This window comes from Novosphingobium terrae (assembly GCF_017163935.1).
Classification (GTDB): domain Bacteria; phylum Pseudomonadota; class Alphaproteobacteria; order Sphingomonadales; family Sphingomonadaceae; genus Novosphingobium; species Novosphingobium terrae.
The window spans coordinates 2,075,556-2,536,928 of record NZ_JABVZR010000002.1; the positions used below are offsets into that span (position 1 = coordinate 2,075,556).

Here is a 461,373-nt window from a genome sequence, read left to right on the forward strand (position 1 = left end):
TGCCTTCACCGGCCAGCCGATCGACTTTTCCGGCAAGCCGCTGGATCTGGCGCCCGGCGTGGTGATCACCGCCGCGCTGGTCCATGCCTTCGATCTGCCCAATGAGGCGAAGCTGCGTCTGCGCCTCGCCAGCAAATATTCGGGCGCCTATTACCTTTCCGACTATGCCGATGGCGTGCGCTATCGCCAGAGCGGCTACACCCGCAGCGATCTGAGCATGACCTATGAGCCACGCGGCGCGGCATGGTCGGTGCAGGGCTTTGTCGAGAATCTGGAGAACAAGGTCCAGCGCACCAGCATGCTGGGCTATGCCAACAGCGGCGCGGCCTATGGCGGCACCAACACGATGATCCCGGCCAACATGCCTGCCAACAATCTGGCCTTCTACACCACCACGCCGCGTTTCTACGGCGTGCGGCTGAATGTGAAGTTCTGACAGCGTTTAGCGGGCCCGGCGCTTGAGGGCGCGGGGCCCGCTCATCAAACAGGGTAAAAGTCTGACCATGATGCAGCAATTGCGCTGGATTCACCGGATGGTGACCGTGCCGATCGTGCTTTTCACCCTGTTTCTGGCGGTGACGGGGATCATCATTCAGGTGATCGATCTGGATGTGATCCTCACCCATGCTCCGGCGGACAATGTGAATGTCCGCTCAATGCGCGAGGCGTTTGACGGGCCGGGGGCCTATCAGGTCCGCCATACGCAGGATTATCTGGCGCCCGCGCTGCCATCAGGCTTCGCTTATAGTGATGCGCTGGCGCGCAACCTGCCGGTGTTGCGCAAGGCAGCGGCGGGGGCTCCCTTCAGCTTCCTTGAATTTCGCATGGCCGACGGCCACCCCGTTGCCGTCGCCGGTGTGGGGGAAGGGCATATCGCCGTCGATGCCGCCAGCGCGACGGTGACGGCGCAGACCGGCAAGGATGAGGTGGAATCGCAATCGCCCGACTCCCAGCGCAACGACTGGAAACACCTCCACCGCATGACCAGCTTCGGCGATGGGGCACTGATCATCAATGTGCTGGTTTCGGCAGGGTTGCTGACGCTGATCGTCACCGGCCTGTGGATCTATGTGACGCTTGCCAAGCAGCGCCGGAAGATCAAAAAGCCGATCCTCTACTGGAGCGCGGGCGGCACATGGCGCGCGCTGCATCGCACGGTCTCGCTCTTTGCCGCCGTATGGCTGGTGGTGGTGACGCTGAGCGGCGCCTGGTTGGCGGTGGAGAGCCTTGGGCTGGCCATCAACATGCATAGGCATCCGCCGGGGCCGCGCAAAGCGCCTCCGCCGCCCACGCCGCTCACCGATGCCGAATTTCCTGCCATGCTGAAAGCCACGCTGGCCGCCGCCAACCGCGATGCCCCCGGCGAGGCGGTGAAGGTGCTGCGTCTGCGCCATTACGGCCCCTATGCGCAGGGCGTGGTGGTGACGGCGGGAGAGGAAAACTCGCGTCAGCTGGTCTACAACACGGCCAATGGCGAAGGGCTGAGCGAGAGCGAGCCCGGCTATCCCCCCGTGCCCTTTCCCTTCGGCTGGCAGGCGCATCAGACCGCCAAGAGCATCCATCGCGGCGACTGGTTCGGCATGACCGGTCGCTGGGCCGATCTGCTGGCGGGTCTGGCCATGGCCTATCTCTCGCTCTCGGGCATCGTGATGTATGTCACCATGTGGCGCAAGCGGGCCGATGGCGGGCGCAAGGCCCTGTTCTGGAAATGATTGTCAGGAGTTTACCGATGCGTAGCCTGTTTCTGCCGCTGGCCTTGCTGGCCGCCCCCGCCATGGCCCAGACGCCCGCCGAGCAGGCGCTGCTCAAGGCCGAGGATGCCCGCTTTCATGCCGAACTGACGCATGATGCCGCCACGCTGGACGCCATGACCGCGTCCGAGGTGACCTATGCCCATTTCAACGGCGCGCTGGAGGATAAGGCGGGGGTGATGAAGGACTTCACCCATATCCCCTTCACCGCCATCGAACCCGCCAACCGCCATGCCCGGCTGCTGGGCGAGACCGGCGTGGTGCGCGGCGAGGTGACGCGCCATCTGCCCGACCGCACGCTGCATGATGCCTATCTGGCCGTCTATGTGCACCGGGCGGGGCGGTGGCAGCTGATCGATTGGGTGTCCTATGCGCCGCAACCGGCGCAAGGCGATGGCGCCAAGGTGCCCTGACCCGCACCATCGCCTTGCGAGGGGTGGCGGTTAATCCTTGCCCTTGCGTGCCATGATCAGCACCGTGTCGAGCCGGCGCCAGACCACGCGCGGATCGGTGAAACCAGCCTCGCGATAAGAGGCCAGATGCTCTTCCAGCGAGGGCACGGTCCAGCCGGGGTGATGGACGGGCGGGCCTTCGGTATGGGCGGCCAGCCCATCGGCAACGGCGGCATCGCGCGCGCCGTGGAGCCGTTTTTCCCATGCATCGCCATCCGAACCGACATGGTCGATGGTGGCCATCCAGCCGCCTTCGGGCAGCATGGCGAAGGCACGCTTGTAGAAGGCCTTGATCCCGGCGCGGTCCTGATGGATCGAGAGCCAGCTGGTCAGCATCACATCCACATCGGCGGGAACGCAGCCCTGGCTGATATCGCGCGAGGGGCAGCCGATGACATAGGACACGCGCTGGCCGTAACGGTCCAGCCGGTTGTGGGCATTGTTGAGATTGCCGTCCACCGGTTCGGTCCACTGGCCCTTGGCCTGCGGGAAATGCGCCATGAAGCCTTCGAGGAACTCGCCGGTGAAGGACCCCACATCGACAATGAAATGCGGCTGCGGCTTGTCTTGCGCAACGATATCGGCGGCCAGACGGCGCGGTTCGGCAAGGCGATCCCCGGCAGGCTCATTGGGGTTGAGGGCCAGAAAGGGCGTGTAAGGCACCAGCCTGGCGGGGGTGACATGGGTCGGGCCATGGGCTGTCTCGGGCTGACGCTGGTCGCTTTGGGCATGGTCTTGCGCTGTTGCCGGGGTGGAGAGGCTGGCACTGCAGAGGGCGGCCAGAAGGATTGCCGAACATTTGCGTCCGGCACGCGGCATGATCATGTAACTCTCCCCAAGTCTGTTTGTTGTGAAGTTGTTCTTTCGCAATATTTGCCGATCATGATGATACGGAGCGAAAGAATGCAGAATTATCCCGCTGCATCTCTAGCACGGAAAGCCAAACGGAAGCTGAATGTGATGAAAAAACATTCAGTCTTGCGAATATTTCGTGGAATTGACGGTTTGCGGAGGGGTTTCTAGAATCGCCGGGTCAAGAGTTTCTTGGCCATGATAAAAATCCATAAGGGAAAGAATAAGACGAAGCCGGGGGGCTTCGCCCCGATTGGGTGTTTGGGAGGATTATGATGAACATGTCGATGCAGCGCATCCCCGCGCTCAAGGCATCCGCGGCTCTGACTTCGATCAGCCTCGCCATCGCGGGTTTCGCGACATTGGCCCAGGCGCAGGCCGCCCCGGCCAAAGACAATGTCGACAATCACGAAATCATCGTGACGGCAACGAAAACCAGCCAGGCCGCCTCCAAAGTGCCTCAGGCGCTGACGGTTCTTTCGGGCGAGACGCTCAAGGAAAAGGGCATCGTCAATGTCACCAATCTGTCGAGCGTGTCGCCGGGGCTGGAAATCGGTTCGGCCTCGCATGGCGTGTCGATTTCGGTGCGCGGCGTGACCACTACCGATGTCACCTCGAAGGGCGAGCAGGATGTCGTCTTCTCGGTGGACGGCATTCCCATCGGTCGCCCGCAGCTCATGGGGCTGGCCTTCTTCGATCTGGAGCGTGTGGAGGTGCTGCGCGGCCCGCAGGGCACGCTCTATGGCAAAAGCGCGACCGGCGGTGCGATCAATGTGATCACCGCCAAGCCCAAACATGATCTGGAAGGATCGGTCTCGGCGGAGCTGGGCAATTACAACACCCGCCGCTTCGAGGGCATGATCAACCTGCCGCTGACCGACGATCTGGCGGTGAGGGCCGCTTTCGCCTCGAACAGCCGCGAGGGCTTTATCAAGCCTGTGCTTGGCAATTACACCGGCGCCAGCACCCAGAACAATCTGGGCGCCGAACAGAACTGGACCGCACGCCTTTCAGGTAAATATGATTTCGCGGGCAATGGCTCTCTGGTTCTGACCGGTACGTTCGGCCATGTCGGCGGGGCGGATGGCAGCAATGATGTGATCTACAGCCGCGTCACCCAGTTGAAGGGCGATAATCGCTTTCAGGTCTATTACAATCCCTTCGCCAATGGCGGCAACAATGACAATTACGCCAACGTCAATGCCGAGCTGAACTTCGATCTCGGCCCGGTCCATGTCGCTTATGACGGCGCCCATCTCTGGTGGCATGGCGAGGACAATATGGACCCCAGCGTCAATGGCGCGCAAGATTCGGGGGCCTACAACTGGTCGCAATACTCGTCGCACATGACCACCGACACGCATGAGGTGCGCCTGTCCAACGCCAACCCCGCCGCGCGTCTGGAATGGCTGCTGGGCGCCAATTACTACCATGAATACAATGATGAATCGGATCTCAACTGGCAGACTCTGGCCGGCACGCCCAAGGATGCCAATGGCAATCCCACCGGCAGCACGGTGTCCTGCCTTGCCGCGCCGACGCAGGCGGGCTGCAACAGCCCCAATCCGCATATTGTCGGCCCCACGGTCCATACGGCCAAGGGCGTGTTCGGGCAGGTCAATTTCCACGCCACGAGCAAGCTGAAGCTGACGGCGGGCCTGCGCTATTCCAGCGATCAAATGGCGCGCTATGCCCTGCTCTCCGCCGGTTCGCCCAACAATGGCGCCGCCTATTGGACCAGCACCAGCGGCGGGGTCTGCGCGCCGCCCTATGCCTGCGTCAGCGCGGCGGAATCCAATCCCGATACCGGGCAGAACACCACGAGCGGCGTAACGTGGCGCGTGGGGGCCGATTACCAGATCACGCCGCGCGCGATGGTCTATGCCTCGGTGGCCACCGGCTACAAGGGCGGCGGCTTCAATGACATCGACCCCGCCGCCAGCACCAAGAAGACGGGCACTTACGGCGCCGAGCATGTCACCGCCTATGAGATCGGCTTCAAGGGGCGGATCACCAGCACGATCAGCTACAACACCAGCGCCTATTACTATGATTACTCCAAATATCAGCTGACCGGCGCGACTTTCCTGGCGCTGCAAAGCATCGGCACGACCGGTGTGGTGATCTACACCTCGCTGGCGCCGGCCACCATGTATGGCTGGGAAAACGAGCTGACATGGCGCCCTTCGAAGAATGACACGTTCGGTGCCTCGCTCTCGCTGGAACGCGCCTTCTTCAACAATGGGCCGAATGCGGCGCGTGTCGGCTTTCTCTATTCCAATCTGCAATATTGGGGCGGCAAGTCGCTGGACCGCGTTCCCGGTATTTCCGGCACGCTGAGCTGGGATCACCGCTGGGAGATGAAGAATGGCGGTCTGGTCAAGCTGGGCGTGAACAGCAAGATTTCGGGCGGCTATTGGCTCAGCGATCTGGCGGGCACGGGCAATCCCTTCAGCGGGGTCTATGCCGATGGTTCCTATCCCAAACAATATCGTCAGGGTGCCTATACCCGCAGCGATGTGACGCTGGGCTACACCATGCCCAACGGCAAGGTGACGCTTGAGGGCTATGTCCGCAATCTGGAAAACACCGTGCAGATGCAGAACGCGCCCAGCACGGCGCAGCCCGGCTGGGGGCCCGACGGCCAATGGGTGCGTGTCAACCTGCCGCGCACCTTCGGAGCCCGTCTGACGGTCAAATATTGATGGATCTGGCCGGACGGACCCGGTCATGATGTCGGCCTCGTTTTCTCCCGGCGCCGACCGAACCTGCGGGGTGGCGCATCTTGCGCCGCCCCGCTTTTGCTGCCTATTTCCCTCGGCATCGCCCCCGCAAGGCGGGCGATCCTTTGCTAGAGAGCTTTAACCGTGCTCAGAACCTATCACCGCATTCTTGCCCTGCTCAGCGTGCTGCTGATGCTTTATCTGGGCGTCACCGGCACGGGCATGCAACTGCTCGATCTCTATGCCATCGCCCGCCACGCGCCGATCACCGATCCGACGATCGTCTCGATCAATGAGGGGCGCTATGGCAATGGCGATATTCAGGTGATGAGCGATGCCGATCTGACCGGCCATGATCTGCCCGCCGGCCTCGATTACGACAAGGCCGTCGGCGTGGTGCTGGCCGCGATGCATCGCGATGTGCCCGATGCGCAGCCGCGCTTTGTCGAACTGCGACTGGTGGACGGCAGGGTGGTGGGGCAGGCGCGCCTTGGCCCCACGCCGATGGGCAGGCCGGGCTCGCCCGAAGCGCAGGATCATCTGCGCGCCTGGGATGCGATCACCGGAGAACCCGCCCGGATCACCCCCGTGCCGCCGCTGGGCCTGCCGGACTCGCTGCGGCAGGATCTCAAGGAGCTTCACCGCTTCTGGGGGCGCCGGGATGTGCCGGGCGTCTATGCGGAGTTTGCCTCGGGTCTGATCCTCTGGGTGTTTATCGTGACGGGGCTGATCCTCTACTGGCGGCTCTACAAGGCACGGGTGCGGATCAAGCGGCCGCAACTGTTCTGGTCGGCGGGGGGCATGTGGCGCACATGGCATCGCGCCATTTCGCTGGTCAGCGCGCTGTTTATCATTCTGGTGGCGGCAACGGGCACCTGGCTGGGTTTTGAGAGCAGCTATCACGTCTTCGCCATGCATCATGGCCCGCAGCCCGACACCGCCAGCCCGCTGAGCGACACCCAGATCCGCAGCATGACCAGCGCCACGCTGACCGCCTTCCGCGAGAAGGAGCCCGAAACGCCGATCCGCGTGCTGCGCGTGCGGCTCTATGCCACCATGCCTCAGGGCGGGGTGGTTGCGGGCAGCGGCCCGGCCTTCGATGGTGAGCCGCATGCGGTGCTGTTCAACACGCGGACGGGGAAAGTCGCCACGTTGGGCGAGCCGGAATATCCGGTCAGCGGCTTTCCGCTGGGCACGCAGGTGCATGAGGACATCAAGCATCTCCATTCGGGCATGCTGCTGGGCCTGAGCGGCAGGGCGATGAATCTGCTGGCGGGGCTGGCGCTGATCTGGCTCAGCGTGTCGGGTATGGTGATGTATTGGCAGATGTACGCCAAGCGGCGGCAGAGCGGGCGCAACGCGCTGTTCTGGAAATAGGGCGCGGTTTCCCGGCGGACCATGGAAGGGTGGGGAGCAATCTCCGCCCTTTTCGCTGCGCTGATAAGTTTCACCCACGCATAAAAAGGCCCGCGCGGGATATGTCCGCGCGGGCCAGTCTTTCTTCCGGGCGGAGGAAGATCAGTTGCCGGTCAGAAAGCGCCCCGGCTGCGAGACCCACTTGTCGATGTAATCATAGGTGGTCTTCATGGTGTCGCCGAACTGGCCGGGCGTCTTTTCGCAGGCCGTGCAGGGGGTGTAGACATGGGTTGCGCCCTCGATAAAGGCGATCGACTTGTCCTTGCTGGCGGCGTGATTGTAGATCGTCTCGGCGGCAAGGCCTTCCCAATTGCCGGTCATGCCCAGGGTCAGCAAAGGCTTGCTGAAGACCTCGACATTGCCCGGAGGCGCCGCATAGGTCGAATGCCAGTCCACGCCGCGGATGGTGCTGTCCTCGCCATAACCGAAATCGGGCGTGGTGCGGATGGCAAAGCTGCCCAGATAGTTCTTCACCGTGGTCTTGAGCGAGGCACGGTAGCTGTCCGAGGTCATCGGCCCCATTGGCCCGGCAGAGGCCAGCCGCACCGAATGGATGATCTGCGTCGTCACCGAGCCGTCCTTATGCACCAGCGGCCAGGGCTTCACCGAATGGTTGAGCAGGCGCGGATCGGTGGAGAACAGCTTGTTGGCGGCCACGAAAGCGCCGGGGATCTGCAGCAGCTCATCGCCGGTGTAATCGCCCTTGCCCGCCTCGATCAGCGCCAGCCTTTCCTGCGCATGGGCCAGCAGCCGGGCGTTGCGCGCCGCCACACCGGCCTGAAAACGCTTGATGAAATCGGCGCTGTAGGTGGCCGCGCCATCCTTGAAGCCATTGGCCGGATTGTAGCTGTCAAGCGAGGGGTCCAGATGGCGGCCCGAGCTTTCGTCGGTCACCGCCGGATCGATGCTCAGCAGCACCATTGCGGCCTGCCCCCAATTGCTGTCGGCCAGCACCACGCCATCGGCGGGCTTGTAACCGGCCATGCTGTCCGGGCATCTGTGGATCAGCTCGGCGCGCTGGCACCAGGCCACCCCGCCCTCGGCGATGGCCTGATAGCCGGTGATGATCGTCGCCCCGCCCGAATGGCCGAACAGCAGCACTTTGGACACGCCCTGCAGATGCTGCAGATAGCTGACGCCCTTGGCCGCCTGGCTGATCGCATCGTCAAGCACGCCATCGTCGAAGGCGCCGGATTTGCTGGTCGTGTTGTTGGCGCAAAGCACGCGATAGCCGCGCTTCGACAGTTCATAACAGGCCGAGAAGGTCAGATAATCGCCGCTGGCATGCATCAGATAGAAGGCGATCTGCGCCTTGGGCCCCGGTTGGGTGGGCTCATAGAGCACGCCGGGCGCACCATTGGCCAGCGGCACATAGCTGCGCGTCACCCCGGCGGGCAGGGGCGGCGGTGCCCGGTCCGGCCCCTGCGCCTGAGCGGGGGCTGACAGCACCGAGGCCAGCAGCGGCGCGAGCGAGAGTGCGGCCAGTCTGGCCGCGAGTTTGGCATGCATCGAAAGGTCCACTTCTGTGTGAAAGTCGCGCATCTGGCGCGGGGATTGGCATTTGTGCGGATCACGGATGGGCGCCGGCCAGCGCGGTGGCGGCGCAGGCGTCATCCTCCTCCGCCGTGGCGCCGCTGAGCGCGAGAGCGCCGATGATGACCCCGCCGCGCAGGATGGGTACGCCGCCGGGAAAGACGGCCATATTGGGCGTGACCCTGGCGCGCAGCGCGGCATCGTCGCGCAGCCGTTGCCGGGCAAGGCGCGTGGGCATACCCAGCCGCAGTGCGCCCAGCGCTTTCTGGGTGGCGGTAAAGGCCCGCCCCGGGCCCGATCCCGGCATGGTGAGCGCGACGCGAATGTTGCCCGCACTGTCGATCACCGAGGCACCCATGCGATAGCCCTTGGTCGCGCAGATCTGCATCGCGGCGCGGGCGAGCGACAGGCTCTCCTCCAGCGATGGCCCCGGCACATCGGGCCCGACAGGCGGCGGCCCGCCGGGTGCCATCGGCTGGAGCATCACGGAAAGCGGGGGTGGCGGATGATCGCCCGGCAGGCGCGTGGGATCGTGCTGCTGTGCCCCGACAGGAGCCGCCAGCAGCGCGACACCGGCAATCCACCCGGCGCGGGCCATGCTATCGGCCCCCATCCAGCTTGCGGAAGTCCTCGACCAGAGCCGGCGCCGCGCAACCTTGCTTCAGCGGTGAACCGAACACCCCATGGCCCGGCCTGGCATAGGCGGAATCGGGCAGGATATAGCCCACCGCCCCGGCGATCTGGCTGACAACCATCACCTGCCGCTTCGCCAGCCCGGCGCGGATGTCGCCGCCGATGGCGGTGCCCACATCACCGCCCACGCCCGCCAGCACCACATCGTTGATCCGCACATAGGCGGTGGGAATGGTCACATCGGGCATGGGTGTGGTGGTGATCTGGCCGCTGGCCTGATCCAGCCGCATGCGCTGCCCGGGGCAGGAGATGCTGCCCTGCGCCACCGCGATGCTGGCCTGCGGGCTGGTCTGGATCGGCGCTGCGGCGGCCGAAACCGAAAAGGCCAGCCGCCGCGCCAGCAGATCGAGCAAGGCCCAGCCGCCCGCGCCTTCATCCGTGGCAGGCAGCGGTCCCATCGCCGGTTGCAGCGATTTGAACAGCGGCACCTGATCGGCCTCTGCCGCCGCCGACCACAGCACGATGGGCGCCACGCCGCTGTTTTCCAGCAGGCTGGCGGTGGCGCCGGGCAGGTCGCCGGTCACCTCATAACCGCCATCCTTGGTGACCGAGCGGAACATCACCTCACCATGGCTGGGGTAGTTCACCATCATGGCGAGGGGCTTGCCGGAGGCGCTGTCGATGCGCAGCACGCTCAGCACCTTGTCATTGGGGCCTTCGGGATCGAACCAGATATGGTTGCCCGCATATTCGCCATTGTTGATGTTGGCGTAGCCCTTGCCTTGCCCGAAGCCCAGCTTTGCCGGTTGCAGCGCGGCCAATGCGGCCCGGGCTGCGGCGATGGCGCCTTCACGCGTTCTGGCGATGGCGCGGGCATGGGCGGGTATCGGCGGATCGCTGTGATAGAAAACCAGCGGATTGCTGTGCGTATGGGTGGAGAAAATCAGCACATCGCTTTCGGGCAGGTTCAGGGCCTGTGCCACGGCCTTGGTGAAGGCCTGACCGCCGGGCACGGTCGTCACCTCAAGGCTGATCAGCACGATCTTGCGCGCGCCATCGTCCAGCGCCAGCGCCCGGGCCGAGAGCCGGTCATGCACGCCGACAAAATCCTTTTCGCGGTCCACCTTGATGGGGAAGTCCGCGGCGTCATTGGTGATGTCGGCCTTGCCCGCCCCGGCGCGCAGCGCGCCCGCCGATGCGGGGAGCGCGGCCAGACACAGGCCGAGCCCCAACAGCAGCGTCACCGGCTTGATCCCGCGACGGCCCGTCCGCCTTGCCCATGTGACCATTCTCACTCTCCCGCCCTTGTTGCTTTTCTCTTGGCCGATCGGTCCTAGACCGTTGAGCCAAACTCAATCTGAACCCCGCGCCAGACCTTTATGGCGTGCATTGTTTTTCGCACCCGTATGATCTGGGGCAGGAAGCATGACGTCTTTCTTCGTCATGGCGCGATTATAGGGGCAAAGGAATAGGTGCGGATAAGGTGGAAACACGCCTTCCGTCATAAGTTTCGCGCACGGATACAAGATATGCATGTCGGACAGCGATCGCGACATGCCAAAAGATGCTTGCTTTAAGGCATCACGGCCATGCCAGCATTGATGGCTGGCGAAAGATCACGGATTTCACTCTTCCTGATGCTCGGCGCGATCTTGTTCAGATTGAGTTTGGCTGGCTGGGGTAGCATCTCGTCAGGGGAGATGTCAGGCCTTGCCTCAAGGGACGGATTGGATGGTCCGGCGGGCGATCCTGTGCGATAAAAGATCATCGGCCTGGCCGGCGACACAAGGGGTAAGAGAGTCGATGCGGGTCTTGCTGGTGGAGGATGATGTGGCGCTGGCGCATGAGCTGGCCGCCTTGTTGCGCTCGGAAAATTTCGCCGTCGACATTGCCGACAATGGCGAGGATGGGCTGCATCTGGGCGATACCGAAAATTATGATGCGGCGGTGCTCGATCTGGGCCTGCCGCTGATCGACGGCATCTCCGTGCTCAATGGCTGGCGCGCGGCGCATCGCGACTTTCCCGTGCTGATCCTGACCGCGCGTGACACATGGTCGGACAAGGTCGCGGGTTTCAAGGCCGGGGCCGACGACTACCTCGCCAAGCCCTTTATGCCGCCCGAGGTGGTGATGCGCCTGCGCGCTCTGGTGCGCCGTTCCAGCGGCTTTGCCACCAACCGCATCACCTGCGGCCCCCTGGGTCATGACACGCAGACCGGCGCTTTCGACCTCAATGGCGAGCCGCTGCGCCTCACCGCGTTCGAATGGCGCATCCTCTCCGCGCTGATCCTGCGCAAGGAGGTGACGGTGGATCGCGGCGCGCTGATCGAGCATGTCTATGAACACAATGCCGACACCGATTCCAATTCGATCGAGGTGATCGTGGGCCGCCTGCGCCGCAAGATCGGGGCCGAGATGATCGTCACCGTGCGCGGCCATGGCTATCGTCTGACGGCAGGTGGGCGTTGAGCCGCATGCGCCCGGCCTTGCTGTCGCTGCATGCGCGGGTGGCGATGGCGGCGGTGCTGTCAGGCGTGGTGGTGCTGGTGGCGGCGGTCTGGGTGTTCCAGTTCTGGCTGTCGCATGTGGTGAGCGAAAATCTCAACGCGCGGATGGACACGCAGGTCGCCCTGCTGCGCCATGCCATTGCGGCGGACGGGCAGCTGGATGTGGTGCGCGTCACGCATATTCTGGCCGATCTGGAGGAGCAGGATCGCCATTGGGGGTGGCAGGTCACCACGCCTGCGGGCACATGGCGCGGTGGGCAGGCCTTCGACCGGCTGGTGATGTTTCCCGGCCTCAACCAGTTCAAGCGGGGAATTTACAGCGCCCATGCTTTTGCGCCCGACGGCGCGCCTCAGCATGTGCGGCTGTGGCGGGCGGGGCGGGGGGAGGTGCTGGTCTCGGCCCCCGATACCGAGCTGAGCGGGCCGGAAACCGCTGCCGTGCATATGATCGTCGGCTCGCTGGCGGGGCTGTGCCTGCTGATGGCGCTGGTGGCGATCTGGCAGCTGCATTTCGGCCTGCGCCCGGTGCGCCAGATCAGCCGCGCCATCGCCGAGGTCCGTGCCGGGCGGGCAGCAACGCTGCCTCTGGCTCTCCCGCGCGAGCTGACCCCGCTGGCCGAGGAGATCAACTCGCTGGTCGAGCAGAACCGCAAGGGCCTGCTTCAGGCGCGCCATCATGTCGCCAATCTGGCCCATGGGCTCAAGACGCCGCTGGCCACGCTGGCGCTGCGGCTGGAGCGGGAGAAGGCCAGCGAAGGGGCGCGCCAGCTGGTGGCGCAGATCGACCGGCGGATCGTCCATCACCTGCGCCGGGCGCGCAGCGCGGCGATTGCCACGGGTGGCCGGGCCAGCGCCGATCTGGCGGAAAGTGCGCAGGATCTGGTGTTTGCCATGCGCCATCTCAACAGCGCCCGCCGGTTGGAGATCGGCTGCAGCGTTCCCGAAGGATCGATGCTGGCGATGGACCGCGAGGATCTGGACGAAATTCTCGGCAATCTGCTCGACAATGCCTGCCGCCATGCGCGGGGCCGGGTGATGCTGGCGGCGCAACCGGAAGGGCAGCAGGTGATCGTCACCGTGGAGGATGACGGGCCGGGCATCGCGCAGGATCAGGTGCCGCTGGCGCTGAGCGCGGGCAGGCGGCTGGATGAAAGCGGCGAAGGCTATGGCTTTGGGCTCGCCATCGTGCAGGAGCTGGTCGGGCTGTATGGCGGCACGCTGGCGCTGGGGCGGGCGACCGTGCTGGGCGGGCTGAGGGTGGAGATGAGCCTGCCCGGCGTGGCGCCGGAGGTCTAGTCCTTCAGCGCCGTGTTTTGCCAGACCGCCAGCCGCCAATGGCCGCTTTCGCGACGCCAGATGGCGGTGTAGCGGGCGGCGCGGGGTTCGCCCATGTCGTAGATCACCACGCCATGGGTGTAGGCGATGCCGCCTGCCGCATGCACCACGCGCTGGCGGAAGGTGATGCCCTTGATGCCGCCGGGTGTCAGCGCTCCGGCGAGATAGGCGGCTCTGTCCTGTTCCTGACCCGAGGCATGGGCATAGGCCAGATCGCGCGCCAGCAGGGGTTCCAGCGCGGCGCGATCATGCGCGACAACGGCCTTTGCATAGGCATCCTCTGCGTGGCGGACGGCCTGGATGGGGTTCGGTTTGGCCAGTGCTGGCGTGGCGATCAGTGCCAGCACGGAGACGATGCAGCGCAGGGCGGTGTTGGCCATGGGTGCTCTCCGCAATGCGCGATCAGCGGTCATGGATTTGTGCCAGCCCGGCCAGCAGGCAGGCTTCATCCTGCTGCGCGGTGGCGCCGCTCGCGGCGACGGCGCCCACGATGCGGCCATCGCGCTGCCATGGGATGCCGCCGGGATAGACGGCCATATCGGGCGTCAGTCTGGCGCGCAGGGCGGGATCGGCGCGCAATTGCTCCTGAACGCGGGTGGTGGGTTCGCCAAAGGCCAAAGCCGCATGGGCCTTCTGCACCGCGACATAGGCCACGCCGGGCTTGGCATCGGGATCGACCAGCGCGGCGATCAGGCTGCCCTCGCTGTTCAGCACGGCCACGCCGATATGCAGATGCTGCGCAGCACAGGCCTGCAGCGCGGCCTGCGCCACCGCTTGGGCAGCCGATAGGGCGGGGGCGGCGGGGCCGCTGTAGGGTGCCTCGACCGCCGCCGGGCCGGAGCGGGGCGGGCGCAGCATGGCGTCGAGCGGTGGCGGATTTTTCTGCCCCGGCAGCGCGGCGACCGGATCGGAAGATTGTGCCATGGCTGCAGGGCTCAAGGCGCAGAAACCCAGCAAAAGAGCGCTTGTCCGGCGCATGAACCTCTCCCCCATCGTTGATCTGTGCCCAGCCTTGCCAGCGCGGCCCCAACCGAAACTGAATGGCAGGGCCCTCAGTTCGCCCCGCTCTCGCAGCGATAGCTGGAGGCTGCTGCCGGATCGCCTGCGCCCTTGTAACGCGTCAGCGCGGGCCATGCGCAGACCGGGCGCTGGCGCACCACCTGGCCTTGCTGCACCTTGCTGGTGAGGACCATCGAGGGGGCCTTGCCGCTGGTGGACCAGGCGTCGATCACGTCGATCTTGCTGAAGGTGTCGCAACCTTCGCCGCCCGCGCAATGGTTCATGCCGGGGACGGTGAAGAGGCGCAGACGGTCGGTACGGGCACCGGCCTGAGCCTGCAGTTTGCGATAGAAACCGGCCAGTTCGGCGGGATTGTGAAAGTCGTTCCAGCCGACATAGAGCATCAGCCGCCCGCCACGCGCGAAGAAGGGTTTGAGGTCTGCGGGGCGGACCTCGAAACGGTCACCCAAGGCCTTGCGTGCCCGAGCGGGATCGCGAGCCCAATCGATGGTGTCGGGGTTCCAGCCTTCTTGCTGGAAGGCGGCGATGCCCCACAGATCAGCGGCATTGCGAAAGGGCTGGCCCGAGACAAAGGGTGCCAATTCGGTTTCCGAACCATAGGCCGGACCGGGGAAGATGACCTTGCCGGTGTTCGGGTCTTTCGGGCCTTCATAGATCTTGCGCAGCAGCGCGATCTGGCCTTTGGTCAGGCAATCGGGGCCTTCCGCGCCCGCGCAGGTGATGGGCGCGGGATCGAAGCGGCAGCTTTCCGGCGCATCGACAAAGCCCTGTGCCTTGCCGACCGGCGTGGCGCATTGTGCGATCACCGCTTTGGTGATCAGGCTCAGCTTGGTGCGCGGGATGGCGCTTTGCGGCTCATGAGCGGTCAGCCAGCCCGGCCACATCTGGGCGCCGTTGAAGTCGATCAGCGGATTGGGCGGGGCCCCGGCGACGATGCCATCATAGTCCGCGGCAAAGCGCTTCGCCTCGATCAGCGCCTGCAGGCCTCCCAGTGAGCAGCCGATAAAATAGGCGTGAGCGGCGCCGCGCCCATAGAAGCGCGTTATCAGTGTCTTGGCGCGCAATGTCATCAGATGGTTGGCACGCCAGGCGTAATCCTCCAGCTTCTGGGGATGCCCCAGCAGGAACTGCCCGCCGTCACCCTGATGGCCGGTGTCATTGCCCGCCACCGCATAGCCTTTGGTCAGGCCGGAAACCATATTGGCAAAAGGCAGATCGCCACCCCAGCCGAAATTGCCCACGCCGATAAACTTGCCGTTCCAGCCCTTCAGCGGCAGCCAGACCTCGGTACGGATCGCGGATTCGGGTGAGGGCTGCAGCGTGAACGCCACGCGGCAGAAGGCCGGATTGGACGGCAGGGCGGCCTGTCCGCCGATGTTCATGCCAGTGGGCTGCGCGCGGCCGGGCGGCGTAAAGGCCCCCGCGGCCACCGCGCTGACATGGATATCCCCCGCCTGAGGCAGCATCAGCCGTGCTCTGGCGGCCAGCGCATCGCAATCGGCGGTGGCGGCATGCGCCGTGCCGCCAAGGCTGAGCGCGCCCAGCAGCGCGGCGGCAGCAAGCAGCCGCGTGGTATGGCGGCGCGGCGGGCGTTGGATGGTCATCGGCACAGGCTCCCGGATCACGATGTTGTATCAGGCGGCGAAGGCGCCGATACCGCAACGGTAATCGAGGGCGGCGGAGCGAAACATTCGAAAGCTTTGCGCCGTGATCACTATCACTGATGGCCGTTTAACTTCGGTTCAACCGGGGAAGCTCTCTGCGTTCAGGCCGGTGCCAGTTTCAGATCGGCGAAATTGCCATAGATGCCTTCTGCCGTGTCGGGCAGGGGGCTCAGGCGGGTGCGGGTCAGGACCGGTGTGGAATAGCTGATCAGGGGGATGCGTGGCAGATCGGTCTGCACCAGCCTTTGGAAATCGGCGTAAAGCGCGCGGCGTTTGGCCTGATCTGGCTCGGACTGGGCCGCTTCGAGAAGGCGGTCCGCCTCGGGGCTGGCGTAATGCGAGGCGTTGGAGAAGGCCACGCCCTTCTTGAAGCTCTTCGACCAATAGAAGCGCTGCATGCCGATGGCCGGATCGGGGCCCATCTGTCCGCCGACCAGCAGCACCTCGAAATCGCGATCCGTATAGGCACGCTTCACAAAGGCCGCGAAATCCTGTGAACGCAACTGCACCCTGATACCAATCGGCTCCAGCGCGGCGCGCATATATTGTGCCATTTTGGTTGGCAGGTCGGTGGTGGGCAGCGGATCGAGGATGAAGGACAGCCTTGTGCCATCGGGCCCGCGATGCAGCCCGGCTTCATCCAGCAGGGCCTCGGCCTTGTGGCGGTCGAAAGGATAGAGGGGCACATCCTTGCTGTAGAACTGCGTGATGTTCGAAGGGATCGGCCCGGTGGCAATCTCGCCGCGCCCGAAGAGGATGTTGCGTTTGACGAAATCATTGTCGATGGCGTGAGCAATGGCCTGACGCAGCCGCACATCGCGCAATTTGGGCAGGTCGAGGTTGAATTCCAGCCCAAGGCTGGAGGTTTGCAACGCATGGTCGAGTTTGTCCTGCGCCACGCCGGGGAATGTGCTGACCCGCGTGACATCGCCCCAGGCCACGCCGGTGCACAGCTGCACCTCGCCGGTTTCCAGCGCCGGGGGCTGCGAGGAGGCATCGGTGATCAGCCGGAACACCAGAGCGTCAAGATGCGGCTTGCCCGCGTCCCAATAGTCGGGATTGCGCGCCAGCGTGACGGCCTGCCCGCGATCCCATGAGACGAATTTGAACGGCCCGGTGCCCACCGGCGCATTGTTTGCCGGATTGGTGAGCACATCCTTGCCCTCATAGAGATGGCGCGGCACCACTTGGGATTCATTGGAGGCCAGCGCATGCAGGATCGCGGGTGAGGGCCGCGACAGGCGCAGCACCGCCGTCTGCGGATCGGGCGTATCGACGTTCACCACATTGGCGAAGGTGGCGCGGCCCCGGCTGTGGTACTTTTTCCAGACCTCCAGCAGGGAATAGGCGACATCCGCCGAAGTGAAGGGCTGTCCGTCATGCCATTTTACCCCCTGCCGCAGATGCAGCGTGATGCTCAGATGATCTGCTGCCGTCTCCCACGCGGTGGCCAGACGCGGGATGGGGCTGAGATCATGGGCATAGCCCAGCAGCCCGTCGAAGATCTTGGAAGACACAAACTGCACCGCCCCTGCCGAGGTGATCGCCGTGGTCAGCGATGTCGGTTCGGTTTCCAGCCCGATGATCAGCGTGTTCGCGGCAACCTTGTTACCGCCGCAGCCTTCCAGCAATGAGAGCAGGCCCAGGCCGGCGGCACCCACCAGCACGCCGCGACGGTTCAGGATGACGTGGGGCGTGGAAATCGGGTCAGCAGGCACAGCCATATCCTTTTCACGGTTCGGCGGGGCGTGTCAGGATCGGCCCCGTCGACTGTGGCTTCTGCGTAGACCATAAAACTCTACAGGTGAAATAGAGAATAAGTTGGGCATGGCCTATCGGGGCTTTCCGGCAAGGCCGCCTGTGCTCCATGTGGATTGCGCAAGAACTGCCGAGCGCCCAGAGTGCCGATCCCTCACTGTGGCCGGGCCACCAGCAAGGACCCTTTCGATGCCCGCCCCGCTTGAGCCCAAGGCCCGATACCACCAGCGCATGCAGCGCGTGCTGGATCATATCGACCGCCATCTCGACGGCGATCTCGGGCTGGAGGCGCTGAGCCGGGTCGCCGCCTTTTCGCCGCATCATTTCCACCGGCAGTTCAGCGCTATCTTCGACATGCCGCTGTATCGCTATGTGCAGATGATGCGGATGAAGCGGGCCTCATGGCAATTGGCCTATCGCCCGGAGACGGTCACGCAGGTCGCCTTCGATGCAGGTTACGAGGCGCCCGACAGTTTCGCGCGGGCCTTTCGCCAGCGCATCGGGCAGGCGCCCTCGGCGTTTCGCGAGGGTCCCGACTGGGCGGCATGGGCCGAGGCACTCGCGCCTCTGGCCCAAGCAAGGAGCAAAGTGATGACCCCCAGCTTTTCAACGCAAGACGTAACCCTGCGCGATACGCCCGATGTGCCTGTCGCCATCATGAGCCATCGCGGCGATCCCGCGCGACTGGGCGAGACGATCCGCCGCTTTATCGCCTGGCGCAAGGCCAGCGGTTTGCGCCCGGCCAACCATGCCACTTACACCATCTTCCACACCGATCCGGAGGTCAGCGGGCCGGAGGATTACCATCTCGATCTGGCCACCGAAATCCGTCGCCCCCTCACCGCGCAGGATGAGGGGGTGACCTTGGGGGCGATCCCGGGCGGGCGCTGTGCCGTGCTGCGCGTGGTGGGCAACAGCGACGATCTGCGCCCGGCGGCGGAATTTCTCTATGGCAGCTGGCTGCCCGCAAGCGGCGAGGAGTTGCGCGATTGCCCGCTCTATGCGCAGCGCCTGTGTTTCTTCCCCGATGTTCCCGAGCATGAGGCCATCACCGATCTCTTTCTGCCCCTGAAGTAAGGTTTTGCGGGTGGCCCGCGATCAGCGGGTCACCACCGCCAGCTCATTGCCGCGGCCTTCGTCCAGCGCCACGGCCTGCGACAGATAGCCGTTGGCGGGGTTGCGGATATGGGCGAGATAGCCCGGTTCGAAGGCATTTTCGGCCAGCACGAAGGCGCCGCTGCGCAGATGGGGCTCCACCAGCTTGAGCACATCGAGATAGAGCGAAAAGGCGCCATCGAGCAGCAGCAGATCGACCGTACCGCCCACATCGCGCAGCGTTTCCAGCGCGTCGCCCTGACGGATCTCGACCAGATCGGCGAGACCGGCGGCCTCCAGATTGGCGCGGGCGCGCGCCACCTTGCTCGCTTCCAGATCGCTGCCGATCAGCGTGCCGCCGCCATTGTCGCGCAGACCGGCGGCCAGATAGATGGTGGAGAGGCCCATGGAGGTGCCGAACTCCACGATCCGCCGCGCGCCAGAGGCCCGCACACACATATAGAGAAAGCGCCCATAGGCGGGGGAGACCGCCAGAAAATGCTCGGCATGGGTGCGATAGGTGCCGTGATAATCGGCGCGTTCCTCGGCCAGATGGGTGGCGACGACATCCTCCAGCGATGAGCCGGGGGCGCCGATTTCGGCCATGATCTTGTCCATATAGGGCTGATCGGCCTGATCCGCCTCGCGGTGGAGGCGTTCGAGCGTTTCGGCAATGCGCCCTGAGGTCAGCGAGTCCATGCGTCTTTCCTTTCGGCAGGCCGGGTCATCCGGCGTCTGATCCCGAGATTAGGAAGCGGCGGACTTGACGTCATTCCCAAGCATGGACAGTTTGTTATCCAATCCAGCCAAAGTGGCGCCCGGATCGTGAAAGCGCAAAACCCATGCCCATCCTGACCGGCACGGCCCCGCATGAGGCCTTTATCGACCCTGATGAGGTGGACCGCCCTATCGTGGCCTATGGCGCGATCATGCCCGAGATCGGCGCGGTGGAGCTGGAGGCGCATAGCCATCGCAAGGGGCAGTTCATTCTGGTGCAGCGCGGGGCCCTGACCTGCGAGGTGGATGGCGGGCTCTGGATGGTGCCGCCGCGCAGCGCCTTGTGGATTCCGGGCGGGGCGGTGCATGCCATCAAGGGTTCGGGGATCGAGGGCTATGCGGCCTTTATCGCCTCTGACCGGGCGGGGCATTTGCCACGGAGCTGTTGTGCACTATCGGCCACGCCCCTGATGCGCGAATTGCTCAGCCGGGCCTGCGATTTTCCCTTGTACTATGATGAGGACGGGCCGGAGGCGCGGATCGTGGCGGTGCTGCTCGATGAGGTGGCGGGGGCTCAGGTGGAAAATCTGCATCTGCCGATGCCCGGTGATGGGCGTCTGCGCGGTCTGATCGAGCAGATGATCGCCGCGCCTGCGCAGCGGGCCACGATGGAGGTCTGGGCCCGCAAGGGGGGTTTGAGTGAAAGAACTCTGGCCCGGCTGATCTTGCGGGAAACGGGCATGAGTTTCGGTCGCTGGCGCCAGCAATTGAGCGTGATGCTGGCGATCAAGGCGATGGCCGATGGCGCCACCATCCAGCAGGTGGCCGCCGATCTGGGGTATGAGAGCATGCCCAGCTTCGTCACCATGTTCAGGAAGGTGCTGGGCTCGCCCCCGGGGCGCTATATGGCGGAGCGCTATGCTGCGGGTTCGCCGGGCCTTTAAGGATCAGCCCGTGGCCTCCATCGCTCAAACCATGCGTTTTCCTTGAGCAATCTCGCCATAGACATAGGCGCTTGGCTTGGGCTTGCGCTCGAAGGTCTCGCGGTCGACAGCGGTCAGCCCGTAGCGGGGTTCAAAGCCGAACAGCCACTCGAAATTGTCCATCAGTGACCAATGGATATAGCCCATGACCGGCACACCGCTGGCGATCGCGCGACGGACACCGGCAATCGCTTGCGGGATATAGGCGGCGCGGCGGCTGTCATCGGTGGTGGCGATGCCGTTCTCGGAAATCAGCACTGGCTTGCCGGTCGCCGCATGGGCATAGCGGACGGCCCCTTCCAGTGAGGCGGGATAGAATTCCTCGCCCATTTGCGTCAGTTCCGCACCGGCCGGAGGCTTGATCGGGCCATGGTCATCAAAGAGATAGCGCCCGTAATTCTGGACGCCGATAAAATCCCCGACCTCGGCGATCAGACGCATCCAGGGGCCGTACACCGCCTCACGCTTCCTGTCGCGCGCGGTGGTTGAGCCGGCCGCCTGATCATCCCCGACCGTCAGCGAGACGCCGACCTGCAACGAGGGATTGGCCGCCTTGATGGCCTGATAGCCGGCCCGGTGCCCCGCCAGCAGATTGCCGCGCATCGCATCGATGTTCCCGGCATTCGAGGACGAGAACAGCGCAGTGCCGCACGATCTGGCCGCATTCGCCAGCATGGAGGCCTGCACCTGCTTCATTTCCGGCGGAAATGGCAGGGGCAGCCAGTTGAGGGCATCGAGAATATTGGGCTCGTTCAAGGTGGTGGCCAGACCGATCTCTGCCGAGAGATGGCGCGCGGCCTTGTCGCAATAGCGGGCGAAATGATCGACCGAGCCTGCGGATTCCCAACCTCCGGCCGCTGCGAACCAGATGGGGACGCTGTAGTGGTTGAAGGTCACGACAGGGGTGATGCCACGATCGCGGCACCCTGTGATCATCCGCTTGTAATGGTCAAGCATCACCGCCGAAAACTCGCCTTGCGCCGGTTCGATACGCGACCATTCCAGCGAGAAGCGATAGGTGTTCAGGCCAAGATGGCGAACAAGGTCCAGATCCTGAGGCCAGCGGTTGAAACTGTCGCAGGCATCGCCTGAGGATTCCTTGTAGATCGATGGTTTGGTGTGTTCGAGGAGCCAGATGTCGGAATTGGTGTTCTGCCCCTCGACCTGATGGCCGGCGGTGGCGGCACCCCAGAGAAATCCCGCCGGAAAATGCGGATTGGTGGCGCGGGGGGCCTTGGATGCGCCGGGCGTTGCCGCTTGTGCAGGCGCCGTCAGGGCAGAGCCGCACAGGGCTGCCGTCAGGGCCGAGCCGATGGCGTTGCGCCGCGTGATATGGGTCATCCGGTTTCTCTCCCAACGCACCATCTGGCCGTTTGCAGTTTGCATAAGTCCGACATGATCAGCGCGCCAATCGATAGGGCGGTTGGGTTGAAATCCATGGCATGGATGCCTTCCGATATTGTGATTTGCGTGAGGGTCGCAGGGCATTCCCAGAAGAAGGGCCGGGAATATGTTGGACAAGAAGCGTCCGTCCTCCACGCCCGGATCGGGGGAAGGGGCTCTTTCAAAGGCCAACCGCTCATGCCCTCGCTGATGGCAGATGAGCATGCAACCTTTTGCCCATGATCCGATTTCTTCGATGTGAGGCGGAATGGCTGTCTCACCGTGGCGAATTGAACGGGGGAGCAGCCGATCCCATGCCCAGAGGGATTTGTGGTGGCAATCTATGGCCATAACCCCGCCCGCTTTCAGCCAGCATGATCTGCTCCTTCACATGCCGGGCGGGATGACCGGCGCGCAGCTCCTCTCCTTTGCCCTGATCGGCGGCGCGGTGGCGGTCTTTGCGTGGGGGCGCTTCCGTTATGATGTGGTGGCGCTGGTGGCGCTGGTCATCGGTCTGGCCACGGGCGATGTATCGATAAAACAGGCTTTTACCGGCTTTACCAGCGATGTGGTGGTGATCATCGCCTGCGCGCTGGTGGTCAGCGCGGCCATTGCGCGTTCCGGTGTGATCGAATGGGCGGTCGGCGGCTCGATGGCCCGGTTGCGCGGCGCGGCGGTGCAGGTGCCGGTGCTGGCGGGCACGACGGCGCTGCTCTCGATGCTGACCAAGAATGTCGGCGCTCTGGCGATCATGATGCCGATTGCGCTGCGCATCGGGCGCAATGAGGGGTCTTCGGTCTCCTCGCTGCTGATGCCCATGTCCTTCATGTCGCTGCTGGGCGGGCTGGTGACGCTGGTGGGCACCTCCACCAACATCATCGTCAGCCAGATCCGCGAGGAGACGCTGGGCCACCCCTATCAGATGTTCGATTTCGCCCCTGTCGGGCTGATCCTCACGGCGCTGGGGTTTCTGTTTGTCAGCCTCGGCTGGCGCCTGTTGCCGCGCGACCGGCAGGCACGGGCGGGGTTGGATGAGGCTGCCGCTGAGGCGCCCTATGTCACCGAAGCCCGCGTGCCCGAGACGCTGCCGGATGACATCGCCACCATCGCCGATCTCAAGCTGGGCGAGGCGGGCGTGTCCTTGCGCGCCATTGTCGAGGCGGATGGCAAGTCGCGGACGCCGCTGCCCGATGCCTCATTGCGCCCCGGCGCCAGCCTGGTGCTGGAGGGCAGCGACAAGGCGCTCGATCGCCTTTTTGCCCGCACGCCGCTGGAGCAGACGCGCGATGCCCGCGAGCTGGAAAAGGACGAGGCCAGGGAGGAATTGCGCACCATCGAGGCGGTGATCCAGCCCGGCTCGCTGTTGATCGGGCGCAGTGCCGAGCGCACGCGGCTGCAGGACATGCATGGCGTGCAGCTGATGGGCATCGGCCGCAGCGATGAGCGGATCACGCAACGCCTGCGCGATGTGCGGCTGCGTGCCGGCGATGTGCTGGTGCTGCGCGCGGGCGAGAAAACCCTGCCCGAGGCTTTGGGCGATCTGGGCCTGCTGCCGCTGGTCGAGCGTATGGTGAAGCTGGGCGACCGCCGCCGCATGTTTCTGCCCATCGCCATTCTGGCCGTGGCCATGGTGCTGGTGGCGCTGAAGCTGGTGCCGATTGCCGGGGCCTTTTTCGGCGCGGCGGTGCTGATGGTGGTGGTGGGCGGCCTCTCCATGCGCGAGGCCTATGGCGCGCTGGAGCCCGAGGTGCTGGTGCTGATCGGTGCGCTCACCCCGCTGAGCGAGGCGGTGCAGCACAGCGGCGGCAGCGCGCTGATCGCCGATATGCTGGCCGGATGGCTGCAAGGCGTGGCGCCTCTGCTGGCGCTGGGTGCGATCATGCTGGCGGCGATGGCCTGCTCGCCCTTTTTGCACAATGCGCCCACGGTGCTGGTGCTGGCCCCCATCGCGGTGGGCGTGGCGCGGGCGCTGCATCTCCATCCCGACCCTTTCCTGATGGCGGTGGCGACAGGCGCGGGCTGCGATTTCCTCACACCCATCGGCCATCAGTGCAACACGCTGGTGATGGGGCCGGGCGGCTATCGTTTCGGCGATTACTGGCGGCTGGGGCTGCCGCTGTCCCTGCTGGTCATTCTGATCGGATCGCTGGCGATCAGCCTGATCTGGCCTCTGGCGTGACGGCGTGTCACCACATTGGAAGGATGCGGCGCTGTTCACATCGCTTGAACCCTTATGCTGCGGCCAGGAGAGACAGAGGCACAGGGGCCGCGTGCGCTCTGGTATACTGGTATTGTTGACCAGCAGATCGGCGGTATGGCCGAGATCACCATCTATCCCCTTGATCGCAGAGAGTTGGCGCAATCGCGAAGCGCAGGAAATGATCGGCATAGATTGCCCATCTGGAAAGCGGGCTGGCGATCGATAGAAAGGGCTCGCAAGCCCCGTCACACCTTGGTTACCTCAGCGCCTGATGCTCAAAGCGCGATCCGCAGCAGCAGTTCGATCATAGCGACCTGCCCTGTCGTGCCAGTCTTCTCATACAGGCGGCGCATATGGGTTCGTGCTGTCGGCATGGCGATCGCCAGCGTCGAGGCCGCGGATTCGACAGAATGCCCCTTCAGCAGCAGCGTTGCCAATTCGGCTTCACGCTCCGTCAGGGCAAAGGCCTGACGGAGCAAGGCGCTGTGTGGCGACCGTGCCGCGCCGGGATCGATCACGGTGATCAGCCCCGCCGCCTCGGCGGGCGCCAGCATGCGGCTGCTGCGCGGCAAAGGATAGGCGATCAGCACCAGAGGCCGCCGCCCCGAAGGCCGCGTCAGCCGCATCGCGCCCGATTGCGGCGCCTCCCGCGTGACGGCGGTGGCGATGATCCGGTCCAGTTCGGCCTGCTCGCCATGGTGGGCCGCATGCAGGCGATGCCGCCGGATGCTCAGCCCATCGATCATGCCCTCGGCTTCGTGAGTCAGGCGAATGACGCGCGCGCGGTCGTCAATCAGGAAGGCGATCTGTCCTTCGCGCCCGGTGATCAGCCCATCCCAGAAAGCGGCCTGCAGCAGGTCGCCTTGCGTGAAACCCAGCGACATGGCGCGTTTCAGCTCCGGCCAGATGGTCTGCATGGCCTGATGATCGGCCTGCTCCACCGGGCCCAGCCCGCCATGGCGATGGATCGAGATGCCGGCCTGCAGGCATCCATTGTCCAGCTTGGTCACCGCCGTCTGGTGGTGGACATTGCGCACCACCGTCCGCTGCCATTGCAGATAATCCCGGACAGGTTTCGGTTCAACATCGACCCCGGGCAGGCCCACGAAGACCTGCGTGCCGGGCAGCGAGGCGGCAAGTCTGAGTTGCGGGTCATGGCGATATTGTTCCTCCATATAGTCTTCGAAGCCGCGCGCGGGCCCCCAGCCGGAAATCGCGCGCTCGACCCGATGCTCCTCATTGTTCACAAGCCAGAAGACGCCGCCGGAGCCGCCCAGCGCCTTCATCAGATCAAGCGACCACGGTTCCCATAAGTGATCCTGAAGAGCCGCCTCATAGGCTCCCTGGATCAGTCGGGTGAGGTCCGGCCTGCTCATGCTCGCGGCGAGGCAGGCCAGCCATCGCGGCAACAGCAGAGACGGAATGCCGTTTGCTGGATCATGAAAATCCCTACCCCCTGTATCTCCTTGTGAAGAAAGATGGGCGGCAAATGCACAAGGTCAATGTTGTAAGCAATGTTAAATCGATGATCTGATCACGATAATTTGATTATTGAAAATCAATTAATGAATAAAATCTGCGACCTTGATTGCATCGATGCTGACATTCTTGTCAGTTATTGTGATTATGATTCGTTCTTTGTGATATGAATAATGCGGTCATATGACGGCATCAATTCAAACCTGCTGATTTCCGAAAATCCTGAAATATAATTCCAGGATTAGGCATTATAAATGCGAATTCGCATTTTTGTAATAAAGTTTTCCATATCTAGGGCCTAAAAATTCTTTAACTATGATCAATATTGATGATTATTGCTGCATACGAATGTCTCTAGAGAGCCCGCCCATAACCGGGTGGGAGGGACAAACCGTCCTGCACCTGCTGCGCGTTTCATCAGGAGTGCAGTCATGAACGGAACTTTTGGCTTTATCGCCCGGGCATCGATCCTCGCGCTGGCGCTGAGCGCCGCCCCTTCCGCCTTTGCGGCTGAGGTAGACTCCAGCGATCAGGCACCGCGGATGGAAATCAATCTGGCGGGGATCGATCTGACCACCAATGACGGCCTGACTGTGGCCCGCAAGCGTGTGAGCATGGCTGCGCGCTCGGTCTGCACGGGTGTGGTGGATGTCGATGGCGTGCCGATCCAGCATGGCGCCTGCGTCTATAAGGCGCGTGCGCAAGGCGTTCAGCAGCTGGAAGCCTTTCACCAGCAGGCTCTGGCGGCGGCGAAGAGCCGGGCGCAATATGCCTATAATGCGCCGGTGGCGTCGGGCATGAAGCCGAACTGAAGCCTTTCAGGCCGCCAGCTTCGGGTCGGCGGCCCGTCAAGGAGTGCCCTGTTCTCGCTGCACGGATGGACCCGGCCAGAACAGGGACAAGAACAGACAGGCGAAGATTGCGCCGCCGATTGCCCCCGGTGGTTTTCGTCTGCATACAACGGCGCCCGACACCTCCGGGCGCCGTTGTTCCCTTTCCGGTAACGGGATAGGTTTTGCCGTAGCAAGGTCTCAGCGCGTCATGGCTGCTTTCACCGCCTGGCCGATCACCGCGCGATCGACTGTCTCGGCGGGCAGATCGGATGGCTCATAGGGCTTGAGCATCAGCTTGGTGCGCAGCATCGCATAGCCATAGACCGTGGACCAGAACGCCATCACCCGCACCGACAGCTCCACCGGGGGCAGGGCAGGGCAGGCTTGTTCCATCACCGTGAGCAAGGCGCGATAGCCGCGACTTTGTTGCACCAGCAGCGCCGGATCGATCTCCGGCGTGGTCAGCTCGCTTTCATACATCAGTTCGAGCAGGCGCGGCTGGGTGGCGGCGAAGGTCAGGAACGCCTCGCCCAGCGCCAGCATCCTGTCGGCGGCGGGCAACGGCTCTTCGGCAATGCCCAGAGCAGAGCCATTGAGTTGGGCAAAGCCTTCTTCCGCCACGGCCAGCAACAGCGCGCGGCGGTCAGCGAAGTGGTAATAGGGCGCCGCCGTGCTGACCCCCACCTGCTGCGCCAGAGACCGCAGCGACAGCGACAGATGGCCCTGCGCCGCCACATGCGCGCGGGCGGCGGCCAGCAGATCGCGGCGCAGATCTTCCTTGTGATAGGTCGGGGCCTTGGCCATCGGCGACAGGTTCCTTTCTTGCCGAAGTCCTAGCAGCACAATGGGGCCAGACAAGGGGGCGGGCGCGTCTCTTGTCAAAAATCTTAGCGGTGCTAAAAATCAATCTAAGCACTGCTCGAATCGGTGCGGATGGGAGAAGGATCATGAGCGACAGCAAAGGGCGCATCGCCATCATCGGCGCCGGGCCGGGGGGCATGGCCGCCGCACTGGCCGCGCTGCGGTTGGGCTTCGACGTAGCGCTGTTCGAACGTGCGAAGGAGATCCGCGCTGCCGGAAACATCCTCAATCTGTGGCCGCCGCCGCAGAAGGTGCTCAGGCTGATCGGTGTCGATACCGATGATCTGGGCGCGCCCTGCCACACCTATTTCGAAAATGCGGAAGGCCGCCGTCGCGCCGATGTGCAACTGCCGCCCGAGGTCGAGGCCGAATATGGCGGCGGCTTTATCGGCCTGCTGCGCTGGGGCCTGTATCGGCGGATGCTCGATGCCATTCCGCCCGGCGTGCTGCATCTGGGCCGCGAGCTGACCGGCATCGAAGATCAGGGCAGCGGCGTCAGCCTGAGCTTTGCCGATGGCACCACGCACCGGGCCGATGTGGTGGTTGGCGCTGATGGCATCAACTCCTTCGTGCGCAGGCATCTGTGGGGTGACAGGCCGATCCGCCATCAGAAGCTGCATCTGGTGGGCGGTTATCTGTTCCTCAGCGAGGAGCCCAAAGGCCTTGGCATCATCGCCCATAACCGCACCACGCAGGTCAGCTACACGCCGATCCGGCATGAGGGGAAATGGGGCTATGAATGGTGGGTGCTGGAGGCCTGCGATCCTGCTGCCCCCGCGCCGGAAGATCTGATCGGCTTCTGCAAGGCGCGGGTGAAGGGCTTCTCCCGCAAGGTCCGCGAGCTGATCGAGGCCACGCCGGTCGAGCATATGCAGCGCTGGGAAATCCGCGATCGCCCGCCGCTCCGGCAATGGTCGAAGGGGCGGATCACGCTGGTGGGCGATGCCGCGCATCCCACCTCGCCCTATGCCGCTTACGGCGCGGGCATGTCGATCGAGGATGGCTATTTTCTGGCACGCGAGCTGGCGGCGGTTGAGATGGCCGATACGGCCGCCGTGCGCGGCGCGCTGCTGCGCTTCGAGCAGCGCCGCATCCCCCATACGGTGCAGGTGACGCAAGGGGCCTATGTCACGGGCAAGATCTTCCACCATTGCCCGGCGCCCTTGCGGCCGCTGCGCGACTGGATCTTCGACCACACGCGCTTCCTGCAAAAGATGGTGGGCGATGACATGCCCAAGCACATCCTCTCGCAATTGGCCGAGATCGAGGAGGGCGAACCCTACATCCCCACCCACAAGCGGGAGGCAGCGCAATGAGCAGCTTCAAATATGGCGTCTCGCTCTACAGCTACACCGATGACATCGGCACGGTGATGGATCTGGACGAGGCGCTGGAACACGTCGCCGATACCGGCGCCACCGGCATCGAGATCCTGAGCGAAAGCCACATCCCGGCCTATCCCATGCCGTCCACCGCATGGATTGACCGCTGGTTCGCCCGTATCGAGACGCTCAGGCTGGTCCCCACCAACATGGCGACATGGGTGGACACGCGCCTGACCTTGACGCGCGACATGAGCGAGCAGGAGGGCGCGGCGCAACTGGCGCAGGACCTCAAGCTGGCGCATCGTCTGGGCTTCCGCTTCATCCGGCCCAAATTCGGCGTGGTGGATGGGGAGCTGACCCCGCATCCCATCTGGCGCGGCGCGGTCGAGCGGGTGCTGGATCTGGCGCATGATCTCAACCTGATCATCATGCCCGAAATCCATGCGCCCACGCCCATCCGCCATCCGGTGACCGAGGCCTATGTCGATTTCATCCAGAAGACCGGCACGCGCAATTTCGGCCTGCTGATCGACACCGGCATCTTTCAGGACCGCCCCTTGCCATATTGGCCGGGTGAAACGCCCGAGATCCGCAAGGCCGCGCTCAGCTTCCTCGACGGTATCGCCGTGCCGGTCGAGCATCTCGCCGAGGTGATCGATTACGTGCCCTTCATTCAGGCCAAGTTCCACCACATCGACGAGCATCTGCATGATCATCACATCCCCTGGGAGCGCATTGTCCCCATGCTGAAACGGCTGAACTACACCGGCTATCTCTCCAGCGAATATGAGGGCGCGCGCGATCCATGGGTGGCCATCGAGCAGGTGCGGCGCCAGCATTGCCTGCTGCGCCGGCTGGAAAGCGCTTATGATGCGGCGCAGGAGCCCCTCCATGCCTGAGCGCAGCATCATCCAGAGCAGCGGCTTTGCCAACATCGGGCCGGTTGCGGCACGCAGCGGATTTGCAGTCCGTTTACGCCAGCCCAATTACCGGGCCTTGCGCCTTTCGCTGATCGAGGGGATCGATATCACCGTCGATGGCGAGCATTTCGCGGCGGAGGCCAGCACCATCCTGCTGAATGGCCGCGATTACACCCATGCCCAGATGGCCGAGACCACCGCCATCCGCTGGGCTGTGGGCGAATGCCTGAGCGTGATCGTGCCCCGCAGCGGCGGCCTCAAGCCGGGCGTGCATGAGGTGGGCTGCGTGCTGCGCCTGCGCCACCCCTATTTCCCGCCGCAGTTCCAGCCCGCTTTTGTGCGCGAAAGCCGCCACATCACGATCATCCGCTGAGGCCGCCAGTGAGGCCGCCACCGGGGCGGTCTCCAACCGACATCACTTTTCCGGAATGCTCTTCAGCTGCTGATCGACGGTGGGCATGTTGACGAAGGGCTTGCCCGCCTGATGCGCGGCCTGCTTGGCCAGGCTGTCGGGCAGGATATCGTCGATGCGGTCCACGCGGTTGGGCTCCACCAGCCATTCGGCGGGGAAGGGCGCCGCGCCGGTGCCGGTCTTGCTGCGCCGCACCGCGCCGATCGCCTGACGCTCGGTGAAGGGGATGGCGTGCTTGCCCTCGCGGTTGGCGAGTTGGGTGTAGAGCGCCTTGCGCAGCGCGATCTTGTCGGCCAGATGCGCGGGGTCCTCGGCCAGATTATGCATCTCGGTGGGATCGGCGGCGAGGTCATAGAGTTCGTCGCGATCGTAGATGCCGTGGTACTGGATGTATTTCATCGTGCCGCGCGTGATGGCGAAAGTCGTCGGCGTTTCGGGGAAGCTCCATTCCCAGTAATATTCATAGACGAAATCGCTGGGCTTCCAGTCAGCGGGCTTGATGCTGCCGTTGATCAGTCCCCAGGCGTCCTGCCCTTCGAACTGTTTGGGCACCTCTTTCACGCCCGCGATGTCGAGGAAGGTCGGCGCGAAATCCAGACCGCGCACGCGGCCCGTGTTGACCACACCGGCAGGCACGGTGCCCGGCTCCCACATCACCAGCGGCACCCGCTGCGAGGCTTCATAGGCGGCGCGCTTGTCGATCAACCCATGGTCGCCGATCATGAAACCATTGTCGCTGGTGAAGACGACCAGCGTGTCCTTCTCCAGATGATTGGCCTTCAGATAGGCCATGATGCGTCCCAGACTGTCATCCACGCCGGAGAGCGTGCCGTAATAATACTTCAGATATTCCGTCATCTTCATGTCGGAATTGTAGAAGAAGTCGATGCCGTGCCAGCTGTTGCGCTGATCATAGACCCAGCGCGGCTTGCCCGCATAGTTCTCGGGCGTATTGGCCCAGCTGGCGGGCAGGGTGAATTGCGTCTTGTCATACTGATGAACGTAACGCACCGGCGGCAGCGGATCGGAATGCACCGCCTTGTGGCTGAGATAGAGGAAGAAGGGTTTCTTGGGATCGCGCTCTTTGGTCAGCCAGTTCATGGCATAATCGGTCAGCTCGTCGGTGATATAGCCTTTCTGCGCGACCTCCTTGCCGTCCACATTGAGCATGTTGACCTTGCCCGCAGCGATGGCGGCGGGGGGCAGATCGGTGGTGGGATAGTAATGGCCCTGACCCTTGAAGCTGACCCATTTGTCGAAGCCAGGGCGCGGGGCATCGGTGTCATTGCCCATATGCCACTTGCCGAAGAAACCGGTCTGATAGCCCACCTGTTGCAGATAGGCGGGGAAGAAGGTCAGCCCGGCTTCGGAAGAATTGTTGTTGTCCACCACGCCATGGTTGCGCGCGGTCATGCCGGTCAGAATGCTGGCGCGCGCCGGGCTGCACAGCGAGGATGTGGTGACGCCATTGGGGAAATAGGTGCCCTGCGCGGCCATGGCATCGATGTTGGGGGTGTGGACCAGCCCCTTGGGTTGCAGAAAGCCCATGGCGTCAAAGCGCAGATCATCCACCAGCACGAAGATGATGTTGCGCGGATGCTGCGCAACAGGAGCGGTGGTTGGCGCCGCCGTTTGGGCCGGAGCGGTGGAGGGGATCAGCGCCATGGCGGCGAAGGTGGCAGCAGCGGTGCTCAGGGTCTTGCGCAGAAGCGACATGGGCGGGTCCGTTCGATGGTTTGCGCCGCGCGCAGGCGTGATGGCGGCGTTCAGAATCCTCTGACCATCAAAAATACCATCGTTGGTATTTTGTCAAATACTATCGCTGGAACTCAGGCGATGCCCTCGGTCGATTCTCGCAGGATGATGCGCGGACCGATGGCGTCACCCGGCGTGTCCTCGCGGTCGATGGCCATCAGCACGGCGGCGCGGGCGATCTGTTCGAAAGGCTGCTCCACCGTGGTGAGCGGCGGCAGCGAGCAGCGGCTTTCGTTCGAATTGTCGAAACCGGTGACGGCCAGATCCTGAGGCACGCGAAGGCCTTGGCGCAGCGCGGCGGTCATGGCGCCCAGCGCCGTGGCATCATTGACGGCCACAATGGCGGTGGGGCGCTGGGGCAGTGTGATCAGCTGCGCAAAGGCATCCTGCCCGCTTTCGAAGGTCATGGTGCTGCGGATCAGATAGTGCGCGGGTGCCTCCAGCCCCGCTGCCGCCATGGCGTCGCGATAGCCCAGATGGCGCTGCTCGGAAGCGAAATGGGGCGAGGGCGGGGCGATCATCGCGATCCGCTCATGCCCCTGCGCGATCAGATGCGTGACCAGCTGCGCCGAAACCGCCCGGTCATGCACATCCAACACCATGCCATAGCCCTGCGCCTGCGCGGCAACCCGCACCGCAGGCAGACCCAGCCTCTCCAGCGAGCGCAGCATTTGGGGATGGTCCGACCATGGTGGCAGCACGATCACCGCATCGGCGTTGCAGGACAGGGTGATCGCCCAATCCTCATCCCCTTCAAGCGCTTGCCGGTCGAAGACCTCCACCACCAGATGCCAGCCCACCGCGCGGCAGGCCTGCGCCATGGCCAGCAGCATGCGCGAATAATACCAGGCCGCCACATCGGGCACCAGAATGACGAGGATATAGGTCTTGCCGCTCACCAGTTGCCGTGCGGCCAGCGCCGGGCGGTAGTTGAGGTCGCGGATTGCGGCTTCCACCTTGGCGCGCACATTCGGGCGCACCGTTTCCACGCCGTTGAGCACGCGCGAGACGGTCTTGATCGAAATGCCCGACTTTTCGGCGACATCCTTGATGGTGGCCATGACCGGGCAACCCTAACCGCGCACCACGCAGCGAAAGCCGATATGGCTGGTGGAGCTGTCCACGCTTTGCGGGTGGCGCGCGGCGGGGCGATAGCGCTGGCAATAGCTGGGCGCGCAAAGATGCGATCCGCCCTTCAGCACCTTGCGCGGAATCTTGACCTGAGGGCTGGCCGGGTCGAAGCTTTTGGCGCGAAAGCCGCCGCGCGGATTGCTGACGGCGCAGCAGGCGGATTTGGCTTTCTTTTGGGCGGTTTCGGGCAGGCTCCACCAATCCTCGCACCATTCCCAGACATTGCCGATCATGTCGAAAACGCCATAGCCATTCGCCGGAAAGGCTCTCACCGGGCTGGTGCGGACCCAGCCATCCTCAGCCAGATTGGCAAAGGGAAACAGCCCCTGCCAGGTGTTGGCCTGATGCACGCCGCCCGGCGTCAGCTCATCGCCCCAGGCAAATTCCTTGTCGACCAGACCACCGCGCGCGGCAAACTCGAACTCGGCCTCGGTGGGCAGCGCCTTGCCCGCCCAGGCGGCATAGGCGGCGGCATCCTGATGCACCACGTGCACGACCGGATGGTCCATCAGATCCTCGATGCCGCTGTCAGGCCCGGTGGGGTGGCGCCAGTCCGCACCGGGCATCCAGCGCCACCATTGCGACGGATCGGAGGTGTCCACCGGCCTGTCCGTCATCATGAACACCGCCGAGCCCGGCACTGCCAGAGCCGGGTCCATGCCGGGGTATTGCGCGGGATCGGGCGCGATCTCGGCGAAGGTCTGGTAGCCGGTTGCCGCCACAAAACGGGCGAAGTCGGCGTTGGTCACGGGCACTTTATCGATCCAGAAGGGATCGACCTTCACCCGGCGCAGCGGCGCTTCCTCGGGATAGAAGGCGGTCGATCCCATGGTGAAGGTGCCACCGGGAATCGCCACCATGCCTTCGGGAATGGGGCGGGATGCTGCGCTGAGTTCCATGACCATCGTTAACCTCTAGGCGAGATGGCGGGGGGCGACAACCATCCCCCGCACCATCATGGACGCGCGCTCAGCACGATCCCGACACCACGCAGGTAGAGCGGTTCAGCGCCGCCATGGAGGAGGGCAGTTCGAAGGGCAGATGCCCGCGCGCCACCGCCTTGCCGGCCACCACATCGAGCAGCGCCGCATCGCTGGCGCCGAAGACGGCCAAGCAGGGCGTCTGCGCGGTCCTTCACATTGGTGAGGATCGCAGGCCGGTCATAGCCCTCGGTCGAGGCGCCGATGCCCGAGTCCGGCGCGGGCAGTGAGCCATGCAGCAGCGTGCCGACCTTTCTCTTCAAGCGTTATGCGCGCCAGCCGGGCGCATCCTTCGCGCCGCACAGGGCAAGCGAAACCAGAGGCAGCAGAAGCGCGGTGGCAAGCGGGCGAGCATCAGGTGCAGGCTCCCGAAGAAGACATGGGCAGCGCACAAGAGTTTGCACGCCGTCCCGGAGTGTTAGCGGAAGTGGTAGGAAATCGTGCCGCCAAAGTAGCGCGAGGCATCCTTTTTGTAGGTGCCCACCATGTCATAGGGCGTCGCCGTCGTAAAAGGATGGGCCGTCTTTTCGTCATGCCGGGCGGCGGTATCCCAGTGATCGGGGTTCTCGAACCCTCGTATGGCTATGTTTCGTGAAAAATGTAACATGATAAGTGTCGTGATTCATCGCACTTGCCAATCCGGGCCGCGATGTACAAGAGGTTCGCGTGCGCAATGACAGCCGCCTTTCCCGCATGCTCCATGTGCTGCTCCATATGGCGCGGCATGATGGCCCGCTGACCTCCGAGGCGATCGCGCGGATGCTGGGCACCAATGCCGTTGTGGTCCGCCGCACCATGGCGGGGCTCCGCGAGGAAGGCTATGTTCGGTCCGAAAAGGGACATGGCGGCGGCTGGGTGATCTGCGCGGATCTGGAAAGGGTCACGCTGCTCGACATTCACCGCGCTGTCGGCGGGCCGCGCATTTTCGCCATCGGCAATGAGCATGCCAATCCGGCCTGCGCGGTGGAGAAGGTCGTCAATGCCGCAGTGGAGGATGCCCTGCGCGATGCGGAGGCCTTGCTGATCGCGCGGTTTGGTGCGGTGACGCTTGCCCGGTTGGCGCAACAGTTCGATGCGCTTTGCATCGCGCCGCCGCACGGCGATATGTCGGGGATCGCTTCTTAACAGCAGGGGCGCCAGCATCGACGGGCGTTTCACGGCCCCATGCAGCAGCCCTGATCACCGGCCCGCGCGGGCTTATCCTCCGCGCTGAAGTCGTTCTGTGATGATGCGATATTTGTCCGGTGTCGTATCGCTCATCGCGGCTTCGCGGGAGGGGGGGGTGTCGTCAAAGGGGATGGGTTCGGCAAATTGGCTGACCGTCAAATCCCACCGTGTGCCGTCGATAAGATTGTAGAAATGTGTGCCGCCCACCGTCCTGGTCGAGAGGATGTCGCCACCGAAATGGTCCTGAACGATCAGGGCGGTGACGCTGCAATGGTTCTTCGCGGGATTGTCGGCGGACCAGCTTGCCGGAGGGCTCGCCGTTTCAGCCGACCATGCGCTGCGGAGCGCGCGGTATAACGCGATGGGGTGGTTGAAAGGCTTTTCCGATATCGCGGTCATAGGGCATCCGACATTGAGGGGCCGCCGGTGACTATCATGCGCTGCCGGCGGAAGACAGGCGTTCTCTGCGTGCCATGACAAGATCGAGACGGTGTTCGATGGGGCCTGTCTACGGCCCGAGGATCAGGCGGAGATCCGGCAGGATATTGATGGGGCCATCGGCAAAAAAGCGCCCGCCAACGCAACATCCTCTTCGGCGGGCCGATGGTTTGTTTGCCCCGATCATCGGGCAGGGCGAGGGGCTCTGGCCGTTCTGAGGCAATCCGCGCTTGCCGGGCAAGAAGAATATTTACATTACCTATCTGCAAACTAGGATATATAGGTCGATGCGTTGCCAAGGAGGGTCGCATGCTGCCTGTTTCCGTCTCACTTTCTCTGCGCTCGCGGCCCCTGCGGTAAGGCTGAAAGATGGCGCAAACACAATCGACCTCCCGGCTGATCGGCATGGCGGCGTTGCTGCTTGCTCTGCTCGGCGGATGCAAGGATCATGGCAAGGCCTCGGGCGATCCCAATGATCTTTCCGATGTGACGATCATCGTCGGCACACCCAACAAGACCGGCCTGCGCCGCCAGCTGACGGCTGCTGGCGAGACCACAAACCTGCCCTACAAGATCGAATGGGCGGTCTTCGATTCCACCCCGCCGCTGACCGAGGCGCTGAAGGCGGGCAAGGTCGATATCGGCGGAGGCGGGGAGACCGGTGTGCTCTTCGCCATTGCCAATGGCGCGAAAATTGCGGTGCTGGCGGGTACGGAGATGCGCGATCCGGACAAGGCCGTGGAAGTGCTGGTGCCGGCCGACAGCCCGGCGCATTCCCTGGCCGATCTGCGCGGGCGCAAGATCGCGCTGCCCTATTACACCGCGCAGCATTATGAGCTGGCGCGCGCGCTGGACAAGGCAGGCCTGCCCTGGGATCGCAAGCTGATCCTCAATCTGAACACGGTCGACGGGCTTTCGGCGCTGGTCAACCGGCAGGTCGATGCACTGATCGTGTGGGACCCCAATGCCGCGGTGGCCCAGACCCGGTTCCATGCGCGCGGCATCGGCTCACTGCGGGCCATCGTGCCGACGGCGGGAATGCTTTATGCGGCGCAAGCCTCGGTGGAGGACCCGCGCAAGAAGAAGGCGCTGCAGGATCTGACGCGGCGGATCATCCGCGCCCAGGCCTGGGTCAATGACCATCCCGAGCAATGGGCGCAAGAGATGGCGACACAGGCGCAAATCCCGCTGCCTGCCGCCCGGCTGACGGTCTCGCGCAACAATGCCGATTACCTCCCGGCGGGCGACAAGGATGTGGTGGATCGCTGGCAGAAGGAGGTGGATTACTTCCACCAGCAGGGCCAGTTCCAAACGGCGTTCAACATCCGCGACCATCTGGCGCCGGGCTTCGATGCCATTGTGGCCGATGAAAACGCCAAGCTGCCTCACAAGGCCGGAGCCGCCCAATGACGGCCAGCATCACCGCGCTGGAAACGGCCTCGACGCTGGAGCGGCTCCCGTCGCTGGCAGGGCGGCAGAAGCAGCTGCGTGTACCGCGCTCGCTGCGGCGGTTGAGCGGTGTCGTGCTGCTGCTGGCGGGATGGGCCTTGTCCAGCTGGTTCAACTGGCTGCCCACCGATATCCTGCCTTCGCCGCGCAGCGTGGTGCTGGCGATGGGCGAATTGCTGTCTGACGGGCAGTTGGTCGAGGCGCTGGGTGCTTCGCTCACGCGGGTGGTGATCGGCTGCTCGATCGGCATTGCGGCAGGGGTGGTGGCCGGGCTGTTCTCCGGCCTGCTGCATCTGGGCGAGGATCTGATCGACGCCCCGGTGCAGATGATGCGCACCCTGCCATGGGCCGGGCTGATCCCGCTGCTGATCATCTGGCTGGGCATCAATGAGGCCTCGAAGATCGCGCTGGTGGCGCTGGCCTCCTTTTTCCCGATCTATCTCAATCTCTTCGCCGGCATCCGCAACATCGACCAGAACCTGATCGAGGCATCCCATACGCTGGGGTTGGGGCAGGGGGAGATCGTGCGCCATGTCGTGCTGCCCGGCGCTTTGCCCAATGCGCTGATCGGGCTGCGTTTCGCGCTGGGCCATGCGTGGCTGGCGCTGGTGCTGGCCGAAACGGTCAACAGCCAGACCGGCATCGGTTCGCTCACCACCTATGCGCGGGAGACCTATCGCACCGATATCGTGCTGGTCTGCCTGCTGATTTACGCCCTGCTCGGTCTTTCGACCGACCTCATCGTCCGCTTTCTGGAAGGAAGGTTCCTGTCATGGCGACCGAGCTTCAAAGCCGCCTGAGCCCCTCGCCCATCGAGGCCCCGCATCGCCCGCGCGGCGCGGCGGTGCGGGCGCGGGGCGTCACCCGGCGCTTCGGTGATCGCACCGTGATCGACGATCTCGATCTGGATATCCATCCCGGTGAATTCGTCGCGCTGCTTGGTGCCAGCGGTTGCGGCAAGAGCACCCTGCTGCGCATTCTGGCCGGACTGGATCAGGAGATGAGCGGCGATGTGCTGGTCTCCGCCCGGCGCGGCGTGGGTTTTCAGGCGCCGCGCCTGCTGCCGTGGAAGCGCGTCGCCGAGAATGTGGGGCTGGGCTATAAGGGTGCTGATGGGCTCAGTCGCATCGCCGCCACGCTGGCCGAGGTGGGACTGTCTCACCGCGCCCGGGCCTGGCCCAAGGAGCTTTCGGGCGGTGAGGCACAGCGGGCATCCTTGGCGCGCGCCCTGATGCGCGATCCCGATCTGCTGCTGCTCGATGAACCCTTCAGCGCGCTGGATGCGCTGACGCGGATGAAGGCGCAGGCTCTGGTGGGCCAGCTGTGGTCGGCGCGGGGCTGCGCTGTGCTGCTCGTCACCCATGATGTGGAGGAGGCGATGCTGCTGGCCGACCGCATTCTGGTGATGCGCGAGGGGCGGATCGAGGAGGAAGTCTCCCTGCCATCGCCGCGCCCGCGCAGTCTGGATGATGGCGGCTTCGTGCAAAACCGCGCCGAAATTCTGGGCATGCTGGGCCTCTGAACCGCCCTTTTGCAGATTGGAACAACCATGAGCCAAACCACCACAGTCCCCGGCAAGGCCTCTGCCGACCTTCGCCCCGATCAGGCCGCATCGCAGATTGCGCAGGGCTGGGGTGCCGGCCCCAGCGCGCGCTATGAGCAACTGGCCGCCCCCTTTCGTCCGGTGTTCCAGCGCATCCGCGAAGATGCCGCAATCCGCGACACCCGGCGCCGCCTGCCCTTCGATGAGCTGGAGTGGCTGAAACAGGCCCGCTTCACCACCCTGCGCGTGCCCGAAAGCCATGGCGGGCAGGGGGTGACCTTGCCCGAATTGATCAATCTGCTGATCGAACTCTCCGAGGCTGATCCCAACATCACCAACATCCTGCGCCCGCATATCGGCTTTACCGAGGATCTGCTCAACAGCAGCCACGAAGCGTTCCGCAACCGGTGGCTGGAACGCATCGTAGCAGGCGATACTTTCGGCAACGGCTTTTCCGAAACCGGCGGCAATGTCGGCGCGGTGACCACCAGCCTGGTGCGCGATGGCGAGGATTACCGGCTCGACGGGAAGAAATATTACACCACCGGCACACTCTTCGCGGACTGGACCAATATGGGCGCGGTGGATGAAAACGGCGATCCCACCGGCGCCGTGATCCCCACAAGCGCGCAAGGCGTGCAGATCATCGACGACTGGAACGGCTTCGGCCAGATGCTGACCGGCAGCGGCACCACGGTGTTCGATCAGGTTCGGGTGCCGCCCGAGCTGGTGAATCCGGAAAAGGGGCGCGCCCGCTATGTCGGGGCGTTTTTCCAGCTGGTGCATCTGGCCACGCTGGCGGGCATCGGGCGGGCGGCGGCCAATGATGTGGCGCGGCTGATCCAGGAACGCTCGCGTGCCTATGGCCATGGCAATGCGGCGGCGGCGCGGGACGATCCGCAGATCCTCGCGGTGGTGGGCAAGGTGCGCGGCGCGGCCTATGCGGCAGGCGCCATCACGCTGAAAGTGGCCGAGGCCTTGCAGCGCGTCTATGATTACAACCAGTCGCGCGAGGTCGAGGCGGAGGAATGGGCAGGCGCCATCGCCGATGTCGAGATCAATGAGGCGGTGACGGTGGTCAGCCAATTGGTGCTGGGTGCGGCGACGGATCTCTTTGACGGGCTGGGCGCCTCGGGCACCAGCCGCGATCATGCGCTGGACCGCCATTGGCGCAATGCCCGCACCATCACCTCGCACAATCCGCGCATCTATCGCGATCGCATCGTGGGCGCTTTTGCCGTCAATGGCACACTGCCGGTGCAGCCGCTGCGCAATGCGAAGGACAAACCAGGCAAGGTGGACCGCAACGCGGCCTCTCCGCCGATCCTGTGAGGGCTTAAAGCGTGGCGGGCAGGCGCAGCATCTCCAGCACGTTGCTGAGGTGGCCGCGCCCCACGCTGGCCCGGTCCTTGGAGGACAGGTCGATCCCGGCGCGCTGCATGCCCGAAAGCAGATCCGAAAACAGCGCGGCGTCAAGATAGGAGATCGCGATGTCGGGCCCGGCGATCATCCGCAGCACCTTCCCGCTGGTATGGCCGCGCAGATAGCGAATGCGTGGCGCGAAAGGCTGCAAGGCTTCGTCGCGCGCCACGGCCAGCATCAGCTCCTCGATGGCGAGCCGGTTGGACAGATGCATGGTTTCGCCGGTGAGATCGGGCAGCTTGCCCTTGATCCCGCTGTCGGCCTCGGCCTCGGCGGGCGTTTCATGGACCGGAGCGGCAAGGCGCTGATAGATCACATCAAAAGCGGTGCGCACCAGATCGACGCTGGTGCGAAACCGGTTCGACACCATACCCAGCGACACACCGGCCTCTGCCGCGACCGCGCGGTGAGTCAGCCTGGCCATGCCCTGACGTTCGACGACATTGGCAGCGGCGGCGGCGATGTGCTGGGTCGTCTCATCCTGAATCGGCAGATCGGGCAGCGAGGCCAGCGCCTGATGCCGCGCGGCAAGGCGCCATGGGCCATCCGCCACCAGCCCGCCCGTCAGCCACGCGGCCCAGCCCTGGCATAATTCCTCAAGGCAGGCGCGATCGAGCACGCGGCGCCAGGACAGCATATGCAACGCTGCCTCGGCCTCGAAGACAAAGCTCGTCCATTCGCCGTGCTGCCCGGCGCCGCACAGGTCGCAGACCGTCTTCCAGAAATCCGCCCAGACCTCGCGCCATCCCTGACCGAGCAGGCTGTAATGCGGATCGCGGCGGGCCAGCAAGAATCCCTCGCGCCAGGCGAAGGCGAGGCGCCTTTGGCTCTGGGTCCATTCATCGATCAGCGCGGCCAGAATCGTGCCCAATCCGCTGGCCGGGGCGGGGGCGGTCACGGCTTCAGACAAGTGTTCCAATTGCGCGGCGCACCATTGCCTTGTCTCGATCAGGGCCTCTTCCTGAGCCTTGAGAAACACCTGTTCCATCGAAGGGAAGTGATTGTAAAGCGTGGAGAGCGGAACGCCCGCATGTCTGGCCAGCGCACGAGCGGAAATGGCGCCATGGCCGATCGTCTCCCACAGCTGCCACACTGACTCCACCAGACGGCGCTCCAGTGGCACAGAACTGCGGAAATAAAGAGAATTTTCCGGGCTGTTCATCGTCGTTCCGCAGGCTTTCCCATGCTCATGCTGGCAGCGGCCGGGTGGCCGCCCTTGTCCTTGAGCCTGCCTTCATAGCCTTTTGCCGTGCGAGATACAAATGTTCGCCAAGGCGGGGTGACCGTCACAAGGTTGAAATACATTCGTTCCATTTGGAGGGGCGAATCGACGGGAAGAGGCCTTCCTGAAACCGATCGTCATGAGGATACATATGCTCGTCCATCGCCACGCCAACCGCCTGTTGCGGACCTCCACCGCGCTTTGTCTCGCGCTTTGTGCCATGCCTGCCGTCGCGCATGCCGCAGCGCCTGCCGCGGCTCCGGCTCCCGCCGCCGATGCTGATGCCGATCAGGGGCTGACCGATATCGTCGTCACGGCCGAAAAGCGCCCGGAGAGCCTGCAAAAGACGCCGATCTCGATCTCGGTGCTGAAGTCTGACGATCTGGCCAACCGCCATGTCACCTCGCTGCTCGATCTGGGCGACGGCGCGATCCCCTCGCTGCGCGTGGCGCCCTTCTTTGCGCGCCCCTCGGCGCTGATCCTCAACATTCGCGGCATCGGCGTGCTGGCGGACAGCAACCAGCCCGCCCGCGATCAGGGCGTGGGCATCTACATCGACGGCGTCTATATGGGTCGCGCGCAAGGGCTTGGCACTGCCATGTTCGATGTGGACAGCATCGAGGTGCTCAAGGGGCCGCAGGGCACGCTGTTCGGTCGCAACACCGAAGGCGGCGCGGTGAGCATCACCACCAAGAAGCCCAGCGGCAAATTCGCCATGAGCACCACCGTGGGCGCGGGCAATTACGGCAGCTACAAGGCCGAAACCCATCTCGACCTGCCCGAATTCCACAACATCAGCGTGAAGGTCGACGGTGTGATCGCCCATCGTGACGGGCTGGTGAAGAACCCGCTGGCCGGTGCCTCGGACTTTGGCGCCTATGACAAGCGCGGTCTGCATGCCGAAGCGCTGTGGAAGCCGGCGCCCAATTTCAGCGCCGATTATTCCTACGATACCTCTCGCGACTCCTCCACCTCGGCCTATGTGCAGGCGATCTCGGCAGGCTCGCTGGCCCGCGCGCCCGATCAGCCGCTGCAGCCTCAGCGCGCCTCGGTGGCGACGGTGGGCGTGCCCGAACTGCCCAGCGTGGGCAAGACCAACGGCCACCGCCTGACGCTGGACTGGGAGGTGCAGCCGCATCTGACGCTGAAGTCGATCAGCGCCTATCGCGAGCTGACCCAGTCGCAGTATGACAATGGCTCGGCCAATCTCTCGGTCTACAGCCCCAGCGGCACCTTCAGCCGCGCCAGCCTCGCCCAGTTCCGTCAGAACCAGCTGAGCCAGGAACTGCAGGTGATCGGCGAGACCCCGCGCCTGAAATTCGCCGCCGGCGCGCTGTTCTATGAGGAGCGCGTGCAGGACAATGCGCAGGCGCCCAACACCATGCAGTGGAATGCCACCGGCACCTCGGCCACTGTGCTGTCGATCGACTACAACGCCGTCACCATCGACCGCGCCAGCCATGTGAAGACCGACAGCTATGGCGCCTATGCCCAGGCGACCTACACGCCTGCCGTGGCGGGTGACATTCTGCATGTCACCGGCGGTCTGCGTTACAGCAATGACAAGAAGGTCGGCCAGCTTTTCACCATCAATGGCGCCACGCCGGTCAGCGTCACGGGTGTGGTGGCACCGCTCAATCTGAATGCCTCATGGTCGCGCGTTGATCCGATGATCAATCTGGCGGTCGATGCCACGCGGGACATCCATCTCTATGGCAAGTGGAGCACGGGCTACAAGTCCGGCGGCGCCAATTCGCGCTCGCTGACCTATGCGCCCTTCAATCCCGAAACCGTCTCCATGTTCGAGATCGGCGCCAAGACCGAGTTCTGGAACCACCGCGCGCGCTTCAATCTGGCGGGCTATGTCGGCACCTACAAGAATGTGCAGGTCGATTTCTCGGCCAGCTATCTGCAATATGTGAATGGCGTGCTGCAGAACAGCAACCGCACCACGCTGGAAACCACCAATGCGCCCGGCACCGGCCATCTGAGCGGTGTGGAAGCGGAATTCACGCTGAACCCGCTGCCGGGCCTGACGCTGAACGCCAGCTATGCCTACAACCATGTCACCATTCCTGACACGGCGAACCCCTATCCGGTGGTCTCGGGCGGTGTTTCGGTGATCAGCACCACGCCGGTGAAGATCTATCCGGTCTATACGCCCACCCAGTCGGCCAGCGGCTCGCTGGATTACGAGATGCCGCTGAAGGGTGCGAAGCTGCGCCTGCATCTCGACGCCAATTACGACAATGGCTTCTACGTCAGCGCCAATGATCCGGCGCCCGCGATCCAGCCCAAGGGCGACCCCAGCTTCATCATGAACGGTCGTCTGGCTTTGGCCGACATCGCCATGGCGGGCAGCGGCGCAAGGCTGGCGATCTCGGCATGGGCGCGCAACCTGCTGAATGAGCAGCATATCTTCTACAAGGCCTACAGCCAGTATCTGGGCACCTACGGGATGTTCAATGAGGCGCGCACCTATGGCCTTGAAGCCAACGTCAAGTTCTGAAAGCTTTTTTCCGGAGATCATCCATGACCACTCGTAATGTTCTGAAGCTGCTGGGCGCGCTGGCTCTTGTTGCTTCGCCCGTGCTGGCTTCCCCGGCGCTGGCCCAGCCTGCTGCCAAGGCCCAGAGCGCCGCGCATGAGCGCTTGCTGCCGCTGCAGGGCGGGCGCAATTTCCGCGATCTGGGCGGCTATCGCACGCAGGACGGGCGCACCGTCAAATGGGGCGTGCTGTTCCGCTCGGGCGCGATGAGCGGTCTGACCCCTGCCGACTACACCGCTCTGGAAAAGCGCGGCATTCGCGTGGTCTGCGATTTCCGCGACACGGGTGAGCGCGCTTCCGAGCCGGTGAACTGGCCCGCCGCCCACGCTCCCAAGGTGCTGAGTGACGACTATCACCTCGACATGGCGCAGAGCCTGCCCAAGGGCGATATGGCGCATTGGACGGCGGAGCAGGCCCGTGCCGCCATGGCCACCAGCTATCCTTTGATGCTGACCCAGTTCAACGGCCAGTTCCGCCGCATGTTCGGCGAGCTGCTGGCACATCGCGTGCCGCTGGCCTTCAACTGCACGGCGGGCAAGGATCGCACCGGCATTGCGGCGGCTCTGGTGCTGACGGCGCTGGGCGTGCCGCGTGAGACGGTGATCGAGGACTATCTGCTCACCAACCGCTATCTGGATGGCAGCAAGATCATGCATGCGAGCAGCAGCAACCCCGGCATGGCCGCCATGGCGAAAATGCCGCCCGAGGTGCTGCGCGCCATGATGGCCGCCGACCGCAGCTACATTGAATCCGCGCTGCATGTGCTGGACCAGCACCCCGGCGGCGCGGAAGGCTATCTGCATGACGAGATGGGCCTGTCCAAAGCCGATCTGACGCGCCTGCGCAGCATGTACACGCAGTAAGGATCAGGCGGCGGCAGACGGGTTCTGCCGCCGCCCTCTTTTATGCGTGGGCTGGAGTGACTTCGGCCCCGAACAGCTCGCGATCCAGATTGTGCAGATCGCCCTGCTGGAAATATTTGTGCATCCACAGGTCGGTGGTGCCCAGATACCAGTGAACCGCTTGCGCCGCCGCTGCCTTGGCCGCCCCGGCAGGCGCATCCGTGCCCGAAGCCTTGGCATTCTTCGAATAGGCATCGAGAAAGTCGAAATGGTCGACCAGCGCCAGCGCCTCGATGGCGAAGGCGGTGGCGATGTCGGTGTCGCTGATGGCGATGAGGTTGTCGCCATTTTCATGCTCGCCGCCCTCCGCCAGATTGGAGGAGCCGCAATAGACCACCGCATCGGGCCGGTTGAAGCCGCAGACCACGAATTTGTGATGGACCTGATGCTCGCGGATCGGCGGCACCTGATCGAAGGGGGCGGGCAGATCGGTGGTGCCCGGTTTGCCGGTGACCAGCACGCCATGATCCTGCCCCAGCGGATAGAGCGTTACGCCCTCTGGCGCGTCGGAAATGCCGTAGCTGAAGATGCCCGGCACGGCATGCAGGGCGTTGAGGCATTGATAGACCACATCCTTGGCCTCATTCAGCGCCATCACCGCGAACAGCACCGAGGCTTGCCCCGCCGGGGCGTTTTTCTCCGCATTCACCCGCGTGACCAGATCGTCCAAAATCGCCTGCGCCGTATCCTGCGTATGCGGCGAGAAATGGATCACGCTTTTGGGCGTCTCCGCTGCTGAACTGGTGAAGGTGCCCGTCGACCAGTCCGAGGCGATAAAGGCAGCGGCCTTCACATCCTGATCCCAGCTGGTGTCGAACACACCCTTGTACCAGCCCGCCACCTCGCGGTCGTCATAGACCAGCACATGGTTGGAATTGACGTAAAGCCCGTTCACCGAAAAATTGGTCGAGCCCGTCAGCACTTTCAGCGGACCGCTGGCATCGCTGACCACCAGCACCTTGTCATGGGCATAGCGGGCGAAATGGCCGCGCTTGATCACCTGCGCATCGCCCGAAGCCTTGGCGATCAGTGCTTCGGCCTGATCCTCGGGCTTGCTGCCGTCTGCCGCATGGTGAAGCGTGGCATCGTCCAGAATGACCCGCAGCTTGCCCGGCTTGGCAGCCATGCGGACCAGAGCATTGATGAAATCCGGCTCGGTCAGATCATAGGCGAAGACATCCAGCGTCAGATCATCCGCTGCCTCCACCGTCTGCATCAGGTCAAAGACCAGATCGCGTGCGGTAAAGCCCAGCCACTCGTAAGCCTGAGCAAAGCTGTAAGGCTGGCCATCCAGAGGCCCCGTGCCCGCCTGCGCGGAGGTATCGAAGATCAGCTCATGCCCGGCGGGGCGCAGCAGCGCATCCTTGCCGAAGCGATGCACAAAGGCCTCCGACTGCACAAAGCCGCGCGTAAAGCCCAGCGCCAGATTGCCCTTGCGAAACGGCCCGACCTGCACATCCACCCGCGCCGTGCGCGCATGATCGAGCGGCAGCATCTTCTGCTGCGCATCGAAAAAGCGCGGCGTCACCTCATAGAGGTAATTGCCCGCCATGGGCGTATCGCCCTGATGGATCACGCCGGGCACATGCACCCAGCGGAATTTGTGAATGGGGGCATTGACCGTCGATTGCGGCGGCTCGCTGGCCAGCTGAGCGTGGTCTTCGGGATGCTCATAGACCAGACTGTTCCAGAGATAATGGCTCTGCCCGTCCGGCGTCGAATAGCGAATGGTAAAACCGGCCAGCCCTTGCGCAGCCTGCTGCGAGGTGAAGTTGAAGGCCAGCAGGGTCTTGAAATCGCCCTCATAGGCCTTCAGGCTGAAATCACCGACATGGGTTTCGATGACATGGGTTTCGATTTTGGCCATCGCCTGTCTCCACGCTTTTCGGGCGGCAGCATCCCCTTGTTATGTGTCGCGATCAAGACAGGCCGGTTTGCGGCGCGCCTCATTGGCTCAAAGCCGCGCTTGCCTATTGTGCTGATCTCCTGCCCAATACAGTTCGTCCCGATCCTGCGGGATCGTCTCTATCCCCGCCGATCCGGCTGTGAAACGAGGGGGCTTACTTCGGAAGGAAAGCCATGCTCACGCCCGCCATTTTCGTCGCCCCGGCCCGCCCCTCGCGGGAGATCTATCTGGCCAATGCGTCGCATGGCCTGCCCAGTGCCCCCGTGCTTCAGGCCTTGCAGGATTATCTGGTCGAGGAAGCCGAATGGGGCGGCGCCTGCGCGTTCCAGCGCCATGAAGCGCAACTGGCCGAGGGCTATGCCGCCGCTGCCAGATTGATCGGCGCCGAAACGGATGAGGTTGCTTTCCTCGAAAGCGGCAATCGCGCGCTGCAGGCACTGATCCTCTCGATGCGGCTGCAGCCGGGCGACCATGTGCTGGTCGATCGCAGCTGCTGGGGCGGCACGCTGACCATGCTGGCCGATCTGCCCGGCGTGGTGGTGGATGTGATGCCCGCCGATGCACATGGCCGTGTCGATGTCGCCGCCGCGGAGGGCATGGTCCATCCTGCCACGCGCTGCATCCTGCTCACCTGGTGCCCGGCGACCAGCGGGATCGTCAATCCGGCGCAGGAGATCGGCGTTCTGGCCCGCAAGATCGGCGTGCCTTACCTGATCGACGCCTGCCAGATGCTGGGTCAGCGCCCGGTGGATGTGAAGGCTCTGGGCTGCCACGGGCTGGCGGCCAGCGGGCGCAAATGGCTGCGCGGACCGCGCGGCACGGCGCTGCTCTATGTCGAGCGCGGTTTTCTGGCGGCGCATCCCGCCTGTATGGCGGATCAGCTTGGCCGCCCGCGCACGGATGCGCGCATGCATGAGCCGGGCGAGGCCAGCTATGCCGGCCGTGTGGCGCTGGGGGTGGCGATCCAGGCCGCGCTGGCGATTGGGCCGGAGGCCATTGCCGAACGTCTTGCCAGCCTCTCCACTTATCTGCGCGCCAGGCTGAGCGCTCTGCCCGGCGTGGCGGTGGTGGAAAGCGGAGATGATCTGTCGGCCATCGTCACCTTCCGCATCGCGGGCGTTCCCGAGGATCAGGCCATGGCCGATCTGGCAGGGCAGGGCATCCGCATCGGCACGCTGAGCAAGACCTATGCCCCCTTCGATATGGCGGCCCGTGGGCTGCAGACGGTGCTGCGCGCGGCGCCTCAGCTCTACACCACCGAGCAGGATATCGATGCGCTGGTGCAGGCCGTCGCTGCGCTGGCGGTCATGGCGTAGGACCGACCTCCCCCGCTGCGGAGCAGCCTTCAAAAAGGGCTCCGCAGCGGTCTTCGAGGCAGACAAAAGGGGGATGCTGGCCTTTGCCCGCCGGAGGCACAGGTCTTCTACCCCGCACAAAGCCGCGCCAGCGTAGCATCGATGCGCGGATCATCCATCATCGCCACATTGAAACGCATATAGCCCGAGGCGGTCTGCGCGCTGCTGAAGACATTGCCCGGCGCCAGCACGATATCCTCTTCCAGCGCCCGCCGGGCCAGGCTGGTGGCCTCCACCCCGTCAGGCAGGCGGCACCACAGGAACAGACCCGCTGCCGGCTCGATCCACGGCGTCAGGTCAAGGGCGGTCAGGCGGCGGATCGCCTTGCCCCGCGCATCGGCCAGACGGGCGCGGATCTGCTCCATATGGCGGCGATAGCTGCCGTCGGTCAGGATCTGGTGGACCAGCTCAGCGCCCATGGTGTTGCCCGGCATGCCGGTGGCCATGCGCAGATCGGCCAGCCCCGCGATCCAGTCGGGCCGGGCTGCAATATGGCCGACGCGCAAGCTGCCCGAAAGCGATTTGGAAAAGCTGCCGACGCGGATCACCCGCTCCAGCCCGTCGAAACCGGCGTAGCGCGGGGCTTGTGCCGTTTCGAAATCGGCGAAAATATCGTCTTCCACGATCACCATGCCGTTCGCCTCGGCCAGTTTCAGCACGCGCCGCGCCACCTGTGCCGAAAGCGTGGCCCCGGTGGGATTGTGGATCGCCGAATTGGTGATGTAGAGGCGCGGGGCATGGGTGGCGACGGCTTGCGCAAAGGCCTCCACATCGGGGCCCTGCGGGGTGAAGGGCACGCCGATCACCCTGGCGCGATGGGCGCGCAGCAGGGCGTGGAAGTTGAAATAGGTGGGATCGTCCACCAGCACCACATCGCCCGGCGCGATCAGATAGCGGCAGACCAGATCGATCGCCTGCGTGCCCGAGGCTGTGAGCAGGATCTGATCGGGCGAGGCTTCGATCGTCTGTTCCAGCAGGCGCCGCGCGATCAACTGGCGCAGCGACGCCAGCCCCAGCGGCGAGCCATGGCCCATCAGCGTTTCGCCATCGCCATGCCGGGCCAGATGCCTCAGCCCCTTGCGCAGCAGATCATGCGGCAGCCAGCTTTCCGGCAGCCATCCACCGCCGGGCTTGAGCGCCTCGGGTCGCCCGCTGAGGGACAGGCGCAGGGCCCAGATCGGATCGACCTCCCTTTCGCGCTCGGGCTCGGCATCGGCGATGGTGAAAGGGGCCAGCACCGGCGCCACATAGAAGCCGGAGCCGGGGCGCGCATGGATCGTGCCCTGCGCGGCAAGGCGGTCATAGGCCTCCACCACCGTTGATTTGGAGAAGCCGGAACTGTCCGCCATGGCGCGCACCGAAGGCAGGCGTGCACCCGTAGCCAGCGCGCGGCGCTCGATGCGGCTCTGGATCAGGGCCATCACCTGTTCCACCTTGGTGGCGCTCAGCACGGGCTGCGGTTGCAAGTGTACTCTCCATCATATCAGTACGGTTCATTGCTATCGTACTGCATTGTCCATGGCGAGGCCAGCGCTTTGCGCGCAGAGACAGGCTCCTTCTTGCCAAGGAGTTGAGATGATGTTGCCGCAGTTCACCTTCCGTTTCCGCCAACGGCTTGCCGTTCTTTTGCTCACCACGCTGGTGATGCTGAGCGGCTGGGCCGGTTTGGTGGGCGCCCGTACCGATCCCTTTGGCGAGCGTGTGGAGGTGAAGATTCCCCGCCCTGCCGACCCAGCGCGCACCGAGACCGCGGCCCGCCGCAGCATCGCCCGCTTCGACAAGGCCGCCCTGTTGGCCTGCGGCGCATCTGACCAGAGTTTTGCGCAGATGCAGGCGGCGGTGAGGCAGTCGACCTGCTGGCATCAGGCCATGGACGGCGCGGTGCAGCAAATGGATGATGCTCGGCTCAGCGCCTGGTGGGCGGCGCATCGCAGCTGAGCGGAAGGGGCGCGGGACGGCGCCCCTTCAGTCCGCGAAAGAGGGCTCGCTTCGGGACGGGCGCGGCTGCCTGTTTTGCAAACCATCAGTCAACAGCGTGGCAAGCTGCCTGACCGGTTTTGCGGCTTGCTCTTGCGGCATCAGCAGGCTGATGCCGAAATCCGGCAGCCCGGGCAGCGCCGGGTCCGCCACCACGCTCAGGCCCGCCGGGACCATGGAGGCCATTGCCACCGTGATCGCCAGATCGGCCCGCACGGCGGTGATCATCGCCTCGAAACCTTCATTGTCGCAGGTTGCGCGCCAGTCTCGCTTCACACTGTCCAGCGCGGCGACAATCGGCGCGCGAAACCGGCAGGATGGATGCGAGATCGAGACCGGCAGCGGCTCCTGACGCCATGCCACCCCTTCGGTCGCCCCCACCCAGACGAGCGGCTCCTGCAGCAGCGGTGTTTCGGTGCCGACCCCGACCTGCTGCTGAACCAGCGCCAGATCGACCATCCCATCCGCCATGGCCTTCCCGAGCAGCGCCGATGGCGCCGAGATCAGCGAAACCTCCGTCTCCGGCGACTCGATTGCGAAAGCACGCAGCAGGGGCGGCAGGATCTCGATGATCACATCGGGCGGAGCGCCAAGCCTGACCCGGTTGCGCACGCCGCCCAGATCGCGCCACATCCGGTCATTCAGCGCGATCATCTCGCGCGCCGTGGCGAGCAGGCTCTCTCCTTTGGGGGCGAGGCGGGCGCCGCGATGGTCACGCCAGAGCAGGCGCTGATCGAACAGCGCCTCAAGCCGCGCCAGTTGCTGGCTGACGGCGCCCTGAGTCAGATGCAGCGCGCGGGCCGCCGCGCTGAGGCTGCCTTCATCCACAATGGCCACAAAGGCGCGCAGCAGGGCGATGTCGATGTTGCGAATCATCGGGCCATCATGACTGCTAATGGCCTGACCCACAAATTCTGGTTGGCGGGCCGGCGCGAAACTTGCGACCTGTTTCGGCGCGCTGCGATCAGGCAGCTGTTTGCAAAGGCTTTCTACCATGACTGACACGCCGGATGGCATTGCCCTGGCTCGCGCCTTTTTTGCCCGGGTCTGGGCGGCCCCGCATGATCTCGATGCCATCGATGAGCTGATGACGCCCGATTACCGCCTGCACAATGCCGGGACGACCATCACCGGTCGCGATCGCTTCAAGGCCTGGGCCGCCGAGATGCAGAGCCAGATCGGGGAGCCCACCAATGAGCATCTCGATCTCTTTCTGGATGCAACCGGCGAAAAGGTCGTCTCGCGCTGGGTCACCCGCGCGGTCAACAAGGGCCTGTTCGGCACGGCGGCGGACGGGCGCGCCATCGAGTACACCGGCATCAGCATCTGGCTGGTGCGCGATGGCCGCCTTGCCGAATGCTGGGTGGAGCGCAGCGCGCTGGAGCTGCGCAGCCGGTTGATCGCGGACTAGAGGGTTGCGGCGATGGTTGCGCGCCATCGCCGCGTCATGCCTCAATCGCGCTGGATAAGCGCGGCAAAGCAGCCCGGCCCGGCATAATGGGCATGCAGATAGGCGATGTCGGGCCGGGCGAGATAATCGAGGATCAGCCGCTCCAGATCCTGCCCGGGGACCACCTCCGCTGTGACCAGAAGATCTTGCCCGTCAAAGGCGCGCAGGGAGATCAGCCGCTTGGCCAGCACATCGGGGATAGCGTCGATGATGCTGGCGGGGGTTTCAGCGCCTTCGCGGATAAAGATCGCATGGCAGGCGTGATAGGGATTGCGCGCGGGCTGATGCGTGTAATTCACCAGCAGCACATGCGTGCCCACCGGGGCGTCGCGCAATTCCACGCGTTCGGGGATGGTGTCACCCTCACGGATCAGGCGGCGGACGGCGCCCCGCTCGGCCAGCGCCTGATCATCGAGGCCAAACAGCGGTGTGAAGGGGGCGGGATCGATGCCCGAGATGCGATAGGCCATGTCAGTTCTCCGATGACAGGATGGGTATGGCTATCTGGGCTCTTGCGGCGGTGCCTGTCGTTCCGTTTCCTGCGTTTGAATCGCACGGGGAATTTGAAAGCAGGAAGCGGAGTTCGCCGGTGCGTCGCATCGGGCATTGGCGCGTTACCGTAACATCCGAGCAAGAGACCGACCATGAGCATTGCCCTGAAACCCGAGACCATCCGCCTGATCGATTGGGCCGCGATCACGGAAGATCTCGACCGTCAGGGCTGGAGCGTGCTGCCCCGCCTGATCAGCGAGGCCGATTGCGATGCCGCTGCCGCCCTCTATGACCGCGAAGAGGGTTTCCGCAGCCGGGTCATCATGGCGCGCCATGGTTTCGGGCGCGGGGAATATCGCTATTTCGCCTACCCTTTGCCCCCGCTGATCCAGCATTTGCGCAGCAGCCTTTACCCGCATCTCGCCCCCATCGCCAACCGCTGGCATGAGCGCATGGGGATCGACACGCGCTTTCCCGAGACGCATCAGGCTTTCCTCGATCGCTGCCATGCTGCCGGCCAGACCCGCCCAACGCCTCTGCTGCTGCGCTATGGCCCGCAGGACTACAATTGCCTGCATCAGGACCTCTATGGCGAGCATGTCTTCCCGCTGCAGCTGGCGGTGCTGCTTTCGACGCCGGGGCGGGATTTCTCAGGCGGCGAATTTGTGCTGACCGAACAGCGCCCACGCATGCAGACCCGCGCCGCCGTGGTGCCGCTGGAGAAGGGCGATGCCGTGCTGTTCGCCGTCAACCACCGGCCTATGCGCGGCACACGCGGCGATTACCGTGTGGCGCTGCGCCATGGTGTCAGCCAGATCCGTGAGGGGCAGCGCCATACGCTCGGCATCATTTTCCACGATGCGGCCTAGGCGTATTGAGGCAGGCGCTCTATCGCAAATCCGTGTTCGGGCTTGTGTTTTGCAATTGAATCGCCTGATCCCCCGGATGGGCTCCCTGGCCTGAGACGTGGTCGATTGTCAGGCCTTGAATATGTTCGGCGTGCAAGGCTGCGCCAAATGAAGCAGGAATGGTGCCGTCCCAATGCACGGCGACATCGCGGAAGGTCAGATCGGACACATCTTGCGCAAAAATCGCGGCGGTTTTGCTTTTGTACAGGCCGTCGACAAGCTCGGTCGGGCGAATGTCATAGGAGTCGGCGGGATAGTCGGTGGTTTTTTCGATGGTCAGATCGATGCCTGTAAAGCTGATGTCGCTTGTCTGACTGCCGGGCCAGCCGCGCACGAACAACCCGCCTTCACCGCGACAGACCAGATTTTGCACCCGAATGCCTTTGAGCGTGCCGGGAGCCATGGAGGCCCGGCGCGGCAGGTTGGAGATATGGACGGCTTCGGCCGCGCCCCACCACATGGCATGGCGACGCCGTGTGGTGATCGCCAGATTGGCAAACAGCAGGTCTTCAATCGTTGCGCCATCGCGCTGAAGGACGGCAATCCCGCGATTGCTGCGGCTGATCGTGCAGCCTGTGACCACAATATTGCGGATTGTGCCTTTGCCTTCCGGCTCGATCTTGATGCCTGCTGAACTCGATTCGAAGGTGCAATTGGTGATGGTCACATCCTCGCAATCGCTGAACATCGAAAAGTTGCGTGAGGTCTTGATGGCTATGCAGTCATCGCCGGCCCTGATCGCACAATTCGCGACACGGACACTCCGGCAGCGATCGATATCGATGCCATCGCAATTGGGCAGGAGCAGATTGTTCTCGATGGTGATGCCGTCGATCAGCAGATTTTCGCAGGCGATGGGATGGATGGTCCATGTGGGCGAATCATGGATTCGAAAATCAGCCAGACGGACGCGCTGGCAGGCAACAAGAACGATCATGCGCGGGCGGCCGTTTTCAGCATAAGTGCCGGGAAATGTTTCGAGCGGGTTCCAATATCCCAGAAACGGTGAGGGCACGGCGTAAGCGCCTTCCACCAGCGTCGGGAACCATGGGGCGCCAGATCCGCGTCCTTCAATCGTGCCGCGACCGGTGATGGCAATGTCCTTGGCATGCTCGGCAAACAGCAGGCATCCCTTGTCGCGATAGGATTGCCGGTCGGTGCTGGCGAGGAGCGTTGCCCCCTCTGCGATGTCGAAGGTGACGCTGTCTTTCAGCACCAGCGTGCTGCTGAGATAACGTCCGCCGGGGGAGAGTTGAACGATGCCTCCGCCGGCACGGGTACAGGCGTCGATCGCCTTCTGGATCGCCAGCGTGTCGTTGGTGCTGCCGTCACCGCGGGCGCCAAAGCGCTCCACGGGGAATGTATGGCCGAGCGTGCTGCCAAAAGCCCTGCATGAAAAAAGAAGGCTTCCCGGGAGGGAGGAAAGCAATGATCTTCGAGCAATTTTTGTCATTTCAAGCATCGCTCCCCGTTGATGTTATGGTCTATGTCGCGTCATGTGATTTTTTCTGGCCCCATCGCTTGCTGGAGCAAGGCCGGTCGCATGTCTATGAGATCTCTCCCGCCCTTTTGATGGCCTGATCTTCTGGCCGCAGGGTCTGCATGCCGCAAAATAGGCAGAGCGAATTAATAAATCAAATAGAAATATCTTGACGAGGGTCTGAAATCCCGTAGACAGAGCAGGCCCGAGACGGCGCGCTCCGTTCAGGCGGCAAGAGCCGCAGCGCCCCGTCCGGTCAAAGACGAAGCTCGCTTGAAAGCGAGATCATAGGGGTGAGGCTGCATGAAAATCGAAAGTCGCGCACATCGCGCAATGCTGATGGCTGCAACGTCCGGACTGTGCATGATGATGGCCAGTGCCGCTTTCGCGCAAAGCGCTGAGGCACCGGCTGAATCGGCTGCTCCTCAGGCTACCGCCGCGGGTGATGATCAGGCCAATGCCATCGTCGTTCTGGGTGTGCGTGGTGCGCAGAAAGTTGCCGTCGATTTCAAGCGCCGCGCACCGCAAATCGTCGATTCCATCGTTGCTGAAGACATTGGCAAGCTGCCGGACGTGACCATCGCGGATTCTCTCCAGCGCGTGCCCGGTATTCAGATCGACCGCAGCGCGGGTGAAGGATCGGGGATCAATATTCGCGGTTTGCAGCAGGTCTTGGTGACGATCAACGGCGAAGAGTTCCTCGGTGGATCGAACATCGATGGCGCCCAGCCCAACTTCTCCGACATTCCGCCGACGCTGTTCTCGGGCGTGGATGTCTACAAATCGACCACCGCCAAGCAGGTCGAGGGCGGCGTCAGCGGCATTGTCGATCTCAAGACGCGCCATCCCTTCGATCTGAAGAAGAATCTGACCCTGTCTGCCGAAGCGCAGGGCGATTATGGTTCGCATGTTCAGCATCTGAATGAAGAGTTTTCCGGGCTGGTCGGCTGGCATAATGACAGTGTCGGCATTCTAGTTGCGGGCTCCTACTCCAATGCCCGTCTGGCCAATGACACGATCGACACGGGGAACAGCTGGCTGGCCTCTGCCGATTCGCGCCCCAAGCAGGGTTTCTATTATCAGCCTGCAGTTGTGACCGTCAGCAATAAGGAAACCCAGCGCAAGCGCTATGGTCTTGATGGCTCGCTGCAGATCAAGGCCAGCGATTCCATCACGCTGACCGGTGACATCTTCTACACCAGACTCGACAATCGCGACCGCGATGTCGGTCTTGAGTTCAACAGCAGCTATGGTCCCTTGCCGCTTCAGGCGGGATCGCAGGTGGATCAGAACGGCGTGGTCTCGGTGGGGCAGTTCCAATTGCCCAATTTCACTGTCGACAGCGCCAGCGTGGGCAGCCGCTCGCAGGCGATGAACACCAATCTTCAGCTTGATTTCAACAATGGCGGCCGCTTCAAGGGCTCGCTGCGCTGGGTCTATGGCCATGCCGTGCGCACCAGCGAATCCTCCTATGTCGATGCCAAGCCGGTGACCGGATCGACCGTGGAGCGTGGCGACACCGCAGCCTGCCGCGACAATCCCACCAGCTGCACCCAGGCCGCCAACCCCAACGGCCTGCCTTATGTCAACGCCGGGATCAACTACGCCAACCCCGGCGTTCCCAGCCTGAACTTCGGCACCGATGTGACGAACCCGGCCAATTACAACATCATGTCCACCTGGGCCTTCGGCGATCGCCGTGTGGGCACGAACAATGCTTTCCGTGCCGATGGCAGCTATGATCTGGGCGGCTTCTTCAAGTCGATCGATTTTGGCGCGCGTTACGACAAGCGCAGTGTCGATGTGGAGAATTATCGTTATCTCTCGCCGGTCACGGTGCCGGGGCTTGGCCTGTTGAACCAGCCGGGCGACCTGTATTACTTCAAGGACCCGGAAATCTCGCACACCGGGCGCCCGGCCATCAACGGCCTGTCGGTGCTGCCGCTCTATCCTTTCTCGGCGGTGCCCAACATCACGCGTAATTTCAGCAATTTCATCGCTTCGGGCATTCCGGCTGGTGGTATTCCTGCCGTCGATCCGGCGGCAATGGACAATGCGCTGGCGTTCCAGAACAGCCTGTTCCCCGGCAACCAGCGCTATGTCGATCCCACGACCAGCTTCCGGGTGCGCGAGCGTTCGATCGCCGGCTATGTGCAGGCCAATTTCGAGGGCGATCTGCTCCTGCCGATCTCGGGCAATGCCGGTCTGCGCGTCGTGCAGACCAGCCGCTCGGTCTATTCCAGCGTGACCGATCCCAACAATTTCATCGGCACCGGCGGCAGCTACAATGGTGTGGCGATTTCGCTTGGCACCACCAAGACCACCAAAGACTACACCCGCGTCCTGCCCAACTTCAACCTGACCGCCAACCTCAGCACCAATCAGAAGCTGCGCTTCGCCTTTGCCAAGGTGGTTGGTGTGCTTGATCTTTATGATCTGGGTGCGGGCCGCGTGCTGTATTACGGCGCCAACAATGGCCGCTATCCCAATCTTCCGTCGAACCTTCAGGTGTTTCTGCAAGGCTCTTCGGGCAATCCCAACCTTGAGCCTTATCAGTCGACCAACTATAACCTCTCTTATGAGCGTTATTTCGGTCATGGCGGTCTGTTCAGCGTTGCGGCCTTCCTGTTCGATGTGAAGTCCTTCCCGCAAACCGTCAACCAGATCCAGCCCGTGGCCGATCAGGATGGCGTGGTGCGCGATGGCGGCGTGGTGACGACCTATGGCAATGGCAATGGCGGCAAGATCAAGGGCGTCGAGATCGGCTATCAGCAGCAGTTTGACTTCCTGCCCGGCCTGCTGAGCGGTCTGGGCATGCAGGCCAATTACACATTTTCCGACAGCGACAGCTCGAACACGGATTTGTTCGGCAAGTCGCTGCCGGTGCCTGACAATTCCAAGCATCAGTTCAACGTCGTCGGCCTGTATCAGAAGGGGCCGATGCAGGCCCGTGTCGCCTACAACTGGCGCAGCGATCGCTATGTCGGGCTCCAGCCTGTCAATGGCACGCAGGCCTTCACCGGCAATTCTGTCGCGCAGAATCTGGCGATCTTCTCCGAACCTGTCGGTTATATGGATGCATCGGCCAGCTATGACATCACGAAGAATGTCACAGTCTTCGTTCAGGGCACCAATCTGACCAATGCCCATGACCGCGAATATGCGCAGTTCAAGAACCAGTTCTACAGTGAATCGGTCTATGAACGGCGCTTTACCTTCGGCATCCGCATCCGCAACTGACGTTCCCCCCGGCCCCGCCTCCATCCCTCCCGGGCGGGGCCACCCAACAGAACAGACGCCAGCGCAAAGCATGGCGCGAACCGGGATTGAGAGATGAACCATCGCATGCCAGCCTGTTCGCGCCGGGCGGTGCTGTCGTCGGGCTTGTTCGGAGCTTCCGCAGGGGTGCTGCCCGCCGCCGCACTGGCCGCTGCCCCCTCCGGCCCCCCGACCATCGCGCCGACAGCTCAGGGTGATCTCCATATCCATCTCGGTGGCCAGCGCATCCTTCTGCGGATCTCCGCCCAGGGTGTGGCCAGCGTGGTCAAAAGCCCTGCCAGCCGGGCCACCGACGATCCCGGCTTTTTCCTCGACCGCCCCGCGCTGAAGACCCGCATCGAAGACACAGGCACCGCGATCCGCCTGATCGGCCCGGGCATCATCGCTCAGGTGGACAAGGCCAGCGGGTTCATCGCCTTCCTCGATCCGGCAGGCCACACGCGCATCGCCGAGGCATCCGCCCCCGCGCCACTGGCGAACACGCCGATCACCATGGTGCAGGCCTTCGCCGTGACACCGGGTGAGAGCCTGCACGGTCTGGGGCAATTCCGCGATCCCGATCTCGACTATCAGGGGCGTCAGATCTTCCTTCAGCATGCCAATATGGATGCGGTGAACCCGTTTCTGGTCTCCACCGGGGGCTGGGGCCTGCTGTGGGATACGGGCACCGGTTCCTATCTGCGCGCGCAAGGCAGTTCGCTGGTGTTCGATGGCATCGCGGGCGATGTCATGCGCTATCACGTCATGGTGGGCGATGGGATGGACGCGCTGATCGGAGGCTATCGGCGGCTGACAGGTCAGGCGCAGCTGCTGGGCAAATGGGCCTATGGCTATTGGCAGAGCAAGGAACGTTACCAGAGCCGCGCCGAGGTGGAGCAGGTCGTCGATAGCTATCGTGCGCAGGATCTGCCGCTCGACAACATCGTGCTCGACTGGCGCTATTGGGGCGAGAACGACCAGTTCAGCGGTATGCGTTTCGACCCTGAACATTTCCCCGATCCCAAGGCGATGATCGATCACATTCACGGGCAGGGTGCCCATATCATCGCCTCGATCTGGCCCGCCTTTGGCACGGGCACGCAGATCTACCGCGATATGGACACCGCAGGCCATCTGCTGCCTGACTCGCATTGGAGCGGGGGCAAGGTGTTCGATGTCACCGCGCCCGATGCGCGCGCCATCTACTGGCGCCATATCGACAAGGGGCTGATGTCCATCGGCATGGACGGATTGTGGACCGATGGCTGCGAGCCGGAGTTCATGTCGACCGGCAACCGCTATGTCACCGCTCGCTCCTTCGCCTCGAATGGCGATGAGGCGGCGGGGCCGATCGTCCGCAACCTGCTGACCTATTCCTATTACCAGTCACGCGGGCTCAGCGAGGCGATGCGCCGCGACTACCCCGAAAGGCGCCCCTTCATCCTCACGCGCTCGGTCTATCCGGGGCAGCAGGCTTTTGGTGCGGTCACCTGGTCGGGCGATATCTTTGCCAGCTGGCAGACCTTGCGCAATCAGGTGGTGGCGGCGCTCAACATGGCGCTGTCGGGCCATCCGCACTGGACCTGCGACATTGGCGGCTTCCTCGTCTTCCATCGCTATCCCGATGGGCTGGCCGATCCGGCCTATAAGGAGCTGTATGTCCGCTGGTTCCAGTGGGGCGCTTTCCTGCCGGTGTTCCGCGCCCATGGCACCGATGTCCCGCGCGAACTCTGGCAGTTCGGCAAGCCCGGCGAGCCGGTGTTCGATGCCTTGGCAGCGGCGCTGAGGCAGCGCTATGCCCTGATGCCCTATATCTATTCGCTGGCTGCTGCGGCGGCGCGGCATGACGATACGATGATGCGCGCACTGGTGATGGACTATCCCCACGACGGGCAGGCGCGGGCGCAGACCGCGCAATACAGCTTTGGTCGCGATCTGATGGTCCGGGTTGTCGACCGCCCCCTCTATCACGCCAGCCGCAACGCGCAGGAGTTCATCCCCAATGAATGCATCCGGGGCATGGACAGCCCCGCTGCCGACGTTGCCTTCTATGCCGGCGACCACTTCGACACGCTGGTAACGCGTGACCGCACCGACGATCTGAAGATGAGCTGGTTTGGCGACCTGCCACGGGCCTTGCGCGGCAAACCCTATTCCATCCGCTGGACCGGGCGCATCCGCGCTCAGGAAACCGGACAGCATGAATTTGTGGTGACCGCGCAAGGGGCGGTGCGTCTGGTGCTGGCAGGCGCGGTGCGGGTGGATGCCACGGGCGCTCCGGTGGCCAGGGCCAATGATGTCGATGGCGGGGTCTCGGCGCGGGTTAGCGCCAGCGATCGGCAATACCGCTTCACCATGGATCTGGAGGCGGGCAGGGACTATGATTTCGTGCTGGAACAGCGGCAGGCCACGCCCGATGCGGTGAGCCTGTGGGTCGAGTGGATCACGCCGACCCAGCGTGCTCTGGGCACGATCCCGGCGGCGAAGACGGTGCCGGCCTATCTGCCGCAGGGGCATGACTGGTATGATCTGGCCAGCCTGCAGCGCCATCGCGGCGGTCAGACGGTGGATGTCGATGCGCCGCTGGCCCATATGCCGCTCTTCGCGCGCAGCGGGGCGATCATCCCCAGGACACCCGGCATCACCCGCGCCATGCAGGCGGTACAGACCATGGAGATCCATGTCTTTGCCGGTCAGGACGGGCATTTCGAGTTGTATGACGACGCCGGGGATGGCGATGGCTATCGCCATGGGGCCTGTGCGATTGTCCCGCTCACATGGGATGACCGGGCCCGTAGCTTGCGGATTGGCGAGCGGGCAGGGCATTTCCCCGGCATGGCCGAGGACATGAGCTTCACGGTCCTGCTGCATGAGGGCCATGGCGCGCCGCTGTCACAGGTGGTTCCCTATAGCGGATCGCCCCGGCATGTCCGGTTCGGGCCTTGATCGCTGTGCCGGGCTCTATGCTTGATCGCGCGGAGCTTGTACCATGACAGGCTCCCCATCATGAGGGGCAAACAGGAGCTTGGGTTGCAAAGCTTACGACATGCATCCGGTGGATCGGGCGAAGCGCGGGGCGCCCGGCTTTCCGTCTCGCTTTCGGGCACCAATCTGGTCCGCGCTGCCGATTATAACCAGCGCACCGTGCTTCAGGCCATCCGCCTGAGCGGTGAGACGACAAGGCTGGAGCTGGCCCGCCAGACCGGCCTGACCGCGGCGACCATCGCCAACATCACCGGCCGCCTGATCGAACTGGGGCTGGTCAGTCTGGCCGGGCGGTATCAGGGCGCGCGGGGGCAGCCGGCGCTGCGGCTGACCATCGATCCGGACGGGGCTTTCGCCATCGGTCTCAACATCGATCGTGATCATGTCACCATGGTCACGCTGGATCTGGCGGGGGAGGTGCGCAGCCGCGTCTCCTGCGAGATGGCCTTTGCCTTGCCCGAAGATGTGCTGGCCTATGTCCGCGACCAGCTGGATGGCCTGATCGAAGCGGGCGGCATCCAGCGTGAGCGGGTGCTGGGCGTGGGCGTGGCGCTCCCCGATGAATTGGGGGCCATCGCGCTGCCGCATCGCCCGGACCGCTATGATGAGTGGAGCCAGTTGAACGTGGCGCAGCTGCTGGGCGATGTGCTGCCATGGCCGGTGCTGGTGGACAATGATGCCGCCGCCGCCGCTTTGGGCGAGGCGCAATGCACGGGTTTTGAAAACGCCAGCTTCTTTTACCTGCTGATCAGTGCCGGTCTCGGCGGCGGCCCGGTGATCGATGGCAGCTATTATCGCGGCGCCACCGCGCGCAGCGGCGAAATCGGCCTGATGCCGGACCCGACCGCCCAGACCCAGGGGGCGCTGGTGCAGGATACGGTGTCCCTGTCAGCCCTGACCGCGCGGCTGGAGGCGGCAGGCCAGCCCTTTGCCGAGCTGGAGGATCTGATCTCCACCGATCCCGCGACGCTCGCGGTTGTCGATCTGTGGCTTGGTGATGCCACGCGCACGCTGATCGCGCCGCTGGTGGCGGTTAATTGCCTGATCAACCCCGGGGCGGTGCTGATCGGCGGACGCTTGCCCTTGCCGTTGATCGAGCGGCTCTCGGTCAGTCTGAACACAGCGCTGGGGCAGCTTATGCTGCCATCGCTGGCGCAGGTGGCACCTGCGACCATGGCGGGGGATGCCCCTGCAATCGGGGCGGCGGTTCTGCCTTTCCTCGATCAGCTGCTGCCCTCGGACGCCATCCTCATTCAGGCCGGGCGTGGATAAAATACGCGATCGAATATTATATAAAGATATTTTCTTTAATAACTCTGCGGCTCTGCTATGCAGGATATGGCTTGTGAAAAAGCCGTGTCAGGCGAGGATGCAGATGAAAGAGCGAGACGGTTTTCGGCCCATGGCCCCGTCAACATCATGCGGTGTGGCAGCAGCCCGGATGGCTGGCGCATGACGCTGCGGATCGGCATCGACTTTGGCGGCACCAAGATCGAGGCAGCGGCGCTCGATGAGGCGGGGGCTTGCCTCTGCAAGGTCCGCGTGCCCAACCCCGGCAGCTATGAGGCGGCCATTGCCGCGCTGGTCGATCTCATCGCGCGGGTGGAGGCGGAGGCTGGCCGCCAGGGGACGGTCGGCATCGGCGCTCCGGGTTCGCGTTCGCCCCGCAGCGGGTTGATCCGCAATTCCAATTCGCTCTACCTCAATGGGCGCGCCTTTCTGGAGGATGTGCAGAGCGCGCTGGGCCGCGAGATCCGGCTGGCCAATGACGCCAATTGCTTTGCCCTGTCCGAAGCCGTGGATGGTGCGGCGGCGGGATGCCGCAGCGTGTTCGGCCTGATCATCGGCACCGGCTGCGGCGGCGGTCTGGTGATCGACGGGCAGGTGGTGGAGGGCGGCCATGGCATCGCGGGGGAAATCGGCCATATGCCTTTGCCCTGGCCTCGCGCGGATGAACTGCCGGCGCCGGACTGCTGGTGCGGTCTGCAGGGCTGCTTCGAGCAATGGGTGTCCGGAACGGGGTTCAGCCGTTCCTTCGCCGCGGATGGGCGGGCGCCGATGAGCGCCCCTGCCATCGTGGCCGCCGCCAGAGCCGGGGATGAACATGCGGCGGCGGCTCTGCGTGACTATACCGACCGCCTTGGCCGGGGCCTTGCCGTGGTGGCCAATCTGATCGATCCCGATGCCATCGTGATCGGCGGGGGCATGTCCAATGTCGCGGAGATCTATGAGGGTCTGCGCGATGTGGTGCAGCGCCATTCCTTTTCCGGCCAATGGGATGGCAAGATCGTTCAGGCCCGCTGGGGGGATTCGTCAGGCGTGCGCGGGGCGGCCTTGCTCTGGGCAGACTGAGGGGGAGGGGGCGATAACACCGCCCCCATTCCGTGATCAGCCGACCGGCACGTTCGCCGCTGCAACGTTGAAACCGCGCAGCCGCACCACGGGTGCGGCGCCCGCTTTTTCCCTGGGCGCATGGATGGTGACGCTGCGGCTCTCTCCGGGCAGCAGCGAGACATAATTATCGCTGAAATAGGCGGGCAACACCTGCTGGCCCTGCGCATCGAACAGGGTCAGCTTGGTTTCGATGGCCGCAGCCTTGTCAGGATTGGTGATCTCCACCGTCACGACGCTCTCCTCGCCATCGGCTGCCATCCGCGCTCTGGCGGAGAGCGACACTGGCGGCAGGGCGCTCAGCGCGCGATAGGCGCTGTCGTCCCTGGCTTGCCAGTAGAAATTGTCGGAGAGTTGCTGGCCCCTGGCCATGGCCTCAAGGCGTACCAGCACCGGCCCTTCCTGCATCAGCGGGCCAAGATCGAGCGTAAAGGCATCGGCTATCTGACCCGCCGCAGCAGCCACCGCCACGCTGCGACTGGCCAGCACCCGGCCATCGAACGCGACGACCTTGGCGCAGACCGTAACCCCGGACAGCGCGGTGCGGGTGTTGTTGACCAGAATGACCTTGTGATCGGGCAGGTTCATCTGGACATGGACCGGCTCCGACGCCTTCTTCACGCCATAAAAGGCTCCATGCGTGTCATAGTCGGAGGAGAACATCTGCCACGCCGAAGAAGGCCATGCGGGTTGGGTCATCCACAGCATGCGGCCGCTGTTGCGCGTCCACAGGCCCGCATTCATGCCCTCGAAGATCGCGCGATAGCTTTCATACTCCAGCATCTGAGCCTTGCGTTCGAAATCGGGCAGGCTTGTGGCCGGGCCGAACTCGCGCGCCATGGCATCGGTGAAGCTGCTGATACCGCCATTTCCCAGCTGGTGCCAGTCATGATAGGCCCAACTGTCGCTGATGGGCCAGCGCTCGCTGGCGGGAATGGCGCGCTCCCAGGCTTCCAGCGTCGGGAAGGAGGGGGTGCCGACCTCGACCGCGAAGCCGTTCGAATAATCGGTGAAATATTTTGCCGGGTCCTGCCAGTTGTAGGGTCCGCTGTCATGCAGGCTGATGCGGTTGGACGACCCCATATAGAGCCGGGTGCCGTCCTCCTTGCGTATCACCGCGTCCAGCCCCTCATTCAGGATGGGCTGGGGAACGCCCTCATTGCGCCCGAACCACACCACGATGGAGGGATGGTTGCGGAAGCGTTTGACCACATCATCGGCGTTTTTCAGGAACAGAGGCACATCCTGCGCTTCAATGTTGTAGTCCTGCGTCGATTCCCAGAAATCGTTCAGCACCATCATACCATATTCATCGGCCAGATCGAAAAAGTTCTCCTCGGTGTTCTGGCCGATCCAGTTGCGCACAATGTTGACGTGAGCATCGCGATGCAGGCGGAAATAGGGCTCCAGCCTTGCGCGATCGACCCGCTTCATGAAATCATCCATGCCGATGTTGCCGCCGCGTGCCGCGATCTTCACGCCATTGACGCGGATCACCAGAAAGGGCGAAAGCCCCGCGTCACCCTTGATCGGCGTAACGGCGGGCGATGTTTCGCCGCTGTCCGAAAGCGAATAGGCCCAACCGCCCGGCACCTGACGTATGGCCTGATGGCGCACATCGACGATGGGCTTGGCGCTGCCTTGCGCTCTGGCCAGATTGAGGCCGACCCGGCGCAGGGCGCCCTTGCTGTCGATCAGCGAGATCTCATAACTGACCTCGCGCATCCCGAAACGGACCTCCTTCGCATCGGAGGCCGCGCCATCGACAGAGGCCGTCAGCTGCAGCTGATGCAGCGCCGGATCGCCATAGCCGTTCGGCCACCACAGCTTCGGATTGTGGACCGCCAGCGCCGCATCGCTTGCGGGTGAAAACCGGACCTCCTGCCGCTCGCCCGGCGCAAGCTGGATGGTGCGGCTGACCGCGATCGCGTCGAAAGCGGCCCGCACCACCGTGCTGACCGGGTGGTCGGACAGATTGTGGACCGGCACGGTGATGGCGATGTCGGCCACGCTGTTGTCGGGCCTGGGCAGGGTGGTGACGACCTGTGCGTCGCCGATCCGCACATCGCCGGAGGCCACCAGATCGACGCCCTGCCACAGGCCGGTGTTGCGGTCACGGATGGAGGGAATCCAGTCCCATCCCTCGGTGGCGCCAAAGGTCGGGCCATCTAGCATCATCACGCCGCCATTGTCGCCATTGCCGGCGGTCAGCGATTCTTCCTGCGCCAGCCCGGGGTGAGGCGGCGGGGAGACCTTGATCGCGATGGCGTTGCGCCCGGCATGCAGCAGCTTGTCGATCTCGAAGCGGCCCCGGATAAAGGCGCCGGTCATGGTGCCGACCTGCGTGCCGTTCACCCAGACGGTGACGGCATAATTGGCGCCATTCAGCACCAGTTGCAGTCGGCGTCCAAGGGCGGCGGGGGGCAGGTCGAATTCGCTGCGATACCAATAGTCCTGCCGGGCAAGGCTCTCCGGGATCGCCATATTGTTGAGGCCGTGAGCCGGATCGGGATAGACGCCGCGGTCGACCAGCGTGGTCAGCACCGTGCCGGGGACAGTGGCGGCGTACCATCCCTGTGTGTCGGCGCCGGGGCGGGAGAGGGCCTCGCCCTGCGCCTTGACGGTCGGCGCGGCGGCAAGCTGCCAGCCGTTGATCGCCCAGCGCCCGGATGCGAGAGCCTCGATGGCGGGTTTGGCCGTGAGCGGCGCGGCGCGCGGTGCATCGGGGGCGGCGGCGCTTTTGGGCAGGGTCCAGGCGTCCTGCGGTTGCACCTGCCCCGCCATCTGCCTGACCTGCACCGGCCAATGCGGGCTGGCGTCCTCGAACTGGATCAGGGCGGCATCGGGGGCTTTGGCCGCCGCTGCCCTGATCGTCTCGGGGCTCAAGGCTGTCGGTTCGGCCCATAGGTCGGCGATGCGGCCCGAGAAGCCGGGAAGCCCCGCATCGCGCGGGCCGATCTGCATCAGCTTTGCCTCGCCTGCGGGAGGGGCGATGCGGGCATGTGCTGTTTCCACGCCATCCACGAAGAGGCGCGCCACGCCCTCATTCAGGCTGGCGGCGATGAAATGCCAATGGCCGGGCATGATCCTTGTTATGCCGCTGATGGTGCTGTTGCCGAGGATCAGCACGGGCGTACCGTCTCGCAGAGCCACGACGCCATGCTGCCCTGCCTCGCCCAGGCTGGCGAGGCGCACGGTGCCAGCCTGGACCGCATCGGCCTGCACCCACAGGTGCAGGGTGAATGTGCTGCCGACCGGCGCTTCAAGCATCTTGGACAGACCGGTGCCCCCCGCGATCAGCGCCGTGTTATAGGGGCCGCCGTGGGCGATCTGGGCGGAGGCCGAAGCTGTGGTCAACAATCCGATGAGGAGGCCCAGCCCCAAGCGCCCGATCATACATTCTCTCCTTGCTGACCGTCACGGCGGCCTATGGGGAGGACAACAGCATGGTTTATTTAAAAAGACAATTATTTTATTTAATGTATCCATTTCACAGAGATGGAGGACGGGATCATTGCTGCACCTCCATCAGGGGTTTCCCTTCAGGTGGTGGTGATCGAAGCCTGTCGCCACCGGGATGATTGACAGGATGTTTCTTCCGCAAGAATGTGCGGTGATCAGTGGCACAAGATGATGGCCGTTTCCGCAAGAACAATGAACCGCTCTATTGGGCGAATAACGGCCCATCATCATGCTTTCATACCGTTGCGGCCATAACCTTGTTCTCAAGCGTCCCGATCTTTTCAACTTCACAGCGGATAATATCTCCGGCTTGCAAGAAGACCGGCGGTTTCATCGCCACGCCGACGCCCTCCGGTGTGCCGGTGGCGATCAGATCGCCCGGCTCCAGCGTGAAAGCGGTCGAAAGATAGGAAATCTGCTGCCAGATGTTGAAGATCAACTGGCTGGTATCACTGTCCTGCCGCAACTCGCCATTGACCCAGCAGCGCAGGCGCAGGCCGTGCGGGTCGCCGATTTCGTCAGCGGTCACGATCCATGGGCCGATGGGGCCATGCGTATCGAATGACTTGCCGATCGTGAAGGTGGGCGAATGAAATTGCCAATCGCGTGCCGAAACATCATTGGCCACCGTATAGCCAAAGACATGAGCGGACGCCTCGTCTTGCGAAACGCCTTTTGCCGCCGTGCCGATGATCGCCGCCAGCTCGACTTCGTAATCCAGCTTTTCGCTGACGCCGGGATCGATCACACTGTCGGGGCCGGTGATGCAGCTGGTCTGCTTGTTGAACCAGAACTGCTGCTTGGGCTTTTCGACGCCCAAAGCCGAAGCTTCCTCGGCATGCTTCTGAAAATTCATGCCGATGGCCATATATTTGCCTGGCCTTTCCATCGGCGCCAGAAGTTTTGTGCCGGACAAAGGCAGCACATTTTCCGCCGCCTGCAAAACCGATCGCACCGCCTCCAGCGCTTCAGCCCCGCCCGCGATGATCGAGAGCATCGTGGGATAACGCTCTGTCAGCGGATCGATCGGCACGATGTTCTCACCGGACAGGACGCCCAGCCGCGGCGTGCCGCGATCGTCAAACCTCAATAATTTCATGAAAAATTCCTCTTGGCAGGCCCTGGACGCGATGCCCTGTTACGCCCGATGATCCAGCCACGCCTGCTCCGCCGCACGCATCGCGGCCACCACCTCGGGCTGGTCCACGCCGGGCAGATCCATGCGCGGCGTGCGGCCCGTCGCGGCCAGCGCATAGCTAAGATGGCGGTAGGACGGGCGATATTGCGCCAGCTTCTTCACATCGATGACCGGCACTTGCGCCGGATTGCAGGCCTCCAGCGTGTCGCGGATGTAGATGCCGCGCAGGCCCGCCAGCCGCCATTCGCCTTTTTCGCGCCGTGCCCGCCACAGCAGGCGGGTGTAGCCGGTCATGCTGGCTTCCACCCCGTCGAGCAGGATGAAGGAATGCACCGCGCAGGAACTGTCAGCGATGGCGCGGTCGCCCTTCACCCAGACGACAGGCGGGCTCATCGAGTCGAAGGAGACCGTCCCGTTGGCCTTGGCGGCGGCTGCGCCCTGAGCACCAATCGCGACAAAATCGCTGGCCTTGCCTTTGAACCATGACACTTCGACTTCGGCATCGGGCCAGAAACAGGCAGCTTCGGCCTCGCCATCGCGGGTTTCGCGTGCATAGCGTTCACGCAGCAGAAGCTGAGTCACCGCATAGCTGTCGAGCAGGTCGGCAGGGGGCATGGTCTCACCTTTCGCCGATGGGGCATCGCTCTGTGCTGCCGCCGCGCCAGGCGCCAGGGCCAGGGCGGCGCCCAGCACGCCGGTTTGCAGAATGCCACGGCGCGCAGCCGTGCCTTGCAGGATCGTGGTCATCGCTCTCTCTCGCATCATGCCCTCTTGCTGAGGGTCGTTGATCAATATTGTCCTTTGGGTTCCAGCCCCAGCGCATGCTGCCCATACATGGTGGAAACCGCATCCCAATTGGTGCTGATATGCACCCCGCCCGCATGGGTATCGCGCCAGAAGCGCTGAAGCGGGCGAGCCAGATCGAGAGCGGTGCCACCCGAGCCGTAGAACAGCGCATCCACCGCCTCGACCAGCAATTTGACCGTAAAGGCATGGCTGCGCCGGTTGCGCAGGCGCATGTCCAGGCCGATCGGCTGCCCGGCCTCGGCGGTCTGGCGGGTTTCGGCAATATCGCGCATCAGCACGGTGCGCGCCGCATCGATCCGCGCCGAAGCATCGGCCACGCGCATCTGCACCGTGGCGAATTCGGCCATGCGGTTGTTGCCGCCTGCCACCGCGCCGCGCGTGTTACGGCCAAGCGTGGTGTCGAGATACAGCTCCAGCGCGCCCTCGGCCATGCCCAGCACCGGGGCGACCAGACAGGTCGGCACACAGGCCATAAAGGGAATGCGATAGAGCGGACTGGTGTTGAGCTGCGCACCCGGCGCCTGCCCCGATGTGCCCGCAGCAAAGCTGAGCACGCGATGCTCCGGCACGAAGACGGAGTCGAGATGGACCGTGCGGCTGCCGGTGCCGGCCAGACCTGCCACGCGCCAACTGTCTGGATCGATGCGGTAATCCTTGGCTGGCACCAGGAAGAAGCCGGGGAAGGGAGCTGCGTCCTCGCTGGGCTGGAAGATCGAACCGAGCAGCAGCCAGTCCGAGGTGTCGCAGCCCGAGGCAAAGCTCCAGGCGCCGGTCATGCGATAGCCGCCGTCGACCTTCTGCGCGCGGCCCACCGGCGCATAGGAGCCGGCGGCGAAGGCGTCGCGCTTGCTGCCCCAGACATCGTCCTGAGCTTCAGGCGGGAACAGGCCGATCAGCCATTGATGCACGGCGCAGACGCTGAACACCCATCCGGTCGAGCCATCGCCGCGCGCCAGATGCGCCACGATCTGGGCAAAGGCATCGAAGCCAGCCTCATAGCCTCCAAAAGCGGCGGGTTGCAGCACGCGGTAGAGCCCGGCGTCGCGGAATTGCTCGATCAACTCTTGCGGCACGCGGCGGTCCGCTTCGGTGCGGTCGGCATGCTCGCGGGCCAGCGCGCTCAGGTCGGCGGCGGCGGTCAGCAGGGCGGATAGCGGGTCGCCCGGGGCGATCCTCACGGCGGTGGTCATGCTGGCGCTTTCCTCTCCATCTTGATGGGAGGTTTATCTATTGCATATGCAAATGAGTCAAGCGTGAATTCGCAGCCTTCCCGCGCCGCCGCTGATCATTCCTGCTTGGCGGCGCTGGGCAATTGCACCTGATCGAAGTTGGCCAGATTGGAATAGACCTTGTTCAGCAAAAGCTTGAGGCGGCGAATGTCCGCCGGATTGACGCCATCGAGCGCCACCTGCTCATGCCGCGCGACGGCGGGCAGCAGCTCCTCGACAAGGGCGCGGCCCTCCGGCGTCAGGCTGATGTTGACCGAGCGCCAGTGCAGCCCGGATTGCTGGCGATTGACCAGCTTTTTGTCCACCAGCGTGCCAACCTGCCGCGACAGAGTGGAAATTTCCACGCTGGTGACTTCGGCCAAGCCGCTCAGTGTTTGCTCGCCTGTGCCCAGCAGGGCGGCCAGCACGCGCCACATCGGCAAGGTTAGCCCGCAGTCCTTCAGTTCAAGGGTGAAAGCGGTGGCCACGGCGGCGCCGGCACGGTTGAGAAGAAAGGCCAGCGATTCGTTCAAGGCATACATAGGGCGGCTCTCATGGCGAGGTGGCGTCGAAAAGACAGGATGGCCGGATGGGGCGTTCCCAACTTGCCTTTGCAACTCATCCATACCAGCAATTGGCCGAGGCTCAAGCCGAGCCTATACGGATTTGCTTTCGACCACGCAGGATGGTTGACATGTTTGCGTTTGCAAATAACATGCCCGCAGCAGAGGGCAGGCGGCTCCGGATATTGCGCCGCCACGATAGTGCCCTGCAACAAACGGGAGAGATTGGGCATGAACGACACAACGCCTGTCGGCCACTGGATCGGTGGCGAATGGCTGCATGCTGGCCCCCTGCGTGACAGCATCGACCCGGCCACCGGCGCGGTGATCGGCCAGTACCACGACGCCTCGGTGGAGGTGGCGCAGCAAGCCATTGCCACCGCGCGCGCTGCTTTCGAAACCAGCGTCTGGCGTGATGACGCCTTCCTGCGCGCCACCGCTTTGTCGCATCTGGCCGATGCCTATGAGGCGCATCTGGGCGAGGTGGTCGATACGCTGGCACAGGAAAACGGCAAGATGCGCTATGAAGCTGGCTTTGAAGCGCATTTCATCCCCCGTGCGCTGCGCTTTGCCGCCGGTCTGGCGATGCATAATTTCGGCCGGGTCACCCAGTCCAAGCCCGGCCAGCAGTCGATCTCGATCCGCGAGGCGGTGGGTGTTGCAGGGTTGATCATCCCATGGAACTCGCCTGCCTATCTGTGCATCCGCGCGCTGGCTCCGGCGCTGGCGGCGGGCTGCACGGCGGTGATCAAGATGCCGCATCAGGCCGCGCGTACCGCTGCTCTGGCTGCGCGGATCATCGGTTCGGTGGCGGAGATCCCCAAGGGTGTGGTCAACATCTTCACCGAATCCGGGGCCGATGGCGCGCGTTTGCTGGTGGATTCCCCCGATGTTCCGGCGATCAGTTTCACGGGCAGCACCGCCACAGGCCGCGCTATCGCGCAGGCCGCCGCCGGGAAGCTGAAGCGCGTGGGGTTGGAACTGGGTGGCAAGACGCCGCATCTGATCTTCGAGGATGCCGATCTGGCCGCCGTGCTGCCCGTGCTGGAAAAGTCGAGCACCGTGTTTGCCGGGCAGTTCTGCATGACGGGCAGCCGCATCTACGTCCACCGCTCGCTGGCCGATCAGGTCAAGACCGGGCTGGCGCAGCGTCTGGCGGTGGTGAAGGCAGGCCCGGCCAGCGATCCGGCCAGCCAGATGGGGCCGATGATCGACAAGGCGGCGGTGGCGCGCGTCGATGCGCTGGTCGAGGCGGCGATTGCGGGCGGCGCGGTGCCGATCCTGCGCGGCGGCCCGGCCAGGGACCCGGCGCTGGCCGGCGGGGCCTTTTATCTGCCCACCTTGCTGGAGGTGACAGGCACCGATCTGCCCATCGTGCGCGAGGAAACCTTCGGCCCGGTCCAGACCCTGCAGGTCTTCGACACCGAGGAGGAGGCGATCGCTCTGGCCAATGACAGTGACTATGGCCTCTCCGCCTGCGTGTGGAGCCGCGATGCCGACCGCCCGATTCGTGTGGCGCGGCGGCTGCATGCCGGACTGATCTCGATCAACAGCTGGGCCAATCTGGCGGTGGAAAGCGAGGAGGGCGGCTTCAAATCCAGCGGCGCGGGCCGTCTGGGGGGCCTCGCCTCGATCGAGGATTTTGTCGAATACAAGCAGATCACGCAGGATTTCATTCCCCATGCCCACTGAAACGCCCACTGAAACGCCCATGGGCCAGACCCGGACCACCGGCGCTGTCGTGGCGCAGGCCGGGGCGCCCTTTGCGCTGCAGGACCTCACGCTTGCCCCACCTCGTCCCGACGAGGTGATGGTCGCGCTGGAGGCTTGCGGCATGTGCCATGCCGATTTGTCGGCGCAGGGTGGATCGATCCCTTTCCCCTTGCCCGGCGTGCTGGGGCATGAGGGCGTGGGCCATGTCGTCGCCATTGGCGCGGATGTCAAAGATGTGGCGGTGGGGCAGCGGGTGGTGATGTCTTTCACCTCCTGCGGCGTCTGTCCGGCCTGTGCTGAGGGGCGTCCGGGCTATTGCGTGGCATGGCCGGTGCTAAATCTGGTGGGCGGGGGCCGTGCTGACGGATCGAGCAGCCTGTCCTGCGCGGGGCATGGGGTTCACAGCCATTTCTTCGGCCAAAGCTCCTTTGCGCGCCACGCGGTGACCGCAGCCCGCGCCGTCGTCCCTGTGCCCGAGGATCTGCCCGCCACCGTGCTGGCGCCGATGGGTTGCGGGGTGCAGACGGGCGTCTGCGCTGCTACCGACGTGCTGGCCCCCAAGGCCGGCGACCGTGTGGCCATATTCGGTGCTGGCGCGGTGGGGCTGGCGGCGCTGATGGGCTTGGGCCTCACGCAGGCGGCACAGATCATCGCGGTGGATATTCACCAGGGGCGGCTCGATCTGGCGCGCGAGCTGGGCGCCACCCACACCATCGATGCTTCCACGCAGGATGTTGCGGCTGAAATCGCCCGCATCACCGATGGCGCGGGGCTGGATGGCGTGATCGAGACCAGCGGCAATCTGCGCGTGCTGGAAGGCGCCATTGCGGCGCTGGCAGCGGGCGGAACCTGCGTGGTGATCGGCGTACCCGGCCATGGCGAGCGTGCCAGTTTCGATGTCATCGATCTGGTGGCACGGGGCCTGCGCATCGTGGGCACCAATCAGGGCGACGCCAATCCGCGCGTGGCCATTCCCCGGCTGGTCGAACTCTATCGGCAGGGAGTTTTGCCGATCGAGAAGCTGGTGACGGTCTTTCCCTTCGACCAGATCAACGAGGCGCGTGCCGCTTCTCTGGACGGGCGCGCGATCAAGCCTGTGATGACGATGTGAGGGAGCCGATCGCCATGCCTGTGCCTGTGACCATGACGCTCGATTTCATCTGCCCGTGGTGCCACATCGGCCATGCCAATCTGCTGACGGCGCTGCGCCGCTTGCCTGACGGTGCAGCGCAGGTGGCCTATCGCCCCTTTGAACTGAACCCCGGCGCGCCGCCCGAGGGGATGGACCGCACCGCCTATCGCTCGGCCAAATTCGGTGCGGAGCGGGCGCGGATGATGGATGCGCACGTCACGGCGGCGGGCGCTGCGGTGGGGGTGCCTTTCAACCTTGGCGCGATCACCCGAACCCCGGCCACACGCCGCGCGCATCTGCTGGTGCAGGCGGTGGGCGCTCATGGTCCGGCGGTGGTGGAGCGCATTCTCACGGCCTATTTCGTCGAGGCGCGCGATATCTCCGATCCCGCCATCTTGCGCGATCTGGCTTATGCGGCGGGCATGGAGGCTGAGGCTGTCGAGGCCGTTTTGAGTGCTGCGGATGCGCCTTTGCCGCCCTCGCCGGTGCAGGGCGTGCCGCTGTTCGAGATCGGCACTCTGGTGCTGGAAGGCGCGCAGAGTCCGGAGGCTCTGGAAAGCGCCCTGTGTCGGGCATAAAGTCTCGGGCATAGAAAGGCCCGGCCTGAGCAGCCGGGCCTTCATCATCAATCCAGCCGGAACAGGCGGCGCGCATTGCCGCTGCCGATTTTTGCGCGGTCTTCTTCGGAAATTCCGGCTTCATCAAACCATTGGGCGGCGTGGTCGACATTCTCGAACGGCCAGTCGGTGGAGAACAGCACGCGGTCCGCACCCATCTCGGCGATGGCATCGACCAGCGTGGCGGTGTTGAAATTGCCCGATGTGGTCAGGTGGAAATTGGCGCGGATATAGTCCGCAATAGGGCGCCTGGCGGGATAGGTGGGGGGCAGATCCATCCATGCATTGCGGTGGTCGATGCGCCACAGGCTGAAGGGCAGGCCCTCGCCCATATGGCCCAGGATCATCTGCAGGCCGGGGCAATCGTCGAACAGGCCAGAGCCGATCAGCCGCAGCGCATGCACCGCCGTTTCCTGCCCGAAAGCCCAGGTGGGGCCCAGCAGCCATTCATGCCCCTGGAAGATTTTCGCGTGAGACAACAGCGGGTTGCGGGGGTGCAGATAGAAGGGCACCTCCAGTGCCTCGGCTGCGCGCCAGAAGGGGCGGAAGGCCGGTTCGTCGTAATAGGTCAGCGTCTCGGCATCGCCCACCTGGCTGAAGCCGTTGACCAGCGCGCCCTTGAACCCCAGATCGCGCACGCAGCGGGTGAGTTCCTGCGTCGCCAGCTCAGGGTCCTGCATGGGCAGGGCGGCGAAGGCCTGAAAACGGTCCGGGCGCTGGGCGACCTGCTCGGCCAGATAGTCATTGGCGCGGCGGGCCAGATCATGAGCGGCCTGCTTGTCTGGCACGGCCTGCACGGCGGGGGCGTTGAGTGATAGGATCATCATCTCGATCCCATGCGTGTCCATCTCGCGCAGGCGCCGGTCCTGAATGTCGAGCAGGCGCGCGCGCAATTCGCTCCACACCGTGTCGGGGAAAAAACCCTGCGAATCGGCCAGTGTTTCGGGGATGGCGAAGTGTTCTTCGAGCGCGATCTTGCCTTGCATTCTCAAGTCTCCAGATAAAGGATCACGGTTGCCTGCTGGCTTACTCTTGTGCCCACGGCGTGCTGCCCGGTGGCGATCTGCACGGCCGGAGGGCCTGAGAGACGGTTCGCCGGGGCTTCCTCTGCTTGCGCTGTTTCCGCGCTTGCCATTGTTTCGTTTGCAACAGCAAATTAGTCAAGTGTGTTTGCAAGCGGAAGGGGGCATCATGCACTCCACGGCGAGATTTTCACCCGCAAACAAGGCTGAAATCAGCCGTCAATCCGCCTTCGGCAAGGCATGAGGCAAATAGGAATTGACAATATTTGCAAATGCAAGTTAAAGGAGGCTCAGAGGAGCTTGAAAAAGGGCACAGACCATGGGCGACCAACAGGCCGACTTCAAAAACGCGATGCGCCGTCTGGCGGCCACGGTGGGCATCATCTCCGCAGGCGGCCCTGATACCCAAGCTGAGCGGCACGGCATCACCGCCACGGCGATCACCTCGCTGTCGATGGACCCGCCCGCTCTGCTGGTGTGTATCAACCGCTCGGGCTCGTTTCATCCGCTGATGCTGCGCAACGGGCATTTCTGCGTCAATTTGCTGCGCAGCGCTCAGGCGGGCGTGTCCAATGCCTTTGCCGGAAAGCTGGCGCCGGCGGACCGTTTTCTGCATGGCGAATGGGATGAGGATGAGCTGGGCGTGCCCTTTTTGCGCGATGCCCAGGCCAATATTTTCTGCACCCGGCAGGAGACGGTCGAATATGGCTCGCATTCCATTTTCATCGGCGCCGTGCGCCATGTCGCGCTGGCCGATGAGATCAATCCGCTGCTGTTCGTGAACGGTGCCTATGGCCAATATGCGCCGCTGGCTCTCGACTGAATCAGACTGGGGTATCACCCATATTTGCGTTTGCAAATGTATGTGATTTCTGAAACAGTCACCACCTGAAAACAAGGCGCCCGACAGCGGCGTATGGGATGAGTGAGGCGACAGGCGATCCGGCATACCGGAGGGCAGCTGACGCCATCTTTCGCCAGAGAGGACCGGCTATGGATTTCCTTTTCAACAGTTGGCAGCTTGCAGGCTGGGCCAGCGAACTGCCAGAACATGGCGTGCTGGCGCGGCGCTTGCTGGATGTTCCGGTGGCGCTGTTCCGCGATGCCAAAGGCATGCTGCATGCCATCCATGACCGCTGCCCGCATCGTTTCGCGCCGCTCAGCATGGGGCGGCTGGAGGAGGGACGGCTGATCTGCGGCTATCACGGCCTGGCCTTCGATGGCACCGGCACGTGTGTGGACAATCCGCATGGGCCTATCGTTTCGGCGCTCTGCGTTACCTCATATCCGGTGCGTGAGGGCTATAAGGGCCTGTGGGTCTGGCTGGGCGATCCGGCGCTGGCGCAGGATGCGGCGCTGCCTGATTTTTCCTTCGTCGATGCCACGCCCGACACGGCCTTCAGCGCGGGCTACATTCATGGCGAGGGCAATTATCAGCTCTATGTCGATAATCTGCTCGATCTGACGCATGTCGATTACATGCATCCCACCTCGCTGGGCGGGGGCAGCATCACGCGCACCAAGCCCATTGTCGAGCAGGATGGGGACCGTATTGCCATCAAGTGGCACCCCCGCAATGAGGTGCCATCGCCGATCCAGCGCGGGCTGCTGGGGCTGACCGATCCCGATGCCAGGGTGGATTCCCGCACCGAGGTCTATTGGAGCCCGCCCTCGGCCATTGCGCTGATCACGGCGGTGGCTCCGGCCGGTGCCCCTCGGCCTGATGATGGCGCGCGCGCGATCCATATTCTCACGCCCGAAACGGCTAACACCACCCATTATTTCTTCGCCACCACGCGCGGCTTCGACGTGGAGAATCTGGAGGTGACCCGCCAGATCGCTACTGCCCGCATGGAGGTGTTCAACACCGAAGACCGCCCGATGATCGTGGCCCAGTCGCGGCTGATGGCGGGGCAGGATTTCTGGGCGATGAAGCCGGTGCTGCTGCCCATCGACAATGGTGCGGTGCGGGTGCGGCGCAAGCTGGAGCAACTGATCGCGCAGGAACGCAAGGCGCCTGACGCCAGCCTGCCCGCCGCACCCGAGGTCGAGGCCACAGCAGAGGCCTGATCGCGCCATCAGGTCGCGCCATCGCGTCGACCGGGCAAACCGGCGGCCAACAAGGAGAGGACAGCATGCGCGACAGCGCTATCGAGCATCAGCCGCACTGGGTCGACAGGGATTGGCTGGCCGTGGTCGCCGCGATCTGCGGGCAGATCCTGTCGGTGGGCACGCTGACGGTCTATATTTTCGGCGTCTTCATTCCACCGCTTCAGGCCGAGTTTGGCTGGACGCGCACGCAGCTGGTCGTGGCGGTGTCCATCACGCAATACACGCTGGGGGTGATCACGCCCTTGTGGGGCTTCCTGAGCGACCGGCTGGGCCCCCGCGTGTTGCAGGTGCCGATGACGGTGGTGCTGGCCGCGCTGGTGGCGGGCTTGTCGCTGATGACGGCGAACCTCTGGCATTTCTACCTGATGTTTCTGCTGATCTCGCTGTTTGCGCCCTCGCCGGTGCTCTATTCGATGGTGCTGGTGCGGCTGTTTCGCAAGCGACTTGGGATGGCGCTGGGCCTGATGATGGTGGGCGTGGGGCTGGGGTCGACGGTGCTGCCCATGGTGTCGCAGGCGCTGATCGCCAGCTTTGGCTGGCGGGTGGCCTATATCGTGCTGGGCGTTGCCACAGTATGCATTGGCATACCCGCGGCGCTGGTGGCCACGCGCCATGTGCGCTCGGCCCTGCCGCGCCCGCCCGGCGCCGCTGTGGGCTCGGTGTGGCCGGCGGTGCGCACGCCGCTGTTCCTGCGCATCGCCCTGGTCTTCGTGCTTCTGGGTTTTGTCACCACCGGCACCGTGCCGCATCTGGCGCCGATGATGATGGACCGCCATTTCTCGGCGGCAGAGGCGGCGCGCGTGGCCAGCCTGACCGGGCTGACCGCCCTGATCGCGCGCGGTGGCGTGGGTTGGGTGCTGGATCGCGTGCCCGCCCCCCGTGTGCTGGGCTGCGTTGCCCTGCTGGGCACGGCGGCGCTGCTGCTGCTGGCGTGGCAGCCCTTTGTCTTTGCCAATTATCTGGCTGCGCTGATGCTGGGGCTGGTGGTGGGGGCCGAGGTCGATTTCGTGGCCTTTCTGGCGCGCAGCTATTTCGCGCCGGGCATCTTCGGGCGTTTGTTCGGCCTGTTGTTCCTCGCCTTTACGGTGGGAGGCGGCACGGGGCCGATCGTCATGGGGATGAGCTTCGATCGGCTGGGCAGCTACACGCCGGGGCTTGTCTTGCTGGCCTGCCTTGCGGCGGTGGCGGGCGGCATCGCTTTTTCCATTCAGGGCAAGCGCGGGCCGCAGGCCGCCGCAGAGTCCGACAATGTCTCGCAGATGGCGGTCGCCGCCGCCGAATAGACCCGTTTCCTTTGTGAAAGATCATGTGATGAGCGCACCTGCACAGAGCCAGCCCAGTTCCCCCCTCAAGATCACCGAGACGATCCTCAAGACCGGTCGGCTCGATGCGATGAAGCCGTGGTACACCACGGTGCTGGGGGTGGAGCCCTTTTTCGAACATGCCCCGCCTCAGGGCGCAAAGCCGGGCGATTTTGGCGGGCAGACGCGCGCCTCCGATTTGCGCATGTGCTTTTTCCGCCTCTCGCTGGACTATCCCTATGTCCAGAGCATCGGCCTGTTCGAGGAGCCGGGCACGGCGGCGGAACCGGCCAAGGGCATGCCGGGCCTGCATCACATGCAGTTGATGACCGGCAGCATCGATGAATTATGCGACAAGTATGAGGCCCTGCGCGCCCATGGCATGCACCCCCATCGCAGCGCCGATCACGGGGTGATGACCAGCTTCTATTACCGCGACCCTGACGGCAACAATGTCGAGATCACGGCGCAGAACCACCCCAGTCTGGAGGCGATGGTCGCCTTCATGGCCTCGGCAGAGTTCAAGGCCAACCCTTCGGGGCATGAGCTTGATCCGGAAGCCTATGTGGCAGCCCATCGCGCCCGCGCGGGCGCTCCAGCCTGAAAGGATCGACGGCGATGACGGTTCTGGGCGCGCTGGCGGTGGCGCTGGACATACCGGATCTGGCGCAGGGCATTCGGTTCTACACCGATGCCGGGCTGGAACTGGTGGAGAGCGACGGGCAGATGGCCAGCCTGCGCTGTCCGGGGCGACAGGCGGCGGCAGTGCTGCTGCGCGGCGGGGCCGCAGCCAAGCGGCTGCACCATATCTCCCTGCGCACCGATGGGCTGGAGGCGATCGCCCGGCTGGTGCCGCAGCATGGCGGGCAGATCGTGCCGCAGCCCGAGGGTTGGGGAGCCCTGTTCGCGGAGGGCCTGTGGTTGCGCGATCCGCATGGCATGCTGATCCATCTGGTCGATGCGCCTGCCGAAGCGCCGCTGGAACCGGGCGAGCCCTTCGCCGTCAATGCGCCGGGGCGTGTGGTGCGCAACCGCCGCTCGGCCATGTTGGCGGGGCGGCTCTATCCGCCGGTCAGGCCGTTGCGGTTGGGGCATGTGCTGGTGTTCTCGCCCGATGTGCTTGCCAGCGTGGATTTTATGACTCAGGCGCTGGGCATGGGGCTGGCGGATCGCGCGCAGGATGTGATCGCCTTTTGCTGCGCCCGCAAGGACAGCGACCATCACGTGGTGGCCTTTGCCAAGGCTGGGGCCATCGGCTTTCACCACGCCAGCTTTCAGGTGAGCGATCCCGATGAGGTGGGGCGCGGCGGACGTGCCTTGCTGGCCCGGGCGGGGAAGGGCGATTGGGGTTTCGGGCGGCACACGATCGGCTCGAATGTCTTCCATTATATTCAGGACCCCTGGGGGTCGTGGTTCGAATATTACGCCGACATGGATTACATCGACGATTACGCCCTGTGGTCCCCCACCAATTACGCGCTGGAAGACAGTCTGGCCAATTGGGGGCCGCCTGTGCCGCATGATTTTGTCCATAATTACGAAGCGGATGCTCTCCTTCTCTGAAGGGCGTGGAGCCGCGTTCCGGTCTCGCACAACTTATTTATTGCATTTGCAAATGAAGATGGCTTAGACTGCTTTCAAGCGTTGCCGCACGGATGATTCGCACAAAGCGCCCGCCGGCATCGCATCAAGACACAGATGGAGAGAGAGATGACCGTGATCAACGCATCGGTGGAATCGGTAAAGGAGCGCCCCGCAGTGCAGCCCGGCGATGAAGCCATCGCCGCCCGCATCCTTGCCGACGTGCGGGCCTATGTGCCCACGCTGCGCGCCCGCGCGGTGGAAACCGAGCAGCTGCGCCGCGTGCCCGATGCCACCATCGCGGATCTGGATGCGATGGGCGTCTTCAAGATGTGTATCCCGGTGGAACGCGGCGGCTATGCCTCCACGCCGATGCAGCAGTTCGATGTGGTGGCCGAAGTGGCGCGCGGCTGCAGCGGCACAGCCTGGGTGGTGTGGGTCACGCTGACCGCCACGCAATGGGTTGGCCTTTATGACATGCGCTTTCAGGATGAGGTCTACAACACGCCATGGGTCGGCCCGCTGACCTGCGGTGCGGGCAACCCCTGCCCGGCGCGGCGCGTGCCCGGCGGCTATATGCTCAAAGGGCGCTGGCCTTTCTGCAGCGGCTCGCAGCACACCGCCTTCCACCATGTCGGCGTGATCGTGCCCGAGGATGAGAACCCCCAGCCGCTGCTGGCACAGATCCCGCGCGCCGATCTCAAGATCCTTGATGATTGGCATGTGATGGGCATGAAGGGCAGCTCCAGCAACACGGTCGTGATCGAGGAAGAAGTCTTCGTTCCCGAATATCGCGTGCGCCCGGTGGAAGAACTCTTCGCGAACAAGACCATCGAGACGCCGCCCGAAGGCCTGCTCTTCAAGCTGGACATTGTCAGCCTGACGGCTGCGGTGAAGGCGGGGATTTCGGTGGGCATTGCCCGCGCTGCGGTGGAGCTGTTCAAGGAAAAGAGCTTTACCCGCAAGATCACCCATCTGCCCTATGCGACCCAGGCCGAAGCGCCGGTGACTCACCTGCAACTGGGCGAATTCCACTGCAAGCTGCAGGCCGCCGAGCTGATCGCCCGCAACAATGTCGCCCGCGCCGAGCAGATGGCCGCCGAAGGGCGCCAGGCCACCGAGCTGGATTTCAAGCGCACCCAGCTCGACACCGGCTATGTGATGCAGCTGGCCAGCGAGATCACCCGCACCGCCCTGCGCTCCAGCGGTGCTTCGCAGATCCATGAGAACAGCCCGTTCCAGCGCCTGTTCCGCGATGCGCAGGTGGCCACCATGCATGCGCACACCATGATCGAAACCTGCATGGAGGAGTTCGGCAAGGCTTCGGTCGGCATCGAGACGCAGACCACCTTCAACCTCAACACGCTGCAGAAGATCGACCGGGCCAAGATCTGAGCCCGACAACAGGCGAGGGGGCCGCACGCCCCCTCGCGGATGCGGAGAGATTATGAACAAGCGGCAATTGGGGGCCAGCGGCCCCCGTGTTTCGGCCATCGGCCTTGGCTGTATGGCGATGTCGGGCACCTATGGCCCGGCGGATCGCGCCGAGGGCATCGCCACCATCCACGCCGCCTTCGACGCCGGGGTGACGCTGATCGATACCGGTGACCATTACGGCATGGGCCACAATGAACTGCTGATCGGCGAGGCCATCAAGGGCCGCCCGCGCGACAGTTTCGAGCTGAGCGTGAAATTCGGCAGCATCCGCAATGTGTGGAGCCGCGCCGTGGGTGTGGATGCCAGCCCGCGTGCGGTGAAGAATTTCGTGGCCTATTCACTGACCCGGCTTGGCGTCGATTACATCGACATCTATCGCCCCGCCCGGCTGGACCCTGATGTGCCGGTGGAGGACACCATCGGCGCCATCGCCGAACTGGTGAAGGAAGGCTATGTTCGCCATATCGGCCTCTCCGAAGTGGGGGCCGAGACGGTGGAGCGTGCCGCCGCCGTCCACCCCATTGCCGATTTGCAGATTGAATATTCGCTGATCAACCGGCGCCTTGAGGGCGATATTCTGGAGGCCTGCCGCCGCCATGGTGTGGGCATCACGGCCTTTGGCGTGCTGGCGCGCGGGCTGATCAGCGGCCACTGGCAAAAGGATGGCGAGCGGCAGGCGGGCGACGCGCGCTGGGAAGACCCGCGCTTTCTGGGCGAAAACGGCGAGCGCAATCTGGCGCTGGTCGAAGCACTGCGCCAGTTGGGCGAGGCCCATGGAGCCAGCGTGGCGCAGATGGCCATCGCCTGGGTGATGGCGCAGGGCGAGGAATTCGTGCCGGTGGTGGGCGCCCGGCGCGTCAACCGCCTGAGCGAGGCAGTCGCCGCCGCCAGCATCGCGCTGAGCCCGCAGGATCTGGCGCGCATCGATGCCGCCGTGGGTGCGGGCCGCAATCAGAGCAGTCTGGTCCCCGGTTCGGAAGCGCCGCGCACCGCCGACAAGCCCCGTTGAAGGAAAGAGCATGACCATTCCCACAATTCTCGGCCTGTCGGGCAGCCTGCGCGCGGCCTCGGGCAGCACGGCCACCTTGCACACGCTGGCCGATCTGGCCAAGGGGCGCGCCGATCTGGTGGCCCATCCGCTGCATGATATACCGCTCTACAATGCCGATCATGATGGCGAAAACGCCCCTGAAAGCGTGCGCGCCCTGAAGGCCGCGATTGCTGCTGCCGATGGCATCGTGATGGTGACGCCCGAATACAATTACGGCATGTCGGGCGTGCTGAAAAACGCCATCGATTGGGCCTCGCGCCCGGCCTATGCCTCCGGCTTGAAGGACAAGCCAGTGCTGATCGTCACCGTTTCGGCGGGGCTGACTGGCGGCCTGCGCGCGCAGGGGCAGTTGCGTTACACGCTGGCGGCCACGCTGGCGCGGGTGGTGACGCGGCCCGAAGTGGCCATCCCCGGCATCAACGCCAAGGTCGAGAATGGCGCGCTGGTGGATGAGGCGGCGATCGGTTTCGTCGCGGCGGCGCTCGATGATCTGTTGCGCGATGTTGCGCGGGCGGCTGTCGAGCTGGTCTGACAGTCTTTGGGGGAGGATCTTGCATGAAAATCGTGAAAATCGCCCGCGCGGGGCAAAGCGCCGAGGGTTTTCTGGAAGGCGAGCGCGTGCATCTGGTGGGGGGCTGGCATGACGCCGCGCCCGAGGATGCGCCCTTTACCCTGACGCGTCATGCCGAAGCCGCATGGCCGGCGCTGCGTCAGGCCTCCACCCAGAGCGTGGCGCTGGACGAGGTGAGCCTGGCGGTGCCGCTTGATCCGGGCGCCAGACTGCTGTGCGTGGGCATGAATTACCGTGACCATCTCGGCGAGATCAAGCGTGATGAGGCTGAAAATCCGGTCATTTTCACGCGCTTTGCCGAAACGCTTTCCGCGCATGGCGAACCGATCCAGCGCCCGCGCGCCTCGCAGCATTTCGATTTCGAGGGTGAGATCGCGGTGGTCATCGGCAAGGGCGGGCGCCATATTCCGCTTGAGACGGCGCTGGATCATGTCAGCGGCTACACCTGCTTTATGGACGGCAGCCTGCGCGACTATCAGCGCCATTCGCTGACGGCGGGGAAGAATTTCCATCGCTCGGGCGCGATGGGGCCGTGGATCGTGGCGGCCAGCGCGATGGGGCAGGGCGATATTACGCTGCGGACAAGGCTGAACGATGCGCAGGTGCAATCCTCGCATTCCGGGCTGATGATCTTCGGCATTGCGGAATCGATCGCCTATATCTCGCGCTGGATCGCTCTGCGCCCCGGCGATGTGATCGCCACCGGCACGCCGGGCGGGGTGGGATCGCGCCGCGAACCGCCGCTGTGGATGAAGCCGGGTGACCGGATCGAGGTCGAGGTCGGCGGCGTTGGCGTGCTGGCCAACCCCGTGGTCGACGAAGCATAGGGAGGGCGCCATGACCATCGTGTTCTGCTTCCCCGGCGCATGTTCGCGGGTGACGATGACGGCGCTGGAGGAAATCGGCGCGCCCTATGAGGATCGCGTCGTCAACATTCGCGAAAGCGCGCAAAAATCGGCGGATTATCTGCGAGTCAATCCCAAGGGCAAGGTGCCCGCGCTGGAGATTGACGGCAAGGTGATGACCGAAAATGCCGCGATCCTGCATTTTCTCCACCGGCGGAATCCTGCGGCAAAGCTGTTGCCGCATGACGCTGACCCGGTGCTGGACAATCAGGGGCTGATCGATCTGGTGTGGTGCTCGGGCACGATCCATCCCATCGTCCGCCAGATCCGCATGCCGGTGAAATGGACCAGCGGCGATCCGGCGGGCGTGCGCGCCGATGGGCTGGAGAAATTCGCCAGGGAATGCGCGGCGATCGCCGGGCGCATCGGTGAGGCATGGTGGTATGGCGACCAGTGGTCGATCATCGATACCTATCTGTACTGGGCTTACAGCACCGCCCGACGCGGCGGTTTTGCGCTGGAGGACTATCCGGCTTTGCTCGATCACGCGGAAAGGGTGAGGGCGCGCCCTGCGTTTCAGCGTGTGTTGGCCCGGGAAACCGCAGCGGTGGAGCGCTATGCGATTGCCGATGTGGTGTTGTAATCGCCCTGTTGATTGCAAGTGAAAACAAGGTCGATGATGTGTGGGAGTCATGGGCTTCTGCCTGCCTCCTGCGCCCATGACTGTGCCCATATTCCTGCATTTTCCGTTCCTTTTCAGGCGGACTTACGCTGCAATTGGTGATTGACGGGAATGCTTGCAAGTTATAAGTTGCATATGCAAATAAAGATAAGCCAAGCCATTGGCTAAAACGCCCAGACCATAAAAAGCATCGGGCGGAGCCATAAAAATAAATTTGGGAGAATAACCATGAAGGCGAGCTTTCGCGCCCTGCTCGGCGCCACGACCACCCTTGCGCTTTTTCCTCTGACCGCTCATGCCCAGAGCACGCCCGCAAGCAGCCCGGCCCCGGCCACCGATGCAGCCGCCACGCCGGGCGCTCCTGAAATCATTGTCACCGCCACCCGCCGCGCCACCTCTTTGCAGCGCGTGCCCGCCACGGTGGAGGTGGCGCAAGCCGCCAAGCTGACCACGCTGGAGATCAACAGCGCGGAAGGCATCGGCACCATCGTGCCGGGCGTTACCGTCACGCGCAGCGGCGGTGTTACGCCCTTTATTCGCGGCATCGGTACGCTGAATGCCGGCTTCAGCGAGGCATCGGTGGCGCAATATGTCGATGGGGTCTACTTGCCCAATTCGGCGGCTTCGCTGTTCTCCTTCAACAATATTGACCGGATCGAGGTTTTAAAAGGCCCGCAAGGCACGCTGTATGGCCGCAATACAACTGGCGGTCTGATCAATGTCGTGACGCGTGCGCCGGGGGATCATACGACGGTCGATGCCTCGCTGGGCTATGGAAACTATAACACCTTCACCCAGAATTTTTACGGCTCTACTCCGTTGACGGACAATCTGGCGGCGAATGTGGCAGTCTATCACCAGAAGCAGGCCGATGGATGGTCGCGCAATCTGGCTACTGGCCATGATGTACAGAAGTCGGAGGATACGGGCGTCTATGGCAAGCTGCAATGGAAGCCCGGCGCCAACACCAAGATCACGCTGAGCAATCTCTACAGCCGCAGCAATTCGTCCAAGGGTTGGATGTTTGCCATCATGCCTGGTACTTACGGCACGGATGGTACACCCTATCTTGGCAAATATACCAGTTCGACCAGCATCGATCCGGGCGCGATCTATCATGGTGACATGACTGCACTGCGCATCGATCAGGATCTGGGCTTTGCCAATATGTTCAGCCTCACCTCCTATCAGGCAGGGGCGCAATCCTCGCAACTGGTGCAGAATGGCATTGTGGGGCAGCCGGTGGCAGGGCGGTCGGCGCAATTGCTGGCGATCAATTTCAATTACAAAACCTTCAGTCAGGAATTCAACCTGAGTTCGAAGCCCTCCGCCTCGCCGTTCAGCTGGCTGCTGGGTGCCTTTATCTACAGCGATAACACCGATATTCACACCGATCTGTGGCAGACCTGCGTGGGCACAAGCTGCGCTCCCGGCGTGCCCAGCGAAACGCATGTTCGCCCTACGACGCGCTCCTATTCGGGCTATGCCGATGGCACCTACAACGCCACCTCCAGCACGCATCTGACGGTGGGCCTGCGCTACACCTATGAAACCAAGGGCTTCTGGGGCGTGGTGACGCCTTTGCAGGGGCTGCCCAATTCAGCCGCCAGCCTGCCGGCCTCCGTGGTGACATCGACCCAGGCCGCAGGATTGCCTGCTTCGGTCAACTATCCCAAACTGACCTATCGGGCTGTGATCGCTCAGGATTTTTCGAACACGATACATGGTTATGCATCGTACAACCGTGGCTTCAAATCGGGCAATTACAATCCCAATTCAGTCACCAATCAACCGGTGCGCCCGGAAATTCTCGACTCCTACGAAGTGGGCGTCAAGAGCGAGCTGTTCAACCGCAGCTTGCGCGCCAATGTCTCGGGCTTCTACTACAATTACAAGGATATTCAGGTGCGGTCGATCGCGGGCCTGCCTTCGGGCTCGCTGGCCATCGCGCAGAATGCCGCTGAGGCGCATATCAAGGGGATCGATGCGCAGTTCGACTGGACGCCGGTGCGCAATCTGTCGTTCAACGCGGGGATGGAATATCTGGAAGCCAAATATGTCAGCTATCCCGGTGCGACGCTGACCTATCCTCTGGTGCCGACAGGATCGGTGCTGGGCGGTGTCGGCAGTGTGGGTATCAATCTGGCGGGCTATACTTTGCCGCTGGCACCAAAATTCTCGATGAATCTGGGCATGACCTACAAGATCAACACGCCCATCGGCCCCTTCACCTTCGTGGCCAATGATGATTACAAATCGACCTATTATTTCGCGCCCGACGACAGCATGAGCCAGAGGTCACGCCATCTGGTGGATCTTTCGCTTACCTATGCCTCGCAGAATGGCCGCTATGATGTGCGTTTCTCAGTGAAGAATGTGGGCAATCTCTACACCTATGCCGCCGCGCAGAATGGCTCGACCTATGCCTATGTTCCGGCGGCGCCACGCACCTATGGCGTGACGGTTGGCGTGCATCTGTAAGCATACAAAAGGGGGGCGCTCTTGCCCCCCGGATGTTGCCGGTGTCGCGCGGCAGGCCACGCCTGACCGCGTTTTACCCTGCAGGCTCGCTCCGCTGCCAGTCATAGGCACGCTCGACGGTGGTGATCACGGTGCGATACCAGTCGTACCACAGGGCACGGCCCTGCTCGCGGATGCGCGTGTGTTCCGGGTTCTGGCGCCATGCCAGAGCAGCGGCCTCATCGCGCCACCAGCTGACGGTGATGCCCAGCCCGTCGGCGCCGCGCGCGGACTCCACCCCGAGATAGCCGTCCTGCCGGGCGGCGGCTTCGGCCATGGCGTCCGCAGCGGCGCCATAGCCTTCCGCATCCGCTGCCGTGCGGCCCGAGATGAAGATGACGGCGATCGCGCCCTGCGGCGGCGTGATGCCACCACCGGCAGAAAAGGGCGGTGTCATGCCACGGCCTCCAGTCGGAAGCCGGGCGACCAGCCCAGCGCGGAAACGGCCTTGGCATTGTCAGCCTCGCCGCCGTCATCGGCGATGTTGTAGGCGCCCGGCGCGCCGCGCTCCACCGCGATAAAGGCGGCATGGGCAGCGGCATCGACATGCAGCGGCGAGGCGCCTTCGGGCTTCTCGCTCCATGTACCCGGGCCGTAGAGCTGACCATAGCGCAGCACGATCCCCTCAAGCCCCGGCGTGAAAAGCGTGGCATGTTCGAGCGGCACGATGCCCTCATTGACGGTCATGCCGCGCGCGCCCTGCGCGGTGATGTCCAGCGGGTCTTCCTCGCGATAGGGCGTTGCGCCGGGGGCATAGGCCCAGGCGATGCTCTGCGTCACCATGCGCCGCGTTCCGGCGGCCAGCGCTGCGGTCACCAGATTGGCCGTGCCTTCGCGGCGCAGCCTGGCATTGGCCCGCCGCGCCGCCTCCGGGTCCTGATCGAGCCCGGCGGACAGGTCTGTCAGCTGGTGGATGATGATGGAGGGCGCGGCCTCGCGCACGGCCCGGGTCAGGGCCTGCCCGTCGAAGACATCGACGATCACCGGCCTCACACCTGCCGCTTCCAGTGCATCGGCGCGATCGGGCGAGCGGGTGGTGCCGATCACCCGATGGCCTGCACCCGTCAGCAGAGGGATAAGGCGGCGCCCGATGGCGCCCGCCGCGCCGGCAAGAAAGATCGTGTGCTGCATGGCCAGGCTCCTGAAATGGTTGGGAAGCAGATGCGAGTCCGGCGCCCGGATGGAAAGGACCAAGATTGCCGATTTGCGGTGTACCGTCGGCCCGGCGCGCACCGGCGCGCAGGGGCGGCATCCCGATGGTGCAGCCCAAGGCGCGTTTCTTGGTTCTGTTCGTGAGGCGCCCCGGACGACAGAAGGTCCGCGATCCCGGGCCTGTCGCCCGCATAAGGACCGATCCAGCATGACACTGACTCTCACCCACGCCGAGACGCGGGCCGAACTCCACGCCTGTTTCGATGTGATCCGCCAGTTGCGCCCACAGCTCTCGCATGCGGAGGCATGGTATGATCACGTCCTGTCGATGCGTCAGGATGGCTATCGCGTGCTGGTCTGCCGCGATGATGAGCAGGTTCTGGCGCTGGCAGGCTATCGGCTGCAGACCAATCTGGTTCATGGCCGCTTCCTTTTCGTGAACGACCTTGTCACCGGGGCGGGGCACAGGGGGCAGGGGCTGGGTGCCCGGCTGCTGCGGCAGCTCGATATGATCGCGGGCGCTGAGGGATGCAGCCGCCTGGTGCTGGATACGGCGATGGCCAACCATGCTGCCCGCAGTTTCTACACGCGTGAAGGTCTGGAGGAGGTCATCGTCGGCTTCGTCCGCCAGATTGGGCAGGCCGCATGACCCGCATCCTGCAGATCCTGAGCAGCCCGCGCGGCGGCGCGTCGCACAGCACCGCACTGGGCGATGCCGTGGCGGAGCGGCTTGCGCAGGCCCATCCGCAAGCCAGGCGCCTGATCCATGATCTCAATGCCGCGTCCCCCGGCTGGCTTGATGCGGCCTATGCCGCGCAGCTGGTCTCTGGCCAGCGCGGCGAGGAAGCGATGAGCGGCACGCTGGCCGCCTCGGATGCGGCGATTGCCGCTTTGCTCGCGGCCGATATGGTGGTGATCGCCACGCCGATGCATAATTTCACCCTGCCCGCAGTGCTCAAGCTGTGGGTCGATATGGTGGTGCGCGCCTTTCACACCTTCGTGCCGACAGCGGGCAGCAAGCTGCCTCTGGTGCCGGACCGTCCCGTCTTTATCGCCATCGCCTCGGGCGGCTTCTTTCATGGAGAGCGGGCGAACCAGCCCGATTTCCTGATCCCCTATCTGACGGCGGCTCTGGGCTGCATCGGCTTGCGTGACCTGTGTTTCCTGCCCCTGCAAGGCACCGCCTTCCTGCCTGCCGAGGACATCGCGCAGCAGACACGCGCTCTGGTGGAGCAGGCGGCTGGCTGGCACGCGAAGGTGTGATGTCAGGCCTGCCGCTCTGCCTCGATCAGGGCGCGCAGGCGGGCGATGTCGCGCTCCACCCGGTCCGGCAGGGCGTTGGTGATGCCCAGCACCAGCCCGTTCGGCCCCGCATCGCCCTCATACCATTGCGACAAAGCGGTGGGTGACAGGCCATCGGCCTGAAGGCGGCGCAGCAGGCGCCGGTCGCTGATGCCCTCGGGCAGGGCCATATGCACGGCCAGCCCGGCGGGCGTCACCGCAGCATCATGGTGGGCCAGCGCGGCGAGGGTGGCGGCGCGCCTTTGGGCATAGAGGCGCTTCATCTTGCGCAGATGGCGCAGATAATGCCCCTCGCGCAGAAAAGCCGCCAGCGCCAGCTGCGCCACATAATTGGGCGGCGGCACCAGCCATGTCGCGACATTCAGCAGGGGCTGCACCAGAGCCTCCGGCGCCACCACGAAGCCGATGCCGAGAGCTGGGCTGATCGTCTTGCTGAAAGAGCCGATATGGATGACCCGCCCGCTGCGGTCCTGCCCGGCCAGCGCCGGAGCGGCGCGGCCTTCCAGCTGCAACTCGCTGAGATAGTCATCCTCGATGATCCAGCTGCCCGCCGCCTCGGCCCAGGCGAGCAGCGCGCGCCGCCTTGCGGGTGACAGCACATGGCCCAGCGGCGCATGCTGCCCCGGCGTCACCACGGCCAGAGCAATATCCTCATCGCGCGCTCCGGCGATATCGATGCCTTCCGCATCGACGGGCAGGCCCACCGGCTCGATCCCCCCGAGACGCAGGCCCTGGCGGGTGAAGGGAAGGCCGGGGTTCTCCACCCATGCCTTGCTACCGTTGAGGGGCAAGGCGCGCAGCAGCAGGCCCAGGGCTCCCCGGAAGCTGCTGGTGATGAAGATCTGCCCGGGCAGGCAGGGCAGGCCGCGGGCGATGGCCAGATGGGCCGCAATCTCCCGCCGCAGCGCTTCGGTGCCGCGCGGGTCCTGCTGGCCCAGCCACATGGCCCCGGCGTCGGCGGCGCGCCGATGCAGCCGGGCCCAGAGCTTGGCGGGAAAGGCATCCTGCGCGGGGATGCCCATCTGGAACAGGCCGGGCTGGTCGGCGCCGGCAAAGCCCGGGGCGGGGCGCAGATCGGCGAAAGGGTCCTGCTCCGCGCCATGCTCCGGGGTGCCGTGGCGCGGGAGCCTGCCGGCCACATGGGTGCCCGCCGCGCCCGATGAGACCAGCAGGCCTTCATCGATCAGCCGCTCATAGGCGATCCGCACCGTGCCCCGGGCGACACCCAGCTGCGCCGACAGATCCTGCCATGAGGGCAGCCTTGCCCCGGTCACCAGCGTCTCCTGCCGGATGGCCTGACGCAGCCCGGCACAAATCTGCTCGGTCAGCGGGATGGGCAGCGAGCGGTCGATGCCGAGCAGGGGGGAGACGGTGGCTGTCATGGTCTCTGAAGGTCGATGCGATCTGAGGCATTCGGCCCTTCCCTGTCAACAGCCGAAGATGGGCGGGCCTTCGCCGCCGGGGCGCTCCTCATAGGCGATGCGATAGGTTCCGCCCGCCCGCTCGATGCGCGCGAAGCCGAGTTCCTCCAGATGCATGCCCGCGATCAGCAGGCGATCGGCACTGACGCAATCGAGCAGCCTTGCCCTTGTCTCCGCCGCGAGCGGGGCATCCTGATCGAAGGCGATGGTCACCTCGGGCCGGGCGATCTGGATCTGCGGGAAATGGACGATATCGCCCCAGATCAGCAGCGCGTCGGCGCCTGCCTCCAGTCGATAGCCGGTATGGCCTGCCGTATGGCCGGGCAGCGCCATGGCATGGATGCCCGGCAGCACCTCACCGCCTTCGAAGGGGCGCAGTCTTGGCCGATAGGCCTCCAGCACCTGCCGGGCGAGGCGGAAATTGCCGCGTGCCCGCTCGCTGGCGCGGGCCAGATGAGCGTCATCCTGCCAGAAGGCCATCTCCTGCTGCTGCACCACCAGTTCGGCCTGAGCGAAGCTGACCTGCCCCGCCGCATCCAGCAGGCCGCCGATATGATCGGGATGGGCATGCGTCAGCAGGATCGTGTCGATGTCGTCGGGGTTCAGGCCCATCAGAGCGAGATTGGCCTGAAGTGCGCCACCCCAGTTCTTGATGCCGCCTGCTCCGGCGTCGATCAGAATGCGTCTGCCGCCGCTCTGGACCAGATAGCAGTTGATATGCATCGACGAGGGGTTCTTCACCCCCGCCTGCTGCTGCATCCGGCTGGCCTCGTCGCTCTCGATGCTGGAGAGCAGGTCGAGCCCGGCATCGAGATAGCCGTCGCTGATGGCGGTGACGGTCAGGTCGCCGATGCGGAGGGTGGGGAAGGGCTGGGGGGACATCTGGGCCTCCGGTTGCGCGCTCAGCCGCGCGCGTGAATGTGGGTCGGGCTGTGGCCGAAGCAGCGGATGCGGGCGGCCATGCCGGTGTGATGCAGGATCGCCTCGTCCAGCGCGGTCATGAAGCACACCATCACCGGGGCGGGGCGGAAGGGTTCCAGCCGATAGTCGATCTGCGCGAAGACCGGGTGGCCGCGACCATGCCGAACCGGGACATGGATCACATGCACATTGTCCAGCGCCGCTCCCAGTAGGGTGACACACAGCTCTGTGCATTGCGCGGTGAGGGCGGTCAGGCGATCCCCGGCGGGCATGGCGTCGCAGGGCATGAAGAAGGTGACGTTGGGCATGGGTCAGCCCTTTGGGGCAGGGTTGGGGGTCAGCCGGGGCGTCATGGGGGCATAGGCATGCACAGCGGCGGGCAGGCGGGCGAGATCGGGCATATGCGCGCGCGCGATGGTGGCCAGCCAGCGCAGAGGCGGGTTTTTCGCCAGTGCGACCGCCTCGATGATGCAGGGCGCCGCGCCCAATTGCTGGAGCAGGTCCGGCCCTGCCGTGGTCAGCAGCAGCAGGTCCTCTTCGCCGACCTCCGGCATCAGCGTCAGCCCGGCATAGAGGTTGCGGTGCCAATCGGTGATATGCTGCTGCCAACGCGCGAAATTGCCGCCGCCCTTGCGCTGGTACTCCTCGCCGGTCAGCACATCGAGACTGTCGATGGCATGGGCCGCCAGATAGGTCGGGCAACCCGGGGTGAGCGCCCGGAAGCGCTGCGAGCTGCGAAAGCCCTGCACCGAGATCAGCGCGGGCAGCTTGTCCATGCTGTAGAAGCGGTTCCATTCCTCTTCGCTGGCGGGATCGGCGAAGCTGCATTCCACCGTATAGATCATGAGGGGCCTCTGGCTTGGGGCTGGCCTTGCGGCCTTGCCTTTTGTTGATGTTTGCTCATGATAGGCGCCCTGTTGGCCCAGAGAAGAACGATATGCGGTCATGCTTCGGTGATCAAATATCAAGCTGGCGCCCGCTCCTCTGAGGAACCCCATGCGCCGCAAGATCCCCAGCAATTCGGCCCTGATGGCTTTCGAGGCCTCGGCGCGGCATGGCAGTTTTGCCCGCGCCGCCAGCGAACTGGCGCTGACCGAAGGCGCCATCAGCCGCCAGATCGGCCGGCTGGAGGCCTTTCTGGGCGTCACCCTGTTCGAGCGTGTCGGCAACCGTGTCCGGTTGCTGCCCAATGGGGAGCGCTATGCCGCGCAGGTCCGCCAGTCGCTCGATCGGCTGGAGCGTGACAGCCAATATCTGATGGGTCAGCCGCGCGACGGCACCAGCATCGAGATCGCCACCATCCCCACTTTCGCAACCCGCTGGCTGATCCCGCGCCTGAAGCATTTTCAGCAGCGCCATCCGAGCATCACCGTCCATCTGGCCGAAAGGATGGAGCCCTTCCTGCTGGCTGACAGCGGCTTTGACGCGGCGATCCACTTCGACCACCCGGCCTGGACCGGGATGCGCAAGCTGCCCCTGCTTCAGGAACGGCTGGTGCCGGTCTGCCATCCCGCTCTGCTGGCGCGTGAGGGGGGAAAGGCCTCACTGGATGATCTGCCGCGCCTGCATCGGCGGCAGAACCCGGAGGCATGGCAGGATTATGCCAGGGAAACCGGGCTCAGCCTGACAAACCCTGCAATCGGCCCGCGCTATGATCTGCACAGCATGCTGATCGAGGCGGTTCTGGCCGGCCTGGGGGTGGCGCTGGTGCCCCGCCTGTATGTCGAGGCCGAGCTGGCCGATGGGCGGTTGGTTGCGCCTTGGCCCGATGCCGTTTCCATCGCGAAAACCTTCTGTCTGATCCTGCCCGAACCCATCCGCCTGAGCGAAGCGCCCGTGCAGGCCTTCGCGCAATGGCTGTTGGAGCAGGCGGCCCAGGGCTGCTGAAGGCCCTCAAGCGGGGGATACTGCGCCGATGGCAGCAGCCCCCGCCGCCATCACTTTTCCCGATCCGCAACCTGAGCGCGCAGCCCCGCCAGATCCTCGGCATTGTAATAGTGCCCATCATGCAGCACAGCGCCGATCCGGTGCAGATTGGCGGCACTGGCCACCGGATCGCCGTCGAGCAGCAGCAGATCGGCGGTCTTGCCCGCCTCCACCGTGCCCATGCTGGCCTCGCGATGGAGGTAGCGGGCGGGGTTGAGCGTGGTCATCTGCAGGATCGCCAGCGGCGGCAGCCCGGCCTGAGTCAGCAGGTCGAATTCCTGATGCAGGCCATAGCCGGGCACCACCCAGCCCGCGCCGCCCGTATCGTCGCCCGCCATCATCGGCACATGATGGTCGTAGAACAGCTTGGTCAACGCCAGTTGCGCGGTGAACAGGCGGCTCAGCACAGCGCGCGCGGGCTCGGTCATCACGGCCTTGTAGCGCTCGCCCGCCGCCTGCCAGACGGCGCGATCCGTGCCGATGACATAGCGCAGCTCGGGGTTGTTCACATAGGCCGGATCATCGCCGAATTCCATGGTGCGCACCCGGATCAGCGTCGGCGTCTGCCAGATGCCGCGCGCCGCCAGCACATCGGCCAGCGCGCCGCATTTGCCCGCATCATAGCTGTCCAGCACCTTGCCATAGGCCAGAATCGCGGGAAGCGGCGTGAAGGCCAGCGGATTGGCCAGCCCGATTGCGCCGGGCACGCCGGGCGGGGGCGTGCCCGCGCCATTTTTGGGCGCCTCGCCCTCGGCGGGCGGCGCCACGACCGGGCGTGGCGGCACAATGGCCGCGCGCAAGGCGCTTTCCTGCGAGGAACAGCCCAGCAGCAGTGCATCGCCGGGGCCGAGATGCTCGATGCCGTCCATGCCATGTTCGGCGGCTTCACGCGGGTTCACCAGCGGCAGGAGGTGGCCGGTGACCGTCAGCCCATCAGCCTTGGCGGCGGCATGGGCGGCAAACAGCACGGCGGGCGGCAGGCTGATCGCCTTGATGAAATCGGCGCCCTGCGCTTTCTGGCGGTGTACCTCGGCGACGGCCATCTCGGGCGTGGCGGCGTTCGGGCCGACCAGCAGCGATCCCGGCGTGACCAGCAAGGTGGGCGCCAGCTTGGGCATCAGCGTACCCGCCTTGCGCGCGGCGAGCAGCTCGGGCGAGCCGCTCATCTGCCGGAAGCCGGTGATGCCCATGGCCAGCATCATCTGCAGCTGGTTGGCCGTGTCGCCCGGGTTGAGCGGATGGGCATGCATGTCATTGTAGCCGGGCACGACAAACTTGCCGCTGGCATCGATCCGCTGGTCGCCGGGGGCGGCTTTGACCGTTCCGGCGGCGGCGATGCTGGCAATCCGGTTGCCCTCCACCACCACCGCGCGATGCGGGGTCAGCTTGCCGGTGCGCGTGTCGACGATGGTGGCATTGTCCAGCACGATGCGCTGCGCGCAGGCCCCCGAAGCCGTGCCGAGCGCGAGGGCAGCGCAGGCCACATGCAGCCCGAGGCGTTTGATCCTGACCATATCGGTTTCCTTCGATCGGGGGTTCAGCCTGCCACCGCAGCGCGTTCGTCCAGCAACTGGCTCAGCGTGTGGGCGAAGGATTCGGGCTTCACCGCATAGCCCAGATGAGCGCCGGGGAAGATCTGCAGCGGCGCGCCCAGCTTTGCCGACAGGGCATGGGCGATGGGGGTGGTGGGGTTGGCAGGGTCCTGCATTTCCTCGCCCACGCCGATCACCAGACGGTTCGCTTCCTGCTTCAGCGTGGTCATATCGAGCTGCACCGGCGGATAGTGGCGCATCTCATGCTCGAACCAATAGGTCATGTTCTTGACGATCTGGGGCGCGGGTGTGCCCGACATGGTTTGCGCAAAGACCTGATGATCCGAGGTGGGCGTCTGCATCCAGACGCTCATAAAGCGCTTCATTGCCGCGCCGATGCCCTCTGCCTTGTAGAGATCGTAGATGGCAAGGTTTTCGGCGATCAGCTCATCGCCCTTGGGGTGATGGTGCGAGGCGGGCGGTTCATGCGCGATCAGCGTCTCGACGACCTCGGGGTGGCGCGCCAGCACGGTCAGCGCCACGATGGCGCCCGAACTGCTGCCCAGAATGGTGGCGCGGGTCTTGCCCGTATGCGCGATCAGGCGCGCCACATCGTCGGCATCGGTCTCCAGTCTATGGGCATAGTCCTGCTCGCCATCGAGCGTGCTGCGGGAAAAGCCCCGGCGGTCGTAGATCAGCACGGTGAAGCGGTCCTGCAGTTGCTGTGCAATGGCCTGAAACACCATGGCCGAGCCTTGGGCGCCGGGGATGAACACGATCAGCGGCCCTTCCCCGATGGTTTCGAAATGCAGCTCGGCGCCGGGGACTTGCAATGTGCTCACGGGGATGTCTCCTCTCGCAGGGGGGGATTTAGAACTTGACCGAAACGCGGCCGCCGAAGGTGCGCGGCGGTGTCGTGCCCACAACGGACAGGTTGATCAGCGGCGCGGGCGACTGGAAGGTGGGCACGCGATTGTCCTCGATGTTGCGCACAAAGGCGGCGGCGGACCAGCGGCCATTGGCAGGCCCAAAGGAAATCTGCGCATTGGTCTGCCAGCTGTGATCGACATAGCCGCCGCCATCGCTGACATAGGCAAAGTTGATGAAGCGCCCGCTCTTATACTGCGTGTCCAGCCCCAGCACGATCTTGTAATCGCCGACCGGAATGGTTTGCTGCGCGCCCAGATTCATCGTCCAGCGCGGCGCATTGTTGGCGGCAAAGCCCGAGCAGTTGATGATATAGACCGCGCCGCTCAGCGTATAGGGGCAGCCCGTAACCGGCGGGGCCGAAGCACCCGTGGTGTAGATGAAGGAGGTGTTCTGGGCGTGCAGATACTGGATATCGGCGCTCAGCAGCGTGGTTTTGGTGATCAGCGCCTGGGTTTCCACCTCCACGCCGTAAATCTTCGAGCTGCCGATGTTGTCGGTGAAATTGGCGTTATTGCCATTGCTGTCGAGCCCGACATGGTTGACCTGCTGATTGCGATAATTCCAGAGGAAGCCTTCAAGGTTCAACTGCAGGCGGTTGTCGAAAAAGCGGTTCTTGCTGCCCAGCGTATAGGCGGTGATGGTTTCGGGCTGATAGGTCTCATGGCCGACCGCCGCGGCAAAACCGCCCGAGCGATAGCCGGTCTCGACACTGGCATAGAGCAGGGAATGGCGGGTCAGATCATACTCCACCGCGCCGCGCCAGGTGACGCGCTGGTTGGTAAGCTGTGAATTGTAGCTGCTGTCGGTGCGGGTGACGATGGCGCCGCTGGTGCCCAAGGGCGCTGCGGGTACGCCTTGCGGCGGGAAGGCGAAGGGCAGTTGCGAGGGCATGTCCACAAGGGGGAACAGCGGCGCTGTGGGGCAGCCGACCGTGGCGGGGGCGCGGCAGACGATCACCCCGGTGATGCCGTTGCTGACGAAATCCTTATGGTCATGCGTGTAGCGGATACCGCCGACAAGGCGCAGCCTGTCTGTCAGATTGGCGGTCAGGCGGCCGAAGGGCGCCCATGAGGCGGTGTTGATCCGCTGGTCGGTCCATGAGGCCTGAGCGAAGACATTGACATCGGCATGATAGGCTTCGGTTTCATGGTAATAGAGCATGCCCAGCGTGTAGGAAAACATGCCGATGCGGTTGCCGTTGAAGCGCAATTCACCGCTGTATTGCGAGTCATCTTCCTTGGTCTTGTAGAAGAAGGCGGCGGCATCGGCTGAATAATCCAGCTTGGAATCGCGCCATGCCGGAATGAAGGTCAGTGTTCCGGCATCGGTTTTCCAGCTGATCTCGGCATTGGCGCCGTAGAAGCGGTTGTTCTGATAGGGCAATGGGGAGAGCGCACCCAATGTCCGCCCCGAAAGTCCGACATAGGTGCCCTGACGGAAAGCCTGGGATGCCGGCGTGTACAGGCCCTGATCCACCGGAATATTGGCCGGCACAAAGGTGTAATTGGCCGTGGCGGGGTTCAGCACATATTTCCCGGTGTAGCTGACGCTGTAACCGTAACCGCCATTATGCGCGTAATCGATCCCGATCCGCGCCGTCAGCCGGTCGGTCAGCCTGCCGCCCATCTGGAAGCGCAGGCCTTCGGTGCGGTCGTCAGAGGTGCCGTCTTTCAGATAGCCGTCGCGCCGGGTGATCGTGCCGGAGAGGCGGGCCGCGCCATCCTGCCCCATAGCCAGATTGATTGCCCCTTCCGCATTGAAGGCGTTGTAATTGCCGTAGCTGGCGGTGGCATAGCCCGAATTCTCGCCATAATGCGGATGTTCGGGGTTGACGTTGATCGCCCCGCCCGTGGCATTGCGGCCATAGAGCGTGCCTTGCGGACCTTTCAGCACTTCGACGCGCGACAGGTCGAAGAAGGCGCCTGTGGTCGAGGTGGGGCGGCCGACATAGACATTGTCATAGTTGTAGGCGATGGCCGGATCGCTGGTGGGCACCACGGTGAAATTGCCCACGCCGCGCAGGAAGATCAGATTGCCGGTGCTGCTGGGCTCCACCGTCAGGGCGGGCACATGGTCGCTGAGCAGGCTGGCGTTGGTGGTGCCCGCGGCGACCAGATCGGCGCCGGTCACCACATCCACGGCCACGGCGGCGCGCTGCAGGTTTTCCTCACGCCGTTGAGCAGTCACGATAATTTCGCTTAATTGCGGGCTGCCGGCAGCCGCGCCCCCCGATGGTGTGTCGCTTTGAGCAAAGGCCATCCCCGGAACCAAAGCCAGACACGCAACCGTGCTCATCAAAGCGGTGTGCATGATCATCTCCCCAGATGTTTTGTTTTCTGTCACCGGGGCGGCTTTGGCCGCTCCCGGGCAGTTGCAGCGATGCTATTCTGTTAGCGCAATGTGTGAGCGATGCAGATTTGCGATGACTGATGACGAGGCCGTATCGGTGATCGCGGGCCGTTGAGGGATCGGGGCGCGCGCGTGTTTAAAAGCCGCGCAGCTTCTGGTTGCACCATTTCTTGGGCCATCGGTGCAAGCGGCTGGGGATCAGGCGATCACGCGCCCTGCAAGACTGTTTCGTATCGGGTTTTTGCCGGGATATCAAAGCTGGTTGGTGACTGTGTCGATCTCGTTCAGGTGCCTGGATTTTTCCTTTTCTGCAAGGAACGAGCCGATGAAGGAATTGCGTGCCAGTTGGATCAGCCCCTCGCGGGTCAAGGCGCCAGCGGATACCAGAACGTAGAAGTTACGTTCACATAAATACCGAGATCAAACCCCGCATTTCGATTATGCTGAGATGCGCAGAAATCTACGATATTTCGATCTTTCTACACAGATCTAGCCAAGACAAGAACAAATCTAGGCATCAATGCTGACATCTTTTACGGAGTCAAAATTCTAATAAAGGGCAACGCCTGCGCGCTCTAATCGTCCCTTGCAGCCGTTCACATGGCGATGTTGGCATAGATGCGCGTTAAGTTACCCCGCCTCGGATCATCGTTGGCCCAAGGGCATCTAATCCGACGCTCGCTGGTCCGCATCCAGTCTAGGTGCACCAATCTACGCTATGGCGCTCGACAACGCGCCATGGCTTCCGGAGTTGCCATAGCCTGCCACGATCGATGCCCTACCTTGCCTTCTCCGAGCTTGCCTTGGCCGCAACTGTGCTCTTCTGGTTCCGATCAACCAGTCCTGAACCTAAGTTGGGTTTCCTTGTCAGTGTTTCCCAATTAGGAGGCCACCCCATTATGGTAGGCTAGATGAAAGCGTTGCCTGTCCGGCAAACAGGACCTTTGTCACATCGCTGACGCCCTACCGGACTGATTGGTCACTGCCAGTATCATGCGATATCCAGTTCCGCGCGCAATGCGGCAATCAGGTCGGGAATCCGTGTCAGTTGCCCTTCCTCCTCGTCCAGGATGGCGGTGAACAGCGCCTGCCGGATCGCCGTCCGTTCCTCGACGGGGATGGCCACCGGGCAAGCCGACCACACAATGTCGAGCAGGCGCCCCCCGCCGTGCAGGCGCCCCATCAGATAATCATGCTCGCGCCAGGCGCGGCTGAAAAAGGCGCCGAACTGATGCATCGCTTCGCCTTTCAGCCGTCGCGCCAGACCGGTTTCGCCCTGCTCGCCTTGCCAGTCCATGGGGGAAATGCGATCGATGCGGACGGGCGATGTTTCGGCCAGATCGTTCTGCTGGAACCATGCCAGCGTGGCGGCGTCATGATAGGCGAAACCAAGATAAGCCACCATCACCGCCTGAACCAGCGCATCGGGCAGCTCGGTGAGCGCTTCGGCCAGAACCGCGTCCACCTGCCGGTCCAGCCGGTCCATCCCCCGCGCTTCGGCCAGACCGCGCAGCGCCGCACCCGGATGGAACTCCCAATCCGCATCCTGCGCCCCACTTTGCACGGCGCCCAGCGTCAGCGAGAGCGCCTGCCACGCGGCGGCGCTGGCCCGGTCCTGGGCGGTTTCGGCGATCTCGGGTTGCGCCTCGCGTGCCTGATCCAGCCGCGCGATCAGGTGCCGCATGCGCCGCTGACGATAGGCCACGTCATGGTCGCGCAGGAAGCCGATCAGCTCGCCCGAGAGGCCCGGCCCCTCCGATGGCGTCAGGCGCAGGTTGGCCCGCGCCCACCGCCCCAATGTCTCACGGGAGGCGCCGGTGCTGGCGGCGATCTGGTCCAGCGTAGCCTCCAGCTTATAAAGCGCATAGGCGTGATAGGCATAGCCCGCCTGCTGCGCCGCTGCGTGTTGCGCGGCGGCCCGCCATGCGCCCAATTGCCGGGCGGCGGGGCGCGCGCTCAGGATTTCTTTGCCCAGCACCAGCCGCACGGCCTTGGTCACCTCATCCTGAATGCCGCTGGCGATGTCATGGGCGCGCTGCAGGGCGGCCGATTGGCGGGTGAGCGATTCAAGGTTGTCACGGATGGGCTGTTCGCGCGGAATGGTTGAAATGGCGCGAAAGATCACCGGAAAGAAGCCCGGTGAGCCGTCGCCGGCGGGTTCCGCCTGCAGGGATCGCGATTGCGTGGGGTCGACATAGACGAGGCGGCGGTCGACCTCCACCTCGGCGGGGCGGGCGGAGAGGGCGGCGATGGCCGGGCCGAAAGGGGCGTTGACCAGCACCGATCCGTCCATCAGGGCAACTTTGTCCAAATCGCCTTTGGCCGCATGGGCGGGCATGATCCGCGCCAGAAATGCATCGCGCCCCGGCCAGACTTGCTCGCGGGCGGTCATCATCCGGTCGATTTCACTCACCTGCAAGGGTGGGAAGGCGCCGGGAAAGCTGGCCGTGGCCCGCGCGGCAAAGACCAGCTCGGGCAGGGAGGCCCAGGGCCCCGCCGAGGATGAGGCCCGAAAATCGATGGACACACGATGTTCAAGCTCTTCCACCCAGTCCGGACTGTGGAGCGCGATGCGCTGGACATAGCCGGTGCAGTCCGTTGCCGTGGTGAACAGGTCAAGCGGGTGGGCATCGGGCAGCAGGCGCGCGCCCGCCGGGCTGGCGGCCATCTCGTCCAGCGCCTCGGCGATCAGGCCGGAAAAGCCGATGCCGCTAAAGGGGGCCTCGAACCAGCGGGCGCGCACCAGATGGGCCAGCCTGCTGCGCACCTCCGGCTCGTCGGCGGGCAGAACCGGCTCCCCGGCGCCCAGCATGCGCCCCATCAGCGGCGCCAGCCACTGCTTGGCCGTCCCGCGCCATGTGCCCTCTTCCTTGGTGAGCAACTGGTCGATATCGGCTCGTTCCAGCCAAAGGCGCGTCAGCGGTTCGAGCGATTGGCCCGACTGAATGGCCTGAGCCAGAAACACGCTGTTGAGCCCGCCCGCACTGGCCCCGGCGACGATATCGGGCAGGATGGACAGATTGAGCCCGCCCCGTTGCCCGATCGTGTCCAGCATGGCGGCGTAGACCTGCTCGACGCGATGCAGGGAAGGGGTGGTGTGTTGGTGGTCGGGGCGCTGACGAGCGGTGCTCGCCCGGGCCAGATGCCACACTTCCTTTGTTACGCCATGCATGTAAACGGCAAGGCTGATCCCACCATAACAGACCAGAGCGATGCGGAGTTCCTTACGGCGCATGGTTGGTAATGTGCGCCTTTGCCCCGTTGATGGCAATCGCCCGTCCAAATAACGGTTCTGTGCTGCAATGTGTTTGAAAAGAAGCTTTTTCTTAGCGCAAACATCGCCACGCCCATCGCGCAGGCATCATGTTGTGTCTGCGTGAGCAGTATGCGCGGCTCCTGCTCGCGTCGGCATCGGCGGCACACACCTTTCCAACACAATCGCTTCCGGGTCAGGCAGGGCGGCAATGGATGAGGCAATCAGCAGGAGCGGATCGCGGAGCGTTCATCCATTCATCCACCTCGATCCTATCTACCGTGTGAACGGAAGGTAGCTTACAAAGAGTACATTTGGGCAGGAAAGGAGCGCTTTGTCAGCGTTGGGATCATTCCAACACGAGCTGCTCAGCCAGAAAATCGACGAAAACCCTTGTCTTGGGCGGCAGATAGCGACTGGCCGGCCACAGCACGCGAAACGATCCGGCATCGCGCAAATATCCATCCATCAGTTTCACCAGCCGTCCCGAACGCAACTGGTCAGCCACCGCGAAGGGCGGAAGGCAGGCGATGCCAAAGCCCTGCTCGGCCAGATAGACCAGGGGATCTATCGTGCTGACCACCGTGCTTTTCGGCAGATCCAGCGCCAGATCCACGCCATCGCGCACCAGCGGCCAGGGCTCCAGCCGGCCGCTGTTCATATAGCGGTGATGCAGGCAATCATGCTGCAACAAATCCTCGGGCGCTTGCGGCACGCCGCGTTGTTCCAGATAGGAGGGCGACGCTACGATGCGGTGGCGAAAGACACCCAGCTTGCGGCTCATCAAGCGGCTGTCGGCGATATCGCCGGTGCGGATCACCGCGTCGAAGCCCTCCTCGATCACCGAAACCATGCGGTCGGTGAAATCGATGTCCATGCTGATCGCGGGCCAGGCTTTCATGAAGCCGGCGATCACCGGCATCAGCAGCATCCCGGCAATCGGCAAACTGATGCGCAGTACGCCTTGAGGCGCGGCTGTGGACTGGATCAGCATCGCCTCGGCGGCATCGACCTCCTCGAAGATGCGGCGGCTGTGGTCGAGGAAGGTCGTGCCCTCCGCCGTCAATGTCATGCTGCGGGTGCTGCGATGGAAGAGGCGCACGCCCAATCGTTCTTCCAGCCGCGCGATGGCCTTGCCCACTGCCGAGGCCGAGACGCCCAGATCGCGCGCCGCCGCCACGAAGCTACCCGCCTCTGCGGTACGGACAAACGCATTGAGAGCGCCCAGACGATCCAAAGCCTGATCTTTCAATTGCGGACTCAAGAGTCCTGACTGAAAAGAACTCTAGCTTATTTTTCTGCAGGCAAGCCAGATTTATCTCCCGACGCGCCGGACCATCCCGGCGCTCGTCAGGATCAGCACCATGCCCCATCAGGCCACATTCAGCGCTAACCCCACACCAACAACCTTCATCGTCAACGTCATCCACGCTCACCCCGGCAAGCAGGATGAAGCCTTCGCGGTGATCGAGCAGGTCGTGCGCTATGTCGCCGCCAACAAGCCGGGCTTCCTATGGAGCAATCTTTCGCGCAGCACCGATGGGCAGACGGTGGTCAACATCGAAGCCATCGCCCATGCCGACCGTGTGGACGCCTTTTTCAGCGATCCGGTCTTTGTGGACCTCTTTGTCCGGCTCGATGCGGTTTCAAGCAGCGAATTTCATACCTATAGCGTAGGCGAACTGATCTTCCCCGCCTTACCGGAAGGGCAGGGTTGATGGCCGCTACCACATCCGGGCGCTTACCGATGGCTGGCCTGCTCGCCTTGGCCGCCGCCGGTTTCCTGACCATCCTCACCGAAACGCTGCCTGCCGGACTGTTGCCGCAGATTGCGCTAGGGTTGGGCATATCGCAGGCCATGGCCGGGCAGATGGTGACAATCTACGCGCTGGGTTCACTGGTGGCGGCCATTCCGTTGACAAGCGCAACCCAGCACTGGCGCCGTCGCCCCTTGCTGCTCACAGCCATTGCCGGTTTCGCGATCGTCAATCTGGTGACGGCGATCTCCACCTCCTTTGCCGTGATCATGACGGCGCGCCTTCTGGCGGGCGTTTCGGCGGGGCTGCTCTGGGCCCTGCTGGCGGGCCACGCCGGCCGCATGGTCGCGCCGCAGCTACAGGGGAAGGCGATCGCCGTGGCCATGGTCGGTACGCCGCTGGCGCTGTCGGTCGGGCTTCCTGCGGGGACCGTGCTGGGTGTGCTGGTTGGCTGGCGGATCAGCTTTGCCATCATGAGCGGGCTGACGCTGTTGTTGATCGGGTGGACATGTCTTGCCGTTCCTGATTTTCCCGGCACCCGCAAGGATCGAACAGCATCGCTGGGCCGTGTTCTGACGCTGCCCGGACTGCTGCCTGTGCTGATCGTGACGCTTGGCTTCGTGTTGGCTCACAACATCCTCTATACCTACATCGCGCCCTTCCTCATCCGAGGTGGCATGGAGGGGCAGACCGATCGTGTACTTCTGGCTTTCGGCGTCGCGGCGCTGGGGGGCATCTGGGTGATTGGCGTGCATATCGACCGATGGTTGTCACGGCTGACTGTGGGTTCCATTCTGCTCTTTGCGGTGGCTGCGCTGCTGCTGGGGGCCGCTGCTTCGCCTCTGGCCGTCTATAGTGGGGTGTTGTTGTGGGGGCTGGCCTTCGGGGGCGCGGCCACCTTGTTCCAGACAGCATCGGCGAAGGCCGCCGGGCCTCATGCCGATGTGGCGCAGTCGATGATCGTGACGGTTTGGAATCTGGCCATTGCCGGAGGAGGGTTAGCAGGAGGCCTGATCCTTGATTGCCTGGGGGCCAAGGCTCTTGCGTGGAGCGTGCTGCCACTGCTCACTTTGGCGATGATATTTGCCAGACAAAATGCCTTGGACCGCATGGTGGCGGACGTTTGATGCATGGCCTTGGCCTACCTCGGCTCGCCCGACTCTCCGGACCTTTCCTGCGTATTAGGTGAAGGTGCTCGTCGCAACGCGGTTGTCTGGCAGCGATCCTTACCCTTGAAATGAGGCTTGCCTCCTGTGGGGTTTGGTCGGCGATGCGCTTCATATCTTCGAAACGCCAGCGGGGCCCGCCCGAAAACTCCACCAGTTTTACGCTGCCACCGCTCAGGGGGGCAGCGACAATCTCGATGCTGGATACCTTGCCGATGCGCAGGTTGAAATCGCCATAGCCCTTGGGCAGCTTGACCATGCGCGGCAGGACCGGTGCTTTCAGCCTCAGCACGTTTCTGGCGCCCGGAAGCCGGACAGTATCATGATCGTCACCCTGCTGACGATGGGCGATAAATGATCAAATCGCCAAACCCAGTTCCCTCAACATCGCGGATGCTGGCCGACCGAGATTATGGCGCCGAGTGGTTCCGGAATGCGCTCGAACAGAGGGGGCAAGCCTTGCATGCCGGGCCGGAAATCCTGCTTGCGGCCTGCCAAATAGAACAAACGTCGAGACAAGCGCCGGAACCGCATCGAGATCATGTTCGGTCACCTCAAGGATTGGCAACGCGTCGCAACCCGATACGACCGCCCTCCTACGGTCTCTTCTCCGCCCTCGCTCTGGCCGCAACCGTGTCCTTCTGCCTCTGATCAGTCAGGCCTGAGCCTGAGCGAAACCATCTGGCGGGCAGACGCCAAGCCGGTGCATATAGTTTGCCAGGTGTAGAAATATATAAAAAACATATACAAATAAATGCTGTGGAAAAAATAAAACTGATAAATTTTTTGGCTGCAGCGTTTAAAAATCTTTCAGGAAAACTGTCAATATCGAGCGTTTCCGCTTGATCGTGTAACATTATTGCAACATAAATATGCGGCTTAATGCAAATCAATTGAGGTATATTGCGCTCATCTTTGGCGCATAACTATAGTCTCCTATTGGCTGCTGTCTGTGTGGGGCAAACATTTCAGGCGGCAGCATAAGGGGATAAAGTATCATGAACTTCGCTACCTCTCTGCGTGGCCAGCGTTTGCGCGTCAGCGCTGCTGCCATCGCTCTTTCCACGCTTGTCTGCGCCACCGCGGCCTCGGCGCAGCACGCCGCAAGCGATGCTGCGCTTCCTCCCGCAACGGCGCCTGCAATCGCGCCCAAGGAGGACAACACCATCGTCGTGACCGGCTCGCTGTTCCGCCGCACCAACACCGAAACCCCGTCGCCTGTCACAGTGCTGACGACGGACTATCTGAACAAGGCTGGCATTTCCAATGTTTCGGACGCCATCCGCTCGATCTCGGCCGATGGTGCAGGGTCGATCGGCACCGGTTTCCAGTCGGGCTTTTCGGCTGGCGGTTCGGCGGTTTCGCTGCGCGGTCTGGGCGTCTCCTCGACGCTGGTGCTGATCGACGGGCTGCGTTCGGCCAACTTCCCGATCAACGACGATGGCCATAACGCCTATGTCGATCTCAACTCCATCCCCTTCAGTCTGGTCGACAAGATCGAAGTGCTCAAGGACGGCGCTTCGGCAACCTATGGCGCCGATGCCATCGGTGGCGTGGTCAACATCAAGCTGAAGAAGCATTTCGTCGGCCTCGAAGGCAAGGCTGAAGGCGGCCTGGCATCGCGCGGGGATGCCGCGCATCAGCGTCTCAGCCTGACAGCGGGCTATGGCGACTATGAAAGCCAGGGCTTCAACGTCTATGTGAACGGCGAATATCAGCATGACGGCCGCGTTTCCAACGCCAGCCGCGGCTTCCCGTACAACACGACGGATCTTTCGAGCATCGGCGGTATCGACAAGAATACCGCGGATTCGAGCATGACCACGGCCTCGCCGACGGCCTATGTGACCCGCGTCACGCAGACCGATCTCAACAATCCGCTTAGCGGCACCACCGCTGCGAGCACGGCGCAATACACCGCGCTGGGCCTGGGGAATTGCACCAGCGGCACCTTCACAGCCTCAAACGGCACGGGCTGCAAATACGATCTGGTCAACCAGTATCGCCAGATCCAGCCGCTGCAGGAGCGTTACTCGGCCAATGGCCGCATCAGCTTCCGCGTGTCGGATACGATCGAGGGCTATGTCACCGGCAGCTACAGTCACAGCTATGTGAGCATTCAGGGCACGCCGCAGGTCATCCGCAACACCCAGCCGTTTGGTGGCGCGCCCAGCCTGGCCTCGTCGAACCCCGGCATCGTGCTGCCTGTCTACATTTGCGCCTCGGGCGTGAACTGTGCGACTGCGGCCAATCGCACGCTCAACCCCAACAACCCCTATGCCGCCGCCTATGCCGCCAACCCTTCGCAGGGCGCCGCGCTCATCTATTACATGTTTGGCGACATCGCATCGGGCAGCGACCGCTCCAACGACGTCTATCGTGCCACTGCCGGGCTCCATGGCCGGATCGCCGACGCCTGGGATTGGCGCGTTGACGGTGTCTACGCTTACGACAAGCTCAAGCTGGTGCAGCATGGTTTTCTGAACATTGCGGCACTGACGCAGGCGATCAACACCGGTTCGTATAATTTCGTCAACCCTTCGCTCAACAGCGATGCGGTGCGTCAGGCGCTGGCTCCGGACAAGACCACGCCGTCGCATTCGGAAACCTATGCGCTTGATGCCTCGGTGACGCGCAAGCTGTTCGCGCTGCCGGGTGGCGATCTTCAGCTGGCTGTCGGCGGGCAGGTCCGCCACGAAATGCTGGAAAACAACAACCAGAACGTGGCGCTCGACACCTACAACCTGACCACGGCGTCGGCCTTTGGTTCACACACCGTGTCGGCAGCCTTTTTCGAGCTGGATGCGCCGGTGTTCAAGCAGCTTGAGTTGAACGCTTCGGGCCGCTTCGACCATTATTCGGAAGGCTTCAGCCACTTCTCGCCCAAGTTCGGCTTCAAGTTCACCCCGACCAAGGCCTTTGCCCTGCGCGGCACCTATTCGGAGGGCTTCCGCGCGCCGACCTTTGCCGAATCCGGTCCGCGCAGCCAATACGCCGGCTTCGTGTCGACCACGCCGCCCTGCGCCTATATTCTGGCCCATGGCGGGACGACGACCTCCACGGGGGGCTGCTCGGCCAACGGCAATCCCTACAGCACGACCTATAGTCTGGGCCGCGGCGTGGCAGGCAACCCCAATCTGAAGCCCGAGACCTCGCGCAGCTTCACCTTCGGCACGATCGTTCAGCCCGTCCGCTGGTTCAGCCTGACTGTCGACTACTACAATGTGAAGAAGTCGAACCTGATCGTCACCGGTCCGGATTTCGGCCAGGCCGTCAACGCCTATTTCGCCTCCTCCAATCTGGACGCCGCCAAGGCGGCCGTGGCGGCGGTGGGGCCTGGCTATTCGGTCAACACCGCCGATGCTGTCGATCCGCTCTATCCCAACCAGCTGCCGCGCCCGCTGATCATCAACGTTCCCTATGTGAACGCGAATTATATGGTGACCTCGGGCATCGATCTGTCTGCCACCGCCAATCTGCGCCTGACCGACAAAATCCGGTGGACCAGCCGCATCGAGGGCACCTATCTGCTGACCTCGAACCTGCATACCTCGACCGGTATTCAGTCCTATGCAGGCACGTTTGGCCCCTATGACCTGTCATCGGGCAATGGCTCGCCGCGCCTGCGTGGCAACTGGCAGAACACGCTGGAGTTCGGCGATGCTTTCTCGCTCAGCCTGACCACCAGCTATGTCGGGCGGATCAAGGAAGTCGCCACCGATCAGGGCAGCCTGTCGACCGACTGCTCGCATAACCTGTACGGCACCGGCGACGCCTTCTGCTATGTCAGCCCGTTTATCGACAACGATCTGACGGCCAGCTTCAAGTTCGGCAATGGCGGTGTGTTCTCGCTGATGGTCAAGAATGTGCTCGACGCGAAGGCGCCGATTGCTCCGGCGGCCTATGCCAGCGCGCCCAACTTCCTGACGTCCTGGCATTATGCCGGGCTGATCGGACGTGAATATCGCGCCAGCGTGTCGTTCAAGATGTAATATGTTGGTGCAATAGACAGGAATTGCGACGGGCGGCATTCTTGGGATGCCGCCCGTTTCTTATTGTTCGCGCGAAAATATTTGGGGTCATGATTGTGGGATCGCTTTTTAAGGCGGCCTTTGCGAGGACCAGTGTCAGCGCATCTCCCAAGCTCAATCGATGATATGGGGCACAAAGCGGGCCAGGTTGCCGGTGATCAGGCCATCCTCGCGGATGCCCATACCCGCTGCTTCGCCATCGACACACCAACTGCCGACCACTGGGCAAGCGCCGTCGAAACAGGGCAAGTCGAAAAGGTCCTGATAGATGGAGGTTGCCGTATAAGGCCCGTCGGTTTGCGTGATGATCTTGCCGTGACGCACCACGGTGACGTTCCCGCCCTCGCGTGCCAGAATCGGCTTCTTGACATAGCTGTCCGAGGCAGGGGCATCGGCGCGCGCCCACAGCAGGTTAGGATGGCGCGGAAACAGATCCCACAGGATGGGAAGAATTGCCTTGTTGCTCCAGATCATCTTCCAGAGGGGTTCTATCCAGAGCGTCTTCCTGCTGTCACGTGGGAGATTGCGGCCAAACTCCTCAGCGATCATCCATTCCCATGGATAGAGCTTGTACAGTGTGCGGATCGGTTCAGCCGAAAGATCGACAAACTCTCCCGCATGATCAGGCAGGTCTCGCCAACCAATGTCTCGCATGGTCAGCCTATGTGTTTGCAGGCCCGCCTGGCGAGCCAGATCGATCATATAGGCCGTGGTCAGCGTATCCTCTCCCCCGGCATCGGCGACATGGGCGAAATGAACACTGCCGCCAGGGAGATAAGGGGCAATCTCCTGCCATTTGGCCAGCAGGCATTCATGGATGGCATTGAACTGATCGAACTGAGGAAAAACCTCTTCTTTCCAGAACCATTGAGCGAGGGAAGCCTCTATCAGCGTGGTAGGAGTGTCGCAGTTAAACTCGAAAAGCTTCGGCGGCTCCTTGCCGTTATAACCCAGATCGAAACGGCCATAATTCAGCGCAGGCGGTTCGGCATGCCAGGCCTCTTCGATCAGCGGCCAACACCATTCCGGTATGCCAAAGCGGGCAAAGAGCTTCTGCTCGACGACATAATGCCCGGCGGCCACGAACATGCCGTAGAGTTCTCGGGTGGCCTGCTCGATGACGGCAATTTCGGGAGGGGCGAAGCGATAGCAGGCTGCTTCGTTCCAGTAGGGAGCGCTGCCTACCGAATGCCAGACGAGCCCGAGCGCCTCAACCTTCTCACGCCAGTCCGCGCGAGGCGTTAGGATTTCACGGCGCATGATTATTCGCCTGCACCGCCAGAGCCGCCGCCATGCCCCTCTCCGGTAGCGCCAAATCCGCCACGTGCCACGCCTTCAGCAGGAGCGGTGCTGTAATTGCCAACGGGAACGGGCGAGTGGCTTGCCCCCTCCGCCTGTTGTCCGATTGGCGGAACGCGCTGTCCACTGCCGTAATAGGCCCAACTGCCATGGGCTCCGGCAGATCCGTTGGTTTGCTGGCATTGAGAATCTGCGGTTCTCCGCCCTTGGGTGTCGACACAAACCGCCCAATTGCGTTGCTCTGCCGAGGCATCGTGACAGCCGGAAAGCATCGCAGACGATAGGCCGAGCAGGGCAGACATTGCACTGATATCAATAACTTTAGGCATTCTACCCCCGAAGCTGTCTTATGGAGAATGCATAGGATCGCTCCTGGGGAAATGTCCAGAAATTTATAGTTTTTATATATTGCCTGGGTCGAGAAAAAATCGCGGCAATTCGCGTCAAGGGCTCGATAGATCATATAATCTATCGAACAGTTGCGTCATCTCGTTCAAAAACCTGCCAGCCTTCGCATTGGCAACTCATACTGGCCTGCTTCTCGCTCAGCATGAACGGATGACGGCTTTTGGAGAGCATGATTTTGAGCAGAAAGGGCGGCTTTGTTGGTGGGAAAGGGGGGGCTTGGAAGAAATCCCCTGTCACTGCGCTAAATTCGGCAAAGTGACCCGATAGCAGGGCCTATACCTTTTTTATGCTGGAGGGTAAGCTAACGCAGGTCGCTACGACAATCTCTGGAGGAGGTATAGGCATGAAGACCAAATTGACCTTGCTGGCAGTCGCTGCCGCTTTGTTGTCTACCCCGGTTATGGCGCAGGCGCCGTCTCCTGCAAAACCTTCTCCCAAAGCGACTGCACCCGCAGTTAAACCCGCTGTTCCAGCCAAGCCGGCGTCCGTTGCCGTGAAGGGGCAGGCCCCTCGTACCGCAAAATCCATCGACTGTTCCAAGCAGGCCGATGCGAAGAATGTTCATGGCAAGGCTCGCAAGAGTTTTATGTCTCATTGCAAGAAGGCCTGACAGGGCTGGATATATTGACGATTTTATAAATCGGCACCTCCGGCGGTCAGCACAAGCTGGCTGCCGGATATCCACCGCCAAGATCCTCAAGCCTGCTCCTTGGCTTGCGATCAATCCAAAGTGTTCCTGATGTCGTGGGGCTGGCAAGGCAGGTTCCAACACTAAAGAAGAATAGCGGGCGATCTTTTTCCGGCGACAGTGCGCAGAGGTGTGGTCTCGTTTGGCTACACCCAAAAGAGGCTGGTCAAGGTTATGCGGAAACCAGATCGGATATCCCATCACCGTCGCATGGAACATGAATGAAGAGTAGCTTTTTTGAGGGGGCGTGGGTCGCCGAATGGCGGATTTGCGCCTATCGGTGCTGTTGCGCGACTGTAGTTAGGGTGGCGCACCAGAATGGGTATGGTGAAGATGCCGCTTCGTCTCTAATTTTACGAATAAGCGGAAAGCCGCCATGGCCTTTACGGGGCAAGGTCTTGCAGACTTTGGTGCATCGATTCGCTCTGTGTGGATTGTCTGCTCTGATGGAGGGGGCGCACAGAGGCTTCGCCTCCCTCCATCACGGAGTGGTTCAGTCTGCGGAGTTTTCGATCCGCGCCACCGCCTGGGAAATCGCATCGGCGCGGCAGTTCTGATAGGCGATTGAGCGCTCGACGTCCATGGTGCTGCCGCGCAGCGGGGCGCAGACTCGTGTGGCAGCATGGGTAACGCGGCGGTTCATCTCGTTGCGGTCGGCGGCGTTGCTCAGGTCCAGATCGGCATAGGAGACGCGCAGGCTGGGCGCGCCATTGTCATTGATCTCGACAGGTGCCTGGGGGGCGAAGACGGTGGTGTCGGGTGCCGTGGCGGCATGGGCGGCCATCGGAGCCATGCCCAGGGCGAAGGTTGCGACCACGGCGCTGCTGGCCGCAGCGGCGGCGAGGAAGCGGGGGGCGGCGGTGCGAATGGTGTTGAACATGGTTTGGTTTCCTCTGCTTATGCCGTCCAAACTGTTTGGAGCAGCGATGCCTGAGTGATTGCAGAGGGCGTGCCAGTTTTCGAAAAGTCCCAGAAATCCGCCATTTCTGTTCTCGGGAAAAGCTTTCATCGAGCTGACGATGGAATTAATCCCAACTTAATTTAGCGAATTGCGCCAATTGTTGGGAGTGATGCCGCGAGTGTTGATCATGGCGCTGGCCAAAGTCGGGCCGGGAAGCCGCCTCCTGACGAACATACGCCGTGGCGATACGGTGCCGGCAATGTCAGCTTATGCTGGCACATCTGCCGTTCTGGCCCTTCCAACCTTTCGGTCGTAACCTGCTGGCAAAGCTGTTGTGGCGATCGCTTGCTTCACATTCTGATAGTTGCCGGTCGTTCACCGTTGGTTTGCGGCCAATAATTTCGCGTCTCTTATATTGGTGGTTCGTATCACGAAGGCCGGATGCAAGACCTTTGTGGAACAGAAAAATCTCGGTAGAAGTCAATCTCACGATCCTGAAGATGGAGGAATTGTTCCATTCGGTGTGTTTCTCTGGACGGATACAGATCTTCTAAACCTTTTCAGATATACGAAGTCCTGACCGTATGGCGTTTATTGCGCCTTCCGATTGATCGCCCAGCAAGATGTGGACCGTATTCTCTCTCACAAGGCTGACGCCGCGTGATCCCATGCCCTCCAGACGCTTCCGATCCAGCGCGCCGACATCCACCAGTTCCAGCCGGATCCGGTCCGCGACTTGGCGAATATCGAGAATATTGGCCACGCCGCCGAGCACATTGGCGAGAGATGCAAAGCGCGGATCGATAGCCGCTGTCGCCACCGGCTGCGTTTCGCGCCCGGCGGGCGCCGTGGGACCACCGGGCTGAGCAGCCAGCGGTTGGGTGCTGCGCATCTCGCGGGCGACCTGATCGGCGACTTGGCCAATGACGACCTGCAAGGCATGCGCCGATGGGCGTACCAGGCCTTTGGCCCCAAGCTTGCGCAGAGCCGCTTCATCGACGATCGCCTGATCGACGACGTCCAGCCGCAGCCGGGTCAGGCAGGCATCGATGGAGATCAGATTTGCGGGGCCGCCGAGCGCGGCGATGAAATCCTGCGCGCGATTGCCTGCCGTGGCCTGTGGCGCCCCGTCTTGCGCGGGCAGCGGCTCACGACCGGGTGTTTTCAGATCATAGCGGCGGATAAAGAGGCTGAAGACGCCGTAATAGACCAGCGCATAGGCTGCTCCGACAGGCAAGAGCATCAGCGGGTTTGTCGCCTTGTCGAAATTGAGGGCGTAGTCGAAAACGCCCGCTGAAAAACCGAAGCCAAGCTTCACGTCCAGCATGTTCATGACCACCATGGCCGCGCCGGTGAGCAGGGCATGCAGCAGATAGAGCCGTGGCGCCAGAAACATGAACAGGAACTCGACCGGTTCGGTGATGCCGGTGAGGAAAGCCGTCAGGCCCACCGAGGCCAACATGCCGCTGACCTCTTTGCGGCGTTCGGGCAGGGCGGCATGATACATGGCCAGACACGCCGCCGGGAGCCCGAACATGAACACCGGGAAGTAGCCTGCCATGAACCCGCCCGCGCTGGGGTCCCCGGCGAAAAAGCGACGCAGGTCGCCCGTGACCCCATGATAGTCACCCACAACGAACCAGGCCAGATTGTTGATGACGTGATGCAGCCCGGTGATGATCAGGATCTTGTTGAGGAAACCATAAGCGAACAGGCCGATATTGCCGGAGTGCAGAATGACCCGGCTCAGCGCATCCATGCCGCCGTTGATCCAGCCATAGCCTGTGCCGAGAATCCCCGCCAGCACGAGGCCCGCGCCCGCGCTCATGATCGGGATCAGGCGATTGCCTGCGAAAAAGCCCAGATATTCCGGCAGGCTGACCGTGGAAAACCGATTGTAGAACGACCCGCAGAGCAAGCCCGATATAATCCCGAAAGGCACCGACAGCTTGCCGATGGCCTGCATCCGGTACGCCGCCGCCGCCAGCTCCGCGATATGCGGATCGGTGACGGCCCTGATCTCTGGCGGCAAGACCAGCAAGGCCTGCGCCCCGTTGGTCAGCACGAGGTAGCAGATGGCGCCGCCAAGCCCGGCCGTTCCATTGTTGTTTTTGGCAAAGCCGATGGCCACGCCCACCGCGAAGAGCAGGCCCAGATTGGCAAAGATGGCGTTGCCCGAGGCCGCGAAAAACGGAATGTTGAGCAGATCGGGCTGGCCCAGACGCAGGATCAAACCGGCGATCGGCAGGACCGCGATCGGCAGCATCAAGGTCCGCCCAAGCGGCTGAAAAACATCAAGGGAAAGTTTCATGGCGCGAACCTTATGAGCGGTTGGTCATCGAATGTGCGCTGGCCAGCTTCCTGACCTCTTCCGGTGAGGGACAGGTCAAAGCCTGCGCTGCCATGGCCCGACAGTCGGCCAGGGTGAAGCGCCTGAGCGCTGCCTTGACGTCGGGAACGGCGGTTGGCGCGCAGGACAATTCAGTGACGCCCAGCCCGACGAGGATTGGCGCCGCAAGGGCTTCGGAGGCGAGGCTGCCGCACACACCGACCCATTTGCCCTGTTGCGCGGCGCCATCGCAGGTCTGCCCGATCAACCGCAAAACAGCGGGATGCAGCGAATCCAGTTGCGCTGCGAGCGCCGGATTTCCCCGATCGATAGCCAAGGCATATTGGGTGAGGTCATTCGTGCCGATCGACAGGAAATCGGCCTGCGTTGCCAGCAGATCCGCCGTGATTGCGGCGGCGGGCGTCTCGACCATAACGCCCAGCTCGACCGGCTCGGTGATGCCCAGTTCACCCGCCGCCTCGACCAGCAGCGCCTTGACCGCCGTGATGTCGGACAGGCTGGCCACCATGGGGATCATGATCTTGCACGCTCCCAGCGGATGCGTGCGCAAGATGGCGCGCAGCTGCGTTTTCAACAGCTCGGGACGCCACAGGCTGACCCGCACACCGCGCAGGCCCAAAGCCGGATTGTCCTCAGGCGGAATGGGCAGGTAGGATGCGGTCTTGTCCCCGCCGACATCGAGCGTGCGGATGATGACCGGGCGCCCCGAAAGCGCGGTGACGACCGCCTGATAGTCGGCGGCCTGCTCGTCCTCGGTGGGCGGCGTGTCGCGTTCGAGGAACAGGAATTCGGTGCGCAGCAGGCCGCAGCCTTCCGCACCGTTCTGCGCGGCCAGTTCGGCGTCCTTGAGCGAGCCGACATTGGCGAAAACTTCAATGCGCGTGCCGTCGGACAGGGCGCCCGGCAGGGCCGCCGAGGCCAATGCTGCCTGACGCCGGGCGGCGCGGTCGATCACCTCGGCCTGTGCTGCTTCCAGCACGTCCCGGTCGGGTTTGACCCGCAGTCTTGCCGCATCCGCGTCGACAATCATGGGCGTGCCATCGGCGATGGCCAGAAGATCCGCGCCCAGTGCGACGATCATCGGCAAGCCGCGCGCTGCGGCCAGAATGGCCACATGAGAGGTCGGCCCGCCCCGGGCGAGGCATAGTGCGGCAATCGCGCCCTGTTCGATCGCCATCAACTGCGAGGGAAGCAGTTCGTCCGCAACAAGGATCGCGTCGGGGGGCAGGTCCTGTTGGTCTTCGCCGGTGCCATAGAGGGCGCCGATCACCAGATTTTGCAGATCGATCAGGTCATCGACGCGTTCAGCCATGCGCTGATCCCCGGTGGCGCCGAGCAGGTCGATATAGTCCTGCACGGCATGCCGCCAGGCAAAGCCTGCGCTCTTGCCCCCTCCGATCTGTTCCTGCGCGGCGCGGAGCAGTTCGGGATCGTTCAGAAAGCTGAGATGCGCCAGAATGATGCCCTGCCGCACAGATCCGGCTTGAGCGGCGTCCGTTTCAAACCGCGTGCGGATCGAGGCGATGGCATCGTCGAGCGCCTGGCGTTCGTGAGCCGCGCCTTCGCCCTGCTCCGGGACCTCGATGGCCTGACTAACCAGCCGATAGGCTCTGCCAATGGCCAGACCCGGGGCGGCCTTGACCCCCTGCATGTCATCGGGATCGGCTTGCTGACGGGGCATGGGGGCGGGAGCGGGCGCCGGCTTTGGCGCCTGCATCGGTTGCGCCGGCAGAGCGCCTTCGCCCATGCCGCCTTCGATCAGATCGGCGATGGCATCGGCTGCGGCGACGGCATCCGCTCCTTCAGCCCTGATCTCGATCCTCTGCCCGTGGCGCACGCCCAGCGACAGGATCGATACCGCGCTTTTGGCTGAAACGCTGCGTGATCCGTCCGATAGGGCGATGTCCGCCGAAAACTGGCCCGCAAGCTGTGCGACACGCGCCGCCGGGCGCGCATGTAGGCCATGGGGCAGGGGAACCTCGATGGACCGCGCTGCAACATCGGCAGGCCGGATCGTCATGTCGGCTTCGGCCATGGGCGCCGATCGGTCCTCGATGGCGAAGATCGTGTCACCGGTGTTGACCTCCCGGTCTTCAACCTGCGCGGTCACGACGAACCTGTCCGGCTGGGTCATGATGATCGGGGTCAGCAGGCTTCTGGCACCTTGCGCGACCCGATCCATGTCGAACCGGATGAGCGGCTGGCCGCTCACCACCGATTGCCCGGCCTGCACCAGCACCTCAAAACCGACACCGCCCAGACCAACCGTATCCAAACCGATGTGCATGAGCATTTCGGCGCCATCGGCCATCGCCAGCGTGATGGCGTGACGCGCGTGGTGAACAGTCATGACGGTCGCATCGCAGGGCGCGCACAGAACATTGTCCAGGGGGTCGATGGCGACGCCGTCGCCCAGCATCTTTTCCGCGAAGACCGAGTCCGGCACCTGGGCAAGAGGGATGACCCACCCCTTGATCGGCGCCGATATCAAAGTTGACGGCATGCGAACGTGTCCCTGTTTGAGCTTTTTTTGGGGATCGGCGCTTTCACGCGATGTTGGTCGCAACGGCTGTGGTGCCGCGATGTCAGCAAGCGTGCTCTCTGGCGCTATAAGTCCAGTTGTATTCCGGGAATTTCCGGTATGCAACTGGTATTTTCAAGCTGGACTATATGGCTGATCGGCGTCACCAGACATGTCCGGCAGCATCGCCAGGCCGCCGATGAAAGATGTTTTGACCTGCGTGTCGATGAAGCCGGGCAACAGATAGTCATTGTCGACATCCACAATGTCGCCACTCAACCCTGCGGGGGCAGAGCCGGCGTGAATGTCGGTGATGGTCGCGCCGTCGCAGGTCAGCGTGCCCGCTACGATCCCGTCCGGCGTCACGATCCGCGCATTGATGAAGGAGCTTATCATTCAAACGGTCCTCGTCACCTTGTTGAGATGCGGCGGGCTGTCGGGATCGAGCCCCCGCGTGACAGACAGCGCATTGGCCAGCCGGTAGAAGCTCTGGATCAGCAGAATGGGCTCCAGTGCGGGCACGGTCGGCAGGCTGGGGCAATGCAGCGTGCCCTCCAGCGGCCCTGCCGCATCGGCCAGCAACACGGTCGCGCCCCTTTCGGCAAATTCACTGGCTACCGCGCGCACGCTGTCGCCAGCGGTGCCGCCGGTGGCCAGCGCCAGCACCGGAAATCCGGGGCCGACGATGGCCATGGGGCCATGACGCACCTCAGCCGAGGAAAAACCCTCGGCGTGCAGGGCGCAAGTTTCCTTGAACTTGAGCGCCGCTTCCTGCGCGACGGCCAGCCCGTATCCACGACCGATGACGAACAGGTTCCTGGCTTCGGCCAGCACCGGCAGGGCGGGCGTCCAGTCGAGCGCGAAAGCCTGCTCAAGCTGATCGGGCAGCAGGTCCAGTGCTGTATTCAGCGCCTCGTCACGCGTCCAGGCAGCAACGATGGCGGCCAGCCCGGCCAGCGAGGCGATATAGGACTTTGTGGCCGCAACCGACCGTTCGGCCCCGGCTTCCAGCGGCAGCAACGTGTCCGCCAATGCGGCCAGAGGGCTGGTCTCGTCATTGACCAAGGCGATCACATGGGCCCCGGCGCGTTTGTGCGCGACCACCGCCGCGAGAAGGTCGGGCGAGCGACCTGATTGCGAAATGGCAAGGCACAGCGAGCCCGCTGCCACGACCGGCGCGTCGTAAAGCGAGAACACGGACAGCGCGGCTGACGAGGTTGGGATGCCCAGCATCGTCTCGATGAGATATTTGCCATAGGTCGCCGCGTGATCCGATGAGCCGCGCGCGCATGTGGTGACCGAGGCTGGCGGATGGGCGCGCAGATGCTCGCCCAGCGCAATGAGTGCGGAGCGGTTGCGATGGAGGAAGCGGCGGACCGTGTCGGCACCCTCGGATGCTTCCCTGAACATCAGTGTCGTGTCTGGATCGATGGCATCGGGCGTCGTCGATAGGGTGGATGAATGGGGCATGATATCCTCAGGCAATATCGTTGAGATCTGTGCTGCTGCCCCCGGTCGAACCGCGTTCGACGGCGACGTTGAAAAGGGCAAGCTGCAGCTCTGCCAGAACAGCGGCAGAGGTCGTGCGTTCGCGCCCCGTGACATAGCCCAGCGCAATCGCCTTGGCGTCATGCGACTCTGCGCCCGTCCCGCAGGCGGCATGGATGGCCCGCACGCCCGTCTCGGCCAGCAGCGCTGCCACAGTGTCGGATCGGACGCCTCCGCCCGCCAGAATTTCCACGCGGTCCCCCGCTTGCGCGACCAGATCGCGGATCTGCGCCGCCCCTGCCAAGGCCGATGTCTGGCCTCCGCTGGTCAGGATCGTCTGCACGCCAAGGGCAATCGCGGTTTCCAAGGCCTCGGCAAGATCGGGCGTCAGATCGAAGCATCTGTGCAAGGCGACCTCGAGGCCGAAGGCCTTGGCCTGACCGATCAGCGTGCCGAGCGCCGCGATATCGAGCGTGCCATCGGGGCGGTTGGCCCCCACGACAACACCGGCAAGACCCGCCTTGGCGACGGCCGCGATATCGCGTTCCATCTGGCGGATATCCCCGGCGGTCCAGACGAAATCGCCGGGCCTTGGCCGGATCATGGCCCGCACGGGCACGCCGCAACCGGACGCCAGATACATCAACCCGGCGCTGGGTGTCAGGCCGCCGAGGTCGAGCGCGCTGCAAAGCTCGATGCGGTCCACCGCCGCCGCCTGACCGATGGCCAGACCCGCCTGCGTATCGACCGCCAGTTCGACAAGCGGGCCATGCTCGCGGATGTGAGGCATCACGATGGACTGGATGGTTCTGGCGACGGCATGCTGATGGTTGAAGCCGATCTGCACCGCGCCCGGCACCTGCCTGAGGACATCGGGGTGGCCATTGGCCATCACAAAGGGCTGACCGGCGACGGTCAGCATGGCAATGTCGTTCAGATTGTCGCCAAAGGCGATGACCTGCTCTGGCGTGGCGCCCAGCAGCTCCATCACCCGGGTCAGCGCCACCCCCTTGGAGATGCCCGGAGGGATGATCTCAAGGCATGTCGGCAAGGAATAGGTCATGGACACGGCATCGCCGAATTCGGCCTGGATCTGCTGCGCAAGCTTCGCCAGAACGGCACTGTCACCGTTGAATTCCACCTTGCTGACATGATCGCAGTGCTGCGCCAGATCGGCCACCTCATAGCCGAAACCGGAGATCCGGTGGTATTGCATCAGGCGCTCTTCGGGATAGCGGGTCAGCCATGTGTCCGCCGTGAACACGCCCACGGACACGCCCTCCGGCACGCCCAGCGCGTGGATGCGGGCCACAACGGCAGGGTTGATGGTCGCTGTTGCAATGGGGTGGTCAAGGGGATGGTGAAGCGAGGCGCCATTGGCCGAAACGACATAGGCATCGATGCCGAGGCTGGCGACTATACCCTTGATATCGCAAGCATGGCGCCCCGATGCGAAGACCAGCGTATGGCCTGCCGCCTCCGCCGCCCGCAGGACCGATGCGGAATAGGGCGATACCGTATGGTCGCGATCGAGCAATGTGCCGTCGAGGTCGGTGACGATGATGAACTGGGATCGATCCATGACGTTCACGCTCCTTCGGTCATCGCAACACCGAGCGGGCCATGCGCGTATAGGTGTGGCGGATGCCGCGGATCGCGATGCTGTAGGCGGTGATGTTTTCCGGAATGGCCGATCCGACATAACCCGTATCGCCAATGTGATGCAGGTCGGCGCCGGCCATCTTGCTCATCAGCGCGATCTGGCGGATGGTTTCGATGTTGGCGCCTTCCTGCGAGGTGCCGATGGCGGTCATGGCCATGGCGCCGTGCTGGTGGGCGGCCTCGATCAGGGCGCTGGCGCGCTCGACCGTCATGCCGGGGACGGTGCCGGGGCCGGGGATCAGAATGATGTCTGCGCCATTATCGACGAAGTCGCCGACCTCCTCAGCCGACAGGATCGATTTGCCGCCCTCGGCCACGATGCCGGAGGAGTGCATCTTCCCGGTGATCAGGATGACATCGCTTTTGCAGTTGCTGCGGATGTCGCGCAGGCTGGCCTTGATGGCGTCATTGCTGACCCCGTTGCCCGGATTGCCGGTCACCACGACAAAGGTCGCGCCCAGGCTTGCGGCCTTGTCGACATTGGCCGCCGTTGCCAGTTGGCCCGGGTTGACCGCCCAGAATTCGTCGGTTTGCGTATCATGGGCCGGGTCGACAGCTTCCAGATTTACCCCGATCAGGCGGCCGGTATAGGTCTGGAGCATGCGCAGATGCTCCTGAGGCGGGATCCAGCCTGGAATGCCCATGATCGAAGGGCTGTCGACGTCAAAACGGTTCAGCAGCAGGATATCGGCGCCGTGGCTCGCCGCGAGTTCGGCATTGGTGATGTCGCCCAGCAGCGGCTGCACCGAAACGATGCTTTCGCTTACGACAATGCGCCCTTCGCTGGATTTGAGCGCACACAGGATCTCGGCGCGGTCCATGGCGAAAAAATCCGACGCCGCGCAATCGAGGAAACGTTTGATCGGCTTGTGCCGGGCCATGACTGTCATTGGTCGCCTTTGAACTATTAAGGCATCTGGCAGAGGCCGGATGCGGGAGAGGCCACTCGATGACGGGAAGTCAATCATCGAGTGGCCGGTATCAGGCCTGAAGCAAAAGATCAGGCCCTGTGGGAAGGAGATCAGAAGCTGTAGTGCAAGGTCGCGCCGTAAGTCCGTGGGTCTTGCAGCGAGTAGCCTGCGGCGGTTGGTGAATTGGGCTGCACATAGCTGTAGACAACCCGGTTTTCGAGATTGCGCACATAGGCCTGCAACCACCATTTGGCGCCGTTCGGGCTGTAGGTGAGGCTGAGGTCCGTTCTGGAATAGGCCGACTGTTGGGCAATGGCGAAGTCGGTGTAGTTCATGCTCTGGTGGCCGACGACGTGAACATTGACACGCGGCGTTATTTTGCCCTGCGCCACGTCGAAATCATGGGAGTAGACGAACGACAATGTATAGGGCGCGGCTGCCTGCAACGGATTGCCCGAGTAATCGGCAGGGCCGGTGTGATAGGCATCGCCGAGCGGCAGGTAGAAATTGACATATTTGGCATGCAGCCAGCCGATCGAGGCCTCGATGCGATCGCGCCGGGTCGGCTTGGCGATGATGGACAGATCCGCCCCCAGCGACGTGGCGCGGCCCGAGTTGAAGGTGATCGCCTGAGGCGCTGCATTGGGAATGTCCTGCACGCCGGTGACTTGCAACTGGGTGTAATTGTAGAAGAAAACGTCAGCGTTGACCTGAAGGCGATGGTCGAAGAACTGGTTCTTGCTGCCGATTTCATACTCGATGATTTTTTCGGGCGCGTAGGTCTGGTTCTGGTTCGGGGTGATGGCGTCATTATAGCCGCCATCCTTGAAGCCGGTGCTGATGTTGGCATAGATCATCGAGTCCCGCGCGACATCATATTCCAGACCGGCTTTCCAGTCGGTCTTTTTGGCGGTGATGTTGGCGTAATTGGGGATGCCCGCCACCGGGGTACCAGAGTAGGGCCCTGTGTAGATGATCGGATTGGCCGGGAAAATACCGTTGTTGACGGTATAGGCGCCCGCCGGGAAGAAGATCTCGCCGCCCTGGCCGGTGCGGAATTTGTTGTCGTCGGAATAGCGCAGGCCGCCGGTCAGGCGCAGCCTGTCGGTGACGGCATAGGTCAGCTGGCCGTAAGCGGCTTTCGAGCTTTCTTTCTCGATGAATTCATAGGAGTTGAGCCCGGCATTCGCTGGCGTCGAGAAGGTGAATACACTCGGGAAAGAGGCGTCGACCGGGTTGAGGTTTTCGTGGAAGTAGAACAGGCCGACCAGATATTTCAACCGGCCTACGTCTCCGGCATAGCGCAGCTCATACTGTTGAACATTGCCATTGATATACTGCTTGAAGGGCGTGGAGTTGAGGATCTGGTAAGCGGTGATGTATTTGAAGTCAGACTGGCGGTTCGAGGCCAGCGCGGTCAGCTTGCCGGGGCCGACGCTCCAGTCGGCCTGAAGTGAAACGCCGCTGTAATGGCTGTTGTTCGACGGCGTGAACGCAATATCGGATTTGAAATCCGTGGGGTGGCCGTTGGTGGTGTAGCCGGTGCCGAAGTTGCCCGGGACAGAATTGTCCTTTTCATAGTCACCGCGCAAGACCACGGTCAATCTGTCGGTCGGCGCCCATTTGACAGAGAGGCGGACGGCCTTGGTATCGGCATTGTTCAGGCCCACGCTGGGGTTTTCGCGCGAGGGGTTGTAATTGTCGTGGTTGTCGGTCTGGAAAGCGAGGCGCACGGCCAGCTTGTCGCCGAGGGGGATGTTGACCGCGCCCGTCGTCTGCAACGCATTGTAATTGCCGCCGGATACGGACAGGTCGCCGCCCGTTACGCCCAGTTGCGGTGCCTTGGTGATCGTGTTGATGGCGCCAGCGGTGGAATTGCGGCCGAACAGTGTTCCTTGCGGACCGGCCAGAACCTCGACGCGGTCTATGTCGAAAAAGCCCAACGCGCGCTCGGACCAGTAGGGTGCCAGATAGACGCCATCCATATAGGCGGCAACGGTGGGATCGCCTTCCTCGCGTGTGTCAGTGCTGCCGATACCGCGCAGAAAGATCATGCCGTTATGGTCGACGGTCAGGCTGGGGACGGCGCCAGTAAGATCGGTTACGCCGTTGATCCCGGCTTGTTGCAGCGCCTGGCCGCTGATCGGCGTCAAGGTGACGGGCGTCTTTTGGGCGGATTCGGAGCGGCGGGTCGCGGTCACGACGATGTCTCCAACGCCCTCTCTGCTTTTCTCGGCGGTGGCGGGATCCACGCGCTGGGACGTTTCGCCCGTTGTTTGTGCCAGAGAAACATTGGGGGCTGCCAGCATGATCGCTGCAGCAGTCGCACTGGTGGTAAGCAACCTTGTCTTCCTCATGATAACCCCCCGGGCCATGATCTGGCGCGTCTAATGTTCATGTTATCGCTTCAACCGGTTGGCTACCTTGAGAATGCCAGTTGAATGCCAGTAAAGGTACACGTCGGCACTTGCCTGTCAATGTGCCGAAATCGCTTTTTTGGCTTGGCGGGTTGGGGTGGCGAGGGTGGCAGCCTGAACGTCATGTGTGAAATTTAAAAGAAAATACATATAATACAATTACATAATTTCAAATCCCAAAAGTTCTGGTGAACATTTGGGCGTTGAGATCAGGTTGAAATTAGTGATTGAGTGGCTCTCGGAGTCATAAATTAACAACACTGGTTGAGTCCCGTTAGGGATCCAGTAAGATACCAGAAGGCTCGCATTTTCCTGCGAATTTCCGCTCTTTCCGCTCAGGCAGCGAAATGGTATACATCCGGCTCAACGCCGTTGGATGATTTGATGCTGGATGAACGTATCAGCGCGCTGCGCCTCGATGAATTTGATGCCACCCCGATGTATATGCAGCTCGCCCGCAAGCTCAGTGATGCAATCGAATCGGGTCGCTGGACGGCAGGAGAGGCGTTGCCATCGGAGCGGACCCTGGTGGATGCGCTGAGCATCTCTCGAGTTACGGCGCGCCGTGCCATCAAATTGCTGGCGGAGCAGGGGTTGGTGAGAAAGGACGCTGGCGTGGGGACGTTCATCGCACCGCGCTTTCAGCAGCCCTTGTCGAAGCTTCACACGTTCAGCGACATGGTGCGCCCGACCGGGATCGAACCGCAAAGTGAGCTGATTCTCTTTGAGAAGCGGCGCCCCACCGACGAAGAGACGGTGGCTCTGAATGTCTCATCTCAGGATATGGTTGCGTGCATCGCGCGACTGAGAAAGGCCGATACGACTCCGATTTCGCTGGACTATGCCACCTTGCCCGGGGGGCTGTTGCCAACACCCGACGCTGTGCGCGGCTCATTGTACGACTACCTTGATAAAATTGGCAAACCGGTTTTGCGCGCAACACAGCGGCACAAGGCTGCTATTGCCGACGAAAAATTGGCTGATTTGCTGGCGGTGCCGATCGGCTCGCCACTTGGTCTCGTTATCCGCCTGAGCTATACGACAAATGATGAGCCGGTCGAGTTGACGACAACATATTGCGTCAATGAGCATTATGAATTTGTGGTAGAATTGCAGCGCTGATTGCGGTTTTGATATTTATCAGTTTTGATTTTGAATTGTAGGAAGCACAGAAAAATAGTCGCGAGCATTTTCTGGCGATTTTGGCATATTCCCTATCCGTAATTTAAAATGCTGCGGTTGGTGAACCCGCGGTATAATCTGTTGTGAGATGATCCAGGGCCGGGGTAAAGGAGCAAGCGACCAGGCGCTGGCTCAGATAGGCTTTGGCCGGCAGTTCGTTGAGGATGGTGACCGCGGTGTCATTAACCGCCAGCGCGCAGACGGGACCCGGTTTCCACTTTTCGTTTAAGCTACGTGCCGATGCTCTTGCGTCGATAATAGGGGGCACGGGATAGACCCCACCAAAGAGCCTGACGACACAATTCTTTCCGACTATTCTTTGCCGATAGCACCATCGTTTTTTCAGCTTGGCAGAACCTCGATGGTCAATCCGGGGGTGTGCAGGCCTGCCAAGGAGCCTTTGGCCAGGGCATCAAGCACGGCAGGGGGCAGAGCATTTTTCTTCGCCATAGTCCGATTTCCTCGGCCTCAGGCGCACAAAAGTCATGACACAAATCCTGACGCAAGACATGTCCAACCGTGGATGGGCCAGCCTGAATTAGTCTGGCCTTATATCTATCGGACTTAGGATGATCTCGCGCGCCTGATACGGGGCAAGAGAATTCAATAGGCTTGGAAGCGTGCATCCCGAATAACAGTATCTATGTTTTCCAGATGCTTCGTCTTCTCGGCGTCACTCAGGAACGCTCCTTTGAAAGAGTTGCGAACCAGTTGTATCAAGGCTTCGCGGGTCAAAACGCCCGCTGCATCCAGAGCGTAAAAGTTCTGGTTGATATACCCGCCGAAATAGGCCGGATCGTCGGAATTGATGGTGGCGGTCAGCCCGGCGTCCAGCATAGCGGGGATGGGGTGCTTCGCCATGTCATCCACCACGCAAAGCTTGAGGTTGGAGAGCGGGCACACCGTCAGCGCCATGCCCTCATCAGCCAGACGGCTGACCAGAGCGGGATCTTCCATGGCGCGGTTGCCATGGTCCAGCCGGTCCACCTTCAGCAGGTCCAGCGCTTCGTGGACATAGGCGGGCGGGCCTTCCTCCCCGGCATGGGCGACGCGTTTCAGGCCCAGCTTCCCGGCGCGCTCGAAAACGCGGATGAATTTGGCGGGCGGGTGGCCCACTTCGGAGGAATCGAGGCCAACGCCCAGCAGGCGGTCGATCCATGGCTCGGCACGGGCGAGGGTTTCCAGCGCGGCCTCTTCGCTCAGATGGCGCAGGAAGCACAGGATCAGGCCGGAGGTGATGCCGTAGCGGCCATGCGCCTCATCCATGGCCGAGGTCAGGCCTTCCATCACCACATCGAAGGGGATGCCCCGGTCGGTGTGGGTCTGGGGGTCGAAGAAGATTTCGGCGTGGCGGATGTTGTCGGCAGCAGCGCGGGCGAAATAGGCGGCGGCCAGATCGTGGAAATCGCGCGCGGTGCGCAGCACGTCGGCCCCGGCGTAATAGATGTCGAGAAAGTCCTGCAGGCGGGTGAAGGAATAGGCGGCGCGCACCTCCTCCACGCTGGCATAGGGGATGGCGACATGGTTGCGCTGGGCCAGTTCGAACATCAGTTCAGGCTCCAGCGAGCCCTCGATATGCAGATGTAGCTCGGCCTTGGGGAGGGCGGCGATCAGGGCGGAGAGGGGCGTATCGGTCATCGGATCAGGCTTTCACGGCATCACGGTCATGGGCGAGTTGGCCTGCAATATAGGTGCGCGCGATAAAACGGTCATCCCCCAGAATTTGCATGGCAAACAGACGCTCGGCCAGAGGCAGCCCCGCGCAGCGGCGGGCGGCCAGCGGGGTGGCGGCGTGATCGAGCAGCAGGAAATCGGCCTCCTGTCCTTCCATCAGAGCGCCCACTTGCGTGCCCATGCCCAGCATGTTGGCGCCGCCTTGCGTGGCCAGATAGAGCGCGCGAAACGGGTCGAGCGGATTGCCCTGCAGCTGGCAGACCTTATAGGCCTCGCCCATGGTGGCCAGCATCGACAGGCTGGTGCCTGCGCCCACATCGGTGCCAAGGCCCAGCTTCACGTCATGTGCGTCCAACTTGGCCAGATCGAACAGGCCGGAACCGAGGAACAGGTTGGACGTGGGGCATAGCGCCACCCCCGCGCCGCTTTCATGCAACCGGCAGCATTCACGATCCGACAGATGGATACCATGGGCAAAGATGGACCGCGCGCCCACCAGCCCGAAGCGATCATAGACATCGAGATAGTCGCTGGCCTGAGGGAAATGGCCCAGCACAGCGGCGATCTCGTCGCGGTTTTCGGAGATATGGGTATGGAGCAGGGCTTCGGGATGGGCTTTGAGCAAATCGCCCGCCACCGCCAGTTGTGCATCTGAGGAGGTGAGGGCGAAGCGCGGCGTTACCGCATAGGTCAGGCGGTCTTTACAATGCCAGCGGGCGATCAGGGCCTCGCTTTCGGCGCGGGCGGTTTCGGGGGTATCGCGCAGGCCTTCCGGCCCCAGATCCATCAGCACCTTGCCTGAAGCGATGCGCATGTTGCGCTCCACCGCCGCCGCGAACAGCGCGTCGACCGAAGCTTCATGCACCGTGGCGAAGACCAGCGCGCTGGTCGTGCCATGGCGCAGCAATTCGTCGAGGAAGAAGGCGGATACATCGCGGGCATGGGCCGGATCGGCAAAGGCGCGCTCGGCGGGGAAGATATGCTGGTCCAGCCAGTCGAGCAGTTGCAGGCCGTGGGCGGCGATGCGTTCGGTCTGGGGGTAATGGATATGGGTGTCGATGAAGCCGGGGACCAGCAGCCGGGTGCGATGGTCTTCAATCTCCAGACCGGGGAAGCGGGGGGCCAGCGTGGCGTAATCGCCGCGCGCGATGACGATGCCGTTCTCCACCACCAGCAGGCCATCCGCCTCGTGGCGTAGCGCCTGAGCACCTGCCACACGCGGATCATGCGGCAGGCTGAGAAGTTCAGCCCGGAAACCCTTCAACACTTTGGATATCTCCAGTCTGGCTCAACTGCCGCGATAGGTCGAGAAGGCAAAGGGCGAGACCAGCAACGGCACATGGTAATGGCCCTCCTGACCCGCACCGAAATGGATCGGCACCACATCGAGGAAAGGCGGATCGGCCAGCGGTGTGCCTTGGGCGCGGAAATAATCACCCACATGGAAGGTCAGCACATAGGCGCCCGCTGACAGCACCGGGAAGGTGCGAAAGCGTCCATCGGCATCGGTGATGCCCTCGGCCAGCACGGCATCGCCTTGTGTCAGCACCACGCGGATGCCGGGGGCGGGGCGGCCGCTGACGGTATCGAGGACATGGGTGGACAGGCTGCTCATGCTGTTTCCTCGCTCTGCACCAATCGGGGCCACTGGCCGAGAAATTCCTCATCATCATAGGTGAGGAAGGCAGCCAGATTGCGGTCCTTGTCGTCGAGAAACAGCTGATCGGCAATGCCCGATGCCAGCTTGGGCAGCGCCTGCTCCAGCCCGGAGAGCGCGGAGGCCGACAGCCCCATGCTGAGCAAAGCGGCATAGTTGAAGGCGAACAGCCCATGGACCTGCGCGGCCTTCTCCGGCGCATTGGACAGGATTTCGAAGGATGGCCCGAGGTAGGGATGCGCCGCGATCAGATCGGCGATGGCGGGCGACACATCGCAGCCTTCGGGCACTGGAACGCGTTCGCCCCAGCGGGCGATGTCATCGGCCACAAGGCGCAGTTCGGGGCGCAGGGCATGGTCGCTGATCAGGCCGGTGGAGAGCACCACGAAATCAAACAGGTGCTCGCCATGGGGCGTGGTCACCTTGACCTGTGTGCCATCATTCACAGCTTCCGCCGAAAGCCACGGGCTACCCAGATGCAGATTGAAGCCGGGCAGGGCGGCGGCGCGCTCGAACGTGTCGTTGGTTGGCGGCTGATTATGGCTCAGGAAGCAGGCCATGGCGCGGTATTTGTCGGCATCGTCCAGAGCGCGATAACGCGCCGCCAGCCCGACGCGCTCCATAAAGCGGATGGGGTTGATGCGCGGCAGCACCTTGCGACGGATAAAGACCTCCGCCGCGCCCACGCCCGCATTCAGGGCAAATTGCGCATTGTCGAAGGCGCTGGCGCCGCCGCCCAGAATGCCGATGCGCTTGCCCTGCATCGCGGCGTAATCGACGGCCTCGCTGGTATGGGCGTAGAGGTGGCGGGGCAGATTGTCGCGGATCATCGCGGGCGTGTGCCACTCGCCGCCGCCCTGAATGCCGGTGGCCAGCACCACCTTGCGGGCCAGAACGGGCTCGCCGCCCGCGATATGGATGCGGAACAATCCATCGCACACGTCGTTCAGGGGCTCGACCAACTCCACCTTCGCGCCATTGCGAACCGGCAGATCCAGCACCCGGCGATACCAGCGCAGATAGTCCATCCAGTCGCCACGCGGAATTTTATCGAGCTTGTCCCAGCCCTCGGCGCCATGCTGCGCTTCCCACCAGGCACGATAGGTGAGGGAAGGGACGCCGAAATCCACCGGCGTCAGATGCTTGGGCGTGCGCAGCGTGACCATGCGGGCATAGGTGACCCACGGCCCTTCGCGGCCCGCCTCATTCTCGTCGAGGATCAGGATGTTGTTGATCCGCTCGCGACGCAACCCGAAGGCTGCAGCCAGCCCGCTCTGCCCGCCACCGACGATCACCACATCATAGACATGGTTCCCCTCATGCTGGCGCGGATGCGCCCAGTCCGGCCCGCCGAGCGCAATCTGCGCGAGATCATGCACCAGCCGCGCTTCCAGAGCGGGAAGGCCGTCCGCGATCATGCCATATCCTCCAGCCGCAGCTTCACGATCTTGCCGATTTCGGCCAGAGCGGTGGCCACTTCGGTTTGGGTATCGTTGGCAGCGCGCGCTTCCATGGCGGCGAGGATGCCCGCCTTGTCCGTCAGCCGCACGCAGATGATAAAGGGCATATCATGGGCGGTGCGATAGGCGGCGTTCAGGTCATGAAACCGCGCGAATTCTTCAGGCGTCAGCCGGTCCAGCCCGGCGCTGGCCTGTTCGGCGGTGCTGGCCTGCGTGAGCGTTTTGTCGATCGCCGCCTTGCCCGCCAGCTCGGGGTGAGCGCGGATCAGCGCCAGCTTTTCCTCAGCCGAAGCCGCCTCCAAAGCCTGCATCAAACCGCCATGCAGATCGGCAAAGGGGCGCAAAGCCGCCGCCCGCTCCGCCACCCATGGCGAATGCTCGAACAGGGCGCCATAGCGCGCCACGAAGGCATCCGTAGGCAGGGCGTTGATCGCATTGAGGCTCATCAGTGCGTGTTCCCCTCCAGGCTGACATGCGCGGAGACCACTTTCCAGCCATCGGGAAACTTCACCCAGCTTTGCGTCTGGCGCCCGCGCCGGTCCGAATTTTCGCGGAAGAATTCGGCGTCAGCGGTGGCGAAATTGTCGCCATAGACGGTGATTGCCACGCGGCCCAGCTTGCGCTGCGGAGAACCACCGCGACCCTTGCGGAATTCGCGGATCTCCTCGATGCCGTAAAGCACCTCGCCCACGCCATAGCGGTTGGTGGTGGGTGCCTCGTGGAAGAGCTTGTCCATCGCCGGGATATCGTCTTCCATCAGCGCGCGCTCATACTCGTTGAAGGCGGCGGTGACCTCGGCCAGCAGGGCGGGATTGTCGATCATCATGCGGGGTGCTGCTCCATCCAGTGGCGGGCGATATCGATGCGACGCGCAACCCAGACATCCGAATGCGCCGCGATATGATCCAGAAAACGCGCCAGAGCCCGCGTCCGCGCAGGTTTGCCGGCGACGCGGCCATGCAGGCCGATGCTCATCATGCGGCCACCCTCGGCATAGAGCTGGTCGAAGGTGTCGCGCAGATAGTGGAAGAACTGTTCGCCCTCAGTGAAGCCGTTCAGGGCCACGAATTTCATATCGTTGGCGTCCAGCGTGTAGGGCACGATCAGCTGCTTGCCCCCATATCGATGATCCCAGTAGGGCACATCATCGGCGTAGCTGTCGGCATCGTAGAGAAAGCCGCCTTCCTCCGCCACCAGACGCGCCGTGTTGGGGCTGGTCCGCCCCTGATACCAGCCGAGCGGGCGGCTGCCGGTCACCTTTTCATGCAGGGCGATGGCCTGAGCGATATGCTCTCGCTCCACCTCTTCAGGCACATATTGGTAGTCGATCCAGCGCAGGCCGTGGCTGGCGATCTCCCAATCGGCGTCCAGCATGGCGGCCACCGCTTCGGGGTTGGTTTCCAGAGCCTTGGCCACACCAAACACCGTCACTGGCAGGCCGCGCTCTACAAACAGCCGGTGTAAGCGCCAAAAACCCGCCCGGCTGCCATATTCATAGAGGCTTTCCATCGCCATAGCGCGATCGGGATGCCGCGCCGCGCCGACCATCTCGGAGAGAAATCCCTCGGACAGCTCATCGCCATTGAGGACGCAATTTTCCGCGCCCTCCTCGTAATTGATGACGAATTGCACGGCGATCTTCGCGCCTTGCGGCCAGTTGGCCTGCGGCGGCGTGGCGCCATAACCGACCAGATCGCGGGTCACCACGCAGCCTCCCACGCAGCCATGGCGGCAGGCACAGCCGCACCCAGCGGCAGCTTGAACCCTTGCGCCGTCAAACATGCCTCCAAAGCGGACAGCGTGATCAGCACCTTATGCTTCATCGCATTGTAGCCCATCGCCCCCAGCCGCCAGATGCGACCCTGCAGAGGCCCGAAAGCAGTGCCGATCTCGATCTGGAAAGCATCACGCATCATGGTGCGGACGGCCTCGCCATCGACGCCCTCGGGAATCCACACGCCGGTCACATTGGTCATGCGGTGCGCATCGTCGCCGAAAACCTTCAGCCCCATCGCCCGGGCGCCCGCCGTCATGGCACGACCGGCAGCGGCATGGCGGGCAAAGCGTGCTGGCAAACCTTCCGCCAGCACCACACGGGCGCATTCGCGCGCGCCATAGAGCATGGTGGTCGCCTCGGTATGGTGGTTGAGGCGTTTCGGCCCCCAGTAATCCATCACCATCGCCAGATCGAAATAGTTCGAGCCAATCATCGCGCCGATACCATCCTCGATATCGTCGCGAGCAATGCCTTTCTCGACATGGCGGCGATGCAGGATATGCTCGGCGGCAGCATGCGAAATCGTGATCGGTGAACTGCCCGAAGGACCGCCAAGGCATTTCTGCAAGCCGCCTGTCACCACATCGGCGCCCCAGCGGTCACTGGCGATCGCCATGCCGCCGATGGTGGCGGTAGCATCGACATAGACCAGCGCGCCGACCTCCTTGGCAATCGCCCCAATCCCATCCAGCGGTTGCGCCATGGTGGTGGAGGTATCGCCATGCACCGCGCAGATCAGTTTCGGTTGCACGCGGTGCGCGGCCTCGGCAATGGCCTCCATCGGCACGACTTCACCCCATGGCGCATCGACGGTTTCATACCGCGCGCCGATACGCTGCAAAATCTCCTGCAACAGCAACCCGAAGCGCCCGAAATTGACCACCAAGGCCATCTCGCCCGGCGCGATCAGGCTGACCAGCGCGGCCTCGATCCCCGCACGCGCCGTGCCGTCCACCAGCATGGTCCAATGGTTTTCTGTGCCGAACACCGGGCGATAGAGCGCCATCACCTGGTTCATATAATCGGTCATTTCGGGGTCGAACTGGCCAAGCATATCGGCGCTCATCGCGCGCAGCACGCGGGGGTGAGCATTGACCGGACCGGGGCCCATCAGCAGGCGCTGCGGCGGGTCGATCTGCCCGAAAAGATCCTGCGGCAGATCAGACATACCTGGCTCCCAAATCTTCAATAAAGCGCATCATGGCGGTGAAGGCCGCTTCCACATCCGCCACCTCGACATGCTCGGCAGGATTATGGCTGACCCCGCCGCGGCAGCGGATAAACAGCATGGCGGTGGGGCAGATCGCCTCCATCACCATCGCATCATGCCCCGCGCCGGACACAAGGCGGAACGGCTGCTGCCCGGTGGCGGCGATCCCGCCATCCATCAGATCCATCAGATCGGGCGCGCAGGGGCTGGCGGGCAGATTGTGGATTTTCTCGATCCCGACGCCCAGTCCGCGCGCCTTGGCCAGTTCGCGGATACGGGCGAGGATGGTGTCCGCCGCGCGGTCGCGACGGGCCTCATCGCCCGAACGCACATCCAGCGTGAAGACCGCTTCGCCGGGGATCACATTGGCGGCACCTGGCAGCACCGCCATACGGCCCACGGTGGCGACAAGATCGCTGGCATCGGCGCGGGCAATTTCCTCCACGGCCAGCACCATTTCGGAGGCGGCGGTCAGCGCATCCTGACGCAGCCCCATGGCGCAGGTGCCTGCATGGCCCGCCTTGCCCAGCACGGTGATCTGATAGCGCAATTGCGCGGCAATGCCGGTGACGGTGCCTAACGCCAGCCCTTGCGCCTCAAGCACGGGGCCTTGCTCGATATGGGCTTCCAAATAGGCAAGCGGTGCGCGGGCCAGCTTGGCCTCACGCCAGCGCGCGATATCCAGCCCGAAATCGGCCATGGCCTCGGCCAAAGTCACGCCGCGCGCATCGGCCATATCCAGCGCGGCTTCATCCAGCGTGCCCGCCATGGCGCGGCTGGTCAGCATGGCGGCGGGGAAGCGGCTGCCTTCCTCATCGCCGAAAGCCACGACCTCGATAGCGAAGGGCAGGCGGCGCCCGGCCTCATGCAGCGCGGCGACGCACTCCACCCCCAGCATCACGCCGAGCGGACCGTCATAGAAACCGGCGTCGCGCACGCTGTCGATATGGCTGGCGATCATCAGGGGCGCGAGGTCGGGCCGGGTGCCCTCGTAGCGCCCGATCAGATTGCCCATGGCGTCCATGCGGACGGCCATGCCCGCTTCCGTCATCCAGCCTTCCAGCGTGCCGAGTGCCGCCTTGTGCGCCGGGGTCAGCCATGCGCGATAGAGGGCATTCTCCATATCCGAATAGGGCGCGCGGCCGAGCAGATCACAACGCTCGACGGCGCGGGCGCCATGGGACAAGGTTGAGGGCAAGGCTGTGGGTAAACTGTTCATAGACCAGCCGCTCTCCCGTCGCAGCGCGGATCGCTGGCGCCTTCAAACCAGCCGTCGCCTATCACGATGGCCCCGGCGTGGCCCATCATCGCATTGTTGGCGTTGACCCTTTCCACGGCATGACCTGCTGTGCTGAGGCTCTCATAGAGCGCTTCATCAAAGCCTTCCTCGATCTTGAGTGTGGTGCTTTCCTCACCCCATGTGCGTCCCAGCAGCCAGCGGGGTTTGGCGATGGCTTGAGCCAGATCGGTGCGCTGCCAGCCATAGCGGCTGAACACGGCGGCCTGTGTCTGCGGCTGACCTTCGCCGCCCATCGTACCATAGGCCATCACCCGGCCATCCGCGAAATGAGCCAGCGCGGGATTGAGTGTATGGAAGGGTTTTCGCCCCGGTTTCAGCGCATTCCAGCCGCTTTCTGCCAAGCGGAATGAAGCGCCCCGGTTCTGCCATGTGATGCCGGTTTTGGGCAGCACCAGCCCCGAACCAAACTCGAAATAGGTCGACTGGATCAGCGAGACGACCATACCGTCCTTATCCGCCGCGCCGAACCACACCGTATCCCCCTGTTGCGAGGGCTGGGGCCATGGCAGGGCGTGGGCGGGATCGATCCTGCCCGCCATGGCATCCAGAGCGGCACCATCGGCGAGCAGGACGCGCGGATCGGCCTCCATAAACTTCGGATCGCCGCAATGCTGATCGCGCCACAGGAAGGCTTGCTTGGTGGCCTCGACCAGTCCGTGGAGATGGGCAAAGCTGCTGTCCGCCTCCAGATCCAGCCGGTCGGCCAGAGCGAGGATCAGCAGGCTGGCGATACCCTGCGTGGGGGGCTGATGGTTGAACAGCGTCGCGCCCTTGACCGGGACGCTCAAAGGCTCGGTCTGCTCGGCGCGATGCGCGGCCAGATCATGCGCGGAGACTGGGCTGCCCAGAGCGGCCAGATCGCTGGCAAGATCCAGCGCCAGTTCGCCGCGATAGAAGCTGTCCAGGCCTTCCTGCGCCAGTCGTTCCAGCGTGCGGGCCAGTGCGGGTTGGCGCAACCGGTCTCCTTCGGCCAGAGGCTTGCCCTCGGGCTCGAAAATCTGCGCATAGGCGCCGGGCAGGTCGCGCAGTTCCGCGCTCTTGGCGGCGGCCAATGCAGCGCCCCCGGCGGTAACGCTCACCCCGTCATGCGCATAGGCGATGGCATCGGCCAGCAGGCGCGAGAGCGGCAAGGTGCCCGGCGCGATCTCCCGCGCCTTGGCCCAGCCGCTGATCGCCCCCGCGACAGTGTTGGCCGCCAGAGGCCCACGCCATGGCACACTCTGCAAGCCCGCATACAGCGCAAGATCGGCCTTCGCCGCGGCCCTCCCGCAGGCATCGATCGCCACCACCGGCTGCCCCGGCCGGTGGATCAGCCAGAAGCCATCCCCGCCGATCGAGTTCATATGCGGATAGACCACCGCGATGGTCGCAGCGACGGCGATGGCCGCCTCCACCGCATTGCCGCCCTCGGCCAGCACGGCGCGGCCGGCTTCGGCAGCGGCGAAATGGGGGGCGACGACCATGCCCTGGGTGGTGCGCGATGACAGCATTCAAACTCCCTCAGGCAGCGGCGATATAGGCAAAGCGCAGGATGAAGAGCACGGCCAGCACCAGCAGCAGCCAGTCGCCCTTGGTGACTTCGCGCTTCATGATCTTGATCGCAGCATGGGCGGTGATGCCGAAGGCGAGGCCATTGGCGATGGAAAAGGTCAGCGGGATCATCACCAAAGTCAGGAAGGCGGGGACGGCCTGTTCGGCACGCTCCCAACTCACTTCTTGAAGCGGCGCCATCATCAGTGCACCCACCAGCACCAGTGCGGGCGCGGTGGCAGCCAGCGGTACGGCGGCGGCATAGGGGGCGAAAGGCAGCGCGATCAGGAACATCAGCCCGCAGACAATAGCGGTGAGGCCAGTGCGCCCGCCCGCTTCCACGCCGCTGGTGCTCTCCACATAGGAGGTCACGGTGGAGGTGCCGATCATCGATCCCGCCATGGTGGCGATGGCATCGGCATAGAGCATCTTGTTGAGATCGCGGATCGAACCGTCGGGCTCGATCAGGCCCGCGCGCTTGGTGACGGCGCAGAGCGTGCCGATGTTGTCGAACAGATCGACGAAGAGGAAGACAAAGACCACCTCCAGCAGGCCCAGCCCGTAAGCCTTGCCGCCCAGATGCAGCGCGCCATTAAGGTCCAGCGCCATGATCGTCTGGCCAATGCCCGCCGTATCCACCTTGGCCGGGGCAAAGGGCACCAGATGCGTGGCCCAGCCGATCAGCGTGGTGGCCACGATGCCGATCAGGATCGCGGCGCGCACGCCGAAGATGGAAAGCCCGGCCATGATCGCCAGACCGATCAGCGCCAGCAGCGGCCCGCCCTTGTGCAGATCGCCCAGCGCCACCACCGTGGCGGGGCTGGCGACCACCAGATCAGCGTTTTTCAACCCGATAAAGGCGATAAACAGGCCAATGCCGCCCGCCACCGCCGCCAGCAGATGCGGCGGAATGGCCGCCACGATCATCTGGCGAATGCCCGCCGCCGTCAGCAGCAGAAAGGCCACGCCCGAGATAAACACGCAGCCCAGCGCCACCTGCCATGGCACATGCATCGCCTGCACCACGGTAAAGCTGAAATAGGCGTTGAGCCCCATGCCCGGCGCCAACCCCAGCGGCGCATTGGCCAGCACGCCCATCAGCATGCAGGCGAGGGCTGCGGAGAGGCAGGTTGCCGCCGCCACCGCCGCCACCGGCATGCCCGCCAACCCCAGAATGCCGGGGTTGACCACGATGATATAGGCCATGGTGAAAAAGCTGGTGAGCCCCGCCACGACTTCCGTGCGCACGCTCGATCCGCGCTGGGCCAAAGCGAAATGGCGCTGGGCCAGCGCCGCCAGGGGCGAAAGGGCAGGGGCTTGGGCGGCTTGCGTCATGGAAGGTCCTTGGTCGTCGTAGGGGCGGATGGGCCGATCTATCGCCGGGGGCATCGGCTGTCTTGCCCCTTTTCCCCGAAAGGACCGGTGACGGGGTGTCTGAAACACGGCGATCGGGTCATTCTGTCATCCTGCCGGGCGCTGGAGCGCGTGATGATCGGGTGGGATCAAGCCCTTCCGTCTGATACAGATCTCTGTCTATCGGCGGGGGCTGTTCAAATCCATTAGAATTGATTTGCAATTTTGCGATAATTTTTAGAACACTCTGCACAGTCGCTGTTGTGGAGCCTGTGAAGCCCATGTTTTCGCGTTTTGCCGTCTATTTCGATGAGGTCGTGCGCTCCGGCTCGATCCGCAAGGCGTCGGAGCGCCTGCATATCTCGCCCTCGGCCATCGACCGCCATATGCTGCTGATGGAGGAAAAGCTGGGCGTGCGCCTGTTCGAGCGTATGCCTCAGGGCCTGCGCCTGACGGCGGCGGGCGAGGTGCTGATCACCTATGTGCGCCGCTGGCGCCGCGAGCTGGGCCATGCCATGGCGCAGATCGACGACCTCACCGGCCTGCGCCGGGGCGAGGTGACCATGGCCATTGCCGAAGGCGCGATCGATTTCGTCGCGACGGCGCTGACCCGCTTCCGCGAGGATTATCCGGGCATCGACCTCAATGTGGTGGTGGCGGGCGCTCAGGCTGTGGGCGACAGCGTGACCGAGGGGCAGGTGGAGCTGGCGCTCACCTTCAACCCGCCCGAGGGCCACGGTTTCCGCGTCGAGCGCACCATGGTCTATCAGCTTGGCGCGGTGGTGGCGCAGGGCCATCCGCTGGCACAGCGCAGCGAGGTGGGCTTTGCCGAATGCGCCGAACACGGGCTGGTGTTGCCCGATGAGTCGCTCTCCTACCGGGGGGTGATCGACAATCTGTGGTCGCGCACGGTAGGCGGGCGCACCCGCGCGGCGATCAATGCCAATTCGATCGGGCTCTTGAAGGCTCTGGTGCAGGGCGGGCGCGGGGTGGGGCTGCTCACCAAGCTGGATGTCACCGCCGAACTGGCCGAGGGCAAGCTGATCTTCGTGCCGCTGGCCGAAAGCAACATTCCGCTTTCGGTGCTCTCGCTGATCAGCGCTTCGGGGCGGACGCTTTCGGTGCCGGCGTCGCTGCTGCTCAACCATCTGGCGCAGGTGATGCGTGAGAGCGGTGTGGGCGGGGTGGGTTGAAGCGGGGTCTGTCTTGCGGCTAAGGGCCGCCCCATGACTTCTCCCTCCATCGCCTCCCCTTGGCCCCGTATCATCACACTCTGGCTGCTTGGCGTGCTGGCGGCGGCGCAATTTGCGAAAATGTCCGTGATCGCCCCGCTGATGCAGGAGCAGGGGCATCTAACCCTGTCGCAACTGGGTTGGTTGATCTCGCTGCTGGAGGTGGGCGGCGGTTTGTTCGGCTTTGTCGCCGGGCTGGCTCTGGCGCGCAGCGGGGTGAGGCGCTTTCTGCTGGCGGGGTTGGCCATTCTGGCCGCCACCAGCCTGATGGAAACGCTGACGACGGACATCACGCTGCTCTTCGCCGCCCGCGCGGTGGAAGGACTGGGCTATCTGCTGGTGGTGATCGCCGCGCCCACCGCGATTTCGGCCATTGCTCATGACGATACCCGCCCGCGCGCTCTGGCTCTGTGGAGCACCTTCGTGCCCGTTGGCATCGCCTTGGGCGCAGCGGTGACGGGCGCGGTGCTGCCATCTTTCGGCGTGCGCGGAATTATGGGCTTGTGGACCGTGCTGATCGTGCTGGGCGGTTTGGGTATTGCCCGCATGCCCATCGGTGCGGCACCGCGTCATCGCCTCAAGCTGCCCAAGGTCTCGGCATGGTGTTCGACCTTTGGCTTCGGGCTCTACACGGTCTTTATCAGCGCTTTGACCATGCTGCTGCCCAGCTTTCTGATCGAACGCAGCGGGGCAAGCCTGTCAACCGCGGCCCTGATCGCTGCGCTGGCTTCGCTGGCTTCCCTGCCCGGAGCGGGCGCCGCCATCTGGTCCATGCGCGAGGGCGTGATGCCCGCGCGGCGCAGCGCGATCCTTGCCGTGGTCGCCCTGCTGGCGACGGTGCCGCTGATCCTCGCGCTCTATCATGGTGCGGGTATGGCGCTGGCCCTGCGCGGCGCTCTGGCGGTGGTGGCGGTGATGGTCAGCGGGCTGGTGCCGCCGGTGATGTTCGCGCGCCTGCCTCAGCAGGCCGGAGCGGCCTCGCCGGACGATCCGAGGATCGCCACAGCCAATGGTCTGGTCACGCAATTCGGCGCCGGAGGCGCGCTGGTCGGGCCGCCGCTGGGCGGCTGGATCGTGGCGCGCTGGGGCTGGGAGGCTGTCGGCATCGGGGCGAGCGGCACGTTGCTGGCCATGCTCGCCATGATCCTGCTGGCGGAAAGCCTTGCGGGGCGGCGGGAAAAGGCTGGATCGGTGGCGCTCCGCTGATCAGGGCTTTGACAGCAGGTCCACGAACAGGCCTTCCACCCCTGCCTTGTCCACCGCATAGATCACATCGACATCGCGCTCGCCAAGCCCCGGGCCTTGCCCGGCAGGCCATGTCAGCAGAGCGCCATAATTGGCGCCCGGCATCAGATCGACATCCATCGCCAGCCTGCCCTTGCGCCGCGCGATCCCCGGTTTGAGCCACGCGGCGGCCTGCGTCTCATCCCACAGCGGATAGTTTGCCTGAGCGGTCTGCTTCATATAGCGCGCCACCGGGGTTGAGCCTGCTGTCACCTTGTCGATCAGCGCCTGTGTGCCGATGATGTCGGCGCTGGCATCGTCGGTCACCAGAGAGATCCTGGGCCAGGGGCTGGTGAAGACGATATGCGAGGCCTCCGGGTCCCAGAAATGGTTGAAAGACATGCGCGGGGCATAGTCCAGCTGCATGGCGAACTCATCCTTGGGGCCTGCCGCCATGGCGCCGTTTTCCAGCTTGCCGCCTTCGGTGACCAGTTCCTTGATGCGCCCGGCGAAACCATCGTCCAGACGTTGCGCCAGCGCCAGATTGGTCAGCGGGCCCATGGCGATGATGGTGATCTGCCCGGGATATTTGCGCGACTGGGCCAGCAGGAACTCCGCCGCGCTGCCGGGGTAGGGTTTGGTGGTCGGCATGCCCTCGGGCAGGGGCGGCACAATATGGGCCTCATGCGGCTGACGGCGGGCGATGGTGTTGTAGCTGGGCCAGCTTTCCATCCACGCGCCCTTGTAGGGCAGCTTGCCATATTGCGCCTCGCGCGCCTTGTTGCGCGCCTGACTGTTGACCAGCGGGAAGGTGGCGCCGGCCACCACCGGCACGTCCTTGCGGCCGACCAGTTCCAGCATGCGCAGCGTGGCGGCGGTTTCCTCTGGCTGCCAGCCATCGCCGCTGACGGTGGTGATGCCCAGCACCTCGACCGTCGGGTCTTGCAGCAGCATCAGGATCGGTTGCAGGCCGGGGCCTTCGAAAGCGTCCTGATCGATAATGACCTTACGGCGTTCAGGATGGGCATCGGCGGCCTGAGCCAGATCGGCGGCACTCGCGAAGGCCAGAGCCAGCGCGGCGATCATGCCGCGCGCAAGATTGGAAAACATCGTCATAACGGCCCAATAAAGCATCGTGCGAAAAAGTGGGAACCGGTTTTTCGCAAAAACGATGCGACAGCAAAAGCTTGAAGGTGCGATTGACCCAATGCTCTATGTGGGCTTGGCGGGGGAGGGCGGGAAAGCGGCGTTGAAGGCGGCCTTCACCTCCTTGAGCGTGCCATCGGCGACCATGGCAGGTGTGTGTCCTTTCTTGTCAGCCAGATCGGCGCGGGCGCCATGGGCGCGCAGCATGGCCAACATGGGAGCAAGCTCCGGACTGTAACCGCTGCCCGCCAGCACATGCAGGGCGGTGGTGCCCCGGGCGTCAGCCAGATTGACATCGGGGCCCACGGCAATGGCCAGAGCCAGCGCATCGGCATGCCCACCCTGAGCAGCCGAGATCACGATGTTATTGCCATTGGTCGCGGTAAATGTCGGATCGGCGCCATGGTCGATGAGCACCTTCATGACCTCGGCATGGCCATGTTGGGCGGCCAGCAGCAGCGGCGGCGTGGGCGGCACGGCGGGCGGCGCCACACCGAAATTGGCCTCGGTCACCCAGGTGATGCTGGAGGGGCCGGAGAGTCCGTTTACCTGCGCGCCCTTGGCCAGCAGCAGCCTGACCAGCGCCAGATCGCCGCCGATGGCTGCAGCGTTTAGAGGCGGCAGTCCCTGATCGTCCTTCTCGGCCAGCAGCGGGCTGTGATCGGGCAGGCGCTGCGCCAGTTGCGCGGCGGCGGCCCAGTTCTGTTGATAGAGTGCCAGTTGCAGGGCGCTGGTGTTTTTCGGCCCGCGATGGTCCGCATCGGCACCTGCTGCCAGCAGGGCGGCGCTGGCTTCGGGCACGCCGCTCTTGATGGCGAAGAACAGCGGGGTGAAACCGGCTTGCGTGGCGGCATTGATCTTCGCGCCCGCCTTCAGCAGCAGCGCCATGCTTTCGGTCTTGCCCGAGGCAGCGGCCCACATCAGCGGCGTCTCGCCCCGGCTGTCGGGTGTATCCACGGGCAGTTTCGCTGCCAGCAAGCGCGCCACCACCGGCGCGGGAGCATAACGCGCGCAGATATGCAGAGCGCTCGCCCCATCGGGCAGGGCGGTGCGCAGATCGATATGCGGCGCGGAAAGCAGGCGATCCAGCACCGCTTCACTGCCCAACTGGCAGGCCAGCGTCAGTGCAGAGAGACCTTCCTCATCCGCCAGATTGGCATCGGCCCCCGCCGCCAACAGCAGGCCGACCAGCGGAGCATCCTGCCGGTCCACCGCTTGCATCAGCGGCGTAGCGCCAAAGGCCAGCCGCCGATTGGGCGCGGCATGGGCAGCCAGAGCGGCGCGGGCGGCGTCATCGTCACCGATCTCGATGGCGCGGGACAGGGCGATATCGGCCTCGCCCAAAGGCTCATTGCGCGCCGGGTCGGCCTTTGGGGCATGCGCCGCCAAGGCTGGCGTAGCCAGCCCCAGCAACAGCACGGCCATGATGGGCTTACGCAAGGGCGACCTCCTTTAGTGGCCCGGTGCTGTCACCAAACCGCGTATCGGGCACGCCCATGGCGTTCAGCGCGGTGAGCAGCAGGTCGGACATCCTCGTGCCCTTGGCCACGTTCACATGGGCCTGATGCTTCAGCAACCCGCCCGCGACAATCACCGGCAGATCCATATGATCATGCTCATTGGGGTCGCCGAAGGCCGAGCCGCGCAGCACAAAGGATCGATCCAGCAGGCTGGCATCGCCATCTTTCGTCTCGCTCATGCGCTGCAGCAGATAGGCGTAATAGGTCATATGGTGGCGGTTGATCTGCGCCAGCTTGACCTTCTTTTCCTCCATATGGCCGTGGTGGCTGAGCATATGGTGGCTGTCTGGCACGCCGATCTCGGGATAGGTGCGGTTGGAGATTTCCCGCCCGATCATGAAGGTGGCGACGCGGGTGATATCGGCCTGAAAAGCCAACACCTGAAGGTCCACCATCAGCTTCACATGGGCATCGAAACTGTCGGGGATGCCGGCGGGGCGTTGCATCGATCCGGCATCGGGCCCCATAGTGGTCAGGGGCGTGGAGGCGGCGCGCTGGATGCGCTTTTCAATGTCGCGCGTGGCGGTGAGATATTCGTCCAGCTTGCGGCGGTCTTCCATGCCCAGCTCTCCGGTCAGGCGCTGGGCGTCCTCGCGCACGAAATCGAGGATCGAGGTCTGGCGGCGCATCTGGGCCATGCGGCTCTGCGCGTCCAGAGCATCGCCATCGCCGAACAGCCGCTCGAACACATCGCGCGGATTGGCGGCGACCGGCAGTGGCACGGTGGGGCTCATCCATGAGATGCCGTTGGTGTAGGCGCAGGAGTAGCCGATATCGCAGCTGCCCAGCAGGCTAGGCTGGTCGATGCCGGTTTCCAGGCTGGAAAGCTGCGTCGCGTCGCCCAGATGCCGCGCATAGACCTGATCGACCGAGACGGCGCAGCGGATATCGGTGCCCTCGGTCTGGCGGACATGCGTGCCGGTGAGGAAGGCGGGGCAGGAGCGGCCATGCCCGGCATTGAGATCCCCCATCGCAGCGGCCTGCGGGTGGCCAAGGCCGGTGATGACGGTCATCCGGTCCTTGAAGGCGTTCAGGGGTTCAAGCGTGGTGGCGCCGGGACCGGGCCTGAACTGATCCATCATCATGCCATTGGGCGTGTAGAACACCGAGAGGCGGCGCGGGCGCGCGGCGGCGTCGGCAGCTTTGGCGCTGGGGGCCATGGCCTCCATAAAGGGCAGGGCCATGGCGGTGCCGATCCCGCGCAGCACGGTGCGGCGGGCGAGGGGCTGGCGGCGAATGATCATCGGGCTTGCCTCATGGTGATCTGGGTGGGGGTGAGCGGCTTGCCCTCAGGAACCTTCTTCAGGCGGAAGCTGTCGCTGAAGACGATGCCGCGAATGATGGTCTGGATGCGGTCGCCATCGGCATCGGCGGCATGGGCGATGGCGCGCACCTGCGGCTGATCGAAAGGCCCGAGCCCGCGCGAGAGGGCATAGGTCATCAGCCGCGAGGTGAAGGCCTGAACGAACTGCTCGCGGTGATCGAGCAGGATCTTTTGCAAGCCGGAAAGCCCGGCGAAATGGGTGCCGTCGGGCAGGATGCCGCTGTTGTCGATGGGCTGGCCAACATCGATCGTGCGCCATGCGCCCACGGCGTCATAGTTTTCCAGCGAGAAGCCCATCGGGTCCATCCGCACATGGCAGGCGGCGCAAGAAGGGTTGGAGCGGTGCAGCTCCAGCTGCTGGCGCGCGGTGAGCAGCTTGCCGCCATGGGCCTCTTGCAGGGCGGGCACGTCTGGCGGGGGCGGGGGAGGGGCGGCGGCCAGCAGGTTTTCCAGCACCCACTTGCCGCGCTTCACCACGCTGGTGTGGTTGCCATAGGAGGTGACCGTCAGGATGCTGGCCTGCCCCAGCAGCCCGCCGCGATGCCATGCCGGGTCCAGCTTCACCAGGCGCATCGCTGTGCCGTTGACGCCGGGGATGCCGTAATGCTCGGCCAGCCGCTGGTTGAGGAAGGTGTAGTCTGACGACAGGAAATCCAGCACGCTGCGGTTGGATTGCAGCACATGGGTGAAGAACAGCTCGGTTTCCTGCGCCATGGCGGCGCGCAGGCGGACGTCGAACTTGGGGAAGACGTCGGTATCGGGGCGCTGCTGGTCGAGATTGCGCAGGTACAGCCATTGCCCGGCGAAGTTCTTCGTCAGCGCCGCAGAGCGCGGATCGGCCAGCATGCGGGTGATTTGCGCGTTGATCACCGCCGGGTCATGCAGGCGGTTCTGCTGGGCCAGCGTGAGCAATTGCTCGTCGGGGATCGAACTCCACAGGAACAGCGAGAGGCGGGTGGCCAGTTCCAGATCGCCAAGCTGATGCACCGAACCGGGCGCGGCGCCTGCGGGATCACCCTCCACCGCGAAGAGGAAATGGGGCGAGACGAGGATAGCCTCCACCGCCGCTTCCACGCCACTTTCGAAGCTGCCGACCTTGCGTTCCTCGGCATAGGTCTTCATCAGCGGGACGATATCGCTGTCGCCGACCGGGCGGCGATAGGCGTGGCGCGCCAGCGAGGTGACGATGGTCCGCGCACAGGGCTCTTCCTGCGCTGCATTGGCCGGATGGCAGGTGAAGATACGGCGGCGGCTTGGCGTATCGGGCAGCGGCGCCTTTGCCGCCACATCGTAAGGCCCGACAACATCGATTGCCATCACATCGCGCGGGAAATTCTGCTGCGAATAGCGCTGGCTCATGCGGTAGGAGGGCACGCTGAGCGTCTGCACCTTCACCCCGTCGACCGAAATATCCATCGGCAGCATGATCGGCTTGTCGACCGGCAGCGGCACCATATCGGTGGTGTTGCGCAGGGTCTGCACGCTTTCATCGGGCGCGATGCTCTTGCGGAAGGACAGCCCGATCACATGCGCCCCGGCCTTCAAAGGTACGCGCACGGAGACGCGGTCCTCTGCCATGCGGTCGGCTTCATTGTTGGTGTTGGCGTTGAGCCAACCCGCCACCTCATAGGTGCCGCTGGCCTTTGCGTAATAATCGAAGGCGCCGCCCCCGCGTGAGCCGATCGGCAGGCGCTCGCTCATGCGGTCATTGTAGGCCGGGCGGCCCGAATTCATGATTGAGCCGTCCTTGGGAATATCATGGGTGGTGGCAAAGGGCTTTACCGAGCCAAGCCCCGTCGCCAGACGTGCCACGCGGCCCGCCACCAGCACATAGCGCTCCACCAGCGTGGGCGAGACCGAGAGCACATCGGCAATGTTGTCGAAACCGTAGCCGGAATTGTCCTGAGGCAGATCGCGGCTGACATCCACCTGCAACCCCAGCAGATCGCGCACCGCATTGGCATATTCCACGCGGTTGAGGCGGCGCACCGTGGCGCGGCCCGGATCGGGATGGCTGCGGGCATAGCCGTCCAGCGAGTTTTGCAGCCAGTTCACCAGCGCGGCACGGTCGGCGGGGCTGGGCTGGTCCTTGTTGCGCGGCGGCATTTCCTGCCGGGCCATTTTGCTCAGGATCTTTTCCCAGGCATCGGCATGGGCGCCCTGCATCACATCGCCCGCCTTCAGATCGTCGAGCGAGAAGGAGGCGGTGCGGTCGATATCATTGTGGCAGGATGAGCAATAGGCATCGAACAGAGCGGCCACATCGGGCGCCGGGCGTGCCACGGGCGTGGGGGCGCTTTCTTGCGAACGCACCAGTGAGGCGGTGGTCACCGTCAGGGCGCCCATCGCCAGAAGGCTGCGCGTGAGGATGCGGTGGCTTTGGCGGCCCGTCATGGAATCTAAACTGCCCTTTATGGCTATGCTGTCTGGCGACACGATCCCGCAGAGGGGCCGGGGCACGGATGTTGTTCTGATCCGCCCTTGCCCGGTTTCATGCCCGCCACCAGTCGAGCGGCGACGTATTGAGTTTTCGGAAATTGCTGCTCGGGTATCGGCGATTCGAGGGGGCGTCCATCGCCGTTACAAGCACAGGGTGATCTAAAAATTCGTTTTTGGCCCGGTTTGTGATGCGATGTTTTGAAACGGCCTGTTGCAGCGCGGAATTTGGGGTATGCTCTAATTTTTAGAACGAGATGTTGAATTCATTATGATTGATTGAAACGCTGGGCTCGGTCAGTTTCGTTGAAACGGGGATCGGATAGGGGCCTAAATCAATGCGTTCGTTCTGGCTTGGCCACCATCGCTTGCGGCCTGTTTCGTTCTGCGCGCGGCGGCCTGTCGGGAAGCCGGGGGCCGGGGCGTGATCCTTCGCCTTCTTTCACACACTGGAGTTGTTGCGGCTGCGTTGTTGATTGGCGCTCCGCTTCTGGCCGCGCCCCAGCAGACGCTTGCGGCCGTGCGTGAGGCGCAGGTCTCTACCATTTTCGATCATGCCGCTGCCAGCCCGACCCAGTTGCGCGTGCTGCTGCGCGCCATGCCCAAGGGCGGCGATCTGCACAACCATATGGGCGGATCGGTCTATGCCGAGGATTTCATGCGCTGGGCCGGTGAGAAGGGCCTGTGCGTCAACGCCGCCACGCTGGCTTTTACTCAGCCGCCGTGCGCCTCGGGCTTTTCCGCAAAGGACGTGGCCGAGAAACAGCCTTTCCTCTTCGCCCGCATGATCGACAATCTGTCCACACGCGGCTGGCAGCATGGTGTGGGCCGCAATGACACCAGCGGTCACACCCAATTCTTCGACAGTTTCGAGAAATTCGGCCCCGCCGAAATGGGCAAGGATGCCGAAGGTCTGGTGGCCACCCGCCGCATCGCCGCGCTGGATCATGTGCTCTATATCGAGTTGCAGCACAATCCGGGCGGCAGCTGGGCCTGGGGTGGTGCCGCACCCGATGAGCCGATCACGCCAGCCGATCTGCCGCGCATCTTCGCGCGGGAAAAGCCAGCGATGGAGGCGGTTGTCAGCCGCTCGGTGGCGGCGCTCGATGCGCAGGAGCAGCAGGTGCAGGCCATCATGGGCTGCGGCACGCCCAAGGCTGAGGCTGGCTGCGGCGTGGCCGTGCATTATCTGGCGCAATCGGCGCGGGGCATGCCGCCGCTGGGCGCGTTCCGCACGCTGATGGCCAGTTTTACGCTGGCGGCGCGCGATCCGCGCTATGTCGGCGTCAACATCGTCGAGCCCGAGGACTGGCCGATCTCGCTGCGCGATTACGATCTGCATATGGCGATGTTCCGCTTTCTGGAGGGGCAATATCCGCAGGTTCATCGCAGCCTGCATGCCGGGGAACTGGCCTTCGGGCTGGTGCCGCCCACCGATCTGGCCGACCATATCGCCAAGGCGATCCGTGACGGCGGCGCCCAGCGCATCGGTCATGGTACGGATATCGCTCTGGAAAGCGACGCCAATGCCACCATGGCCCGCATGGCGCGCGACGGCATCGCGGTGGAGATCAACCTCACCAGCAATGCGGTGATTTTGGGCGTTTCCGGGGCGGATCACCCGCTCAACCTTTACCGCAAGCGCGGGGTGCCGGTGGTGCTCTCCACCGACGATCAGGGCGTGCTGCGCACTGATATGACCAATGAATATCTGCGCGCCATCCGCGAGCAGGGGCTGACCTATCGCGATCTCAAGCAGATTTCGCGCAATGGGCTGGAGTTCAGCTTTATCCCCGGTGCCAGCCTTTGGCAGGCCCGTCATGTCGGCATGCCGGTGGTGGCCTGCGCTTCGGGTTTTGACACAGCGCCTTGTCGCAGTTTCACGCAGGGCAGCGAAAAAGCCCGGATGCAGCTGGCGCTGGAAACCCAGCTCGCCGCCTTCGAACGCACCGCGATCGAGGAGAACAAGAGCGCCTGACAGGGAAGCGCCAAGCAGGGTTCAAAGCATTCAAAAATATAAATGAAATACCTGGGATTGGAGGTTCAGCAATCTCGGCAAGTCAGGGGTAGAGCCCCGTCTTGTCGCAATCATGGGGGCGACCATGCCGCGTCTTGAACACAGGAAATCGACCGTTACCGGCCAGAGGGCGCGCCGCGCGCTGATGCTGGCCAGCATGCTGACTTGCGTTACGCTGAGCGTTCCAGCCTTTGCCGCCGATGCGCCCGCACCGGCTCCGGCCCCTGCGCCAGAGCCTGATCCCGCTGGCGATCAGAAGCCCGATATCGTGGTGCAGGGCTCGCTTGGGGCTTTGCCCTTGAAGGATGTGGGCTCGATCTTCGGTTTCAACAAGACGCTGGTGGAAACGCCGCGTTCGGCCTCCACTGTCTCCAAAGAGCAGATGGAGCGTTTCGGCATCACCCAGATCTATGATCTGGTCTCACAATCGCCGGGCACCTTTACCTCTTCTTTCTTCGGCACCGGTGGCGCGCTGGATATTCGCGGCGCTCCCTCCGACGTCTATTATCGTGGCATGCTGCGACTGGACAATCCGGGCAACTATTCGACCCCGATCGGCGCCGCCGACCGGATCGACATCGTGCGCGGCCCGGCCAGTGTGATCTATGGCCCGTCGAAGATCGGCGGCTATATGAACTTCGTGCCCAAGACGGCGCGCGCCGCCAACGGCACCTATTCCGCCGAGACCAAGGGCGACATGGAAGTCGATCTGGGCAGCTGGGGGCGCAAGATTCTCAAAGGCAGCATCACCGGGCCGGGCAAGGTGATGGGGCAGGAATTCGGCTACAGCCTCTATGGCGAGATCGAGGATTCCGACAGCTATTACCGCAATGTCTTCACCAAGAACGCCCTGTTTTCAGCCGCTTTCGATACGGACATCACCAGCAATCTGCGCGCCGAATTCGGCGGCACCTGGCAGAAGTACAAGGGTGTGCAGAACAGCGGCTGGAACCGCGTCACGCAGGATCTGATCAACACCGGCACCTATGTCACCGGTCAGGGCACCAGCCTTGACACCAATGGCGATGGCAAGATCTCGCGCGAGGAAGCCTATGCGGCCAATGGCGGCAATGGTCTGGGCTGGTACGGCAGCTTCAACTGCGGCGGCGGCACCGCCACTGCGGCGGGCTACAGCGCGGCCTGTTTCCAGGGCGCGGGCGCCAAGGATCTGCGTCTGGTCAATGCCGGCACGACCCATCTGAGCATGAAGGACACGCTGACTGGCCCCGATGACAAGCTCAACAACACCCAGACCACCGGCTATTTCGACCTGACCTGGTCCGGCAAGGGCGATCTTAAGATCAAGAACCAGCTGTTCTATGACGGCGGCCAGAACCTGAACGAGAATGCCTATGGCTTCGCGCAGGCCTTCAGCTCCTATGTGATCGAGGACAAGATCGTTCTGTCCGACGAGTTCAAGACCGATTTCGCCAAGATTTCGGTGCAGGCCTCGCCCTCGATCCGCTATACCCATTTCCACTTCGCCGACGACTATGGCGTGGAACTCTGGAACCGCCCCGATATTTCGCTGAGCGATCCCTACACGCCGCAATCCACCCGCCTGCTCTCCACCGAATGCGGCTGTGACTATTCGGACTATGTCTATGGCCACTACACCGATTACGGCATCGCGGGCCTTGTCGATATCGACACCAAGGTTGGCCTCGACCTGATCGGCGGCGTCCGTTACGACAGTGTGCATGCCATTTCGACGGCATGGCTTTCCGCCTATGATCCCACCAACATCTCGGGCAATGTCGGCGCCGGTTACGGCACCACCGGCACGGCGACGGCCAAGGGCACCGAGGGCGGCGTCTCGTGGAACGTCAGCCTGTCCTACAAGTCGCCCTTCGGGCTGATCCCCTATATCACCGTGGCGCGCCAGACCACGGTGGTGGCGGGCGAGGGTTCCGAACTCTATCTCTCCAACATTCTGAGCGGCAATGTGCTGGGCAAGTCCAACCTGCTGGAAGGCGGCGTGAAGGGCGAGTTCCTCAACAAGAAGCTCTATGCCGCCGTTTCGGTCTACAACCAGAAGCGCACGCAGGCGGGCGCCGAAAGCTCGCTGACCAACCAGATCCTTCAGACCAAGGGCGTCGAGGCCGAGGTCCGCTGGTCGGTCGACCGTCATTTCCTGCTGACCAGCTCCTTCACCCATATGCATGTGCAGAATGTGGGCGCGCTGGCGGCGGGTTCCTACTTCAACTATTTCGGCGCGGGTGATTTCCCGGGCGTCAATCCGGCGCTGACCTTCGGCGGCTCCGAATTCGGCCTGGTGCCGATCACCAAGGCTAATGCCGACCGCCCCGGCGAGCCCAAGAACGTGTTTTCGGCCACCGCGACCTATGGTTTTGACAATGGCATCGCCTTCAGCGGCGATATCAGCCATGTCGATGCGGTCTGGCTGAACTATGCGCAGACGGTGCGCCTGCCTGCCTATTGGCTGCTCAACCTTGGCGTATCCTACACCAAGGGCCCGTGGATGCTGCGTGTTGGCATGAAGAACGTGAACAATGCACGTTACTTCCGTGCCGGCGGTCAGGATCTGTTCGGTGCGGATATCGTGCTGCCTCAGCTGCCGCGCAGCTGGCAGGCTTCGCTCAAGTACAAGTTCTGAGAATGAGGAGGAGGGGCTGCGCTGCGGCCCCTCCTTTCCAGACATGCCCAAGGAGTTTTTGAGAGCCGTGTCCCGCCGCGTTCTGATCCGCCACGCCGATGTTCTGGTCACCATGGATGATGAGGGCCGGGAGATCGCCGATGGCGCTGTGGTCTTCGAGGATGGCGTGATCACCGCCATCGGCACCAGCGCCGATCTGGCCCCTTTGGCGCAGGGTGCGGAGGTGATCGAGGCGCATGGCTGCGTGATCACGCCCGGCCTCGTGAACACCCACCACCATCTCTACCAGACGCTGACCCGCGCCGTGCCGGGCGGGGCCAGCACCTCGCTGTTCGGCTGGCTGAAGACGCTTTATCCGATCTGGGCGCGCTATACGCCTCAGGATGTCTATGCTGCCACGCGGCTGGGGCTGGCGGAGCTGGCGCTGTCGGGCTGTACGCTCAGTTCCGATCATTTGTACCTCTTCCCCAATGGCGTGACGCTGGACGATACGATTGCCGCCGCTGCCTCGGTTGGCCTGCGCTTCCACCCCACGCGTGGCAGCATGAGCGTGGGCGAAAGCGCCGGAGGCCTGCCGCCCGACAGCCTTGTGGAAGCCGAAGACGCCATTCTGGCCGACACGATCCGCGTGATCGACCGTTTCCATGACCCGCGTGATGGCGCCATGGTGCGCGTCGGCGTAGCGCCCTGTTCGCCCTTTTCGGTCAGTCAGGATCTGATGCGCGATGCTGCTCTGCTGGCGCGCGACAAGAAGGTGATGCTCCACACCCATCTGGCCGAGGATAAGGACGACGTCGCCTATTCGCTTGAGCGTTTCGGCTGCCGCCCCGGCCAATATGCTGAAGATCTCGGTTGGACCCCGCGTAATTGATGTAGCCACCCTGCCTGGATGTTACGAAGTCGCATGAACGCTTCAATGCAGGAGGGTGACCGATGTCGATCTATGCCGGATTGGATGTGAGTGACAAGACCACGCACGTTTGTATCGTCGACACCGATGGTGCGGTGTTGAAACGCGATGTCGTGGCCAGCGATCCCGATGCGTTGGCCAAATGGCTCAATAAGCATTGTCCTGATCTAGCGCGGGTGGTCCTGGAAACGGGTCCCTTATCGACCTTTCTGTACCACGGTCTGGCCGAACGCGAAGTGCCCGTCGCGTGTATTTGTGCCCGCCATGCCAAGGGCGTGCTGTCCGCGCGGGTCAACAAAAGCGATGTGCATGATGCAGAGGGATTGGCGCAGCTCGCCCGCACTGGCTGGTTTAAGCGCGTTCATATGAAAGCATCCGCAACGCATATCGACCGGGCTGCGCTGCGGATCCGTGCGCAGCTGGTCACCACGCGCGTGGCGATGGCTAACCAATTACGCGGGTTACTGAAGTTGTTCGGCTTGCGGATGGGCAAGGTCACCACCTCCGGAAAACGCACCGAACGTCTGGCGGCTCTTTTCCGGCAGCGCCCCGATCTCGCAGACCTTTTTGCGCCGCTTATCGCCAGCATCGAGGTCATGGAGGAGCAGCTGCGCGCTTCTAATCGCCTGCTGGAGGGGCGAGCGGCGGCGGATCCGGTGTGCGTGCGGCTGATGAGCGTCCCTGGCGTTGGCCCAATCACGGCCCTGACATACACAGCCAGCGTGGAAGATCCGCATCGCTTTGCCCGAAGCGAAGATGTCGGCGCTTATGCAGGCCTGGCGCCGCGCCGAAGCCAATCGGGTGACCGTGATGTGCTGGGGCATATTTCCAAAGCCGGCGATCCGATGCTGAGGCGATCTCTCTATGAGGCGGCAAATATAATGCTGTCCAGGGTGAAAAGGCCTTTTGCGCTCCAGCAATGGGGGCAAAATCTTGCGGAAATCAAAGGCAATAAGCGCGCCAAGATTGCGGTTGCCCGCAAGCTGGCTGTACTGCTTCATTCGCTTTGGCTGAACGAGACGGAGTTTCGCTGGGCATGAAACCAGCGTCCTTCTTCCCGGTCAGCCATGCCTGGACGATCTCGCCCGGACCGTAGAGGTGCAACCTCGAGTTGGACCCAGAGACGTCCCCCCTTTCGCCTGGCCGCGACCATGAAGGCTTGGACACATTGCTATCAAACGCTGTTCGATGACCTCGAAGACAACCGTTGGCACCGGGAAAAGGAATGCCCATGAGAATATCAATTAGACAACCGGCCCGGATGTGTGGCACGCCCATTGCGTTCAGCTGGATGCTACCGAGATCGCGCTGTTTTCCGCCAGCAAGACCGGCGTGGCACATTGCCCCTGCTCCAACTGCCGCCTCGGCTCCGGCATTGCGCCCATCCGCGCCATGGTGGATGCGGGCGTACCGGTGGGGCTGGGTGTGGACGGCTCGGCCTCCAGCGACGCAGGCCATCTGCTGGCCGAGGCGCGCCAAGCCATGCTGCTCCAGCGCGTGGCGCTGGGCGCCGAAGCCATGACCCCGCGCGAGGCCCTGCGCCTCGCCACCAGAGGCGGCGCGCAGATCCTTGGCCGTGACGATTGCGGCCAGCTGGCGCCCGGCAAACGCGCCGACCTCGTCATATGGCCCATCGACGACATCGCCAGCGCTGGTAGTTGGGACAAGGTGGCCGCTCTGGCACTGGCCCCTCCGCTCGCCGCGCGCGACGTCTTTGTCGAAGGCCGCGCCGTGGTGCGCGCAGGCGAGCTGGTGCAGGCCAGCCGCGCCGAAATCCTGACCCAAGCCCGCTCCTCCCTCTCCCGATTGATGAGCCTGTCATGACGCCAGATGCCCTGATCCAGACCCCGCCACCGCCGCGCCCCAGCGCCCTGACCGCCGCGCAGGCGCGCGATCCCGATTACTTTCCGGGTATGGCGATGGCGCTGCCTCTGGGCATCCAGCATATTCTGGCGATGTTCGTGTCGAACCTCACCCCGCCGATCATCGTGGCGGGGGCGGCGGGCTTTGGCTTCGGCTCGCCCGATACGTCGCAGATGATCTATATGATCCAGATGTCGATGCTGTTTGCGGGCATTGCCACCCTGCTTCAGACCATCGGGCTTGGTCCGGTTGGCGCGCGGCTACCGCTGGTTCAGGGCACCAGCTTTGCCTATATTTCGGTGATGGTGCCCATCGTGGCGGGCAAGGGGCCCGCAGGCATGGCCGCGCTGACCACCGCAGCCCTGTGCGGGGGCCTGCTGCATGCCGGGCTCAGCCGCTTTGTCGGACGCATCCGCTTTGCCTTGCCGCCGCTGGTGACAGGGCTGGTGGTGCTGATGATCGGCCTCTCGCTGATGCGTGTGGGGGTGCAATATTCGGCGGGCGGGGTGACCGCCATCGGCACGCCCGCTTTCGGAGCGGGCGAAAGCTGGTTGCTGGCGGGCACGGTGGTGGTGATCACACTGGCGCTGAAATTCTTCGCGCGCGGCATTTGGTCGACGGCCTCTGTGCTGCTGGGGCTGGCAGCGGGCTATGCTCTGGCCATGGCGATGGGGCGGGTGGATTTCGCGCCTGTCACTCAGGCCGGGTTGGTGATGGTTCCCATGCCGTTCCATTTTGGTTTCGAGCTTTCCGCCTCGGCCATTGTCGGCTTCTGCCTGACGGGCTTTGTCTCCTCGATCGAGACCATCGGCGATGTGGAGGTGATCTGCGAGAACGCCGCAGGCCGCCGCGCCACGGATCGCGAGCTGGAAGGTTCGGTCGCCGCCGATGGCGTGGGCACGGCGCTGGCGGCGGTGTTTGGCGCCATGCCCAACACCACCTTCAGCCAGAATGTCGGCCTGATCGCCATGACCGGCATGATGAGCCGCCATGTGGTGACGCTGGGCGCCGTCATTCTGGTGGTCTGCGGTCTGTTGCCCAAGATCGGCGCCGTGATCACCACGATCCCCATCGAGGTTCTGGGCGGCGGGGTGATCGTGATGTTCGGCATGGTGGCCTCCAGCGCTTTGTCGATGCTGTCGGCGGTCTCGTGGAATCAGCGCAATATGCTGATCTTCGGCGTAGCGCTCTCGCTCAGCCTTGGGTTGCAGCTGGAGCCCGCAGCCCTGTCGCATCTGCCAGAAACCCTGCGCATCCTGCTCACCTCTGGCGTGATCCCGGCGGCGGTGATCGCCGTGGTGCTCAATCTGGTGCTGCCGCATGAGGCTGAGGAACCCCTCGCCAGCGTCTGAGGCCGATCAGGGGTGCGAGGATCTGGGAAAGCCCGCAGCCAAATGATCGATCAGTGCGCGCACAGCGGGGGGCAGGCCGCGCCTGGTGGTGAAGACCAGATGGACGATGCCGCGCTGGGCCTGCCATTCGGGCAAAATATGCACCAGCTGGCCGCTGCGCAGCGCTTCGGCGCAGATATGGTCGGGCAGCAGGGCAAGGCCCAGATCGGCGATGGCGGCGGCGCGCACGGCGGCAAAATCGCCACAGGTCATGCGCGGCTCATGGCGCAGGTGATGGGCCGCGCCATTCTGATGCTCCAGATGCCATTCGATCTCGCCGATATCATCGCCCGTGCCCAGCGTGGGCTGCCCGGCCAGCGCCGCGATATCGCCGCCGATGCGGCTGGCCATCTGCGGGCTGCCCACCAGAATGCGCGAGGAATGGCCAAGCGAACGCATCGTCAGCGCCGCATCGCTGGTCAGCGCCACGCGCACGCGCAGAGCCAGATCGATGCGCTCCTCGATCAGATCGACCCCGCGATCCGTCGTCACCAGTTGCAGCCGCACTTTGGGATAGCGGGCGAGGAACTGCGTCAGGATCGGTGAAATCACCTCGACCAGACCCGTCGGGCAACTGAAACGCACCCGTCCATGCGGCTCGGACTGGGCCTGCGCCACCACCGCCTCGGCCTGCTGTGCTTCATCCAGCATGGCGCGGCAGCGCTCGTAAAAACTCTGCCCCACTTCGGTGACGCGGAAACGGCGGCTGGAGCGCTCGATCAGCCGCACCCCCAGCCGCGCCTCCAGCCCGGCGATCCGGCGGCTGAGTTTCGACTTGGGCTCACGCAGCGCCCGGCCTGCCGGGGCGAAACCGCCATGCGCCACCACCTCGACGAAATAGGCATAGTCATTGAGGTCGGCGCGCATCATCGTTCTCCTGATGGAACGCTGAGTAGCGATTTTGCCGACTACAGCCAAGATCGTTCTGGATGCATCTCCTATTTCAGCGGCGGAGCAAAGCCGCCTTCACACAGAATGGAGAAAGACAATGGCAAGCAAGTTCTACAAGAAGGTTGTGGTGGTCACCGGCGGCACCAGCGGCATCGGCCTGGCCACCGCGAAGGCTTTCGCCGAGGCAGGCGCTTCGGTGTTCATCACGGGCCGCCGTCAGGACACGCTGGATGCGGCGGTCAAGGCCATCGGCGGGAACGTCACCGGCGTGCGCGGCGACATGGCCGATCTGGCCGATATCGACCGGCTCTATGATGCCGTTCAGCAGCAGCATGCGCAGATCGATGTGGTCTTCGCCAATGCCGGTGGCGGCGAATTTGCTCCGCTGGGCGCCATCAGCGAGGAGCATTACCAGAGCACCTTCGACACCAATGTGAAGGGTGTGCTCTTCACCGTGCAAAAAGCGCTGCCTCTGCTGCGTGACGGGGCCTCGGTGATCCTCACAGCCTCCACCACCAGCCTGCAGGGCACGCCTGCCTTCAGCGTCTATTCGGCCACCAAGGCGGCGGTGCGCAGCTTTGCCCGCAACTGGATTCTGGACCTGAAGGACCGCCATATCCGCGTCAATGCCGTCAGCCCCGGCGTCACCGACACCCCCGGTGTAACGCATCTCTTTGGCGAGAATGCGGAAGGCACCAAGGATTATCTGGCCAGCCTGATCCCCGCCGGGCGCATCGGCCAGCCCGAGGAAATCGCCAAGGCGGTGCTGTTCCTCGCCTCTGACGATGCCAGCTTCGTCAACGGCATCGAATTGTTCGTCGATGGCGGTCAGGCCCAGATCTGACCAACTGCACTCTGCCCGAATGGCTGGCCCATGGATCGTTCCATGGGCCAGCATGTGCGGTGTGAACTGAAATCAGTGCGCCTTGCCGGCCCGCTGCGGCACCAGCCACAGCGCCAGAGCGATGGCCGCCAACAGCACCAGCGTGGCCATATCCCGCCCAAGGTTCAGCCCGCCCTGCGCCAGCGGCTTGTCGAGGAAATCGCCCACGGTGGCGCCCAGCGGGCGCGTCAGGATAAAGGCGGCCCAGAACAGCGCGGTGCGCGACAGGGCCGTAAAGCGATAGAGCAGCGCCAGCACCAGCAGCGCTCCGCCGAACAAAGCCGCGCCGCCCAGATAGCCAAGGCCGCCATCATCGGCCGACCAGTCGCCCAGCGCCGTGCCCAATGTCTGCGAGAAGGTGATGGTGAGCCAGTAGAAGGCCTCGGCCCGCGGTTCGGAAACGCTGGTGACCGAGACGGTGCCCAGCACCAGCCGCCAGGCCAGCAGCGATCCGGCGACGCAAGCCAGCAGCACTGCGCTGCCCCCGGTGTAGCCGATGCCCAGCGAGCGGTCGAAGAAATCGGCCAGCGCCGTGCCCGCCGTGGTGGAGGCCAGGATCGTGGCCCAATAGAGCAGCGCATGGAAACCCTTCGCGCGGATCTGCGCGGCGACAAGGATCAGCAGCGGCACGCAGAACAGCGCGATCCCGGCGGCATAGCCCATGTCATATTGCTGGGTGAAGAGGTCAGCACCGGTTTCGCCCAGCGTGGTGGCAAGAATCTTGATGGCCCAGAAGCCCAGCGTAACGGCGGGCACTTTGGCCAAAGCTTGAGCCGGAGCGTCGTTCTGAGCCGAGGTCGGGGGTTGGGAAGGCATGCTGGTCTGTCGTCCTGAGAAGTCTGCCGGTGAGGCACGGTCCCCCTGTATGGGACTGCGCAGGCCAGCGCCATCACCGGATCGCAAGGTTGGGAAATGACAATCTCGGGCCAATGTCACCCGGATGATAGGCCGGTTGCAGGAAGGGCACCACCGCAACCGGCCCGTGACGTGAAGATCAGTACTTCACGCGCACATCCATCAGGAAGGAACGCGGCGGCAGGAAGTTGAACTGATCCGCCCCTGCGTAATAGGTCTGGCCATTGGTGACGACGGTGCCGCCATTGGAGATGGCGGTGATCGCCCGGCTGTTGAACACATTCGATACGGTGGCACCGATGCGGAAGTGCTGGCCGATCTCCTGGCTCACCGCGAATTCGCCCGTGCTGTAGGGGCTGAGGCGATACATGCGGATGCCGGTGGTGGTGACCACGCTGGAGGACAGTTCGGTGGCATATTGCGGCCCGGTGAACTTCTGGCTGAAGGACACGCGCGTGCCGTGGTGGCGATAGATCAGTCCCGCCGCCGCCGTGCTGAAGGGCGCCTTGGCGATCTGCGCGCCCGTGGTACCGGAATGGGCGTAGTTGTAGGAGCCATTGCCGAACAGCGTCAGCCCGGCGATGGGCATATAGGCCAGCTGGCCTTCCACGCCCTTGTAATGCACGCTGCCGATGTTCACCAGCGCGCCAGAAATCGCATTGGCTGAGGTATCGGTGGCGATCTTGTTGTTCACGTCGATCTTGTAGACATCGACATCGACCGAAACCTTCTTGCCATGCCACACCGAGCCCAGCTGATAATTGGTCGAGGTCTGGGGCTTGACCGAGGCCAGCGCCGTGCTCTGCTGCACGGAACTGCCGGTGCCGGTGGTCGGCGTGTAGAAACTGGAGAGATCAGGAACATACATGCCCTGAGCGTACTGGCCATAGACGGAAAGGTTCTGCACCGGCTGCCAGTTGATGGTGGCGAAGGGCAGGGTCTTGGTCCAGGTGTGCGAGTTGTTCGAGGGCGAACGGTTGGCGTCAGCATTGACCAGCGCGTTTACGCCGCGGTTGAAGTTCACATATTTCACACCGGGCGTGACCGAGAGCGTGTCGGTGGGGCGGATTTCGAACTCGCCGAACAGCTGGAACTGGTCCCAACTGGAATTCTGCTCATACTTCAGGTTGGCCATGGAGATCGAAGGATATTGCGACGTGGCAGCCGTACCCAGATTGGCCTTCTGGTCATAGCTGGGCTGGCCGGTCGTCCAGTCAAAATCCCAGGTGTGGCGCCAGCTGTTGGCATGCTCGTACCAGCCGCCCACCTTCACCTTGCCATATTGGAAGGTGTAATCGACCTGACCGATGTAGCCCAGAACGCGGTATTTGTTGAGCTTGTTGTAGCCCGGAACGTCATTGGGGGCAGTCACCGCCTTGTAGGGCGAAGCCGCCGTGCCGGCACCGGTAAAGCCGCTGACGACCGTGGTGGTGTTCCCCGAGAGCGTGTTGTTGGTGTAACCGTACATATAGGCACGGTTGTCCATCGAGAAACCGCTGCCCAGCTCGCTCTGCAGACGCAGGTACGAGAAGTCGGTGGTCTTGTCGGTGCGGTTGTACTTCCAGTAATCCTGCTTCGTCGGGTCGCTGCCCATGCCGTAATTCAGCCCATACTGGCCGATGTTGGAACTGGCCGCGCAATTGGTGGCCTTCAGCGTGGCCGCACCAGAGACCTGTACGCCGCAGGTGGCGCCCTTCAGCACGTCTGACTGATAGTAGAAGTTGCGGTTGTAGGTGCTCAGAATGGTCAGCGTGTTGTGTTCGCCGATGGGCACCACGCCCTTGAAGAACAGGTTCTTGGAATTGACCGGCGAATTGGTCAGCGCGCCGTCGGAGCGCAGATACTGCCCGGCCAGCACGAATTTGGCGCCGTTCAGACTGTCGATCTTGCCGCTCTGGATTTCGAAACGACCGATGGCGCTGTTCCAGTTGCCCAGCAGACCTTCAGCCTGAACGCCACGCTTGTCACTGACATTGCGCGAATACATGTTGAGATTGCCACCGTAAGTGGCCTGACCCAGCTGGCTGGCATTGCCCGGCCCGCGATCGACCACGATGGTTTCGATCGTGTCGGAGGGGAAAAAGGCGGTGGAGTGATGGGTGGGGTTGTTGGTGTCGGCAAAGGGGATCGAGTCATAGGTGACGTTGTATTCGCCATCCTGAAAACCGCGGATCACCGCCTTGGTTTCGCCAAAGCCCAGACCGTTGCCGGTGCCGGTGATCGAGACGCTGGGCGTCAGCGCGATCAACTCGTTGAAGTCCGAGGCGGCATTGGCATTGTCGATAAAATCGCGGCTGACCGCTGACTGCGGCTGGGTGGTGGTCAGCGAGGCCGAGAGCGGCGCGGCCTGCGCCGTGCCCGAGCCCAGCACGATGATGTCGGAGGAAGTCAGCGCCTGCTTGTCATTGGCCTGACCCGCCTGATTGGCGCTGGTCGATTGCGGATCGGCGGGATTGTCAGCCGGAGCGGGTGCCGGTTCGGTGGCAGCCAGAGCGGAGGTGGCGAAAAGGACGGTGGCCAAAGCGGTGCCGCCCTTCAAAAACGAAGGGAAAGAAATCATGATAAAAGCCCCCTGAAGGAAGGAATTACGGCTTGGAAAGTTCGGCCCGTGCGGCGGCAATCTTGCCGGCCAGACGCGGATCGGCGAGCAGATCGATGCCCACCATCGTGCCGATGACATGGCTGGCCTCGGTGTCGCTGGCGTAATGGGCGCCGCAATAGAGGCGGCTCACCGCATAATCATGCGCGCGGGCCAGAATGAGCTGCGACTTTTCGGGCATCAGATGCGCCAGAACCCAGCCTACCGAATAGCCCAGCGTCGAATGGCCCGAAGGATAGGACTTGTATTCCGGCTTGGCCGGATCAGGCTTGTATTCGCAGAAGGGGATCGAGGGATCGGTGCTGTAGGGGCGCATGCGGTGGAAAAAAGCCTTGCTGTCGCCCGCTGCCACATCCGCTTCGGACTGGACCAGCGTGAGCAGCGCCCAGGTGGCGGGTTTGGTTTTCAGGTCGAAGCCCAGCACATTGTTGAACAGTGAAGGATCTTCATTGTCGCTGTCCACCTTGGCCTGAGCCAGGCGTTCCGGCGTCGCCTTGGCCAGCAGGCGGTGCAGCGTCTCCAGTTCGAACGCCTCGGCGGGGGAGCCATGGGCGGCGGGCGGCGGCAGGATCTGCGCGGGGTTGAACCGGGCGGCATCGAGATATTGCAGATGCTTGGCGGGAGCTTGCGCCAGTGCCACGCCGGGAAGGGCGGCGCCGGTCAGGGCGGTGCAGGTCAGGGTCAGGGAAAGGGCGAGGAAACGCTTCATGGTCGATCCTTTGCGGAATCTCTGTGTCAGGCCTTGGGGGCGACGATCAGGATGGTGAAGGTGCCGGGCAGCGGCTTGCCGCGCTTGGCGCCGGGCTCAGGCGCGGCCAGCGTGGCGGTGGGCAGATAGATGCGCCCGTCGCGCGGATCGATCGCGCCGGTCTTGGCGCCCACCTGCGTGGGGATGATCTGTGCCACGCTCACATTGTTGGCGTCCGCGATCGACAGGGCCACCAGCGTGCCGCTGCCGCCGCAAGGCACGAAGGCCAGCCCGCGCGCTTCATCCAGCAGCACGGCATCGGCATCCTTGCCGATCGGCAGCGTGGTCAGCGTCTTGCCGCTGGCGGTGTCGATCACCAGCGCCACGCCATTGGCGCAGGCCGAGATCAGCCGCGTGCCATGGGCGAAACGGGCCAGACCCGTGGGGCCCTCGCAGCCGGGCAGCTCGATCTTGCGCAGCAGCTTGCCCTTGGCCAGATCGACTTCGGCGATCTTGGCCGCGTCTTCAAGGTTGATGAAGGCGCCGCCCTTGCCGTTGGTGACGGCGAATTCCAGCCCGCCTTCCAGCGTCATCGTGCCCACCACCTTGTGGCTTTTGGCAAGGATGGTGGTGATCGTGTTGCTGCCGGGGCTCATCACCGCAACCTTCCCGGTCTGCGCGTCATAGAAGGCGGCATCGGGCTTCTGGCCGCTGGGCAGCTGAGCATCGATATGGCCGGTGGCGGCGTCGATAAAGCGCGTCAGGCCGGTCTTGCCGTCGGTCTGCACCACGGTCTTGCCGCTCTCGATGGGCAGCGCCTGATGGCTGCCATCCGCTGTGGCGAGGGCGTCGGTGACCTTATGCGTGGCAATGTCCATCGCCATCACCGCATTGCTGCGCGCCACATAAAGCACGCCGCGCACGGGATCGACATTGGCGAAATCCCAGCCGCCATCGGCTCCGGCCACCTTGTCCACGACGGCATAGGCAGGAGCAGAGGCGGCATGTCCGGCGGCAGCGGACGCAAGGCAGCAGACGGCAAACGCCGTCGAACCCAGAAAGCGGGTGAGCATGGAGGTGGACCCTGTGTTGTGAAAGGAAAGTGCAACGCGAATGTGTCGAGCTGCGAATTAGGGTCCGCAGATGACTGATCTGTGACGGTTCCGTTGGCTTCGGGCGGAAAAGCCCAACATTGGGAAATGATAATCTCCCCTCAATGTTTGGCATGGCCTGAAACCGGCGGAATGACGGGCGATGTTTTCCTCACCGGGGGGATCATCCTGAGTGAAAAGTTTAGGCGGCGTTAACCTAAAAACGCCATCATAGGCCCCGCAGAACGATGTGAAATCTTCAAATTTATCAATGCTGACGGATATCGAAACAATCCGATCCCGGGCAGCTTCAGGGGTATGACGTGTGCTGGTGCTTCGTGACCATGATCATGATGGTATGATGCCCGGAGAGGCGGCGGGTGCTCAGGCCCCTTTGCCGACCCCCGCAGCCAGCCTCGATCCCGCCGACTGGGCGGCGCTCCGCGCGCAGGGTCATCGCATGCTTGACGACATGTTCGACCATCTGGAGCATGTGAAGGAAGGCCCCCTCTGGCAGGAAGCGCCGCAAGCGATCCGCGCCACGATGCGGGCGCCGCTGCCGCTCGATCCCAGCGATCTGGCTGACGTTCACGCTCACTTCAAGCAGGCGGTTCTGCCCTTTCACGGCGGCAACATCCACCCCGGCTTCATGGGCTGGGTGCAGGGCGGCGGCACAGCGGTGGGCATGCTGGCCGAGATGCTGGCGGGCGGCCTCAACGCCAATCTGGGCGGGCGCGACCACATGCCGATCGAGGTCGAGCGCCAGATCGTCGCCTGGATGCGCGAGGGCTTTTGCTATCCCGACAGCGCCGATGGGCTGTTCCTCACCGGCACCTCGCAGGCCAATTTCGTGGCGACCATCCTTGCGCGCACCCGCTGCTGCGGCGCATCGGTGCGGGGCGGCGGGATTGCCGAAGCGCCGCGCCTGATCGCCTATGCCTCCCGCGAAGTGCATGGCTGCGTGCCGCGCGCCATGGATATGGCGGGGCTCGGCACCGATGCCTTGCGACTGATCCCGGTCAATGCTCTGGGGCAGATGGAGGTTGAAGCGCTGCGCTGCCAAATCGCGCAGGACAAGGCCGCTGGCCTGACGCCCTTTATGGTGGTGGGCACGGCGGGCACGGTGAACACCGGCGCCGTCGATGATCTGACCGCGCTGGCCGCCATCGCTCACAGCGAAGGCCTGCATTTCCATGTCGATGGCGCGCTGGCGGCTTTGGCCATCTTCAGCGAGCGGCTCGCCCCTCTGCTGGCCGGGATCGAGCAGAGCGACAGCATCGCCTTTGATTTCCACAAATGGGGCAGCGTGCCCTATGACGCCGGTTTCCTGCTGGTGCGCGACGGCGCCTGGCAAAGGGCGGCTTTCGCCTCGCAGGCGGCCTATCTCACCCGCGCGCCTTCGGGCCTTGCCGGCGGTGAGTGGTGGCCCTGCGATATGGGGCCGGACCTGTCACGCGGCTTTCGCGCCCTCAAGACCTGGTTCACGCTCAAGACCTATGGGCTCAAGGCGCTCGGGCGGGCGATGGAGGCCAATTGCGATCTGGCAAGCGATCTGGCCCGCCGCGTTACAGCGCATCCCGATCTGGAACTGCTGGCACCGGTGGCGCTCAACATCGTCTGCTTCACCTATGCGCCGCGTGGGCAGGCGGGAAATCGCGACATCAACCGCCGCATCGTGGAAGACCTCCACGCCCAGGGCAAGGTTGCCCCCTCCCTGACCCTGATCGACGGCAAACCGGCCATCCGCGCCGCTTTCGTCAATCACCGCTCCACCCTTTCGGATGTCGACCTGCTGATCGAAGGCGTTCTCGCCTTTGGCGCGCGCGCGATCCACACCTTATGAGATCCATGATGCAGACCCTTGCCACCCGCCCCCCGATCCTTGACGCACCATCCATTCTGGGGCTGCATCGCATCCTGCCCATGGCCTATCGTCAGGAGTCCTTCGAGACCCTGTGGAACGAACGCCTGCAACGGCTGAAGGCCGATGATCGGGATGCGGCAGCCCTGATGGATATGGCGATCATCCTGCAAAGCCTGAGCCGCACGCAGGACGCCCGCGTGATGATGGATCAGGCCATCACCATCCGCAAAGACTATGCCGTGGTCCATGGCGATGGCTCGGGGCCGCGCCTGCTGGCGTTGGTCACGGCGGGCGATTTCATGGCCAACACGCCGATCGATTTCCTGCTGAACGGCTCGAATGCGGTGCTGCTGCTCCATTATGTCGATGCTGAAACGCCCGATCTGGACGATCTGCCCGATCACGATATCGCCTTTTTCGGCATCAGCGAGGCCAATGATCATGGGCCTGTGCTCGCCCGCATGGAGCGCCTGCTGCCTTCCTATCGCTGCCCGATGATGAACCGCGATCCGGCCCTGATTGCCAGGCTGACGCGCGACGGGGTCAGCGCGATGCTGGCCGATGAGCCCGCGATCCTGGCGCCCCGCAGCTATCGCCTCAGCCGTGCGAAGGCGGCGGCGATTGCCTCGGGCGAAGCACCGCTCGGCGATCATCTGCCCGGGGGAGCATTCCCCATCATCATGCGCCCTGTTGGCACCCATGCGGGGCATGGCATGGAGCGTATCCTCGCTCCATCCGATCTGGCGGCCTATCTTGAAGGCGCTCACGGCGACCAGTTCTACATCGCCCCCTTTGTCGATTATCGCGGCGCCGATGGTCTGTTCAACAAGCAGCGCATCGTGCTGATCGACGGCAAGCCCTATGCCAGCCATATGGCGCTCTCCGAGCATTGGATGGTGCATTATCTGAACGCCGGCATGGGGGAGAGTGCCGCAAAGCGCGCCGTCGAAGCCGGTTGGATGGAGCATTTCGACACGGATTTCGCGCAGCGCCACGCCGCCGCTTTCGAGGCGCTGACCCGCCATATCGGCCTCGACTATTTCGGCATCGATTGCGCGGAACTGCCCGATGGGCGCTTGCTGGTCTTCGAAGTCGATGTGGCGATGATCGTGCATGACATGGATGATCGCGAAACCTTCCCCTACAAGGTGAAACCCATGCAGAAGCTCTTCGATGCTTTTATGGCCGCTGCCGCAAAGAAGCGGAGGCAAACCGCCATGCGGGTCGCATGAGCCGCCTCGATCCCGATGCGCTGCTGGCCAGTGGCGGGGATGAGCGTCTGGCGCTCGATCCCGCCAGCGGGCTGAACATCTATGGCTATGGGGTGGTGCCCCGGCCCGGCGATCTGGCCATGGGCTCTTCCACGGCCTCCACCATTTCCGCGCAGGCCCGTGAGGCGCTGGCCGCCTCGCATGCGCCGCTGATGGAACAGGTCCGGCGCGATGGCGAAGAGGTGACCTATCGGACCGAGGTCACCAGACTGAGCGGCAGGCTTCACGCTTTGCTGGGCGTGGATGGCGCGAATGCCGATGTTCTTTTCTCACCCTCGGGCACCGATCTCCATCTGCTGGCGACCACCTTGCTGGCGGGCGCCACACGCTCCCTGTTGACGATCACGCTGGAGGGCAGCGAGACCGGAAGCGGCGTGGTCACGGCGGCGGGCGGGCGACATTTCATGAGCCAGGCGCCCGATGGTTCCCGCGTGGCCAAGGGCATGCCGCTGGAGGAAGTCCATCAGAGCCTTTCCCTGCCCGTGCGCGACGACACAGGCGCCCTGATCCCCTCCATCGAGATCGAACGGCAGCTTGATCTGACGATCGGCGCGGCGATCCGCGCAGGTCGCGATTGCCTGCTGGTGACAGCGGATGTGACCAAGACCGGCCTGATCGCGCCCGACCTCGACACGGTCTTCCGTCTCAAGGCGCGCTATGGCGACCGGCTGTGGATCATGGTGGATGCCTGCCAACTGCGTATATCTCCGGCGACGATCCGGGCTTATCTGGCGCGCGGGATGATGGTGGCGATCACCGGCTCCAAATTTATGGGCGGGCCGATTTTCAGCGGTGCCTTGCTCTGCCCGCCCCCTGTTGCGCGGCCCCTGTCGGCGGCGATGGTGCCAGCGGCTTTGGGCGCCTACTTCGGTCAGGATGATGTGCCCGAAGGCTGGGCCATGCGGAGGCATCTGCCCCGCCGTGCCAATCTCGGCCTGTTGCTGCGCTGGCAGGCGGCGCTGTTCGAATGGGAGCAGCTTCAGGCGCTGGGAGGCGATGATGTCGCGCAGACGATCCAGAGTTTCGCCACGGCGGTCACACGCCGGTTGACGGGCGATGCCGCTTTCGAACCCATCGCAACCCGGCCTCTGGATCGCGGTGCGCTGCAGGTTTCGCAGCCGCATAAGATCGACACCACCCCCACGATCTTTCCTTTCCTGCTGGCCCGACTGGATGGCGCCGGGCGCCGGGCCGGATGGCTGGACAGGGATGAAACCCGCCTTGTCTACGATCATCTGGCCTCGGGAAAAGTGGCGAGCCGGAGCATCCGTCTTGGCCAGCCCGTGGCATGCGGGGCGAGGGGCGGCGTGCCCGTCTCGGCACTGCGCCTGTGCCTGAGTGCAAGGCTGATCGTGGATTGCTGCGGCAAGGCGGATGGCATGGAGCGTCTGGCGGAGGATGCCATGCTGGCGCTCGATGGCGCCGCGCAGGCAGCGCGGGATCTGGCCGTCGCCACGCCGCTGAGGAAATCGGCGTGATGCGGCGGGTGGAACGTGCCCAGCTTCGAGTGTAATCAGGAACTGGACAAGGATTTATCGACAGGAAAGCGAATGCAAAAAGGGGAGGCATGCGCAAAGCCCTTTCCCAGTCGGACTTGCTTCCCGTCATTTTGCGGATTTGGTTTCCACGGCATGGACGCCCGGTTCCTCCTTCATCCGGGCCACGCCTGAGCGGATGTCGCGCCGGGACACCCGGACGAGATGGACGGTGGTTTTGGCCACATCCTCGCCATCCGGCGTGGTCACGTCCGGGGTGGTGATCAGGCGCTTGATCTGCCCTCCGCGCACGCCCAGAATGCGTTTGACATCCTCCACGCCCAGCACATTGGTTTCGGCGTGGATCACCAGCACGGCGCTCTGCACGCGGGCGCGATAGGCCTCTTCCAGCGGCTTGACGCCCACCAGGATCAGCAGGATCAGCGCCGTCGTCAGCCCCGCCGCGACATAGAGCCCGCCACCCGCCGCAAGGCCGATGGCGGCCACGCTCCATACGCTTGCCGCAGTGGTCAGGCCGCGCACCGAATTGCCGCGCATCATGATCGATCCTGCCCCCAGAAAGCCGACCCCGGTCACCACCTGCGCCGCGATCCGCGAGGGATCGAGCACCACATGCGGCATCTCCAGCGCATGCTGAAAGCCATAGGCCGAAACGATGATCAGCAGGCAGGAACCGACGCTGACCAGCATATGGGTGCGCACCCCGGCGGCCCAGAGCAGGCGCTCGCGCTCGAAGCCGATCAGGCTGCCGAACAGCGCGGCCGCGGCTAGACGCAGGGCGATATCCCAATCACTGATCATGCTGTGACTCCCGAAGCAGGCCGAGCGCGGAGGCGCTGTGGCAGGCGGTGTATTTGCCCCATTCCAAATCCCGGCATCTGTGCAAGAAACGCCCTTGGCGACTTGCGGTTCATGGATCGAATCCGATAGTGGAGCCTTCTAAACCGAGGGGGATACAAGGATTGGAGACGCAGGGTCCGGTCATGCAATGCGCAGCGATACCTTACCGCAGAACGCACAAGGGCGGGTTGGAGATCCTGCTGGTGACGTCGCGCGGGAAGGGGCACTGGATCATCCCCAAGGGCAAGGTGAAGCCGGGCAAGAGCGCTGCCGTCTCCGCGCAGGAAGAGGTCTATGAGGAGGCCGGCGCGCGCGGCACGCTGGATCAGGCTCCGCTGGCGCGCTTCGACCTGCCGCTGCGTGGAACCGACACGCATGAGCAAATGCAGATCTTCGCGCTGGAGATTGAGGTTCTGGCCCTGACATGGCCCGAAATGTTCCAGCGCCGGCGCCGCTGGGCCAGCCTCGCCGAAGCGCTGGAGCTGGTCAGAATGCCGCATTTGCGCAAGGCACTGAAGAACTTCGCCACAGTCATGGCGCCGATGGTCTGAGCTTCTGCATTGGACGGCCACGCTCATGCCGGAACGACCGGCCGGCGCAAGTCCACCTTCCGCCCAAACGCCGCGCCATGGTGGATGCGGGCGGCATCGCTGCTGTCGGGCATGTCTCCCATGGCGGGGGCGGCCATCAACAGGCCGGGCAGCAGGAAAAGGGCAATCATCGCGCCGCCTTGGCACAGCGCAGCTGACGCCATGCTGACGGGCGCGGCTTACCAATAGGCGCTCATCAACTCGGTCACCCAGTCGGGCTGGCGGATGGTGCCGCGCGGCAGGAATTCTTGCATCACCGGCTTGATGTCGATCACCGGCGTGCCGTCGATGGCATCGAGCCCCTCGACATGCAGCGCCCTGCCTTCCACCGCCACGATCCGGCAGACGGTGACCCCCAGACGGTTGGGCCGGTTCTTGCCCCTCTGCGCGAAGATGCCGGTCAGCGGCCAGTCCGCGCGGCCTCGGGGATGGCGCGCGCCGGTTTCGATCTTTTCGGGCGGCACCTTGTCGAACAGGAAGATCACCTCGGCATGGCTGAAACCGTCCAGCCCGGCCAGAGCAGCAGGTTCGAAGCGTTCGGCATCCAGCTCGATGATGCAGCGGCTCTGGCCCCAGTCATCGTCGGTTGGAGCGGCGCGGCCGCCGCGCACATGGCCGATGGCTTCGATCACATAAGTCATGCTGTTCTCCCGCTTTTTTGCTCACGCCTGCCGGTCATGGAGCGCGCGCTTTCTGCGCCAACTCAGGCGCCGGGTCCAGCCTGACGTCATCCCCGGACCTGCAGAATGCGATGGCCCGTTTCATCGCACACCAGACAGGTCAGGCAGTTTGAGCGATAGGCGCCGGTGTCGATGCCGATGCGGTTGGTGCGGTATTGCGGCGCCTTCACGATGACATGGCCATGCACGACGATCCGCCCCCAATCGTGATCGCTGCTGAGGAAGGGCTCACGAATCCACATCAGATCATGAGGGGCCTGCGCTTCGAGCGGCACGCCGGGGCGCAGCCCGGCATGCACGAAGACATAGCCGCGCCAGATCATGCCGAGCCCCAGATCGGAGAGGAAGCCATGATGCTCGGTAGGCATCGCTGCGAACAGGCGGTCGCGGAGCTGCGGCCAATCCTGCTGCGCCGGATCGCCCGCGACGATGATGCCATAGCTTTCCAGAGCCTGCAGACCCCCGAACTGCATCCATGACGGTCCGTTCTCATCAGGATGATGCAGGAAATCGATCATCCTGTCCTCGTGATTGCCTTTGAGGAAGATGCGCCGCACCCCGTCGGCAAAGGGCCGGCACAGGCGGTCGATCACCCGCGAGGAATGGGGGCCACGATCGATGTAGTCGCCCAGATAGCAGATCAGGGCGCGCGCCGAGGGGTATGTGGCGATGTCCGCATGGATTGCGGCCTCCATGGCCTCAAGCAGATCCAGCCGCCCGTGCAGATCGCCGATGGCGTAGACCACATCCGCCGCGTCGCTTTCGTCAGGAAGGTCGAGCGGGGCGGATGTGGGATAGGCCATCGGTTTGCTCCTCAGGCGCTCAGGAAGGTGGTGATGCGCGTGGCAATCTCGACGGCATGGGTTTCCAGAGCGAAATGCCCGGTGTCGAGCAAATGCACCTGCGCATCGGGCAGATCCCGCTTGAAGGCCAGCGCACCCGCCGGAACGAAGATCGGATCGTTCTTGCCCCAGATCGCCAGCAGGGGGGGCTTGTGGTCGCGGAAATAGCGCTGGAAATCGGGGTAGAGCGCGGCATTGGTGCGATAGTCGCGGAACAGGTCGAGCATGATGTCGTCAATGCCGGGGCGCTGGGTGTAACAGGCGTCCAGCGTCCAGCCATCGGGCGAGATCAGGCTGGGGTCCGGCACGCCATGGACATATTGCTGGCGGATGCCTTCCGTGCCCAGTTCGCCGCGCAAGGCCTCACGGTTGGCCCGGCTGGGATCGCGCCAATAGCGCTGGATCGGCTCCCACACCGTGCCGAAGCCATCATCATAGGCATTGCCGTTCTGCGAGATGATGGCGGTGATGCGCTCCGGATGGCTCAGCGCCATGCGCAGGCCGGTGGGCGCGCCATAGTCGAAAATATAGATGGCGAAGCGCTGCAGGCCGATGATCTCGGTGAAACGCTCGATCTTGTGGGCGATGGTTTCAAAGCTGTAGTGAAAACTGCCCTGCGCCGGAAAGGCCGAGCGGCCAAAGCCGGGCAGATCGGGCGCCACCAGATGGAAGTGGTCGGCCAGCAGGGGGATCAGCTCGCGGAACATATGGCTGGAGCTGGGGAAGCCGTGCAGCAGCAGGATGGTCGGCTTGGCGGGGTCGCCCGCTTCGCGGTAGAAGATGTCGAAGCCATCGACATCGACGGATCGATAGGTCGGATGATGGTCCATGCTCTCTCTCCCTGTGACTGTGCTAGTGATGGGGCCGGGTGCGGGTGCGGGTGCGGGTGCGGGGGCGGCATGCGCTAGCGCAGGGGCCGCCAGCAGGGCGGCGGTGAGGCTGCGCCGGGTTAGAGTGTGTCCGGTCATGGCGGCTCCTTTCTCGAAAAGCTGCGGCTGCCGTGTGGCACCACGCTTGAGAGGTAGCCCTTGAGCAGGAAATCTATAATATGGCGATTTCGGCGATCATCCTTCCATATTCTGAAAGTATGCCATGGACCGGTTCGAAGCGATGTCCGTTCTGATCGAGGTGGTGGAGCAGGGCAGCCTGTCAGCCGCCGGGCGCACGCTGCGCATGCCGCTGCCCACGGTGAGCCGCAAGATCAGCGATCTGGAGGTGCTGCTGGGTACGAAACTGCTGATCCGCAGTACGCGGCGGCTGACGCTGACCGATGCCGGCGAAACCTATGTCGCGGCGGCGCGGCGCCTGCTCGACGATCTGCGCGCCGCCGAGCAGGAGGCCGCCGGGGAGATGCTGGCCCCGCGCGGCGATCTGGTGGTGACCGCGCCCGTGATGTTCGGGCGGCTGCATGTGTTGCCGGTGGTAACGGCCTTTCTGGGGCTCTATCCGCAGATCAATGTTAGCCTGATGCTGGGCGATCGCAATCTGACCTTCGGCGACGATCCGGTGGATATGGCGGTGCGGATCGGCGCTCTGGCGGACAGCAGTCTGGTGGCGACGAAGCTCGGCACGATGCGCAGTCTGGTCTGCGCTAGCCCGCGCCTGTTCGAGCGGCACCCCCGGCCAGCCCGGCCTGCCGACATCACGGGTCTGCCCTGCATCCTCAACGATACGGCGATGAACCGGGGCGGCTGGGCATTTCGATCACCGGAGACCGGCGCGACGCTCAATGTGGATTGCCACCCCCGCCTGCGCGTCTCGACCGCCGAGGCCGCAATGGAAGCTGCAAGAGAGGGCGTGGGGCTGGTGCGGCTGTTCCATTATCAGGTTGCCGATGCGCTGGCGGATGGATTGCTGGAAGCGGTGCTGGAGGATTTCGAAACGCCGCCCGTGCCCGTCCATGTGGTGCATGCGCCGCGCGGGCGGCTGCCGCTGAAGATGCGTTGCTTTATGGATCATGCGGTGCCGCAATTGCGGCGGCGACTGGCGCGGTTGTGACCCGGCCAGCCGCCACGGCCCGGCTCATTCCTGAGCGGCGAGTTTGTCCAGATCGCGGCGCACCATGGCGGAGCCCGCATCGCCCTTGGTGAAGTTCACCAAAGTGGCGCCGGTGCGCTCGATGTTGCGCTGGGCGGCTTCGATGATCGGCTTGTCCTCGGTGAGGAAGGCGCGGTTGATCACGCCCACCAGATGCGCGGTCAGCTCCTCATTCGCTAGATCGAAATCGCGGGCCGAGATCCAGTAATAGTGGGTGGAGTTTTCGGTCTCGGGGGTCAGGATATGGGCGGCGGGGGTGCGGATGCCGGTTTCCCGCGGCGTGCCCGGCGCCATGATGCCCAGATCCAGCAGCAGATTGCTGGCGGGCAGCCATTTCATGTCGAGATATTTGTCCACCCGCTCGGTCCGGGTCCAGGCGCGCTTGTGCAGGGCGCTGGGCGGCAGGTCGGGCCAGATGGCGTTGACCGAGACGCTGTTGCCCTCGCGCAGCACGGTGACCTGCTGCACCTCGGCGGCGCCCGGCTGGCCCACCGTGCCGGGGTGGATGTAATCGGCATGGGCGAGATCGAGCAGATTGTCGATCACCAGACGGTAATCGGCCTGAATATGCAGATAGCCGCGCCCGGTGGTGAACTTTTCCGGCGCGTTGAACCAGCTGTAATCGGGGATCTGTTCGGGGTCGGCCAGAGCGGCGTCTCCGGGCCAGATCCAGAGCATGCCATGGCGTTCCTCGATGGGATAGGCGCGGCCTTTCAACCGGTCGGGGGCGCCCTGAATATGCGGGTTCTTGCGGCAGACGGCGCCGCGATCCAGTTCGATGCCGTGATAGGGGCAGACGATGTGATTGCCCGTCACCGTGCCAAGGCTGAGCGGCACAGCGCGATGCGGGCAGACGTCCAGCAGTGCGCCCGCCACACCATCTTCGCCGCGAAACAGCACCACCGGTTCGTTGAGCATGGTGATGGCGCGGGGCGCCTGCCCCAATTCGCTCGCCCAGCCGGCCATATACCAGGCGTTTTTCACGAAACTCATCGGCATCGTCCCTTTCTATGCGGCGCTCTCCTGCACGAGGGCGCAATTTGTGGATTCGTCGTGATCGTCTGGCGCGCCTTTCAGCGCCGCGATCCGCTCCATCTGATGCCCACAGCGATAGGACGTTGCCGCATGCGATGCGCGATCTCAAAATGTTGTCGCTGATGCCCCTTCCATGGTCTTTCGCGATCACCGGGGGCAGGGCAAGGGCTGCGGGGCCTGTCGATAGCACTCAGGCATCGTGACCATATAAGCTGCATCCTCCCGGCATCGGGCAGCCCGGCTAGATCCTGATCCAAGCGAAGAAAAGGATTGGATCGTCGATGGAGCGGGTGGAACTTGATACGCAGGTCGCCATTGTGGGGGCCGGCCCGGCGGGGCTGGCGGCGGCCATCGAACTGGGATCGCGCGGGATCGCCTGCGTCTTGCTGGAGCGCACCGAACGCGGCGGCTATGCGCCCCGCGCCAAGACCACGCATACGCGTGCCCGCGAACATATGCGCCGCTGGGGCATTGCCGGGCGGCTGGCGGATGAGGCGCCCTTTGGCGTCGATTATCCCAGCAATGTCAGCTTTGTCACCCGGCTTGGCGGCAAGATGATCAAGCAGTTTCCCGATGCGCTGCAATGTTCGCCGCAGCGTGATGAGCGCTGGTCCGAACACAGCCAGTGGATTCCGCAATATAAGGTGGAAAAGGTGATGCGTGAGCATGTCGCCACGCTGCCCGATGTGGATCTGCGCTTCGGCAGCGACTATCTCGACTTCACGCAGGATGAGGACGCGGTCACGCTGCGCTATCGCACCGTGGCCGATGGCAGCGAACACACATTGCGCGCCGCCTTCCTGATCGGTGCCGATGGCGCACGCAGCCGGGTGCGTGAGAACATCGGCGCGAAGATGATCGGCACCTATGGCCTTTCGCGCAATTACAACATCATCTTCCGCGCGCCCGGTCTGGCCGAAGCGCATCAGAATGGCCCCGCCGTGATGTATTGGCAGGTCAATCCCGAGGCGCCCTCGCTGATCGGCCCGATGGACCGGGACGATCTGTGGTTCTTCATGCCCAGCGATATCGGCCCGGATGTGACCTACAGCGATGAGGAAGCCGTGGCCGCGATCAAGGCCAGCACCGGCATCGATATCCCGCTGGAGGTCTTGAGTTCCGACGAATGGGTGGCCAGCCGCCTCTTGGCCGACCGTTATCGGCAGGGCCGGGTGTTCCTCTCGGGCGATGCCTGCCATCTGCATCCGCCCTTCGGCGGCTTCGGCATGAACATGGGCATTTCCGACTCGGTCGATCTGGGCTGGAAGATCGCGGCGATCCTGCAGGGCTGGGGCGGTCCCGGCCTGCTCGACAGCTATGAGGCCGAGCGGCGCCCGGCCCATGAGCATGTGCTGGAAGAAGCCTCCTCCAACCATGCCGTGCTGCCCAATCTGCTGCTGCGCCCGCATCTGGAGGAAGACAGCCCGGAGGGCGAGGCCGAGCGCGCGGAGGTGGCGGGCATCGTCGCCAAGGCCAAGCACAAGGAGTTTTTCTCGCCCGGCGTGGTGCTGGGCTTCTGCTATCAGACCTCGCCGGTGATCGTGGACGATGGCACGAGCGCGCAGTGGCAGCGCTCCAATGAGTATACGCCCATGGCGATCCCGGGCTGCCTTGCGCCGCATCGCTGGCTGGATGAGACGACCTCGCTCTATGACCGGTTCGGGGCGGGGATGACCCTGCTGGTGCTGGCGCCCGACCGGTATGACGACATCGCCGCCGCGCGTGACGAGGCGCAGGAAAGCGGCACGCCGCTGACCATCGTGGCGCTGCCGCGCGAGGATCTGCGTGCGGCCTATGATGAGCCGCTGGCGCTGATCCGCCCGGATCAGCATGTGGCCTGGCGCGGCAAATGTTGGCCCAGAGGCACGGATCTTCTCAAGCATGTGACGGGTCGCGCAGGATAGAGCATTTTCAACCTGGTCGGTTGCGGTCAACGGCTGGGAAAAATGCTTGAGTTCGCACATGGCTGAGGGGTTGATCGGCGGTTCGCGCAAGCGGGCCGTCGATTGACGTTTGGGTCCTACGGCGCGGTTATGAAAAATCCCGCCGCGCTGGCGGCGCGGCGGGAGAGTTTGTCGCCTGCGGAAAGGCTCAGGCGACGACGGTGTTCTCGATGGCGCCGATGCCCTCGATCTCGCAGCGCACCACATCGCCGGGCTGCAGGAAGACCTTGGGATCGCGCCCGATGCCCACGCCCTCGGGCGTGCCGGTGGCGATCAGATCGCCCGGCTCCAGCGTGAAGGCGCTGGAGAGATAGGCGATCTGGTCCCACAGCTTGTTGAGCATCAGGGCGGTGTTGCTCGACTGACGCTCCTCGCCATTGACGAAACAGCGCAGGTCCAGCGCCTGCGGATCGGCGATTTCATCATCGGTGACGATCCACGGGCCGATCGGGCCATGGGTGTCGAAGCTTTTGCCCATCATCATGGTCTGGGCGTGGAACTGATAGTCGCGCGCCGAAACATCATTGGCCACCACATAGCCGAAGATATGCTTGCGGGCATCGGCGGCGGAGACGTTCTTGGCCGCTTTGCCGATCACCATCCCCAGCTCCACCTCGTAATCGAGCTGCTGCGTGTTGCCGGTGACGATATCGTCATAAGGGCCCGAAACGCAGGTGGTCTGCTTGTTGAACCAGATCTGATAGGCCGAACGCGCGACGCCGAGCTTGTCCGATTCCTCCAGATGCTTGCCGTAATTCATGCCGATGGCCAGATATTTGCCGGGGCGTTCGATCGGCGTGATCAGCTGCACCGCGCTCAGCGCAACGCCGTTGGCGCCTGCTTCCAGCACCTTGCGTACCGCTGCCAGCGCGGCATCGCCACCGCTCACGATGGAAAGCATGGAGGGATAGTCGCCAGCCAACCCGTCGAGCGGAATGATCTTGTCCTCCTTCAGCACACCCAGATGGATCGCTCCGGCCTGTTCGTAACGCAGCAGCTTCATTGCCTGACCTCCCATTCACGCGGGCGCGCAAGGCGTGCGCCCGGACATGGCGGATCTGGTGCCATCCCGGCCCCATGCCGGACAATATGGCTTTATCTCCCAGCTATGCCGTACAGGTATCACTGGGCGCGGAAGGACCTTGGGGTGATCACGCAATGGCATCTCCCCAAGGATAAAGGTTTCTGTGCTTTGTCGCTGTTTTCCCCTCTTGTGGGGCCAGAGCCTGCGTGACAGGCCGCTGGGAGAATGGCGTCATGGGAATTGCACTGGCCCCGTCCGCGACGGTGGTTGACGATCTGAACGAGGCCCCGCTGGCCGCCGCCAGCGACCCGCGCGCCCTGCTGCTGGCCGCCCCCATGAGCCGCTTCCAGATCGTGGCGATCATCGTCACGCTGGCGCTGTGCGCGCTCGATGGTTTCGATGTGCTGGCGATCACCTTTTCCGCCCCCGCCATCGGTCCGGAGATGGGGCTGAACAAGGCGCAGCTGGGCTATATCCTTTCCACCGGCCTGCTGGGCATGGCGCTGGGCTCGCTGGTGCTTTCGCCGCTGGCCGATACGCGGGGCCGCCGCCAGACGCTGTTCCTTTCGCTGGCGCTGATGGTGGCGGGCACGCTGTGGACGGCCTTCAGCGCCTCGTTGAGCGCGCTGATCGGGTCGCGTCTGCTGACAGGCGTGGGGATCGGCGCGATGATCGGCATCATCATGCCGATGGCGGCGGAATATGCCAATGCGCAGCGCCGCGATCTGGCGGTCAGCCTGATGACGGTGGGCTATCCCATCGGCGGCATTCTGGGTGGGCTGACCTCGGCGGGGCTGCTGGCGGCCTTTGGCTGGCGCTCGATCTTCCTGCTGGCCAGCGGCGTGGGCGTGGTGCTGGCCGTGGCGGTCTTTCTGTGTCTGCATGAACCCATCGCGATGATCGTGACCCGTCCGGGCAAGGATGGGCTGGCGCGCGCCAATGCCTATCTGCGCCGCTGCGGGCATCCCCCGGTCGACCGCCTGCCCGCGCCGCCCGTCACCCCCGGCGTGCCGATGGCCGCGCTGTTCGGCCCCGAGATGCTGCGCGACACGCTGACCATTGCTGCGGTCTATTTTCTTTACATGATCCCGCAGTTCTACATGCAGACCTGGTTGCCCACGCTGGTGGGCGATGCGGGGCTCAAGCCCGCTCAGGGCGCGCTGGTCTCGGCCTTTTTCAGCATTGGCGGGGTGATCGCGGGGCTCTTTGTGGCCGCGACCTCGATCCGGCTGGGGCTCAAGCGGGTGGAGATCGCCCTGCTGTTGGGCGCAGGGGTGATGATTCTGGTGTTCTCCGCCCTGCCGGGGCGGCTGGGCACGCTGCTGGGTGGTGCGGTGATCAGCGGTTTCTTCATCATGGGGGCGATGGTGGGGATGTATGCCATCATCTCGCGCAGCTTCCCCGCGCATCTGCGCGCCAGCGGTACGGGCTTCGTGATCGGCACCGGGCGACTGGGCAGCATACTGCCTCCGATCCTGGCCGGATGGCTCTTTGTGGCCGGGCTGGATCGGGGGACGGTCTCCATCATCATGGCCGCGCCCGCGCTGGCCTGCGTGCTGGTGCTGGCAACCTTCCGGGTGCGCGCGCCCACGCTGGCCTGAGCAGCCGCCTGCGCCGTCAGGCCGCCAAAGCCTGACGGCGCAGCGCATCGGCATAATGCCCCCCCGCGCGGCGCATCATGTCGGAAAGATATTCGGCAATCGGCGTCAGCGGCAGATCGGGGCGGCGCACGATGCAGATCGGCGCGGCACGAAACGCCGGAAGCTTGATCGGTTCGATCAGCGCCGCCGTCATCGGCAGATCCAGCCATTGCTGGGGCAGCACCGTCAGCAGATCGGTGTTGGCCACCACCAGCATGGTGATCAGCGCCGAGCGTGATTGCAGCACGATGTTGGGGTTGGTGAGGCCGAATTCCGCCAGCGCCTGCTCGAAATCCCCCTCTGTGTTGCGCTCCACCACGGCGGGACGCAGCCATTGGGCATCGGCCAGATCCTGATAGCTTGTCGCATTGGCCAGCTTGTGGCCGCGCCGGGCGATCACGCAGCGCCGGTTGTCGAACAGCTTTTCGACCACGAAACTGTCGCCGGTGGTGGCGGTGTCGAAGGGGCCGATGTAGAAATCGATGCGCCCGCTCAGCAGATCGCGCTCGACCGGGCCGAAGAAGCTTTCCGAGACCTTGAGCACCGCATCGGGATAGCGCTTGCGGAATTCGGTCAGTGCCTTGGGCAGCAGGCTCATGCTGGAGGCGGTGGACATGGCGATGGAGACCTCGCCGGTGGCATGGCCGCGCAATTGGGCAACCTCATCCTTGGCGCGGCGGATTTCGGCCTGCACGGCTTCGGCGCGGCGGATGAAGGAACGGCCGATCTCGGTCAGGCGCACGCCTTTGGCGTGGCGCTCGAACAGCGAGGCGCCCAGCTCATGCTCGATCTCGCGGATCGAGCGGGTGATCGCGGGTTGCGCGATGCCCAGATGACGGCCGGCAGCGCGCAGGCTGCCGGTTTCCGCGACGGCAAGCACGTCGCGCAATTGGCTCAGTTTCATACGGCAACTCCCGAGGGCTCGTCTTGTGCGATGCCTCTTCGCTATCAGTAAGGCATTCGAACTATCAGATCAAGAGTTCCTGCTCTCGCTCCAGCGCATAATGGCGCAGCAGCGCCTTGCTCTGCGCGATGAAGGGGCCGCCCATCATGGCTTCCGCCTCGGCCTCGGTGATGGCGATGGCGCGCCCGAAGGCGGCCAGCACGGCCAGACCGCGCTGGGTAAAACCGATGGTCTTGGCCCGCTGGTCGAGCGGATCGGGCACCCGCGCCACCAGGTCGAGCGCTTCCGCACGGTCCACCAGCTCGCGCATGGATTGCTTGGTCATGCGCGCGCGGATCGCCAGATCGGTCAGCCGCGTGCCCTCCAGATCGAGGTTGCGCAGCAGGGCGATCAGCACCTCGCCCACATCATCGAAGCCCTCGCGATGGACCAGCGCCAGCGCCTCACGCGCGAAACGGCGCGAGGCCAGCGCCAGCACGCGCCCGCCATTGCCGCTGCGCCAGGCTGCATCGCCGCGCCCGCCCTTGCTGCCGCCCACCACATCCACCACGCCCAGATCCTCCACCGGCAGGGCGGAATAGGCACCGAAACGCTGTTTGAATTCAGCGAGAAATGCCGCGCCGACGCTGGCTTCCAGATCCTGCTCGGCGCCGGTCACCGCCGCGCGCAACCGGGTCAGGATGGTGCGCCCTTCCTGCGTGAAATGGACGATGCGCTGCCTCTTGTCCTGCGGGTCAGAGAAGCGCGCCACCCAGCCTGCCCGCTCGGCGCGGTTGACGCTGTCCACCACGCTTTGCTTGGTCAGCCCGGCATTGGCGGCGATATCGGTGATGCGCGACCCCTCGCTGTCGATGCTGACGAAGAGGGTCAGCAGCGCCTCGGTCACCTCGCCATGCCCTGCTGCCGCCATGCGCGCCATCTTCTCGCGCAGGAAGCGGTCATTGGCGGCGAACAGGTGGTAGCCCAGATTGTTCCGGCGCCAGCTGGTGTCAAAAGGTGGTGGCTGCACGCTTGCTCCCTGTCGGTGCGAAATGGGTTAGCCCGATATCCTGTCCAATATGGCACGATACTCATCGATGGTAGGGGCATAAGGGCTGCTGCGGTTGAAATGGCTGGCCACCACATCGGCCAGCAGCGCATCCTTGTCACGCACCACATAGCCGGCGGCGCTCAGCGTTTCGGGCATGCCCAGCGCCTCGATCACGGCGGAGATGGCGCCGCCCAGATCGGTATCGGGCAGCAGGCCCATCGCCCGCCGCACCTTCGCGGCCTTGGCGGGCACATGGGTGGAGAGCAGACGCGTGGTATGCGGCAGGGCGATGGCAACCGCCGTGCCGTGATGCAGATGCTGATCGGCGCAGGACACGGCTATGGCATGGGCCGGGCCCAGCCCCTTGTGGATCGCCACGCCCCCGGCATAGGCGGCGGCCATCAGCGACATGCGCGCCGCATCGCCCTCGGGCTTGACCGCATCGTGGATGGCATCGGTCACCCGCGCAATGCCATCCAGCGCCAGCGCATCGATGATCGGGTTGCCGGGATTGGCGAAATAGCCTTCGATGCAATGCGACAGGGCATCGATGCCGGTCGCCGCGATCAGGCGCGGCGGCAGGCTGCGCGCCAGATCGGGATCGCAGAGCGCCAGCCTGGGCACCAGCCGCGCGCTGCGCACGCCATAGGTCGGCCCGCCGGGCACCAGATGCATGGCCGAAACCGGCGAGCTTTCGCTGCCCGTGCCCAGCGTGGTGGGAATGGCGATCAGCGGCAGCACATTGTCATCGATCAGATCGGTGTGGCCAATCAGATCGGCGGCTTGAGGCAGGCCGCTGGGGATCAGCGCGGCCACCAGCTTGGCGGTGTCGATCACCGACCCGCCGCCCAGCGCGATGATGCTGTCACACACGCCATCAAGGCAGGCCTGCGCCGCCAGATCGCAGCCTTCTGCCGTGGGGTTTTCCGGCACATCGAGGAAGGTGGCGATGATGGCGGGGGCGGCCTCCATCACCTGCGCGACAAGGCCCGCTTTTTCCAGCCCGCGATCGCTGATCAGCAGGGGGCGGCGGCAGCCGAGCCAGGCCAGCTCGTCACGCAGGGCTGCAAGCTTGCCCGGCCCGAAAACCAGGCGCGGCAGGGTGAGGGCTGGTCCCATCGTCATCTCCCAAATCATGTGATGCGCTGCAAAGGCGCTTGTCTTGTTCGCGGCTTGAATTTAGTAAGGCATCCGAACAATGTCCAGCACGATCTTTGCGTTCGCAACAGGGCAAAGGGTTCGCAGGCCATTCCACCACATTGATAAAAGCGGAGATTGCGATGTCTGAAACGCTCAACCCCGAGGTCCGGATCGGGCGCACGACTCACTTCATCAACGGGCAATGGGCTGCGGAAGGGGGCGAGACCTTTCCGGTTCTCAACCCGCTCGACGACTCGGTGGTGGCGCATGTCGCCGCTGGTGGCCGGGCTGAGGCGGAGGCCGCCGTGGCCGCCGCTCAGGCCGCTTTCCCGGCCTGGGCTGCACTGCCCCCGGGTGAGCGCCAGCGCCTGTTCCTCAAGGCGGCCGACATCACCGAACGCCGTCTGCCCGAGATCGTGAAGATCATGGCCATCGAGGGCGGCGCCAGCACCACTTTCGCCGCCTTCCAGATCCGCCTCTCCGCCGCCATGCTGCGTCAGGCGGCCAGCTGGGGCTATATGCCCTATGGCGACATGATCCGCAGCGACACGCCGGGCCGCACCGCCATGGTCACCCGCAAGCCGCTGGGCGTGGTGGCGGGCTTCACGCCGTGGAACGGGGCTTTCTATCTGGCCTGGCGCACCTTCCTGCTGCCCATGGCTTTCGGCAACACCACAGTGATCAAGCCTTCAGAGCTGGCGCCGCTGTCGGCGGGGCTGATCCATGCCGAAATCCTTGAGGAAGCCGGCTTTCCGGCGGGATCGTTCAACATCGTCACCCATGCGCCGGGCGCGGCGGCGGAGGTGGCCGATGTGTTCTTCGAGCATCCGGCGGTGCGCTGCATCAATTTCACCGGATCGGACAAGACGGCGCGCATTCTGGGCGCGCGCGCCGGGCAGGCGCTCAAGCGCATGGTGATGGAGCTGGGCGGCTTCAACCCGATGCTGGTGCTGGAGGATGCCGATGTTGACGATGCCGTGAACGCTACCTGCTTCGGCGCTTTCCTGCATCAGGGGCAGGTCTGCATGAACACGCGCAAGGTCTATGTCCATCGCGCGATCCATGACGGTTTTGTCGAGAAGCTGGCCGCCAAGGTGCGCGGGCTCAAGGCAGGCGATCCGATCGACCCCTCAGTGATCATCGGGCCTTTGATCAACGACCGCGCGGTGGAGCAGACTCACGAACGCCTGCAGGATGCGCTGGAACGCGGCGCCACGCTGGTGACCGGCGGCAAGAGCCATGGCCGCATCTTCGAGCCCACCATCCTGACCGATGTGCCCGCCGATGCCATCTGCACCACCGGCTGCGACGAGACCTTCGGCCCCCTGCTGGTGATCGAGGCTTTCGACGATGCCGAGGCCGCGCTGGCTCAGGCCCAGAACACGCCCTATGGGCTGAGCGCCGCGATCATGACCCGCGATCAGGCACGCGGGCTGAACATGGCTTCGCGCTTCGACACCGGCATCATCCATATCAACGCCCCCACCATGGCCAGCGAGGCAGCCCTGCCGGTTGGCGGCGTGAAGGACAGCGGCTGGGGCCGTTCGGGCCATTATGCGGTGGAGGATTTCACCGAAGTGCGCCTGACCACCATGGGCAGCGGGCCGGGCCGCTATCCTTTCTGACCCGATAGAATGACGGCATCGCCCTGAACCTTCGGGCATCTGGGCCGGGGCAGGGCATGGCGGCAGGCGATGGGAGTGTTTGGCCGGGGTGCCGGATCGGCTTTGTGTGAGGTGAATGCAGTGAAGATGACCACATTGGGCCGCGATGGCCCGCAGGTCTCGCGTCTGGGGCTGGGGTGTGCGGGCATGTCGCAGATGCCGCGCAACGAGGAGGAGGGCGTGGCCACGATCCATGCCCTGCTCGATGCCGGGGTGAACCTGCTCGATACCGCCGATTTCTATGGCATGGGCCATAATGAGATGCTGATCGGGCGCGCCATCAGGGGGCGGCGGGATCAGGCTCTGCTCAGTGTGAAATGCGGGCTGATGCTGTCGCCCACGCACAGGTTTCTCGGGCTGGACGGGCGCCCGGCGGCGATCAAAAATTTCGTGGCCTATTCGCTGCAGCGGCTGGGCGTCGATGAGATCGACCTGTTCCAGCTCTGCCGCGCCGATCCGGACGTGCCCTATGAGGAGAGCATCGGCGCCATCGCCGAGCTGATCGCCGAGGGCAAGGTGCGCCATCTGGGTGTGTCGGAGGTCGGCGCGGATCTGATCCGCCGCGCCCATGCGGTGCATCCGGTGGCGGCGCTGGAGATCGAATATTCGCTGGCCTGCCGCTTTATCGAGCATGAGATCCTGCCCACCACGCGCGAACTGGGCATCGCCGTGGTGGCCTATCGTGTGCTGGCAGACGGGTTGCTGAGCGGTTCTGTGCCCGAGAGCCGGGGGCTGTTCGTGCCGCCGCGTCTGGAAGGCGGCAATCTGGCCGCCAATGTCGCCACCTGCGCTGCCGCGCTGGAGCTGGCGCGCGAGAAAGGCATCACGCCCGCGCAGCTGGCCGTGGCGTGGCTGCTGGCTCAGGGCGAGGATATCATTCCGTTGATCGGCATGCGGCGCCCCTCGCGGTTGGCTGAAAATCTGGCCATTCCGGACATCGTGCTTTCGCCCGATGAGCTGGCGCGGCTGGACAAGGCATTTCATCCCGAAGCGATCCTCGGCGACCGCTATCCGGCCTCTGTGCAGAAATTCGCGGCGCGCTGATCCCCTGCTTTGCCATGCGCGCCGGTTTAGCCGGATGATGCTTTTGGGGCATCATCGGGCGCAAGGGGCAGGATAGGCCATGGCGCCTGGACGGGCCCATGAACGTCTCCACGCGAACAATGCGCGATAGGGGAGATTGGACATGACCGGCACGACACAGCAAGGCGAGGGGCAACAACCCTGCTCGCGCTTCCGGCCAGACCCGCGCTTCGGACCTGCGCATGTGTTTTTTCCGCCTTTCGCTGGACTATCCCTACACCCAGACCATCGGCATTTTCGAGGAACCGGGCGTGGGCGATGCCGTCATCCCCAAGGCGCCGGGGCTGCATCATATGCAGCTGATGCTGTCCGGCATCGACGAATTGTGTCGCACCTTCGAAAGCCTGCGTGACGAGGGGCTGCACCCCCACCGTTCGGCAGACCATGGGCCGATGACCAGCTTCTATTACCGCGATCCCGACGGCAACAATGTCGAACTGACCGCGCAGAACTTCGCGACGCTGAAGGCGATGGTCGAGTTCATGGGCTCACAGGCCTTCAAGGACAATCCTTCAGGGCGAGAACTCGATCCCGGGGCCTATGTGGCTGCATGGCGAGAAAAACAGGACGCTAAAGTCTGACACAATACAGGCGGGGTGTCGCACACCACCCCGCCTTTGTTGCGATCCGGGTCTCAGGCGGCGGGGGCGATGCGGAACAGTTGTTCGGCGTTGGCGTGCGTGACCTTGCGCATGGTCTCCTCATCCAGCAGGGCGTTGCGGATGAAGTCTACCGCCTCGGCGGTCTGCTCATAGGGATAATCGACGGCGAACATCACCCGGTCCGCCCCCAGCATGTCGAGGCAGAAGCGCAAGGGCTCGTTGGACATCATGCCGCTGGTGGTGATCCAGACATTGCTCCTGAAGTATTCGCTGGGCAGGCGGTCCAGTTTTTTCATGCCCAGAGGTTCCAGCCCGCCGCGCCGCAGGATGTTCTGATAGCGGTTGTCCAGCCGGCCCAGCCAGAAGGGCAGCGCCTCGCCCAGATGGCCCAGCACGATCTTCAGCGTGGGGAAGGCATCGAAGACCCCGCCCATGATCAGGCGCAGCACATGCAAGGATGTCTCCGCGCCAAAGCCCCAGAGCGCGCCCATCATGCCGTAATCGGCATAGGCGTGGATCATGCTTTCGGGCGGGAAATTGGGGTGCAGATAGATCGGCGCATCGGCGGCCACGGCGGCTTCGAAGATCGGCCAGAATTTGGGATCGTCCAGATACTCGCCCTGCGTGTGCGAGTTGATGATGATGCCCTTCATACCCAGCCCGCCCATGCAGCGCGTTACCTCCTGCGCGGCCTGCGCCGGGTCCTGCGGCGCGACGGCGCCCAGCCCGGCAAAGCGCGTGGGATGGGCGGCCACGGCGGCGGCCAGCCGGTCATTGGCCATCGTCGCCAGATCGGTGCCCAGCCTTGCATCGAAGGCCTGAACGCCCGGAGCGGTGATGCTCAGCAGATGCATGTCCACGCCATGCGCGTCCATCTCGGGCAGGCGATATTCCAGATCGGTCAATTGGCGGACCGCTTCGGCTTTCTTGTAATAGATCCCCAGATAGCGCGAGACGGGCGTGTCGATCCTTTGCGTCAGCTTCAGGAATTCGTCGATATATTCGGTGGGGGCAAAGGCTTCTTCCGTGGCGATCAGGCGCATCTGTACCTCTCCAGTGTTCTGTTTGTCGCTTTGCCTTGCGCGGGTGATTGCAGCCAGAGGTCAAGTGGCGGCGACCTATACCTGATTGATATCGCGTTGTTTGGAAATCCGGCGTGGCCGAATGCTTACGCCGTCAGCACCATCGATCCGGGCAAAGTCCTGGCATGATGGATGGCGGCGCGGCGGAACAGATCGGCCAGATGCTCGGCCACCGGCGTCAAAGGCAGGCTGGCACGCGAGACCATGCAGATCGTCGCGGCGGCCAGCGGCTCGCGGATAGGAATCTGGATGATCTGCCCGGTGTTCTGCAGAATGGGCGCCCATTGCTGGGGCAGGGCTGCCAGCAGATCCGACCCCACCAGCGCCATCACCGTGCTGAGCGAGGTCTGGCCGCTGACGGCAATGTCAGGCGCCGGTGCGCCATGGCGCGCGAACAGCCCGGCCATCTCGTCGCCGCCGATCAGCGTCAGCGCATCGACCACCCAGCGCGCGCCCGTCAGATCATGGATCGAGCGGGCCCCGGCCAGCGGATGCCCCTTGCGTGCAAAGACCATGCGGCTGTTGGCAAACAGCGGTTCCACCGTCATTTCGGGCGGGTGGCTGTCATGCGCCAGCGGGCCGACATAGAAGTCCATCACGCCGTCCTGCAACTCGCGCTCCATGGTGGGGAACAGACCCTCGACGATGCGCAGGCGGACATGGGGAAAGCGCTTTTCAAAGGTGCCGATCACCCGCGGCAGCAGCGCGATATGCGACACCGTCGACAGGCCGATGGTGATGTTGCCGACACGGTGGCCCTTGAGCTGCTCGATCTCGGTCTGCACGCGGCGCATCTCGTGCTGGATGGCGGTGCCCCGGCGCACCACCGCCTTGCCCATCTCGGTCAGCGCCATGCCGGTGGCCTTGCGCTCGAACAGGGTGACGCCCAGTTCATGCTCCAGCTCGCGGATGGAGCGGGTGATCGAGGGTTGCGTCACGCCCAGAAAACGGGCGGCGCTGCGAAGGCTGCCGCGCTCGGCGATGGCAACCACATTGCGGATCTGGTTGAGGGTCATAGCGATGACTTCATAGCATCGCTTCGACGGTTTTGTAGCATCACCCTTTGCCGCAAGCGATGCAAGATTGCAGCGCGTGATACCTGTATGTGATGCAAAGTGCTTCAAATCGCTGATATTGTGGGGTCGCTCGGTGATCGAAGAGGCGATGATCTTGAGGCATCACCCGGCCCAGCGCAAAGCCTATCCGCAGGCAGAAATGCGCCATAGGCTGCCTCCCGGAACAGAACACTGACCGGGAGAACCTTGATGCCGACCCCCAGATTGCTCGCTCTCTGCCTGTCGCTGGGCTTGGTGCTGGCCGCTATCCTGCCCGGCCCCGCCATGGCGCAGGAGCGGCCCGGCCCGCTGAGGCTGAGCACGCATCAGGTCAAGCCGGGGGTCTATTGGGTCGATGGCGGCGTGTCGAACACTGGCTTTGTGGTGGGCGACAAGGGCGTGATCGCCATCGACGCGCAAAAGACCGAGGAGGCCGCCAACGCTGCTCTGGCCGAGATCGCGAAGGTCACGCCCAGGAAGGTCGATACGGTGATCGTCACCCATTCGGACCCCGATCATGTCGGTGGCCTGCCCGCCTATCCTGCGGGCACGCAGATCATCGCTCAGGAAAACACCCGGGCCGCGATCCTCGCTTCGGCTGCCGATCCTGCCGCGCCGCCGGTCTATGCCCGGCTCTATGGCAAGCTTGCCGCCAGCTATCTGCCCAGCCATCTGGTGGGCCAGAGCGAAAGCGTGACCATAGACGGCATCCGCATGCAACTGATCTACGTCGCCCCGGCGCATAGTTCGGGGGATCTGGTGATCTATCTGCCGGAGAAGAAAGTGGTCTTTGCCGGGGATATCGTCACCACCAACACGGGCAGGTTCCCGGTGATCCATATCGGCGGCTCCTCGCTGGGCTGGATCGCCACGATGAAGGCCATTCTGGCGCTCGATGCCGACACCATCATCTCGGGCCATGGCGAGATCTGGAGCCGCGACAAGCTGACCGCATGGCTGCATCTGGTCGAAGAGCGCCGCGACGCGATCAAGGCCATGGTGATGCAGAACAAGTCCATCGAGGAGGTGCAGGCCGCACTGCCCGATGTCGCCCTGGCGCCGATGTTTCCCACCTTCACCCAGACCACCTATCGTGAATTGGTGAAGGGCTATCCGGCGGAAGCCAGGGGGCCATGGGTCAACCTCGTCCATAAGCCGTAACCGCCGCTTTGGCTTCGGCATGGCCGGGGGGGCGAGGGGGGCGCAATTTCTGCCGCCGTGGGGCAGCTGTTCCGCCCCACGGGCCCTTCACCATCAGGCCGGCTGCTTCAACCCCATCATGCGGGCAAAGGAGGGGCGCTCCATCAGCCGCTCGGTCAGCGCCGCAAGATGCGGGAAGGGGGTGGCATCGAAGCCCCGGCTGGTCGCCACCTCGAAGGCCCAGTGCAGATAGACATCGACGATCGACCAGTCGCCCAGCCACCAGCCTTTTTCACCGATCCGGCGGTTGGCCTGTTTGAAGGCCTTGGAGGCCAGTTCGGTTGCCCTTTCGCGCACGCCTTCAACCTCGCCCGTCGTCAGCCGGAAGGGATTGGCGATGCCGCGCACTGCAGGATGCAGCGTACCCCCACAGAAAGACATGCCGCCCACGCCCTCCGCCCATTGGCGGGGATCGGCGGGTGAGGGCAGCAGATGCGCTTCGGGCCGCAGCAGGGCGATGTAGCTCAGGATTGCGGCATTCTCGCCCAGCCCGACGCCATCGATCAGCAGATAGGGTACCTTGCCCAGCGGATTGATCGCCAGATAGTCGGGTGTGTTCTGCTTGCCTCCCGCCAGATCGACCACCTCCAGCCGATAGTCGAGCTTCGCTTCCTCCAGCGCGCAAAGCGCCACTTGCGAGCAGGCGCCGGGGAAGTGAAACAGGGTCAGTTCGGGTTGAGGCATGCGCAATCTCCCATGGTTGTGGTGGCGTGCTGTGCGATCGGCACGCAGCTGTGGAAGCATGACTCTAGCCTTTCTCCTCTGGGTTGGACCGATGGAGCGATGCGCGGCTTGATCGAGATTTCCTATCACTGCCCATCCTGCGTTTCCGCTCAGGCTTGCGAATTTGTGGTTTACCATCTCTTTTTTAGGACGGCTTCAATCGGTAGATGCGTCTTCAGATAGCGATGTTAATTTTTTGCTCTGAGAAGCGCAGAAATCTGCAGATTTACAGCTCCTGATATGCAGATGGAGCTCGTCAACGAGAGGTCATGGCCGATTCAGAAGGCTCGGGCTGATCGAAATAGATCTGCCTGCCCTCGGTATACTATGAGAGCCGCTTGGGGCGCAAAAAGAGCGGCATTGATCGGGTGTATGGCGAATGCTGAGAGCGCTTGATTTGTAAGCCTGAAACTTAGGATCGGCCATCCTTGATGGACTGTAAGATCTTGTTTTGATCGAGGAAACGGAGGCATCTGCCATTGGGCTTGCCCGGATGCCCGCGATACGTCATTGAGGTTTAGTACGTGTTGCTGATCCGCCTCAACCTACCGGGGGACGGTGACCCTGATCGTCAAGCCATCTGATTTGAGCGTACGTTCGAAGCGACCGTTCATTTGCCGCTCGATGATAAGATTGATCAGCGTCGAACCAAAGCCTCCACTTTCGCCGCTTGAGGGGGCTGGATGAGCATTGGTTTCCTGCCAAAGGATGGACAAGGCACCATCGACAAATTCAAACGACACAAGCAACCTGCCTTGCTCTGTCGACAACGCGCCGTATTTGGCAGCGTTGGTCGTCAGTTCGTGAAAAACGAGCGAAAATGACGTGATTTCATTGTCACGCAGCGGGACGTCGCAGCCTTCAATGATGATCCGCTCCGCTCCATGGGTGGCCACATAAGGCGCGAGAAGTCGCTTGAAGAGCGCATGAAGCATGCCGCTTTCCGGCTGACGCAATGCCGCTCCCTGCCTGATCAGGTCATGCGATTGATGAAGGGCGATAAGCCTGCCCTGCAACCGCTTGGCAAAACTGCTCGTATCCAGTGATTCCCTTGATGTGATGTTCACCAGACTTTGGGTTAGGGCGAAGAAATTCTTGATACGGTGGTCAAGCTCCCGGGACACCAGTTCGCGTTCGACCTCTGCATTCTTCTCCTCATGAACATCCGTCAGCGTGCCGATCCAGCCGGTTAACCCTTCTGCATCTTGAAGCGGTAGGGCGACGGTACGCATCCAGCGATAGGTTCCCGAAGCATGCCGATACCTTGCCTCAAAGGAAAAACGCTCCTGCGTGGCTGTGGCGCGAGACCATTCGGCAAAGAAGAAAGGCTGTTCATCAGGGTGGACAAAGTTTTGCCATTCCCACAACCCTGCATAACTATCATCGTATCCGGTAAATTCACGCCAGCGATGATTGAAATAGGTCAGACAACCCTTGTCGTCCCACTGGAAAATGACATGGGGCAAGGTTTCGGCATAGGTGCGGAACCGTTTCTCGCTTTCGGCAAGCTCAGCCGCCATGTCAAAAAGTTCCGTGACATCCACCGCCGTGCCGGTAAAGCTCGTCGGCGCTCCGGTTTGATCGTGCTTGACGCGTCCCGATGCGATAATCCAGCGCGTTCCGTCTCTGCCAACCACACGATGCTGGCAGTGATATCGCCCGCTTATTTTTGCTTCATCGAATGCGGCCATAACCTCATTCAGATCGTCGGGATGAATACCGGCAATGAAGAGGTCACGATGCGCGCCAACCGCAGCGATCTCCGGATCGACATTGTGCAGGAGCGCATAACGGGCATCGGAACGCACGGTTTCATGCTTGAAGTCGATTTCCCACACGCCAACCACACCGCCCGATGACAGGGCAAGATCCAGCCGTTCACGGGCCTTTTCCACATCGATCAGCGCCTGCTTTTGCACAGTCGTCTCGATGCAGACGACCAATGTGCCCAAGATGTCGCCATTGGCGGCGGTGACGGGGGTGAATTCAAGGTCAAACCAGGCTTGCCTCACCCCGACCGGATCGCTGATCGGCAAGATGATATCCTGGAAACGCGAGGAAAACCCGCGAAACGCACGATCAAGCATATCGTCAACAAAAGCGGCGCTGTGGAGCAGCACATCGCCAACGGGCAGGCCAAGGCCATGATCATATTTCGGCCCGAACAGCAATCGCAAGGCATTGTTGGCCATCACCACACCCTGGCGACCGATCAGAACGGCCATCGGGATGGATGAGGAAAGAATAGTCCGGCACACCGCGCGCAATTCTTCTGGCCATGTTTCGAGCGGCCCTGCCAGCGTCGATGACCAGTCGAAGTCTCGCACGCGATTGAGCATCATGTCATCAGACATGGTTTGACCATGCTTGCCTGCGAGGCGAGGTACGAGACTGATTGGCATACAATCTCCTCAAGAAAGGCTGACCTATGCGATATGCTCAATCCTTCTTTATCTCCCGTGTCCGACGATAGGGCAAGCTACAAGGTGTGTAAATTCGGACGATATGGCATCTGAATTCGTAAGCATTGAAGGTCCGTGGCCTGATTAAAGATAAGCCCGGCTAGGTTGACATAGCCCTACCTAGCTGAAGCTCCCCATCTCCAAGGCATATCGTTTTGACGAAATTCGACGGGCCGCTTGCTTTCTCCCATCCAACGAACAAATCGGTGGGATCGTTGTCACTGTGAACGATCGTAACAATAATAATGCCGGTCGTGCCCTATCTTGTCGTCGATGGTTTTTGAATGCTCGGATTCCGCTACAATCGAAAAATATTGCGCTAACCACCATCATCATACATCAAGATGAAACCTGATGATGGTGGTACGCAGCAGTGTGAGGCGGAAAGACAAGATTTATGTCTTTGACCCTTTCGCTGTTTTTTATCTCGCCCGAGAAGGTCAGCCTGTCCTGTTCATCGCGGCTGTCGGTGACATACAGGCGATAGGTGCCATCGGGCCTGACCCGCACCACCACATGGCCCTCGCTGCTTCTGACCTGAGGCAGAAAGCGGCTGTTGACGCTTTTGCTGGCCGGATCGAGCCTTGTGATGAACATATCGCGCGGTGCCCGCCCGCGCCAGCCATTGAGCATGCGCTGCAGTGAGGCCATCGCCGGATGCGTGGCATGCCAGCCCTGAATGACATACGCCTCGGCATCCAGAGCGCGGGTGAAGCCGGGCCAGCAGGCATCGAAATAGCCGTGATGATCGGCGGAGGCGACATCGACCTTGCCCGCCGCCGTCACGATGGGGGTTTCCACATCGAGCCATGGGAAGGCGCCGTCATGCGTGTCGGCCACCAGATCGCCCCCGGCGAAATAGCGAAACGCCCCGTACTCCAGGACCATGGCGATCGACATATGGTTTTCCTCAGGCGTCGATTCCACGGACCATTGCGCGGGCGGTGGCAGCAGATTGCGCGACTGGCCCTCGGTGCCGGTCCACACCCTGCCATCGCCGCCCACGAAGCGCAGGGTGAAGGCGCCCGCCTTGCGTGGCTGCACCTGTCGCGAGGAGCCGACATGGACATGCTCCACCCTGCGCCCCGCGCGCTGGCGGGCTTTCAACCAGGCGACATGATTGGCGGCAAAGGGCGCCTTGATCAGCGGCAAGGCGGCATAATCGGGAAAGCCCCGGTCGATCACCAGATCGGCGGGCATCAGCGCGTCGACTTCGCTCAGCCCGGTCAGCACCACGCCATCCTTTGTGACCGGATCGCCGGGCAGAGGCGATCCGACATGATCTGGATGAACATGAGTGGCGATGATGGCGTCAAGCGTGCTGCGCCCCGCCGCCGCCGCATGGCGCAGCGCATAGCGCGCCACCCATGCCCCGGCGGAGCGGGAACTGTCAGGCCGCAGCGCGGTGGAGGCGGGTGGTCCGCCCCGCGTCGCGCCGCAGTCGATCAGCATCGTCGTGCCATCCGGACCGAGGATGAAGGTGGCATTGCCCACGCCCGTGTCGATATGATGGATGTCGAGCATTCCAGGCGACCATGGCGGCAGGGTCTCGCCTGTCGCAGCCCTCGCCAGAGGACCCGACAGGGCAAACATGCCACCGCCCAGCAGGCCCCGGATCAGCAGATCGCGCCGCACCAGCATCATCTCAGTACTTCACCGAAAGCGTGGCGCCAAAGGTACGCGGCGGCCCGAGATATTCTGACAGCACACCCACCGTGGAGGGCGTGAGCAGATAATCCTGATTGGTCAGGTTCTTGCCCCAGATCGTCAGGCGCTGATGGCGGTTGGCCGTTTCAAAGCCGATCGAGGCGTTGAGCAGGCCGTATTTGGGCACGAAAAGCTGCGCCTGCTGGGTGGCGCCGGTGTAATAGCCATCGGTCCAGGCATAGGTGGTGTCGAACTGGAGATAGCCCTTGCCGCCCACCGGCCTTTCATAGCTCACCGTGCCCGAGGCCTTGTGCGGCGGAGATGAGCCCAGCGGATGGCCGGTGTTGTTGACCACGCCTGCCACGAAGAAGTCGAGATAGGTCGTGTCCAGCCAGGCATAGCTGGCGTTCAGCGTCAGGCCTTTGACCGGATGGGCGGTGACTTCGGCCTCCACCCCGCGTGAGCGCGCCTTGCCGGCGTTGGTGATCGTGCCGACGCCGGTGATGGTGTTCTGCACATACTCCTGCTTGTCGGTGTAATTCATCCAGAAGCCCGCGAGGTTCACCGCCAGTCGATGGCGGAACCAGTCGCCTTTCAGCCCGACCTCGTAATTGGTGACTTTTTCCGGGTTGAAGGGCGTGACGATGGATTTGAGGTTGGACGCTTCGGTGTTGTACCCGCCCGAGGTGAAGCCCTTCGACCAGCTGGCATAGGTCATGAAACCGGCGCGCGGCTGCCAGGCCAGAATGGCGCGCGGCGTGAACTGGGTCCAAGTGTGCGACAGGTCGCCAGTCGCGAAGCTGTTGGCGGCGACAAGGTAATCGGTGTTCACCAGATTGCCGGTCTTCTGGTCGGAAGTATAGCGCCCGCCCAGCGTCAGGCGGAAGGCCAGCGGCAGGTTGAGCGTGCCATCGGCAAAGCCGGAGATGCTGGAGGTGGTCACGCTCTGATTGGCCAGCCTGTTGGTGGCGGTGGCGCCGGTGATCGCGGCCAGACCGGTGGTGCCCAGTTGCCGGTTGGCGTCCTCATGCAGGTAATAGACCCCGGCGGTCAGATGGCCCAGCTGCCATTCCGGGCTTTCGTAGCGCAGTTCCTCGGTGAAGGTCTTCACATGGTCGCTGTCGTCCAGCACGCTTTGCGAACCGCTGGTGAGATAGCGGTAGTTCACGCCGGTCTGCGAATAGCGGTCATGCGAGCGCGTCTCGCGAAAAGCGGTGATGGCATGGAGCGAACCTGTGCCGCCCAGATCGAGATCGCTGTGGTTCGAAAGCCCCCAGATGTCGCGCTGGAACCCCTGCACGACGCCCAGTTCCGAGGTGCGCCGGTTGCCATCCGACCCTGCACCCAGCGAAGACAACGTGCGCTCGCCATTGGCATCATGGTTGTAATCGAAGGAGAACAGCGTCTCCAGATGGCTGTGTCGGGCGCGCAGTTGCAGGCGGGTGTTGATCGTGTCCAGATCGTCCTCGGGCGTGCCGGTCAGGCGATCATGGCCGAAGCCGTCGCGGCTCTCGCGCGAGACGGTGGCCTTCACCGCCACATTCTCGGTGACGGGGCCGGAGATCATGCCGTCCAGCCCGAAGTCGTTGTAATTGCCGTAAGTGACGGCGCCGTCGAATTCGGTCTTGGTGAAGGAGGGCTTTTTCGTGGTCAGCACGATGGCGCCGCCGGTCACATTGCGACCGAACAGCGTGCCCTGCGGCCCGCGCAGCACCTGCACCGAGTCCAGATCATAGAGCTTGAACACCGCCGCCGAAGCGCGGGTGATAAACACATCGTCCAGCACGATGGCCACCGGCTTGTTGACGCCGATCTGGGTGAAGGTGTTGGTCGAGCCGCGCACGGCAATCGTCGGGCTGGAATAGTTGAAGCTGGAGACGAGCAGGCCCGGCGTCACCCGCGCCACGTCCGAAAGTGTCTGAATACGCTGTTTGTCGATCTGATCGGCGCTGAGCACGGTGACGGCCACCGGCACATCGATCAGCTTTTCCGAGCGGCGCTGGGCTGTGACCATGATGTCCTTGTTGGCCGCGCCTTCATCTCCGGCGTTTCCCTGCGCGGCGCCTTTGCGCAGCACGATGGTGGTGCCCCGGTCGGAGGCGACCTCCAGCCCGGTGTCCGCGATCAGCGCATGCAGCGCGGCACGGGCCTCCATCGCGCCATGGACCGCATGGCTTTTGAGCGTGGCGGGAAAATCGGCGGGCGCGATCACCTGCAGCCCCGATTGCCGCCCGAAGGTGGAGATCGCCGCTGGCAGCGCCTGCTCCGGAATGTCGAAGCGGCGCACTTGTGCCTGTGCCGGCGTGGAAAATGCCGCGACGCTGACAAGCGCGCAAGGCAGCAAAGCGAATTTCGAAATCATCTGTTCCCCCGACCTTTGCCTGATGCGCCTGGTCAACGGTCATAAGATCTGGCTGCGATGCTCTTCCGCCATGGGGCCTGATAAAAAACTTTCAGGGGCGCGAAATGACCAGATCCTGCCCATGCTGCGTGCAGGTGAGGCCAAGGCTGAGGGCGGCGTCGCGCGCAAAGCCCGCCGGGTCGCCGGTGGCGTAAATGCCTGAAATATGCAGCCCGGCAATGGAAGGATCGGCCAGCGTGATTGTCGTGTCGGAATAGCGGCTGAACTCGGCGGCAGCCTGCCCCAGCGTCAGGCCCTGCAGATCGATCCGGCCCTGACGCCAGGCCATGGCGCCGCTCATCTGCCCGGCATCAAGCATGGTGATGACGGGGCTGGCGGCGGCATCGACGGTAAACTCGATCCCCGCATGGACCTGCCCCAGCACATCATCCTTGCGCTTCACCTCCACCACGCCCTCGGTGACAAGCAGGCGAAGCGCATCGGGCCCGGTGCGGCGGACCGAAAAGCTGGTGCCCACCGCCCGCACGCTCAGATCGCCGACATGCACGATAAAGGGCCGCGCCGCATCCTTGGCGACATCGAACAGGGCCTCACCCTCTAGCAGATCAATGCGGCGCAGATCGCTGGTGAGGGCGGGGCGCAACTGCGTCATGGTGTTGAGCGTGATGCGCGAGCCTTCCTGCAGCGCCACATCGCGTGTGGCACCCTTGGCCGTGGCCAGCGTGGCGGCATCGGCGCCATCACCCCGGCGCAGCAGCGCAAAACCGCCGAAGCCCACCGCCGAAGCGGCGATGGCCCCCACGCCTGCGACCATCAGGCGGCGGCGCATCGGGTTGGCTGGAATGTCCTGCGCTGCCGGGAAATCATCGCCCAGCGCACTGACGCGGTCGAGATGCAGATCGACCGCCATGGCGCGGGCATAGGCGCCCGCGCGTCGGGGATCGGCTTCGGCCCATTGCCTCAGCTCTTCGCTCTCCTGCGCGGAAAGGGGCGCGCGATCGATGCGGGCAAGCCAGTCGGCGGCGGCCTGTTCAATCTCGGCTGCGGTCTCGCGCGCGCTCGTTTCTGTGCTCGGCTGGTGGTTCATGGCTGTCAGATGGCGTTACACGATCCGGTGGCGTTACACGATGGTTTCCGCCACGTCCAATGATGTGGCCCAAAACGCTCAGTGCCTTGCCGATATGCTTTTCGACGGTGTTTTCCGAAAGGCCCATGCTGGCGGCCACCTCACGCTGGCTCAGGCCGCGCACCTTGCGCAGCACGAAGGCCTCGCGGCGCTTGGGGGGCAGCGTGTCGATCAGTTCGGCAAGGCGGCCCAACTCCTGCCGCCCCATCGCCACGGCTTCGGGCGAGGGGCGATCGTCAGGCACCAGCAGGGCATCGAATTCGGCCAGAGCGCCGAAGGCCACCACTCTGGATGTACGAAAGGACTTGAGAATGACCGATTTGGCGACTTCAAACAGATAGATGCGCGGGCTGTGAATATGCTCCACAGCCTCCAGTCCGGCGAGGATGGCATAGCTTTCCTGAATGATGTCGTCGATCTCCAGGCCGGGGATCGCGTGGCGCGACAGCCATCGGCGCAGCTCGGGCTCATGCGGCAGAATGTGCTGCATGAGCCAGCGGGCTCTTTGGGGTGTGGCCAGAGTCATCGCTTATCGATTACGCCGCAGGAAGAGGAGATATGGCGCTCATCCCATAGCGGAGCCGTGGGGTGTGCAGCCGTCGGCGCCTCTATCCACAGAAAGCGTGACAATTTTAAGACGTGTGCGGGAGCGTTTGCTGTCACGGATGTTCATGGCCAACGGCCGGCTGCCGCGCAAATGCTATATCGTGATCGTGTGGCTGGCATATACCGGCAGACTTTGCCGATCGGACCCCATTTCCGGTGTTGAACGAGAGGCAGTTTTCAGGGAGCGTGATTTGGCTTGGGAGCGGCCGGTTTGTCAGCGACTCCTCCTGTTGTCAGGAGCGGCAGCAGGTGACTCAACATACGCCGTTAAACGGAGAAGGCGAAAACGATCGCTCATGTCACAAGGCACGGGGATTCTTTACCGTATAGAGCTTGTGGGACAGATCAGGTCGGTCAATCGTGCGGGGGGAACAAGAAACGAAGCGCAAAAACAACACTGTTCATGGTTGTACGCCCGAACCAGCATCGAGCTGTTTAATCTGGAAGAGACGCAAATCTTTCACTGTCACGGTATCCGAGGGACGTGCAGGATAGGTGGCAAAGCGCGACGTGGTTCACGTAGTCGCACTGGGTCTTGCGGGCGAACCGCAGGTTCATGTCTTCAATCATTCGCTGACGCAATGGGCTGACAGGGGTATCAGGGGCATTGGTGATCATTGTACGACTCCTTGGTTGAAAAGAGCCACGATGGTCCGCTCATGCTGCGGTAGGCTCAACTATAGAGCAGATCTCAGATCGTCAGCCGAACCTCAAATCAAGTGCCAATTTCGCGCCAGCAGGTTCGTACAAGTCCCATGACCAGACGTTCATCGCCTGCGTCAGTGAGGTGAACCGTCGGCAGGTTTTGAGGCTTGGATTTTGGCCCGCTAATGGCAGGAATGTCAGCGTTAGCAGTTCCACATCTACCCAAGACCTGTGGTTTTCGGAATTTGTTGAACTTGGACGTCAACGGCTTTTCAGTTTTTCTTCGACCTTGATCTGGCCGATTGCTTTGGCCCCGTTTTCGTCGCGCTTGAGCTCAACATCGACGCTTTCATCTTGTTCGTTTGGCCGCCCGAAATCGCGGATCAAATGAGCCGTCAAAATCGTTGCGCCATTGGGATCAAGCCGGTCGAGCGCGAAGACGTTGGCGTGGACGGCATAGGTGCCGGCCGGGGCACGGTGCAGCATATACTCCTCGGGCCCATAGCCGCGGGTCATGTCGTGAGACAGATTGCCGCCGATGGCTGTGCGGGGGTTGTCGTAGATCGCCCTCTCATGGCTGGGTTCATCGACCCATAGATCCATGTCCGAGGCATCATTGGTCCAGTCGATGACGACACGCAGGTCAGTGTCCATTAGAAAGACCAGCCGCGGGTCGATGGCCGCGCTGCCGCCCAGCGCCTTGAGCCGGGGCAGGAGGGCATTGGCTTCATCCAGCGCGATAAGCTCGATCCCTTCCCATTCAGCAGCCTGTGGTGAAGTCGCGATGTCGTAAAGCAGGGCAATTGCGCGCTGCAAATCCTCGCGCGCGTGTGCCGGTGACAGCTTGGCCCGGCGCGCCAGAGTCAGGGCCAGCAGGCGGCGCGGCTGCGGACGCTCCGGATCAAGGGCAGCGGCTCTTTCGCGCAATTCGACAGCGCGGTCGAGGGCGCCATAACGCTCCAGCCGGGCCGCGACGATGCCCAATGTCTCCTCATTGGCGCTGGGAAGCTCCAGCGCGGAGAGTACCATCTCGACGGCTTCTCCCTGCCGCCCGTGCTTGCGAAGCCATTCGGCGGTATCGAGGTAGAAGATCGGAAGGGTACCGTGGCGGGCCTCCGCTTCCAGGAAGCGCTCGGTGAAATCGGCGGGTTTGCCGTCGTAAAGTTCGAGATAGGGGCGATCCGCCTGCCAGGCATCGATGACGATCTGCGCGCGCGGAGCTGCCTCGGGGCTTTCTGCCGCGGCGTTGGCGCTGGCCGCGCGGCCTCGCGCAGGCGTGATGGCGGTTCCTGTGACGACGATGTTGTTGTCGTCCTCCGGCCTGGACGGTGAGCGCGGGGCAGGGGGTGCCGGCGGCGCGGCAACAGGGGCTGCCGGCGGAGGCGTGACCACGGTCTGGATGGGCGGCGGTGAGGCAGAAACGTTGACGGGCGGGGGCGGTGCCGTGTTGTCGAAGCGGTCCGAGGTAAAGACCTTCGCAGGCTTGGCTTGGGGGTTAAAGCGGGTTTTCCACCACTGCACCTTTTCCTGCCATCTGACGGCGATGCTATCGATCCAGCGCCCCTTTTCCTGCTCCTGATCGGCCCAGATGATCTTGCGCTGGCGCTGGAAGTCATCGCGCCATTCGGCGGGAAATCCCGCGGGTGGATCGATCTTCGCAGCGAAATAATCCTGTGCTGTTTCCAGAACGAGGAAGGACAGGCTGGGGCTGGCAATGCCGTAACGCCGGCTAAGCGCAACATAATCCTGCCGCTGGGAAGGTGCCGTAAGATCGACCAGCCGATCCGATGCCAGCAAGGCGCCGGTTCCGTCAAAGGCGGTTCCGTCATGGGGAATGCTGCGCTGTTCTTCCCGGATCACGCCATTTGTGGCGGTTTGTACGTTTAGCGGACCGGCTTCCGGAGCCTTGGCCAGGATCAACCATTGCCCTGCGGTGGTCTCCAGCGGCACGAAGGGCAGCGCCTTGCCGTCACGGTCATGCAGTGCGATCACCCCGGCAAAGGGCGCTGCGAGCCGCATGGCCAAAGGGTCGATCTGCCCTGCAACGATGCGATGGGCGGTGCCGCCATGCGCCTGGGCGATATGGCGTAGCCATGCCAGATCGGGCGCGGGCGCGGAGGTGATGGCATCCAGACGGCAGCGCGGCGCAAAGGGGACGGCCAGATCGAGCGTTGGGTGCCCGTTAGCGAAGAGCAGGCAACGATCCGTTGCGCTGTCCTGTGCCACTGCGGCGAAGCTCGATGCTCCGCGATAGGTCAGGGACTGGAGCCAGGTCACCGCCTCTTCCGCATTGGTGGCATGCTTGCGCTGCGCGCCGCTGCTGTTCACCGCGATAAGCTCGATCGATGAGGGATGCGTCCGCTCGATCATGAGGCGGACCAGCGCGAGATCATCCGGCAGTCGGCTTGCGAGACGCGCGCGTGAGCGATCCCAATAGATGCTCAAACGTTCCGGCCTGGCCGTGCTCCCGGCGATGCGCGGCAAGACGCCGCCAAGCTGCACGTCATCCTCGCCATTGGCATGGCGGTTGAGGATCAGGTCTGGCAATGCGGGGCGAGCCAGGATGAGTGCGCCTTCGATCGGCTGTGCCTGGCTGCCGCTGCGGACGACGAAGGCCGGGCCCTCACGCTCGAAACGGGCAGGACGGCCGTCAGGCAGCGTGGCGCGTGGGGCTGCAGAGGCATCCTCGACCCGAATGGTGGTGGACCATCCTTCGCTCGGCTGCTCGACGTTGAGCGGCAGGTTCAGCCCGGCCAGCGGGATTGGCATGGTAAAGCGCAGCCGGATGCGGCGTCCGCGCTGCGGAAAGATCGGAAAGACGTGCGTTTCGAAGATGTTGCCCGCCTTGATTTCCGCCAGCCCCGGATCGGCACCGCGTCTGACCCGCGCCTCATAGAGCGCTTTGGCGCGTGGGCGATCGACCAGAACGCCATCGATCATCGCGCCGTTCACATCGAGCGCATAGCCTGTGACCACCGCGCCATCGGGCAGGGCAAAACGAAAATCGCCCTCAAGTGTGGTCGCCCCGGGGTTGATGAAAGCGGCGTCGACCATGACCTGGGCGACCGCGCCATGGACCTGAACATCGATATCGAGTTTGCGCAGGCGAAGCGGCGCGGCATGGGCTGCATCACGAATGCCATTGCTCAGGGCTGCAAGTTCGGGATTATGGGCAGGGGCGGCCATGGCTGGTGCTGACGGGAGGATCGCTGAGGTGGAAAAAAGAATCCAGCCGAAGATCTTCATATCCTGTCCCTCAGTTTTATGGGCGCGCGTCATTCAGCACAAATTTTGAATCTCTGCTATCTCTGAATTTCGATTAGAATTGTTAATCTTGTGCTTTATTTTGATGGTTTGTAATTTGTTATTGAAGTGACATGGCTTGATTAACCTGCGGCGATAGGCGTTTCCCCCGGCGCGGCGGCAACCCACAGTGCAATGTATGCACGGAAGCTTCTGAATGGTGCTTTCTTGCCTCGGTACCGGATACGAAACAGGACTGCCCTTTGTGGGCCGGTTTGGACCAGATTGAAGAATAAACTAGCCAGGCTCTGTGGGGGGCGAGCTTGGAATTTGATCTTTATGATATTTTTATCCCTCGCGAGAGATAGCTAGCCTCCGAACGATTTTTTGGGCGGCAGTCATCGTATGCGTAATTTTGTTTTTGGTGCGATGATGCTCGCTCCATTGGCGGCCTGCCACCAATCGCAAGCGGAACTGGCGCAGGCCTGTTTCGGACGGGATGCCAGATCCGCAATTGCTGCCTGTTCTGCTGCGGTTGCGTTGCGCGGCTATTCTGGAACCAAACTCTCTTTGCTCTATGTTGCGAAGGGAGAGAATGAGCTTCATATCCACGATGCTGCCGCTGCCGTTGGGGACCTTGGTCAGGCTGTAGCAATCGATTCCCGGAATGCTTTGGCTTATTATCACCGGTCCTACGCCTATCGTGCTTTGCATGACCAGGAGCACGCCCTTGCTGATCTTGATCAAGCGCTCGATCTCGATCCGGAAAGCAAGCGTTATCGGTTTGCACGCGGTGAGTTCTATCTGTCGGAGCGCAGGACCGCAGACGCAATTGCGGATTACGACCAGATTCTGGCGAAAGAAGGTAGCAACCTCCATGCTCTCCAGATGAAGGCCGTCGCCTATTCTTTGGCTCGTGAGCCTGAAAAGGCCATTGAGCAAATCAACACCGTGCTGTTGATCGCTCCCAATTTACCGGAGGGTTTGGCGATGCGCTGTCTTTTTCGCGGCACCGCGAACATTGACGCCTCACTCGCCCTGACGGATTGCGATCGGGCAGTGGCGATGAAGCCGAATGATCCTAAATTCGTGGCGGTCCGCGCTCGTGTCCGATTTGAATTGGGCCAGGCCGAGGGAGCGATGGCAGATGCGAAAGCAGCATTGAAACTGGATCCACATCAGCAAATGGCCATGTATGTCGTCGGACTGGCGAAGGGGCAATCGGGCGATTCTGTGGGTTCGAAGGCCAGCTTGACGGCCGCCCATAGCCGACTTGAAGAGACATGGTTCAATTCGACCGTACCACAATAGGCCCCGGCTTATTCCAGTCATAGGTCCATTCGGGACTTTTGTGCACCACATCTGCGGCAGCGACCATCGCCCATATTTTTGTAAAACTGGAAGGAGTGGATATGAACTGGCTTGCCAGGGTCGTGCTGATAATGGTGGTCGCTCTCGCGCTGCTGGACCATCTCACTGCGGGCGGTCATCCTGCGCTTCCACTGAGTTCCGCATGGAAGGACGGAATTGCTCTCGGCATTGCTCTCATAGCTCTTCTTGCGGGAGCAGCCACGGTGGTACTGGGTATCTTCAAGGTGGTGAACGTGGCTGCCCAACGTCCGTTGTACTCGCAACGAGGCAGGCCAAGTCCGTACAGCCACAATGGCGCTTCAGGAATCTGGAAGTCACGTGCCGGGCATCAGCGTGGTGGCATTGAAATCAGACGTGGCAGTGCAACCGAGGTGATGACCCGAGCCGAATGCAATAGGCCTACCGGTTGGTGCTCGGTCGCCTATTTCCTTCTCGACGGGCAACCTGCAAGGATGGTTTGTCAGCCCCTGGAGCCATACTCGCGGTCTCCTTTGCCGGCGCCATTTTCGGAAGGTGACGAACTCATAATTGCTGGGAAATCGGATTCAGGTTCAGGCCGGTTCGTCGCCGTCTGCAGCCGCCTGATCCGGCAGGGAGTGACGATCGATCTCAATCCCAAAGCCATCACCATCGCTGGCGGCCTCGTGTTTACCGTGATGGGGTTCTATCCAATCTGGGCAATCGTCAGCGCACTTATCGGCGTTCCTATAGGCAAGGTCGCTGCTCTATTGCAGCTTAATGTAGGGGCTGCTGTTATGGCCGCCGTAATGTCCTGTGTCGGCCTGCTCGGCCTGTTCATGTTGGTTCACGGAGGCCGTCTGATATGGGTACGGCGGATGCTGGATCAGGAGGTGGAGGATGGGCTGCTATAATTGACGTTGCGACACCTAACGTTCCCGTACTTCCAGTTGAAGGGGCGACCGTTCGGCAAAAACAAACCATTCAACTGAACCAATGGCCGATTTCAAGGAGCTAATTTAGCCCGGTTAGCGGCGGCTTTGTCAGCGATGGCTGCAGTATGGTCAATCCCACCACAAATTCCACCATGGCCCCGATACCATCGTCGCGGCCAGCGCCGCCAGTGTTTGCGTGCCCTGGTCCACACTATCAGGGCAATAACGATAGATTTCCTTCGCCACGGTCAAAGCCTCGGCGTGTCGCACCGGAGGAGCTTTGACGCGCAGATCCATGCGATCGCCGCCGATACCGACAAGCTCCGCGCCAAACGCATCGTGCCAATGGCGCAGGGCTGCCACATGATATTCCGGCGGCGGGCAGGCATTCCAGTCCCCCCACCGCAGATAGGCCGGCACTTCCCAGCTGTGCTCGGTGGGAATGAAAAGCACATGGACCGTGTCGAGCGGAATACCTTTTATAATATCCATGGCAACGCTCGTCCCCCAGGCATCGGGAACTGCGGTGATGGTTTCCGGCCAGGTGCCGAGCGGCGCATGCAGGTCCTCTGGCCTATAGGCTCCACCCCATTTGTTCAAATCTCTGGGGAAGGTGAGATGGTTCGCTGCTTCCAGAATCGCAGAGGGGGCACGGGGCGGCGGAAGCTGAAGTGCGGGCGACGGAAAGATCGTGGGATCGCCCATGGTGAATTGCTCGGCAATGCGTTCGAGCGCGTCGTCATCGCCGACAAGCACCGGCCAGCCCTTGCCCAGTCCTTTGAGGCGTTCCCATTCGGCAAAGGCTGAACTGCCCTTCACGGTGGTCCGTTCATAGGGCATGGCCGCCATCATTCTGGCGAACATGCGTTCCGCATCGGCCCGCTTCTCAGGCGGAAGTGCGCTGAAATCCGGCATCGAAGGAACTGCTCCGTATAAAGCTGACGAGGTTTGACAAGCGGTCGCAGCAAGGCCTGTGATGAAGGTTCGCCGTTTCAAGGTGATGGACATGATGATGGCCTGGCTTGGGAGGGCATGTCGAAGTGGTTGGTTATCACAAGATAGGAAGCAAGGTCAGGTACGTTCATGTTTCCATTTGCGCACAGCCTGCAGACAGGTGAGTGCGATCAGACCTCCCGCTGCAACCAGCCAAAGTCTGCCCCAGCCATGCAGCACATCCTGATGGGCCGAAACTTTTAGAACCAGCAAGACGATGCCAACGGCAGCTACCCCAAATTGTTGGTAGGACATTCTGGAAAACGCAATCCGGCGGACCTCGTCACGACCCCTCGCCGGACCCGATGGCGTTCGCAGCTTGAGTTCCCGGACAGGCGCCGTCCACGCCCAGCGCATGATGACCAGGGACGGGGCAATGGCCAGGCAAATCCCGGGCCACATGATCCATTGCCCGGTCGTTCCGTGCGTATCAGGTGCGAACCAGACGAGCATGCCGATCAACAGGACGGTGACGAAGGGAATGGGCCACATCGCATAGCGCAAGCGGCGATTGTAAGCGGAAACAAAGGCTTCACGCTCGGCTTCGGTCACACGAACAGGCGCCCCCTTCATGCTCCTGCGATAGAAAATATCCTTGCCATCAGCCTCGAATTGGTCTGCGAAGCTTTGGCGGAGGCGTTCTGAATGATCATTCCCCAGCATCATGCCACATTACCCGGCGCGACGCAGCCATCAAGGCCCATGATCGGATTGTGGAGTGCAGGTGGGCGATGACCTTCCTTCTGCCATTGCTGTGGATCACAGGCTGGATCGCTGCATCGGCCTGGTATCGCCGAAGCAGAGGCAAGCCAATCATCCCGCGTGTCCCGGGCGATGCGGTCTTCCATGAGAACTGGTGCTCCGGGCGTTCGATGAGAAACTGGCTCACCCGGATTGGCGGAGCCCGTAATTGCCTCATGGTCTATGTTCAGGGCCAGGACCTGGTGGTGACGGCGAAGTTCCCTTTCAACCTGACGTTCCTGCCCGAAATCTATGGACCCGATGTGCGAGTGCCCCTTGTGACGATCGTCTCGGTTCGGCCCTTGACGCGACTGTTCCAAAAAGTCCTGCGGCTTGAATTTGCCACAGGAGGCCCCGCGCCCATCGAGTTGATCCTGCATGACGAAGCCGGTTTCGTGCGTCACCTTGGTCAAAGCATTGCGGTGCATGCCGACCGACGCCTGCAAGCCCGACAAAACCCGAAAAAGCGATTCAATCTGACCTATTTCAGGTTGTTCTTCGCGGTCTGGGGAGCCGGAGCCTTGTTCGCGGCCTGGTCCGGCCTGCCGGACGATTGGCGGTTCCGTCACGATGGCGCCAAGGTGGCGGCAGTGTTTCAGGCTCCTGATCTCGCCGTTGATCCGCGCGGCCATGGTATTCTGGCCTACCGGGTCCATGGCCACGACTATCGACTGACCTCGTTCAATGGCGCAGGCACCTATACCGTGGGGGCCACAGAAAGCATCTACTACCTTCCCGGAGATCCCCAGAATGCCCGTCAGGAGGGGCTTCTGGTATTCGATCTCGGGGGGCTTGGTCTGGGTGTGCTGGCGCTTTCCTTCTCCTTATTCGGCGCCGCGCTTTTACGCCGACTGTCGTAAAAGCGCGCTTTGCCACAGTTGGCCGGATGCCTGATCTTTTGAACCGGTGACCGCCTCCGTCGGCGGGATTTTATCCTGAGAACGGGAGTTCGCTGGAGAGGAAGGAGCGCGGCGGCTTACGGCATTTATGCTCGGAAACCGGCGTTTCCGGGTGCGACAACATTGTGGACGTTCAAGATCGCGTTTATGCTTCCACAATGTCAAAGTTTTATCCATGGCTGGCCCTTATCGGCGGCGCTGTATCAGCAAGGCTGATAACGCATTGGCTTTTGCCGAGCCATCAGTTGATTGGTTATGTTGCGACGGTAGTGCTGGCCATCGAGGCGAAGAATTTTGCGCAGAGGAAATTGAGCGGTCATCGCTAATGGGGGGGGCAAACGAACGTCTGCTTCCGTTAACTTTCCTGCCATTCCAACATGCGACACCCAATCCTGAAAGCGGGTGCCCAGCGGTGCAAACTGTCTTGTGAACGAAAGGCCGCTTTCAGAGAGGAGAGAAGAGACCGCGAACGTCCGCTTTGTTAGCGGGTGGGGTCGATAGTCTTGCGGTGGTAGCTTTCAGCATTTTTGCTATAAAAGCTGTCTGACCGCCCCCGACAACTTAGCAGTCATTCCTCACGGGAAGCATAAAAACCCTCTGGCATTGATGGGCTGCGCAGTTCGGCTGGTGTCAGGTCGGGATACTGCTCAAAAATCGGAGATTTGATGTCGAGAAAAATCCCGCCCATCACTTGACCAACTGCACGCTTGTAGCGGTGCACCTCATCCTCATCGGCGGCATCCATGACCAAGAATATGCTGTCGTTCAGGCGATCCGTGACATCCTGGATTATATCAACAATGATCCGTGCAGTTTCTTTTTTGATGTCGGTATCGCCTCTACGAAGAACACATGCGCTTGGTGGCTTTTAGCGTGTCTGCCTACATACAGAGAATGTCTGCTTCCCCCTGACGTTCCTACCAGAGGTAAGCCGCCCTGTTTCCCTGACGGCCGCCAACAGGCCATTTTTGTCGCTGGGGCGGCTATCTGACTTTGGGCAGGGAAATCTGCCGTTCCGGAACTCGTAGCATCCGGAACGGCAGCTAACAATATGCGGATGAGCCAAAGCTGCCGTGGGATTAGCTATTGTCACCTCTCCGTGTTTGCTTGCGAAGGCTTCCTTGCCGCGATGCCGGAGGTCAGGGGAACGATCAGCAGCAGGATCGTCAGCATCCAGAAAGCGGTTTTCAGCCCGGCATGCTGGGCGATGAAGCCGATGATGGCCGGACCAAGCAGGATGCCCGCATAGCCCGCCGTCGTCATTGCGGCGACGGCCAGATTGCCGGGCATGTCCGTCTGCGCTCCCGCGACACGGAAATAGACCGGCACGATGTTGGCCGCGCCCAGCCCGATCAGCACGAAGCCGCCCAGCGCCGCCGCCGCAAAGGGAGCCGTCAGCAGCAGGGCGAAACCGGCCATGGCAATCACGCCGCCCCACAGCACCGCCGCGCGGTCGCCGATGCGGGCAGTCAGGGCGTCACCCGTGAAGCGGCCGACGGTCATGGCGATGGCGAACAGCATATAGCCCATGCCCGCATGTCTGGCATCGAGCAGGCCCATATCGGTGACGATCAGCGCGCCCCAGTCGAGCAGGGCCCCCTCGGCCAGAAAGGTCGCGGCGGCCAGTGCACACAGGCCCAGCACGATCCCGCGCGGCTTGACGAAATGGGGCTCGCCATGGGGCGCCCTTGTGGTCAGCAGGCGGCCTGCCATCAGCAATGTGCCCACGACAATCGCCAGGGCGCCGATGGTGGCGCAGAGCACCGCCTCCGTGCCCAACGACAACAGGCTGGTCATCATCGCCGCCCCGGCAAAGCCCCCGACGCTGTACAGCGCGTGAAAGCCCGAAAGCAGAGGCACCGGCGCGTCACGCTCGACCTCGATGGAATGCACATTCATCCCCACATCGAGCGCGCCCAGCGAAGCCCCGAACAGCAGCAGAGTCACAGCCAGCAAGGGTGCGGAGGGCGCCAGCGCCAGACAGGGCAGCAGAACCGCCAGCCCCATGCTGCCGACCAGAATGACCGGACGGGTGCCGAAGCGGGCGCCAAGCGCTCCGGCCATCAGCATGGCCAGCACCGAACCGGTGCCCAGGCACAGCAGCAGCAGGCCCAGCGTGCCATCACCGATCCCCAGCCGTGCTTTGACGAAGGGGACGAGCGGTGCCCAGCAGGCGATGCCGAAACCGGCGATGAAGAAGGCCAGACGGGTCGCGAGCCTTGTGGCGGGCGTGTCAGCGCTGGGCATTCGCAACATAGTCGGCCACCATCAGGTCGAGATGGGCGCCCCCACCATTCTTGAACAGCGTGATCTCCTCCGGGCTGCGGCGCAGCGGGGTGGGGGCGACCACCAGATCGTAGAGATCGCCGAGGATGTCCTCACGCGACAGGATGCCAGCGGCGATGGGCTGGGTCAGATCGCCCACGCAATCGATGGTGGTTTCGCGGTAATCGACAAAGACGCGTGCCTTGGCGATCAGCGCGTCATCGGCCTCGCGCATCTCGGGCGTGAAGCCGCCGATCAGATCGACATGCGTGCCCGGCCTGATCCAGTCGCCGCGCAGCAGCGGTTCGCGGGCCATCGTCGCGCTGGAGATGATATCGGCCTGACCGGCGGCGGTCGCCAGATCCGTTGAGACGACAAGCTCGGCATCGACATCGCTTAGCCTCGCGATCAGATCGTGGGCCTGCTGCGGGCGGCGGGCCCAGATGGCGATCCGCTCGATCCCGGGGAAAGCCGCGCGATAGGCTTTGGCCAGCGTGGCGGCCACTGTGCCCGCTCCCAGGATCAGCAGGCTGCGGCTGTCGGGCCGGGCCAGCAGGCTGGCCGCCAGCACGGAATCGGCGGCGGTCTTGTAGCCTGTGATCAGCTTGCCCTCGATGATCGCGCGCACCGCCCCGGTCTCGCCATCGTAGAGCATCACCGCGCCCTGAATCGAGGGCAGCCCCCGCGCGGCATTGGCGGGAAAGGAGGTTTCGGCCTTCACCGCATAGCCAAGGCCTTCGACATAGGCCGAGCGGGTCAGCAAAAGCCCGTTGGGAGGCCCCAGCAGCAGATCCCCAAGCTGCGGGCGCGGCAGGCGATGGCCCCGGCGCAGCGCTTCGATTGCGCCGGTCCAGCTGATATGCGGCGCTGCGGCTTCAGCCGTCAGCAGCGCGGGGGCGCTGGCAGCCCCTTGCCCAATCCCGTTCATGTCATTCTCCCGGCCTCTTGTGTCCGCGCCGGGCATTCCATGAGGAGTCCCTTGACACAAACCAGATTTCAGAATTTTTAGGGCCAGAAAATCTACGCCTTATGGGCCAGCCTGATCATGCGCAAAGACACACCCTACAATCGCTTTCCTTCGCTTAACGCGCTCAAGGCCTTTGAGGCGGCGGCGCGCCTTGGCGGTTTCGCTCCGGCTGCCGAGGAATTGCTGGTGACCCCCGGCGCGGTGGCCGCCCAGATCAAGCTGCTGGAAGCCGAGTGCGGAGGATCGCTGTTCGAGCGCCACGCGCGCGGCGTCAAACTCACCCCGCTGGGCGAGTCCGTGACGCCGCATTTCATCGAGGCCTTCGATCTGCTGGCGGAGGCTGTGACGCGATTGCGGCAGGCAGCGGCGCCTCTCAAGGTGCATATCGCCACCTCTCCGGCGCTGGCGCAATTGTGGCTGGCGCCCCGGCTGCTGCGCCTGCGCGGCATGCTGCCTGACATCCATATCTCGGTGACCACACTGGAAGAGGCGCCCGACCTCAAGCGCGGCCCCTTCGATCTGTGCCTCTTCTACGAAAAGGTGCCAGCCTCCGACCATATCCGCCTGCAGGAGGAAGAGCTTTTGCCAGTCTGCACCCCGGCGCTGGCGCGCAAGCTGCGTGACCCGGCAGACCTTGCGCGGGTGACCTGCATCGCGGATGTCGTGTGGGAGGACTGGTCAGTCTGGTGGGCTGCGGCGGCGCAGCAGGGCATGCCCCTGCCTGTTTTTGGCCCGGCTTTTTCGCTCTACGCCATTGCCGTGCAAGAGGCCTTGCTGGGGCAGGGGGTGCTGATGGGGCGCCGGTCGCTGGTGGGGCCTTATCTGGCCAGCGGGGCGCTCGAAGCGCCCTTTGGCAAGGCGGTGGCGCTGGGGCAGACGATCGCGCTGTGGTCGGTTCGAGCCAGCGGCCACAGCCCTCAGATCACATCGGTCATTGCCGCGTTGAAAAGCTGCATGTGACTATGGGACGCGTGAATGGAGCGCCCGGCCTGACCGGACGCCCCGCTTGCTTTCAGTCCTTCACAAAATGGGTGGCGTGGGTGATCGCGCCCCCGGCCCTCAGCGCCGCCGCGACGAAAGTAACCTCGGACAGTTCTTCATCGGTGGCACCGGCGCTGCGCGCCGCCTTGGCATGCACGTCGATGCAATAGGAACACTGGGTCGTCAGGGCGACGGCCACGGCCATCAGCTCCTTATATTTCCGGGGGATGGCGCCATCCGCCAGGGCCGCCGCATCGAAGGCCTTGAAGGCCTCCCAAGCTTCAGGGGCGCCGCTGCCCAGCTTGGGCAGCTTGAGAAGGTTCTTGCTCTCGTACATTCAGCCTCTCCTTAATTACGGCCAGCCATGACGCCGCCATCGACATCATGCACCGCGCCCGTCGTCCAACTCGCCTTGTCGGAGAGCAGGAAGGCGATATGCTGCGCGACATCCTCCGCGCGGCCCACCCGGCCAATGGGATGAAAAGCGTCGAAACCGCTGGTCAGGGCGGATTCGATCTGATCCGGCGCGATGAAGGCGCCATAGATCGGCGTGATCACCACCGCCGGGGACACCGCGTTAACGCGGATGTTGTGGTCGGCCAGTTCCATCGCCAGATGCTGGGTCATGGCATGCAGGCCGGCTTTCGCCATCGAATAGGCCGAGGACGGGGTGGCCTTGATGGCCTGTTTGGCCCACATCGAGCCGATGTTGACGATGGAGCCGCCGCTATGGCGGGCCATGTTGCGCGCGACGGCCTGGGTCACGAAGTAGGTCGCGCGGTTGAGATCGTGGTAGCGATCGTAATCGGCGCGGTCATGCTCCATGAAGGGCTTGGGGAAGAAGTAGCCGGCGGCGTTCACCAACTGATCGATGTGGCGCCCATCCTCGTCGATCGACGCGATAAGGCGGTCCACGGCTGCCTCATCGTAAAGATCCGCGGCGATGATCTCGGCATGACCGGGGCCCTGAGCGTTCAGCTCACTGCGGGCTGTTTCCAGCCTGTCCGCGTCACGCCCGACGAGCAGCACATTCCGCCCTTCCGCCACCAGCAATCCTGCGGTGGCCCGGCCCATTCCGGTCGATCCGCCGACCACGATGCTCACTTTGTCACTCATTGTCTCGCTCCGATTCGCATACTTATCGATAGGTAAGTTTTAAGGGCTGGTGCTGGAGGCGGTCAAGACTTATCTACCGGTAAGTAAGGAGCTAGATGTGTCAGACAAAACCATGCGCGATCGCATTCTCGACGCAGCCGAGGTGCGGGCTCGCCGAGGCGGTTACAATGCCTTCAGCTTTCGTGAGATTGCCCAGGATGTCGGAGTTTCAAGCGCGGCCATCCATTACCATTTTGCAGCAAAAGCCGATCTCGCGGAGGCACTGACCGACCGCTACACTGAGCGGACGCTGCAATGGCTCGGCGATCCGCGCGACCTGACACCGCTTGAGGCCGGGAAGCGTGTGCTTGCCCTCTTCAGGAACGCATTGGTGGAGGATGACCAGATGTGCCTTTGCGGGCTCTTCGCGGCTGAACGCGATGTCCTGCCGCCGGGCGTTGACGAGGCGGTCGTCAAATTCCTGCGGTCCATGCTCGATTTTCTGCGAGTCGCTGTGCCTGAAGGGCAAGGCCATGAAGCGCCGGAAGCCACGCTGGCGAAGCTGGAGGGAGCGCTGATCATGGCTCGCTCGATGCGGGACATTTCGCTGTTCGACCGGGCGACCGCGTAAGGTCGATCTGGGGGGCTGGTTGGAAAAGCCGCTTGCGGGGTCAGGAAGCGGGGCGACCTGCCAGATGGCTCTTTTGCCATTCCAGCGGGCTTACGCCTGTCTCCGTGCGGAACATATAGGTGAAGGCCGAAGGGGAGGCATAACCCAGATCCATTGCGACCCGGGTGATGCTGTGCCCCTGTCCCAGCCATTCCAGTGCGCGGAACAGGCGTAGCTTGCGCCGCCAATTGCGCAGTGTCATGCCGACCTCGGCTTCGAATTTCCGCGCCAGTGTGCGCGGCGCGATGGCCAGTTCATGGCCCCATTGCCCGGCTGTCCTCGCATCGGCAGGATCGTTGTAGAGGGCTTCGCACAGGCGGCGAAGCGGCGGGCTGCCGGGCCATGGCAGCGAAAAATCGCTCTTTGTGGCCATGCGCAACTGGGTGAGGATCAGCGCGTCGAGATGGTCGATGTAGCTCCGATCGGGCCCCAAGCCATTCGTCCGATCGAGTTCGGCAATCAGCGCGCGCAGGAACGGCGAGACCTCCAGCACAGCACAGTGCCCGGGCATGGCCAGATCGGGAGCGTCGGCGATCCACAGGCTGCGGAACGATGCCCCGCCGAAAGAGCCCGATGCATGGACGGTTCCCGTGGGCACCCAGATGGCCTGTTGCGGCGTGATGACGTAGCGCCGGTCCATGAGATAGACGATCAGCGATCCCGACAGGCCGTAGACCAGCTGATTCCAGCCATGCTCGTGAAACTCGAAGGCCTGCCCGGCTGCGAGTTCGACTGAGCGCAGAAACACCGGCCTCGGCAAATGCTGAAGCGCGAAGGCTGGCAGAAGCTGCACGGATGACTGTGATCGCGGCATGATGTTGCTTTGGCATCTCATCGATAGAGATGGTCATTCTATCGAAAGCGTGTGGGGCCGGCAATCGCTAGGGTCGCCCTCATCTCAAACGATGCTGCCGGGCGGTTCATGCCGCCGGGCCATGTCAGGCGGAACCGCGTCATGTTTTTCGGATTTATTCCGGTCCTTTTCATCTGCCTCGCCGCCCTTCAGTCCTTTCGGGATGTGGGCAAGGCGCGCATGCTCTGGGCCCTTTCGACTGTTCTGGTGGCGATCTGGGGGCTTTACCACGGCTCGCATCATCTGGCCGCGCTCGCAACCTATGGAGCATGGTGATGACGCGCTCGCAAAGCTTTGATGCCCTGGCGCTCGCCGGGGTCTGCCTCTGTCTCGCCGTGGCCTTCTTCTATCAACTGGCTTTCAACGAACTGCCATGCGCCTTCTGCAATCTGGAACGCGAAGGCTTCATGCTGTTTGGCGGCGGGCTGCTGCTCAACATCCGCCATGGCACCAGCCCCTGGAACCATGTGATGAGCGCTTTTGGCGCCCTCGTTGGCAGCCTGATCGGTCTGGGGCAGATGTTTGTCCATGCGCCCGCCGGGACGCCGCCGGTCGGGGAGCCGTTCCTCGGGCTCCATATGTATGACTGGGCCTATATCGTGCTGACCGGAGCGATCTTTTACGCGCTGCTGAGCCTCGCCTTTATCGCCTCTGCCAGGCAGCAGCCAGCGCGTGCGGGCCTCGCCAAGCCAGTGAGAACGGCGGTTTCCCTGCTCTTCGTGGGGCTGGTTGCGGCCAATCTGGTGTCGGCCTTTCTGGAAAACGGCTTCCATCCCTTCAAGGGCGGCGGCCAGCAGCATTACGCCATGCTCTATGACGGCGACATCATGAAGCCGTGATGGCCGCCGCCCTCCCAACATCTCGAAAGGCATGCCCATGACCAACCCCAGAGTAACCCCATGGCAGGATGGCGACCCCGCGCTTGAAGGCGTCGTCGAAAGCATTCAGGCGCGCCGGCCAAATGGCGAACTGATCGGCATCGACCGCCTGCTTCTGCGAAGCGCCCCGCTGGCGATCGGCTGGAACGATCTGCTCGGGCGGGTGCGCCATCAGTTTTCGCTCGATCTTGAATATCTGGAGCTGATGATGTGCCGCGTGGCGGTGCTGAACGGCGCGGAGTTCCAGTGGCGCGTTCACAAGCCGGTCTATCTGCAGGCCGGGGGCACGCCAGCCAAATGCGAGGCCCTGCGCGAGGAGGGCATCGCCCCCATCTTCGATGATACCGAACATCTGTTGCTGACCCTGACCGATCAATCCACCCGGCAGGTGCAGGTCGATGCCGATGTGATCGAACGGCTCAAGGCCCGCTTCGGCGAGGAAAAGACGGTCGAGGCGGTCGCCACGGTGGCGGCCTACAACATGGTTTCGCGCTTTCTGGTCGCCCTGGCCGTCTGAGCAAGGGGTCAGCCTTGCACCGGTGCCACTTGCGTCAGCCAGTCGTGAAAGGCGCTGACCTCCGCGCGGCGCAGCGCCTTGGGCGTGGCCACCGCATAATAGGCCCAGGCCACCGGCCAGCGGCAATCGGGCAGCAGATGAACCAGCCGACCGCCCTCAAGCTCCTGCGCCACCAGCGCCTTGCGCACCAGCGCAACGCCTTGCCCGGCAAGGGCGGCCTGTATCACCGCCGCCGTGGAATTGATGGTGAGGCCGCGATCGCCGGGCGGCTGATTGGCGCCGCTGCGGGCCAGCCATTCGCTCCAGGATGGGAAATCGCCGCCCGGATGCGGCGTGCCGTCATGGATCAGCGTCTGCTGCGCGATCCAGCCGCCGGTGATCGCCTCATTCTCGGGCAGCAATGCGCGATGGCAGACAGCGATGATCTCCTCCCCCATCAGCCGCGCCGCCTTCACCCCTTTCCAGCTGCCAAGGCCGCAGCGGATGCCCAGATCCGCCTCATCCTGTGCCAGATCGACCACCCGGTCGGAGACGTCGAGCCGCACATCGATGGCCGGATGGCGCGTGGAGAAATCGGCCAGACGCGGCAGCAGCCAATTGGCCACCAGCGCCTGAGACGCCGTGACCACCACGATGGAGCGCGCCTTGCGCCCGCGCAAGCGGGCAAGGCCTGCCTCAAGCCTGTCGAGCCCGGTGGCGATGTCGTCCAGCGCTTCACGCGCCTCCTCCACCGGGACCAGACGCTCTGCGCCGGAGCGCGAGCGGCGGAACAGCGGATAGCCCACCCAATCCTCTAGCGAGCGAACCAACTGCCCCACGGCAGGCGGCGTCACCCCGAGTTCGGTCGCGGCGCCGACAAAGCTTCCGTGTCGAGCAGCGGCCTCAAGGGCTTGCAGGGATTTCAGGCGTGTGAGGAATCGCATGGGGGCAAGACTAGATCATGCGGAGGCCGGGCAGCAAAGATTTTCTTTTCCGGCGATGCTTCTTCTTTGCCTCGCCACTCGGCCCCAAACAGACGATCAGCCTCCCGCAAAGAGCTGAAGGAGCGCCGATGACCGACTTCTACCCCGGAGCCCTGCCACTATCGGGACAGGCCATTCAGCTTATTGAAGAGGCTGCGCGGACCATGGGGTGCTCCTGCGCCACCTTTGTTGCCTTGGCCGCTACAGAGCTTGCCGAGCAGATCGCCGTAAAGGCGCCGCAGCCCTTGGGGCACGGACCGGCCTGCACCTTTATGCCCGTTATCTGATCGCTATTTTCGCCAAAAGGATTGCACCATGCTCGACGGAAAGACTGCTCTTGTCACCGGAGGCTCCAGCGGCATCGGTCTGGCCGCTGCCCGCACGCTGCGCGATCATGGTGCGCGCGTTGCCATCATGGGCCGCTCACCGGAGAAGCTTGAGGCGGCAAGGCTGGCGCTGGGCGAGGATGTTCTGGCCATCCATGGCGATGTTGCCTCGCTGGATGATCTGGCGCGTATGCGTCAGAAGCTGGAGGCGGGTTTCGGCACGCTCGACATTCTGTTCGCCAATGCCGGGATCGCGCATGGCACTCCCATCACCACGACCGATGAGGCCACTTACAGTCGCATGATGGATGTGAACGTCAAGGGCGTGTTCTTCACGGTGCAAGCGGTCTTGCCGTTGATGCGTGAAGGCGGTTCGATTGTTCTCAACACATCGTGGCTCAATCAGGTGGGCACGCCGGGGCGGGCCATTCTCTCGGCTTCCAAGGCGGCGGTGCGCTCTTTTGCACGCACCATGTCGGCGGAACTGCTGGAGCGCGGCATCCGCGTCAATGCCGTCAGCCCCGGCTCGATCGAGACGCCGATCCATCGCGGCAAGGATCAGAGCGAAGCCGATTTCCGTGCCTATGCCGAAAGGGTGGGCGGGCAGGTTCCGTTGGGCCGCATGGGGCGGCCAGAGGAAATCGCGGCGGCGGTGCTGTTTCTGGCCAGCGATGCCTCCAGCTATATGCTGGGCGCCGAGATCGTCGTCGATGGCGGAAGGGCGGAGCTTTAGGTCATGCGCATCAACGATGATCTGTCGATCCCCGCGCTGGTCCATGCCGCCGCGCTGGACTGGGTGCCCAGTCCGGCCGCCGGGGTGGAGCGCCGCATGCTGTTCCGCATCGGCGAGGAAAAAGCGCGCGCCACCTCGATCGTGCGCTATGCGCCGGGCAGCGCCTTTGCCCGCCACGGTCACCCTGGTGGCGAGGAATTTCTGGTGCTGAGCGGCACCTTTCAGGACGAGACCGGCGACTTTCCGGCGGGCAGCTATGTGCGCAATCCGAAGGGGACCGCTCACGCCCCCGCCAGCGCGGAGGGTTGCGTCATTTTGGTCAAGCTCTGGCAATTCGCAGAGGATGACCGCGAAAGGATCGTGCGTTTGCCCGGCGAGGGCCTCATTGCCGATCCGCGCGCCGGCGCCTTGTCCTCCCGCCTGCTGTTCGATGGCGCGGGCGAGACTGTGCGGATCGAGGCATGGCAGCCGGGCGCGGACATACTGCTTCCCAATCACGAAGGGCTCGAACTGCTGGTTCTCGCTGGCGGCTTCACCTGGCAGGGTGAGGCGCTGACGGCTTGGAGTTGGCTGCGCCTTCCGGCCCATCAGCCCTTGCAGGCAAAGGTCGGGCCCGGGGGCGCGCAGGTCTGGTTCAAGCAGGCGCCTCTGCTCTCGCCGCGCGTCTGTGCCTTCGACAGCGACGCTGATGCGTGATGCGCTGCGATCTGATGCTCGCTGTGTTGACAGGTTTGGGCGGCACTGCGGTGCTCGATCTGTGGGCGCTTGCGCTCAAGCGGCTGCTGGGGGTGCCCGGCGTCAACTGGGCTCTGGTGGGGCGCTGGATCGCTACGATGCGACAGGGCCGCTTTGCACACATCAGCGTTGCCGCTCTGCCGCCCGCGGCCGGGGAAGGAGCGATTGGCTGGATTGCCCATTATGCGATCGGCGGGGCCTATGGTCTGCCTTTGCTTGGTATTTGGGGCAAGGGCTGGTTCCGACACCCCACGGTGATACCGCCCCTGATCGTGTCATGGGTGCTGCTGGTGGCGCCTTACTTCATCATGATGCCGGGTATGGGATGGGGGCTGGCCGGGGCGAAAACGCCGCGCCCCAACGTCACCCGGCTCAAGAGCGTGATAGGTCATTCGGTGTTCGGGCTCGGCATGTTTGCCACCGGGCTGATGCTGGCGCGGATCTGACCCCTTGCCACGCCGCCCGGTTGATCTTCCATTCCGCGCGCCTGGATACGTGCGTGCCATCGTTTCAGGATCTGACACCATGAAAAACACCAAGGTTGCCATCATCGGCGCGGGTCTGGCCGGTCTCTATGTTGCCCGAGCCCTGCATCGCGCAGGCGTCGACATCCTGCTGATCGAGGCCCGGGAGCGTATCGGCGGTCGCATCTTCACCGCCGATGCGGCGGGATCGCCCACCGAGGATGGCTTCGATCTGGGCCCGTCCTGGTACTGGCCCGAAATCCAGCCCGCCATAGCCGAGCTGGTCGCCGAGCTGGGGCTGTCTGCCTTCGCCCAGAACAGCGAGGGTGATGTGATTTTCGAGCGCATGTCGCGCGAGAGCCGCCACCGCTACCGCAGCGCCGCCCAGAGCCCGCAATCGATGCGCCTGGCAGGTGGCTCGGCGGCACTGGTGCGTGCGCTGGCAAAGGATTTGCCCGAGGCCGCCGTTTTGCTTGGAACGCGCGCGAAAGCCATGGTGCTGAAAGAAAACGGCGTGGTCCTGAACCTGCACAGCGCCCATGGCGAAGACACGGTTCTGGCTGAACGGGTGGTCGTGGCCTTGCCGCCCCGCCTGCTCGACGCCACAGTGGATTTCACCCCGCAGCAGGAGGAGGATGTGGCCCGGCGCTGGCGCGAAACCGCCACGTGGATGGCCCCTCATGCGAAATTCTTTGCGCTGTATGACCGTCCCTTCTGGCGCGAGGATGACCTGTCTGGCACGGCACAGAGCATGGTCGGCCCCATGGTCGAGATGCATGATGCCACCACCGCATCGGGCGCGGCGGCCCTGTTCGGTTTTCTCGGTGTGCCGGCACCGCAGCGGGCCGCGCTAGGCGAGGCCACGCTGACCCGCGCCTGCATCGACCAGCTCGCGCGTATCTTCGGACCCGAAGCCGCTGCTCCCAAGGCCACGCTGTTCAAGGATTGGGCTGCCGACCCGCTGACGGCCACGCCTGTTGATCTCGGCGCTGCCGGGCATATCCTGCCAAGCGATGCGCCTTGGGTGAGGGGCCCATGGGCAGCGCGGCTGACGCTGGCTGGCAGCGAAACCAGCGCCAGCGAGCCGGGCTATCTGGCCGGTGCCGTCGATGCCGCGCGCCGCGCCGTCGAACAGACGCTGATCGGGTTGGGGATCGATGACCGCGAAGTCTGACCAGGTCTCGCGCGCCCCGCATCGCAACATCCGTCTGCTGACCATCGCTCAGGCACTGGGTGGGGCCAATTCGCCCATCGTCATCTCGCTTGGCGGGCTGGTGGGGCAGCATCTCTCGCCCGATCCCAAGCTGGAGACGCTGCCGGTCAGCCTGCTCAATCTGGGGTTGGCGGTGGGCACGGTGCCCGCCGCCTTCATCATGCGGCGCTATGGACGGCGGCAGGGTTATCTGCTGGGCGCGGTGATCGCGCTTCTGGCCGGGCTGATCGCCACGCTGGGGATCGTCCGCCACAGTTTCGCGATTTTCTGCGCTGGCACGTGTCTTGCCGGTTTCTACTCCTCCTATGTGCAGAGCTACCGCTTCGCCGCCGCCGACAACCCCACCGGCGCGGCAAGCCAGAAGGCCATCGCCCGGGTGATGGTGGGCGGTCTGGTTGCCGCGATCATCGGTCCGCAACTGGTTATCTGGACGCGCGACGCGCTGCCCGGCCATGCCTTCGCGGGCAGCTTCCTGAGTCAGGGCGTGCTGGCGATGATGGCCTTTCCGGTGCTGCTGATGCTGCGCCCGCCCGCCGAGCGCAGCCATGGCACCGCGCAGCCCGCCGCAAACCGCGCGCTGCGCGATATCCTGCTGACCCCGCGTTATATGCTGGCGATCGCCACGGGGGTGGTTTCCTACGGGTTGATGACCTTTGTGATGACAGCCTCGCCCATCGCCATGGTCGGGCATGGCCATTCGGTGGACCGCGCCGCTCTGGGCATCCAGTGGCATATTCTGGCAATGTATGGCCCCAGTTTCCTGACCGGGCGGCTGATGGCAAGGTTCGGCAAGGAGAAGGTGGCGGCCACGGGCCTACTGCTGATCGGCGCCTCGGCGGTGGTAGCTCTGTCGGGGCTGGACATCGCGCATTTCTGGGGCGCGCTGGTGCTGCTGGGTGTGGGCTGGAACTTCGGCTTTCTGGGCGCCACGGCGATGGTCGCCGATTGCCACACGCCGAGCGAGCGCAACAAGGTGCAGGGTGCCAATGATTTTCTGGTGTTCGGCACCGTGGCGACGGCCTCCTTCTTTTCCGGAGCCTTGCTGCACAGCTCGGGCTGGGCCACGATCAACTGGGTCGTGCTGCCCGCGGTTTCACTGGTGCTGGTTCCGCTGCTGTGGCGCTCCGCCGCCGCTATCGGAAGGCTTAATTCGTGCTGGCAAGGGCAGCTTTGTCAGCGGGATTTGTGACAATGAATGCGATGTGGAGTTGTGCGCCAAAGTTGACTGAGTGATCGCCCCCTTAAAAGCTGCCAGTTCAATTGGACGCGCCGCCAATCTGGCGCTAGATGCTTTGGTGTGACTGATAATACTCGCCTTTCCAAGACGATATCGCTGTGGCTACGCCATCGTCCCGATGCTGCTGGCCTTGTGCTGGATCAGCAAGGCTGGACAGATGTAGACAGTCTGTTGTCCGCGCTGGTTGAGGCCGCGTTGCCCTGCGATTGGCAGGATTTGCTGCGACTTGTCGAGGAGAGCGACAAGCAGCGCTTTGAGCTTTCTCCCGATACGGTACGGATCCGGGCGCGTCAGGGCCATTCGGTGCCTGTCGCGCTGGACTGGCCGCAGGCTTCGCCGCCCGATCTGTTGTACCACGGCACGGTGGAACGCTTTCTTCCTGCGATCCTGAGCGACGGCCTGTTGCCGATGGGGCGGCATCATGTCCATCTTTCGCCCGATCTGGATACGGCGGTGAAGGTTGGGGCCCGGCGCGGGCCACCCATCGTGCTGCGCGTGCAGGCTGCGGACATGGTGCGGGCGGGACATGGTTTTCAGCTGACCAGCAACAATGTGTGGCTCACTCCGCATGTGCCCCCGGCCTATCTGTCCATCGAGGGGCGACCCACCCCATGACCAGGAGACGTCAATCCCATGCTTGAGGAAGGCCTGAAGGCCGCAGTTGCCAAAGTGGGCGCGCATCTCGATGCGTTGGAAGGTGCCTTTGTCTCCCGGCGCGCGCTGCTCGAACTGGTGATGCTGGGCCTGCTGACGCGCGAGCATGTGCTGCTGATCGGCCCGCCCGGCACGGGCAAGTCGGCGGCGGTGCAGGCGCTGGCCCGGGCGCTGGATGCCAGCACCTTCGACTATCTGATCGGTCGTTTCACCGAGCCGGGAGAACTGTTCGGCGCGCTCGATCTCGATGCGCTGCGTGATGGACAGATCCGCCCTGTTACCAAGGGCATGCTGCCCGAGGCGGAGGTCGCCTTTCTCGATGAAATCTTCCTTGGCTCCACGGCGATCCTGAACTCGCTACTGAAAATCCTGAATGAGCGGACCTATCGGCGTGGCCAGTTCGGCATGAGCGTGCCGCTGATCTCCTGCATCGCTGCCTCGAACGAGCTGCCGCAGGATACGGCGCTGGCGGCTTTTGCCGACCGATTTTTGCTGACGATGTTCGTCGATCCGGTCGGCGATGAGGCGCTGGGGGCGCTGATCCAGGCGGGATGGGACGATATGCGCGGCGCCCATGCACCGGTGCCGCCGCTTGAGCACGGCGTGCTGGCCACGCTGCAGGCAGCGGTGCTGGAGGTCGATCTGGCGCCGATCCATGATGATTATGCCCATATCGCGCGCAAGATCAGGCTTTTGGGTCTGTCGCTTTCGGATCGCAAGCTGGTCAAGGGGCTCAAACTGATCGCGGCCTCCGCGCTGTTGCGGGGCAGTCTGGTGGCGGGCAAGGAAGACCTTTGGCCGGTGACCTATCTGGTGCAAAGTCGCCAGCATCAGAGCGAACTGCGGCAACTGCTGCATGCCGAGTTGCAGCACAGCCGCAACCCGGTGCTGACCGGCAGCGTGGCGCAGGCAACCCATGATCTGACCGCCCATGCTGCCCAATTGGGCGAACGCGCCACCCACTTGCTGCAAGCCCGCCCGCAGGATGGCGGGGGCGAGCAGATCGAACATTGGCTGGTCCGGCTGGAAACCATGCTCACAAGGATCGATGCTGCCTTCGCGCCCGATGCCATGCCGCCGCATCTCGCTGCGCTCCACAAGGAGATCGAAACCGCTTTGGCCAAGGGAGCTGACACCCTTGTAGCAAAAGATGCGGTGAGCGGAGACTGACGATGCGGTGGCTGCGGGTTGCGCCGCTCCAGACGGTCGATGGCCTGCTGCTGACCGGCGGGGATGCGCGGGATCGTCTGGCGCAGGCCCTTGCGGGCAAGCCCCGGGCGATCCGCATGCTGCCGTTTGCCAGCGGGGCCGGTTGGGCGGCGCTGTTCGCCCGCCCGCTGGAGCCCGATGGCGAGCCCGTCCTGCCCCGCATCGCCGATGCCATGCCGCTTTACCGCGCGACCGACGGCTGGTGGTTTCCGGTCGGCTGGGCGTTGAATGTGCCCGCGCATGCGCTGGGGGAGGTGCTGGCCCATCTGGCGGCGGCGCATGATCTGGCGCTGCCCGCTATCGCCGTGCCCCGCGCGCCTGATGATGCGGAATGTGGCGCTTGCGATCTCTATCCCATCCGCCACACTGCCGGGCTTGCCTCATGAGCAAGGCTTCCATCCTGCCCGAGGCCTACACGCCATTCCGCCCGCTGCTGGAGCAGCTGTCACCCATGCTGGCCGAGGTGCTGGGCGGGCTGCTGGCGCAATATGAACATCTCGCCGATGCTTTTGCCGCGCTGCTTGAAGCCGATCGGGGCGAGTTCGCAGGGCTCGGCGGCTTGACCCATCACGGCGACATCGACACCATCGTGCAAAGCGAGTTGCTGCTGCGCACTGAGGCGCCTCTGGAATTCTTGCGGCGGCTGGTCGAATCCGAAACCCTGTTCCATGACCGTATCCATGTCGATCCGGGCCAGCAGCGGGTGCTGCGGGTGATGGTCTCGGTCGGGCCGGGGATCATGGGGCATGGCCGTATTTTGGCGCTGGCGGCCCTGTTCCTGCTCGCACGGGTGGCGATGCAGCGCGGCGCGGACTTCCATTGGTGTTTCCTGCCCCGTGCCGAGGGCGCGATCTGGTTCGATCAGCTTTCGGTCAACACGATCAAGCGCTTCCTGCGCTCGGCCAGCTTCCGCGAGGCTGGCCCGGATGATCTGCGCGGCGCGCGTGAGGCATGGGAGCAGGCCCATGACAAGCAGCGCCAGCCATGCACCGACTGGATGCTGGGTGCGGCCTTGCCCACTCAGAGTGCCTCCGATGAAAGCGGCGCCGTACACAATGCGCTGCGCTTCACCCTGCTGCCTTACCGCCCCGGCCAACCGCGCGCCGCCGACCTCGATCTGCGCTGCCATGGGCGGGAGGCGTGCCGCAGGACCGTCTCCTTCGCGCCGGACCGGCTGTGCCTTGCCGCGCTGGAAAACCCTTTTTCGCGCCCGCAACCGGCCCGCGCCGCCGCCCCCGCGTCGGGCGGGCCGGTGCCGGCGATGGCCGGTTGGGAGCCGCATTATCTCTCCCTGCCCAATGGGTACTATCGCCTTGTCAGGCTCAGCGATGGCCTGCTGGTGATCGGGGCCGCAAAAAATGCCTCAGATTGGGGTCTCTGGTTCGTGCCCCTGCCGGAAGAGGTCACGCTGATGGGCGTGGCGATCGACGATGCCACACTCGCCCTGCTGCGCCACAGCGTGGAGGATGGCGTGCAGAAGCTCAGCTTCCGGCGGGTGGCGCTGGTCCGGGGAAATGCGGGGGTGTGGCCAACGCTGAAAAGCCACGCCGTGCCCTGCAACCAGCCTTTCGCCGGACGCAGCCGCTATGCTCTGCCGATGCTGTCGCGTTACCATGATCCGGAATTCTATTCGGTGTCGGGGCAGGGCTATCGGCTGACCTTTGGCGTCAATGACAAGCCCTCGACCTTCACGCCGCTCTACAAGCAGCCGCGCACGCTTCTGAGTACGGGCGGGCATCGCGTGGTGGAGCTGATGCTGGGATCGCGCCCCGCCTTGCAGCTTATAAAACGCGATCTTTCGACCTATGGCCATTTCAGCCTGCCCGATTGCAACACAATGCCCAAGGCCTTTCACGCTCTGGCCTGGTCCGCCAGCAACCGCGATCTGGCCTATGCGTTGCGCCCCGGGCAATGGACCGTCGCGCCGCTCCACAGTCCCGGCGCTGCCGAGCCTGCTGCCCGCCCCCGCCAGTTCCAGACCGAACCGTGCGAGCGCGTGCTGGTGGCCGGGGTCGACAAGGCCGGCGTCTGGGCGCGCATCTGGTCGGATGCGCGCCATGGCGGGGAGGGCACCATCGAATGGTTCAAGCTGGAGGAGGGCAAGCGCAGCCGCCGCCTGCCGCCGTTGCCGCTGGGCGAGCATGCCGGGGCGATCGCCACCGTGCTTCCGGCGGATGACGGTTTCTGGGCCGTCGCACTGGATGGCGAGGGCGCGCCTGAGCATCTGATCCATTATCGTCAGAACAAGCATTCGGGCCAGGTCCGGGCCAGCACCCATGCCCTGGCCGATCTGCGGGCCAAAGCGGTGGTGCTGGCCTGGGAAGACCCGGCATGAGCCGCGCTGCCGCCTCCCATGTTGCCCGGCGTGCACGGCAAAGCGCGCCGCGTGCCTTTCCAGCGCGCCCGACGCTGCCCGCGCAGACGCCGTGCCGCGCTCTGGCCTTTGTGGTGCGTGCCGGCGGGGGGCTGCCCGCGTTGCACAGCCTGCGGGACAGGGTGAGCGAGATGCGGCGCGGCTCGATCGGTTCGGGTGCGCGCGCCAGAACGGTGTTGATCCTGCTGTTCCACGGCCCACCTGCGCCCCATGGCGCGGATCATCCCACAGCCCTGCCGCTGGTTGGCACGGAGCATGGCGGGCTGACCAGCCATTTGCATGAAACCGGCGCTGACGGGGCAGGGGATCATCTGGGCCGCAGGGTGGACCTCTGGTGGTCTGGCGCGGTGCATCATTTGGTGCTTGATGTGCTGGAGCCGGTCTCGCTGGGCACGCTCTGGTCGCTGCCGGAGGTGACGATCCATCCTGCCGATGCCCCGCAGCCGCGCATGGCGGGAAGCGATGCCGGTCCCTCCGGCATGGTGCCGCGCGATCCGGAACCGGGCGAACATCTGAGCCCCCTGCATCGCCGCACCCCGCCGCTGCCCCGGGTTGAGGACAACCCTTTCCGCGAGCTGCATGAAGCCATCGCCCGCCGCCCCTCGCTGCGCTCACTGTGGCGCAGGCGGGTACAAGGCGGACTGAGTCCGCAGGAGAAGCGCTGGCTGTTTGGCGGACTGACCCTGTTGGCCGGTTTGTGCGCTTTGCCGCTGGTGGTGTTGGCCGTGGGCGGGTCGTTCTGGTCGCTTCTTCCTTTCTTCGTCGGTGCCGCAGGCGCGGCAGGCGCCAGGCGAGGCGGCAGCAGCTCACCGGCAGGAAGCCATGCCCGCGGCGTACCGTCCGCGCCTCGGCAGGGGTTGTTCGATCATCTGACCAACTGGCTGCGCTGGCATATGCCTGCCTCCACGCTGCGCAGCCAGCTGGACGCGCGGGTCAAGCGCATCGAAAGCCTTGCCGGGCAAGGCGCCATCGATGAGGCGCTGCGTCTGGCTCTGCGGCTGAACACCAAGGGCGACAAACAACCGCAGAGCAAGCGCTATCCCAAACAGTTGCCCGCAGCCCGCGCGCGGCTGGACTTTGATATGACGCCTTTGTCCAGTGTGGCGCCGATCCTTGGCCCGCAGCATGGCGGGGCCTTGCTGGCCTGCTATCACCAGCTCGCGCAGAAGCTGGAACGCGAGGGCGATCACCGCCGCGCGGCTTTCATCCATTCGCAACTGCTGGGCCAGCACGCGCAAGCCGCGCTTTTGCTCGAAAAGGGCGGACTGTCGGAGGAAGCCGCGCAGCTGGCCTATGCCGCTCAGCTGGCGCCGAGCCTGACCGTCCGTCTGCTTTACGCCGCCGGTCAGGCGGATAGGGCGCTGGCGCTGGCCAGGCGCACCGGCTGCTTCGATGAACTGGCGCGTGACAGCCGGGGCAAGGATCCGGCCTATCACGCTTATGTGGTGGGGGCGTGGTCGGATCTGCTGGTCGAAAGCGGCCAGCCCTTGCGCGCGCTTCAGGTCACCGATGAGGTGGCCGGGCGACAGGATGCCGATCCGGCCCTGCTGCGGGCCCGTCGGCGCTGGTTGGAACAGGTGGGTGAGGCCGATGCCCGATCCGGCTTTCAGGCCGAGGCGGTGGTACGCGTCCTGCTGTCCGGCGCCTTGGCGCAGGCCGATGCGCTGGCCGCTTTTCCAGCTGTCTCGCCTTTGCCGCAGGATCGGCTGGATGCTCTGGCCTTGGCTGCCCTGCAGCAAGCCGCGCGATCAGAGGATGCGGGCGAGGGCATGCTGGCGGCGCTCGATGTCTGGAACCGGCTGGCCGCGCGTGCCTCGCCCGAGCAAACGCGCTTCTGGGACGGCGGCGGCCCCGCCCTGATCGAGGCTTTCGCCCGTGCCGTGTTGCAAGGCGCCTCGGCGCGGCTGGCGCCGGGCGATCTGGCGGGGTTGCAGCGGCTGCTGCGTCTGGCCGGGCTTACTGTGCTGGCGGCGGATATTGGCAAGCTGGGCAAGCTCCACCGTGCCGCGCAGAAGCCAGCGCGGCAATGGCAGGTGCGGCCTGCGGCGACGCTTCGGCCCCAGGTGTTGGCAGGCTGCCTGCTGGGCAATGGCCTTGTTCTGGCCTGGCGGGCCAATGAGACGCTGGAGGTGTTCGATCGCCATGGCGCGCCCGTCTGGCGGCATCATCTGCCCGAGGTCACCGCGCTTGTTCCTCTGGGTTCGGGTGGGGAGGCGCTGATCGTTCAACGCGCGCCCGAGTGCAAGTCCAGAGTCAGTCGTTACACGGCGCATGATGGGCGCTTTCACGCCATCGGTCTTGTCGATCTTGTGGCCCATCACGCCATCACCTCCGATACCGCCTGGCTGGTACAGATCGGTGGAGAATTCGGGGCGCTCGGTCTGGCTGCGCTGTGCGCGCGTGAGCCGCGGTTCGAATTTCTCTGGTCCTGCGCCCTGACAGAAAGAGTGCGGGCGGTGGCCTTCCTGCACGGCCCTCAGGCGGCATCATGGATCACCATCGATATGACGGGCGATCGTCATGGTGTTGTGGAAATGTGGAGCATGCAGAGCAATGGTCAGCTGACCACCTCGCTCTGCCTTGCCTTGTCGAGTCAGGGCGATGATGCGCCTCTGCCGCCCGTATCATGGGGCTGGGGTCACCGCGCCGGCACATCCATGGTCCAGCCCATCGACGGATCTGCCGCAAGGATGGTGGTGGTTCCATGGGCGGAAGATCAGGAAGGCCGCGCGCGTCAGATCGCGGCCCGGCGCCAGCCTTTTGAAGCGGATGACAGCTTTGCGCCCTGCGATTTCGGTCGCCAGCTTGTGCACTATAGCAGAGCAACCGAGGCGGCCGGGGCACAGGACGAAACCGCGATACTGCGTTTCGGTGACAGAGCTTCGGCATTTGTCCTGCGTCATGCCGGGGATTGCATGCTCACCTGCCTTGCCCGCTCGGCAGGCACCGTGCAAACGCCGGATGCCAAGGCCGCGCAGACTGACACGGGGGCGAGGGTGATGTTGGCCGATCCTTTCGGGCAGATCTTTCTGGTCGATCCCGAACGCGCTCGGGTCACCGTGGTCTAAGCACCCCGCCTTCTCCGCAGTGAGTTCGCCATCTTGAAGATGGTCAGCAGCATGTGCCGATGTCAGTTCAGGAGACGCCGGGGGGCTGATCTACTGAAGCTTCCCTATGGCCTCTTTGTCCTGATGAACAGATGACGGCTATCAGGATTGGCGAGTTTGACGCTGCGCAGAAATGGCCATGAGTCCGAGTGCGAACCTTATTCCACCTCTGCGCAGTCGCATACCCAATCTACAGGCCGTAGCGCAGGGTGAAAATCACTTGCCTGGGGTTGCCATACTCACCGCCATAGGGGCTTTCCAGAAGGAGGTAATGCCGGTCGGTCAGATTGGTCACGTTCACCGAGAGCGTGAGGCGATCCATGACCTTGTAGGCTGCGCGCAGATCGAAGGTCTCATAGGCGCCTTGCCGCAGATAATTGCCGTCACCATCGGTGGCATAGGTTCCGCTGCTGACATAGGCGCCTGCGCCAAGGCTGATGCGCTTCAGCCTGCCGGGCAAGGTGTAGTTGGTCCACAGCTTGAAAAGGTGGCGCGGCGCGATGCTCTCGAAACCGACGCCATTGGCATTCTGACTGGAATCGAGATATTTGGCATCGGTGTACGTATAGCCGCCTGAAATCTTCCAACTGTTCGTCAGATAGCCATTCGCGGTGATTTCGACGCCCCGGCTGCGGGCGCGACCCGTTGCAATATAATAGCCTTCATTGGGGTAGCGCGGATCGGACACCGCACGGTTTTCCTCCGTCAACTGGAACAGCGCGATCGCGGTGTTCAATCGTCCGTCCAGATAGTCGCCCCTGACGCCGGCTTCATACTGAACGCCCTCCAGCGGAGGCAGCACGGTGCCGGCCACGGTCTGGGACGTCTGTGGATTGTAGATCGTCGCATAGCTGAAGTAAGCGGAATAATGCTTGCCGATCTTGTAGATCAGCCCGGCATAGGGCGTCACCTTGCCGGACACATGGCTGGCATTGACGACGCTGCCCAGGCTGGTCGTATCCCACCAGATCGCCCGCGCACCGGCCACCAGCGTCAGGGGATCGGCCAGGCTGATGCGGGCGTTGCCGTAAAGCCCGTATTGATTGACGGCGGTGGTGTAATGGAAGGTGTTCGGCCCATCGAAGGCCGGACGGGGTGCAGTCTGAACCCAGGACAGGGGTTCTTCCGCATCGCAGAAGATGTCTCCTCCGGCGCTGTCGTTCGGGCCGCAGCGATAGGCGGTGTCACGGAAATCCTCGCGCTGATAGGTGGCGCCGAAGGTCAGCGCATGAGCGCGGCCGAAGAGTTGGAGCGGCCCAGTCACAAAGGCGTCGATCGATTCCTGATTGTCGAACTGGTGCCATGTCTCCGCCTCATAATCCGCCAGATCGGAGCCGATGTTGAAGCCGCCCGCAAAGCCCTGCAGCACGGTCGAATGGCTGCCCAGATAGTTGAACGCCAGCTTGCCCGACCAGCCTGCGCCCAGCTTCTGGTCGAGTTCGGCAAAGCCGGTCTGATAGGCATAGGTGTTATGAGCCCATGGCGCCTCGGTGTTCGTGGAGCGGGTGCCGAACAGGATGTATTGGCCATTCACCGGCGTGTCATAGGCCAGCGCGCCCTCCCAATTCGCCCTTTCGTTGACATGCGTATAGCTGCCGCCCACCCGTACCTGTGTCGTCGGGCTCAGATCTGCTTCAACCGTGCCGTAAATGAGCGCGTCATGGCGATAGCTGGTGTCCTGCATCAGGTTCTGGCTCTGGATGTTGCCGACCACACGCGCCCGGACAGAGCCCGAAGCGTTCAGCGGGCTGCCTACATCGAGCGTGCCGCCAAAGTCATTATAGGTTCCGGCAAGAGCCTGAGCCGAAAACTGGAAGGTCTTTGGCGCGCGTTTGCGCACCATGTTGAGCGTGCCGCCCTCATTGCTGAACCCACTCATCAGACCGTCAGGCCCTTGCAGGATCTCGACCCGGTCGAACATCGCCAGATTGGGCGCGATCGAGGCAAGATTTTGCGTCGTCGGCATGCCGTCCAGCATCCAGGTGGTGATCGGAAAGCCGCGCGAGAAAAAATCCGTCCGCTCGGAATCAGTGTTGCCGATGGTCACGCCGGGGGCCCAGCGCATCGCATCGTTCAGAGTCAGCATGGCTTGCTGCTGGATCTGCTCCTGCGTGATGACGGTCACCGTCTGCGCGATGTCGCGCTGGGCAAGCGGGGTCTTGCTGCCGACCGTCGTCGGCGGATTGGGCATTTTCGCATAGGGATCGCTGGCCTTGGGATCATAGCCATTGGCATAGGTTGGGGAACCTTCGGTCATCGCCCCATCGACCTGCACCGCGCCCAGCTGGATTGCGTTGCCCGTTGCCACAGGCGCGACCTCGATCCGCACGGCGCGCGGGCCGATAAAACGGAATGTCAGCCCGGTTCCCGCAAGCAGACGGCAGAGCGCTTCGGGGGCGGCCATGGAGCCCGCTACGGCAGTGCTCGTGCGTTTGGCCAGCGTTTCGGCGGTTGCCGTGATCTGCATGCCCGATTGCTGCCCGAAGATCGCTATCGCGTCGCTCAGCTTTTGTGCGGGAATATCGAAGGAGCCGCTCGTGCTGGCGGTTTGGGCTGTGGCAGCGGTCGCGCTGGCCATGCCCAAGGCGCTGCCGGCCAGCCAGACCCCCATCAACGACTGTCCCATCCAACCTTTTCTGGCCATTCCCCGAAACATCAATGCTGCCTCCTTCGCTCAATCCGGGCGCCTGCATTGATAATGCGTTGCAGATGCGCTTTGGGATTGAAGACGCCGGCTCCTTCATTTTTTCCGGAACTTTTTTGAAAAATCTGGCCGCAGCTATTGGCTGACGATCAGCAGCCAGGGCGTGATCCGGGTTACTCGCCCCCCATAGGGGTTGACCAGGGCCTCAATGGCATCGGCGGGAGCCTTGGCATCATAGCTGCCCGAGACACGCCGTTGCCCCAAGGCCTTGTCGCTGAGTAGAATGTGGCCGCTATACCAGGGGCGGATCTCATCGATGACTTCAGCGATCGTCCTGTCCGTCGCAACCACGCGTCCGTTCCGCCAGGGGCCAGCGAGGCGCGGGTTGACTGTGCCGGTCTGGGCGCCCCCCACGGATGGCACTCGCAACCATTGTCCGGCAGTCATGCGATAGGGGACGCTGGCAGGCCGGTCGACCTGCACCTCGCCGTTGGCGACCGACACCACCGTTGTCGATCCCAGCAACCGCACATCGAAGGCGGTCCCGATATCCGTGGTGGTTACATCGCCTGCCTTGACCGTGAAGCGGCGAGAAGGATCATGCCTGATATCGAACCAGGCTTCGCCGGCCAGCAGATGCACCGTGCGGGTGCCGGCTCGTTCTTCGAGCGCGATGGCGCTTTCCGGTCCCAATCTGACGGCATCACCGCGATCAAGGGCAACCACCTTCATCTCGCCGGCGCCTGTGATGGCATCGGCCTGCAAACGGAGTTGCAGGTGTGGCGCGATTGCCAACGCCAGACACGCCGCAAGCGCGAAGCCCGCAAACCCACCGATTCTGCCGCGACGTGTGAGCCATGCCGGGGCAGGCACAAGCGGCGGCCCCGGTTGTATCGGAGCACTGCCCAGCAGATCGTCTTCCAACCCGGCAAAGGTCAACTCAACGCTGTCCCAGGCTTCGCGATGATCGGCGCTCTGGGCGAGCCAGCGGTCGAAAGCCGCGCGCAGGGCCTGATCATCTGGCTCCTCGCGCAGCATGACGAACCATTCGGCGGCCTTGTGGTGGAGGCTCAGTTCAGCGTCCATGGAGGCGGTCCCATACATTCCGCGCCGGCAGGGGCGACGGCGGTGTTCCATCTTTCAGGGACGTTCCCAAGGCTCCATTTTCCGTAAAAACCATCCTGGCGGCCCTATCGACCTTTGGGCCGACGCGCGGAGCAGTGCGCCAGCCCGTCGATCACCAGCGCGTGAGCGGAGGATATGGAGATGCCGAGTTCCACTGCGATCTCCCGCAATTTCAGGCCCTGAAGCCGGTAAAGCTCGATGGCCTTGCGCTGCTGGGGCGGCAGCGTGGCCAGAACATCCAGCACCGAGGCCAACTCCTGCCTGGCGATCAGATGCGTCTCCGCAGAAGGTGCGGGATCGGCAACGGCCAGCGCCACGGTTTCCAGATCCTGGCCAGACGACACGCGTTTTTCCCGTTCGATCCGGCGCAGGCTGTCGATGGCGAGGTTGTGAACCGTGCGGCGCAGATAGCTGGCGAAATCTCTCACCGGTTCGACACTGGTCCGGCGCCGCAACACCAGCCAGGCATCCTGCACGATATCCTCGGCCCGGGTCCGGTCTCCCAGAATACCGGCCGCATAATCGACGAGCGAGGCGCGATGGCTGGCATAGTGCCGGATTTCATGCGCCTCGAACTTCACACCATTCCTCGATCGACCGGACGTGTTGATCCCGCGTAACCCTGGAAGGCGCGAGGCATTGCGATTCGCTCGCAATAAACAGGATGAGCGGGGGTTGCAACTGAGGTTTCAATCGCCAGAATCCAGCGTTCCGCCGATCCCATTCGAGCGACCTTGAGGCGTTCGTCCAGGAATGTCTGGCTGGGCGACAGGCCACTATGGCCCTGCTCAGGAAGGGCACGTTAAGTTGTGAAGTGCATCGAATTGCGGTGTGCCAACAGCAAATATTTGTTCATCTTGCGGACGCCAATCCGATCGAACACGAATTGCCGCAAACTCTGACCATAACTCATTTTAAGAATCGCTCGCAAAAACACCTTGCTTCCGTTATGGGCCGGCACCTTCCGTAACAACGGCCCGGAAACAAAGGCCTCCATGACGTCTGAGCGGCTTGATCTCTACCTCTCGCATCGCAAGGCCTTGATCGATCAGGCGAGTCGAATCATCGGCGATGGCGCGCGTGCCGAGGATGTCGTGCAGGATGCCTGGCTGCGCTTCTCATCCTTGTCGGATACCGACAGCGACGGACAGCGCATTCTCCAGCCTTTGGCCTATCTGCGCCGTATCGTGCGCAATCTGGCCATCGATCTGTCGCGTCGGCAGGCGCATGAAAACTGGGATCCCAACGGCGATGCCGATCTTGCCGAAATGGCCGCCCCCGAGCCGACGCCCGAACAGACGGCTTTGGCGCGCAACGAACTCGATCATGTCACGGCGGCGCTGGAAGGCTTGCCGCTGCGCACCCGTCAGGCCTTCGATCTCTACCGCTTTCAGGGCAAGACACTGAGCGAGGTGGCGGTGATCCTTGGCATTTCGCAGACGCGCGCGCATCAGCTTGTGCAGGATGCCATCGCCCGCTGCACGGCTCGTCTGATGCAAGGGGGCAGGCCATGATGCGGTGGGCCGGACTGAAAAGAGGGGCCGCGCCCACGTCTACCCTTTGTGGCGTCACCGCCCGGAAGGATGGCCGCTGATGATCGAGGATATGGGCCAGGACGACGAGACCTTGCTGCGCGAGGCGGCGGATCTGATGATCCGCGCGCAGGGGCCTGCGGCAGACCCTGCCGTGCAGGACGAACTGCAAGGCTGGAGGGCCAGGAGCGAACGCCATGAGGAGATCTGGCGCGCCACCTGCCGCATGTGGGGTCTGGCAGCCAGCGTGGGGCCGGGCATGCCGCTGGCCTCTCCTGTTTCGCGCCCGGAGCCCCGCCGGGTTTTCACGTGGCGGCACCTTCGTTCTCGAAAGTGGGCAGGCTGGGGGCTGGGCATCGCGGCCGCGCTGACCGCGCTGCTCGTCTCGCCCCTGCCGCTGATGCTGCAGGCCGATTATCGCACCGATATGGGCGCGAGACAAAGCATCGTGCTGGCCGACGGCTCGCAGGTCACGCTGGACCGAGACAGCGCCATCGCTGTCGATTATGCGCCTGCCGAACGCCATGTCACCCTGCTGAAAGGGCGCGCATGGTTCGATGTTGCCCATAATGCCGCGCGCCCCTTCAAGGTGGCCGCCGCCGATGTGACCGTGCGCGTGACGGGCACGGCTTTCGATGTCGATCGCGGCGATCACGGGGTGGATGTCGCCCTGGCGCGTGGTTCGGTGACAGCCAGTTGGACGGTATCGGGCAGCACGCAAGTGCGCCATCTGATCCCAGGGCAGCGCCTGATGGTCGATGGTACCAGCCATCAGGGCAGGCTCCAGCCGATCCCCGTCAGTTCCGTTGCCGCATGGCGCCGCGATCGCTTGCTGGCCGATGGCATCACCCTGCAGCGGGCTGTTGATGAACTGTCGCGCAGCTTTGGGGGGCGCATTCTGGTGATCGGCGCAAACCTGCAACAGCAGCGCGTGACCGGTGCCTATGACACCAGTGACCCCGCTCAGGCGCTGAGCCTGCTGGTGCAGCCCTTTGGCGGGCATGTGCGGCACATCACGCCATGGTTGCTGATTGTGTCCGCAAGCTGAAAAAATTTCTGACCCTGCCCTGAAGATCGACCGAGGCACTTCGTCAGCCCTGTGATCAAATCTGCAAATGCGACGCTCTTGCAGATAATATGATGAAGGGAACAAGGCTGTGACAGAGTTTCGGAGCTCCGCCGGATCGGCCATGAAGCGGGCGAGCATTCTGGCGCTGCTGCTGGGCGGAGCGGCGCTGATCGCGGGCGGCGGCGTGGCGCAGGCGCAAGGCAGTGGGCGCGTGGCCTCCAGCGCCCAGACGCGCCAGCTCGATATTCCCGCGCAGCCCCTTTCGACGGCGCTCACCATTTTCGGCGATCAGACCGGCATTCAGGTAACGGGCGATACGTCCATTCTCGATGGGCGCCAGTCGCAGGCGATCCGGGGCGCCTTCTCGCCCGCTGAGGGCCTGAGCCGGATGCTGGCGGGCACAGGCATTACCTATCGCTGGGTCGATGGCCGCAGCGTTGCCCTGCAGCGCGCCCCGCAAGTGTCGAGCGGAGACATTCAGCTTGGCCCGGTGCGGGTGGAAGGAGAGGAGGGCGCTGCCTCATCCTCTTCGTATCCGGGCGGCAATCTGCGCGGCGCCAGCCGCGATGAGATGGCGCGACGGCTGAACCCGCAGACCACGCTGGGATCGAAAGTGGCCGTTAGCCAGCGCGAACTGCCGCAATCGGTCACGGTCATCACGCAGGACCAGATCCAGCAGCAGAACATGATCACCCTCAACGATGTCATGCTCAACACGCCGGGCGTGACGGTGTTTCCCTTCGATTCTGACCGCACCAATTTCTATTCGCGCGGCTTCCAGATCACCACCTGGCTGCTCGACGGGGTGCCCACCAACCAGAATCTGGCGACCATCGCCCCCAACCTCGCCATGTTCGACCGGGTGGAGGTGCTGCGCGGCCCCGACGGGCTGATGAATGGCTTCGGCAGCCCCGGCGGCACGATCAATCTGGTGCGCAAGCAGGCGCCCGACCGCTTCACCATCAATGCGACAGCCTCGGCGGGCACCTACAACAACGTTCTGGGGGAGGTCGATGTCGGCGGCCCGCTCAACCGGGCGGGGACGATCAGGGGCTTGCTGGTCGCCAATGCGCAGACCCGCGATCTGGCGCAGGACGGCGCATGGCGTCACGACAAGCTGTTTTATGGCACGCTGGAGGCCGACATCACGCCGACAACGCTGCTGCGCCTTGGCGCCAGCTACAACCAGACTGACCAGAAAGCGATGTGGACCGGCGTTCCGGTCTACACCAATTACACCATCGTGCCGATTGCCCGCTCGACCTATCTGGGCGCGCCCTGGAATCATGACCGGTACAAGACCATCACCGGCTTTGCCGAGGTGAAACAGGATCTGGACGGGGGCTGGTCGTCCAAACTGTCTTTCAACTATCTGCAGAATTATTCGCATGTGAAGATCGGCCAGATTTTCACCACCGTCGATCCCGCGACGGATCAAACTACACTCGACGCTTCCAACGGCTTTGAGAAGGATCAGCAGGAGTCGGTGGATGTCTTCGTCACCGGGCCGGTTCATCTGTTCGGGCGCACCCATCATCTGACGGTCGGTGCCAGCTACAGCCGCGAGGATCTGAACGTCATCAACCGCTATTGCAGCGATGACAATCCCTTTTGCACGGTGCAGGCCAGCATCTTCGATGTGGTCAATCTGGCCGAGCCCGCCTTTAATGGCCCGGTGTGGAATCAGGATCAGGCGATCAACTAGTATGGGCTTTACGCCAATGCCCGCATCAGCCTGGCCGACAGCCTGACGCTGATCGGCGGTGGCCGTGTGACCTGGTACGACACCCATACCGCCTTCAAGCCGGGCCAGAACCCATACGACATTGCGGATTCCGGCGCGAAATCCTCGGGCAAGTTCATTCCCTATGCGGGGCTGATCTATGATTTCGTCCGCAACTATTCGGCCTATGCCAGCTATGCCACGATCTATTACCCGCAATCGGCCACCGACCATCTGGCTCATGTCCTCGCCCCGCTGGAGGGCGAGCAGTATGAGGCGGGGATCAAGGCCGAATATCTCGATGGCCGCCTCAATGCTTCGCTCGCGGTGTTCCAGCTGACCGAGGCCAACCGCGCCATCGACGATCCGCGCTATCCCGGCATGGGCTATTCCGTAGCGACGGGCAAGGCGCGAGCCCGGGGCGTGGAGATGACTGCCACCGGCAGCATCACCGCCAACTGGTCGCTGTCGGGCGGCTACACCTACACGCATACGCGCTATCTCGATGCCAGCACCAATGCCGATGGCGTGGGCTTCAACACGATTGCGCCAAGCCATCTCTTCAAGCTCTGGACGCAATACCGCCTGCCGGGACGCCTGAACCGGATCACCTTTGGCGCCGGCGCCAATGCCACCAGCGCGACCGCCGCCACAGATGGCGTCGGCACGGTGCGGCAGGGCGGCTATGCCACCTTCGACCTGAGGGCCTCCTATGCGCTGAACGAGCATCTTTCAGCATCGGTCAACGCGTCGAATATCACGGACAAAACCTATTATCGCATCGATAGCGTGGGCAGCGTGTTCTACAGCGATCCGCGGCAGCTTATCTTTACATTGCGTGCCAAATACTGAGACACGGCACCTATGGGTGACGGCAGTGTCGATTGCGTTCTGACCGCCCCGGTTGGGGCCAATCGGGAGTTGATCGACACTGTCGGTGCAGGGGCATCATGGCCATAGAGGCCATCAGCAGGAGACGGCAATGACACACGCCATTGAACCCATAGCGCATGTGCGAGGCGGTAGGGCCGATTCGATTGATGGCTATTGGGGCGGTGGCCGGACCCCGATCGAATTGGACACAGCGCAGAACTCCGTCACCACCAACTCTTCTTTCCATCGCGGCTGAAACCTGAAAGCCCGTTCGCTCATCATCTGTCCGTGCGCTTGGTCCACAAACCTCTATCGCACGAACGCGGGCCCGTACATCCCTGCTTGCGAGACACAATTTTCCTGCACTAAGGTTGGGCGCACCGGCCATTTCCGTTCAGCGGTTCGCCATGTGTTCGAAAGGGAATATTGTGGCGATACACCCCGATTTTACCAGTCTCTTCGGCAAGCGTTATGAAGACGAAACGGTCGCGGCTTTCCTGGCCGGGCATCCGCCGCACACATTGGACAAGCCCAGCGACGGGGACCAATATCTCCTCTGTAAAGCTGGCGGGTTCGATCTGCTGTTCGAGGATCCTGACACCCGTGGACCGGGACGGAAGCAGGACCGCAGGCTGGTCTCGATCTTCCTCTTCAATGAAGGGGTGCAGGGGCACCGGCGCTATACCGGCGTGCTGCCCTATGACTTTTCCTTCGACGATGTCCGCGCGACGCTACGGAGCAAGCGCAAGCCGGACTTCGTCTGGGTGCTTGGCGAAGGGCGCGCGACGCTCGACCATCCCAATCCCGATAGTGACACCTGGGCGTTGGATGGCCTGAAGTTCAGCGCGCATTATGCTGAGGGTGACGACGCTCCCCGCTATTTCACCATCAACCCGCCCGTGGACGGCCCCGAATGGGTCGCGCCGGACAGCTGGCAGAAATTGGCGCTGATACCCGGGCGCCTGGCTGAGGCAATCAAACTCTACCGTGCCGAAAACGCCGTAGGGATAGCCGAGGCCAAGGCAGCCATAGACCGCTATGCGGCGGAGCATTGAGCGGGCCGCGCATAGGGCAAAACATCGCCAAATGCCTGCACCATCGCATGAACGCTAGAGGACATCGCGCTGTATCTTCCCGAGATAACGCGTACTGACTAAAGGCGCCGTTTGGACCAGCAGGTGTAAAGACCGGAACGTCCCTACGCCGATCGATCAGAAGCTCCTCAGGACAGGTGCACGACCGGCAGCTTTTGATGAGGTCAATCGGACCTGCGAACGGCGGCTATGTCAACGGCTTTCGCCTTGCGCGGTCGGTAGCAGGTTGCCGAATCCTATCGCATGGCTGGGGCAGAGAAACGGCGAGATCGTCAATTCTGGCCGCCGAAGCTGATGCATCGAAACAGAAATGGGTTTGATCGTCTGGGTGATCTTCGTTTTCAGTCCGACTCATCATGTCTATGGTTCGGGGCGTAACAGCTCGCTGTGGGTGAAGTGGGGCGCAATATGCTGATCTATCATGCCTGCGATTATGAGTTGATCAAGGGTGATCCGCCCGCCAGGCGCAACCGCCACCTGTGCATCTAGAAGATAAATAAAATACAGATAAAACATAAAATTATGTGCTGACACGGTTGATGGGCCGCTGAACTGAAAGCATCGATTGTCATGGTAAGGTGCGGGGTTTCCTCTGCCTCATGGCAAAATCATCATAGTGATAAGGCCCATTTAGCCCAAGATGAATAAGTCTTGACGGGCAACGATACCGGTGTCAAACCGTGATCAATAGTAAGACTAAAAACCCTTAGAGGGTGTGAATTATGGGGGTGTCTCAATGAAATCTTTCCGCAACGCAGTCCTGTGCTCGGCCTCTTTCGGGGTGCTTGCATTGGTGGCGCCAGCTCATGCCCAGGCAGCCGAGGTGAACGCGTCTTCGGCTGGCGCGCCGCAGTCTGAAGCCCAGAATGACAGCGCCGCTGATATCGTGGTGACCGGTGTGCGTGCCTCGATCGAAGGCGCACTCAAGGTTCGCCGCACCTCGGTGCAGATTGTTGATTCCGTGGTCGCCGAAGACGTGGGCAAGTTGCCCGACAACAATGTGATCGAGGCGCTGCAGCGCGTCACCGGCATTCAGGTCACCAACCGCACGGGTGGCGAAGCGTCGGCGATCTCGATCCGCGGCCTGACCGATGCGCTGACCACACTCAATGGCCGCAACATCTTTACCTCGGATGGCCAGTCCTTTGCGCTGCAGGATCTGTCGTCGAACCTGATCAAGCAGGTTGATGTTTACAAGACTCGCGCCGCTGATCAGCTGGAAACCGGCCTTGCCGGTCAAATCGACGTGCAGACTCGCCGCCCCTTCGATTTCAAGGATTTCGCTTTCTCCGCCCAGGTGCGCGGCATCTACAATGAGCAGGCCAACAGCTACAATCCCAACGTTTCGGCGCTGATTTCCAAGCGCTGGACCACCGATATCGGCGACATCGGTATTCTGGTGAACGGCAGCTATAGTCGGACCAAATATCGCGACATGAGTGTAACTGCGGGCGCCTTCGTGCCCTTCGCCACTGAAAATCCGCCCGTCGGTTCGGGCTTGACCCCGCTTGAGCGTATCTTCCCGGGCGACAGCAACCAGAACTGGCAGCCGGGCCAGAATGCGGGCCTGTCCACCACGCCCGGCTCGACCATTCTGAGCAATGGCGTGGCGACACCCTATTATCTGTCACGCGATGCCATCTTCTCGACTGATCTCTATGGCAAGCGTGAGCGTCCTGCGGTCAATGTCGCCTTCCAGTGGGCGCCCAACGACCGTTCGACCTACACCGCCGAATTCTTCTACAATGGTTTCCGCGGCGAAACCTACAACGCCATGATGTTTAGCTTTGTTGACTATTGGGGTGCGCTCGATAGTGACGTCACCAAGGACTTCTCGCTCTATCCCGGCACCAACATCGTCAAGTCGCGCTATGCAGGGCAGGTCTATGGCTTTAACAGCGCCGATTACACGCGCAGCCAGACCGACAGCTTCCTCTATGGCCTGAATGGCAAGTGGGATGTGGGCAAGGCCGGCAAGATCGAGGCTGACGTTGCCTATCAGAACAGCAAGTACAAGACCGCCTTCCTGGCGCTGCGCACCGATCGCACGGCGCAGGGCATCAATGTCGATTTCAACTCGGGCGGCGGGATCCCCTCCTACAGCTTCACCGACCAGAGCCAGCTGACCAATCCGGCGGCGTGGAATCTGGCGCAGCTCTATGACAATGGCGAGCGCAACAAGGGCGATGCCATCACCGCGACGCTCAAGGGCCACAATGAGTGGGACAGCGGTTTCCTGCGCCGCATCGAGCTGGGCTTCCGCTACGATGACCGCACCGCCAGCGATTACATCCGCCAGCAAAGCACGGATTCACTGGGTCAGTCGCTGACCACGCTGGGCAGTGGCGCGCTCTTCACCACGCAGGGCTTCTTCGATGGCCGCGCCAATGTGCCGACCAGCTGGACCCTGCCCAGCGGCTATTGGGTCTATCAGAACCAGGACCAGATTCGCGCGCTCTATCACTCGGTCTTCCCGGCCTTCAAGACCAGCGATCAGCTGAGCTACACCAATGTCTTCAATGTCGATGAGCGGACGTTCTCGCTCTATGGCATGGCCGATGGTGAGGTGAGCATCTTCGGGCGCCCGCTGAAAGTTCAGGGCGGCGTGCGCTACACCAGCGTGGACACCAAGCTGGACTTCACCGACCAGTACAGCTTCGCCAAGACGATCTCCAGCGTGGCCACCCAGCGCTTCCTGCCCAGCGCCACGCTGCGCTACGATCTGACCGACAAGCTGAAGCTGCGCTTCAACTATGGCCAGACCCTGCGCCGCCCGAATTTCGGCGATCTCAACCCGGCCTATAATCTCACGGGCGATCTCACCAATGTGGGCTATGGCAGCGGCACCTCGGGCAATGCGAAGCTGAAACCCACCACCTCGACCAACTATGACCTTGCGCTGGAATGGTATTTCGCGCGCGGCAGCGCCTTTTACACCACGCTGTTCCGCCGCGATGTGCAGGGGCTGGTGGTCTCGCTGGCCAACCGCGTGACGGTGACGGGCACCGGGCTCAACACCAACAGCTTCGTGGTGACGCAGCCGCAGAATGCCTCCAACGGCACGCTGCAGGGCGCAGAGGTGGGCTTCACCTTCTTCCCGCAAAAGCTGCCGGGTCTGCTCAAGGGGCTGGGTGTGCAGGGCAGCTTCACCGCGCTGGATTCGAGCCAGAACATCCCCATCGCCGACAGTTCGGGCAACATCATTGGCCAGAGCACCAGTTCTTTCTTCGGCGTGTCGAAGTACAGCTTCAACGTGACCGGTGCCTATGAGCGTGGCCCGATCGGCGCCCGCCTTTCTTATGTGTGGCGTTCGGCCTTCCTGGCCAGCAATGAGGCGGCGCTGTTTGCCAATCCGATTGGCATCTGGCGCACGCCAGAAAGCAGCCTGGATGCGCAGTTGACCTTCAAGGTCACAAAGAATCTGGCGGCCACCTTCGATGCGGTGAACCTGCTCAATTCGGTACAGCAGACCTATTACAAGTTCGGCGACAAGGGTAATGCGCAGCAGTACAACCTTGGTACCACGCTGCTATCGCGCACCTTTGCTTTGGGGGTCCGTTATTCGTTCCAGTAAATCTGTGACGGATCATCCCGCTTTCCCTCCGGCCTCGTTCTCCTTCGAGGCCGGATCAGGGCGGCAGCACTGGCTGTAGCCGCCCTGATGTGTGCTTCCCTGCCGCGCCGCTCGATGTCAGGGCTGATCAAGCACTATGACAGCGATGCGGTCGTGGCGTCCGGAACGGTATGTTTGGAGATGCGAAGCGGCGATAGCTGCCATTCGCCTTTCCAAATAGGGAAACGCGTCCAGCCTTCCCAGGGTGAACCTGCAGCTTACGGTCGGTTGCTTTTAACATGCACGCGGCACCTGGCGCATTCGGGTTATGCCATTATCTTGTCCATAACGGATCTGACTTTTGCCAAGATGAGGTCGGCATTTGGGAGGCCGTTGTTTTTCTGCTTATCAGCCCAGGCGTCTTGAACGTCCTTGTATTTTGAGACGGATTCGAATTGTGACACTTCTTCTTTGGTAAGTACCCTTACGCTCGCACCTGCCTTTCTCAAATCTTGCAATTGAATGTCGAAGCTTTCTTCCATCGTGGCGCCCAGGGTTTGATAGGATTTTCTGGCAGCAAGACCTATGGCGTCCTTGTCTGCCTGAGCAAGGCTTTCCCAGACAGCCTTGTTTATCGCCAGAATATAGACGTGCCCCAGCCATAGGTCTTTTGAAACAAGTACATGCGGGGCTACCTCGTGGATTTTTAGCAGGTAACCGCTATCAATGTTGACCATGAGGCCGTCCAGCGTCTTCGCCTTCAGGGCTTCAGGGATTTCCGGTCCCCATTCCATGGTGACAGGGATTGCTCCCGCGTTCCTCAGAAAATCCTGGTGCCAAAAGCTGGCGGATCGCCATTTGCCGCCTTTCAGTTCATCCAGGCTTGCCATGGGGGCGTTGCGGAAGAACCCGACCGGATAACCTGTGCCGAAATAGATCTTAACAAGGTTATTTCTATCCATTTCCTCCGCGAATTCGTCGACCTCCGAATAGATTCGATTGAAGAATTCGATCTGGCGGTCACCAAATGGCCCCTTGATGAAGCTTTTGAATATCTGGTGTAGCGGCAGTTCCTTAGCGGTGTATTCGGGAACGACGGTGCCGATGTCCGTGGTGCCGCGGGAGACTGCCCCGAGGGCATCATAGGCGGCGGCAATTTCTCCATCCCAATGATCCTCGATTTTGAGACGCCCTTTCGATTCCCGTGCTATGGCCGAAAAAACGGTCTGCTTGAGAAAGCGTGTGCGCATACCACCCAGCGGCTCATGGTCGCTAAACTTGAGGATACGCGGAGACTGAGCCATCGCCTCAGTGGCAACTCCAGGCAGGAATGGTGCGGCAGCGGCTGCGCCGACCGCGGAGGTAAGGAAGGATCGGCGGCTTGCGCTGGCTGCAGTCGATATTTCGAAGTCTCTGATCATATTGACATCTTTCGTTTATCATCGGTCGGCATGTAAAACGCCGCGTGCAACTGGAGGCGCCTGCGTCCGGTATGCCAAACCTTGACCACAGCGTCCGGCGCAGTATATCTGAACAATCCTTCAGCTGGGTATTCGTATTTTGGAAAGCGCGGTTCCACAGCACCTCAAGATAAGGAAAACGCCGATCCAGGCGCGATCCGGAGCGACGGTTGAGGCGATCAATGAGGCAACGATTCAGGTTTTGCTTGCGGATGGCTTGACTCGACTGACGACCACGCGAGTAGCGCATCGTGCCGGGGTTTCGGTCGGCACACTTTACCAATATTTTCCGAACAAGCAGGCGCTGCTCTTCGCGATCCTGCAAGCCCACTTCGAGGAGATGGCGGCGGCGATTGAGTGTATCGACCTTCAAAATGGCAAGGTGCCGCTTTCCGAACTCGCCGACAGCATTGCCGATGCGTATGTCTCTGTGAAGGAGAGCAATCCCGACGCGACCAGAGCTCTTTACCGAGTGGCTGGTGCGATAGATCAAGCCCGGTTATCTCCAGATATCTTCAGCAGGCTGGAGGCAGCTACGGTCCGGCTTTTGAAAAACGCATCTGATGCGTCTTTCAGTGATCCCATAAGGACTGCCTTCACGCTGCTGGCTGCCTTGTCTGGACTGTCGCGGGCAAGTTTTGCAAGGTTGGAAGCGGGATTTGAGGTTTTGGAAAGGCTTCGTGAAGAATCTCGGATCTTCGCACGGGCCTATCTTCTGGCTGCTCAGAATGCCACTCCTTCCCATCAAGGGATTGGTTTCAAGGAGTAGAAAAACGTCTGATGTTCTATGAGATGACGTCTGCTGTAGGATAATGATTGTATCCTCGTTGAGAGGAGTGGATCACACTCTGTGATCACGTTTAGACATCATCGATGGGGTGGGTGAATCACACAGTGTTTGTCAGAGGTTGCACTCTCTGAAGTTGGTCCGAGAGCGAGATTAGACGAATTTTCCCTGCCTCTTTTAAATGTAAATCGAAAATATCGTCATTTAGTTTTGTTACTTCAATGTTTTCAAAATATTAAAACTGACATTTATTAATCATCTGTGCGTGAAGGCGCAAATGCCGGTCACTATTTCTCCTGATAGCGATTGGCCGAAATGGCCCGCTCTGGTGGGAGCCACGGCCCCAGGGCGGATGAACCGAAGGCTGGTTTGGGCAGGTCTGCTCTGGCAGTTGAATGGCGGTTTTGTCGGCAAAAAGCGAACAGACGTCGCGGGGAGGTGGTTACGCAATTCCCCTTATTTGACTAAGAGGAAGCAGAAAGGTCTGGCGCATAAAATGCCGCCGCTGTCCATCAAGGGGGCTTGGCACATGACGACCTTGAGTAGCACCACCAGTGCAATCGGCGCTTTGGGACTTTATCTCAGCCAGCCCGGCACGAGCAGCGCCTCGAGCGGATCATCGACCAGCACCAGCGGTTCGACCGCGTCCACCGACGATGATGCGGCACTCATCACGTTGCTTGACGGCACGAATGGCACCAGTTCCTCCAACCTCGCCGTCTTGCTGGGCACCGGCAGTTCCAATACGTCGACCGACACGCTCGGCACGCTTCTGGGAACCAGCACAATCAGCACCGACAGCCTGCTCACGCAAGTGAGCAATCTTGCCACCGCCATCGCGTCAGGCACGAGCACCAGCACGGATGGTTCGAGCGATAGCGCTGGCACGACGTCGAGCAGTTCGACCCCCAGTCCAACGCAGATCGCCCAGCAATTGCTCGGGGCCTATACCCAACAACAGCAGAACCTGATCTCGCTTCTGGTCTGATACAAGGCTTTCCCATAGACTCTATCGGCTGCGTTGATGGCGTTCCGGGTGCTTGAAAGCCGCCAGACGTTTACAAAGGGCCGGTCAAAGGTTTCTTGCCGGGTAAGACTTCTACAATGCTATCCGCTTGAGGCATACTCATAGAGGAGCAAGCAGCGGGCGCTTTGATAAAGGCCCGCTAAACTGCCGCATCCAGCCTGACCGCGCAGAGACACGAGGGACATAACCCTACATTTGCCGTCCGCCGACAGGCCTGTCTTTCCCGAACCAGATCGCGCTTGCCAAGACCCATGCCCAATCATGACGATCGTCTTTGCACCATTGCCGATTGGTCGTGAAGTGATGGAGCGGCCGCGATAAATTGTGCTAACTCCGGTTGCACATCACCATGGCCTTGGCCAGGAAATTGCGAATGGCTCGCAGAAATCTCGGCCTGTCCTCCGGCGCGCAGGCCTTGAAGGGGAGCGATGGTTTGCGCCAGGAACGACTTGCCTTGCGGCTCTATGAAGCCCAGCGCGGCGCGCTTGTCGCCTATGCCGCCCGCATGCTGGGCGATGTCAGCCGCGCCGAGGACATCGTTCAGGACGCCTGGCTGCTCTTCGACCGCCTGCCTGACAAACAGGCCATTGCCGAACCGCTGGCCTATCTGCGGCGCATGGTGGGCAACCTCTCGATCAATGCCCTGCGCCACGTCGCTCTGCGGCAAAGGCTGACCGATCGCGACATGGAGGCAGCGACCCGCATGGTCGCCGATCCATTTCCGATATGCCCGCCCGAGGCTTCGCACGGCAGCTTTATCGGCGAAATAGTGCAGCCCATCTCGTCTTCATAACGCGATGGGCTGCCGATGTAAGCCTGACGGATCAGGATTGGCGGTTAGAAAGCGTAACGCACCCCGAGCTTGACCGAACCATCCCGATAGTTTGAATTGACCCGGTAATCGCCCTTGACGAAGCCCGACCAGTGGGACTTTTTGTCCTGTACGTCCAAGCCCAGGCCGAACTCGCCATAGCGCTTCACCTGATTGTCGTAGAGCACCAGCAACGGCGCTCCCCCGCCGCTGTCGAGCATGGCGCTGGCGCTGCCCGACAGGCGGCTCCAATAGCTGCCCGAGGCCTGAACTGACAGCGCATAGCTGCTGCTGTCGACCAGAGCGAACCGGGTGCGCAGACCCAGCTTGCCGCGCAGATTGGCCTGACCGTTGAAACGCACCTGTGTCCCCGCCAGCGACAATTGCCCCAGATCGGAGGAAACGAAGGCCAGCCCCGCGACCGGCTCGACAAAACCGCCCCGGCCCAGCGTGACGCGATAGCCCGCATCCGCCAGCACACCGTAGCTGGTGGCAGCGGCGCTCTGCTTGCCGCCGCCATTGGTGACCAGCGGGGCGGTATAATGCAGGCGCAGGACATCCATCTTGGCGACAGCGCTCAACTCCAGCCCACCGTTGCGATAGCCGGCATCGAAACCGAAGGAACCGCCCACGAAACTGGCGCGTGAGGGAGAAGCGCTGAAGGATTGCTGAGAGTTGAGGTAGCCGCCGAAAGCTCCGAAACTCAAGCGATCGCTCTCCGAAGCCAGCCCTGCCGCCTCGGCATCCACGCCGCCATAGATGCCATAGATATGCTGGTTGTAGCTGGTGTCGAACCCATAGGCCTTGTTGTAATCGGCATAAGAGGCATGTTGGGTCCGGCTCGACCAGTCACCCACAGCGCGCGCCCAGGCTGAGGTGTGCACACCGGTATCGTCCTGCCCCCGCTTGGCCAGATCGCCCTGATGATCGGCCACCACGCTGGCGGTATCGTACCAGATTGCCTGAGCTGCACTGGGCAAGGTGGCCAGATTATAGGCCTCAGCCGAGGGTGTGCTGATCAGCACAAACTGCCGGCTGCCATTATAGGCCAGATCATACTGGAACAGCCCGCTGCGCACCGGCCCCCCCGCCAGCGTAAACGTGCCTGCACCCAGCGTGCTGGCCGAGGTGACCAGCGTGATACCGGCGGGGTCGTAACGCGGCGTGCCAGTCACGCTGAGCACGATCTGGCTGGTGCCGCTTGCGGTGTTGACGCTGAGCACATCGGCCGTGCGGTTGGTCACATTCACCCCAGCCAGAATCTGGCTGCCTGCCAGGCCATTGTAGTTGCCCATCGCAAAGGCGTTGGTGGCGCTGCCATTGCGGATGTCGAGCACACCGGCGTTGTTGTAGGTGGTGATGAAGGGCAGCGCCGCCCCGCCCGAAGTCACCACCGAGGCATTGGCTCCCACGGTCACCGTCGAATTGCCCAGTGAGGCTCCGGAATCGAGCTGCAGCGTGCCGCCGGTGACCGACAGGGTGGCGGCATTCAGGGTCGATCCTGCGGTGAGATCGAGCAGGCCTGCCGTGCTCAGGAAGGTGCCGCCGGTGTTGGTCAGCACGCCTGCAACCTTGAAGGTGCCGGTGTTGACGATGTTGCCGGTGATCGTGCCGCTGGCGGTGATCGTTCCGGTGTTGGTCACACCGCCGTTGATCGTGCCGGTGGTGGTGGTGGTGCCGCTGTTGCTGAGGCCGCCGGTCACCGTGCCGCTGTTGGTGAAGCTGCCCGATGTGTTGCTGACGGAACCGGTCAGCGTCCCGTTGTTGATCAGCGTGCCGCCGGTGTTGGCGGCATTGCCGGTCCAGGTTCCGGCATTGGTGATCGTACCTGATGCATTGGAGGTGATGTTGCCCGTCCACACGGCACTGGCCGTGTTGGTGATCGAGCCGGTGTTGCTGGCGACATTGGCGTTGTAGGTGCCGCTGTTGCTGACGGTGCCGCTGTTCGTCAGATCGTCGTTCAGCGTGGCGCCGCTCTGGATGGTGACGATACCGCTGTTGTTGAGGCTGGCGGTGGTCAGCGTGGCGCCCTTGCCCAGCGTGATCGTGCCGCTGTTGGTCAGCGCCGTGATGCCGGTGAAGCTGGAGGCGCTGTCATTGATGGTGCCGGCATTGGTTACCGCTCCATTGGCCACCAGCGCGCCGGTGACGGTCAGCACGGCGCCTGCATTGTTGAGGATCGCCCCTGTGATGCTGCCCTGCGCATTGACATTGGCATTGTTGGTCAGACCGCTGGCGAGCGCCCCTGTCAGCACCAGCGTGCCCGCATTCACCGTGGTGCCGCCGGTGTAGCTGTTGGCCCCACTCAACGCTGCCGTATCCGATCCGGTCTTGGTAAGCGCGCCGCTGCCCGCCAGCACGGCGCTCACCGTGCCGCCCGTCAGCCCATAAGAGGCGGCATTCAAGGTACCATTCTGGATCGTGCCCGCGCTTAGCGTCAAGGCGCCGGTGGACTGGCTGGTGCCGCCCAGATCCAGCGTGCCGCCGGTGACGGTCAGGGCGCCTCGGCCCGATCCGGTGGCACCGCCCAGCGTGGCCGCGCCGGTGAGGGCCAGCGTGCCGCCTGCAACGGTGGTGCCGCCCACATAGTCATTGGCCGCGCTCAGCGTTACCGTACCGGCGCCGGTTTTGGTCAATGTGCCCGTGCCGATCAGCGCGGCGCTGATCGTGCCGCTCTGAACATTGAAGGTCAGCGCCTGAAGAGAACCGTTCTGGATCGTGCCGCCGGTCAGGTTGAGCGATCCCACCGTCTGGATGGTCGTGCCCAGATCGAGCGTGCCGCCCGCCACGGCCAGCGCGGAGGCGGGGTTGCCCATCACCGTCCCGCTGCTCAAAGCCAGCGTGCCCGATGTCACCGTGGTGCCGCCAGTGTAGGTGTTGATGCCGCTCATCGCCACCGTGCCGGTCGAGACGGTCAGGCCGACCGCGCCGTTCAGACCGCTGATCGTGCCCGATGTGGCGGCGATCCCGGCGGTGCTGGTGATCGTGCCGTTCTGGATGCTGCCGCCGTTCAGCGTCAGCAGGCCGGCGGTCAGCGTATTGCCACCCAGATTGAGCGTGCCGCCATTGATCGTCAGTGCGCCGCTGCTGCTGCCCAGCGTGCCATTGCCGCTCAGCGCCAGCGTGCCCGCATTGAGCGTGGTGCCCCCGGTGTAGCTGTTGGCTCCCGACAGTGTGACGGTGCCGCTGTCATTCTTGGTCAGCGCGCCCGATCCGCCCAGCACGGCGCTGATCGTGCCGCTGCTGACGGTGAAGGAGGAGGCGTCGATCTCGCCGCCGCTGATCGTGCCGCTGCTCAGCGTGAGGGCGCCGGTGGTCTGGGTGGTGCCCCCCAGCGCCAGCGTGCCGCCGTTGACCGTGACCGTGCCGCTGGTGGCGCCCAGCGTGCCCGTGCCAGTCAGCGCCAGCGTGCAGCCATTGACCACGGTGCCGCCGCTGTAGCTGTTCGCGCCTGACAGGGTGGTGGTGCCCGAAGCCGCCGTCAGCGTGCCCGATCCGGCCAGCACCGCGCTGACCGTGCCGCCCTGCGTGGTGTAGGAGGCGGCATTGAGCGCGCCATTCTGCACCGTGCCGCTGCTCAGTGTGGCTGCGCCGGTGGTCTGGGTGGTGCCGCCTAGATCGAGCGTGCCGCCGCTGACGGTCAGCGTGCCCGTGGTTGCGCCCAGCGTGCCGCTGCCTGCCAGGACCAGCGTGCCGCCGGTGAGCGTGGTGCCGCCGGTGTAGCTGTTGGCGCCGGTCAGCGTCTGGGTGCCGGCGCCGCTGACAGTCAAGCTGCCTCCAATGCTGGACCCGTCGCTGATCGTGCCGCCAAAGCTGGTGCTGGTGCCTGCCGTGGTGGCGATGGTCAGGGCATTGCCGCCCAGCGTGACCGCGGTGGTGTTGGACGCCTCGCTGGAAAGGCCCTTGATGGTGTTGGCGGCATTCAGCGCCAGCGTGGCCGTCGCCCCGCCGCCGACACGGCCCAGATCGACGCTGCTGCTGCTGGCCAGCGTGTTCACCGCGCCCAGTGTCAGCGTGCCCGCCTCGATATAGGTGGCGCCGGTGAAGGCCTGTGCCTGGCTCAGCGTGACATTGCCGCTGTTGTTGCCGGTGCTATCATCCTTGATCAACATGCCCGAGAGCACAGATCCCACGCCCATCTGCGCACCGTCGCTGATCACACCCGCATAGGTGCCGCTGGTGGTCTGATCGAACAGCACCGTGCCCCCGGCAGCCGTAACGTTCGGGTTGAGCGCGGGCAGGTTGGCGGTGGTGATGTCCAGCGTCGATCCGGTCTCGACGATCGTGCCGCCGGTGTAGCTGTTGGCGGTGCCAGTGATCTGCAGCGTGCCGCCGATCAGATGCAGCACGCCCGTGCCGCTGACCGTGTTGGCAAAGATGCCGCCCGCATTCTGCGCGAACTGCAGCTGGCTGGTGCCGTTCAGCACCACGCCGAAATTGGCATTGGCGAAATCATTGGCGGCCACGCGCAGCGCCGCACTGTTGTTGAGGATGATCGAACTGCCGGAGACCAGATTCAGGCTGTTCTTGCTGGCCCCGGTGAAATCCACCAGCCCCGAACCGTTGAGGGTCAGCGCGCCCGCTGTCGCCGCGCCGCTTTCCTTCAGCGTGGCGCTGATGGTGGAGCCCAGATTGTTGGTGGTGTCGCCCAGCGTCAGCACCGCGCCACCGCTCAGATTGATGGCGCTGTTGCTGCCCACGGTGTTGAGCGTGGTGAGCATGTTGTTGGCGGTGATCGCCAACGTGGCGGCAGCGGGCTTGGACTTGGTGTCGTCCAGCAGGATGCCCGCCGTGACGCTGGAGAAAATGTTGGTGCCGCTCAGCGTGACGGTGCCCGCGTCGATGGTGACGAGGCCGCTGACATTGGCCGCTGTGCTGAGCGCGACCGCGCCGGAGCCCGAGAAGGTAAGCCCGTTGCTGCCGGTGATTGTCGAAGAGATGGTGGGGTTCGATCCGCTCAGCCAGATCACACCCTCGCTGGAGCCGAAGGCCAGCGTGCCACCCGAGAGCGATGAACCGCTCGCCAGGATGAGGCCTGCCGGATTGGTGCCATTGCCCAGGGTGAGCGTATTGCTCCCCAGCGTGACCGCCTTGCCATTGGTGTTGAGCGCATAGGCTGACGTGTTGGCGGTGAGCGTGCCCGCCGCCGAAAGGTTCACCACGCTGGCGCCCGTGCTGCCGGTCAGTGTGGTGGCGCTGTAGGTGGCCTTGACATAGCCATTGGCGCCATAGGTCACGAAATCATAAGGGCCCGCGCTTTTCGACACGCCATTGTTGGTGACGATCCACACCGGTGCGATGCCGTTGACCAGCGAGGATGCTCCCGTGCCCGACAGGAGCTTTTCTGTGGTGGTCCCTAGCGAACTGGAAGAGGTCGGCTGGATGATCAGCGTGTCCTGCGCGGTGCGGGTGATGCCGTTGGTCAGCGTCACCGTCTCGCCCTTGGTGCCGCCCGCGAGCTGGAGCGTGGCGGCCGCACCCACGATCAGCCGGTCGAAGGTGATCGACCCTGCGGCCGTAGTGCTGGAATTGAGAATGTCCAGCGTGCGCTGCACATTGGTGAGGCTGCCCCAGCTGGTGGCAAAGCCGTTGACGTCGATGTTGCTGCCGCCGCCCAGAAACAGGTTGCGCTCTGGCGCGGCGAAGGAGGCGCCCGCCTGCAGCGTGCCGCCATTGAGATCGACCTGGCCGATGCTGTTGACGTTGCCGGTGGTGTTGCCCAGAGCGGCGTCATTCATCACTGTGACGGTGGGTGTGCCGCTGTTGCCGATGATGACATTGCCATAGAAATAAGGGCTGGCGGTCGACAGGATCAGCTTGCCGTTGGAGGCGGAGCTGAGGTCATCGATGGTGAGGTCCGAAAAGCCGGTGGCCGTGCCGATCCCCACGCCCTTGGTGCCCAGCGAATAGAGCGCGCCACCCAAAGTCACCGTGTTGCCGTTGACATTGAGCGTCGCCGCTTCGCCGCCCACGGCGATGGGGCGGGCGGTCGCGAAAGTGCCTCCGGTGGTGGTGCCCAGCGTCAGCGTGGCATTGCCCTCGGCCAGGCTGTTGAAGATGATGCCGTTAGCGGCCTGGATGCTGGTGAGCAGATTGCTGGTGTCGATCGCGGCGCCGGTGGGGGCGGCGCCCAGCGCGGCGTCGCTGGCCACAGCCAGCGTGCCCGCCAGCAGCGAGGTGCCGCCGGTGTAGCTGTTGGTGCCGTTGAGGGTGACCGAAAAGCCCTTGTCGGCGCCCAGCTGCATGATGAAGCCGGTGTTGGGCGTGCCCACGATGATCGGCGAGGCCAGCGTGCCCAGATTGACCGAGGTGAGGCCGGTGAAGGTGCCATTGCCGTCCAGTGCGCCACCCGCCAGCGTGGCATTGGTGATGCCCCCGGCGTTGGTGATGTTCTTGTTGAGGATGAAGCCGGGCAGCTGCGCGGCGGTGACTGTGCCGCTGACATTGGGCAGGGTGGTGACGGAGTTGGGGTTGAGATTCCACTGCGTGGCCAGCGCGATGTCCCCGGGAGAAAGCGTGGGCAGGCCCAGACCGCCATTGGCGTTGCGATAGGCAGCCGCCTCGAAGAAGTCCGAATAGAGCCCCGTCATCTTGTCGAGGCCCGGGGTGTTGGCGCCCACTGCCCCGGTGATGTTGGCGGTGGTGGGAAAGAGCGTGGAGCTCTTGTTCTTCAGGATGGAATATTCCAGCCCGCGGTAGGGATCGTTGGTGAGGGCCGTCAGCGCGGTGGGCAGGGGAGCGCCGGTGGCATCGACGGTTTCAGGCGTGCCATTGTTCAATGGCAGCAACAGATTCGCCGCCTGCATCGCGGCATAGAATTGTGCCGTGGTCAGGTTGGAATAATTGGCGATGACATTGACGTAGACCGTCGGGTTCGAGGCGCCATAGATCGAATTTTCCAGCGCGGTGAAGGTGTGGTGCCCGTCGGTCAGATACAGTTGGCCGCCGGGCCCGATCACCACCGGTTCGATGTCGGTGAGCAGGGTGGATTGCAGTTGGGAAGGGCTGAGCAGATCGAAGCCGGCAGTCTTCTTTGCGACTTCGGCATAGCCTTCGCTTGCCTGGGTGGGCGCGATGCTGTCCACGGACACGGCATAGAGCGCGAGCGGGCCGGGTGTGATCGAGGCTGCCGTGCTGCTGTCATAGGTCTGGAAAGCGCTGGCGGGCAGCTGATTGGCCAGTGCCTGCTGAGGGGCGGCGAGCAGGAGGCTGCCGAAGACGACAAGGGCGGAAGAGGCCAAGGCAGCGCGGCGCCATGCGCGACGCGCGTTAAATGTCGTATTGCCTTGAAACCCCATGGAATCGCCCCTTGATTCATCTTCTGTTAATCAGGGCGGTAGGTGTGCAATGTGACGTTTTTATATCGTTTCTATGACTTTACCTGTCATGATCCGGGCGGTCTGCGGGGGCGTGTTCGCTTTGACGGGCATCTTGGAAGGGCACTGCGATAAAGAGGGACTTAAAGCCAGAAGAGGTTGGTGGTGCGAAGGGCAAACTCCATTACGCCATGCTGGACGGCGTCTCCATGGCTGCCTGACTTCAATCAAACAGCCTCCGGCAAAACCGGCGCGGTTCAGAGATATTACACTCCCGCTTTACTGGCAGCTGGCAGTGGGGATTGGTGGGAAGTGGTCGTTCCCAACCCCTTTAAGAACGGGGGATTGCCGCTTGGCGCAACACCTTCAGCGGCCCCTAAACGGGTATGTCACCATAAGCCATAGCCAGTGCAATATGCCCGACATAAACGTCGCCGCGTGATGAAACCAGTTGGAGATTGAGGCTGTGAGCGAACTGAAAAGTCTATTCGTGACCGAGCGTACTTCGTATCGATCATAGTCAGGGCTGGGTGAGACGATCGCGATGCGGCGTAAGCATCGTATAATCTCGCCGGAATATGGCGCTGCGTGACAGGCGCCGGCGATGGCCGCGCCCTGGCCGTCAACGGCAAGAAACAGGTCATTGCCGATTTTGCTTTGGGCCAACTGTGCCTCGATCCGGGACAGATTGCTACCCACCTTGTTGCTCACGAAAGTGAACAGCGGGTTGGCTTGTGGCGCCACGTTTCCAATGAGCCACGCTCGATGCTCGCGCCACGTTCGCATCGCCTGTTCTGATCTCCGCTCGGCGCCAGTAGGAAATGCCTCCCATTTGCCAAAAGAATAGAGCAGAACATTCGCTTCGGCGGTAGAACTTGGAAAGCTCTTGTTGTCGAGAGGGATTCCTGAGTTTTGAGGCAGCGTCGCTAGTACCTTGCGGATCGCCTCGTCGGTTTTTGGGTCTCCACTGCTCGCAATTCGCAACGGCCCCTTGAAGTGCGTGGGTTGCGGTTGAGGTTCTACCCTGCCGGGTCGAGCTGACGGCATGAGTACCAAATTGGGGAGAACCAAACCGGGTAACTCCCTTAAAGTTGAAGCAGTGATCTGCGCGCGAGTCGGCGGTGGACAAGGGCCCAGGTCGCAAAGAGCGCGTGGCAAGACATCTGCGATGACATAGCGAGCACCGAGTGTGTCCGTTAGCTTGCCAAGACCCGCTTTCCAGCCCGCCAGGGTTGCGACATTGTACCAACGCGCGGGCAACGGCGGACCGGAGTCCGGATCGAAGGGGCCCAGAGCCGTTCCCGCGATCAGCGCGGCGCGGTTCGTGCGATCGATGCCGATCCGATCCATTCCCGCATGAAGGTCTGCGATGAAGCGTTTAAATCGTTCCGGGTCGTTGGCTGTCGCTTCCCTTGTTTTGAAGTCTACTTCTTTTTGCGCTGCCGCATGCTCGTCATATGCCGGGCGTTCCAACGGTTGGGCATGAGCGAGCCGCCGTAAATCTGTAGCACTCCAACGGGAGCCATCGGCGAACACAACCTCCTGAACGCCAATGTCAGTACCGCCGACAGGCGTGTTTTGCCCGGCCAATACGACACCGCGTCTGGTGTCGAGAACAGGTGCATCTGACTGATCCCGAAATTCAAGGAAGATGTCAGAACCGTCGCGCAGCGGCGTGACATCTGCCTGTCGCACTCCCTTCGGCAGAAAGACTCGATTGGGATTGTGGTTTCCGTGATCGCTCTCTTTGATCACCACCTCACCATCTGCTACTTCAAGGTAGAAACTGTCGCCGCCCCCATGGCCAACCGCGGAATTTGCATTCTCGTCAAGGTGGAAGACGTTGGGGCCGTCATCGCCCTCCGGGTCACGATTGTCCTTGCGCGGGGTGGCAGCGAGTTCGACCATCTTCGCGAAATCCCAACGCTGTCCGTTAGCGAAAACGACATTTTGGACACCGCGGATCTCACCCGGTGATCGACGAAAGGCGGCGGTGAGCGAAATCTTGTCGCCGGCGCTCCTGTCGCTTTTGTCGACCGTCAGGGCCAGATCGTCTCCCTCGCGGCGTACAGTCACGTTGGCAGGCGTGATCCCGGTCCCAAGGGCGAGCGTGTTTGAGGGGTGAGGTCCTTCATCAACCTCGTTGATGTCGAGGTCACCATATCCGCGCTTGTAGATGATTGTGTCGCCACCACCACGGCCTATGATGGAGCGGGTACGGCCTTGGGTATCCAGGCGCTCGCCAGATGTCGATCCCGCAAGGTGGCCGCCCGTCTGGCCAGGCTTTATCGGTCCGGAGCGCGCCACAAGATCCTTGAGCGTCCAGACGGCGCCGTCAGCGAAGCGGATCTGGCGCACGCCGTAATAGGCGCCGGGTCGGCTCATGAATGCCCTGACGAGGGTCAGCCGCGCAGCCCCTTTTCCATACCAGCTGATGACTGCATCGCCATGATCGTCAAAGACCTCGGCTTGCGCCGAAGACAGGCCTTTTGCGATGCTGATATCATTCTGAGCCGTCGGATTGGCCGCGACTTCAAGAACCGTCATACCGATGTCGTCAGCATGCATTGTGATGTGGTCGTTTTCACCGTTCCCAAGTACGAAGCGTTGCTCGGGCATAATGCCGACAGGTTTTCTGCTTTCCGCGGGCGTCAGCGCCAGCTTGAGGCGGTTGATACCGAGCCGTGTTTCGAGATCGGCCTTCGTCCAGGTGACGCCGTTGGCGAAATGAATCCGCTGCACGCCAAGATGGTGTCCCGGAATCTTCAGGAATTGATTTTGAACGATGACACCGGCGCGCTCCTTTGACCAATAGAGATTGAGTTCTCCTCCGAACTCGACCGAGACGCGCGCTTTCGCCGGATCGAGGTCCGTAATCTCAAGAACGTTGTCGGCGATCGTCCCGGCCGTATCCTCGACCAGGACCAAGTTATGATCGTTTTCCGCCGAAAAACGAAAAATATCATTCGGTCCTTTACCGAACGCATATCCTTCCTCGATTTCGATGGATCTGGGTTGGGGTGACGGATCGCGTGCGTCGGCGACATTGAGCGAGAGGATAAAGATGCCGTTGACGATCAATAGGTTGCGCATCAGAGGTTCCAACTGCAATTGGTAGATGGGTCGCTGTTTGTTGGAGTCGAGCCATTTCGCTCATGCTGCCCGGCGTCGTGGCTTTATAACGCGATCGGGAATTATCCCCTGATGATGCTGGCAAACTCACCCGGCGCCACCAGCCCACCGGGAGCGAGCAAGGCCCAAAACTCTGGCCTCAGGCGGTCCGGGCTTGGGTAGCAGTGTAGGGGCAGCGTGCCGATCTTGCGATTGTGTCATCCCGGCAAGATAGGCAGTTCTAGGCCAACGCCCTTTGTGACGTGGTAGAGTATGCCGCGAATGCTGTATCGATCGCCTTTTGTGCGCTGGCAGAGATTTTCGCGGCTTGCAGACTAAGCATCCAATTGAGAGTGTCGTTAAAATCGTTACCGTTCACACTTCGTGTCGTGAGGCTCATTTCCGCCACGCTTGAAAGCGCGTCTTTTGGAGTGTTTGAGACGCTGTAACTGTTTGCGGTGAATGTGGTGCCCATTAGTGCATACTCGGACAAGCCTGCGACATCATCAAAAGATGCACCATGATTGGCCCCGGCATCTCCCGCCACAATCATCGCCTCCTTCGGGCTCAGCTTGGAGAAGTCATACTGCCCTGCCGGCAGACCTTGTGATGCGCTCACGGCGGCGGCTCCAGCAGCGTAATAGGCGCTATACTCAGCCTGGCTCTTTCCCATGTTGGTGAAGTTCAAATCGAAGCTTGCGACCTGGGCCGCCGCGGCAGCTTTGGTCTGCGCGGTAACAGGTGCGCTGGTGGATGCCGATCCCTGAAGGGATGTTGATGGCGTTGCGGAGAGCGCGGATGCAAGAGATTGCTGAAGGTCGGGCGAAACACTGGTGCCCTGTGAGTTCAACATCCACTGAATGCTCGCTTTTGGCGCTGCATAGCCGGCACCATCGACGCCGTGTGTCGTCATCTGCATATTGAGAGCAGCGGACAGAACATCCCCCGGGGTATCCGAGATGGTATATGCACTGCCGCCCAGGTTGGTTGTGCCGGCATTGAAATACGAATAAAGTGCGCGCACATCGTCGTATGATGCTCCATGATTTTGTTGAGCATCAAAGGTAACGATCCGCGCCTCCTTCGGACTGAGCTTCGTGAAATCATATTGCCCCGCAGGAAGCCCTTGCGATGCACTGACGGCTGCAGCTTCAGTCGCGTAAAAGTTTTTGTAATCATCGAATTTCAAGTTGGAAGAGGCTTTGTAGATATCCAGGCTGGCAATCTGAGCCGCCGCATCTGCCTGCGCCTGCGCCGAGATGGCCGCAGTCGTGGATTGCGATCCAGCAGCGGCCTTGGCTTTCTCCGAGAGCGAAACGATCGTTCCTTGAGCTGTGGCGTCTGCAAGCGCATCGGAGAATGAGGTACTTGCAGAAACGGCTACCGCCGCCCTTGCAGGAGTCCCCGTGGCCGTGAGATATGCCGAATTCGTGGCGCTCAGTACAGAACTAACCATCAGACAAACTCCTGTGAATTTGTCGGATTTTTATCATGAGTGGTTAAGGTTGGTTTTAAAGTATCTATATGGATATTGGTTGGATAAATGCAGAATCCTCATAAAAATTTTTCAAAATATCGCTTTTCAGATCAATCTTGTATCTATCCGACATGTCCTATTCATTGTCTCGGCGATCAATGAGATTGATAGAGCGACTCAGGTTGCGTTTGAAGGCTGGCCAAGTTTATGTGCAAACCGGAGCGGACATCCTGTCGCCATCGCATAGCATATGAACAAACAGCGGCTGTCAGGGATGTGCCTTGGGCCAACGAATGGTGCTTTGTCAGCGGTATTATCCGATCAGCAACCGTGTGCCCAAGGCAGCGGCGAGCGCAGGGATCATCGTGACCATGCCAACCTTGAGGAACTGCCAAAAGCCGATGTCCTGCCCCTCGCGGCGTATCGCCTGAAGCCACAGGATGGTGGCCAGCGAGCCGGTGACGGACAGGTTGGGGCCAAGGTCGACGCCGATCAACAGGGCATCGATTACCAGCCGGGGCGGATGGGCCTGCAGCGCGGCGGTGCTCGCGATCAGCCCGGCGGGCAGATTGTTCATCAGATTGCTGGCGAACGCCAGAACCGTGCCCGAGAGGGCTGCTCCCGATACAGGATCGACGGATGCGGCGCGCAAGGCCCGCGCGACATGCGCGATGACCCCGGTGCGGTCCATCGCCTCGACCAGCACGAACAGGCCCGCCACCAGCGGCAGCACGCTCCATGAGACGGATCGGATCGCCCGGACGGGTGACCTGCGGGTGAGGGCGCAGACGGCCAGCGTGGTGGCCGCTCCCGCCAGACAGGTGGGCCAGCCCAGCGGGCGATCCAGCGCGGAAACGATGATCAGCAGCAAGGCTGTCACGCCGATGCCGAGCATTGCTGCCTTGCCGCCGAGGGATAGCGGATCGCGTGAAACATCGCTGGCGCATGTTCCCGCCAGCCGCTGGCGTTCTGCCCAACGCAGCATGACAAAGGTCACCACGATCGCGGCGACGGAGGGTAGGGCGAAGGAGCCGAACCAGCGCCCCAAAGGCGGCATTGTGCCGTCATACAGCACCAGATTGGCGGGGTTGGAAATGGGCAGCACAAAGCTTGCGGCATTGGCGATCAGTGCGCAGGCCAACAGCGCGGGCAGCGGGTCGGCTTTCGCCTTGCGGGCCGCTGCGAAGACGGCTGGCGTCAACACCACCGCCGTCGCGTCGTTCGAGAGGAAGGTGGTGGTGACGACGCCCGCGATATAGACCAGCAGAAACAGGCGCGCGGGGCTGCCCTTTGCATGGATCGCGGCGGTGGCGGCCACCCAGTCGAACAGGCCATGCTCGCGCGCGATTTCGCTCAGCAGCATCATGCCGATCAGGAAAAGATAGACATCCAGCCCCTTGCCGATCGCTGTCAGAGCGTCGCCCGGCGGCATCAGGCCAAGCAGCACCAGCAGCATGGCGCCACCTGCTGCCCAGATCGCTTCGGGCCAGTTCAGAGGACGCGCGATGACCGCCGCAGTCGCGATGGCGCAGATCACCCATGTGGCGAGGTGGGCCCATTCCATCAGCGTTTTTCTGTCCCGCGACAGGCCGGGCGCAACAGATCGGCAAAACCCAGCCATAGCATCAGGCTGACAAGAGCGAAGCTGCCCAGCACATAGAAGGCGACATGATAACCCAGTTCCTGCGCCAGCCATCCGCCAATCGCCGGGCTGAGCGAGGCGCCCACACCCTGCACCGTCATCACCGCGCCCTGGCCGACATTGACGCGTCCCGTGCCGTCCAGCAGGCAGGCGACGAGGCCCGGCACCGCCACGCTCTGCAAACCGGCGCCGATGCCGTCGAGCATCTGCACCGGCCACACGCCCCAATGTTCGATGAAGCTGCCCGCCAGAAGACCGCGCAACGGCAGGGCGGCAAAGGAGATCAGCAGCACCAGCCAATAGCCTTTCCCCGCAGCCATCCGCATCGCCAGCAGCGAGGCGGCGATCATCACCGCCTGCGCCACGACGACAGTCTGCGCCACGAACATTGCCGGATCGCCCTTGCCGGCGCCCACCACCGCCAGCCCGTAAAGCGGAAGCATGGCGCCATTGCCCAGATGGAAGCAGGCCAGCGCCGCGGCAAGGATCAGCATCGGGCGATTGCCCATCAGGGTGCGGAACCCCTCGGCCTCGTCGTCCTCGGGGTGATCCGCGTGTGCTTCCAGACCGCGCGCAGCGTGATGGTCTATGGCGCGCTCGGGGATCAGCAGCACCGAGGCGATGGCCAGCACCCCGAAGGCAGCGGCCAGATAGAAGATCGCGGGCATGCCGAAGCGCCAGCCCAGATAGCCCGACAGGCCCGCGCCGACCATATTGCCCGCATGGTTCCAGGCCTGATTGCGCCCGTTCTGGGCGTTAAATCCCTTCTGCCTCACGATGCCCAGCGTCATGCCGGTGACCGCCGGGCCGATGGCAGCCCCCGCAATGGCAGTCGCTACCTGACTGATCGTGACAACCACGCCTGCCTGTGACCACAGGATCAGGAACGAGGCCAGCACCGTGCAGATGCCGGTGACGATCACGACAAGGCGTTTCTTCTCGGTGTGATCGATGAAGGCACCGGCTGGCACGGTCATGATCATGCCCGCGATCCCGCCTGCGGTCATCACCGTGCCGATTGGCCCGGAGGTCCAGCCGCGCTGCTGCAGGAACACGCCCAGAAAAGGTCCGATCCCCGCCTGCATGTCGGCCATGAAGAAATTGAGGGACTGAAGCGCAGCCTTGGCGCGGCCCTGCGCTGATCCATGCGGGAGGTTCGATGGCAGGGGCAATGTGGCCATGGGGTCTTTCCGCAAGCGCTCTTCGCTCTGGAGGAATGGCGCGCGGGGGCAATGGGTGCATGAGGCGGAAATTTTCTCTGAATTGAAGACCGGATGCGGCGACGGACCCAAGTGGGACGGGGCAGTTCGGCATAACAAGTCTTCCGACCTCTGCCGTGATGATGCGGGTGCCGGTGGCTGCAACAGTGAATTGCATTGTGTGGAAATCCGATCAGCGGCACGCGCAATTTCTTGTGAGCCGAGCGGTGAACATGCCTATGATCAAGGAATGGCTAAAGGTCGTTGAATGGCCCGTTTAGGGAGGAGTGGTCGCTTGGGGCCTATAAAGCCACCAGCCGGCTGCCGCTGAACATAGCCCATCCCATTCCAGCCCGGACTTTCTCAGCTTTGCCGCTGCGCGCCGCTCGCTCAAGATGCAGAACAATTACGTTCTTCGCGCGTTTGACCATCGACTCGATCATGGGCAACAAGGGAGCAAAACCATGAGAACCTTGCTCGTTTGCGCAAGTGCCGCCAGCATGATGCTGTCGTGGCCCGCGCTGGCGCAAAGCGCCGCTTCATCTCAGCCTTCCGATGGCTCCGCTGCTGCATCCGTCTCTGCGCCGCCCGGGACGGTCGTGCCCGCCAAAAACCCCGCGACGGATGCAGCCAATGCCAGCTTTGCGCAGGGCGTCTCTGATAAGATGGCCGCCCAGAAGGCGGAACAACAAGCCGAATGGCAACGCTATCACGAGGCCGTTGGGGAAAGGCAGGCGACAGTCGCAGCGCGCCGGGAGACTATCGCGTCGATCCGCACCACGCAGGCTGAAAAAGAGGCCGCCTACGACCGGGCAATGGCGGCATGGCACGCTCAGGTCGCCGCATGCAAGAATGGTGACAAGCAGGCCTGTCTTGCGCCTACGCCCGATCCGGCGGCGTTCCGATGACGTCTGATGGCTTTGGCGTTTGAGGAGGCGGCGGTTAAGACGTCTTGCTAGTCCACCGCATCGTATGCGGGTAGGGCGTATTTGCAACGTCGTACCGGCCGTAAGCGGTGAGTGATCGAAAAACCCCGCTACATCCAGCCGGCCGCCAAAGGTTCTGGCTGATCCCTGCCTTGGATTGATGGGGCGCGACCTTAGGTCGTTGGTGCCGGCATTTATCCAATTCGCGGAAATATGCCTTCGCTTCAGGCCTTTGCGAGGTCAGCTCAAAGCAGCTCCGCATAGCTCTGAAGCGACAATAAGTGCACTTTAAAAGCAGGCCGTTTTCCTTAACAGCTCCCACCCGAAGATCAGTGGCGAAGCAGAGATTCATGCATCAATAGTGATTTGGTGTATTGCATCACCAATTCTGTTGGTTGTAGGCAATGTGCATGATGATCAATGGCCCGATCAAGGTCATCCACCGCTGTCAGGAGTGCGCTGCGTGAAACGGTCTTTCAGCCTCGTTGCGCTGCTTTTGCTGTCAGGCACCAGCGTTAATGCCATCATCCTGCGTCACGACCGGGCCGAGGCAAGCTATCAAGTTAGTCCGCAATCGATCCCCGCTCTGGCCGATCTTCCGGATGAGGGGCATGGCACGCTGATTGCGCCGCGCTGGGTCGTCACCGCCGCGCATGCGGTCAGGATGATGCAGGCGATGCCCGAGGAGCATTTTGTCATCATCCGGGGCAAGCGGCGCGCGGTCAGCCGTATCGTGGTCTATCCTGATTTTCCCGCAGCGGCAGAAGCGTGGCAGGCGATGTTCGCCAAGGTCAAAACGACCGAACCTGGCGAATTCTCGCGCCAATATAAGGCAGCCATGGCTACCATGCATGACATCGCCCTGATCGAACTGGCCGAGCCGGTGACCGATGTCACGCCGATGGCGATCGATCGCGGCCAGGCCCGGCCGGGCATGCTGAGCACCGTCTATGGCGCGGGCGCCACCGGCACCGATCTCACCGGCGCGCCGGAGGAGGCAAGCCATCGCACCCGGTTGCGCCGCGCGCAGAACAGGCTGATCCTCGCCGATGGCCCCTGGCTTGATTTTCTGTTCGATTGTGGCCCGGGCGCCCCGGCGCTTGGCGGGGCCATAGCGGGGGGCGATAGCGGCGGTCCGGTAACCATTGATCTGGCTGGGCGCACCTATCTGGCCGGCATCACGCATGGTCTTGATGGCACGGACGATGAGGTCAAACATATGGCGACGCAGATGCGGGACGGCTCGTTTCGCATGGGCGTGTGCGGCCAGCGCTTTGCCGCTGCCCGGGTCGGTTTCTATACGGCATGGATTGAGCGGACCATTGCCGGCACTGATTAATTGAGCAAGAGGTGGCGTGCAGCTTCGCTGCGATACGCTGATTGCCCGTTTCGCAGCCCGATCACGGCTGATCAGCATAGGTGCAACCACGTCAAAATCTCGCACCCTAAGTCTTCAAGCACCAGGGCTACGCCTGAAGCTAGGCAGCAAAGGTTGAGCCGAAATCCTGCATCACGCGATGCCGATTGGCGCGGTGCATCTGCATCGGCTGAATGCGGAAGCGGCGCAGATCCTGCATGAGTGAGGAGGATTGCATGGTCAGGCCCTTGGCAGTCGCGCTTGCCTGCTGCGAGATCGTGGCATTGCTCTGGGCGATCAGGTCCATCTGGTGGACGGCGCTGTGTGCATCGCGGAGACGATGGGCATGTTGGATCGATTCCTGAGCCAGCCGGCTCATCACATCGCTGACCTCTTCGACCCCTTGTGCAATGCGCGTCAGGGCCAGACCGGTTTCCGTGACGAGCATGACGCCTCCAGCGACCTGCTGCGCAGATCCTTCGATGCGGCCTTTGATATCCTTGGCGGCATCCGCGCTACGCTGGGCCAGGGCCCGGACTTCGCTCGCAACCACAGCAAAGCCACGTCCGGCATTCCCGGCTCTCGCTGCTTCAACACCAGCGTTGAGGGCAAGCAGATTGGTCTGGAACGCAATTCCGTCGATCAGGCTGACAATGTCCGAAATCTCGCGCGAGGACGTTTCGATCCCGGCCATGGCCTCAACCGTTCGCATCACAACCCTACTGGCCTCCTCTGCGCGTTGCCGTGTCGCGGTCACGAGAGAACTGGCCTGTGTCGCGGTATCGGCCGAGGACGATATGGCTGAGCTTACCGCATGGAGTGTCGTTGCCGTGGCTTCGACCGTGACTGATTGCTCAGCGCTTCGCAGCGCAAGCTCCTGCGCCGCATCTTCAATTTCCTCTGCCTTCTCCGCAACGATCTCTGCTGTCTGCAGGACATTGCCCATGGAGGCAGCAAACGCATCAACGGTCGTGTTGAAGCTCTGGCGCAAGGGTTCATAATCCTCCCGAAAGGGCGCCATCAGATGGCAGGACAGATTGCCCTGAGATAGCTGGTGAAGGCCCTTGCGCAGCTCGTCAATGACCTGCGATGTTTCGGCAAGTGATTGCACAAACACGAGGAAGTCCGCACTTCCACCCAGCTGAACAGGGATCAGGGTGACCAGAACGCGCACGTTCTCGCCCTGCCGGTTTATGGAGAGCCATTCGAAGCGTATGGATCCCTGCTCCGCAATGATTTTGGCATGTTCTGCAATATGGATCTCGGAGCGGCGACCGTCGGCCTGGATTTCAGCCGAGAAGTCTTCCGGTTTGCGACCGATCATCTCCTCACGCGTCCATCCCAGGATGGCCTCACAAGATCGGTTGCAAGCCGTATAAACCCCGTCCTGGGCCAGAAGCATGCCATCGGGAGAGCATTCAAAAATGGCTTGGGCGGTACGCTTCTCCAAAGATTCAGGTTTCTGACTCCAAAACATGGGCGGCACTCATCAGTTGTGGTGATTGTGCAGCACTATCCGCTGCCTCGTAAAAACCCTGCATGCCTCCTTTAGGGGTTTACCTGGGACGAGTTGGGTCGCTCACGCAGGGCGGCGGCAGGTGCGGGGCGTTTCAGCCCGACTGAGATGGTTGTGAACAACACCGCCATCACCGCCGCATGGAGTAATCGACCTCCTGCGGCGGAACCTGTGAGGAAGGGCTGTCTTCCCTTCATACGTGAGGAGAACGTCATGGCCAGCAATCCCGATCCCGCCCCCGATCGTATCGATCCGCAATCGCCCTCCGAAGTGCCGGTTGCCCCCGAGCCGGCCGAGGCTCCTGATATCAACTTGCCGGGGGTAGAGCCGCCACCGCCCGATGTCGATATTCCCGATACGGCGCCGCCCGAAATTACACCCGATCAGTTCAGCGGCTGAACGGCAGGCAGCTTCGCTTGCGATGCAGCAAAAGGGCATGTCATGCATTGGAAACTTCGGCGCCCGGCGATGTGGGCGCAAGGAGCGCCCGCATGATGAGTTCGCCTGATGGCAAGACGACCGATAACCTTCGGATGATCCCCAACCCGGATGACGAAGCCCGCGATCAGGGCATTGAGGCGCGCGAGCGCGATATTGCGCTCACCGATGAGGAACGGGCGGTCGTCATCGAGAAACAGGCCGCCAGCACCCGCATCATCCATGAGGTCGTGCGCCGCCATGGCGATGAGGAAATGGAGCGACCGGCGCTTTCGCTGCTGTTCTCCGGGCTGGCCGGCGGGATCGGCATCTGCGCCTCGATCCTGGCGCAGGCGCAGCTGGAAATGCTGCTGCCCGATGCAGCATGGCGTCCGCTGGTGGCCAGCTTCGGCTATACGGTGGGTTTTCTCATCGTGATCCTCGGGCACCTCCAGCTTTTTACCGAGAGCACACTTTCGGCGGTGATCCCGGTGGCGACGCATCCCACCGGAGCGAATGTCCTGCGGCTGCTGCGTTTCTGGTTTCTGGTGCTGGGCGCCAATCTGGTGGGCACCCTGCTGATCGCGACCACCTTCGATCAGGAATGGATCATCACCGGCCACCAGCATCAGGCGATGCTTGACCTTTCGGGGCATCTGCTGGATCGGACCTTCTTCCAGACCCTGCGTATGGGCATTCCCGCAGGCTTTCTGATCGCCGCGGTGCCCTGGATGTTGCCGTCTTCGAAGGGGCAGGAGTTCTGGGTGATCGTCACCCTGACCTATCTGATCTCCCTTGGCGGTTTTGCCCATGTGGTGGCGGGATCGGGTGAGGCCTGGCTGCTGGCGTTGGGCGGCAAGACAACTTGGGCACATGCACTGCTTGGCATCATGGTGCCGACCTTTATTGGCAATGTGATCGGCGGCACCGGCCTGTTTGCGGTTCTGGCGCATGCGCAGGTTCGGCATGAGCTTTGATGGTCGGGCGCATTGTTGGGGCGTGTTGTCGGCAAGGGGGGTGATGCGCCCTTTATCCCGATAAAAATCGGGGCTATTCCATGGATCCTTCCCCCCCGAAGAAAGGCTTGCTCCATGGTTGATGATCTTGCTGCTGTCGCGCTCACCCGGCTGGATGGTTCCGGTGACAGTCTTGCCAACCATGCGGGGAAAGTCCTGCTGGTCGTCAATGTGGCCTCGCAATGCGGCCTGACGCCGCAATATGAAGGGCTTGAAGCGCTTTACACGACCTACCGCGATCAGGGCTTCGAGGTGCTGGGCTTTCCCGCCAATGATTTCGGCAATCAGGAGCCGGGATCGGCAGAAGAGATCAGCGAGTTCTGCAAGGTGAACTATGGCGTGAGCTTTCCGCTCTTTGCCAAGGCGCCGGTGTCAGGCGAGGACAAGCAGCCGCTCTATGCCGCGCTGACGGCTGCTGAGCCCATCAAGCAGGGCCCCGCCGATGAGTTTCGCACGAAGTTGAAGAGCTACGGCATCACGCCCAATGAGGACCCGGAGGTGCTGTGGAATTTCGAGAAATTCCTGATCTCTCGTGATGGGCAGGTGGTGTCGCGCTTCGCTCCCGTGGTTGGCCCCAACGATCCGTTGCTTGTCGACGCCATCAAGGATGAGCTTGCCAAGGTGGGCTGAATTCGCTGCTTGTGCCAATCGCCGGTTGAAGGGGCAAGATGCGCATCCAGTGAGAGGCTCAGCGTCGATTGACGGTGTTCGAGTGCTGGCCTTTAACCACCGGGAAGCCCCCAAGAGCGGGTAGTGCGGCATCGCAGGATATCGATTGCAGTCCTGCATTCGTATTTCATGTACCATTCCGTACATTTCTCTTGCGGGATAGCGGGATTGGTGCGAAGCGGAATGTGCCTTTCAGGCATCCTCTCCCAAACTTTCATAAGCCGGCCTTTGCGCCGGCTTTTTTTGGTTTCGTGCACTGGCTCGCTGGCCATGACCGAACTCAGTGCAAATCATGCCTCTCGATCGAGATCACCGATCGCTACCGCAAATAAGCTCGATATAGTCTACCGCCGATTGTCAACCTGTGCCAGCTATCGAGGGGCCGGTCCGAGGCGGTGAAGGGCAATTATCTTCGCGGTGAGGGCTCAAGGTGCAGGCCAATTAGTGCTGGCCATGGTGGTCTCCGCTTCCAGAATGGCCACCCTCGGGATGTGCCCCTCCGGGCTGTCCGTGGTCTTCATGCTGTTGCGGAGCCGGCGCGGGGTGCGGCATCATCGCAGGTGTGGGGCGGGTTTCAGCCGGGCGGCCGGGATGTGGAATGAGTGCGGCAGGTGCCTCGTGATGAACCGGAGCGTGGGCCATGGCGGGAGGCTCTTGCGGAGCCCCCTGATTGCCACGGTGGACCGCCACGATTTGTTCAGGCGGCCTCATCGCCGGGCGCTCATGGGGAGCCTGATGGACCGCAACTGCGGGCGCGCGAGCCTCAGGCGGAGGCCCGTTGCGCCGCTGATGGACCATGGCCATGGGCGCATGCGGCGCAGCGGGGCCATGGCCGATGGGCGCAGCCAAATCGTGGGGAGCACCCGGGTGTGGCGCGCGCTCCTGCTGGGGGGCATGGGCCATCGGGCCGGGATGTCCCTGCCAGCCCGGCCTTGGGGCAGGCTGCGCGGGTACGAAGCGCGGCGGTTGGGCAGTGGGCTGAGGGGGCATAGGCGGGCGCTGCGCCGCAGTATTCTGATGATGGTGGGCCATGATGGCGACCGCCGCGCCCCCTGCCACCGCTGCCGCCACAACCGGGGCATAGCGCGCGCTATCCTGCGCCCAGCTTGCCTGCTGCCAGCGTGGCGGGATCGCGCGCGGCGGCGGAGGGGTGCTGAAATCCTGCTGGCGCCACTGATCGAAACGCTGCTGGTCTGCCGCGCGGCGCTCGGCTTCCTGTGCCCAATAGCGGCTCTCCTGCGCTGCCTCCTGCGCATGATAGGCGGCCCAGTCCGCTTGTCGATCACGGTTGGCGGCCCATCGTTCGCGCGCCGCGATAATCGCGTCTTGCCGCGCCGCCCAGTCCGCCGCGGCAATCGCCTGCCTTTCGCGGGAGGCCTCATACAGGCGTCTGGCGCGCCAGAGATAGGCTGCGGCATAGGCCTCCTGCGGGCCATAGCTGTCATAGGGGATCAGCGCCCCGTCCGGACCATAGACCGCCGCAAGCTGGTTGCCGTCATAACCATAGGCATAATCGGGATCGCGGACGAAATAGGGCTGGTCGGCACCGGCGCGATAGTAATAGGTGCGATAGCCCCCCGCGACCGGCTCCACGAAGGTGCGTGAGCCATCATAGCCCTGCCAGGCCCAAGGGCTCACATTGTCATAGTTGAAACTGTAATCGGGCGGCGCATCGCCCAGCGATTGGGAGAAGTAGCTGGCCTGATCCGCATAGGCATAGGCCGTGCGCGGATCGGCGACCCGTACGCTGCGCAGGGGTTGCGCGCGGGGCAGCGCTGTTGCCGCAGGGGCGAGCGCCGCTTGCTGGGCAGGCGCATTGGTCATGGGCAGGGTGGCGGGCAGGGCGGGAGCGGCCATGGCGCTGTCGGCGCTGGCAGTGCTGTCGGGAGCCTTCTGACAACCGGCCAGCACAAGGGCGAGAGACAGGGCTCCGGTGAGGGCGGCGGGGGCAAGGCGATGATGGCGTATGGACATGGCATTCTGCTCCCCGGACTCGGCATCGATAAGACGCATCAGGCGCCCCGGGCGATGAATGGATGCGGAAGCGACCATTTACCCTGGAGACAGCTGCGTGGCAGATGTGGAACGGCGTGACGGCAGGGATGATCCATAGGCCGGGCAGCAAGCCATATTCAGCGCCCCGAAAGAGGCGTTCAGATCGCCACAGCGCGTTCGATCTCGATGGTCTGTTCCGGCGGCAGGTTCAGATGGCGGCTGATCCGGTCGCTGTTGCGGGCCATGAAGGTGAAGGGGCGCCGTCGCCATGACGCCAGCCGTGGCCGATCCTCCCGCGGGACGGGGGAGCCATGCTCGATGTAATAGGTGACATCGCCCGGGTCGGCGGGCCTGATCTCGTCCGGGCAGCGGGCGATGGTGTCAGGCGCATCGGGGCTTTCCATAAAGCCATAGAGCGCGGTGACGCGCCACATGGAGGGGGCAAGGCGCTCGATGGTCATGCTGTCCTCCCGGCTGACCCATGGCACCTGCGCGATCTCGACCCGCAGGATGATGACATGCTCGCGCAGCACCCGGTTCTGGCGGACGTGCCAGAGCAGGATGGGCGGAATGTCCTGCGACGTATGCGTGAGGAACACCGCCGTGCCGGGCACGCGGGCGACGCCGGGCCGCTTCAGCATGGTGTCCAGCTCCGCCATCGGCGCCGCACTGTGGTTCACCGCTTCGCGCATGGCGCCGATCCCGCCATGCCAGAGCCACATCACCAGATAGACCAGCCCGGCCAGCAGCAGCGGCACATAGCCGCCTTCCAGAAGCTTGACCGAATTGGCCGCGAAGAAGCTGCCATCGACCAGCAGCAGCAGGCCCGCGACGGCGCCCGCGCGCAGCTTCGACCAGCCCCAGATCTCGCACATCGCCAGATAGAGCAGGGCGGTGGTCATCAGCATCGTCATCGAGACGGCGATGCCATAGGCGGCGGCCAGATTGTCCGAATGGCGGAAATAGAGGGTGATGCCGATGGTCGCCAGCGCCAGCAGCCAGTTCACCGAGCCGACATAGATCTGCCCATAGCCCTCTGCCGAGGTCTGGCGGATGGTGACACGCGGCAGCCAGCCGAGCTGGATTGCCTGCCGTGTCATGGAAAAGGCGCCGGTGATGATCGACTGGCTGGCGATGATGGTAGCCAGTGTGGCCAGCACGATCAGCGGCAGCAGCAGGGGCGGGGGGCACAGGGCGTAGAAGATGTTCTCGCCCACCGGGTGCCCGTCGAGCAGCAGCGCGGCTTGGCCGGCATAGTTGAGGATCAGGCTGGGGAAGATCAGCCAGCTCCAGGCGATGCGGATCGGCCCGGCTCCGAAATGGCTCATATCGGCATAGAGCGCCTCGGCCCCGGTAACGCAGAGGAACACGCCGCCCAGCAGCATGAAGCCCTGCCAGCCATGGCCAAGCAGATAGCGCAGCCCATGCACCGGATTGATCGCGGCCAGCACGCCGGGATGATGGATCAGGCTGGCCAGCCCCAGCACCGCGATGGTGGCGAACCAGAGCAGCATCACCGGCCCGAAGGCATGGCCGATCCGCGCCGTGCCCAGCGGTTGGAGCAGAAACAGCACCAGCAGGATGCCGACGGCCAGCAACAGGATGTGGGGCGCGATGGCGGGCGTGGCGGATTTCAGCCCCTCCAGCGCCGAAAGCACGGAAATCGCCGGGGTGATCGCCCCGTCGCCATAGATCAGCGCCGCGCCGAACAGGCCGAGCGCCACGATGGCCGGGCGCTTGTGCGTTTTGGTGCCCAGCAGCGCCATGAGCGCGAGAATGCCGCCCTCGCCATCATTGTCGATCCGCATGGCGATGGTGACATATTTGACGGTGGTGACGATCACCAGCGTCCAGAACAGCAGCGAGAGTACCCCCAGCACCGACACCGCATCCACCCTGCCGCCGCCGAGCTGCAGCACCGTCTTCATCGTATAGAGCGGGCTGGTGCCGATATCGCCGAACACCACGCCGGTGGCGCCGATCACCATGGGCAGCAGGCGGCCCTGCGGAGTATGATGGCCGGGGTTTGCAGTCGGCTGGTTCATGCGGGTTCCTCGGGCGCGCTGGACGGTTTGTGATGCCTTTTGAGGCAACGATCTTGCCGGAGATTTGGCTCGAAATTTGACGCCTTCCTGCAAAAAATCATGAAATTTATTAGGTTGATTTGGCGAAGGCCGATTTTATGGAATTTATATACCGGAAATGGGAAGGGTGACACCTTCTTCCTGACAGCCCCCCTTGCCTTTGCCGGGCAAGCACTGCCCCAAGCGGTCAAATGCATGCAAGTGGCTGGGGCGACGATATGAGGCGTGAGCACCGCCGTCGCGTTGTAAGAGCGGGCGTGCATCCGCTTCGATGCGCTGTCGCTGGCTTGTGGCCATCCGCTGACCGGTAGCGGGATCATCAGTATGTTCGTGACCGTGCCTGCCGAGAGGCTGCGGCTTAACCTCATCGCTTCGACGCATTCGTGCGATGGTATCTCGGTCGTTATCGAGTTGCGTTCCGACGGCAAGGTACATGCCGTAACCGCTCCGATTATCTCTACGATGCGCAAGTTGAGATCGTCGGTTTGAGGGCTGCAGCTTTGCGATAGGCTTCCGGCCAAGACACAAAAGGCGGGCGCTCCGGCAGAGCGCCCGCCCGTGCGGCGGATTTGGGGTGAGGGACGTGGGATCAGTGGCCGATCGCTGCCGACTGGGCGTTTTCCTCACGGTTCAACTGATGCTTCTCTCCCCGGGTGATGTAGCCCCCATTGGCATGGGCATCGGCATGATCCTGCGCCGCGATGGCGCGATCGGAGGCGCGCATGGCCCGGGCCTGCTGCCCGGTGATCTCACCGTTGCGCCGCTCGGTATTGATGCGCGCCAGTTGGTGATGCTCGCGGCCCAGCACTTCGGCCTGACGGGGATGGTGTTGACGCCAGGTGGCGGCATCCGCGCTTGCGGCCCCGGCAAACAGCGAAGCGACGGTTGCAACGGCAAGGATGAGCTTGGTCTTCATGATGTCGCACTCCAGATACCGGTCGGTCCCCCCGCCGGTAGAGTGTGAATGCGCCTTGCCGATTGAACGGAGAATGAGGCGGGTTGAAAGCAAATATTCAACAAAATCCCGCAGCCTCGATATGTGCCTCCTGCTTTGTTGAGTGCTTCACCGAGCCAGCGCGAGGGAGGCTGAGCCTGGTGCGATATAAGGTGCTACGTGCTCAGAAGCTACGCAGCCGATGGCAGCCAATTTTGAGTTTAACTGAGATAAGTGCTTTACTTAGCACGGCAACCAAAGGGGGAACTGGCCCGGGATTGGAAGTGCTAGTAGGCTATTGTTTGCGCCGGATACTCCAGATGCGCCGAGCGGGCTAACTGTCTTAGATTTTCGAATGGGAGCGACCGAAACTCCATGAAGCGCCACAGCTTTTTATTCCCAGCCTGCTTGCTGCTGTTGAGTGATCGGATGATCTGACGTTCGTCGCGCAGAGCCGGTTCGTCACGACCGGTGGTGACACTCCGAACAAGGGCAGTATCCTGCGGACTGTACCGCAGAACGTTCTTGTAAATCTGGCCAGCGTCACGAGGAATCTAGCAATACAGTCCACGTCGTCAATATCGACAGCCATGGGCTGGCCGCAGCTTCCTCACGATATTTCTGTTCTTGAAATACGGCCAGCATCCCCCCTCAACCAACAGGCCGAGCGCATCTTTTTAAAAAGACGCCCCGCATGTCGCAATCTGACCAGCGATCGACAGGGTTTGCATGCCAGAAAATCGCCTTTGCGTCGCCGAAAACTCTATGGGCATCCCGTTGCTGCTGGAATCGTCTAATAAACCTTAGCGTATCCGCCTGCTTGAACGGTTCATTGCTCGAATGTGGCCAGAGACAACATGAAAAACTTAATCGCTTTGATGGCCACTTGCCTGGCTGCCTTGATGACCGGGCTTGAGGTCTCCAGCGTTCCGGTGATCCTGCCGTCGATTGGTCACGATTTGAGAGCCGATTTCGATAGCGCCCAGTGGGTCATGAATGCCTACACCATCGCCTGCACGAGTATCCTGATGGTCGCCGGAACGCTGGCCGACCGACTGGGGCGGCGCCGGGTATTTACCGCGTCGATGATCCTCTTTGGTGCCGCATCGCTGGGGTGTGGCACGGCTCGAACCATGTCCATGCTGATAGTCTACCGTGTCTTGCAGGGGGCTGGCGGCGGGGCGATGCTGATCTGTCTAATCGCGATTCTCTCCAACGCCTACCGCGACGGCGCCGAGCGAGGCCGCGCCTTCGCAATCTGGGGCATCGTGTTCGGGATGGGGCTGGGCATCGGCCCGCTCTTCGGTGGCCTGATCGCTTCCCTCATCGGATGGCGCTGGGTCTTTCTCATCCACGGCCCGTTGACCATCCTGACGATCGCGCTGGTATTCGCGACAATACGCGAATCGCGAGCCGCCGGTGCCCACCAATTGGACCTTGCTGGCATGCTCTCCTTATCGTTCAGCGTGCTGGGCTTAACCTTCTTTATCATCGAGGGGCCGCAATACGGGTTCGGTAGTTCTGTGATGCTGTCAATGGCTGCCGCCGCTCTGGTCAGTGCCACGATCTTCGTTACGGTGGAGTGGCTCAGTGCGCATCCGATGGTCGATTTCTCCGTGTTCCGCATCCCGAATTTCACGGGTGCCATCATGGGTTCGGCAGGCGTCAATTTCAGCTTCTGGCCGTTGCTGATCTACCTCCCCCTCTATTTCGAGAACGGGATCGGCTATGATCGGGCAACGACCGGCTTGATCTTACTGGCCTACACTTTACCGGCCTTACTGCTGCCGCCACTAGGGGAGCAGCTTGCGCTGCGCTATTCGCCGCGTAACGTCATACCTTGCGGCCTTATGCTGATCGCTCTGGGATGTTGGGCGATCACCCTGGGGTTGGCGCTGGCCGCGCCCGGCTGGATATCCTTGCTTCCGGGCTGCATCCTCACAGGAATGGGTCTGGGCCTTGCCAATACACCTTCCTCCAACGCGGCTACCTATGCGGTGGAAGCCGACCGGGCGGGCATGGCCTCCGGGATCGAGACGACCATCAGATACGTCGCGCTGTCGCTCAACATTGCTTTGATGGGGCTCGTCCTGTTGATCGGGGTGCGCTCGTCTCTTGCGCATGGTGGGGGAGGTCTTGACGCCGCCCATGCCAGCGCGACGGCGGAGCGCTTGCTCACCGACGGCCTCGGCAATGACAAGATCACGGTCGCGCAGCAGCTTGATCGCCATCTTGCTCTCAAACGAGGCTTCGAGACATTGACCGTTTATGCAGGGCTCGCCGCGCTCTTCTTCGCGATGTCGAGCTTCATCGCCTTTCGTTGTGAAACCTCAAAGCGAACGGTCGATCAGACTCAATAAAATCCGGTCGCCCGAACCCGCCAGCGGGATCCTGCTATCTCTTCCGCCATTGTCTCGCCGACGTCTGGATAGCCCATGAACCTGAGTGTTTTCCTGATCATATTGCTGGCAGCAGCCCTTCATGCAGCGTGGAATGCGATTGTGAAGGGGGGCGAGGACAGCTCCATGATGGCGGTCACTGTCACCGGTGCGGCGGCCCTCATCGCCGCAGCGACGCTCCCCTTTCTGCCGCCCCCGCATCGGCCAAGCTGGCCGCTTATCGCGGCTTCGGCCATCCTTTCTGTCTGTTACTATGTTCTGGTCGGGCGGACTTACAAGATCGCCGATATGAGTCGAACTTATCCGCTCATGCGTGGTGCGGCGCCCCTTCTGGTGGCTCTTGCAAGCACGATGCTCCTCGGCGATCGCCTGACGGTGTGGGCATGGTGCGGGGTGATCGTGATCTGTGCCGGAGTCCTTGCCATGACAAGCAACCGGGGGCTGGCTCCGGCGGCTGGAACGAGGCTTGCTCTCCTCAATGCCTGCGTCATCGCAAGCTACACTCTGGTCGATGGGGTTGGGGTTCGCCGGTCGGGTAGCGCAGCAAGCTACACACTCTGGATATTCCTCCTGACCGGTGCGCCGCTCGTGGCCTGGACTTTGGCTCGCCGGAGCGGGGAGTTCGGATCTTATGTGGGCCGAAACTGGCGTCTCGCTGTCATTGGTGGAGCGGGCACGATTGCCTCATACGGTCTGGCGCTATGGGCCATGACGGCAACGTCAGTGGCCGTGGTCGCCGCTTTGCGCGAAACCGCGATTATATTCGGCACGCTGATAGCGGCCTTCGCCCTGAAGGAGCGCATCGACCGTGCCCGGCTTGTCGCAGCACTGACGATCGCGGTTGGAGCGATCATCCTTCGAGTTTCTTAAGATGACCATTGCCGCTGCCTGGCAATGGTCCTCTCCGGACATGATCAGCATCCGGTTTTTACGCCCAGCCGGGGACTAACGCATCATCGAAATTTGGTGCAGAGCTGTTGATGCAAGCTATCACCTGGTCGCTGTCGAGGATCGCATCGCGATCAAGGAGGAGGTGTGGGGCTTTCTGCCCCATCACCCTTTATGGCTCGTCGCGGCTGGCTTCGGCATCGTGTTATGTGCCGCTGTCCGTCAGTGGCGCGGCGTTGGCGACACTATCCTTGCCGATCCCGGATGACCAAATCGATGCGCATTGCGTCTGCAGACAAATGCTACTGTCGTCACGCCGTCGATTGGATCACGTCTATCAGCAGGCGACTGGCTGGCACGCGCGGCAGCCTCCATGACGTTGAGATAATGGTCATCTCATCGCATAACGAAGCTAACCCCTGCATCATGCGGAAGTCGCCAATAGGCGATAGTGGGCATAAGCGTGAGAATGGCGGTGGCGACAAAAGCCATTTGAAAGGCGACGATTTCGTTATGATGGCCACCGGTTAAAGCCCCGCCTGCTGGCATGAACCTTCCCAGACGCAGGCAGACAGCGCCAAAGGCTATGCCCAAACCGGTCGTCATCTGCTGCATTGTGCTCCACACTGTGCTGGCGGCACTTTTCAGATCCTCGGGGATGTCTGCGTAGCTCAATGTGATCAGTGTCGAAAGCTGCAGTGACCGAGACACGCCGTAAGCAAAAAGCACGAGACACAGCACGGGTTTGGGTGTGAAGGGCTCCAGCCCGGCAAATGCCAGAATGGTGAAAGAGAGGAACGTGCCATTGGCGATCGCGACCCGGCGAAAGCCAAACCGCCTCACGATGGGGGTGACAAGGGCCTTCATGCCCAGATTGCCAGCCGCGCTCACCACAAGCAGCAAGCCTGAATGAAAGGCCGAGAGGCCAAAGCCGATCTGAAACAGCAAGGGAGACAGATAAGGGACGGCCTCGATCCCGGCTCTGGCAAAACCGCCCCACAGGACGGAGATGGCATAGGTCCGCACCCGAAACACCGCCAGATCGAGGATAGGCTGGTCGGCCCTATGGAGATGGGTGATGGCAAGCAGGCCGATGATAAGGCCCGCACCGATGATCGCGCCGGCCAGTTCGAGGCTTGCATCCTGGCGGCTTGCCAGTTCCATCCCGTACAGCAGCAAGATAAGGGCGCTGCTGCTCAAGACGAAACCTTGCAGGTCGAGCTTCCTGATCCGCGTACCGACGTGATCGGGCACGAAGACGGCGATGGCTGCAAAAGCCGCCACGGCAAAGGGTACATTGAGAAAAAACACCCAGTGCCAGGATGCATAGGTCGTGATAAAGCCCCCCACGGTGGGCCCGACAAGCGGCGCGATGATTGCGGGCCAGGTGATGGTGGAGATTGCCCGCAGCATATGGCTTTGATCCGTGTTGCGGGCCACGATCATGCGCCCCACCGGCACCATCATGGCGCCGCCCAGCCCTTGCAGCACACGCGCCGCCGTAAAGCCTGCCACACTGTCGGCCAATCCGCAGAGAATGGAGGCAAGCGTAAACAGCGCGACGGCGCTGCCGAACACCTTTCGCGTACCATATCGATCCGCGATCCATCCGCTGATCGGGATGAGGGTGGCCAGCGTGAGCATATAGGCCGTCATGCCCAGGCTGACGTCGTTGGGACCGGCCCGGAATGATCGTGCCATTTGCGGCAGCGCCGTGGCGATGATCGTCGTGTCCAGGCTTTCCATGAAATAGGTCGCCGCCACGATGAAAGGAAGCACAAGACTGTTCCGTTGCAGCGTCAGGGCCGTTGATTTTCCGGACATATCTCCGGCTTCTCCTTCATGTTCGGTCGCTTGCCTATCAGCCATGTGATCGGCCACAATGCGCATGTTCCGTATCCAGACTTCGGCTGGACCGAAGGCAGGGCATGGGTATAAGGTTAGGCATGCGGTTTGATTTCACCGATCTGCGACTGTTCCTGGCCGTGGTGGAGGCGGGCAGCATCACCCATGGCGCGACGGCCATTGGCCTGTCCTTGCCCGCTGCCAGCGAACGGCTACGCGCGATGGAAGCCGCGAGTGGGGTCACGCTTCTGGAGCGGGGCAGGCGCGGTGTTGCGCCCACCCATGCCGGTGAGACGCTGGCGCATCATGCGGCACTGGTTCAGCGCCAGATGGTCCAGATGCGCGGTGAACTCGATCAGCATGCCAAGGGGCTGAGGACCATCATCCGCCTGATGGCGCCCACCGCGGCGATCACCGAATTCCTGCCGGGTCGGCTCGCGCCCTGGATGGCGGCCAACCCTCACACCGATATCGATCTGCAAGAGCGGCAAAGCGCACAGATCGTCAGGGCACTCACGGCTGGGTTGACGCAGATCGGCATCATTTCCGATACGGTCAGCACGGAAGGTCTGCTGTTGCGGCCTTTTGCAATCGATCAGCTGGTGGTTGTGCTCCCTTCCGGCCATCCGCTGGCGGCTCGGAAGACGGTTCTGTTTGCCGATATCGTCCATGAGGATTTTATCGGTCTGGCTGAAGGCGCCTTGCAGGACAATCTCGACGGGCGAGCCCTTATCGCCGGAGCACGCCTCAAGACCCGCATCAGGACACGAACCTTCGAGGGCATCTGCCGCATGGCAGCCGAGGGCGTTGGTTTCGGCATCGTACCGGCCACGACGGCACGCAATTGCCGCGGTTTTATGAAGATTGCAGCGGTCCGCCTTGCCGATGACTGGGCCACCCGCCGGTTTTCGATCTGTACGCTCGACCAGGGCGGGATGGCCCCTGCGGTCCGGGCCCTGGCCGAGCATCTGGCCTCCCCACACGACAAGTCTTCAATGGCTCGTTCCTGAGATCGCAGTCGGCAGGCCCCGAGCTCTGGCTGTCAGTTTGTGAGACGTCATTGGCTCCGATCATGATGCGATCAATCTCATCCATGATAGTGCCCACGGTTTTTTGGCTGAAGTGCCGGTTGGCCAACGCGATGGAGCCGCAATGTCCTGAATATGGACATTGCATCGGGTGAGGCCCATGCATCTGCCATAGATATCGATTGCATTTTCCGATAGAGTCTCGCTTGCGCCCGGTTTCGGTGAATGACCCTCCTGTCATGATGAAACGGGCCGTGTGCATCCGGGTCGGGTCGTGTTCGCCCGGATGCACACATGATTCCTACTTTTATTCAGCCGCCTGATGAGGCTTTTCGGAGAGCGGGATGACGCCTTTTTCCTCCGCGCCCAACTGGCACCATGCCTCCACCCATGGATGCGCAAGCAGCGCCTCGCAATAGGGGCGGGCAGCCTCTTTGGGGGTGATCCCATAGGTCCGGAAACGCGTGGCGACGGGAGCGAAGAAGATGTCCACCGCGCAAAACTCGCCCAGCAGCCATGGCGTGCCGCGCTGCCCCGCCTGAGACCAGATCGCCATCACCCGATCGATCTCCACCTGTACGTCGGGCGTGACGATGGCCTGCCGGTCACGCCCCCGCGTGTTGACCGGCATCGCCTCGCGCAGCGCGTTCAGGCCGGAGTGGATTTCTCCGGCATAGCTGCGCGCGCGGGCGCGGTCGGCCGCATCGGCGGGCCACAGCCACGGATAGTCCTCATACAATGTTTCGGTGATCGCCAGCGTATCCCACACCGGCCCGGTCTGCGCGATCAGCACCGGCACAAGCCCGGTCTCGCCGCCCATCGCCTAGACCTTTTCGCGCGCGCCGGTTTCGTAGATCGGCACGACGGTTTCCGTGAAGGGCGCCCCGGTCAGCCGCAGCAGCAGCGAGGCGCGCATTGACCATGAGGAGTAGTTGCGGTTGCCGATGATCAGATGAAAGCTCATGCAATGATCCTTGAGTTAAGCGTAAGCGTTTCAGTCCTGCCGGACATCCGCCACCAGTCCTGATGTCAGCGCGATCAGTTGAGGCGCCGTGGTGCTGAACGTATGCGTGGGCGATCCGGCCGCTGCCCAGACCATATCGTGCTGCAACAGATCGCGGTCGATCACCACGGTGACAGGGCATGGATGGCCGATGGGGGAGACGCCGCCCACGGCAAAACCGGTTCTCTCCTCCACCCAGACGGGATCGGCGTTCTTCACCTTGAGGCCGAGCATTGCCCCCACCTTGCCCCGGTCAATCCGGTTTGCGCCCGAGGCGACCACCAGCACGATGGCCTCATCGGCGCGAAAGACGATGGATTTGGCGATCTGCGCAACCGAGCAGCCCACCGCCGCTGCAGCGTCGGCGGCGCTATGCGTGCCGGCGGGGAACTGTGCGATGCTGTCCGGGTGACCGGCAGCCAGCAGCGCTTCGCGTACCCTTGCGATCATGTCCATACTCTGCCTCTCTTTGTACAAGCTCAGACCAACATCCGCCCTTCGGCGGATTTGACCGCGCTGCCGCCGATCATGACCGACAGGTTGTCGCCATTCCTTCGCGTTGCCATATGCACGCGGCTGGGCCGCTGCATATGCACACCCTGACGGCTGACCATGTGCCCGGCCTGCCCGGGCGACACCAGCCCATGGGTGACGAGATAGGCTGCCAGCGGACCGCTGGCATTGCCAGTTGCGGCATCCTCGGTCACGCCGAAGCCCAGCATGCGGCTGTAGACCGTGGCGTCATCGCCGCCCGGCTCCTGCGAGAAGATCATCACGCCGCGTCGGATCAGCCCTGCCGCGTCGATCAGCCGACCCATCGCGGCGCGATCGAGCTGGGCTCTATCCACTGCGGCGCGGGTTTTGACCGGGACCATCAGAAAGGGCGCCCCGCAGGACACTTGCTGGATTGGCGCATCGGCCAGATCATCCATCGTCAGTCCCATGGCCGCGGCAGCCGCAGCCCGATCGCTGATGGAAGCATCCAGCCCGGGTTTCTGCTGCTGCATCCAGGCAAAGCGCAGGCGCCCGCCTTGCCACTCCAGATCGACGCGGGTGGGGCCGACCCCCAGTTGCAGCGTGATCGAGGGACGCCCGGCAGGGATCAGCCCGCGCTCTGCCAGAGAGAACACTGTCCCGATGGTGGGGTGGCCCGCAATGGGGATTTCCGCACCGCTGTTCATCGCGAAAAAGCGGATCTGGATATCACATCCGGGCAGGGTCGCCGGGAATATAAAGGTGCATTCCGAATAGTTGATCTCACGCGTCATCGCCATCATCATATCCGGCGACAGCCCCTCGGGAGCGGTGAACACCGCTACTGGATTGCCACTGAGCGGCCTGTCGGTGAACACATCATAGACCTCATAGGGCCGCCCTGTGACAGGGGCCGGGCTTGCGCCGGTTCCTACAGCCATGGCGCCAATGACCGCGCCTGATGCAGCCAGAATGCCCCGCCTTTGTGCCAGCATATGTATCGTCCCTCTGTTTTGTGAGGTGGAAGCTGGCGCCAGCGCGGTTGCCATAACATGGGGCATTCGCCCCCATCGGTGCATGACATGATGGTGCTGTTCTCTCGCCTATCCGATCTACCCCTGACGTCTGGCAAGGCACGCTCCCCAGAAAAGGCTGGAGAAGAACCACGTTGGTTGGCCGAAGCCCGCCTCGCTGAGCAATTGGGCCACTGTCTCTTCCGAAGCGGGAGGGTCGGCGCCTTCCAAAATCTTGCCCAGCTTGGCGTGCACCTCTTCGGCGGTGGCACCATGCATCCGCCAGCGTTCGCCCCAGGCAGAAAGCAACAGCGGATGCTCGGCATAGGCCAGGCGATTTCCCGCCACGATCAGCGGTGCGCCGGGCGCCAGGCGATCGGCAATCGAGGCCAGCAAGCGCTGTTTGGCCTCGTCTCCCGGCTGGTGGTGAAGAACACCGATCAGCGTTGCGGCGTCAAACTGCTGCCCCTCCGGCAGGTCATCGACATAGCCGAGATGGAAATGGGTTCGCGCCGCCAGTCCCGCCTGAGTCAATTGCTCCACGGCAAGGTCCATCATTGGCGGAGACGGGTCCACGGCGGTGAAGTGCCAATCCGGCCCCAGCCGGTTTGCCGCGACGATTTCCTGACCGCCCCCGCCTGCGCCCACAATGAGCATATGCGCTTGCGCGGGATTGCCAAGCGAGGCCGCTATCATGCAGGCCGCCAGATCATGGCAGGCATCGTATCCGGCAAGGGCGATCCTGCTCTGTGTCTGGTATTCTCCGGCCCGAAGCGGGTCGAATTTCTGCGCGGGGGTTGATGGCTGAGTCATGACCGGCTCCCGGCGCAGACGCCGCTATGGCTGCGCTCCACCGGGCCGGTCAGCAGCACGCCTTCGCCACGCCATGCGACATGGAGCATGCCGCCATCGCATTGCACCGCAACGCGGGGGCCGAGCAAGCCGCGCCGAATGCCATTGACGACCGCCGCGCAGGCGCAGGACCCCGAACCGGGGGATAGGCCCGCGCCGCGCTCCCAGATCCGCAGACGGATATGGGCAGGATCGATGACCTGTACCACATGCACATTCACCCCCTGCGGGAACAACGGGTGGTTCTCGATGGCCGGGCCGAAGGTATCGAGAGCGACCGCCTCGGCGTCCTCGACGAAGAAAGTGCAATGCGGATTGCCCATGCTGCAGGCAGCGGGCGCGCCATCGAGCGGCAGGATCAGCGTGTCCATGGCGCTGGCTAGCGGCACATCGGCCCAGTCGAGCGAGGGCTTGCCCATATCGACGGCAATCAGGCCATCTCCGTTCCGCGAACAGAGCAGCAGTCCGCGCGCGGTCCTCACGCTCACAGTATCGGAGCCGATTTCCTCCATCAGCTTCAGCGCGGCACCGCGCGTCGCACTGCCGCAGGCGTCCAGCGGTGAGCCATCCGCGTTCCAGAAGGTCAGACTTGCCGTTGCATCGGCGCAATCGGCAAGCGTGGCGAGCTGGTTGAAACCGATCCCGCGCTGGCGATCGCCCATCAGGCGGACAAGCTCCGGACCGATCACCATGTCGCCGCCGCGCAGGTCGATCAGCACGAAATCATCGCCATTGGCATGCATCTTCTCAAAGGCGATCGGGCGATCGCCGCCATCACCGCCAGCCGCCCGCGCGACGATGTGATGATGCTCAACCTCATCAGGGCGTTCGAGCAGGAAATGCTCATCCTCGGGATAATAGCGCGCTTTGGCCACCTCTGCTCCGGCAAAGGCGCGGATCGCGTCCATGGAGGGCCACCAGCTCAGGGTCGTGACCTCGGTCGATCCGTCGCCCAGATCGCGCGCCAGCATTTCACAGCCCAGATTGCCGGGCGTTGCCGCGTAATCCCGAATGCCGGTCTGCGCGATATAGTGGACATAGGCTTCGCGATCCGCGGTCCTGATGCGTGAAGACCAGCGGCGCAGAATGGAGGGTGATGATCTTGGCAAGGGTCTGGCTCCTTTCCCGAAAGGCAGTTCTATGCATGCAGACAGGCGAAAGGTCCTTCAACTGTCTGTCAACACGGTCGGCACGACCGACATGCCGACCCGCAGGCGATCAAGCCCGGGTTGCGCCGGGTCGATCGCGATGCGCACGGGAAGGCGCTGGGTGATCTTGGTGAAATTGCCGGTGGCATTCTCGGGCGCGATCACGGCAAAAGAAGCGCCTGAGGCCGGGGCAATGCTTTCGACATGCCCGGTAAACGTCACATCGGGTGCGGCATCGAGGCGGAAGGTCACGCGCTGGCCCGGATGCATGCGTGCTAACTGCGTTTCGCGAAAGCGCGCCTCGACATAGGCCAGCCGCACAGGCACCACGGCCAGCAGGGGCGTGCCGGACTGGACATAATTGCCCACCCGCAGTGTGCGCTGGCCAACGACCCCATCCACCGGCGCATGGATCTGCGTATAGGAGAGGTTGAGGGCTGCCGCGTCGACGGCGGCCTGCGCTCGGGCGACAGTGGCTTGCGCTTCTTCCCATTGCGCGCGCAGCACCGGCGTCTGGGCGCGGGCGGCGCCATGGCCTGCCTGATCACGCCGGCTGGCGGCCTGATCGGAGGCCAGGCGGCTGTCAGCCTCCTGCTGTTCCTGACGGCTGGCCGATCCGTCGCGGGCAAGGTCCCGATAGCGCCCGGCATTGGCTTGCGAGAGCATGACGGCCGCGGCATCGGCCTGGGTGGCGGCACGGGCCTGTTCGATCACATCATCCTGACGGACCAGTTGCCGCTGCAGGCTCTCGGCTCTGGCCTGCGCGGCATGTAGTTCGGCTTGCGCTGAGGCCAGAGCGACCTTGTAATCGCGGTCGTCAAGCGTGGCCAGCAGGTCTCCTTGGCGGACCGTCTGATTGTCGGTCACCAGCACGCGGGCGATCTGGCCCGAGATGCGCGGGGCCACCGTGCTTGAATCGGCCAGCACATAGGCGTCATCGGTGGTCTGGGCAGTTGCGCTGCCCTCGTCATGGGCAGCCGACCAGGTGGCGCCCATCAGGGCGACGGCGGCGAGAGCGCCGACGGCGATCTTGGCGGGAAGGGGCATGGGCATGATCGTTGTCCTAAGCTTTCTTCGCCGGGGGCGGCGGTGGAACATGCTTGAGCGCAAGGGTGGGAATGATCAGCAGGGCGGCAAGGCAGGCTGCGAGCCCATAGGCATCGGCAATGGCACCGGTGATGGCCTGGGTTTCGAGCAGGGTTGGGTTCTCGTGCTGTGCCAGCCGCCCGGCGCGGTCGGCGAGAATGCTGAGATGGGCCGCCGTGCCGGTGACCAGCAGGCGCTCGACAAGTGCCGCGCCGATCACGCTGGCCAGCGTCTTGAGCGTGTTGATCAGCCCGGCATAAAGCGCGCCCTCAGTCGGTGAAATCAGTGTGCTGACCGAGACATAAAGAAAGGGCACGATGGCCAGCGGTTGGCCGATCATCTGGCAGGCCTGGGCCAGCCAGAACTCACGAACCATCCAGCCATCGGTGACCTGCGCGCCCAGCCAGCATGATGTGGCGATCAGCGCCAGACCCATGGCAATCACATGGCGCGCATCGACCCAGCGATGATACAGCAGGGCGGACACGAGCGGCGCCAGCAGGATTTGCGGCAGGCTGATGATCAGGCCGATGGGTGCGATCTGCAGCGGGCGGAAATGCTGGACTTCGGCCAGATGGGCGGCGGGCAGCAGTGCGCTGGCAACCACCACCATGAGGATGCCGACAAAAAGTGGCAGGCCTAGCCAGAAATTGCGGCGCGACAGCATCTGCAGCTTCATGAAGGGCTGGGGGTGATGCCATTCGCTGATGACAAAGATGCCGATCAGCGCGGCACTGGCCAGAGCGGCGCCGAGGATCAGCGGCGAATGGAACCAGTCGAGCCTTTCGCCCTCTTCGGCCACGAATGCCAGAAGCATCAGGCCGAGCGGGCCGCTCGCCAGACCGAGCCCATCGATCTCGCGCAGCCTTTCGGGCTTCACCGGGTCCTGCGGCAGGCCCCAGCCCACCATGGCCAGCACGATCAGCCCGACCGGGATCACCTGCCAATAGGTCAGTCGCCAGTCGTTCCAGCCATCCATCCAGCTTGCGGCGAACCACAGGGCCAGATTGGGCGAGAAGGTGGCGGTCAGCGAGTAGAAGCCCAACCCCTGCAGCTTGATCGCGGGTGGAAGAAAGCGCAGTGCTGCTCCCATCAGCAGCGGGACCATTGCCCCGCCCGCCACCCCCTGAACGGCGCGCAGCGCCAGCAACCAGCCGAAGTTCGGGGCCAGCGGCAGCAGCAGGGCAGAGGTCAGAAAGACCAGCGTGATCGCCAGCAGAAAGCGGCGCAGCGAAAAGGTGGCGGCAAACCATGATGCGATCGGCATGGCACCAAGCTGGGTGGCGGCGTAGATGGTGCCGAGCAAATGGGCATCGTCGCCTGCGAGACCTCTTGCTCCCGCGACATCGGTCAAGGTCACACCGGTCACCCGGTCGTTGAGGCCCGACATCATCGCGGCAATCAGAATGCCGGCAAGGCCTGTCGCCAGACGGAGGTTCCAGACTGGCGCCACGGCAACGGCTTGCCTGGCATCGGCAGCGGGTGCCGCGCCGGCGACAGATGCCGCCGCCGTCATGCCGATGGAGGCGTCCAGCCGCCACCCAGAGCCTTGTAAAGCGCCGTGATCGCAATGGCGCGTTCGGTGCGGGCGTCAATCCATTCCGCTTCCCGGTCGAGCCGCGCCCTTTCGGCGACAAGAACATCAATATAGCCCGTCGCGCCCGCGCCATAGCGGCGTTCGGAGACATGGGCGGCAGCGCGGCTTTGCGCCACGCCTTCAGTGGTTGCGGTCAATCTGGCATCGGCTGTGCGGAGTATCTCCAGCGCATCGTCGATCTCGTGCCAAGCGCGCAGCACCGTTTCACGATAGCGCAAGGCGGCAATTTTCTGCTCTGACTGCGCCAGTTCGAGCCGCCCTTTGAGGCGGCCCCCCTGAAAAATCGGCAAGGACAGCACCGGTCCGGCCACGAACTGGCGTGCGTTCCACAGTGGGAAGTCCGTCGCCGTGACCGACTGCAGGCCAAAGCTGCCGCTCAGCGTGATCGAAGGATAGAAATCGGCCTTTGCCGCGCCAATCCGTGCTGTGGCGGCATGGAGCGCGGCTTCGGCGGCCTGAATGTCCGGGCGGTGCCGGGCAAGGTCGGAGGGCAGGGCGGCGGGCAGCGTGGTGGTTTGCACGCTGACCGTGGTTGGCACAGCCAGCATGGCGTCGAGCGCATGCGGTTCGAGTCCCGCGAGCAATGCCAGTGCATTACGGGCCTGCGCCGCCTCGCGTTCGGCGAGAGGCAACTGGGCATCGATTGCGGCAAGCTGGGTGCCTGCAGTCGCCGCATCGAACCGTGTGGCGGCCCCGCTCGAAAGGCGGCGCTGTGCGATATGCTCTCCGGCGGCGACGGCCTTGCGGTTGTCATGCAAGATCGTCAGGCGCGCCTCGGCGCCGCGCAGCCGCATATAGGTCCGGGCCACTTCGGCGCTCAGCGAGATGCGGGCGGCATCGCGCTGAAGCACGGCTTCCTGTGCTTCGGCGCGGCTCGCCTCGCGAATGCGGCGGGCCTTGCCCCACAGGTCCAGTTCCCAACTGGCGTCGAAGCCGGCCTGGAACAGATCATAGTCATCCGATTTCGAACTGGTCGGCAAGGTCGAGGTGCCGAAAGGATCACCACCGCCTGCAGCGGAAGCGGAGGGGCTCCCCGCGCCGGTCAGTGCAAGGATGCCGTTGGGGCTGGCTCTTTCGCGCTGATAGGAGCCTCCGCCAGCGATACGGGGGTGTCCGACAGCGCCGGCGATACGATCCTGCGCACGGGCGCTGCCTATGCGGGCACTTGCCTCGGCCAGATCGAGATTGCCGCCGAGCGCCTGTATTTCGAGCTGGTCGAGCACCGGATCATGGAAGCTTTGCCACCATACGGCGCCGATCGTGCCCTCCTGCCCCAGCATGGTGCGCGCTGCGGATCTGGTCGCCTCGGGCGGTGTCAGCGCCGGGAGCGGGGAGTGATCGGGGCCGAGTGTGCAGCCGCAGACCGCGAGGACCAAGCTCGGCACCAGAATGCGGAGGGCGCGCATGGATCAGCGATCCGCCGGTGGGAGCGCTTGCGGGTTGGTGTCGATCGGCTCTCCGGCAAGCAGACATCCAGCCATGGCCAGAGCTTCGGCGTCACTCGCTGTCACCAGCATCGGATAGCCCCAGAATTTCTCATAGGAGGCAGCGCCAATCTCGGCGGCGAGGCGGTCGCCGGCTTCGGGTGCGACATAGATCAGCGCCAGCACATAGCGCTGCAGAGCTTGACGATGCCTCTTCATCCAGAGTGCGAGGGTCTTGCGTTCCTTGTGATCCTGCTCCAGCCGGTGAGCGCCGCGACCGATCAGGACGAAGACTTCGCATCGGGCCAGAAAGCCTTCGAAGAGGGCAAGGCTTTCCTCCAATCCGCCCGGGCTGACTTGATCATAGTCCATCCGGACGATTGGAAAAGGAGCAGCTTTCAAGCGCATAAGGATGCAATCCAATGAATGTGCGGTGCACAAGCATTTAGCGCGATAATCCCCGGCCGGATCGCGTCAATCAGCCATATTATCGTTCGATCTCGCCAAAATCAGGAAGGCGGCGTGGTGCGCGTCGGACGTTTCTCGGCGCGGGCAAGATAGCGGTTCGGGGAAGCGCCCAGGATCTTTCGAAACATCGCGATGAAGGCGCTCGGGGTTTCATAACCAAGGTCGAATGCGATGGTCTGAACGCTCACGCCGCGCGCAAGCCGCTCCAGCGCCAGCATGATCTGAAATTGTTGGCGCCAGCGCACAAAGGACATGCCGGTCTGTTCCAGAACGAGGCGGGACAGGCTACGCTCGCTCATGCCGATACGCGATGCCCAGACGCCCAGTTTCGCACGGTCTGCCGGATCCGCAGCCCACCCGTCTGTGACTTTGCGCAGACGCGGATCGGCAGGAACAGGCAGGTGCAATTGCTCAACCGGCGCGGTGGCCAGTTCGTTCAGCATGGTCTGAATGAGCGGGGCAGGGGGGCCTGTCTCGTCATAAAGGGGGGGTAGTTCCGACACGGCGCGAATTAGTTCTCGCAGCAGCGGTGAGATCGCCAGCGTGCAGCACTCATCTGGTAGCGCCGAGATGATGGCTTCATCCATGAAGACGAGATAGATTTCGACATCGCCTGTGCAGCGCACGCTATGGCTGATCCCCGGGGGAATCCACAAGGCGTTGTGTGAGGGCACGAGCCAGAGCCCGCTCTCGACCTCACTGGTGATAAGCCCTCGGACAGAGAGCAACAACTGTGCACGGCGATGGGCATGACGATCTTTTTGCCATCCTTCGTTCACGATCATGGAGGAAATCGGCCGCAGGAGGTTATAATCTTCAAAGGCATCCTCGGGATCGGCGTTCCTTTGCATGAAATGATTCCAGTGTATTTTCTTCGTTTCTCGTGGCATAAATATTTATTTTGAACGCCGACTTCACGTCGTCAGAAGGTGATGTCCTATCAAAGTGATATCGTTTCCATGTAGTCTGGCGATGACGAGAGGTTCGTCCTGAATAGCCGAAAAATTGAAGTGTGAGGATCGGAATCGATCCCCGGCCGGATTGGGCTGACAATCATTGCGAGAGATAAGCTCATGATCGAAAATTGCAACCGCGACCTGTGACTTTAGAAGTATGGTTGAATTCCAGTAAGAACTATCCGCGCGGCGTGGGCCTCATTGTGATCGGCATTGAGGCCCACGCCGCGCGGAGTTTCGTCAGATGATGCCTTGTCGTCCGTCTTCGCTTAGCTTCAGGATCGGCCGCCGGGGCAATGTTTCAGGCTGTACCCGCTCCCATAGCGTTTCCGAGCCGGTTTCCCTGGCTTTTTGTTCTTCGCGCATGATCCAGTCTTCAGCGCTTCTGATCCTTTGTGGGTGGATTCCGTCAAGCAAAGCGTAATCACGGGTGATGATCCTGTGTTTCCACTGGTTCCAGAAGCCTGTGAAATTGTCCTGGAAACTCATCGTGCTCTTGTCGGCAGGATCGGCGTTGTATCCGGCCGGCTGGTGGGCGATGGTAGGAATGCGGGAAAAATAGGTTTCGAGATCGATGTCGACAAAACGGGCAGGGTGGCCCGTCACGCGTTCGAACGCCTCGGCCAGATCGGCATAGCTGATGTCATCGATCCCGACTTCAAGATCCATGCCATTGGCGCGGTCTCGGTTGTCGAAGAGCCAGCGTGCGTAATAGGCGCAGTCGTCAAGCGCGACATGCACCACCGCGCCGTCACCGAGCGGAACACGCCATGTCAGGACCCCATCCTCGATCCGGGGCGTCATCGGCGTTCCGCCTGAAAATGCCATTTCGATATAGGGGCCGGTGGTGAACAGGGCGGCGCCCATCCGGTCGCCATTGGTTTGGTTCTGGCTCAGAATCCAGTCGCCCACCCGGCCTTTGCCGTCATAATGCCCGGTGCGAAACATCGAGCGGTAGCCAGATTTCTTGAGCGTATAGTCAAGGTTGCCATAGACGAAGAACGCCACGCCCTCCTCAAGGGCAAGTTCATAGCAGCGGATTGCCCAGTAAGTTTCGGTTTTCTCGCCAGCATTGAAGCCGTCGATGTTGATGTAGGCACCCTGGCAAGCGCGAAAGCCTTCGCGCAGCACCGCTTCGTCGGCGAACGATCCTTCCAGGAATGAGACATCACCCATGGCCGCCAGTGCCTTGGCGCGCGGGGATGTGGAATCCCGCGTCAGCGCCAGCACGGAATAGCGGCCGTCTTCCACCAGGCCACGCACCACTGGCAAGCCTTGCGCACCGGTCGCGCCAATCACGAAAATTCGAGAGATGTTTTGCATGCCGACTCCAATCGCTTGCGAGATGTGCAGTTAACTCTCATAATGAGAGTGTATCAACTCTTATTATGAGAGTTAATGCGTGAAAGGCTTTTTTGGCGATGCGTTCCAAGGGATTTGAGGGAATGGCCTGTTCGATGGCCGAGGTGATGGGGGCCATGGTGGATCGCTGGGGTGCGATCATCATGCGCGACCTGTTGCTTGGCCTGACGCGCTACGACGATCTGCAACGCTCATCGGGTGCGACGAATGCCACGCTGTCGGCGCGGCTGAAGGAGCTGGAGCTTTCAGGGCTGATCGAGCGTCGGCAGTATCAAACGCGCCCGGACCGCTTCGAATACGTGTCCACCGCCAAGGGGCGTGATCTGTCTTTGGTCGTGATGGCCATGGTGCAGGTCGGCGACACATGGCGGCGCGCCAGCGGGCAGGAGGCGCCGCTGCGCTTTATCGATGCAAGTTCGGGTCAGGATGTGAGGCTCACGCTGACAGTTACGGGCGCCCAGCAGCCCGGCCATGCGCCCGATATGAGGATTGAAGCCGGCCCGGGCGGCGATGAGATCATGCATTGGAGGATCGAGCGTGGCGCGGATGAAAGAGCCAGCCGGAAAAGCCCTTGAAACAGGCCGCCAAGGCAAAGCTGCTCTGCGGAGTTGCATGATGCCAAAATGATTTTGCCGAATGGAAAATGTCCTCTGCAGGCTGCCTTGTTATGATGGGAGGCACTCTGGATGGAGGATGCTCATGAAACTCTATTATGCGCCCGGTGCCTGTTCGCTTGCGGTCCTTATCGTTGCGGAAGAAGGGAAACTGCATCTCGATCTTGAGAAGGTGGATATCAGAACCGCGCCTCATCGCCTGCAGGATGGTACTGATTTCAGCACCATCCATCCCAAGGGCTATGTTCCGGTGCTGTTGCCCGAGCAAGGCCATGCCCTGACCGAAGGTGTGGCCATCCTGACTTATCTGGCCGACCGCAGTCATGCATCAGAGGTTGATCGAGCGCGTCTGATGACCGACCGTTATCGCGGCCTCGAATGGCTGACCTTCATCGCAACGGAGTTGCACAAGAGCTTCAGCCCCTGGCTCTTCCATCCGGAATATGGTGAGCAGGCCGCTGCTGTGGCCCGATCCCGCATTGCGCAGCGGTTCGATTATCTCGATGCGCATCTTCGCGAGCATGAGTATCTGCTCGGCGATACCTTCCACGCAGCCGATGCCTATTGCTTTGCCATAGCGCGCTGGGCGCCGGGCAAGGGTATCGATCTGGAGCCCTGGCCTGCGCTGGCGGCCTATCTGGAGCGTATCGCCGCCAGACCAGCCGTGGTGGCTGCCCTGGCGCGTCACGGATAAGGCGAGACTGCCAAGATCTTTGCAGTTTCGCAAACCACGCTTGCCAGACGGTCATGGCACTGATCGCGATTGGCGCGCTAGATTGCCTTCAGCAAGCCGAGGATTTCTCATGACATTTCAACTCTACGGTTTCTGGCGTTCGAATGCGGCATTTCGTGTTCGCGTCGCGCTGGCTCTCAAAGGCCTCGCTTTCGAGGAGATCGATGTCGATCTTTTGTCAGGCGACCAGTTCGATCCTGCCTATGCTCAGGTGAATGCCGCGCATATGGTCCCCACGCTGGTGCATGATGGCCATGCGCTGTCCCAGTCATTGGCCATCATCGAATATCTTGAGGACATCGCGCCGCAACCCCGCTTGCTCCCCGAAGATTCGCGGGAGCGAGCCTATGCCCGTTCTCTGGCGATGATTCTGGCGGCAGACGTTCATCCTTTGACCGTGCCGCGCGTGCGCAGCCATCTGGCAGAGAGCTTCGGTGCAGATCCCGCAGCCATCGAGGCGTGGTGCCGACATTGGACGGGCGAGGGCCTCGCCGCCTATGAGCGGTTCCTGACCCTGCGCCCTGCGGTCCCTTTTGCTCTGGGGGCGGAGCCCACGATCGCCGATATTGCCATCGCTGGCCAGATTGCTCTGGCGGATGTCTATGGTATGAATAGGACGGCCTTCCCGAGGGTGGCAGCTTTGGGTGCGGTCTGCTTCTCGCTCCCGGCTTTTGCTCAGGCCCATCCCTTTGAACAGGCTGGCTATCGTGCTGTTCGCATGCATAATTAGACCCTAAGCCGCAAGGGACAATGCCGATGTCGAACCCCAACCCCGCCATCCGTCACCCGATCCCGGCCACCATCGCGGTCGTGATCAAGGATCGGTCCGTGTTGTTGGTGCGCCGTGCCAATCCGCCTGACGCCGGGCTCTGGGGATTTCCGGGCGGCAAGATCGAGTTTGGTGAAACCATCGAGCAGGCCGCTGTGCGCGAGCTTTTCGAGGAAACCGGCGTGGTGGCGGAGGCGGGCCCCGTCTTTACCGCAGTCGATGCCATGGATCAGGATCCGATGGGCGAGACCCGCGCGCATTACGTCCTGATCGCCGTGCTGTGCCGATGGGTGTCGGGTACTCCGGTGGCGGGCGATGATGCGATTGAGGCGGCCTGGCACGGGCTTGACGTGCTGGAGAGCGAGGAACTGGCGATGAGCTTCGGTGTGGCCGATGTGGCACGGCAGGGATGGAGGCTTGCCCTTGGTGCAGACTGAACCGGAGCTTGGCTTCATCGGCCTTGGCACGATGGGGCAACCCATGGCATTGAACCTTCTGCGAAGCGGGGTTCCTCTGCTGGTCTGGAACCGATCGCCCGAACCTTGCCAGACCTTGGCGGCAGCAGGCGCTCTGGTGGCCGAGAGCGCGGCTGATGTTCTGGCGCGATGCCGCACGATCATCCTGATGCTGTCCGACATCGCGGCGAGTGACGCCGTGCTTGGCCGCAACAGCCCGGCGTTTCGCGCGAATGTGGCGGGGCGGACCATTGTCTCGATGAGCACGCTGGAGCCTTCTTCCTCGCAGCACCTCGGTCTGGAGATCGAGGCGGCGGGGGGCCATTATGTGGAGGCGCCTGTCTCCGGATCGCGTGAGCCTGCCAAAGCCGGGCAACTCGTGGCGATGCTGGCGGGGAAGCCGGAGGCGATCGAGGCCATCCGCCCCATGCTTGCGCCGATGATCCGCCAGTCCTTCGCTTGCGGTCCGGTTCCCGGCGCGCTGCGCATGAAACTGGCAGTCAATCTGTTTCTCATCACCATGGTGACGGGGCTTGTCGAGTCGGCGCATTTCGCGCAGCGCGCCGGACTGGATCTGAAGGAACTGGCCGCCATCATCGAGGCCGGGCCGATGGCCAGCGATGTGGCGCGCGGCAAGATCGGCAAGCTGGTGAGCGGGGATTTTTCGCGTCAGGCCTCGATCAGCGATGTGCTGAAAAACAGTGCGCTGGTCTTCGATGCCGCGCGAGAGGTGGCGAGTGCATCGCCCCTGCTGGATGCATGCCTTGAGCTTTATGGCGAGACCGAGAGGCTTGGCTTGGGGGATGAAGACATGATCGCGGTGCTGCGTGCGCTTGAACGCAAGGCGCAAGCCGGCCAGGCTTGAGCCTTGTCGGCCCTGACAGGCCTTTTCGTGCGTTGTTACTGCTTCTTGGGATGTGCCTTTTCATAGGCGTCGGCCTGTTGCCTTAAGGCGATGCAGGGTGGTGTGGCGAAGACTTTCTTCCGAGCTTCGTCGATTTCGCCGTTATTGAGAGATCGCTCTGTGATGGCTTGCATATAGAGAGCAAGACCAACAAAGGTCTGGGGCAATTGGCTGGCCTTGGGCTGGCTTTGCAGCAAGGTTCTCATCTCCTCCAGCTTGCTGTCGTGCTCGCTGGTGAGTTGCGGCAAGCCATCGGCGTCGAGCTGGTCCGACACGGCCATAGCCTGATGGTTGAGGGCGATCAGGCGGGCGCCATCGGGCGTGTGCAGAAACTGGCTGAATGTGGTGAAGTTCTGGCGCTCTTCAAGGCTGAGGCTGCGCAGCTTGCTCATCAGCGGGTTGATCGACTGGTCATCAACCATGGCCAACATGGACTTGCGCATGACATCCATGCAGCCGGGCAGGGCAGGGGCAAGGGCCTTGATCTCGGGCGTAAAGTGACTGTCGTCGATCATCTTGGCCATGGCGGTCGCAAGCGCGCGGCTCAGCTGAAACTCGTCGTTGACATACTGCTGGAACAGCGGATCGGTCGTGAAATTGTCCGGGCTGACCGGCGCGACGGGCTGCGCGACAGCGACGGTCGACTGGGCCGACGCGAGCGTGACGGCCAGTGCCGATAGCAGCATGCCCTTGAGGATGGTCATAAGATCGGGTCCTTCAGCAAAGGGAGGGCGTTTATGATGGATTGCGAAGCACGGCTGATGTGCGCCACGTAAAACCGTTCAGGCTTGGGCCTTGCTGGCACCGACAAGCAGGCTGCGCCTGTCGATCAGACCTTGTCCCACCATATCGAAAAAGGCGCGCACCCGCGCGGTGTTGCGCAAATCCTTATGCGTGATGAGCCAGAGTTCCCGGGTGAGCGCCGCTTCAGTGCCTGATACGCGCATCAGATCAGCCTCCTGATCGCCCAGATAACAGGGCAACAGCGCCATGCCGATGCCCGCCTTCACCGCCATCATCTGGTTGATCAAACTGCTTGAGCGATAAATGATCTGGTCATCGGCAACTGTATCGGTCAGCCATTGGGCTGCGGCCGCTGCTGCTTCCATGTGCCAGCCAATGAAGCTGTGCCCGGCATAGGGAGCGGTTTCGATGGGCGGGCGCCCGGTCAGATAGGCGGGCGTGGCATAGATCGCCCAAGCGGTTTCCGCGATCTTGCGCCCGAACAGATCGCCTTCTGTCGGTCTCGTTGCGCGGATCGCGATATCCGCTTCCCGGCGCAGCAGGTCGAGCTGTCGATTGTCGACCAGAAGTTCGAGCGTAATACCGTCATATTGGGCGCGAAAACCGGCCAGCAGATCATTGAGCAGCCGATAGGCAAGACTTTCCGAGCAGGTGATGCGCAGATGACCGGTTAATCGGGTATCCAGACCCGAGATGTCGCGGTCAACCGACAGGGCCTCATGCTCCATGCGCTCTGCCGCAAGGATCATGCGTTGGCCCGCTTCGGTGGGCTGGTAGGCACCGGCCTTGCGATCGAAAAGCTGGACCTGATAACGCCCCTCCAGCGCATTGAGCCAGCGAAAGATCGTCGAGTGATCGTGCCCCAGCGCCTTGGCCGCGCCCTTTAGGGAGCCATGCCGCCCGATCGTCAGGATCAGGCGAAAATCGTTCCAGTCCATGATGGTGTTCCTGTGGGCAAGCTCGGCTGCTGGTTGGCCCTTGGCTTGCGCGAGGGCAAGGTAAAAGGCGTGATTAGCCTTTGCGGCAGCACAAATGCCACTTTCCAAATGCCAAATCCCTCCAGATCATCAAAGGGTTATGCTCGGCTCATGAACAGAGCGCAGCATAATGGACATCGTGATGGCCATACCCGGTGTGGTGGGCTTCAACCATGGGTCTGATGGGCGCATGGGGCTTGCTGGTCTTGTCAGGCCTATTGGATGTTGCCTGGGCGGTCAGCGTGAAACAAGCTGACGGTTACAGCAAGGTAGGGTGGAGCGTCCTTTCCCTCATCTTGTTAGGGCTGTTTATCTACGCTCTGGGGCGTGCGTTGCAGATGCTGCCCCTGAGCACGGCCTATGCCGTCTGGACAGGAATTGGTGCGGTCGGTTCGGTGGTGGCGGGCATTTTATTCTTCGGCGAGGCGGTCGATGCTGCGCGCCTTGCATGGATCGCTGTGACCCTTGCCGGGATGATCGGCCTCAAACTGACGAGCCGATAATGGCCCGACAAATAAAGGCAAAATCATGAAATCGCAAACAACCAAAGCCATCCCTTCGAGTTTTACGCGCGAGGAGGATCTACAGGCTTATGAGCAAATGGTTCTGATCCGTCGCTTCGAGGAACGCGCCGGGCAATTGTATGGCGAGGGGCTGATCGCCGGTTTCTGCCACCTGTATATCGGGCAGGAGGCGGTTGTCGTGGGCATGCAGATGGCGATCGAGGAGGGTGATCAGGTGATCACGGGCTATCGCGACCACGGCCATATGCTGGCACTGGGCGTCGATCCCGATATCGTTATGGCAGAGTTGACGGGCCGCGCTTCGGGTATATCGCGAGGCAAGGGTGGATCGATGCATATGTTCAGCCCTAAGCTGGGCTTCTATGGCGGCCATGGCATCGTCGGCGCACAGGTTTCGATCGGCACCGGCCTGGCCTTTGTCAACAAATACAAGGAGAACGATCGTGTCTGCCTCACCTATTTCGGTGATGGCGCATCCAATCAGGGGCAGGTCTATGAAAGTTTCAACATGGCCAAGATCTGGAACCTGCCGGTTGTCTATGTCATCGAGAACAACCGTTATGGCATGGGCACCAGCATCGAGCGGGCCTCGGCCACCATCGATCTTTCGAAGCGCGGCGCTTCCTTCAACATTCCCGGCGAGCAGGTCGATGCGATGGATGTGCGCGCCGTGCGTGAGGCAGGGCAGCGTGCGGTTGACCGGGCAAGGGCGGGCGAGGGGCCTTATATTCTGGAGATGTTGACCTATCGCTATCGCGGTCATTCCATGTCAGACCCTGCCAAATATCGCTCACGCGAAGAAGTGCAGCAGATGAAGACGCGGAACGATCCCATCGACCGTGTCATGGCCCGCCTTCTCAACGACTGGAAACTGCCTGCTGATGAGCTGAAGGAGGTCGACCGGCGCATGAAAGAGGTGGCGATCAAGGCGGCAAAGTTTGCCACGATCAGCCCGGAACCGGATCTGAGCGAACTCTACACGGATGTCTATGTCTGAAGGGGGGCAGAAATATCCTTGAAATCACATGAAATCGCACCGATCCCTATTGAAGAAAGGAAGAGCGTAACAGGTATCGATCTGGCGGGAGTAATGCCCGAGGCAATTTGATGCGCTGCAGGGTGTGCAGCATCATAGCTCGATTGGGCAATGGATAGATGGTGCATGGAGCTGAAATATGGCTTGATCTCTGGCTTCAAATCACTCTTCTTCCAGCTTCACGCCTGTGAACTCGATGTACTGGTTGCGGATCAACGCTCCGCTATCCGGACGCCATGGCTGTAGGTCCGCCGTGCGCTTTCAATTTGATGGTCACCAATACTCATAAAAGTGATGCAGTGGGCCATGTCCTTTTCCAGCGTCGAGCCTGTCGCTGTTTGCCAACGCGGCGTGCATGAAGGCCTTCGCACGGCGGACGCTGTCTTCCACCCCAAGCGAAGGCAACAGCGCCGCGATCGCAGCCGACAGGGTACAGCCGGTGCCATGATCGTTGACGGTGTCGATACGCCTTGCCGAAAGCTCGATCCCGTCGCCGCTTCCAAGCAGCAGATCGGTGCTATCGTCTCCATCCCGCAGATGGCCACCCTTGAGAAGCACCCACTGCGCCCCCAGCATACCAAGATCGGCGATCCTTCTGCGCATCTCCTCGCGTGTCCATTCCCCTTCGAAATCGAGCAAGACGCCCGCTTCGGGAAGATTGGGGGTGATGACCGTGGATATGGGGACAAGGTTTTCCGCAATCGCCGTCACGGCATCGGGAAGCAGCAGATGATCGCCGCTCTTTGAGACCATCACGGGGTCTAGCACAATATTCTGCGCGCCATGATGGCGGAGACGATCCGCGATGGTCTCGGCGATGGCCGCCGTGGCGACCATGCCGATCTTGACGGAATCAACGCGAACATCGTCGAACACCGCATCGATCTGATCAGCGACGAACGAAGGTTCTAGGGCGACGAACGAGCGGACCCCTTGCGTGTTTTGAGCGACCACGGCTGTGATCGCGGACATCGCATAGGCGCCCATAGCGGAGAAGGTCTTGATATCCGCCTGAATACCGGCGCCTCCGGTAGGATCTGTTCCGGCAATGGAGAGAACATTTGCGATCATGAGTGCTCCTCAACGGCGAAGTGTGCCAGCCTTGGACGTTCGCCGCATGATGTTGATCTGCTGTGCGGAGAGGGGCGCCCGATCGACATGGCGATGACCCGACCGGACGACGCGAGATGATACAGACGCGTCCCTTCGCCAGCATGATCTGGATCAGGTCCAAAGCGCCATCGCGCTGGGCCAATGGTATCTTGGCTTCCTGTCGAAGCCACCTTCAGTGTTCTGCAGGTGTCTTGGCTTGTGACAGGTTGTCTATCCGCTTTGCCGAGGCTGTCCTGCCGGAATTGTTGAAGCTGCGATGCCAGAGGCGAAAGAAAAGTTGTCGAAGGTGGAATTCACGATGACGATCATCACATCCTCGGGCCGCAGGCCGGGGTTGATCGCCAGCCTGGCAACCAGTTGCCGATAGAAATCCTGCTGCACGTCCTGCGATCGGACGCGGCCCGTGGTGATATGGAAAAGCACGAAATCATCCGAGCGCGGTCCGCCGCCATAGTGGCGGTCAAAGATAAGCTCGCCTGGTTGATGCTGGTGGATCGCGACGAATTGATCGGTCTCGGGAACTTCGAAACCCTCGACCATCGCGCGGTTCAGACTGTCAGCGATGGCGGCGAGATGAGCAGGAGGTTTTCCTGCCAGCAGTGAAATTCTTGTGAATGGCATATTGGCAACTCCGGTTTGATTAATTCCCGAGATAATTGATTGTGACCTGCCGATTGTCTCTCGATGACGTTAGTCAGCCAGGGACTCTGTCCGTGTTGGAGCCAGCGTAGCGTGTCCTTCCACAAGCCCCGCGGTGGCGATCATAAAATAGCGCAAAACGGCCGATAGCGGACAGAGCGTAATCCTGGAGCCTCAGGTAGGCTGGTGTTCGCGCGGCGGGGTGATGATAGTTCAATATAAGCCACAACGCCGCGACCGAGCTAATTTCGTCGTCGGCAACGGCAATGACCAAGGTCGGCGCAGTGACTTTGGTGACGTGATCACAAGCGTCTTGCCGCTCGGCAGCCGGATGATGTTGCTCAAATCGTTGGTGGCGGAAAAACTGGATTTCACGATAGTCATAGGTCAGCATGTCGAAACCATGCGTCGTCAGGAAGTGCGCATAGCGATGGTCATAGCGGGCCAGCACCCTGGTTGCGCCATGGATGATAAGGTTGCCGTGGATGGCACGGCCCTTCGCCACGCAGACATGCCCATGGAGCATAGCGCTATCGGCGCAGCGGATCGACATGGTTTCGCCATGAGGGGCGAGAAGGGAGGCAGCCGGTCTTATCATAGTTATGAGGATAGTGCAGGGGCCAGCCTTTAGGATATTCACTGTACGGTATACATTGATCGTGGCGACATAGCCTCTCCCGCCGCGCGAACGCATCCTCAGGGCCGCCATTCGACTGTTTCAGGGAAAGGGAATTTGCGTTATCATTCTGGACGCGATCGCGGAAACGGCGGGCTTGACCAAGCGCACCGCCTATTACCATTTCCGTAGCAAGAGCGATCTGGTCGCCGCCTTTCTGGCAGAACGACGTGAGCCTAATGTGGCATTGTTCCAGCGCTGATCTGGGCAGTGGGTATGTGATGTGCTGCTTCAAATCTTGGTCAATCATGCGGTTGTTTTACGAATAAAATTCACGCTCGCTGCCACAGTCGGCGCCTACCTTGCGGTTTATCGTTCTGACAGGCGATGAAGTCGTCGATTACGGCGCCACTGGCGATCTGATGGCACTGCCTGCACTCATGGGCACTGCATTGCTAGCCGGCCAAAGGTTGCGGCGGCGACTGCTTCAGCGAGAACCTGTTGATCCACGGCATGGTAGCTTACCCATTATTGCGCCCTGTTCCAATCGCGGGCGGCCCATCCCCGGTTAGCGGGGGCGCTCATCCGGTATCGAGCCTTGCCAATCTGCAAAACAGATTTGTTTGATGCAGCCATGGGTCTGAATGATTATTTGGCAGCAGGAATGAAAATACCCGATTTCACGAAAATTAGCGTGCCATGGTCTTCTTTCCCCAGTGTTCATGGCATTTTTTTGCTATGGATGTTGTTTCGAAGAATTTATTTCGGATCTAACTTTCGGTTCGAGCGACATGGACCAGCCATCGCCGGATTGCCGCTTGATCTGCTTCTGACAGCATTTCTGAAATTTCCTTTTCAAGATTCTGCACGCGCTCCCGGCATTGTTGTAACAACAACAAACCTTCCGGCGTCAATTCGATTTGCAGGATACGTCCATGAGCGTTGTGTGGCACACGGCGTATCGTTTGGGCGCGTTCGAGGTTGGCGACAATGACACTTACCGTCTGAGGCGTCAGCAGGGTAAGGCGAGCGAGATCCGCATTGGAAATGCCCGGATAGGCTTTGATCATCGTCATCACCGCGAATTGCGGAGGTGTGACCTCGAGGTCCGTCAGGGCTCGATCCATACGATGGCGATAGGCACCTGCGGCCTGACGGAGCAGATAACCCAGATAGCCGCTCTCACCGCGTTTGGCCTCTCCGGGGCCTGGAAGGGAAGGATCACTCTGAGGCTTGCGCATGATGTAAGAACTCTGATATTGTGTTCGTACTCTGATATAGACGATCTGGTGGTGATGCACCACCGCTGCCTCGCTGGAGCTTGCAAGATAATGACAACTGCCGTTTTGGCCCCTTCGCATACCTCGGAAAAACCTTTGCGATCAAAGATCCTGACGCTCGGCGCTCCCGTCGCGGCGATGGTTTATCCCGCGCCGCTGGTCGCATTTCACGCCATGCTGACCGCTGCGGATGGGAGTTCGGAGGCCAGATGGTGGCTCATCGGGCCATGTCTTGCCATGCTTCTGACCCTTGCTTTTGCGGCGCCAACATTCGCTTGGCAATGCGCGACTTACCTGTCTCAGATTGAGGACCCTTCCATTGCCGAGGTCCGCGCCCGTCGTGTGGCCTATCTGTCCGTTGGTGCACCGGCGCTCTTCAGCTTCATCGGCACCACAACTTTCATGCTTGGCATTCCGCGTGCCGATATCTGGATTCTTGGCCTGTTCTGGGCGGCCTTGGCGCTGTTCGTCGGCACCGGTGCGAACACGCCTTACGTCAGCAAGGCATCACCGTCGTCTCCGTATGCAATGCGGGTCACCCATGGCGTGGCAGCCCTTGTTCTTGTTTTGGGATTTATCGGGCTTCATCTCACCAATCATCTGACGGGTCTGATCGGTCCGGATGTACATCGCTCCATCATGAAAGCATTGCGTCACATCTATCGGGCGCCTGTGGTTGAGCCGCTGTTGATGGTGGGTTTCATCGTGCTGATCGTGACGGGCTGCTGTATGGCATGGAAGTTGTCGGGCAAGGCCGGTGACCGTTTCCGTGCCTTTCAGCTTGCGACCGGGATTTATCTCACTTTTTTCCTTATCAGCCACACCAGCGCTGTCTTCGTTCTGGCTCGAACCTATCTGGGCATCGATAGCGACTGGGGCTTTGCAACAGGTGCGCCTGCCGGATTGCTGCACGATTCCTGGAACATCAGGCTTGTCCCGCTCTATGGGCTTGGCGTGTTTTGTGCGGTCGCACATCCCTTTGCTGGAGCCCGCGTTGTGATGCTGGCTCATGGCGTGCGTCGGACAGTGGGTGACGCAATTGTCGTGTGGAGCGCGGTTGCTTCCGTGATGATCTCGCTCGCGATCATGTTGGGCATGTGTGGTCTTCGTCTATATTTTGTTTAAAAATATCATGCCAAAACGGTAATTTCTATGAACCTTTAATTCATTTTTTGAAAGATGGTTTTGGCATTTTATCAGGAAAGGATCAGATCATGACTAACATCAATTCAGTCACGACCACCCCGATCCTCGGCTTGTCGGACAGGCTGTCAAACTTTCCCCTGCAGGCCACAAAGCCGGACCCGCAGGCGGATTTAACCGGTTCGGACGATACAGGGCCGCCTCCGCTTCAACTGACTGTCGTGCAGCCCGGTGATTTCACGAAGACCATTTACGACCAGCAGATGCAAGCGGCCGCGGCGGTCGGTCAGGACACCCAGTCGCTGGCTGAATATACGGCAGCGGCCTTTCAGGTGATCATGGCAAAGCGGCCAGATCTGGCTCATGTCAAATTCGATTTTGTGTCTGATCAGGGCTCGGTCAAGGTCGTCTCGGATGCGCTGAGCGAGAAGGACCGGCAATGGCTTGAGGACCAGCTCAATGCCAACAGCGGGCTTGTCGATGCCATGAACAGCTACAACACTGATTTGGGTAAGGTGCAGGCTCTGGCTGCCAAGGCCAATTCTGAAAATTCGACTGCCGCCCCGCTGCCGCCAACCCGTGCGATCGATGGTTCGGTTCGCTTCCTTGCTTTGCTGCAGGGTGTGGTGAACGCGGAGCGACAGGTTGCCTGGTCTCCCGATGAAACGGATACAGACGGTCAGGGCGCGCCGATTGATCTTGCTTCGGTGAGCACCTATTCTCTGGCGGGGATGATCGATGCCAAGCGGCAACTTGATGCCTTACAAAATGGTAATATTATCAGTTATATGAAGGATGGTCGAGTTCTCTATGGGCAACGCGGCGATGACGATCCCTATGCCTCTGCCGGGGCAATCGGCCAAGCATTTCTGGTGGATTCTTCATCGAACCATGCGTTGGCCTCCTGGGGTCTTGGGCAAGGGCCAGCGGTGGATCGCCTGGTGTGATAGGGCGACTCGCGTTACCAAAGCTTGATGCGTTGGGCCTCAGGCTGATCATCATGGATATGGGCCACCAATTTACCGCTATCGGTAGAAACCAGTGATCTGCCGAGGCCAGATGAGGTGTGCGAGATTTGGTCCAGATCGGGGATGCTGCCTTGCTCTTGTCGACGTTTCGTATTGATGGCAAAATTTCCGTTCAAGCGAAGGTTGGGTTCACTGCCCCGGCAAACCCACGCAAAGGTAGCTGAAATGCGGTTCTTGTATGGCGTGCTTATCCTGCTCGGCTTATTTGCGGGTGTGACAACACCGGCATATGCGCGGGATTTGACCAAAACCGATCCTGATCGCGCCCGGATACTGGACGCAGCCCGTCAATTTGCCGTCCTTGGCACTAGCCAGGCATCCGAAGAGATCAAGTGGGTCGTTCGAGACCTCTACAGGGATGGCGATGTTGCCTATCTTTGTGCGGCTCGAGTAACGGATGGTGCTATCGATCGTACGGACGATGCCATTGATGGCTATCTCTTCGGGCTGAAGCGGTTTGCGGGAGCATGGTCCGTCGCGGCGGAAACGGGAACCTTTTTCTCTGCGAAGGCCAAGCCGTCCGATTGCTGGTACAAGGACAAAACGATCCAGTCACAAGCAGATGTCGAAGCGTTTTTGCAAGCCAATGCTGTCGATGTGACTCGGTTGAAGGCGCAGAGCGATGAGGAAGACAAGGTTGTGCAAACCTATCAACGCATGGCGGAAAGAGCGTCTCCGCCCAAAGGAGGGTGGCTGGTTGCCACGCAGAAGCAGGCAATGGATTTGGCCATTGGATTGCTGAGCAGGCATCAGCTCACCACCGTAAAGCCTGATTGCCTCAGCGTTGATGTCGTGGGCGATGACACAGCCTTTTATCTTGTCGAATTCGATGTGCAAAGCGGCCCTGCCTGCAAGGGGCCAGCGCGACTTTTCGCCATTGCGATAGACCGTGCGACTGGCCGTATGACAACCGATGCCGCCAAGCCCAACGGGTTGCTGCGGCCAATCGAGTGAACATATGTTGATCGCGCTGGGTGTGACATTTTCGATATGTGCATTGCAGATTGTATTTCATGAAGATGCTATCGGTTTCGAAGACATGACGGGCCACGCGCCATTGGATCGGTCTTCACGGCGGGAAGGCCTTGGATCAACGTGGGTAGAGATATTTGCGAAACGCAGGTAAAGATCGATTGCATCGAATTTTGCAATAATGATAGCTATTCATGGTGTCAGCCTATGCCAAAACTTGATCTCGCAGCCATTTCTGCTACGAACTACACGAATTATCCGGCGCCGTTCGACGTGCCTGTACAAGGTCGGTGGAGCAAGCGTCTGGCGCTGGCGGGTGGACTCCAGTCGCTTGGCGCAAGCCATGTTGTGCTGAAGCCTGGCGCTTGGTCCGCGCAGCGACATTGGCATAGCGGCGAGGATGAACTTATCGTTATGCTGACAGGTCTTGCGGTGCTGATTGAAGATGGGGGCCGCACCACGCTTGGGCCTGGCGATATTGCTACCTTTCCGGCCGACGTTGCCAATGGCCATCACATCATCAATGAGGGTACGGAGGATTGCTCCTATCTGGCGGTTAGTGCCGGCCCCGATAAAGGGGGTATCTATCCTGATATCGACATGCTTTGGAATGATCAGGGATGTTATCTGCACAAGGATGGAACGCCTTATCCCATTTAAAACTCACTGCCTGAGCATATACTGAGACGTGCTTATGGCGGCGGATAAAGGTTTTGTTTTTTTTCGGTAAGCTCTTGCCTCGAAATCACACATCCAATTGAAAGATTAAACGCCAGCAAAGTCCGTTTTTAGAGAGCGTCGACATCGCTGCCGTATATTCAAGCGCTTCATCGCCGCTTGCTGCGGCCTTGATGGATTCGATTGCTTTTGCGCGAATTGTTGCGATTCCCCAATCAAAATGCCTCGTGCACATGTTTGGCCGAAAGAGGGCGGGCGGCGTTGGCGGACGAGATGCAACCCCTTGTGCTTCTTTATTTGTCCCAAATCGATCTTCATCGGCGACATATTGCTGGCCAGTACAAATCCGCGAGATGGCAGTGGCAACTGCCCGCTATCCGCCTGTGGTGCTGTTAATCACGCTGGACATGTAGAGCCTCTCGCGCTTGCCACCGCCTCTCCTGGATGCCTTGCCCCGGAGAATCATGTTTGTTGCTGGCGCCGGATGGTCTGAACCTGTGCGCGCGGCAGTGCCGAGACGCTGCCGCACACGAGGTGAGATGGCTTTGCCGTGCGATCAGGGGAAACTTCCATGATCAATGTCGTGGTCGATCGGTTGCCTTCTCCGCGTACCGTGGGCAGGGCCACACGCCTGCACCGGCTCCAGGCGGCATTTTGATTGCGTTCCCCAATATAAAATGAATTGCCTATTGTGGAATAGTGGCGAGTGAGGATAAGGAATGTCGCAGAGATTCTAAAAAGAGAGGACAGCCATGAGTCCGCATCAGGCGCCCCCCGCCAACGCAAAGGACATCGCGTCGCCTTGGCGCGATGATGGGTCGAGCAGGATCCCGTCTCCGGTCTACACCAGTCGCGAGATTTACGATCTCGAGCTGGAGCGTATCTTCTACGGCAAACACTGGAGCTATGTCGGGCTGGAGATCGAGGTGCCTGAAGCCGGCTGCTTCAAGCGCACCGCGATCGGCGAGCGCTCGGTTATCATGATCCGCAACCGCAAGGGTGAGATCAATGTGCTGGAAAACCGCTGCGCCCACCGCGCCATGCGTTTCTGTCAGGAGCGCAGCGGCAAGGTGAAAACGCTGGTCTGCCCCTATCACCAGTGGAACTACAATCATGACGGCAAGCTGCTGGGGGTTCCCTTCCAGCGCGGCGTGAAGGGCAATGGTGGTATGCCGGAGGACTTTTCGCTGGAGGATCACCCGCTCAACCGGCTCAAGGTCGAGGTGCGCAACGGGGTGGTCTTTGCCTGTTTTGACCATGAGGTCGAGGATCTGGAAACCTATCTCGGCCCTGAAATCCTGGCCTGTTTCGATCGCACCTTCGATGGCCGCCAGTTGACGCTTCACGGCTATTCGCGCCAGCGCATTCCGGGCAATTGGAAGCTGATGATGGAGAACATCAAGGACCCTTACCATCCCGGCTTGCTCCACACCTGGTTCGTCACCTTCGGCTTGTGGCGGGCCGACAATGAGTCGCAGCTGCGGATCGACGAGAAGGGGCGCCACGCTGCCATGCTGTCGCGTCGTGCGCAGAAGGTCACCGAAAACGTTGCCGAGGGCGTGACCAGCTTCCGCCAGAACATGACACTGCATGACATGCGCCTGCTCGACATCGTGCAGGAGGACTGGTGGGGGCAGCACACGGTTTGCATGACCACTGTCTTTCCCAATGTGATCTTCCAGCAGCAGGTCAACTCGCTCTCGACCCGCCAGATCATCCCGGTTGGGCCCGACGCGTTCGATTTCGTCTGGACCCATTTCGGTTTTGCCGAGGACAGCGAGGAGATGACCCAGCGGCGTCTCACCCAGGCCAATCTGTTCGGTCCGGCAGGCTTCGTCTCGGCCGACGATGGCGAAGTCATCGAATTCAGCCAGGAGGGCTTCCGGCAGGCGCCCGAATTCTCGACCCTGTGTGAGCTGGGCGGCCGCGATGTCGGCCCGACCGAGCACAATGTCACCGAGACTCTTATTCGCGGTATGTACCGCTATTGGCGTGAGGTGATGGAGCTGTGATGACCAGGATATCCCTGCGCGAAGATATCGCCGAACTGATGGCAGCCTATGCTCATTGCCTTGATGATGGCGAGCTTGCTGCATGGCCCGACTTTTTCACCTCCGACGCCTGGTATCGTGTTGTTCCGCGTGAGAATTTCGAACGCGATCTGCCGCTCAGCACGCTTTCGCTGCAGGGGCACGGGATGATGCGTGATCGCCTTTACGGGGTGGAAAGCACCATATTCCATGCCCCCTATTACCAGCGACACATCCTCAGCCAGACACATATCGTCTCGCATGAGGACGACACGATCGAGGCCCGGACCAACTATCTGGTGCTGCGCACGAAGCGTGATCTGCCACCGGAAATCTTCAACACCGGTGTTTATCACGACCGGATCGTGGCCACGCCGCAGGGCTTGAAGTTCGCCCAGCGCTTTTGCGTTTTCGACAATGATCTTATTCCCAACTCGCTGATCTTCCCGATCTGAAGGGAGAGCGATGCGCGCCTGGTCGCCGGGGATGGCTGCCTGTCCCCGGTGCAGCGCCGTTTTACAAAGGATATCCTATGTCCCAATTCATCGTGGTGAACCGCGAGGGTGCCGAGGCCGTTGTGGAGGGCGAGGCTGGCCTGACCCTGATGGAAATCATCCGCGACGCCGGCTTCGACGAGTTGCTGGCGATGTGCGGAGGCTGCCTCTCCTGCGCGACCTGCCACGTCTATGTGGAGGGTGATGCCGTTGCGGCCCTTCCCGAGATCGGCGAGGATGAAGACGATCTTCTGGGGGCGGTGGAGAGCCGCAAGGAAGGCTCGCGCCTGTCGTGTCAGATTCCCTTCTCGCCCGAAATGGCCGGGTTGCGGGTGACCATCGCGCCGGAACAATGATGGGCAAACCACTGCGCTCTTGACCCGCGTCAATTGCAATTGGCAGCAATCCCAAGCAAAGCGTCCGGCATCACATCTGCTGGAGCTGACATGGCCATGGACGAAGAACAGACACCCAAGCGGCGGGCGGGTATCCAGTCGGTCGAGATTGGGCTCAATGTGCTCGATGCGCTGGCCGGTCTTGGCAAGCCTTCGGCCCTGTCCGCGATCGTGCAGCGTTGCGGCCTGTCTCCTTCGCAAACTCACCGCTACCTTGCCAGCCTGATCGTGGCGGGCATGGCGCGGCAGGATGCTGCGGGCAACTATGATTTGGGGCCTGCCGCATTGCGCCTTGGCCTCGGGGCGCTGGCGCGCACCGATGTCTTCCAGACTGCCGATCTGGCCATCGCCGAATTCGTCGAAAAGACCGGGAGAACGGTGCAGATCACCGCGTTGGGGCCGTTTGGCCCTACCGTGGTGCGCTGGCATGTCGGCTCGCCGCCGGTCGTCACCTCGCTGAGTGTCGGCTCGATGCTGCCGCTGTTGCGATCGGCGACGGGCCATATTTTCCTGGCCTTTCTGCCCGCGCGCGAGACGCGCGAACTGGTCGCCAAGGAAACCGCGCCGGGCTATGGACTGAGACCCGTCGATGTCGAAGGCTTACGCCGGCGAGTGCGGGCGGCGGGCGAATCGAGTGTCGATGGCACCGTGATCCCCGGCTTGCGCGCCATCGCCTTTCCGATCTTCGACCTGCAATCGCGCCCGATCCTCACCGCCACCATGCTGTCCAGCGATGCTTTCGATCCGGAGCATGATCGGGCCATCGCGGCGCAGTTGCGCGAGGTCTGCCTGTCGATCAGTGCCCAATTCGGCGGCAAGCCACCGGTGGACTGACGTTACGCACCTTCAATATGGTGCAAATGATTTGACAATGTGAAACAACTCCTGCAGGTTGCCTTCAGCAGCCGGCAGGAGATCGGTCGCCTGGGACATGCCTGACACAAGGTGGCAAAGTCCCGCGCAGATCTCCTCCGGCCGGTCATGGGCGGCTGCGGCGCATGTCGCGCCTCGCCCCGGAACCGAGAGCCAATGCGGAGGCGAAATGACCAAATCCCTGCCCAATGCGCAGCATGACCAACTCGCGGCGCTCTATGAGGAGATGGCGCCCGAAAGTCTGACGCCGCTCTGGGAAATCCTGAGTGCGCTGGTGTTGAGCGAGCCCGAAAGTCCGGCTCGTGTACATCGCTGGAACTATCAGTCGGCGCGCAACCATCTGATGCGGGCGGGCGATCTCATCAGCGCGGAGGAGGCCGAGCGCCGTGTGCTGATCCTGGAGAATCCGGGACTTAAGGGTCAATCGTCGATCACGCCCAGCCTCTACGCGGGTCTCCAAATGATCCTGCCCGGCGAAGTCGCGCCCTGTCACCGCCACAGCCAATGCGCCCTGCGCTTCGTGATCGAAGGGGAGGGGGCCTATACGGCAGTCGATGGGGAGAAGGCGATCATGCATCCTTTCGACCTGGTGCTGACCCCGGGCGGCCAGTGGCACGACCATGGCAATCCCACAGACACACCGATGATCTGGCTCGATGGCCTGGATATTCCCACCGTCCGCCATTTTGACGCCAGCTTCGCCGAAAAGCTGCCCGAGGCGATGCACCCTGAAACGGTCGAGCCCGGCGACACGCTGGCCCGTTATGGTCACAACATGCGCCCGATGCGCGGCGGTGTGGCTGACCGCCGCCCGTCCCATCAGCCCTTGTTTCACTATCCCTATGCCGATTGGCGCCCGGCGCTCGACGCCATGGCCGCCAAGGCCCAGATCGATCCGCATCTTGGCCATGCGCTCGAATTCCTCAATCCGGCCGACGGCGGCGCGATCATGCCGACCATCTCGGCCCATGTACGCCTGATCCCGCAAGGCTATCGCACCCGCCCGCGCCGTTCGACCGATGGTACGACCTTCGTGGTGGTGGAAGGAAGCGGCGAGGCGATCGTGGATGGGGAAAGGCTTGCGCTTTCGCCCCGCGACATCTTCGTCATTCCATCATGGAAGGCGCTGGAATTCGTGGCGGAAAGCCAACTCGTCCTGTTCGGATTTTCGGACAAGACCTCTCAAATCAAACTCAATCTCTATCGGGAAGATCTGGCATGATGCTGTTCGAAGCATGTCCTCCAACGCTGGCCCAAACGACGGGCGGCGATGATTATCCGGTCCGCCGTATCTTCTGTATTGGCCGCAACTATGCGGCTCATGCTCGCGAGATGGGCAAGGACCCGGAGCGAGATCCGCCTTTCTTCTTCACGAAATGGGCTGAAACCCTGGTGCCCAGCGGCTCGACCATCGCCTATCCGTCTCAAACCGGCAATTTCCATTATGAAGCCGAACTGGTCGTCGCGATCGGCAAGGCCGGGCGAGACATTCCGGTCGTGCAGGCGCTCGATCACGTCTACGGCTATGCCACCGGCCTCGACATGACGCGCCGCGATCTGCAACTGGTCGCTCGTGAGCAGGGCCGGCCCTGGGATACCGGCAAGAATGTCGAGCAATCCTCACCCATCGGGCCGATCCACCCGGCCAGCGAGATCGGACATCCTGCAAAGGGCGCGATCCGCCTCACCGTCAATGGACACGTGAAGCAGGATGCCGATCTGGCGGATCTTATTTGGCCGGTGGCCGATGTGATCGCCTACATCAGCCTGTTCTACCGCCTTGAGCCGGGCGATCTGATCTACACCGGCACTCCCGCAGGCGTCGGGGCCGTGGTGGAGGGCGATGTGATCGTCGTGACCATCGACGGTCTGGAGCCCACCGAGGTCACGGTCGGCGCGCCCGTCCGGGATTGAGCCTGCAATCTGGCCATAGTTCACAGGCGACGCAAGATCGCCGCATGAGGAGAGAATCTGATGGCAGCAGTTATAGCGGAGGCGCAGCGCGCCTCCGCCATTGATGGCGCGCGCTTTGGCCCCTTCCAACTGGGGATCGCCGCGCTTTGCGCCCTGATCGCCGGTCTGGACGGGTTCGATACGCAGGCGATTGCTTATGTCGCGCCCAGCATCGCGGAGGTTTGGGGTCTGGACAAGGCGGCCTTCGGGCCGATCTTCGGGGCCGGCCTGCTCGGCCTGACCATCGGCGCCTTCCTGCTGAGCCCCATTGCAGATCGGGTCGGGCGCAAGGCTGTCATTCTCTTCTGCACGGCGGTGTTCGGGCTCTTTGCCCTGCTCACGGCAAGGGCTGCCAATATGGAGCAACTGCTGGCCTATCGCCTGCTGACCGGCATCGGTCTTGGCGGGGCGATGCCCAATCTGATCGCGATCACCAATGAATATGCCCCCTCGCGCCTGAAGGCCACGCTGGTGACGGTGATGTTCTGCGGCTTTCCCCTGGGCTCCACGATCGGCGGCATGATCAGTGCGCCGTTGATCGCGCGTTTCGGTTGGGAAGCGGTGTTTGTGCTGGGCGGCATTTTGCCGGTGGTCCTGCTTCCGGTGCTCTGGTTTGCCATGCCGGAATCGGCGCGTTTTCTGGCGATGGGGAAGAATGCGGAAGCGCGGCTGACGCCTATCCTGAAACGCATCGATCCTTCGCTCACGCCATCGAGCTTTATCGCGCAAATGCGCGGCGAAGCCTCCGATGCGACGCGGCAGCGTTTCCCCGTCATCGAACTGTTTCATGACGGGCGCGGGCGGACCACAGTGCTGCTCTGGCTGGCCTTCTTCATGAATTTGCTGGTGATGTATTTTCTGGTGAACTGGCTACCCTCCTTGCTGCGCGGGTCGGGCCTGCCGCTCTCGATCGCCATCATCTCCACCGCTGTGCTCAATCTGGGCGGGGTGGTCGGCGCTATCGTGCTCGGGCGACTGATCGACAAGCGGGAGCCGGCGCTGATCCTCGGGCTGGCCTATGTCGCATCTGCGCTCTTCATCGTGCTGGTGGCCTATGCGGGCACCAATGTTGTCCTGCTGCTGGCGGGCGCCGCGTTGGCCGGCTTCGGCGTGGTGGGCGGGCAAATCGGGCTCAATGCGGTGGCCGCCTCGACCTATCCCACCGCAGTGCGCGCAACGGGCGTGGGTTGGGCGCTGGGCGTCGGACGGATCGGCTCGATCGTCGGACCGGTTGCGGGCGGAGCGCTGCTCGCACTGGGCTGGACGAGCCAGCAGCTGATCCTCACCGCCGTGATTCCCGCTCTGATCGCTGCTGGTGCCGTTTTTCTCCTTCGCAAGATTTGATGAGGTTTAACGTGCTGCTTCATGGCTATTTTCGTTCCACAGCATCCTATCGGGTGCGTATCGCGCTCAATCTCAAGGGGATTGGCTATGCCGGGGCCTTTCGCCACCTGCGCCGTAACGAGCAGAACGCACCCGACTATCTCGCGCTGAACCCGCAGGGCCTGTTGCCGACACTGGAAACTCCCGAGGGCGTGTTGACCCAGTCGTTGGCGATCTGCGACTATCTGGAGGAGGTCCATCCCGAACCGCCCCTGTTGCCTGGCGATCCCTTTGAGCGGGCAAGGGTACGCGCCTTTGCGCAGGTGATCGCTTGCGACATTCACCCGATCCAGAACCTCAAAATTCTGGCGCGTCTGCGTGCTCTTGGCATAGCGGACGATGATGTGAACGCATGGGCTCACACCACGATCAGCGAAGGTCTGGCCGCCTGTGCGGCGCTGATTGCCGAGCGCAACACACCCTTCTGTTTTGGGGACACCCCCGGGCTGGCGGACATCTGCCTGGTTCCCCAACTCGTGAACGCCCGGCGCTTCGGCGTAGATTTGACTTGGCCAAGGCTGATGGCGATCGAGCAGCATTGCCTCACGCTGGAGGCCTTTGCCGCCGCATCGCCTGAACGGCAGGCGGACGCCGAATAGCCGGAAGAACCATAAGGGGCGCCGTCACAGAGCCGGACAAAGGGCCGACGGCATCCCGCATCTGACAAATTGGGGAGGATTTTTCAACATGCGCAAGCGTGAAACCTTTTGTGCGTCCATTTTCGGCCGAGGGCTCTTGATGATGACGGCCACCATGACCACCGGCATCACGCCCGCCACGGCCCAGATTCTGGCGCCGACATCGCCTGCTCCAGAAGCGGCCAAGCCTGTGCCGCCCCCGCCTGAACTTGTACCCGGTGGGCGGGCTGCAACACCCGACATGCCTCAGCTCATTCGCTGGACCGAGGACTGGAGCAAGCTCCGCGATGTTGCGCCCAAGGATCGTAAGCCGCTCGAAAAGTTGCGCTATCTGCCCTTGGCCGATGACATCTATCTTTCGCTTGGTGGCGAAGCCCGGCTTTATCGCACAGAAACCGACCATCTGACGCTGGGCGCACGCCCCGGCAATGATGCGAATTCGACGCTTCAGCAACGCCTGCGCCTGCTGGCCGATCTGCACATCGGCCCCAATCTGCGCGCCTTTGTCGAACTGGGCGACAATCGCGAGTATGGGCAGGAGATCGCGACGCCGCCCAATCAGGACAAGCTGGATATAGAGCAGGCCTTTGTGGATGCCAAAGTACCGATCGGGCAGAATGCCAGCCTGACGCTGCGCGGCGGGCGTTTTGAAATGCCGCTGGGCAGCTTGCGCCTGGTAGGTCTGCGCGAGGGGACGAATGTGCGCTTTCTCTTCCAGGGTGGGCGTGCCGTTTTCGATCTCAAGGGCAAGGTCCGTGTCGACGCCTTTATGACGCGCCCGGTCCAGATATCGTCGAACAGGGTCTTTGACGATGGCGCTGTGCCCGGGGCGCATTTCAACGGTGTCTATGTCTCGACGCCTGTTGGGGCGGCGGTGCCGGGGGTGGGCTTTGATGTCTATTATTTTGACCAGCGCCGGGAAAACGCCCGCCTGCATGGCTCGACCGCTGCCGTCGAGCTGCGCAAGAGCATCGGCGCGCGTCTTTACGGGCGGTCTCACCACTGGGACTATGACGTGGAGGGCACCTTCCAGTTTGGCGCCTTCGGTACGCAGACCATCCGTGCCTGGGCGGTGATGTATGAGGGCGGCTACAACCTGCCATCTCTTCCGTTGACCCCCCGGGTCGGCGTGCGCGGCAATCTTTTTTCGGGCGGCAGCAATGCGGCTGGCGGCACGATCGGCACCTTCCTCGCGCCTTTTCCCAAGGCGCCGATCTACAACAACAGCGATGCCACCTGGTTCAATTTCTCGAACATGATCGATGTCTTCCCGATGCTGTCGATCAAGCCGTCGCGTCGCCTGAACATCGCGGTGGGTCCTGAGTTCTTCTGGCGGCAGAACGCTGCCGACAGCACATATTCGGCACCCACCGCCGCACCTTTGATCATGCCTGAGGGGCAGGATCGCTATGTCGGCAAGGCCTACAATCTGGAGGTGGGATGGCAGGCCACGCGCAATCTGGCCTTTCGCGTGACCTACAACCGCTTCCTCGCAAGCGACAGCTTCATCGGCGGCGGTGGCAAGAGCGCCCATTTTACCGGCTTGCAGAGCAATTTTCGCTTCTAACCTTTGTGCCTACTAATAGGATGTATAGATGATGATGGCCCAGTATGACGTTCTTATCGTTGGAGCAGGTCATGGTGGAGCTCAGGCAGCCATCGCACTGCGGAAGAACGGTTTTGCCGGGACGATTGGTCTTGTCGGCGCCGAGCTGGAGCTGCCTTATGAGCGGCCGCCCTTGTCCAAGGAGTATCTGGCCGGTGAGAAGGCGTTTGAGCGCCTTCTCATCCGTCAAAAATCCTTTTGGGATCAGAAGGCGATCGAGCTCAGGCTCGGACAAGCGGTGATCGCGGTTAATCCCGGCAATCGTACCGTTGGACTGCGCGATGGTGTGACAATCGGCTTCGGCGATCTGGTCTGGGCCGCCGGGGGAACACCTCGCCAATTGCAATGTGATGGACATCATCTGGGCGGTTTGCATTACATGCGTACCCGCGCCGATGCAGATGCATTGGAGAGGAGGCTTCCAGCGGCAGAGCGGATCGTCATTGTCGGCGGCGGCTATATCGGTCTTGAGGCAGCGGCCGTGATGCGCAAGCTTGGCAAGGCGGTTACCTTGATCGAGACGGCCGACCGGGTGCTGGCGCGCGTCGCGGGTGAACCATTGTCGCGTTTTTTTGAGCGGCTGCATCGAGCACATGGCGTCGATATCCGTTTGAATGCCTCGGTCAATGGTCTGGTAGGAAGGCAGGGTCAGATTGAGGCCGTGAGATTGGCGGATGGCGAGATGTTACCCGCCGATCTGGTCATCGCCGGTGTCGGGATCGTTCCGGCGGTCGAACCCCTTGTCACGGCAGGCGCGACAGCCTCGGCTGGTGGCCTTTGGGTCGATGCCGGAATGAAAACCAGCCTTGATCATGTCTATGCCATTGGCGACTGCGCGGCCCACAGCAATCTTCACGCGGGACATGATGAGCCGATCCGTCTGGAATCGGTCCAGAACGCCAATGATCAGGCGGTCGTGGCGGCGCGCAACATCTGCGGTATCGAGACATTCTACGACGCCAGGCCTTGGTTCTGGTCGCATCAATATGACACCCGGCTGCAGACGATTGGGCTGGCGGCGGGCTTTGACGCGATGCTGCTGCGCGGTGATCCGGATAGCGGCAGCTTCTCGGTTATCTATGGCCGTGGCGGCAGGGTCGTCGCGCTGGATTGTGTCAACAATACGAAGGACTATGTTCAGGGCAGGGGGCTGGTCGAGGCTGGCGCTTTGATGTCTGCTGCTCTGGCTGATGCATCGGTGCCATTCAAAGCGCTGAATGGCGCCGATCAATAGGACACCCGCATCTGGCGCGGACGTGATGAGGGAGCATATGTCAAGGTTCCCTCAGGGCGCTTGTTCTACACCTTTGATGTCTGGCTGTGGTCTTGATCCGCAAGCGGTCCGGCCTGCCGTAGGTGGGCAATGGTGGAAGTAGCCACCTGTCTCAGAGCCCACCGCACGACTTTCAGCCTTGGAGTAGAAAAAGGGATTTCGGGCGTCTGATCGGACGGACCAAGGGCGCTATGAACGCAAGGCTACACGCCGTCACCGATGCCCGCGGTTGTCCTCTGAGTTTTCTCATCACCTCCCGTCATCGGGAATAAAGTGAAGCACACCGGCCCTGTTGGAGGGCCTGCCTGTGTCTTTCGGGTGATGAACGCCATCGTGCACCGGAATCTCGGCGAAATCGAAAGGGCTTACGCCATCAAGACAGGCGACGTTGACGCCATATTCATTCGGGTTCGACCGGCGTTGATGATGCGTGTAGATGCCGCAGCGGGAGCAGAAGAAATGCTGCGCTACGCCGGTGTTGAAACGATAGCTGGTCAGCACCTCTTCACCACGCAGGAAGCGTATACCCCCTAGCGCGGCCGACACTGCCGCCGCACCGCGCATCCGGCAATAGGAGCAGGTGCAACGGCGGATGGTTTGCATGCCATCCGACAGCGTGGCCTCAAAGCGCACCGCGCCGCAGTGGCAGCCCCCGGGCCAGGGATTTTTATGATCTTTCATAGGGTTTTACGCTCCGGTCTGTTGCTTCTCATGGTGTCAATCGCGCCATCGGTTCAGGCATTGCGTCCAAGGTGATTGCGAAAGGCTGCCAACCCTTCCGCCAGACCCGCCCGCCCGAAACCGATGCGAAAGCGGTCATCCGGTGTCGGCCCGAGGGCGGATGTGTAAATGCTGGAGGGGAGCAGCAGAACACCGGCTTCCTCGACGAGCGACGTCGTGAAGCGCTCGACATCGCCGGGGCCAATGTAGCGCGGATAGCCGACGCAACCGCCATCCGGGCGGCTCCAGGCGAAGAGTTCGGGATAATCCGCGAAGAAGCTGTCGAGCAGCACCAGATTGTCGCGCACCAGCTGGTTGTTGCGGGCCAGAATAGCCGTGCGATGCTCCAGCGCGATCAGCGCCAATCTTTCGCTGGGCGCGGAATTGCAGATCGAGAGGAAGTGCTTCATCCGCTCCATACGGATAAGCAGATCGCGGTCCTGACAGGCGATCCAGCCGATCCGTAGCCCCGGCAGGCCATAGGCCTTGGACATCACATTGAGCGACAGGCCCCGCTCATACACATCCGCGACCTGCGGCAGGTGGCGTTGCGGATCAGGCCCCAGCAAGCGGTACACCTCATCGCTGAACAGCCAGATTCCATGCTGGCGGCACAGCGCGATCAGGGCATCGAGGAGAGGGCGCTCAAGGATCTTGCCGGTGGGGTTGTGCGGAAAGTTGATCGAGATCAGCCGTGTGTTCGGGCGAATGGCGGCAGCGACGCGATCGATATCGAGCGACCAGCCGTCGTCAGGATTGAGCGGAACGCCGCTCACATCGCAGATGGAAAGCGGGATGGTCTCGCTGGCCTGATAGTTCGGGGTCACGACGATGGCATGATCGTCAGGCCCCAGCAGTGCGTGAGAGGCGACATAGATCCCTTCTTCCGCGCCTGCAAAGCACAGGATGTCGCTGTCCTTCATCGTGTCATAGGTTGATGCGATCGAGGCCAACAGGGCAGGGTCCCCGAAGGTTTGAGTGTAACCCAGCCACTGATCGTCAAGCGCCGCCGCGGCATCCTTGCCGCCAAGCGCCAGCAATTCCCGGACCGTGAAGCTTTGCGCATCCGAGGCGGTCAGATGGTAGCGCGCCTTGAACTCCCAGCGCGAGAAATAGGTCTCAAGGCGAAAATCGGGCAACAGCGTCATGGGTTCTGCTCCGCTTATGGATCGGTTCGGGAGGCTTTGAGAAGTTTGTAGCGTATCACCTTTGAACGGTTGAGACTGCGGGTGAGACAGGGCACCGGGTTACGGAAGTTGAAGTTATCCCCGCGCATCCGGTTGACGGCAAGCCGTTGGCTGACTGGCTCCGCTTCAAGGCTCTGGTGATGTTCGCTTTCAAGGCGGCGGGATCATCGACATGGGCAAGATGGCCCTGGCCTTGCATGGTCTCCACATGGGCTTGCGGCATGGCTTGCGCAAACCGGCGGAATGCTGCGCCGTAAAGCCATGGTCCTCGCTCATCGCGCCGATGATCAGTGTTGTGATAGCACCGAGCGCATCATAACTTTCATAGCGAGGGGGGAAGGCATTGATCGCAGCCATTTCGTCTCCCAATGATTCCGCCATGGTCAACAGATGGGGCCAGACAGGCTGGTTCCGCAAATCTCCGAGATAGGCCTCGTCAAAGCCCGACACGTCGCGGTTGATGATCAGCGTCTCTCCTTCGCCCTTGCGCTTATATGTGGCCATGCCGTTGCGGGTGTTCCACTCATACACGCTGGCTTCTCCTGACATCTCGCTTGCGGCGATGTTAGGGGAAAACGAGCGCCTGTATCTTCACTTATGGGTGTAAATTCGGGACTTACGGCTTGCATCCGGGCAAGCCATCCGCTCCATGCACCATGGCGGCGGAGCGGATGGTATTGCACGGCCTAGAGCTTCACGGCTGCATTTCCGCCGTCGGCCCATAAGGCCGAACCTGTCACGAAGCTTGCCATATCGCTGGCGAGGAACAGCGCTGCCTTGGCGATTTCCTCAGGTTCGGCGATCCGCTTCATGGCATGCAGACCGGCTGCCCATGCCCGCTGGTCTGCGTCACCCGCCATTTCGGTTGCGGTGCCGCCGGGCAGCAGGGCGTTGGCGCGGATGCCGGCCCCTGCATAGTCCGCCGTTATGCCTCGGACCAGCCCCATCAGCCCGGCCTTGCTGGCGGCATAGGCGCTCATCCCCGGCAAGCCGACACTGTTGCCCACAAAACTGCTGGTGAACACTAGTGCCCCCGCTCCCCGCTGCAGCATGACCGGGATTTGAGCCCGCGCGCCGAGGAATGCGGCTGTGAGATTGGCGTCCAGAACATCCATCCATTGCCTTGGCGCCATCTCCGCCAAGGGCTTCATCGCGCCGACCTGCCCTGCGTTGTTGAAGGCGATGTCCAGCCTTCCGAAATGAGAGAGCGCGGTCTCTACAGCCGCCTGATGCGTCGCCTCATTGGTCACGTCTCCGGCGACGATGGCGACTTTGCCGCCGTCCTTCTCCATTTGATGGGCCAGTTGCTCCAGTCGATCCTGTCGGCGCGCAACGAGGACGAGCGATGCCCCCTGCGCCGCGAACAGAATTGCGGCTGCTTGTCCGATCCCTGAACTTGCGCCTGTGATGATCGCAACCTTGCCGTCAATGAGTTTCATCTCTCACCTCCATCTTGTGGAGGCGCAAGGATAAAGGACGCTACGGGTGCATACCTCTCGTTCCTTGCCTTCAAATTGAGAAGCGGCCTCGCATGGTGCGCTTCAATTCTTCAAGGCTAGCAGAATGCCGCGCAGATGATGGATGGCTACATCCGTAGGGCACGAGCCATCGTGCAAATTGACGCTGATTGGTGAGGCTGGAGGGACAGATGATGCCTCATCCCCTGCGGCGATGCCTTGTGGCATATCGTCTACAAAGCGAAAGGGGGAGCCAAGCACTGCGCGCATGGCGGCCCAGAATGCTGCAACCTATGCTCCGTAAAGGCAATCCGCCATGGGTTGCATCGATCCGGCCATCGCCACCAAAGAGCAACACAAGATCCAACGCGCCACGGTCAGTCCCCCCGCTGGTACTGGCTTGGGCAACGCAGACTTCAAGCGCAATCTGCCGATGGGCACGTGGGGAGCCCCCTCGGCGGTTATATTCGCTCAGTCCCGGGCGTCAGATGATTTGAAAACCCTGCTGCTGATCGCCAAACCGGCAGCACGTGCCACCAGCTGATGCATCACGCGATGCACCCTATCCATCTTCGGTATCGCTTCGCGTGAAATGCGATCTCCTGATGGGCCGGGGCGAGGGGCTAGACTGATTGCCAATCAACAGATGATCAAGAGGGAAGGATCAAGCATGGCAGCACAGGCTCTCGCCGCGCAGCAGAGCGATGTTTCGGCATCGGGCATCACCTCGCCCAGCCGGCTGGCGCATGTCGTGCTGCGCACATCGCGCTATGAGGCGATGCTGGAGTGGTACAGGCTGGTGCTTCATGCCGAAATCGCCTTTGACAATGGCCATATCGGCTTCCTCTCCTATGATGAAGAGCATCATCGCGTGGCCTTTATCAATGTACCGGGACTGGGCGAACAGCCCGAGGGGATCTGCGGCCTGCATCATGTCGCCTTCACTCTGGACACGTTGCGCCAGTTGTTGGACAATTATGCCCGCCTGCGTGAGCTTGGCGTGGAACCGGCATGGGCGGTCAACCACGGGCCGACCACATCGCTCTATTATGCCGATCCCGATGGAAATCAGGTCGAATTCCAGGTCGATAACTATGATACGGTTGAGGAAGCGGGCGAATTCTTCTTCTCCGATGCCTTTGATGTCAATCCGATCGGCGTCGATTTCGATCCCGAAGATCTGCGTCGCCGCCTGCTGGCCGGCGAAGATGAGGCCACATTGAAGCGCCGTCCGCCCAGCGGTCCCGTGGGGCTCGAAGCGATCAAGCTGCGCTGAAGGAGCCTCGCATGCCTGTGATCGGACCGTTGTCCTTCGCGCTGGAAGTGCCCTCCCTTGAGGAGGGCATTGCCTTTTACACCGATGCCGGTCTGGCGGCTGTGCAGGATGGCAATCGTGTCGATCTGCGTTGTGCCGATCAGGAAAGGCCCTGCATCACGCTGCTGGGCGGCTTCGCCCGCAAGCGCCTGCACCATATCGCGTTGCGGGCCGATGGGCTGGCACAGATCGCCGAAGATGTGCCCGCTGCGGGGGGCATGGTGGTGCACGCGCCTGAAGGTTTCGATGCAGGCGGGCTATGGGTCACCGATCCGCATGGCATGCTGTTCCATCTGGTCGCTCTGCCAGCGGAAGAACCGCTGCCCGCAGCAGAGCCCTTTGCCATCAACGCGCCGGGGCGCATTGTGCGCAACCGCCGCTCTGCGATCCTGCCCGCGCGCGCTTATGCACCGGCCAAGCCGCTGCGTCTGGGGCATATGCTATGCTTCAGCCCTGATGTGCTGGCCAGCGTGCGCTTTGTCACCGAAGGTCTGGGCATGGCGCTGGCGGATCAGGCGCAGGATGTGATCGCTTTCACCTGCGCGCGCAAGAACAGCGATCATCATGTGCTAGCCTTTGCCAAATCGCCGGGCATCGGTTTTCACCACGCCAGCTTTCAGGTCAACGATCCCGATGAGGTGGGCCGTAGCGGGCGTGCTCTGGTCGATCGTGCCGGACGGGGTGACTGGGGTTTCGGCCGCCACACCATCGGATCGAACTTCTTCCATTATATTCAGGACCCTTGGGGGTCATGGTTCGAATATTACGCCGACATGGATTTCATCGACGACCATGCGCTGTGGACGCCGACCAATTATGCCATGGAAGACAGTCTGGCCAGTTGGGGTCCGAAACTGCCCGAAGACTTCGTGCATAATTACGAGGTCAGTGAGGCTTTCGCGCCTCGGGACGTGGCACCTGCCTCATAAAGGCAGCGATGTCTTATAGACCACCGGCCTCAGGGCGAAGCTGGTGGTCACCTGCGAAACGCCGGGAATGCGGGTCAGCTTCTGGCGCAGGAAATCCTCGAAAGCGCCCAGGGATTCGAACATCACGCGCAACTGGTAATCGGAATCGCCGGTCATCATGTAGCATTCCATCACCTCGGGGAAACCGGCCACGGTGTCCTCGAAAAGCGCCAGATTCCGGTCATCCTGCCGGTCCAGGCGCACGCGGATAAAGGCGGTGACGGGCAAGCCGGCGGTGATCGGATCGACCAGAGCGACATAGCGGAAGATCACGCCGTCGCTCTCCAGCTGGCGCAACCGGCGCAGGCAGGGCGATGGCGACAGGCCGACCCGATCCGACAGATCCTGATTGGTCATCCGCCCATCCGCCTGCAATTCATTGAGAATACGCCGGTCTATCTGATCGATGACTCGCGATGACATGGATATCTCCCGATATTGGCATAATCTGCCTCTTAATTATCCAAATTGGTAGATCATGCTAAAAATAGAGTCAATCGAGGCATGGTTTGCAAGGACTCTCCTCGCGATCTGCGGTAGGGTCATCGGGCAAAAAAGAAAGTAAGAGCGATGCGGGAGTTATCCATCCTATCCGGCGCGCAAATCCTGGTGCGCACGCTGGTCGACCTGGGGGTCGATACGGTGTTCGGTTATCCGGGCGGCGCGGTTCTGCCGATCTATGACGCGCTGTTCGATGAGGCGCGCATCCGCCATGTGCTGGTGCGCCATGAGGCCGGCGCGGCTCATGCGGCGGAGGGCTATGCCCGTTCCAGCGGCAAGGTGGGGGTGGTGCTGGTCACCTCCGGCCCGGGGATCATCAACACGGTGACCGGCCTAGCCGATGCGATGATGGATTCCATCCCCATCGTGGTGCTGAGCGGGCAGGTGCCCACGCCGCTGATCGGCACCGATGCCTTTCAGGAATGCGATGCTGTGGGCATCACGCGGCACTGCACCAAGCACAATTATCTGGTGAAGGATGTCGCGAAGCTGGAAGGCGTGTTGCGCGAAGGCTTCCAGATCGCCGGATCGGGGCGCCCCGGCCCCATCGCCATCGATATTCCTAAGGATGTGCAACTGGCGCGGGCCCCCTGGCCGGGCGTCGCTGCGCCGATGCGCGCTTCCTATCGCCCGGCCTTCGCTGCCGAGGATCAGGCGCTGGCCCGCGCGGTGGAGATGCTGGCGCAGGCGCGGCGCCCGGTGTTCTACACTGGCGGCGGTGTTATCAATGCAGGCTCTGCGGCCAGCGAGGCCCTGCGTGAGATCGCTACGCTGAGCGGGGCGCCGGTCACCTCCACGCTGATGGGGCTGGGGGCCTTTCCGGCAAGCTCGCCGCAATGGCTGGGGATGCTGGGCATGCATGGCACCTATGAAGCCAATCTGGCGATGCATGAGGCCGATCTGATCGTGGCTGTGGGCGCGCGTTTCGACGATCGCGTGACGGGGCGGCTGGATGCCTTCGCGCCCCATGCTCGGAAGGTGCATATCGACATTGACCGCAGCTCCATCGGCAAGAATGTGCCCGTGGATGTGGCGATCAACGCCGATGCGGCGCAGGCCTTGCGCGGGATGACTGCGCAATGGCGCGATGCGGGCCATCAGGCGCAGGACCTTTCGCCATGGTGGCGCCGGATTGACGAATGGCGCGCGCGCGATTGCCTCGCCTTTGAGCAACCGCCTGAGGGCATCGCCCCTCAGGCTGCCTTGCAGGCCCTGTGGCGACAGGTGGCTCACCGCGATCCCATCGTCAGCACAGAGGTGGGGCAGCATCAGATGTGGGCCGCTCAGCATCTGGGTTTCGAGGCCCCGCGCCGCTGGCTGACCAGCGGCGGGCTGGGCACGATGGGCTATGGCCTGCCCGCTGCCATCGGCGCACAGGCGGCCAATCCCGGGCGGCTGGTGATCGATGTCTCGGGCGATGCCTCGTTTCAGATGAACATGCAGGAGATGTCGACCGCCGTGCAGTTCCGCCTGCCGGTCAAGATTTTCCTGCTCAACAATGAGCTGCTCGGCATGGTCCGGCAGTTGCAGGATGTCGATTACGGCGGGCGCTATGCCGCCAGCTATTCGGAATCCCTGCCCGATTTTGTCGAACTGGCGCGCGCCTATGGCTGGCACGGGCTGCGTATCGATGACCCCGCCGATCTGGAAGCGGGCATCGCCGAGATGATCGACCATCCCGGCCCGGTGCTGGTCGATGTGCGCGTGGCCCGTTTCGACAATTGCTATCCCATGGTGCCCAGCGGCGCCGCGCATAACCAGATGCTGCTCGGCCCCCATGATCGCCTGCCTGACCGTCGGATGCTGGCTCAGGATGCGGAAGCCTTGCTGTGACCTCTCAAACCCAACCTCAACCCGGCCGGATTGACGGCCCCGATGGAAAGTTCACTCCGATGACCACCACGATCTCGTCCGACCGGCAGGAGCTGGTCGCCTCGCTGGAGATGATGGACCAGCGGTTGCTGTGGCTGTCCTCCTGGATGATCCACAATGCCAACCATATCCGCGAAAAGACTGACGGGCTGAAGGTGGGCGGCCATCAGGCCAGCTGCGCCTCGATGACGGCGATCATGGCGGCGCTGTACTTCCACGCGCTGGGGCCGAATGACAAGGTGGCGGTCAAGCCGCATGCCGGGCCGGTGTTGCATGCGATCCACTATCTGCTGGATGAGCAGACGCGCGAGAAGATGGAGGCCTTCCGCGGCCTTGGCGGCGTGCAGAGCTATCCCAGCCGCACCAAGGATGTGATCCCGGTCGATTTCTCCACCGGCTCGGTCGGGCTGGGCGTGGCGATTACCGCTTTCACCTCTCTGGTTCAGGATTATCTGATCGCGCATGGTCAGGTGAAGGAAGAGAATGCCGGGCGGATGATCGCGCTGATGGGCGATGCCGAGCTGGATGAGGGCAACATCTATGAATGCCTGATCGAGGGCTACAAGCACGATCTGCGCAATTGCTGGTGGGTGGTCGATTACAACCGCCAGTCGCTGGATGCCACCACTGCCGACCGTATGTTCCGCCGTTTCGACGATATTTTCGAGACCTGCGGCTGGCGCGTGGTGACGCTCAAGCATGGCCGCCACCAGCGCGAGGCCTTCGCCCGCCCGGGGGGCAAGGCGCTGGAGGAATGGATCGACAGCTGCCCCAATGCCGAATTCGCGGTGCTGACCTATCAGGGCGGCAGCCATTGGCGTGAACGCCTGATGGCCGATATCGGCGACAAACCCAACGTGAAGGCGCTGCTCGACAGCTTTGACGATGCGGGTCTGGCGCGGCTGATGACCAATCTGGGCGGCCACTGTGTGGAATCGCTGATCGATGCTTTCGACAGCGCTCAGGATGATCGGCCCACGCTGTTTATCGCCTATACGGTGAAGGGGCAGGGCCTGCCGCTGGCCGGGCACAAGGACAATCACTCGGGCATGATGAGCCCGACCCAGATGGAGCAGTTCCGCGACAGTCTGGGCATCACCCCCGGCACGGAATGGGACAAGTGGTGCGGTCTGGGTGAAAATGTCGCCCAGTCCTTGCAGGCTTTCGTCAACGATAGCCCGATCGCCCACCACCGCCGCGAAAGCGCCGCGCCCACCGTGCCGGTGCCCGCCATCCCCGCGCCCACCGGAGCCGAGCAATCGACTCAGGCGGCCTTCGGCAAGATCATGCACGAACTGGCCAAGGGCGGCGAGGAACTGGCCGACCGCATCGTCACCACCGCGCCCGATGTGACCCAGACCACCAATCTGGGCGCCTTCGTCAATCAGCGCGGGCTGTTCCGGCGGCAGGAGCTGGGCGATGTGTTCCTGAAGGCCAAGATCCCCTCGACCCAGAAATGGCTGCAGCACACGGCGGGCCAACATATCGAGCTGGGCATTGCCGAGAGCAATTTCTTCCTCGTGCTGGCCGCGCTCGGGCTGGCCGGGCCGCATTTCGGCACGCGGCTGCTGCCGGTGGGCACGGTCTATGATCCCTTTATCGCGCGCGGGCTCGATGCGCTGAACTATGGCTGTTATCAGGACAGCCGCTTCCTGCTGGTCGGCACGCCTTCGGGCATCACGCTGGCCGCCGAGGGTGGCGCGCATCAGTCGATCAACACGCCGCTGATCGGCATGGGCCAGCCCGGCCTCACCACCTATGAGCCGGCCTTTGCCGATGAGGTGGCGCTGACCATGGCGCATGCTTTCGATATCATGCAGCGCCCGGATGGCTCCTCGGTCTATCTGCGCCTCTCCACCCGCAGCATCCCGCAGGTGACGCGCGAGGATGGCAGCTGGCAGGCCGATGCGCTGGCGGGCGCCTATTGGCTGCGTCGCCCCGGCCCCGATGCCACGGCGGCGATCATCTTCTCCGGCGTGGTCGCGCCCGAGGCGCTGGCGGCGTGGGAACAGCTGGCGGATGATATTCCGGGGCTGGGGCTGATGAATGTCACCTCGCCCGATCTGCTGCATCGCGGCTGGTCCGCCTCGCGCGGGGCGCGCTGGAAGGATGAGGCGCCGGTGCCTTCGCATATCGACCGCTTGCTGGGCGATCTGGCACCGGGCGCGGGGCTGGTGACAGTGCTGGATGGCTCGCCAGCGGCCCTGTCGTGGATCGGCGGGGTGCGCGGCAATCGCATCAGCCCGCTGGGCACCGACCGCTTCGGCCAGACCGGCAATCTTTCAGACCTTTACCGCACCTACCGGCTGGACAGCGAGGCGATCATCGACGCTGCCGCCGAACTGTTTCTGGGGAACTGACATGGCCATTGAATTGAGCATGCCGGCGCTGTCGCCGACGATGGAGAAGGGCACTTTGGCCCGCTGGCTGGTGAACGAGGGCGATCTCGTGAAAGCCGGCGACCAGATCGCCGAAATCGAGACTGACAAGGCGACGATGGAATTCGAAGTGGCCGATGGCGGGCGCGTGCTGCGCCTGCTGGTCCCGGCGGGCAGCGAGAATGTTGCCGTGGGCACGGTGATCGCCGTGCTGGGCGATGCGGGGGAGGTGGTGGCTGAAACTGCTTCTGCCGCCGCGCCGGTTGTGGCGGAGAAGGCAGCGCCTGTCGCGCCTGCACCTGTCGTGGCTGTGGTGGAAGCCCCGGTCGCTGCCGCACCGCTGGTGCTGGATCGCTCGATCCCGGCCACGCCGCTGGCAAGGCGGGTCGCGGCGATCAAGGGTGTCGATCTGGGCAAGGTGCAGGGCAGCGGATCGCGCGGGCGCATCGTGGTGGCGGATCTGGGCGCGGCGATCCCCACGCGCGTTGCCCCGGTTGCGCCGCTGGCTGTTGCCGCGCCGGTGATCGCGCCGCCACCCGAGGGCGTGCCGGTGGTCAGCGAGAAGCTGTCGGGCATGCGCAAGACCATCGCCCGCCGTCTGACGGAATCCAAGCAGCAGGTGCCGCATTTCTACCTGACCTCGCGCTGCAATCTGGACGCCTTGCTGGCGCTGCGCGGTGAGCTGAACGCGGGCCTTGCCGGGCGCGGGGTGAAGCTTTCGGTCAATGATATGCTGATCAAGGCGCTGGCTCTGGCGCTGGTGGCGGTGCCCGATGCCAATGTGCAGTTCGGCGGCGATGTGCTGCATCGCTTTGGCCGGGTCGATGTCTCGATGGCGGTGGCGATCCCGGGCGGGCTAGTGACGCCGGTGCTGCGCGATGTGGCCTCGCTCTCGCTTTCGGCGATTGCCGGGCAAAGCAAGGCGCTGGCCGAAAAGGCGCGCGATGGCCGCCTGACGCCTGAGGATTATCAGGGCGGCACCGTCTCGCTCTCCAATCTCGGCATGTTCGGGGTGGATGAGATGTTCCCGGTGATCAATCCGCCTCAGGCGCTGATCCTCGGCACGGCGGCGGGTGTGCGTCAGCCTTGGGATGTAAAGGGCGAGATCGCTCTGGCCACGATCATGGCGGCCACGGCCAGCTTCGATCATCGCGCCATCGATGGTGCGGTGGCGGCGCAATTTATGGCCGCCTTGCGCGATCTGATCGAGGCCCCGATCCAGTTGGTGGCCTGAACACAGGCAAAAAAGGGGGGGGCGGCATCCTGTGCCGCCCCCTTATTGTATGCGTTAGAAGGTAACCTTGCCCGTTACGCCAAAGGTGCGCGGCGGCTGGCCGTAAGACACCGGATAGCCGATGGCCTGTGATGTCGCATTGTTCAGCACAATGGCATTGAGCAGGTTGCGGCCCCAGATCGAGACCGTCAGTGCGCTATGCGCGGGTTGCCAGCTCAGCGAGCTGTTAAGCAGCGTATAGGCGCCTTGAGTCAGGAAGTTATCCGCCTCGAACTTGTAATTGCCGTTGTAATTTCCGGTAACATTGGCGTGGAATGTGCCGGACGAGAACTGCTTTTCATAGTCCAGCGCCAGCGTGCCCACGAATTTCTGCGATTGCGGGATGCGGTTGCCCGAAGCATCCACGCTGATCAGCGTGGCGCCGCCCGTTGCCTTGGGAATGCTGCCCACGGCATTGGGATAGGAGGTGAAATGGGCATGCAGCATTTCAAAGCCGCCGCTCAGGCTGAACTCTGAGGTCAACTTGGCGTTGAAATCGACATCCAGACCATAGAGCCGCGCTCTGGCGCCGTTCACCACCGTCTGCGAGACGCCGACGAACTGCGTCACCTGCAGATTGTCGTAATTATAGTAGAAGCCGCCCGCGTTCAGGCGCAGCCGCCGACCGAAGAGTTCGGTCTTGAAACCGGCCTCATAGGCGTCGAGCTTTTCGGGCAGATAGGCCGGGTTGGAAGGCGTGAGAATGTTGAAGCCGCCGCTCTTGATCCCGCGATTGTAGGAGACATAGCCCAGAACCGTCGAGGTGAACTGATGACTGAGCGCTGCGCGCCAGGTCGGCTTGTTGATCGTCAGCGGGGCGGGGTTGTAGTTCACATTGATCGTGTTGCCATTGTAGAGGTTGAGCAGCGCATTGCCCACCAATTCGCGCTTTTCATAGGTGTATCGCGCGCCCAGCGTCAGCGTGGTGTCCTTCAGCAGGGTGATGTCCATCTGGCCGAAGGGCGCGACGGATTGCGTTTTTTCAGAGCCATAGGTCAGCGTGCTCTGGTTCGCGGTGGGCGGACCGTTGGTGGCGCCGTAGAAGGTGGGGAAGAAGTCGCGGAAGACGGGCGAATTGCTGTTGCGGTTGAAGAAATAGAACACGCCGAAGGTGTATTTCACCGGGCCGTTGCCGACCGAGGACAGTTGCAGTTCCTCCGAGAAGGACTTGTTCGGCTGATTGCCAGGCGCCACGCCGACATAGAAGATGGGCGTGCCGCTGGGCGCATCGTCAAACAAATAGCTGGTGGTGCCCTGCCGATAGGCGGTGATCGAGGTCAGCTTGGCAAAGGACAGCCGGTGCTCCGCCGTCAGGCTGACGCCGCCTCCATGATAGGCCGCATAGGGATCGATTGGCGAGGCGGTGTCCTGCTTGCCCGCCAGCCTGGTGGCAGGCCCCACGAAGGTGGTGCCGGGATAGGGCACGAAGGTATAGGTATACTGCTTGCGATCCATATAATCGCCGATCAGCATCAAGGACGTGTCCGCATCGGGCTCATAAAGCAGCTTGCCGCGCAGCGAAAGCGAATGGGCCAGCTTGAACGTGTCATTGCCGGTCACCAGATTGGTACCCCAGCCGCGCCCCTGCGTGGCGTAATCCACTGAAATGCTGGCCGCCAGATCCTTGGCGACACCGCCGGTCAGATAGGCACCGGTGCGCAGCGTGGCGTAATTGTCGATCTCCGCCTTGACCTGTCCGGAGAACTCCTGCGTCGGGCGCTTGGTGGTGATCTGGATCACGCCGCCGGTGGAATTGCGCCCGAACAGCGTGCCTTGCGGGCCTTTCAGCACGGCGATCTGCTCCACATCGGGCAGTTCGCGGTTGCTCTCGTTCTGATTGGCCAGATAGACGCCATCGATGTAGAGCGCGACGGGGTTCTCCACCACATTGCTCGACGTGCCGATGCCGCGGATCGACGGCTGGAACACGCCGCCGCCCGAGGTACGCGAGTTCAGCCCCGGCGCCACCAGGCTGAGCGTGGGCAGGCTGACCACGCCCGAGCGCGTCAGCTGGGTGTTGTTCAGCGCGGTGACGACAATCGGCACCTTCTGCAGATTTTCAGACCGGCGCTGCGCGGTCACGATGATGTCGCCCACACCGTTGTCGGCGGCGGGCTGCGGGGCGCTGCCCTGATCGCCATCGGCTGGCTGAGCAGCTGGTGGCGGGGTCGCTTGCGCCTGCGCCGTCACGGCGGTGATGAGTGACATCGCAGCGGCGCAGGTCAGCAAGCCGCACTTCCTCTTGTTCATTCGGGCTCTCCCAGATCGCCGGGTTCTTTCGACCGCTGGCGGCTATATTTCACCATGACAGAGATGATGGCGAAGGAGAGCTTGTTCGATTTTGCCTATATGCGAAACGATGGCAAAGAGCATATCCCGATGCTGACGGTGTATCGCTGATGAGGGGCATGGTTCCTCTCAAGCCGGGCGATAGGTGAACCCAAAGCCGCGCGTGCGGTCCAGCGCGGGGGAGGGCGCGCCGGCGCCGTTGAGAATGCCGCGGAAGGTCGCAGCCAGATCGCTGGTCAGCAGCTCCATGGTGAAGAGATAGCGCGGGCGATCGGCGGGCGGGCCGGGCTGGATGTCGGCCAGAATATCCCTTGTGCCGCTCAACACGCCTGCCTTGCCCATCAGTTCGGGCTGATGCACGTGATCGTACCAGTCATCATAGGCTGCTTCCTGACCCGCCACGGCATCGCCGAAAGCCAGAATGATCGTGCGCTCCTTTGTGCCGGGCGCCGCGCCTTGCGGCTCGCCGCCCACGCCCGGCGTGGTGGGGCGATAGGAGCGATAGGCGAAGGTCTGGACCGAGGCGGAGCTTTCCGGCGGCCACACCTGGCCCAGCGCGCCGCGCCGGGCGATTTCGCGCGCCGCCATGTCAAAACCGGCGGACTGGATCGTGTAGATCGTCAGATGCGCGGGCGTTTTTCTGGCGGTATGGCGCAGCTCCAGCGGGCCCGGCACGAAATGATGTGCTGCGAGGACGCCGGGGATGGAAAGCATGGTTCGGGCTGCGGCTGCCCTTTGCCATTGGGCATAGGCCTCTTCCTGCCCGGGCAGGGGATCGCTGAAGATCAGCAGGGAATGGTGGCCGGGTGACGACGGCGCCGCCCATGCACGCGTAGCACCACAGGCGATCATGCCTGCCCCCATCCCGACCAGCGTGGTAAAATCGCGCCGTGTGATTGTCGCTTTCATGAATCCCTCCTGGCTGGCCTGTGAGGCGCCGCTTCGGGCGGAGGATAGTCCCGCGCAGATGGGTGAGAGTGATGCCATCTTCGCAAGACCGATGCCTTTAAAGGCATCGCTTTCTAGCGCTCTCCGGCGATGGCCTGCATTGCTTTGGGAAACTCGATCTTGAGATAATCGAGCGCCCCGCGAATTTTCGGCGAAAGATGGCGCCTTTGCGGATAGACGGCCCAGATCGGTTCCTCATCGGCCTGCCAATCGGGCAGAAGTGGACGCAAGGCGCCGCTGCGCAGATGCTTGTTGACGTAGAATTCGGGCAGTTGGCAAATGCCCATGCCCGCCAGGCAGGCCTCCAGTACCGCATGACCACTGTTGCAGCGAAACCGGCTGGAGGGGCGCAACTGGATCGCCTCGCCACCTTGCTTGAAATGCCAGATGGTGCTGGTGCCGATCAGGCATTCATGGTTGGTCAGATCCTCGGCGGTTCCGGGCGTGCCGTTGCTTTCCAGATAGGCCGGCGCCGCGCAGGTCACAAAAGCGCGCGAGGCGATGCGGGTGCTGATCAGACGGGAATCCCGCAGATCGCCGGTGCGGATCGCCAGATCATAGCCCTCACCCACCAGATCGACGAGCCGGTTGGTCAGATCGATGACCATGGTGATCCGGGGATGCTGCAGCGCGAAACGGCGCATGATCGGGGCCAGCACCTGCTCGCCCATCGCCATGGAGCAGGTGATGCGCAATTCGCCTTGGGGTTCGCTGCGGTCGGTGATGAGGGCGAGGGCATCGTCGCGGTCCTCGATCAGGCGCAGGCAATGTTCCAGAAAGGTGCGTCCGGTGTCGGTCAGCTTCACCACCCGCGTGGTGCGATGCAGCAACTGGACTTGAAGCCGCTGCTCCAGCGCCATCACCGCGCGGCTGATATGGGTCAGCGAGGTGCCGAGCATCTCTGCTGCTCTGGTGAAGGAGCCGCCTTTGGCGACCGCCACAAACTCCTCGATCCCGTCCCAGTCTGACATTTATTATCCCAAATATGGTATAATGATTTCCAAATATCGGTCTTTATCACAAGGCGCGGCTTTGGGTAGAGCTTCAGGATCAGAACAATCGGCAAGGGCAGCATGGCCGGATCGTGCCGCGCCGGGGGCCGCCATATGGCGGGTTTCGCACTGCCCTGAAACGCCGAAATGCATCGTGTCCGAAAGGGAAGCTTGAGATGAAGACCCGCGCCGCCGTCGCCTTTGCGCCCAAGACTCCGCTGGAGATCGTGGAAGTCGATCTGGAAGGCCCCAAGGCGGGCGAAGTGCTGGTCGAGATCATGGCGACGGGCATCTGCCACACCGATGCCTACACGCTGGACGGCTTCGATTCCGAGGGCATCTTCCCCTCGATCCTCGGCCATGAGGGCGCAGGGATTGTGCGCGAGGTTGGCCCGGGCGTCACCTATGTGAAGCCCGGCGACCATGTGATCCCGCTCTACACGCCCGAATGCCGCCAGTGCAAAAGCTGCCTCTCGGGCAAGACCAACCTCTGCACCGCGATCCGCGCCACGCAGGGCAAGGGCTTGATGCCCGACGGCACCACGCGCTTTTCTTACAAGGGCCAGCCGATCTTCCACTATATGGGCTGCTCGACCTTCAGCAACTTCACCGTGCTGCCAGAGATCGCCGTGGCCAAGATCCGTGAGGATGCGCCGTTCCAGTCCAGCTGCTACATCGGCTGCGGCGTCACCACGGGCGTGGGCGCGGTGGTGAACACCGCCAAGGTGCAGGTGGGCGACAATGTGGTGATCTTTGGTCTGGGCGGCATTGGTCTGAACGTTATTCAGGGCGCGCGTCTGGCAGGGGCCAACAAGATCATCGGCGTCGATATCAACCCCGACCGCGAGGAATGGGGCCGCCGCTTCGGCATGACCGATTTCCTCAACACCAAGGGCATGAGCCGCGAGGACATTGTCGCGAAAATCGTGCTGATGACCGATGGCGGCGCCGATTACACCTTCGACGCCACCGGCAACACCGAGGTGATGCGCACCGCTCTGGAAGCCTGTCACCGCGGTTGGGGCACCAGCATCATCATCGGCGTGGCCGAGGCTGGCAAGACCATCGAAACCCGCCCCTTCCAGCTGGTCACGGGTCGCAACTGGCGCGGCACGGCCTTTGGCGGGGCCAAGGGCCGCACCGATGTGCCCAAGATCGTCGACATGTACATGACCGGCAAGATCGAGATCGACCCGATGATCACCCATGTCATGGGGCTGGAAGAGATCAACGATGCCTTCACCCTGATGCATGAGGGTAAAAGCATCCGCAGCGTCGTGGTGTTCTGATGAGCGCAATCGCCCTGCTGGAGCGTTATTACGCCGCCTTCAACGCCGGAGACAGGCCCGCCATGCTGGCCTGCCTTACCGACGATGTGGCGCATGACATCAACCAGGGCGAACGCCAGACGGGCAAGGCGGCCTTCACCGCCTTCCTCGCCCATATGGACCGCTGCTACGCCGAGCAGCTGAGCGATATCACCCTGATGGCCCATACCGATGGCACGCGGGCGGCAGCGGAATTCACCGTCCACGGCCAGTATCTCGCCACAGACGAAGGCCTGCCCGAGGCCACCGGTCAGCGCTACGTCCTGCCCGCCGGGGCCTTCTTCACCCTGCGCGATGGGCTGATCTGCCGCATCAGCGTCTATTACAATCTGCCCGAATGGACCCGGCAGGTCAGCCTCTGATCCTGCATAACGATAACCTTGCCGAGCGGGTCAATGCCGCTCGCTGACGATGGAGAGTGACGATGTCAGTGATTTCTGGTGACGGCGTTTTCAGCCATGTGTTCATCGGCGCCGCCGATCTCGAAGCCTCGACGCGCTTTTACGATGACGTGCTGGGCGCTCTGGGCGTGAAGAACCTCGGCCCCTTCGGCAGCGGCTGGGTGCTGTATGGTAAGGACAAGCCTGCCTTTATCGTCGCCAGGCCCGGCAATGGTGAAGCGCCCTCCGGCAATGGCGTGACCATCGGTTTTGCCGCTGCCACGCCGGCGCAGGTCGATGCCTTCCATGCCGCGGGCCTTGCCGCAGGCGGCAGTGATGAGGGCGCTCCGGGGGAGCGCGGCCATCTGCCCGGCGCCTATGCCGCCTATCTGCGCGATCCGGCGGGCAACAAGCTGTGCTCCTACGCCTTCACCGGCGGGAACTGACCCTCGGCATGGAACAGGTCAGCCTCAATCAGGCCTTTGGTGGCGCTCAAGGCGTCTATCGCCATGCCTCTGCCGTGTGCGGCGTGGACATGACCTTTTCGGTCTATGTCCCGCCCCATGCGCAAGGGGCGCGGCTACCGGTGGTGTGGTATCTTTCGGGGCTGACCTGCACCCATGCCAATGTCACCGAAAAGGGCGAGTTCCGGCGTGCATGCGCTGAACTCGGCCTGATCTTCGTGGCGCCGGACACCTCGCCGCGTGGCGAAGATGTGGCTGACGATCCGCAAGGCGCCTATGATTTCGGTCTGGGCGCGGGCTTCTATGTCGATGCCACACAGGCGCCCTTCGACAAGCATTACCGCATGGGAAGCTATATCACGCAGGAGCTGCCCGGCCTGATTGCCGAGCATTTTCCGGCAGATATGGAGCGCCAGTCGATCATGGGGCATAGCATGGGCGGCCATGGCGCGCTGACCATCGGCCTGACCCACCCCGAGCGTTTCAAGGCGGTCTCGGCCTTTGCGCCCATCGTGGCGCCATCGCAGGTGCCCTGGGGGCACAAGGCGCTGGGCGGCTATCTGGGGCAGGACCGCGCAGCATGGCGCCGCCACGATGCGGTCGCGCTGATCGAGGATGGTGCGCGCCTGCCCGATCTGCTGGTCGATCAGGGCGAGGCCGACCAGTTTCTGGCCGAGCAGCTCCGCACCGATCTGCTGCGCGATGTCTGCGCCCGTACCGGGCAGCAGGCCACCATCCGCATGCAGCCGGGCTATGACCATTCCTACTATTTCATCGCGAGCTTTATGGCCGATCATCTCGCCTGGCACGCCGAACGCATGCGCTGACAGAGGCAGATTATGGCCAATCTCTATGTGATCGATCTCAATGGCGTGGAAACGCAGATCAAGGCAGCCCCCGGCATCACCCTGATGGAGGCGCTGCGCGATCATGGTTTCGATGATCTGCTGGCATTGTGCGGGGGCTGCTGCTCCTGTGCCACCTGCCATGTCTATGTGGAAGCTGGCCCGGAGAGCATGAAGACCCCCGCCAGCCCGGATGAAGAGGATTTGCTCGACAGTTCGCTTCACCGTCAGAACCATTCGCGACTGTCCTGCCAGATCGCCATCACGCAGGATCTCGATGCCATTCGGGTCCGGCTTGCACCGACCGATTGAACGCGCCGACTGAGAGGCTGAAGACCCATGGTGCAATGCTATGATGTGATCATTGTTGGCGGCGGTCACGGCGGCGCGCATACGGCCATCGCCTTGCGGCAGCATGGTTTTACCGGTTCGATCGCGATCGTCGGGGATGAGGCCGAACTGCCCTATGAAAGGCCGCCGCTCTCCAAGGAGTATTTCTCGGGCGAGAAGGTGCGGGAGCGGCTGTTTATCCGCCCGGAAGCCTTCTGGCAGGACAAGAACATCACGCTGATCACCAGCGAAAGGGTGGTGTCGATCGATGCCGAGGCCCACAGCATCACCACCGCCGCTGGTCGCAGCTTCGGTTACGGCAGACTGGTCTGGGCCGCCGGTGGTGCGCCACGCCGCCTGCCGCTCGACAAGGGGAATGCCGCCAATGTGCTGGCCATCCGCACGCTGGCCGATGCCGACCGGTTGAGAGAGGCCGCAGCCGCTGTCCGGCGCGTGGCGATCATCGGCGGCGGCTATATCGGGCTTGAGGCCGCCGCCGTGCTGACCAAGGCCGGCAAGCAGGTCACTCTGCTGGAGATGCAGGACCGGGTGCTGGCCCGCGCCGCCGGGGAAGCCCTGTCACGCTTTGTCGAACAGGCCCATCGGACGCATGGCGTCGATCTGCGTGTCGGCATCGCGATCGAGGCGCTGGAGGGCGATGCTCTGGTCACGGGCGTGCGGCTTGCGGGCGGCGAGGTGATCCCCTGTGATCTGCTGATCGTGGGCATCGGCATCGTGCCGGAAGTCGCGCCGCTGGAAGCGGCGGGTGCAACCGTGGGCAATGGCGTGCTGGTGGATGAGCGTTGCGCCACCAGCCTGGCTGACATTTATGCCATCGGCGATCTGGCGGCCCATGCCAACAGCTTTGCCGATGGCGCGACGGTCCGTCTGGAATCGGTGCAGAATGCGGTGGATATGGCGATGACCGTCGCCCGCACCATCGCCGGGGAAGCGGTGACCTATGCCGCTCTGCCGTGGTTCTGGTCGAACCAGTATGATCTGAAGATCCAGACCATCGGCCTGTCTTCGGGGCATGATGCCTATATCGTGCGGGGCGATCCGGCGGCGGGAAGCTTTTCCATCCTCTACACGCGGGATGGCAAGGTGATCGCGCTGGATTGCGTGAACATGGCCCGGGATTTTATTCAGGGGCGCGGCCTGATCACCTCCGGAGTCCTGGTGGCGCCTGACGTGCTGGCAGATCCTGCCGTGCCGCTCAAGACGCTGGTGCCGCAATAAGGTGCCCCTCCCCGCCCGAAGATCCGGGCGGGGAGGGGCCTCCCATCAGAATTCGGCGCTGAAGCCGAAGGTGAAGGTGCGACCGCTGGTGGTATAGACCTCGGTACGGGCCGGGCCCACCGACTGGACGATCGGCTGATTGGTCAGGTTGATGCCTTCGGCGATCAGACGGACGCCGGGGCGGACGTTGATATGCGCCTGAAAGTCCACATTGTGGCTGCCCTCGATGGCGTCGCCCGAATTGTCGATGGCGGTGCCCGCGCCGATCAGATAGCGGCTGCGATAGGCGTCCGAAATGCGCGCGCCCCACAGCTTGTTCTCGTAATAGAGCGTCACATTGGCGGCCCATTTCGAGAGATTGGGCAACTGGATGATCTTGGGCACATTGCTGTAATAGGCGGTCTGGTGCCCATCGAACCAGGTGCCGTTGGCCACCACGCCCAGATGCTTGAGCGGCCCCGGCAGGAAGGTGAAATCATGCTGGAAGGCCGCTTCCAGCCCCTTGATGTTGGCGCCCGCGCCATTGACCGGCTGGCTGACGTCGAACAGCGTGTTGGCATCCTCACCCTGGATCAGCAGCGAGAGCGGCAGACCCGTCTGGCCATAGGGGATCTGCGTTGTGGCCGAGGAGATGAAGCTGTCCATATGCTTGTAGAAGAAGCCCAGCGAGGCGATGCCGCTCTGGTCCATGTAATATTCGACCGATCCTTCCACCGAGGTCGCCTTATAGGGCTGGAGGAAAGGATTGCCGAAGCTGGCACTGCCGCCATTAGGGCGGGTGGTGATCGAACCTGCCGCCGCCAGATCGCCCAGCGCGGGGCGGTTGACATTGCGGCTGGCGCTCAGGCGCAGGATCAGCGCCTTGGTCACATCCAGCGCGATGTTGGCGGCGGGCAGCCAGCCATTGCTGTTGTTCTTGATCGACACGGGCACCAGACCGCCGGTGGTGGCCAGATGGCCCGAGGATGTCAGATCGGTGGAGTAATAGCGTACACCCGCATTGGCGCGCAGCCGCATGCCGCCCAGCATCGTATCGAGATCGGCCTGGATGAAACCGGCCCAGGTCTTTTCATCGACGCGATAGTCGCTGCCCGCCTGCAGATATGAGGCGTTCAGATCACGCGGATCGCCGATGTAATTGTAAACGCCATCCACATTGCCGACGATATATTGCAGCAACGTCTGAGGGGCGACGGTCTGCTTCAAATTGTTGGGAATGGCCACATCGGCGGGCACATTGTGGAAGACCTTGTTGTTGTACTGATAGCCGCTGTTGGTGAAATGCTTGAATTCGCCACCTGCCTTGAAGGTCAGCGTGTCGGTCAGTTTGTAAGCACCGTCCAGCTTGCCATTGGCATATTTGTTGGTGATGGCGTTTTCCTGCGTGTCCAGCCGCTGCAGCGCCCAATTGTTGGGATCGGTCAGATCCTTGCCATAGGTGTTGACGGGGATCGCCGGGCGGTCATCGAAGCTGAAGGCGGTGTTCTTCAGCTCCATGAACACCTTGTCGAACACCGGCTGGGCGAAATCCGATTCCTCATAGCCGCCCAGCGCGTTGACGGTCAGGCGGTCGGTGACGTTCCAGCTGAGATTGGCCACGCCCTGATAGAAATTGGTGTGGTTCTCGATGGTGTGATGCTCGGAACGCTGGTCGATCCCGGTGTAGCTGGCGGCGCGCAGCGTGTTGGTGCCGTCCACCACCGCGCTCTGGATCACCTGTGTGCCGCCGATGGGGCTGCCGGTCAGCGCATTGGTGCCCGCGCTGGCGATGGCATAGTCGTCGCGGTGGTCCCACAGACGCCCGTAAAGGAAATCGACGTCGAGCTTGAAATCCTTGCCGGGGTGATATTGCAGCGAGGAGGTGATGCCCAGGCGCTTGCGATCCGTGTACCAGCTGGAAGGCGATTCCGCCGTCGGAGCCCAGACGCCGTTGAGCAGCGCACTGCGCGTGGCGGCATCGATGTTCGGGCCGATGTTGGCGGCGTTGTATTTCGTCAGGCCCCAGCCCCAGTTGCGATAGCCGAACTCATTGCTGCGGATCTGGCTATAGGCCACCGAAACCAGCGCGGCCAGATCGCCCCAGCGATGCGAGGCGAGGCCCACCACGCGCGGCGTAACGCCGGTGGTGTTGGTGTTGGTCTGCCCCTTGGCCGAGATGATGAACTTGTCACCCACATCGAAGGGCTTGGCGCTGGTCAGCTGGACGGTGCCCGCGATGCCGCCTTCATCCTGTTCGGCCGAAAAGCTCTTCTGCACCGAGACCCGGCTGAACAGTTCCGAGGCGAAAAGGCTGTAATCGAAGGAGCGCGAACGGCTGACGCCGCCGCGATTGTCCATGCCCGAGGCGGTGTTGCCCAGCACCTCCATGCCGTTGAGCTGGGTGCGGGTGAAATCGGCGCCAAGGCCGCGCAGGGCGATCTGGCGGCCTTCGCCGCTGTCACGCGTGATGGTGATGCCCGCCACGCGCTGCAGCGATTCCGCAAGATTGAGATCGGGAAAGGCGGCAATGTCGGAGGCGACGATATCGTCCTCGGCGCCCACGGCGTGGCGCTTGAAATCCTGCGCCACGGTCAGGCTGTGGCGAAAGCCGGTGACGGTGATCTGTGGCGCGGCATCGGGGTCTTCCGGTGCGGGGGCACTGGGGCTGGGCGTCTCGCTGCGCGCCGAAGCCAGCTGGACGGGGCGTGCCCGTGTCACCGCAACCGGCGCGGGCTTGAGCACCGCGACGCCGTTCTGGAAGCTGGCGGTCAGCCCCGTGCCGCGCAGCAGCTGATCGAGCGCCTCACGCGCCGGAAAGGTGCCGCGCAGCCCCGCTGTGCGGCGGCCATTGATGGCCTTGGGCGCCACCACCACCTGCAGGCCACTGGCCTGCGAGAATTGCGAAATGGCGCTGCGCAGATCGCCCGAGGCGATATCGTAACGCATCTGGCCCGCGACATTGCTCTGTGCAGCGCTGGCCTGTGCGCCGCCCGACATGCCGAGCACCGCCGCGAGAGCCAGCAACGAAATTCCCCTGTTGCTCATCATCCTAATCCTCCGCTTCGACGCGCTTGCGTCTCGACAGGAAGACGGCGAGCTAACTCATTCCGGACAAAAGAATTTTGTTGCAAAACCGCGTCATCTGGATGACGTTTTTGTGTCGCTGTCAGCCGTGGGCACAAGGCGCAGATTTTGCCCCTGATGTTCCAGCGTGAAGCCATAAACACTGCCGATGGCGCCCGGCAATTGCTCGGAACTGTCGAGCTTGAAGCGGCCCGTCAGCATCTGGTCGGCCAGCGCGGGGGGCGGCGCTGCAATCACCGTGCCGCCGCGCCGGTTCAGCGTCTCGACCAGATCGCCCAGCCGCATCTCATCGGTGTCGAGCCAGTCCTGCCGCCAATCCTGCTGTCTGGCATCGAAGGGGGTGGGATCGCTGGCAATGCCATTGGTGAGATGCGATCGCCAGCCCGCGCGCACGGTCACGCCCTGCTTGGAGGCCTGACTGCCGAAGCGCACCGCGCCGCGATAGACCGCCAGCTTCACATCGCGATGCGCCAGATCGATGTCGAAGGCCGTACCCAGCACCTGCGTGCGCGATCCGCCCGCCTCCACGGTGAAGGGGCGCGTGGGCTGATGGGCGATGTCGAAATAGGCCTCGCCCTTCTGCAGCACGGCGTGGCGCTGGTCCTTGCCCAGCGTGACATCGAGGCTGGTCGCGCCATCCAGCTGCAGCGTCGAGCCATCGGCCAGATGCACGCTGAGCTTCTGCCCGCGCTGCGTTTCATAATGCTCGGTGAGGGACGCTTCGGGCGCGATCCCGCCCTGCTGCCACAGGCCGACACCCACCGCCAGGGCCAGTGCTGCTGTCACGCCGGCGGCCAGCTTGCGGCGGCGCGTTTCACGCATCGCCCGAATGTCATCGTTGGACAGCCGACCGAAGGCGGCGGCCTGAGCCAGCGCCTCGCCCAGCGCGGGATCGTCAAGCGTGGCCTCGGCGTGTTGCAGGGTGGCGCGGCGGGTCATGGCCGGGCTCCACCGGGCAGGCCGCGCTTTTCCAGCGCCGCGCGCAGATCGGCAAGGGCGCGGGTGCAATGCTTTTCGATGGCCGCCACGCTCAGCCCCAGATCCTCGGCGATGGTCTTGCTGGCAATGCCGTCGAGACGGCGGCGCAGAAAGACCTCACGCCGCAGTGGCGGCATCACCCGCAGCGCGCTGACCAGAATCTCGACACGCTGACGGTAATCCAGCACGGTCTCGATCCGGGGCTGGGGGCAGGCGATCTCCTCGCTGATCTCTTCGGCCGCGGGCATGGCGCGGCGGGCGCGGAAATAGTCATGCACCAGATTGCGCGCCACCTTGAAGCAGAAGGCCCCCACATTGGCGACGCTGCGCTTCTGGCGATAATCATAGAGCCGCAGCCAGGTTTCCTGAACGATATCCTCGCCATCGGCTTGATGCCTCAGCCGCCCGCCGACGAACTGCAGCAGCGCCTGATGCAGGTCTGCGTCATCGCGCTCGGCATGAGGGCGCATCGCAATAGAGCTGATCTCATTCACCGCGCCACGCCCCCCAAGGGACGCCGACATGCCTGTTCTGGCCTCAACAATGTCCGCCTCCCTGCCGCACTCCAAGCGGAGTCGGCAAGGAGCTAGTCGAGAAGCGTGAAGCGTGCGTGACAGTCGCGCAGGGGCGTTGCTAGACCGGCTGCTCCAGCGAGAGCGGCGGCGTGGAAAACCATGCGGGGCCGCTTTCCGTCATATGGAAGCAATCCTCCAGCCGCACCCCGAACTTGCCGGGCAGATAGAGGCCGGGCTCGTTGGAGAAACACATGCCGGGCGCCAGCGGCGTCGCCTCATTGTGAACGAGGTTGACCGGCTCATGCCCGTCAAGCCCGATGCCATGGCCGGTGCGATGCGACAGGCCCGGCAGGCGGTAACGGGGCCCAAAGCCCTGCTTTTCGTAATAGGCACGCACGGCATCGTCGATCTGCCCGGCGGGCAGGCCAAGGCGGGCGGTGCGGAAGGCCACCTGCTGGCCCTCGTGAACGGTCTCCCACACGCGGCGCACCTCTGGCGGGGCCTTGCCGGGCACGAAGGTGCGCGAAATGTCCGACTGATAGCCCTGCACGGTGCAGCCGCAGTCCATCAGCACCACCTCGCCCTCGCGCACCCGTTGCGGCTGGTGCGAGCCATGGGGGTAGGCGGCGGCCTCGCCCAGCAGCACCAGAGCGAACTCCGGCTTGCCGCCCAGCTTGACCGTGGCGGCATTCATCAGCGCGCCGATCTCATGGGGCCCCATGCCCTCCCTGATGCGCGGCAAAACCCAGCGATAGGCGGCGATGGTCACCTCGGTCGCCTTGGTCATCAGCGCGATTTCGGCAGGGGTCTTGATCATGCGGCAGCCGCGCACCACCGGATTGGCCGAAACCCGCGTGATGCCGGGGGCCAGCTTGCCAAGCCCGTCGCTGGCGAAAAAGCGCACCGTTTCCTCGATGCCCACGGTGCCATGGGTCAGGCCCCGCTCCTTCAGGGCGCCGGCGATCAGGGCGATCGGGTCCTCATCCTCCTGCCAGACACGGATCTGGGCGGGGATGGCCAAAGTCTCATGGACAGAGGGTTCCTCGAAGAAGGGGGTGACGATCACGGCATCGCCCTTCTGGAACAGCAGCGCGGCTGTGAGCCTTTCGCTGCGCCACCATTCCACGCCGGTGAAATAGACCATGCTGGCGCCGGGCTCGATCAGGATGGCATCGATCTGATGGTCGCGCATCAGCTGGCGGGCGCGTTCGATCCGGCCCTCGCGCTCGGCGGTGGAGATGGGGGTGATGCCCCGCGTGATGTCGCTGAGATCGCTGGTGTCGATCTCGGCAAGGAGGCGGGCGGGCAGCAGTGTGGAGAGCGCCAGCGCGCCTGTGCCAAGGATGAGCTTGCGACGATCGGTACGGGGGAGGGTGATCATGCCCGGACCATGGCACGCGCCGGGCAGCGCGCCAAGCCGCCGGTGTATGGCGGCTGTGGAGAGGCCGTTACGAGAGGATCAGCTGCCGCTCCATCTCTGGCGGGACATCTGGGACTTGCGCCACAACGACACGATTACGCCCCTGCCGCTTGGCCTGATAAAGCGCCTCATCGGCCAGCCGGTAGAGGCTCTGGAAAGTGCCTGGCGCCTCGGCCCCCGCATCGGCTTTTGCCTCGGCCAGACCCACGCTGACGGTCACCATGCCCAGCGCGCCATGATCGCATTGGGCGATGCCTTCGCGCATGGTCTCGGCAAATTGCAGCAGAGGCAGGCCGGAAAGCCCCGCCACCAGCGCGGCGAACTCCTCGCCGCCGAAACGCGCCACGGTGCAGACCGCGCCATCCCAGCGCTCCAGCCGCCGGGCCAGCGTGCAAAGGACCTGATCGCCAGCCTCATGGCCGTGCGTGTCGTTGATAACTTTAAACTTGTCGACATCGAGCAGCAGCAGCGCCAGCGGGCTGCCCTGCGTGCGGGCGGCGTCCAGCATGGTCTCGGCGGCTTCGATCAGCCCGCGGCGGTTGCGCAGCCCGGTCAGCGGATCGCGCCGGGCCAGATCCTGCGCCGAGGCTGCTGCCTGACGCGCCCGGTCGCGCTCCAGCCGGATGCGGGTGAAGCGATGTGTTGCCGCCACGGACAGCCACAGCGTCTGCCAGGCCGCCGCCAGCAGCACCAGCATCTGTGCCCCGCCGCCCCAGAGCAAACTGTCCATATCGAGGAACTGCGTGCTGGCCAGTGCCACCATCGGCACGATCCATGCCCCGGCAAAGGCGCGGGCCTCGCCGCTGCCCCGGCGCCATGCCAGCGTCAGGCAGACCGCCACCGCCAGCAGGGTGGAGAGGGTCAGCGTGTCGAGCACCATGGCCCAGAAGGTGATCGAGCCGCTGCGCATCAGGCTGAGCGGCACGCCGATCACGCCCACGGCCAGCCCCAGCGCCGTGGTGATGTGGCGCGGCAAGGCGGGCAGGTGGGGGCGAGACAGGGCGGTGACCGCGCTCTGCGTTGCCAGCGTGATCGCCAGACAGGACAGCGCCGTGCAGATCTGCGCGCAGGGCGCTCCGGCCAGATCGGGGGAGATCAGCAGGACCAGCTGCGACCAGAACAGGCCCCACACCACCATGCAGGCGGCCCATGCGGCCTGCCATGCCGGAAACTGGCGCCGCACCGCCACCGCCAGCGAGGCATTGTAGATCGCCCCCAGCAGAAGCAGCAGCAAGGCGCCGCCGACCGCTGTCGCCAGAACGGTGGCCTGCTGGCTGGCCTCATCACCGCCCAGCAGGCGCAGACGCAGGAATTCCAGATGGGTCAGGCGGTCGAAACGCAGGATCATGGCCTGCAGAGGGGCATCGCGATGCGGCGCGCTGAACACGATCTGGCCGCCCGCGCGCCAATGCGCGCCGAACTGGCCGGTGGCGATCTGCTGCCAGTGGAGCTGCCCGTCGGTGTAGAGAAAGCCCACGCGCAGCCGGTCGAAGCGGGAGTTGTGCATCATCAGTGTCAGATCATGGCGATCGATGCCCGGCGCGGTCAGGTCGGCGCGCAGCCACAGGCTGGCATGCTGGTAGTTTTCGGGCTTGCCGCGGCACTGGAAGGCGGGAAGGTGCGCTTCGGTGGCGGGCGTCACCGCATGACACAGATCATGCCCCAGAATGCGCGATGAGGCCGAGGCAGGCGCGGCGGCCAGCACGCAGCAGGCGATCGCCGTCAGCAGGGCTGTCAGGGCAGGCAACCACCTTCTCATCTGCATTTTCACCAAGCCTGAGGTTAACCACCGCGACCATGGCATGGTTTTCTCATCAAATCCTTACGATAGCCGCAGATAGGGGCTGACCCGCGCCGCGTCCATGGCTCTGCAGCGCGGTGGCCGATTTTGCGCATTGCGCAGCGGCGGCCTGTCTGTAAGCATATGATAAAAGGGATGGTTGGCTCGTCAGCTTGCGCCCGTCAGTTTTCGGGGGCATGCCGGAGCATGGGGAGCCGTCCCCCAGGAAAGCAGGGAGCCGATGAGTTTCGACAGGCCTTTCGATCGCCGCCGCCTTCTGGGCCATTCGCTGGCCGCTGGCGGGCTGGTCTCGCTTTCAGGCTGTATGAGCCCCGGGCGTGGGGCGGCGGTCACCTCGCGCATCATCGGGGCCTCGCCCGGCATTGTGCCGATGCGGGCCAGCGTGGATCGCATCATCGATATCAAGGTCTGTCTGCGGCCATTCCGTCCTCAGGGGCCGAGGCTGGACACCGAGATGCTGGGCGATACGCTGGTGATCCACAATTATGGCCATGGCGGCAGCGGCTGGTCACTGTCGTGGGGATCGGCGGAGGTGGCGGTGGGCAAAGCGGCCTCGGCCCTGCCGGACCGGGTGGCGGTGGTGGGCTGCGGCATCATCGGCCTGACCTCGGCAGTGATGGCGCAGCGTGCGGGGATGCAGGTCACGATCTACACCAGGGAGGTGTTTTCGCGCACCCGTTCAGTGCGGGCCAATGGCAGCTGGACGCCGGATTCGCGCATCGCTTTGACCCAGCCCGCCGGGGAGGCCTTCGGCGCGCTGTGGGAGAGGATGGCGCGTTTTTCATGGAAGAGTTTCCGCGCCTATCTGGGCCTGCCCGGCAATCCCGTCGATTTCGCTGACCAGTATCGCCTGAGCGATGAGCCCTTCACCTCCCATGGCGAAGAGGAGGAAGCCCCGCCGCCCGGCAAGGGCAATTATGCCTCCACCGGCATGCCTCAGGACAGCAGCGAATTCGCCAGCTATGGCGAGCGGATCGCCGATATCACGCCCGGCCATGAGGTGCTGGCGCCCGGCAGCGCGCCTTTTGCCGCGCCCTATGTGCGGCGCAGTTCGAACATGTTCTTCAACTTCTCCACCTATGGCCATTATTTGATGCAGGAGTTTCTGGAGAACGGCGGGAAGATCGAGATCCGTGAATTTCACGAGCCCGGCGAGCTGGCGCAGCTGAAGGAAAAGGTCGTGATCAACTGCCCCGGCTATGCCGCGCGCGATCTGTGGCGTGACAGCAAGCTGATCCCGGTGCGCGGCCAGACCGCCTGGCTGATCCCTCAGCCCGAGGTGCATTATGGCCTTTACATCAACAACGTCTCGGCTTTGTCGAAGGCGGATGGGCTGATGATCCAGGCGTTTCGCCCCGGTCTGGGCGATATGGAAGGAGTGGGCGACAGCAATGAACTGCCCGACCGCGCCGAAAGCGAGGCCGGTGTGGAGGTGATCCGCAAGGCCTTCATGGGCTTCAGGATCGGATGAGCGTGGAAGGGGCACGGATCATGCGTAAGAGTGCGATGATGATGCTCGCCGCTGTGGCCGGGCTGGCGGCGGCGGGATCGATGTCGAGCGCCGCATCCCTGCCACAGGCGCCGGGGCGCTATACGGCGGAGCAGGCGGCGCATGGCGCGCAGGTCTATGCGCAAGCCTGCGCCATGTGCCACAAGGAGGATCTGGGCGGCGATTTCGATACGCCGCCGCTGGTGGGGCGCTTTGCCCGCAACTGGTCGGGCAGCACGCTGGCCAGCCTTGCCGATTACCTGCACCGCGCCATGCCGGAATTCGCGCCCGGATCGCTGAGCGCTCAGGACAATGCCGACGTGCTGGCTTACCTCCTTCAGGCCAATGGCGAGCCTGCCGGGGCGCGGGCCTTGCCCAGCGATCCTTCAGCCTTGGCCGGCATGCCGTTCCGGGCTGACCATTCCTCGGCCAGCAGGCCATAGATCAACGAATCCCGCAGGCCGATATGCGTGGACCATTCGGCCCGCAGGCACCCTTCCCGGGTGAAGCCCAGCGCATTGAGCAGCGCAATCGAGGGCTGATTGTCCGGATCGACATCGGCGAAGATCCGCCTTTGGCCCTCGGCGAACAGTTGGTGGATCAGCAGGGTGAGGGCCTCTCTGGCATAGCCCCGGCCCTGTGCGTCTTTGGCCAGAAGATAGCCGATTTCGGCCACGCCCTCGCGCTTCTGGCCAGAGGCCACGAAGCCGATGGCCTGATCGTCTCCGGCCCTGACAATCGCCCATGAGCGCCAGCTCGAACCATCGTCGGGGGCGAAATAGGCGTGCAGCTCCTCGACAGTCTCGAAGGGCGCGCGCGACCACCATCGCATCATCTCCGGATCGGACATGGTGGGGAACAGGGCCTCGGCATCGGAGGCGAGGCGCGGGCGCAGGGCGACCCGCTTCCGGGGTGCTTCGTTATCCGCTTTCAGCGGTCCATGGTCCGGAGTGTCAGTCATACTTGTCCCTTGCCCCAGGCTTATGTGGTCTTGTGGCGGAGCGGCGCCGTGCTTTTGCGGATGATCAGGCGGTGCGGCAGGATTTCGGTTCCATGCCCGCCTTCTTCAGGATGGTCGATGGCATGCAGCAGCTGTTTGGCGGTGCGTTCCCCCACTTCCCGCGTGGGTTGCGCCACGGTGGAGAGCGGAGGGTTGGCCGTGGCGGCATAGATCGTATCGTCAAAGCCCATCACGGAGAGGTCTTCGGGCACGCGAATGCCCAGTTGCGCCGCCACGCTCATGGCGCCCAGCGCGATATCGTCATTGGCGCAGAACAGGGCGGTGGGCCGTTCGCCGCGCCCCAGCAGGCGATGCGCGGCGGCCATGCCGCCCTGAATGCTCAGATCGCCATGCAGGATGCGCGCGGCGGGATCGCTGCAGCCCGCCTGCGCCATGGCATCGGCAAAGCCGCGCTCACGGTCGAGCGTGATCAGCGAGCCTTTCTCGCCCGAGACAAAGGCGATCTCGCGATGGCCCATGTCGATCAGATGGGTGGTGGCATCGAAGGCGGCGCGGTGATTGTCGATATGCACGCTGGGCAGATCGGCCAGATCGGCGCTGACCGGCTCCAGCCCGATCACCACCGGCAGGCGCGGCTGGTGATCGAACCCGCCAATCAGCCTCGGATCGAAGGTGGGGGATGCACAAAGCAGGATCACGCCCGCCACCTGCTTGGCCACCAGCAGATCGATGAATTTGGCATGGCCCTGCGCCTCAGCGCGCGATTCCATCAGGATGACCGAGAAGCGGCTGCCCAGCACGCTGCGGATGCCATCGAGAATGTCGGAAAAGATGCTGGCGCCCACATTGTGGACCACCACCAGCACGATGTCGCTTTGGCCCCGGCGGAAGTTCTGGGCTAGCAGATTGGGGCGATAGCCGATCTCCTCGATCACCTTGCGCACGCGGGCCAGCGTTTTCTTGTCGACATTCTCCGGCTGGTTCAGGCAGCGGGAGACGGTGCTGTTCGAAACGCCGGCAAGCCGGGCGACCTGGACGATCGTGGGTTTGGCCAAATCAAATTCCTTCCAGTCGATTTTGGCCTTGGGCGGCTTTGCGGGTGAGCCTCATGTGCTGATGAGGGCATGATGGCAAGCCGGACGGATGGCCTGCGCAATCCGTCCGGCCTGTGGCTTACAGCGTGGAAGAGATCTTCCAGAGGTCGATGTTGCCTTCCTGCGCGTGGCGGTCGATCTGCGCCAGTTCCTCGGTGCTGAAATCCAGCCTGTCGAGCGAGCGCAGCGTATCGGACAGCTGCTCCACAGTGCGGGCGCCCACCAGAGCGGAGGTCACGCGCGGATCGCGCAGCACCCAGGCGATGGCCATTTGCGCCAGAGTCTGGCCACGCCCCTTGGCGATCTCGTTCAGCGCCTTGATCCGCTCGATGTTGTCGGGCGTGATCAGCGACTGGCTGAGGGAACCGGTCTTGGCCGCGCGGGCATCCTCGGGCACGCCATTGAGATATTTGGTCGACAGCATCCCCTGCGCCAGCGGCGAGAAGGCGATGCAGCCGGTGCCCAGATCGCCCAGCGTGTCGAGCAACTCATCTTCGATCCAGCGGTTGAGCATGGAATAGCTGGGCTGATGGATCAGCAGCGGCACCTTGTGCTCGGCCAGAATGGCGGCGGCCTTGCGCGTCAGTTCGGGCGAATAGCTGGAAATGCCGACATACAGCGCCTTGCCCTGCTGATGCAGCGTGGCCAGCGCGCCCATGGTCTCTTCCAGCGGCGTTTCGGGATCGACGCGGTGCGAATAGAAGATGTCGACATAATCGAGGCCCATGCGCTTCAGGCTCTGATCGCAGGAGGCGATGAGATATTTGCGCGAACCGCCGATGTCGCCATAGGGCCCCGGCCACATATCCCAGCCCGCCTTGGTGGAGATCACCAGCTCATCGCGATGCGTGCGGAAGTCGGTGGCCATCACCCGGCCAAAGTTCTCCTCGGCGGAACCGTAGGGCGGGCCGTAATTGTTGGCGAGGTCGAAATGGGTGATGCCGTTGTCGAAGGCGTGGCGCAGCATGGCGCGGCCATTCTCGAACACATCGTCACCGCCGAAATTCTGCCACAGGCCCAGCGAAATGGCGGGCAGCTTCAGGCCCGAACGACCGCAGCGGCGGTAAGGCATGCTTTCATAGCGGGTGGGGGCAGCAGCATAAGGGGGTTTCATAGGTTCAATCCAGTCCGTTCAGAATGGCGGAAACGCCGATTTCGGCAATGGCAAGGTCCTCTTCGCCCGACAGGCCGCTGATCGCGACCGCGCCGAGGCAGGCGCCCTGATGAAGAACCGGCACGCCGCCATCCCAACCGACATAGCGCGCATCGCCGTGGTAGTGAACGTCATCGCCGCTCGCCTTGGTATCGCGCCCGACATCGCCGGTGGGGCGGCCAAGGCGCGCGGCAGTATAGGCCTTGTTCTGGGCGATGGCGATCGGCGCCAGCCCGCAGCCATCGGTGCGCCAGAGCGCGATCAGCTCGCCGTGATTGTCGGCCACCGCGACCACCGCGTCATTGCCGCGTGTTCGCAGCTCTTGCAAGCAGGCGTCGAGCGCGATGCGCGCTTCGGCCTCTCCCAGTGATCTCGACAGTTTCACGCGGTATTCTCCTGAGTGGTAACGTTGCCATTGGTAGCGACGATCAGCGTTTCAGGCAATCGCTGGTGATCACCAAAATGAGTGCGCGAATTCGTATGGCAACGTTGCCATACGCTCTAGGCAAGCCGCATTGGCCCATGTTAGGCGAGCAGCAGAACGGGCCAGACAGGCCCACCCATCCGGAGAGTGAGTTGAACATGGCCAGCAGCCCCGCCCGCATAGCGTCCCGTCTTGCTCTGGTGCTGGCCCTTTGCGCTGGTAGCGCCCATGCGGAGGCCCCGACGCCTCGTCCTGCCGCCATGGCGGTCCATCCCGAGCTGTGGCCTCAGGCGCGTTCGCCCATCGGCCTCGATCCGGCAATGGAGGCCAAGATCGGCACCATCATCGCCAAGATGACTCTGGAAGAAAAGGTGGGGCAGGTGCTCCAGCCCGAAATCCGCTGGATCACGCCTGACGAGGTGCGCGACTATCACATCGGCAGCATCGAGAATGGCGGCGGCTCCTTCCCGCAGGGCAACAAGCATGCCGCGCTGAAGGACTGGACGGATATGATTCAGTCCTATTGGCAGGCCTCGGTCGATCCGCGCGCCAACCACGCCATGCGCATTCCGCTGATGTGGGCCTCGGATGCGGTGCATGGTCATAACAATGTGCTGGGCGCGACGCTGTTCCCGCATAACATCGGCCTTGGCGCCGCGCATGACCCGGACCTGCTGCGCCGCATCGGCGCGGTGACGGCGGCGGAGGTGCGCTCCACCGGCATGGACTGGGCCTTTGCCCCCACCATCGCCGTGGCGCGCAACGACCGCTGGGGGCGCACCTATGAGAGCTATTCCGAGGACCCGAAGATCGTCTCGCAATATGCCGGGGCCATCGTGGAGGGTCTGGAAGGCAAGGGCGCGACCTTCCTCGACAAGGACCATGTGCTGGCCACCGCCAAGCATTTCCTCGGCGACGGATCGACCGACAATGGCCGCGATCAGGGCAATTCGATGGTCTCCGAACAGGAGTTGAGCAAGGTCGATGCTGCGGGCTATGTCTCGGCCATCGATGCGGGGGCGCAGACGGTGATGGCCTCCTACAGCAGCTGGCATGGCGTCAAGATGCATGAGAACAAGGCGCTGCTGACCGATGTGCTCAAGATGCGCATGGGCTTCGATGGCCTGATCATCGGCGACTGGAACGCCCATTCGCAGATTCCGGGCTGCACCCTGTCGGATTGCTCGATCGCCTTCAACGCAGGCGTCGATGTGTTCAATGTGCCCACCGACTGGAAAGCACTCTACGGCAATATGATCCGCGAGGTGCGGTCCGGCGAGATCCCGATGACCCGTCTGGAGGATGCCGTGCGCCGCGTGCTGCGCGTGAAATTCCGCGCGGGGATCATGGATGAGCCGAGCCCGAATGAGCGCCCCAACACGCTGAAGCCCATCGGCACGCCGGACCACCGCGCTGTTGCGCGCGAGGCGGTGCGGGAATCCTTGGTGCTGCTGAAAAACAACCACGCCCTGCTGCCGATCCGCCCCAACGCGCATATCCTTGTCGCGGGTGAGGGCGCCGACAACATCGCCATGCAGGCCGGCGGCTGGACGCTCTCATGGCAGGGCAATGACAATGGGCCGGCTGAATTCCCCGGCGCCACATCGCTCTACACCGGCATCCGTCAGGCGGTGGAAGCGGCAGGCGGTAGCGCAACCCTTTCTCCCGATGGCACCTTCACCACCAAGCCCGATGTCGCCATCGTGGTCTTCGGCGAGACACCCTATGCCGAATATATGGGCGACCAGACCGATGTCGCCCTGCACCACGGCAACAACGAAAGCCTTGCGCTCCTGAAATCCCTGAAGGCCAGGGGCGTGCCCACCGTGGCCGTGCTGCTGAGCGGCAGGCCGCTCTATGTGAACCCGCAGATCAATCAGGCCGATGCCTTTGTCGCCGCCTTCCTGCCGGGCTCCGAGGGCGAAGGCCTTGCCGATGTCCTGATCGCGGGCAAGGATGGCAAGCCGCGCCATGATTTCCGGGGTAAGCTCAGCTTCTCATGGCCCAGGCGCCCGGACCAGACGCCGCTCAATGTCGGTCAGCCGAACTATGACCCGCAATTCGCCTATGGCTTCGGCCTGAGCTATGCCACCCCCGCCCGCACACCGCTGCTGCCCGAAGTGGTCGCCACCGTGAACTATGGCGATCGCGGCGTCTATTTCACCAAGGGCACCTTCTGGAATGGCTATGGCCTGAAGCTCGAACCCGCCGGAGCGGCCCCCATCTCCTACACCGGCAAGCAGGCCAGCGCAGGCGCCATCACCGCCGCCCCCGGCACCCGCGACCGCCAGGCCGTCCATCTGACATGGAACGGCAAGAGCGCAGGCGGCATCAGCATCGCGGCGGCCACCCCGTCCGATCTCTCGCGAGAGGCCAATGGCTCGATGATGGTCAGCCTTACGCTGGATGTGGCGCAGGCCCCCTCAGCGCCGGTGCAACTGGTGGTGGGCGGGATCTCCCTGCCGATCGGCCCGATGCTGCATGCAGGCGCCAATCATTTCGAGATCCCTCTGCCATGCTTCAAGGGGGCCGATTTCAACAGCATCAGCCCGCTGCTGACCCTGCGCACGGAGGGCAGTCTGGATATGGACTTGCAGGACGCCCGTCTGGTGGAGAACAAGGCCGCCGTCGCCTGCCCCGGCGGCTGATGACCCAGTGCCCTAAGGCGCGCGCCCGTTCATCGCGGCCACCGCATCCAGAAAACCCTGCGGATCATCGAGCCGGAATTCTCCGCTGATCCGCAGAGTCCCCGTCGCCGGGTCTTTGAGGTGCAGGGGCTGGGGCAGGTAGCGGTTATACTGGGCGACAATCTGCGCCACCGGCACATCATCGGCGCTGATCATGCCTGACTGCCATAGTGTCTGCCGCCCGGCATCCAGCGTGGCGACGGTCTGCTGCCCATGGCTCAGCCTGAGCTGGTTGCCGGGGGTCAGATCGGTTGAGAGGCCCGCGCGGGTCACCCGCACCTTGCCCTCCACCAGCGTGACGGTGGTGGTTTCGCCCGCCTGCCCGATCTCGAAATGGGTGCCGATATCGCTGACCATCATATCGCCCACCTTCACCGCGAAGGGATGGGCCTCGTCATGATGGACGTTGAAAAAGGCGCGGCCATAATCCAGCCGCGCCAGCCGCCCGTCCCGGCTGACATGCAGCTGGGTATGGCTGTCGAGCGTGATGCGTGTGCCATCGGCCAGATCGACATCGCGCGGCAGGCTCTGGCCATTGGCGATCACCTGGCCATCATCCGCCGGGGCCACCGTTTGAGCCGGACGCCAGATCAGCCCCAGCGCCACCACCGCCACCAGCGTGGCGGCCAGAGAGGCCATCACCGGCACACGCCAGCGCGGGGCCGCCGCCGTTTCCACTGGAGCCTGAGCCTCAAGCCGGGCCAGCGCCTGCTCTCGCATCGCCTTGACCGCGGGATGCTCGGCCACGCCGTCGAGATCGCGCCAGACGTTGCTCACCTGCCTGAGGGCAGCGGTATCCTCGGGCGTGTCCGATGCAGGATCGGCATCGCGCGGCGCGGCGGCAAAGCGGGCAATGGCACGGTCGCGCGCGCCATCCTGCTGCGGGTCCGAAGGGGTCACGCCCTTTCGTCCATCAGCAGCCTGAGCGCCTTCATCATGTGCTTTTCGACCGCACTCACCGAGATGTTCATCCTCATTGCAATCTCGCCATAGCCGATGTTCTCGAAACGGTGGAGGACGAATATGTCACGCGTGCGTTCGGGCATGTCGCCCAGCCGCGCGATGATCCTCTCCACCGCTTCTTCCCCCATCAGGACGCGTTCGGGCGTGATCCACTCAACGGGATGATGAAAATCCTCCAGAGTTTCGTGACGGGCCTCCTGCCGGGTGGCGGCGCGGCGAGCCCGGTCGGTCAGCACGCTTTGCGCGGTCTGGAACAGATAGGCGGGGATGTTGTCGATCTCGCCGCTGGCCAGATGGCGGTGACTGCGCAGCCAGACATCCTGCACCGCATCGTCCACATCGACCGGGTTGCGCAGTCGGCGCCCGAAAAACGCGCGTAAAGCCGCCATCTGGCGCTCGAAACCGCTGGCTATGATGCTTCCTGTCGCCACCCCCGTCCCCCGAGGTCCTCCGTCGATTGCCTGCTGTTCAGGCCTTTTAGCTTTTGGCACTGTTAGCAGCCCATGCGTTTTTTGACCACCCGATCCCTTTTGCTGCGCGGCATGCTTGCCGCGGCGATGATCGGTGGCGGTGGCTGGCATGCGTCGCCCGCGCTGGCCGGGGGGCAAAGTCCGTCGGTCCGGATCGATGGAGGGTCTCTGGCCGATGCCCTGCGGCATGTCGCGCGCGAGACGCAGACCACGATCCTTTTCACGCCGGCTCTGGTGGCGGGGCGAGGCGCCGGGCGCCAGCATCTGAAAGGTGATGCGTCCGCGATGCTGCGCCAACTGCTGGCGGGCACCGGGCTGCGGGTGCGGATCATCAGTGCCCATGCGCTGCTGATCGAAGCCGCACCCTTGCGCCCGCCGCATCCCCCTGTCCAACCCTTGCCGCCTGCCACCATCGCCTCGGGCGATATCATGGTGACGGCCATGCGCCGCCCGACGCGTCTGGCCGATACGCCGGTCAGCATGATCGCGGTGACTGGCGACGAACTGGAGCGTAGCCGGGCTACCGGCATGCAGGCGCTGGCCGCGCTGGCCCCCAGCCTGACCCTGACGGCCATGGGCGCGGGGATGAACCGCCTGTCCCTGCGCGGCGTCTATGCCGCCGGGGAGCCGACGGTGGGGCTCTATTACGGCTCTGTGCCGGTGGCCGGGCCGGGCGGCTCGACCACCGATCCCGGCCTGATGACGCCCGATCTGATGCTGGTGGATGTTGACCGGGTGGAGGTTCTGCGCGGACCTCAGGGCACGCTGTTCGGCACGAATTCTCTGGCCGGTACGGTACGCATCCTGTTCAAACAGCCCGATCTGGTCAGGCGCGAGGGCGCGGTAACGGCCTCCACCGCGCTGACCGAGGGCGGCGGCCCCGGCGGGTCCCTGACGGCGGTGGCCAACATCCCCCTGCTGGCCGACCGGCTGGCCCTGCGCGCTGTGGCGTGGAGCGAGACCAGAGGCGGGGTGATCGACAACCCCGGCCTCGGCCGCTCCAACATCGACCGTCAGACGCGCAGCGGCGGTCGGCTGGCCCTGCGCTGGCAGGCCGCACCGCAATGGCGGCTCGATCTGACGGGGGCCTATCAGGCGGGCCGCATCGCGGATGCTGCCAATGCCACGGTGGGCGCCGGGCTGGACCAGTCTTTGGCACAGGCCCGCATCCCCTTCACCGACCGCCTGTGGCTGGGCAGCGCGGAGGTGAACGGCACGATCGGGGGGCTTCAGCTCAATCTGTCGCTGGCGCATTTTGACTGGGCGCCGGATCGCTGGCTGGATTTCTCGGCTTCGGAAAGCAGCCATCGCGGGGATGCTGTGGCTTGCACCGCGTGGATTCATCAGGGCGCTTGTTCCGCGCAGGACATGGGAGCCTTCGCCTCTTATGTCGACAGCCAGACCCCCGCCGTGCTGGAGCAGCCCTTCACCGTGCGGGTGAACAGTGCGGAGATGCGCCTTTCGGGCAGCGGGCGGCTGACATGGCTGCTTGGCGCCTTTCTGAGCCGCCGCCATGATGCGGGCAGCAGCACCGCTCTGCCGGTCGATCCGGGCAGCGGGCTGGTGGTGGAAGGAACGCCGCCCACCGCCACGCGGAGCTTTGAGACCAGCCTTGATGAATTCGCTCTGTTTGGTGACGGCAGTTGGCACTTGCGGCCCTGGCTGACGCTCTCGGCAGGGGGGCGCTATTTCGATTATCGGCGGCAGGCTGCTGGGTTCGTGGCGATCCCTAACCCCATCACCGGGCCCTTTGCCGCCACCTCCTTTCAGGAGACCTATCGCGCGGATGGAGCGGTGGGCCGCGCCCGGATCGAACTACGCCCTCATCAGCGCCTGCTGATCTTCGGCCAGATATCGAGCGGCTTTCGCCCCGGCGGGATCAATGTGGTGCCGGGGCTCGATCCGGCGCTGGCGGCCTATCGCGACGACCGCCTGACCAGCTGGGAAGGGGGAGGGCGCCTGCGCCTCCATGGCGACAGGTTGCGCATCGATGTCGCGGCCTATCATCAGCTGTGGTCGCGGATGCAATATGCGGCCACCACCACCGATGGCAGCTATTCCTTCATCACCAACATCGGCAGCGCGCGGATCGATGGCGGTGAGATTTCGCTCAACTGGCAGCCCGGGCGGCATCTGCTGGCGCGACTGGATGCCACGCTGACCGACGCCCGGCTGGCCAGCGATCAGGTCAATGCCATTGCCGTCACACCGGGCAAGCGGGGGGACCGGCTGCCCAATGTGGCGCCGCTGGCCGCCAGTTTCGAACTCGCCTGGGATCATGCCGTGGCGCGAAATCTGGTGCTGCTGGCCTCGCTCAACGCCCATTATGCCGGGCGCGCCTATGACAGTTTTCGCGGCAGCGCGGATGGGCCGCGTCAGGCGATGGGTGACAATGCCACGCTGGATGTTGATCTGGGTCTGCGCCGGGGCCCCTCGCAGATTGACCTCTTCGTGCAGAATCTGGCCGACAGCCGGGCGATCATCTGGACCGGGCGCGGGCTGAGCACGGACTCGCTGCAACGCGCCCGCCCGCGCAGCATCGGCCTGTCTTTGCGCCATAATTTCTGACGCTTCGGGCGCTCTTCAAAAAAAGTGCAAAAAATTTGTCATGTGCGGTGAGGGGCTTTTGCGCGCCCGCGTCATGGGTTCGGGCAGCCGGGGAAGGATGCTGCCGAGGGACGGATGACCGACAGGTCAGGTGACAAAAGACATAGGGGACCCCATCGTGACAAGAACAGCTTCTCGCTTTGCGCGCCTGATGCGCGGCGGTATGACAGGCGCGGGCCTGCTGAGCGGCGCCATGTTGCTGAGCGCTTCGGCCAGCGCGCAGGAGACCACGCCGCCTGCGGGCGATCCGCAGCAAGCCTCGGTTCCCGGCGATATTGTGGTGACGGCGCTGCATCGCGCCTCCACCGTGCAGACCACGCCGCTCAGCATTGCGGCGCTGTCGGGCGATACGCTGGCCAAGACCGGCGCGACCCAGCTGGCCGATTATTTCCGTCAGGTGCCCAACCTCAACGTCACCTCGGCGCAGGGCGGTTCGAGCCGCATCAGCATTCGCGGCGTGAATGCGGCGGGTGAGGCCACCGTGGGTCTCTATTACGATGAAACGCCGGTCACCGGGCCTTCGGGCACCACGCAGGATTCGGGCGGTGTCGCCGCCGACATGAACCTCTTCGATGTGGAGCGTGTGGAGGTGCTGCGCGGGCCGCAGGGCACGCTCTATGGTTCAAGCTCGATGGCGGGAACGTTGCGGATCATCTTCAACAAGCCGAATTCCAAAAAGTATGAGGCCGCCACCGAAGAGCAGGTGTCCACGACTGCCCATGGCTCGATGGGATACTTCGTCAAGGGCATGGTCAATGCGCCGATCATCAGCGACAGACTGGCCGTGCGCGTGGTCGGCTATTACGAAAAGCGCCCCGGCTGGATCGACAATGTGCTGTTCGGCACCAAGAACATCAATGACAGCTCCAATTGGGGTGTCCGCGGGCTGATCGGCTATACGCCGGATGACAAGACGACGATCATCGGCACCGTCTCCTATCAGAAGTCCAGCGCCAAGGATCAGCAGGGCTGGTATCCTTCCGTCGGCCTCTACCAGACCAATTCGCCCACGCAGCTGCCCTTTGACAGCAAGATGCAGCTCTACAATCTGAAGGGCGACCGCGCTCTGGGCTTCGCCACGCTGACGGCGACGGCCAGCTATTACAAATATCAGTTCCTGCGCGCCTATGACTTCACGCCCAGCACGCAGGCCTATGCCAATTCCACCGCCGCCTGCCCGACTTACTACGGCCAGTCGACCGCCTGCACCGCCGCGCAGTTCAGCGCTTATCGCAGCAATGGCCTCGCCCAGCTTCCGGCCATCGGCTATCAGCCCGCCTATGTGCGCTCGCAGAATTACGAGGTTCGCCTTGCCTCTGACGACCATATGCCTGCCTGGCTGCAATGGACGGTGGGTGCCTATTACGAAAAGCGCCACGATCATATCGACAGCCAGACCGTCAGCGCCGATCCTTCGACAGGTGCCGTCTATCAGCCGCTGCGCTATTTCTCCTACCGCTATGTCGAGACCGATGAGCGGCAGGTCGCCGGTTTTGGCGAAGTGGCCATCAAGCCCTTGCCGGGCCTGACGATCACCGGCGGCGCGCGTTATTACGACTATCAGAAGACCACCAGCGGCCAGTCCTATCTGGGCAGCGTCTACACCGGCAGCATTGCCGCGCCCTACAGCGCGGTGCAGGCCTCGGCCAATGGCTGGCTGGAAAAGGCCAACATCAGCTACAGATTTACGCCGCGCATCATGGCCTATGCCACGGCGTCGAAGGGTTTCCGTCCGGGCGGGGCGAACAACATTCCGGTGCTGCCCGCCAATCTGTTGGCCTATAAGGCCGACAGCCTGTGGAATTATGAAATCGGCCTGAAATCCAGCTGGCTGGACAATCGCCTGATCCTCAATGGCGCCATCTTCGATGTGGAATGGAGCAACATGCAGACCTCGGCGCGCACCGCCGACGGGCTCTATTCCTTCCTCACCAATGCGGGCAAGGCGCGCATTCGCGGCGGCGAGGTGGACATCACCGCCAAGCCGATGCGCGGCATCACGCTGACCGGCGCGGCGGGCTATTCCGATGCGCGTCTGACGCAGGACCAGTCCAATGCGGCGGTGCTGGTGACGGCCTCGACCGGCAAGGCGGGCGATCTGATCCCCAACACGCCGGCCTGGACGGCGTCGTCCTCGGCCTCCTATGACTGGGCGATCAGTTCAGCGCTGAACGGCATGATCCGGGCCGACTTTGCCTACACCGGCGCAATGCAGTCGACCTTCCGCGTCACCGACCCCTATTACACCGCCTATGGCAATTACGCGACGGTGAACCTGCGCGCCGGTGTCGAGAAGGACCGCTGGGGCGTCTACATCTTCTGCCAGAATGTGGGTGACAAGGTCGGCAATGTCGGCGTCAGCAATGGCTATGGCTACACCGGCCTCACCTATTCGATCCAGCCCCGCACGGTGGGCATCAATCTTCATGTCGGCATTTAAGGATGACTTCCATGCGTAAGACCATGCTTCTGCTTGCTGCCGCTCTGGTGGCTTCGCCTGCCTGTGCCCAGACGTTCGATGCCGTCGCCGCCAAGGCCCGCATCGATGCCAGCCTCGACAAGAATTATCCCGAACTGGATGCGCTCTACAAGGACATCCACAGCCACCCCGAAGTCGGCTTTCAGGAGGAACGCACGGCTGCCCTGCTGGCCGCCAAAATGCGCAAACTGGGCTTCACCGTCACCGAACATGTCGGCAAGACCGGCGTGGTGGCGATCTACAAGAATGGCCCCGGCCCGGTGGTGATGGTGCGTACCGAACTCGACGCTCTGCCGATGGAGGAAAAGACCGGTCTGCCCTATGCCAGCAAGGCGCAGCAGACGGTGGACGGCAAGCTGACCTACACCGATCACGCCTGCGGGCATGACAGCCATATGGCCTGGTGGGTGGGCACGGCTCAGGCGCTGCTGGCGATGAAGGACCAGTGGCACGGCACGCTGATGTTCATCGGCCAGCCTGCCGAGGAGATCATTTCCGGCGCCAAGGCCATGCTGGACGATGGGCTTTTCACCAAATTCCCCAAGCCCGATTATGCCTTTGCCGCCCATGTCGGGCCGACGCCGCTGGGTGAGGTGTCGGTCAAGCAGGGCGTGGTGACCTCGGCCTCGGACACGCTGGCGGTGACCTTCCATGGCGTGGGCGCGCATGGCTCGATGCCCGACAAGAGCATCGACCCCGTGGTGATGGGCGCGCGTTTCGTGGAGGACATCCAGACCGTTATCAGCCGCCAGAAAGATCCGCAGAAGTTCGGCGTGGTGACGGTGGGCGCCTTCCAGGCAGGCACGGTGGCCAACATCATTCCTGATCATGCCGATCTGCAACTCTCGCTGCGCTCCTTCGATCCCGATGTGCGCAAGCTGCTGAACGAGGGCGTGGCCACCACGGCCAAGGCGGTGGCGGATATGTCGCATGCTGCGGCGCCCGATGTGGTGCATAAATATGGCACGGCCTCGGTGCTGAACGACGATGCGCTGGCGGCCAGGGCGGCAGGCGTGTTGGGCGCGGCGATGGGCGCGGGCAAGGTCAAGCTGGAGCCTGCCACCAAGCCGGGCGGCACGGGCAGCGAGGATTATTCCGAATTCGTCGCGGCGGGTGTGACGAAATCGGTGTTCTTCGGCGTGGGCGGCACCGATCCCAAGATGATCGAGGCCTATAAGGCGCAGGGCAAGCCGCTGCCGGTGAACCATTCGCCCTTCTTCGCGCCGGTGCCTGAACCGGCCATCCGCGCCGGGACCGAAACGCTGGCTCTGGCCGTGCTGATGGTGACGGCCAAGCCCTGAGCGGGGCGGTGGGTTGCCATGCCTATGGCAGCCCGCCGGTCAGGCGACCCATTCGCGGGCCAGATGGCGGCCTCCCGCGATCATCAGTACGGCGGCCAGCAGATAAAAGCCCAGCCCCATCACAATGGCATGGCGCAGCGCATCCTGTCCGAAGGACGGGGTCAGCAGATCGGAGAGCTTGCCGATCGTCAGCGAGCCCAGCCCCACCCCGATCAGATTGTTGATCAGCAGAAAGCTGGCCGAGGCGGTGCCGCGCATCGGGGCGGGCACCAGATGCTGCACCGCCGTCAGCACCGGCCCCAGCCAGAGATAGACCAGCGCCTGAGGCAGCAGGAACCACCAGAAGGCGGCCTGCGCCGACCCCGAATAGAGCCCGCCCGCAAACAGCGGCACGCCGATCACGAAGGAGACGGCGGGCAGAAAGGCGAAGGCCGCGCGGTTGCGCCTGCCCAGCCAGTCGGCCAGCACGCCGCCGGCCATCACGCCCACCGTGCCGCCGATCAGCAGCAGCAGGCCGAAGAAATGCGAGGTCTCGACCAGCCCCAGCCCAAAGGAGCGCCGCATCAGCGAGGGCAGCCAGAAGGCCAGCCCATAGCCCATCATCGAGCAGGAGGCCGCACCGAAAGAGAGGAACCAGAAGCTGCGCTTGCCTGCCAGAATGGTCAGTACGGTGCGCAAAGCCGGGGCTTCTGCGGCGGACGGGCGGCGCGGATCGCGCACGAACCATGCGAATAGCGGCGTGAACGCCAGCCCTGCCAGACCCACCGCCAGAAAGGCCGCGCGCCAGTTGACCGCCGCCGCCACATAGCCGCCCAGCAGAATGCCCGCTGCCGAGCCCAGCGGAATCCCCAGCGAATAGATGGCCAGCGCCCGCGCGCGTTGGTGCGGCGGGAAGGTGTCGGAGATCAGGGCGTAGGAGGGGGCCACGCCGCCCGCCTCGCCCACGCCGACGCCAAGGCGGCACAGGAACATCGTGCCGAAGCCCGAAACCATGCCGCACAGGGCGGTGAAGGCGCTCCACACACCCAGCGAGGCCGCGATTACGGGCGTGCGCCCCTTGCGGTCGCCCAGCCAGGCCAGCGGCAGGCCCATGGTGGAATAGAGCAGCGCAAAGGCAAAACCGCCCAGCGCGCCCAGCTGCGTATCGGAAAGGTTCAGCTCGGCCTTGATAGGGGTAGCAAGAATGCCGAAAATCTGCCGGTCGATAAAGTTGAAGGTGTAGACCACCAGCAGCATCGCCAGCACGAAGGACGGGCGCAAGGGTCGGGGGGCGGCAGTCTGGCCTTGCATCACGTTCTCCCTGAAGCCCGGGCGCGGGTTTTCTTGCGCTTGGGCATGTTTCAGGCATATTAGTGAAAAATGAATCATGATTCAAATTAGAAAGATAAGAGCGATGCCCCAGAGCAGCCCAACGGGTGGCGCAAGCAGCAACGGAAAAGTGCCCAAGACCGAGCGTGGCCGCCGCACTTTGCGCGCGTTGCTGAATGCGGCCGCGCTGGAATTCGGCGAAAAGGGCTTTCACGATGCTGCCATCAGCCAGATCACGGCCCGGGCGGGGGTGGCGGCGGGCAGCTTCTACGTCTATTTCGACAGCAAGGAGGCGATCTTCACCGCTCTGGTGAAGGATATGTCGATGCAGGTACGCGATTACGTTGCGCCGCGCATTGCGGATGCGCCGGACCAGCTGGCGGCGGAAAAGGCGGGGCAGGCGGCCTATCTCGATTTCGTGCGTGAGCACCGCGAGATTTACCGCATCATTGATGAGTCCGAATTCGTCGATCCGGCCTCCTACCGCGAACATTACACCAATTCGGCCAACCGCATCGCCGCCCGCCTGCAGGCCGCGATGGAGCGCGGCGAGATCGCGCCGGGCAATGCCGAGGTCCGCGCCTGGGCGCTGATGGGCATCAACGTCTTTCTGGGCCTGCGCTTCGGCGTGTGGAGCGATGACGACACCAGCGACGTGCTGGCCGATGCCGGGCGCTTCATCGCCGAAGGGCTCGCCCCCAGGAGCAAGCCATGAGCGGCTGGCAACCCCGCCTCTGGACCGCCGCCGATGGGCTGACGCTGTTCGGGCGGGACTATGCCGCCGCTGAGGGCGAGGCCCGCCTGCCGGTGGTCTGCCTGCATGGGCTGACGCGCAACAGCCGTGATTTCGAAACCCTCGCGCCATGGCTGGCGGCGCGGCAGCGGCGGGTGCTGGCGCTGGATATGCGCGGGCGCGGGCATTCGGCGCGCGATCCTCAGCAGCGCTATGATCTGGCCACCTATGTCGAGGATGTTGTTGCCTTGCTGGCGCGGCTCGGGATCGCGCGGGCGCAGTTCGTCGGCACCTCGATGGGCGGGCTGATCACCGTGGAGCTGGCCACGCATGATCCTGCTCTGGTGGCGGGCGCCGTGATCAACGATATCGGGCCGCAATTGGCGCCGCAGGGGCTGGCGCGCATCGCCGGCTATGTCGGCAAAGGCGGGGCGCTGCCGGACTGGCAAGCGGCGGCGCAGGCTTGCGCGGCGCTCAACGCCGATGTCTTTCCCCATTACGGCGCGGCGGAGTGGCTGGCGATGGCCCGTCGCCTGTTTCGCGAGCAGGACGGGCAGATCATCGCCGATTACGATCCGGCGATTGCCGATGCCCTGACCCGCATCGTAACGGACCCCGACCCATGGGGCAAATGGCACCGCTTTGCCGATGCGCGCCCCGTGCTGGTGCTGCGCGGCACACGCACCGATCTGCTGGAGCAGTCCGTGGCGGAGGCGATGGTTCAGGGCCACCCGGAGGCAAGGCTGGCTCTGGTGGACGGCATCGGCCATGCCCCGATGATGGATGAGCCCGATGCGGCAGCGGCGCTCGAAGGTTTCTTTGCCGAGGTTGATTAGCGCTATCGCGTGGCGAGAAAGCGCACCAGCGACATGGTCAACGCGAAGGTGAAGGGGTAGCCGAAGCGGGCGATTGTCCCGCGATTGCGCTCCCCTTGATTACGCCATTGCCCGATCGCGGCCATCACGCAGCTGACGCTCACGGGAATGGCGATCAGGCCGATCTCGCGCAGATGCTGGTTGGCGATTAACGATCTGGGCAGGAGCATCAGGCTGATGCCTCCGGCGATTGCCCCCCACAAGGCGAAGCCGATCGTGGCGACAATCGGATGTTTGGCGATTTTCAGAGGTTCGGACAGCGCTTCGCCACCGGCCTCGCCAAGGATTTCGACAAGAAGTTCGAAGAGAAGCGGGATCAGGAATTCGCCCAGAAAGGGCAGGATGACATCAACGAGAAGTTCCATGGTGGTGCCGCGATCATGCCCTTGACTGAGGGCATGATAACAACCCTGTTTCCAGAACAAAATCAAATATCAATATGACTTCGGCAAGGCGGGCGCGGTGATGCCTGTCACCGCGCCCGGCGTCTGTTAGAAGTTCATCGTCACTGTGCCGAAGACCTGGCGCGGATTGCCCCAATAGGTGGTCAGCACGCCTTCCTTGCCCAGAGTCGGGATCAGCGTGCCTTGCGGCGTGTAAGTCAGGGCGCCCGTTGTGGCATTGGCGGCGACATAGGTATAGCCCGAGGTCTTGTAGCGCTTGTCGGCCAGATTCTTGCCATAGATGCCCAAGGTCCAGCGGCCGCCGGGTGCGCGATAGACCAGACTGGCATCGAACAGCGCATAGGCGGGCTGGTCGAGATAGGGGTTGGGGATCTCGAACTGATAGGTCGTGCTCTTCCACGACATGCCGCCCGTCAGATCCAGCGATCCCTTGGGCACCGGCAGCGCCAGCGTGGCGGAGGCATTGCCGTTCCACGCGGGCGTGTTCTGCACCTTGCGATAGGCGGCCACATCCACCGGCGCATTGTTGATCAGCGTAATGTATTTCAGATATTTGGCGTCGATATAACCCAGCGAGCCATTCAGCGTCAGCATGCCCAGCTTGAAATGGCCCTCGGCCTCCACGCCCTGCATCCGCGCCTTGCCCGCATTGGAGACCACACCACAGAAGCTGGGCAGGCCCGAAACCGTGCAGGCCACCGAACCCGGGATCTGCACATCGGTATAATCCATGCGGAAGGCGGCGAGGTTCAGCGCCAGCTTGCGATCAAGCAGGCGGGTTTTCACGCCCACTTCGTAATTGTTGACCTTCTCGGGCCGGAAGCTGAGGAAGTCGCCTTGGGTCTCGCCCGGGGGCGCATTCACGCCTACTCCGCGCGGGTCGAAACCGCCGCCCTTGAAGCCCTGCGAATAGCTGACATAGATCGTGTTGTCGGTGTTGGGCCGCCAGTTGATCGAGGCGCGGGGGGTGAATTTGGTGTAGGTGGCATTGCCGAAGAAATTGGTGCTGGGCGCACCGAAGGGAATGCCCGCGCCGCCGAAGGTGGGCGATCCGCCGCCCAGATAGTTCTGGCGCAGGATCGTCGCGCCGCGCTTGTCCCAGGTGTAGCGCCCGCCGGCTTCAAGGCTGATATGGTCGGTCACATCATAGGTCAGATTGGCGAAACCGGCCATGGTGTCGGTGATGATGTTGGCATCGGTATAGGCGGTCAGGCCCGGCACGGTGGTGAAGAGGCGGACGTCAAACTGGGTCAGCGCCGTGGCATGCAGGTAATAGAAGCCCGCCATGCCGTTGAAGCGGCCTTTCGAGACCAGAACCTGCAGTTCCTGACTCAGCTGACGATTGCGGTAATAGGCCGGAACATCGACATCCTGCGACGCCGTGGCATCGAAATCGATGGGCGAGGCCGAATCATCCTTGCGATAGGCGGTGATCGAGCGAAGAGTCAGCCCGTCGACCGGCTTGGCCTCCAGAAACAGTGACCAGCCCCAGGCCTTCACATCCTGCTTCGGGCTGGTGAGCCCGGCCAGCGTGTCGAACACATTGGGCAGCACCGGCGCGCCGGTCAGCTGGCCCGGGATCTCGCGATGGCCGCCGCGCGGGTTGGACATGTCATGCGTGTAATCGCCGGTCATGCGGGCGAAGATCTTGTCGCCATGCACTTCAATCGTGCCGCGCCCGGCGATGATATCCTTGTTGTAATTGTCCTGACCGGTGGTCAGATCCTTGCCGAAACCGCCGCGCGTCAGCCGCGCGAAAGAGCCGCCCACACGCACCAGCCCGTTCTTGTCCACCGGCGTGCTGGCGGTGATCACGCCATCGGCCTGATTGTAGCTGCCATAGGTGCCTCGCAGCTGGACATGCGGCTTATCGTCCAGCTTCTTTGTCACATATTTGATCGCGCCGCCGATGGTGTTGCGGCCATAGAGCGTGCCCTGCGGCCCGCGCAAAACCTCAACGCGTTCAACATCATAGATGTCGAGAACGGCGGCCTGCGGGCGGTTGAGATAGATGTCATCCAGATAGATGCCCACGCCCTGCTCGAAGCCGGAGACCGGGTCCTGCTGGCCCACGCCGCGGATAAAGGCCGAGAGGGTGGAGTTGGTCCCGCGCGAAGGTTCCAGCGTGACGTTGGGCACTTCATCGGCCAGATCGGTGATGTCCATCGCGCCCTTGGCGGCCAGCTGGTCGCCGGTGAAGGCGGTGATGGCGATGGGCACAGAACTCAGCGTTTCGCTGCGGCGGCGGGCGGTGACGATGATGTCGTCATTGCTCACGGAAGGCGCGGATTTGGGAGCATCCTGCGCCATGACGGGCGACGAAAGCACCCCCAGCGCGACAGTCGAGAGCAGGAAGGCGTAGATCGGGCGTGGGGTGTTGCGTGCGGTCGGTGCCATGGTCCTCTCCTTGCGCGGCGATCTTGGTGTGCCAGCGTCATGGCGGGACAATATTGAAACATGAACCGAGTTTCAACTTTGAAGTGTATCAAAAGCAAAAACAGCGGGGACAAGTTGCCGGCGAGCATGATCAGGCGGAGGAATGATGATCCGTAAAGCTGACACATCTGTTTGAAAACATGCCTGAACCATGCTGATCCCGTCGCATGGCGCAACCGCCCTGCCGGTGCCCTCTATCGCGCGCGATGATCCGGCTTTATGGCTGCCTATCGCTTCTTTGCTGTGAGCTTCGATGAAGATTGAGAAGATCGGATTGCCGCAGGCGCGCCGTATCGCGCTGGCGGCTCAAGGTTTCGGTGCAAGGCAGCCGGACGCGCCCGGCAGCAGCCATCTGCAGCGCGTGATCGACCGGGTGCAACTGCACCAGATCGACAGCGTCAATGTGCTGACCCGGGCGCATTACCTCCCGGCGTTTTCCCGTCTGGGCGCTTATGACACAGCCGATCTCGATCGGTTGGCCTGGGGTGCGCCACGTCAGCGCAAGCTTTTCGAATATTGGGCGCATGAGGCCTCCCTGCTGCCCTTCGACATGCACCCTCTATTACGCTGGCGGATGGCGCGCGCCGATCGGGGCGAAACCGGATGGAGCGGCATGCGTCCCTATGCCGGTGAACGTCGCGCGGAAGCGATGGCGGTGCTGGAGCGCATCCGCAGCGAAGGGCCGATGGCCGCCTCGGATTTCGACGCGCACAAGGGGCAGTCAGGCTGGTGGGAATGGAGCGATATCAAGTGCACGCTCGAATGGCTGTTCTGGGCCGGGCATATCACCACCACCACACGCCGCCGCGCCTTCGAGCGGGTCTATGATCTGCCGGAGCGGGTGCTGCCTGCCGCAGTTCTGTCTACCGCCACGCCCCCGGAAGACGAGGCCCATCGCGCCCTGATCGAGCGCGCCGCCCGCGCCCATGGCATTGCGACGGAGAAGGAGTTGCGCGATTACTTCCGCCAGTCGCCGGAGCAGGCCCGCCCCGCCATCACGGCGCTCGCCGAAGAGGGCGTGCTGATCCCGGTGGCGGTGGAGGGCTGGCGGCATGCCTGGTTGCACCGCGATGCCAGGCAGCCGCGCCGGGTGGAAGCGCGCGCCCTTCTGGCACCGTTCGACCCCCTGATCTGGGAACGCGACCGCACGGAGCGGCTGTTCGGCTTTCGCTACCGCATCGAAATCTACGTGCCGGCGGAGAAGCGGGTCCATGGCTATTACGTGCTGCCCTTTTTGCTGGGCGACCGGCTGGTGGCCCGCGTCGATCTCAAGGCCGACAGGACCGAGGGGCAGCTTTTGGCGCGCGCGGTCCATCTGGAGCCGGATGCGCCCGCTCACACCCGCGATGCTCTGGCCGAGGCATTACAATCTATGGCCGGATGGTTGGGGTTGGATAGGGTCCATCACGATGGCTGAGCATGCATCATTGGCCCTGTGACCGGCCTGCAGTGGATTGCACGATCAATGTCGAGGTGGCTGTCGCCAGATCGCGTCCGGCCCTGTCGCGGATCACGCCTTCGGTGAACAACAATTGTCGGCCCGCCTTTTGCACGCGCCCCACTAGCGTCAAAGGCCCGGATGTGATCTCGATCTTGCGCAGGTAGGAGGTCTTCAACTCCGCCGTCAGGGAGAATGTGGCCTCGGGCATCAGCGTGCCGCCCGCCAGACCGCAGGCGCAATCCAGCAAAGCGGCGATATAGCCGCCATGCATCACCCCCAGCCTGTTGCGGAACATCGCCTGAGGATCGGCCTGCAGGGTGATCTCCCCCGCTGCCACGGCGATCAGCCTCAGGCCGAGCAAGCGGCTCATCGGCGCTTCCAGATGCTCTTCAAGCAGCGCCATGGCGGCGGGGGAGATTGTCATGACAGGCTGCCTGTCAGGGCAGGCACGGCCTCGAACAGATCGGCCACCAGAGCGATATCGGCGATCTGGAAGATCGGTGCCTCTTCATCCCTGTTGATGGCCACGATGGTCTTGCTGTCCTTCATGCCAGCCAGATGCTGGATCGCCCCGGAAATGCCGACAGCGATATAGACCTCGGGCGCCACGATCTTGCCGGTCTGGCCCACCTGATAATCATTGGGCACATAGCCTGCATCCACCGCCGCGCGCGATGCGCCCACGGCGGCGCCCAGCCTGTCGGCCAGCGGGAACAGCAGCTGTTCGAAGGTCGGTGCATCCTTCAGCGCCCGCCCGCCCGAGACCACCACACGCGCGCTCGTCAGTTCGGGGCGTTCGCTTTTGGCGACTTCTGCGCTCACGAAGCTGGACTGGCCGATATCGCCCGTGGTGCTGACGGCTTCGATCCGGGCCGACCCGCCGTCCCCTGCTTTGGCGAAACCCGTGCCGCGCACGGTGATCACCAGCCTGGGGTCGGCGCTTTCCACCGTGGCGATGGCATTGCCGGCATAGATCGGACGGGTGAAACGCCTTGGCCCCTCGACGCTGAGGATTTCTGAAATCTGCGCCACATCCAGCAGGGCCGCCACACGCGGCGCGATGTTCTTGCCGGTGGTGGTGGCGGGCGCCAGAAAGGCGTTGTAACCCGCCATCAGCGCGACGATCAAGGGCGTCACATTCTCCGCCAGACCATGGGCATAGGCGGCATCCTGCGCCACCAACACCGTCGCCACCCCAGCCATGGAGGCCGCCGCCTGCGCCACGCCATCGACGCCGGACCCGGCCACCAGCACATGCACCGTGCCCAGCTGCGCGGCGGCGGTAACGGCGCTGCGCGTGGCATCTTTCAACAGGGCTCCATCATGCTCGGCCCACACCAACACCTGCGCCATCCTATGCGACTCCCAATTCCCTGAGTTTGACCAGCAGCCCATCGACATTGGCCACCCTGATCCCGGCCCCGCGCACCGCAGGCTCTGCCACCTTCAGCGTGGTGAGGCGGGGTGTGACGTCCACACCGTAATCCCGGGGTGTCCTGATGGCCAAAGGCTTGGACTTGGCCTTCATGATCCCCGGCAGGCTGGCATAGCGCGGCTCGTTCAAACGCAGATCGGTGGTGACGATGGCGGGCAGGGCAAGGCGCAGGGTTTCCAGCCCGCCATCCACCTCACGCGTCACCAGCACATGCTCGCCCTCGACCACGAGCTTGCTGGCAAAGGTCCCCTGAGGGCGGCCCAGCAACGCGGCCAGCATCTGGCCCACCTGATTGCTGTCATCATCGATGGCCTGCTTGCCCAGCAGGATCAGATCCGGGGCTTCATCATCGGCGATCACCTGCAGGATCTTGGCCACGCCCAGCGGCTCGACCTCCGTGTCGGATTGCACCAGAATGGCCCGATCCGCGCCCATCGCCAGCGCCGTGCGCAACACATCCTGCGCCTTGGCGGGGCCGACCGAGACCGCCACCACCTCGCTGGCGATGCCCTGTTCCTTCAGCCGCACCGCTTCCTCGACGGCGATCTCGTCGAAGGGGTTGAGGCTCATCTTGGCATTGGCCAGATCCACGCCCGAGCCATCCGCCTTCACCCGTGGCTTCACATTGTAATCAAGCACCCGCTTGACCGGCACCATGATCTTCATGACCTTGCCTTTCCTGCTTATACCGCTTCGACAATCAGCGCGATGCCCTGACCGCCGCCGATGCACATGGTGGCCAGACCATAGCGGCCACCGATGCGATGCAGCTCATGCACCAGCTTGGTGGCGAGGATGGCGCCGGTCGCGCCGATGGGATGGCCCAGCGAAATGCCGCTGCCATTGGGGTTCACCTTGGCCGGATCGAAGCCGAGCTCGCGCGAGACGGCGCAGGCCTGCGCGGCAAAGGCCTCATTGGATTCGATGACATCCATATCGCTCACACTCAGCCCGGCCCTGGCCAGGGCATTGCGCGTGGCGGGCACGGGGCCGATGCCCATATGCGAGGGCTCCACCCCGGCATGGCCATAAGCGACGATCCGCGCCAGCGGCTTGAGCCCGCGTGCCTTCACCGAAGCCTCGCTGGCCAGCACCACGGCCCCCGCGCCATCGTTGATGCCGCTGGCATTGCCGGCGGTGACGGTGCCGTCCTTGCGGAACACCGGCTTCAGCCGCGCAAAATCCTCCGCTGCAGCATCGTGGCGGACATATTCGTCGGTGTCGAAGACCGTCACGCCTTTACGGCTTTTGATCTCCACCGGCACGATCTGGCTGGCGAAATAGCCTTCCTTGATGGCCCGCGCGGCGCGCTGCTGGCTTTCCAGCGCCAGCGCATCCTGATCCTCGCGCGAGATGCCATAGCGCTCGGCGACGTTCTCGGCGGTGACGCCCATATGGATGCTCTCGAAGGGGTCGGTCAGCGCGCCGACCAGCCCGTCGACCAGCGCGGCATCGCCCATCTTCTGGCCCCAGCGCAGGGCGGGGGCGAAGTAGGGCGCGCGGCTCATCACCTCCACACCCGCGCCGATGGCCAGATCATGGTCGCCCAGCATGATCGACTGCGCCGCCGAGACCACCGCCTGAAGCCCCGATCCGCACAGGCGGTTGACGGTATGGGCCGGGCTTTCCTTGGGGAGGCCCGCGCCAATGGCGGCGATGCGCGCGGCATAGGCGTCGCGCGGCATTGTGTGGATCACATTGCCCAGCACGAAATTGCCGATGTCCTCGCCCTGCAGGCCCGCGCGCGCGATGGCGGCGCGGGAGATCAGGGCGGCCAGTTCGCCCGGCTGCTGGTCTTTCAGCGCACCACCAAAGCTGCCGATGGCGGCGCGTGCCGCCGCAACGATATAAACTGCCGTCATCATACTCTCCTGAATTTTATGCGTTGAGCGTCGAGAATGCGGCGCCTTTGGCCGCCATGGTGTCGATCAGCGGGGCCGGTTCCCAGGCCCAGCCGTTGCGCCCCGTCGCCAGCGCCGCGATCCGCCGGGCGAGGTCAGGTGCGCCAATCCGATCGGCCTGAAACAGCGGCCCGCCGCGTTCCCGCGCGAAGCCGTAACCGTGAAGGAACACCATATCGACATCGACCGGGCGATAGGCGATCCCTTCGCCCACGATCCGCAATCCCTCGTTGATCAGGGCGAGCAGGCAGCGCTCGACGATCTCTTCATCGCTGATGGCGCGGCGGGGCAGGCCGATCTCGGCGGAATAGGCAAGGATGAGGTTTTCGATCTCGGGATCGGGCGAGGGCGTGCGGCCATCGGCATAGCGATAGATGCCCTTGCCGGTCTTTTGCCCGAAGCGGCCCAGCGCGCAGATGCGGTCGATCACGCGGGAATAGGGGCGGTCGGGCTGCTCCACCGCGCGGCGCTGGCGGATGGCCCAGCCGATGTCCTGCCCCACCAGATCCATCGTGCGGCAGGGGCCCATGGCAAAGCCCCATTGCTCCAGCGCGGCGTCGATCTGCTGGGGCAGGGCGCCTTCCTCCAGCAGGAACCACACCTGCCGCAGATATTCCTCGAACATGCGGTTGCCGATAAAGCCGTCACACACGCCCGAGACGACCGAGACCTTGCCCAGCCTTTTGCCCAGCGCCATGGCGGTGGCCAGCACATCGGGCGCGGTTTTCGCTCCGCGCACCACCTCCAGCAGGCGCATGATGTTGGCGGGCGAGAAGAAATGCAGGCCGACAACGCGCGAGGGATCGGCCACGGCCTGCGCGATCAGATCGAGATCGAGCGTGGAGGTGTTGCTGGCCAGAATGGCATCGGGGCGAACGACGGCCTCGGCGGCCTGCAGCACGGCGGTCTTGACCGCCATCTCCTCGAACACCGCCTCGATGACCAGATCGACAGGGGCCAAAGCCGCATAGGCTGTGGCCCCGGTGAAGCGGGCCAGCCGGGCGTCGGCCTCATCGGCGCTGATGCGGCCTTTGTCGACATCGCGGGCAAGGGTCTTACCGATGGTGTTCTGGGCGCGGGCCAGCGCGTCATCCTTCAGCTCGACCATGGTCACGGCCAGACCGGCGTTCAGCAAGGCGATGGCAATGCCGGTGCCCATGGTGCCGCCGCCGATCACGCCCACGGTTTCGATGGCGCGCAGCGGCAGATCGCGCGGCAGGCCGGGGATGCGGGCGACCTGACGTTCACCCAGAAAGGCATGACGCAGCGCGCCCGACGCCTCGCTGACCAGCAGGGCGGCAAAGGCTCCGGCCTCATAGGCGAGGCCGGCGGCGAGATCGGGGGTGATCTGTTCCACGCAGTCGATGATGGCGGCAGGCGCGTGGCTGAGGCCGGGGCGCAGGCCTTCGCGGGCGTCCGCCACGGCCTGCGTGAGGTCTGAGGAGGGCGGAAGATCGCCGGTTCGGCGCAAGGGCAAGGCTGCGCTTGCGGCCAGTGCGAGCGCGGCGGCCACAACATCGCCGTCGGTCATGCCGTCGATCAGGCCCGATGCCTGCGCCAGCTTTGCCGAGACCGGCTTGCCCAGCAGCATCATCGCCAGCGCCGGACCAGCGCCGATCAGCCGGGGCAGGCGCTGCGTGCCGCCCGCACCGGGCAGCAGGCCCAGCGTCACCTCGGGCAGGCCCAGCTTTGCCGCCTGATGCGCCAGCCGGTGATGGCAGGCCAGCGCCAGTTCCAGCCCGCCGCCCAGAGCCGCGCCATGGATGGCGGCGATTACGGGCTTGGGGGATTGCTCCAGCTGTTCGATCAGGTCGCGCAGATCGTCGGCGGTGCCGCCAGTGTCGAATTCGGCGATATCGGCCCCGCCGCAGAAGAATTTGCCGGCGCCGGTCAGCACGATGGCGCGGCAATCGGGATCGTTCAGCGCGGCGGTCAGGGCTTCGTGCAGCGCCTTGATATGGGCGGAGGACAGCGCATTGACCGCGCCATTCTCCATGGTCAGCAGCAGGGTGGCGCCGTGGCGCGTGGTGGTGACGCTCATGATGAAATCCTCAAGCGATCAGAAGGCGTCGGCGGGCAGGGCGAACAGCGAGGCCGAGCCTGAAGCCAGCGCTGCGGCGAGCCCCTCGGTCTGGGGCAGCACGCGCTGGGCGTAGAAGCTGGCCAGGGCGCGTTTGGCCTGATGCTGGGGTGTGTCGCCCGGCGCGGTGGCCATGCGGACCCACATCCAGCCCAAAGCCACCAGCGCGAAGAGGCGCAGATAATCCACCGCCGCGCCGCCGCTCTGGTCGATGTCCGCGCCTTTCAGCGCCTGTGTGGCGTTGCGCAGCAGGGCCAGAGCTTTGGTTACGGCCTCCGCGACGGGTGCGGCCTCGCCAGAGGCCTTGGCCAGATCGGCCTCGATCAGCGCGAAGAAGCTTTCAACCACCGCGCCGCCGTTGAGGCCCAGCTTGCGGCCCACAAGGTCCATCGCCTGCACGCCATTGGTGCCCTCGTAAATCTGGGCGATGCGGGCGTCGCGGACGAATTGCTCCATGCCCCATTCGCGGATGTAGCCATGGCCGCCAAAGACCTGCTGCGCCTGCACCGTGGCCTCAAAGCCGAGATCGGTGAAGCCCGCCTTGACCACCGGGGTCAGCAGAGCGACCAGCGCATCGGACCTGGCGCGTTCGCTGGCATCGGGGTGGCGATGGGCGCGGTCGAGATGCAGCGCGGTCCATCCGGCCAGCGCCCGGCCTGCCTCGACAAAGCTGCGCACGCCCAGCAGCATGCGGCGCACATCGGCATGCTCGATGATGGCGACAGGGCCGCGCGTGCCATCGGCGCTGCGCCCCTGCAGGCGGTCACGCGCATAGGCAGCGGCTTGGCTGTAGGCGCCGCCCGCCAAGCCCAGCCCCTGAATGCCCACCATCAACCTTTCGGCATTCATCATGGTGAACATGGCGGCCAGACCCTTGTTGGCCTCGCCCACCAGCCAGCCTACGGCGCCATCATAATTCATCACGCAGGTGGGCTGGCCGTGGATGCCCATCTTCTTTTCCAGCGCGCCCACCGAGAGCGTGTTGCGCACAGTGTGGCCGCCAGCGTCGTCAGGCAGGAATTTGGGCACGAGGAACAGGCTGATGCCCTTCACCCCCGGCGGGGCATCGGGCAGGCGCGCCAGCACCAGATGCACCACATTGCCGCCAAAATCATGATCGCCCGAGGAGATGAAAATCTTCGTGCCGGTGATGGCGAAACGGTCCTCACCCAAAGGCACGGCCTTGGTCTTGAGCAGGGCCAGATCGGTGCCGGCGCCGCTTTCGGTCAGGGCCATGGCGCCGGTCCATGCGCCGCTGGTGAGGTGCGGCAGATAGGTGGATTTGAGGCCTTCGCTGGCATGGGCAGCGATGGCCTCGGCGGCGCCGCGCGTCAGGCCGGGAAACAGGCCGAAAGCCATGTTGGTGGCCGACAGCATTTCGTCCTGCCAGAGCTGGAGGATGAAGGGCAGGCCCTGACCGCCATAGGCCGGATCGGCGGCGAGCGAGGTCCAGCCGGCTTCGGTGAAATCGCGCCAGGCGGCGGCGAAACCGGGCGGGGTGGTGACCGCGCCATCCTTGAGCGTGCTGCCATGCTCATCGCCTTCACGGTTGAGCGGGGCGAGGCGTTCGGCGCAGTAGCGGCCCGCTTCTTCCAGCACGGCTTCGGCCAGCGTGGCGTCCACATCGAGGCCCAGCTCTCCCATGGCCTCGTCGAAGCCGAGGACCTCATTCAGCAGGAAGCGGTAGTCTTCGATGGGGGCTTGATAGGCGTGCATGGTTGTTCCTCCCGATTGTGATGGGATGACTATACCAAACACTTGTTACACTCAAGGGCTGAGTGCGTTTACGCTGCAAATCGGGTCTGAAGGATCAGTTGTGTTTGAAGATCTGTGCGATCTGGCGCCCGATATCCGCCGGGCTCAAACGGCCCGGGCGATACCAGTTCGATGCGGAATTGAGCTGCGACAACAAAGCGTTGCGATAGATCGAGCGGTCGATGCCCTCGGGCAGGGGCAGGGCTTCGATCAGCGTGCGGAACAGCCCCTCGAAGGCATCGCGCCGTGCCACCAGTTTGAGCCGCGTGGGCTGAGGCACCTCCCGGAAATCGTTCATCATCGGCAGGGTGAGCGAATCGGGTGCCAGCTGGATCTGGGCCAGCGTGACACAGGCCGCCTCCAGCCGATCCCACGGGTCGGTAAAGCCCGCTATATCCGCTTCGATCCGCCGCTGCGCCGCATCGAGCGCCGCATTGTGCAGCTCGACGAAGAGCACGTCCTTCGATTTGATATGATGGTACAGCGAGCCGCCGAGCATGCCTGCCTGCTCGCCGATGTCACGCATCGAGGTGCCGCGATAGCCCTTTTGCGCGAACAATTGCGCTGCGATTTCAACCACCTGCCGCCTGCGTTCCGAGCCCTTGATTTCAAGATCGATGTCAGGGTTGGGCAGGGTGTGTTTGGGCGGCTGGCTGGTCATCATGCTTCCGGTCGAGGCTTGCGGAATCCCCCTTTAGGCCATGATGGCAAAGGAAATCCACAAGGCGCGTCGATCCGGCTCAGTTGGCGGCGATGATCAGCTCTGTGGTCAGGCGGATATGCTCGGTCATGGTCGCCACCAGATTGTCGGCATCGCGGGCCAGCGCGTAATCGGCGATCTTCTGATGCTCGTCGGCCACGTCGCGCTTGCCTTCGCCAAAGGCGGAGAGGATGCGATAGCGTTCGGACTGCTCGTAAAGTTGGCCATGCAGCGCCAGCAACCGGCGGCTGTCACAGGCGCTGACCAATGCGGCGTGGAATTCGGCATGGCGCGTCACCCAATCGGCGATGCTCACCCCGTCACGCAGTTGAGGCTCAGGCTGGGGCATGGCGCGCAAGCGATGCGCCGCCGCAAGGATGCGGACCTCCCAATCGACATCGCCGTGCGCCACACTGCGGCGCAGCGCGATGGCTTCGATCTCGCAGCGCAGATCGGTCAGGTCGCGCAGATCCTCCATCGAGAGCGGCGCGACACTGAAGCCGCGCTGATCGCGCGAAATCACCCATTGTTCGGGGACCAGCCGTGACAAAGCCTCGCGCACGGCGCCGGTCGCGACTTTCAATTCCTCGGCAAGATCCTGAATTTTCAGCTTCTTGCCGGGAAGATGCACGCCCGCGATGATGTCATTGCGGATCGCCTCATAGGCCAGGCTGGTCTGGCTTCTGGGGGCATCATTCAGGGTCGTCTCGATCATTGCCGCAGTCCATAGCATTTTTGCCTCACAGGCGATGCCATACACGCCGACAGGATGGAAAATATATTTTCTGTCGGCGTGTATGGTTTATCGTCAGAATTGCACCTGATCTCCGCCCTTCAGCGAAAGGATCGCGCGGGCTTCATCGGGCGTGGCCACCTCATGGCCCAGCCCTTCGATGATCTGGCGCACCTGCGTGACCTGAGCGGCATTGCTCTGCGCCAGCTGGCCCTTGCCCAGCCACAGCGAGTCCTCCAGCCCCACGCGGACATGCGCGCCCATCGCCGCGCCCATGGCGGCGACCTTCATCTGCGCCGCCCCCGCACCCAGCACCGACCAGTTGTAGGCGTCGCCAAACAGGCGGTCGGCGGTGCGCTTCATATGCAGCACTTCGTCCGGGTGAGCGCCGATGCCGCCCAGCAGGCCGAAGACGGTCTGGATAAACAGCGGCGCCTTCACCAGACCTTCGCGCCAGAAGTAATGCAGATTGTGCAGATGGGCGGTGTCATAGCATTCGAACTCATACCGCGTGCCCGTGGCGTTGAGCTTTTCGAGGCAATAGCGGATGTCGCGATAGGTGTTGCGGAAGATGAAATCGTCGCTGGCCTCCAGCATGGCCGGTTCCCAGGCATGCTTGAAATCCTTGAAGCGCTTGAGCATCGGGAACAGGCCGAAATTCATCGATCCCATGTTCATGCTGGCCACTTCCGGCTGCCAGTGCGTGGCAGGGCCGACGCGCTCTTCAACGGTCATGCCCGGCGCGCCGCCGGTGGTGATGTTGCAGACCACGCCGCTGCGCTGCTTGATGCTGCGCAGGATCGGCTCGAAAGCCTCGACGCGCTGGTCCGGGCGGCCATCCTCGGGATTGCGGGCGTGGAGATGGACGATGGCGGCGCCGGCCTCTGCGGCCTCGACGGCGGAATCCGCGATCTCCTGCGCGGTGACCGGCAGATAGGGCGACATGGAGGGGGTGTGAATGCCGCCGGTGATGGCGCAGGTGATGATAACCTTGCTCATGATAGGCTCCGAAATTTTTGAAATCAGGCGTTTTCTGCGGCGATCAGCGCTTCGAGACGGCGGCGCACGGCCACCGCGCCTTCATCGATGCGCAGCAGCGCGGGCTTCAATGACCAGAAGTCGGCCTCGCCCATGCGCGCCTGCTGGGCGGCGATCATCGGCTCATCCTCGGTGGAGAAGATGCGGTTGCGGATCTCGCCGATGGCGGCGTTGAGCTGCGCATCATCCACCGCATAATCGCGGGTGGAGGCGAAGAAGTAATGGGTGGTGCGCGCGGTTTCCGGCGTCATGATATGCACATTGGTGGAGGTGCCCGAGCCCTCGCGCGGCTGCCCGGCGGGCACCACGCCATTGATCAGCTTCATGATGCCCGGCGCGCTCCATTCCACATGAGTCCAGCTGTCGGCGCGCTCCACGCCGGGGGGCAGCTTGCCGCGCACCAGCGGGGGCGGGATATCGTCATAGCTGTCCCAGCGGATGGCGATGATGCCGTCCTCGCGCTGCTCCACCTTGGCGCGGGTGCGGGTGATCGATCCGCCGCCCAGCGTGTCGGGATGGAGGTAATCGGTGTGCGAGAGATCGAGGATGTTGTCGATAAACAGCTGATAATGGCCGGTGGCCGCGATATAGCCCTTGTTGAAGGCGGTGTCGGGCGCCTGCGACAGAAAGGACAGATCGCGCAGCGCCGCAGGATCGGCCAGCGCAGGATCGCCCATCCAGATCCAGAGCGCGCGATGCGCCTCGATCACGGGAAAGGAGGCGACGGACAGAGCGCGGGTGACGGGCCCATGCGGGTTGCGCACGCAGCCGCCCGTGCCGTCGAAGGCCAGCCCGTGATAGCGGCAGGTCACCACGCCTTCCGCCACATCGCCGATGCTCAGCGGCGCGAAACGGTGCGGGCAGCGGTCGAACAGCGCCTTGGGTGTGCCGTCGCTGTCGCGGAACAGGAACACCGGTTGTTCGAGGAGTGTGCGGGCCAGCCCCTTCTCACCGACCTCATCGGACCATGCGGCCATATACCAGCAGTTGCGCAGATAGGTCATGCCATGATCCTTTCCTGACCCGTGGCGCGCGGCAGGACGGTGTCATCCCATCGGTCGCCGCGCCAGGCGACATGCTGATCAGGGCGGATCAGCGCCAGTTCCGCGGCGTAAAGCGCTTTCACATCCACCCCCTCGGGGCGGACCACCTTGAGCGGAATGCGCAGAGCCGCCGCCTGATCGCGGGCCTGCGCGATCTGGGCGTAATCGGCCTGGGGGTCCATCAACAGGGTGAAGCCATCTCCGAACAGATCGTAAAGCGAGCGGCCATCCTCCAGCCATGCATGGGGCGCCAGATAGCCGGGGCGGGCATGGGGCTGGTAGTTTTCGCTGTCATGCGCGGGGGCGGGGGTATCCTGCGGCGCCACCAGCGGCGAGTCCTCATAACCAAGCCCAAGAACCGTGCCCAGCGTGTTGAATTCACGGCCCTTGGAGGCCTGAACGCCTGCACCCACCTTGCCGCGCAGCATCGCGCCTTCGGGCGAATCCTCCTCGATGATGGGCGGGATGGCGGCGACATAGGAGGCGAAATTGGCGATGGCCTCATCGATCACCTTGCGGTGGATGGGCGCGCGCTCGGCCTCATAGCTGTCGATCAGCGCGGGGCCGCCCCAGCCCTGCAGCGTGGCGGCGATCTTCCAACCCAGATCGACCCCGTCGCCCACGCCCATGTTCATGCCATAGCCGCCCGCCGGAGGATGGAGATGGCAGGCATCGCCGACCAAAATCATGCGGCCCTTGCGGTAATGATCGGCCTGGAGATCGCTGGCGACCCATGTGTCGGCGCTCAGGATTTCGATGGGCACGTCGAAACCGGTGCGCTGGCGGATCAGCGCGGCGGCATCCTCGGGCGAGATCGTCTGGCCTTCGGGCACCCCGGCGGGGGCGAAGAACCATGTGTCATTGCGGTCCATCGGGCCGACCGCGCTGAAGCCGTCCTTGCCGATCTGCCAGTAGATGGCCGCCGGGCCATGGGCATGCGCTTTGGCCAGATCGGGCGCGCGGAAGATGATGTTATAGGCATGGGCCAGCCCGCGCCGCCCCTGCATCGTGGCGCCGATGGCCTCACGCACGGCGCTACGCGCGCCATCCGCGCCGACCAGATAGCGGGCGCGCACTGTGGTGTCGCCGCTGGCGTCGGTGATGGTGGCGGAGACGTTGTCCTCATCCTGCGTGGCGCCGGTGCAGCGGGTGTTGAAACGCACCTCCACCGTGGGCAGAGCGCGCGCCTTTTCCAGCAGCACCTTTTCCAGCGTATATTGCGGCACCCATTGGGCATGCTCGGGATAGCGCGGATCGCGGGCAGGCGCGGCGTTGAAGGCATTGGCGAAGCGCGCCAGTTCGAACCCCGCAAGGCTGGTCACGAAGACCATATTGTTGGGATAGTCGATGCCGAAAGGCGCCTCCTGCGCCAACCTGTCGGCGATGCCCCAGCGGCGCAGATGCGTGCGGGTGCGCACATTGGTGGTCTTGGCGCGTGGCGCGGTGCCCGCGCGCTCATTGCGCTCCACCAGCAGCACGCGAATGCCGCGCGTGCCCAGTTCGATGGCGGTGGCCAGACCCGAAGGCCCGCCACCCACGATCAACACATCGGTTTCCAGTTCCATCACAGCACCTTGTTCTCGATGGCGCCGATCTTCTCGACCTCGCAGCGCACCACATCGCCCGCTTTCAGAAAGACCGGAGGGTTGCGGGCCACGCCCACGCCCTCGGGCGTGCCGCTGGCGATCAGATCGCCGCTTTCCAGCGTGAAGGCGGTGGAGAGATAGGCAATCTGCGCCCAGATATCGTGGATGAGCCCGCTGGTGTCGCTGTCCTGCCGGATCTCGCCATTGACGAGGCAGCGCAGGGCCAGCTTGTGCGGATCGCCGATCTCATCGGCGGTGACGATCCATGGGCCGATGGGGCCGTGGGTGTCGAAGCTCTTGCCCACGGTGAAGGTGGGGGAATGCTTCTGCCAGTCGCGCGCGGAGACATCGTTCATCACGGTGTAGCCGAAGACATGCGCGGGGGCCTGTTCCTCGGTGATGCGCTTGGCGGGCTTGCCGATCACCACGCCCAGCTCCACCTCATAATCCAGCGCCTCGCTGACGCCGGGATCGATGGCATCGTAAGGCCCGGCCAGGCAGGAGGTCTGCTTGTTGAACCAGAACTGGTTCTCCGGCACGGCCACGCCCAGACGGCGGGCTTCCTCGGCGTGTTTGCGGTAATTCATGCCGATGGCGAGGAACTTGGCGGGCCGCTCGATGGGCGCCAGCAGGGTGACATCGCCCAGCGCGATCCTGTCGCCGCTGGCCGCAACATGGGCGCGTACCGCTGCCAGAGCGGTCTCGCCGCCCGCCACGATGGAGAGCATCGTCGGCCAATCTTCGCTCAGCGCATCGAGCGGCACGATCTGTGCGTTGTCCTCGCCCACCACCACGCCGAGGCGGGGCCTGCCTTGTCCTTCTGTCTCGAACCGCGCCAGCTTCATTCCATCTCTCCCATTGTTATTGTGACACAATCGATGCGCGGATCACACGAAATCCGCAGGAGCATCAGGCCCCCATTGCTGGCCCAGCAGCACCGGCAGGCCATGCACGCCGCCGGGCGTCTCGGCGGAAAAGACATCGCCATCGGTCCAGTGCTCGATGCGGTGGCCCCAGGGGTCGCGCCAGTAATCGAAGACCTGACTGCCCAGAATATGCCGCCCCACGCCCCAGAGCTGCTGGTGCCCGGCCTGTTTGAGATGCTCATGCCCAACCATCAGATCGTCGAGATCGGCCACTTCGAAAGCGGCATGATGGAAGGCGGGCGGGCGACCGGGCATGGTCGCGAAGTTGAGGCTATGGTGATCGGTGGGGAGGGCACCGCGATCGAGCCGGATAAAGGCGGCGATCATGATCCCGTCCGGCGTGCGCACTTCATCCGACATCAGCAGGGCGAAGCGGGCGCGCCACCAGTCCCATGTCGCCTGCAGATCGCTGACGCCCAGCACCACATGGCCCAGCCGCGCCACGCCTGCGGGGCGGGTGGTCATGCGCTTGGGCTGGTTGGGGCGGTCGCGCCCGGCGATGGTGTTCCATGCGGCAGCGGCCTCGCCCGGGGTGATCGGCATGCGTGCCTTGCCCGCGATAACATGGACCTGAAAACCATCGGGATCGCGGAGGGTGATTTGCGATCCGCCGCCGGGGCCGGGGGCCGGTTCCACGGGAACGCCCTCCGCTTCGGCCAGACTTTCCAGCTCGGTAAGGCTGGCGGCGCGCAGGGTCAGCGAGACGTAAGCCGGTTCGCCCTGCACGGTTTCATGCAGGAAAGGGGTATCGCTGGTGCCGCGCATGCGCAGGATGCCATCACCGGTGTCTTCAGCCTCGACCATACCGAAATCCCGCAGGAAATCGCGCATTTGCGCCAGATCGGGCGCGCTGAAACGCACGGATTCCACATCCTCGATGGTGATGGTGGTCATGTCTCTCCTCTTCCCCGCTGGGCGGGTGTGCCGATCCTGCATCGAATCGATCAATATGTATCAAGTAGCAGAATCTATCTTTTTTACGAGAAAAAAGTTTTTTACAGAGTACATGTTCCGAGTCGCCGAAGACCGGATCCAAAACCGAACGCCAGTATGGGCGGAGGGAGGGACAATGCCTGACAACAGAACTTTCTATGCGTGCGCCTATGCGTGCGCCTATGCGTCGGCTGCGGCCATTGCGGCCAGCCTGCTGACGCCGAGCATCGCCATGGCTCAGGATGCCAAAACGCCGGCCGCACCGGCGCCGGCACAGGATGGCACGCCCAGCGTGGCCGACATCATCGTCACCGCGAACAAGCGCGCGGAAAACCTGCAAAAGGTGCCGATCAGCATCGCCGCCTTCACCGCCAAGGCGATCGACACGCAGGGCATCAAGAGCGTGGTGGATCTGCCGCAGTTGACGCCGGGTCTGGGCTTCACGCGAACGCTGGTGGGCACCAATGCCTTCCTGCGCGGCGTGGGCACCACCAGCGCGGGCTATTCCACCGAAAGCCCCATCGCCACCTATGTCGACGGGCTCTACATGCCCAATTCGGCGGCTTCCTCCTTCTCTTTCAACAACATCGAGCGAATTGAGGTGCTGAAAGGTCCGCAGGGCACGCTCTATGGGCGCAACACCACCGGCGGTCTGATCCATGTGATCACCAAGGAGCCGGGCGATGTCACCGCCATGGACACCTCGGTCAGCTACGGCAATTTCAACACGGTGCAGGCCAATTTCTATGGCTCGACCCCGCTCAGTGACACGGTGGCGGTCAATCTGGCAGCGCTGTATGTCAATCAGGCCGATGGCTGGGGCAAGAACCTGTTCACCGGGCAGGATGCCTATAAATTCAAGGATGTGGGTGTGCAGGGCAAGATCCGCTGGCAGCCCGCGCCCGACACCAAGATCACCCTGCGCGGCTTCTTCGACAAGGTGGAGACCGATCAGGGTAATGCCGTGGCGATGTATCCCGGCTCGGTGGGCACCGATGGTTCGACCTATGTCGGCAAGTATCAGATCAACAGCCGCCTGACGCCCTATGCGCATCAGCGCCAGTACAGCGTTTCGCTCAAGGCCGAGCAGGGGCTGGGCTTTGCCAATCTGACCAGCATCACCGGCTATATCGACAATGCCTCACCCAGCCTGCAGACGCAGAGCCCGGTGCTGGGCCAGCCGCTGCCGGGGCAGGGCACGATCAATCTGGGCGGCTATCAGACCGCCAAGACCTTCAGCCAGGAGCTGCAGCTCAGCTCGAACAACAAGGCCTCGCCGCTGCAATGGATGTTGGGCGCCTTCTATTACCACGACAACAGCATGATCCAGATCGACGTCTATGGCACCTGCATCGGCGCCGTCTGCGCGGCCCCGCTGCCGACACAGACCACCGGCTATGCCAACACGCGATCCTATGCGGGCTTTGCTGAGGGCACCTACTCTTTCACCCATGCCACACGCCTGACGTTGGGCCTGCGCTACACCAGCGACCAGAAGACGCTGACCGGGCAGATCGTGCCGTTGGCAGGCTTCCCGGATTCCATTCCCGCATTCCCGGCGGGCACCGTCACCACGCCCGCGCAGGGCGGGATCGCCACCGATGTCACCTTCAACAAGCTGACGTGGAAGGCGGTGCTGGCGCAGGATCTTTCCGACCGCATCCATGCCTATGCCTCTTACAATCGCGGCTTCAAATCGGGTGGCTTCAACCCCACCAGCTTCACCAATCCGGCTTCCAAGCCCGAGGTGCTCGACGCCTTCGAAGTCGGCGTGAAATCGGAGCTGTTCGACCGCAAGCTGCGGCTCAACCTTTCGGGCTTCTACTATGATTACAAGGGTATCCAGCTGCGCTCCACCGCGCCGCCGGCCCCTCCGGGCAGCTCGATCCTGTTCAATGCGGCAGAGGCGCATATCAAGGGCATCGATGCCGATTTCTCGGCGGTGCTGCTGCCGGGCCTGTCGCTGGATGGCGGTTTCGAGGTACTGGACGCCAAATATGCCAGCTTCCCCTCGGGCGTCTGCACCACGCCGCGCGTGATCGGCCCCGGCGTGCTGGGCGGCACCATCAGCACCACCTGCAATCTGGCGGGCTACAAGCTGCCGCAAGCCCCCGATTTCTCGGCCACGCTGGGGCTGACCTATCGCACCGAAACCCGCATCGGCCGCTTCGAGTTCAACGCCAACGATGGCTACAAATCCAGCTTCGTGTGGGAGCCGGACAACCGGTTGCGCCAAGGCAGCTATCATCTGGTCAATGCCTCGCTCACCTGGACGCCGCCCAATTCGCGCTTCAGCCTGCAGGCCTATGGACGCAATCTGGGCAACGCCTATTATTTCGTCAGCGGTGCTAATGGTGGCGGGAACGACGGCTATGTGCCGGGCGCCCCGCGCACCTATGGCGTGAAAGCGAGGTATCAGTTCTGATGAGCGCACCGGTTCCAGAGATCGATATCGATCTGTTCGCTGCGGCCAGCCTGCGCGATCCTTTCGCGGATTACGCAAGGCTGCGCGATGCGGGGCCGGTGGTGCGGCTGGCCCGGCCCGAGGTGTATGCCTTGGGCCGGTTCGCCCCGGTGCAGGCGGCGCTGCGCAGCGCCGATGCGCTGATCAGCGGCGAGGGGGTGGGGTTCAGCGCCGCCTTCAACGCCCCCAAGGGCATGAATGTGCTGCAATCCGATGGCGACCTTCACCAGCGCCTGCGCGCGGCGGTGACCAAGCCCTTGACCCCGGCGCGTCTCTCCAAAGCGCGCGCCGATTTCAAGGAGATGGTCGCCACGCGGGTGAAGGCGCTGGCCGGGCAGGGCTGGTTCGATGCCATGCGTGAGCTGGCGCCGTTCCTGCCGGTGCAGGCGATCTCGCATCTGGTCGGCCTGCCCGCGGTGGGGCGTGACCGCATGCTGGAATGGGCCGCCGCCGCCTTCAACGCCATCGGCCCGACGCAGGACCCGGCTGACGTGGGCTCCCTGCGCGATGCCTTCGCCTTCCTGAGCACGCTGAGCCCGGACAAGGTGGCGGATGGCAGCTGGGCCGCCGAACTCTTCGGCGCGGCGGAGAGCGGCAAGCTGACGATGCAGGAGGCGATGGCGGCGATCAGCGCCTATGTCATCCCCAGTCTGGACACCACCATTCTGGCCAAGGGCCATCTGCTGGCCAATCTGGCGCGTGCCCCCGGGCAATGGGCCATGCTGCGCGAGAACCCCAAGCTGATCCCGGCAGCGGTGCTGGAAGGGGTGCGCCATAGCTCGGTGCTGCGCTGGTTCTCGCGCGTGGCGACGCAGGATTACGTCGTGGAGGACATGGTGATCCCGCAAGGCGCGCGAGTGATGCTGCTCTACGGCTGCGCCAACCGCGACGAGCGCCGCTATGCCGACCCCGACAGCTTCGACATCACGCGTGACAGCCGCGACCACCTCGCCTGGGGCACCGGCCCGCATATGTGCGCGGGGATGAATCTGGCGCGGCTGGAGATGGAGGTGCTGGTCGAGGCGCTGGTCGAGCAGGGCGTGACGCTGACCCTCGGCGAAAGCGAGATGGGCAGCAATGCCGGCCTGTATGGCCACACCAGCCTAATGCTGCGGCTGGATTGAAGGGAGAAACGCGATGCTGCTGACCGCCCTGACCGGAACCGCCCCTTGCCCCTGCTGCGCCTATGCCCATGCGCAGGCGGCGATGCCTTCGATGCCTTTGCGCGGGATCACCAGCTGGCTGACGGGGATGGCCTCCGCGCCTGCCGCCGTGGCGGCGCCCGTGCCCCCGCGCGATCTGCGGATCGAGAATGTCACCATCGTCGATCCGCGCGATGGCAGCAAGGCGCGAGGCATGAGCATCGCGATTACGCTGGGCCGCATCACTGATATCTTCCCCACGGGCAGCAAGCAGCTCTCGCCGCAAGTGCAGGTGGTGGATGGCACGGGCAAATTCGTGGTGCCCGGCTACAATGATATGCATTCACACGTGCTGGAATTGCCTGATCCTTCAGGCTCGCTGGCGCTGATGCTGGCCGAGGGGGTGACCGGTTTTCGCCAGATGTCGGGCTCGCCCGCTTTGTTGGCGGCGCGGCGGGCGGGCAAGCTGCCGATCGGGGAACTGGCGCCCGCTTTGCTGGAAACACCCGGCTCGCTGCTGACGCCGTTCAACGCCGGTTCGGCGGATGCGGTGATCGAGGAAATCCGCCGCCAGAAGGCGCAGGGGGCCGATTTCGTCAAGGTGGGCATGATCGCGCCCGAGGTCTTCTTCGTCGCGCTGGAAGAGGGGCGCAAGCAGGGCATCGCTCTGCTGGGCCATCTTCAGGAGGGCACGGATGCGCTGGACGCCACCGCCGCCGGTTTCCGCTCGGTGGAGCATCTGGGGCCGGGCAGCACCGTGTGGATCTGCTGCTCGGACGATGAGGCCGAACTGCGCGCCGACAGCTACCGGCGTGAGGTGATCAAGGCGCCGCCCTTCAAGATCCCCTTCCTTGAAACGCTGGTGATGAAGAAGCTGGGCAAGATGCTGATCAACCCCTCGGCCTTTGCCAAGCCGGGCGACGTGGATCGGCTGCAACGCGCCATCCATAGCTTCAACCCCGACAAGGGCCATGCCGTGGCCGAGCGTTTCCGCGAGGATGGTAGCTGGCATGTGCCGACCATGGTGCGTCTGCGCACGCAGGAATATGCCGAGCTTACCGAATATGAGCAGGACGAGATGCTGGCCTATATGCCGGCCAGGGCGGTGAAGAACTGGCGCGAGGTAACCGCGCGTTTCAAGGCGCTGCCCGCCACCATGCGCCATGCCTTCCGCGATGCCTATCCGCGTCAACTGGAACTGGCCAAGCTGCTGTGCGACAGCGGCGTGCGGATGATGGCGGGCACCGATGGCGGCTCCTATCTGGGGCCGGGCCTGACCCTGAAGCAGGAGTTTGCCGAGCTGGCGCTGGCCGGGATCAGCCCGCTGCGCATCCTGCAGATGGCCACCGTGGACCCTGCCGACTATCTGGGCCGCAGCGATGCCATGGGCCGCGTGGCAATTGGCTATGACGCCGATCTGCTGCTGCTCGACGCCGATCCGCTGGCGCGGGTGGAGCATCTGCACGGCATCGCCGCCGTGGTGCGGGCCGGGGCCTATCACTCGGCGCAGGCGCTGGATACGCTACGCCGCACCGTCGCTGAAAAGCGGGGGACGCTGCACTGAGAGCTGCGTCCCCCTGCCGCCCTCAAGGGCGCTTGAACACATAGACAAACTGGTCCGTATGGCCCCGGATCGAGGGATCGAACACTTTGTTGGTGTGCGGATCAGCCGGATTGCGCAGGGCGTCGCTCTCCGACACGAAGGTAAAGCCAGCCGCGGCCATATCCGCCTTCACCACCGCGGGGTCGATCCGGTGCGTGGTGTTGGTCCCCTCCAGCTTCGAGCCGGCGGGCGCGACATGGTCGATGATCACAAAGCGCCCGCCCGGCTTGAGCGCCGCGTAAACCGCCTTGTTGAAGCTGGGCACATCGACGGGCCCCATGAAGGGGTCATAGAGATCGTGGTAATTCTGGCGAATCCAGATCACATCGGCCTTTTTGGGGAGCTTCATCTCGGTCGGATCGGTGCTCACCGCGATGACATTGGCGTGGCCCTCCACGGGTCGGGTGCCATCGGCGGGCGTCGCCACCTTCTCGGCCTTGTCCGCGACGGGCAGGTGAACCGCATAGACCGTGCCCCCGGCGCCGACGACGTTGGAAAACAGCCGGTCCCAATAGTCGCCCGGCCAGATGTCGGCGACGGTTTCGCCCGGCTTCAGGTTCAGGACTTTCAGAATGGCGGCGGGATGGCGCGCATCGTCAAGCGCGCGGTCCTCGGCGGGGCGGCTGGGGTCGGCGACGGCTGCTGCTGCATCCATTTTGCCGCCGGGCGCCGCAAAGGCCGAAGGCACGGCCAGAACGGCGCTGGCCATCAGAGCGGTGATTGTCGCTTTTATCGAGATCATGGTCCTGAACTCCCGCAAGGTGGCCCTGCCTAACCGATCCGTCGCCCGGAGCAAAGCGGTTAGGCAGGCGCTCACCTGCTGTCAGGGCATGGCAGCGACGATCTTGTCATACTGCTGGCGGCTGATCTCGACCATCGAGCCATGGCGCAGCCCGGCGGGCATGGAATAACGGTCCCATTCGGCCACATTGCTGTTGCCCGACACCTGAAACCACGGACCCGTCAGACGCGGCGCCATGGAGAGGCCATAGCTGGCTCCGGCATACTGCTCGTAATACAGCAGCCAGTCCTTGCCATTGGGCGCGCGGATGATGGTGGGGGCCTCGCGGAAATTGGGGCTCAGCGAGGGGCCGGGCAACGGATAGGGGCCCAGCAGCGTGGGCGCGCAGGTGATGCGCACCGTCTTGCCCGTGGTCCAGGCGTAGGAGGGGTAGCGTTCGTCCTTCAGGATGGCGCAATAGCCCGGGGCGGCATCATTCGGGCGCACAATGGTGTCGATGGTGGCCATCTCCCAGGGGAAGAGGCGCTTGGGCTTTTCGGCGAAACTTTTCAGATCCTTCGACTGCACATAGAGCGTGCGCTGGCTGCCCCAATAACGCTCGGGGTCTTCGGGCACGCCCTCCACGGTGGGGGTGTGCCATGTCAGCAGGAACTGGCCGGAGGGCTTGTCGAAGAACAGCTTTGGCGCACCGATGCGCTGCAGGGCATGGGGCATGCCCGCGATGTTCTTGAGATCGGGCTGATAGGTGCCGAAGGGTTTCCATGTGATGAGATCGTCGGAGACCCAGAAGCGGATCAGCGGATCATCGTCGCCCTTGTTGCCGACCAGATAATAGCGCCCGTCCGCTCCCTGAGCGATGGAGGCATGGCCGTGATAATCGGCGGAGACCGGCTGGCCGTGGTTGATCTGGTGCCAGTGCAGCCCGTCAAGGCTGACCGAATAGTAGAGCGTGCCGTAATGCTCGCGGTTCATATGGGCGAAGAGATAGGCCTTGGCCGGGTCCACATAGGGTGCCTCATGCGCGCCTGCGGGGACGTTGCCGGGGCCAACTTCTTGCGCCCCTTGCTCCTGCGCGGAAAGCGCGCCGGGCAGAAGCAGGGCCGACAGGAGGGCTGCCGCCATGATGCGTGGCTTTGACATCTGTGTCTCCTGTTTCAGCGCGTGCCGCTGGGCGGGGCGAGTTTGGTGGCCGAAGATACGGGGCGGCCAAAGACCGGGCGCCCGGACGCATCGAAGGTAAAGCGCTGCATGCGGGGGGAGCGTGCTGCGGTGCATTTCATGTTCGCTGCCGGATTGGCGTGATAGACGATCCAGTTCTCCTTCCCGTCGGGCGAGGTGAAGAAGCCATTGTGTCCCGGCGCATAGACGCTGTTGGCGGCATCCTTGTGGAACACCGCATGCGGCGCCTTCTGCCACACTTTGGGATCGAGCGGATCGCTGCCCGGCGCGGCATGCAGCATGCCCAGCGCATAATCGTCAGACCAGCAGGCGCTGGCCGAATAGGTCAGGAACAGATCGCCCTTGGGCCCTTGCAGGAACTCCGGCCCTTCCAGAATCTGCCGCCCGCCCTGCTGTTCGAAGGGCTGATCGGGCCGGGCGATGATCACCTCTGGCGAGCCCAAAGTCCATGGGTTCTCCATGGGGGCAATGGCCAGATCGCTCTCGGGCCCGACATAGGGCGAGTAGACGAAATAGAGCTTGCCGCCATGCTCGAACACCGTGCCGTCGATGCCGTGATGCGCGGTTTTCAGCTGGCCGCGATCGGTCCATGCGCCCTTGGTGGGATCGGGGCCATCGTTTTCCAGCACGAAGATGCCGCGATGATCGTCATCGTCATGGCCGTCCTGAGCGGCGGTGTAATAGATAAACCAGCGCCCCTGAATGCGGTGCAGCTCTGGCGCCCAGACCGAGATGGCGTTGGGGCCATGCGCGGGCGGGGTCCAGACCGTCACCGGCGTGGCGGCGTGCAGAGCGCCGGGATTGCGCGTCTTGCGGATCACCAGGCGGTTGCCTTCGGTGCTCATGAAATAGAAATCCTGCCCTTCGCGCGCGATCCACGGATCGGGGCCGGAGGGGAGCAGGGGATTGGTGAAAGGCGCCGGCGCGGCGATCGCTGCTGCCGAGAGCGAAAGGGCCAGCGTGGTCATGATGGTGCGAAACGGGGGGCGTATCATCATTTCTCTCCAAGGGTGCCGCGTGCCGCGCGGACGGCGCAGGTGGTGCCTTCGGCCAAAGTGCCCGCCAGCATCACAATGGTCGGGTCTTTGGCATTGTCAGAGACCAGCAGGGGGGAGCTGTAGCCGGGGCAGGAGGGGGCCTTGGGGGCATAGCTGCCGGTCGGGTCCACCAGCAGGGGAGCGGGGATCTGCTTCCACGGGCCGGCGCCAAGCTGGGTGTTGATCATCAGCACGCGCCCGGATTCCGGCTCCACGGTCAGATGACCCTCAGGTCCCGACACAACCCGCTGGCCTACCGCGACAAGCGTGCCGTTGCGCCCGCCATAGGGCGTCCAGGCGATGGTCGGGGTGTGAAGCAGGCGGTGGCCATCCGCGCTGGCGATCTGCGTGCCGAGGCTGGCAATCGGCGTCCAGTCCTGCCCATCGGGCGAGGTTTTCAGATAGACCGAGCAGACATGATCGGCATCGGCCCCGGCCTGACAGTTCTCGAAGCTCATGGCGTAGCGGCCATCGGGCAGGCGCAGCACGGTGGGCATGCCCGGCCGGGCCAGACCATCGCGGATGCCGACATCGAAGATTTCCGGACCCCATGTCGCCCCGCCATCGGTGCTGCGCACATGGGCGATCACCTGGCCGAAACCATCGGCAGAAGGACGTTCGTCGGAATAGAAGCAGTTGAGGCTGTGATCCGCCGTGATGGCGAAGAAGGGCTCCCAGATGCCGTGGCCCTCATTGTTGACCTGCAAGGCTTCCGAGGCGCAGCTGCTGCGGTAGGTCCAGTTGGCGCCGCCGTCGCGGCTGATGAAGATTTCCATGGCCTGCTGGCGGAAATCCGGGCGGTTCCACGCGGTGCCCGCCGCCAGCAGCGTGCCTGCGGGCAGGTCGCCCTGCGCTTCGGGCAGTTCGAAGAGGGCGGGGGCCTCGATGTCCCAGCCATGGACGGTGTCACGCACCACGCCGATGGGCTGGGCCGACCAGCTCTTGCCATTGTCGGTCGAGCGGTAGATCGGCAGGCTGCCCTTTTCCCCCTTCACGCCGGCATGGGCGAAGGTGGCCAGCAGCGTGCCATTGTTGGCCCCGGCATGGGCCAGGCGGATCACCCTTGGATAGCCGCCGGTTTCCTCCGGATTGGCCGTATGATCCGGGGTAAAAAGGATCTGCCCCTGGGGCGGTGAAGGAGGGGCGGCGTGAGCCACCCCTCCCGGCATCATCACCGAAGCGATGATCGCGAGCGCTTTGCGCATCAGAACTTCATCCGCGCGCCGATCGAGAAGGTGCGATCCTCCAACCGGACATTCTGGGGCAGCAGCGGCGTGCCCAGATATTCATAGGCCTTGGCCTTGGTCAGGTTGGTGGCATCGGCAGTCAGCGTCAGATATTTCTTCACATCGTAGGAGACCGAGAGGTCCAGATGGCTTTGCGCCTTGATGACGTTGTAGGCGGGAAGCTGCACACCACCTGGGTTGAACGAATCAATGAACTTGCCGCGATAGTTGTAGGCAAGGCGTGCCGACACGCCATACTTCTCATACATCAGCACGGCATTGCCATTGTTCTTCGACACATTGCCCAGCGGCTGCATCACTGCCGCGCCGCCAAAGACCAGCGGCGCCTGCGTGCTGCCGGTGATCAGCGTGTAGTTCATCTGCAGACCCAGACCGCTCAGCGCACCGGGCAGGAAGTCATAGAACTGCTGATAGCCGATCTCCAGTCCTTGCAGCGTGCCATTGCCCGCGCTCTGCGGCTGGCTGATGGTGTAGGGCACGCCGCCGATGGTCTGCTGCACGCCATAGGTCTGGATGTAGCCCGAGATGCTGCGGTGGAAATAGGCCGCCGTGATCGAGCTGGAGCGGTTGAAATACCATTCCAGCGTGGCATCGATGTTGTCGGACTTGATTTCCTTCAGCTGAGCATTGCCCGAAGAGCCGAAACCAAGGCGGTTGAGCGTCGGCGGATTGAGCGTCAGCGAGGGGTTGAGGCTGCCGAAATCAGGACGGCTGGCCGTCTTGGCGTAAGAGAAGCGCGCCTGCAGCTTGTTGGTCAGGTGAGCGCGGACGCTGGCGTTGGGCAGAATATCGGTATCGCTGGTGCGCGCCGTGACCGGGGCAATCGAGGTGCTGTTGTCCGGGTTCACCGTGATGGCGAAAGCGTTGATCGAACGGTTGTTCTGCACCACGCGCACACCGGCTTGGCCGTCGAAGGCGATGTTGCCCAGATCGAAGCCGTAACCCGCCTGCGCGTAACCGGCAAAGCTGTTTTCCGTTGCGCGGTAGAAGCGCGAGGGGTCTTCTGCCGCATCGCCGGTCGACAGGCCATAGGCCGCGCGGATCTGCGCCTGATTGTTGAACAGATAGTCGACATTGGGCGTAACGGCGGGGCTGATCCCGGCAAAGCCCAGATCGTTGGGCAGCGTTTCGAAGAAGCCCTGACCAAAGACGCTGGTCGCCGAAACGAGCGGCGCACCATTCTTCGAATAGGGGGTGGAGATCTGCGTCTCGCCCGTGGCACCGGCATTGCGGTTGACGTAACGGAAACCGCCCGCGATCTTCTTCAGGAAACCACTGTCGAAGTCATAGGTGGCATCGGTGCGCCAGGCAATCGAATTGCCGTAATTGGTATCACCGGTCTGGAACAATCCCTGCAGCTGGAAGAGATTGGGGTTCATCTTGTCATTGCCGCGCAGATTCCAGTTGATGTGACCGCCAGTGTTGCTGGTCAGATCAAAGGTCTGATTGGGCAGAGAGGTATCGATGATGAAGATCGATTCCCCGAAGGAGGAGTCGGTATAGGCGACATCGGTCGTGACCTTCAGATTGCCGCTGGTGATCTTGGCACCGGTGGCGATCTGCGCGTCATGCGAATGCTGGCGGAAGGCCTGCGTGCTGGTGGCGACGTAGGGGTTGTTGAAGGTCCCCGAAGCCAGTTCGCAGGACTGATGCGCGGCAACCGTGCCCGACGCGGCAATGTTCTCGCAGCCACCAGCCTGCGAGGGCGAGTAGAGCTGGAGGTTGCTGACAGACGTGGCCGTTCCGGGTACGCCGAAATAATAGTCGATCTCGCGCTGTTCCTTGTAATGCGCGTACATGCCATCGACATAGATTTCAATATTGGGCGAAGGCTTCCACTGAAGGGCGAAGTTCGCCTGCGGCCTTTCGCGATGGCCGCGCGTGTAGAAGGCGCCGACCGCGTTGGAGACCAGAAAGTTGTTCCCGCTGATGTTCTGCTCGTAACGCGGATCGGAGAAGCTGGCGGGCTGGTTGTAATATTGCTTGCGGTAAGAGACATCGACCAGCACGCCGATCTCACCAATATCCGTGTCCCAACGGTTGCTGACCAGCAGGCCCAGGATCGGGTTCACCTTCTTGGCATATTCGCTGTACTCGCCACGCGCCGTCAGGCCGAGCGAAAAGCCCTTGAAATCAAAAGGCTTGTGCAGGTTGATGTTGACCAGACCGGCAATGCCGCCTTCGATCAGATCGGCGCTGCTGGTCTTGTAGACATTGAGTTCCGACACGGCTTCGGCGGGCAGATCCTGAAAGGCAAAACCGCGCCCGGAACCGGTGAAGATCTCGCGACCGTTCAAAGTGGTGACGACATTGGGCAGACCGCGGATCACGACGCGGTTGGTTTCGCCGGAATCGCGGAACACCTGCACGCCGGTGATGCGCTGCAGCGAGTCCGACACCGCATTGTCAGGGAACTTGCCGATATCCTGCGCCACGATCGAGTCGATGACCTGCGGGGCAAGGCGCTTGATGTTCTGCGCCGAGGCCAGGGCTGCGCGCTGGCCGGTCACCACGATTTCAGCGGCGCCCGGTTCGTTGTCGGCGGTGGAGGGAGCCGGTGCGGCCGGGCTGTCGGGCTGGGGGGCAGTCTGCGCCAGTGCCAGCCCCGGCGATGCCAGAGCCAGCACGGTGGTGGACGCCGCCAGCAGGAATTCACGCTTCAAGATCACACGCCTTCTCCTCGGTTTTTCGTTGTTTTTAGATGATGATTGAGCGCAGGCAGCGCTCAGACCACGCCCGTTGTTCTGCACGGGTATGGTGATGATAGAATTCAATCTATTGATATATAGATGTTTTTATTTTGCCCCTGCATCTTCGGGCGGAGGAAGCCGCCTCGATCTCGCCATTGCATTTATCTTATATAATGGGCATAGCATGGAACGCAGAAGGCGCAAGTCATTTGTAGGATAAAAAGGCGATCAGCAGACAAAATTTGTTCATGGTGGCTTTTGAGTGTCACCTTGCTGTAAGGACGATGGCCTGAATTGCTGCCAAACAACGGCTGCAAAGGGTTGCATTGATCATATGATTGAGTGAAGGTCCAGAATATGGACATTGGCGGGGTGGTTGTGGAACAATCTCATTTGGGAAAAAATCTGACATATAGCATGCTCGATGCGCTGGGCCGGGCGATTGTCACGGGTGAGTTCACCGGCAAGACCTTCCCGACCGAGGCAGAACTGGCCCAGACCTATGCTGTCAGCCGCTCGGTCACGCGTGAGGCGGTCAAGATGCTGACCACCAAGGGCCTGCTCAGCGCCCGTCCCCGGCAAGGCACGATCATCCAGCCTGAGGCCGGGTGGAACCTGTTCGATCCCGATGTGCTGCGCTGGCTACTGGAGCGTAAGTTCTCGATCAATCTCCTGCGCCATTTCAATGAATTGCGTGTCTCGATCGAGCCAGCCGCCGCCGAGCTGGCTGCCCGTAAAGGCACGCCCGAAGGCCTCGCCATGATCGAGGCTGGCTACCAGCGCATGGTGGCGGCCGAGGCCGGTCAGGACGATCCGCTCGATGCCGATATTGCTTTCCATGTCGCGGTGCTGTGCGCGGCGGGCAATCCGTTTTACGCCCAGTTCCGCGATGTGGTGGAAACCGCGCTGCGCACCTCGATCCGCTTTACCAACCGCTTCAAGGGGCGCACCGCCAGCCTGCCGGCGCATCGCGCGGTGAAGGTTGCCATTGAAGCGCGGGACAGCGCCGGCGCTCATACGGCGATGAGCATGATCCTGCGCGAGGTGATGCTGCTGATCGCCGATGCCGAACGGCAGGAAAATTGACAGCCAGGTAACCCCACCTTTTCTCGCAAAAAGGTGGGGTAAAAGGGCTTATTCCGCCGTCATTCTGGTGATCAGATCGACCTCGGCCTGGCGGTACGGCGTGCCATCGGTGTGCAGCACATCGTGGAACCACAGGGTTGGCGTCTGCAGCACATAGGGGCGCTGCCAGCTGTCCCACGGCAGGCGGGTCTGCTCCTTGCCGTCGACAAAGCCCCAGTTGATCATGCCGATCTTGTGCTTCTTGCCCAGCGGCAGTGAGCCGTCGAAGGTCGAACCCGCGCCGCGCGCCATATATTCGGTGCAGATGATCGGGCGGCCATAGGCCTCCAGCTTGGTCATCCGTAGCTCCATGGTTTCAGGCCAGCTGTAATCGTGGAAGGTGATGACGTCGGATTCGTTGAGCTGTACGTCCTCGATCGGGCGGTGCTTGTCGCCCGGCGCCCAATCGGTGCCCTGCCACACGCCGCTGGTCAGCGGCTGGGCCGGATTGGCCGAACGCGCCCATTGGAACACGCTGGGCAGCAATTGTGTGACAAGCTGCGCCTTGTTGGCAGGCTGTCCGGCATATTGATCGGCACCATTGTCGGGCTCGTTCCACACGTCCCAGCCCAGAATGCGGTCATCCTTGGCGAAAGCGCCGACCACGCCCTTCACATAGGCCTCAAGACGTGGATATTGCTTGGGGTCCTGCAGTGCTGCGGCGCCCGGCGCCTGCACCCAGCCCGAATTGTGGACACCGGGGATCGGCGGATGCTGCGGCCCCATCTTGGGATCGGGGTCCCAGCAGCTGTCGAACAGCACGAAGAGCGGCTTGATGCCATGCTTGTGGGCAATGGTCAGAAAGGTGTCGATGCGCTTGGCAAAGCCCTTGGGGTCTTTCTCCCACAGCTGGTCATGCAGGAAGACGCGCATGGTGTTCATGCCCATCTTCTGCGCCCAACCCAGCTCCAGATCGATGCGCGCGGGATCGAAGGTCTCGGGCTGCCACATCTCGAACTGGTTGATGGCATTGGCGGGCAGGTAATTGGCGCCGACGAGCCAGCGCTGGGGGCCATACCAGGCCTTGGCCTGCTCGGGGGTCCAGCGGTCGCGGGCGGCGGCGGGCGTGGCAAAGGCCACCGTGCCCGCAAGCACGGCGAGAAGCAGTTTCTTCATTGCATCACTCCAGGATTATATTTTGATGTCAGCGCTTTGTGGAGAAACGATAGATGATGTGGTTGGCATAGGTCTGGCCCGGATCGAGCCGCACCGAGCCGAATTCCGGGCGGTTGGGCGTGTCGGGGAACATCTGCGGCTCCAGCACGATGGCATCGCCCTCGCGGTAGATATGGCCCGCCTTACCGGTGATCGTGCCGTCGAGGAAATTGCCCGAATAGAACTGGATGCCGGGCTGATCGGAGAGCACCTCCATCACCCGGCCCGAGAGCGGATCTTCCACCCGCGCCATGGTCTGCATGGCGGCGGGCTTGGCGCGGCTGACCACCCAATTGTGATCGTAACCCCGACCGAAACGGATCTGCTCGTCGCGCCCGTCGCGCACGCGCAGGCCGATCGCGGTAGGCGTGCGGAAATCGAAGACCGTGCCGGCCACCGGGCGGAATTCGCCGGTGGGAATGGCGGTGGCATCGGTGGGGGAATAGGTCGTGGCGGGGATCATCATCAGATGCCCCATCGCACCTGCCACCGAGCCTTCGCCATTGAGGTTCCAATAGGTGTGGTTGGAGAGGTTGACCACGGTCGGCGCGTCGGTGGTGGCGCCGTAATCGACCGCGAAATTGCCATTGTCGTCAAGGCTGTAGGTGGTTGTGGCCGTCAGCGTGCCGGGATAGCCCTGATCGCCGTTGGGGCTGACATAGCGCAGCGTGACGCTGGGTTTGGCGCCGCCTTTGGCTGACACCACGGACCACACGACCTTGTCGAAGCCTTTCGTACCGCCATGCAGCGCATTGGGGCCGTCATTGACCGGGGTCTGGTACTGCTTGCCGTCAAGCGTGAACTGGCCCTTGGCGATACGGTTGGCGACGCGCCCCACCGTGGCGCCGAAATAGTTGGGCTTGGCGATGTAGCCGGCCAGATCGTCGTAACCCAGCGCCACATCGGCCTTCTTGCCATTGCGGTCGGGCACGATCAGCGCCTGCACGGTGGCGCCCAGAGTCAGGATGGTGGCGGTGATGCCCTTGCCATTGTCGAGGGTAATCGCCTCGACCGCGGTGCCATCGGGCATGGTGCCAAAAGGCTTGCGCTGCATATCGCCAGCCTGAGCCTGGCTGGCCATCACGATCGCCAGGGCGATGCCGGACCCGATTGTCTTACGCATAATGGCTTTCCTCTTCCTCTGCGGCGCTGGCCCGCCGTTTCATGTAATATTGTACGATAAATAGAAGTTTGCCGGCGGATGCAACCGGGGAATGCCATGGAGCTGCCCGCAATCTCTCAATATGTGGGAAAAGTGTGATTGCGGGCCGGTTTTTGGTGCCTAGAATTCGAAGGAGGCGACGCGCCGCTGCTTCCCAAGCATAAAGGCATCGGCCACCAGCGTGAGCGGCGCCAGATCGACGTCGACGGCGGAGTCGCGCACCAGTTCGGCAAAGCGGGCGTAGAGGCGGGGGTATTCTGCGTCGGGGTGGTCAGGTTGGGCGGCGGCGTCGATCAGCATTTTGCTGCCGCCATCGCGGATCAGCAGCGTGCCGTCAGTGGTTTCGATGGCGATTTCCCACGTCTGCGGGCCGGTCTGCAGAAAGTCGAATTCGGCGGTGATTGGCGCACCGCAGGCATGGCGCATGGTCAGGCTGGCGGCGATGGGGGCTTCGCGATTCTCCGGGATGTCGAGCGCGGCGCCCTCCATCGCGATGGCGCCGGGCATGATCCGCGTCAGGATCGACAGAGCGTTGATTCCCGGATCGAAAACGCCGAAACCGCCAGCGGCGAAGATCCATTCCTGACCCGGATGCCAGCGACGCACATCCTCACGCCACGCGATTCGCACGTCTTTTAGCGTGCGCCCGGAGAGCCAGTCGCGAGCGGCATCGACATGCCCGGCCTCACGCGAGTGCCACGTGGCGAACAGAGCGCGCTGCGCCTTCCGGGCGTCGGCCACCAGCAATTGCGCCTGAGACAGTGCTACGGCAGGGGGCTTTTCCAGCATCACATGCAGGCCTGCCTCCAGTGCCTCACGCGCGATAAGTGTGCGCACTTCAGGTGGGGTGCAAAGGCTGACGGCCTGCACATCCAGTCCTGCCGCCAGCAGCGATGCCAGATCGGGAAAGCCCGGGATGCCGTCCACACGGCTGGAAGGGCTGACGGTGGCGACAAGCTCGAAAGCCGGATTGGCGGCGATGGCGGGGATATGCTGATCGCGGGCGATCTTGCCGATTCCCACGAGTGCCAACCGGATTGGTGTGTTGTTCACGTGACGTTCCTCTTCCATGTCGGTTTTATATGATATATGCGCTTTGTCAGGTCAATGAGCTTGGTGAGCTGCCTCACTGCGTGGAGCAGGGCAGGCCGCCAACGACAAAGCGGATCGAGGATGATTGTGACGGAAGCTAAGGCCCCTAAAGAATTGCGTTCCCGCGCCTGGTTCAACAATCCGGACTCGCCCGACATGACGGCGCTCTATCTGGAGCGCTATCTGAACTATGGCCTCTCCATTGAGGAGCTGCAGTCCGACCGCCCGATCATCGGCATCGCCCAGACCGGCAGCGACCTGTCGCCCTGCAACCGCCACCACCTCGTGCTGGCTGAGCGTGTGAAGGACGGCATTCGCGAGGCGGGCGGCATCCCCATCGAATTTCCGATCCATCCGATCCAGGAAACCGGCAAGCGCCCAACCGCAGGCATCGACCGCAATCTGGCCTATCTCAGCCTAAGCGAAGTGCTGTTCGGCTATCCCATCGACGGCGTGGTGCTCACCATCGGCTGCGACAAGACCACGCCCGCCTGTCTGATGGCGGCGGCCACGGTCAATCTGCCCGCGATTGCGCTCTCGGTTGGGCCGATGCTCAACGGCTGGCATCAGGGCAAGCGCACCGGCAGCGGCACCATCGTGTGGGAAGCACGCCAGATGCTGGCCGCCGGCGAGATCGATTATAAGGGCTTTATCGAGCTGGTGGCCTCTTCCGCCCCCTCGACCGGTTTCTGCAACACGATGGGCACGGCGACCACGATGAACAGCCTGACCGAGGCGCTGGGTATGAGCCTGCCCGGTTCGGCGGCGATCCCCGCGCCGCATCGTGACCGTCAGGAATGCGCCTATCACACCGGCAAACAGATCGTCGAAATGGTCCGCGCTGACCGCAAGCCCAGCGATGTGCTGACACGTGAGGCTTTCCTCAACGCCATCCGCGTCAATTCGGCCATCGGCGGCAGCACCAATGCGCCGATCCATCTGAACGCCATCGCCCGCCATATTGGCGTGGAGCTGTCGCTGGCCGATTGGGAGGAGCATGGCGCCGATGTGCCGCTGCTGGTCAATTTGCAGCCGGCGGGTGAGTATCTGGGCGAGGATTACTTCCGCGCCGGTGGCGTGCCCGCTGTGATGGGCGAGTTGCAGCGCGCCGGTCTTTTGTATGACAATGCGCTGACGGTGAACGGCCGCAGCGTGGCGGAGAACGTCAACGCCGCGCGGATCAAAGATGAGGATGTGATCCGCCCGCTGGATCGCCCGCTGAAGGCAGCAGCAGGCCTGACCGTGCTGTCGGGCAACCTCTTCGACGCGGCAGTGATGAAGACCAGCGTGATCGGCGAGGGCTTCCGCGAGCGTTATCTTTCGAACCCGAACGATCCCGATGCCTTCGAAGGCAAGGTCGTGGTCTTCGAAGGCCCCGAGGATTACCATCACCGCATCGACGATCCCGCGCTGGAGATCGATGCCCACACCATTCTGGTGATCCGCGGTGCTGGCCCCATCGGCTATCCCGGCGGCGCCGAAGTGGTGAACATGCGCCCGCCTGCTGCGCTGATCCGCGCGGGGGTGGATGCTCTGCCCTGCATCGGTGACGGGCGCCAGTCGGGCACCTCGGGCAGCCCCTCGATCCTCAACGCCAGCCCTGAGGCGGCGGTGGGCGGCGGTCTGTCGCTGCTGCGCACCGGCGATCGCATCCGCATCAGCCTGAAGGATCGCAGCGCCAATCTGCTGGTGAGCGATGCTGAACTGGCCGAACGTCGCGCCGCTCTGGTCGATGAGCCTTACGCCTTCCCCGAAAGCCAGACGCCGTGGCAGGACATCCACCGCCGCGAAACCGGGCAGTTCGCCACGGGCGCGGTGCTGGAAAGCGCGGTCAAATATCAGCGTGTCGCGCAGGTCCACGGCGTGCCGCGTGACAGCCACTGATATGCGGCCGACACTAGCAACGCTGCGCATCGTGGAACGCCCCCGCCGGGATATCCTCGGCGAGGGGCCGGTGTGGTGCCCGCAGGATCAGGCGCTTTATTGGGTCGATATCATCGGGCAAAAGGTCAATCGCCTTGCGCTGGATGATGGTGCCATCAGCGATTGGGATTGCCCCGAGATGATCGGTTGGCTGCTGCCCCGCACGCAAGGCGGCTTTATCGCCGGGCTCAAGAGCGGCTTTCACACGCTGGCCCTCGATCCCTTCGCGCTGGAGCCTATCCATGCGCCCGAACCCGATCGTCCCGGCAACCGCATGAACGATGCCTGTGTCGATGCGCGCGGGCGGATCTGGGCGGGCACGATGCAGATGGACGGGCAGGGGGCAGGTGGCCATCTCTATCGGCTCGAAACCGATCTGTCGGTCAAGCGCGTCGATGAGGGCTATCATATCGCCAATGGCCCCACGATCAGCGGCGACGGCACCACGCTCTATCACACCGATAGCCTGCTGGGCCGCGTCTATCGTTTCGCCATCGGGCCCGATGGCGAACTCGGTCCGCGAGAGACCTTCCTGCAATTCCCGGAAGAATGGGGATCGCCGGACGGCATGTGCTGTGACAGCGCGGGCGGCATCTGGATCGCGCATTGGGGCGCGGGCTGCATCAGCCGCTTCCTGCCCGATGGCACGCGTGAGCGCTTTATCGAGCTACCCGCCAGCCAGATCACCAAATGCGTCTTCGCTGGCAACAATCTGGACCGCATGTTCGTGACCAGCGCCGCCGATGGCGTGGATGAAACCCACGCGGGCTGCCTGTTCGAGGTGGACACCGGCTTCACCGGCCTGCCGCCTCACAGTTTCGCGGGCTGACCGCAACAAGACATAGCGCGCGCAAGGCAGGGCACTGGCCGGAGCCTGCGCGCGGACATGAAGGGAGAAGGGGATGCAACTCTCAAGCCTGGATCTGGCGATGGTGGGGGCCTATGCGGTCTTCATCTTCGTGCTGGCTCAAGTGTTGTCGCGGCGCAAGGCCGGGCATCAGACCGACACCACCGACTATTTTCTGGCCAGCAAGGCTCTGCCATGGTGGGCCATCGGTGCCTCACTGATCGCGGCCAACATTTCGGCCGAGCAGATCGTCGGCATGGCGGGTTCCGGCTATGCCATCGGCCTTGCCATCGCCAGCTATGAATGGATGGCGGCGGCCACCCTGCTGATCGTGGCGAAGTTCTTCCTGCCGATCTTCCTGAAGCATGACATCACCACCATGCCCCAGTTTCTGGAGCAGCGCTTCGGCCCCCGCCTGCGCGCGGTGATGGCGGTGTTCTGGCTGGTGCTCTATGTCTTCGTCAACCTCACCTCGATCATCTGGTTGGGCTCGATTGCCGTGGTGCAGGTGGCGGGCGTCAATCAGGATGTCGCTCTGGCCGGGCTGGGCATTTTCGCGCTGCTCTATCAGATCCGTGGCGGGCTGAAGGCCGTGGCTTTGACCGACATCGTGCAGGTCGCTCTGCTGGTGACGGGCGGCCTGATCATCGCCTGGCTCACGCTGGGCAAGATCGGCGGCGGCGATGTGTTCCATGGCTGGCAGGTGCTGGTGAACAAGGTGCCCGATCACTTCCATATGATCCTGAAATCGGGCGATCCGCATTACCAGGATCTGCCGGGCCTGTCGGTGATTATCGGCGGCATGTGGATCGCCAACATCGCCTATTGGGGCTGCAATCAGTACATCATCCAGCGCGGTCTGGCGGCGAAAAGCCTGCAGGAAGCGCAGCGCGGCATGGTGCTGGCCGGTTTCCTCAAGCTGATCATGCCGGTGATCATCGTGTTGCCGGGCATTGCCGCCGTCCTGCTGGCGCCCGATCTGGGCAAGCCCGATCTGGCCTATCCCACCATGATGCGCATGCTGCCGCCCGGCCTGCTGGGGCTGGTCTTTGCCGCGCTGGTGGCGGCCATTGTCGCCTCCACCGCCAGCAAGATCAACTCGATTGCCACCATCTTCACGCTGGACGTCTATGCCAAATGGTTCGCCCATGGGCAGAAGAGCGAAACCCATCTGGTGCGCGTGGGCCGTATCGCCGCCAGCGTCTCCATCGTGATCGCCATCCTGACGGCACGTCCGCTGCTGGGCAGCCTCGATCAGGCGTTCCAGTATATTCAGGAGTTCTCCGGCTTCGTCACGCCGGGCATCACGGTGATCTTCCTGCTCGGCCTGTTCTGGCCGCGCGCCACTGAGAATGGAGCGCTGATGGGCGCCATCGCCTCGGTGATCCTGAGCATCTTCTTCCGCTTCAGCGGGATCGAGGCGCTGAGCGCGATCCCCTTCATGAACCGCATGCTGATCATCTTTGCCCTGTCGCTGGTGCTGGCGGTGGTGGTGTCGCTGGCGCGTCCGGCGGCGGCGGGGTCGAACCGCATCCGGCTGGATACGGTCGATTTCCGCACCACGAAGGGCTTCAATCTGGCGGCGGTGCTGATTTTGGCCATTCTGGCGGTGCTGTATGGAGTGTGGTGGTAAGATGGCGCAGGGCGCATTTCTGGGTGTCGACTGGGGCACCACCAATCGGCGGGTCTATCGCTTTGCCGAGGATGGCACGATTGAAGCCACCGAGCGTGATGACAGGGGCCTGCTTTCCGTAGCGCCGGGCACCTTCCCGGCTGAAGCAGCAGCGATCCGCGCGCAATTCGGCGATCTGCCGATGCTCTGCGCGGGGATGGTCGGTTCGGCCAAGGGCTGGGCCAATGTGCCTTATGTTTCCTGCCCGGCCGGGACTCAGGCGCTGGCCGAGGGGCTGCACTGGGTCGAGCCGGGGCGCACCGCCATTGTGCCGGGCCTCTCCATCGCGGAGGGGCAGAGCGGCGATGTGATGCGCGGCGAGGAGGTGCAACTGCTGGGCGCGGTGGCCGCCGGTCTGGCGCCTGCCGATGGCCTGCTGTGCCAGCCGGGCACCCATTGCAAATGGGCGCGGATGCGGGGCGAAACTGTCGCCCATTTCTCCACCAGCATGACGGGCGAGATGTTCGCCCTGCTCAAGGCCCATAGCCTGATTGGCAGCTTCCTCTCGGGCGAGGTTGCCGATGGCCCGGCCTTCCGCAGCGGCGTCGCTGATGGGCTGGACAGTCGCCTGCTGCGCCACCTGTTCGGCGTGCGCGCGGCGGCGCTACTTGGCCTTCGAGCCGAGGAAGATTGCGCTGCCTACACCAGCGGCTTGCTGATTGGCAGCGACATCGCCAGCCGCGCGCTGGCCAAGGGCGAGGAGGTCTATGTGCTGGCCGACCCCTATCTGGGCGGGCTCTATGCCGCCGCCATCGAGGAAGCGGGCGGGCGGGCCATTGCGGTCGACAGCCATGCCAGCTTCGCCGCCGGAATTTTGCAGATCTGGAAGGAATGCGCATGACCATCACCGCCGATTTCACCGAAGCCATGACCCGCTGCCCGTTGGTGGCCATTCTGCGCGGCGTGCGCCCCGATGAGATCATCGACATTGCCGACGGGCTGGTCGAGGCCGGTTTCACCATGATCGAGGTGCCGCTCAATTCCCCTGAGCCGCTCGATTCCATCGGGCTGATCGCTAGGCGTTATGACCGCCATGTGCTGGTGGGCGCGGGCACGATGCTGAGCGTGGATGATGTCGGCAATGTCACCGAGCGCGGCGGGCGCCTGATGGTTTCGCCCAACAGCAATCCTGCGGTGATCAGCGCGGCGGTGGCGGCGGGCATGGCCGCGCTGCCGGGCTATTTCACCCCCACCGAGGCTTTCGCGGCTTTGGAAGCAGGCGCCCACGGGTTGAAGCTGTTCCCTGCCGAGGGCGCGAGCCCCGCCGTGCTGAAGGCGCAGCGCGCCGTGCTGCCCAAGAATGTGCCGGTGCTGGCCGTGGGCGGCGTCAGTGTCGAGAACCTTGGCGCGTGGATGGCGGCGGGGGCTGCCGGGGCGGGGCTGGGCGGCTCGCTCTACAAGCCCGGCGATCAGGCCTCGATCGTCAAGGCCCGAGCGACCGCTTTTGTCGAGGCTCTGCGCGCGGTTTAACACAGTCGTGATCAGGGGCCGCGCAGCCCCTGATCACAGCACATATCCGCCATCGATGGTCAGGCTGGCACCGGTCATATAGCCCGCTTCCTCGCGCGCCAGATAGGAAACGAGTCCCGCAATCTCATCGGGCTGCCCCATGCGTTGCAGGGGGATGACCTCCTTCCGGCGATTGACCATGGAGGCTGTCATATCCGTCTCGGTGGGGCCGGGCTGGATGTTGTTGACCGTGATTCCGCGCGGCGCGAGATCGAGCGCCGCGCCCTTCACCATCGCGGCCACCGCTGCCTTGGTCATGGCATAGACGCTGCTGCCGCGCGACCCGGTGCGGATCGCCGTGTTGCTGCCGATGGTGACGACCCGCCCGCCATCACGCATGCGCGCCACAGAAGCCTGGATCGCCAGAAAGACGCCGCGCACATTCACCGCCAGCATCCGGTCCAGATCTTCCAGCGGGACGTTTTCGACCGAACCTTGCCGGAGCAGCCCGGCATTGATCACCGCCATATCGAGCAGCCCCATCTGGCAAGCAGCCTCCTCCACCGCCGCGGTGATGGCTTTGGGATCGGCGCTGTCCGCGCGGAGGGGCAGCGCCTTGCGGCCCATGCTGCGGATGTCGACGGCGACGGTTTCGGCGCTGACCGGGCGGGAAACATAGGTCAGGGCCACGTTGCAACCGTCGCGGGCCAGACGCCGGGCGATGGCCGCGCCGATCCCGCGCGATCCGCCGAAGACAAGGGCGGTGCGGCTCACGGGATCAGCAGCAGTTTGCCGGTGCTGGCGCGGCTGGCCATGGCGGCATGGGCTCTGGCGGCATCCGCCAGAGCATAATCGCCGCCGAAGGTGATGCTCAGCCTGCCTTGCGCGATCCAGTCGAAGAGGCGGGCGGCATGTTGGCGCAGGAGGGCGGGGGTGGGGATATGGTCGAAGAAGGTGGCGTAGCCGATCTTGATGCTGCGGGGCAGGCTCATGATGTCCAACGCGCCCGGGCCGCCCAGCACCGGCCCATACCAGCAGAAGGTGCCTGCGCGGCGCAGTATATCGAGCGAGCCTTGAAAGGTCGTAGGCCCCGAACCGTCATAGACGACATCCACGCCTCGGCCCTCGGTCAGACGCAGGGCCTCTTGAGCGAAATTGCCGTCCCGATCGACGATCACATGGTCGGCGCCTGCCGCCCTAGCCACAGCCACCTTGTCTTGCGAGGAGGCCCGTCCGATCACGCTGCCGCCGCGCAGCTTGACGATCTGCGTGAGCAGCAGCCCGACACCGCCCGCCGCCGCATGGACAAAGGCGATATCGCCCGGCTGCACGGGGTAGAAGTCGCTGGCGAAATGGCTGGCGGTCAGGCCCTGCATCATCACGGCGGCGGCGGTGCGGTCATCCACGGCATCGGGAATGGGCACCAGCCCATGGGCCGGGATCGCCGCCTTTTGCGCATAGCTGCCGGGGTGGTAGATCCATGCAACGCGCTGGCCGATCTGGAAATCTTCCACCCCATCGCCTAGCGCCAGCACATGGCCAGCGCCCTCGACGCCCAGAATTTTGGGATTGGCGTGCTCGGTCCAGGCCATGCCCTGCCTCACACCGATATCCATGAAATTGACGCCCGCCGCCTTGATCCCGACCAGCACCTCGCCGGGCCCCGGCACGGGATCGGGGCGATCGATGAAGGCCATCACCTCCGTGCCGCCGATATCGTTCATCACCACTGCTTTCACCGTTTGATCCTTTCTTGAACAATCATTCCAATATTGGGTAAATCCTTAGCCCAGCGCTCTCAGGGCAAGACGCCCCAAGGCGTGAAGCTGCTCTGGCCCGGCGCCGCCGCGTGCCGCGATGCGGATGCCTGCGATGCTGCTGTTGAGGAAGGCGGCGCCGTCCTCCGGAGTGATGTCTGGCGAAACCTGCCTTGCGGCTTGCGCCTCGCTCAGCGCTGCAGCCATGCCGCTGGTCAGCATGCGCCCCGCCGCCTCCCGGGCCTTGAGCAGATCGTCATGCTCCTGCCCGAATTCGCAGATCGAACTCACCCCCAGACAGGGGCGGTGCGCCTGTTCCACCACGCGGTCGATCAGGCGGCGCAGGCCGTCCCACGCCGTCGGGCCGGTGCGCAAGGCTTCGAGATGGGCCTGCACCTCCAGCATGGAGTAACGGCCCACCGCCGCCACATAGAGCCGCCATTTGTCCCCGAACGTGTCGTACAGGCTTTGGCGGCCGATCTTCATGCCCTCGGTCAGCATGCCTGCGGAGGTGCCCGCGAAGCCATGCGCGCGAAACACCTCGATGGCGGCATCGAGTGCAACGTCTGAATCGAATTCCTTGGGTCTTGCCATGGGGTGAAGATGGAGATTGTGGAACGATCAGTCAAGATCGCACTTTGCGAATTTATTTGGCCTCGCAGCAAACCGCCGCTGGATGGCTCGGATGCGGAGCAATCAGCTTTTCGGCGGCAAGGACCGAATAAAAGACAGAGCCTGCTCTATCAGCCCACGCATCATCACATCCTCAGCGGCAATCTCCGGGCAGAGGCGCACCCAACCGCCGATGATGCGGCCGCGAGACATCATGGGCTCGATCCCGTCGCTTTTCAGCGCCTCTGCTTCCTGCGCTTTGCCGAGGCGCAGCAGGGCCCCGTCATCGCGCGCTGCACACAGCAGATGGCCCTGAAACAACCAGGCCAGACCACCGAACATCGGGCGTTCCGACAGATCCGGGATCTCCGTGAGGAGATCACGCAAAAGCTCTTCGAGACCGGGATCGCGTGCCATGGCTGGCGCTTTAGCACGGCACCGCCGGGGCCAACAATGCCCCGCAAGAAGAGCGCCCCGGTACAGGCGGTCAAGCATGGTCAAGCAGCCGTTAAGGTTATAACCGTTGTTGCACAATGAGATAGACTGTCCGAAAGAGGGGCGCTGTCTGCTTTCAGGCTGGCTCATATGCCTGCAAGCGAGCCACAGGCGATGATGGATTGAATGGGTTACCAATGATGAAGACTGACTACGCCCTCCCCGATATTTCCGGACTGCTCCCCGACCGGCCCATCGCGGTGCGGCACCCCGGCTTTGCCGACCGCATCCAGATGCCCTTTCTGGCTCTTGTGGCGGCGCTGGTGGCGCTGGGCACGCTATGGTTCGCGGGGCCGGGCCTTTATGCCGATTACCGGATCAAGAACAATCCGGTCGAGGTGTCGCAGGCCTATATCGCTGACGGGCAATGCAAATCGCGCAAGTTCACCGTCCATTGCAAGGCCGAGATCGCCTATCTGCAGGGCTTCGAGCATCGCAGCCACAAGGTGGATTTCTCCTTCATGGGCGTGGGCAGCGGCGATTATCAAACCGCCATCGTGGCGGAAAAGGGCCATCCCGACAACATCACCCTCTCGCTCGCCATTGACGAGTTCTGGAACCGCGTCATCGGCTTTGCCCTGTTGGTTTTCTTCAGCGCCGCGGGTGCCGTTCTGCTGGTGCTGCGCTTTTTCCAGATCTCCGCAAGCTTGAAGGCGTTGCAGGAGCCTGCCCGGCTGGAGCCGATCTGGGCCCGCATCACGATGCAGCAGAAGAAGTGGGGCAAGTTGCGGATTACCTATACCCCCGCTTCTGGCGTGAAGAAGGGCGTGGGTGTCAGCGTCGTCGGCAAGACCGAGACGCTCTGGACGCATGATGATCCCGTGCATGGCGAAAGCTTCGTTCTGGCGGTGCGCCATCCCGAGGCGCGGCTGCCGGTGATGCTTGATGAAGGCTTCGAGCGCCTTGAGCTGAGCCATGAGGAAGCCAATGCGGCGCGTGCGGCGCGCAACGCTTTGTTCAGGCAGCTTGCCGCCGGGTGAGACATGCTCTGCCGGACCTTGCACCTGAATTCAATCGGGGCGTAAGGTCCGGCAAGGTTCGGGCCTATTCCGCCGCCACGTTCACCACCACCTTCTCGTAGCGGGTGAGCGGCAGCTTGCCGTCATCGGTCGCTTCGGCCACGATCTGCAGCTGATCGCCCGGCTTGGCATCCTGAGGGACATGGAAGCTGGTGCTTTCACCCTCGGTCCTGTCCAGCGTGAGCGTCCCGGCATAGGTGCCCGCCTTGTCCCACGGCCACCAGCGCAGCGAGACATGATTGCCGTCCGGATCGCTGGTCGTGGCCTTCAGCGGGATCAACTGCCCCGGTCTGGCGGTGAGATAGGCCGGGCCTTCCAGCCTGATGCGCGGATAATGATTGGCATCGGCATATCTGGGCGTGGTGGCCCAGGCCAGCCTTGCGGCCAGATCGTTCATCACCGGGGCGATAAAGGGGTTGGTGGGCTGGCGCGGGCGCGGCGGAGGCATATAGTTGGGGTCCATCACCTGCCGCTCGATCTGCGCCATCATCTCCGCGCCGAAGGACATGGTGGGAGCGTTGGGATCGACCACCTTCCACGTGCCGCCCCAGCCGCCGAAACTGTCACCGCGATAGCCGCGCAGCCCGTTGTCGAGCAGGTTGAGATAAGTGGGCGTGTCGCCTTCGCCCAGGAACTCGCCTTTGGGCAGGGGGGCGGTCCAGACGATATAGCCCTTCTGTTTCAGCTCTTTCGCGCTCTGGTTGGGCAGGCCGAAGAAGTCGAAGATGTCGCCCTTGACCATCTGCTTGCCATCGCCCCAGACCCGCTCATTGGCGCCCAGCGGGCCCTTGCTGGAGACATGCTCGCGCATCCAGGGTTCGGAGAAATAGACGGCATCGGAGGGGCTGGCGGTCGATTGCGTGGCATAGCCTAGCTGCACGCCGCCCTCCTGATGGCGATAGCGGATCTCGGGCCAGTGCGGCTTGATGTATTTGGCGTAAGTGTCGTCCTGATCGCCCGAGGGATGGATCACCGCCTTGGCGATCACCCTGGCCCGGATCGCGGCCCATTGCGGTGTGTTGCTGTATTGGTCCTCGATGGATTTGAGCGCGCGGGCGATGGTGCTTTCCCCGCCCCAGGCATGAAGATAGACCGGCGACTGTTCGTTATCGAGCAGCAGGCTCCTGATCAGATCGGAGCCGGGCGTGTCATGATCCATCTCGCCATCGAAATCGACATTGCCCCAGCGGATCTTCGATTTGAGCTGTTCGGGCGTGGGATAGTCGTGATCATGCACCTTCAGATTGGGATAGGCCTTGGCATAGGCCTCGACCTCATCATCGATAAAGCGTTCGTTCGGCGCCCAGCGATAGGAGGTGCAGGGGCACAGATGCAGGCCGAAGCGCGTATACTCGCGGCCCGGCACGGAGAGTTTGGTGCCCTTGCCGTCGCCCTTCCAGTGGAACTGGCTGCTGGCGTAGATCAGCCCCTCGGTGCGGAAATCGGAACTGCGCAGCAGATAGCGGATCAGCGAGTTGTTGTCGTCCAGCTCCGGATCGGCGGTGATGACGACGCGCGGCTTTTGCCCCGGCGGCGTTTCCAGATAGGTGATCCCGGCGACAGCGGGATCGCGCACCGGCTCAGGCGCGGCAAAAGCGGTGACGGGCGTGGCGAGCAGAGCGCCGGTCAGCAAAAGGCGTGTTATGGCGAAAGGGCGTGTCATCGGAAGGCATCCTGTGATCGTTCAGTGTCGGTCGGGCGTGAGGGGGCAGGGGCTTGCCCTATGGGGCCGCCGCGATCTGGTCCATCGCGCGATAGCGGGCCTCATCCTTGAAGGGCCGGGCCTGTGTGGGCAGCTCCACCTCCTGCCGCCACAGCGGGGAGGCGGTGCCCGCTGGTTTCCATGCGGGCAGGCCGGGGCCGTTGGGATTGCCGGTCTTGATGAAGTTGACGAAATAGCCCTGAAGCAGCGTGGACATCTGCCGGTCGGCTTGTGTCCAGGTGTAGAGCGGGCTCACCCCCGCCACATCCAGATTGCCCAGCGCATATTCGATCTCCGCGCTGTGGACCGCGCCGATCACCGGCATGGCCGGCGGCGGCAGGCCGTTCGCGGGCGGGCGGATGTGGTTGTAGCGGAAATAATAGGTCGGCTGCCCGCTCTGGCGATGGAGGTCGAACCACTTCCACGTCGGCTGGCCGAGGAAGTGGTCGCTTGAGAGTTCGGTCGAGGCGGCCAGCACCTGCGCATCGCTGCTGGCGGGGTAGAGCTTCATCACCGTGTCGGCGTTGGCGCCGAACAGCCTGATCACGCCTTCGCGGTAATGGGCGGTTGTGGGTGTTTCACTGCCCAGCACCAGATTGCCGAACGTATCCTGCGAGTTGGAGCCGATCATCGCGGGCACATGCGCCGCCTGATGCGCGGCATAGGTGGCATCAAGGCTCTGGGGGAGGAAATAGCCGTCCACGCTCAGCCCCAGCCCGCTGCCATTGCCGGTATGGCTGGCCAGAATGGTGTCGGCGGGCAGGGCGCGCAGGGCGGCCAGCGAGGTGGCGCCCAGCTTCTGGCCCAGCTCCTGCCCCCGCGCTTCCGCGACCTTTGGTGCGACCGGACCCATCTGCCCCTCCACCGCCGCGCCGCTCTCACCGATGACACCGACGATAAGATCGCGCGACAGCGGCGAGACCGTCAGCAGGCTCATCGAGAAGGAGCCCGCCGATTCCCCGTTGATGGTGATATGGTCCGGATTGCCGCCAAAGGCTGCGATGTTGCCGCGCGTCCATTGCAGCGCCGCGACCTGATCGAGCAATCCCTGATTGCCCGAGGCGTGATGCGGGCTTTCGGCGGTCAATTCAGGATGGGCGAAAAAGCCGAAACTGCCCACGCGGTAATTGGCGACGACCACGACAATGCCTTTTTTCGCCATGGCGGCGCCGTCATAGCGGGATTCATCCGCCGCACCGGCCACAAAGCCGCCGCCATAGACGTAGAACAGCACCGGCAGCCTGTCGCCGGGCTTGGCGTTGGCCGGGGTCCAGATGTTGAGATAGAGGCAGTCCTCGCTGTCGCCCGAGGAGCGGAAGCGCATATCGGCAAAGGCGGAGGTCTGTTTGCAGCGCGGTGACCATTGCGTCGCCTCGCGCACGCCGTTCCATGGCGCCAGCGGCTGGGGCTCACGCCAGCGCAGCGCGCCGATGGGGGGCTGGGCGAAGGGAATGCCCCGAAAGCTGCGTACCCCCTCGATGGCCATGCCATGGACCGCTCCGGCGGGGGCGGAGACGTCCAGGGCATTCGGCGGCGTATCGGCCAGGGCTGGGGTGCTGCAACTCAATGCGCAAATTATCGAAGCGAATCGAATGTGTCGCATGTGAAAATCCCTCTCCTTTTTTGGAGAGGTAGGCATGCAATGCATGCTGTGTCCAGATTTGTTTCACTCACTTTCGAATCATCGGGGGCGAGGTCGATGAAAATCGGGGTGTTCTATGTAAAAATTACCAGATGAATCATGTCTACGATGCCGGTTTAACGCTAAATGCCTGAAAAGGATTTATCTTTTGAACCCGTGAATGCGCTGCTAAAAAACGACGCAAATCGAAAACAAATAATTGCTATACGAAAGAAGAGTCGATAATCATTCGTCAGGAAACGACACCGCATCCCATCAAGAATGCCAATCGGCTCGGGGATAACGGTGCCAGAGGGAGGGCCTGACATTGTCAAAGAAAACCACACTCGAAATCCGCTTGCCTGTCGTCCGCGCAGCCGGGCTGGCCTCGGTCAGCGCGTTGGCGATGCTGCTGGCCATGGCGCCCGCTGCCCATGCGCAGCAGGCCGACACCAAGCCCGACGCCGCCGCGCAGGATTCCGCCGCAGCGGACAGCACGGCGGAGAAGGACCGGGAAATCGTCGTCACCGGCACGCTGATCCGCGGGATCGCGCCGGTGGGCACCAATGTCATCGGGGTGAGCACCAAGGACATCGCCGCCAAAGGCGTGGCTTCGACCAATGATCTGATGTCCACCATCCCCCAGATCAGCAGCTTCAACGCCTATCAGGCGCCGTCGGCCGGTTTCGGCCAGCCCATCGCCCAGACCAATCTGCGCGGCCTTGGCGCTTCGGGCGGCACCACCACGCTGCTGCTGGTCAATGGCCACCGTCTGGTCGGCTCTGGCATTCTGCAGACCTATCCCGACCCCACCGTCATCCCGCCCAACATGATCGAACGCGTCGAGGTCATCCCTGACGGCGGCTCCTCGATCTATGGTTCGGATGCCATCGGCGGCGTGATCAACTTCATCACCCGCAAGCATGCTTCGGGCATCGAGGCGGACGCGAAAGTCGGCTTCTCGGGCGGCTATCGCACCGTGGACGGCAGCCTTTTCGCCGGCAAGGAGTGGACCGGCGGCTCGCTGATGCTCTCCTACAGCTTTGCCTGGCACAACAACATCCAGGGCGGCAGCCAGCCCTATGTCTCGCAGAACAACACCGCGCAGGGCGGTTCGGACCGCCGCGTTTCCACCTGCGCGCTCACCAACATCATCGCCAATGGCGTGACCTATGCCGAGCCCAACCTGCTGCCCAACACCGTCAACAAATGCGACACCAGCCAATATGCAGATATCTATCCGCGTGAGACCCGCCATTCGGTCTACGCCGTTCTGGAACAGGATCTGACCGACAATCTGCATTTCAACATGTCGGCCTATTATTCGCGGCGTGACACCACCACCTTGACCGCGCCTTTGGTCACCAATGGCACGATCACCTCGGCCAACCCCTATTATCGGGCGATCGGCACGGAAACGAGCCAGTCGGTGCTGTTCGATTACACCTCGGTGTTTGGCGCTCAGGGGCTCAGCAATCCGGCGCGTTTCGAATCCTGGGGGCTGACGCCGACCTTCGAATGGAAGCTGGGCCACAATTGGAACCTGCGGGCCATGGGCAATTACGGCCACAGCTTCAACTCCACGACCGAGCGGGCGATCAACAATGATGCTGCCAATGCCGCTCTGGCAGGCACGACGACGGCGACCGCGCTCGATCCCTACAACCTCTCGCTGACCAACCCGAGCGTGCTGGCCGCCATCCGCGACTATCAGAACTATTCGCAGGCCAAGCAGGATCTGGGCGAGGTGCGGCTGGTGGCTGACGGCCCGGTGGTGGCGCTGCCCGGCGGCGATGCGCGCCTCGCCGTGGGCGCGGAATATCACCATGAGGGCATTGAATCGCGCATCGCTTTCGGCCCGACCGCAACCCCCAAGCAGAATGCGGTGGCCGCCACGCGCAATGTCAAATCGGTCTATGGCGAGGTCTTCGTGCCGGTCTTCGGCAACAGCAATGCCGTGCCGGGCATCGCCGGTTTCGACCTGACCGGGTCGGTGCGTTACGACAGCTATGACGATGTGGGTGGCACCACCAACCCCAAGGTGGGCTTCAGCTATCGCCCGGTCCGCTGGATGACGGTGCGCGGCAATTGGGGCACCTCCTTCCACGCGCCCAGCCTTGCCGACACCACCGGCGCCGTCGACGAACGCGTCACCTCGATCGCTGTGGCGACCAATCTGGCGCCGGGCAGCTCGGCCTCGGACTTCTATCGCCCGGTGCTGTATATTTCGGGCGGTAACCCCAATCTGAAGCCGGAAACCGCGCATACATGGTCTTTGGGCGCGGACATCAAGCCGCCGATCTGGGACGCGCTGACCCTGAGCGCCACCTATTACAATGTCGATTTCCGCAATGCGATCAGCGTCAATGCGGGCTATTTCACGCAAGGGTCAGCCTATTATGCCGATCCCAGCAATGCGCCCTATTACATTCTGAACCCCACGCTGGCGCAGGCCACGGCCTTCTCACGCGGGGCCCGGGCTGACAATTTCACCTCGCTGGCCAGCTTCTTTGCCGCGAACAACCCCTATGCGATCCTCGATCTGCGGCGCTACAATCTGGGGCAGCTCTCGCAGGATGGCATCGACTTTGCCGCCAACATCAACCAGCGCACCAGCTTCGGGGCGATCACCGCCAGCTTTGCCGGCACCTACACGCTGGACCGCAACAGCAAGACGCTGCCGACCTCGCCGGTGGTGGACCAGTTGAAGAATGGCTATACGCATCTCAACTTCATCGCCAGCCTGGGCACGCAGGTGAAAGGCCTGACCGCGCGCGCCACGCTGACGCATAGCGGCGGCTATCCGATCATCGGCGATCCGCTGCAAAACCATGTGGCCTCCTTCAATCCGGTGGATCTCTATCTGGCCTATGATTTGAAGCTGGCCGGCAACCATCAGGCGACACTGACGCTGAACATCAACAACATCGCCAATGCCTATCCGCCCTATCGCAATGCGAGCAACGGCTATGCCAATGGCTCGACGCTGGGGCGGCTGGTCTCGGTGGGCATCCGCACCAAGCTGTGAGGGCCGGGGCAGGTCGCGCAACCCGCGTGGCCTGCCCCTGGATGGCAATAGGATGCGCAAAGGAAAAAGCCCGCCGATTGCTCCGGCGGGCTTTCGCTATGCTTGCATAAGGATTTTATGAAGGTTGTAGGCTGGCCTGTTGCGCCGCGCGGACAACGGCGCGGAACCGGCGCGGATCGAGGCTGGCATTGCCCACCAGCAGGCCATCGACATCGGCGATGGAGAGCAGCGCCTCGGCATTGCCGTCATGGACCGAACCGCCATAGAGCAGGCGAATGGTCTCGGCCTGCTGGCCCAGCCTGTTGCGCAAGGTCTGGCGGATGGCGCCATGCATCGCGGCGATTTCGGCGGGCTGCGGAATGCTTCCCGAGCCGATGGCCCAGATGGGCTCATAGGCGATGGTGATGGTGTCGGCGGGTGTCAGATCCTCCGGCAGAGAGGCCAGCAACTGCTCCTGCACGCTGGTTACGGCCAGTCCTGCATCGCGCTGCTCGGCGCTTTCGCCGACACAGAGGATGGCCGCGAGACCATCATCCAGCGTGGCGCGCATCTTGGCGCGCACGGTGGCGCTGTCCTCGCCGCAGCCCAGACGACGCTCCGAGTGGCCCAGCAGCACGAAGCGCGCGCCGCAATCCATCAGCATCCGGCCCGAGATATCGCCGGTGAAGGCGCCTTCGTGCGCGGCATGGCAGTTCTGCCCGCCGATGGTGGCATGCTCCACGGTGATGGCAGCGGGATTGATCAGCGTGAAGGGCAGGGCCAGCGCAACATCCACCCCGGCGTAACAGGCCGCCGCGCGGTCGATGTCGAGAATGGAGGGCAGGCTGGAAAGCAGCCCGTGCATCTTCCAATTGCCCACGACATAGGGGCGTTTCACAGTCTCAGTCATGATGCTTTCCCGGAAAAAGGGATCAGGCGGGCCGGGGTGCCAGCATGGCCAGCGCGTCGCGCCATTGGCGGCGCAGGCTTTCGCGGCTTGCAGGGGCCATGGCCGGGATGATCGGCGTGGCGTGATCTTGTGTGGGCAGGGGCTGGCCGATGGCCTGCGCAGCCATGGCGGCGGCGCCCCAGGCGCTCAGCTCGGTCTGCGCCGGGCGGCTGACACGGCAGCCGGAGAGATCGGCCAGCATTTGCAGCAGCAGATCGTTGCGCGCCCCGCCGCCATCGACGCAAAGCGTGTCGATGGGCTGAGGCAGATCGGCCTGCATCGCCTCGACCAGATCGCAGATCTGATGGGCGATGCCCTCCAGCGCGGCGCGGGCCAGATGGGCGCGGCGCGTGCGCAGGCTGAGGCCGCAGAAGATGCCGCGCGCTTCCTCCTGCCAATGCGGCGCGCCAAGGCCTGCCAAAGCGGGCACGAAGCTGACGCCGTCGCTGTCAGCCACGCTGGCGGCCAGGGCCGTCAGCGCCTCAGGCCCGTCAAGGCCGAGCATTTCGCTGGCAAAACCGGCGGCATGGGTGGAGACGGTGATGTTGCCTTCCAGCGCATAGGCGGGTGTTCCTCCCTGCGACCATGCGATGGTTTCCGAAAGTCCGGTGCTGGAATGCGGACGCTGCTGCGTCAGCGTCATCAGCGAGGAGCCGGTGCCCAAAGTGACCTTGGCCTGCCCCGGCGCGCGAATGCCATGGCCGAACAGCGCGGCATGGGAATCGCCTATCATCGCGCGGATGGGAATGCCATCGGGCAGGCCCGCAAAGCCGCCCGCCGTCACGCCGAAGTCCGCGTCGGAAGGCAGGATGCGCGGCAGAATGGCCGGATCGATGCAAAACAGGGCGAGCAGGTCCTCATCCCATGCGGCCTGATCCAGCCCCAGCAACTGGGTGCGCGCGGCATTGCCCGTATCGCAGGCATGGACCTGTCCGCCCGTCAGCGTCCAGAGCAGCCAGCTGTCGACGGTCCCGGCGCGCAGGCGGCCTTTGGCGCAGGCCTCGCCCACGGCAGGCTCATGGTCGAGCAGCCAGCGCAATTTGCCCGCCGAGAACATCGGGTTCAGCTGAAGCCCACTGCGGGCGCGGATCACCGCTTCATGGCCCTGAGCGCGCAGTTTTGCGCAAATTTCTGCCGAGCGGCGGCATTGCCAGATCACGCAAGGCGCCAGAGGCTCTCCGGCTGTGGCATCCCACACCACTACCGATTCCCGCTGGTTCGAGATGCCGATGGCGGCGATCTCGACCGGCCCGGCGGCGGCCAGCGCCTGTTCCACCGCCTTGGCCACACTGCGGCGAATGCTTTGCGCATCCTGCTCGGCCCAGCCGGGATGGGGATGCTCTACCTGCGTGGGCGAGGAGCCGCTGGCCAGAATGCGACCGTCTTGCGCCACCAGCAGTGCCTTGGTGTTGGTGGTGCCCTGATCGATCGCCAGGATCGCGCTCTCCCCCATGGCGGCGCTTACCGGTCGAGCAGGGTGCGGACGCTGGCCGCGATATGCTCGGCGGTCAGTCCGGCCTGCTCCATCAGGAACTCCGCCGAGCCCGTGGGTTGGAAGCCCGCAAAGCCGAGGATCTTCAGGCGGCAGGGCGTGTGCTGCGCCACGATCTCGGCCACGGCGCCGCCAAGGCCGCCGCGTACCGAATGTTCTTCGGCGGTGACGATGGCGCCGGTCTGCGCGGCAGCAAGGATCGCCGCCTCATCGATGGGCGACATGCTGCTCATATTGACCACGCGGACGTGGATGCCCTCTGCCGCGAGGGTTTTCGCGGCTTCCAGCGCGCGGCACACCACGGTGCCATTGGCGAGGATGGCGGCGTCGTCGCCTGTGTGCAGCACCTCTGCCTTGCCGATCTGGAATTGCGCATCCTCTGGGCGTTCCAGTGCGGGCACGCCCATGCGGCTGATGCGGATAAAGACCGGGCCCTCGGTGGCGGCGGCATGGCGGATCGCCTGTTCGGTCTCCCACGGGTCGGCGGGGACGATGATGTCGATGTTGCCCATGGTGCGCAGCCACGCCACATCCTCAATCGAGTGATGCGTCGGCCCCAACTCGCCATAGGCGACGCCGCTGGAAATGCCGCAAAGCTTCACATTGGCCTGTGAATAGGCAACGTCCGCCTTCACCTGCTCCAGCGAGCGGCCCGTCAGAAAGCAGGAGGCGCCGCTGACAAAGGCCACCTTGCCGCCATTGGCAAGGCCCGCGCCCACACCGACCATATTCTGCTCGGCAATGCCGACATTGATCAGGCGCTCGGGGAATGTGTCGCGGAACTTGCCCAGCTTGCTGGAGCCCACGCTGTCATTCACCACGGCGACGATATCGTTGTTCTCGGCGCCCAAGGCTTCGAGCGTGGCGACATAGGCGTCGCGGCAATCGAAGAGGCCGGTCTTGCTTGCGGCGGCGCTCATGCTTCCAGCTCCTGCATGGCCTGGGCGAATTGTTCGGCATTGGGAATGCCGTGGTGCCAGGCCGCCTTGTTTTCCATGAAAGACACGCCCTTGCCCTTCACCGTATTGGCAATGATGCACAGCGGCTTGTCACGCGCAAGCGAACCGTCGAGCAGCGGAAGCAGCGCGGCGATATCATGGCCGTCCACCTCTTCGACAGCCCAGCCGAAAGCGCGCCATTTGTCGGCCAGCGGTTCCAGCGTGACGGTGTCCTCGGTCGAGGCGCCCTGTTGCAGGCGGTTGCGGTCAACGATCAGCGTGAGGTTGGACAGCTTGCGATGGCCTGCGGTCATCGCCGCTTCCCAATTGCTGCCTTCCTGCAATTCGCCGTCTCCGGTGGTGACGAAGACGCGGTAATCGGTCTTATCGATCTGCCCGGCGATGGCGATGCCCACGGCGATGGGCATGCCGTGGCCCAGCGGGCCGGTGTTGGTCTCCACGCCGGGAATCTTCACCCGGTTGGGGTGTCCGTTAAGGCGCGAGAGCGGCTGCATATAGGAGGTCAGCTCGTCCTCGGGAAAGAAACCGGCCTTCGCCAGCGTGCTGTAGAGCGCGCCGGTGGCATGGCCCTTGGAAAGGATAAAGCGGTCGCGCCCCGCCCAGCGCGGGTTGGCGGGATCGTAACGCATCGCATCGAAATAAAGCGTGGCCAGAATGTCGGTGACCGAAAGGTCGCCACCGGGGTGGCCCTGCTTGGCCTCGAAGGCCATGCGCAGAGCGCGCTGGCGCACCCAGCGGGCCATAGTGCGCACGTGAGCGACGCGCTGGGCTGTGTCTGCGCCGGATTGCGACAGGGGTTGGGGCATGGGCATCGGCTCTCCTTATCGAGGGTCTGGCTATCGCAATCGAAAGTTATTGGCAAGGGATTGCCTTTCGATTTTTTCGTTTCCTTATGTTTTTTGCGTAAGTGTGCTTGTCAGGGGGCGATGTTGGCGTTAGCTTGCCTCCAACGAAGGCGATCACAAAAGATTGCAAAGAGAGGATAGTCGTGGCCCCCAAGGGACTGAACACCACGCTTGCACTGCGCTTTGGCGCTGCTGCTGCCCTTGTGGCGGCGCTGGGCGGCTGCAAGGTGCTGACGCTGGAGCAGGATCGCCAGATGCGCGCTGCGGCGCAGGGGGGATTCGATGCCTCCGCGCTGGTGGATGGCATGTGGCAGGGCAAGGTGGTTCCGGCGCTGACTTCTGCCGCCGTGCCGTTGGCGCCCCTGGCGGGGCAGGCGAAGGCCGGTTCGCTCGATGCTTACGGTGCGCAGCATGGGCGGCGTGCTTCCAGTGAGGCGCCGTGGGTCTTTATGGTGAGCGCGCGGGGCAGGGTGGTGTCCATCGATCACCAGTCGCGCGCCGGAGTGATGGTGGTGGATGTTGCGGGGGTGGGGCCGGTGTCGGTGGCGCTGGGGCCGGTGGTGCTCTCCACGGGCTTGCGCGATTCTCTGAAGTTTTTGTCCTTCAACGATCTGCCTGATCAGCTGGCCTATGGCGCGGTGGCGGGCGCGTTGAACGATCATGCCTTGCGCGCCGTGGCGCCGGTGGCAGCGCATCTGACGCCCGGAGCGCAGGTCGATTTTATCGGCGCAACCCAGGCGCCTGCCGAGGGTGAGCCATGGCAGGTGATGCCGCTGAAAGTCACCGGCGCATGACGGCGCTGCTCTCCGCAAGCGGCGTAGTCAAACGCTATGGCGGGATCACCGCGCTGCATGGCGTGGATTTCGCGGTGCAGGCCGGGCAGGTCCATGTGCTGATCGGCGAGAATGGCGCGGGCAAATCGACGCTGATGAAGATTCTGGCCGGGATCGAGGCGCCCACCGAGGGCAGCCTTTCCATCGATGGCGCGTCGGTGCAACTGAACGGCGTGCGCGATGCTGCGCGGCGGGGCATCGGCATGGTGCATCAGGAGTTGAACCTGTGCCCCAATCTGACCGTGGCGGAGAATATCTTCCTGCTCGGCTCGGGCAGCACGCTGCTGGACAAGGATGGCGAGCGTAAGGCGGCGCGCGGGCTGCTCGCCCGGCTGCGCCAGACCATCGATCCCGATCGCCGCGTCGATACGCTGAGCATCGGTGAGCAGCAGATCGTCGAGATCGCCAAGGCGCTGGCTGAGGAATGCCGGGTGCTGATCCTCGATGAACCCACCTCGGCGCTGAGCGAGGCCGAGGTCGAGGTGCTGTTCGAGGTGATCGGCGATCTGAAACGCGCCGGGGTCGGGCTGGTCTATATCTCGCACCGGCTGGAAGAGCTGCTGCGCGTGGGCGATGCCATCACCATCATGCGCGACGGGCGGATCGTGGCCAATCGGCCTGCTACCCAAGCCAGTGTCGGCTGGATCATCGAGCAGATGCTGGGTGAAAACGGCAAGCTGCAACGCGAGGCCAGCGGTCCTTGCGCGGAAGGTGCGCCGGTGCTGACGCTTAAGGGCGTGTCGCGCGGGCGGGACCGGGCCGGGGCGGCGCTGGAGTATGTCGATCTGGAGGCGCGCGCGGGCTCGATCCTCGCCATCTACGGCCTGCTGGGATCGGGGCGCACCGAAGTGCTGGAGGTTGCCTTTGGCGCTCGCGCGGCGGAGAGCGGCACGGTTACGCTGTGCGGGCAGGACATCACCGCCCTGTCCATTGCCCAGCGGGTGGAGAAGGGCCTGCTCTTCGTCTCCGAAGACCGCAAGGCGCAGGGGTTGTTTCCCAATCTGGATGTGGGGCGCAATATGGCGCTCAGCGATCTGGCGCGCTTTGCCCGCGCAGGCGTGGTTCAGCCCGAGAAAGAGGTCAGTGCCATCGGCCAGATGATCGCGCGGCTGGGGGTGAAGGCAGCCACGCCTCAGGTGGCGATCACCTCACTGTCGGGCGGCAATCAGCAGAAGGCGTTGATCGGGCGGGCACTGATGCCTGGTCCCGCCGCGTTGCTGCTCGATGAGCCGACGCGCGGGGTCGATGTCGGCGCGCGGGCCGAGGTCTTTTCCCGCATCCGCCAGCTGGCGCAGGACGGGCTGGCGGTGGTCTTTACCACCAGCGATGTGCTGGAAGCGCTGGCCATCGCTGACCGCATCGTGGTGATCGCCAAGGGGCGGATCACGCTGGATGTGGCGGCGGGCGAGGCCAGCGAGGCGATGCTGATCGGCGCGGCCAATGCGGAAAGAGCGGTGGTTGCATGAACACTCTGGCGAAATCCATCAGGGAAAAGGGCAAGGCCTTGGCCACCAGTATCGAACCGCAAGCCGTCGAACCTCAGGGAAAGGCGCAGGCCATGGCGCTGTTGCTGAAATTCCGCACGGTGCTGGCGCTGGTGGTGGTGGTGGCGATCTTTGCCGTGCTGGCGCCCAATTTTCTGTCGCTTGGTAATGCGCTGATCATGCTCAAGCACATTGCCATCGTGGCGATTCTGGCCATCGGTATGACCTTTGTGATCCTGACCGGGGGCATCGATCTCTCGGTGGGTTCGATTGCCGGGCTGGCCGGGATGGTGGCCGGGGCGCTGATCCTCAATGGCCTGCCGCTGACGGCGCTGGGCTTGGTGATCTATCCCTCGGTGCCCTTGATGGTGGCGATGGTGGTAACGCTGGGCGCTGCCCTGGGCCTGTTCAACGGGCTGATGGTCAACCGCTTTCAGGTGGCGCCCTTTATCGCCACTCTGGGCATGCTCTATATGGCGCGCGGCGCGGCGATGCTGATGTCCAACGGCGCGACCTTCCCCAATCTTGTCGGCAATCCGGCGCTGGGCAATGAGGGGTTCTCATGGCTGGGCGCGGGAATGGTGCTGGGCATTCCGGTGCCGGTGTGGATTTTGGCGATCATCGCGCTGGGCGCGGGTTTTGTCGCCGCGCGCACCACCTTTGGGCGCCGCGTCTATGCCGTTGGCGGCAGCGAAAGGGCCGCTTTGCTCTCGGGCGTGCGGGTGGATCGCATCAAATATGCCGTCTACGCCATTTCCGGGGCGATGGCGGCGGTGGTCGGCATGCTGGTCGCCTCCGATCTGGAGGCGGCGCATCCGGCTTCGGGTGAATCATTCGAACTCAGCAGCATTGCTGCGGTGGTGTTGGGCGGGGCTTCTCTGACCGGCGGGCGCGGCACCATTGCGGGCACGCTGACAGGTGCCTGCGTCATCGGTGTGCTGGGCGACGGTATGGTGATGGTCGGGATCAGCGAATTCTGGCAGATGGTTATCAAGGGCGCGGTGATCGTCACCGCTGTGGTTCTTGATCGTTTGCAGGAAAGGCTGGGTTGAATGGCGCAAGAGAAGCATGAGGACGAACATCGTCGTTCTGAAGGCAGCGGCGCGCGCTTCGCCGAAGGGCGCCGGGCCGAGATCATGGAATGGATGCGCGAGGAAGGCAGCGCGCGGGTGCGCGACCTCTCCAAGGCCTTCAATGTCTCGGAGGTGACGATCCGTCAGGATCTGGAGCGGCTGGAAGCCGATGGCCAGATCGAGCGGGTGCATGGCGGGGCCTATCTCAAATCCGTGCCGCATCAGGTGCGCTCGATGGCGCTGCAGCATCATGAGAATATGGATGCCAAGCAGCGCATCGGTCGCGCTGCCGCCGCGCTGGTTGGTGATGGCGAGACGATCACGCTGGATAGCGGCTCGACCACCTCGGAAGTGGCGGCGGGCCTGCTGGAGCGGCGCGATCTGACGGTCATCACCAATGGCCTCAACATCGCGCTGATGCTGGGCGCTCAGCCCTCGATCACCGTGCTGATGCCGGGTGGGCAGTTCAAGGCGCCCACCCTGTCGGTCAGCGGCGAGGGGTCGGCGGATTATTTCAACGGGCTTTTCGTGAAGAGCCTGTTTCTGGCGGCGGCGGCGGTCTCCATCGAGGAGGGGATTACCATTCCCTCGCTGGGCGATCTGCCGATCAAGCGGGCGATGATCGCCAGCGCGGAGAAGGTCTGGCTGGTGGTCGATTCCAGCAAGATCGGGCGTCGCAGTTTTTCAGCCATCGGGCCGGTCAGCATGATCCATGGCCTGATCACCGACAGCGGCATCTCGGACGCCGACAGGGCGCGGTTCGAGGATGCGGGAATAGAGGTTATTGTTGCATGAAGCTTGGGCGTGGCACGGTTGTGGGGATTGCCTTGGGCGCGGTGGCGCTGGGCGCGCTGGCCTTTTGGGGACAGGCGGCACATAAGGCATCCAATCTGATCGTGGTCATCACGCCCTCGCTGGACAATCCCTTCTTCGGTCAGGAGGCTTTGGGCGCTCAGGCGCGGGCGTCCGAACTGGGTTATCAGACGCTGAAATTCTCGCACGGTGACGATGCCTTCAGGCAGAGCGAGCTAATCGACACCGCCATCGCCCGCAATGCCGCCGCGATCATCCTCGACAATGCCGGGTCGGAGGCCAGTGTGGCCGCCGTGCGCAAGGCGAAGAATGCGGGCATCCCGGTCTTCCTGATCGATCGCGAAATCGCGGCGCGCGGGGTGGCCAAGGTGCAGATCGTCTCGAACAATTATCAGGGCGCGATGCAGGGGGCTCAGGCCTTTGCGCAGGGCCTTGGAGAAAAGGGCGATTATGTCGAGCTGGTCGGCAAGGAGTCCGATACCAATGCGGCGATCCGCTCCAAGGGCTTCCATCAGGTGCTGGACCAGTATCCGGCCCTGCATCTGACCGCGCGGCAATCGGCCAACTGGAGCCAGTCCGAGGCCTTCACCAAGGTGCAGTCGATCCTTCAGGCCCACCCCGAGATCAAGGGGGTGATTGCCGGGAATGACACGATGGCGATGGGCGCCATCGCTGCCCTGCAGGGGGCCGGGCGGCAGGATGTGGTGGTGGTCGGCTTCGATGGCTCCAACGATGTGCGCGATGCCATCCAGCAGGGCAAGGCGGTGGCCACGGTGTTGCAACCGGCATGGCGGCAGGCGCAGTTTGCCGTCGAGCTGGCGGATCGCTTCCTGAAAACCGGCAGCACCGGGCAGGATGAGAAGCTGATTATGGACTGCCTGCTGATTACTCGCGCCAATGCCGCGCGTCTGAACAATTTTGCCCTCGGGCGCTGAGCCCTATTCCCCCCAATCTGTGAGAGGATTGTCATGAGCAAGCTGACCTTCGGTGCCGGTATCTGGCACTTTGCCACCTATCTCGACCGCTATGCCACCGATGGCTATGGCCCGGCCAAGACGCTGATCGAGATGATCGATCTGGCGGGGCAGGTGCGCGATCTCTCGGTGGTGGACATCAATGCGCCGTGGAGCCCGGAAATTTCGGTCGATGAGGTCGAGGTGGCGTTGAAGCGCAACAACCTCTCGGTGATCGGCATCACGCCGGAGATTTATACGCGGGAATTTTCCAAGGGCGCTTTCACGAACCCCGACGCCGGTGTGCGTCGCCGTGCCAATGAGATGTGCAATCAGGCCGCCGATCTGGTGCGCCGTTTTGGGGCATCTTACGTGAAGCTGTGGCCGGGGCAGGATGGCTGGGACTATCCTTTTCAGGCCGATTACAAGCAGATCTGGCGCTATTCGGTGGAAGGCATCGGTGAGCTGGCCAGCCAGAATCCGGACCTTAAATTCGTCATCGAATACAAGCCGCGCGAGCCGCGCGTCCATATGAGCTATTCCTCGGTCGCCCGCACGCTGTTGGGGATCGAGGCGATGGGGCTTCCCAACGTGGGCATTTTGCTCGACTTCGGCCATGCGCTGTTCGGCGGGGAAAGCCCGGCGGATTCCGCGCAGCTGGCCATCGATCATGGCCGCCTGTTCGGCATGGATGTGAACGACAATCTGCGCAGCTGGGACGATGATATGGTGGCGGGCACCGTCCACCCCATCGAGCTGTTCGAATTCTTCTACACGCTGCGCAAGAACAAATGGGAAGGCGTGTGGCAGCTCGACCAGTTCCCCTTCCGCGAAAACTGTGTGGAGGCTGCCGATATGGCCATCGATTTCCTCAAGCACATCGATGGCGCGCTGGACCGGCTGGACTGGGACGCGCTGCAGGCCGCGCAGGACAGGCAGGATGCCATGGGCGCCCAGAAGATTGCCCGGCAGGCGCTGTTTGGCTTCTGATGCAAAGCGGGCGGCAGGTTGGTGCGCCTGCCGCCCCTTCGTTCAACCCTCGCCCAGCAAGTGCAGTGCCTTGTCCAGCGGGCACAGGTCACCCTGAGCCTCGGCGGCGCAACCGGGCAGCGGGATGGTGACGCGATAGGCGCCCTTGACTCCCAGCGGCGCGGCAGAGCGGATCTGCTCCAGCGACTGGGCGCGGTAGGAGGCCCGCACATAGAGTTTGCCGTTACGCGCTTTCAGCCGCTCAAGCACGATAGCGCCGCCGGGCGCGGGGTCGTCCAGCGCCAGACCGGGCACCTGCCAGTGCAGATCCAGCAGCCCGCCCAGATTGGCGATGTTGGTGTCATGGCCCGAGATCATGGTGACGGCGGTTGTGCCGGTCAGCCCTTCACGCATGATCGGCAACAGGCTCGAGAGATTGGCCGAGGCCACTGGATAAGGCCGCGCCAGCAGGCGGAACTCCAGCGCATGCAGCGCCGAGAGCCGGGCGATCTGGGCGGGCGTCACCCGGCCCCAGCCGACCTGTGCCAGCGGCTTGCCCTCGCCATATTCCAGCAGCATGATCTGCGCCACGGTGGAGGCGCGATCCAGCGCGCCCGCCATCTTGGGCCGTTTGCCGGCACTGGCCGGAGCGATCACGCTGGGCTGGCCCCCGATGCCGCAAGTTGCCGAGGGACCATCCTTGCACAGGATATGATCGGCCAGCGCCAGCAGGGGACGATGCGCCGCCTCGACCGCTGCCATGCCGCCCGGGCCCACGCCCTGCGCCACGGCGGCGTCCACCTGCACCGGGTCCAGCTTGACCAGACCGGCCTCGATCGGGCCGAAGCGGGTGTCCTTGCTGCCCTGCGGCTGGTGGTCACTGGGCATGGCACAGCCGGGCGCCAGGGCTTTGGCCCAGCTTTTCGCGGTTTCGATGGTGCGCTGGTCACTGTCGGCCACGATGCGGACGGTGGGGCAGTCCTTCGCCGGGATCACGCCCTGCGCGCGCAACACCGCACCATCACTGGCGCCAAGACGCTCCACCGCCAGCGCGCCATGCGGGGTGAGGAAGCCTGGCTCGACAGGCCATGAGGGCCATGTCTCGGGCGTCACCTCGGCGGGCATGGGCTGGGCCTTGGTGGGCGGGCGCACGCCATGGCGCATCAGCATCACCACGCGGTCAACGGTGAGACCTTCGGGAGCAGGGGCCGCATGCGCGACCCCCGCCATCAGCGCCAGAGCGGCGCCGGCCAAAACGCGCCGCATCAGAAATGCACCTGCACGCCGCCGCGCAGCTGGGTGCCGTAATGCTCACGCTCGATCAGCCAGTTGCGGTTGGCGCCCATATAGCGGCGCCACGGCGCATCGGTCAGGTTCACAGCATCGCCAAAGACGGTGACGGCGGGAATGATCTGATAGCTGACATGCAGATCGAGCTGGCCATTGGCATCGGTGTACTGATCCGTCGCCGCCGAGCTGCCCAGCGTGTCGAGATAGGCCGAGCGGTAGGAGAAGGCCAGACGCGCGCCAAAGCCATACTTTTCATAGAACAGCTGCGCCGTGCCGACATTCTTGGACTGATAGGCCAGCGGCACCTTGCCGCTGCGGATCGCCGCCGCATTGGCGCTGCCCCACACATGGCTGAAATTGGCCGAAATGCCGAAACCGGACAGCGCGCCGGGCAATTGCGTGAACTGGTGCTGCACGTTGAATTCCACGCCGGTGACATTTTCGTGATCGGCGTTGAAGGGCTGGGTCACATTGGCCGCGCTGTAGAGCACATTGCCCAGCGTCACATTGTTCTGCAGCGTGGTGGTCGAATAGATCGGATTGTCGATGGATTTCGTGAAGATCCCCGCCGAGATGATGCTGCCCTTGGCTGGATAGAATTCCACCGAGGCATCGAGATTGACCGCGCGATAGGGCTTCAGATTGGGATTGCCGATGGAGATCGCCGTGGCGGTCTGCGAGGTGTCGGTCACCGTGACATAGGGTGCCAGCTGCGGATAGTTGGGGCGACCGATGGACGTCGTCACCGCGCCGCGCAGCAGCAGATCCTTGTTGATGTCATATTTGGCATTCAGCCCGGGGAAGAGATCGGTGTAATTGACCTTGCCGAAGGTGTTGAAGCCATCGGTGATCTTTGAGGCCGCGTTAACGATCTTGGCCTTGGTGCTGTCATAGGTGTTCTCGACGCGCAGGCCGGGGATCAGTGTCAGCGCACCGAACTTCAGCTTCAGCTGGACATAACCTGCCGTGATCCGCTCACGCACATCATAGTCACTGGCCAGCGAGTCCGAGATGTTGCCCGAGGTGGTGGTGGAACCGGTGGCCAGCGTGGAGAGATTGGCCATCAGATAGTCGCGCGCGGCGAAATAGTTGATGCGCTGGCCGAAGGAGAACTGGTTGCCATAGAAACCGGTGTTGCCGGTGTAACCCACATTGCCCAGATACCATTTGGTCGAGGTGGCCGAGTAGGTCATCTTGTTGTGATCGTCATCCTTGTGGCGATCGGTGATCTTGGCGCCGATGCTGAATTCCGACCCGTCGCCGATCTCCAGCGGGTGGGTGTAGTCCAGCTTGCCCTGCCACAGTTGCTCATAGGCATAGCGGCTTTCGATGTTGTATTTGCTGAAATAGAAATTGCTGGCATTGCCAAAATAGCCCGCGGTGCTGGGTGTCAGCGTGTAAGGATAGGTCGAGCCATCATAGGCCAGATTGACCCCGCCCTTGGCCGTGGTGAAGGTGAATTCGCTGCGCAGCGGGTCCTGCTTCACCGCGCGCGTGTAGCCTGCTGCGATGGACAGCGTGCCGCCCGCGACATCGGCGAAATCACCGCCCAGAATGGCGCTTTGTGTGTGATCATTCTCTTCGCGGCGGCGCACCAGAATGGTGGCGGTGCCCTTGGTGGGCGCGCCGGTGGTTGTGTCATAGGCAGTCACGGCGAGGCGGTTCTGGTCGCGCGTCTCGTGATCCTGAAATTCGGAATAGGAGGTGCGCAGGTAGAGCTTCACCTTCTCATTGGGATGCCAGTCGAAATTGCCGACGAAGCCAAGCCGCGTGCGCGAGAGATTGTAATCGCGCAGGCCATTGCCGTCCGGCGCTCCGGCGGAAGACCAGTTGCTCGATCCCTGAAAATTCTCGCTCTCGATGGGGCGGCGCGAATAGCTGGCGGAAATCACCGCGCCGAACTGCTTGTCGGCGCCGAAGCGGCCACCCACCGTGGCGTCCAGATCATAGGGCGTCTTGTTGTTGAGCGTATAATGCCCCACCGAGGCGCGGGCATCGACGAAAAACATCTTCTTGCTGTCAAACGCCGTCTTGGTGCGGATCGCCACTTCACCGGCGATGGCATTGGCATCCTGACTGGCCAGCAGCGATTTCGACACCGAGACGGACTGGATCATCGCGCTGGGAATATCGTCCAGCTTGACCTGGCGGCCATCGGGCTCGGGTGCGGGCAGGGTCATGCCGTTGAGGGTCACATTCGCCAAACCCGGATCGATGCCGCGGATCACCACATAGCGGCCCTCGCCCTGATCGTTGGCGGCGGTCAGGCCGGGCAGGCGTTTGATGGCTTCGGCCACATTCTGGTCGGGCAGCTTGCCCACATCATTGGCGTGCAGCGTTTCCACCGTGTTGTCGGCATTGCGCTTTTCCGCAACGGCCTCGCGCTGGGCGACCATCGCGCCGGTGACGACGATGGGGTCATGGCTATCGGCCTCATCATAGGCGGTGGGGGTGGGATCGGGCGCGCCGCCCACGATCACATAGGTGCTCTCGCCGGTGGCCTTGGCGGCAAGGCCCGTGCCTTCCAGCATGCGATTGAGCGCTTCGCCCGTGCCCATCCGGCCCGAGATGGCATGGCTGCGGCGGCCCTGCGCCACGCTGCCCGAAACGACGATCTGCACGCCAGTCTGCCGCGCGAAGAGGCGCACCGCGCTGGTCACATCCTGCGCCGGCACGTTGAAGCTGGAGATCGGGCTGGCGGCCTGAGCCTGCACGCAAGTGGCGGCCAAAGCCGCCAGAGTGGTGGTCGCAATCAGATGGCGACGGAAGGAAAGCATGATAGTCCCCGCAGAAACGGCCCCCCTTTGGGCCTTTGCCTGTTCGACAGGGCGGGGCGGAATTTCCTTTGATCTTTATGATTATTTTATAATCTGGATCGCTTCACCCTGATCGCGGGCCTGAGCGCCGACGCTGAGCGCGGCGGTGCGGGCAAAGCCTGCGGGATCGTCCAGCCGGAAGGCGCCATAGAGCTTTTCGCCGCCCAATGAGGGATTGCTCAGGGTGATTTTCAGCTGGTTGTGGCGGTTCATCTCCTCAATGGCGGCGTCGAGCCTGTCGCCATCCAGTTCGATGCGTCCGTTGGTCCAGGCGGTGGCGCGCTCAATGGCGGCGGCGGACATGGCCTGGGCCATCGGCATCCCATGGCCGTCGAAACTGGCGGTCTGCCCCGCGCCAAGCCGCAGCTTGCCGCCCGGTGCGCTGACCTCGACCATGCCTTCGCTCACCAGCACGGTGACGGCATCGCCCCGGCGGATCACCTGAAACACCGTGCCGATATCGGTGATGGTCACAGCGCCCGCCCTCACGCGGAAGGGACGGCTGGCATCATGCCGCACGCGCAGCAGGGTACGACCTTCCTCCAGCCGCACCACGCGGGCGTCGCTTTCCATCGCCACCTTCAGGCTGGTCTGCGTATCGAGCGACAGCGAGGACCCTTCGGCCAGGGTCACCTGACGCATCTCGCCCGTGCCGGTGGCATAGCGATCCGTGCCCGGCGCATAGAGCAGCACAGCGGCGATCCCCGCTGCCGCCAGAGCCGCGCCGCCGCCCACCCAGCGTTGATGACGGCGCATCCAGCCCTGCGCCATGGCCCTGCGGGTGAGCGCCGGGGGTGCTTCCGCATCCGGCACGGCCTGCACCGGCGGGCTGAACAGCGCCAGCGTGGCCTGAGCGCGCAACAGCGCCCCGGCATGGCGCGGATGCTGCGCGAGCCAAGCTTCAAGGCCCTCAGGCGTGGTGTCCGGGTTCGCGTCGAGGGCCGCCGCCCAGCGCGCGGCGGCAGCTTCAACCGTTGATGACGAAGTTTCGACGCTGCCTATCAAGTAAGTGTCCGTGTTCCTGCGCCGGTCCGGTGTCCTCCCCGGGCAGGCATGCTGTGGCGCGCATTTCGGCCTGAATCAACCTCAGGGCCTTCTGCACGTCATTTTCCACCACGCTTTCGCTGACGCCAAGGCGCGCGGCAATCTCCTTTTGCGAAAGGCCCTCCACGCGTTTCAGCGTGAAGATGGTGCGGCACCTTTCGGGCAACCGCGCCAACATCGCCTCCACCATGCGCAGCTGCTGACGCGCCGCGCAGGCTTCCTCGATGCCCATCGCCTCTGCCTCAACGAAGCTGGAGGCATTTTCCGTAAAATCCTCGAAGCGGATAATCTGCGCGCGGCGCAAATGATCCCGCCAGAGGTTTTTGACGGTCTGCATGAAATAGGCGCCGGGCCGGTCGATATGCGCCACGCTGGTCAGGCTGGCGAAGCGGCAATAGGCGTCCTGAATGATGTCGTCGGCATCGCTCTGGCTCACGCCCAGACGGCGCAGGCTGGCGCGCACGGACCCTTCCTGAGGCACCACATGCGTGGCGACCCAGCGGATGATCTCGGGCGAGGCAGTAGCGACGGACATGATGTGTGGTCCCGGGCAGAGGGCCTTTCGTGTCCGCCGCGCTACCGTGGCTTTGCGTAACTTTGGTGACAGTCGCCCCTATCGCAGATCGGCGCGCAGATCGCGCACGCCCCGCCCCAGCCTCTCGCGCAGCAGGGTTCTGAGCGTGGCGCCATCGGCATAGCCGACTTCGGCGGCAATCGTTTCAAGGCTCAGCCCGCTGCCCTGGATCAGCGAGCGGGCGCGCTCCACACGCAGATCCTGAAAATAGGCCAGCGGCGATTTGCCCAGCACGGCCTGACAGCGGCGTTGCAGCGAGCGGGTGCTGGTGGCCAGCGCCGAGGCGGCCTCCTGAAGCGAGAAGCCTTCGCTCAGATGCTCGCGCGACCAGCGTTCGAAGCGCAGCACCAGCGGATCGGCCTGCGCCAGATGGTTGGGGATGATGTAGGCCGCCTGCGAGGAGCGGATATCGGCCAGCAGATAGCGGGACACCAGCGTTGCCAGCTCCGGGCTGGCCTGCCGCACCAGCCAGAGCGCCAGATCGAGATGCCCCATGGCCGAGCCTGCGGTCACGCCGGTCTCGCTGGGCACCAGCATGCGCGTCTCGTCGAGATCGACCTGCGGATAGCGCTGGCGGAACAGCGGGGCGAGGGACCAGGTGCTGGTGGCAGGGCTGCCGTTCAGCACACCGGCCTCGGCGATCACGAAAGTGCCGACGCAGGCCGCGGCGATCCGCGCCCCGCCCGCCTGCCATCGGGCGATCTGGTCGACAGCCTGACGGACATCGCCGCGCGCCAGAGCCGGCAGCAGCGTGTCGGGCGTCACGGCCTTGAGCGCGGGCACGATAACCCAATCCGGCCTCTCGTCCCGGTTCAGCGGGGTCGCCGGAATGATCAGACCCTGACCCGAGCGCACCCGGCGCCGCATGCCCATGATGGAGACATCAAAACGGGTCGCGCCGCCCATCATCGCGGCGGAGAGCGAGTTGGCGGTGGAGAACACGTCAAGCGTGGCGGTCAGCCCGGTGTCGAATAGCCCTTCCAGAGCGAGGATGATGATACGCATTTGGCGTGAATGGCCTCAATAATGTCATTTACGCCGATATCACGCTGTGGGCCGGATGGCTAGATCAAGGGGCGCCCGGAAGGATGTTCCGGCCATGCAGAAGGAGACTACCCATGAAAGTTTTCGCCATCGGCTCGATCGTGAAGCCCATTTCGGATGAGGAGCGTGACGACATCCTGAAGCGTGAAGTGCCCCACACGCTGCAACTCTATCTCGATGGGCCCATCGAACAGTTCTGGTTCCGCAAGGACCGGCCGGGCCCGATCTTCCTGATGGAGGTCGAGTCGATCGAGGCAGCCAAGGCCGTGGTCGAGGCCATGCCGATCATGGTGGCCGGGATCGCCGCCTATGACTTCATCCCGGTGGGCCCGCTGATGCCGCTGGGTCGCCTGATCCAGGGCGCCTGATGATGAGCGGCTCGGCCTGCCATGGTTGGCCGAGCAGCTTTTCAGTGCGGCGGCTGTTCTGCGATCACGGCATCTGGCCAAGGGTTCCGGCCTTCCTGAAGCCACCGCAAGGTCTCGGCCCAGAAGGTGGGAGCATGGCTGTCATGGAACAGGGCGAAATGGCCGATCGCCTGCAAGCCATAATCGGCGGGCTTGAGGAGGACAGCGGTGCGCGCGGCAGAGCGATAATACCCCAATGTCCGGCGGATGGCCGCCACCGAGCCGATTTCATCATCGGCCACGGCCACGGCCAGGATCGGGGCGGTCACTGCAGCCATCCGGGCTACGACCTGCTGTCGTTCCCGGGCTGGATGGTTTCGTTCGAAATGCTTGCGGCGGAAGCTCCATTCATGAGCGACGCCGGCGGGCAGATCCTCCAGCCAGCCCAGACGGCGGCCCGGAAAATAGCCGAACAGCGCCGTCAGCAGCGGCATGGCCAGATGCCATTTCACAAAGAGCTGCGCCCGGCCCGTGCGCGCATAATCGCCCCACCAGGCATATTGCGCGCCAACGGTCAGCATCCGGTCGATCCGCTCGGCACCCGGCGCCAGACCGGGCAAAAAGCCGCCGATGCTGTGGCCGACGACAGAGATCGGCGCTGCGGGGCGATGCTCATGCATCAGGCGCAGGGCGGCGGCGAAATCCTGCTCGCCCCAGTCGCGCCAGCGATAGGTGCATCCCCTCAGCCGGGCCGGGCGCGAGGCGCCGATGCCGCGATAGTCATAGGTCAGCACATCGAAACCATGCGCCGCCAGAAAGCGCGCATAGCGATGGTAATAGCGCGCCAGAACGCCGGTGGCATTGTTGATGATCACGCTGCCTGAAGCTTCGCCCGTTGCGCGCCAGAGATGGCCGTGAAGCACCACACCATCGGCACAGCGGATCACCATGGGGTCGCCATGCGGGGTGGGAACGGGGCCTGTCATGGGCGCAAGGATAGGCATGTGCCGGTTTCAAGTATACTCACTCTGCGGTATACTTGAAACCATGGTGAAAAAGCTTCCTTCGGCGCGTGAGCGCATTCTTGGCGCGGCCAACAGGCTGTTTCAGGGCGCGGGCATTCGCGCCACCAGTCTGGACGCCATTGCCGAAAAGGCCGGGGTGACCAAACGCAGCGTCTATTACCATTTCCGCAGCAAGGATGATCTGATCGCCGCCTATCTGGAAGCGCGTGACGAGCCCAATCTGGCCCTTTTCCAAAGCTGGTTCGCGCAAGCCGAAGGCGATACGGCAGCGCGGGTGGAGAGCATTTTCCGCCATCTGGCCCAATCGGCGCGGCATCCCAAGTGGCAGGGCTGCGGCTTTCTGCGCACCTCGGTCGAGCTGGTGGACCGGCCCGGGCATCCGGCGCTGGTGGCCGGGCGGCAGCACAAGAAGCGGGTTGAGGCATGGCTGGCGCAGGTGCTTCAGGAAGACCATGGCGAGGAGGCGGCCATGGCTCTGGCGCGGCAGATCATGCTGCTGCTTGACGGGGCCTTTGCTGTGGTGCTGCTCCACCGCGATCCAAGCTATCTGGAGAGCGCCGGGGATGCCGCCGCCCGCCTCATCCGGGCCACTTCGCCAGGCTGACGTCAGCCGATCAAGGCTCGGCCATCGCGGGCCAGACGGCACAGCAGCAAGGCGCTGAGGGCGGCACGCTCGCCCAGACTGTCGGCGATCAGATATTCTTCCGCGGAATGGATCGAGCCGCCACGCACCCCCATCGTATCGACCACCGGCACGCCGCAGGCCGCGATGTTGTTGCCGTCGCAAACCCCGCCGGTGTCTTTCCAGCCAATCTCCTGACCCAGCAGGCGTCCGCAATCGCGCACCAGTTCGAGCAGCTTCCGGCCCGGCGCATCGATGGGCTTGGGCGGGCGGGCGAAGCTGCCGTGGCGATGGATATGCAGATCATGCGCGGCGGCGACTTCGGCGATCATCCGGTCCAGCGCCTGCTCGGCAAAGGTCTGATCCTCGGGCGTCAGCGGCCGGATGTTGACGCGCAAGACCGCATGATCCGGCACGACATTGTTGGGCCCGCCACCCTCGATCTTCGCGCAATTGACGCTAAGCCCGGGGCGGACCAGAGCGCTGAGCCGCAGCGCCAGATCGGCGGCGGCGATCACCGCATTGCGCCCATCCTGAGGGTTGCGCCCGGCATGCGCGCTGCGCCCCTTCACAACAATCGAGAAATTTCCGCTGCCGGGCCGCGCCCCGGCCAGCGTGCCATCGGGCAGGGCGGAGGGCTCATAGGTGAAGGCTGCCAGCTTGCCCGAAGCCGCGCGGCGCAGCAAAGGCGCGGAGCCGGGCGAGCCCACCTCCTCATCGCTGTTCAGCACCACCTGATAGCCGATCTTTTCGTGATCGGGGCAGGCTTCAAATGCTTTCAGCGCGCCCAGCATCACGGCGATGCCGCCTTTCATATCGGCCACGCCGGGCCCGTTCAGCACGCCGGGGCTGAGCCATTGGCAGGTCTGGAAGGGGTGGTCGGCCTCGAAGACGGTGTCCATATGGCCGGTCAGCAGCAGCTGGATCGGAGCCTGCGGGCGCACCGTCAGCAGCAGATTGCGGCCATGGGTGACATCGCTTTCCCGGCCTTGCGCGTCGATCTTCGTGACCGGTTCAGGGGCCAGCAGGTCGATCTCGCCGGGCAAGGCCGCAAAGCCTTGCGCCAGTTGCTCGGCCATGGTGGCGAGCCCCGCCAGATTGCGGCTGCCGCTGTTGATCGCGGCCCAGCCCAGCACCTGATCCAGCATGGGCGCGGCCATGGCCTGTTCCACCACGACTTGCTCAGCGCTGGTGAGCGCCTCCGTCATTGCGGCAATCCGGGGATGGGCAGGCTTTCGATACGCGGCGCCTCGAAGCTGGCGGCGGGATAGGCGCAGTAATCGGCGGCATAGGCCGCGCTGGGCCGGTGATTGCCCGAGTCCCCCAGCCCGCCAAAGGGCATGGCCGAGGCGGCACCGGTCGTCGGGCGGTTCCAGTTGACCACGCCCGCACGGATTTCCGAAGCGAAACGCTCCCACAGCGCTGCGTCCTGCGCGATCAGCCCCGCCGAAAGGCCAAAGCTGGTGTTGTTGGCGGCGGCGATGGCGGCATCGAAACTGTCGGCGCGGATCACCTGCAACACCGGGGCGAAGATTTCCTCGTCCGGAGTGGCGACGCCGGTCACCTCCAGCACGGCGGCGCCCATAAAGGCGCTGTCGTCCCCGCGCGGCGCGGCGGGGGGCAGCAACAGCTTGGCGCCGGAAGCGGTGAGGGCCGCTACGGCCTCGCATGCCTTATGGGCGGCGCGGGCCGAGATCAGCGGGCCCATAAAGCCTTCCTCTTCGTCCCATGCGCGCACGGGCAGGGCTGCGGCTTGAGCCAGTACCGCTTCCAGCACCCGATCGCCCGCAGCGCCGCTGGGCAGGATCAGGCGGCGTGCGCAGGAACAACGCTGGCCGGTGGTGATAAAGGCCGAATGGCTGACCAGAGAAGCGACGGCCTCAGCTTCACCGTCCCCGATGTCTTCTGGCCAAGCGATCAGCGGATTGTTGCCCCCCAGTTCCAGCGCCAGAATGACATGCGGGCGGTCGGCAAAGGCGCGGCGGAACACGCGCCCGGCCTGTGCCGACCCCGTGAACAGCAGGCCATCGATATCGCCTGCAACCAGAGCCGCGCCGGTTTCCCGCCCGCCCTGTACGATCTGGAACACACCCTCGGGCAAGCCGGCCTCGGCCCACAGTTCGGCCATCCGCGCGCCCACCGCAGGCGTTTCTTCCGAGGGCTTGAACACCACCACATTGCCCGCGATCAGCGCCGGAACGATATGCCCATTGGGCAGGTGACCGGGGAAATTATACGGCCCCAGCACCGCCATCACCCCATGCGGACGATGGCGCAGCACCGAGCGGCCAAAGGGCATCTCCTGCTCGCGCAGGCCCGCGCGTTCGGCCTGAGCGGCGATGGAGATCTCCACCTTGCCGATCATGGCGTTGACCTCGCCCCGGCTGTCCCACAGCTGCTTGCCGGTTTCCTGCGCGATCAGCCGGGCGAAACCTTCCAGCTGTTCTTTCAACAAAGCGCCAAAACGACGGGCGATGGCCAGCCTGTCCTCCAGCGGCGTGCGCGCCCAGAGCGGCGCTGTGGCGCGGGCGCGCTCCAGCGCCTGCTGGCATTCCGCCGGGCCATCCACAGGCCCCTCCCAGATGATGGCGCCGTTAGCCGGGTTGGTCGATTGCAGGATCATGGGGTCATTCTCGCCTTCGGGGTCAAGCTGTCAACCGGCGGTGCGCGTTGCCGCCAGCGCGTCTTCCAGACGGGTCAGGGCCTCTGCGGCTTCCTCGCTGGTGATGTTGAGCGGGGGCAGCAGGCGGATGCAGTTCTCACCGCCGCCTGCCACCAGCAGGCCATGCTCGCGGGCGGTGGCCATCATGGCGCGGTTGTTGGGCACCAGCTTCACGCCGATCAGCAGACCCTTGCCGCGCACATCGACCACCAGATCGGGATAGCGCGCGGCGATTTCGCGCAGACCGGCGAAAAGCTGATCGGAGATGCTGCGCACATGGGCCATCATCTCCTCCTGAGCGATGGCGTCGAAAGCGGCGGTGGCGACGGCCATGGCCAGCGGATTGCCGCCGAAGGTCGTGCCATGCGCCGCCACGGTCATGCCCTTCGCGGCCTTCTCCGTGGCGAGGCAGGCGCCGACGGGGAAGCCGCCGCCCAGCGCCTTGGCGATGGCCATGATGTCGGGCGCGGCGTCCTCCACCCATTGATGCGCGAAGAGGCGCCCGGTGCGGCCCATGCCGCATTGCACCTCGTCATGGATCAGCAGCGTGCCGGTCTCGTTGCAGAGGGCGCGAATCCAGCGCAGCCATTCCGCATCGAGCGCGCGGGCGCCGCCTTCGCCCTGCACCGGCTCGACGATGACAGCGGCGGCAGTGGGCGCGCGCAGGGCAGCCTCGATGGCGGGCTTGTCATCGAGCGAAAGCTGGATGAAGCCGGGCATGCGGGGGCCGAAGCCCTCCAGATAGGAGGGATTGCCCGAGGCGTTGATCGCGCCATAGGTGCGGCCATGGAAGGACCCGGCAAAGCCGATGATGTCGATCCTTTCAGGCGCGCCATTGGCGTGGTGATAGCGCCGCGCGGTTTTCAGCGCGCATTCCACCGCCTCCGTGCCCGAATTGGCGAAGAAAACAGTGTCGGCGAAGGAGGCTTCGACCAGCTTGTGGGCCAGCTCCTCCTGCTGCGGAATGCGGAAGATGTTGGAGACATGCCAGAGCTTTTCGGCCTGATCGGTCAGCGCTTTCACCAGCACCGGCGCGCAATGGCCAAGGCTGTTGGTGGCCACGCCCGAAACGCAGTCGAGATAGGCGCGCCCATCCCGGCCATACAGCCACACGCCCTTGCCGTGATCGGCTTCCAGCGGGGCGCGGTTGTAGACGCCCATCAGTTCCTGGGCCTTGGGCTTGTCCTGGGTCTCGATCATGCTGCTTGTTCCTCTCTCCACAGGCGGAAGTCGCCGAGGCGGCCTGTTGCGATCAGGCCCTTGCTGGTGCGGATTGGCGTGGTTTCATCCACCACCACGCAGTCGCGAATGGTGGCGATATGGTTGGTGCGGGCATGGACGGTGGGGCCTGCGTCAAAAATGTCGCAATAGCCGTCGTCGAGGAAATCCTCGCCCATCAGCAGGCGATAGGCGGGGAGGGATTTTTCATGCGGGCGGCCGATCACCTCGCGTGCGGCGGCGGGCAGCATCGAGGTGTAGATCGGATAGCGCGGCATCAGATCGGCGATGAACTGATTGCCATGCATGGCGTTGAACAGGTCGGCCTCCAGCACGCCGCCGCCGAAGAAGGGGCCGGCCACCGCGTCCCAGAAGGGGCTTGTGTCGCCCTCCATCCAGCCGCGCAGTTCGGCCACCACCTGATCGCCGAAACGCTCGCGGTGCTGGGCGATGAAGAGGTAGCGGCTGCGCGCTAGCATTGCCCCCATGCCGCCGGTGCGCGCATCGGGGTGGAGGAACAGTCCGGCGATTTCGGTGGCGCCGTCGAAGTCGTTCACCAGATGGAGGACATTGGTGGAAAAGCTGCGGTTGAGCCCGCGCGAGGCATGGGTGACGCGCGCGCTCTTGTAGCTGTAAAAAGGCCAGCGCACGCCGATGCGCGAGAAGATGCTGGCGGTGCCAATGACCTTGCCCGCGCCGTTGTCCAGCGCCAGCATGTAGAACTCGTCCTGCGGGGCGGTGATCTGCACTTCGAGCGAATCCTCGCTCCAGGCGAGGCGTTCCTGCAGGGCGGCGCGGTCGTTGGGCAGGTTGGTCATGCCGCCGCCGGAGAGCGCGGCAAGGGCGAGCAGGGCGTCCAGATCCGCCATGCGGGCCATGCGGATGAAGGGCTGATTGGCGGCTGGCGCGGTCATCGCAGCTCCTCCTTGCCGAAGCCCAGCAGGTTGAGCAGGGCGGCGCGGGCGGTCCAGCATTGCTGCCATAGATCGGGGTTGCCGATGTCTTCCGGCGCGATGTGTTCGGGCCAGTGGCGGGTGATGAGGTCGGCCAGCGCATCGGCCTTGCCTTCGGTGAGCAGGAAGCGTTGGTCGAGTGCGGCCAACTCGCTTTCCTCCAGCGCGACGCGCAGGCGCAGGCAGGCCGGGCCGCCGCCGTTGCGCATGGATTCGCGCAGAGTCATGAACTGCGTGCTGCGGATCGGGCCGTTCGAGGCGATGAGGTCTTCCAGCCACGCGACCACCGAGGGCACCTCGCGCGCCTCACCGGGGAGCAGGAGCAGCATGCCGCCCTCGGGCAGCGTCACCAGTTGCGAGTTGAACAGATAGGAGCGGATCGCATCCGCCAGTGAAACGCGGGCGGCGGGCACCTCGATGATCTGGGCTTCGGGCAGGCGCTGGCGGATGGCGGCGTAGAGGGCGTCGCGATCGGCAAAGGCCTGTTCGTGGGTGAAGAGCACGGTTTCATTGGCGACCGCCACCACATCATTGTGGAAGGCGCCTGCCGCGATGGCCTCGTCACTCTGGCGGGCGAGCAGGGCGTTGCGGCTTGGCAGATTGTGGCGACGAACAAGAGCTTCCGCTGCAAGGCGATGCTGGCGGGCAGGGAAACCGCCCACCGGGCCCGCGCCATGGACGAAGATTTCCAGCCCCTCGGCGCCATGACTGGTGGCGAGCCGCATATGATTGGCCGCGCCCTCATCGCCGAAGGGGGCGGGCAGGGGGGCATGCACGCGCACGCAGGGGACGTTGGCGAAAAGGGCGCTGAGCTGCCGCTGCGTCTGCGGCGCCTCAATGCTGCGGTGAGGCATGGAGGCCAGATTGGCGACGGACAGATGCGTCAGCCCATCGGCGCTGTCAGGCCGGGGCGAGACGGTGGCGGCATTGGCCGTCCACATCGCTGAGGCGGAAAAGCTGTTGCGGAAAAGCGCCGGATCGGCGGCCCATGCCGCGCGGCAGACTTCCAGATCGCTGCCCGTAAAGCCCATGCGGCGCAGCCATGCGGCATTGGGCCGGTCATGGGGCAGCAGCAGGCCCTGCGGCAGGCCCAGCGCCATCATCTGCCGCATCTTGGCCAGTCCTTGCAGCGCCGCTTCTCGCGGGGCTGAGACGCTGCCCGCATGCGTGGCCGAAGCGATGTTGCCCAGCGAGAGCCCGGCGTAATTATGGCTGGGGCCGACCAGCCCGTCGAAATTGACCTCCAGCATGCGTATCAGCCTTTTGTTATTCCTTGAACTCCTGATAAACCCATTCGGCCTGAGCAATCTCATGCATAAAATGCCGATTGATATGAGTGAATGGAATGGATCAGGATGACCGGCGGCTGCTGCCGTCCATCACCATGCTGCAATGTTTCGAGGCGGCGGCGCGCTATGGCAGCGCCTCGCTGGCGGGGGAGCGCATTGGTCTCACGCAAAGCGCGGTCAGCCGCCATATCGCCAGCCTTGAGACATGGCTGGGCAAGCCCTTGTTCGATCGTGTGGGGCGCCGCATCGTGCTCAACGAGCAGGGGCGGCTTTATCTGGACCGCATCGCCCGGCCCTTAAGCGAAATCCGCGCGGCCACGCGCGATATGTTGGGGCATGGATCGGGGCGGGTGGTCAATCTGGCAACGCTGCCGACCTTCGGCATGCGCTGGATCGCGCCGCGCCTGCCCGGCCTGCTGATGCATGACCCCGATCTGGTGGTGAACATCGCCGCGCGCATCGATATCTTCAACTTCGCCGATGAGGCTTTCGATGCCGCCATTCACGTGGGCCCGCCTGACTGGCCTGATGTGGAGCATGACCTGCTGTTTCGCGAAAGGGTGATCCCGGTGCTGTCACCGGCGCTGGCGCAAAGCGCAGGGGTGAAGACTGCGGAAGATTTTCTGCGTGTGCCGCTGCTGGAACAGAGCGCGCGGCGCGATGCCTGGCAGAAATGGTTTGCGCTCAGCGATGTGGCCTGTCCGGCGGATCGGGCCGTTTCGGTGATGGGGCATTTCTCGATGCTGGCGCAGGCGGCCTGTGCGGGGGCCGGGGCGGCGCTGCTGCCCAGCTTTCTGATCCAGCCCGAGCTGCAGTCCGGCGCGCTGGTGGCCCCGGTGGAGCGCGCTCTGGCCGAGGATCGCAACTATTATCTGGTCTATCCCAAAGCGAAATTGCAGATGCCGCATTTCGCCCAATTGCGCGATTGGCTGCTGGAGGAAGCAGCCAAGGAAATCAGCGCGGAATATGGGTGATCACTTGCCCCGGTGAGGCCTTGATCGCCTCGGCAGCGGCGGGATCGAGCAGAATGCCGCCTTCGGTCGGCTGGACGCGACCATAGGCGGCGCGGAAGTGGTCCAACCGGCCATGCGCCACCAGACTTTCGGTGCCGTCATTGTCCTGAATGGCCACGATCTGGTCCTGCTGGGCCTGACGGATGGTGACGATATCGTCGGTGTTGCAGACCATGGTGGGGCCGCCGTCAAAGACGTCGATGTAATTACGGTAGGCGAAGCCTTCCTTCTCCAGCATGCGCTGCGCCGCGCGGCCAGAGGGGTGAGGCACGCCCATCACCGCCATTGCGCTTTCGGGCACCATGGCGGTGTAGATCGGGTGCTTGGGCATCAGATCGGCGATGAATTGCGCGCCGCGCACCGCCTTGAACTCATCGGCCTCACGGAAGGGCATGCCGAAGAAGCGGCCCGTCACCCCGTCCCAGAAGGGCGAGATGCCGCATTCGTCGATCACGCCGCGCAGCTCGGCCAGCGTGCGGTCGGCGAAGCGCGCGCGATGCATCGCGATAAAGAGATAGCGGCTGCGCGCCAGCAGCGATCCGGCGCCCGCCGACCTTTCGGTGGGATGCAGGAACAGCCCGCCGACCTCGCTGCTGCCATTGTGATCGGTCACCAGCGTCAGCATCTCGCTGCGGATCGCGCGGGAGAATTCGCTGGAATAATGGGTGAAGGCATCGATGCGATAGGAATAATGCGGGCGATCCATGCCGATGCAGGAGAAGATCTGGCAGGTGCCGCGCACCTTGCCGGTCTCCAGATCTTCCAGCACGAACATATACATGTCGCTGGCCAGCTCGTTCGGCGAACGCCCGAAGGAGGCGGCGGCGGTATCCAGCTTGTCCTGCAGCTTGGGGCGGTCGGCGGGCAGGTTGGTGAAGCCGCCGCCGGTGCTTTTGGCCATCTCATAGATGGCGGACAGATCGTCTTGGCTGGCGGCTCTCAGGACATGGGTCATCGTCGGGCAATGTAACCGCCCTTGAATTTAGCGCAAGGCTTGTGCCGCCAGAGCATCGCAATCGGCATCCTGAGCGCGCGGCCCCTGCTTGCCGGTGATGGCAGCGCCCACCATGCCGAGGATGCCGCCAAGCGATTTTGCATGAGGCGGCACCTTGATATCGGGCTGTTTGATCGTGCCTGCGATGGGGATGGCGCCGGGCAGGCGCAGCAGCGCCTTGCCCTTGGGCGCGCCCTTGAGAGTGAGCGCCAGCCTTTCGTCGCTCAAATTCAGCGTGCCCCACACGCTGGTCTGCCCGCGTGAGGTATCGATCAGGATCGGCGCGGGCCGGGCGAGGCCATGGCGCACATCCAGCCGCATCACCATGCAGCGCAGGCTGGCCATATCCTGCTTGCCTGACGTCAGCCCACCGCCGACATCCTGCCCCAGCAAAGCGGCGGTGCGCGCCGGGATCTGCCCATCGCGGCCCACCAGTGCAACGGTGCCGCTTCCCGCGCCAAGAGCCGCGCGCACCGTATGGCCATAGCCGCTCATCGCCATGTTTCCGACCAGACTGCCGTCGATTTGGGCGGGGGGGAAGAAGTCCATCAGCCGTGCGCCGCGCATGGCGAGGTTGACCGTCAACTGTGGATCGCGTTGGCCCGGTTTGGACTGATCGATGCGCAGACTGCCCGCGAAGGTGCCATGTGTGAGGCCGAGGGTGAGGGGGCTGATCGCCAACCGGCTGCGCTCCAGCGAGAGATGGGCGCTCATGCTGCGGAAGGGGCTGGGCCCCGGCCAGAGCAGATGATCGACGCGCAGATCCAGCGCCCCATCGGTATGGACGACATGTTTGAGATCGATCGCCGATCCGGGCAGCAACCGTGGCCCCAGCCGGGCCTTCAGCGCCGCGCCCCGCGCCTTGCCGGCATCGGAGGAGAGATCGTTGAAATCGAAACGGTTGGCGAACAGCGCTCCGGTGATCCGGCTGCGCCCCTGCCGTTTGACGATGGTGGCATGACCGGCGATATCAGACCGGCCGACGGTGCCTAAGAGGTGATCAATCACCCAATCGGGCCGGTTGCGGCGGATTTGGGCCGTCAGTTGCACGGGCTGCGTGCCGGGCAGCCCGGCCTCGATGATCGCGTCGAGCAGCTTGAGGTCGGTGGCATGGCCCTGCGCCTCACCCTGTAGATGAGCCAGATCGAGCGGCCTTGGCATGGTGCCCTTTATGGCAAAGCCCACGGCGGGGCTTTCGATGGTCAGCTGATAGGGCCATGCGGCATGGGCCTGACCCTCCACGATGGCTGCGCCTTGCGCCTTGATCTGCACGGGATGGCCCATCACCAGACCCTGGCCCTCCACCCTCAGGCTGGCCCTGTCGGAGGTGATCGCCACATCCAGCGAACGGTCGCGCTTGTCGTCAAGATAGCGCAGGCGGCTGTCGGTGATATGCAGCACGCGCAGCAGCGCCGGATGGCCGCCCGCATTGCTCTGGCCGTTGGACCAGTTCCTGCGCCCTTGCGCATTGCGATAGAAGGAGAGCAGGGCGCCTTTCAGATCGGCCCGCTCCAGCGCCATATTGCCGGAGAGCAGCGACCACACGGAGAGCTGCACATCGGCCTGATCAATGCGGGCCAGATCGTCCAGACCAGCTTTGGCCCCCGGTTCGACCCATGTTGGTTGCGGCCAGCGGATGGCCTTGAAGCGCAGATGGGGATGGAAGGAAATGGTGTCCACCCGCTCCATTGCGCCGATGGTGACGGGGCGGCCTGTGCGCTCGGAAAGGCGCGCCTCGATACGGCCCTTGAGCAGGCCCCAAGGGAACATCGCCAGGCCGAGCAGGCCCAGCCCCGGCAGCACAAGGCATGCCGCCGCCGCCCAGGTGAGGCGGCGGCGGAGCAGCGTACGATCCGTCAGGGTACGCGGCGCCCGGACAGGACCTGAACCAGCAGCACGATCAGCGCGATCACCAGCAGCAGATGGATCAGGCCACCGCCCACCGGCACGACGAAAGCGCCCAGCGCCCAGAGGATCAGCAGAACGACAAGAATGGTCCACAACATGGTTTCTCTCCCAGCAACACTACCAGAATGAAGCGTCAAGAGAGGCTGTGGTTCCTTGCGCAGGCCGTCAGGGCTTGGAAGGTGCGCTCATCGAGAAGGGGGCATCCGCCTTGGCACTGGCCCATTGCGGATTGGGCGTGGGCCCCATCACAAAGCGCAGCGTGCCGCCCGCCTGCAGCATCTCGCGCGAGAGCCATGGCCGGGTGTAAGGCGTGCCGTTGAAGCTGGCCGACTGGATATAGACGTTCTTCGGGCCATTGTTTTCGGCCTCGATGGTCAGCGCCTTGCCGCCCGGCATTGTGACCTGCACCTTGCGGAACAGCGGGCTGCCGATGGCATATTGCCCCACCCCGGGCGTCACCGGATAGAAGCCCAGCGCCGAAAACACATACCACGCCGAGGTCTGGCCATTGTCCTCATCGCCCGGATAGCCGTCGGGCGTCGCCGAATAGAGCCGCGCCATCACATCGCGCGCATGGGCCTGTGCCTTCCACGGCTGACCGGCCCAGTCATAGAGGTAGATCATATGCTGGATCGGCTGATTGCCATGGGCGTATTGGCCCATGTTGACGATCTGCATCTCGCGCGTTTCGTGGATCACCGCGCCGTAATAGGCATCGTCGAACAGGGGCGGCAGGGTGAAGATGGAATCGAGCTTGTCGGTGAAGGGCTTGTCGCCGCCGGAAAGGTTGATCAGCCCCTGCACGTCCTGCATCGCCGAGAAGCTGTAATGCATCGCATTGCCCTCGGTGAAGGCATCGCCCCAGGCATAGGGGGTGAAGGGCGCCATCCAGCTGCCATCCTGCTTGCGCCCGCGCATCCAGCCTGATGTTGCATCATAGACATTGCGGTAGTTCTGCGCATGGCCCGCGTAGAGCCTGGCATCCTTGCTCTTGCCCAGCGCCGCCGCCAGCCGCGACAGGGAGAAATCCGCCGTGGCATATTCCAGAGTCCGCGCCGCGCTTTCATTGATGCCGATATCATAGGGGACATAGCCCAGCCTGTTGTAGGCCTCCACACCCTCGCGGCCCACGGCGCTGAGCACCTCGCCCTTGGCATTGCGGGGCCGCCCTGCCGAGGTGGTGGCGTTCTTCACCATCGCCTCATAGAGCGTGTTCACATCGAAACCGCGCACGCCGTTGAGGTACGCATCCGCGATGATGTTGGTGGAATTCGACCCGATCATCACATCGCGCTGGCCGGGGCTCATCCATTCGGGCAGCCAGCCGCCCTCCTTATAGGCATTGGCGAGGCCCTGCATGATCTGGCTGTCGAGATCGGGGCGCACCAGCACGAAATAGGGGAAGACGGCGCGCCATGTGTCCCAGAAGCCGTTGTCGGTGAACATCGGGCCATCATGGACCTTGCCGTCATAGGGGCTGTAATGGACCGTCTTGCCGCTGCCATCCACCTCATGGAACATGCGGGGGAAGAGCAGCATGCGGTACATCGCCGAATAGAAGGTGCGGCGGTTGTCCAGATTGGGATCGCTGACCTGAATGCGGCCCAACTCGGCTTCCCATGCGGCCTTGGCCTTGGCTTGCGTCTCGGCGAAGCTGTCGCTGCCGAGTTCCTCCAGATTGCGCTCGGCCTGCTCGGGGCTGATGAAGGAGGAGGCGACCTTTACACCCACCTGCTCGCCATCGGCGGTCCTGAAGCTGACCACCGCGCCGACATGGGCGCCCTCGCGGGTCAGGGCGTTGGAAAGCTGCCAGGCTTCATCCCAGCTTTGGCTGATGCTGAAATCATGGTCGAACTGGGCGACGAAGTAGTTGCGGAAATTGCCCGGGACCCCGCCATGATTGTTGCGCACATAGCCGATGATCCGCCGCTTTTCCGGCTCGATCTTCACCATCGATCCGCCAGCCAGACCGTCGAGCAGGATATGGGCGTCATCGCTTTTGGGGAAGGTGAAGCGGAACTGCGCGGCACGGTTGGTGGGCGTCACCTCGGCGGTGACGTTGTAATCGGCCAGATAGACCTTGTAGCCATAGGGATGGCTTTCCTCGGCCTTGTGGCTGAACCAGCTGGCGCGCTCATCCTCCTTCAGCTTGACCGGGCCGGTTTCCGCAAAGAGCGAAAAGGCGGCGTAATCCTTCATCCACGGGCTGGGCTGATGGGTCTGCTTGATGCCGTTGATCTTTTTGTCATGGTACATGTAACCCCAGCCGCTGCCCGGCTTGCCGGTGACGGGGCTCCAGAAATTCATGCCCCATGGTACCGCGACGGCGGGATAGGTGTTGCCATAGGACAGTTCATGATCGGAATCCGTGCCCATCAGCGGATTGACCAGATCGGCCAGCGCTTCGGGGGCTTCCTGCGCCATGGCCGGGGCGGTCAATGCAAGGCTGGCCACAGCCAGAAGCAATCGAGCGACAAGATTTTTCAAGGCAAGTCTCCGGGGGGAAGAGATGGGGCAGTTCAGTGGATCGGGCGCGGGGCCACACCGTCTTTCGTCATCACAACGGGCTTGATCGTGCCGTCCTCGGCAAAGATCATGCGGTCGATGGCGATCTGGCGATGCTCGCCCTTGTCGTCGCCCAGCGGGCGGCGGTGATAGGCGATGTACCAGTCATCGGTGCCCGGCACATTGACCACCGAATGATGGCCCGCCCCACGCGCGATGCTCAGATCCTGAGCGAGGATCTTGCCCATCGGCTTGAACGGCCCGAGCGGGCTTGGCCCCATGGCATAGGAGACGCTGTAATCGGGCCCGGTCCAGTCGCCCTCCGACCACATCAGATAATAGATGCCCTTGCGCTTCACGAGGAACGATCCCTCGACATAGCCCGGCGGCGTGATGGACTTGTAGGTGCTGCCATCGGGAAAGGGCAGGATCGAGCGCAGATCATGGCTGAGGCGCACCACATTGCAGTGCCCCCAGCCGCCGTAATAAAGGTACACCTGCCCGTCATCGTCGCGATAGACGAAGGGGGCGATCGGCTGGGCGCCATTGTGAAAGCCCCCGATCAGCGGCTTGCCCAGCGCATCCTTGAATGGCCCTGCCGGAGTGTCCGCCACGGCCAGACCGATCCCGCCGGTCTGGCTGTCGTTCTGGATGTCGTTGGCGGCGAAGAACATATAATAGCGCCCGTCCTGCTCGATGGCCGAGGGCGCCCAGACCGCATAGGCCGCCCAGGGCACATCGGCGATATCGAGGGCATGGGCATGCTTGCTCCAATGCACAAGATCGGGCGAGGAAAAGGCGTTGAAAAAGGTTTGCTGCAGATAGGACGGACGCACAGTCGGCTGGCGGCGCAGGGCTTGCTGCTCGGGCGATATCCGCGTCGAAACATCATGCGAGCCATCATCGTCGGAGGTGGTGGGATAGATCCAGTATTGCCCGCCAAACAGCCGGATTTCCGGATCGGCATACCAGCCCGGCACGATGGGATTATGCGCCTGTGCGGGCCCTGCCACCAGCGCGGCGGCCAGCGCCAGCCCCTTCAGCCTGTGCATCATGGATGACCCGCTCCTCTTCGACATGGCTTCAGCCGCTCGGGCGGCCTGTTGGCAAGCCTGCGTCTGTAGCGGTCGAAAGTGGCGGGCGTATAGCGGAAAATGAGGGCGGGCACCTCTTGAACAAGCGCCTGTCCGTCCCAAGAAAGTCCTGTAACCTCAAATTCTTGTCGTTTCCAAAAGGACTGATGCTTTGACGATGACCGCTATGCGTGACGAGCTGCATATCCGCGATGTGGCCCCGGCTGATGCAGCCGAACTGGCTGATCTTCTCAATGCGATCATCGCGCGTGGCGGCACCACCGCATTGCAAGACCCGTTCAGCGCTGAAGATCTGGCCAAAACCTATCTGATCGGCCCGCATGTGCATTGCTGCTTCGTGGCCGTGGCTGCGGCAACGGGTCGGATCGAGGGCTTCCAGACGCTGGTGCGCAATCCGCCGCTGCCCGACGACATCGGTGATATCGCGACCTTTGCGCGCATCGATGGCACGCAGCGCGGGGTCGGCTCGGCCCTGTTTGCTGCAACGAAGGCGCGCGCCCGCGCTCTGGGGTTGACGGCGATCAGCGCCACCATCCGGGCGGACAATCACGGCGGGCTGGCCTTCTATGGCAAGCAGGGCTTTGCCGATTATGCCGTCGCCCGCGCCATCCCGCTCAAAAATGGCGAGGCGGTCGATCGGATCACCAAACGCTGCCTGTTGTAAAGGGCGTTCAGTTCGGGCGGGGCAGCGACAGCTGAGGCAACACCGCCTCCAGCCGCGCCGCCAGATCGGCCTGACGGAAGGGCTTTTCCAGCAACGGCAGACCGGCCTCGATGCCGCGCGCGTCGGAATAGCCCGAGACCAGCATCACCGGTACTCCCGGCCAGTCCCGCGCAACGGCGCGTGCCAGCTCCACACCGGTCATGCCCGGCATCAGGTGATCGGTGATGACGATGTCGACCTTGCCCTCCTGCCTCAGACACTCCAGCGCCTCGGCGCCCGAGGAGGCCTCGATCACCTCGAAGCCCAGTTCGGTGAGCATATCGGCGGTGCTCATGCGCACCAGCGGTTCATCATCCACCAGCAGCGCCACACCGGTCATCGCCGACACTTGCGCAGGCGCGGAGGCAGCAGGCTGCGCGGCCAAAGCCTTGCTGACCGGCAGCCACAGGCCGATCACCGTGCCCTTGCCGGGCGCGCTGCGGATTGTCAGCGCGCCGCCCAGCTGCGACGCCAGGCCATGCGCCATCGACAGGCCCAGCCCGGTGCCCTTGCCCACGCCCTTGGTGGAATAGAAAGGCTCGATGGCCCGCTCACGGGTTTCGGCATCCATGCCCACGCCCGTATCGGTGACGGTGATGACGATATACTGCCCCGGCCTGACCTCGCCATGGCCGGCACCCACCGTCCGCGCATCGGCGGACAGTTTGAGCAGGCCCCCGTCCGGCATGGCATCGCGCGCATTGACCGAAAGGTTGAGCAGCGCCATCTCGACCTGATTGTGATCGGCCAGAGCCAACGGCAACCCCGGCGCCACATCATAGACCAGCGCCACCTGAGGCCCCAGCGTGGTGAGCAGCAGCTCACGCATGCCCGCCATCAGCGCGGCAAGATCCACCGGCTCGGGGCTAAGCGGCTGGCGCCGCGCAAAGGCCAGCAGGCGCTGCACCAGCGTGCGGGCGCGGTCGGCGGATTGCAGGGCACCGGAGATGATGCGCTGTTCGCGCTCGCCACCGACCTGCCGGCGTTGCAACAGATCCAGCCCGCCAATGATGGGGGCCAGCAGATTGTTGAAATCATGCGCCACGCCGCCGGTAAGCTTGCCCATGGCGTCCAGCTTCTGGGCCTGACGCAGGGCTTCCTGTGCGGTGACAAGCTCCTGCGTGCGGGCATGCACCAGATGTTCCAGCGTCGCCGCTGAGGTCTGGAGCGCCTCTTCCATCTTCTTGCGCTCGGTGATGTCGATGGAGAGGCCATCGAGCGTCAGCGGCGTGCCCTCGGGGCTGTAGGCAGGCTGGGCGCGGATGCCGATCCAGCGCATCTCGCCCGCAGGGGTGATCAGGCGATAGTCGATATCGTAATCGCCGCCGGTGGCGATGCTGCTGGCCAGCGCCTGCTCCACCCGCGCCCGGTCCTCCGGATGGATGGCGGCGTGCAGCTCGGCATAGCTGAAGGGCTGATCGGGATCGCGCCCGAAATTGATGCGGCACATGGGCGAGGTGTCCAGCTCGCCCGAGGCGATATGGAAGGACCACAGGCCGATGCGCCCCGCCGCCACCATCAGGCTGCGCTGGCGACTGTCATTCTTCACCTGATCGAGCAGGCGTGCATTCTCGATGGCGATCCCGGCCAGACGGGCCAGACTTTCCAGACGGCGCACCATATGCCGCGGCTGATGGCCCATATCCGCCCAATAGGCGCCCAGCGCCGCCACGGCGCGCGGGGAGCCGATGGGCACCATCACCAGACTGCGCACGAAGGTGGGCGTATAGGCTTCCTGCGGGATGCGCGGATCTTCGGTGGTATCGGCGATGCGGACGGTCTGCAGGTTCTGCATCGCCCAGCCGGAGATGCAGCTGTTTTCATCAAAACGCTTGCCCGCCCAGAGCGGGGCCATCGCATCCTCGACAGCGTAGAAGCAGCGGCCCGGCTCGCGGATGATGACGGCGATGCCATCGGCGCCGACGACCTTGCGGGCGGTCTGCCTCAGCACGGCGACCACCTCGTCCAGCGATCTGGCGGCGGCGAGCTTTTCGCTCGCTTCGATCAGATCTTCTTCAAAATTGGGCGTACTGTCGGCCGCCGGATGATCTGCACTGCGCAAGGTCTTCTCCACTGCAGCGCCTATAGCATATTTTGCGCCGATTCCCCGCGCTATTTCCTATAAGCTTCTCCCTAGGTAATCGTGCAGATTGCCTAGGGGATGCCCCTAGTGGATAGGGTTGAGGCGATGGAAAAGGTGACAGCTATGAGCGAGACGGTATGGCAAGGCGAGACGGTAAAAGCCTGGCTGGCCAGTCGCTTTGCCGCATCGCAGGTGGATCAGGACCGGGCCGACCGGCGCGGCCGCGATTACGAGGATGATTACGACAAGGCCGCTGCGGAGGAGTTCGTCTGTCGGCTGGCGCGGGTGCATCCTTCCGTGGAGGATCAGGCGCGGTTCGGTGCCTATCTGAAAGAGCTGCTGGACCGCGATGAGTACAATCGCACCGGCGTCTACAGCGAGCGCCGCTTCGAGCGCGAGGTGAAGGCCTATCTGCGCAAGCTGATCAAGATGACCAAGGCGAACGCAGGCTTCGAGAACACATCGCATTTCCAGAAGGATTGAGGTCGGAGGGGGCCTCCGGCGGGCAAAGGGCTATCGCCCTTTGCAATCCCTTTAGTGTCAAGTTTGTGCCACGGGTTCGGCGTCAGATATCGGAAGCAATGGGACAGCTCTTGTAAGCCGCTGCGTGGAATGGGAATGCCCGTAAAGTTAGGGAGAGCGGACGCTGGCGCGAGCGAAAGAACAATGACATCTGGAGAGATATGAAGCGCGAGATAGCCTTTTTGTTGAGCCTAGCGTTATGTGCGAGTGGCTGCCACACGAAGGCAACCATTTATGGTAAAGGATGTGGAGCTCGTCCCGCAGGTTGGATCACACCTCGCCAAGGGCACAGCATCTGGAATGGCGTTGACACGGTAACCGTTGCTGCGAACGGCGCGTTGACATTCAACGGTGCCAATATCTCAAAAAATAGCCTTCGATCAAATTTGAAGCTGGCCCGAGGCTTAGAACCGGCGGTCATCATACACGCAAAATTTGATCCGGAGGTGAATTGCGAGAGGGTCTTAGAGATTCGACAAATGATGTCTCAAATGCTTGATTGCCAACACGGCCAGTGCGCCGAGGGGGAAGGTCATTGGTGGTTAATCGGTGATGTTGGCAGAAATCCGCAGCCCTATGATCCTGAGGCTACGCCCAAGTCGGCGGAAACGCCTTGACGAAAGCGGCAGCTTTGTTGTCGGCTCCGGTTCGTCCGTTTTTGATTGAAATTTCCACACAGCGGCCACGAGGGCCGATACATGAATACGTCAATGACGCCTGGAACGGCTGGCTCCGCGCGCTATCTTCGCCGCATTGAGGCGGGCTGGATATGATTGGCGATGATCTGCCGCACTTAGCGGACTTTTCGCCGGGGCCAGCATGGGCCGGTGATCGCTCACCGGCCCACACGTGTTCAGGCCGTGGCGCGCTGGATCAGGCGGCCCAGCCGGTCGGCGAAGGCGCGCGGGTCAAGCGGCTGCTCGCCATCGACGATGCGCGCTTCATCGAGTAGCAGATGGGCTGCATCCGCACGCAGCACATCGTCCTCGGGCAGAGCGGCGAGGCGGGCGATCTGGGCATGGCCGGGGTTGATTTCCAGCACGGGCTTGGCGCCGGCGGGCGTCTGTCCGGCATTGGCCAGCAGCTTTTCCAGCTGGCGGTCAAGCCCGCTGTCCGACGCCACCAGACACACAGCGCTGTCCGTCAAGCGATCCGACAGGCGCACATCCGAGACCTTTTCGCCCAAAGTCTCCTTCACGAAGCCGAGGAAGCTGCTGACCGCATCGCTGGCCTCGGCCTTGGGGGCTTCTTTGCCTTCGGGCAGCGGGATCAGGCTGAGATCCGCCGCGCCCTGCGTCACCGAGGTGAAGGGCTTGCCGTCCAGATCCATGCCGCGCGCCCAGAAGCTGTCGACCTGATCGGGCAGCAGCAGAACCTCGACGCCCCGCGCGCGGAAGCCTTCCAGCTGGGGCGATGCGGCGATGCGGTCCAGATCGCTGCCGGTGGCGTAATAGATCGCGGTCTGGTTTTCCTTCATCCCCGCGACATAGTCCTCCAGCGAGCGCCATGCGCCGCCTGAGGTCGTGGTCTTGAAACGGGCCAGACGCAGCAGCGGCTCGCGCCGTTCGAAGTCCTCATAGAGGCCTTCCTTCAGCACCGCGCCGAAGGTCTCCCACAGCTTGCCATAGGCTTCGGCGTCGTCGCGGGCGGTCTTTTCCAGCTCGCCCAGCACCTTGCCGGTCAGGCCCTTGCGGATGGTGGTGAGGATCGGGCTGTCCTGGATCATCTCGCGCGACATGTTGAGCGGCAGATCGGCGCTGTCGACCAGACCGCGCACAAAGCGCAGATAACGCGGCAGAAGCTCAGCCTCATCGGTGATGAAGACGCGGCGGACATAGAGCTTCATCCGCCCCTTGCGGTCGGGGTCGAACAGGTCGAAGGGCTTGCTCTCCGGCACGAAGGCCAGCACCGAATATTCGTAACGCCCCTCGGCGCGGTAATGCAGGGTGAGGGCGGGTTCGTCCCACTGCCCGGCCACGCTGCGGTAGAAATCGGTGTACTCTTCCTTGCTGATCTCGCTCTTGGGGCGGGTCCAGAGCGCGGTGCCGTCGGCCAGCTGGGTGGCTTCGGCATCAGGCTTGTCCTTCAGCACGATGGGCACGGGAACATGGCCGGACTGGGCGCGCACCATCTGCTCGATGCGGTGGCGCTCGGCGTAATCCTTGGCCTCTTCCAGCAGGTGCAGCACGATGCGGGTGCCGCGCTGCGGGGCTTCATCCAGCGCAACCGGCGCAATGGTGTAGGTGCCCAGACCATCGGAGGACCACACGGCGGCGGTCTCCTCGCCAGCCCGGCGCGAGATCACATCGACCTTTTCGGCCACCATAAAGGCCGAATAGAAGCCCACGCCGAACTGGCCGATCAGCTGGGTCTCCCCGCTGGCATTTTCGCTGCCCTTGGCGGCGGCAATGCTGTCCATAAAGGCCTTGGTGCCCGAACGCGCGATGGTGCCCAGCGTTTCGGCCAGATCAGCCGCGCTCATGCCGATGCCATTGTCCGCGATGGTCAGCTGGCGCTGATCGGCATCCAGCGTGATGGTGATCTGCAGCTGCGGGTCATCACCCAGCAGGGCGGGCGTGGCAATCGCCTCATAGCGCAGCTTTTCACAGGCGTCGGCGGCGTTGGAGATCAGCTCGCGCAGGAAGACGTCTTTGTCGGAATAGACGGAATGAACCATCATATGCAGCAGCTTCGAGACATCGGCCTCGAAAGCATGGGTCTGTGGCGTAATGGTCTGGTCCGAAGGCGTCGTCATGGGTGAGCGGGGCTCCATTGAATTGGGGAGCCGCGGACATGAGGCCTGTCGCCGGGGATTTCAAGGGTGTGGGTGCTTCACGCCTCCGGGCGAAGCAGAGCCATCAGCGTGATATCCTTCCAGTCGCCATCGATGAATTCGGCCTGCCGCAGCACGCCCTCGATGGCGAAGCCCAACTGGATGTAGAGCGCGATGGCCGCCTCATTCTCGGCATGCACGCGCAGCGAAAGCCGTCGCAGATTGAGGTGCCGCCAGCAATAATCGATCGCCAGCTGCATGGCCTGACGGCCATAGCCTTGCCCGCGATCCTCCACCTTGCCGATCAGAATGCCCAGCGAGGCCGAGCGGTGGATCGCCTCGATCTCCATGATCTGCACATGGCCAATGATGTCGGGGCTGGGGCGCTTGCGGATGGCGAAAAAGACGCGCTCGCGATCATTGCCCGCATTGAGCCAGAAATCGCTCTGGCGCTGCAGGTTCTGCGGCAGATAGGGGCGGTTGAGGCGGGTGATCGCGGGATCGTCGTCCCACAGGCACAGGGCGGGCAGATCGATCGGCAGGATCGGCCCCAGAGCGATGGCGTCAGTACGGATCATGAGCAGGCCCTGTGCCTATGCGGTCAAGGCTTAGCTGGAGCTGCCGGTGAGCGTGGTCGTGCCCGAGGTGGTGGAGGTCGGGTCGGTCAGCGCGGCGAGAATGTCACCGAAGCTCTGAGTGCTGGCTCCGCCGCCATGGTGATGACCGCCGTGATGCGGCTTGGCGGGCGTGGCGGTGGCCTGAGTGGTCGCCGTGGGATCGGTCGTGGTCGCGGTCTGCGCGACTGCCGGCGCGCTGCCGGTCAGCGAGCTGAGAAGCGAGGATGCGGTGCTGCTGACGCTGCCAAGGGAAAGAGTCATGAGGCGAATACCTTTCTGGGATCAGCCGATCAACGACTGATCTGCGTGTTCCCTCCGCCTTCCGCATATCCGGCAACATGGCTGACAAAAGGTTAAAAATCGCGGCCCGCGACAATGTAACGGAATGTATGAGAAGGGCGCTTTGGCGGGGATTATCCGCTGCCCCCCGGCGGCAAGGCTGGGCCTGCCGCCGGGGGGCCTCGATCCATCAGGCGACGGGCTGGCCGCCGGCCAGAAAGTCCATCTTGCCCAGCGGCACGCCTTTCATGCGCATCAGCGCATAGGCCATGGTGACGTGGAAGAAGAAGTTGGGCAGGGCGAAATCGGTGACATAGCTCTGGCCGGTGAAGGGCACCTCGCCCTGAGGCAGCTTGAGCACCACCTGCGCCGTTTCGCGGCCCGCGAAACCGGCGGGATCGACGGCTTCGAGATAGGCGATGGTCTTGGCGATACGCTCACGCAGCTGGGCGATGCTGGCCTCTTCATCCGCCATGGCCGAGGGCTCTGCCTGACCGACGCGCACGGCAGCGAAGCGGGCGGTGTCCGAAGCGATCTGCACCTGCTTGGCCAGCGGCAGCATGTCCGCGATCAGCCGCGCGTTGAAAAGCTCCTCTTCCGCGATGCCGCTGTCGGCAGCCTTGGCCAGCACATGGTCAAGGTTCTTGAAAGCGCGGATAAAGGTGGGAACGGTCATGGCATAAAGATCGGGCATGGACATGTCCTTGATGAAAGCCGCCTGTCGTCAGGGGGGCGCTGCGCAAGATGGGCATGGCCGGGGCTTTGTGAAGGCCTGTCTGTCGCGAAATTTATACCGCCATATCAGAGGGATTTACCGGGTGTAACGCTCGCATGCGGTTTGCGGGAAGATGGCCGGGGAGCCGCGCCCGATATAGACGTTCTGGTCCAGCCAATTGCGTTCGGCCTCCAGCTCTTCCTCGGGGATGGTCTTCCACCAGAAGCGCATCGCGGCGTCCCAGCGATAGGCCTTGGCTTTCAGGGCATCCTTGGCCTCGAAGGGGGCTTCGACAGCATTGATGCGATAGGTCGGGCGCTGCGAGGCTTCCATCAGGCGGGCCATGATGGTTGCGCCATCCGGAGCGGTATGGGCCAGCAGATAGATCAGCGCGAGAATATCGTTCTCGGCACGGTGCCCCTCGTAAAACCAGCCACATTGCGAGACGAGATGGCCCAGCGCGCGCCCGTCGAAGCCCAATTCCAGCCAGTCCAGCTCGGCCATCGAGCAGGCCCATGGTTTGCCGCTGATGGCGGGCAGGCGGCGGTCGATAAAGGGCCGGTCGAAAGCGGCGTTATGGGCGATGATGATGTCCGCCGAGGCGAGGAGATCGGCGGCGGCTGTTTCATCGATGGTCTGGCCGGTGAGGTCCTGATCCATCAGTCCGGTGAGTTTGGTGATGCGTGGGTCGAGCGGCATGCCCGGGTCCTCGCGCCAGACCCGCGCCTTGCCAAGCTGGGTCACGCGGCCCAGCGCATCGAAGCGAAAGCGCTGGATGGCCAGTTCGATGATCCTGTCGTTGTCATGATCGAGCCCGGTCGTCTCGACATCGACGGCCACGCCGACACGCATCTCGCCTTGCGCCGGGCCTTTGTGCAGCCAGTCCACGGGTTGCAGGCGGCGCAGCACCCGGAAGTCCGGATGGGCGTCGAGCAGGGTGGCGGCATGATCGAGGGTTGCGACAGGTGCGTTCATTTGGCAGCGGCTGATAGCCACAGGCAAGCCTGTGGGAAAGCCCGAAGCGTCAATGGCGATTTCACGTCACCGCAAAACGCGATAGGGGCTGGGCATGAAACGGTTTTTGACATCGCTGGCGCTGCTGGCCTGTGCACCCGGTGTGGCCCATGCGCAGACGGCGCCTGGGGGGCTTGAGATTGTGGCGCTGGGCGTGCGGGGAGGGATCGTCGATGGCGATCTGACCAGCTTTCTGATCCATCCCACCGGCGATCCGCGCGCTCTGACCTGTGACGCTGGAACGCTGGGGCAGGGCCTGCTGGTGGCGCAAAAGCGCGGCACGCTGAGCGGCGAAAGTGCGGGCAGGGCGCTAGGGCAGGATATCAAGGCCTATCTGGTCACCCATGCCCATCTCGATCATGTGGCCGGCCTGCTGATCGCCGCGACAGATTATCCCGGCAAGACAGTCTATGCCTTGCCCTCGACCAATGCGGTGCTGAGCGGGGACTATCTCAACTGGCGGGCATGGCCCAATTTCGCCGATCGTGGGCCCGCGCCCCGGCTGGGCAGTCTGCACCTGCGGGATATGGCGCCCGGCGTGGCCGAAGCGGTGGAGGGCACCGCGATGCGCGCCACCGCCTACCCGCTGGAGCATGGCGGCGTGACCTCCACGGCGTTTCTGATCGAGGCCGGGCAAACGGCTGCGCTCTGTCTTGGCGATCATGGGCCGGACAGTCCCGGCCATGATGAACTGCACAGCCTGTGGCAGGCCGCCGCGCCGCTGCTGCGCGAAGGTCGGTTGAAGGCGATCATCACCGAGGCCTCCTACCCCGATCCGCGCGAGGACAAGCAGCTTTTCGGCCATATGACGCCCTCGCGCCTGATCGCTTCTTTGCGCGATCTGGCGGCGCTGGCGGGCGGGCCTGAAGCGCTGCGGGGGGTGACCGTGATCGTCGATCACATCAAATATCTGCCGGGCGAGGAAGAGGCCACGCGCCGTCTGATCACACGCCAACTGGCGCAGGCCAGCGACCTGCCGGTGCGTTTCATTCTGCCTCGGCAGGGTGATCGCTTCGTGGTGAGGCCTTAGGGCTTGGTCGCAACCGGCAGCGTGTCGCGATAGCGGCCCCAGCCCGAGACCAGCGCCTTCACCACCGGCGTCGCAGTGCGATAGATCGACTCATAGGCGGCCAGCGCGCCGCCCGGCGTGAAATCATTCAGCACCTGAGACTGGCCAGCAGGTTCCTCGGTGTAATTGCTGCCGCCGCGCAGCACCAGCACGCGGCGCGCATCCACCTTGTGATCCGCCCCATAAAGGGAGAGCACATCGAGAATACCCTGATCCTCGCAGGCGCTCATCACGAAATGACCCTGGCCATCGGTCCAGGTCTTCACCCAGTTGCGCGCCCAATCGGTGCGCTTCATGCCATGCCAGAACCGCACCGTGCCCAGCGTGTCGCCCAGCATCACGGCAGGGGGCGTCTGCACGCCGCCATTTCCGGCGTAGGCGGCGCGCGCCTTGGCCAGCCCCGGATTGTCCGCCAGCGTCACGCCCTTGGTGAGGCCATAGGCCCAATCCACCAGCCCGCTGTCCAGCTGCCAGACCATGCCGCTGGAACCGGCCTGCAGGCCCACGCTGTGCACCGCGCCGCCCATCGGCTTCTGGTCCGGATGATGCGTGCCCAGCGCATAGATGCCATAGGGCCAGTCAGCGGAGATCTCGCGGTCATCCATCTCGAAGACGGGATCGCCATCGACCACCCAATGTGACCATGCCGCCGCGCCCACCGGTGCCGCCTTGGGATCGACACCGGCAATCCCCGCCACTACCCAATAGGTGTGTGACACATCGAAGCGCGGATCGCTGATGATCGCGGCCAGCGTCTCGCGCGGGCGGCCGCGCATGCCGGTCACCACGCCCATCACCCCATCGGGCGAGATCAGCACATCATGTTCCACGCCGGGGACATGGATATGCTTGCTCCATGTCATGCGCTCGGCAAAGGCCTGGAACTCGCCGGGGGCATCGCCCTTGTCCTGCCCGTGCTCATAGGTGGTGAGGATCGCCACCTTGATCGGAATGCGGGCCGGAGTGGGCGTGCGCGCGGGCGCGGCCAGCACCGGAGCGGCGCTCAGCATGGCGACAGTCGCCAACAGGGACGAGATAAGGCGCATGAAATCCCCCTTTTAAAACTCACATGCCGCCGGGAGCCCGGCTAAGGGCCCCGGCGGCACGATCAGCTCTGTCCTGCGATCAGAACGCCGTGGAGAGCGTCACCGCGAAGGTGCGCGCAGGCATCAGATAGTAGGTCGGCGCCGAAGCGGTGACGGTGCCGCCGTTCAGGCCAGTCTGCGTGGTGGCATTGGTCTTGTAGCTGTTCACGCCGGTACGCGCCACGCCGTTGAACAGGTTCTGGACGTTGAGCTGGATTTCCGGCGCCTTGAGCAGGCCATAGGCCGGCAGGCGATAGCCGATGCTGGCATGGGTGCTGACATAGGCGGGGATCGCTTCGTCATTCATGAAGGACGAATACTGCTTGGCAATATACTTGGCCTGCACGTTCACGAAGAGCTTCTTGTCGTCGTAATCCAGACCAAAACCGGCCTGAACATGCGGCGAGGCAACCTGCGTCTTGCCATTGGTGGCCAGATAATCATTGATCGCCACACCGCCCAGCGTCGAGGTGACGGGCAGGTTCGATTTGATCTTGGCGTCCAGATATTCGAAGGTGGCATAGGGGCGCAGGTGATAGATGATCGGGCTGGTGCCGATCTGGGCGTCGAAGCCCCAGCTCTCCTGGCTGCCCGCGTTCAGCGATTCCGCCAGCTGCGTGCCGTTGACGATCGTGTTGAGCGAGATCTGGCGGTTCTTGAAGTAGTAATGGAAGCCCGAAATCGAGGCCGTGATCACCGAACCATTGTAACGATAGCCGATCTCTTCCGACAGCGAGGTTTCCGGCTTGGTCGAACCCGAGGTCTGGGTCTGCGCGCCGGTGCTGCTGGAATAGAAGTTGATCAGCGAGGTCGCCATCGGCGTGCGGAAGTTGGTGTTGATCGTGCCATAGATCTGGCTGTGATCGTCCAGCTTATACGAGGCGCTGAACTGCGGCAGCCACTTGCGCGTGGTGATCTGCTGATCGGGGTTGGCGCCCGACACAAATGAGAACAGATGCGAATAGATGATCGCATACTTCAGACCGGCCTCGACATGCAGCTTGTCGTCCAGCGCATCGACCGCATCCTGAGCGAACAGCACGTTCACCTCAGCATGGTTCTTGTAGTTGCGCCAGTCGTAAGGCGTGTTGTCGCCATAGGTGTAATAGCCCGAGGTGCCCCAGTAATTGACCGGGTTGCCGCTGGCATCAACCTGACCGATGCGGGTGTAGAAATGCTGCACCGTATGCTGATACCACCAGCCGAAGGTCAGCGTGTTATGCTCGATCGGCTTGTAATCCACCGAGACGGTGTTGCCCAGACGCAGCTGGTTGTTCTGGCCGATCGATTCCGTCACCACAGAGGTGCCGTTGGCCACGCCCAGATGGACCGCCACGGGCGTCGTACCGGCATAGGTCTTGCCCTGCGTGGTGGTGGTGCCGAAAGAGCCCGAACCCACGCCGTTCCACAGATAGGGCGTGTCATTCAGGGTCAGCTTGCTGCCCAGCACGACCTTGGTGGGCATGGAAACCGACAGGTTCGAGAAGGGATTGACCTGCAGCTTGTAATAGCTGGAGGTGCCCGGAACCGCGGCATAGTTGTACTTGTTGCCATACTGGCCGAACTGCGCCAGCGTGGGGTTGGCATAGAAGTTGGCGACTTCATTGTTGTAAGCCACCACCAGAGCGGTGCGGCTGCCATTGCTCCAGTCCTTCACGAACTTGGCGTTGGTGTGATGCTTTTCAGCATGGCCCACGCCGGTCCAGTTGTCGGCATAGGTGTGCGAATAGGAGAGGAAGCCGCGGATGCCGGTGTTGCCGATGTCGCCGGTGTTCACGCGGATGTATTCGCGGGCCAGATTGTCGCTGCCGGTCGAGAAATCGACCAGACCGCCGAACTGGTGTGTGGGCTCCTGCAGGGTCATGATGACCTGACCGGCGGTGGCATTGACTGTCGGGGTCGAGATGTTGACCGAGCCGGGCTGCAGCGAGACGGATTTGAGATCCTCGGCCTCGACATATTCCTCGGCGTAGAAAGCACCCGAAGACATGTCGTTAAGCGGCGCGCCTTCCATCACCCAGGCGGTCTCGGAGGAATCCAGACCGCGCACATAGCTCTGGCCGGGCATCAGGCCATAGGGGTCGGCGTCCGACACATTGGCCGAGGGCAGCATGGCCAGCAGCTGCTGGGCGTTGATGGTGGGGGCCTGCTTGGCGATAAAGTCGCGGTCGACGGTCTGCACGGCCTTGGGCGCGGTCTCGCGGCCCAGAAGGCCGCCGCCGGGGGCCTGCGTCGCGCTGGAGCGGCCCGTCACCACGATGCTGCCCTGATCTGCGTCAGTGGAGGCGGCTGCGGTCGCGGCGGTTTCGGCCTGAGCGGTAACAGCGAAGGGCAGCACGCAGATGGTGGCCGTGCTCAGCAGCAGCGAAAAAGAGGTGGCCGAACGCGCACGCCGGGCGCGCGAGGGGAGGGTATGGATCATCGAGTTTCCTGAACCTTGCGAATTGTTGTCTGCGCCCCGGCTTTCTGACGAAGCCTCGGGCATGCCCAACCGCACCCTCTGGAAGGGCAGCTACAGCAGACAAGCTGCGCTTCCAAATACGAAATTTATCCTATGGTGTTCCAAAAAATGCACGGACGCCCTTCATCCTGCGTACATATTCCTGACGCTACGGGGAGCAGGTTTTGCGCTGGTTCTGCTTTTGCAAGGATGCTGGCAGGCGGGTTTTGCCGCGCTGCATCGGTGTGAATGCCTTGAAAATATTGTTTTAAAATGATTTTCAAGGGGGGCTGGCGCTATGGAGGCTGTGCCGAAGGTCGCTTCGGTTGCAGAATCACCAGCGCTGGATGAGCAGGGCAGAGGCTCGGTAGGATGTGGCCGCTATGCCACGCATCGCATGCCCGTTTCCATTCAGCTTATGGCGGTCTGCGTTTGAATCGCTTGCAACAACTGGTCGCGGAAAAGCCTTCAGCCCCAGAAGCCCTTGGCGGCAGGCCAGAGTTGGCCATCGCGCAGCGGCATGGCGCCCGGGCGATCCTCGACCATCAGCATGGCGCCGTCCAGATCGCAAAAATCCGATTGGGCACCGATCAGCATGGCTGGCGCGATGGACAGGGATGAAGCGGTCATGCAGCCGGTCATCACACCAAAGCCCATGGCGCGGGCGGCGCTCAGCATAGACAGCGCTTCGGTCAGGCCTCCGGCCTTGTCCAGCTTGATGTTCACAAATTGGTAGCGCCCGACCAGCGCAGGCAGATCGGCAGAGGTATGGCAGGCCTCATCGGCGCAGATCGGCACCAGCGGGGTGATGGTGGCCAAGGCTTCGCTTTGCGCGGCAGGGATTGGCTGTTCGAGCAGATCGACGCGCAAGTCTGCCAGTTCCGGCAAAGCATCGGCCAGCAGGGCAGGCGACCACGCCTCATTGGGATCGACGATCAGCCTTGCCTCGGGCGCGGCCTGGCGCACGGCGTGGATCTGCTCCAGCGGGGCGGTGTCATCGACCTTGATCTTGATGAGGGTAGCCTTGCCCAGCGCTCGCGCCTGGGCCGCCATGGCCCCGGGCGTGTCGAGCGTGACGGTCAGCGCCGTGGGCAGCGAGGGTGGCAGGGCGATGCCCAGCTTTTGCGCCACGCCGACGCCGGAAAGCTTCGCCTCCAAGTCCCACAGCGCACAGTCCAGAGCATTGCGCGCCGCGCCGGGGGGAAGACGATGCTGCACCTCGGCGCGATCCAGAGCCTGCCCTTGCAAACCCTCCAACTGCGCCATCACGCTGGCGCAGCTTTCCTGATAGCGGCCATAGGGCACACATTCCCCGCGCCCGACCATCCCGCCTTGAGCCAGTTCCACCACCACCACATCGGCACTGGTCTTGGCCCCGCGCGAGATACGAAACGGGCGCGAGAGCGGCAGACTTTCGCCGCGGATGGACATCTGCGGCATCATGTGGCGCTCAGCACGGTGCGAGCGGCAGCATGGCGGTTCACGGCCTCGGTCGAGAACAGCAGCGGCTGCATCTGCCCGGCGATCCAGGGCGCGTAAAGATCCTTCCGATGGGGAGAACGCGGATCGGCGCTCTGGCCCGGCAGGTTGAGGAACACGCTGTTGTCCCAGCCGCCCACATCCACCACCATCAGATAGCTGGCCCCGCCCGCCACATGGAAGCTGCCGCCGGGGCGATACCAGCGGGCCATCACTGTGCTGGTGTCGCCCCCGGTGCCTGCGCTGTCGATGGGCGGGAAGGCTCTGTCGATGGCGGGAATGGCGGCAAGGGGATGGGTGATGCTGACCTTGTGCAGCCGGTCCCAGCGCCAGCTTGATGGATCGTCACCCATGGTCTTGCGCGCGGCCTGCCATGCCTCGCCCAGCGTCTGATCGAGCATCCTGGCGCGCACGGTGGCGGGGTCCGGCCCCAGACGCGGATCGGGCTGTTCCAGCAGGGTGAGCAAAGCCTCGCTGTCCACCAGCGGCACCAGCTTGCGCAGACTGTCGGGCACCAGCGTTTCCAGCAAATGGTGCTGCACGGCGCTCACCAGCATTTCGTAAAGCGCGGGTGCGCCCTTGTCGCCCGCGATGCTGCCGTCCCAATCGCGCAGCATGGCCAGCGCCAGACCGGCATCGCCCTCGGCCTGAGCCGGCAGCAGAGCCAGCAGGCGGAGCGCGGGTTCGGAATGGATATCATGCTGCAAGGCCACGCTGTCGGCGATGGTCTGGCGGGGCTTGGCGGGCAGCACGGACTCGATGCGATGATAGCGGAAGGGGGCCGAGAAGCTGTGCGCCATCGGGCCGGTGTAACCCTCGGGCACATTGTCCTGATTGGCCGAGGCGAACCAGCCCGCCTCGGGGTTCAGGATGCTGGGCATATCCTTCACGGCGCGGATATTCTGCCAGTCGAACGCCCCATCGCCGGGGACGGGCAGCAATCCGTTGTGGCCCTTGCGCTCGGGCGCATAGCCGATGGCGTGCCAGCCGGTGTTGCCGCTGGTGTCGGCGTAATGCAGATTGGTCGGCGGCGGATGATGGGCGAAGGCGCGGATCAGGCTGTCCCAATCCTGTGCCAGATTGATCGCCACCATCGATCCCATGGTCGATCCGCCCTTGCCCAGATGGACGCTGGCGATCGCCACGGCGCGGTTGCGGGCCGGATCATGCAGTGTCACCGGGCCATGCACGCTGGCGCGCAGGGTGATCTGGCGCGGCGAGGCTCCGGCGATGGCGATGCTGTCGTCCATCTTGTCGAAGTTTCGCCAGCCGCCGTTATGGCGGTATTGCTCGGGGTCGGCGGGGTTGAGGGTGAGGATGAACACATCCTCCTGATCGATATGGAAATTGGTGCGGCCAAAGGCGAAGCGGTCGGTATGCCCCTGCATGATGCCGGGCAGGCCGGGCGCCCCCGCGCCGATCAGATCGAGCCCCGGCGCGGAAAGATGCGCGACATGGCGCGGCGCAAAGCCGCCGATGCCGATATGCGGATCATTGGCCAGAATGGGCCGCCCGCTGGCGGTGTGCGATCCGGCCAAAGTCCAGGCATTGCTGCCCGCATTGGCATTGTCGGTGCGGCGCCCGGCCTCATCGACCAGCGAGCCGAAGGGCAGACCTTTGGCGGCCTTGTGGAGGATGCCCAGATCCTCGGGGCTGATTGCCGCCAGATCGTGGCCCGGCGCGGGCGTAAAGGGCGCGGGCGGGCGCAGCGGGGCGCAGATCGCATCCAGATCGAGCCGCCCGGCATGGGCCAGGGCGGCGCGGCGGATCTTCTCCTCCAGATTGCCGACGGCGATGTCGCGCCCGGCCATCAGCTGGCGCGCGTCCCAATGCAGCGGGCGGAGTTTGAGGATGCCATATTCCGGCGGCAGCAGGGTGGGGTCGGCCTCACATTCGGCGATGCGGGCGTTCACGCCTGCCACATAGGCTTCGAGGCAGCTTCGGGTCTCTTCACCCAGCGCGGCGAGTTCGGCTTCCAGATCGCCACGATAGCGCAGCAGGTGAGAGGCTTCGTCATGATCCGCGAAAGGCGCGCCGAAGCTTTCGGCAAGGCGACTGGTGCGGCGGCGATAGTCCAGATCGATGGCAAAGAGATGGTCGCGGGCCACCACATAGCCCTGCCCGAAAAAGGCATCGGCCTTGCTGGCGGCGCGGATATGGGGGACGCCCAGATGGTCGTCGATGATCTCGATCTGGCCTTGGGCTCCGGGCACTTTGCGGCGCGCGGCAAGGGGCAGCGAACGGGCCAGAGCAGGGCTGCACATGACGGTTTCCAATGTTGCCAGAGCGATGGAAGAACGCAGGAGCCTGCGGCGATTGATGCGAAACATGAACAATCCCGGTGGTTGGAGCGCCCGGACCCAGAGAGGGGAAGGCCCGGGCGCCCGCTTCAGGGGGGAGGCACAGGGTAGGGCGGCCTGCCCGCCCTGTGCTATGCTAATTGGTGGCAGCGGTATGCCGCCTGTCTATACTTAATGCGCGGGGCAGGCTTTTGGGGCCGGACGTAGTAAAACGCGGCCAGCCAAAGCGCTGGTGTTGGCGTCGTTCTCCACAGTGAGGTGCCCGTTCACATAGAGTTGCTTCACACCCACGCTGAGTTCGCGCGGATGAACGTAATCGGCGCGGGGCGCGTAATGCGTTGGATCGATGACTGCCACATCGGCATAGTAACCGGCGCGCAAATAGCCTCGGTGGTCGAGCTTGTAGATATCGGCGGTGCGTCCCGTCGACTGGCGGATGAAACTCGCCAGATCGATCACATGGCGCTTCTGCACATATTGGGCGTATTTTTCCGGAAAAGTGGCGAATTGGCGGGGATGGCCATCCGACCCATCCGAGCTGGTGACCACCCATGGCTGCTTCATAAACAAATCCACATCGGCATCGATCATGTTGAAGGAGGCGATGGCGCCAGCATAGTGTTTGTCGTCACTGTTGGCGTCCTGCGAGATGATTTTCAGCGCGGCATCGAGGGGATCGAGGTGCCACGCCGCCGCCATCTGCTCCAGCGTCTTGCCGGTCCAGTCGAAGCCTGCCGAGATCAGCAGCATCTTGGCGGGGCCGCCACGGCGGCGCATGTTCTTCTCCATCTCGGCGCGGATGCGGACCATGGTGGGGGCATCGGCGAAGCGCTCCAGCATCTTTTTCGGCCCGCCATCGACGGACCAGCCCGGCAGCAGGGATGCCTCAAGGCTCGATCCCGAGGCGAGCCATGGATATTGGTCGGCGGTGACATCCTGACCGGCCTTGCGGGCGGCCTCGATCATTGCGATGATCTCAGGCGCCTGTCCCTGCACATCGACGCCCAGCGCCTTGATATGGGCGAAATGGACCGGCATGCCTGCCTCTCGCCCGATGCGCAGCACCTCTTGCACCGATCCTTTCAGGCCGATGGTGTAGCTGGATTCATCGCGCTGATGCGTGTCGTAGAGGCCGCCGCGAATGGCGGCTTCATGGGCCACGGCGATCACCTCTTCGGTCCTGGCGAAGCTCTGCGGGGGGTAGAACAGGCCGGTGGAGAAGCCCACTGCACCCTCGCACATGCCCTTGGCGACGAGCGCCTTCATGCGGGCGAGTTCATCGGCATTGGGAGCGCGGGCGTCTTGGCCCAGCACCCGCTGGCGCACCGCCCCGAAGCCGATCATCGGCACCAGATTGGTGCCCACGCCTGCCTTGGTCCGCTGCTCGGCATAGCTGGCGATATCGGGCGTGCCATAGCCGTCCACGCCCACCAGAATGGTGCTGACGCCCTGCCGCGTCCAAGGCGCATTGACGCGCACCTTGGCATCGGGCGAGAGGATGTAGGTGTCAGGGTGGCTATGGGCGTCGATCAGGCCGGGGCTGACGATCATGCCTTTGGCGTCAACACTTTGCGCGGCGCGCAGCGGGCTGTGTGGGCCGACATAGAGGATGCGGTCGCCCTTGATCGCCACATCGCCCACGAAGGGCTTGGCTGCGGAGCCATCGTAAATCAAGCCGCCCTTGATCACCACATCGGCCTGTTGTTCCGGAGCGGCGGCGCCCGTCAGCAGCGTGGTGGCCAGCATCAGCGCGGTGAGTTTGAAGCGTGTCATCGAAAGCGGGCCTTTCGCGGGGGGATGGTTACTGGCTGCGCGCCACGGCGGTGGTGACGGCCAGATTGGCGCTGGCGCTGGCAACGGTACGAGTCATGTCGAGCAGGCGATCGAAGGGCAGCACAAAGCCCACCACCAGCGCGCAACGCTCGGGCGAGACGCCGACCGCCGACATCACCGCGCTCAGCATAAAGAGGGAGGCTGCGGGAATCGGCGCTGTGCCGAAAGCGGCCAGCACGCCGGTCAGCAGCACGATGGCCAGCATCGGTAGATCGGGCGTGATGCTCAAAGCCTGAAGCGCGAACATGCTGAGCAGACCAACATACATCGCCGTGCCATCCTTGCCGATGCTGGCCCCGATGGGCAGCACGGTGGAGGCGACGGCGGGATCAACGCCCAGCCCCTCACGCGAAACCTTCAGCGCGGCAGGCAAGGTCGCTGCCGAGGAGGCGGTGGAGAAGGCCACCAGCAAAGCCTCAGGAATGACGCGGAAGAAGCGGGCGGGGCTCATGCGGCCCAAAGTCGCCACCAGTGGCGCATGGATCAGCAGCAGCTGCGCCACCACACCCAGCACCACGCCCGCCGCCAGCCAGCCCATATTGGCAAAGACCGCCACGCCGAATTTGGCCACCGCATTGCCGATCAGCGCCAGCACGCCAAAGGGGGTGACCTCCATCACCAGCCGCACCATCTGGAACAGCACCGCATTGGCCGAGCGCAGCCCATGCGCCATGGCACGGCCCTGCCGCCCCGCCGTCATGGTGGCGAGGCCCAGCAGCACCGAAAAGAAGATGATCGCCAGCATATCGCCTTGCGCCAGAGCGGCCAGAATGTTGGTGGGCACGATGGCCAGCAATTGATCGCCAAGGCTGGGGGTGGGGCCCAGCGCATGGGGGGGCAGGCTCCCCAAGTGCGCGCCCGTGCCGGGATGCAGTACCAGCCCGATCGCCATGCCCAGCGAGACGGCGCAGATGGTGGTCAGCGCAAAAAGCCCCAAGGTGCGTGCGCCCACCGCGCCCAGTCGTCGCGGATCGGCCATGGCGGCCACGCCGCTGGCGATGCTGATCAGCACCACCGGCACCACCAGCATGCGGATCAGCCGCATGAAGAGGTCGCCGATGAAGGATATGCCGCTGACGAAGCCCGGCGCTGTCAGCCCCAGCAGCACGCCCAGCAGCAGCGCCCCCAGCACTCTTAGCCACAGGGGCCATGCCAGCCAGCGCTTCACGATCACCATGCTTTTTCCGCTTCCTTGCCCACGCTTTTCGTTTTGCGTGTCATCCTGCCTTGCCATGCATCTGACAAGGCCTGCTTTGTCAGGCTGCTTTCACGCCCAGCAACTGGTCGAGAATGTCGCTGACACCCATCGCATAGGGATCGCTGCAAGGCAGGCCCATACGCGTTTCGGTCTTGGCGCAGAGGCGGCGGGCGGCCTCGGGCTCCATGGCCGAGGTGTTGAGGG

The 461,373-nt window shown here is 63.3% G+C and carries 386 protein-coding genes and 4 pseudogenes (2 of these 390 running past the window's edge); 178 read left to right on the plus strand and 212 right to left on the minus strand.

The window, feature by feature from the left end; all coding sequences use genetic code 11:
- The 3 genes from HGK27_RS27040 to HGK27_RS27050 all read left to right on the plus strand — a co-directional run.
- Positions 1-436 carry the end of a TonB-dependent receptor gene (locus HGK27_RS27040; protein WP_206243904.1) on the plus strand. The gene continues 1,958 nt to the left of window position 1, outside the view, so only the last 436 of its 2,394 coding nucleotides appear in the window; the start codon falls outside the window, past its left edge; it ends in the stop codon at positions 434-436.
- A gap of 67 nt (positions 437-503) precedes the next feature.
- Positions 504-1,712, plus strand: a complete 1,209-nt coding sequence (locus HGK27_RS27045; RefSeq protein ID WP_206243905.1) for a PepSY-associated TM helix domain-containing protein — start codon at positions 504-506, stop codon at positions 1,710-1,712.
- A 17-nt stretch (positions 1,713-1,729) separates the two neighbouring features.
- A complete protein-coding gene (locus HGK27_RS27050; protein WP_206243906.1) occupies positions 1,730-2,164 on the plus strand; it encodes a nuclear transport factor 2 family protein in 435 nt (144 codons plus the stop codon).
- Between the two features lie 30 nt (positions 2,165-2,194).
- On the opposite strand, the gene HGK27_RS27055 is transcribed toward HGK27_RS27050, so the two are convergent.
- Positions 2,195-3,028, minus strand: coding sequence for a hypothetical protein (locus tag HGK27_RS27055; RefSeq protein ID WP_206243907.1), 834 nt, complete (start codon positions 3,026-3,028; stop codon positions 2,195-2,197).
- Positions 3,029-3,336: 308 nt separating this feature from the next.
- Between HGK27_RS27055 and HGK27_RS27060 the strand changes: the two genes are divergently transcribed.
- Positions 3,337-5,760, plus strand: coding sequence for a TonB-dependent receptor (locus tag HGK27_RS27060; protein ID WP_206243908.1), 2,424 nt, complete (start codon positions 3,337-3,339; stop codon positions 5,758-5,760).
- 162 nt (positions 5,761-5,922) lie between these two features.
- The gene (locus HGK27_RS27065) at positions 5,923-7,155 is read left to right on the plus strand and encodes a PepSY-associated TM helix domain-containing protein (RefSeq protein ID WP_206243909.1); all 1,233 of its coding nucleotides are present in this window, start codon (positions 5,923-5,925) and stop codon (positions 7,153-7,155) included.
- Between the two features lie 141 nt (positions 7,156-7,296).
- Here HGK27_RS27065 and HGK27_RS27070 read toward each other — a convergent pair whose 3' ends face one another.
- From HGK27_RS27070 to HGK27_RS27080, 3 genes are all read right to left on the minus strand, one after another.
- On the minus strand, positions 7,297-8,703 hold the full coding sequence (locus tag HGK27_RS27070; RefSeq protein ID WP_241127531.1) for a hypothetical protein: 1,407 nt from the start codon (positions 8,701-8,703) through the stop codon (positions 7,297-7,299).
- 61 nt (positions 8,704-8,764) lie between these two features.
- Positions 8,765-9,325: a GlcG/HbpS family heme-binding protein gene (locus HGK27_RS27075; RefSeq protein ID WP_206243910.1), complete on the minus strand. Its 561-nt coding sequence runs from the start codon at positions 9,323-9,325 to the stop codon at positions 8,765-8,767.
- A 1-nt stretch (position 9,326) separates the two neighbouring features.
- Entirely contained in the window at positions 9,327-10,649 is a 1,323-nt protein-coding gene (locus HGK27_RS27080) for a neutral/alkaline non-lysosomal ceramidase N-terminal domain-containing protein (RefSeq protein ID WP_206243911.1), read from the minus strand.
- A gap of 514 nt (positions 10,650-11,163) precedes the next feature.
- Between HGK27_RS27080 and HGK27_RS27085 the strand changes: the two genes are divergently transcribed.
- Both HGK27_RS27085 and HGK27_RS27090 read left to right on the plus strand, forming a co-directional pair.
- Positions 11,164-11,829, plus strand: a complete 666-nt coding sequence (locus HGK27_RS27085) for a response regulator (protein WP_206243912.1) — start codon at positions 11,164-11,166, stop codon at positions 11,827-11,829.
- Between the two features lie 5 nt (positions 11,830-11,834).
- Positions 11,835-13,163 (plus strand): sensor histidine kinase, encoded by a 1,329-nt coding sequence (locus tag HGK27_RS27090; RefSeq protein ID WP_241127873.1) that lies wholly within the window; start codon positions 11,835-11,837, stop codon positions 13,161-13,163.
- Here the strand turns inward: HGK27_RS27090 and HGK27_RS27095 are convergent.
- The 4 genes from HGK27_RS27095 to HGK27_RS27110 form a co-directional block, all read right to left on the minus strand.
- Positions 13,160-13,582, minus strand: coding sequence for a nuclear transport factor 2 family protein (locus tag HGK27_RS27095; RefSeq protein WP_206243914.1), 423 nt, complete (start codon positions 13,580-13,582; stop codon positions 13,160-13,162). The genes HGK27_RS27090 and HGK27_RS27095 overlap by 4 nt on opposite strands.
- A 22-nt stretch (positions 13,583-13,604) precedes the next feature.
- Entirely contained in the window at positions 13,605-14,126 is a 522-nt protein-coding gene (locus tag HGK27_RS27100; RefSeq protein WP_206243915.1) for a GlcG/HbpS family heme-binding protein, read from the minus strand.
- Positions 14,127-14,254: 128 nt separating this feature from the next.
- Entirely contained in the window at positions 14,255-15,826 is a 1,572-nt protein-coding gene (locus HGK27_RS27105) for a tannase/feruloyl esterase family alpha/beta hydrolase (RefSeq protein WP_206243916.1), read from the minus strand.
- Between the two features lie 161 nt (positions 15,827-15,987).
- Entirely contained in the window at positions 15,988-17,604 is a 1,617-nt protein-coding gene (locus HGK27_RS27110) for an ABC transporter substrate-binding protein (RefSeq protein WP_206243917.1), read from the minus strand.
- Between the two features lie 229 nt (positions 17,605-17,833).
- On the opposite strand from HGK27_RS27110, the gene HGK27_RS27115 reads away from it, so the two are divergent.
- Complete coding sequence (locus HGK27_RS27115; RefSeq protein ID WP_206243918.1) at positions 17,834-18,721, plus strand: AraC family transcriptional regulator; 888 nt, start codon at positions 17,834-17,836, stop codon at positions 18,719-18,721.
- A gap of 21 nt (positions 18,722-18,742) precedes the next feature.
- Here the strand turns inward: HGK27_RS27115 and HGK27_RS27120 are convergent, their stop codons facing one another.
- Positions 18,743-19,438, minus strand: a complete 696-nt coding sequence (locus HGK27_RS27120) for an O-methyltransferase (RefSeq protein WP_206243919.1) — start codon at positions 19,436-19,438, stop codon at positions 18,743-18,745.
- 143 nt (positions 19,439-19,581) lie between these two features.
- Here HGK27_RS27120 and HGK27_RS27125 point away from each other — a divergent pair, with 143 nt between their 5' ends.
- Positions 19,582-20,400 carry an AraC family transcriptional regulator gene (locus HGK27_RS27125; protein ID WP_206243920.1) on the plus strand — a complete coding sequence of 273 codons (819 nt, stop codon included), beginning with the start codon at positions 19,582-19,584 and terminating at the stop codon, positions 20,398-20,400.
- 24 nt (positions 20,401-20,424) lie between these two features.
- Here HGK27_RS27125 and HGK27_RS27130 read toward each other — a convergent pair whose 3' ends face one another.
- The gene (locus HGK27_RS27130; RefSeq protein WP_206243921.1) at positions 20,425-21,780 is read right to left on the minus strand and encodes a glycoside hydrolase family 1 protein; all 1,356 of its coding nucleotides are present in this window, start codon (positions 21,778-21,780) and stop codon (positions 20,425-20,427) included.
- 385 nt (positions 21,781-22,165) lie between these two features.
- Between HGK27_RS27130 and HGK27_RS27135 the strand changes: the two genes are divergently transcribed.
- Entirely contained in the window at positions 22,166-24,001 is a 1,836-nt protein-coding gene (locus tag HGK27_RS27135; protein WP_241127534.1) for an SLC13 family permease, read from the plus strand.
- 296 nt (positions 24,002-24,297) lie between these two features.
- Here HGK27_RS27135 and HGK27_RS27140 read toward each other — a convergent pair whose 3' ends face one another.
- Entirely contained in the window at positions 24,298-25,398 is a 1,101-nt protein-coding gene (locus HGK27_RS27140; protein WP_206243922.1) for a helix-turn-helix transcriptional regulator, read from the minus strand.
- Between the two features lie 534 nt (positions 25,399-25,932).
- Between HGK27_RS27140 and HGK27_RS27145 the strand changes: the two genes are divergently transcribed.
- A complete protein-coding gene (locus HGK27_RS27145; protein ID WP_206243923.1) occupies positions 25,933-26,313 on the plus strand; it encodes a UrcA family protein in 381 nt (126 codons plus the stop codon).
- A 219-nt stretch (positions 26,314-26,532) separates the two neighbouring features.
- On the opposite strand, the gene HGK27_RS27150 is transcribed toward HGK27_RS27145, so the two are convergent.
- The gene (locus HGK27_RS27150) at positions 26,533-27,138 is read right to left on the minus strand and encodes a TetR/AcrR family transcriptional regulator (protein WP_206243924.1); all 606 of its coding nucleotides are present in this window, start codon (positions 27,136-27,138) and stop codon (positions 26,533-26,535) included.
- A gap of 143 nt (positions 27,139-27,281) precedes the next feature.
- Between HGK27_RS27150 and HGK27_RS27155 the strand changes: the two genes are divergently transcribed.
- From HGK27_RS27155 to HGK27_RS27165, 3 genes are read left to right on the plus strand one after another with little or no spacing between them, the layout of a single operon-like run.
- Positions 27,282-28,511, plus strand: a complete 1,230-nt coding sequence (locus HGK27_RS27155; protein ID WP_206243925.1) for an FAD-dependent oxidoreductase — start codon at positions 27,282-27,284, stop codon at positions 28,509-28,511.
- Entirely contained in the window at positions 28,508-29,419 is a 912-nt protein-coding gene (locus tag HGK27_RS27160) for a sugar phosphate isomerase/epimerase family protein (protein WP_206243926.1), read from the plus strand. The genes HGK27_RS27155 and HGK27_RS27160 overlap by 4 nt, the downstream gene beginning before the upstream one ends.
- Positions 29,412-29,813, plus strand: coding sequence for a C-glycoside deglycosidase beta subunit domain-containing protein (locus HGK27_RS27165; protein ID WP_206243927.1), 402 nt, complete (start codon positions 29,412-29,414; stop codon positions 29,811-29,813). The genes HGK27_RS27160 and HGK27_RS27165 overlap by 8 nt, the downstream gene beginning before the upstream one ends.
- A 42-nt stretch (positions 29,814-29,855) precedes the next feature.
- Here the strand turns inward: HGK27_RS27165 and HGK27_RS27170 are convergent, their stop codons facing one another.
- The 4 genes from HGK27_RS27170 to HGK27_RS27185 form a co-directional block, all read right to left on the minus strand.
- Complete coding sequence (locus tag HGK27_RS27170) at positions 29,856-31,568, minus strand: sulfatase family protein (RefSeq protein WP_206243928.1); 1,713 nt, start codon at positions 31,566-31,568, stop codon at positions 29,856-29,858.
- Positions 31,569-31,681: 113 nt separating this feature from the next.
- Positions 31,682-32,668, minus strand: a complete 987-nt coding sequence (locus HGK27_RS27175; protein ID WP_206243929.1) for a LacI family DNA-binding transcriptional regulator — start codon at positions 32,666-32,668, stop codon at positions 31,682-31,684.
- 12 nt (positions 32,669-32,680) lie between these two features.
- Positions 32,681-33,598, minus strand: coding sequence for a formylglycine-generating enzyme family protein (locus HGK27_RS27180; protein WP_206245585.1), 918 nt, complete (start codon positions 33,596-33,598; stop codon positions 32,681-32,683).
- 109 nt (positions 33,599-33,707) lie between these two features.
- Positions 33,708-33,851, minus strand: a complete 144-nt coding sequence (locus tag HGK27_RS27185; RefSeq protein WP_206243930.1) for a hypothetical protein — start codon at positions 33,849-33,851, stop codon at positions 33,708-33,710.
- Between the two features lie 560 nt (positions 33,852-34,411).
- On the opposite strand from HGK27_RS27185, the gene HGK27_RS27190 reads away from it, so the two are divergent.
- Positions 34,412-34,843, plus strand: a complete 432-nt coding sequence (locus tag HGK27_RS27190; protein WP_241127875.1) for an Rrf2 family transcriptional regulator — start codon at positions 34,412-34,414, stop codon at positions 34,841-34,843.
- A gap of 72 nt (positions 34,844-34,915) precedes the next feature.
- Here HGK27_RS27190 and HGK27_RS27195 read toward each other — a convergent pair whose 3' ends face one another.
- Positions 34,916-35,284 (minus strand): YunG family protein, encoded by a 369-nt coding sequence (locus tag HGK27_RS27195; RefSeq protein ID WP_206243932.1) that lies wholly within the window; start codon positions 35,282-35,284, stop codon positions 34,916-34,918.
- A gap of 408 nt (positions 35,285-35,692) precedes the next feature.
- Between HGK27_RS27195 and HGK27_RS27200 the strand changes: the two genes are divergently transcribed.
- From HGK27_RS27200 to HGK27_RS27215, 4 genes are read left to right on the plus strand one after another with little or no spacing between them, the layout of a single operon-like run.
- Positions 35,693-36,733 (plus strand): ABC transporter substrate-binding protein, encoded by a 1,041-nt coding sequence (locus HGK27_RS27200; RefSeq protein ID WP_206243933.1) that lies wholly within the window; start codon positions 35,693-35,695, stop codon positions 36,731-36,733.
- Positions 36,730-37,572: an ABC transporter permease gene (locus HGK27_RS27205; RefSeq protein WP_206243934.1), complete on the plus strand. Its 843-nt coding sequence runs from the start codon at positions 36,730-36,732 to the stop codon at positions 37,570-37,572. Before HGK27_RS27200 ends, HGK27_RS27205 begins: the two co-directional genes overlap by 4 nt.
- Positions 37,545-38,294, plus strand: a complete 750-nt coding sequence (locus tag HGK27_RS27210) for an ABC transporter ATP-binding protein (RefSeq protein WP_206243935.1) — start codon at positions 37,545-37,547, stop codon at positions 38,292-38,294. Before HGK27_RS27205 ends, HGK27_RS27210 begins: the two co-directional genes overlap by 28 nt.
- Positions 38,295-38,321: 27 nt before the next feature.
- The gene (locus HGK27_RS27215; protein ID WP_206243936.1) at positions 38,322-39,647 is read left to right on the plus strand and encodes an acyl-CoA dehydrogenase family protein; all 1,326 of its coding nucleotides are present in this window, start codon (positions 38,322-38,324) and stop codon (positions 39,645-39,647) included.
- Between the two features lie 4 nt (positions 39,648-39,651).
- Here HGK27_RS27215 and HGK27_RS27220 read toward each other — a convergent pair whose 3' ends face one another.
- Positions 39,652-40,899 (minus strand): TetR family transcriptional regulator, encoded by a 1,248-nt coding sequence (locus HGK27_RS27220; RefSeq protein ID WP_206243937.1) that lies wholly within the window; start codon positions 40,897-40,899, stop codon positions 39,652-39,654.
- 211 nt (positions 40,900-41,110) lie between these two features.
- On the opposite strand from HGK27_RS27220, the gene HGK27_RS27225 reads away from it, so the two are divergent.
- Together HGK27_RS27225 and HGK27_RS27230 are read left to right on the plus strand one after the other, a co-directional pair.
- A complete protein-coding gene (locus HGK27_RS27225; RefSeq protein ID WP_241127536.1) occupies positions 41,111-43,468 on the plus strand; it encodes a TonB-dependent receptor in 2,358 nt (785 codons plus the stop codon).
- Positions 43,469-43,491: 23 nt separating this feature from the next.
- Positions 43,492-44,370 (plus strand): tyrosine-protein phosphatase, encoded by an 879-nt coding sequence (locus tag HGK27_RS27230; RefSeq protein WP_206243939.1) that lies wholly within the window; start codon positions 43,492-43,494, stop codon positions 44,368-44,370.
- A 40-nt stretch (positions 44,371-44,410) separates the two neighbouring features.
- Here HGK27_RS27230 and HGK27_RS27235 read toward each other — a convergent pair whose 3' ends face one another.
- Complete coding sequence (locus tag HGK27_RS27235) at positions 44,411-46,276, minus strand: phospholipase D-like domain-containing protein (RefSeq protein WP_206243940.1); 1,866 nt, start codon at positions 46,274-46,276, stop codon at positions 44,411-44,413.
- Between the two features lie 212 nt (positions 46,277-46,488).
- On the opposite strand from HGK27_RS27235, the gene HGK27_RS27240 reads away from it, so the two are divergent.
- Positions 46,489-47,631, plus strand: a complete 1,143-nt coding sequence (locus tag HGK27_RS27240) for an aminotransferase class V-fold PLP-dependent enzyme (protein WP_206243941.1) — start codon at positions 46,489-46,491, stop codon at positions 47,629-47,631.
- 107 nt (positions 47,632-47,738) lie between these two features.
- Here HGK27_RS27240 and HGK27_RS27245 read toward each other — a convergent pair whose 3' ends face one another.
- On the minus strand, positions 47,739-49,091 hold the full coding sequence (locus HGK27_RS27245) for an aminotransferase-like domain-containing protein (protein WP_206245586.1): 1,353 nt from the start codon (positions 49,089-49,091) through the stop codon (positions 47,739-47,741).
- Between the two features lie 154 nt (positions 49,092-49,245).
- On the opposite strand from HGK27_RS27245, the gene HGK27_RS27250 reads away from it, so the two are divergent.
- Positions 49,246-49,608: a hypothetical protein gene (locus HGK27_RS27250; protein ID WP_206243942.1), complete on the plus strand. Its 363-nt coding sequence runs from the start codon at positions 49,246-49,248 to the stop codon at positions 49,606-49,608.
- A gap of 27 nt (positions 49,609-49,635) precedes the next feature.
- Here the strand turns inward: HGK27_RS27250 and HGK27_RS27255 are convergent, their stop codons facing one another.
- Positions 49,636-50,523, minus strand: coding sequence for a LysR family transcriptional regulator (locus HGK27_RS27255; RefSeq protein ID WP_206243943.1), 888 nt, complete (start codon positions 50,521-50,523; stop codon positions 49,636-49,638).
- A gap of 118 nt (positions 50,524-50,641) precedes the next feature.
- Here HGK27_RS27255 and HGK27_RS27260 point away from each other — a divergent pair, with 118 nt between their 5' ends.
- Entirely contained in the window at positions 50,642-51,058 is a 417-nt protein-coding gene (locus HGK27_RS27260; protein WP_206243944.1) for an ester cyclase, read from the plus strand.
- A 41-nt stretch (positions 51,059-51,099) separates the two neighbouring features.
- Here HGK27_RS27260 and HGK27_RS27265 read toward each other — a convergent pair whose 3' ends face one another.
- Positions 51,100-51,567, minus strand: a complete 468-nt coding sequence (locus HGK27_RS27265; protein WP_206243945.1) for a DUF1203 domain-containing protein — start codon at positions 51,565-51,567, stop codon at positions 51,100-51,102.
- Positions 51,568-51,741: 174 nt separating this feature from the next.
- Between HGK27_RS27265 and HGK27_RS27270 the strand changes: the two genes are divergently transcribed.
- Positions 51,742-52,458, plus strand: a complete 717-nt coding sequence (locus HGK27_RS27270; RefSeq protein ID WP_206243946.1) for a 2OG-Fe(II) oxygenase — start codon at positions 51,742-51,744, stop codon at positions 52,456-52,458.
- A 19-nt stretch (positions 52,459-52,477) separates the two neighbouring features.
- Here the strand turns inward: HGK27_RS27270 and HGK27_RS27275 are convergent, their stop codons facing one another.
- On the minus strand, positions 52,478-53,959 hold the full coding sequence (locus HGK27_RS27275) for a glycoside hydrolase family 28 protein (RefSeq protein WP_206243947.1): 1,482 nt from the start codon (positions 53,957-53,959) through the stop codon (positions 52,478-52,480).
- A 321-nt stretch (positions 53,960-54,280) separates the two neighbouring features.
- Here HGK27_RS27275 and HGK27_RS27280 point away from each other — a divergent pair, with 321 nt between their 5' ends.
- The 4 genes from HGK27_RS27280 to HGK27_RS27295 all read left to right on the plus strand — a co-directional run bounded on the left by HGK27_RS27280 (position 54,281) and on the right by HGK27_RS27295 (position 62,572).
- The gene (locus tag HGK27_RS27280; protein ID WP_206243948.1) at positions 54,281-57,217 is read left to right on the plus strand and encodes a TonB-dependent receptor; all 2,937 of its coding nucleotides are present in this window, start codon (positions 54,281-54,283) and stop codon (positions 57,215-57,217) included.
- A gap of 93 nt (positions 57,218-57,310) precedes the next feature.
- Positions 57,311-60,181: a TIM-barrel domain-containing protein gene (locus HGK27_RS27285; RefSeq protein ID WP_206243949.1), complete on the plus strand. Its 2,871-nt coding sequence runs from the start codon at positions 57,311-57,313 to the stop codon at positions 60,179-60,181.
- A gap of 84 nt (positions 60,182-60,265) precedes the next feature.
- Positions 60,266-61,492 (plus strand): ROK family transcriptional regulator, encoded by a 1,227-nt coding sequence (locus tag HGK27_RS27290; protein ID WP_241127539.1) that lies wholly within the window; start codon positions 60,266-60,268, stop codon positions 61,490-61,492.
- 180 nt (positions 61,493-61,672) lie between these two features.
- Positions 61,673-62,572, plus strand: a complete 900-nt coding sequence (locus HGK27_RS27295; RefSeq protein WP_206243951.1) for an ROK family protein — start codon at positions 61,673-61,675, stop codon at positions 62,570-62,572.
- 36 nt (positions 62,573-62,608) lie between these two features.
- Here the strand turns inward: HGK27_RS27295 and HGK27_RS27300 are convergent, their stop codons facing one another.
- The 5 genes from HGK27_RS27300 to HGK27_RS27320 form a co-directional block, all read right to left on the minus strand.
- On the minus strand, positions 62,609-66,007 hold the full coding sequence (locus HGK27_RS27300) for a glycosyl hydrolase 2 galactose-binding domain-containing protein (protein WP_206243952.1): 3,399 nt from the start codon (positions 66,005-66,007) through the stop codon (positions 62,609-62,611).
- 301 nt (positions 66,008-66,308) lie between these two features.
- Entirely contained in the window at positions 66,309-67,172 is an 864-nt protein-coding gene (locus HGK27_RS27305) for a fumarylacetoacetate hydrolase family protein (protein WP_206243953.1), read from the minus strand.
- Between the two features lie 39 nt (positions 67,173-67,211).
- A complete protein-coding gene (locus HGK27_RS27310) occupies positions 67,212-67,958 on the minus strand; it encodes a nuclear transport factor 2 family protein (protein WP_241127540.1) in 747 nt (248 codons plus the stop codon).
- 41 nt (positions 67,959-67,999) lie between these two features.
- Positions 68,000-69,208 carry an acyl-CoA dehydrogenase family protein gene (locus HGK27_RS27315; protein WP_206243954.1) on the minus strand — a complete coding sequence of 403 codons (1,209 nt, stop codon included), beginning with the start codon at positions 69,206-69,208 and terminating at the stop codon, positions 68,000-68,002.
- Positions 69,209-69,303: 95 nt separating this feature from the next.
- The gene (locus tag HGK27_RS27320; RefSeq protein ID WP_206243955.1) at positions 69,304-69,768 is read right to left on the minus strand and encodes a MarR family winged helix-turn-helix transcriptional regulator; all 465 of its coding nucleotides are present in this window, start codon (positions 69,766-69,768) and stop codon (positions 69,304-69,306) included.
- Between the two features lie 252 nt (positions 69,769-70,020).
- Between HGK27_RS27320 and HGK27_RS27325 the strand changes: the two genes are divergently transcribed.
- From HGK27_RS27325 to HGK27_RS27335, 3 genes are read left to right on the plus strand one after another with little or no spacing between them, the layout of a single operon-like run.
- Entirely contained in the window at positions 70,021-71,481 is a 1,461-nt protein-coding gene (locus tag HGK27_RS27325) for an aldehyde dehydrogenase family protein (RefSeq protein ID WP_206243956.1), read from the plus strand.
- Positions 71,471-72,613, plus strand: coding sequence for an NAD(P)-dependent alcohol dehydrogenase (locus tag HGK27_RS27330; RefSeq protein ID WP_241127542.1), 1,143 nt, complete (start codon positions 71,471-71,473; stop codon positions 72,611-72,613). Before HGK27_RS27325 ends, HGK27_RS27330 begins: the two co-directional genes overlap by 11 nt.
- 14 nt (positions 72,614-72,627) lie before the next feature.
- Complete coding sequence (locus tag HGK27_RS27335; protein ID WP_206243957.1) at positions 72,628-73,212, plus strand: DsbA family oxidoreductase; 585 nt, start codon at positions 72,628-72,630, stop codon at positions 73,210-73,212.
- Positions 73,213-73,259: 47 nt separating this feature from the next.
- On the opposite strand, the gene HGK27_RS27340 is transcribed toward HGK27_RS27335, so the two are convergent.
- Positions 73,260-74,237: an amidohydrolase family protein gene (locus HGK27_RS27340; RefSeq protein ID WP_206243958.1), complete on the minus strand. Its 978-nt coding sequence runs from the start codon at positions 74,235-74,237 to the stop codon at positions 73,260-73,262.
- Between the two features lie 355 nt (positions 74,238-74,592).
- Here HGK27_RS27340 and HGK27_RS27345 point away from each other — a divergent pair, with 355 nt between their 5' ends.
- From HGK27_RS27345 to HGK27_RS27395, 11 genes are all read left to right on the plus strand, one after another.
- On the plus strand, positions 74,593-75,096 hold the full coding sequence (locus HGK27_RS27345) for a flavin reductase family protein (RefSeq protein WP_206243959.1): 504 nt from the start codon (positions 74,593-74,595) through the stop codon (positions 75,094-75,096).
- A gap of 170 nt (positions 75,097-75,266) precedes the next feature.
- The gene (locus HGK27_RS27350) at positions 75,267-76,343 is read left to right on the plus strand and encodes an aromatic ring-hydroxylating dioxygenase subunit alpha (RefSeq protein WP_206243960.1); all 1,077 of its coding nucleotides are present in this window, start codon (positions 75,267-75,269) and stop codon (positions 76,341-76,343) included.
- 65 nt (positions 76,344-76,408) lie between these two features.
- Positions 76,409-77,668, plus strand: coding sequence for an MFS transporter (locus HGK27_RS27355; RefSeq protein WP_206243961.1), 1,260 nt, complete (start codon positions 76,409-76,411; stop codon positions 77,666-77,668).
- Positions 77,669-77,696: 28 nt separating this feature from the next.
- Positions 77,697-78,290 carry a VOC family protein gene (locus HGK27_RS27360; RefSeq protein WP_206243962.1) on the plus strand — a complete coding sequence of 198 codons (594 nt, stop codon included), beginning with the start codon at positions 77,697-77,699 and terminating at the stop codon, positions 78,288-78,290.
- 14 nt (positions 78,291-78,304) lie between these two features.
- Positions 78,305-79,249: a VOC family protein gene (locus HGK27_RS27365; protein ID WP_206243963.1), complete on the plus strand. Its 945-nt coding sequence runs from the start codon at positions 78,305-78,307 to the stop codon at positions 79,247-79,249.
- Between the two features lie 147 nt (positions 79,250-79,396).
- On the plus strand, positions 79,397-80,662 hold the full coding sequence (locus HGK27_RS27370; protein WP_206243964.1) for an acyl-CoA dehydrogenase family protein: 1,266 nt from the start codon (positions 79,397-79,399) through the stop codon (positions 80,660-80,662).
- A 52-nt stretch (positions 80,663-80,714) separates the two neighbouring features.
- The gene (locus HGK27_RS27375; RefSeq protein WP_206243965.1) at positions 80,715-81,713 is read left to right on the plus strand and encodes an aldo/keto reductase; all 999 of its coding nucleotides are present in this window, start codon (positions 80,715-80,717) and stop codon (positions 81,711-81,713) included.
- Between the two features lie 10 nt (positions 81,714-81,723).
- On the plus strand, positions 81,724-82,287 hold the full coding sequence (locus HGK27_RS27380) for an NADPH-dependent FMN reductase (RefSeq protein WP_206243966.1): 564 nt from the start codon (positions 81,724-81,726) through the stop codon (positions 82,285-82,287).
- A gap of 23 nt (positions 82,288-82,310) precedes the next feature.
- Positions 82,311-83,153 (plus strand): fumarylacetoacetate hydrolase family protein, encoded by an 843-nt coding sequence (locus tag HGK27_RS27385; RefSeq protein ID WP_206243967.1) that lies wholly within the window; start codon positions 82,311-82,313, stop codon positions 83,151-83,153.
- 10 nt (positions 83,154-83,163) lie between these two features.
- Positions 83,164-83,814: a glutathione S-transferase family protein gene (locus tag HGK27_RS27390; RefSeq protein WP_206243968.1), complete on the plus strand. Its 651-nt coding sequence runs from the start codon at positions 83,164-83,166 to the stop codon at positions 83,812-83,814.
- Between the two features lie 267 nt (positions 83,815-84,081).
- Entirely contained in the window at positions 84,082-86,334 is a 2,253-nt protein-coding gene (locus HGK27_RS27395; protein WP_206243969.1) for a TonB-dependent receptor, read from the plus strand.
- Positions 86,335-86,407: 73 nt separating this feature from the next.
- On the opposite strand, the gene HGK27_RS27400 is transcribed toward HGK27_RS27395, so the two are convergent.
- On the minus strand, positions 86,408-86,770 hold the full coding sequence (locus HGK27_RS27400; RefSeq protein WP_206243970.1) for an antibiotic biosynthesis monooxygenase family protein: 363 nt from the start codon (positions 86,768-86,770) through the stop codon (positions 86,408-86,410).
- Complete coding sequence (locus tag HGK27_RS27405; RefSeq protein WP_206243971.1) at positions 86,767-87,504, minus strand: NAD-dependent epimerase/dehydratase family protein; 738 nt, start codon at positions 87,502-87,504, stop codon at positions 86,767-86,769. Before HGK27_RS27405 ends, HGK27_RS27400 begins: the two co-directional genes overlap by 4 nt.
- A 229-nt stretch (positions 87,505-87,733) precedes the next feature.
- On the opposite strand from HGK27_RS27405, the gene HGK27_RS27410 reads away from it, so the two are divergent.
- Both HGK27_RS27410 and HGK27_RS27415 read left to right on the plus strand, forming a co-directional pair.
- Complete coding sequence (locus HGK27_RS27410; RefSeq protein WP_206243972.1) at positions 87,734-88,174, plus strand: GNAT family N-acetyltransferase; 441 nt, start codon at positions 87,734-87,736, stop codon at positions 88,172-88,174.
- Positions 88,171-88,788, plus strand: coding sequence for an FMN-dependent NADH-azoreductase (locus HGK27_RS27415; protein WP_206243973.1), 618 nt, complete (start codon positions 88,171-88,173; stop codon positions 88,786-88,788). The genes HGK27_RS27410 and HGK27_RS27415 overlap by 4 nt, the downstream gene beginning before the upstream one ends.
- A 2-nt stretch (positions 88,789-88,790) precedes the next feature.
- Here the strand turns inward: HGK27_RS27415 and pdxR are convergent, their stop codons facing one another.
- Genes pdxR through HGK27_RS27435 form a run of 4 tightly spaced genes read right to left on the minus strand, consistent with a single transcriptional unit; the run spans position 88,791 to position 92,014 of the window.
- Positions 88,791-90,209, minus strand: coding sequence for a MocR-like pyridoxine biosynthesis transcription factor PdxR (pdxR, locus tag HGK27_RS27420; protein ID WP_206243974.1), 1,419 nt, complete (start codon positions 90,207-90,209; stop codon positions 88,791-88,793).
- Positions 90,210-90,254: 45 nt separating this feature from the next.
- On the minus strand, positions 90,255-91,130 hold the full coding sequence (locus HGK27_RS27425) for an MBL fold metallo-hydrolase (protein ID WP_206243975.1): 876 nt from the start codon (positions 91,128-91,130) through the stop codon (positions 90,255-90,257).
- Positions 91,131-91,150: 20 nt separating this feature from the next.
- Entirely contained in the window at positions 91,151-91,477 is a 327-nt protein-coding gene (locus tag HGK27_RS27430) for a hypothetical protein (RefSeq protein ID WP_206243976.1), read from the minus strand.
- A gap of 3 nt (positions 91,478-91,480) precedes the next feature.
- Positions 91,481-92,014: a hypothetical protein gene (locus tag HGK27_RS27435; RefSeq protein ID WP_206243977.1), complete on the minus strand. Its 534-nt coding sequence runs from the start codon at positions 92,012-92,014 to the stop codon at positions 91,481-91,483.
- A 151-nt stretch (positions 92,015-92,165) separates the two neighbouring features.
- On the opposite strand from HGK27_RS27435, the gene HGK27_RS27440 reads away from it, so the two are divergent.
- Positions 92,166-93,056 carry a LysR substrate-binding domain-containing protein gene (locus HGK27_RS27440; RefSeq protein WP_206243978.1) on the plus strand — a complete coding sequence of 297 codons (891 nt, stop codon included), beginning with the start codon at positions 92,166-92,168 and terminating at the stop codon, positions 93,054-93,056.
- A gap of 50 nt (positions 93,057-93,106) precedes the next feature.
- On the opposite strand, the gene HGK27_RS27445 is transcribed toward HGK27_RS27440, so the two are convergent.
- The 5 genes from HGK27_RS27445 to HGK27_RS27465 all read right to left on the minus strand — a co-directional run bounded on the left by HGK27_RS27445 (position 93,107) and on the right by HGK27_RS27465 (position 102,396).
- Positions 93,107-94,609: an amidohydrolase family protein gene (locus tag HGK27_RS27445; protein WP_206243979.1), complete on the minus strand. Its 1,503-nt coding sequence runs from the start codon at positions 94,607-94,609 to the stop codon at positions 93,107-93,109.
- 23 nt (positions 94,610-94,632) lie between these two features.
- The gene (locus HGK27_RS27450) at positions 94,633-95,469 is read right to left on the minus strand and encodes an alpha/beta hydrolase (protein WP_206243980.1); all 837 of its coding nucleotides are present in this window, start codon (positions 95,467-95,469) and stop codon (positions 94,633-94,635) included.
- Between the two features lie 28 nt (positions 95,470-95,497).
- Entirely contained in the window at positions 95,498-97,744 is a 2,247-nt protein-coding gene (locus HGK27_RS27455; RefSeq protein ID WP_241127544.1) for a TonB-dependent receptor, read from the minus strand.
- A 1,153-nt stretch (positions 97,745-98,897) separates the two neighbouring features.
- A complete protein-coding gene (locus HGK27_RS27460; protein ID WP_206243982.1) occupies positions 98,898-101,141 on the minus strand; it encodes a patatin-like protein in 2,244 nt (747 codons plus the stop codon).
- A gap of 367 nt (positions 101,142-101,508) precedes the next feature.
- Entirely contained in the window at positions 101,509-102,396 is an 888-nt protein-coding gene (locus HGK27_RS27465; protein ID WP_206243983.1) for a LysR family transcriptional regulator, read from the minus strand.
- A gap of 127 nt (positions 102,397-102,523) precedes the next feature.
- Between HGK27_RS27465 and HGK27_RS27470 the strand changes: the two genes are divergently transcribed.
- The 5 genes and pseudogenes from HGK27_RS27470 to HGK27_RS27485 all read left to right on the plus strand — a co-directional run bounded on the left by HGK27_RS27470 (position 102,524) and on the right by HGK27_RS27485 (position 108,074).
- A complete protein-coding gene (locus tag HGK27_RS27470) occupies positions 102,524-102,877 on the plus strand; it encodes an antibiotic biosynthesis monooxygenase (RefSeq protein ID WP_206243984.1) in 354 nt (117 codons plus the stop codon).
- Positions 102,877-104,043 carry an MFS transporter gene (locus tag HGK27_RS27475; RefSeq protein ID WP_206243985.1) on the plus strand — a complete coding sequence of 389 codons (1,167 nt, stop codon included), beginning with the start codon at positions 102,877-102,879 and terminating at the stop codon, positions 104,041-104,043. Before HGK27_RS27470 ends, HGK27_RS27475 begins: the two co-directional genes overlap by 1 nt.
- A 133-nt stretch (positions 104,044-104,176) precedes the next feature.
- The gene (locus HGK27_RS27480; protein WP_206243986.1) at positions 104,177-104,440 is read left to right on the plus strand and encodes a hypothetical protein; all 264 of its coding nucleotides are present in this window, start codon (positions 104,177-104,179) and stop codon (positions 104,438-104,440) included.
- Between the two features lie 35 nt (positions 104,441-104,475).
- Positions 104,476-104,733: pseudogene (locus HGK27_RS31215) on the plus strand (transposase); the annotation flags it as partial.
- A gap of 347 nt (positions 104,734-105,080) precedes the next feature.
- Entirely contained in the window at positions 105,081-108,074 is a 2,994-nt protein-coding gene (locus tag HGK27_RS27485; RefSeq protein ID WP_206243987.1) for a TonB-dependent receptor plug domain-containing protein, read from the plus strand.
- 153 nt (positions 108,075-108,227) lie between these two features.
- On the opposite strand, the gene HGK27_RS27490 is transcribed toward HGK27_RS27485, so the two are convergent.
- Positions 108,228-109,373 (minus strand): glutathionylspermidine synthase family protein, encoded by a 1,146-nt coding sequence (locus HGK27_RS27490; RefSeq protein ID WP_206243988.1) that lies wholly within the window; start codon positions 109,371-109,373, stop codon positions 108,228-108,230.
- Between the two features lie 790 nt (positions 109,374-110,163).
- Here HGK27_RS27490 and HGK27_RS27495 point away from each other — a divergent pair.
- The gene (locus HGK27_RS27495) at positions 110,164-110,430 is read left to right on the plus strand and encodes a PsiF family protein (protein ID WP_206243989.1); all 267 of its coding nucleotides are present in this window, start codon (positions 110,164-110,166) and stop codon (positions 110,428-110,430) included.
- A gap of 571 nt (positions 110,431-111,001) precedes the next feature.
- Here the strand turns inward: HGK27_RS27495 and HGK27_RS27500 are convergent.
- The 8 genes from HGK27_RS27500 to HGK27_RS27535 form a co-directional block, all read right to left on the minus strand.
- The gene (locus HGK27_RS27500) at positions 111,002-111,388 is read right to left on the minus strand and encodes a UrcA family protein (RefSeq protein WP_206243990.1); all 387 of its coding nucleotides are present in this window, start codon (positions 111,386-111,388) and stop codon (positions 111,002-111,004) included.
- Positions 111,389-111,959: 571 nt separating this feature from the next.
- Positions 111,960-113,720 carry an N-acetylglucosamine-specific PTS transporter subunit IIBC gene (gene nagE / locus HGK27_RS27505; RefSeq protein ID WP_206243991.1) on the minus strand — a complete coding sequence of 587 codons (1,761 nt, stop codon included), beginning with the start codon at positions 113,718-113,720 and terminating at the stop codon, positions 111,960-111,962.
- Between the two features lie 10 nt (positions 113,721-113,730).
- Positions 113,731-116,262: a phosphoenolpyruvate--protein phosphotransferase gene (gene ptsP, locus HGK27_RS27510; RefSeq protein WP_206243992.1), complete on the minus strand. Its 2,532-nt coding sequence runs from the start codon at positions 116,260-116,262 to the stop codon at positions 113,731-113,733.
- Positions 116,263-116,415: 153 nt separating this feature from the next.
- Positions 116,416-116,676, minus strand: coding sequence for a hypothetical protein (locus HGK27_RS27515; protein WP_206243993.1), 261 nt, complete (start codon positions 116,674-116,676; stop codon positions 116,416-116,418).
- Positions 116,677-117,750, minus strand: coding sequence for an SIS domain-containing protein (locus tag HGK27_RS27520; RefSeq protein ID WP_206243994.1), 1,074 nt, complete (start codon positions 117,748-117,750; stop codon positions 116,677-116,679).
- A 7-nt stretch (positions 117,751-117,757) separates the two neighbouring features.
- On the minus strand, positions 117,758-119,350 hold the full coding sequence (locus HGK27_RS27525) for a copper homeostasis protein CutC (RefSeq protein WP_206243995.1): 1,593 nt from the start codon (positions 119,348-119,350) through the stop codon (positions 117,758-117,760).
- A 19-nt stretch (positions 119,351-119,369) separates the two neighbouring features.
- On the minus strand, positions 119,370-120,293 hold the full coding sequence (locus tag HGK27_RS27530) for a DUF7916 family protein (RefSeq protein ID WP_206245589.1): 924 nt from the start codon (positions 120,291-120,293) through the stop codon (positions 119,370-119,372).
- 158 nt (positions 120,294-120,451) lie between these two features.
- On the minus strand, positions 120,452-122,542 hold the full coding sequence (locus tag HGK27_RS27535; RefSeq protein ID WP_206243996.1) for a TonB-dependent receptor: 2,091 nt from the start codon (positions 122,540-122,542) through the stop codon (positions 120,452-120,454).
- Positions 122,543-123,142: 600 nt separating this feature from the next.
- Between HGK27_RS27535 and HGK27_RS27540 the strand changes: the two genes are divergently transcribed.
- The gene (locus HGK27_RS27540; RefSeq protein ID WP_206243997.1) at positions 123,143-123,880 is read left to right on the plus strand and encodes a GntR family transcriptional regulator; all 738 of its coding nucleotides are present in this window, start codon (positions 123,143-123,145) and stop codon (positions 123,878-123,880) included.
- 663 nt (positions 123,881-124,543) lie between these two features.
- On the opposite strand, the gene HGK27_RS27545 is transcribed toward HGK27_RS27540, so the two are convergent.
- The 11 genes from HGK27_RS27545 to HGK27_RS27595 are packed head-to-tail and all read right to left on the minus strand — an operon-like array spanning position 124,544 to position 135,883.
- Positions 124,544-125,578: an adenosine deaminase gene (locus HGK27_RS27545; RefSeq protein WP_206243998.1), complete on the minus strand. Its 1,035-nt coding sequence runs from the start codon at positions 125,576-125,578 to the stop codon at positions 124,544-124,546.
- Between the two features lie 4 nt (positions 125,579-125,582).
- Positions 125,583-126,878, minus strand: a complete 1,296-nt coding sequence (guaD, locus tag HGK27_RS27550; RefSeq protein WP_206245590.1) for a guanine deaminase — start codon at positions 126,876-126,878, stop codon at positions 125,583-125,585.
- Positions 126,879-126,902: 24 nt separating this feature from the next.
- Positions 126,903-127,229, minus strand: coding sequence for a hydroxyisourate hydrolase (uraH, locus tag HGK27_RS27555; protein WP_206243999.1), 327 nt, complete (start codon positions 127,227-127,229; stop codon positions 126,903-126,905).
- Positions 127,226-128,689: an FAD/NAD(P)-binding protein gene (locus HGK27_RS27560; RefSeq protein WP_206244000.1), complete on the minus strand. Its 1,464-nt coding sequence runs from the start codon at positions 128,687-128,689 to the stop codon at positions 127,226-127,228. The genes uraH and HGK27_RS27560 overlap by 4 nt, the downstream gene beginning before the upstream one ends.
- Complete coding sequence (gene uraD, locus HGK27_RS27565) at positions 128,686-129,177, minus strand: 2-oxo-4-hydroxy-4-carboxy-5-ureidoimidazoline decarboxylase (RefSeq protein WP_206244001.1); 492 nt, start codon at positions 129,175-129,177, stop codon at positions 128,686-128,688. The genes HGK27_RS27560 and uraD overlap by 4 nt, the downstream gene beginning before the upstream one ends.
- The gene (hpxZ, locus tag HGK27_RS27570; RefSeq protein ID WP_068090134.1) at positions 129,177-129,557 is read right to left on the minus strand and encodes an oxalurate catabolism protein HpxZ; all 381 of its coding nucleotides are present in this window, start codon (positions 129,555-129,557) and stop codon (positions 129,177-129,179) included. The genes uraD and hpxZ overlap by 1 nt, the downstream gene beginning before the upstream one ends.
- Positions 129,554-130,435, minus strand: coding sequence for an allantoinase PuuE (gene puuE / locus HGK27_RS27575; protein ID WP_241127549.1), 882 nt, complete (start codon positions 130,433-130,435; stop codon positions 129,554-129,556). The genes hpxZ and puuE overlap by 4 nt, the downstream gene beginning before the upstream one ends.
- A complete protein-coding gene (locus HGK27_RS27580) occupies positions 130,432-131,676 on the minus strand; it encodes a pyridoxal-phosphate-dependent aminotransferase family protein (protein WP_206244003.1) in 1,245 nt (414 codons plus the stop codon). Before HGK27_RS27580 ends, puuE begins: the two co-directional genes overlap by 4 nt.
- Entirely contained in the window at positions 131,669-132,937 is a 1,269-nt protein-coding gene (locus tag HGK27_RS27585; protein WP_206244004.1) for an allantoate amidohydrolase, read from the minus strand. The genes HGK27_RS27580 and HGK27_RS27585 overlap by 8 nt, the downstream gene beginning before the upstream one ends.
- On the minus strand, positions 132,934-134,508 hold the full coding sequence (locus tag HGK27_RS27590) for a gamma-glutamyltransferase family protein (protein ID WP_206244005.1): 1,575 nt from the start codon (positions 134,506-134,508) through the stop codon (positions 132,934-132,936). Before HGK27_RS27590 ends, HGK27_RS27585 begins: the two co-directional genes overlap by 4 nt.
- A gap of 10 nt (positions 134,509-134,518) precedes the next feature.
- Positions 134,519-135,883 carry an NCS2 family permease gene (locus tag HGK27_RS27595; RefSeq protein ID WP_206244006.1) on the minus strand — a complete coding sequence of 455 codons (1,365 nt, stop codon included), beginning with the start codon at positions 135,881-135,883 and terminating at the stop codon, positions 134,519-134,521.
- A 299-nt stretch (positions 135,884-136,182) separates the two neighbouring features.
- On the opposite strand from HGK27_RS27595, the gene HGK27_RS27600 reads away from it, so the two are divergent.
- Together HGK27_RS27600 and HGK27_RS27605 are read left to right on the plus strand one after the other, a co-directional pair.
- Positions 136,183-137,094 carry a LysR family transcriptional regulator gene (locus tag HGK27_RS27600; RefSeq protein ID WP_206244007.1) on the plus strand — a complete coding sequence of 304 codons (912 nt, stop codon included), beginning with the start codon at positions 136,183-136,185 and terminating at the stop codon, positions 137,092-137,094.
- A 33-nt stretch (positions 137,095-137,127) separates the two neighbouring features.
- Positions 137,128-138,339, plus strand: coding sequence for an MFS transporter (locus tag HGK27_RS27605; RefSeq protein ID WP_206244008.1), 1,212 nt, complete (start codon positions 137,128-137,130; stop codon positions 138,337-138,339).
- Here the strand turns inward: HGK27_RS27605 and HGK27_RS27610 are convergent, their stop codons facing one another.
- From HGK27_RS27610 to HGK27_RS27625, 4 genes are all read right to left on the minus strand, one after another.
- Positions 138,340-139,473 carry a nucleoside hydrolase gene (locus HGK27_RS27610; RefSeq protein WP_241127551.1) on the minus strand — a complete coding sequence of 378 codons (1,134 nt, stop codon included), beginning with the start codon at positions 139,471-139,473 and terminating at the stop codon, positions 138,340-138,342.
- Between the two features lie 96 nt (positions 139,474-139,569).
- Positions 139,570-140,943, minus strand: coding sequence for an ankyrin repeat domain-containing protein (locus HGK27_RS27615; protein ID WP_241127552.1), 1,374 nt, complete (start codon positions 140,941-140,943; stop codon positions 139,570-139,572).
- On the minus strand, positions 140,936-142,267 hold the full coding sequence (locus tag HGK27_RS27620) for a DUF1552 domain-containing protein (RefSeq protein WP_206244009.1): 1,332 nt from the start codon (positions 142,265-142,267) through the stop codon (positions 140,936-140,938). Before HGK27_RS27620 ends, HGK27_RS27615 begins: the two co-directional genes overlap by 8 nt.
- Positions 142,264-144,741, minus strand: coding sequence for a DUF1592 domain-containing protein (locus HGK27_RS27625; RefSeq protein ID WP_206244010.1), 2,478 nt, complete (start codon positions 144,739-144,741; stop codon positions 142,264-142,266). Before HGK27_RS27625 ends, HGK27_RS27620 begins: the two co-directional genes overlap by 4 nt.
- Positions 144,742-145,207: 466 nt before the next feature.
- Here HGK27_RS27625 and HGK27_RS27630 point away from each other — a divergent pair, with 466 nt between their 5' ends.
- The 6 genes and pseudogenes from HGK27_RS27630 to HGK27_RS27655 all read left to right on the plus strand — a co-directional run bounded on the left by HGK27_RS27630 (position 145,208) and on the right by HGK27_RS27655 (position 153,542).
- Entirely contained in the window at positions 145,208-146,761 is a 1,554-nt protein-coding gene (locus HGK27_RS27630; RefSeq protein ID WP_206244011.1) for an adenosine deaminase family protein, read from the plus strand.
- Positions 146,762-146,885: 124 nt separating this feature from the next.
- Positions 146,886-149,417, plus strand: a complete 2,532-nt coding sequence (locus HGK27_RS27635) for a TonB-dependent siderophore receptor (protein WP_206244012.1) — start codon at positions 146,886-146,888, stop codon at positions 149,415-149,417.
- A 43-nt stretch (positions 149,418-149,460) separates the two neighbouring features.
- Positions 149,461-150,276 (plus strand): annotated as a pseudogene (locus tag HGK27_RS27640) (amidohydrolase family protein); the annotation flags it as partial.
- A gap of 74 nt (positions 150,277-150,350) precedes the next feature.
- Entirely contained in the window at positions 150,351-151,367 is a 1,017-nt protein-coding gene (locus tag HGK27_RS27645) for an IS110 family RNA-guided transposase (RefSeq protein WP_206240176.1), read from the plus strand.
- Between the two features lie 211 nt (positions 151,368-151,578).
- A pseudogene (locus tag HGK27_RS27650) lies at positions 151,579-152,151 on the plus strand (amidohydrolase family protein); the annotation flags it as partial.
- Positions 152,148-153,542 (plus strand): uracil-xanthine permease family protein, encoded by a 1,395-nt coding sequence (locus HGK27_RS27655; protein WP_206244014.1) that lies wholly within the window; start codon positions 152,148-152,150, stop codon positions 153,540-153,542. The pseudogene HGK27_RS27650 and the gene HGK27_RS27655, both read left to right, overlap by 4 nt.
- A 6-nt stretch (positions 153,543-153,548) precedes the next feature.
- On the opposite strand, the gene HGK27_RS27660 is transcribed toward HGK27_RS27655, so the two are convergent.
- Complete coding sequence (locus HGK27_RS27660; RefSeq protein ID WP_206245593.1) at positions 153,549-154,448, minus strand: LysR substrate-binding domain-containing protein; 900 nt, start codon at positions 154,446-154,448, stop codon at positions 153,549-153,551.
- Between the two features lie 121 nt (positions 154,449-154,569).
- On the opposite strand from HGK27_RS27660, the gene HGK27_RS27665 reads away from it, so the two are divergent.
- Positions 154,570-155,316 carry an SDR family NAD(P)-dependent oxidoreductase gene (locus HGK27_RS27665; RefSeq protein WP_206244015.1) on the plus strand — a complete coding sequence of 249 codons (747 nt, stop codon included), beginning with the start codon at positions 154,570-154,572 and terminating at the stop codon, positions 155,314-155,316.
- 72 nt (positions 155,317-155,388) lie between these two features.
- Here the strand turns inward: HGK27_RS27665 and HGK27_RS27670 are convergent, their stop codons facing one another.
- The 4 genes from HGK27_RS27670 to HGK27_RS27685 all read right to left on the minus strand — a co-directional run bounded on the left by HGK27_RS27670 (position 155,389) and on the right by HGK27_RS27685 (position 160,570).
- The gene (locus HGK27_RS27670) at positions 155,389-156,171 is read right to left on the minus strand and encodes a COG4705 family protein (RefSeq protein ID WP_206244016.1); all 783 of its coding nucleotides are present in this window, start codon (positions 156,169-156,171) and stop codon (positions 155,389-155,391) included.
- Between the two features lie 178 nt (positions 156,172-156,349).
- On the minus strand, positions 156,350-158,770 hold the full coding sequence (locus tag HGK27_RS27675) for a TonB-dependent receptor (RefSeq protein ID WP_206244017.1): 2,421 nt from the start codon (positions 158,768-158,770) through the stop codon (positions 156,350-156,352).
- Between the two features lie 25 nt (positions 158,771-158,795).
- Complete coding sequence (locus tag HGK27_RS27680; protein WP_206244018.1) at positions 158,796-159,518, minus strand: phosphatase PAP2 family protein; 723 nt, start codon at positions 159,516-159,518, stop codon at positions 158,796-158,798.
- Between the two features lie 26 nt (positions 159,519-159,544).
- Positions 159,545-160,570 carry a YncE family protein gene (locus HGK27_RS27685; RefSeq protein WP_206244019.1) on the minus strand — a complete coding sequence of 342 codons (1,026 nt, stop codon included), beginning with the start codon at positions 160,568-160,570 and terminating at the stop codon, positions 159,545-159,547.
- A 343-nt stretch (positions 160,571-160,913) separates the two neighbouring features.
- Between HGK27_RS27685 and HGK27_RS27690 the strand changes: the two genes are divergently transcribed.
- The 3 genes from HGK27_RS27690 to HGK27_RS27700 are packed head-to-tail and all read left to right on the plus strand — an operon-like array spanning position 160,914 to position 165,201.
- Complete coding sequence (locus HGK27_RS27690) at positions 160,914-162,431, plus strand: pyridoxal phosphate-dependent decarboxylase family protein (RefSeq protein ID WP_456094186.1); 1,518 nt, start codon at positions 160,914-160,916, stop codon at positions 162,429-162,431.
- A gap of 5 nt (positions 162,432-162,436) precedes the next feature.
- The gene (locus tag HGK27_RS27695) at positions 162,437-163,684 is read left to right on the plus strand and encodes an ATP-grasp domain-containing protein (RefSeq protein WP_206244020.1); all 1,248 of its coding nucleotides are present in this window, start codon (positions 162,437-162,439) and stop codon (positions 163,682-163,684) included.
- Positions 163,681-165,201, plus strand: a complete 1,521-nt coding sequence (locus HGK27_RS27700) for a hypothetical protein (protein WP_206244021.1) — start codon at positions 163,681-163,683, stop codon at positions 165,199-165,201. The genes HGK27_RS27695 and HGK27_RS27700 overlap by 4 nt, the downstream gene beginning before the upstream one ends.
- Positions 165,202-165,327: 126 nt before the next feature.
- Here the strand turns inward: HGK27_RS27700 and HGK27_RS27705 are convergent, their stop codons facing one another.
- Positions 165,328-166,020 carry an MgtC/SapB family protein gene (locus HGK27_RS27705; protein ID WP_206244022.1) on the minus strand — a complete coding sequence of 231 codons (693 nt, stop codon included), beginning with the start codon at positions 166,018-166,020 and terminating at the stop codon, positions 165,328-165,330.
- A gap of 242 nt (positions 166,021-166,262) precedes the next feature.
- Here HGK27_RS27705 and HGK27_RS27710 point away from each other — a divergent pair, with 242 nt between their 5' ends.
- A complete protein-coding gene (locus HGK27_RS27710) occupies positions 166,263-166,610 on the plus strand; it encodes an NUDIX hydrolase (RefSeq protein ID WP_206244023.1) in 348 nt (115 codons plus the stop codon).
- A gap of 23 nt (positions 166,611-166,633) precedes the next feature.
- On the opposite strand, the gene HGK27_RS27715 is transcribed toward HGK27_RS27710, so the two are convergent.
- The 4 genes from HGK27_RS27715 to HGK27_RS27730 form a co-directional block, all read right to left on the minus strand.
- Complete coding sequence (locus HGK27_RS27715; protein ID WP_206244024.1) at positions 166,634-166,780, minus strand: hypothetical protein; 147 nt, start codon at positions 166,778-166,780, stop codon at positions 166,634-166,636.
- 48 nt (positions 166,781-166,828) lie between these two features.
- Entirely contained in the window at positions 166,829-167,290 is a 462-nt protein-coding gene (locus tag HGK27_RS27720; RefSeq protein WP_206244025.1) for an SAM-dependent methyltransferase, read from the minus strand.
- Positions 167,291-167,376: 86 nt separating this feature from the next.
- Positions 167,377-168,132: a metallophosphoesterase family protein gene (locus HGK27_RS27725; RefSeq protein WP_206244026.1), complete on the minus strand. Its 756-nt coding sequence runs from the start codon at positions 168,130-168,132 to the stop codon at positions 167,377-167,379.
- 11 nt (positions 168,133-168,143) lie between these two features.
- Positions 168,144-169,001 carry an alpha/beta fold hydrolase gene (locus tag HGK27_RS27730; RefSeq protein ID WP_241127553.1) on the minus strand — a complete coding sequence of 286 codons (858 nt, stop codon included), beginning with the start codon at positions 168,999-169,001 and terminating at the stop codon, positions 168,144-168,146.
- Positions 169,002-169,263: 262 nt separating this feature from the next.
- Between HGK27_RS27730 and HGK27_RS27735 the strand changes: the two genes are divergently transcribed.
- Entirely contained in the window at positions 169,264-170,169 is a 906-nt protein-coding gene (locus tag HGK27_RS27735) for a LysR family transcriptional regulator (protein ID WP_206244028.1), read from the plus strand.
- A gap of 24 nt (positions 170,170-170,193) precedes the next feature.
- Here the strand turns inward: HGK27_RS27735 and HGK27_RS27740 are convergent, their stop codons facing one another.
- A complete protein-coding gene (locus tag HGK27_RS27740; protein ID WP_206244029.1) occupies positions 170,194-171,201 on the minus strand; it encodes an aromatic ring-hydroxylating dioxygenase subunit alpha in 1,008 nt (335 codons plus the stop codon).
- Positions 171,202-171,524: 323 nt separating this feature from the next.
- On the opposite strand from HGK27_RS27740, the gene HGK27_RS27745 reads away from it, so the two are divergent.
- Positions 171,525-173,147 (plus strand): FAD-dependent monooxygenase, encoded by a 1,623-nt coding sequence (locus HGK27_RS27745; protein WP_206244030.1) that lies wholly within the window; start codon positions 171,525-171,527, stop codon positions 173,145-173,147.
- 187 nt (positions 173,148-173,334) lie between these two features.
- On the opposite strand, the gene HGK27_RS27750 is transcribed toward HGK27_RS27745, so the two are convergent.
- On the minus strand, positions 173,335-174,189 hold the full coding sequence (locus HGK27_RS27750) for a fumarylacetoacetate hydrolase family protein (RefSeq protein ID WP_206244031.1): 855 nt from the start codon (positions 174,187-174,189) through the stop codon (positions 173,335-173,337).
- A gap of 254 nt (positions 174,190-174,443) precedes the next feature.
- Here HGK27_RS27750 and HGK27_RS27755 point away from each other — a divergent pair, with 254 nt between their 5' ends.
- A complete protein-coding gene (locus HGK27_RS27755) occupies positions 174,444-175,811 on the plus strand; it encodes an MFS transporter (protein ID WP_206244032.1) in 1,368 nt (455 codons plus the stop codon).
- A gap of 16 nt (positions 175,812-175,827) precedes the next feature.
- Here HGK27_RS27755 and HGK27_RS27760 read toward each other — a convergent pair whose 3' ends face one another.
- The 3 genes from HGK27_RS27760 to HGK27_RS27770 form a co-directional block, all read right to left on the minus strand.
- On the minus strand, positions 175,828-176,754 hold the full coding sequence (locus HGK27_RS27760; protein ID WP_206244033.1) for a LysR substrate-binding domain-containing protein: 927 nt from the start codon (positions 176,752-176,754) through the stop codon (positions 175,828-175,830).
- 64 nt (positions 176,755-176,818) lie between these two features.
- Complete coding sequence (locus HGK27_RS27765) at positions 176,819-177,763, minus strand: MarR family winged helix-turn-helix transcriptional regulator (RefSeq protein ID WP_206244034.1); 945 nt, start codon at positions 177,761-177,763, stop codon at positions 176,819-176,821.
- A gap of 27 nt (positions 177,764-177,790) precedes the next feature.
- Entirely contained in the window at positions 177,791-178,909 is a 1,119-nt protein-coding gene (locus HGK27_RS27770) for an iron-containing alcohol dehydrogenase (protein WP_206244035.1), read from the minus strand.
- Between the two features lie 155 nt (positions 178,910-179,064).
- On the opposite strand from HGK27_RS27770, the gene HGK27_RS27775 reads away from it, so the two are divergent.
- From HGK27_RS27775 to HGK27_RS27785, 3 genes are all read left to right on the plus strand, one after another.
- Positions 179,065-180,549, plus strand: coding sequence for an aldehyde dehydrogenase family protein (locus HGK27_RS27775; protein ID WP_206244036.1), 1,485 nt, complete (start codon positions 179,065-179,067; stop codon positions 180,547-180,549).
- Positions 180,550-180,669: 120 nt separating this feature from the next.
- On the plus strand, positions 180,670-181,632 hold the full coding sequence (locus HGK27_RS27780; protein WP_206244037.1) for an aldo/keto reductase: 963 nt from the start codon (positions 180,670-180,672) through the stop codon (positions 181,630-181,632).
- A gap of 221 nt (positions 181,633-181,853) precedes the next feature.
- The gene (locus HGK27_RS27785; RefSeq protein ID WP_206244038.1) at positions 181,854-182,252 is read left to right on the plus strand and encodes a VOC family protein; all 399 of its coding nucleotides are present in this window, start codon (positions 181,854-181,856) and stop codon (positions 182,250-182,252) included.
- Between the two features lie 53 nt (positions 182,253-182,305).
- On the opposite strand, the gene HGK27_RS27790 is transcribed toward HGK27_RS27785, so the two are convergent.
- Positions 182,306-183,316, minus strand: a complete 1,011-nt coding sequence (locus HGK27_RS27790; protein WP_206244039.1) for an amidohydrolase family protein — start codon at positions 183,314-183,316, stop codon at positions 182,306-182,308.
- Between the two features lie 125 nt (positions 183,317-183,441).
- On the minus strand, positions 183,442-184,371 hold the full coding sequence (locus tag HGK27_RS27795) for a LysR substrate-binding domain-containing protein (RefSeq protein ID WP_206244040.1): 930 nt from the start codon (positions 184,369-184,371) through the stop codon (positions 183,442-183,444).
- 249 nt (positions 184,372-184,620) lie between these two features.
- On the opposite strand from HGK27_RS27795, the gene HGK27_RS27800 reads away from it, so the two are divergent.
- Entirely contained in the window at positions 184,621-185,571 is a 951-nt protein-coding gene (locus tag HGK27_RS27800) for an MBL fold metallo-hydrolase (protein ID WP_206244041.1), read from the plus strand.
- A 93-nt stretch (positions 185,572-185,664) separates the two neighbouring features.
- Here HGK27_RS27800 and HGK27_RS27805 read toward each other — a convergent pair whose 3' ends face one another.
- From HGK27_RS27805 to HGK27_RS27840, 8 genes are all read right to left on the minus strand, one after another.
- Positions 185,665-186,294 (minus strand): glutathione S-transferase family protein, encoded by a 630-nt coding sequence (locus HGK27_RS27805; protein ID WP_206244042.1) that lies wholly within the window; start codon positions 186,292-186,294, stop codon positions 185,665-185,667.
- A gap of 584 nt (positions 186,295-186,878) precedes the next feature.
- Positions 186,879-188,735 carry a PAS domain-containing sensor histidine kinase gene (locus HGK27_RS27810; protein ID WP_206244043.1) on the minus strand — a complete coding sequence of 619 codons (1,857 nt, stop codon included), beginning with the start codon at positions 188,733-188,735 and terminating at the stop codon, positions 186,879-186,881.
- 399 nt (positions 188,736-189,134) lie between these two features.
- A complete protein-coding gene (locus HGK27_RS27815) occupies positions 189,135-190,439 on the minus strand; it encodes a ComEC/Rec2 family competence protein (protein WP_206244044.1) in 1,305 nt (434 codons plus the stop codon).
- 1 nt (position 190,440) lies between these two features.
- Positions 190,441-192,804 (minus strand): TonB-dependent receptor, encoded by a 2,364-nt coding sequence (locus HGK27_RS27820; RefSeq protein WP_206244045.1) that lies wholly within the window; start codon positions 192,802-192,804, stop codon positions 190,441-190,443.
- 91 nt (positions 192,805-192,895) lie between these two features.
- Complete coding sequence (locus HGK27_RS27825) at positions 192,896-193,891, minus strand: FecR family protein (RefSeq protein WP_206244046.1); 996 nt, start codon at positions 193,889-193,891, stop codon at positions 192,896-192,898.
- Positions 193,836-194,420, minus strand: a complete 585-nt coding sequence (locus tag HGK27_RS27830) for an RNA polymerase sigma factor (protein WP_241127554.1) — start codon at positions 194,418-194,420, stop codon at positions 193,836-193,838. The genes HGK27_RS27825 and HGK27_RS27830 overlap by 56 nt, the downstream gene beginning before the upstream one ends.
- A 551-nt stretch (positions 194,421-194,971) precedes the next feature.
- Positions 194,972-195,154: a hypothetical protein gene (locus tag HGK27_RS31220; RefSeq protein ID WP_241127555.1), complete on the minus strand. Its 183-nt coding sequence runs from the start codon at positions 195,152-195,154 to the stop codon at positions 194,972-194,974.
- Between the two features lie 288 nt (positions 195,155-195,442).
- Entirely contained in the window at positions 195,443-198,367 is a 2,925-nt protein-coding gene (locus HGK27_RS27840) for a VIT domain-containing protein (protein ID WP_206244048.1), read from the minus strand.
- A 462-nt stretch (positions 198,368-198,829) separates the two neighbouring features.
- Between HGK27_RS27840 and HGK27_RS27845 the strand changes: the two genes are divergently transcribed.
- Both HGK27_RS27845 and HGK27_RS27850 read left to right on the plus strand, forming a co-directional pair.
- Positions 198,830-199,735: a tetratricopeptide repeat protein gene (locus HGK27_RS27845; RefSeq protein WP_206244049.1), complete on the plus strand. Its 906-nt coding sequence runs from the start codon at positions 198,830-198,832 to the stop codon at positions 199,733-199,735.
- A gap of 101 nt (positions 199,736-199,836) precedes the next feature.
- Positions 199,837-200,667: a hypothetical protein gene (locus tag HGK27_RS27850; protein ID WP_206244050.1), complete on the plus strand. Its 831-nt coding sequence runs from the start codon at positions 199,837-199,839 to the stop codon at positions 200,665-200,667.
- Positions 200,668-200,817: 150 nt separating this feature from the next.
- Here the strand turns inward: HGK27_RS27850 and HGK27_RS27855 are convergent, their stop codons facing one another.
- Together HGK27_RS27855 and HGK27_RS27860 are read right to left on the minus strand one after the other, a co-directional pair.
- Complete coding sequence (locus HGK27_RS27855; protein ID WP_206244051.1) at positions 200,818-201,696, minus strand: DUF4253 domain-containing protein; 879 nt, start codon at positions 201,694-201,696, stop codon at positions 200,818-200,820.
- A gap of 63 nt (positions 201,697-201,759) precedes the next feature.
- Positions 201,760-202,347 carry a hypothetical protein gene (locus tag HGK27_RS27860; protein WP_206244052.1) on the minus strand — a complete coding sequence of 196 codons (588 nt, stop codon included), beginning with the start codon at positions 202,345-202,347 and terminating at the stop codon, positions 201,760-201,762.
- 65 nt (positions 202,348-202,412) lie between these two features.
- Between HGK27_RS27860 and HGK27_RS27865 the strand changes: the two genes are divergently transcribed.
- Positions 202,413-203,282, plus strand: a complete 870-nt coding sequence (locus HGK27_RS27865) for a hypothetical protein (protein ID WP_206244053.1) — start codon at positions 202,413-202,415, stop codon at positions 203,280-203,282.
- Between the two features lie 607 nt (positions 203,283-203,889).
- Here the strand turns inward: HGK27_RS27865 and HGK27_RS27870 are convergent.
- The 3 genes from HGK27_RS27870 to HGK27_RS27880 form a co-directional block, all read right to left on the minus strand.
- Positions 203,890-204,066: a hypothetical protein gene (locus HGK27_RS27870; RefSeq protein WP_206244054.1), complete on the minus strand. Its 177-nt coding sequence runs from the start codon at positions 204,064-204,066 to the stop codon at positions 203,890-203,892.
- A gap of 344 nt (positions 204,067-204,410) precedes the next feature.
- The gene (locus HGK27_RS27875; RefSeq protein ID WP_322099059.1) at positions 204,411-205,577 is read right to left on the minus strand and encodes an MFS transporter; all 1,167 of its coding nucleotides are present in this window, start codon (positions 205,575-205,577) and stop codon (positions 204,411-204,413) included.
- Entirely contained in the window at positions 205,555-206,514 is a 960-nt protein-coding gene (locus HGK27_RS27880) for an ornithine cyclodeaminase family protein (RefSeq protein ID WP_206244055.1), read from the minus strand. The genes HGK27_RS27875 and HGK27_RS27880 overlap by 23 nt, the downstream gene beginning before the upstream one ends.
- A 117-nt stretch (positions 206,515-206,631) precedes the next feature.
- Here HGK27_RS27880 and HGK27_RS27885 point away from each other — a divergent pair, with 117 nt between their 5' ends.
- A complete protein-coding gene (locus tag HGK27_RS27885) occupies positions 206,632-207,513 on the plus strand; it encodes a LysR family transcriptional regulator (protein WP_206244056.1) in 882 nt (293 codons plus the stop codon).
- Positions 207,514-207,565: 52 nt separating this feature from the next.
- On the opposite strand, the gene HGK27_RS27890 is transcribed toward HGK27_RS27885, so the two are convergent.
- Together HGK27_RS27890 and HGK27_RS27895 are read right to left on the minus strand one after the other, a co-directional pair.
- Complete coding sequence (locus HGK27_RS27890) at positions 207,566-207,871, minus strand: carboxymuconolactone decarboxylase family protein (RefSeq protein ID WP_206244057.1); 306 nt, start codon at positions 207,869-207,871, stop codon at positions 207,566-207,568.
- 11 nt (positions 207,872-207,882) lie between these two features.
- On the minus strand, positions 207,883-208,650 hold the full coding sequence (locus tag HGK27_RS27895; protein WP_206244058.1) for an SDR family NAD(P)-dependent oxidoreductase: 768 nt from the start codon (positions 208,648-208,650) through the stop codon (positions 207,883-207,885).
- Positions 208,651-208,762: 112 nt separating this feature from the next.
- Here HGK27_RS27895 and HGK27_RS27900 point away from each other — a divergent pair, with 112 nt between their 5' ends.
- The gene (locus HGK27_RS27900) at positions 208,763-209,260 is read left to right on the plus strand and encodes a TetR/AcrR family transcriptional regulator (protein ID WP_206244059.1); all 498 of its coding nucleotides are present in this window, start codon (positions 208,763-208,765) and stop codon (positions 209,258-209,260) included.
- 40 nt (positions 209,261-209,300) lie between these two features.
- Here the strand turns inward: HGK27_RS27900 and HGK27_RS27905 are convergent, their stop codons facing one another.
- Positions 209,301-210,047 (minus strand): AraC family transcriptional regulator, encoded by a 747-nt coding sequence (locus tag HGK27_RS27905; protein ID WP_241127556.1) that lies wholly within the window; start codon positions 210,045-210,047, stop codon positions 209,301-209,303.
- A gap of 207 nt (positions 210,048-210,254) precedes the next feature.
- Between HGK27_RS27905 and HGK27_RS27910 the strand changes: the two genes are divergently transcribed.
- Genes HGK27_RS27910 through HGK27_RS27920 form a run of 3 tightly spaced genes read left to right on the plus strand, consistent with a single transcriptional unit; the run spans position 210,255 to position 211,547 of the window.
- On the plus strand, positions 210,255-210,428 hold the full coding sequence (locus tag HGK27_RS27910; protein ID WP_206244061.1) for a hypothetical protein: 174 nt from the start codon (positions 210,255-210,257) through the stop codon (positions 210,426-210,428).
- Complete coding sequence (locus HGK27_RS27915) at positions 210,428-210,991, plus strand: disulfide bond formation protein B (protein WP_206244062.1); 564 nt, start codon at positions 210,428-210,430, stop codon at positions 210,989-210,991. Before HGK27_RS27910 ends, HGK27_RS27915 begins: the two co-directional genes overlap by 1 nt.
- 37 nt (positions 210,992-211,028) lie before the next feature.
- Positions 211,029-211,547, plus strand: coding sequence for a carboxymuconolactone decarboxylase family protein (locus tag HGK27_RS27920; protein ID WP_206244063.1), 519 nt, complete (start codon positions 211,029-211,031; stop codon positions 211,545-211,547).
- A gap of 8 nt (positions 211,548-211,555) precedes the next feature.
- On the opposite strand, the gene HGK27_RS27925 is transcribed toward HGK27_RS27920, so the two are convergent.
- Complete coding sequence (locus HGK27_RS27925) at positions 211,556-212,470, minus strand: LysR substrate-binding domain-containing protein (protein ID WP_206244064.1); 915 nt, start codon at positions 212,468-212,470, stop codon at positions 211,556-211,558.
- A gap of 128 nt (positions 212,471-212,598) precedes the next feature.
- Here HGK27_RS27925 and HGK27_RS27930 point away from each other — a divergent pair, with 128 nt between their 5' ends.
- The 11 genes from HGK27_RS27930 to HGK27_RS27980 all read left to right on the plus strand — a co-directional run bounded on the left by HGK27_RS27930 (position 212,599) and on the right by HGK27_RS27980 (position 224,522).
- Positions 212,599-212,796 (plus strand): hypothetical protein, encoded by a 198-nt coding sequence (locus HGK27_RS27930; RefSeq protein ID WP_206244065.1) that lies wholly within the window; start codon positions 212,599-212,601, stop codon positions 212,794-212,796.
- Positions 212,797-212,824: 28 nt separating this feature from the next.
- Positions 212,825-213,568, plus strand: a complete 744-nt coding sequence (locus HGK27_RS27935; protein WP_206244066.1) for an SDR family oxidoreductase — start codon at positions 212,825-212,827, stop codon at positions 213,566-213,568.
- 3 nt (positions 213,569-213,571) lie between these two features.
- Positions 213,572-214,264 carry a cupin domain-containing protein gene (locus HGK27_RS27940; RefSeq protein WP_206244067.1) on the plus strand — a complete coding sequence of 231 codons (693 nt, stop codon included), beginning with the start codon at positions 213,572-213,574 and terminating at the stop codon, positions 214,262-214,264.
- Positions 214,265-214,278: 14 nt separating this feature from the next.
- Positions 214,279-214,749 carry a DUF2938 domain-containing protein gene (locus HGK27_RS27945; RefSeq protein ID WP_241127557.1) on the plus strand — a complete coding sequence of 157 codons (471 nt, stop codon included), beginning with the start codon at positions 214,279-214,281 and terminating at the stop codon, positions 214,747-214,749.
- 79 nt (positions 214,750-214,828) lie between these two features.
- Positions 214,829-215,941, plus strand: a complete 1,113-nt coding sequence (locus tag HGK27_RS27950; protein WP_206244069.1) for a flavin monoamine oxidase family protein — start codon at positions 214,829-214,831, stop codon at positions 215,939-215,941.
- On the plus strand, positions 215,925-217,169 hold the full coding sequence (locus HGK27_RS27955) for an MFS transporter (RefSeq protein ID WP_206244070.1): 1,245 nt from the start codon (positions 215,925-215,927) through the stop codon (positions 217,167-217,169). Before HGK27_RS27950 ends, HGK27_RS27955 begins: the two co-directional genes overlap by 17 nt.
- Positions 217,170-217,277: 108 nt before the next feature.
- Positions 217,278-217,832, plus strand: coding sequence for an RNA 2'-phosphotransferase (locus HGK27_RS27960; RefSeq protein ID WP_206244071.1), 555 nt, complete (start codon positions 217,278-217,280; stop codon positions 217,830-217,832).
- Between the two features lie 18 nt (positions 217,833-217,850).
- Positions 217,851-219,041 (plus strand): AAA family ATPase, encoded by a 1,191-nt coding sequence (locus HGK27_RS27965; protein WP_206244072.1) that lies wholly within the window; start codon positions 217,851-217,853, stop codon positions 219,039-219,041.
- Between the two features lie 2 nt (positions 219,042-219,043).
- Positions 219,044-219,466 (plus strand): hypothetical protein, encoded by a 423-nt coding sequence (locus HGK27_RS27970; RefSeq protein ID WP_206244073.1) that lies wholly within the window; start codon positions 219,044-219,046, stop codon positions 219,464-219,466.
- Positions 219,463-221,415, plus strand: coding sequence for a hypothetical protein (locus tag HGK27_RS27975; protein ID WP_206244074.1), 1,953 nt, complete (start codon positions 219,463-219,465; stop codon positions 221,413-221,415). The genes HGK27_RS27970 and HGK27_RS27975 overlap by 4 nt, the downstream gene beginning before the upstream one ends.
- Positions 221,412-224,522, plus strand: a complete 3,111-nt coding sequence (locus tag HGK27_RS27980; RefSeq protein ID WP_206244075.1) for a hypothetical protein — start codon at positions 221,412-221,414, stop codon at positions 224,520-224,522. Before HGK27_RS27975 ends, HGK27_RS27980 begins: the two co-directional genes overlap by 4 nt.
- A gap of 229 nt (positions 224,523-224,751) precedes the next feature.
- On the opposite strand, the gene HGK27_RS27985 is transcribed toward HGK27_RS27980, so the two are convergent.
- Positions 224,752-227,187, minus strand: a complete 2,436-nt coding sequence (locus HGK27_RS27985; RefSeq protein ID WP_206244076.1) for a TonB-dependent siderophore receptor — start codon at positions 227,185-227,187, stop codon at positions 224,752-224,754.
- A 32-nt stretch (positions 227,188-227,219) separates the two neighbouring features.
- Between HGK27_RS27985 and HGK27_RS31340 the strand changes: the two genes are divergently transcribed.
- The gene (locus tag HGK27_RS31340; protein WP_274617187.1) at positions 227,220-227,351 is read left to right on the plus strand and encodes a hypothetical protein; all 132 of its coding nucleotides are present in this window, start codon (positions 227,220-227,222) and stop codon (positions 227,349-227,351) included.
- On the opposite strand, the gene HGK27_RS27990 is transcribed toward HGK27_RS31340, so the two are convergent.
- Entirely contained in the window at positions 227,341-228,291 is a 951-nt protein-coding gene (locus tag HGK27_RS27990) for a FecR family protein (protein ID WP_206244077.1), read from the minus strand. The genes HGK27_RS31340 and HGK27_RS27990 overlap by 11 nt on opposite strands.
- 104 nt (positions 228,292-228,395) lie before the next feature.
- Positions 228,396-228,911, minus strand: coding sequence for a sigma-70 family RNA polymerase sigma factor (locus HGK27_RS27995; RefSeq protein WP_206244078.1), 516 nt, complete (start codon positions 228,909-228,911; stop codon positions 228,396-228,398).
- Positions 228,912-229,325: 414 nt separating this feature from the next.
- Here HGK27_RS27995 and HGK27_RS28000 point away from each other — a divergent pair, with 414 nt between their 5' ends.
- From HGK27_RS28000 to HGK27_RS28025, 6 genes are all read left to right on the plus strand, one after another.
- Positions 229,326-229,844 carry a sigma-70 family RNA polymerase sigma factor gene (locus tag HGK27_RS28000; protein WP_206244079.1) on the plus strand — a complete coding sequence of 173 codons (519 nt, stop codon included), beginning with the start codon at positions 229,326-229,328 and terminating at the stop codon, positions 229,842-229,844.
- Between the two features lie 79 nt (positions 229,845-229,923).
- Complete coding sequence (locus tag HGK27_RS28005; protein WP_206244080.1) at positions 229,924-230,910, plus strand: FecR family protein; 987 nt, start codon at positions 229,924-229,926, stop codon at positions 230,908-230,910.
- 109 nt (positions 230,911-231,019) lie between these two features.
- A complete protein-coding gene (locus HGK27_RS28010) occupies positions 231,020-232,636 on the plus strand; it encodes a TonB-dependent siderophore receptor (RefSeq protein WP_206244081.1) in 1,617 nt (538 codons plus the stop codon).
- 51 nt (positions 232,637-232,687) lie between these two features.
- On the plus strand, positions 232,688-233,506 hold the full coding sequence (locus HGK27_RS28015; protein WP_241127877.1) for a TonB-dependent siderophore receptor: 819 nt from the start codon (positions 232,688-232,690) through the stop codon (positions 233,504-233,506).
- A 392-nt stretch (positions 233,507-233,898) separates the two neighbouring features.
- Positions 233,899-234,582 (plus strand): hypothetical protein, encoded by a 684-nt coding sequence (locus tag HGK27_RS28020; protein ID WP_206244082.1) that lies wholly within the window; start codon positions 233,899-233,901, stop codon positions 234,580-234,582.
- Between the two features lie 775 nt (positions 234,583-235,357).
- A complete protein-coding gene (locus HGK27_RS28025) occupies positions 235,358-238,195 on the plus strand; it encodes a TonB-dependent receptor (RefSeq protein WP_206244083.1) in 2,838 nt (945 codons plus the stop codon).
- A gap of 305 nt (positions 238,196-238,500) precedes the next feature.
- Here HGK27_RS28025 and dctP read toward each other — a convergent pair whose 3' ends face one another.
- Positions 238,501-239,595 carry a TRAP transporter substrate-binding protein DctP gene (gene dctP, locus HGK27_RS28030; protein ID WP_206244084.1) on the minus strand — a complete coding sequence of 365 codons (1,095 nt, stop codon included), beginning with the start codon at positions 239,593-239,595 and terminating at the stop codon, positions 238,501-238,503.
- A gap of 139 nt (positions 239,596-239,734) precedes the next feature.
- On the opposite strand from dctP, the gene HGK27_RS28035 reads away from it, so the two are divergent.
- The 3 genes from HGK27_RS28035 (at position 239,735) to HGK27_RS28045 (ending at position 242,241) form a co-directional block, all read left to right on the plus strand.
- A complete protein-coding gene (locus HGK27_RS28035; protein WP_206244085.1) occupies positions 239,735-240,403 on the plus strand; it encodes a TetR/AcrR family transcriptional regulator in 669 nt (222 codons plus the stop codon).
- Between the two features lie 547 nt (positions 240,404-240,950).
- Entirely contained in the window at positions 240,951-241,409 is a 459-nt protein-coding gene (locus HGK27_RS28040) for a hypothetical protein (protein WP_206244086.1), read from the plus strand.
- Between the two features lie 412 nt (positions 241,410-241,821).
- A complete protein-coding gene (locus HGK27_RS28045; protein WP_206244087.1) occupies positions 241,822-242,241 on the plus strand; it encodes a sigma factor in 420 nt (139 codons plus the stop codon).
- 44 nt (positions 242,242-242,285) lie between these two features.
- Here HGK27_RS28045 and HGK27_RS28050 read toward each other — a convergent pair whose 3' ends face one another.
- The 5 genes from HGK27_RS28050 to HGK27_RS28070 form a co-directional block, all read right to left on the minus strand.
- Positions 242,286-249,557 (minus strand): autotransporter-associated beta strand repeat-containing protein, encoded by a 7,272-nt coding sequence (locus HGK27_RS28050; RefSeq protein ID WP_206244088.1) that lies wholly within the window; start codon positions 249,555-249,557, stop codon positions 242,286-242,288.
- Between the two features lie 384 nt (positions 249,558-249,941).
- Positions 249,942-252,668, minus strand: a complete 2,727-nt coding sequence (locus HGK27_RS28055) for a calcium-binding protein (protein WP_206244089.1) — start codon at positions 252,666-252,668, stop codon at positions 249,942-249,944.
- A 259-nt stretch (positions 252,669-252,927) separates the two neighbouring features.
- On the minus strand, positions 252,928-254,142 hold the full coding sequence (locus HGK27_RS28060; protein ID WP_206244090.1) for a hypothetical protein: 1,215 nt from the start codon (positions 254,140-254,142) through the stop codon (positions 252,928-252,930).
- Between the two features lie 334 nt (positions 254,143-254,476).
- Entirely contained in the window at positions 254,477-255,727 is a 1,251-nt protein-coding gene (locus tag HGK27_RS28065) for an arsenic transporter (RefSeq protein ID WP_206244091.1), read from the minus strand.
- Positions 255,727-256,986 carry an MFS transporter gene (locus HGK27_RS28070; protein ID WP_206244092.1) on the minus strand — a complete coding sequence of 420 codons (1,260 nt, stop codon included), beginning with the start codon at positions 256,984-256,986 and terminating at the stop codon, positions 255,727-255,729. Before HGK27_RS28070 ends, HGK27_RS28065 begins: the two co-directional genes overlap by 1 nt.
- Before the next feature lie 518 nt (positions 256,987-257,504).
- Here HGK27_RS28070 and HGK27_RS28075 point away from each other — a divergent pair.
- On the plus strand, positions 257,505-257,912 hold the full coding sequence (locus tag HGK27_RS28075) for a WH2 domain-containing protein (RefSeq protein WP_206245639.1): 408 nt from the start codon (positions 257,505-257,507) through the stop codon (positions 257,910-257,912).
- Positions 257,913-258,393: 481 nt separating this feature from the next.
- A complete protein-coding gene (locus HGK27_RS28080) occupies positions 258,394-259,269 on the plus strand; it encodes a S1 family peptidase (RefSeq protein WP_206244093.1) in 876 nt (291 codons plus the stop codon).
- 139 nt (positions 259,270-259,408) lie between these two features.
- On the opposite strand, the gene HGK27_RS28085 is transcribed toward HGK27_RS28080, so the two are convergent.
- Entirely contained in the window at positions 259,409-260,764 is a 1,356-nt protein-coding gene (locus HGK27_RS28085; protein ID WP_206244094.1) for a methyl-accepting chemotaxis protein, read from the minus strand.
- 252 nt (positions 260,765-261,016) lie between these two features.
- Between HGK27_RS28085 and HGK27_RS28090 the strand changes: the two genes are divergently transcribed.
- The 3 genes from HGK27_RS28090 (at position 261,017) to HGK27_RS28100 (ending at position 262,866) form a co-directional block, all read left to right on the plus strand.
- The gene (locus tag HGK27_RS28090) at positions 261,017-261,202 is read left to right on the plus strand and encodes a hypothetical protein (protein ID WP_206244095.1); all 186 of its coding nucleotides are present in this window, start codon (positions 261,017-261,019) and stop codon (positions 261,200-261,202) included.
- Positions 261,203-261,294: 92 nt separating this feature from the next.
- Positions 261,295-262,197, plus strand: coding sequence for a formate/nitrite transporter family protein (locus HGK27_RS28095; protein WP_241127558.1), 903 nt, complete (start codon positions 261,295-261,297; stop codon positions 262,195-262,197).
- A gap of 114 nt (positions 262,198-262,311) precedes the next feature.
- Positions 262,312-262,866 carry a glutathione peroxidase gene (locus tag HGK27_RS28100; RefSeq protein ID WP_206244096.1) on the plus strand — a complete coding sequence of 185 codons (555 nt, stop codon included), beginning with the start codon at positions 262,312-262,314 and terminating at the stop codon, positions 262,864-262,866.
- Between the two features lie 480 nt (positions 262,867-263,346).
- Here HGK27_RS28100 and HGK27_RS28105 read toward each other — a convergent pair whose 3' ends face one another.
- The 3 genes from HGK27_RS28105 to HGK27_RS28115 form a co-directional block, all read right to left on the minus strand.
- Positions 263,347-264,879 carry a hypothetical protein gene (locus tag HGK27_RS28105; RefSeq protein ID WP_206244097.1) on the minus strand — a complete coding sequence of 511 codons (1,533 nt, stop codon included), beginning with the start codon at positions 264,877-264,879 and terminating at the stop codon, positions 263,347-263,349.
- Positions 264,880-265,058: 179 nt separating this feature from the next.
- The gene (locus HGK27_RS28110; RefSeq protein WP_206244098.1) at positions 265,059-266,945 is read right to left on the minus strand and encodes a potassium transporter Kup; all 1,887 of its coding nucleotides are present in this window, start codon (positions 266,943-266,945) and stop codon (positions 265,059-265,061) included.
- 628 nt (positions 266,946-267,573) lie between these two features.
- Entirely contained in the window at positions 267,574-267,900 is a 327-nt protein-coding gene (locus tag HGK27_RS28115; RefSeq protein ID WP_206244099.1) for a hypothetical protein, read from the minus strand.
- 875 nt (positions 267,901-268,775) lie between these two features.
- On the opposite strand from HGK27_RS28115, the gene HGK27_RS28120 reads away from it, so the two are divergent.
- Both HGK27_RS28120 and HGK27_RS28125 read left to right on the plus strand, forming a co-directional pair.
- On the plus strand, positions 268,776-270,278 hold the full coding sequence (locus HGK27_RS28120) for an MFS transporter (RefSeq protein ID WP_206244100.1): 1,503 nt from the start codon (positions 268,776-268,778) through the stop codon (positions 270,276-270,278).
- 75 nt (positions 270,279-270,353) lie between these two features.
- Positions 270,354-271,187: an EamA family transporter gene (locus HGK27_RS28125; RefSeq protein WP_206244101.1), complete on the plus strand. Its 834-nt coding sequence runs from the start codon at positions 270,354-270,356 to the stop codon at positions 271,185-271,187.
- 414 nt (positions 271,188-271,601) lie between these two features.
- On the opposite strand, the gene HGK27_RS28130 is transcribed toward HGK27_RS28125, so the two are convergent.
- Positions 271,602-273,095, minus strand: coding sequence for an MFS transporter (locus HGK27_RS28130; protein ID WP_241127559.1), 1,494 nt, complete (start codon positions 273,093-273,095; stop codon positions 271,602-271,604).
- A 56-nt stretch (positions 273,096-273,151) separates the two neighbouring features.
- Between HGK27_RS28130 and HGK27_RS28135 the strand changes: the two genes are divergently transcribed.
- The gene (locus HGK27_RS28135; RefSeq protein WP_206244102.1) at positions 273,152-274,060 is read left to right on the plus strand and encodes a LysR family transcriptional regulator; all 909 of its coding nucleotides are present in this window, start codon (positions 273,152-273,154) and stop codon (positions 274,058-274,060) included.
- 325 nt (positions 274,061-274,385) lie between these two features.
- On the opposite strand, the gene HGK27_RS28140 is transcribed toward HGK27_RS28135, so the two are convergent.
- From HGK27_RS28140 to HGK27_RS28195, 12 genes are all read right to left on the minus strand, one after another.
- Positions 274,386-274,898 carry a glutathione S-transferase gene (locus tag HGK27_RS28140; protein WP_206244103.1) on the minus strand — a complete coding sequence of 171 codons (513 nt, stop codon included), beginning with the start codon at positions 274,896-274,898 and terminating at the stop codon, positions 274,386-274,388.
- Between the two features lie 3 nt (positions 274,899-274,901).
- Complete coding sequence (locus HGK27_RS28145) at positions 274,902-275,042, minus strand: thioredoxin domain-containing protein (protein WP_206244104.1); 141 nt, start codon at positions 275,040-275,042, stop codon at positions 274,902-274,904.
- 30 nt (positions 275,043-275,072) lie between these two features.
- Complete coding sequence (locus HGK27_RS28150; protein WP_206244105.1) at positions 275,073-275,537, minus strand: YbaK/EbsC family protein; 465 nt, start codon at positions 275,535-275,537, stop codon at positions 275,073-275,075.
- A gap of 23 nt (positions 275,538-275,560) precedes the next feature.
- Positions 275,561-276,550: a PhzF family phenazine biosynthesis protein gene (locus HGK27_RS28155; RefSeq protein ID WP_206244106.1), complete on the minus strand. Its 990-nt coding sequence runs from the start codon at positions 276,548-276,550 to the stop codon at positions 275,561-275,563.
- Positions 276,551-276,667: 117 nt separating this feature from the next.
- Complete coding sequence (locus tag HGK27_RS28160; protein WP_206244107.1) at positions 276,668-277,381, minus strand: class I SAM-dependent methyltransferase; 714 nt, start codon at positions 277,379-277,381, stop codon at positions 276,668-276,670.
- Entirely contained in the window at positions 277,378-278,163 is a 786-nt protein-coding gene (dapF, locus tag HGK27_RS28165; protein WP_206245599.1) for a diaminopimelate epimerase, read from the minus strand. The genes HGK27_RS28160 and dapF overlap by 4 nt, the downstream gene beginning before the upstream one ends.
- A gap of 423 nt (positions 278,164-278,586) precedes the next feature.
- Positions 278,587-279,621, minus strand: coding sequence for an HlyD family secretion protein (locus HGK27_RS28170; protein WP_206244108.1), 1,035 nt, complete (start codon positions 279,619-279,621; stop codon positions 278,587-278,589).
- 10 nt (positions 279,622-279,631) lie between these two features.
- The gene (locus HGK27_RS28175; RefSeq protein WP_206244109.1) at positions 279,632-281,170 is read right to left on the minus strand and encodes an MFS transporter; all 1,539 of its coding nucleotides are present in this window, start codon (positions 281,168-281,170) and stop codon (positions 279,632-279,634) included.
- On the minus strand, positions 281,167-282,657 hold the full coding sequence (locus tag HGK27_RS28180) for an efflux transporter outer membrane subunit (RefSeq protein WP_206244110.1): 1,491 nt from the start codon (positions 282,655-282,657) through the stop codon (positions 281,167-281,169). Before HGK27_RS28180 ends, HGK27_RS28175 begins: the two co-directional genes overlap by 4 nt.
- Positions 282,658-282,660: 3 nt before the next feature.
- A complete protein-coding gene (locus HGK27_RS28185) occupies positions 282,661-283,047 on the minus strand; it encodes a hypothetical protein (RefSeq protein ID WP_206244111.1) in 387 nt (128 codons plus the stop codon).
- Positions 283,048-283,184: 137 nt separating this feature from the next.
- The gene (locus HGK27_RS28190) at positions 283,185-283,994 is read right to left on the minus strand and encodes an AraC family transcriptional regulator (RefSeq protein WP_206244112.1); all 810 of its coding nucleotides are present in this window, start codon (positions 283,992-283,994) and stop codon (positions 283,185-283,187) included.
- A 345-nt stretch (positions 283,995-284,339) separates the two neighbouring features.
- Positions 284,340-285,422, minus strand: coding sequence for an NmrA family NAD(P)-binding protein (locus HGK27_RS28195; RefSeq protein ID WP_206244113.1), 1,083 nt, complete (start codon positions 285,420-285,422; stop codon positions 284,340-284,342).
- Positions 285,423-285,544: 122 nt separating this feature from the next.
- On the opposite strand from HGK27_RS28195, the gene HGK27_RS28200 reads away from it, so the two are divergent.
- The 5 genes from HGK27_RS28200 to HGK27_RS28220 all read left to right on the plus strand — a co-directional run bounded on the left by HGK27_RS28200 (position 285,545) and on the right by HGK27_RS28220 (position 288,897).
- Entirely contained in the window at positions 285,545-286,036 is a 492-nt protein-coding gene (locus HGK27_RS28200) for a winged helix-turn-helix transcriptional regulator (protein WP_322099060.1), read from the plus strand.
- Positions 286,037-286,160: 124 nt separating this feature from the next.
- The gene (locus HGK27_RS28205) at positions 286,161-286,769 is read left to right on the plus strand and encodes a glutathione binding-like protein (RefSeq protein ID WP_206244115.1); all 609 of its coding nucleotides are present in this window, start codon (positions 286,161-286,163) and stop codon (positions 286,767-286,769) included.
- A 109-nt stretch (positions 286,770-286,878) separates the two neighbouring features.
- Positions 286,879-287,538, plus strand: coding sequence for a maleylacetoacetate isomerase (gene maiA / locus HGK27_RS28210; RefSeq protein ID WP_206244116.1), 660 nt, complete (start codon positions 286,879-286,881; stop codon positions 287,536-287,538).
- Positions 287,539-287,558: 20 nt separating this feature from the next.
- Positions 287,559-288,014 (plus strand): NUDIX hydrolase, encoded by a 456-nt coding sequence (locus tag HGK27_RS28215; protein WP_407674669.1) that lies wholly within the window; start codon positions 287,559-287,561, stop codon positions 288,012-288,014.
- The gene (locus HGK27_RS28220; RefSeq protein ID WP_206244118.1) at positions 287,971-288,897 is read left to right on the plus strand and encodes an NAD(P)-dependent oxidoreductase; all 927 of its coding nucleotides are present in this window, start codon (positions 287,971-287,973) and stop codon (positions 288,895-288,897) included. Before HGK27_RS28215 ends, HGK27_RS28220 begins: the two co-directional genes overlap by 44 nt.
- A gap of 35 nt (positions 288,898-288,932) precedes the next feature.
- Here the strand turns inward: HGK27_RS28220 and HGK27_RS28225 are convergent, their stop codons facing one another.
- Positions 288,933-289,640 carry a hypothetical protein gene (locus tag HGK27_RS28225; protein ID WP_206244119.1) on the minus strand — a complete coding sequence of 236 codons (708 nt, stop codon included), beginning with the start codon at positions 289,638-289,640 and terminating at the stop codon, positions 288,933-288,935.
- Between the two features lie 78 nt (positions 289,641-289,718).
- Positions 289,719-290,618: a LysR family transcriptional regulator gene (locus tag HGK27_RS28230; RefSeq protein WP_206244120.1), complete on the minus strand. Its 900-nt coding sequence runs from the start codon at positions 290,616-290,618 to the stop codon at positions 289,719-289,721.
- Positions 290,619-290,830: 212 nt separating this feature from the next.
- Here HGK27_RS28230 and HGK27_RS28235 point away from each other — a divergent pair, with 212 nt between their 5' ends.
- The gene (locus HGK27_RS28235; RefSeq protein ID WP_206244121.1) at positions 290,831-291,160 is read left to right on the plus strand and encodes a DMT family transporter; all 330 of its coding nucleotides are present in this window, start codon (positions 290,831-290,833) and stop codon (positions 291,158-291,160) included.
- Between the two features lie 25 nt (positions 291,161-291,185).
- Entirely contained in the window at positions 291,186-292,178 is a 993-nt protein-coding gene (gene pdhA, locus HGK27_RS28240) for a pyruvate dehydrogenase (acetyl-transferring) E1 component subunit alpha (RefSeq protein WP_206244122.1), read from the plus strand.
- Between the two features lie 312 nt (positions 292,179-292,490).
- On the opposite strand, the gene thiD is transcribed toward pdhA, so the two are convergent.
- From thiD to HGK27_RS28265, 4 genes are all read right to left on the minus strand, one after another.
- A complete protein-coding gene (thiD, locus tag HGK27_RS28245; RefSeq protein WP_206244123.1) occupies positions 292,491-293,288 on the minus strand; it encodes a bifunctional hydroxymethylpyrimidine kinase/phosphomethylpyrimidine kinase in 798 nt (265 codons plus the stop codon).
- 252 nt (positions 293,289-293,540) lie between these two features.
- Entirely contained in the window at positions 293,541-293,951 is a 411-nt protein-coding gene (locus HGK27_RS28250; RefSeq protein ID WP_206244124.1) for a tautomerase family protein, read from the minus strand.
- 73 nt (positions 293,952-294,024) lie between these two features.
- Entirely contained in the window at positions 294,025-294,522 is a 498-nt protein-coding gene (locus HGK27_RS28255) for a hypothetical protein (RefSeq protein WP_206244125.1), read from the minus strand.
- A gap of 833 nt (positions 294,523-295,355) precedes the next feature.
- The gene (locus HGK27_RS28265) at positions 295,356-295,826 is read right to left on the minus strand and encodes a MarR family winged helix-turn-helix transcriptional regulator (protein ID WP_206245601.1); all 471 of its coding nucleotides are present in this window, start codon (positions 295,824-295,826) and stop codon (positions 295,356-295,358) included.
- Positions 295,827-295,916: 90 nt separating this feature from the next.
- Between HGK27_RS28265 and HGK27_RS28270 the strand changes: the two genes are divergently transcribed.
- From HGK27_RS28270 to HGK27_RS31225, 15 genes and pseudogenes are all read left to right on the plus strand, one after another.
- Positions 295,917-296,990: a hypothetical protein gene (locus HGK27_RS28270; RefSeq protein WP_206244126.1), complete on the plus strand. Its 1,074-nt coding sequence runs from the start codon at positions 295,917-295,919 to the stop codon at positions 296,988-296,990.
- Between the two features lie 89 nt (positions 296,991-297,079).
- Positions 297,080-297,955: a hypothetical protein gene (locus HGK27_RS28275; protein WP_206244127.1), complete on the plus strand. Its 876-nt coding sequence runs from the start codon at positions 297,080-297,082 to the stop codon at positions 297,953-297,955.
- A gap of 246 nt (positions 297,956-298,201) precedes the next feature.
- Entirely contained in the window at positions 298,202-298,990 is a 789-nt protein-coding gene (locus HGK27_RS28280) for a hypothetical protein (RefSeq protein WP_206244128.1), read from the plus strand.
- Positions 298,991-299,215: 225 nt separating this feature from the next.
- A complete protein-coding gene (locus HGK27_RS28285) occupies positions 299,216-299,668 on the plus strand; it encodes a cupin domain-containing protein (RefSeq protein ID WP_206244129.1) in 453 nt (150 codons plus the stop codon).
- A 770-nt stretch (positions 299,669-300,438) separates the two neighbouring features.
- Positions 300,439-301,698 carry an aromatic ring-hydroxylating dioxygenase subunit alpha gene (locus HGK27_RS28290; protein ID WP_206244130.1) on the plus strand — a complete coding sequence of 420 codons (1,260 nt, stop codon included), beginning with the start codon at positions 300,439-300,441 and terminating at the stop codon, positions 301,696-301,698.
- The gene (locus tag HGK27_RS28295) at positions 301,698-302,171 is read left to right on the plus strand and encodes an aromatic-ring-hydroxylating dioxygenase subunit beta (protein ID WP_206244131.1); all 474 of its coding nucleotides are present in this window, start codon (positions 301,698-301,700) and stop codon (positions 302,169-302,171) included. The genes HGK27_RS28290 and HGK27_RS28295 overlap by 1 nt, the downstream gene beginning before the upstream one ends.
- Positions 302,172-302,248: 77 nt before the next feature.
- Complete coding sequence (locus HGK27_RS28300; RefSeq protein ID WP_206244132.1) at positions 302,249-302,566, plus strand: 2Fe-2S iron-sulfur cluster-binding protein; 318 nt, start codon at positions 302,249-302,251, stop codon at positions 302,564-302,566.
- Positions 302,567-302,656: 90 nt separating this feature from the next.
- A complete protein-coding gene (locus HGK27_RS28305; RefSeq protein ID WP_206244133.1) occupies positions 302,657-303,439 on the plus strand; it encodes an IclR family transcriptional regulator in 783 nt (260 codons plus the stop codon).
- A gap of 208 nt (positions 303,440-303,647) precedes the next feature.
- Positions 303,648-304,700, plus strand: coding sequence for a gentisate 1,2-dioxygenase (gene gtdA / locus HGK27_RS28310; protein WP_206244134.1), 1,053 nt, complete (start codon positions 303,648-303,650; stop codon positions 304,698-304,700).
- Complete coding sequence (locus tag HGK27_RS28315) at positions 304,697-305,392, plus strand: fumarylacetoacetate hydrolase family protein (protein WP_206244135.1); 696 nt, start codon at positions 304,697-304,699, stop codon at positions 305,390-305,392. The genes gtdA and HGK27_RS28315 overlap by 4 nt, the downstream gene beginning before the upstream one ends.
- Positions 305,393-305,452: 60 nt before the next feature.
- Entirely contained in the window at positions 305,453-306,775 is a 1,323-nt protein-coding gene (locus HGK27_RS28320; RefSeq protein WP_206244136.1) for an MFS transporter, read from the plus strand.
- A complete protein-coding gene (maiA, locus tag HGK27_RS28325) occupies positions 306,775-307,413 on the plus strand; it encodes a maleylacetoacetate isomerase (RefSeq protein ID WP_206244137.1) in 639 nt (212 codons plus the stop codon). The genes HGK27_RS28320 and maiA (HGK27_RS28325) overlap by 1 nt, the downstream gene beginning before the upstream one ends.
- Positions 307,414-307,552: 139 nt before the next feature.
- A complete protein-coding gene (locus tag HGK27_RS28330) occupies positions 307,553-309,019 on the plus strand; it encodes an alginate export family protein (protein ID WP_206244138.1) in 1,467 nt (488 codons plus the stop codon).
- 34 nt (positions 309,020-309,053) lie between these two features.
- Entirely contained in the window at positions 309,054-310,292 is a 1,239-nt protein-coding gene (locus HGK27_RS28335; protein ID WP_206245602.1) for an NAD(P)/FAD-dependent oxidoreductase, read from the plus strand.
- Between the two features lie 141 nt (positions 310,293-310,433).
- Positions 310,434-310,588, plus strand: a pseudogene (locus HGK27_RS31225) (IS5/IS1182 family transposase); the annotation flags it as partial.
- Here HGK27_RS31225 and HGK27_RS28340 read toward each other — a convergent pair.
- From HGK27_RS28340 to HGK27_RS28355, 4 genes are all read right to left on the minus strand, one after another.
- Entirely contained in the window at positions 310,581-311,012 is a 432-nt protein-coding gene (locus HGK27_RS28340) for a GFA family protein (protein ID WP_206244139.1), read from the minus strand. The pseudogene HGK27_RS31225 and the gene HGK27_RS28340 overlap by 8 nt on opposite strands.
- 53 nt (positions 311,013-311,065) lie before the next feature.
- Complete coding sequence (locus HGK27_RS28345) at positions 311,066-312,199, minus strand: aminotransferase class I/II-fold pyridoxal phosphate-dependent enzyme (protein ID WP_206244140.1); 1,134 nt, start codon at positions 312,197-312,199, stop codon at positions 311,066-311,068.
- 189 nt (positions 312,200-312,388) lie between these two features.
- Entirely contained in the window at positions 312,389-312,769 is a 381-nt protein-coding gene (locus HGK27_RS28350) for a hypothetical protein (RefSeq protein ID WP_206244141.1), read from the minus strand.
- A gap of 155 nt (positions 312,770-312,924) precedes the next feature.
- Positions 312,925-313,677 carry an SDR family oxidoreductase gene (locus HGK27_RS28355; protein WP_206244142.1) on the minus strand — a complete coding sequence of 251 codons (753 nt, stop codon included), beginning with the start codon at positions 313,675-313,677 and terminating at the stop codon, positions 312,925-312,927.
- A 334-nt stretch (positions 313,678-314,011) separates the two neighbouring features.
- Here HGK27_RS28355 and HGK27_RS28360 point away from each other — a divergent pair, with 334 nt between their 5' ends.
- The 3 genes from HGK27_RS28360 (at position 314,012) to HGK27_RS28370 (ending at position 315,939) form a co-directional block, all read left to right on the plus strand.
- Positions 314,012-314,239, plus strand: coding sequence for a hypothetical protein (locus tag HGK27_RS28360; RefSeq protein WP_206244143.1), 228 nt, complete (start codon positions 314,012-314,014; stop codon positions 314,237-314,239).
- A gap of 126 nt (positions 314,240-314,365) precedes the next feature.
- Positions 314,366-314,971: a VOC family protein gene (locus HGK27_RS28365; protein WP_241127560.1), complete on the plus strand. Its 606-nt coding sequence runs from the start codon at positions 314,366-314,368 to the stop codon at positions 314,969-314,971.
- 11 nt (positions 314,972-314,982) lie between these two features.
- Positions 314,983-315,939, plus strand: a complete 957-nt coding sequence (locus HGK27_RS28370) for a VOC family protein (RefSeq protein ID WP_206244144.1) — start codon at positions 314,983-314,985, stop codon at positions 315,937-315,939.
- Here HGK27_RS28370 and HGK27_RS28375 read toward each other — a convergent pair.
- The gene (locus HGK27_RS28375; RefSeq protein ID WP_206244145.1) at positions 315,934-316,401 is read right to left on the minus strand and encodes an Lrp/AsnC family transcriptional regulator; all 468 of its coding nucleotides are present in this window, start codon (positions 316,399-316,401) and stop codon (positions 315,934-315,936) included. The two genes, HGK27_RS28370 and HGK27_RS28375, sit on opposite strands and share 6 nt — an antisense overlap.
- Positions 316,402-316,548: 147 nt before the next feature.
- Between HGK27_RS28375 and ilvB the strand changes: the two genes are divergently transcribed.
- From ilvB to HGK27_RS28390, 3 genes are read left to right on the plus strand one after another with little or no spacing between them, the layout of a single operon-like run.
- Positions 316,549-318,312: a biosynthetic-type acetolactate synthase large subunit gene (gene ilvB / locus HGK27_RS28380; protein WP_206244146.1), complete on the plus strand. Its 1,764-nt coding sequence runs from the start codon at positions 316,549-316,551 to the stop codon at positions 318,310-318,312.
- A gap of 59 nt (positions 318,313-318,371) precedes the next feature.
- Entirely contained in the window at positions 318,372-320,711 is a 2,340-nt protein-coding gene (locus HGK27_RS28385) for a transketolase (protein WP_206244147.1), read from the plus strand.
- Position 320,712: 1 nt separating this feature from the next.
- Positions 320,713-321,963, plus strand: a complete 1,251-nt coding sequence (locus tag HGK27_RS28390) for a dihydrolipoamide acetyltransferase family protein (RefSeq protein WP_206244148.1) — start codon at positions 320,713-320,715, stop codon at positions 321,961-321,963.
- A gap of 54 nt (positions 321,964-322,017) precedes the next feature.
- On the opposite strand, the gene HGK27_RS28395 is transcribed toward HGK27_RS28390, so the two are convergent.
- The 3 genes from HGK27_RS28395 to HGK27_RS28405 all read right to left on the minus strand — a co-directional run bounded on the left by HGK27_RS28395 (position 322,018) and on the right by HGK27_RS28405 (position 326,210).
- Positions 322,018-324,252, minus strand: coding sequence for a TonB-dependent receptor (locus HGK27_RS28395; protein WP_206244149.1), 2,235 nt, complete (start codon positions 324,250-324,252; stop codon positions 322,018-322,020).
- Between the two features lie 168 nt (positions 324,253-324,420).
- Entirely contained in the window at positions 324,421-325,200 is a 780-nt protein-coding gene (locus HGK27_RS28400) for a hypothetical protein (protein ID WP_206244150.1), read from the minus strand.
- 113 nt (positions 325,201-325,313) lie between these two features.
- On the minus strand, positions 325,314-326,210 hold the full coding sequence (locus HGK27_RS28405) for a LysR family transcriptional regulator (protein ID WP_206244151.1): 897 nt from the start codon (positions 326,208-326,210) through the stop codon (positions 325,314-325,316).
- A gap of 197 nt (positions 326,211-326,407) precedes the next feature.
- Between HGK27_RS28405 and HGK27_RS28410 the strand changes: the two genes are divergently transcribed.
- Genes HGK27_RS28410 through HGK27_RS28435 form a run of 6 tightly spaced genes read left to right on the plus strand, consistent with a single transcriptional unit; the run spans position 326,408 to position 330,817 of the window.
- On the plus strand, positions 326,408-327,520 hold the full coding sequence (locus HGK27_RS28410; RefSeq protein WP_206244152.1) for an S-(hydroxymethyl)glutathione dehydrogenase/class III alcohol dehydrogenase: 1,113 nt from the start codon (positions 326,408-326,410) through the stop codon (positions 327,518-327,520).
- Positions 327,520-327,921 (plus strand): ketosteroid isomerase-related protein, encoded by a 402-nt coding sequence (locus tag HGK27_RS28415; RefSeq protein ID WP_206244153.1) that lies wholly within the window; start codon positions 327,520-327,522, stop codon positions 327,919-327,921. The genes HGK27_RS28410 and HGK27_RS28415 overlap by 1 nt, the downstream gene beginning before the upstream one ends.
- Positions 327,922-327,977: 56 nt before the next feature.
- Complete coding sequence (locus tag HGK27_RS28420) at positions 327,978-328,385, plus strand: VOC family protein (RefSeq protein WP_206244154.1); 408 nt, start codon at positions 327,978-327,980, stop codon at positions 328,383-328,385.
- 8 nt (positions 328,386-328,393) lie between these two features.
- On the plus strand, positions 328,394-329,230 hold the full coding sequence (fghA, locus tag HGK27_RS28425; RefSeq protein ID WP_206244155.1) for an S-formylglutathione hydrolase: 837 nt from the start codon (positions 328,394-328,396) through the stop codon (positions 329,228-329,230).
- 12 nt (positions 329,231-329,242) lie between these two features.
- Positions 329,243-329,560 carry a 2Fe-2S iron-sulfur cluster-binding protein gene (locus HGK27_RS28430; RefSeq protein ID WP_206244156.1) on the plus strand — a complete coding sequence of 106 codons (318 nt, stop codon included), beginning with the start codon at positions 329,243-329,245 and terminating at the stop codon, positions 329,558-329,560.
- Between the two features lie 27 nt (positions 329,561-329,587).
- Complete coding sequence (locus HGK27_RS28435) at positions 329,588-330,817, plus strand: NAD(P)/FAD-dependent oxidoreductase (protein WP_206244157.1); 1,230 nt, start codon at positions 329,588-329,590, stop codon at positions 330,815-330,817.
- Positions 330,818-330,862: 45 nt separating this feature from the next.
- On the opposite strand, the gene HGK27_RS28440 is transcribed toward HGK27_RS28435, so the two are convergent.
- The 5 genes from HGK27_RS28440 to HGK27_RS28460 form a co-directional block, all read right to left on the minus strand.
- Positions 330,863-333,820: a TonB-dependent receptor gene (locus HGK27_RS28440; protein WP_241127561.1), complete on the minus strand. Its 2,958-nt coding sequence runs from the start codon at positions 333,818-333,820 to the stop codon at positions 330,863-330,865.
- Positions 333,821-333,934: 114 nt separating this feature from the next.
- Positions 333,935-334,819 (minus strand): FecR family protein, encoded by an 885-nt coding sequence (locus tag HGK27_RS28445; RefSeq protein ID WP_206244159.1) that lies wholly within the window; start codon positions 334,817-334,819, stop codon positions 333,935-333,937.
- The gene (locus HGK27_RS28450; RefSeq protein WP_206244160.1) at positions 334,816-335,382 is read right to left on the minus strand and encodes an RNA polymerase sigma factor; all 567 of its coding nucleotides are present in this window, start codon (positions 335,380-335,382) and stop codon (positions 334,816-334,818) included. The genes HGK27_RS28445 and HGK27_RS28450 overlap by 4 nt, the downstream gene beginning before the upstream one ends.
- Before the next feature lie 109 nt (positions 335,383-335,491).
- Entirely contained in the window at positions 335,492-336,754 is a 1,263-nt protein-coding gene (locus tag HGK27_RS28455) for a M24 family metallopeptidase (RefSeq protein ID WP_206244161.1), read from the minus strand.
- A 67-nt stretch (positions 336,755-336,821) separates the two neighbouring features.
- On the minus strand, positions 336,822-338,540 hold the full coding sequence (locus tag HGK27_RS28460; protein WP_241127562.1) for a GGDEF domain-containing protein: 1,719 nt from the start codon (positions 338,538-338,540) through the stop codon (positions 336,822-336,824).
- A 274-nt stretch (positions 338,541-338,814) separates the two neighbouring features.
- On the opposite strand from HGK27_RS28460, the gene HGK27_RS28465 reads away from it, so the two are divergent.
- Together HGK27_RS28465 and HGK27_RS28470 are read left to right on the plus strand one after the other, a co-directional pair.
- The gene (locus HGK27_RS28465) at positions 338,815-340,065 is read left to right on the plus strand and encodes an FAD-dependent oxidoreductase (RefSeq protein WP_206244162.1); all 1,251 of its coding nucleotides are present in this window, start codon (positions 338,815-338,817) and stop codon (positions 340,063-340,065) included.
- A 20-nt stretch (positions 340,066-340,085) separates the two neighbouring features.
- Complete coding sequence (locus HGK27_RS28470) at positions 340,086-340,526, plus strand: c-type cytochrome (protein WP_206244163.1); 441 nt, start codon at positions 340,086-340,088, stop codon at positions 340,524-340,526.
- Here the strand turns inward: HGK27_RS28470 and HGK27_RS28475 are convergent.
- From HGK27_RS28475 to HGK27_RS28490, 4 genes are all read right to left on the minus strand, one after another.
- A complete protein-coding gene (locus tag HGK27_RS28475; RefSeq protein ID WP_206244164.1) occupies positions 340,421-341,044 on the minus strand; it encodes a GNAT family N-acetyltransferase in 624 nt (207 codons plus the stop codon). The two genes, HGK27_RS28470 and HGK27_RS28475, sit on opposite strands and share 106 nt — an antisense overlap.
- Positions 341,045-341,064: 20 nt before the next feature.
- Positions 341,065-342,099, minus strand: coding sequence for a LacI family DNA-binding transcriptional regulator (locus HGK27_RS28480; RefSeq protein ID WP_206244165.1), 1,035 nt, complete (start codon positions 342,097-342,099; stop codon positions 341,065-341,067).
- Between the two features lie 118 nt (positions 342,100-342,217).
- Positions 342,218-343,252, minus strand: a complete 1,035-nt coding sequence (gene mgrA, locus HGK27_RS28485; RefSeq protein ID WP_206244166.1) for an L-glyceraldehyde 3-phosphate reductase — start codon at positions 343,250-343,252, stop codon at positions 342,218-342,220.
- Between the two features lie 4 nt (positions 343,253-343,256).
- Positions 343,257-343,676, minus strand: a complete 420-nt coding sequence (locus HGK27_RS28490) for a GlcG/HbpS family heme-binding protein (RefSeq protein ID WP_206244167.1) — start codon at positions 343,674-343,676, stop codon at positions 343,257-343,259.
- A gap of 197 nt (positions 343,677-343,873) precedes the next feature.
- Between HGK27_RS28490 and HGK27_RS28495 the strand changes: the two genes are divergently transcribed.
- The gene (locus HGK27_RS28495; protein ID WP_206244168.1) at positions 343,874-346,363 is read left to right on the plus strand and encodes a glycoside hydrolase family 3 protein; all 2,490 of its coding nucleotides are present in this window, start codon (positions 343,874-343,876) and stop codon (positions 346,361-346,363) included.
- Positions 346,364-346,375: 12 nt separating this feature from the next.
- Here HGK27_RS28495 and HGK27_RS28500 read toward each other — a convergent pair whose 3' ends face one another.
- Both HGK27_RS28500 and HGK27_RS28505 read right to left on the minus strand, forming a co-directional pair.
- Positions 346,376-347,302 carry a FecR family protein gene (locus tag HGK27_RS28500; protein WP_206244169.1) on the minus strand — a complete coding sequence of 309 codons (927 nt, stop codon included), beginning with the start codon at positions 347,300-347,302 and terminating at the stop codon, positions 346,376-346,378.
- Positions 347,299-347,796 carry an RNA polymerase sigma factor gene (locus tag HGK27_RS28505; protein ID WP_241127563.1) on the minus strand — a complete coding sequence of 166 codons (498 nt, stop codon included), beginning with the start codon at positions 347,794-347,796 and terminating at the stop codon, positions 347,299-347,301. Before HGK27_RS28505 ends, HGK27_RS28500 begins: the two co-directional genes overlap by 4 nt.
- A gap of 72 nt (positions 347,797-347,868) precedes the next feature.
- On the opposite strand from HGK27_RS28505, the gene HGK27_RS28510 reads away from it, so the two are divergent.
- The 3 genes from HGK27_RS28510 to HGK27_RS28520 all read left to right on the plus strand — a co-directional run bounded on the left by HGK27_RS28510 (position 347,869) and on the right by HGK27_RS28520 (position 354,222).
- Positions 347,869-350,403 (plus strand): TonB-dependent receptor domain-containing protein, encoded by a 2,535-nt coding sequence (locus HGK27_RS28510; RefSeq protein ID WP_206244170.1) that lies wholly within the window; start codon positions 347,869-347,871, stop codon positions 350,401-350,403.
- A 157-nt stretch (positions 350,404-350,560) separates the two neighbouring features.
- Entirely contained in the window at positions 350,561-352,882 is a 2,322-nt protein-coding gene (locus tag HGK27_RS28515) for a TonB-dependent receptor (protein ID WP_206244171.1), read from the plus strand.
- Positions 352,883-352,893: 11 nt separating this feature from the next.
- Positions 352,894-354,222 (plus strand): amidohydrolase, encoded by a 1,329-nt coding sequence (locus tag HGK27_RS28520; RefSeq protein WP_206244172.1) that lies wholly within the window; start codon positions 352,894-352,896, stop codon positions 354,220-354,222.
- 39 nt (positions 354,223-354,261) lie between these two features.
- Here the strand turns inward: HGK27_RS28520 and HGK27_RS28525 are convergent, their stop codons facing one another.
- Positions 354,262-355,512, minus strand: a complete 1,251-nt coding sequence (locus tag HGK27_RS28525) for a spinster family MFS transporter (protein ID WP_206244173.1) — start codon at positions 355,510-355,512, stop codon at positions 354,262-354,264.
- A 103-nt stretch (positions 355,513-355,615) separates the two neighbouring features.
- Between HGK27_RS28525 and HGK27_RS28530 the strand changes: the two genes are divergently transcribed.
- Both HGK27_RS28530 and HGK27_RS28535 read left to right on the plus strand, forming a co-directional pair.
- Positions 355,616-356,245 (plus strand): TetR/AcrR family transcriptional regulator, encoded by a 630-nt coding sequence (locus HGK27_RS28530; RefSeq protein ID WP_206244174.1) that lies wholly within the window; start codon positions 355,616-355,618, stop codon positions 356,243-356,245.
- Entirely contained in the window at positions 356,242-357,099 is an 858-nt protein-coding gene (locus HGK27_RS28535; protein ID WP_206244175.1) for an alpha/beta fold hydrolase, read from the plus strand. Before HGK27_RS28530 ends, HGK27_RS28535 begins: the two co-directional genes overlap by 4 nt.
- A 2-nt stretch (positions 357,100-357,101) precedes the next feature.
- Here the strand turns inward: HGK27_RS28535 and HGK27_RS28540 are convergent, their stop codons facing one another.
- Positions 357,102-357,569 (minus strand): hypothetical protein, encoded by a 468-nt coding sequence (locus HGK27_RS28540; protein ID WP_206244176.1) that lies wholly within the window; start codon positions 357,567-357,569, stop codon positions 357,102-357,104.
- 60 nt (positions 357,570-357,629) lie between these two features.
- Positions 357,630-359,939, minus strand: coding sequence for a TonB-dependent receptor (locus HGK27_RS28545; protein WP_241127564.1), 2,310 nt, complete (start codon positions 359,937-359,939; stop codon positions 357,630-357,632).
- Positions 359,940-360,231: 292 nt separating this feature from the next.
- Between HGK27_RS28545 and HGK27_RS28550 the strand changes: the two genes are divergently transcribed.
- Positions 360,232-361,395 (plus strand): winged helix-turn-helix domain-containing protein, encoded by a 1,164-nt coding sequence (locus HGK27_RS28550; RefSeq protein ID WP_206244177.1) that lies wholly within the window; start codon positions 360,232-360,234, stop codon positions 361,393-361,395.
- 7 nt (positions 361,396-361,402) lie between these two features.
- Here HGK27_RS28550 and HGK27_RS28555 read toward each other — a convergent pair whose 3' ends face one another.
- From HGK27_RS28555 to HGK27_RS28615, 13 genes are all read right to left on the minus strand, one after another.
- The gene (locus HGK27_RS28555; protein ID WP_206244178.1) at positions 361,403-361,843 is read right to left on the minus strand and encodes a PaaI family thioesterase; all 441 of its coding nucleotides are present in this window, start codon (positions 361,841-361,843) and stop codon (positions 361,403-361,405) included.
- Positions 361,840-362,772: an electron transfer flavoprotein subunit alpha/FixB family protein gene (locus HGK27_RS28560; protein ID WP_206244179.1), complete on the minus strand. Its 933-nt coding sequence runs from the start codon at positions 362,770-362,772 to the stop codon at positions 361,840-361,842. Before HGK27_RS28560 ends, HGK27_RS28555 begins: the two co-directional genes overlap by 4 nt.
- Before the next feature lies 1 nt (position 362,773).
- Positions 362,774-363,520 carry an electron transfer flavoprotein subunit beta/FixA family protein gene (locus tag HGK27_RS28565; RefSeq protein WP_206244180.1) on the minus strand — a complete coding sequence of 249 codons (747 nt, stop codon included), beginning with the start codon at positions 363,518-363,520 and terminating at the stop codon, positions 362,774-362,776.
- 17 nt (positions 363,521-363,537) lie between these two features.
- A complete protein-coding gene (locus HGK27_RS28570; RefSeq protein WP_407674713.1) occupies positions 363,538-364,716 on the minus strand; it encodes an acetyl-CoA C-acyltransferase family protein in 1,179 nt (392 codons plus the stop codon).
- A gap of 16 nt (positions 364,717-364,732) precedes the next feature.
- Entirely contained in the window at positions 364,733-366,796 is a 2,064-nt protein-coding gene (locus HGK27_RS28575) for a 3-hydroxyacyl-CoA dehydrogenase NAD-binding domain-containing protein (RefSeq protein WP_206244182.1), read from the minus strand.
- An 18-nt stretch (positions 366,797-366,814) separates the two neighbouring features.
- Positions 366,815-368,551, minus strand: coding sequence for an acyl-CoA dehydrogenase C-terminal domain-containing protein (locus HGK27_RS28580; RefSeq protein WP_206244183.1), 1,737 nt, complete (start codon positions 368,549-368,551; stop codon positions 366,815-366,817).
- 94 nt (positions 368,552-368,645) lie between these two features.
- Entirely contained in the window at positions 368,646-369,251 is a 606-nt protein-coding gene (locus HGK27_RS28585) for a TetR/AcrR family transcriptional regulator (protein ID WP_206245607.1), read from the minus strand.
- 79 nt (positions 369,252-369,330) lie between these two features.
- Positions 369,331-370,005, minus strand: coding sequence for a GntR family transcriptional regulator (locus HGK27_RS28590; protein WP_206244184.1), 675 nt, complete (start codon positions 370,003-370,005; stop codon positions 369,331-369,333).
- 93 nt (positions 370,006-370,098) lie between these two features.
- Positions 370,099-371,022 (minus strand): BKACE family enzyme, encoded by a 924-nt coding sequence (locus HGK27_RS28595; protein WP_206244185.1) that lies wholly within the window; start codon positions 371,020-371,022, stop codon positions 370,099-370,101.
- Between the two features lie 23 nt (positions 371,023-371,045).
- Positions 371,046-372,065, minus strand: a complete 1,020-nt coding sequence (locus tag HGK27_RS28600) for an aromatic ring-hydroxylating dioxygenase subunit alpha (RefSeq protein WP_206244186.1) — start codon at positions 372,063-372,065, stop codon at positions 371,046-371,048.
- On the minus strand, positions 372,062-373,669 hold the full coding sequence (locus HGK27_RS28605; RefSeq protein ID WP_206244187.1) for an FAD-dependent oxidoreductase: 1,608 nt from the start codon (positions 373,667-373,669) through the stop codon (positions 372,062-372,064). Before HGK27_RS28605 ends, HGK27_RS28600 begins: the two co-directional genes overlap by 4 nt.
- Complete coding sequence (locus tag HGK27_RS28610; protein WP_206244188.1) at positions 373,669-374,535, minus strand: fumarylacetoacetate hydrolase family protein; 867 nt, start codon at positions 374,533-374,535, stop codon at positions 373,669-373,671. Before HGK27_RS28610 ends, HGK27_RS28605 begins: the two co-directional genes overlap by 1 nt.
- 42 nt (positions 374,536-374,577) lie before the next feature.
- The gene (locus HGK27_RS28615) at positions 374,578-375,510 is read right to left on the minus strand and encodes a VOC family protein (protein WP_206244189.1); all 933 of its coding nucleotides are present in this window, start codon (positions 375,508-375,510) and stop codon (positions 374,578-374,580) included.
- Between the two features lie 175 nt (positions 375,511-375,685).
- Between HGK27_RS28615 and HGK27_RS28620 the strand changes: the two genes are divergently transcribed.
- Genes HGK27_RS28620 through HGK27_RS28630 form a run of 3 tightly spaced genes read left to right on the plus strand, consistent with a single transcriptional unit; the run spans position 375,686 to position 380,719 of the window.
- Positions 375,686-377,974, plus strand: a complete 2,289-nt coding sequence (locus HGK27_RS28620) for a TonB-dependent receptor (RefSeq protein ID WP_206244190.1) — start codon at positions 375,686-375,688, stop codon at positions 377,972-377,974.
- Complete coding sequence (locus HGK27_RS28625) at positions 377,974-379,137, plus strand: cytochrome P450 (RefSeq protein WP_206244191.1); 1,164 nt, start codon at positions 377,974-377,976, stop codon at positions 379,135-379,137. Before HGK27_RS28620 ends, HGK27_RS28625 begins: the two co-directional genes overlap by 1 nt.
- A gap of 13 nt (positions 379,138-379,150) precedes the next feature.
- Positions 379,151-380,719, plus strand: coding sequence for an amidohydrolase family protein (locus tag HGK27_RS28630; RefSeq protein WP_206244192.1), 1,569 nt, complete (start codon positions 379,151-379,153; stop codon positions 380,717-380,719).
- Between the two features lie 22 nt (positions 380,720-380,741).
- On the opposite strand, the gene HGK27_RS28635 is transcribed toward HGK27_RS28630, so the two are convergent.
- The 5 genes from HGK27_RS28635 to HGK27_RS28655 form a co-directional block, all read right to left on the minus strand.
- Positions 380,742-381,500: a class I SAM-dependent methyltransferase gene (locus tag HGK27_RS28635; protein WP_206244193.1), complete on the minus strand. Its 759-nt coding sequence runs from the start codon at positions 381,498-381,500 to the stop codon at positions 380,742-380,744.
- Between the two features lie 81 nt (positions 381,501-381,581).
- Complete coding sequence (locus HGK27_RS28640) at positions 381,582-382,640, minus strand: glycoside hydrolase family protein (RefSeq protein WP_206244194.1); 1,059 nt, start codon at positions 382,638-382,640, stop codon at positions 381,582-381,584.
- Between the two features lie 14 nt (positions 382,641-382,654).
- The gene (locus tag HGK27_RS28645) at positions 382,655-383,674 is read right to left on the minus strand and encodes a glycoside hydrolase family 43 protein (protein WP_407674715.1); all 1,020 of its coding nucleotides are present in this window, start codon (positions 383,672-383,674) and stop codon (positions 382,655-382,657) included.
- The gene (locus tag HGK27_RS28650) at positions 383,674-384,921 is read right to left on the minus strand and encodes a sialidase family protein (RefSeq protein ID WP_206244196.1); all 1,248 of its coding nucleotides are present in this window, start codon (positions 384,919-384,921) and stop codon (positions 383,674-383,676) included. The genes HGK27_RS28645 and HGK27_RS28650 overlap by 1 nt, the downstream gene beginning before the upstream one ends.
- Positions 384,921-387,632 (minus strand): TonB-dependent receptor, encoded by a 2,712-nt coding sequence (locus tag HGK27_RS28655; RefSeq protein ID WP_206244197.1) that lies wholly within the window; start codon positions 387,630-387,632, stop codon positions 384,921-384,923. Before HGK27_RS28655 ends, HGK27_RS28650 begins: the two co-directional genes overlap by 1 nt.
- 438 nt (positions 387,633-388,070) lie before the next feature.
- On the opposite strand from HGK27_RS28655, the gene HGK27_RS28660 reads away from it, so the two are divergent.
- The gene (locus HGK27_RS28660) at positions 388,071-388,739 is read left to right on the plus strand and encodes a FadR/GntR family transcriptional regulator (protein WP_241127566.1); all 669 of its coding nucleotides are present in this window, start codon (positions 388,071-388,073) and stop codon (positions 388,737-388,739) included.
- A 48-nt stretch (positions 388,740-388,787) separates the two neighbouring features.
- On the opposite strand, the gene HGK27_RS28665 is transcribed toward HGK27_RS28660, so the two are convergent.
- From HGK27_RS28665 to HGK27_RS28675, 3 genes are all read right to left on the minus strand, one after another.
- The gene (locus HGK27_RS28665; RefSeq protein ID WP_206244198.1) at positions 388,788-389,894 is read right to left on the minus strand and encodes a cellulase family glycosylhydrolase; all 1,107 of its coding nucleotides are present in this window, start codon (positions 389,892-389,894) and stop codon (positions 388,788-388,790) included.
- 28 nt (positions 389,895-389,922) lie between these two features.
- On the minus strand, positions 389,923-391,056 hold the full coding sequence (locus HGK27_RS28670; RefSeq protein ID WP_206244199.1) for an aldose epimerase family protein: 1,134 nt from the start codon (positions 391,054-391,056) through the stop codon (positions 389,923-389,925).
- A gap of 159 nt (positions 391,057-391,215) precedes the next feature.
- Positions 391,216-392,148: a Gfo/Idh/MocA family protein gene (locus tag HGK27_RS28675; protein ID WP_241127567.1), complete on the minus strand. Its 933-nt coding sequence runs from the start codon at positions 392,146-392,148 to the stop codon at positions 391,216-391,218.
- A gap of 120 nt (positions 392,149-392,268) precedes the next feature.
- Between HGK27_RS28675 and HGK27_RS28680 the strand changes: the two genes are divergently transcribed.
- The 5 genes from HGK27_RS28680 (at position 392,269) to HGK27_RS28700 (ending at position 398,099) form a co-directional block, all read left to right on the plus strand.
- On the plus strand, positions 392,269-394,071 hold the full coding sequence (locus HGK27_RS28680; protein WP_206244201.1) for an IlvD/Edd family dehydratase: 1,803 nt from the start codon (positions 392,269-392,271) through the stop codon (positions 394,069-394,071).
- Positions 394,058-394,939: an SMP-30/gluconolactonase/LRE family protein gene (locus HGK27_RS28685; RefSeq protein WP_322099061.1), complete on the plus strand. Its 882-nt coding sequence runs from the start codon at positions 394,058-394,060 to the stop codon at positions 394,937-394,939. The genes HGK27_RS28680 and HGK27_RS28685 overlap by 14 nt, the downstream gene beginning before the upstream one ends.
- A 73-nt stretch (positions 394,940-395,012) precedes the next feature.
- Positions 395,013-396,590, plus strand: a complete 1,578-nt coding sequence (locus HGK27_RS28690; protein WP_206244202.1) for a sodium/sugar symporter — start codon at positions 395,013-395,015, stop codon at positions 396,588-396,590.
- A gap of 1 nt (position 396,591) precedes the next feature.
- Positions 396,592-397,470 carry a 2-dehydro-3-deoxygalactonokinase gene (locus tag HGK27_RS28695; RefSeq protein ID WP_206244203.1) on the plus strand — a complete coding sequence of 293 codons (879 nt, stop codon included), beginning with the start codon at positions 396,592-396,594 and terminating at the stop codon, positions 397,468-397,470.
- Complete coding sequence (locus HGK27_RS28700) at positions 397,467-398,099, plus strand: 2-dehydro-3-deoxy-6-phosphogalactonate aldolase (protein WP_206244204.1); 633 nt, start codon at positions 397,467-397,469, stop codon at positions 398,097-398,099. Before HGK27_RS28695 ends, HGK27_RS28700 begins: the two co-directional genes overlap by 4 nt.
- A gap of 33 nt (positions 398,100-398,132) precedes the next feature.
- Here HGK27_RS28700 and HGK27_RS28705 read toward each other — a convergent pair whose 3' ends face one another.
- The 4 genes from HGK27_RS28705 to HGK27_RS28720 all read right to left on the minus strand — a co-directional run bounded on the left by HGK27_RS28705 (position 398,133) and on the right by HGK27_RS28720 (position 400,864).
- The gene (locus tag HGK27_RS28705) at positions 398,133-398,852 is read right to left on the minus strand and encodes an SDR family oxidoreductase (protein ID WP_206244205.1); all 720 of its coding nucleotides are present in this window, start codon (positions 398,850-398,852) and stop codon (positions 398,133-398,135) included.
- The gene (locus HGK27_RS28710) at positions 398,849-399,817 is read right to left on the minus strand and encodes a quinone oxidoreductase family protein (RefSeq protein WP_206244206.1); all 969 of its coding nucleotides are present in this window, start codon (positions 399,815-399,817) and stop codon (positions 398,849-398,851) included. The genes HGK27_RS28705 and HGK27_RS28710 overlap by 4 nt, the downstream gene beginning before the upstream one ends.
- 45 nt (positions 399,818-399,862) lie before the next feature.
- Entirely contained in the window at positions 399,863-400,429 is a 567-nt protein-coding gene (locus tag HGK27_RS28715) for a TetR/AcrR family transcriptional regulator (RefSeq protein WP_206244207.1), read from the minus strand.
- A 102-nt stretch (positions 400,430-400,531) separates the two neighbouring features.
- Complete coding sequence (locus tag HGK27_RS28720) at positions 400,532-400,864, minus strand: TfoX/Sxy family protein (RefSeq protein WP_206244208.1); 333 nt, start codon at positions 400,862-400,864, stop codon at positions 400,532-400,534.
- Positions 400,865-401,079: 215 nt separating this feature from the next.
- Between HGK27_RS28720 and HGK27_RS28725 the strand changes: the two genes are divergently transcribed.
- Positions 401,080-401,922: a hypothetical protein gene (locus tag HGK27_RS28725; protein ID WP_206244209.1), complete on the plus strand. Its 843-nt coding sequence runs from the start codon at positions 401,080-401,082 to the stop codon at positions 401,920-401,922.
- Between the two features lie 64 nt (positions 401,923-401,986).
- Here the strand turns inward: HGK27_RS28725 and HGK27_RS28730 are convergent, their stop codons facing one another.
- Both HGK27_RS28730 and HGK27_RS28735 read right to left on the minus strand, forming a co-directional pair.
- Positions 401,987-403,624: a DUF1593 domain-containing protein gene (locus HGK27_RS28730; protein WP_206244210.1), complete on the minus strand. Its 1,638-nt coding sequence runs from the start codon at positions 403,622-403,624 to the stop codon at positions 401,987-401,989.
- 58 nt (positions 403,625-403,682) lie between these two features.
- Entirely contained in the window at positions 403,683-405,230 is a 1,548-nt protein-coding gene (locus HGK27_RS28735) for a carboxylesterase/lipase family protein (protein WP_241127568.1), read from the minus strand.
- A gap of 382 nt (positions 405,231-405,612) precedes the next feature.
- Here HGK27_RS28735 and HGK27_RS28740 point away from each other — a divergent pair, with 382 nt between their 5' ends.
- Positions 405,613-408,312: a TonB-dependent receptor plug domain-containing protein gene (locus tag HGK27_RS28740; protein ID WP_206244212.1), complete on the plus strand. Its 2,700-nt coding sequence runs from the start codon at positions 405,613-405,615 to the stop codon at positions 408,310-408,312.
- A gap of 115 nt (positions 408,313-408,427) precedes the next feature.
- Here the strand turns inward: HGK27_RS28740 and tpiA are convergent, their stop codons facing one another.
- From tpiA to HGK27_RS28760, 4 genes are read right to left on the minus strand one after another with little or no spacing between them, the layout of a single operon-like run.
- Complete coding sequence (gene tpiA / locus HGK27_RS28745; protein ID WP_206244213.1) at positions 408,428-409,201, minus strand: triose-phosphate isomerase; 774 nt, start codon at positions 409,199-409,201, stop codon at positions 408,428-408,430.
- Between the two features lie 22 nt (positions 409,202-409,223).
- Positions 409,224-410,693 carry an FGGY family carbohydrate kinase gene (locus HGK27_RS28750; RefSeq protein ID WP_206244214.1) on the minus strand — a complete coding sequence of 490 codons (1,470 nt, stop codon included), beginning with the start codon at positions 410,691-410,693 and terminating at the stop codon, positions 409,224-409,226.
- 8 nt (positions 410,694-410,701) lie between these two features.
- Complete coding sequence (locus HGK27_RS28755) at positions 410,702-411,652, minus strand: transketolase family protein (RefSeq protein ID WP_206244215.1); 951 nt, start codon at positions 411,650-411,652, stop codon at positions 410,702-410,704.
- Positions 411,649-412,503 carry a transketolase gene (locus HGK27_RS28760; RefSeq protein WP_241127569.1) on the minus strand — a complete coding sequence of 285 codons (855 nt, stop codon included), beginning with the start codon at positions 412,501-412,503 and terminating at the stop codon, positions 411,649-411,651. Before HGK27_RS28760 ends, HGK27_RS28755 begins: the two co-directional genes overlap by 4 nt.
- 176 nt (positions 412,504-412,679) lie before the next feature.
- Here HGK27_RS28760 and HGK27_RS28765 point away from each other — a divergent pair, with 176 nt between their 5' ends.
- The 6 genes from HGK27_RS28765 to HGK27_RS28790 are packed head-to-tail and all read left to right on the plus strand — an operon-like array spanning position 412,680 to position 418,682.
- Positions 412,680-413,330 (plus strand): DUF2291 family protein, encoded by a 651-nt coding sequence (locus HGK27_RS28765; RefSeq protein WP_206244216.1) that lies wholly within the window; start codon positions 412,680-412,682, stop codon positions 413,328-413,330.
- On the plus strand, positions 413,294-414,835 hold the full coding sequence (locus tag HGK27_RS28770) for a sugar ABC transporter ATP-binding protein (RefSeq protein ID WP_206244217.1): 1,542 nt from the start codon (positions 413,294-413,296) through the stop codon (positions 414,833-414,835). The genes HGK27_RS28765 and HGK27_RS28770 overlap by 37 nt, the downstream gene beginning before the upstream one ends.
- A 38-nt stretch (positions 414,836-414,873) precedes the next feature.
- The gene (locus tag HGK27_RS28775; protein WP_407674716.1) at positions 414,874-415,905 is read left to right on the plus strand and encodes an ABC transporter permease; all 1,032 of its coding nucleotides are present in this window, start codon (positions 414,874-414,876) and stop codon (positions 415,903-415,905) included.
- Positions 415,906-416,721 (plus strand): DeoR/GlpR family DNA-binding transcription regulator, encoded by an 816-nt coding sequence (locus HGK27_RS28780; protein WP_206244219.1) that lies wholly within the window; start codon positions 415,906-415,908, stop codon positions 416,719-416,721.
- Complete coding sequence (locus HGK27_RS28785) at positions 416,718-417,674, plus strand: D-ribose ABC transporter substrate-binding protein (RefSeq protein ID WP_206244220.1); 957 nt, start codon at positions 416,718-416,720, stop codon at positions 417,672-417,674. The genes HGK27_RS28780 and HGK27_RS28785 overlap by 4 nt, the downstream gene beginning before the upstream one ends.
- 33 nt (positions 417,675-417,707) lie before the next feature.
- Positions 417,708-418,682 carry a sugar phosphate isomerase/epimerase family protein gene (locus tag HGK27_RS28790; RefSeq protein ID WP_206244221.1) on the plus strand — a complete coding sequence of 325 codons (975 nt, stop codon included), beginning with the start codon at positions 417,708-417,710 and terminating at the stop codon, positions 418,680-418,682.
- Positions 418,683-418,724: 42 nt separating this feature from the next.
- On the opposite strand, the gene HGK27_RS28795 is transcribed toward HGK27_RS28790, so the two are convergent.
- From HGK27_RS28795 to HGK27_RS28815, 5 genes are all read right to left on the minus strand, one after another.
- The gene (locus tag HGK27_RS28795; RefSeq protein ID WP_206244222.1) at positions 418,725-419,927 is read right to left on the minus strand and encodes a histidine-type phosphatase; all 1,203 of its coding nucleotides are present in this window, start codon (positions 419,925-419,927) and stop codon (positions 418,725-418,727) included.
- Entirely contained in the window at positions 419,927-422,728 is a 2,802-nt protein-coding gene (locus HGK27_RS28800) for a TonB-dependent receptor (RefSeq protein WP_206244223.1), read from the minus strand. Before HGK27_RS28800 ends, HGK27_RS28795 begins: the two co-directional genes overlap by 1 nt.
- A gap of 81 nt (positions 422,729-422,809) precedes the next feature.
- On the minus strand, positions 422,810-423,772 hold the full coding sequence (locus HGK27_RS28805; RefSeq protein WP_206244224.1) for a FecR family protein: 963 nt from the start codon (positions 423,770-423,772) through the stop codon (positions 422,810-422,812).
- The gene (locus tag HGK27_RS28810) at positions 423,735-424,346 is read right to left on the minus strand and encodes an RNA polymerase sigma factor (RefSeq protein WP_206244225.1); all 612 of its coding nucleotides are present in this window, start codon (positions 424,344-424,346) and stop codon (positions 423,735-423,737) included. The genes HGK27_RS28805 and HGK27_RS28810 overlap by 38 nt, the downstream gene beginning before the upstream one ends.
- A 78-nt stretch (positions 424,347-424,424) precedes the next feature.
- On the minus strand, positions 424,425-425,390 hold the full coding sequence (locus HGK27_RS28815; RefSeq protein WP_206244226.1) for a GlxA family transcriptional regulator: 966 nt from the start codon (positions 425,388-425,390) through the stop codon (positions 424,425-424,427).
- A 113-nt stretch (positions 425,391-425,503) separates the two neighbouring features.
- Here HGK27_RS28815 and HGK27_RS28820 point away from each other — a divergent pair, with 113 nt between their 5' ends.
- On the plus strand, positions 425,504-425,797 hold the full coding sequence (locus tag HGK27_RS28820; RefSeq protein ID WP_206244227.1) for a hypothetical protein: 294 nt from the start codon (positions 425,504-425,506) through the stop codon (positions 425,795-425,797).
- Positions 425,798-425,838: 41 nt separating this feature from the next.
- Here HGK27_RS28820 and HGK27_RS28825 read toward each other — a convergent pair whose 3' ends face one another.
- Positions 425,839-426,780 (minus strand): alpha/beta hydrolase family protein, encoded by a 942-nt coding sequence (locus HGK27_RS28825; protein WP_241127570.1) that lies wholly within the window; start codon positions 426,778-426,780, stop codon positions 425,839-425,841.
- 43 nt (positions 426,781-426,823) lie between these two features.
- On the opposite strand from HGK27_RS28825, the gene HGK27_RS28830 reads away from it, so the two are divergent.
- Entirely contained in the window at positions 426,824-427,405 is a 582-nt protein-coding gene (locus HGK27_RS28830) for a TetR/AcrR family transcriptional regulator (RefSeq protein ID WP_407674671.1), read from the plus strand.
- A gap of 2 nt (positions 427,406-427,407) precedes the next feature.
- On the opposite strand, the gene HGK27_RS28835 is transcribed toward HGK27_RS28830, so the two are convergent.
- The 5 genes from HGK27_RS28835 to HGK27_RS28855 are packed head-to-tail and all read right to left on the minus strand — an operon-like array spanning position 427,408 to position 433,506.
- Positions 427,408-428,631, minus strand: a complete 1,224-nt coding sequence (locus HGK27_RS28835; RefSeq protein ID WP_206244228.1) for a hydrolase — start codon at positions 428,629-428,631, stop codon at positions 427,408-427,410.
- Positions 428,628-430,046 carry a succinylglutamate-semialdehyde dehydrogenase gene (gene astD / locus HGK27_RS28840; RefSeq protein ID WP_206244229.1) on the minus strand — a complete coding sequence of 473 codons (1,419 nt, stop codon included), beginning with the start codon at positions 430,044-430,046 and terminating at the stop codon, positions 428,628-428,630. Before astD ends, HGK27_RS28835 begins: the two co-directional genes overlap by 4 nt.
- 30 nt (positions 430,047-430,076) lie before the next feature.
- Complete coding sequence (locus tag HGK27_RS28845; protein ID WP_241127571.1) at positions 430,077-431,285, minus strand: aspartate aminotransferase family protein; 1,209 nt, start codon at positions 431,283-431,285, stop codon at positions 430,077-430,079.
- Entirely contained in the window at positions 431,282-432,217 is a 936-nt protein-coding gene (locus tag HGK27_RS28850; RefSeq protein WP_206244230.1) for an arginine N-succinyltransferase, read from the minus strand. Before HGK27_RS28850 ends, HGK27_RS28845 begins: the two co-directional genes overlap by 4 nt.
- Positions 432,214-433,506: an N-succinylarginine dihydrolase gene (locus HGK27_RS28855; protein WP_206244231.1), complete on the minus strand. Its 1,293-nt coding sequence runs from the start codon at positions 433,504-433,506 to the stop codon at positions 432,214-432,216. Before HGK27_RS28855 ends, HGK27_RS28850 begins: the two co-directional genes overlap by 4 nt.
- 95 nt (positions 433,507-433,601) lie before the next feature.
- Here HGK27_RS28855 and HGK27_RS28860 point away from each other — a divergent pair, with 95 nt between their 5' ends.
- A complete protein-coding gene (locus tag HGK27_RS28860; RefSeq protein WP_206244232.1) occupies positions 433,602-434,519 on the plus strand; it encodes a LysR substrate-binding domain-containing protein in 918 nt (305 codons plus the stop codon).
- Here HGK27_RS28860 and HGK27_RS28865 read toward each other — a convergent pair.
- The 5 genes from HGK27_RS28865 to HGK27_RS28885 form a co-directional block, all read right to left on the minus strand.
- Positions 434,500-435,513, minus strand: a complete 1,014-nt coding sequence (locus HGK27_RS28865) for an arginine N-succinyltransferase (RefSeq protein WP_206244233.1) — start codon at positions 435,511-435,513, stop codon at positions 434,500-434,502. The two genes, HGK27_RS28860 and HGK27_RS28865, sit on opposite strands and share 20 nt — an antisense overlap.
- Positions 435,514-435,540: 27 nt before the next feature.
- A complete protein-coding gene (locus HGK27_RS28870) occupies positions 435,541-437,355 on the minus strand; it encodes an AsmA family protein (RefSeq protein ID WP_241127572.1) in 1,815 nt (604 codons plus the stop codon).
- Between the two features lie 53 nt (positions 437,356-437,408).
- Positions 437,409-437,558, minus strand: a complete 150-nt coding sequence (locus HGK27_RS28875) for a lmo0937 family membrane protein (protein WP_206244234.1) — start codon at positions 437,556-437,558, stop codon at positions 437,409-437,411.
- A 67-nt stretch (positions 437,559-437,625) separates the two neighbouring features.
- Entirely contained in the window at positions 437,626-439,947 is a 2,322-nt protein-coding gene (locus HGK27_RS28880; RefSeq protein WP_407674672.1) for a GH92 family glycosyl hydrolase, read from the minus strand.
- A gap of 32 nt (positions 439,948-439,979) precedes the next feature.
- Positions 439,980-441,020 (minus strand): glycoside hydrolase family 43 protein, encoded by a 1,041-nt coding sequence (locus HGK27_RS28885; protein WP_206244235.1) that lies wholly within the window; start codon positions 441,018-441,020, stop codon positions 439,980-439,982.
- A gap of 196 nt (positions 441,021-441,216) precedes the next feature.
- On the opposite strand from HGK27_RS28885, the gene HGK27_RS28890 reads away from it, so the two are divergent.
- Positions 441,217-441,723, plus strand: coding sequence for a GNAT family N-acetyltransferase (locus HGK27_RS28890; RefSeq protein ID WP_241127887.1), 507 nt, complete (start codon positions 441,217-441,219; stop codon positions 441,721-441,723).
- Between the two features lie 7 nt (positions 441,724-441,730).
- Here HGK27_RS28890 and HGK27_RS28895 read toward each other — a convergent pair whose 3' ends face one another.
- A complete protein-coding gene (locus tag HGK27_RS28895; protein WP_241127573.1) occupies positions 441,731-443,824 on the minus strand; it encodes a response regulator in 2,094 nt (697 codons plus the stop codon).
- A 144-nt stretch (positions 443,825-443,968) separates the two neighbouring features.
- On the opposite strand from HGK27_RS28895, the gene HGK27_RS28900 reads away from it, so the two are divergent.
- Positions 443,969-444,328, plus strand: a complete 360-nt coding sequence (locus HGK27_RS28900; protein ID WP_206244236.1) for a hypothetical protein — start codon at positions 443,969-443,971, stop codon at positions 444,326-444,328.
- Positions 444,329-444,528: 200 nt separating this feature from the next.
- A complete protein-coding gene (locus HGK27_RS28905) occupies positions 444,529-444,984 on the plus strand; it encodes an ExbD/TolR family protein (protein ID WP_206244237.1) in 456 nt (151 codons plus the stop codon).
- A 236-nt stretch (positions 444,985-445,220) separates the two neighbouring features.
- On the opposite strand, the gene htpG is transcribed toward HGK27_RS28905, so the two are convergent.
- The 5 genes from htpG to HGK27_RS28930 form a co-directional block, all read right to left on the minus strand.
- A complete protein-coding gene (gene htpG, locus HGK27_RS28910; RefSeq protein WP_206244238.1) occupies positions 445,221-447,122 on the minus strand; it encodes a molecular chaperone HtpG in 1,902 nt (633 codons plus the stop codon).
- Between the two features lie 77 nt (positions 447,123-447,199).
- Positions 447,200-447,718, minus strand: a complete 519-nt coding sequence (locus tag HGK27_RS28915; protein ID WP_206244239.1) for a GNAT family N-acetyltransferase — start codon at positions 447,716-447,718, stop codon at positions 447,200-447,202.
- A 30-nt stretch (positions 447,719-447,748) separates the two neighbouring features.
- A complete protein-coding gene (locus HGK27_RS28920; protein ID WP_206244240.1) occupies positions 447,749-448,018 on the minus strand; it encodes a hypothetical protein in 270 nt (89 codons plus the stop codon).
- Positions 448,019-448,226: 208 nt separating this feature from the next.
- Positions 448,227-448,730 (minus strand): DUF1993 domain-containing protein, encoded by a 504-nt coding sequence (locus HGK27_RS28925; protein WP_322099062.1) that lies wholly within the window; start codon positions 448,728-448,730, stop codon positions 448,227-448,229.
- A 117-nt stretch (positions 448,731-448,847) separates the two neighbouring features.
- Positions 448,848-449,726 carry a 3'-5' exonuclease gene (locus tag HGK27_RS28930; protein WP_206244242.1) on the minus strand — a complete coding sequence of 293 codons (879 nt, stop codon included), beginning with the start codon at positions 449,724-449,726 and terminating at the stop codon, positions 448,848-448,850.
- 94 nt (positions 449,727-449,820) lie between these two features.
- On the opposite strand from HGK27_RS28930, the gene HGK27_RS28935 reads away from it, so the two are divergent.
- Entirely contained in the window at positions 449,821-450,795 is a 975-nt protein-coding gene (locus tag HGK27_RS28935; protein WP_206244243.1) for an MBL fold metallo-hydrolase, read from the plus strand.
- Here the strand turns inward: HGK27_RS28935 and HGK27_RS28940 are convergent.
- Positions 450,792-451,880, minus strand: coding sequence for a purine-nucleoside phosphorylase (locus HGK27_RS28940; RefSeq protein WP_206244244.1), 1,089 nt, complete (start codon positions 451,878-451,880; stop codon positions 450,792-450,794). The two genes, HGK27_RS28935 and HGK27_RS28940, sit on opposite strands and share 4 nt — an antisense overlap.
- A gap of 79 nt (positions 451,881-451,959) precedes the next feature.
- On the minus strand, positions 451,960-454,341 hold the full coding sequence (locus tag HGK27_RS28945; RefSeq protein ID WP_206244245.1) for a TonB-dependent receptor: 2,382 nt from the start codon (positions 454,339-454,341) through the stop codon (positions 451,960-451,962).
- A gap of 61 nt (positions 454,342-454,402) precedes the next feature.
- Here HGK27_RS28945 and HGK27_RS28950 point away from each other — a divergent pair, with 61 nt between their 5' ends.
- Entirely contained in the window at positions 454,403-454,636 is a 234-nt protein-coding gene (locus HGK27_RS28950; protein WP_206244246.1) for a hypothetical protein, read from the plus strand.
- Positions 454,637-454,827: 191 nt separating this feature from the next.
- On the opposite strand, the gene dgcA is transcribed toward HGK27_RS28950, so the two are convergent.
- The 5 genes from dgcA to dgcN all read right to left on the minus strand — a co-directional run.
- Complete coding sequence (gene dgcA / locus HGK27_RS28955) at positions 454,828-455,790, minus strand: N-acetyl-D-Glu racemase DgcA (RefSeq protein ID WP_241127574.1); 963 nt, start codon at positions 455,788-455,790, stop codon at positions 454,828-454,830.
- An 8-nt stretch (positions 455,791-455,798) separates the two neighbouring features.
- On the minus strand, positions 455,799-458,168 hold the full coding sequence (locus HGK27_RS28960; protein WP_241127576.1) for a penicillin acylase family protein: 2,370 nt from the start codon (positions 458,166-458,168) through the stop codon (positions 455,799-455,801).
- A 141-nt stretch (positions 458,169-458,309) separates the two neighbouring features.
- Positions 458,310-459,911 carry an N-acyl-D-amino-acid deacylase family protein gene (locus HGK27_RS28965; protein WP_206244248.1) on the minus strand — a complete coding sequence of 534 codons (1,602 nt, stop codon included), beginning with the start codon at positions 459,909-459,911 and terminating at the stop codon, positions 458,310-458,312.
- Between the two features lie 28 nt (positions 459,912-459,939).
- Complete coding sequence (locus HGK27_RS28970; RefSeq protein WP_206244249.1) at positions 459,940-461,148, minus strand: dicarboxylate/amino acid:cation symporter; 1,209 nt, start codon at positions 461,146-461,148, stop codon at positions 459,940-459,942.
- 79 nt (positions 461,149-461,227) lie between these two features.
- A protein-coding gene (gene dgcN, locus HGK27_RS28975) for an N-acetyltransferase DgcN (RefSeq protein ID WP_206244250.1) crosses the window boundary here: on the minus strand, positions 461,228-461,373 show its 3' portion. The gene runs 865 nt beyond the window's last position; the window shows 146 of its 1,011 coding nt (coding positions 866-1,011); its start codon lies off the right edge, out of view — the gene reads right to left on this strand; its stop codon occupies positions 461,228-461,230.

Excerpts from the sequence above, each read along its gene's own strand:
- HGK27_RS27045 (WP_206243905.1), top strand. The coding sequence starts at position 504 with ATGATGCAGCAATTGCGCTGGATTCACCGGATGGTGACCGTGCCGATC.
- HGK27_RS27050 (WP_206243906.1), top strand. The coding sequence starts at position 1,730 with ATGCGTAGCCTGTTTCTGCCGCTGGCCTTGCTGGCCGCCCCCGCCATG.
- HGK27_RS27055 (WP_206243907.1), bottom strand. The coding sequence starts at position 3,028 with ATGATCATGCCGCGTGCCGGACGCAAATGTTCGGCAATCCTTCTGGCC.
- HGK27_RS27060 (WP_206243908.1), top strand. The coding sequence starts at position 3,337 with ATGTCGATGCAGCGCATCCCCGCGCTCAAGGCATCCGCGGCTCTGACT.
- HGK27_RS27070 (WP_241127531.1), bottom strand. The coding sequence starts at position 8,703 with ATGCATGCCAAACTCGCGGCCAGACTGGCCGCACTCTCGCTCGCGCCG.
- HGK27_RS27075 (WP_206243910.1), bottom strand. The coding sequence starts at position 9,325 with ATGGCCCGCGCCGGGTGGATTGCCGGTGTCGCGCTGCTGGCGGCTCCT.
- HGK27_RS27080 (WP_206243911.1), bottom strand. The coding sequence starts at position 10,649 with ATGGTCACATGGGCAAGGCGGACGGGCCGTCGCGGGATCAAGCCGGTG.
- HGK27_RS27085 (WP_206243912.1), top strand. The coding sequence starts at position 11,164 with ATGCGGGTCTTGCTGGTGGAGGATGATGTGGCGCTGGCGCATGAGCTG.
- HGK27_RS27090 (WP_241127873.1), top strand. The coding sequence starts at position 11,835 with ATGCGCCCGGCCTTGCTGTCGCTGCATGCGCGGGTGGCGATGGCGGCG.
- HGK27_RS27095 (WP_206243914.1), bottom strand. The coding sequence starts at position 13,582 with ATGGCCAACACCGCCCTGCGCTGCATCGTCTCCGTGCTGGCACTGATC.
- HGK27_RS27100 (WP_206243915.1), bottom strand. The coding sequence starts at position 14,126 with ATGGCACAATCTTCCGATCCGGTCGCCGCGCTGCCGGGGCAGAAAAAT.
- HGK27_RS27105 (WP_206243916.1), bottom strand. The coding sequence starts at position 15,826 with ATGACCATCCAACGCCCGCCGCGCCGCCATACCACGCGGCTGCTTGCT.
- HGK27_RS27115 (WP_206243918.1), top strand. The coding sequence starts at position 17,834 with ATGCCCGCCCCGCTTGAGCCCAAGGCCCGATACCACCAGCGCATGCAG.
- HGK27_RS27120 (WP_206243919.1), bottom strand. The coding sequence starts at position 19,438 with ATGGACTCGCTGACCTCAGGGCGCATTGCCGAAACGCTCGAACGCCTC.
- HGK27_RS27125 (WP_206243920.1), top strand. The coding sequence starts at position 19,582 with ATGCCCATCCTGACCGGCACGGCCCCGCATGAGGCCTTTATCGACCCT.
- HGK27_RS27130 (WP_206243921.1), bottom strand. The coding sequence starts at position 21,780 with ATGACCCATATCACGCGGCGCAACGCCATCGGCTCGGCCCTGACGGCA.
- HGK27_RS27135 (WP_241127534.1), top strand. The coding sequence starts at position 22,166 with ATGGCCATAACCCCGCCCGCTTTCAGCCAGCATGATCTGCTCCTTCAC.
- HGK27_RS27140 (WP_206243922.1), bottom strand. The coding sequence starts at position 25,398 with ATGAGCAGGCCGGACCTCACCCGACTGATCCAGGGAGCCTATGAGGCG.
- HGK27_RS27145 (WP_206243923.1), top strand. The coding sequence starts at position 25,933 with ATGAACGGAACTTTTGGCTTTATCGCCCGGGCATCGATCCTCGCGCTG.
- HGK27_RS27150 (WP_206243924.1), bottom strand. The coding sequence starts at position 27,138 with ATGGCCAAGGCCCCGACCTATCACAAGGAAGATCTGCGCCGCGATCTG.
- HGK27_RS27155 (WP_206243925.1), top strand. The coding sequence starts at position 27,282 with ATGAGCGACAGCAAAGGGCGCATCGCCATCATCGGCGCCGGGCCGGGG.
- HGK27_RS27160 (WP_206243926.1), top strand. The coding sequence starts at position 28,508 with ATGAGCAGCTTCAAATATGGCGTCTCGCTCTACAGCTACACCGATGAC.
- HGK27_RS27165 (WP_206243927.1), top strand. The coding sequence starts at position 29,412 with ATGCCTGAGCGCAGCATCATCCAGAGCAGCGGCTTTGCCAACATCGGG.
- HGK27_RS27170 (WP_206243928.1), bottom strand. The coding sequence starts at position 31,568 with ATGTCGCTTCTGCGCAAGACCCTGAGCACCGCTGCTGCCACCTTCGCC.
- HGK27_RS27175 (WP_206243929.1), bottom strand. The coding sequence starts at position 32,668 with ATGGCCACCATCAAGGATGTCGCCGAAAAGTCGGGCATTTCGATCAAG.
- HGK27_RS27180 (WP_206245585.1), bottom strand. The coding sequence starts at position 33,598 with ATGGTGGCGATTCCCGGTGGCACCTTCACCATGGGATCGACCGCCTTC.
- HGK27_RS27190 (WP_241127875.1), top strand. The coding sequence starts at position 34,412 with ATGCTCCATGTGCTGCTCCATATGGCGCGGCATGATGGCCCGCTGACC.
- HGK27_RS27195 (WP_206243932.1), bottom strand. The coding sequence starts at position 35,284 with ATGACCGCGATATCGGAAAAGCCTTTCAACCACCCCATCGCGTTATAC.
- HGK27_RS27200 (WP_206243933.1), top strand. The coding sequence starts at position 35,693 with ATGGCGCAAACACAATCGACCTCCCGGCTGATCGGCATGGCGGCGTTG.
- HGK27_RS27205 (WP_206243934.1), top strand. The coding sequence starts at position 36,730 with ATGACGGCCAGCATCACCGCGCTGGAAACGGCCTCGACGCTGGAGCGG.
- HGK27_RS27210 (WP_206243935.1), top strand. The coding sequence starts at position 37,545 with ATGGCGACCGAGCTTCAAAGCCGCCTGAGCCCCTCGCCCATCGAGGCC.
- HGK27_RS27215 (WP_206243936.1), top strand. The coding sequence starts at position 38,322 with ATGAGCCAAACCACCACAGTCCCCGGCAAGGCCTCTGCCGACCTTCGC.
- HGK27_RS27220 (WP_206243937.1), bottom strand. The coding sequence starts at position 40,899 with ATGAACAGCCCGGAAAATTCTCTTTATTTCCGCAGTTCTGTGCCACTG.
- HGK27_RS27225 (WP_241127536.1), top strand. The coding sequence starts at position 41,111 with ATGCTCGTCCATCGCCACGCCAACCGCCTGTTGCGGACCTCCACCGCG.
- HGK27_RS27230 (WP_206243939.1), top strand. The coding sequence starts at position 43,492 with ATGACCACTCGTAATGTTCTGAAGCTGCTGGGCGCGCTGGCTCTTGTT.
- HGK27_RS27235 (WP_206243940.1), bottom strand. The coding sequence starts at position 46,276 with ATGGCCAAAATCGAAACCCATGTCATCGAAACCCATGTCGGTGATTTC.
- HGK27_RS27240 (WP_206243941.1), top strand. The coding sequence starts at position 46,489 with ATGCTCACGCCCGCCATTTTCGTCGCCCCGGCCCGCCCCTCGCGGGAG.
- HGK27_RS27245 (WP_206245586.1), bottom strand. The coding sequence starts at position 49,091 with ATGGCCCTGATCCAGAGCCGCATCGAGCGCCGCGCGCTGGCTACGGGT.
- HGK27_RS27250 (WP_206243942.1), top strand. The coding sequence starts at position 49,246 with ATGATGTTGCCGCAGTTCACCTTCCGTTTCCGCCAACGGCTTGCCGTT.
- HGK27_RS27255 (WP_206243943.1), bottom strand. The coding sequence starts at position 50,523 with ATGATTCGCAACATCGACATCGCCCTGCTGCGCGCCTTTGTGGCCATT.
- HGK27_RS27260 (WP_206243944.1), top strand. The coding sequence starts at position 50,642 with ATGACTGACACGCCGGATGGCATTGCCCTGGCTCGCGCCTTTTTTGCC.
- HGK27_RS27265 (WP_206243945.1), bottom strand. The coding sequence starts at position 51,567 with ATGGCCTATCGCATCTCGGGCATCGATCCCGCCCCCTTCACACCGCTG.
- HGK27_RS27270 (WP_206243946.1), top strand. The coding sequence starts at position 51,742 with ATGAGCATTGCCCTGAAACCCGAGACCATCCGCCTGATCGATTGGGCC.
- HGK27_RS27275 (WP_206243947.1), bottom strand. The coding sequence starts at position 53,959 with ATGCTTGAAATGACAAAAATTGCTCGAAGATCATTGCTTTCCTCCCTC.
- HGK27_RS27280 (WP_206243948.1), top strand. The coding sequence starts at position 54,281 with ATGAAAATCGAAAGTCGCGCACATCGCGCAATGCTGATGGCTGCAACG.
- HGK27_RS27285 (WP_206243949.1), top strand. The coding sequence starts at position 57,311 with ATGAACCATCGCATGCCAGCCTGTTCGCGCCGGGCGGTGCTGTCGTCG.
- HGK27_RS27295 (WP_206243951.1), top strand. The coding sequence starts at position 61,673 with ATGACGCTGCGGATCGGCATCGACTTTGGCGGCACCAAGATCGAGGCA.
- HGK27_RS27300 (WP_206243952.1), bottom strand. The coding sequence starts at position 66,007 with ATGATCGGGCGCTTGGGGCTGGGCCTCCTCATCGGATTGTTGACCACA.
- HGK27_RS27305 (WP_206243953.1), bottom strand. The coding sequence starts at position 67,172 with ATGAAATTATTGAGGTTTGACGATCGCGGCACGCCGCGGCTGGGCGTC.
- HGK27_RS27310 (WP_241127540.1), bottom strand. The coding sequence starts at position 67,958 with ATGACCACGATCCTGCAAGGCACGGCTGCGCGCCGTGGCATTCTGCAA.
- HGK27_RS27315 (WP_206243954.1), bottom strand. The coding sequence starts at position 69,208 with ATGACCACCGCCGTGAGGATCGCCCCGGGCGACCCGCTATCCGCCCTG.
- HGK27_RS27320 (WP_206243955.1), bottom strand. The coding sequence starts at position 69,768 with ATGTATGCCTTGAACGAATCGCTGGCCTTTCTTCTCAACCGTGCCGGC.
- HGK27_RS27325 (WP_206243956.1), top strand. The coding sequence starts at position 70,021 with ATGAACGACACAACGCCTGTCGGCCACTGGATCGGTGGCGAATGGCTG.
- HGK27_RS27330 (WP_241127542.1), top strand. The coding sequence starts at position 71,471 with ATGCCCACTGAAACGCCCACTGAAACGCCCATGGGCCAGACCCGGACC.
- HGK27_RS27335 (WP_206243957.1), top strand. The coding sequence starts at position 72,628 with ATGCCTGTGCCTGTGACCATGACGCTCGATTTCATCTGCCCGTGGTGC.
- HGK27_RS27340 (WP_206243958.1), bottom strand. The coding sequence starts at position 74,237 with ATGCAAGGCAAGATCGCGCTCGAAGAACACTTCGCCATCCCCGAAACA.
- HGK27_RS27345 (WP_206243959.1), top strand. The coding sequence starts at position 74,593 with ATGGGCGACCAACAGGCCGACTTCAAAAACGCGATGCGCCGTCTGGCG.
- HGK27_RS27350 (WP_206243960.1), top strand. The coding sequence starts at position 75,267 with ATGGATTTCCTTTTCAACAGTTGGCAGCTTGCAGGCTGGGCCAGCGAA.
- HGK27_RS27355 (WP_206243961.1), top strand. The coding sequence starts at position 76,409 with ATGCGCGACAGCGCTATCGAGCATCAGCCGCACTGGGTCGACAGGGAT.
- HGK27_RS27360 (WP_206243962.1), top strand. The coding sequence starts at position 77,697 with ATGAGCGCACCTGCACAGAGCCAGCCCAGTTCCCCCCTCAAGATCACC.
- HGK27_RS27365 (WP_206243963.1), top strand. The coding sequence starts at position 78,305 with ATGACGGTTCTGGGCGCGCTGGCGGTGGCGCTGGACATACCGGATCTG.
- HGK27_RS27370 (WP_206243964.1), top strand. The coding sequence starts at position 79,397 with ATGACCGTGATCAACGCATCGGTGGAATCGGTAAAGGAGCGCCCCGCA.
- HGK27_RS27375 (WP_206243965.1), top strand. The coding sequence starts at position 80,715 with ATGAACAAGCGGCAATTGGGGGCCAGCGGCCCCCGTGTTTCGGCCATC.
- HGK27_RS27380 (WP_206243966.1), top strand. The coding sequence starts at position 81,724 with ATGACCATTCCCACAATTCTCGGCCTGTCGGGCAGCCTGCGCGCGGCC.
- HGK27_RS27385 (WP_206243967.1), top strand. The coding sequence starts at position 82,311 with ATGAAAATCGTGAAAATCGCCCGCGCGGGGCAAAGCGCCGAGGGTTTT.
- HGK27_RS27390 (WP_206243968.1), top strand. The coding sequence starts at position 83,164 with ATGACCATCGTGTTCTGCTTCCCCGGCGCATGTTCGCGGGTGACGATG.
- HGK27_RS27395 (WP_206243969.1), top strand. The coding sequence starts at position 84,082 with ATGAAGGCGAGCTTTCGCGCCCTGCTCGGCGCCACGACCACCCTTGCG.
- HGK27_RS27400 (WP_206243970.1), bottom strand. The coding sequence starts at position 86,770 with ATGACACCGCCCTTTTCTGCCGGTGGTGGCATCACGCCGCCGCAGGGC.
- HGK27_RS27405 (WP_206243971.1), bottom strand. The coding sequence starts at position 87,504 with ATGCAGCACACGATCTTTCTTGCCGGCGCGGCGGGCGCCATCGGGCGC.
- HGK27_RS27410 (WP_206243972.1), top strand. The coding sequence starts at position 87,734 with ATGACACTGACTCTCACCCACGCCGAGACGCGGGCCGAACTCCACGCC.
- HGK27_RS27415 (WP_206243973.1), top strand. The coding sequence starts at position 88,171 with ATGACCCGCATCCTGCAGATCCTGAGCAGCCCGCGCGGCGGCGCGTCG.
- pdxR (WP_206243974.1), bottom strand. The coding sequence starts at position 90,209 with ATGACAGCCACCGTCTCCCCCCTGCTCGGCATCGACCGCTCGCTGCCC.
- HGK27_RS27425 (WP_206243975.1), bottom strand. The coding sequence starts at position 91,130 with ATGTCCCCCCAGCCCTTCCCCACCCTCCGCATCGGCGACCTGACCGTC.
- HGK27_RS27430 (WP_206243976.1), bottom strand. The coding sequence starts at position 91,477 with ATGCCCAACGTCACCTTCTTCATGCCCTGCGACGCCATGCCCGCCGGG.
- HGK27_RS27435 (WP_206243977.1), bottom strand. The coding sequence starts at position 92,014 with ATGATCTATACGGTGGAATGCAGCTTCGCCGATCCCGCCAGCGAAGAG.
- HGK27_RS27440 (WP_206243978.1), top strand. The coding sequence starts at position 92,166 with ATGCGCCGCAAGATCCCCAGCAATTCGGCCCTGATGGCTTTCGAGGCC.
- HGK27_RS27445 (WP_206243979.1), bottom strand. The coding sequence starts at position 94,609 with ATGGTCAGGATCAAACGCCTCGGGCTGCATGTGGCCTGCGCTGCCCTC.
- HGK27_RS27460 (WP_206243982.1), bottom strand. The coding sequence starts at position 101,141 with ATGCGCCGTAAGGAACTCCGCATCGCTCTGGTCTGTTATGGTGGGATC.
- HGK27_RS27470 (WP_206243984.1), top strand. The coding sequence starts at position 102,524 with ATGCCCCATCAGGCCACATTCAGCGCTAACCCCACACCAACAACCTTC.
- HGK27_RS27475 (WP_206243985.1), top strand. The coding sequence starts at position 102,877 with ATGGCCGCTACCACATCCGGGCGCTTACCGATGGCTGGCCTGCTCGCC.
- HGK27_RS27485 (WP_206243987.1), top strand. The coding sequence starts at position 105,081 with ATGAACTTCGCTACCTCTCTGCGTGGCCAGCGTTTGCGCGTCAGCGCT.
- HGK27_RS27490 (WP_206243988.1), bottom strand. The coding sequence starts at position 109,373 with ATGCGCCGTGAAATCCTAACGCCTCGCGCGGACTGGCGTGAGAAGGTT.
- HGK27_RS27495 (WP_206243989.1), top strand. The coding sequence starts at position 110,164 with ATGAAGACCAAATTGACCTTGCTGGCAGTCGCTGCCGCTTTGTTGTCT.
- HGK27_RS27500 (WP_206243990.1), bottom strand. The coding sequence starts at position 111,388 with ATGTTCAACACCATTCGCACCGCCGCCCCCCGCTTCCTCGCCGCCGCT.
- nagE (WP_206243991.1), bottom strand. The coding sequence starts at position 113,720 with ATGAAACTTTCCCTTGATGTTTTTCAGCCGCTTGGGCGGACCTTGATG.
- ptsP (WP_206243992.1), bottom strand. The coding sequence starts at position 116,262 with ATGCCGTCAACTTTGATATCGGCGCCGATCAAGGGGTGGGTCATCCCT.
- HGK27_RS27515 (WP_206243993.1), bottom strand. The coding sequence starts at position 116,676 with ATGATAAGCTCCTTCATCAATGCGCGGATCGTGACGCCGGACGGGATC.
- HGK27_RS27520 (WP_206243994.1), bottom strand. The coding sequence starts at position 117,750 with ATGCCCCATTCATCCACCCTATCGACGACGCCCGATGCCATCGATCCA.
- HGK27_RS27525 (WP_206243995.1), bottom strand. The coding sequence starts at position 119,350 with ATGGATCGATCCCAGTTCATCATCGTCACCGACCTCGACGGCACATTG.
- HGK27_RS27540 (WP_206243997.1), top strand. The coding sequence starts at position 123,143 with ATGCTGGATGAACGTATCAGCGCGCTGCGCCTCGATGAATTTGATGCC.
- HGK27_RS27545 (WP_206243998.1), bottom strand. The coding sequence starts at position 125,578 with ATGACCGATACGCCCCTCTCCGCCCTGATCGCCGCCCTCCCCAAGGCC.
- uraH (WP_206243999.1), bottom strand. The coding sequence starts at position 127,229 with ATGAGCAGCCTGTCCACCCATGTCCTCGATACCGTCAGCGGCCGCCCC.
- HGK27_RS27560 (WP_206244000.1), bottom strand. The coding sequence starts at position 128,689 with ATGATCGCGGACGGCCTTCCCGCTCTGGAAGCGCGGCTGGTGCATGAT.
- uraD (WP_206244001.1), bottom strand. The coding sequence starts at position 129,177 with ATGAGCCTCAATGCGATCAACGCCCTGCCTACGGATGCCTTCGTGGCG.
- hpxZ (WP_068090134.1), bottom strand. The coding sequence starts at position 129,557 with ATGATGATCGACAATCCCGCCCTGCTGGCCGAGGTCACCGCCGCCTTC.
- HGK27_RS27580 (WP_206244003.1), bottom strand. The coding sequence starts at position 131,676 with ATGTCTGATCTGCCGCAGGATCTTTTCGGGCAGATCGACCCGCCGCAG.
- HGK27_RS27585 (WP_206244004.1), bottom strand. The coding sequence starts at position 132,937 with ATGAACAGTTTACCCACAGCCTTGCCCTCAACCTTGTCCCATGGCGCC.
- HGK27_RS27590 (WP_206244005.1), bottom strand. The coding sequence starts at position 134,508 with ATGCTGTCATCGCGCACCACCCAGGGCATGGTCGTCGCCCCCCATTTC.
- HGK27_RS27595 (WP_206244006.1), bottom strand. The coding sequence starts at position 135,883 with ATGACGCAAGCCGCCCAAGCCCCTGCCCTTTCGCCCCTGGCGGCGCTG.
- HGK27_RS27600 (WP_206244007.1), top strand. The coding sequence starts at position 136,183 with ATGTTTTCGCGTTTTGCCGTCTATTTCGATGAGGTCGTGCGCTCCGGC.
- HGK27_RS27605 (WP_206244008.1), top strand. The coding sequence starts at position 137,128 with ATGACTTCTCCCTCCATCGCCTCCCCTTGGCCCCGTATCATCACACTC.
- HGK27_RS27610 (WP_241127551.1), bottom strand. The coding sequence starts at position 139,473 with ATGACGATGTTTTCCAATCTTGCGCGCGGCATGATCGCCGCGCTGGCT.
- HGK27_RS27620 (WP_206244009.1), bottom strand. The coding sequence starts at position 142,267 with ATGATCATTCGCCGCCAGCCCCTCGCCCGCCGCACCGTGCTGCGCGGG.
- HGK27_RS27625 (WP_206244010.1), bottom strand. The coding sequence starts at position 144,741 with ATGACGGGCCGCCAAAGCCACCGCATCCTCACGCGCAGCCTTCTGGCG.
- HGK27_RS27635 (WP_206244012.1), top strand. The coding sequence starts at position 146,886 with ATGCCGCGTCTTGAACACAGGAAATCGACCGTTACCGGCCAGAGGGCG.
- HGK27_RS27645 (WP_206240176.1), top strand. The coding sequence starts at position 150,351 with ATGTCGATCTATGCCGGATTGGATGTGAGTGACAAGACCACGCACGTT.
- HGK27_RS27655 (WP_206244014.1), top strand. The coding sequence starts at position 152,148 with ATGACGCCAGATGCCCTGATCCAGACCCCGCCACCGCCGCGCCCCAGC.
- HGK27_RS27660 (WP_206245593.1), bottom strand. The coding sequence starts at position 154,448 with ATGCGCGCCGACCTCAATGACTATGCCTATTTCGTCGAGGTGGTGGCG.
- HGK27_RS27665 (WP_206244015.1), top strand. The coding sequence starts at position 154,570 with ATGGCAAGCAAGTTCTACAAGAAGGTTGTGGTGGTCACCGGCGGCACC.
- HGK27_RS27670 (WP_206244016.1), bottom strand. The coding sequence starts at position 156,171 with ATGCCTTCCCAACCCCCGACCTCGGCTCAGAACGACGCTCCGGCTCAA.
- HGK27_RS27675 (WP_206244017.1), bottom strand. The coding sequence starts at position 158,770 with ATGATTTCTTTCCCTTCGTTTTTGAAGGGCGGCACCGCTTTGGCCACC.
- HGK27_RS27680 (WP_206244018.1), bottom strand. The coding sequence starts at position 159,518 with ATGAAGCGTTTCCTCGCCCTTTCCCTGACCCTGACCTGCACCGCCCTG.
- HGK27_RS27685 (WP_206244019.1), bottom strand. The coding sequence starts at position 160,570 with ATGCTCACCCGCTTTCTGGGTTCGACGGCGTTTGCCGTCTGCTGCCTT.
- HGK27_RS27695 (WP_206244020.1), top strand. The coding sequence starts at position 162,437 with ATGATGCAGACCCTTGCCACCCGCCCCCCGATCCTTGACGCACCATCC.
- HGK27_RS27700 (WP_206244021.1), top strand. The coding sequence starts at position 163,681 with ATGAGCCGCCTCGATCCCGATGCGCTGCTGGCCAGTGGCGGGGATGAG.
- HGK27_RS27705 (WP_206244022.1), bottom strand. The coding sequence starts at position 166,020 with ATGATCAGTGATTGGGATATCGCCCTGCGTCTAGCCGCGGCCGCGCTG.
- HGK27_RS27715 (WP_206244024.1), bottom strand. The coding sequence starts at position 166,780 with ATGATTGCCCTTTTCCTGCTGCCCGGCCTGTTGATGGCCGCCCCCGCC.
- HGK27_RS27720 (WP_206244025.1), bottom strand. The coding sequence starts at position 167,290 with ATGACTTATGTGATCGAAGCCATCGGCCATGTGCGCGGCGGCCGCGCC.
- HGK27_RS27725 (WP_206244026.1), bottom strand. The coding sequence starts at position 168,132 with ATGGCCTATCCCACATCCGCCCCGCTCGACCTTCCTGACGAAAGCGAC.
- HGK27_RS27730 (WP_241127553.1), bottom strand. The coding sequence starts at position 169,001 with ATGGACCATCATCCGACCTATCGATCCGTCGATGTCGATGGCTTCGAC.
- HGK27_RS27735 (WP_206244028.1), top strand. The coding sequence starts at position 169,264 with ATGGACCGGTTCGAAGCGATGTCCGTTCTGATCGAGGTGGTGGAGCAG.
- HGK27_RS27740 (WP_206244029.1), bottom strand. The coding sequence starts at position 171,201 with ATGAGTTTCGTGAAAAACGCCTGGTATATGGCCGGCTGGGCGAGCGAA.
- HGK27_RS27745 (WP_206244030.1), top strand. The coding sequence starts at position 171,525 with ATGGAGCGGGTGGAACTTGATACGCAGGTCGCCATTGTGGGGGCCGGC.
- HGK27_RS27750 (WP_206244031.1), bottom strand. The coding sequence starts at position 174,189 with ATGAAGCTGCTGCGTTACGAACAGGCCGGAGCGATCCATCTGGGTGTG.
- HGK27_RS27755 (WP_206244032.1), top strand. The coding sequence starts at position 174,444 with ATGGGAATTGCACTGGCCCCGTCCGCGACGGTGGTTGACGATCTGAAC.
- HGK27_RS27760 (WP_206244033.1), bottom strand. The coding sequence starts at position 176,754 with ATGAAACTGAGCCAATTGCGCGACGTGCTTGCCGTCGCGGAAACCGGC.
- HGK27_RS27770 (WP_206244035.1), bottom strand. The coding sequence starts at position 178,909 with ATGACGATGGGACCAGCCCTCACCCTGCCGCGCCTGGTTTTCGGGCCG.
- HGK27_RS27775 (WP_206244036.1), top strand. The coding sequence starts at position 179,065 with ATGTCTGAAACGCTCAACCCCGAGGTCCGGATCGGGCGCACGACTCAC.
- HGK27_RS27785 (WP_206244038.1), top strand. The coding sequence starts at position 181,854 with ATGTGTTTTTTCCGCCTTTCGCTGGACTATCCCTACACCCAGACCATC.
- HGK27_RS27790 (WP_206244039.1), bottom strand. The coding sequence starts at position 183,316 with ATGCGCCTGATCGCCACGGAAGAAGCCTTTGCCCCCACCGAATATATC.
- HGK27_RS27795 (WP_206244040.1), bottom strand. The coding sequence starts at position 184,371 with ATGACCCTCAACCAGATCCGCAATGTGGTTGCCATCGCCGAGCGCGGC.
- HGK27_RS27800 (WP_206244041.1), top strand. The coding sequence starts at position 184,621 with ATGCCGACCCCCAGATTGCTCGCTCTCTGCCTGTCGCTGGGCTTGGTG.
- HGK27_RS27805 (WP_206244042.1), bottom strand. The coding sequence starts at position 186,294 with ATGCCTCAACCCGAACTGACCCTGTTTCACTTCCCCGGCGCCTGCTCG.
- HGK27_RS27810 (WP_206244043.1), bottom strand. The coding sequence starts at position 188,735 with ATGCCAATCAGTCTCGTACCTCGCCTCGCAGGCAAGCATGGTCAAACC.
- HGK27_RS27815 (WP_206244044.1), bottom strand. The coding sequence starts at position 190,439 with ATGATGCTGGTGCGGCGCGATCTGCTGATCCGGGGCCTGCTGGGCGGT.
- HGK27_RS27820 (WP_206244045.1), bottom strand. The coding sequence starts at position 192,804 with ATGATTTCGAAATTCGCTTTGCTGCCTTGCGCGCTTGTCAGCGTCGCG.
- HGK27_RS27825 (WP_206244046.1), bottom strand. The coding sequence starts at position 193,891 with ATGAACCACCAGCCGAGCACAGAAACGAGCGCGCGCGAGACCGCAGCC.
- HGK27_RS27830 (WP_241127554.1), bottom strand. The coding sequence starts at position 194,420 with ATGCAGCACATTCTGCCGCATGAGCCCGAGCTGCGCCGATGGCTGTCG.
- HGK27_RS31220 (WP_241127555.1), bottom strand. The coding sequence starts at position 195,154 with ATGATCACCAATGCCCCTGATACCCCTGTCAGCCCATTGCGTCAGCGA.
- HGK27_RS27840 (WP_206244048.1), bottom strand. The coding sequence starts at position 198,367 with ATGGCCGCCCCTGCCCATAATCCCGAACTTGCAGCCCTGAGCAATGGC.
- HGK27_RS27845 (WP_206244049.1), top strand. The coding sequence starts at position 198,830 with ATGCGTAATTTTGTTTTTGGTGCGATGATGCTCGCTCCATTGGCGGCC.
- HGK27_RS27850 (WP_206244050.1), top strand. The coding sequence starts at position 199,837 with ATGAACTGGCTTGCCAGGGTCGTGCTGATAATGGTGGTCGCTCTCGCG.
- HGK27_RS27855 (WP_206244051.1), bottom strand. The coding sequence starts at position 201,696 with ATGTCCATCACCTTGAAACGGCGAACCTTCATCACAGGCCTTGCTGCG.
- HGK27_RS27860 (WP_206244052.1), bottom strand. The coding sequence starts at position 202,347 with ATGATGCTGGGGAATGATCATTCAGAACGCCTCCGCCAAAGCTTCGCA.
- HGK27_RS27865 (WP_206244053.1), top strand. The coding sequence starts at position 202,413 with ATGACCTTCCTTCTGCCATTGCTGTGGATCACAGGCTGGATCGCTGCA.
- HGK27_RS27870 (WP_206244054.1), bottom strand. The coding sequence starts at position 204,066 with ATGGATGCCGCCGATGAGGATGAGGTGCACCGCTACAAGCGTGCAGTT.
- HGK27_RS27875 (WP_322099059.1), bottom strand. The coding sequence starts at position 205,577 with ATGTTGCGAATGCCCAGCGCTGACACGCCCGCCACAAGGCTCGCGACC.
- HGK27_RS27880 (WP_206244055.1), bottom strand. The coding sequence starts at position 206,514 with ATGAACGGGATTGGGCAAGGGGCTGCCAGCGCCCCCGCGCTGCTGACG.
- HGK27_RS27885 (WP_206244056.1), top strand. The coding sequence starts at position 206,632 with ATGCGCAAAGACACACCCTACAATCGCTTTCCTTCGCTTAACGCGCTC.
- HGK27_RS27890 (WP_206244057.1), bottom strand. The coding sequence starts at position 207,871 with ATGTACGAGAGCAAGAACCTTCTCAAGCTGCCCAAGCTGGGCAGCGGC.
- HGK27_RS27895 (WP_206244058.1), bottom strand. The coding sequence starts at position 208,650 with ATGAGTGACAAAGTGAGCATCGTGGTCGGCGGATCGACCGGAATGGGC.
- HGK27_RS27900 (WP_206244059.1), top strand. The coding sequence starts at position 208,763 with ATGCGCGATCGCATTCTCGACGCAGCCGAGGTGCGGGCTCGCCGAGGC.
- HGK27_RS27910 (WP_206244061.1), top strand. The coding sequence starts at position 210,255 with ATGTTTTTCGGATTTATTCCGGTCCTTTTCATCTGCCTCGCCGCCCTT.
- HGK27_RS27915 (WP_206244062.1), top strand. The coding sequence starts at position 210,428 with ATGACGCGCTCGCAAAGCTTTGATGCCCTGGCGCTCGCCGGGGTCTGC.
- HGK27_RS27920 (WP_206244063.1), top strand. The coding sequence starts at position 211,029 with ATGACCAACCCCAGAGTAACCCCATGGCAGGATGGCGACCCCGCGCTT.
- HGK27_RS27925 (WP_206244064.1), bottom strand. The coding sequence starts at position 212,470 with ATGCGATTCCTCACACGCCTGAAATCCCTGCAAGCCCTTGAGGCCGCT.
- HGK27_RS27930 (WP_206244065.1), top strand. The coding sequence starts at position 212,599 with ATGACCGACTTCTACCCCGGAGCCCTGCCACTATCGGGACAGGCCATT.
- HGK27_RS27935 (WP_206244066.1), top strand. The coding sequence starts at position 212,825 with ATGCTCGACGGAAAGACTGCTCTTGTCACCGGAGGCTCCAGCGGCATC.
- HGK27_RS27940 (WP_206244067.1), top strand. The coding sequence starts at position 213,572 with ATGCGCATCAACGATGATCTGTCGATCCCCGCGCTGGTCCATGCCGCC.
- HGK27_RS27945 (WP_241127557.1), top strand. The coding sequence starts at position 214,279 with ATGCTCGCTGTGTTGACAGGTTTGGGCGGCACTGCGGTGCTCGATCTG.
- HGK27_RS27950 (WP_206244069.1), top strand. The coding sequence starts at position 214,829 with ATGAAAAACACCAAGGTTGCCATCATCGGCGCGGGTCTGGCCGGTCTC.
- HGK27_RS27955 (WP_206244070.1), top strand. The coding sequence starts at position 215,925 with ATGACCGCGAAGTCTGACCAGGTCTCGCGCGCCCCGCATCGCAACATC.
- HGK27_RS27965 (WP_206244072.1), top strand. The coding sequence starts at position 217,851 with ATGCTTGAGGAAGGCCTGAAGGCCGCAGTTGCCAAAGTGGGCGCGCAT.
- HGK27_RS27970 (WP_206244073.1), top strand. The coding sequence starts at position 219,044 with ATGCGGTGGCTGCGGGTTGCGCCGCTCCAGACGGTCGATGGCCTGCTG.
- HGK27_RS27975 (WP_206244074.1), top strand. The coding sequence starts at position 219,463 with ATGAGCAAGGCTTCCATCCTGCCCGAGGCCTACACGCCATTCCGCCCG.
- HGK27_RS27980 (WP_206244075.1), top strand. The coding sequence starts at position 221,412 with ATGAGCCGCGCTGCCGCCTCCCATGTTGCCCGGCGTGCACGGCAAAGC.
- HGK27_RS27985 (WP_206244076.1), bottom strand. The coding sequence starts at position 227,187 with ATGGGACAGTCGTTGATGGGGGTCTGGCTGGCCGGCAGCGCCTTGGGC.
- HGK27_RS31340 (WP_274617187.1), top strand. The coding sequence starts at position 227,220 with ATGCTGCCTCCTTCGCTCAATCCGGGCGCCTGCATTGATAATGCGTTG.
- HGK27_RS27990 (WP_206244077.1), bottom strand. The coding sequence starts at position 228,291 with ATGGACGCTGAACTGAGCCTCCACCACAAGGCCGCCGAATGGTTCGTC.
- HGK27_RS28000 (WP_206244079.1), top strand. The coding sequence starts at position 229,326 with ATGACGTCTGAGCGGCTTGATCTCTACCTCTCGCATCGCAAGGCCTTG.
- HGK27_RS28005 (WP_206244080.1), top strand. The coding sequence starts at position 229,924 with ATGATCGAGGATATGGGCCAGGACGACGAGACCTTGCTGCGCGAGGCG.
- HGK27_RS28025 (WP_206244083.1), top strand. The coding sequence starts at position 235,358 with ATGAAATCTTTCCGCAACGCAGTCCTGTGCTCGGCCTCTTTCGGGGTG.
- dctP (WP_206244084.1), bottom strand. The coding sequence starts at position 239,595 with ATGATCAGAGACTTCGAAATATCGACTGCAGCCAGCGCAAGCCGCCGA.
- HGK27_RS28040 (WP_206244086.1), top strand. The coding sequence starts at position 240,951 with ATGACGACCTTGAGTAGCACCACCAGTGCAATCGGCGCTTTGGGACTT.
- HGK27_RS28045 (WP_206244087.1), top strand. The coding sequence starts at position 241,822 with ATGGCTCGCAGAAATCTCGGCCTGTCCTCCGGCGCGCAGGCCTTGAAG.
- HGK27_RS28050 (WP_206244088.1), bottom strand. The coding sequence starts at position 249,557 with ATGGGGTTTCAAGGCAATACGACATTTAACGCGCGTCGCGCATGGCGC.
- HGK27_RS28055 (WP_206244089.1), bottom strand. The coding sequence starts at position 252,668 with ATGCGCAACCTATTGATCGTCAACGGCATCTTTATCCTCTCGCTCAAT.
- HGK27_RS28060 (WP_206244090.1), bottom strand. The coding sequence starts at position 254,142 with ATGGTTAGTTCTGTACTGAGCGCCACGAATTCGGCATATCTCACGGCC.
- HGK27_RS28065 (WP_206244091.1), bottom strand. The coding sequence starts at position 255,727 with ATGGAATGGGCCCACCTCGCCACATGGGTGATCTGCGCCATCGCGACT.
- HGK27_RS28070 (WP_206244092.1), bottom strand. The coding sequence starts at position 256,986 with ATGGCCACATTGCCCCTGCCATCGAACCTCCCGCATGGATCAGCGCAG.
- HGK27_RS28075 (WP_206245639.1), top strand. The coding sequence starts at position 257,505 with ATGATGCTGTCGTGGCCCGCGCTGGCGCAAAGCGCCGCTTCATCTCAG.
- HGK27_RS28085 (WP_206244094.1), bottom strand. The coding sequence starts at position 260,764 with ATGTTTTGGAGTCAGAAACCTGAATCTTTGGAGAAGCGTACCGCCCAA.
- HGK27_RS28090 (WP_206244095.1), top strand. The coding sequence starts at position 261,017 with ATGGCCAGCAATCCCGATCCCGCCCCCGATCGTATCGATCCGCAATCG.
- HGK27_RS28095 (WP_241127558.1), top strand. The coding sequence starts at position 261,295 with ATGATGAGTTCGCCTGATGGCAAGACGACCGATAACCTTCGGATGATC.
- HGK27_RS28100 (WP_206244096.1), top strand. The coding sequence starts at position 262,312 with ATGGTTGATGATCTTGCTGCTGTCGCGCTCACCCGGCTGGATGGTTCC.
- HGK27_RS28105 (WP_206244097.1), bottom strand. The coding sequence starts at position 264,879 with ATGTCCATACGCCATCATCGCCTTGCCCCCGCCGCCCTCACCGGAGCC.
- HGK27_RS28110 (WP_206244098.1), bottom strand. The coding sequence starts at position 266,945 with ATGAACCAGCCGACTGCAAACCCCGGCCATCATACTCCGCAGGGCCGC.
- HGK27_RS28115 (WP_206244099.1), bottom strand. The coding sequence starts at position 267,900 with ATGAAGACCAAGCTCATCCTTGCCGTTGCAACCGTCGCTTCGCTGTTT.
- HGK27_RS28120 (WP_206244100.1), top strand. The coding sequence starts at position 268,776 with ATGAAAAACTTAATCGCTTTGATGGCCACTTGCCTGGCTGCCTTGATG.
- HGK27_RS28125 (WP_206244101.1), top strand. The coding sequence starts at position 270,354 with ATGAACCTGAGTGTTTTCCTGATCATATTGCTGGCAGCAGCCCTTCAT.
- HGK27_RS28130 (WP_241127559.1), bottom strand. The coding sequence starts at position 273,095 with ATGCGCATTGTGGCCGATCACATGGCTGATAGGCAAGCGACCGAACAT.
- HGK27_RS28135 (WP_206244102.1), top strand. The coding sequence starts at position 273,152 with ATGCGGTTTGATTTCACCGATCTGCGACTGTTCCTGGCCGTGGTGGAG.
- HGK27_RS28140 (WP_206244103.1), bottom strand. The coding sequence starts at position 274,898 with ATGGGCGGCGAGACCGGGCTTGTGCCGGTGCTGATCGCGCAGACCGGG.
- HGK27_RS28145 (WP_206244104.1), bottom strand. The coding sequence starts at position 275,042 with ATGAGCTTTCATCTGATCATCGGCAACCGCAACTACTCCTCATGGTCA.
- HGK27_RS28150 (WP_206244105.1), bottom strand. The coding sequence starts at position 275,537 with ATGGACATGATCGCAAGGGTACGCGAAGCGCTGCTGGCTGCCGGTCAC.
- HGK27_RS28155 (WP_206244106.1), bottom strand. The coding sequence starts at position 276,550 with ATGCTGGCACAAAGGCGGGGCATTCTGGCTGCATCAGGCGCGGTCATT.
- HGK27_RS28160 (WP_206244107.1), bottom strand. The coding sequence starts at position 277,381 with ATGACTCAGCCATCAACCCCCGCGCAGAAATTCGACCCGCTTCGGGCC.
- dapF (WP_206245599.1), bottom strand. The coding sequence starts at position 278,163 with ATGCATGCCAATGGCGATGATTTCGTGCTGATCGACCTGCGCGGCGGC.
- HGK27_RS28170 (WP_206244108.1), bottom strand. The coding sequence starts at position 279,621 with ATGCCCATGCCCCTTCCCGCCAAGATCGCCGTCGGCGCTCTCGCCGCC.
- HGK27_RS28175 (WP_206244109.1), bottom strand. The coding sequence starts at position 281,170 with ATGACGGCGGCGGCATCTGTCGCCGGCGCGGCACCCGCTGCCGATGCC.
- HGK27_RS28180 (WP_206244110.1), bottom strand. The coding sequence starts at position 282,657 with ATGCGCGCCCTCCGCATTCTGGTGCCGAGCTTGGTCCTCGCGGTCTGC.
- HGK27_RS28185 (WP_206244111.1), bottom strand. The coding sequence starts at position 283,047 with ATGGACTATGATCAAGTCAGCCCGGGCGGATTGGAGGAAAGCCTTGCC.
- HGK27_RS28190 (WP_206244112.1), bottom strand. The coding sequence starts at position 283,994 with ATGCAAAGGAACGCCGATCCCGAGGATGCCTTTGAAGATTATAACCTC.
- HGK27_RS28195 (WP_206244113.1), bottom strand. The coding sequence starts at position 285,422 with ATGCAAAACATCTCTCGAATTTTCGTGATTGGCGCGACCGGTGCGCAA.
- HGK27_RS28200 (WP_322099060.1), top strand. The coding sequence starts at position 285,545 with ATGGCCTGTTCGATGGCCGAGGTGATGGGGGCCATGGTGGATCGCTGG.
- HGK27_RS28205 (WP_206244115.1), top strand. The coding sequence starts at position 286,161 with ATGAAACTCTATTATGCGCCCGGTGCCTGTTCGCTTGCGGTCCTTATC.
- maiA (WP_206244116.1), top strand. The coding sequence starts at position 286,879 with ATGACATTTCAACTCTACGGTTTCTGGCGTTCGAATGCGGCATTTCGT.
- HGK27_RS28215 (WP_407674669.1), top strand. The coding sequence starts at position 287,559 with ATGCCGATGTCGAACCCCAACCCCGCCATCCGTCACCCGATCCCGGCC.
- HGK27_RS28220 (WP_206244118.1), top strand. The coding sequence starts at position 287,971 with ATGTGGCACGGCAGGGATGGAGGCTTGCCCTTGGTGCAGACTGAACCG.
- HGK27_RS28225 (WP_206244119.1), bottom strand. The coding sequence starts at position 289,640 with ATGACCATCCTCAAGGGCATGCTGCTATCGGCACTGGCCGTCACGCTC.
- HGK27_RS28230 (WP_206244120.1), bottom strand. The coding sequence starts at position 290,618 with ATGGACTGGAACGATTTTCGCCTGATCCTGACGATCGGGCGGCATGGC.
- HGK27_RS28235 (WP_206244121.1), top strand. The coding sequence starts at position 290,831 with ATGGGTCTGATGGGCGCATGGGGCTTGCTGGTCTTGTCAGGCCTATTG.
- pdhA (WP_206244122.1), top strand. The coding sequence starts at position 291,186 with ATGAAATCGCAAACAACCAAAGCCATCCCTTCGAGTTTTACGCGCGAG.
- thiD (WP_206244123.1), bottom strand. The coding sequence starts at position 293,288 with ATGATCGCAAATGTTCTCTCCATTGCCGGAACAGATCCTACCGGAGGC.
- HGK27_RS28250 (WP_206244124.1), bottom strand. The coding sequence starts at position 293,951 with ATGCCATTCACAAGAATTTCACTGCTGGCAGGAAAACCTCCTGCTCAT.
- HGK27_RS28255 (WP_206244125.1), bottom strand. The coding sequence starts at position 294,522 with ATGTCGATCCGCTGCGCCGATAGCGCTATGCTCCATGGGCATGTCTGC.
- HGK27_RS28265 (WP_206245601.1), bottom strand. The coding sequence starts at position 295,826 with ATGCGCAAGCCTCAGAGTGATCCTTCCCTTCCAGGCCCCGGAGAGGCC.
- HGK27_RS28270 (WP_206244126.1), top strand. The coding sequence starts at position 295,917 with ATGACAACTGCCGTTTTGGCCCCTTCGCATACCTCGGAAAAACCTTTG.
- HGK27_RS28275 (WP_206244127.1), top strand. The coding sequence starts at position 297,080 with ATGACTAACATCAATTCAGTCACGACCACCCCGATCCTCGGCTTGTCG.
- HGK27_RS28280 (WP_206244128.1), top strand. The coding sequence starts at position 298,202 with ATGCGGTTCTTGTATGGCGTGCTTATCCTGCTCGGCTTATTTGCGGGT.
- HGK27_RS28285 (WP_206244129.1), top strand. The coding sequence starts at position 299,216 with ATGCCAAAACTTGATCTCGCAGCCATTTCTGCTACGAACTACACGAAT.
- HGK27_RS28290 (WP_206244130.1), top strand. The coding sequence starts at position 300,439 with ATGAGTCCGCATCAGGCGCCCCCCGCCAACGCAAAGGACATCGCGTCG.
- HGK27_RS28295 (WP_206244131.1), top strand. The coding sequence starts at position 301,698 with ATGACCAGGATATCCCTGCGCGAAGATATCGCCGAACTGATGGCAGCC.
- HGK27_RS28300 (WP_206244132.1), top strand. The coding sequence starts at position 302,249 with ATGTCCCAATTCATCGTGGTGAACCGCGAGGGTGCCGAGGCCGTTGTG.
- HGK27_RS28305 (WP_206244133.1), top strand. The coding sequence starts at position 302,657 with ATGGCCATGGACGAAGAACAGACACCCAAGCGGCGGGCGGGTATCCAG.
- gtdA (WP_206244134.1), top strand. The coding sequence starts at position 303,648 with ATGACCAAATCCCTGCCCAATGCGCAGCATGACCAACTCGCGGCGCTC.
- HGK27_RS28315 (WP_206244135.1), top strand. The coding sequence starts at position 304,697 with ATGATGCTGTTCGAAGCATGTCCTCCAACGCTGGCCCAAACGACGGGC.
- HGK27_RS28320 (WP_206244136.1), top strand. The coding sequence starts at position 305,453 with ATGGCAGCAGTTATAGCGGAGGCGCAGCGCGCCTCCGCCATTGATGGC.
- maiA (WP_206244137.1), top strand. The coding sequence starts at position 306,775 with ATGAGGTTTAACGTGCTGCTTCATGGCTATTTTCGTTCCACAGCATCC.
- HGK27_RS28330 (WP_206244138.1), top strand. The coding sequence starts at position 307,553 with ATGATGACGGCCACCATGACCACCGGCATCACGCCCGCCACGGCCCAG.
- HGK27_RS28335 (WP_206245602.1), top strand. The coding sequence starts at position 309,054 with ATGGCCCAGTATGACGTTCTTATCGTTGGAGCAGGTCATGGTGGAGCT.
- HGK27_RS28340 (WP_206244139.1), bottom strand. The coding sequence starts at position 311,012 with ATGAAAGATCATAAAAATCCCTGGCCCGGGGGCTGCCACTGCGGCGCG.
- HGK27_RS28345 (WP_206244140.1), bottom strand. The coding sequence starts at position 312,199 with ATGACGCTGTTGCCCGATTTTCGCCTTGAGACCTATTTCTCGCGCTGG.
- HGK27_RS28355 (WP_206244142.1), bottom strand. The coding sequence starts at position 313,677 with ATGAAACTCATTGACGGCAAGGTTGCGATCATCACAGGCGCAAGTTCA.
- HGK27_RS28360 (WP_206244143.1), top strand. The coding sequence starts at position 314,012 with ATGGGTTGCATCGATCCGGCCATCGCCACCAAAGAGCAACACAAGATC.
- HGK27_RS28365 (WP_241127560.1), top strand. The coding sequence starts at position 314,366 with ATGGCAGCACAGGCTCTCGCCGCGCAGCAGAGCGATGTTTCGGCATCG.
- HGK27_RS28370 (WP_206244144.1), top strand. The coding sequence starts at position 314,983 with ATGCCTGTGATCGGACCGTTGTCCTTCGCGCTGGAAGTGCCCTCCCTT.
- HGK27_RS28375 (WP_206244145.1), bottom strand. The coding sequence starts at position 316,401 with ATGTCATCGCGAGTCATCGATCAGATAGACCGGCGTATTCTCAATGAA.
- ilvB (WP_206244146.1), top strand. The coding sequence starts at position 316,549 with ATGCGGGAGTTATCCATCCTATCCGGCGCGCAAATCCTGGTGCGCACG.
- HGK27_RS28385 (WP_206244147.1), top strand. The coding sequence starts at position 318,372 with ATGACCACCACGATCTCGTCCGACCGGCAGGAGCTGGTCGCCTCGCTG.
- HGK27_RS28390 (WP_206244148.1), top strand. The coding sequence starts at position 320,713 with ATGGCCATTGAATTGAGCATGCCGGCGCTGTCGCCGACGATGGAGAAG.
- HGK27_RS28395 (WP_206244149.1), bottom strand. The coding sequence starts at position 324,252 with ATGAACAAGAGGAAGTGCGGCTTGCTGACCTGCGCCGCTGCGATGTCA.
- HGK27_RS28400 (WP_206244150.1), bottom strand. The coding sequence starts at position 325,200 with ATGAAAGCGACAATCACACGGCGCGATTTTACCACGCTGGTCGGGATG.
- HGK27_RS28405 (WP_206244151.1), bottom strand. The coding sequence starts at position 326,210 with ATGTCAGACTGGGACGGGATCGAGGAGTTTGTGGCGGTCGCCAAAGGC.
- HGK27_RS28410 (WP_206244152.1), top strand. The coding sequence starts at position 326,408 with ATGAAGACCCGCGCCGCCGTCGCCTTTGCGCCCAAGACTCCGCTGGAG.
- HGK27_RS28415 (WP_206244153.1), top strand. The coding sequence starts at position 327,520 with ATGAGCGCAATCGCCCTGCTGGAGCGTTATTACGCCGCCTTCAACGCC.
- fghA (WP_206244155.1), top strand. The coding sequence starts at position 328,394 with ATGGAACAGGTCAGCCTCAATCAGGCCTTTGGTGGCGCTCAAGGCGTC.
- HGK27_RS28430 (WP_206244156.1), top strand. The coding sequence starts at position 329,243 with ATGGCCAATCTCTATGTGATCGATCTCAATGGCGTGGAAACGCAGATC.
- HGK27_RS28435 (WP_206244157.1), top strand. The coding sequence starts at position 329,588 with ATGGTGCAATGCTATGATGTGATCATTGTTGGCGGCGGTCACGGCGGC.
- HGK27_RS28445 (WP_206244159.1), bottom strand. The coding sequence starts at position 334,819 with ATGACCCGCCGCGCCACCCTGCAACACGCCGAGGCCACGCTTGACGAT.
- HGK27_RS28450 (WP_206244160.1), bottom strand. The coding sequence starts at position 335,382 with ATGTCGGCGTCCCTTGGGGGGCGTGGCGCGGTGAATGAGATCAGCTCT.
- HGK27_RS28455 (WP_206244161.1), bottom strand. The coding sequence starts at position 336,754 with ATGATCACCCTCCCCCGTACCGATCGTCGCAAGCTCATCCTTGGCACA.
- HGK27_RS28465 (WP_206244162.1), top strand. The coding sequence starts at position 338,815 with ATGAGTTTCGACAGGCCTTTCGATCGCCGCCGCCTTCTGGGCCATTCG.
- HGK27_RS28470 (WP_206244163.1), top strand. The coding sequence starts at position 340,086 with ATGCGTAAGAGTGCGATGATGATGCTCGCCGCTGTGGCCGGGCTGGCG.
- HGK27_RS28475 (WP_206244164.1), bottom strand. The coding sequence starts at position 341,044 with ATGACTGACACTCCGGACCATGGACCGCTGAAAGCGGATAACGAAGCA.
- mgrA (WP_206244166.1), bottom strand. The coding sequence starts at position 343,252 with ATGAAACCCCCTTATGCTGCTGCCCCCACCCGCTATGAAAGCATGCCT.
- HGK27_RS28495 (WP_206244168.1), top strand. The coding sequence starts at position 343,874 with ATGGCCAGCAGCCCCGCCCGCATAGCGTCCCGTCTTGCTCTGGTGCTG.
- HGK27_RS28510 (WP_206244170.1), top strand. The coding sequence starts at position 347,869 with ATGCGTTTTTTGACCACCCGATCCCTTTTGCTGCGCGGCATGCTTGCC.
- HGK27_RS28520 (WP_206244172.1), top strand. The coding sequence starts at position 352,894 with ATGCGTAAGACCATGCTTCTGCTTGCTGCCGCTCTGGTGGCTTCGCCT.
- HGK27_RS28525 (WP_206244173.1), bottom strand. The coding sequence starts at position 355,512 with ATGCAAGGCCAGACTGCCGCCCCCCGACCCTTGCGCCCGTCCTTCGTG.
- HGK27_RS28530 (WP_206244174.1), top strand. The coding sequence starts at position 355,616 with ATGCCCCAGAGCAGCCCAACGGGTGGCGCAAGCAGCAACGGAAAAGTG.
- HGK27_RS28535 (WP_206244175.1), top strand. The coding sequence starts at position 356,242 with ATGAGCGGCTGGCAACCCCGCCTCTGGACCGCCGCCGATGGGCTGACG.
- HGK27_RS28545 (WP_241127564.1), bottom strand. The coding sequence starts at position 359,939 with ATGGCACCGACCGCACGCAACACCCCACGCCCGATCTACGCCTTCCTG.
- HGK27_RS28550 (WP_206244177.1), top strand. The coding sequence starts at position 360,232 with ATGAAGATTGAGAAGATCGGATTGCCGCAGGCGCGCCGTATCGCGCTG.
- HGK27_RS28555 (WP_206244178.1), bottom strand. The coding sequence starts at position 361,843 with ATGACAATCTCCCCCGCCGCCATGGCGCTGCTTGAAGAGCATCTGGAA.
- HGK27_RS28560 (WP_206244179.1), bottom strand. The coding sequence starts at position 362,772 with ATGGCGCAGGTGTTGGTGTGGGCCGAGCATGATGGAGCCCTGTTGAAA.
- HGK27_RS28565 (WP_206244180.1), bottom strand. The coding sequence starts at position 363,520 with ATGAAGATCATGGTGCCGGTCAAGCGGGTGCTTGATTACAATGTGAAG.
- HGK27_RS28570 (WP_407674713.1), bottom strand. The coding sequence starts at position 364,716 with ATGACGGCAGTTTATATCGTTGCGGCGGCACGCGCCGCCATCGGCAGC.
- HGK27_RS28575 (WP_206244182.1), bottom strand. The coding sequence starts at position 366,796 with ATGAGCGTCACCACCACGCGCCACGGCGCCACCCTGCTGCTGACCATG.
- HGK27_RS28580 (WP_206244183.1), bottom strand. The coding sequence starts at position 368,551 with ATGCACGCCTATCAAGCCCCCATCGAAGACTACCGCTTCCTGCTGAAT.
- HGK27_RS28585 (WP_206245607.1), bottom strand. The coding sequence starts at position 369,251 with ATGACCAGCCAGCCGCCCAAACACACCCTGCCCAACCCTGACATCGAT.
- HGK27_RS28590 (WP_206244184.1), bottom strand. The coding sequence starts at position 370,005 with ATGATCGAGACGACCCTGAATGATGCCCCCAGAAGCCAGACCAGCCTG.
- HGK27_RS28595 (WP_206244185.1), bottom strand. The coding sequence starts at position 371,022 with ATGAGCAAGGTTATCATCACCTGCGCCATCACCGGCGGCATTCACACC.
- HGK27_RS28600 (WP_206244186.1), bottom strand. The coding sequence starts at position 372,065 with ATGACCTATCTGCGCAACTGCTGGTATATGGCCGCATGGTCCGATGAG.
- HGK27_RS28605 (WP_206244187.1), bottom strand. The coding sequence starts at position 373,669 with ATGGAACTGGAAACCGATGTGTTGATCGTGGGTGGCGGGCCTTCGGGT.
- HGK27_RS28610 (WP_206244188.1), bottom strand. The coding sequence starts at position 374,535 with ATGAAGCTGGCGCGGTTCGAGACAGAAGGACAAGGCAGGCCCCGCCTC.
- HGK27_RS28615 (WP_206244189.1), bottom strand. The coding sequence starts at position 375,510 with ATGACCACCATCACCATCGAGGATGTGGAATCCGTGCGTTTCAGCGCG.
- HGK27_RS28620 (WP_206244190.1), top strand. The coding sequence starts at position 375,686 with ATGCCTGACAACAGAACTTTCTATGCGTGCGCCTATGCGTGCGCCTAT.
- HGK27_RS28625 (WP_206244191.1), top strand. The coding sequence starts at position 377,974 with ATGAGCGCACCGGTTCCAGAGATCGATATCGATCTGTTCGCTGCGGCC.
- HGK27_RS28630 (WP_206244192.1), top strand. The coding sequence starts at position 379,151 with ATGCTGCTGACCGCCCTGACCGGAACCGCCCCTTGCCCCTGCTGCGCC.
- HGK27_RS28635 (WP_206244193.1), bottom strand. The coding sequence starts at position 381,500 with ATGATCTCGATAAAAGCGACAATCACCGCTCTGATGGCCAGCGCCGTT.
- HGK27_RS28640 (WP_206244194.1), bottom strand. The coding sequence starts at position 382,640 with ATGTCAAAGCCACGCATCATGGCGGCAGCCCTCCTGTCGGCCCTGCTT.
- HGK27_RS28645 (WP_407674715.1), bottom strand. The coding sequence starts at position 383,674 with ATGATACGCCCCCCGTTTCGCACCATCATGACCACGCTGGCCCTTTCG.
- HGK27_RS28650 (WP_206244196.1), bottom strand. The coding sequence starts at position 384,921 with ATGCGCAAAGCGCTCGCGATCATCGCTTCGGTGATGATGCCGGGAGGG.
- HGK27_RS28660 (WP_241127566.1), top strand. The coding sequence starts at position 388,071 with ATGCTCGATGCGCTGGGCCGGGCGATTGTCACGGGTGAGTTCACCGGC.
- HGK27_RS28665 (WP_206244198.1), bottom strand. The coding sequence starts at position 389,894 with ATGAAGAAACTGCTTCTCGCCGTGCTTGCGGGCACGGTGGCCTTTGCC.
- HGK27_RS28670 (WP_206244199.1), bottom strand. The coding sequence starts at position 391,056 with ATGCGTAAGACAATCGGGTCCGGCATCGCCCTGGCGATCGTGATGGCC.
- HGK27_RS28680 (WP_206244201.1), top strand. The coding sequence starts at position 392,269 with ATGATTGTGACGGAAGCTAAGGCCCCTAAAGAATTGCGTTCCCGCGCC.
- HGK27_RS28690 (WP_206244202.1), top strand. The coding sequence starts at position 395,013 with ATGCAACTCTCAAGCCTGGATCTGGCGATGGTGGGGGCCTATGCGGTC.
- HGK27_RS28695 (WP_206244203.1), top strand. The coding sequence starts at position 396,592 with ATGGCGCAGGGCGCATTTCTGGGTGTCGACTGGGGCACCACCAATCGG.
- HGK27_RS28700 (WP_206244204.1), top strand. The coding sequence starts at position 397,467 with ATGACCATCACCGCCGATTTCACCGAAGCCATGACCCGCTGCCCGTTG.
- HGK27_RS28715 (WP_206244207.1), bottom strand. The coding sequence starts at position 400,429 with ATGGCAAGACCCAAGGAATTCGATTCAGACGTTGCACTCGATGCCGCC.
- HGK27_RS28720 (WP_206244208.1), bottom strand. The coding sequence starts at position 400,864 with ATGGCACGCGATCCCGGTCTCGAAGAGCTTTTGCGTGATCTCCTCACG.
- HGK27_RS28725 (WP_206244209.1), top strand. The coding sequence starts at position 401,080 with ATGATGAAGACTGACTACGCCCTCCCCGATATTTCCGGACTGCTCCCC.
- HGK27_RS28730 (WP_206244210.1), bottom strand. The coding sequence starts at position 403,624 with ATGACACGCCCTTTCGCCATAACACGCCTTTTGCTGACCGGCGCTCTG.
- tpiA (WP_206244213.1), bottom strand. The coding sequence starts at position 409,201 with ATGACTGAGACTGTGAAACGCCCCTATGTCGTGGGCAATTGGAAGATG.
- HGK27_RS28750 (WP_206244214.1), bottom strand. The coding sequence starts at position 410,693 with ATGGGGGAGAGCGCGATCCTGGCGATCGATCAGGGCACCACCAACACC.
- HGK27_RS28755 (WP_206244215.1), bottom strand. The coding sequence starts at position 411,652 with ATGAGCGCCGCCGCAAGCAAGACCGGCCTCTTCGATTGCCGCGACGCC.
- HGK27_RS28760 (WP_241127569.1), bottom strand. The coding sequence starts at position 412,503 with ATGCCCATGCCCCAACCCCTGTCGCAATCCGGCGCAGACACAGCCCAG.
- HGK27_RS28770 (WP_206244217.1), top strand. The coding sequence starts at position 413,294 with ATGGCAGGTGATGCCGCTGAAAGTCACCGGCGCATGACGGCGCTGCTC.
- HGK27_RS28780 (WP_206244219.1), top strand. The coding sequence starts at position 415,906 with ATGGCGCAAGAGAAGCATGAGGACGAACATCGTCGTTCTGAAGGCAGC.
- HGK27_RS28785 (WP_206244220.1), top strand. The coding sequence starts at position 416,718 with ATGAAGCTTGGGCGTGGCACGGTTGTGGGGATTGCCTTGGGCGCGGTG.
- HGK27_RS28790 (WP_206244221.1), top strand. The coding sequence starts at position 417,708 with ATGAGCAAGCTGACCTTCGGTGCCGGTATCTGGCACTTTGCCACCTAT.
- HGK27_RS28795 (WP_206244222.1), bottom strand. The coding sequence starts at position 419,927 with ATGCGGCGCGTTTTGGCCGGCGCCGCTCTGGCGCTGATGGCGGGGGTC.
- HGK27_RS28800 (WP_206244223.1), bottom strand. The coding sequence starts at position 422,728 with ATGCTTTCCTTCCGTCGCCATCTGATTGCGACCACCACTCTGGCGGCT.
- HGK27_RS28810 (WP_206244225.1), bottom strand. The coding sequence starts at position 424,346 with ATGTCCGTCGCTACTGCCTCGCCCGAGATCATCCGCTGGGTCGCCACG.
- HGK27_RS28815 (WP_206244226.1), bottom strand. The coding sequence starts at position 425,390 with ATGCGTATCATCATCCTCGCTCTGGAAGGGCTATTCGACACCGGGCTG.
- HGK27_RS28820 (WP_206244227.1), top strand. The coding sequence starts at position 425,504 with ATGAAAGTTTTCGCCATCGGCTCGATCGTGAAGCCCATTTCGGATGAG.
- HGK27_RS28825 (WP_241127570.1), bottom strand. The coding sequence starts at position 426,780 with ATGCCTATCCTTGCGCCCATGACAGGCCCCGTTCCCACCCCGCATGGC.
- HGK27_RS28830 (WP_407674671.1), top strand. The coding sequence starts at position 426,824 with ATGGTGAAAAAGCTTCCTTCGGCGCGTGAGCGCATTCTTGGCGCGGCC.
- HGK27_RS28835 (WP_206244228.1), bottom strand. The coding sequence starts at position 428,631 with ATGACGGAGGCGCTCACCAGCGCTGAGCAAGTCGTGGTGGAACAGGCC.
- astD (WP_206244229.1), bottom strand. The coding sequence starts at position 430,046 with ATGATCCTGCAATCGACCAACCCGGCTAACGGCGCCATCATCTGGGAG.
- HGK27_RS28845 (WP_241127571.1), bottom strand. The coding sequence starts at position 431,285 with ATGATCGAGACCCAGGACAAGCCCAAGGCCCAGGAACTGATGGGCGTC.
- HGK27_RS28850 (WP_206244230.1), bottom strand. The coding sequence starts at position 432,217 with ATGACCGCGCCAGCCGCCAATCAGCCCTTCATCCGCATGGCCCGCATG.
- HGK27_RS28855 (WP_206244231.1), bottom strand. The coding sequence starts at position 433,506 with ATGCTGGAGGTCAATTTCGACGGGCTGGTCGGCCCCAGCCATAATTAC.
- HGK27_RS28860 (WP_206244232.1), top strand. The coding sequence starts at position 433,602 with ATGGATCAGGATGACCGGCGGCTGCTGCCGTCCATCACCATGCTGCAA.
- HGK27_RS28865 (WP_206244233.1), bottom strand. The coding sequence starts at position 435,513 with ATGACCCATGTCCTGAGAGCCGCCAGCCAAGACGATCTGTCCGCCATC.
- HGK27_RS28875 (WP_206244234.1), bottom strand. The coding sequence starts at position 437,558 with ATGTTGTGGACCATTCTTGTCGTTCTGCTGATCCTCTGGGCGCTGGGC.
- HGK27_RS28885 (WP_206244235.1), bottom strand. The coding sequence starts at position 441,020 with ATGATGCACAGGCTGAAGGGGCTGGCGCTGGCCGCCGCGCTGGTGGCA.
- HGK27_RS28890 (WP_241127887.1), top strand. The coding sequence starts at position 441,217 with ATGACCGCTATGCGTGACGAGCTGCATATCCGCGATGTGGCCCCGGCT.
- HGK27_RS28900 (WP_206244236.1), top strand. The coding sequence starts at position 443,969 with ATGAGCGAGACGGTATGGCAAGGCGAGACGGTAAAAGCCTGGCTGGCC.
- HGK27_RS28905 (WP_206244237.1), top strand. The coding sequence starts at position 444,529 with ATGAAGCGCGAGATAGCCTTTTTGTTGAGCCTAGCGTTATGTGCGAGT.
- htpG (WP_206244238.1), bottom strand. The coding sequence starts at position 447,122 with ATGACGACGCCTTCGGACCAGACCATTACGCCACAGACCCATGCTTTC.
- HGK27_RS28915 (WP_206244239.1), bottom strand. The coding sequence starts at position 447,718 with ATGATCCGTACTGACGCCATCGCTCTGGGGCCGATCCTGCCGATCGAT.
- HGK27_RS28920 (WP_206244240.1), bottom strand. The coding sequence starts at position 448,018 with ATGACTCTTTCCCTTGGCAGCGTCAGCAGCACCGCATCCTCGCTTCTC.
- HGK27_RS28925 (WP_322099062.1), bottom strand. The coding sequence starts at position 448,730 with ATGCCCGATCTTTATGCCATGACCGTTCCCACCTTTATCCGCGCTTTC.
- HGK27_RS28930 (WP_206244242.1), bottom strand. The coding sequence starts at position 449,726 with ATGAACGCACCTGTCGCAACCCTCGATCATGCCGCCACCCTGCTCGAC.
- HGK27_RS28935 (WP_206244243.1), top strand. The coding sequence starts at position 449,821 with ATGAAACGGTTTTTGACATCGCTGGCGCTGCTGGCCTGTGCACCCGGT.
- HGK27_RS28940 (WP_206244244.1), bottom strand. The coding sequence starts at position 451,880 with ATGCGCCTTATCTCGTCCCTGTTGGCGACTGTCGCCATGCTGAGCGCC.
- HGK27_RS28945 (WP_206244245.1), bottom strand. The coding sequence starts at position 454,341 with ATGATCCATACCCTCCCCTCGCGCGCCCGGCGTGCGCGTTCGGCCACC.
- HGK27_RS28950 (WP_206244246.1), top strand. The coding sequence starts at position 454,403 with ATGCCCAACCGCACCCTCTGGAAGGGCAGCTACAGCAGACAAGCTGCG.
- dgcA (WP_241127574.1), bottom strand. The coding sequence starts at position 455,790 with ATGTCCATCCGCGGCGAAAGTCTGCCGCTCTCGCGCCCGTTTCGTATC.
- HGK27_RS28960 (WP_241127576.1), bottom strand. The coding sequence starts at position 458,168 with ATGTTTCGCATCAATCGCCGCAGGCTCCTGCGTTCTTCCATCGCTCTG.
- HGK27_RS28965 (WP_206244248.1), bottom strand. The coding sequence starts at position 459,911 with ATGACACGCTTCAAACTCACCGCGCTGATGCTGGCCACCACGCTGCTG.
- HGK27_RS28970 (WP_206244249.1), bottom strand. The coding sequence starts at position 461,148 with ATGGTGATCGTGAAGCGCTGGCTGGCATGGCCCCTGTGGCTAAGAGTG.